This window comes from Cognatishimia activa, assembly GCF_017798205.1.
Lineage (GTDB): Bacteria > Pseudomonadota > Alphaproteobacteria > Rhodobacterales > Rhodobacteraceae > Cognatishimia > Cognatishimia activa_A.
In genome coordinates, this window is sequence record NZ_CP060010.1 from 1129893 (window position 1) to 1583693 (window position 453801).

Below are 453801 nucleotides of genomic sequence, written 5' to 3' on the forward strand. Positions count from 1 at the left end.
CCAGATAAATGGCCAAAAGGGCAAGACCTAGAAAAAAGACAACAAAGAAGGTCGGGTGGTTCAAACGACAACGCCAGCGGATTCGGTTGGTGGTTGTGCGCGGATTGCTCGGAGTCAGTGCTGTGTTTTTATTAGCGATTGCTTTTTACGGGTTGGTCGATCCTCCGACCACATGGACCATTTATTCAGAACGCGAACGCCTCGGAGAGGTCGATTTCCAGTGGGTCGACGCTGATGACGTTGCACCCGTTGTGTTCCGCTCTGTTGTGGCGGCAGAGGACGCCAATTTCTGCGACCACTGGGGCTTTGACATGAGCGCGATCCGAGACGCCATCGCGGATGGCGCAGACCGAGGTGCTTCGACCCTGACCCAACAGACTGTGAAAAACGTCTACCTCTGGCAGGGCCGCAGTTGGGTGCGCAAGGCGCTCGAGGCGGTGACCACGCCTTTTGTCGAGCTGATCTGGACCAAACGGCGAATCCTAGAGGTCTATGTGAATGTTGCCGAGTTTGACGAAGGCGTCTTTGGCGTGGACGCGGCCGCTCAACATTATTTCGGGGTTTTACCCTCGCAACTTAGCGCAGCGCAGGCCGCGCGGCTGGCAGCGATCCTGCCCAACCCGAAACAACGTTCGGCCAGCCGCCCCAGCAACGCCGTGGTCAGACGCACGGCACAGATTATCGATGGGGCTGCCACCATCCAAAAAGACGGGCGCGCTGCCTGTTTTGAGTAAGGCAACACTCAGCGGTTGAAACCCGCTCTGGATTTCTGCAATTAGGAAGAGACTTCGTCTCACTTGGTGACATATGGCCCGTCTCTTTCACGCCCCTCTTTCTCCTTTCTGCCGCAAAGTGCGCCTGAGCCTTGCGGAAAAGAAAATCGAATGTGAGCTCGTGGAAGAACGCTATTGGGAGAAGGATGCAGATTTCCTGCGCCGTAACCCGGCTGGCAAAGTGCCCGTGCTGCGGATGGGCGAGAGAACCATGTCCGAAAGCGCAGCAATCTGCGAGTATCTGGAAGAAGCCTATCCTGAACCCGCTCTGCTGCCCAAAGGGGCGGATAAACGCTATGAAGTCCGTCGTCTGGTCAGCTGGTTTGACGACAAATTCCACGCCGAGGTGACCAGCAATCTTCTTTATGAGCGGGTCAATCGCAAACTGCATGGCACGGGCTATCCTATCAGTTCGAACGTCAAGGACGGCGCAAAGGCGATCAAATATCACCTCGACTATATGAATTGGCTGTTGGAACACCGTCGCTGGCTGGCTGGCGATATGATGACTCTCGCGGACTTCGCGGCAGCGGCGCATTTGTCGTCTCTGGACTATATCAGCGACGTGGACTGGAATCGCTCGCAAGCGGTCAAGGACTGGTATGCGACAATCAAGTCGCGTCCGGCGTTCCGATCCATTCTGGCAGATCATGTTCCAGGCTTCCCGCCCCCGCCCCATTACGCGGATCTCGATTTCTGATAGGTAACTGAGGGGCCGTCTGCCCCTCTGAGCGGTCGCGCGTTGCGCGCCCACCCATTCACCCCGAGGATATTTCGGGCAAGAGAAAGCGTTCGGTTTGGATCTGAAAGCACGAGTATTGGCCGAAGCTGAGGCGGTGGGATTTGACCTATGCCGTATCACGCGGCCTGATGCTGTGCCTTGGGTGCCGGAAGGCCTGCGTGGATTTTTGGAGGCTGGGCATCACGGTCAGATGGGCTGGCTCGCGGATCGGGTGCATTGGCGCGAGAACCCTGCAGCTCTGTGGCCTGAGGCGCGCTCTGTGATTGTATTGGGCGAAAGCTATACGCCCGAGGTCGATCCGCTGGCGGTGCATGGGATGGCAGATCGTGCGGCGATTTCGGTTTATGCACAGAACAAGGACTATCATGATCTGGTCAAGAAGCGGCTGAAGCGACTGGCGCGTTGGTTGATTGCCGAGGTGGGATGCGAGACCGAGGTAAAAGTCTTTGTCGATACAGCACCTGTGCCTGAGAAAGCTTTGGGACAGGCGTCAGGGCTTGGGTGGCAGGGCAAACACACGAATCTGGTGAGCCGCGATTTGGGCAGTTGGTTCTTTATCGGATCGGTCTTTACCACGGTTGAATTAGAGCCTGATCCACCTGAAATCGATCATTGTGGATCCTGCCGCGCCTGTCTGGATGCCTGCCCGACGGATGCCTTTCCGGCGCCAAATCAGATCGACGCGCGACGGTGCATTTCTTATCTGACCATTGAACATCACGGGCCGGTGGATGAAGAGTTACGCCCCCTGTTGGGCAATCGCATTTACGGCTGCGACGATTGTCTGGCGGCCTGTCCGTGGAACAAATTCGCCATTGAAGCGCGTGAGATCCGATATCACGCGCGGGACGATCTGATCGCGCCCAAGCTGGCCGAATTGGCCGCGCTGGACGACGCCGGATTCCGCGCGAAGTTTTCGGGCAGTCCGATCAAACGCATCGGGCGCAACCGTTTTGTGCGCAATGTGCTTTATGCGATGGGGAACTCGGGGATCACCGACTATATCCCCCAGATCGAAGGACTCAGCCAAGACCCTGACGCCACGGTCGCAGATGCCGCGCAATGGGCCTTGGCGCGACTGCGGGATGTCGCGAATGGGGTTGATCGGGGGTAATCCACAGGGTAGCCCTCGGCGACCACGAGGGGAGAGAACCACATGAGCCTGGCGCTGGGTGTTGATACCGGAGGAACCTATACGGACGCAGTGCTGATCCGGGATGAGGCCGAGGTGATTGCCTCCGCGAAATCCCTGACAACGCGCCATGATCTGGCCGAGGGTATAGGCGGCGCGGTTGAGGCGGTTTTGAGCCAATCTGGTGTTGATCCTGCTGATATTTCTCTGGCCTCATTGTCCACGACTTTGGCGACCAATGCTTTGGTTGAGGGACAAGGCGGCCGCGTGGCACTGGTCTTGATCGGGTTTAAGGAAAGCGACCTTGCGAAACACGGCCTAAGTGATGCATTGGCGGGAGACCCGTCAGTCGTGCTTGAGGGCGGCCATACCCACGCTGGCGGTGAAAAAGCACCCTTGGATGAGGTTGGGCTTTTGAACTGGCTGACCCAATATGGTGACGGCGTTTCAGGCTTTGCGGTCGCCGCGCAGTTCGCCACGCGCAACCCGGCGCATGAGCAAGAAGCGCTGCGCCTGATCAAAGAGGCCACAGGCAAACCGGTCACCTGCTCGCATCACCTGTCTTCGAAATTGAACGGGCCGAAACGCGCGCTCACCGCGATCCTGAATGCGCGGTTGATCGGGATGATCGACGGGCTGATCTCACGCGCGGAAACGCGGCTGACAGAGCTGGGCATCACTGCTCCCTTGATGGTTGTACGCGGCGATGGCGCATTGATTTCGGCGGATTTTGCGCGCGAGCGCCCGATTGAAACGATCCTGTCGGGCCCTGCGGCCTCTATCGTCGGTGCACGCTGGATGACGCAGGCCGACCACGCCCTCGTCAGCGATATTGGCGGCACCACGACCGACGTCTGCCTATTAACGGACGGGCGCCCTGCGATTGACCCGGACGGTGCGCGCGTGGGTCCATTTCGCACGATGGTCGAGGCTGTTGCAATGCGCACGACAGGCCTAGGCGGCGACTCAGAGGTCCACTTCGTAGGCGAAGGCCTCAAGGGCGGAGTCACCCTTGGTCCGCGCCGCTTGTTGCCTATCTCATTGGTGGCGCTTGACGCGCCCGAGATGGTGCATGAGGTTCTGGACCGCCAATTGGGCAACAGCGCGCCCGGCGATCACGATGCGCGTTTTGCGCGGCGTGTCCTGGGTAAGACACCTGTGGGTCTTGAGGGGCGCGAGGCGGATCTTTTGGACCGTTTGGGCGATAGTTTGCGTCCATTTGGCGATGTGCTTCGCAACCGGCTCGACGCCAAGGCCTTGCGACGTCTGGTTGAGCGCGGATTGGTGCAGATCGCTGGCGTGACTCCATCGGATGCAAGCCATGTTATGGGTAAGGTCTCGGTTTGGGATCGTGACGCGGCAGAGAAGGCGCTGATGCTGTTTGGCCGCCGTCGCACGGGCGCGGGAAACCCCTTGGCGAAATCCGCCATCGACATGGCAAAGATCATCATCGATCAGCTGACGGATCAGACCAAATGGGCTTTGCTAGAGACTGCTTTCGCCGAAGAGGCCCATGATTTTGCCGGAACCTCTGCGGATCTGGCGCGGTCGAACATGTTGGCGGCGGCGCTCTCGGGGCATCGTGGCATTCTGCGGATGGATGCGGGGCTTAACCTCCCGGTGATCGGCTTGGGTGCCTCTGCCAAAAGCTACTACCCTGCGGTCGGCAATGCGCTGAATTGCGAGATGATCTTGCCGGACCATGCAGGGGTTGCCAATGCGATTGGGGCTGTGGTCGGGCAGGTCACAATCCGGCGACGCGGGACAGTGACGTCACCGTCCGAGGGCCGGTTCCGCGTGCATCTTGATGCGGAACCCGAGGACTATGGCACGGCCGAACAGGCGATGAAACGGCTTGAAGACTGGCTGCGCGCTGGCGCCCTTGAGGACGCAAAAGCGGCTGGCGCTGAGGGTATTCAGGTCACAGCTCTGCGCGACGTGAAATCCGCTCAGGCTGAAAACCGTGAGGTATTCATCGAGGCCGATATCCTTGTCGAAGCCTCTGGTCGCCCGCGTATTGCGGTGGAATAGAGCCTCATTTCGGAGAACCCCATGCCGCGTCGTTTCGTTGATCTTTCCGTGCCTTTGGAAATGGGGATCGTGTCTGATCCCCCGATCATGTTGCCTGAAATCGAATACTTAACCCATGACCAAACCGCCGAGCAGGTGATGTCCTTCTTTCCGGGCCTCGCCAAAGAAGATCTTCCAGGCGGCGAAGGTTGGGCGATTGAGCGCCTCAAGGTCGCGACCCATAACGGCACACACCTGGATGCGCCCTACCACCACCATTCAACCATGAACAACGGGGAGCGCGCGATCACTATCGACGAAGTCCCACTGGAGTGGTGCATGAACACCGGCGTGAAACTGGATTTCCGCCATTTTGAGGACGGCTATGTCGTCACAGCCGCCGATGTTGAAGCCGAGCTTGACCGGATCGGCCATACCCTCAAGCCCTTGGATATTGTCGTTGTGAACACGTCGGCAGGGACGCATTACGGCCAGCCCGACTATTTTCTCAAAGGCTGCGGTATGGGGCGTGAGGCGACGCTTTTCCTGACGGAACGCGGTGTGCGCGTCACGGGCACGGATGCCTGGAGTTGGGACGCGCCGTTTGCGCTGACCGCCAAGGCCTATGCAGAGACCCAAGATCCATCCTTGATCTGGGAAGGCCATCGGGCCTCGATGGAGATCGGCTATTGCCACATTGAAAAACTGACAGCCCTAGAAGAGCTGCCAGCCACTGGGTTTGAAATTTCGTGCTTTCCGTTCAAGATCAAAGGCGCATCAGCAGGTTTTGTACGCGCCGTGGCGATCTTTGAGGACTGACCTTGGCGTGAAAGCAGCGCCTATTCAGCCGCTCGTTTTGGCAAAACCCAGCCCGCACGTGGGAAGTGACAAGTGTAGCCGCGAGGGTTCTTCACCAGATAGTCCTGATGATAGTCCTCAGCCTCCCAAAAATCGCTGACCGGTTCGACTTCGGTGACCACTTTCCCGGGCCAAAGGCCTGACACATCGACATCCGCAATGGTGTCCAGCGCGACGGCTTTCTGTGCCTCGTCGACATAGTAGATCGCCGAGCGATAGGACGTCCCGATATCATTGCCCTGACGGTTCACCGTGGTCGGGTCGTGGATCTGGAAAAAGAACTCCAGGATCTCGCGATAGGAGGTCTGAGCCGGATCAAAAATAATCTCGATGCCTTCGGCATGGGTGCCATGGTTGCGATAGGTCGCGTTCGGCACATCGCCGCCGGTATAGCCAACGCGGGTTTTCAGAACACCTTTTTGGCGACGGATCAGATCCTCCATGCCCCAGAAACACCCCCCGGCCAATACTGCACGTTCACTCATGCTACGTTCTCCACTTGATCGATATAGGCGCCATAGCCTTCGGTCTCCATGTCATCGCGATGCACGAACCGAAGGCTGGCTGAGTTGATGCAATAGCGCAAACCACCCCGATCCTGAGGTCCGTCCGGAAAGACATGCCCCAGATGGCTGTCGCCATGTTTTGAACGCACCTCGGTGCGGATCATACCATGCGTGGCGTCGTGGTGTTCGGTAACATGAGCCGCTTCGATAGGTTTGGTAAAGCTCGGCCAGCCACAGCCCGATTCATATTTGTCGGAACTGGCAAACAAAGGTTCACCCGAGACAACATCGACATAGATCCCGGGCTCTTTGTTATAAAGCAATTTCCCTGAACCAGGCCGTTCGGTCCCGCTTTGTTGCGTCACCCAGAACTGCTCGTCCGTCAGATTTGCGATGACATCAGGGTCTTTGCGATATTGGGTCATAAGAACCTCCAAATATGTGTCCTGTCCAATAGATGGCGCGCGTCGTTGGAATTCAAAGGTTTGTTGCCATAATCTGACAGAGCTGTGAACGCGATTACGACTTGCGCAAAGCTGGCAGGCCAACACCGGTTGAGTCAAATCCACCATCAGCCGCCAGGATCTGCCCCGTAATATAGCTGGCTTTGTCAGAGGCTAGAAAACAAATTGCCTCTGCGATCTCTTCTTCGCTTCCATAGCGATTGAGAGGAATGGCATCATGATAGGCATCAATGATGTCCTGCGAGTGCACAGCCATCGCGAGCTTGGTTCGCACAGGGCCAGGGCACACACAATTTGCTCGAATTCCGTATTCGCCCAATTCCGCGGCTTGCTGTTTCGTCAGTTGGATCACAGCCGCTTTTGACGTGCCATACGCCACGCGCAGGGTAGACGCGCGCAGGCCCGAGATTGAAGCGATATTCACTATGTTGCCCTTGGTCGCTTTCAAAACTGGTGTCGCCGCTTGAGACATAAGAAAGACCCCATCCAAATTCGTTGCCATAACGCGACGCCACCGTTCGAAATCGGTCTCTTCAATTGGCCCAAAGTCGGCGACGCCTGCGTTGTTAATCAATGCATCGACTTGGCCAAATGCGCTCAGCGTCTTTGAAAGGATATCTTCGACGTCGCTGGGATTTGAGACATCGCACTCAATAGGAAGAACCTGTTCTAAATCTGCGGATGCAGAGGTCAGCTCGGCACCATCCCAATCGACCATTGCAACGCGCCAGCCTGATTTCAGGAACAATCGCGTGGTCCCGAGACCAATGCCTCTCGCGGCTCCGGTAACCAAAGCGACTTTCTGTGTCATGTGCATTCATCTCTTGGGTTGTGTCCCCAAGAGATGGCACATGGGGTTTGCTCAGGCAACGCCTTAGGAGGTTGCGGTCGCCGCCTCGAGCGCGATGTCCAGCAACCCGCCGATCGCGCGCGCAGAGCTTTTCGCATAGACGCGGCCCAATTCCTGATCGCCCTTTAGAACGATATGAGTAGAACGGCTTGGCACGTTCCATTTTTTGGTCAGGCTGCTACCGCCCCAGCGATCAAAATCCACGTCGATGAAAACGATGTGCTTGTCGTAGGCTGGGTTTTCCTCGCGGAGCACGTCCAGACGGCGCGCCATCGCACGGCAGGTTGAGCACCAGTCGGTTTTGAAATCCACATAGACGGTGTCGCCAGCGGCCAGGTGTTTTTCGATCAGGCCTTTGGTGTAATCCACCGAGGCATAGCCCAGTGCGGGCACAGTCGATACGGCGGCAGTCAGAAGCATAAAGTCACGACGGTTCATGTTGAAATCTCCTTAGAACGCGACAGAAAGGTCCAGAAGCCAAAGCGGCATGCGATCCAGCAGCCAGGCTTCGATGATATGGTGCCAACGGAAAAAGAGCATCAGTCCGACGGCGGTGAAAATCAGGCCCATCAGCGGGCGGGCGGCGGTGGCGATTTTGCGCAGCGTGTCCTGACGGCGCATCAGGGCGGCGCGGGCGCCGTAGCCCAGCGCGAGGATCAACGTAGATACGCCCAGTGCAAAAAACACCATGATGAGGGTCGCCCAGGCCAGAGACTCGCCTTGCGAGGCCAAAGAAATTGCGCCGCCGAGGGTGGGCCCAACGCAGGGGCTCCAGACCATGCCCAAAAGAAGGCCACCGAGGAATTGGCCCCTTAGGGTCGAGCGATCGATCTGATCGAGCTGGCTGTCTGCAGAAGACGCCACCCCAGCGGTCGCGAGGGAAAAGGCAGAGGAAAAGCGCGGAATGAGCAGGATCAGACCAAAGCCAATCATCAGAACCGCGCCTGCACGGGAAATGTCGTCTGTGGTCAGTCCGATGGCATATCCAAATGCCGTGATTGATACGCCCAGCACCACAAAGGATAGGCTCATGCCCAATGCCATCACCGCAGGTCCATGGCGATGCGCCTGCAACGCTGAGGCCACAACAATCGGCAACACCGGCAGAACGCAGGGGTTGATCAGGGTCAAAAGCCCCGCGAGATAGGCAAAGAACAGCAATTCCATGGGCGCACCATGGCCCATGCGGTGTTCGATGTCATTTCACAGAGCAGGCGTCACGCTTCAAGAATGCGTGTGTGGATTGACACATTCCACAAAGGGGCGTTGCCCCTCGCAGGCCTAGCCTGCTCACCCCAGAGTATTTTCAGCAAGATGAAATGAGGGTGCTTAGGCTCTGGCGTTGGGTGCCCTCTGAGTCGAAGTTGTCAGGTGACAGCCATGCGTCATGCGCTGCTTTGATCTTCGGCCAGTCCTGATCGGTAATGGCAAACCACGCGGTGTCTCGGTTGCGGCCTTTGTAGACCAGTGCTTGACGGAAGAGGCCTTCGTATTGAAAACCGAGACGGATGGCTGCGCGGCGGGATGGCGCGTTCAAAGCGTCGCATTTCCATTCATAGCGGCGATAGCCGAGATCCTCGAAAGCATAGCGCATCAGAAGGCTCATGGCTTCGGTGGCGGCTGGGGTGCGTTGCAGGACAGGCGCATAGGCGATGCCTCCGACTTCTATGCTGCCAGCGTCGGGTTTGATCCGCATGAGGCTTGCTATGCCGATGGGTGCGCCTTCTGTGTCGAGGATGGCAAAATAATGCGGATCCTTGGCGACTTCATACGCGGCAATCAGCCTTTCGAAGTCTGCAAAATTCTCGAACGGGCCTACATACATATAGGTCCAGACTGACGCCGATTCGTCCCGCGCATAGGCATCATAGAGCGCCCGCGCGTGGGCTTTGGCAGACAAAGGTGCGACCGAGCAATAGCGGCCTTTTAGCACGCGGCGCTCTGGCCATTTTGCACCGGTCCAACCGAGCACATCTTCTCCGATGGGTTGGCCGAGGTGATTTCTGCGCGTCATGAGATCGTCCTTGATGTTTCGCCTCACCTCACATGATATAGGACTTGAATAAACACCCAATTTTTGACTTTTCAAACAGACCAATCTGATGTCATCGACCTGGCTTGCCTTCACCATCGACCGTAGCAAAAAGACCCCGGTCTTTGAGCAGATCTGCGACGCCTTGCGTCGGGACATTCGCAAAGGGACCAAACCGAAGGGCACGAAGCTCCCGCCGACGCGGAGCTTTGCCGAGGAATTAGGCGTATCGCGCTCGACGGTCGTCATGGCCTATGAGCAACTGGTGGCCGAGGGCTATATCGAAGGCCGACAAGGGGCGGGCTATGAGGTCTGTGTCGTCGAGACACCTGAAATTGACGTGGTGCCTGCACCGACCGGCCTGAATAGCCTTCCACCCGAGGATGCGCCTTATGGATTTCTGTCAGGCAATCCGGACATGCGTCTGTTTCCATATCGCGCCTGGGCCAAAACCGTAGCACGGGTGGCGCGCAAACGACCCGAGGATCTATTGGTGTCGCAGTCGTTACAAGGGTTTCCGGCCCTGCGCGAGGCCATTGCCGAGCATGTGCGGGAGTGGCGCGGGGTGCGTGCGGTTCCAGAGCAGATCTTTGTCACCGCAGGATCGATTGAGGGCCTAGAACTTTGTCTGCGAGCCCTGAGCAAAGCGGGTGATCCGATCGCCTTGGAAAACCCGGGATATCAGCCCATGAGACGGCAAGTCGAAGCCATGGGGATGCGTACGGTTGATATGGCGCTGGACGATCAAGGTGCCTGCGTGCCCGAACAAGAGGCGGCCTTTGCGGTGCTAACACCTTCCCACCAATATCCCCTAGGCGGCACAATGTCGGCCAACCGCCGCCAGGAATTTCTGGCCTGGGCGGGAGCGACGCAAAGCTGGATCGTGGAAGACGATTACGACAGCGAGTTTCGCTTTGCCGGACGTCCGATCCCTGCGATGGCGGGGTTTGATGATCTCAATCGCACGATCTATGTGGGTAGCTTTTCCAAGGTATTTTCCTCTGGCTTGCGCTTGGGCTACGTCATCCCTCCTTTGGCGTTGCGAGATCGTTTCGCACAGATGCTCCGGCGCTTTGGCAGCCGCGCCAGCGTCACGCCGCAGGCTCCATTGGCGGAGTTCATGCAAAGTGGTGAGTTCTATCGCCACCTTCGACGTGTCCGGCGGCACTATGGGCGCAGACGTGCGTTCCTGCTTGAGGCCCTCGCGCGGGATTTTGAGGATATCGGAGCGGTCAAAGATCATCAGGCGGGCATGCAGATCGCGCTACACTTGAAACCTCATCTAAACGACCGCCACATCGAAGAGCTGGCCGCGCATGCAGGCGTCACAGTGCAGGCCTTGTCACGCTTTTATGCAGGAACGCCTAAAGGAAACGGCTTGGTTCTGGGCTATTGTGGTATGAACGAGGAAGAAACCGCCGACGCGTTAGCGATTTTGCGGTGGGTTTTTGATCAGCGATAAGGCAAAAGAAAAGGGTCGCCGAAGCGACCCTCTCTCATAAACAGGAAAGCCAGAGCTTAGCCGTTCACGCTGTCTTTCAGCGCTTTGGCGATGGTCATTTTCACAACCTTGTCTGCTTCTTTCTTGATCTGCTCGCCGGTGGCTGGGTTGCGCACCATGCGCTCTGGGCGCTCGCGGCAGTAGATTTTACCAACGCCTGGCAGGGTGACAGCGCCACCGCCAGAAACTTCGCGGGTGATCAGCGCGCATACGGCGTCCAGAGCTGCACCAGCGGATTTTTTGTCAGACCCCATTTCCTCGGCCAGAGCGGCGACGAGCTGAGTTTTGGTCATCGGTTTTGCCATTTTATGGTCTCCTTAAGTCTGCCCGTGTTTTGGGCCTCATCGCCAACATTTAAAGGGCTTTTCGCGACGAACACAACGAAATGCTGAACCATTGACGCCGAAATCAGCCGAAAATCGCAAGTTTCGTCGGGTTATCCACAGAAAATTTGCATCAGAGGAAGGCGGTTTCGTCAAATGACCGCAATTTCCGCGAATGCAGACGTTCCAATGGCATATCCCTTAGGGACTCCATCGCACGGATTCCAATCAACAAATGGCGCGCAACCTGCGTCTTGTAAAAGTCGCTGGCCATGCCCGGGAGCTTGAGTTCTCCGTGGAGGGGCTTGTCGGAAACGCAAAGCAGCGTGCCGTAGGGAACACGGAACCGGAATCCATTTGCGGCAATCGTTGCGCTCTCCATATCCAAAGCAACGGCGCGCGACTGGCTGAGGCGCTGTACGGGACCGGATGTTTCGCGGAGTTCCCAGTTGCGGTTGTCGATGGTGGCAACAGTGCCCGTCCGCATAATGCGTTTCAGCTCAAAGCCCGAGAGTTCGGTGACATCGGCCACAGCGTTCTCTAGCGCGACCTGGATTTCCGCAAGCGGCGGGATCGGCACCCAGATCGGCAAATCGTCGTCCAAGACGTGATCTTCGCGAAGGTAGGAATGGGCGAGGACAAAATCGCCAAGGCTTTGGGAATTCCTGAGGCCTGCGCAGTGGCCGACCATCAACCAAGCATGCGGACGCAACACCGCGATGTGGTCCGTCGCCGTTTTCGCGTTCGATGGGCCGACCCCGATATTGACCAAAGTGATCCCTGAGCCGTTTTTGCGTTTCAAGTGGTAGGTCGGCATCTGCGGCTGTTTCTCAACCATCGGGATCTCGGCATCTGCGGTCGTGATCTCGTGGTTTCCAGTCGACACAAAGCTCGTATAGCCGCTGTCGGGATCCGCGAGCATCTTGCGGGCGTAGGCCTCAAACTCGCTGAAATAGAACTGGTAGTTCGTGAAGAGAACGTGGTTCTGGAAATGCTCGGGCGCTGTGGCGGTATAATGCGCCAGACGCGCCAACGAGTAATCCACGCGCTGTGCCGTGAAGGGGGACAAAGGATGTGCTTCGCCATCCTTGGTGACATCCACTCCATTCACAATGTCATCATTGGTGGTGTCGAGATCCGGCACATCAAAGATGTCGCGCAATGGAAAGCTGGCAGAGCCCATTTGCGGGACTTCGACATCGCTGGGCACCGCGAAATGCACCGGAATGGGCGTGTCCGAATAGCCGATCTCAACGCCAACACCGTGGTTCTCGATCAACAGACCAATCTGTTGTTCAAGATAGTGCCGAAACAAGTCGGGACGTGTGACGGTGGTTGCATAGACGCCGGGTTCTGCGACATGGCCAAAGGACAGGCGGCTGTCGATGCCTGCGAAACTGGTCGTGGTGATCCGGATCTCTGGATAGAACGCACGAATTCGGCGACCTTCGGGGCCGTTGGCCAGAGTCGTCGTGAATTTCTGCGTCAGAAATTCAGTGGCCTCCGCATAAAGGCTGCAGAGGCGATCAACCGCGGCCTTCGCATCGGTGAAGCTTTCGGTCGGTGTCGCCACGACGGTTTCAATCGGAAGAGATACGGGCGTCATTGCACGGCCTCAATTACATCAGTCATTTCAAATTTGGTCACGTCCACAAGGCCAAGGTCGCTGATCCTGATTTCAGGGATCACAACCAGCGCCAAAAGCGAATGCTGCATGTAGGCATTGTTCAGCGTACAGCCGCAAGCCTCCATGGCGTCGACCATGTTTTGCGCCTTTGCAGAGACTGTTTTCGCGGGCTCGTCGGACATCAGGCCCGCGATGGGCAATTCGACCAAAGCGATCTCTTTGCCGTCTTTAAAGACGGTCACGCCACCGCCGACGTCTCCCAACCGATTGGCCGCCAGAGCCATGTCTTCATGGCTGGTGCCGACGACGATCATATGGTGGCTGTCATGCGCGACGGTCGAGGCCATCGCCATGCGCCCCTCATAGCCAAAGCCGCTGACGAACCCATTCACCGTGGTGCCCAGCGCTTGGTGGCGCTCGACCAGAGCGATCTGGCAGACGTCTTTCTCGACGTCCATTTGTACAAGGCCATCTTCGACGGCCAGTTCGGCCTTTAGCGCCTTCGTGGGCGCTTGGTTTTCCACAACGCCGATGACATTCGCCGTCACCGCATTCGCACCCTCTGGTGCTTTGATGTGGAAGTCCTCTGCAACGCGGGTTTTGCCCAGATGCACCGTCTGACGCGCATGGTCTGGCCAGTTGAGGTGCGGGCAATCCGCCAACCCTTCTCCATCCTTCGCGATGGTCACGCCACCGGCAATCACATGCTCGATTGGGAGCGTTTTCAGATCCGACGTCAGGATCACATCCGCCCGTCTTCCGGGTGTTATAGAGCCTAATTCCCGCTCTAATCCGAAATGGGTCGCCGTATTGATCGTCGCCATCTGAAGCGCCACCACAGGGTCGCATCCACAATCAATCGCATGGCGCACAACGCGGTTCATATGGCCATCATTGACCAAAGTCCCCGAGTGGCAGTCATCCGTACAAAGGATGAAATTCCGAGGATCCAGCCCCCTTTCCGTCACCGCCGTAATCTGGGTTTCCACGTCATACCACGCAGACCCCAACCGCATCATCGAGCGCATCCCCTGACGCACCCGCATGATCGCGTCGGCTTCGCACGTGCCTTCGTGATCATCCGCCGGCCCTCCGGCCGCATAGGCGTGGAAATTCGGACCCAGATCGGGCGAGGCATAGTGGCCACCAATGGTCTTGCCCGCCGCCTGCGTCGCGGCCATTTCCGCGAGCATCTTGGGATCAGCGTTGATCACGCCGGGGAAGTTCATCATCTCGCCCAAGCCGATGATACCGGGCCAGCTCATGGCCTCGGTGACATCTTCGGGCGTGATTTCATAGCCGGTTGTTTCGAGCCCGGGCGCAGAGGGCGCGCAGCTCGGCATCTGCGTAAAGATATTGACGGGCTGCATCATCGCCTCGTCATGCATCATCCGCACGCCTTCAAGGCCAAGAACATTGGCGATTTCATGCGGGTCGGTAAACATCGTGGTCGTGCCATGCGGGATCACCGCGCGGGCAAATTCTGCGGGCGTCAGCATGCCCGATTCAATATGCATATGACCGTCGCAGAGACCCGGGATCATATAGCGTCCCTCGGCCTCGATGATCTCAGTGTCCTCGCCAATGCAGTGGCTTGCGTCAGGGCCTACGTAGGCAATGCGGCCTTCCACAATCGCGATATCATGATCTGCTAGAATTTCGCAGGTATGCACATTCACCCAGCGGCCTGATTTGATCACCAAATCGGCAGGGGTGCGGCCAGCGGCTGTGTTAATGAGGCGGGGGGCGCTTTCGGCCCATGTTTTTAATTTTTGTTGCTCCATGTCGCACTCTGTCACGAGACTTTGGTCGGTTCAAGCATGTGAAAATGAAGCTTTTGCGAATTCTCTTTCAAGCCAAAGCGAAAACCCGTCAGGCTACATCCGCGGAGCGGAGGTCGCGCGGTGTCGTTCCGAATTCTGACTTGAATGCGCGCGTAAAGGCCGACGGATCATCATACCCGCACCGCAATGCAATTTCGCGCACCGACAAACTGGTTTCTCGCGAGAGTTTGCGAGCTTGATTAAGGCGAAGCCGGCGATAAATCGTGCGCGGGCTAGCCCCATAGGTCGCCTGCATGCGTGTTTCCAAAGCCTTTTGGGTCTGGCCGCAATGCCGGGCAACCTCTCCGATCGAAAGCGGCATTTCCAGATTTGCTGCCATGATAGAGATCGCCTGATCCACCGTCGTGACTTCCCCGCTTGTTGAACGGTCGCGCGCCATCAAAAGCTGCCCCACTTCCAATGCCAGCGCCTGCCCATGGGTTTCTCCAATCAAATGATGGGTCAAATCATACGCGGCGCGTGCCCCCGAGCACGTAATACGATCCTGATCGATCACAAAGCGTTCGCGCACCGTTTCAATGTCAGAAAACCTTTCGGCAAAACCCGTCAGTTCCTCCCAGTGGATGGTGGCCCGATAACCCGCCAAGAGTCCGGCTGTCGCCATCAGCCAAGCGCCCGTATCCAGCCCGGCAATCACCGGATAGCGCGAGGCCGCTGCGCGCAAAGCCGCTTGACTGCGCCACCCTGCGAGCTCACGAAATCCGTAAGAGGGCATCACCGCCAACAAAGCCCCAGAGTGTTGTCCAAGCTGAGAATCTGGCGTCACGCGCAGCCCACTCGAACTGGTCGCTGGCTCTCCGGACAAAGTCAGGATCCGCCAATGATACAAAGGCTTTGCCGAAATCATATTGGCCGCCCTGAGCGGTTCAATCGTATTGGCAAGACATAGGTTCGAAAATCCGTCAAACAGCAGGATATCGAAGGTCTCGGTCTCGGATGTTGATTTTGTCCAATTTGGCATGATTTTGATCTAATCCTGCACGATACCCTTGGTCAAGAGCGGCATGTTGCGCGCAATAACTAAGGAGATTCTGCCATGCACTTCGGCCTCACTGAAGAACAACAAATGATCCAAGATACGGTGCGTGCTTTCGTAGAGAATGAACTCTACCCGCATGAAGCGGAAATCGAACGCACCGGACATCTGGATATGGATGTCATCAAGGACGTTCAGCAAAAGGCGATGGAAGCGGGCCTTTACGCGGCCAACATGCCAGAAGAAGTCGGCGGCGCTGGCCTCGATACGCTGACATGGCTGATGTATGAAAAAGAGCTCGGCCGCACCAACTATGCGCTGCACTGGACCGGCGTTGCACGCCCCTCCAACATCCTGCTTGCAGGAACAGACGAGCAAAAAGAGAAATACCTCTACCCTTGCATGAAGGGCGAGACCTGGGATTGCCTTGCAATGACCGAGCCAGATGCGGGCTCTGACCTGCGCGGCATGAAGGCGACAGCGCGTCAGGACGGCGACGACTGGATCCTGAACGGAACCAAGCACTTCATCTCTCACGCAGATATTGCAGGCTTTGCGATCGTCTTCATGGCGACCGGCGAAGAAGATACGCCGCGCGGTAAAAAGAAACTGATCACAGCGTTCTTCGTCGATAAAGGCACCCCGGGCTTCACCGTCCGCGAAGGCTATCGCAACGTCTCCCACCGTGGCTACACCAACCAGGTACTGGAATTTGACGACTGCCGCCTGCCGGCATCCGCGGTTCTGGGCGAAGTCCACAAGGGCTTCCAAGTGGCCAACGACTGGCTGGGCGCAACCCGTCTGCAAGTCGCAGCAACCTGCTTGGGCCGCGCGGAACGTGCGCTGCAGCATTCCATCGACTATTGCGCGGAACGCAAACAGTTCGGCCAACAGATCGGTAAGTTCCAAGGTGTATCCTTCAAACTGGCCGACATGGCAACCGAGCTGAAAGCCGCAGAGCTTCTGACCTGGAACGGCGGTTGGAAGTTTGAGCAGGGCACCGTGACGGAGTCCGACATGTCCATGGCGAAACTCAAGGCGACCGAAGCGCTGGCGATGATTGCCGATGAGGCTATCCAGATCCACGGCGGCATGGGCCTGATGGACGAGCTACCTCTGGAACGCATCTGGCGCGACGCGCGTGTGGAACGTATCTGGGAAGGCACTTCCGAGATCCAGCGCCACATCATCAGCCGCGAAATGCTGCGTCCGGTCGGCGCCTGATCATGAGCGATACCCCCGCCGCAAAGCCAGTTGTGACGATCACCTATTGCATCGGGTGCAACTGGCTTTTGCGTGCTGGGTGGATGGCCCAAGAGCTTTTGCAGACCTTCAAAGACGATCTCGGTGGCGTTACCTTGGTGCCCGGCGAGATCGGCGGCGTGTTTGAAATAACCCTCGACGACGCGCTCCTTTGGGAACGCAAACGCGACGGTGGCTTTCCAGACGCCAAAGAGCTGAAACAACGGGTCCGAGATATCATCGAACCCACGCGCGATCTGGGTCATCTGGACCGCGCAGACGCACCCTAAGGACTGCCTCCGGCGGGATATTTGTCGCAAGAGAAATAGGGGCGCCTTCTGGCACCCCCGATAGAAAGAAAACCTCTTTCCCTTGCACGGCCATCGGCGTCCCCGCCTGTACCGCAACAATGACGATGCAGAGACTTGGTTAAGAAAACCTTATTCTCTTGCCAAAAATATCCCCGCCGGAGGCACGAACCTTCTGCGCCAACAGTGAGCCAAAGACATGACCCGAGATCTTTCTCGTCTACTTCGCCCGAAATCCATTGCCGTCGTTGGCGGCGGCGCCTGGTGTGCGGCCGTGATCGAACAATGCCAAAACATGGGCTTTCAAGGCGAGATCTGGCCCGTGCACCCCAAAGCCGAAGAGCTTGCGGGCCTGCCCGTCTTCAAAGATCTTGCAGGCCTGCCGTCCGCGCCGGACGCCGTATTTTTAGGTGTGAACCGCTTCATCACGGTCGATCTTGTTGGGCAATTGTCCGCCATGAACGCAGGCGGCGCGGTCTGTTTCGCCTCGGGCTTCCTTGAGGCCTCTGCCGAGGATGAAAACGCAGCGGGCCTGCAAGACAAGCTGCTGGCAGCCGCCGGAGACATGCCGATCCTTGGCCCGAACTGCTACGGCTTTATCAACTATCTCGATGGCGCGCTGCTTTGGCCCGACCAACAGGGCGGCCAAAGCGCAGACACTGGTGTCGCCATCGTCACCCAGAGCTCCAACATCGCCATCAACCTTACCATGCAGAACCGAGGCCTGCCGATCGCCTATATGATCACTGCCGGCAATCAGGCCCAGATCGGCATTGCGGAACTTGGCCGCGGGCTGCTGGATGACTCGCGTGTCACGGCTCTGGGTCTGCATATTGAAGGTTTCGGCGACCTGCGTGCATGGGAAGAGCTCGCGGCTTACGCGAAATCCGTGAACAAGCCGATTGTCGCCATCAAGGTCGGAAAGTCTGCGCAGGCGCAGGCGGCGACTGTGTCTCATACTGCCTCGCTTGCGGGCGGAGATGCAGGCGCCGCAGCGCTTTTGAAACGTCTTGGGATTGCGCGGCTGGATGACCTCGCGTCCTTCCTTGAAACGTTGAAGCTGTTGCATGTGACGGGGCCGCTACCCTCCAATACAATCGCCACAATGAGCTGCTCTGGCGGCGAAGCCAGCCTTGCTGCTGACACGGCCCATGGCCGCGATCTTGTCTTCCCTCCCTTAAATGACCGCCAGAAAACCGACCTGCGCGACGCCCTCGGCCCGATGGTCGCCTTGGCCAACCCGCTGGACTATCACACCTATATCTGGCGCGATGTCCCTGCCCTGACCAAGACTTTTGCCGCCATGGTCGACCCGCAGCTCGCCATGACCATGCTGATCCTCGATCTGCCCCGCACGGATCGCGGAGACCCCGAGGACTGGCTGGAAACCGTCAAGGCCCTGATTGCCGCCAAAGAGCAAACCGGCGGCAACTTTGGCCTCGTCGCCACCCTGCCGGAACTCCTGCCCGAAGACTTGGCCCAAGAGCTGACCGCAGCGGGCATCGTCGCCTTTTCCGGCCTCAATGAGGCCATGGCCGCCTGCGAAGCCGCGGCGATGAGCCCAAGCGAAGAGCGTGCCCCCCTGCTTTTGCCAACCCCCACGGTCACACCTGAATTGGTCAACGAAGCCGAAGCCAAAACCGCACTCGCAGGCTTTGGTCTGCGCATCCCCAAGGCTCAGCAGGCCCCGGGCAAAGACGCCCTGTCCGCAGCCATCGAAGCGGTCGGCATGCCCTGCGTGATCAAAGCCGAAGGCCTCGCCCACAAGTCCGACGTGGGCGGCGTCTATCTGGCACGTGACACAAAGGAAGAGGCCATTGCCGCAGCCCACGCCATGCCGTGCGAGACATGGCTTGTCGAAGAGCTGGTTGACGGCACCATCGCCGAACTCTTGGTCGGCGTTGTGAAAGACCCGGCCCATGGCTTTGTCCTGACGCTCGCGGCGGGCGGTACCTTGACCGAACTTCTGCAGGACGGGCGCTCTTTGCTCGTTCCAGCCGGTGATGCCGAGATCACCGAAGCCCTCTCAGAGCTGCGTATCGCCAAACAGCTCAACGGTTATCGCGGCGCGGCGCCTGCGGATATGCCTTCCGTGCTTGCAGCCATCCGCGCTGTGCAGGACTATGTCATGGCAAACGCCGAAGGGCTCGAGGAGATCGAGATCAACCCGCTGCTCTGCACCGCTGAAACTGCGGTTGCGGTCGACGCGTTGATCCGCCGTAAGGACTAACCCATGCGCAAAATCGGAGCGGTGATCTTTTCAGACTTTGAAATGCTCGACCTGTTCGGGCCGCTTCAGATGTTCTCGATGCACCGCGAGGAATTTGAAATCCTGACCGTAGGCGAGACCCGCGCACAGGTGAAATCCTCGGGTGGCCCAAAGGTCGTGCCCGATCACTCTATTGCCGATCCGATCCGCTATGACATCCTATTGGTTCCGGGCGGCAAGGGCACACGCGCGGCACGTCACAATGAGGTTTTGCTGAGCTGGCTCAGCAAAGCGGCGGCGCAAGCGGAACTGGTCACCAGCGTTTGCACAGGCTCGCTGTTGCTTGCCAGTGCGGGCATTCTGCGCGGCCGCCGTGCCACCACCAACAAACGTGCGTTTGATTGGGTGGTCGATCACGCCCCATCAGGCATCAACTGGCAACCCGAGGCCCGCTGGGTCGAGGACCGCAATATCCTGACCTCGTCAGGCGTTTCTGCTGGCATGGATATGAGCCTCGCCGTGATTGAAAGAACCCTTGGCCCGAAGGCTGCAAAAGACGCAGCGCTTTGGGCGGAATACACACCGCATAAGGATGCGGATTTCGACCCATTTTCGTTGGAAGGACAAACGATATGACCGACAGCCCCGTCAAAACCCGCCGCGAAGGCGCGATCCTAGAAGTCACGCTGGACCGCCCAAAGGCCAATGCGATTGACCTGGCCACCAGCCGCATCATGGGTCAGGTATTCGCCGATTTCCGCGATGACCCAGAGCTGCGCGTTGCCATCATCACCGGTGGCGGCGAGAAATTCTTCTGCCCCGGCTGGGACCTCAAAGCCGCTGCAGACGGAGACGAAGTCGACGGAGACTATGGCGTCGGCGGTTTCGGCGGCATGCAGGAATTGCGCGATCTGAACAAGCCAGTGATCGCGGCGGTCAATGGCATCGCCTGTGGTGGCGGTCTGGAGCTGGCGATCTCTGCCGACATGATCATCGCCGCAGACCACGCGACCTTTGCCCTTCCCGAAATCCGGTCGGGCACGGTGGCCGACGCCGCGTCGATCAAACTGCCAAAGCGCATTCCTTATCACATCGCAATGGAACTCTTGCTGACCGGCCGTTGGTTTGACGCCGAAGAAGCCAACCGCTGGGGTCTGGTCAACGAGATCGTGGCTGCGGATCAACTGATGGACCGCGCCTGGGAGCTCGCGCGCCTCTTGGCCTCTGGCCCGCCACTGGTCTATGCTGCAATCAAAGAAGTTGTGCGCGACGCCGAAGACAGCAAGTTCCAGGATGCGATGAACCGCATCACAAAACGCCAGCTGCGCACGGTAGACGTGCTTTATGCCAGTGAGGACCAGCTGGAGGGCGCCAAGGCCTTTGCCGAAAAGCGCGATCCGGTTTGGAAGGGACGTTGAACGGACCAAATGATTTAGAACGATTTCTCGGCCCTCAGGAGCTGACCCACGCCAAGGCCCTGTCCGAAATGCGGGCAGGCCTAAAGCTGAGCCATTGGATCTGGTGGGAGTTCCCGCAACTGCGTGGCCTTGGGACATCGGTGAAATCAGTCAAATACGGCCTCGCTGACCTCAGCGAGGCTCGTTTTTATTTGGCGCACCCGTTGCTCGGGCCACGATTGGTAGAGCTGTCTATGGCTTTGATGGCGCATCGTGGAGCTGCGCCTGAGGCGGTTTTAGGGCCCGTGGACGCGCGCAAAGTGCAAAGCATGGCCACGCTGTTTTCGCGTATCGATGGTGCGCCTGCCGTGTTTCAGGATATTCTGGACGGGTTTTACGGCGGGATGCGATGTATGCGCACGGATCAAATGCTTGCCTCTTAACGCATCTGTCGGGTTTTGAGTATTTTTAGCAAGATGAACTCAGGCTTTGCGGAAAGTCGCGATCACGGCCAGATCGTCTTTGTGATCTGACGTGCTGTTTGGCCCATAGATCGGCAGTTGCGGAAGCTGCAGATCGGTAATCTGAGGCATTAAGGCTTCGATCTTGGCCGCAAACCCCTGCGCCTTGTAATGTTCGGCATTGATCGACAAGCACAGCAAACCGCCCGGTTTCGTGATCCGCATCACCTCGTCAAGCGCGTCCGGGCCAACATGGCCATGGGTGAATGTGCCTGAACTGACGATCCCATTATATGTTCCATCCTCGACCGGCAGGCGCTGCGTGAGGTCTCCGGTAAAGAGGCGGCGATAGATGTTTTTAGCCTCAGCGACGTGGAGCATTTCCTGAGAGATATCTGTCGCGTCAATCGGGCCAATTTTACTCTGCGCCAGTGCTTCAGCAAGTATCCCCGTTCCGGCCCCGATATCCAGCACCGGCCCATCCCCGCCCTGCTGCGCAAACATCCGGGCGACCTGGATATGCAGGATATAGTCTGACCTCGCCACGAAGTCGCTGTCATAACTGTCCGCCCAATCCGCATAGAGGCGGACGGAATCTTCGGGCGTCTGCAGCGCGTAGGCGGCCCCAAGTCCAGGTGCTTGATCTTTACTCATGAGGCAAAATGACCTGCTTTTTGAAGCAAAATCAAGCGCCGCGGCCTTGTAACCAAGGGCGCAAAAGATCAGGTTGAAGCGCATGAGCAAGACACTCTTATCCCTCGGACATGGATTTTCCGCACAGGCCCTCGCAGACCGACTGGTGCCGCAAGGCTGGCGTGTCATCGGCACAACCCGCAAACCCGCGAAATTCGCGCAGCTAGAGGCACAGGGGGTCGAGCCAATGCTTTGGCCTTCCGACATTCGCCAGCCTCTCGCGGACGCAACACACCTCCTGACCTCTGCCGGCCCAGATGCCGAGGGCGATCCAATCTTGCGTGAGGCCTATGAGGCCATCGCCAAAGCCGCGCCCAATCTTGAGTGGGTCGGCTATCTCTCCACCACGGGCGTCTATGGAGATCATGACGGTGGCTGGGTCGATGAGACCTCCCCAACAGAGCCCGCCACAGTACGTGGCCAGCGCCGTGTGAAATCGGAACAAGAGTGGCTGAATATCCCAGACCTTCCGGTCCACGTCTTTCGTCTGGCAGGCATCTATGGCCCCGGCCGTGGCCCTTTCGCGAAACTGCGAAAAGGCGTGGCCCAGCGCGTGATCAAAAAGAACCAGATCTTCTCGCGCACCCATGTGGAAGACATCGCGCAGGTTCTGGAAGCCTCAATCAACGCGCCCAACCCGGGCCGCATCTACAACGTCTGCGATGACGACCCCCAGCCGCCAGAAGTGGTTCTGGAATACGCCGCGCACCTGCTCGGGATGGAGCCCCCGCCCGCTGTGCCCTTCGAAGAGGCAGAGATGAGTCCAATGGCCCGCAGCTTCTATTCCGACAGCAAGCGCGTCCGCAATGATCGCATCAAGGGCGAGCTGGGCGTGGCGCTCAAATACCCAGACTTCAAATCCGCCCTGCACGCCATGCTTGAAGAAGAAACCAAATAGGTTTCATCTTGCCAAAAATACTCAATTCCTAGCGTGGCCTCAGGCGCTTTTGTTGCCGATCTGAGCGATGCTCAGAGTATCCAGAACCTTTGTCTCAATCTGCTCGGCATTCATCGCCGCGACCTCATACATGTCACGCGGGCTGGCCTGATCGATAAAGATATCCGGCAGCACCATCGAGCGGTACTTGAGGCCGCCGTCAAAGACGCCCTCTTCGGCCAACAGCTGCGCCACATGCGAGCCAAAGCCGCCAACCGCACCTTCTTCGATGGTGATCAGAGCTTCGTGGTTCGCCGCAAGGCTCAGGATCATGTCGCGGTCCAAAGGCTTGGCAAAACGCGCATCCGCAATCGTAGGCGTGATACCTTTCGCCGCCAAGGCTTCCGCCGCCTTACGCACCTCTTCCAAGCGTGTGCCAAAGGACAAGAGCGCCACACGTTTGCCCTCTTGGATCATGCGGCCCTTGCCGATCTCTAGAACTTCGCCGCGTTCTGGCAGTTCAACGCCCACGCCTTCACCGCGCGGATAGCGGAAAGCAATCGGACCCTCATCATGCGCCACAGCCGTCGCGACCATATGCTTAAGCTCGGCCTCATCCGCCGCTGCCATGACAACCATACCCGGCAGGTTCGCCATATAGGCAATGTCAAAACTGCCCGCGTGTGTCGCGCCATCCGCGCCAACCAAGCCAGCGCGGTCAATCGCGAAACGAACTGGCAGGCGCTGGATCGCCACATCATGCACAACCTGATCATAGCCGCGCTGCAGGAAGGTCGAATACATCGTACAGAAGGGTTTCATCCCCCCTGCCGCGAGACCGGCACAGAAGGTCACCCCATGCTGCTCGGCAATCGCTACGTCAAAGCATCGGCTCGGGTAGCGTTCTGCAAAAAGGTTCAGCCCCGTGCCATCGGGCATCGCCGCCGTCACCGCGACGATCTTGTCGTCCTCTGCGGCCATCTCGGTCAGGGTCTGGCCAAAGACGCTCGTATAACTTGGTGCGTTGCTTGGCGCCTTCTGCTGTTTTCCGGTCGGCACGTCAAACTTCGCCGTCGCGTGGCCTTTGTCCCGCGCAGCCTCAGCCGGCCCATAACCCTTGCCCTTCTGCGTCACAACATGCAGCAGCATCGGCCCGGTCGCCCGTTCCTGCACCGTGCGTAACACAGGCAAAAGCTGCTCCATATCGTGCCCGTCAATCGGCCCCAGATAGGAAAAGCCCAGCGCCTCAAAGAGCGTCCCGCCAACCGTCATGCCTTTGAGCATATCCTTGGCGCGCTTAGCCCCCTCACGGAACGGCTCTGGCAACAAAGACACCGCCCCCTTGGCCGCCGCTTTCAATTCCTGAAACGGCTCACCCGCATAGAGGCGGCTCAGATAGGAGGACATCGCCCCCACAGGAGGCGCAATCGACATGTCGTTGTCATTGAGGATCACAAACAAGCGTTTGCCCAAATGGCCCGCGTTGTTCATCGCCTCATAGGCCATGCCCGCAGAAATCGAGCCATCGCCAATCACCGCAATTGCGTCGCCCAAACCGCCGTCGCACTGACCGCCCAAATCCCGCGCGACGGAAAACCCCAAAGCCGCTGAAATCGAGGTCGAGGAATGCGCCGCCCCAAAGGGATCAAACACCGACTCAGAGCGTTTGGTGAACCCGCTCAGACCATCTTTCATCCGCAATGTCCGGATCCGATCCCGACGCCCTGTCAGGATCTTATGCGGGTAACATTGATGGCTGACGTCCCAGATCAGCTTGTCCTTGGGCGTGTCAAACACCGCATGCAGCGCGACGGTCAGCTCAACAACGCCAAGCCCTGCGCCCAAATGCCCACCTGTCTCAGACACAGCTGAAATCGTCTCGGCCCGCAGCTCATCTGCCAGCCGCGCCAATTCGGCGTCGCTGAGGTGCTTTAGGTCTTCGGGTTTGTTCACCCGGTCAAGCAGAGGCGTGTCTGGTCTGGCCGACATGGCTGGTCCCTAAAATTAGCTGTCCCGCGCGATAACAAAGCGGGCGGCGTCTCGCAAGGTATCGGCATCGCTACCATAAGGATCTAGGGCGCTGGCACAGGATTCAACAAGGTCGCGGGCGCGAGATTTCGCCGCATCCATGCCCAAAAGTGACACAAAAGTCGCCTTTCCGGCCTTTTCATCCTTGCCCAGAGTCTTACCGACCTTCTCGGCATCCCCTTCGATATCAAGAACGTCATCCCAGATCTGAAAGGCCAAACCCAAGGCATCCGCATAGGCCTTAAGCGGAGCTGTATCCGCCCCCGCCATCCGTGCACCGGCAGTTGCCGACCACGCAAAAAGCGCCCCGGTCTTACCTGCCTGGAGTGCCGTGATCTCTTCCAACGTCAGAGGCACATCAGAGGTCTCAGCCGCCATATCCAAGGCCTGCCCCAAAACCATGCCCTGAGCACCTGCAGCCCGCGCCAAACTCAACGCCAGATCCGCGCGCACCTCGGCGCTGTCGCTGACCTCGGTATGCGCGGCACATTCAAAGGCCAACGTCTGCAGAGCATCCCCGGCCAGAACCGCCGTCGCATAGTCCCATTTCACATGCACCGTCGGCAGGCCGCGCCGCATGTCGTCGTCATCCATGCAGGGCAGATCATCATGCACCAAGGAATAGGCATGCATCGCCTCAATAGCCGTCGCGGGCCAGATCGCCTGCGCCGCGTCAATCCCATGCAACCGCGCCGATTCCAGCACCAGAAACGCCCGCAACCGTTTGCCGCGCGCCGTCGCATAGCGCATGGCCTCAACAACGGGCAGTTCGCCCATCGGCGCCATCACCTGCAGCAAATGCGCTTCGACCGCCGTCGCGGCCTCCTGCAGACGGGTTTGAAACACTCTACAGCCCTTCGACAGGCTTCAGCCCAGAGGGCTCGCCGTTACCATCCAATGTGATGGCCGCAACCTTTTCCTCGGCTTCCTTCAGCTTCGCCTCACAGCGCGCCTTCAGCTCGGCCCCGCGTTCATAAAGCTTGATGCTGTCCTCAAGCGCCACATCGCCGCGCTCGAGTTTGCCCACGACCTGCTCAAGCTCGGCCATCGCTTGTTCAAATGACATCTCGGAAACAGGGGTATCGCTCATTGCGCGTTCTCCATCAGGACCTCTACATGGGCGGCCACGGACGCGGCCAAAGCCCTCAGATCATATCCGCCCTCCAAAGTCGAGACAACGCGGCCCTGACAATGGCGATTTGCCAGTTTGCACAGCTCTTGCGTGAGCCAGACGAAATCTTCGGCCTGCCAATTGAGCTGCGCCAGAGGGTCATCTGCATGGGCATCAAACCCTGCAGATATCAGGATCAGCTCGGGTTCAAACCGATCTATCGCCGGAAGGATTTCGCGCTCATAGAGTTTGCGCATCTCGACACCCGTAGAATGCGGAGCCAGCGGATGGTTCCAGATATTGTTGTGCCCGCCGGTCTCATTGGGATTCCCAGACCCCGGCCAAAGAGGGCTTTGGTGGCTGGAAAAGAACTGCGCGCGCGGCTCGTCCCACAAAAGCGCCTGAGTCCCGTTCCCGTGATGCACATCAAAATCCACGATGGTCACCCGGTTCAACCCATGTCGCTCCATCGCGTGTTTCGCCGCAATCGCCACATTGCCAAAGAGGCAGAACCCCATCGGAGTCGTCTGTTCCGCATGATGCCCCGGCGGCCGCGTCGCGACAAAAGCATTGCCGACCTCGCCGCCTAAAACAGCATCAACAGCCGCCACATTCGCCCCAACCGCACGCCGAGCCGCCATGACAGACCCGGGCGACATATGCGTATCGCCATCCAAGGCAATCGACCCTGACGCGGGCTCCGCAGCTGTGATCGCATCAAGATGGCTTTGCGGATGACAGAGCAAGATATCCGCATCCGAACACTCCGGCGCCGCGCGTCGATCCAACCCCGACACACCTTCCAAAGCCCGCGCAATATACTCCAGTCGCGCCACTTGTTCTGGATGCCCCGCAGGTGTCACATGTTTCAGACAATCTTCATGAAAATAAACTGCAGTCGCCACAGATGCCCCCTCTTTCATCTTGCTCAAAATACTCTCGCCGAAGGCATTGCCTCGTCAGAGGCAACCTTAATCAGGCGCTAGCATATAGCCCGCGCCCCGCACGGTCTGCAGGTAACGCGGCTGCTTTGGATCCGTTTCAATCTTGCGACGCAGGCGCGTGATCTGAACATCCACCGCGCGCTCCTGCGCTTGCCCCCTGTCGCGACCCAGATCCTCAACCAGTTTCGCGCGGCTCACCGCCTCGCCGGGACAGGCCGAGAAGATCTTCATCAATTGGTTTTCCGTCGCCGTTAGCCGCACAGGCGTGTCACCCTGCCACATCTCGCCGCGTTCGATGTCATAGCGAATTGGCCCCAAATTCAGCACCTTAGGCACCAGATCCGCTTCGGATTTCTCGGGCATCCGCCGCAGGATCGCGTTGATGCGCAGCAACAACTCTTTGGGCTCAAACGGCTTGCCAAGGTAGTCATCTGCCCCGGCCTCGAGCCCCTTGATCCGGTCTTCGGTTTCCCCTTTGGCGGTCAACAGCATGATCGGCGTTTTGGAGGTCTCCCGAATGGCCGCTGTCAGGCTTACGCCATCCTCACCGGGCATCATCACATCGAGGATGATCATATCAAACTCAAGCCCAGACAGGATCCGCCGCGCATGGGCCGCATCGCGCGCAGCCGACACCAGAAACCCATTCCGCATCAGGAATTTCTGCAACAAGCCGCGGATACGCTCGTCGTCGTCAACGATCAGCAGATGTGGCTCTAGGTCCATCAGGATCCTCCATCCCTTAGGGCGTCATTCTTTCGGCGCATTTCGGTGTCCATCATGGCCTCCAGCACCCGCCGGAACCCGGCAACCGCTTCTGGGCCCGCGTCACGATAGGCCGCCCGCATCCGCACCCGTTGCGCATCAGACAGCCGCGCCTCAAGCGCCACGCCTTCCTCGGTCAGATACAAATTGCGCTCGCGCTTGTCCGTCTTTCCAACATGACTTTCGACCAGACCATCTTCGATCAACGTGCGCAAAACACGATTAAGAGACTGTTTCGTGACCCCTAAAATATCGAGCAAATTGGTCACAGTCGTGCCCGGTGCGCGGTTGATAAAGTGGATCGCGCGGTGATGCGCGCGCCCATAGGCCATCGTTGCCAGGATCCGATCAGGATCCGCTGTAAAGCCGCGGTATGCGAAATACATCGCCTCAATCCCCTGACGCAGCTGTTCATCTGTCAGGAATAAAAGGCTCTCTCCGCCGTAAGTGTCGCCCATTGCCGTTGACCCGTTCTTATCTTCGCAAGCCTCAGGCCGACAGTACGTCAGCCTTGTTGACACTCCAAGAGTGAATTGGTAGCGATTTCCAGTTTTGGAGTCATTTATGACCGGATCGGACATAAATGAAAGTGTTTTAGGCGACGCTTAAGGGAAGGTGTACCATGGCAGGCGGATATGATGATCGCGACGGCAAGATCTGGTTGGACGGCGAAATGGTGGAGTGGCGCGAGGCCAACGTCCACATCCTGAGCCACGCGATGCACTATGCAAGCTCTGTCTTCGAGGGCGAGCGCGCCTACAACGGCAAGATCTTCAAGAGCGTTGAGCATTCTGAGCGCCTGCTGAAGTCCGGCGAGATGCTGGATATGCCGATCCCCTACACCGTCGAAGAACTCGAAGCCGCGAAATACGCAGCGCTTGAGGCCAATGGCCTGACCGACGCCTATGTACGTGCCGTTGCATGGCGCGGCGCGGGTGACGACATGGGCGTTGCGTCCTCAAAGAACCCTGTTCGCGTTGCTGTCGCGGTTTGGGAATGGGGCGCTTATTATGGCGACGCGAAATTCCAAGGCGCGAAACTCGATATCGCGAAATGGAAACGCCCGTCCCCTGAAACCATCCCAACGGCTGCCAAGGCTGCCGGCCTCTACATGATCTGCACCATGTCCAAACACGCCGCCGAGGCGAAAGGCTGCTCGGACGCGCTGTTTTACGACTATCGCGGCTATGTGGCGGAAGCGACCGGCGCGAACGTCTTTTTCGTGAAAGACGGCGAAGTCCACACGCCGATCCCAGACGCGATCCTGAACGGCATCACCCGCCAGACCGTCATTCAGATGCTGAAGGACAAAGGCATCACCGTCCATGAGCGCCACATCATGCCAGAAGAGCTCGGCAGTTTTGAGCAATGCTGGCTGACCGGCACCGCCGCCGAGGTCACCCCAGTGGGCCAGATCGGAGAGCATACCTTCGAGGTCGGCGACATCACCCGCGATATCGCGGAAAGCTATGAGGCTTTGGTGCGGGCGTAAGCGCGGTAAAACTCAAGGTTTTAAAGCCGGGCCCAGCGCCCGGCTTTTTACTTACCCCTGCGGAGTCACCGTGGGCCGCGCTTTACCGCGCTCCAGCCCCAGTTTTCGCTCACGATAGATAATCAGAATGCCTGCAAAAATCACAATTGACGCCCCCGCGAGGGTCGCAACAGTTGGCACTTCGGCGAAAATGAAATAGCCGATAATCAAAGCGAACAGCATCGACAGGTAGTCAAACGGGGCCAAAGTACTGGCCTGCGCATATCGATAGCCCGTTGTCAGGAAAATTTGGGCGACCCCGCCGACCAAACCCGCCGAGATCAGGAAAACAAACTCTCTCGGTTCGGGCCAAACCCAACCCAGCGGGACGGTCGCCAAAGACGCGCAGGTTGCTGTAAGCGAAAAGTAAAAGACGATGGCAGCCGTCTCTTCGGTCTTGACCAAGCGCCTTACATGAACCACCGCCAAAGCGCGCAGGAATGCAGACCCCAGGGCCAACAGAGCGCCGATCAGCATGATGCTTTCAATACCGCCCAGTTCGAACACAGTCAGACGCGGCGCAATGATTATGGCGACCCCAATCAAGCCGATCGCCAATGCGGTTAAGCGAAATATCCGGATGGTCTCGCCCAGTAAAAGTGCCGCCAGTATGACCGTGAATAAGGGTGCCGCGAACCCAATCGCTGTAACTTCTGGCAAAGGGAGTATACCAAGGGCGGAAAAGCCCATGACCATTGCTGAGGTCCCAATCAACCCGCGCCACAGATGCCCAAAGGGGTTCTGGGTCTTTAACCCGGTTCGCAGATCATGCCGTTGCGCAAGCCAGATCAGAATGATTGGCATCGCAAAAAACGACCTGAAAAACACCGCTTGGTAAGACGGCACATGAGGGGCCGAGGCTTTGACCAGGGACGCCATGATCGAAAACAAAAAGAGGGCGATCACCTTAAACAGGATACCGCGACTGGAGGGCATGAATAATCCTTCGGGTTACGCGCGGACCATGCGCCTCAGACAGCGGAATGACAAGAGGTCAGGTCAACCAAGTTAAAAGTGCACTTAGGGTGACGAAGGCCCCAAGGGTCGAGCCAAAGAGAACAAGGCTCGCGAAGCCTTCGAGGTTCAGACGCTGTGTGAAGACGACAAAGATTCCGAAGGTCGGCATCGCCGCAGACAGGATGACAGCGGCAAAAAGGTTGGGCGACAAGGCGATCACACCGGCAGCTGTCAGGCCATATGTGATGGCAAAGGCAATCGCCGGAGACAGCAGGATCTTGGCGCTCACAACCTGTCCCGCACGCACAAAACTCGTGCCGGGCGGGAGGGAGGCCAAAGCGGCGCCGATCACGACGAGCCCCAAGGCGCTGGCGGCGGCCGCGAGAATGCTGATGAACTGTTTCGCCGGACCCGGAACGGGAATGTTTAGGAAGTTCACCAATGTCCCAGTCAAAAGCGCAATAATCAAAGGCGTTTTCAAAACAGACAGGAAAATCCGACCGATCCGCCGAAGCCCCCCACCGCGCTCGGTTTCCGCGCTGCGCATCAGCATCATGCACAGCGGCACGATCAGAAGGTTTTCAACCACCAGATTGAGCGCAAGGATCACCGGCGCGAGGTCCGGCATTGCCAATAGGAAAAACGCATACCCAACAAAACCATTGTTCGGACAGCTAGACCCCATCACGCCTGCCGCGCGAATTTTTGTCTCCCACCCCAGTGCGCCAAACGTCACATAGCTTATTGCCATGACCGCCAGACCACTCAGGGCATAGGGCAGCATGTAGTCGGCGTTCAAAACCTCGCTCAGGGGGCGTGTCGCCATCGCCTGAAAGATCAAAGCCGGAAACGCCACGTTGATCACAAAGCGTCCAATGATGCGCATATCGCTGTCGCTGAACGCTTTGGTTTTTACCAGTGTGAAGCCAAGCGCGATGGCCAGGTAGATCGGGAGAACGATGTAGAGAATATCAATCATTGCAACAATTTGGCCCAATGGTCGGGCAGATCCGTATCCATTTCCTTGGCCAATTGTTTCAAATAGGCCAGCATAAGGCGCGCCCTCTTGCGCGCGATTTTGCGGCCCTTTTCGGTCACCATCTCATGCGGCAGTTGCAAGAGCTTGAGATGCCAATGGTCAATCGACCAAAGCTGATCATCCAGATCTCGATCCGCCGCGAACGGGTCATTGGGGTCCAACAAGGGCCGCCCCATGGTTCCCGCCACCATAAAGGTACGCGCGATCCCAACGGCCCCTAAAGCGTCCAATCGATCAGCATCACGCAGGATCTCGGCCTCAAAGCTTTCCGGAGGAATTCCCGCCGAATAGCTATGGGCCGCAATCGCGTGTTGCGCTGCTTTGATCTCATCCGGGGTGAACCCAAGGTCGGTCAGAAACGGCGCTGCTTTCTCGGCGGACATCCGAGAGGCCTCGGCCCTGTTATGCGCGTCTTTGGGCAGATTCACCAGATCGTGGAAATACGTAGCCCCCAAGAGCACGCGCAAATTCACACCGTGTTCAGACTTGGCAATCCGATGCGCATTGGCCCAAACCCGATCCAAATGCGCGATATCATGCGCTGGATCCTGTTGCATTTCCCGTTGGATAATCGCGCGAAGCTGTGCGCGAAGGGCCTCCATCAGCCGATCTTGCCTTGGTTTTCACCGATCTGACCGCGATGCAGCAGCAAGTGATCAAGGATCACACAGGCCATCATCGCTTCGGCCACGGGCACCGCGCGGATGCCGACGCACGGGTCATGACGGCCCTTTGTGATGACTTCGGTCGGGCTACCGTCCTTGCGGATCGATTGGCGCGGGGTGAGGATCGAGGACGTTGGTTTCACCGCAAACCGCACAACCACATCCTGACCGGTGGAAATCCCACCAAGAATGCCGCCCGAGTGGTTGGACGAATAGACGGGTTGCCCGTCATTTCCCATAAAGATTTCATCGGCGTTTTCCGAACCCTTAAGTCCCGCCGCCGCCATGCCTTCGCCGATCTCAACCGCTTTGACCGCATTGATCGACATCATCGCCGCCGCCAGATCTGTGTCCAGCTTGCCATAGATCGGAGCCCCAATCCCTGCAGGCACACCACGCGCGACAACTTCGATCACAGCACCGACCGAGTCATGCTCTTTGCGCAAAGCTTGCAGGTAGTCTTCCCACTTTTGCGCCACGTCGGTGCCTTGCGGGATCCAAAAGTCATTCTGATCAATCGCGTCCCAGTCAAAGGCTTCACGATCAATCTCCATCGCGCCCATCTTGGTCATATAGCCCTTGATTTCGAGGCCCGGCACCAGTGCCTTGATCGCCTCACGCGCCACGCCGCCAGCCGCTACCCGCGCGGCCGTTTCGCGCGCCGAACTGCGCCCGCCGCCGCGATAGTCACGATTGCCGTATTTCTGGTGATAGGTGATGTCGGCATGTCCCGGACGGAAAGTCTGCGAGATCTCGCCATAATCCCGGCTGCGTTGATCCGTGTTTTCGATCATCAGCTGGATCGGCGTGCCGGTCGATTTGCCCTCAAAGACACCGGACAGGATCTTCACCGCGTCAGGCTCGTTGCGCTGTGTGGTGTTCTTGTTCTGACCCGGACGGCGTTTGTCGAGCCAGACCTGCAGCATCTCGGGCGTTACCGGGACATTCGGAGGGCAGCCATCCACCGTCGCGCCCAACGCAGGCCCATGGCTTTCACCCCAAGTGGTGACGCGGAAAAGATGGCCAAAACTGTTCATCGACATTGGACTGCTCCTAATTTCCCATTCCCTTTAGCGGGATTTCGAAAGAGGGGGAAGTGGTCAGGAAAACCGCTTTGTATTTGGTTTGCGATTGGGGTAGCCAACAGACAGGCTGGCCCCGTGGCTCAACTGGATAGAGCAGCCCCCTCCTAAGGGGCAGGTTGTAGGTTCGAATCCTACCGGGGTCGCCAAGTTATTCCGGCTGTCTTGCTCACTCAAAATTCGTGAATGCCAGCAACCTGACCTCGCGTGTCGCCAGATTCAACGCATAGAGTCGGTGTTTTCCATAGCCGGTAATCCCTTCATCCAGCTTGCTCGTTGCCTCCGCGATCAACCATTGGTCTTCATAAACGCGAGGCTTGAGCCTTGGGGGAAAGGCATTCGGATAGGCGTAGAGATCCGTGAAACCAGGCAAGGCACGCACTTCGAACAGGACGGTTTCGATGCTTTCCCCAAGGCGCAGCAGCGCGATTTCTCCGGGGCGACTACGCGCGCCTGTCAAAACAAAGAGATCATTGTCAGAGTCACGCAAAATCCCCGCCGCATCGTAGCCGCGCAAATTTTCGACAACGTCCCATTCACCACTTTCCACTTCGACACGATAAAGCCACCCCGGGCCACCAAATGTGACACCAAAAATGGCTTTGGTTTCAGCGTCATAATACGCGCCATTGGGCAGAAACGGTCGCTCTACATCTTCTGGAAGTGGGAAAATCTTGGTTCCCTCGCCTGTTTCAAAACGCATGCCCGTCGGTGTGAACGTCGCCTTTGGTGCGTCGCTATGCGAAGGGTTCGCCAGATACGCCTGCAGGCGTCCTGGCAAATCCGTGGTCTGGCCCACGAGAGGCTCGAGGTAACCGACAGGTCTGCGACTGCTTTGGTTCAAAGTTGAGACAGAAATCGCCCCCTCCGGAGCTTGCCTGCGGACTTGAACACTGCCCGCTCCTCGGACGTCGGTCTCTTGAAAAAGCCGATTTAGCAGATTGCGATAAGGTCCACCGAGAAAGCCGTCTATGAACGGCAAGTCCGTGTTCTTGTCCATCGGCAATGGTAGGTCGTGAAACAGAATAGAGCTCTTGGGAATAACGCCCGTTGCCAATGGTTTGGCCTCTTGCCCGCCTAGGATGATGGTTTCGATGACACTCTGGTCAGAGGCTTCTATCTGCCATTCCACAGCCCCCCGATCCAGCAGAACCAAAACAACCGATACGCCCGGTCGGTCTACCCATACTTTGGCGCGGGGTGGATTGGTGAAATCTCCGGATGCAAGCCAGCCTTTCCCGACGGCCACGATATGCAATTCGCGTTCTGCGATCGCAGGGCTTGCGCATGCGAACGCAAATACAAAAACGCACAGAAGTCGCCGCCAGATATGAGACACGAAATTCCCCTTCCTCTGATGCAGAGTACTTAACTCTAGCGCAGTCCGGGTATCTGTCGCGTCGAAATCTCAATTTCCGTCAGGCGCCGCGACTCCACGCAACAAAAACTCGGTGTAGGAATTGGCAATATCTTCGGCCGACATCGTGCCGTCCTCACGGTGCCAGCGTGGAATCCAGTTCACGCCCCCCATGATGAAATAGATCGTCGGCTTCCCAATGTCTGACCGCATCGACCCGTCCGCAACGCCGTTCTTGGTCAGCGACAAGAGATTCTCTGTCAGCGCCGTGTTGCGCTTGCGAAGGCCCTCGATTGCAGCATCAGGTACCGAATTCAGCTCGCTGACAATGGCAATCGATCCATGGGCGCAATTCAGGTAAATCAGCTCTCTGGTGAAGTAGCAGAGCTTGTCCAGCGACGTGCCACCCTGCGCTTCAGCCTCTTCGATCAAGGACTCACAAATGTCCAACGTGCGGGTGTAGCAGTCGAGCAGAAGCTCGGATTTATTCTTGTAGTAATAGTAGATCGATGGCTTCGAAATCCCAATGATCTCAGCCACTTCATCCAAAGAAGTCGCATCAAACCCTTTGCGGTTAAACAGGTCGCTCGCCACCTGGCGAATGTAGTCAACTTTGCGCATACGCAGCGCGTCCCGTTTAAACGGAGACGTCGTTGTCGCGATTTGCGCACCACCCTGTGCCATTGGTCCTCCGGTCATGGATTCGGAAACATCGGGGCGCACCATAGTCCCTCATTCCCAATATGAAAGTCGCAGACTTGACTTTATAGTCAGGTAATTTAGCCTAAAGTCAACATGCCTAATTTCCGATCAAACGGAAGGGCATTGGGAGGGGTAAATTTGTTAAAGGTAGACGACATTCAGTTGTCTTTTGGAGGCGTGCGCGCACTCCAAGGCGTGAGCTTTGAGGCCGCGCCCGGCGAGATCACCGGTATTATTGGTCCGAACGGAGCGGGGAAGACCTCGCTCTTCAATGTGATCTCGGGGTTTTACAAGCCGGACACTGGAACCGTGACGGTTGAGGGGCAGGATATCTCGAGCCTGAAACCGGACGCTCGCGCGGCTTTGGGCATCGCGCGCACCTTTCAGAACATCGCCCTGTTTCGCGGCATGACCGTTTTGGACAATATCAAACTGGGTTGCCATACGCGGCTGAATGCGAATGTCTGGTCGGCGTTGCGGTATTTCGGATCCGCCCAGAAAGAAGAGCTGGAACTCCGCCGCGATCTCGAAGAGCGGGTTATTGATTTTCTGGAGATCGACCATGTCCGCAAAGCTCCGATCACCGCCCTGCCCTATGGTCTGCAAAAACGTGTCGAGCTGGGACGCGCCTTGGCGATGAAGCCCAAGATCCTTCTGCTCGATGAACCCGTCGCCGGTATGAACCGTGAAGAGACCGCCGACATGGCGCGGTTTATTCTGGATGTGCAGGAACAATTCGGCACGACGATCCTCTTGGTCGAGCATGACATGCATATGGTTATGGATATCTGCTCTCGCGTGGTGGTTCTGAACTTTGGTCAACAGATCGCGCAGGGCACACCGCAAGAAGTCGCGCAAAGCAAAGAGGTCATCGACGCATACCTCGGGCAGGCGGCCTGATGGGACAGTTTCTGCAATTTGCTATCAACGGTCTGATGGCGGGCGCGATCTATGCGCTGATCGCTTTGGGGATTGTCGCGATCTACAAAGCGACCCGCGTGGTGAACTTCGCGCATGGCTATGTGATCATGATCGGGGCCTATCTGTATTACACCTTCGCAGTGCTCCTACCCGCGGCCCCTTGGTTTCCAGATCTCTTGTTCCAACCCGAGTGGCTGGTGGACGCGAAATCCAAAGCGCAGATGTTCTCGCCCGAAGCCGCTTGGCTCGCGTGGCTGGAAAAACTGCCGCGCATCATTTTTGGCCTGATCTGCGCGATCATCGGATCGTCGATCTTGGCGCGTTTGATCGAACGCTTCCTGATGCGCCCGCTTTTGGGGCAATCCAACTTCGCAATGATCATGATCACCGTCGGCCTGATCTCGGTTCTCTCTGGTGCGAAAAGCATGATCTGGACCGGAGACGCAGCCTCTGTGCCCCACCTCGCGCCCAACCCCGCCCTGAGGTTCGAAGTTTTCGGCTCCAAAATCTTCATCTTCGGAGCCAACCTTGTCAGCATGGGCCTCGCGCTGGTCATTTTCGCAGCCATCGTGATCTGGCTGCGCCGTTCGACATCGGGTGTTGCCATGCGCGCCGCCTCTGAGGACCAATCCACCGCCTATTCCATGGGCATCTCGGTGCCCCGCGTTTTCGCAAACGCTTGGGTGCTTGCCGCCGCAACCGGTGCGATTGCTGGCGCGATCCTTGCGGCGCGGGATGGAGTGTCTCCGGCGCTTGGCCTCTTCGGGTTCTCAGTCCTTGCGATCGTGCTCATGGGCGGACTCGACAGCTTTGTCGGCGTTTTCATCTCGGCCATGGCGGTCGGCATCCTTGAGGCGCTCGCCCAATGGCAACTCGGCGGCGACTGGGTCGAGATCACACCCTATGTGGCCGTCCTTATTGTTATCCTGATCCGCCCGCACGGCCTCTTGGGGCAAAAAGAGATTGAACGCATATGATCAACGGCAACCTCAAAGCGACATATGCAGCGGACGAGAAGATCGTCGACAATCGCTATAAGTTTTCCTTCGTTTGGGGGCTCGCGGTTTTGGCGGCTTTGCTGCCGATCTTTGCAAATGACTACGTGATTTTGGTTGCCTGTCAGGTCGGTATCATGGTGGTGGCCGTGGTCGGGCTGAACGTATTGACGGGCTACACGGGATTGATGTCCCTGGGCCACGCCGCTTTCGTCGCCATCGGCGCCTATGGCGTCACCATCCTGCATCACGCAGCCACAGCCCTGTCGATCCCAGAAGGGATTCAGCCTTTCTTGACCATCCCCGGAGCCATGGCCCTCGCCGCCGTCATCGGATTGGTCGTTGGCCTGCCGTCTTTGCGGGTCAAAGGCGTTTATCTGGCGGTTGCGACCCTCAGCGCGAATTTCATTATTATCTTTCTGATTGAACTCGACGCGCTCGCCCCATGGACCGGAGGCAAGACCGGTCTGACCACAGTCGACCCAAGCATCTTTGGCTGGGTTTTGGACACGCAACGCGAGGTCTTTATCCTGATCGCGGTGATGGCCTTCGCGACCGTGCTCTTGGTGCAAAACCTCTTCCGCACCCGCGTGGGCCGCGCATTCATCGCGATCCGAGAAAGAGACTATTCCGCCGAAATTCTCGGAATTTCACTGTTGCGCTACAAATTGACAAGCTTCGCGATCTCGGCAGCTTGCTGCGGTTTGGCGGGCGCTTTGATGGCCTATTTCTATGCCCGCGTGCTGCCGGAACAATTCGAGCTCCTGCTGTCGCTGCAACTGGTCGCCGCGCTGATCGTCGGCGGCATGGGCCGCACCATGGGGCCGGTCTTTGGCGTCTTGGTAATCGTTCTATCGCCAGAGCTCTTGAAGGTGATCCTCTCGGCCATCGCCGGAGATTCCATCGAAGCCGCACAGTTCCGCGCGCCGCTGCAAGAGATCATCTTTGGCCTGCTCATCATAGGATTCATCATGTTCGAACCACTCGGGATGACCCAAATCTCGGACCGCGTGTTTCGCGCTATAAATCGCTGGCCCTTCGCCCGCGGATAAAACAACAACTGGGAGGAAATTATGACGAAGTTCAATATGACACGGCGCAGCGTCCTGGCGGGCGCGGCTGCTGGAACCGCGACCCTTGGCATGCCCGCCTACCTGCGTGCGATGTCGGGCGAGTTCATCATCGGGGCGTCCTTGCCGCTGACAGGCCCCTTCGCAACAGCTGGCCAGCTGATCGCGCCGGCCTTCAGCCTCTATGAGAAAATCATCAATGACGAAGGCGGCATTGCCGGTACCAAGATCAAGTTCTCGACCGAGGACTCAGGCTATGTGCCGCAGAACGCTCTGGCGAACTATCAGCGCCTTTTGGCCTCTGAAGGCGACAAGGTCGTGGCCTACTATGGGGACTCCACCGGCTTCATGAAACTGGTCGGCCCAGAGCTGAAAGGCGATCAGGCGCGGATGATGACGTCAACGTCTTTTGCCACGGAATTGGCGAACCCCGAGACCCATCCCTATCAGTTCATGTCCGGCCCGACCTATGAGGATCAGTTCAACATCCTCTTGCAAGACATCGCAGCCAAGGGCGGCAAGACGGTAGCTTTTGTGCATTCCAACACCGAGTTCGGAACAGACCCAATCAAAGCAGGTCAGGCCAAAGCAGCCGAACTCGGCCTAGAGGTCGTACTGGTGGAATCCACCAAGCCACAGGGCGCGGATATCCCAACCCATGTGACCAAGATCGCACAGGCGAACCCAGATTACTGTATCCTTCAGGGCTATGTGACCGGCGTCTGGCCGCAGCTCATTGGCGGTGCGCGTCAGTTCGGTCTGGCGACAAAATTCATGGGCACCTTCTGGGGCATGGAAAAGCTGATCGCCGACCGTGTGACCGCCGAAGCCGGACCATTCCTCGAAGGGTATCAGGGCGTGATGCCCTATCGCTATTCCTACGACACGGAAAACGCGCCGCGCTTACAGCAGATCGCAGCCATCTCAAAAGTCGCATTGGCGGGCACGCCGCTTGAGAACTACTTCCCGACCTGGGGCATTCAGGCCTTTGCCTCGCTGGACATCCTGACCATCGCACTGCGTCGCAATGCAGAGATGGGTAAGGCACCGACCGCCGATAATCTGGCCGCCGCGCTGGCGACGATCAAAGACGTGGATCTAGGCGGCTATTTCGGCACAAATATCTCGGTTGAGAACAACAAAGTCGGCACGGGCCGCGTGTATCAGTACTCGGCAGAGAGCCGTCTGTTCACACCGACCTCTGACTGGCTGACGGTCTAACCCAGACGCAACCGCAGCGCGCTTGGGCTCGGCCAGAGCCCAAGCGCGCTGCTCCGCACCCCTTAAACCGGATCCCAAGATGCTGACGATTGAGAATATCGAAGTGGTCTACCACCACACCATCCAAGCGCTGCGTGGGCTGTCTTTGGAAGCCCCCGAAGGCAAGATCGTCGCGCTGTTGGGATCCAATGGGGCGGGCAAGACAACGACGCTCAAAGCCGCTACAAGGCTGCTGGAGCTTGAGAACGGAAAGATCCGCGAGGGGCGGATTTCCTTTAAAGGCAAACCGGTCGAGGATTTCACCCCAGACGCCTTGGTCCATGAAGGCCTGTTTCACATCCGCGAAGGGCGGCGGATCTTTACCGAACTTACCGTCGAAGAAAACCTCATCGCCGCCGCCAATGCGTTGCGTGGTCGGGATGTGAAACCGAATTACGACCGCGTCTATGACTTCTTTCCGCGCCTCAAAGAGCGCCGCAAACAGATCGCCGGCTACCTGTCAGGCGGAGAACAGCAGATGCTGGCCTTTGGCCGCGCAATGATCGCAAAGCCTTCGATGATCCTGATGGACGAACCTTCGCTGGGCCTCGCGCCCAAGGTCATCGCCGAGATCTTTGACACCGTGAAACGGCTGAACGCCGAGGATGGTGTCTCGATCCTATTGGTCGAACAGAACGCCAATGTCGCCTTCTCGGTCGCCGATTACAGCTACATCATGGAAGGCGGCCAGATCGTCATGGAAGGCGATGTGGCGAAATTGCGCGACGATCCGGATGTGCGCAGCTTCTACCTCGGCGTTGCCACCGAAGGCGAAGCCCGCGAGAGTTTCCGCGATGTGAAACACTACAAACGCCGCAAACGCTGGCTGAGCTAGGGGATGTCGATGACCACATTCACCAAAGACAACTTCCGCACCTCGGTTCAGGTCATTGCCGAACACGGTGCGCAGAGCCCCGACAGGGTTGCGATCCGTCAGAAACGCTATGGGGTCTGGAACGAGATCACCTGGGCGCGGCTGGATGAGATCGTCAAAGAACTGGCGGCAGGCCTGATCGAACTGGGCGTGAAACCTGGCGACAAAGTCGGTGTGCTGTCAGAGAACCGTCAAGAATGGGTGCTGACGCAATTCGCAGCGCAAGCCGTGGGCGCCATCGTCGTGGGCATGTACCCCACCAGCCCCGCCGCCGAGATCGACCACCTCGTGAACGCCTCGGAAACCGAAGTTTTGTTCATCGAGGATCAGGAACAATTCGACAAAATCGTAGAGCTCGGCGACCGCGCCAAGAACCTGCGGCAACTGGTGGTCTTTGACCCCAAAGGGCTGCGGATGAGACCCTATCTCAAGCTCACGTCCTTTGATGAGATGCAGGCGATGGGGCAGACTAGCCTGCCGAAACATGCCTCGGATATTCAAACCCGAAGTGACGCGATCACGCCCGAGGATACGGCGCTGATGGTCTTTACCTCTGGCTCGACCGGGGCGCCGAAGGCTGCGGAAATCAGCCATGGCAATTTCTACGCCGCCATGCGCCTCGCTCTGGATCTGTTCGAAGGCCTGCCCGCCGATGTGAACATCCTCAGCTACCTGCCGCTCTGTCACGTGGCAGAACAGAATATGACCGTGGTGAACTGCCTTTCCGCCCGACGCACAATGAACTTTGGCGAGAGCCTCAGGACCATCACGCTGGATCTGCGCGACGTGGCGCCAGAGTTGTTCTTTGGCGTGCCGCGCATATGGGAAAAGATGCAGGCGGGCCTTTTGGTGCAGATCAAAACCGCCAATCCGATTCAACGTCGCCTGACCGAGATCGCGCTGGCCTCGGCCCACAAGCGCAGCAAAACCCCGCGCAGCAAATGGAGCCTTACCCAACGCATCGCCAACAGCTTCTGGGATGCAACGGTCTATCGCCATATCCGCTCCTATCTCGGCCTAGGCCGCGTCAAAATCGCGCTGTCAGCCGCCGCGCCCATTTCTGAAGACCTCTTGGTGTTCCTGCGCGGCATCGGCGTGAATATCCGCGAAGTCTGGGGCATGACAGAGACCTCGGGCGCGGCCTCGATCCAACCAAATTGGGGCGATTGCGACGGGCGCGTCGGGTTCTTTCCAGACGAAATGGAAGCCAAAGTCGCCGAAGACGGAGAGCTTTTGGTCAAAGGCCCTATTGTCTTCAAAGGCTATTTCAAGAACGACAAAGCCACCGCCGACACGCTCGTAGACGGCTGGCTGCACACCGGAGATGTCGCCGAAGCGCTTCCCGATGGCTCCTTTTCCATCGTGGACCGCAAGAAGGACATCATGATCAATGCGGCGGGTAAAAACCTGACGCCGTCGCTGATTGAAAACACGATGAAGGCTAGCCCCTACATCAAAGAATGCATCGTGATTGCCGATAAACGCCCCTATGTTTCGGCCCTGATCCAAATTGATTTCGACACGGTCAGGCTTTGGGCCGAAAGCAAGGGGATTTCCTATACAACCTTCCGGTCTTTGGCCGAAAACCCAGATATCGTCGCACTGGTTGACCGCGAAGTCGCGGCCCGCAACAAAAACCTCGCGCGGGTGGAGCAGATCAAGAAGGTCTGGCTCTTACCCAAGGAACTTGATCACGATGATGGAGAAGTCACGGCCACAATGAAAGTGCGCCGCTCCAAGATCACCGAAGCCTATGGCGAGGCGATTGAGGGGCTTTATGCAGCTTGAACGTTGACGAAGGCAGGCTTGGCATCACAAACTTAGCCATGATTTCGCTGAAACGCCTTTTTTGCCTTATCCCCATTGCAGCGCTGAGTGCCTGCATCGGCACGGATTATGAACCGATGCAATTCACCAGCGATGGCTCGGACATCGTCGCGCGCGGTGCAATTGACGCGGGGACGTTGGATCGGTTTCTGGACATCACCGAACGCCACCCCAACGCAAAGACTCTGGTCCTGGAAATGGTCGAAGGGTCCGTCGACGACGAAGCCAACCTGATTTTCAGCCGCGAAGTGCGAAAACGCGGGTTCACCACTGTTGTGCCCTCGCAAGGTTTGATTGCATCAGGCGGCACGGACCTGTTTCTCGCAGGTGTCACACGGCAGATTGCGCCGGGGGCTTGTGTTGGCGTGCACAGCTGGGGCGGGGATGTCGAGGGACGCGATGTCCCGCGCTCTGACCCCGTCCATCAAGAATATCTAAGCTACTACGACGTCATGGGCACGCCGCGCGCGTTCTATTGGTTCACGCTGGACGCGGCAGGCGCAGACGAGATGCATTGGATGTCTGCCGCTGAAGTCGCGCGGTTTGGCATGACCACAGCACCCACCACGGGTTTGGCAAGCGCTGCGGTCTGTGATGCGCGTTAGCTGCGCGGATCAAGCAGCTTGCTGAGCACCCGCTCTTTTGTGACCTCGCCGATCAGCTTACCGTCTTCCATCACACCGACGGTCGACCCGGTTTCACCGATCAGTTTCATCACGTCGCGGATGTCTGTATCAGGTGCCACCGTCTTTTCAGGCGCATCTCCGGCAGGCGTCAGAACATCCCGCGCGCAGAGCACGCCCAGCGGGTTCATATGGGCCACGAAATCCGCCACATAATCATTGGCGGGGGCAGAGAATATCTCTTGCGGAGTGCCACATTGCACGATCCGGCCGCCCTCCATGATTGCGATGCGGTTGCCGATTTTGAACGCTTCATCCAGATCGTGAGACACGAAGATAATCGTGCGCTTGAGATCTCGTTGCAGCTCTAGCAATTCATCCTGCAGCTTTGTGCGGATCAAAGGATCAAGCGCCGAGAACGGCTCGTCCATCAAGAGGATCGGCGCTTGGGTTGCAAAGGCACGCGCAAGGCCGACGCGTTGTTGCATTCCGCCCGAGAGCTCCCCGACTTTGCGGTCGGCCCAGTCAGACAGGCCAACTAATTCTAGCTGTTCCATAGTGCGCTCAGAACGTTCGGATTTCGACATGCCCGAGAGTTCCAGACCCAGCCACACGTTCTCACGCACGGTGCGCCATGGCAGCAGGCCGAACTGTTGAAACACCATGGCGATGTTGTTCTGACGAAGGCCTCTCAAGGTGGCGTCATCTGCATTGGTGACGTCTACAAGTCCCTTCCCGTCATTCACCTTCACCGCGCCGCGCACGACGGGATTTAACCCGTTCACTGCCCTGAGAAGCGTCGACTTGCCAGAGCCTGACAGACCCATCAGCACAAGAATCTCGCCTTCTTCGACGGTCAGGGAACAATTGTGCACACCAAGGATCTGGTCGGTCGCTTCCTGCACCTCGGCCCGGTCGCAGCCCTTGTCCATCATCGGCAAGGCGCTGGCGGGTTTGTCGCCAAAAACGATGGAAACGTTGTCGAATTCTACTGCCGCCATTTTACCGCTCCACCCGCAAAACGCGGTCGAGCATGATGGCCACGACCACGATGATAAATCCGCTTTCAAAGCCCAAAGCCGTGTTCACCTGGTTCAAGGCGCGCACCACCGGCACGCCCAGACCATCCGCGCCCACAAGCGCCGCGATCACCACCATCGACAGCGACAGCATGATCGTTTGGTTCAAGCCCGTCATGATCTGCGGCAACGCATAGGGCAGCTCCACTTTCCAGAGCGTCTGACGGCCCGTCGCACCAAAGGCCTGCGCCGCCTCAAGCAGGTGTTTCGGGGTCGAGGACACGCCAAGATGCGTCAACCGGATCGGCGCGGGCAAGACAAAGATCACCGTCGCGATCAGACCCGGCACCATGCCGATTCCGAAGAACACAATTGCAGGGATCAGATAGACGAAGGTCGGCAGGGTCTGCATCAGATCAAGGATCGGGCGCATGGCCACATAAAGGCGCGGACGGTGAGCCGCCGCGATGCCTATCGGCACCCCAATCGCCATACAGACCACACAGGCCGACAGCACCAGCGTCAGGCTCTCGGTGGTTTCCTCCCAATAGCCTTGATTCAGAATAAAGAGGAACCCCAGCGCAACCATCACACAGGTTTTCCAGTTGCGCTGCAGCCCCCAAGCAATCGCCACGAAGACCGCTGTCACAAGCAACGGATGCGGCGTTTGCAGGATCCAGAGGATCGAGTCGATCAACAGCTCCATCACCCAGGACAGCCAGTCAAAAAACGGCTCGCCTGTGTCCTGAAGCCAGTCAAACAGCCGTTTGGCCGTCTTTCCAACTGGGATTTTCGTCTCTGTGAGCCAGTCCATCCGGTTGCTCCTCTAAGTTTTGATATTGCATCCAGAGGACGTGCCACGCGCGCCCCACCGTAGGGCAGGGCGCGCGTTTTTCTACGTCTCTACGCTTAGTTCAGCGCCGCAGCGACAGCGGCAACCGCATCGCCACCGTCTTTCGTGGTGACGCCTGCAAGCCAGGCTTCATAGGCCGCTGGGTTTGCTTTCAGCCAGTCTTCGGCTGCGTCCTCTGGGTCTTCACCATCGTTGAGGATCGCCGACATGATCTCGTTTTCCATCGCCAGCGTGAACTTGAGGTTGCCGAGCAGTGCCCCGACGTTCGGGCATTCGCCCACATAGCCCGCACGGGTGTTGGTATAGACGGTCGCACCACCGAAATCCGGGCCGAAGTAGTCATCGCCACCGGTCAGGTAGCCCATATCAAAGTTGGCGTTCATTGGGTGTGGTTCCCAGCCCAAGAAGACAATCGGCTCATCCTTGCGGGACGCACGGTCGACCTGTGCCAGCATACCTTGCTCAGAGCTTTCCACGACCTCAAAGCCGGACAGGCCGAAGGCGTCGGAATCGATCATGGATTGGATCAGACGGTTACCGTCATTGCCTGGCTCGATGCCAAAGATCTTGCCGTCCAAAGCGTCAGACTTCGCTGCGATATCGGCGAAATCATTGATGCCCATGGCTTTCGCCGCAGCATTCACCGCCAGCGTATATTTCGCGCCCTCAAGGTTCTCGCGCACGGTGTCCACAGTGCCTGCCTCGCGATATGGCGCGATGTCGGCTTCCATAGTTGGCATCCAGTTGCCGAGGAAGACGTCGATGTCACCACCCGCCATAGAGGTATAGGTCACTGGCACGGACAGGACCTTGATGTCGGTCTCATAGCCCAGCGCTTCCAGAACAACGGTGGTCGCAGCAGTGGTCGCGGTGATGTCGGTCCAGCCTACGTCAGAAAAAGTAACTTCGCCGCAATCAGCAAATGCGGCGGATGCGGAGGCCACGAGAGCCAACGCGGAAATGGTCGATTTAAGGGTCATCGGGATCTCCCTGATTTTTTATTGATTGACGAGTCAGTTAAAAAATATTCTTCTGCCTTACGTCAAGATAAAAAAACCGCTCCTGAAGGGGCGCAGGGAGACGGACAATGCCCAAGGTTGGAATGGAACCCATCCGCCGCAAGGCCATGGTGCAAGCCACGATCGAAGAGATCGGGCGGGCGGGCACCCTAGATGTCACCGTCACACAGATCGCAAAACGCGCGGGTGTCTCAACCGCCTTGGTGCATCATTACTTTGGGTCTAAAGAGAAAATCTTCATGGCGGCGATGCGTCATGTCTTGTCGGTCTATGGGGCCGAAGTGCGGGGGGCTCTGCTGATGTCGGACACGCCCCAGCAGCGGGTCGAGGCCATTGTGCGAGCGTCTTTCTCGACCAATAACTTCAAGAAGGAAGTGCTGTCGGCTTGGCTGAACTTCTACGTGGCAGCCCAAACCCTGCCCGAGGCGCAACGGCTTTTAAGGGTCTATCAAAGGCGAATCGTGTCTAACCTAACCTCTTGCCTCAGGCCATTGATGGGCGCGCGCGCGCCCTCGGTTGCGCGCCGATTGGCTGCGTTGATCGACGGTATCTACCTGCGCATGGGTCTGGGCGGCGAAGAGCCAAATGCAAATACAGCCGTTACTATGGTTCTGGAATTGCTGGAACTGGAACAAGAGCGTCAGCTGCATTGAAACCGCCACGGGCTTTGTGCTGACTTGCGTTCTGGCACCCGTTTGATACTCAAAAGGGGTCTTTACAAGTATCAGTCTCATGCCATTCCGACCGTCCCGCGCTCAGTTGAACACTTTTGGCATCGCTGCCATCGGCGCGGCGATGTTTTGGAGCCTCGGTCTCCCGCTACCTTTCCTCTTTGGCCCCATGGCGGCTTGCCTGCTCACGGCGCTCTTTGGCGCGAAACTCAGCGGATTTGGGCAAGTCGGAGACGCAGCCCGCACGATCCTGGGCGTGACCATTGGCTGTTCGATCACCCCTGATGTGGTGCATGAACTGCCGCGCATGGCAGGCTCGGTCGCGCTGATCCCGCTCTATATCATCCTGATCGGAGTCATCGGCGTTCCGTTCTTTCGTTATGTCTGTAAGTTTGACTATCCTACGGCCTATTATGCCTCCATGCCGGGCGGGCTACAGGACATGATCCTTTTCGGAGAAGAGGCCGGCGGCAATGTGCGTGTGCTGTCTCTGATCCATGCCACCCGTGTTCTGGTGATCGTGATCGCCGCTCCGATCATCTTAACGCAAGTCTACAACACACCCCTGACCAACCCGATCGGACAGCCTGCCCGAGACCTGCCTTTGCATGAAATGGGCCTTATGGTGTTTGCCGCTTGGGCGGGCTGGAAAGGCGGCGAGCGCATCGGACTGTTCGGCGCCTCGATCCTCGGCCCCTTGATCCTCGCTGCAGCCCTGTCCCTTGGAGGGTTCATACATTCACGTCCTCCTGCCGAGGCAATCCTAGCTGCGCAGTTCTTTTTGGGCGCAATCGTGGGTGCGAAATATGTGGGGGTGACACTCGGAGAATTGCGCCGAGTGGTCCTGGCTGGTATGGCGTTCATGCTGGTGCTGACCCTGCTGGCGGCTGCTTTTGCGCAGGTGGTGACAGCTCTGGGTCTTTCGGCCCCGGTCAATGCACTCTTGGCGTTTGCGCCCGGTGGCCAAGCCGAATTGACCATCCTGACAATCATCGCAGGTGGCGACCTCAGTTACGTCATCACCCACCATATCACCCGGATCATAGTGGTGATCATCGGCGCACCCATCGCCGCACGACTGCTGTGGAACCGACCGGATAGGTCCTAAAGCTCGTGCGCCCAAGGCGGGTTTGCGCCCGCACGAGACACGGTGACCGCTGCAACTTTGGCACCATGTGCAAGCACTTCTTGCATCTGCGCAGGGGCAATCCCTTGCGCGGCGAGTTTCGACAAAAGCCCCATCTGAGACAGTTTGGCCAGAACGCCCGCGTTAAAGGTATCCCCTGCACCAACCGTATCTACGACCTCGGCGCGCTCGGATGGCACAGAGACCTGCGTTCCATCCGCAAGAAACGCTGTCGCGCCCTCTTTGCCACGGGTGACGACCACGACCTTTGGCCCCATGGCCTGCATTCCCGCGGCCTGCGCCTCAATCCCGCTGTGCTCGGGCAGTATCCAGTCCAGATCCTCATCGGACACTTTGACAATATCCGCACAGGCTAGCATCCGAGACAAACGCGCCCGGTATCTTGCTTCGTCTTGAATAAAACCGGGTCGAATGTTTGGATCCATCATCACCAAGCGACCAGCCGCCTCGGCCTCGCACAAAGCCGCATAGGCGTCAGCGCCCGGTTCACAGGCAAGGCTGATCCCGCCGAAAAACAGCGCTTTCACGTCCTGCGGCACGCTGGCGAAATCTTCATAGCGTAACATCCGGCCAGCAGAGGCTTCGTCATAAAACTGATAGCGCGCATGCCCGTCCACGAGTTTCACAAAAGCCAAAGTCGTCGGGCGGTCGCTGTGCACAACCATCGAAGTCCCGACGCCACTCGCGCTGAGCCCATCGATGAGTTGCTGCCCGAATAGATCTAAAGACAAGCCTGTTGCCATCGACACATCTTGGCCAAGCCGACCCAAAGCAATCGCTGTATTAAAGATCGCCCCGCCCGCATGCGGAACAAACCCTTCGCCCCCTTCGGTTGGGGCAGGGATCATGTCGATTAGGGCTTCACCGCAACACAGGATCATAGCAACCTCGATATTCACCAAACTTTAGCGCTAACATGAGCGCCTTCACCCCGTATACACAAGAAAAAAGGCAGGTCAAACGCCTGCCTTTCCTTGATGACTTTCAACAACGTCAGAAACTCTTGCGATATCCGAAAAACACGCCGGATTCTTCTTTGCCCGCCTGATGCCCACGGTTCATCGCATGCACCAAAGACAGCATCACATCCGTGTCGCGTTGCACCTCTATTTCGTAGTCCAACGCAATCTGCATCTCGCGCTTTGCGGGTGACAGATCCACGGCAAAGGTTTGAAGCTGATAGGTGCCGCCAGAATTGGTCGCGAGGGTCAGGTTCGTCGAACCCGATGTAATCGCAAATGGCTGGCGCAACGACAGCTTGAGCCGGTCTTTGCGGTCAAAAACCTGCGCCTGCGTATAAGTGACCTCGCTGCTGTTCATGAAGATCGAGCTGGTGTTCCCACGTCCGGCAGAGGTTGCCATAACAGCGCTCACCTGCAGCGCAGAGTTTTCAGACAGCGCCGACGTCATCGCCAGACCCAGAGAGGCCAAATCCTGCCCGTCCTGGTTCTGCCACATGGGCAACAGCGCGCCATTGTCAGACCCGATGCCCGCCTGCCAGTCGATATGGCCAAAAGATGTGGTGTGGCGTTGCCCAACCGAGAAGCCCGCGGTCTCAAACGCACCTGAGGTATTCGGCATATAGGCTGCCACATAGAGATCCCCGAAAGAGTTCTGCAGCGTCGGGTCGCGGTCAAACAGCGCCGTCGAGAGGTGCCGGTCATTGGTGGTATACCCGTGCAAACTTGCCGATTGCTCTGTGAAGAATTGATTGGGCTTTGTGGCTTGCACGAGGTCAGAGGCATCGATCGTAAAGGCTCCGGCGAAGGAGTCGACCGCCAGAAGATCCACATTCACTAGCGCGTCGCGCACCGCAGCGCCCGCTGCGGTCCCGGACATCACCAGAGGTTGACGCGCATCTATCGCGGTTCCGTTCGCTGAATTCACTGTGATTGTGCCAATCGGCAATAACGCAGCTGCTATATCCAAGAAACCGTGACCATATTCGTTGCTAACTGCGCTTTGGTACCCATCGGCCAAAGTCACAACCTGATCTGTTGTAAACCCCGTGAAACTATTGTCCGCCGTGGCGAACAGGCGAAGCCGAAGTTGGTGCGGGGTCAACGCTGGAAAAGCTTCTGCCAAGAGGGCCAAGGCCCCGGACACGACAGGAGCCGCATATGACGTTCCTGTACCAAAGTCATAATCCGTATTTGAAACGCTTGTAGCTCCATGCGACCAAGTTCCATCGGCTGTAATGCACCAAGCGGCCGCTCCTAAACAGGCAGACGAGACCCTTTCGACAGAGGTCACGTCGTCATTTGTCATTGTGGGGATTGCGTTGACGACTGCGATCCACCCGTCCTGAAGTGCCGGCACGAGAATAGGTAGCCCACCCATCAAATCAGTTTGGGTTTCACCATGTGTGTTGGAAAGCGCGAAGACGACGTTTCCATATGCCGCATAGTCTTGAAACGCATCGATAAGTTGCTGGCCTGCTGCTCCAGTGAAGATCGCGTTATAATCTGAGGTTGTCGCGTATCGATTGTTGAAACCCCAAGAGTTGTTCCAAGCAACAGCGCGTTTGCTCAGCGCGGCCGTCCCAACATTTGTGATAGATTGATACGTGCTGGTGTCGCCAATAATCAAATTCGCGCTCGGTGCGATACCGATCATCGAACCAGAGTTACCGGTGATCACCGACGCCACAAAAGTACCATGTGTGTCTACATTGGCACTTTGATTTTCGTTCAAAGAATCTGAGATCGCCTCATGCGTCGTTAAGAAACCTGAATCTGCTATGGCCACCAGCTGTCCAGTTCCGGACAATCCGGCAGCATGGGCGAAATGGGCACCCGAATGGCGAATTGGGTCGCCGTTAAGGCGCACATCAATTCCCGCATCAAACACTCGGTTTCCGTTGATGTCTGAATAGTAGCTCCCATTGGCAACTTGGTTGGCATAGCGACTGGTGGCCAATAGATTAGTTGCCGCGGTTTGATAGGCCGACCAACTTTGTACGAAGAAGCTCGAAAAAATCGTGTTGGCTGTCGAAGTTCCACCGGTGCCCCCACCAGTCCCGCTCCCACTGTCGCCGCCCCCGCAAGCGCCGAGTGCGATTGCCATCGGAGCGAGCAGTGCAAATTTAGAAAAATTTGTCATTCAAAGTGCTTTCGTTACTGCCTCAGTCGAAGTGGTGCTTTAGATTTTTTTGCCAATTGGTAAAAACCCCAGTCACTTTTTGCCTGTGTGGATTAAGTGGGAATTTCGCTACCTTACTTCGTTGCTCTATGCCATCGTGCCATATGAGCAACCCTTTTGTTAAGATTCACACTCATGACTAGAATTCGCCAACTCCAGCTCGCGCTTTTGGGGCCAGTCCCATGAAATCCCTGCCCCACCTTTCCTTCCTACGCTCGTTCGAGGCCGCCGCTCGACACCTGAGTTTCACCTCAGCCGCAGACGAGTTGAACTGTACGCAAGCCGCGGTCAGCAACCATGTCCGCAGCCTCGAAGACTATCTCGGACGTCCTCTGTTTGTGCGCCACGCGCGCTCACTAACTCTGACGGATGTGGGACAGGGGTATTTGCCGTCTGTGCAGCGCGCCCTGCAGGATATCGACACCGCGACGGCCTCTTTGATCACCAAAAACAGCACGCGGGCGGTGACCGTGTCCTGCCCTGTCAGCCTGACCGAACATTGGATGCCTCAGGTCATGGCGGGGTTTCATGCGCAACACCCAAAGATCGAGCTGGCACTTAACAGCACGGTCTGGGCGGACCTGCAGGAAAACGCGAGCGACATCACCATCACCATCGCCCATAAGGACGATGTTGGCGCGCATGATCTGAAACTGTGGGACGAGAAACTGGTGCTGGTCGCAGCTCCGGACTATGCCGAAATCACAGCAGAAACTCTGGCGCAGGAACGCGCGATCCACATACTGGGTAGGCCTGAATACTGGGACGCCATTTGCACGGCTCTTGGAATGCAAAAAACGCGTATTCCCGTGGGATTTCAATGCAACTCCACCACTGCTGCGCTGGAACTTGCGGCAGCAGGGGCTGGCGTCGTCGTGGCGCCAAAGTCCTTAGCGATGAAATTCCTGAACCGCGGCGATTTGATCGAGCCGTTAACCGTCGATTGCCCCAGTCCATGGACCTATTACGCCACCTTCAAAGACCGCATGACGCCATCAGCCGAGTTGTTCAAAGACTGGCTGATGACCTGCGCGGCCGAGGCTAAGATCTGAGCCGCGCACCTTTCGGATCAAAGGCAGGTTCCGCCAGAATGCGTGCTTTGTGCGGAAGGCCAAGGATCATCACCTCGACTTCATCACCCGGACCGGCAACCTCTGGATTGGCAAAGCCAACCGCCAGAGATTTCCCGACCGTATACCCATAGGCCCCCGAGGTAACCCGCCCAACCGAGCGCCCGTCTGGCGTGAAAATCGTCTCGCCGCCGGCTGCGTCTGCATTGTGCGGCGTTTCGATTTCGAAATAGCTGAGCACCTCGCGCGGAGCCGTGTCTTTGACCGCGAGATAGGCATCCTTATGCAAAAAGTCCTTGTCGAGCTTGACCAACCCGTCAAAGCCCACCTCATGCGCCCAATATTCCTGCGAATATTCACGAGACCAGCTGCCATAGCCCTTTTCGATTCTGAGCGAGCCTAAGGCACGGCCGCCGACAGGGCCTCCGTCAAACTCCTTTGCGGCATCGATTAAGGCGGAATAGAGCCTGATCTGATCACTTTCGGCGCAATGCAACTCCCAGCCGAGATCTCCGGTAAAGGACACGCGGATCGCCAAACATGTGACGCCCGCCACCTCGATGGTCTGAGACCGCATGAAGCGGAAAGCCTCGTTTGACAGATCCGCATTGGTCATCCGCTGCAACATGGCGCGCGATTTTGGACCGGCGATATTGAACCCTGCGATGCGGTTGGTGGCGATCTCAAACGTGGTGCCTTCGGGCAGATCGACCATCTGGAAGAACCGCTGGTGATAGCGTTCGCCAAGACCCGAGCCGACCATCATGTATTCCTCATCCGCGACCTTGGTGATGGTGAAATCTCCACAAACCCCGCCGCGCACGGAAATCATTGGCGTCAGACAAGAGCGTCCCACTTCGGTCGGGATCTTGTTGGCCATGAGCTTATCAAGCCACTCGAACGCCCCCGGCCCCTTGATCACGTAATTGGCGAAGTTCGAGATATCGATGACGCCGACATTGTTGCGCAACATCTCGCACTCGCGACCCACCGGTTCCCACCAGTTCTGGCGGGTGAAGCTATTGGTATCGGTCACGCCCGGTTTGTCGGCAAACCAAAGGGGATGCTCCCAGCCACAGTTCAGCCCAAAGACCGCACCCATCTCGCGCTGCATCTCGTAAGCGGGGCGCAGGCGCGCCGGACGGCCCGCGCTGCGTTCCTCGTTGGGGAAGTGGATCGCAAAGCGGTTGGCATATTGGTCTTCGACCCGCGCCTTGGTGAATTTCGCATCCGCCCAATCCCCAAAGCGCGCCAGATCCCAAGCAAACATATCGTATTGCGGCTCGCCATCGATCATCCATTGCGCGGCGAGCAAACCAAGCCCTCCCGACTGGCTAAAGCCCGGAATAATTCCACCCACAAGGAAGTAATTCTTAAGTTCCGGCACAGGCCCCCAAAGCGCACTTGAATCAGGGCTCCAGATCATCGGCCCGTTGATCACGCGTTTAACGCCTGCGGTTTCGGCACAGGGCACCCGTTCAACCGCGCGCATAACGTTCTCCATGATCCGGTCGAGATCATCGGGGAAAAGGTCATGGGCAAAGTCCAAAGGCGTGCCCTCTTCGGCCCAGAACCGCATGTCCTTCTCGTAGGCACCGATCAGGAACCCGTTGCCCTCTTGGCGGAAGTAATACTCGCCATCGCGGTCGGCAATCGAGGGCAGACGACGTCCAATGGCCGCGACCTCATCGATGGTTTCCGTGACAAAATACTGATGCTCTGTCGGCTGCAGCGGCAGTGTCAGCCCTGCCATCGCCGCCACTTCGCGCCCCCAGAGCCCCGCTGCATTCACCACCCATTGCGTGTGAATATCTCCCTTCTCTGTGCGCACGATCCAAGAGCCATCGGGCTGTTGATCCGTGCCAATCACGGGACAGAACCGCTCAATCGTGGCCCCCAACGCGCGCGCACCTGCGGCATAGGCATGGGTCACACCAGATGGGTCGACATTGCCGCCCTCAGGTTCGAACATAATGCAACGCACATCGTCAAACTGCGCCAGCGGATGCAGCTCCTTCGCCTTCTCGCGGCTGACCTCATAGAAATTCAGACCATAGTATTTCGCTTTGGCCTCTTGCAGCCGCAACTGATGTTCGCGCTCTTGCGTTTGCGCCAGATACAGAGACCCCGGCTGAAACACGCCACAGCCCTGCCCGGTCTCTTTTTCGAGCTGCTTATAGAGGTTCATCGTATAGTGCTGAATGCGCGTTATATTGTTGTTGTCATGCAGCCCATGGATCCCCGCCGCCGCGTGCCAGGTCGAGCCTGACGTCAGCTCATCGCGTTCGAGCAGAACCACATCTGTCCAACCGAGTTTCGCCAAGTGATAGAGGATGGAACAGCCCACCAGACCGCCGCCGATGACCACTGCTTGTGCATGGGTTTTCATGTCATGAATCCTAAAACGCGTTTCTTGCAGCAAACCTACGCGCGATCCTGTGCCAAGACACACAAAATAACTTACCCCTATGCCCTTTAATTTTCCTATTCACCGATGCGTCACGCGGCGATTACACTTTGCAGATATTGGGGTGAAAACAGCGAGGACAGCCCTATGTCACAGTCGATCTATGACCTGCCCGGCCGCTTTTGGCGCGGTAATCTGCATACGCATTCCAACCTGTCAGACGGGGCTTTGGATCCGGCCGAAGTCTGTCGCCGATACAAGGCCGAGGGCTATGATTTTCTGGCGCTGACGGATCACTTTGTCGGCGAATATGGCTATCCGATTGCGGATACAAAGCCGTTCCGAGACGAGGATTTCACCACGATCCTTGGCGCTGAACTCCACTCAGGCGCCATGGAAAACGGAGAGCTCTGGCACATCCTCGCCGTTGGCCTACCCGAAGATTTCGCACCATCCCATTCGCCGAGCTTCCATCCGGTCGAGGGTCAGGAAACCGGCCCCGAGCTAGCCAAACGGGCCTGGGACGCCGGTGCCTATGTCGCCATTGCCCATCCCGAATGGGGCGGCATGACCTTCGCCGACGCCGACAGCATCAAACACGCGCATGCGGTCGAGATCTATAACCACACCTGCGGTGTCGAATGCGATCGCGCGCATGGGCACTACATGCTGGACCAGCTTTTGACGGCAGGACGGCGGTTGGACCTCTGCGCGACTGACGACGCCCATTTCAGCGAGCCCGACAGTTTCGGCGGCTGGGTCATGGTTAAGGCCGAAGAGAACACACCCAAAGCCCTCTTGGCCGCGTTGAAAGCCGGGCAGTATTATTCGTCCACAGGCCCAGAGCTAAAGGGTGTTACATGGGAGGACGACCGCGTTGTGGTTCAATCCACCGCCGTCAAAGCCGTGATGGTTCAAGGCAAGGGCTCGCGGTCCGCCTGCGTCTACGGCGCGGGAATGACCCGGACGGAAGTTCCTTTGGACAAGCTTAAAAACTCTCCGTTCATGCGCGTAACGATTGTGGACGCAGCAGGCAACCGAGCGTGGTCTAACCCAGTCTATCGTTAACGCGTGAGAACCGGCGGCGTTTCAAACCCGTTGCGCCAGACCACATAGGCCATGATCGGGCTGTCTTCGGTATCCAACGCATGCGGCTGGTTTGAGGCATGTTCGCAGGCATCGCCGGTCTTGAGCCACTCATCCGGCATGCCCTTGCGCATGAAGCGCCCCTCACCGCCAATCACGCGGTACATCTCTTCGCCGGGGTGATGGTGCCAAGGGTAATGCAAATGGGGCGGCATATAGACAACCCATGCTGCCATTTGATCGCTATGAAACGCACCGCCCTCGCCGATCAGACAGTAACAGCCAAAACGGTTCATGAAGTCATCGCCGATGTCCGTGCCTTTGTAGGTCTCACGCCATTTCGCCAGAGGGCCTGCGTCGATGAAAGCGCGTCTGATCGGCGTTTCAGGGTCTGCAAACCCTGTTTCTTCGATCAGCAAATCATGCGGCGGGATGTGGAAATACGACACCTCCTGAGGAGTTACGTCGTCGGGAAACGGACAGAACTCCGTCAGGGCCTCATCCGCCTCATGCATTGCTTTCGCTTCGGCCAAAAGCCGATCCCAAACCTCGCGCGCCATCTTGCTCCTCCCAAAGAGACACCACGTTGATTGAGGGATGTTGAGGGCGATTGGCCGCGCGCTCTAAAAAACGCGCGACAGAGACTTGTTTGTCAGCGACCTATGCGCCGCGCGGGTCACGCGTGACTGAGGCGGGCGCGAAATCGCGGCCGTCGAATGTCACGTCGTGCGCTGCGTAGTTGAACCAAAAGGTTTCAGTCGCGGTATCGCGGCGGCGCAAACCCTCGGGCAGGTCGATGACCTCAAGCCCAGCCTGCGCACAAAGGGGCGTCAAAATAGTCTTCCACCCTTCTGCATCTGGCCACCCCGCAAGGTAGTGCATGCCGCCTTGGGACATCACCGCAGCGGTTCCATCTTGAGCGGTCAGCGTGACTGTTGCCGCCCCTGTCAGTATCTCGCGATAGCCCATGAAAGCCCCGCTCAACGACAAAGTTTCCGGAGAGTCAGGCCGCAGGGACTCGACCCGATCCACGGTCACATCCAAGCCCGGCAAGGCCGGCGGCAGAGGCACTGGGATCGTCATATCCTGATCTCGCGCGCCAGAACGCGGGCCGATCAAAACCTGCGCATTCTGCTGGGATAGAGCCTGTTTTAGGTCCTCAGACATATGCATCAAACCCGGCGCGAGGATCAGGTCGTATCCTGTGAAATCGCGTGTCTCGGGACGTAGAATATCAATCGAAAGCCCCAGTTTGCGCAGCGCTTTATAGGCGTCAAACACCAGTCCGAAATAGCTGAGCCCAGCCCCATGGGGCTGCACCGCCCAAGCGGCATCTGCATCATAGTCAAAGATCAAACCGACCCGCGCCTGCGCGGGTTGCACCTCTGGCGCGTCTGTCAACTCGTCGCGCATTTGGCGCACGTCGCGCATTGCTTGCGCTTCCTCGCTATCGGGACGCAAGAGACCCGCGTGCATCTGTTCCTGCGCCATAGGCGCCTGCCGCCAGCGGAAATAACAGACCGCCTCGGCCCCATGGGCAAAGGCTTCCCACGACCAGAGCCGCACCATCCCGTCCAGAGGCGCTGGGTTGTATGGTGCCCAATTCACCGGACCGGGCTGTTGCTCCATCACCCACCAGCGCCCTCTGCCAACAGCGCGATAGAGATCATGATGAAAGGCCTGAAAATCCGGATCCCCTTGGCGCGCGAAGGCCTTTTGGTGCGCCGCATCCGCGCCCACGCGATCCTCAAGGAAGCCCATAGGATAGCTATCCCAGCTCGCAATCTCGAGGTCATCGCCAACCTTATAGTGGTCAAAATCCGTGATCCGACCCATGTAGTTATGCGCGATCGGCGCATCGGAGTGCTGTTTGATGATCTCGACCTGCAGGCGGTTGAAGGCCACGACCTGATCCGACGTATACCGCCGAAAGGCCAGCGAATGAGCTGGATTAGGCTCTGTTACGGTCAGATTGGGCAGGGCGATCTGGTCAAAGCGGTTATACTCCATCGACCAAAACACATTGCCCCAGGCTTTGTTCAGAGCCTCAACGGATCCGTAGCGCGCGGCACACCAGCCCTGAAACCCGACACGCGCCGCATCGGAATAGGAAATCGTCGTGTCGTGGCAGCCATATTCATTGTCCGTCTGCCACGCCGCCACATGCGGGTTCGCGCCATATCGCTCGGCCAAAAGCCCCACGATCCGCGCGCATTCGTCTCGATAGCCAAGGTGGGAAAAACAATAGTGCCGCCGAGACCCAAACCCACGCGGTTTGCCATAGACATCCAGCGCAATCATGACGGGATGCTTGTCCACCATCCACCGCGGTGGCGTCGCGGTCGGTGTGCCCAACACCACTTTCAGCCCAGCCGATCCAAGCACCTCGATCGCCTGATCAAGCCAATCAAACCGCAGATCCCCCGGCGTCGGTTCCAGCCGAGACCAGGCGAATTCGCCGATCCGAACCCAGGTCAGCCCCGCCTCGACCATGCGCCGTGCGTCCTCGGGCCAGATCTCTGGCTCCCAATGTTCGGGATAATAACAGGTGCCTAATGTGCGTTTCATGTGGTGCTCACAAAATGACCCGATGTTCGGCTTGGCCCGTGACATCGGTGAATGTGTATGAATAGGTGCGCCCTTCGGCCTCTCCGTCAAGCCCGTCGGCGGCCGAGGTAGCAAAGAGCGTTTTCAGATCTGCGCCGCCAAAGGCCGGGCAACTGATCTGTTCGGCGGCGAAACTGACGGTCTGTTTGAGCGTGCCGTCCGTGCCATAGCACGCCACACGGTTCGCGCCCCATTGCGCGTTCCATAGGTTACCGCCCTCGTCCACGACCGCGCCGTCTGGGTTCACGTCGGCCTCATTGAGGTCCACGAAAACTGTCGGTTGCCCAACGGGCCAACCCTCGGCATCGAGCTTTTGCGCCATGATCTGGCGGGTCGGCGTATCGCAGAAATAGGCGGTGTCACCTGACGGCGCGAAGCAAATCGCGTTGCTGATCGAGATGTCGCCATACAGCTTGCGCAGCTCACCGCGATAGTAGCGATAGATCGCCCCAGCGCCCGGCTCCAGATTGATGCCCATGGTGCCGATCCAAAAGCCGCCTTGCGGGTCTGCGCGGCCGTCGTTGGAGCGGGTCACCAGATTGTCTGCCTCAAGCGCCACAACCAAATCGCGTTCGCCTGTCGCAATATCAAACCGATAGAGCCCGCTTTCCGAGGCCATCAGGAGTGTATCCTGATCCACCCAGCCCGCTGCGGAAACGTATTCGTCAAACTGCCATTCCAGCGGTTTGCCGCCAGCACGGCTCATCAGCTTGCGGCCCAGAATGTCGAACCAGAAAAGCTGCTGGCGTTCAGGATGCCACAACGGCCCCTCTCCCAGCGTGCAGGCCCGACGGTCAAAGACAGTCGTCATGCCAACGCCTCGTCATAGGCGGTCACAATGGCGTCTGCCTTCGCGCGCACCTCGGCAGGCGTATCTCCGGGCTTGAAAATCGCGGAGCCGATGCCGAAACCCGTTGCTCCTGCCGCAACCCACTCCTTGAAGTTGCCCGGGTTCGCGCCACCGACAGCATAGGCTTCGGTGCCTTTAGGCAGAACGGCGCGCACGGCCTTCAGGCCCGCTGGTCCGATCATGTCGCCGGGGAAGAACTTCAACCCGTCTGCGCCTGTGCGCAGAGCCGTAAAACACTCGGTCGGGGTCATCACACCGGGGTAACTTTGCAAGCCAAGCGCCTTGGTGTGGGCGATGACCTCGGGATTGCAATCAGGTGAGACGATCAGACGCCCGCCAGCCGCATTGACCCTGTCAACATCTGCAACCGACAATACGGTCCCTGCCCCGATCAACGCACGATCCCCCATGGCATCCACAATCCGAGCGATACTGTCAAAAGGCTCGGGCGAGTTCAGCGGCACTTCGATCCGGTCGATACCCGCCGCGAGAATTTCCTCGCAGATCGCGACCGCGTCCTGCGGCAAAACCCCACGCAAAATGGCGATGATATTGCGGCTCATGGCGTGTCCTTTATCGATTGGTAAGCGGCCCATTGGCCCGCAACGGTCAGATCAGAGGCATCATGGACCCGCGATGGGCAACCCTGTGCCTCAAGCGCGTCTTTATAGAGCCCACAGAGCGCGGGATCTCCGATCAGCGCCACATCCATGCCCAGCCAATAGGGGCGGGATGCAGCCAGTTCTAGACCCAAGAGGTAGCCCGACAAACGCCCACGGGCGACCTCTTCGGGCATATCCACCAGCAGTGTTTCGGCGCGGATTGAAAAGAGTTTGCTCGCGACGGCCTGAGGGCGGCTCATCGCGTCGCTGACGGCCTCATTAAAGGTCGCGATGTCCATGGCATCGGCCCCGACAGAGTGACGCAGCACCGACTGGGTCGAAAGCAGCGAGAACATCTCGCCGGTCATGAAGGTCTGAAAGCTGACGATTTCTTCGGCACTGATGCGCACCCATTTGGTGTGGGTGCCCGGCAGGCAAAGAACGCCGTCAAATTTTGGGAACTTGGACAGGAAACCGGCAATCTGAGTTTCCTCACCTCGCATCACATCTGCGGGCTTGGCCTGACTCACACCGGGCAAAATCCAGACCGACAGCCGCGGGTCCGAGGTCGCCACTTGCATTGCCTGTTCCATACCCGCGGCCTTGCAGGGCGCAGAGACATATGGAGCCTCTTGCCAGCCCTGCCGCGCACCGACCATGCCGCTGCAAATGACGGGCAGCACGGCGACATCCGATAGAAGATCACAGATCAGATCGACCAGTACCGGCTCAAATTCATCCGGCGAAAGCTGACCCATACCTTTTTCAGAGGCACGCTGGTCCAGAACATAGCCCGCCTCATCCAATACCGCAGCACGCAGATTGGTTGTGCCCCAATCCACCGCCACCAAAGCAGCATTTTGAAATGTCATCCTGTCACCACCACTCCGCCGTCGACGACCATCGCTTGTCCGGTCATCATTTTGCTGGCTTCGCTGGCAAGGAACAAGGTCGCGCCGACGATATCTTCGGGCGCGAGCGTGTCTTTCAGGCATTGCCGCGCCAGATGCGCTTCAAGAGCCTCTGGCGTGACCCACATCTCTTTTTGCTTGTCCGTCAGCACCCAGCCCGGAGCAATCGCGTTGACGCGGATCTTGTCGGGTCCGAACTCGCGCGCAAGGCTCCGGGTCATGCCGTTGATGCCGGAATTCGCGGTTGTATAGAGCGGATAGCCCGCGTTCCCCATCATATAGGAAATCGAGCTGAAATTGATGATCGAGCCGCCGCCCTTCGCCTTCATCCCCTCGGCCACGGCTTGGCATGCAAAGAAATAGGCTTTGAGGTTGATCGCCATCATCCAGTCGTAGAATTCCTCGTCGACCTCGCCAGCCTCATGACGTTTGTCATTGGCTGCGTTGTTGACCAGAACGTCGATATCGCCATGGGCTTCGGCTGATTGCGCGATGGCTGCCTTAAGCGCCTGAATGTCGGTGATGTCGCATTGGATGAACAGTGGACGTGTGCCGTGCTTTGCTTCCATCTCGTCACAAAACGCGGTGGAATCGGACCGCTGCACAAAGGCAACCTGCGCGCCTTGCGCCAGCAAGCCTTCGGTCAGAAACGCCCCGATGCCAGAGCCCCCGCCGGTGATGAACACCGACTTGCCCCTAAGGTCTTGATATGTGGCTGTCATCAGTGGCTCTCGCGTGTGACGGGGCGGGTGTCTTTGCCCACGAGGAAATCTAGGTCTGCGCCTTTGTCGGCTTGCAGAACGTGGTCGATATACATCTTGGCATAGCCGCGGGTGTAATGCGGAGGCTCAGGCTCCCACGCGGCGCGGCGGGCCTCCAGTTCGGCCTCATCGACCAGCAATTCAAGCTCTCCCCTAGAGGCAGACACGCGAATGCGGTCGCCGGTTTTCACCAAAGCCAGCGTACCGCCAGCGTTGGCCTCAGGGCTGACATGCAGGATCACTGTGCCGTAAGCCGTGCCCGACATGCGCGCGTCGCTGACGCGGATCATATCGCGGACCCCTTGCTTCACCAACTTGCCGGGGATCGGCATATTGCCCACCTCAGGCATGCCCGGATAGCCCTTGGGACCACAGCCTTTCAGCACCAGAATGGTGTCGGGCATCACGGGCAGGTCTTCGTTGTCGATATTGGCTTTCAGATCCTCGATGCTTTCAAACACATAGGCTTCGGCCTCGTGTTCCAAAAGCGCATCCGTGGCCGCCGATGGCTTTACAATCGCCCCATTCGGCGCGAGGTTGCCACGCAAGACGCGCAGGCCCGCTGCCGGTTTCAACGGATTCTCCATCGAGCGGATCACGTCGTCATTGTAGCACTCCGCCCCATCCGCATAGACCGAGATATCGCCCCCAAGACAGGTCGTCGCCGACCGCAAACGATCCCCAAGCTCTTTCAGAACCACAGGCACACCGCCCGCATAACAGAAATCTTCCATCAAATATTTGCCGGATGGCATGCAGTTCACGAGCAATGGGATTTCTCCACCCAGCTCGAAATCTTTGAGGCTGAGGTCGACCCCCACACGCCCCGCCAGAGCCAGCAAATGCACGACGGCATTGGTAGAGCCACCCACGGCGGCGTTAGTCATGATCGCGTTTTCAAAGGACTCTTTGGTGAGGATGTCCGAGGGCTTCAGATCCTCTTCGACCATTTCAACGATCCGCTTGCCGGTCATATGCGCCAGCGCCATGCGGCGGGCGTCAACGGCGGGTAGAGCCGCATTGGTCGGCAGGGACATCCCCATCGCCTCGACCAAAGACGCCATGGTCGACGCCGTGCCCATTGTCATACACACGCCTTTCGACCGGCTCATGCCAGATTCCGCATTCATGAAATCCTGCAGGGTCATCTCGCCTGCACGCACCTGTTCAGAGAATTTCCAAACATCGGTGCCAGAGCCGATATCCTGCCCCTTCCACTTGCCGTTCAGCATTGGGCCAGAGGACACAACAATCGACGGCAAATCCACTGACGCCGCGCCCATCAGCTGACCCGGCGTGGTCTTGTCACAGCCGCCAAGCAGCACGACACCATCCATACCATAAGCGCGGATCGACTCTTCGACGTCCATCGCCAGAAGGTTGCGGAACAGCATCGCGGTCGGCTTCATCTGGGTCTCACCCAGAGACATCACCGGGAACTCAACGGGAAAACCGCCAGCCTCCCAAACGCCGCGCTTCACGCCTTCGGCCAGATCGCGCAGACCCGAGTTACAGGGCGTCAATTCAGACCACGTGTTACAGATCCCAATCACGGGTCGCCCGTCAAAGACATGATCCGGAAAGCCCTGGTTCTTCATCCACGACCGGTGAATGAACCCGTCCTTGTCGAGCTTACCATACCAACCGCGATTGCGTTTTTCGTTTGTCATTTTTGTCTTTCTATGCGGCTTTGGCCGGGCGGCACCATGCTGGCAGCCAATCCCCATGGGCTGCCAAAAGATCATCCACCATGGACCGGATCTGGCGAAGGTCCAGTTCGGCAGCGGTGTGCGGATCCATCATGGCAGCGTGATAGATATGTTCCGGGTTTTCTTCAACGAGCGCTTTGACCGTGAGTTCCTGCACATTGATCTGAGTGCGCATCAGGGCAACCAGCTGCGGCGGGATATCCGTTACGACACTTGGTTGCACGCCGTTGCTGTCCACCAGACAGGGCGTTTCCACGGCAGCACCCATCGGCAACTGCGGGATCTGACCCGTGTTGGGCAGGTTGCCATAGGCCACATAAGGCGTATCCGTGACGATCGCGTTCATCAGGTCTGCCGCGAATTCGTGGCTGCGTTTGACTTCAATCGTGCCAGCGGCTTTCAGAGCCTCGGCCTGTTGTTTCCAATCCGCGATCTGCTCTTCGCAGCGGGTCGGATATTCGTCCAGCGGGATGCCAAACTGGGAAATCAGATCCTCGCGGCCTTCTTTGATGAACCACGGCACATATTCCGCCAGATGTTCTGAGCTTTCGGTACAGAAATACCCCAGATGATCCATCACTTCATAGCGCACCTTGTTCGGGCATCGCGGCATCAAAAGGGGTCCCTTTGGAAGGGACCCGCTGCGATACCCCGCGCGGAGTGCTGGGTAGAGGTCGCGCATCCCTTCACCCTCCACCTGCTCCAGGCGCAGGAAAAATGCCACGTGATTGACGCCCGCCACTTTGTAGCGGATGTCGCCTTTCGGGATATCCAGGTCATGCGCCAGCTCTTCGACTGTGTTTTGCACCGAATGGCACAGACCGACCTGTTTGATATCAGGGAAACGCTCGGCCAGACCCCAAGTGTTGATCGCCATCGGGTTGACGTACTGCAACAGCGTCGCGTTCGGGCAGCAGGCGCGCATATCGGCGGCCACGTCCCACAGTACAGGCACAGTCCGCAGCCCGCGCATGATGCCGCCTACCCCAAGCGTGTCGGCAATGGTCTGACGCAGGCCGTATTGCTTTGGAATCTCGAAATCCGTCACGGTGCAGGGCTTGTAGCCCCCGATCTGAAACGCGGTGATGACAAAATCCGCACCATCCATCGCCGCACGGCGATCGGAATGAGACGACACAGTCGCCCCGGCACCGGTGGACTCAATCATCTTGCGCACCACCATCTCGCTTTCCGCAAGGCGCACGGGATCGATGTCCATCAGCGCAAAGTGGCTATCGGCCAAAGCAGGCGTCAAGAGAGCGTCGCCCACGATATTCTGCATGAAAATCGTGGAACCTGCTCCAATAAAGGTGATTTTCGTCATTTAACTGCTCCGAGAGTGAGGCCAGCGATAAAGTGCCTCTGCATTAGGAAGAACATGGCCACCGGCGGCAGGGCCGCAACAATGGAACCGGCGCTCATCAGGTGATAGGCGGCGCGGTATTGAGCGTTGAACGAGGTGATCCCTGCGGTCACCGGCTGGCTTTCCGCGCCTTGAGTCAAGACGACAGCCCAGAAGAAATCGTTCCAGATGAAGGTAAAGATCAGAACCGACATCGCAGCAATCGCGGGCTTCATCAGAGGCAGCACGACGAACCAAAAGATCCGCCATTCCGCGACGCCTTCGACACGGGCCGCTTCGATCAACTCGTAAGGCAGCGCACGGATAAAGTTGCGCATGAAAAGCGTGCAGAAACCGGTTTGGAAGGCGATGTGGAACAGCACGAGGCCGGTTTTGGTGTTATAAAGCCCCATGTCCAAGGTCAGGTCGCGCACTGGCACCATTAGGATCTGGAACGGCACGAAGTTGCCCGCGACAAACATAAAGAACACCCAAAGGTTTGAGCGGAACTTATAGACGCCCAGCGCAAAGCCGGTCATGGAGCTGAGGATCACACAGCCGATCACTGTGGGCACGGTGATGAACACCGAATTCAGCAAATAGCGCGGCATGTCAGAGGCAAAGAAGACCTTGCCATAGTTCTCGACCGCGTTGAACGTGCTTGGGACACTCCAGTAGTTGCCCTGCACAAAATCCGCATCTGGTTTGATCGAGAAGACAGCGACTGCCACCAAAGGCAAAAGCCACAGCACGAGGCTCATCGGCAGAAGTGTCTGATAGGTCAGCTGCCACGTACGGGAGGTTTTTTCGATAGGTGTTGGAAACATCTTAACGGCCTCCCTTTTCGTCTTGGTACATGGACCACAGGAAGTAAGCGATAAAGCAGAGCATGATCAGGAAGAGCACCACGGCAATGGCAGCCCCATATCCCATGCGGAAGCCATACTCAGAAAGCGCGACTTCGAACATGTAGAACGACAGCACGCGGCTTTCCCCGAACGGGCCACCATTGGTCATGATCGAGATCAAATCGAACGACCGCAGCGCGCCAATGATTGTCACAACGAAAGCGATGAACGTCGCAGGACGCAGCTGAGGAATGATCACATGCCACAGCATCCGGTAGCCCTTGGCCCCATCCAGACGCGCGGCCTCGATTTGCTCGGGGTCCACGGCGTTCAAGCCGGTGAGATACAGGATCATACAATAGGCGGTCTGCGGCCAGATACCTGCAGCGATAATGCCGTAGGTCACATAGCGCTCGTCGCCCAGCACGTTGATCGGATCGATGCCAAAGACACCGAGGAATTGATTTAAGAGCCCAAAGGTCGGGTCATAGAACCAGGTGAACACGAGGCCCACCACCACTTGTGAAATCACAAATGGGAAGAAAAACAGAGATTTATACAGACGGATGCCGGTCACAGTCTGGTTCAGGAAAAGCGCGATCATCAAACCGGCAGGAATCGCCAGGAGATACAGCACCAGCCAGATCAGATTGTTTCTAAGGGACGTATAGAACGCATCGTCCCAGTAAAGTTCCTCATAGTTGCGAACCCCGACATATTCCGCCTGACCAAGCCCATCCCATTCGTAAAAGGACACATTGATCGACTGAAAGATCGGAAAGATCACATAGACCAGAAAGAACAGCACACCGGGGGCAAGGAAAAGCCAAGGCGTGACGGCGATCTCATTGCGCTTGTACCAGGAACGGCGCGCTGTCGCAGGAGTGGCAGACATGAGGGATCTCCGGATTGTGTCGCTGTAAAGCGCGACGGAACTCGGGAAAACGTTCAGAAAAGGCGCGGCCAGCTTAGGCCAGCCGCGCCAATCTAGAGCTTATTTATAGATGCGCTGCGCTGCGCGATCCAGACGTGCGATGATCTTGTCCAGATTGTCTGGCTTAACCATGAACTCCTGGAAGCCTTCCATCGCAACTTTCGCCATCTCAGCAGGTGCGTCGCGGTCAAAGAACTGCGCAACACCGCCTGGGCTGTTGGAGGACAGCATCGCAAAGCCTTCTTTCAGGAACTTGTCGTCATCCACAGAGGACTTGGAGTTCACTGGAAGCTGACCCAGGTTGTCGCCGTTGTTGATCAGAGTTTGGTTCTCTGGGGAAACAACGAACTTGAGGAACGCTTTTGCCGCTTCTTTGTTCTGAGCACCCGATGGGATGTGGAACGTATCGGTTGGCGCGTCTTCGGCCAGCTCAACAGACGCGTTGATTGCTGGGAACTGGTAGAAGTCCAGTTTGCTGTCATCCAGACCGCCGTCACGCAGTGGAGATACCGCGAAGTTACCCATCAGGTATGCGGTTGCTTCACCGTTGACCATGAATGGCATCGCTTCCTGCCAGCTATACGCTGTGTGGTTGTCGATGAACGCACCCATGTCGATCAGCTTGCGCCAGTTTGCGAAGGTTTCTGCAACGCCCGCGTCGGTCCAAGGGATTTCACCAGCCGTCAGAGCCGCGTGATAGTCGTATCCGTTGGTGCGCATGTTCAGATAGTCAAACCAGCCACCTGCGGTCCAAAGGAACTTGGTGCCGATGGTGTAGCACTTACGGCCAGAGTCGATGATTTTCTGACAGTTGGCGATCTCTTCGTCGAATGTCGCTGGCTCAGCCAGGCCCAGTTCTTCGAAGATGTCCTTACGGTAGTAAACACCCCACTGGTAGTAAGTATATGGGACGCCCCACTGCTTACCGTCCAGAGTCATCGCGCCTTTGGTGGATGCCAGATCCGCCAGTTCTTCTTCTGCCCAGAGGTCAGAGATGTCTTCAAACAGGCCCGCGTCGACATATGGCTTCATACGGTTTGCCGCATACCAGTTCGCAACGTCCGGTGGGTTCGCGCTCAGGAAGTTACGGATCTGAGTTTTGTACGCTTCGCGGTCGATGACGGTCAGCTCGATGTTCAGATCTGGGTGCATCGCACCGAAACGCTCTACCATGCCTTCCATAACCGCGCGTGGCGCAGGGTTGGACATGTCAGAGAAAATAACGAGGTCGCCAGACAGTTTTGCGTGGCTTCCAGCAAAAGCAGCACCGCTCAGCGCAACACTTGCCACAACAGACGCAAGCAGCGCCTTGGATTTATGGAACATGGTTTCCTCCCCTTCTGTTCCTACTCGTAAAAGTTAGTTCCAAATAATGAAACTTAGTTTTAACTATTGAAAACTCTGCTATGGGTTAATAGGATTGTCAACAGGTTTTGCGCCCCTAAAAGGGTTCGAGACCGTGGAGGAGACAGAATGAACAAGCCGGCAAATAAAGACGGTACGGTCGGTAAGGCCTTGGAAACACTGGACCTGGTGGCAGGTCTGGGGCGTCCGGCGCGCTTTACCGAACTCCTGAGTCTCAGCCCCCATCCCAAAGCAACGCTCTACCGATTCCTGCAGACGCTGACGAATCAAGGCATGCTGACTTATGACGAGGACCGGCAGACCTATAGCCTTGGTCTGCGTCTGGTCCGCATGGCACATGCCGCTTGGAAAAGCGCGTCTTTGGCACCAGTCGCCGAGCAAATTCTGGACGAGTTGGCGCAAGAGTTGGGCGAAACCATCCACCTTGCTCAAATGGAAAACGGACAGGTTTTGTTCGTCGACAAACGCCGCGCCACCGCGCTGTTTGAGACCCTCGCGCAAACCGGTCGCGTCGCGCCCGCCCATTGCACAGGGGTCGGCAAAGCCATTCTGGCCTTTATGACGCCAGAACGCCTAGAGCGCGCGCTCAGACAACAGGCATTCGTGACGTTTACGCCTGCCTCGCACGCAAGCCGCGAAAGCCTTTTGGCCGAGTTCGACGAAATCCGCAGCGCCGGCGTCGCCTTTGACCGTGAGGAACACGAAGAGGGCATCATCTCGATCGCCGCACCGATCCTTTTGCAGAACGGCAAGGTGGTTGGATCGGTCTCAATCGCAACATCAACCAGTCGCCGTTCGCTCAGCGATCTGGAAACTTTCAAACCCGCGCTCCTGCGGGCCACGCAACACATCGGAGAAGCTGCCACGGTCTGGCAGTTCCCGTCGTAAACAGTAACAGGAGACAGGACAGCATGTCAGGTGTCGCACTTTCCAATGTCATCAAGAAGTATGGCGAAACCCAGGTCATCCACGGCGTCGATCTGACGATTGAGGACGGCGAGTTCTGTGTCTTTGTCGGCCCGTCAGGCTGCGGCAAGTCCACATTGTTGCGCATGGTTGCGGGGCTTGAGGAGACCACCTCGGGTCAGATCAATATTGGCGCGCGGGACGTCACCCACGCCGACCCCTCTGATCGCGGCGTGGCGATGGTGTTCCAGACTTATGCGCTTTATCCGCATATGTCGGTTGAGGAAAACATGGGCTTTGGCCTGCGCATGAACGGCGTGCCAAAGGACGAGATCAAAAAGAAGGTCGCCGAGGCCTCTGAAATTCTTCAACTTGATCAATATCTGAAACGCAAACCAAAGGCCCTATCGGGTGGGCAGCGCCAGCGCGTTGCCATCGGCCGCGCCATTGTCCGCGGCCCGGAGGTGTTCCTGTTTGACGAACCGCTCTCTAACCTTGATGCCGAACTCCGCGTCGACATGCGGGTTGAGATCGCGCGTCTGCACAAGGAAATCGGCGCGACCATGATCTATGTGACCCACGATCAGGTCGAGGCGATGACTCTGGCCGACAAAATCGTCGTTCTGCGCGCCGGCCACATTGAGCAGGTCGGTGCACCGATGGACTTGTTCCGCGATCCCGACAACAAGTTCGTCGCGGGCTTCATCGGCTCTCCGTCGATGAACTTCCTGAATGGCGTGGTCGAAGGCGGCAAAGTCCGCGTGCCCGCGTTGGACGGCGAAGTGTTTGAAACCTCGGTCGGCCTGCCCTCTGAAGGCAGCGAGGTTCTGGTCGGCCTGCGCCCGCAGCACCTGAGCGTCACTGAGGCGAAATCCTCGATCACTGTCGACATTTCCGAGCAGCTTGGCGGCGTCAGTTATGAATACCTGACCACCTCTACGGGCGAGCGCGTCGTTGTCGAAAGCAAAGAGGAAGAAGTTCTGAAGTCCGGCAGTACAGTTAAGGTCGCTTATAACCCTGAAAAAGTTATGTTTTTCGACGCCAAGACCGAGCTGCGCCTGCGCTGATCGCCCTAGGGTGGCACGACCCTAAAAACCCTTGCAAAACACCAGATTTCCGTCATTTCATACCAGCGATTTAGACGGGGATATGGGCGCGCCTTCTTGAAACTGCCCTCGGCAATCCCCACTTTGTATACAAATGAATACTGAAAACTGTGGGGACAGTGCATAGATGTTGCGGGGTTTTTAACGCCAGAATTCTTTCCGTTTACCGTGTCAATCGGGCTGTTCTTCGGCCTTCTGACCCTGGAATTGGTGTTCCTCATGCTGGGCGGCTCTTTGATGGGCGACGGCGGGGACGCGGATGTGTCGGTCCCTGACGGCTTTGAGGCGGATTTCGATGCGGATCTGGATTTTGACGTCGAAGCCGATCTGGCGGATCTCGACACAGATTTCGACGCGCTTGAAACAGATCTGGCGGAAACTGAACTGGAAGCAACGGCGGGTAACTTTGGCGTGCTGGCCTGGCTCGGACTGGGCAATTTGCCCGCCGCAATCTGGCTCGCGTCCATGTTCCTGAGTTTCGGCGTCATCGGGGTCGGTGTCCAAATGGCCCTAAGCGAGACCCTTGGCCTGACGCTCAATGCCGCTTTGGCCGCGGTGCCGGCCTTTTTCGGGGCGCGCTGGTTTACCAAGACCTTTGGCACGCTGTTTGCGCGGGTCATTCCCAAAGTGGAAACCGAATCCGTGTCCGAACGCCACTTGGGCCGCCGCAAAGGCGTGGTCAGCCAAGGCACCGCCGCGCGCGGCCGCCCTGCCGAAGTGCGCGTGACTGATCGCCATGGCAACACGCAATACCTGCGCGCGGAACCCTTTCGAGATGATGAGGTGATCACCCCCGGCACCGAAGTCATCGTGATGCGCCACCGTCGCGACGACGGCTATCGCATCGTTTCACTGGACACTTTTAACGACAAATAATGGAGGCACTATGCAAATCAGTTTCGGCTTTTTTCTAATCGCAGCTTTTCTCTTTTTCATCCTTTTCATCGGCCTCGTTCTGGCGCGGCTTTACAAACGCACGACCCGAGAAATCAGCCTCGTGCGCACCGGCTCTGGCGGCAAGAAAATCATCATGGACGGCGGCGTCCTCGTGATCCCTCTGCTGCATGAAGTCAGCCCGGTAAACATGAAAACCCTGCGCCTTGAGGTGCAACGGAGCCACGATGGCGCGTTGATCACCAAAGACCGCATGCGGGTGGACGTTGGCGTGGAATTCTATGTCTCTGTGTCCCCAACCGATGAAGGCATCGCTCGCGCGGCCCAAACTCTTGGTGCTCGGACATTCGATGTCGGCCAGCTTCGCGAAATGATCGAAGGTAAGCTCATTGACGGCCTGCGTGCCGTGGCGGCTCAGATGACGATGGACCAGTTGCACGAAAACCGCGCGGACTTTGTGCAAGAGGTGCAGAACACTGTGTCCGAAGACCTCACCAAAAACGGTCTGTCTCTGGAATCCGTGTCCCTGACCGCGCTTGACCAAACCCCGTTTGAGGCGCTCGACGAAAATAACGCCTTTAACGCGGTCGGTATGCGCCGCTTGGCCGAAGTTATTGCTGCCTCGAAGAAAGAGCGGGCCGCGATTGATGCAGAGGCCGATGTCGCCGTACGCCGCGCCGCGATGGAAGCAGAACGCGAGAAGTTTCAGATCATCCGCGACGAGGAAGAAGCGCGCATTCAGCAAGAAAAAGAGGTTGAAACCCTCAAAGCCGCCCAAGAGGCCGAAATTGCCCAGCGCCGCGAGGAATCCCAGCGCGAATCCGAGACCGCGCGGATCAAACGCGAAGAAGCCATCCGCGCCTCGGAAATCGCCCGCGAACGCAATATTCGTGACGCGGAAATCACTAAGGACCGCGAGCTCGAGGTGGCCAACCAAGAGCGCCAGATCATCATCGCGCAAAAATCCGAGGAAGAGAGCCGCGCCCGTGCCTCCGCCGACCTCGCCCGCGCGGAATCTGCCAAAGCAGCCGAGGCGGTCACCACGGCCACAGAAGTTGCGCAGGCAGATCGTGTGAAACAGATCGCGATCATTGAAGCCGAACGCGAAGCCGAGCGCGAGGCCACCAAAGTGCGCTTGATGGCAACTGCACAGAAGGATGCCGCCGAAGACCGGGCTGCAGCCAACCGCGAGGAGGCACAGGGTGATGCCGACGCGATCACCATCCGCTCTGAGGCGAAGAAAAGCGACATGCTGGCCGAGGCAGAGGGTCGTCGCGCGATCACCGATGCTGAAAACGCGCTGTCAGATGCATTGATCAACATGAAGGTCGCGCTGGCACGTCTTGAAGCCATGCCGAAGGTTCTCGCCGAGGCCGTGAAGCCCGCTGAAAAGATCGACTCGATCCGCATTCATCATGTGTCGGGCCTCAATCAGGGTGGCGCTGGTGGTACCGGTGGTGGCGACGGCAAAGCGCCGATCAATCAGGCGCTGGATTCCATCATGGGCATGGCTGTTCAGATGCCTGCACTGAAAAAGCTCGGGGATGAGTTGGGACTGTCTATGGACGGCAGTATCTCGGAACTGCTGGATACGGATGACGCTGTCGAGACCCCAAGCGAAGAGGTGCCCGTGGTCCAAGACCCCGATGTGTCTGAGGAGGCATAGCGCCCCGCAGAAAACAGTCATAAATGCCGCCAAATGAGGCGGCCTTTTCCTTTTGTGCATAGGCGAACAGCGCCTCGCAGCAGCGCATGGTTTACCTATCTGAGTTCCTCGACTAGACGTTGTGTAACGGCTTTCAGCCAGCCGCAGAGTCATTTGGTGGGAGGATATGATTTTGGCGAAACTCTTGGTGTACTACGCCCATCCGGGCCACAAATATTCCCACGCGAATAAGGCGATGGTCGAGGTCGCCAAAACGGTCGATGACATCACCTTCGTCGACCTTCTCGCCGAATATCCACGCCACACGATCAACGTGGAAAAAGAACAAGAGCGCCTGAGAGAGCACGACGTCATCCTCTTTCAATTCCCGCTGTTTTGGTATTCGACGCCGTCGATCATCAAAGAATGGCAGGATCTGGTGCTGGAGCATGGGTTTGCCTATGGGTCCGAAGGCACTGCATTAACCGGCAAGACCATGATGCTGGCGATCACGGCCGCTGGTCCGGTTGAGGCCTACACCACCGAGGGCTACCAACACTTCCCGCTGCGCACATTCCTGACGCCGCTCGAACAGACAGCAAATCTGTGTCACATGACGTTCCCCGCGCCCTACGTGCTGCATAGTTCGCTGAAAGCGCAGAGCGATGGCGGAATTGCCGACCACGCGGCCGGCTATGGTCGGTTGCTGACCGCAATCCGCGACAACACCTACGACTTCGCTGCGACGATGGACAAAGACATCGTCACCCACGCCGACCTGCCGATCAAGGGAGCCTGATCCATGACCGACTTCCTCCTTCTCGCAACGATTTTCCTTGTGGCTGGCGTGATTGCTGTGCCGATTGCGTCCCGCCTCGGACTTGGGTCCGTTCTGGGTTACTTGATCGCCGGTATTGTGATCAGCCCCATTCTTGGCTGGCTGCATGTGGATGTGATTTCAATCCAGCATTTCGCAGAATTTGGCGTTGTCATGATGCTGTTCCTTGTTGGTTTGGAGCTGGAACCGAAGCTCTTGTGGGACATGCGAGCCAAGCTCTTGGGCCTTGGCGGATTGCAGGTCACAGGAACTGGAGCGGCTGTCATGGGCATCGCGATGCTCTTGGGGCAGCCTTGGTCGATCTCTTTGGCGATCGGTTTGGTTTTTGCGTTGTCGTCTACTGCAATCGTTCTGCAGACCTTGAATGAAAAAGGCCTGATGAAGTCCTCGGGCGGGCAATCCAGCTTCTCTGTGCTTTTGTTCCAGGACATCGCTGTCATCCCAATGCTCGCTTTTATCCCGCTCTTGGCCATGCCAGAGCTGATGGATCTGGCAGGCGATGCGGCGCATGGCGTGGACTCGCATGGCGCAGGTCATGGAGATGCCCATGGTGACGATCACGGAGACGGACATGGCAGCGGGCTGAGCCTCGTTGAGGGCCTGAATGGTTGGCAAACCGCCCTTGTGACGGTCGGCGCGATTGGCGCGGTTATTCTGGGTGGTGTTTATCTGACCCGCCCGATTTTCCGCTTTATCGCCATGGCAGGGCTGCGCGAGCTGTTCACCGCGACTGCGCTATTGTTCGTTGTCGGAATCGCGCTTTTGATGTCTCTCGTCGGCGTGTCTGCTGCGCTGGGCACATTCCTAGCGGGCGTCGTGCTTGCGAACTCGGAATATCGTCATGAACTCGAAAGTGACATCGATCCTTTCCGAGGCCTTCTGCTTGGCCTGTTCTTTATGACCGTTGGCGCGGGCATTAACTTTGCGCTTCTATTTGAGAACTTTGGATCCATCATTGGCCTGACTGTTGGCTTGATCCTGCTGAAAATCGCGATCCTGCTGATCCTCGCGCGGATTTTCAAGCTGCGGGGTGGGGACAAATGGCTCTTTGGCTTAGGGCTGGCTCAGGCAGGTGAATTCGGCTTTGTGCTCTTGTCCTTCACCGTGGCCAATCAAGTCATACCGACCTCGGTTGCCGACAATCTCTTGCTGATCGTCGCCCTGTCGATGTTGCTGACCCCCGGTCTCTTTATCCTCTACGAACGGGTCATCCTGCCGCGTTATGAAAAAGAGCAAGAAGAAGTAGCCGATGAGATCGACGAAAAAGGCGATATCATCATTGCAGGTCATGGGCGTTTCGGCGGCATGGTCAATCGTATGCTGCGGACGGCTGGATATACGCCAACGGTTCTGGATTATTCTGCCGAACAACTCGAAGCGCTGCGTCCATTTGGCTTGAAGGTGTTCTTTGGGGATGCCTCCCGCGCCGATCTGCTGCACGCCGCGGGTATTGAAGAAGCCAAACTTTTGGTGATCGCCATCGACAATAAAGAGCAGATCACGCAGATGGTGCACTATGTGCATTCGACCTACCCACATGTGCATATCATCGCGCGGGCGATTGATCGCACGCATGTCTACGATCTCTATGCGGCTGGATGTCGGGATATCATTCGTGACGTCTTTGACAGCTCTGTGCGAGCCGGTCGGTCAGCCTTTGAGGCCATGGGCATGCACCCGTTTGATGCCGAAAAGGCCGCACAAGAATTTGTGGTCGACGACCGCCGTCTCTTGGTGGAAATGGCTGAGGTCTATGATCCGAACATTCCAGCGCATCTGAACGAGCCGCTGGTCGCAAAAACCAAAGAGATCATCGAAGAGATGGATGCCAAGATCTATGGCTCTGGCCATGCGTTCAATTCCCGTCTGGATCGCGGCTGGATGCCGCCGAACCTGAAAGACGTGAAAGCCATCGAAGACGAAAACAGCTAAGAGGTCCCGATTTCTTTACAAGAAATCGACGTCGGAAACTTTCAAAGTTTCCGAGGCCTCTAGGCGAAGGCTGCGGCCAGATCTGTGGGCAGGTCAAATTCCGCGCGCACACGGGCGCGCGCCTCGTCTGACATTTTGCGCGCGGTTTTCTGCACGATGTCGAGAACCTTTTCGGCCGGATGCTTGGCCGCAAAGGGCGCGAAATACCAGGTCAGGAAGGTAAAACAGATCACATCCTCCAGCGCCTGTACCTGCGCGTCGCGTTTGATGCCCTGCTTGCGCAGCATTTTCTGCACCTCTTCAACGTCTCCCGCCTCGTATCCGGCCTCAGTCATGAAGCCAGCCACGCGATCCGCGTGATGATCCGCCAGGTCCCGGCGCCATTTCAGATATCCGGCTTTTCCTTCAGGATAATCGGCGCGTTTCAAAATCCAACGTTCGACATGCTGTCCGCGTGCTGCGATTTGCAGTGTTTCCGACGCATCCGGAAACAGGCGCGCGCATTGTTCAGACATGCGTTGTCCATACAAAAGCGCCTCAGGCAGCCCTTCATCCAATCGCGGATCTTTTTCATTTGCCTCGTCGATATCTGCGAGAACCCGCGCGAGATTGGCCGCCATTTTGTGCTCCTGTCTGTGGTGTTCACATAAGTTAAACACAGTCGCCAGACAGATTTTACCCCAAATATGCGAAATTCGGCGTGGATTTGCTGCTATCCCTGCAGCACCAATTGAATCCAAAGGACAGACCCCGTACATCGGGATCACCTGCAAACAGAGGCATTTATGGCGAACCATCTATATCAGGGCGATCTGCCCGACGGGCTTGATCTGGGCAATATCGTTGCAATCGACTGCGAGACTATGGGTCTGAACCCCCATCGCGACCGCCTCTGTGTCGTGCAATTATCCGGCGGTGATGGCAACGCACATCTGGTGCAAATCGCCAAAGGCCAGACCGAAGCGCCAAACCTGTGCAAGCTGCTTGAGGACCCTGACGTCCTGAAACTCTTTCACTTTGGTCGGTTTGATATCGCAGCGATGCTGAACGCATTTGGCGCCACCACCGCGCCGGTCTATTGCACCAAAATCGCCTCGAAACTCGTGCGCACTTATACAGATCGTCACGGGCTGAAGAACCTTTTGCAAGAGCTCCTGGGCGTGGACATCTCAAAGCTGCAGCAAATGAGCGACTGGGGTGCACCGGAGCTGACCGACGCGCAGCTGGATTACGCAGCTTCCGACGTTCTCTACCTGCATCAGCTGCGTGAAAAACTGAACGAACGCCTAGAGCGCGAAGGCCGCACAGAGCTGGCGCAATCCTGTTTTGATTTCTTGCCGACGCGTGCCAAGCTGGATCTGGCGGGCTGGCCGGAACAGGATATTTTCGCGCACTGATGGCAATGGGCGGGATGACATATTCCAGGATGATCGCCTGGCTCAAGATCCTGCTTCCGCTGGCGGCTCTCGTGCTCTTGTCGACCCTCTTCCTCTTTGCGCGTCCCAGCAACCCAATCGCCACCCTGCCCTTTGCGCAGGTCGAGATTGAAGAGAAGCTGCGCAGCCAGGGCATCACCGAGCCCTATTTTGCGGGCCAGACTACCGCTGGAGATCTCATCGCCCTGCGTGCCGGTTCCGCCCGCCCCAATCCAGAGGCGTTGCATCTCGTGAACTCCGATGATGTCTCCGTCGATATTACCTTTCCAGATGGCGGCATGGCCCGTTTCACCTCCAAAAGCGCTGTCGTAAACACTGACCGCCAAACGGCGGATCTTGCTGGTGATGTAGAGATCAACTCGAGTGCGGGATTCGACCTACGCACGCAGCAACTCTCCTTAAATCTATTGCAAGGTCGCGCCCGTTCTGACGTGATTGTTCACGGATCAGGGCCATTTGGGGAATTTGAAGCCGGCAGTATGCTCTATTCCGGCGGGAGTGAGGGGCAAAATGGCCAATTCCGTTTCGACAATGGCGTGAAACTGATATACATGCCGGGCAGTAACTAGGGGAAATTCTGTGCGCCATTTCGTTTTTGCCATAGCTCTCTGCCTTGCGTCCGCCGCCACTGTATCGGCGCAGGAGTTCAAGGTGGATTTTGGCGTCTCAACCTCTGACAGAGACGCCCCGATCGAAGTATCGGCAAACGCATTGTCCGTAGATCAGACCACCGGCAAAGCCATCTTCGACGGAGATGTCGAGATCACTCAGGGCAACATGCGTTTGACAGCGGCTTTGGTGAATGTGGTCTACGACGAAGCAGGCAATAAAATCGCGCAGCTTCTGGCCTCTGGTGGCGTGAACATCGAAAGCGGCAAAGACAGTGCCGAGGCAGACACCGCCGAGTATGACGTCGAATCTGGCGTAATCCGCATGGCTGGCAATGTCGCCTTGCTACAGCAGGGCACGCGCATCACCGCAGGGAAGATGGACGTCAATCTGAATGACAACACAGCCGCCTTCCACGGTCGTGTTCGCACTGTCCTGCAACCGGGAAATAACTGATGGCAGTCCCCGAACTTCGCGTTGAGCAAGGCCTCGCCGGGTTGCAAGTCCGCAACCTGCGCAAAAGCTATCGTAAACGCGTTGTCATTCGGGACGTAAATATCGAACTCAACCGCGGCGAAGTCGTCGCCCTCTTGGGTCCAAACGGCAGCGGTAAAACCACGTCTTTCTACGCCATCGCAGGGCTAGTGATGCCCGAGGGTGGCTCGGTCATGATCGACGGTCACGATGCATCGCGCCTGCCCATGTATCGCCGTGCCAAGATGGGCATCGGGTATTTGCCTCAGGAAATGTCGATCTTTCGCGGCCTTTCTGTCGAAGACAACATCATGGCCGTGCTCGACATCGCTGAAAAAGACCGCGTGAAACGTCGCGAAAAACTCGAAGCATTGCTGTCAGAGTTCACGATTGAACATCTGCGCCAAGCCCCTGCCCTTGCTTTGTCCGGCGGTGAGCGTCGCCGTGTCGAAATCGCACGCTGCTTAGCGGCAGACCCCAAGTATCTTTTGCTTGATGAACCCTTCGCCGGTGTCGACCCGATTTCCGTCGGAGACATTCGCGTTCTCGTGGCCGACCTGAAACAACGCGGCATCGGCGTTTTGATCACCGATCACAACGTCCGCGAAACGCTCGACGTGGTGGACCGAGCCTATATCCTACATGAGGGCAAAATTCTCATGTCCGGCACGCCAGATGAGGTCGTGGAAAACGAAAACGTGCGCCGCGTCTATCTGGGCGACAAGTTCCGGATGTCCTGACACGCGCGATCCCAAGCGCGCGATTTTGAGCGAAAATCCCCCGAGTCAGATTGACAAGTGGCCTCGCGCCTGCCCCAATAGGGATATGACGCTGGTGAGTAATTTTTGGCACAGGCAGTCGCTCTTTCTTGAAAGGGCCGATGTCGGTCAGCGCGCTCACAGGTCATTTTCCCGCATTCAAGCCTAACGTCTCAAAACCATTGGTGTTTTGTGACGCTCTGGCTTGTTCAAACTAAGGAGAACGAATGCGCACTCAGATTTCCGGAAAACAGATCGACATTGGCGAATCCCTGCAACTTTATGTGAACGAAGGAATCGACACCATCGTCGGCAAATTTGCTGGCCGACCCACGGACGCTCAGGTGGTTTTCTCCAAAAGCGCCCATGAATTTGTCTGTGAAACCACGGTCCACCTGTCGACCGGCCTGAATGTGCAAGCCAAGGGAAAATCTACGGAAATCTACTCTGCTTTCGAAAGTTGCAGCGAAAAAATGGAGACCCAGCTCAGGCGATATAAGCGGCGTCTGAAGGATCACCACAAGGATCGCGCCGAGCCGGTTGAACTTTCGGGCGCTTCATCCTATATCCTCGCCTCTGAATCAGGATCTGAGGACGCAGAGCCTGAAACGCTGTCACCGATCATCGTGGCAGAGATGGAAACCAAAATTCCAACTCTGTCCGTCGGAGAGGCGGTGATGCAAATGGAACTTGCCGGGTCTCCTGTGCTATTGTTTCGTAAAGAGGGGAAAGAGGGATTGAACGTCGTGTACCGTCGTGAAGACGGCAACATTGGCTGGATTGATCCTCAATAAAGTGGCTTTTGCCACTGGTTAGAGAGATACAGGCACTATGGACCTTTCAATGATCCTGCGCCCTGAGGCCGTGAAAGTCATTTCCGCAGCCTCAAGCAAAAAGCGTTTGCTGCATGATTTTGGTGACCTTGCGGCGAGCGCCTATGGGCTGGATGCGACCTTGATTGTAGATGCGCTGCACGAACGTGAGGGCCTTGGCCCGACCGGCGTTGGCAAAGGCGTGGCGCTTCCGCATGCGCGGCTCGATGATATCGAGAACGTCATGGGTGCCTTTATCCTTCTGGAAAAGCCCGTCGACTTTAGCTCGGTTGACCGTCAACCTGTGGACTTGGCCTTTGCTCTCTTCGCGCCTCGCGACGCGGGCGTTGATCACCTCAAGGCTTTGGCATTCGTGTCGCGCCGCCTGCGTGATGCTGCGGTATGCACCAAATTGCGCGCGAACCCAGAGGCGGCGACGCTGCACACAATCCTCACCGAAGAAGACGCGGTTCAGGCGGCTTAACGCCAGCTTTTGAACCCAAAGGCTTCGTAATCACGCGCGTAGGTCACCTGCGCGCGTTTTTCTATGTCCGCATCATAAATATCCGCCAGATCAAACGGCAGGGACGCGTGGCGCTCGACAAAACCATGGGGCCCAGCGCCAACCTCTGAGGCCAGCCTTGGTAGGCTATTCACCAGATCTTCTTCGCGCAGGATATGGTCGGGCGCTTGAAACCCTCCAAACCCCTCAAGCACGCTGGCTTGCGAGACCCAATGACCATCCTGACGGATCGCAGTTTGCCCGTTCAGATTGGCCTGAAGCCAGGTCAAAAACGCTTGGAACGCCTTGCGATGATCGTCTTTGGAGTAATTCGCCCCCTCCATTGCCTCGGGGATCGGCAGTTCAAAGCGATTGCGCAACGTGCGGCGGATCTTGTGATAGCTGCCGGGGCCATCAGACAGGATCCGCGTGCAAAAGACCTCATGCGCGCGCGCGACGGGGTGGCGCAGGACCGTAAAACTGCGATGCGGCAGATGACGCGCCTTCCAGTCGCGTAGCTGCCTTTGGTTGAGGTTGCTGAGCAAGCGATCCGCGCCGCCTGCGATCTTTGCCATCCAATCCGTGACTGCAGTTGTTGGCCCACCCTGCATCGGCATAAACAACAGACCAGCCCCTTTGGTTGCGACGTAACTTGGCACCGCCGCACCGCGACGGGGTTCGAAATTCGGCGTCCTGTTCAGATTGAACCGATCCAAAGCCGCCAATGCCGCGCTGACGTCGTGGATATTGGACACTTTCTCGGAAATCGGGCTGGGATTCTGACGCTTGAGTTTGCTGTCCAGATTTTCAAGCCGCGCGTCGCTGCCTAGGAACGTCGCCAGACCGTTCATAACGTCCAGATCCTGCAAATCCTCATAGGCGACATAGAACGCAGTCTGACCCGTCTTTTGCAATCCGTTCATCAGCTTGACTTGAAACGCCTGCAGCCGCGCCACGTGATCCGCGAATTCCTGACCATCAAAGGAGATCTGACTGTCCCGCCGCTTGCGCACATCGGTCAATTTCCATTGCCCCGTGGCTTGCGCGATCTTCCAGCTGACGAAGCTGTCCAGCGGGTTGCGCGTCAAAATAATCTTGGCGCAGCGGGGATCGTTTAGGATTTCGTCCAAAACCCGCGGATCGTGGTCGTTGAAAAACCGAAACCCCGCCAGATGCTCCGGATCCTCACGCACAGCCTTTAAAAGCACCTGAGGATCCGCATCGCGTGTCGCCTGATCGATGCCCAAGACCTCTGTGTAGTTCGGATAGGCAATGAAATGCGGATTGAACGCCTCGCCATAGCACTTAAACCCCTCAAAGGCGTTCAGATTGGCCTCTAGGAAATTCGACCCGGTCCGCATTTCTGCGAAAACCACGAAATAGTCAAAGCGATCAGACATCTAAGATCATTGCACCAGATAGGGCCGTCGCGACGGCGTTTGTGACGTAGGTTGCTGTGGGTCCACTGGGAAATCGCCCAGCAAATGCGGATGCATGCCTGCATTCTTGAGGGCCTGCACGAATTTCCCAAAGCCCGTCAGATCTGTCATCGTGGGCAGCCATGTCAGGCGGTTTTGCGGATAGGTCCCGATTTCATCGACAATGATCTGCAGGGGCTCGACCGGAGCTTCAAGAAATTCGGACATCGTCCAGATCCGGATCTTGGCTTTCACCCAGGGGGACTGCAGAACTTTCAGGAACTCCGCCTCTCTTTTTTGCAAGAGAGCAGCTTTGCGTCGAACAACGTCAATGTCTCGGCCTGATTTGAACAAAGGCGCAGCCCAGGCGCCCGAAATCACCGAGATCTGCGCGTTTGGATCTTTGGCAATCAGCCAGTTGTTCGCCTGATTGTCCTGCGGGCCAAATTGGAAACACTGCCGTTCGCCGCGCGTGTTCCAGATCAGGTTCGTCAGAAAGCTGCGAGGGTTATAGTCTCGCAGTCGCGCACTATCAGACAAAGCACCTTTATAGGCAGCTACGCGGCCTTCGAACTCTACCCGTTCGTGCGCAAACAGATGGCCATGCACTTTGCAACCAGTGTTCAACGCCAGCCAGCTTTCAAAATCCTCAAAGAGATCAGAGAACCCCTGGAACACGGAATAGGGCGCAGCCGTGACCCCGCTTTCAAAATGCGGATCCGGAAAACGAGACTGCATATAGAGGCCATCGCGCCCCGTATTGCGCCGTTCGGTTGATTTCGCAGACAGTCGGTTGATCATCGACGGGTTCGGGTCCGCAGTATTGTCCCCTTCCCCACGTCCATTCGGGAAGGTTTGGTAAAGCCGCTCGGCTTTGGGCCAGATCTTGCGCGCCACAAAGCAATCAGATCGCCGCAAAAGCTGCAGGTGATCGTCATAAAACACATGCGGCTTGCCCTGAAAATCAAACTTCGAAAGCGTCAAAGACCGGCTTTCGATCCGTTTCGAATGTAGACGCACCATCGTTTGGAAATAGCTTTCGTCGGGGATCCAAACGGACTTAAAAAACCGGTCATACTGCGCCCGATTTGGATCTTGCAGAATGGCCGTCAGGGTTTTGCGCGTCAGGCACCACCATTGCGACCCCATATGCGGCACGAGCTTTTCAGGCACCTTGCGCTTGACCTTGAACCGCCGCTGCAAGTCGACAAACCTGTCAAACCGCCAGCGTTGATGTTGCCACGAGAACGGGAAATACAACGTGAAACGCTCTTCCTCGAGGCCGGACACAGCCCAAGGCGCATCCGCGATCGCGGCGCTTTCGATAAAATCTGTTGCAGGGCGCGCGTCCAGATAGGCCTGCAGCTCTTTGATCGGACGCAACGGGAGGCAAGACCCGGAGCTGAGGTAAATGCGCTCGACGTCCTCAAACTCTGCCAGCATCATCTCGGCTGCCGATTGCGTCGCCGCGACCAAGCCCCACATACCCCAAACACATGTGTGCCGTGCGCAGAATCTCACATCGGGCCGATCCGCCAGAGCGCCCTCGAAGGTTTTGAAATCCTGTTCCGAGACCTTGGCATCCACGTGGATCACCACAGGGCACCCCGCCTCGGACCAAAGGCGCGCAACCTGTTCTGCGCGATCAAAAGCGGTATGGACCAACAAAAGGACGCCGATACTCATGCCCAGCTTCCTTTGCTCATCAGGCCAAGGATCTCAAGCTGGCGCCAGTTGATATATTTCTCAGAACCCTCGCACCAAAGGTCCGGCTGGTCTCGCAGTGTTTGGGCATAGGCCGCATATTCCGCGCCGCCCGCGTAATGCTGTTTGCGAAGCTCTTCCTCTTTGGCCTTTTCGGTGAAGGTATCCAGGAACTTTGTGTGAAGTAGAATGCCGCTGGTTTTCTCGCCGCCCCATTCTTCATAAACGTGGTTCAACCCTCTGGGCATCAGCGAGTGAGTCGAGCTTGCGAAGGCATAGCTCTTGTCCCATTTCACCAGGGGAATTTTGTTCAAAGCCGGCGCTTTTGGGGTTATCCTCGAAAAAAACACGCGCGCCCGAGGGCCGCCTTGGATCCACAGATTGCCAAGCAGATGGTTCTTGGAAATCGCGTAATTCCCGGGATCAAACCATTGCGCGATCTCGAGCGGATCCTGACCTGATCGATAGGCGTGATCGGTGAGTTGCCCTTTGGGGTACATGTCGAGCAACATCGCCGGAAAACAGCGCAGCCTTGAACTGTCCAGCCAATCCGTCAGTGCCTTGATGGGGCGACTGTCGCAAAACGGATAGATCAGGAATTCGTCGGGATCGACCACCAGCGTCCAATGCCCATGGCAATACCGCCGCTTCAAGGCGTTCATCCAATCCACTCCGAAGCGTGCGTCTTTGTAGCTACCGGAGGTATGCCACACCGAGATATCGGCCTGCCCCGTGAGATGCTTCATCACGCCATCGGTGCTGCCATTGTCGACAATCAGGAAGTGATCGATCCCAAGATCTCGATAGTAGCTAAGGAAATACGGCATGCGGATCGCTTCGTTAAACAGCGTGCAGACCAAAAGTGTATCACCGGGCTTGATGCATCCTGTATTGTCTTGAACCGCAGAAAGTTGGCGCGATTTTCGGCGCGCGCGCAGCAAATAGCGTTTCCGCCGCAGCCTCAGCTTATAGGTGCTCCAAAGCCCCACCTAACGCATTTCCTTTTGACTTATCGTACCGCTTAGCGACCGAGATTCTACGCTCGGTTTGATTTCCGACAATATGTCATGGTTTTAGGGACTCGCATAACGAAATATGCTCGGGCTGGCTAAATCTAGGGGCGATCTTTGCGCGAGGCGATGTCGAGCTGTTTGGACCCTTTTCCAATGCCGATCAGGTCCAAACTCTCTAATTGCTCCGGGCCTTCGTACCGCAAGCAAGTCTCGTCCCAAAGGACTGGGCTGGAGGCCACATCATCGTAATATCCGTCAAACAATTCTGGCCGCGTAAAATGCTCTCCACGTTGTTTTTCAATTTCCGATTTGGAAACAATCTCTGGCAAGAATTTTGTGTGCAACAGAGCCCCCGAAGGCGTATCGCCGCCCGGACCGTCGTAAATCATGTTCAGCTGCGGTGGCAGGATTGAATGAGTAGAAATCACATAGGCCCAGCGCCTATTCCACTTCATCAAGGGCAGTTTATTCAGGGTCGGAGACCGACGCGGGCGGGTTTCAAAAAACTTTCTTTCCCTTAACCCACCCTGCACCCAAAGGTTATTCAACGGGCCTTGGCGCTCACGCCGATACGGACCGGGATCGAAAAAAGGCAATGTTTCAACGGGATCTTGCCCTGCTTCGTAAACCGCATCGCCCAACGCGTCTTTCGGAGCCATATCAAGCATCAAGGCGCCAAACCCGATTTGCGCGTTCTGATCCAGAACCGATGTTAGGCTCGGCAAATCGGCACCCAAAGCTTTGGGAAAGACAAACAACTCGTCTGCATCCACAGTTAGGCACCAGTGTCCGTGACCATATTGCCCCAAGAGCCGATTGATCCAATCCATCCCAAACCGCGACGTGCGATAGCTCGCCTTTGTTTCCCAAATGGAAACATCAGGGTGACCCCTCAGCAGAGCGCGCGTGCCATCATAGCTGCCATTGTCCACGATCAGAAAGTGATCGACCCCGAGGCTGCGGTAGTAGTCCAGAAAATACGGCAGGCGATTTTCTTCGTTCCGCACGACAGCAAAGAGCAAAATGTCATGAGATGCGATCTGATCGCTGTTGTTCTGAACCGCCTTCAGGTGACGCCGAGCGCGAAAAGCACGCCACAATAATCCCTGCCTACGTCGCCTAAGTCTTAGGCGACGCCACATTTTTGGGCGTTTATAGTCGAGCGAGCCTACGTCGGGCATTCACAAAAGCCTTTTAGGTTTGCGCAGCAGATCTGCTGGCAAACCTAAAAACTTCCTGCTCTTAACCCAATAGATATTTTCGACTATTCCGCCGCAGTCCGTAGCATCAACATGGATTGCAGATACTCCATCAACTCGTCGCGCAATTCGTCACGCTCTAGCGCGCAGGCGACGGTCGCTTGCAAAAAGCCTGCTTTCGATCCGCAGTCAAACCGCGTGCCTTGGAATTTATACCCAAAGACGCCACGCTGATCTTCGATCTCTTTGGCGATGGCGTCTGTGAGCTGGATCTCTCCGCCCGCGCCGGTGCCCGTTGAGTCCAGGTTCCGCAGCACTTGAGGCGACAGGATATAGCGCCCGATCACGGCCAGGTTCGACGGCGCCTCCTCTCGGGAGGGTTTTTCAACCATGCCATTCACAGAAACCACATTGCCCACATGAGTGTTGATGTCCAAAACGCCATAAGAAGAGATCTTGTGGTTCGGTACTTCCATCGCCGCCACCATGGAGCCACCCTCATAGGCGTCGACCATCTGTTTTAGGCAAGACACATCGGATTTAATAACATCGTCCGGAAGTAGCACCGCAAAAGGTTCATCCCCGATCAGACGTCGCGCACACCAAACCGCGTGCCCAAGGCCCAGCGCCTGATTTTGACGCACGTAGGCGATGGCTCCGCTCGGCAGGGTGGCCTTCTCAACCTCGGACAAGAGTTCCGTTTTGCCCTTGGCCGCCAGCTTGCTTTCAAGCTCGGGCGCTGCGTCAAAGTAATCTTCAAGCGCGGATTTCCCGCGAGACGTCACGAAGATGAACTCTTCAATGCCAGCTTCACGCGCCTCATCGATCGCATATTGAATGAGCGGGCGGTCCACCAAAGTCAGAATCTCTTTTGGGATGGATTTGGTCGCCGGAAGAAACCGCGTGCCCATGCCGGCCACAGGAAAAACCGCCTTTGTAATGCGTTGTTTTGACATCAAAAATCACCTCTTACTATGGATCACTGGCGGGCTTTACCTTTAGCGTCCGAATCCTTGCTATCCGATTACCGCGTCCAAAATTTGGCAAAACTTCGACCGCGTTTAGTTAACGGAAACCGAGACCTGCGCCGCATACGGTCACGGGATTTGACGTTAGTCGTGGAGGGAAAAAACACGCCAAATCATCCGTGACCGGCTTGGGCTTGCCCCGCCGTCGGTAAACAGAATGACTTGGATTTGAGGGAATTTCTCTGGGCAGAGCGATAATCGCCCTACCCAGACGGATGATGGACCCATCCGAAGCTGTGAAGATTGCCCCGTACGGGACGCCTTAAGCGGGTTTCAGATCCACACTAGCGGCAAAGGCAATGAAGAAGGGATTCGCGAATCCCTCTTTGCCGTAGACCAGTGGGCTGTGGTCATCAAAGCGCACCACTTGGCCGCCAGCACCTGCGAGAACCGCGTGACCTGCAGCCGTATCCCACTCCATCGTGCGACCGACGCGCGGGTAAAGATCTGCTTCGCCCGTTGCCACCAGGCAGAATTTCAAAGACGAGCCCGCGCTCTTGCTGTCTTTGACCGCATATTGGTTGATGTAGTCATCAGTTGCCTGATCGCGGTGCGATTTGGACGCGACGATCATGAGCGCGTCATTATCAGCTTCTGACACGTGGATTGCTCGTGTCTCGCCTATGGTGGTCAGATCAAAATCACCGACTTCTTCGACCGCAGAGCCATCGGCCAAGGTGAAGAACATCCTCTGGCGCGCAGGCGCATAGACAACGCCACGGGTTGGGACGCCGTTTTCCACATAGGCAATGTTCACGGTGAAATCGCCGCGGCGGTTGATGAATTCTTTGGTGCCGTCTAGGGGATCGACAATCAGGAAGGTATCCACGTCCTGATCGTGGCTGTCTGATTGTTCCTCCGTGACCAGAGCAACGTCGGGAAAGGCCGCAGTGAGGCCTGCGGAAATCAACGCATCTGCCGCCTGATCTGCGATGGTGACAGGGCTGTCGTCGGACTTGAGTTCTACGTCGAAATCGTCGGACTCATAGATCTCCATGATCTTTGCACCGGCCTCAATCGCCAGTTTCCGCATAACTTCGGTCAATTTGTCGTAATTCACTGCCTGCTCCAGCCTCAAGATTCGTTGAAGTTTTCGTTCGGTTTTCTTATGATGACTTCACGACGGAACAGCAAGAAGTCCGCCACCGCCCGCGCGAAATTGCCCGGCACCCGAGCAGAAAGGCTGACAGCAGGCATGTTTGAGCAGTCAGGTCCAAGAACGACTTTGCAATCGGCAATCACAATTGCCGAGCTTGTGTATCATTCGATTGTTCGGATGGTGCGCAAAACCCATGGCAACGCAGTCATGTCGATCCTGCTGAATATGATGCAGGCGGCGATCTTTGTTCTGGCGTTTTTCTTTATGTTTTCGCTACTAGGCCTCAAGGGCGCAGCAATCCGGGGTGATTTCCTTTTGTATATTATGTCGGGGATTTTCCTCTTCATGACCCACACCAAGACCATGGGCGCTGTGGTCGGCAGTGAGGGGCCAAGCTCTCCGATGATGAAACACGCGCCAATGAATACGGCGATTGCAATTTTGGCGGCGGCTTTGGGGACGCTCTATATCCAGATGCTCTCGCTGTTGGGGATCCTGTTTATTTACCACGTGGCCTTTACGCCCGTGGTGATCGAAGATCCGATGGGCGCGCTGGCGATGCTGATGCTGGCCTGGTTCACGGGCATGGGTGTGGGGCTGATCTTTCTGGCGATCAAACCGTGGTTCCCGACCTTTGTCAGTGTTCTGAACACGGTCTATGCGCGGGCCAATATGATCGCCTCGGGCAAGATGTTTGCGGCCAACACGCTGCCAAGCTTTATGCTGGCGATGTTTGACTGGAACCCGCTGTTTCACGCGATTGACCAAGCACGGGGATACACATTCATCAACTATGTGCCGCGCAATACCTCTGTGATGTACCCTCTGATTGTCGGATTGGTGCTTTTGATGATAGGCTTGATGGGAGAGTTTTATACCCGCCGGCAGGCGTCTCTTAGCTGGTCTTCGCGTCGATGAAACATGTCCTTGCAGTTCTTCTTCTGACCCCAAGCCTGGGTTTGGCAGATGGGCATTTACCGCCGAATGTGCCTAGCCTTGCTGATGTGACAGGCGTTGCCAGCAATGACAGCCTGAATGTGCGTGTTGATCCGCATCACAGCACAGACATCGTGGGCACCTTGGATCACAATGCCACGGACGTCGAAATCGTGGATCACTCGTCAGATGGGCGCTGGGCACTGGTCAACAGCGGTGAAGTGAGCGGTTGGGTGCGCAATAAGTTTTTGACCCAGACCTCGGACGCGCCATGGCATGAGTTTGAAACGCCACTGGCTTGTGTTGGCACAGAGCCTTTCTGGTTCTTTGGTCTGAGCGGAGGGGCGAGTGTGGCGACGTTTGAAGCCATCGATGTCGCTCCGACAGCCTTTGCTGTGGACTGGACCAGCGGTTTGGTTGCCCGCCCTACTCGGGAAATTGGACTGGGCGCTGGCAGCTCTGACGCGGGCTTTTCTGCTTTGATCGAAGAAGGGGCCTGCAGCGATGGTATGTCTGATCGCAGTTTTGCCCTGACGCTTCGCCTGTTCATTCATCAGGATGGCGCGACCGCAGGGTATGGCGGCTGTTGCTCTCTTGATCCCTGACCCCGGATTTTTTGAAAAAATCCGAAGTCTTTTTCTTTCAAAGAAAAAGCCCTACTCGACCGCCCGCAATGTCAAATTGATGCGACCACCTTTCGGCAACAGCGTCGACGAGCCAAAACGGATCTTATCCACGCCGTGATAGGCCAGCCGCGCCGCACCGCCCATGACAACCACATCACCAGATTTCAACCAAAGCGACTCAGTCGACCCGCCACGCTCGACAGATCCCATGCGAAACAGAGCCTCATCCCCCAAGGACACAGACACAACCGGCCAGTCAAAATTGCCTTCATCCTTGTCCTGATGCATGCCCATCTTGGCGCCTTCGCCGTAGAAATTGACCAAACAACAATCCGGAGACCGCGCAACGCCCGACACCGCCTCCCAAATCGCCAAAACAGAGGCCGGGATCGGTGGCCAGTCCATCCCATCCGGATGTTGCGCCTGATAACGATAGCCCGACCGGTCCGTCACCCAGCCCAGAGCCCCACCCGAGGTCATTTTGACCGACATTTTCCGCCCACCCCGCGTGACCGGCGCAAACATCGGCGCAGCCTTGGCAATGGCACGAATATCCGCGACCAATTCCTCTTGCTCGGAGCGCGACAAAAGCTTTTGAAACACGTCAAAACCGCGAATCTTCAGCGGTGCCGCCAAGTTCATTCGTATATCCTCACATTCACTCCCAAGATTCCTGCGAAAATTGGCTTTTAAGCCCCAATCTCACGCTTGCAGCACCTATTTAGCATCCCTATATACGCTTCGAAGCGTCTTGGCTGAATGGTCAAACGCAGCAGGATCGGGGCGAGATGCCAAAACGGGTCTTCGCTCCGGAACATCGCCTTAAGTTAGAAGGGATATGACATGGGTAAAGTAATTGGGATTGACCTCGGGACCACAAACTCCTGTGTGGCAATCATGGACGGCTCTCAGCCACGCGTGATCGAAAACGCCGAAGGCGATCGCACCACGCCATCTATCGTAGCATTCACCGACGAAGAACGTCTGGTCGGCCAGCCGGCGAAACGCCAGGCAGTCACAAACCCGGACAACACCGTCTTCGGTGTGAAACGTCTGATCGGTCGTCGCTTTGACGATCCAGCTGTTGAAAAAGACAAAAAGATGGTGCCCTTTGCCATCGTCAACGGCGGCAATGGCGACGCATGGGTGGAAGCTCAGGGCGAGAAATATTCCCCATCTCAGATCTCTGCCTTCACTCTGGGAAAGATGAAGGAAACCGCCGAAGCTTACCTCGGCGAAGACGTGACCCAAGCGGTCATCACCGTTCCAGCCTACTTCAACGACGCACAACGCCAGGCGACCAAAGACGCGGGTAAAATCGCAGGTCTTGAGGTTCTGCGGATCATCAACGAACCAACCGCGGCCGCACTGGCCTATGGTCTGGACAAAGAAGAAACCCAAACCATCGCGGTCTATGACCTTGGCGGCGGTACCTTCGACGTGACCATTCTGGAAATCGACGACGGTCTGTTCGAAGTGAAATCCACCAACGGTGACACCTTCCTCGGTGGTGAAGACTTCGACATGCGCATCGTGAACTACCTCGCGGATGAGTTCAAAAAAGAGCATGGCGTTGATCTGTCCAAGGACAAGATGGCCCTGCAGCGTCTGAAAGAAGCCGCCGAGAAAGCGAAGAAAGAGCTCTCTTCCACCACCCAAACCGAGATCAACCAACCGTTTATCTCGATGGGCAAAGACGGCGCGCCACTGCACATGGTCATGAAACTGACCCGTGCGAAGCTCGAGTCTCTGGTCTCTGACCTGATCAAGAACTCTCTGAAGCCATGTGGCGCAGCGCTGAAAGACGCAGGTCTGTCAGCCTCCGACATCGACGAAGTGGTTCTGGTTGGCGGTATGACCCGTATGCCAAAAGTCATCGAAGAGGTGACCAAGTTCTTTGGCAAAGAGCCGCATAAAGGTGTGAACCCTGACGAAGTTGTGGCCATGGGCGCGGCGATCCAAGCGGGTGTTCTGCAGGGCGACGTCAAAGACGTTGTGCTTCTGGACGTCACACCTCTGTCCCTGGGTATCGAAACCCTGGGCGGTGTCTTCACCCGTCTGATCGACCGCAACACCACGATCCCGACCAAAAAGTCTCAGGTCTTCTCGACCGCCGAAGACAACCAGAACGCCGTGACCCTGCGTGTGTTCCAGGGTGAGCGTGAGATGGCTGCGGACAACAAGATCCTGGGTCAGTTCAACCTCGAGGACATCCCTCCGGCGCCACGCGGCATGCCACAGATTGAAGTGACCTTTGACATCGACGCGAACGGCATCGTGTCTGTTGGTGCGAAAGACAAAGGCACCGGCAAAGAGCAGTCCATCACCATCCAGGCCTCTGGCGGTCTGTCTGATGAGGACATCGAAGCGATGGTCAAAGACGCCGAGGACAACGCCGAGGCGGATAAAGAGCGCAAAGAGCTGATCGAAGCGCGCAACCAAGCCGAAAGCCTCATCCACTCGACTGAAAAGTCCATGGAAGAGCATGCCGACAAGGTTGACCCAACCACCATCGAAGCCATCGAACTGGCAATCGCGGCTCTGAAGGACGATCTCGAGGACGAGAAAGCGTCGGCAGAGAAGATCAAGTCTGGCGTTCAGAACGTGACTGAAGCTGCGATGAAACTGGGCGAAGCCATCTACAAAGCCTCGCAAGAGGCAGCGGAGGGCGAAGCAGCGCCAGCGGATGCGGATATGGGCGCGGGCGATGATGACATCGTGGACGCGGACTTCGAAGATCTGGACGGCGACAAGCGCTAAGCGCGACGTCGGACCCTGATTGATGGGCCGGTCCTTCTCGGATCGGCCCTTATCATTCCGGCGATGAGGAGCAACCTATGGCAAAACGCGACTTTTATGACGTGCTTGGTGTCGGCAAAGGGGCCTCTGCGGATGAAATCAAGAAAGCCTATCGCAAGAAGGCCAAAGAATATCATCCGGATCGCAACGCCGACAACGCTGAGGCCGCTGAGGTCAAGTTCAAGGAAGCCAACGAAGCTTACGAGATCCTGAAAGACGCCGAAAAGAAGGCTGCCTATGACCGCTATGGTCACGCGGCGTTTGAAGGCGGCATGGGCGGTGGCGGACGTGGCGGACACCCGGGCCAGGGCGATTTCGCGAGCGCATTTTCGGACGTTTTCGACGACCTTTTCGGCGACTTTATGGGCGGCGGAGGCCGTGGCGGCGGACGCCAACGCGCCGCACGCGGCTCTGACCTGCGCTATAACCTGCGTGTGACCTTGGAAGAGGCCTATTCCGGGCTTCAGAAAAGCATTCAGGTGCCTGCATCTGTGAGCTGTGGATCCTGTAGTGGCACGGGTGCTGAGGGCGGTGCAGAGCCAACAACATGTCCGACCTGTTCGGGCATGGGCAAGGTCCGTGCGCAGCAGGGTTTCTTTACGGTGGAACGCACCTGTCCAACCTGTTCCGGTCTGGGCAAGATAATCCAGAACCCTTGTAAGGTCTGTGGTGGCGCGGGACGCGTTGAGAAAGACCGCTCGCTGTCCGTCAACATCCCATCAGGTGTTGAAACCGGCACGCGGATCCGTCTGGCCGGTGAAGGCGAAGCGGGCATGCGCGGTGGGCCGAATGGCGACCTCTATATCTTTATTGATGTGGCCAAACACGAGATCTTTGAACGCGATGGTGTGAACCTCTTCTGCCGTGTGCCTGTCTCGATGGCGAGCGCTGCCTTGGGTGGCGACATCGAAGTGCCAACGATTGACGGTGGCCGTAGCCGAGTAAAAATCCCTGCGGGCAGCCAGTCTGGGCGTCAGATGCGTCTGCGGTCCAAAGGCATGCCAGCGCTTCGTGGTGCAGGCCAAGGCGACATGTTCATCGAGATCGCTGTGGAAACGCCGGTCAATCTGACCAGCCGCCAGAAAGAGCTCTTGCGGGAGTTCGAGCAGGAGTCCAAGGAAAACAACCCCGAGAACGACAGCTTCTTTAAGTCGGTCAAAGGGTTCTGGGACTCGATGAAAGGTTAGCAAAGCGGGGCCTCTTGGCCCCGTTTTCTTTTGGGGCTTTGCCCCCTTGGCTGCGCCAATTCCCCCAGGATATTTTTCGTCAAGAGAAAAGCCGTTCAGCTTTGATTAACCAAGCTCGGGCAGAGTTAGTCCGTGATGTCCAATCGTGGTTTTTCAGATGTGTCTATGCCCTTGTTTCAGGGCGACGAGGCTAGGCCTGCGCCTTTGCCAAATGGTCAGATGCCATCCTACATTCGCGATCACCGAAAGCGGTTGAGAGAGCGGTTTATGGCGGCAGGCGGGGAGGCCTTGCCGGATTACGAATTGCTAGAGCTCTTGCTGTTTCGCGCCATTCCACGTCAGGACGTAAAGCCCTTGGCGCGGCAGCTGCTTGAGGTCTTTGGGTCATATAATGGGGTTTTATCTGCGCCTGCCGCACGTTTGGGCGAGGTGAAGGGCGTTGGGGCTGCGGTGATTTGCGAGCTTAAGCTGGTTGAGGCTGCGGCGCATCGTCTGGCGCGCTCTAAGGTCATGCAACGGCGTATTCTCAGCAGTTGGGATGCCTTGTTGGATTATTGTCAGACCACCATGGCGCATCGTGATATTGAACAATTCCGCATTTTGTTTCTGGACACGAAGAACACGTTGATTGCGGATGAAGAACAGGCGCGCGGGACGGTCAATCACGTGCCGGTCTATCCGCGTGAGGTGGTGAAACGGGCTTTGGAATTGAATGCAACCGCGTTGATCCTGATCCACAACCATCCCTCGGGCGATCCGACGCCCAGTCAGTCGGATATCGAGATCACGGAACAGATCCGCGAGTCCTGCAAGGTCATGGGGATCAAGCTGCACGACCATCTGGTGATCGGCAAATCACGCGAGCTGAGCTTTCGGACCGCAGGTCTGCTGTTTGACTAGCGCACCCAGACCTCAACGCGGCGGTTCACTCGGCGCCCCCAGGCGGTGTCGTCACAGGCGACGGGAAAGGCCTCACCGTAGCCGGTGCTTTTGAGGGTGACCTGGCTGAGGTCCGCGGTTTCAGAGGCAGCCTTAACGGCCTCTAGCACACGATTGGCGCGGCGCAGGGACACCTGCAGGTTCGCGTTTGCGCCGCCGGAGCCATCCGAGAAGCCGACAAAGGTTAGTTCCTGACCGTCAAAGTCTCCGCGTTCCAGTCGTTGCGCGAGGAGTTCGACGTTTGACAAAGAATGCGCGTCCAACTCGGACACGCCTGCCGTAAATCGGAAGGTTGTTGTGAGACGTCGTTGCGGCGACAAATCGACAACCATCTGCTGCAAATCTTCAACCGAAACCGCACGGCCTGCCTGACCAATCGCATTGACCAGCCGCTCGCCCTGTGCCGCCATCGAGATTTCTTCGCTCGCCTGATCCACATAGCCCGCACGGCGGATCACAAACTGCGCCGCATCACTTTGCACGTACCGCAGGAAATCCCGCACGACCTTGGGTTGGCGCAGCGCCGGAATGTAGAAATACATCGGCGTGGACAGCGGATAATCCTCGGTCTTGATGCCGCGCCGCGTGGCGGAAATTTCATGCCCACAGCCACCGGTCAGTTTCATCGGCAAGGTGCCGCCCGTTCGTTCAAAAGCCGAGATACCCAGCGCAAAGGGGTCAAACTGTACCGACCGCACCAAATCTGACAGATGCGGATAATAGAGGACTTTTGATGAAAATTTTAGGTTTGCGGGTTTCATCAACTCGTCTTCGATGGCCTGTAGAAGGCCGGACCCCGGAGCTGGCAAATGCAGGGAGATCGGCGCATCCGCACCGCCCAGTTCTTTCCAATTCTCGATCTTGCCTGCAAAGACCCGTGCCAACTGCAAGGCAGAGAGCGATTTCACAGGGTTGCCGAGTTCTGTCACGGGGATCAGCGCACTGAGGGATAGCACCCGGCTACGGTTATCATGACGCAGATCGCCAAGGCCTGATTCCTCGGCGCGCGCTGCCTCGGGATCGCGGATTTCGCGCAGGGCCATGGCGATATCGGCTTCATTGGCGATCAGATCGGCAAAGCCTTCGTCGGTGGTTGTGGCATTGATCACAAATCGCGCGATGGTTTCGCCGCTTTGCTGGTGGTTCAACTCATAAAGCACGAGGTTGTCGTTAGACGCATCGCGCAGGATCGAATAGCCATTCCTCAGCGCAAATGCCTCAACCAGCGCAGGCACAAGCACATCCGCCATGCTGCTTGCGCCAGAAATCACCACCTCGGCCACATAGTTCGTGAGGCTTGGGCAAGCGGGCCCCTCGCAGTTCACGCCTGTCCCGTCGACGGTCAGAACGCCATAAATCGTGTCGATTCGGTAAAATTCGCCGTCAAACCCAAGCAAGGTGCCCGAAATTTCCACGGCCCCATCCGGTGCGGACAGCGTAATGTCTTGCGCTGCCGCGGTGAGCACACCGTGAAATAGACAAAGTGCGGCGAGGACCGCCGCACGAAGATGCCGCATAAATGAACCCTTACTGACTAGCCTTTTTGGGCGAATGTCAGATCTTGAAGCAGATTTTGCAGCACGAGGAAATCACCAGTTGCGCTACAGCCGGGAATTTCTACGTTGAGTGTCTTTTTGATCGGCGCGCCGCCGGGTTTGACCTGCAAGGTGGTTGCAGAAATCGCGCGGCCACAGTTGGCACCATTGACCTCGGCTTCGACGGTCAGTTGCACGTCACCGGCTTCCGCCGCATTGACGGTTGGGAAAGTATAGACGTCGGCCATCCGAGACAGCTCGCTAAAGCCATCGCCAAGGCGCATAAGGAACCCACCGCGGCCGCCAATCACAGCGGTCAAATCGCGGTCGTTGCCAAACCATACATGGCCTTCTTCGCCATAGGTCGCGCCAAATTCCAGCGCGTGAATTTGCAAACCCGTTTCGCCCATCCATTGAACAGCAACGCGGTCGTAAAACTGAAGTGAGCCCACGTCAGCCGTCGTAGAGGCCGCGTAGCCATTAGGGAATGTCACATCAAATTGCGCGTCCATCGCCATCGCTGGGACGGAGATCTCGAGCACTCCATCAGCGTCCAGAACCTCGGTAAAGGTCAGACCCGAGTGGGTGATAGTCACACGATCGCCGGGCAGGCAGCTCGCGGATACACTCAGGTTCACCATGGCCGCAACGGCTGGGGTCGCCGAAACGGCAATGTCACAGCCCAGAAGCGGAGCGTTTTCTTCTTTGGGCATGCTGGCCACAGGGACTTCGCTGGCGACGGTCAGAATAATCGGTTGGGCAGGCAGGCTGGCTTCGGCGTAGCGCTCTTCTGGCATGGCCGGCAGCGCGTTGTCCGCGTCGTTGCGGCCCAAAAGCACGTTGGCATTGAGGCCCGTGTCGATGGATTTCGCAATCAGCTTGTCCCGCGGCTCTGCAACGGCAGAGGCCTCGAGAGGCGAGCCACTCTGCATCAGGAACCCAATGGCCCCCGCGGTCGCGACGGTAAAGGCCACCAAGGCCACCTTGGTTGCACTGTCTTTCTTGACGGAGAATTTCTTCAACCGCTTGAGTTTATTTAGGCGCTTAAGTTTCTTTACCTTGAACTTCATCGGGCCCACTCCTGCTCACAAAAACCCAAGTGTGTTTCTGAACAGGAAAAAGGGCGCGAAAGTGGCGCCCTTTAGGTGATTTTTGGAAACTTTAGAGGGTCAGCTTAGGAATAGCTGCCGTGGCAATGCTTGAATTTCTTGCCAGATCCACAGGGGCACGGATCATTTCGGCCCGGATTTCCCCATGTGGAGCGGTCGTCTTCGTCAAAGCCTTCGACCAACGGAACATACTTGTTCTTCGGAGCCTCACCACCCGGCTGCGCCTGGTTGATTGCTTCTTGTTGCGCCTGGATCTGCGCAATCATCGCGCGCTGCTCTTCTTCGGTCAGCGGGCGGATCTTACCAAGGTTTTTGGTGACCTCTTCGCGCAGACCTTCAAGCAGGCCTTCAAACAATTGGAAAGCCTCGGTCTTATATTCATTCAGCGGATCACGCTGGGCATAGCCGCGGAAGCCGACCACAGACCGCAGGTGCTCCAGCGTCAGCAGATGTTCGCGCCATTTGCTGTCGATAGTCTGCAAAAGCAGCTGTTTCTCGATGTTGCGCATGGCATCGGGACCAAATTGCACGGCCTTTTGCGCCATGAACTCGTCCGCCGCCTTTTCCAGACGTTCCTGAATGTCTTCGTCGTCCACGCCTTCTTCGGCGGCCCATTCCACAACCGGCGCATCGATGCCGACGTTTTCCTGTAGCGAGGCCTTAAGGCCTTCGGTGTCCCATTGTTCGGCATAGGATTTTGGCGGCATATGGATGTCGATCAGATCAGCGATCACCTCGTGACGCATGTCCTGCACGATTTCGGACAAATCCTCGGCTTCCATGATCTCGCGGCGCTGGCCAAAGATCACTTTCCGCTGGTCGTTCATCACGTCGTCGAACTTCAGCAGCTGTTTACGGATGTCAAAGTTGCGGCCTTCGACCTTCGCCTGAGCGCGCTCTAGCGATTTGTTCACCCAAGGGTGCACGATGGCTTCGCCTTCTTGCATGCCCAGAGTGGACAGAACCTTGTCCAGACGGTCAGAGCCGAAAATCCGCATCAGGTCGTCTTCCAAAGACAGGAAGAAAGCCGAGCGACCCGGGTCACCCTGACGGCCGGAACGACCACGCAGCTGGTTGTCGATGCGGCGGCTTTCGTGGCGTTCGGTGGCCAGAACGAACAGGCCACCCGCCTCTTTAACGGCGTTTTCGTCCGCTTGGTGGGCCTCTTCGATCCGGGCTCGTATCTCATCAGGATTGGCCTCGGGATCGGCGGCGATGGCTTCCATGATTTTGAACTCGACGTTGCCGCCGAGCTTAATATCGGTCCCACGGCCCGCCATGTTGGTCGCGATGGTCACCGCGCCCAGCTTGCCGGCGTCGGCCACGATCTGCGCCTCTTGTTCGTGCTGACGCGCGTTTAGGACATTGTGCTCGATCCCCGCGTCGCTCAGCAATTGCGACAAGTGTTCGGATTTCTCAATCGAGGTCGTGCCCACTAGGGTCGGCTGACCCTTTTCTTTGGACTCTTTGATCGTATTCACAATCGCGTCGTATTTTTCCTTAGCCGTACGATAGACCGCATCGTCTTCGTCCTTACGTGCCACGGGACGGTTGGTCGGAACCTCGACAACGCCAAGGCCATAGATCTCGGCAAATTCCTCAGCCTCAGTCAGCGCCGTGCCGGTCATACCGCTCAGCTTGTCGTAAAGGCGGAAGTAGTTTTGGAAGGTCACCTGCGCCAAAGTCACGTTCTCAGGTTTGATCGAAACGCCCTCTTTGGCCTCAATCGCCTGATGCAGACCTTCGGACAGACGACGGCCCGCCATCATACGGCCGGTGAATTCGTCGATCAGAACGACTTCATCGCCACGCACGATATAGTCTTTGTCTTTGGTAAAGAGTTTATGCGCGCGCAGACCCTGATTCACGTGGTGCACAATCGTGGTGCTTTCCGGATCATAGAGCGACTGCCCCTCGGGCAGGATCCCCGCCTCAAGCAGTTTGGCCTCAAGCCAGTCGTTGCCGTCGTCGGTAAAGGACACGGCGCGTGTCTTTTCATCCAGCGTGAAATGCTCGTCGCCGATGTCAGGAATGATCTTGTCGATCGCCAAATACATATCGGTACGGTCCGCAGCCGGGCCCGAGATGATCAGCGGGGTCCGGGCTTCGTCGATCAGGATCGAGTCGACCTCGTCCACGATGGCGAAATAGTGGTCGCGCTGGAAGATCTGGTTCAGCTCGGACTTCATATTGTCGCGCAGATAATCAAAACCCAGCTCGTTGTTGGTGGCGTAGGTGACGTCGCAGCCGTAGGCGGCTTTCTTTTCTTCATCTGGCTGCTGAGGATAAACAACGCCGGTGGTCAGACCCAAGGCGCCATAGACCTTGCTCATCCATTCCGCGTCACGTTTCGCGAGGTAATCGTTCACGGTAACGATATGCACGCCCTTGCCGGTCAGAGCATTCAGATAGGCCGGGAAGGTCGCCACGAGCGTTTTACCCTCGCCGGTTTTCATTTCCGAGATATTGCCCTGATGCAGGAACATCCCGCCCATGAGCTGCGTATCAAAGGCACGCAGGCCAAGCGCGCGTTTCGCGGCCTCGCGGCAGTTCGCAAAGGCTTCGGGCAAGATCGCGTCCAGGCTTTCGCCGCCTTCAACGCGTGACTTATATTCAGCAGTCTTTTCGATCAGCCCCTCATCGCTCAGAGCCTCAAACTCTGGCTCCAGCGCGTTGATCTTTTCGACAATGGTTTTGGTCGCCTTGATTTTTCGGTCGTTCGGCGTTCCGAAGACCATTTTGGACAGTTTTCCAAAACCCAGCATGCGAATGTGTCCTTCGTTGACAAAATCTTTAGCCGCTTGTGCTTGCTCGTTCTGATGCCTGCTCATAGAAACAGGGCAAAGGACTCGTGCATCGGCCTCAAAGCGATGTAAGCGCCTATATATACAGTGTCAACGCCGCCCCCCGTCGCGGCCCGAACCAAGGACGTTTCGATGTCAAAAACACTCAGAGCTTTGCGTATTGCTGCGGCAGGTCTTTTCTTTGCGCTTCCTGCTTTTGCTCAGGAAACACCGACGGCTGACACCGTTGTGGCCACGGTGAATAACGCAGAGATCACGTTGGGTCACATGATCGCGGTGCGCGAGACATTGCCAGCGCAATATCAGCAATTGGCGCCTGAGGTTCTGTTCAGCGGCATTCTGGACCAGATCATTCAGCAAACCCTGCTGGCGCAAGCTGTGGGGGATGATATTCCGAAACGCACTGCGAAAACGCTAGAAGTCCAACGCACGGCCATTCTGGCAGATGCCGCGGTGGATGCGGCGCTCGCCGAACGGGTGGATGATGCTGCACTGCGCGCGATGTATGACGCGAAATACGGCGATTTCACCGGCGCGCAGGAATTTGATGCAAGCCATATTCTGGTAGAAACCGAAGAAGAAGCCCAAGCCATCGCCACCGAAATCCGCGCAGGTGCAGATTTCGCCGAAACCGCCAAAGAGAAATCCACAGGCCCTTCCGGCCCACGCGGCGGGGCTTTGGGCTGGTTTGGCCCCGGTCAGATGGTGCCTCCGTTTGAAGCGGCTGTGGCAGAGCTGAAGGTCGGAGAGGTTTCAGATCCGGTTCAGACGCAATTCGGCTGGCATGTGATCATCCTGAACGACACGCGCACCCAAGAGGCGCCGACTTTCGAAATGGTTCTGCCGGAAATTCAGGTGGATGCAGAGAATGCAGCCGCGGCGGCCTATGTAGCAGAGCTTGCGGAGAGCGGCACGGTAGACCAATCCGCGGCAGACGCACTGGACCCGAACCTGATCGCGCAATTCGAACTTCTGGACGAGTAAATTGGCTGACATCACCGCTGTCTCCCCGCTCGCACCTGAGGGATTTCCAGAACTGCCTGTGATCGACGGCGTGCGTTTTGCCGCCGTCGAAGCCGGTGTGAAATATCAGGGTCGCAAAGACGTGACCCTGATCGAGCTCGCGCCCGGATCGTCAGTCGCTGGGGTCTTCACCAAATCCGCAACGCGCTCAGCCAATGTTCTGGATTGTCAGGCGAAAGTCGGATTGGTCAGCGACGCGGGTGCTGCGTTTATCATCAACTCCGGCAATTCGAACGCCTTTACGGGACGCGCAGGCGAAGGCTCTGTCGCAGCGATTTGTGAGGCCGTGGCGGGTGTCACAGGCCTTCCGCAGGACCGTGTTTTCACCTCGTCCACCGGCGTCATTGGTGAGCGACTACCCCATGATCGCATTACAACAAAGATCGACGAATTAGTGGCTGGCCTAACGCCCGACGCCATCGAAGACGCAGCCCAAGGCATCATGACCACCGACACCTATGCCAAGGGTGCCGGAACGACGGTGATGATCGACGGCCAACCCGTGAAAATCGCAGGGATCGCCAAAGGATCCGGCATGATCGCGCCGGATATGGCGACGATGCTGGTCTATATTTTCACCGACGCCAAGGTCGAGCGCGCGCTGCTGCAACAGATCCTGTCAGAGCTGACGGATGTGACGTTTAACGCGATCACTGTGGATAGTGACACCTCGACCTCGGACACGCTGTTGCTGGGCGCGACCGGCGCATCTGGCGTTGAGATCACAGAACCCGAAGGACCCTTCGCCGCGGGTTTGCACGAGGTCATGCTGGACCTGGCGCACTTGGTGGTACGCGACGGCGAGGGAGCAACGAAATTTGTAGAAATTTCGGTGACCGGCGCGGCCAGCGATCAGGACGCGAAAACCCATGCATTGGCCATCGCAAACTCTCCGCTGGTGAAAACAGCCATCGCCGGCGAGGATCCCAATTGGGGCCGTATTGTTATGGCCATCGGGAAATCCGGGGCTGCGGCGGATCGTGACCTGCTGACCATCCATTTCGGGGACGTTCTTGTCGCGGAAAAAGGCTGGGTGGCGGAAAGCTATTCTGAGGAAGCAGGCGCGACCTATATGAAAGCCCAAGATCTGGCGATCCGCGTGGATCTGGGCCTTGGCGACGGAGCGGCCAAGGTTTGGACCTGCGACCTGACCCATGGATACATCACGATTAACGCGGACTATCGATCATGAAGTCGGTTCTGGTCTCTGCCGTCTGTCTGATTGACCGCGACGGGCGGGTGTTGCTGGCGCAACGGCCCGAGGGGAAATCGATGGCGGGTCTCTGGGAGTTTCCTGGCGGCAAGGTTGAGGACGGCGAGACACCTGAGGTCGCTCTGATCCGCGAGCTTGAAGAAGAGCTTGGGATCAACACCTGGGAAAGCTGCCTCGCGCCGCTGACCTTTGCGTCGCATACGTATGAGAAATTCCACTTACTGATGCCACTCTTTGCCTGCCGCAAATGGGAAGGCACCCCGATTGCGCAGGAGGGGCAGGTTTTGAAATGGGTCTATCCCAAGGATTTCCGCGACTATCCGATGCCGCCTGCGGATATCCCGCTTATTCCGATGATCAGGGACTGGTTGTGAACGGAAACTTTAAAAGTTTCCGACTCCGATTTCTTTAAAAGAAATCGAAACAAAAACGCTGCCCATTGGGCGGCGCTTTCTATTTCTATCCGTCAGACCCTTAGTCCAGCGTCCGCGCCACTTCTTCGCGCTCAAAGATCTCGATGACGTCGCCTGCGCGGATATCATCGTAGTTCTCAAAGGCCATGCCGCATTCCTGACCGGACTGAACCTCTGCCACTTCGTCCTTGAAGCGCTTGAGGGTCTTGAGAGTACCTTCGTGAATAACCACGTTGTCGCGCAGCAGACGCACGCCAGCAGACCGACGCGCCACGCCTTCAGTGACCAGACAGCCTGCAACCTTGCCCACGTTGGACACTTTGAAGACGTCTTTGATCTGAGCGTAGCCGATAAAGGTCTCTTTGATTTCCGCGGAAAGCAAACCAGAAGCCGCCGCTTTTACGTCATCCACAAGGTCATAGATCACCGAGTAGTAGCGGATCTCGACGCCCTTTTGGTTCGCGGTATTACGCGCCGAAGTATTGGCACGCACGTTAAAGCCCATGACCGGTGCACCAGATGCCTCGGCCAAGCCGATATCGGTCTCGGTGATCGCACCAACGCCCGAATGCAGCACACGCACACGCACCTCGTCGTTACCGATCTTTTCCATCGCCTGAACGATGGCTTCGGCAGACCCCTGCACATCAGCTTTCACCAGAATTGGCATTTCAGAGACGTTCTCGTCGTCTTTCGCCTTCTGCATCAGCTGTTCCAGCGTCGTCGCTGCACCGGCTGCCGCGCGTTTGTCTTTCGCGGCCTGCGCACGGTATTCCGCGATCTCACGGGCCTGCGCTTCGGTCTCGGTCACGTTCAGAACGTCGCCCGCTTCGGGTGTGCCGTTCAGACCAAGCACCTCGACAGGCACAGACGGACCGGCCTCTTTGACGCGCTCGCCCTTGTCGTTGATCAGCGCACGGACCTTACCGTATTGCTCACCCACAACAAAGATATCGCCTTGGCGCAGGGTACCTTTCTGAACCAGAACGGTCGCGACAGGGCCACGGCCCACGTCAAGCTGCGCTTCGATCACGGCACCTTGAGCGGCGCGATCCGGGTTGGCTTTCAGTTCCAAAATTTCGGACTGCAGCGCAATCGCTTCGAGCAATTCGTCCAGACCTTGGCCAGTGTGTGCAGAGACTTCCACGTCCTGAACCTCACCAGACATCGCCTCAACGATAACCTCGTGTTGCAACAGCTCGGAACGCACTTTCATCGGATCAGCGGCTTCTTTGTCGATCTTGTTGATCGCCACGATCATCGGCACTTCGGCCGCTTTCGCGTGGTTGATCGCCTCAATCGTCTGCGGCATGACCGAGTCGTCCGCCGCAACCACCAGAACAACGATATCCGTGACCTGAGCACCACGGGAGCGCATCGAGGTAAAGGCCGCGTGGCCCGGAGTATCCAGGAACGACAGAACCGTACCGCTGTCGGTTTTCACCTGATAAGCACCGATGTGCTGGGTGATGCCGCCGGCCTCGCCCGCCACAACTTTGGCGTCGCGGATCGCGTCAAGCAGAGACGTTTTACCGTGGTCAACGTGGCCCATAATGGTGATGACCGGAGGACGTGGCTGCAGGTCTTCATCCGCATCATCCACATCGGAAATCACGTCTTCGACGTCAGAGTCAGAGACACGAACCACTTTGTGGCCGAATTCCTCGATGATCAGCTCCGCGGTATCGGCGTCGATGGTTTGGTTCTGTGTCACCATCATGCCCATCTTCATGAGCTCTTTGACAACATCCGCCACACGTTCCGCCATTCGGTTCGCCAGCTCGGAAACGACAATCGCTTCTGGCAGCTGAACGTCACGAATGACCTTTTCACGCTCTACAGAGCCGCCCATCGCCTTTTGACGCGCGCGCTCCTGTTTCCGCTTCATCGAGGCGAGGGATTTCTGACGTCCGCCCTCGCCACCTGTCGCTTGGGACAGAGTCAGCTTGCCAGACCGACGGCCTTCGTTGCGACCACCGCGGCCGCGGTTCTCGCGTTCGCGATCCGCTTTGCGTGGGGTCGCGGCAGGTGCCGGACGGCTGGAGAGATCGCGCTTTGGACCGCTTTCTTTCGCAGCAGGGGCCGCTTTCGCAGCCGCAGCTTCGGCCGCCGCGCGTTGCGCAGCCACTTCGGCTTCTTTGCGTTTTTGCTCTTCGGCTTCGGCTTTGGCCTTGGCGCGCTCTTCGGCTTCGCGTTGCTCGCGCTCTTTCGCTTCGGCTTCGGCGCGGCGACGTGTGCGTTCCTCTTCGCGCGCCTTTTCCTCGGCTGCGCGGCGTTCCGCCTCTTCGCTTTCGCGGGCTTTCGCGGCCTGAAGCGCCTTCAGACGACGTGCCATTTCCGCATCAGAGATGCCCGCCGGACGTTTGGAAGGATCACCACCGACTGCTCCGCCGCCCGCAGGCTTACCGGCACCCGGCTTGGGCACCACAACGCGCTTGCGTTTGGTTTCCACCACGACGTTCTTGGTGCGCCCGTGGCTAAAGCTTTGCTTTACGTTGCCAGGACGCGCGCCGCGCAGACCCAATGTCTTTTTACCGTCACTATCGCTCATGTAGCTTTCTAATCCTTCCGGGCGGCCCCTGCCGCCTTATTTTCCAGCGTATTTTGTCGTATGCCCTTAAGTCGTTGGGCTTCCTCTACAACACGTTGCGTGAGTCCACCAGACGCAAGCGCACTATGAATCACAGTTTGTCGCCCAAATGCTGCCCCAAGCTCGGCCTGCGTGAGCCAACCGATATAAGAGCCATAGTGCGGCGTGCTCAGTTTGGACTTGCCGCGACCAGAGCCATCCACCGCCTGAATCAGCACTTCGGCATATTCTTTGGACAACCAGTCTTTCACTTTTTCATACCCAGCGACCGCTTCGCCGGATTTTCGTGCAAGGCTGATCAAGTCTACCACACGACGCGCAATTTGGCTTTCCACCTCATCCGCGAGCCCGTCTGGCACGGCAACTTGCTGCTTAGCGGCGCGCGAAAACGCGCCTTTCTTGCCAGCTTTCTCAAGCGCAGCCCGGTCAGCCGTTACATAGATCCCGCGACCGGGCAATTTGCCCAGGATATCCGGCACGATCTGACCGTCCGGCCCCACAACAAAGCGGATCAACCCATGCTTAGGGTTCACCTCGCCCGTTGCAATGCACTTGCGCTCAGGACCGCCGCTCCGGTCTTTGGTTCGCCCACCGCGTCCCATCTGTCAGCCTCACGAGGCCTGAGATCAGGCCTCGGCCTCCTCGGATGCGTCGCCTTCGGCGGCCTCTTCTTCGGCTTGCGCCAGCAGCTCATCAGGATCCACCCAACCCAGCATGACACGTGCGGTCATGATCATGTCTTGTGCTTCTTCCAGAGTGATGCCGAACGGCTCTAGGCTACCGTCGTCTTTGGAACGCTCGCCGTCGACTGTTGTCCAGCCACCGGCCAGTTCCCAGTCCGCGCAGGTTGCGAAGTCTTCCAGAGATTTCACATCGTCTTTTGCCAGCGCTTCTACCATTTGGGCAGTCAGGCCTTCGAATTCAATAAGGCTGTCCTCTGCGCCCAGCGCACGGGCCGCTTCCAGAGCCGCCGCAGCTTGTGCTTCGAGGTATTCGCGCGCACGGGTTTGCAGCTCGCTCGCGGTGCCTTCGTCGACGCCATCGATGACCAGCAGTTCGTCGATCTCGACATAGCCAACTTCTTCGAGGTTGGTGAAGCCTTCGGACACAAGCAGTTGCGCGAAGAATTCGTCGATATCCAGCGCTTCTTGGAACAGCGCGGTGCGTGCTTCGAATTCCTTCTGGCGACGCGCGGATTCTTCAGCCTCGGTCATGATGTCGATATCAAGGTTCGTCAGCTGAGACGCCAGACGCACGTTCTGACCACGGCGGCCGATGGCGAGGGACAGCTGCTCTTCTGGAACAACCACTTCGATCTTGCCGGCTTCCTCATCCAGAACAACCTTAGATACCTCTGCAGGCTGCAGCGCGTTCACAAGGAAGGTCGGCTGATCTTCGTTCCAAGGGATGATGTCGATTTTCTCGCCTTGCAGCTCGTTCACAACGGCCTGCACGCGGGAACCACGCATACCAACGCAGGCACCCACAGGGTCGATGGAACCGTCATAAGAAATCACAGCGATCTTCGCGCGCGAACCCGGGTCGCGGGACACGGCTTTGATCTCGATGATGCCGTCGTAGATCTCTGGCACTTCCATTTTAAACAGCTCGGCCATGAATTCAGGCGCGGTGCGGGACAGGAAGATCTGTGGGCCACGGGTCTCACGACGCACGTCTTTGACGTAGCAGCGGATGCGGTCGTTCGGGCGATAGCTCTCGCGGCCGATCTTTTCGTTCCGACGCAGGATCGCTTCGCCGTAGCCTGCGAGATCCACGATAACGTTGCCGTATTCTTCGCGTTTGACCTGACCGTTGATGATGGTGCCAGCCTTGTCTTTGAAGGCCTCATACTGGCGATCACGCTCGGCTTCGCGCACCTTCTGCAGGATCACCTGTTTCGCGGATTGCGCCGCGATCCGGCCCAGCTCTACCGGAGGAATTTCCTCGACATAGGTGTCGCCGATCTGAGGATCGTCGAGATACTGCTTGGCCTGCTCTACGGTGAACTCGGCCTGATAGTTCTCAAGCTCTTCGTCCTCGACAACAGTACGCACGCGGGTGAATGTCGCGCGGCCGGTCTTGCGGTCGATGGACACGCGGATGTCCATTTCCGCGCCGTAGCGGGACTTGGCTGCGCGCGCGAGGCTCTCTTCCATCGCTTCGACAACCAGACCTGGGTCGATCATCTTTTCGCGGGCCACGGCCTCGGCGGTTTGCAACAGCTCCAGCTGGTTTGCAGAGGTAATTGCCATTATTCAGTCTCCTCAGAACCCGTCTCGGTTTCAATGTCGTCAAAAGCGTCTTCGTTCAGCACACCGGCCTCTTTACGTTGACGCAGCATTTCTTTGATCAGATCGTCGGTCAGCACGAGCTTGGCGTCAGACAGCCAGTCAAACTGCAGACCCACGGTGCCCTGTTCGATGTTGATCAGCACTTCTTCGCCCTCAACACCCGCAAGCACGCCTTTGAAGCGTCTCTGACCATCGATCAGCTCACTGGTTTCCACCTTGGCTTCATAGCCTTCAAAGGTGTCAAAATCTTTCAGGCGCGTCAGAGGGCGGTCGATGCCGGGGCTGCCAACCTCAAGCGCGTAGCCATCCTCAATCGGATCCTCGACGTCCAGAACGGCGCTGATCGCATTGCTGATCTGCGCGCAGTCATCGACCTCGATGCCGCCCTCTGGCTTTTCAGCCATGATCTGCAACGTATGGGTCTTGCCGCCCATAAAGCGCAGGCGCACCAGCTCGAACCCCATGTCCTCAATGACAGGGCCAACGATCTCGGCGAGACGGCGATCCATCGCAGATTTGGCAATCATATTGCTCATGCGTATGTCCAATTTGAGCGACGGGCACAAAAAAACGGGCCCGCGGCCCGTTGTCGTTTCCGGTGGGCGCTGGGTGTCCAGCGCGCCGCTGTTGAGGGGGATATAGGCGGTTCAGCCTGAGTCTGCAAGCCCTCAGTTGGGAACCGCCTTATGGGCTTTAGTCATCCCGCCATTTGGCGTCACGATGCGAGCCATCGCAGTAGGGTTTATTCCCCGACAGACCACAGCGACAGAGCACATATTTCCGCTCTGATTGGCCCTCGCCCTGCGGAGGAACTGGAGACACCACATCCTTGACCCAGTAAGGGCCGTTCTTCTCGACTTCGATCTGCGCGCGGTCGGCGAAAAGGTGGGGCGGCATTTCATCCGCCAAGGCTAGGGCACCAGACGGGCAGGCCTCAATCACAGCGCGCACTTCTTCGGCAGCTCCTTTGTCCGGTTGCATCCAAGGTTTCTGCGCAGGATTGAAGATATGGCTCGCAAGGCGTCCACATTCCGCCGCGTGGGAACACAAGAGAGGATTATAGGTCACCGAGACCTCGGACCCTTCGTAAGTAATGATCCGGTCCCGTCCTGCAGGCGTTCCACCCCGGCTTTCAAACCCGGCCTCTTTATGAGAGCCGTCGCAAAACGGTTTGCTCTTGGACGACCCACAGCGACAGAGCGCCATGATCGGTTTGGTTTCCACCTCGCTGCCGTCCGTGTTTTTCATGGACGAAAGGCCTTTGACCACAAGCGGGCCGTTTTCGCGTTCTTCGATGGCTGGGGTATCAGACATGCCGTGTCCTCCTCTGGCTACAGAGAGGAGGCTAGCGCGAACGCTATGTTTTCCAAATAGGGTTAACCGCGCGCCCATGCACAGGCGCGCCGCCGTTTGGCGAGACTTAGGCCTCGATCATATCCACACGGGTTGCGTGGCGGCCGCCCTCAAACTCGGTGTCCAGAAACGCATCGACTATTTCCATCGCGAGACCCGCGCCAATCACCCGCGCGCCCATCGACAGCATCTGCGCATTGTTGTGGGCACGGATCATCTTGGCGGAAAACACATCGGAACACACGCCACAGCGGATGCCCTCGACCTTGTTGGCGGACATCATAATCCCCTGCCCCGTGCCGCAGATCAGGATACCCAGATCCGCGTCTCCCTTGGCAATCATCTCTGCAGCTTCGCGGCCATGTTTGGGGTAGTGGGTGCTTTCCGAGGTAATCGGCCCGATATCAATCGCCTCATATCCGCGCTCGGCCACATGGGCGGCAATAGATTTGCGCAGCTCGATATCGGCGTGGTCGCTGGACAGAACGATGCGTTTGGTCATGGCTTTCAGATCCCCAAATCAGAATGTGACCGCCTTTTGTCTGGAAACGCCCGCCCGAGCAATCCCCAAAAGAAAACGCCCCGCAAAATGCGAGGCGTTCCCTGTTTGATATGGCGTAAAGCTTACGCGAACCACCAGCGCTCGATGATACGAGAGCTGTCCATCTGGAACACGTTGCCGATTGTGCCAGAGTTGGTCAGCTTGGTGCTGTGCGCGTCGACGTAGTTTGCGTACATCGGGATCACGGTACCACCTTCTGCGGACATGATCGCCTGCATCTCGTAGTACTGCTCGCGACGCTTGGCCGAGTCGAGTTCCGCACGCGCGGTCAGCAGCAGCTCTTGGAAACGTGCATTTTCCCATGCGGTGTCGTTCCAAGGCACACCGGATTCATATGCGGTGGAGAACATCCAGTCCTCGGTCGCACGACCGGACCAGTAGCAGGCACACCATGGCTTCTTGAGCCAGACGTTGGACCAGTAACCGTCTGCAGGTTCCTGAACCACGTTGATGTCGATGCCCGCTGCTTTCGCGGAGGCTTGATACAGCTGCGCTGCGTCAACCGCACCAGAGAAGGCCGCGTCAGAGGCGGACAGATCTACGGACAGACCGTCCAGACCCGCTTCTTTCAGCAAGGATTTCGCCAGATCCGGATCATAGTCGTTCAGTGGCAGATCCGCTGCGTAGTACTGGTTCGCTGGACCGATCGGAATATCGTTCGCAACCGCACCGTGACCCAGAAGGATCTTGTCGACCATTTCCTGACGGTTGATCGCGTGCTTCAGAGCCTTACGGACCTTCACGTTGTCGAACGGCGACAGGCCGGTCAGCATTGGGAAGGTGAAGTGCTGGTTACCAGTAACCTCGAAGATGTTGATCATCGGGTTCGCTTTGAGCAGCGCTTCGGTTTTGAAGTCCACGCGGTTCACGGCGTCAACCTGACCGGTCATCAGCGCGTTCATACGTGCAGAGGCATCGTTGATCGCGATGATTTCAACAGAGTCAAACCAGCCTTCTTTGCCGTCTTTATAGTGGCCGTCTACACGGCTCAGAACGGTGCGTACGCCTGGGTCAAAGCTCTCGACCTTATAAAGGCCGGTACCGATGCCTTTCGCGATCGCTTCTTCAACCTGACCCGCTGGGAACATACAGATGTGGTAGTCAGACAGCAGGAACGGGAAGTCCGCGTTGCCGGCTGCAAGCGTCAGAGACAGCTCGTGGTCGCTGATCTTGTTCATCTCGGTGATCGCCGAAACGATTGGCTTCGCCGCGGATTTCGCGCCTTCGGCCACGTGCATGTTGAGGGATTCCATAACGTCATCCGCGCCAAACGCTTTGCCGTTGTGGAAGGTTACGCCCTTACGCAGTTTGAAGGTCCAGGTTTTCGCATCTGGAGTCGCTTCCCAGCTTTCTGCCAGTTCGCCGATCAGCTGACCGTCTGCGGCAACCTGTGTCAGGGTGTCAAACACCGCGCCGTGCGCAGTTGTAATCATGTAGCTGTCAGAGTGGGTCCGGCTGTCCCAGCTGTCGGATGTGTTCGCACCCGCCAGACCAAGACGCAGAGTACCACCGCGACTTGGGGCTGCCTTAAGAGGCACGCCGGAAGCCGCCAGAACACCAGCTGCTGCACCGGTCTTTAGAAGGCCGCGTCTGCTTATTTGTGTCATTCTCATTCTCCCAATTGAGGACTATGTCGTGTTTTTGGTTATTATTATTAAGAGGTTACATTTTATTTACGGCAGCATCGCCGATATTGTCGACCCCTCGCTCGTTTAACAGATTTGTCAGCCAATCCGGGTCCATTTCAGGCACCGAGCTGAGCAACAGATCTGTATAGGGATGATGCGGAGGCTTGAACATGTCTTCTTTCAGACCCTGTTCTACCACACGCCCATCCTTCATCACCACAACCTCATCCGCGATCGAACGGACCGTCGCGAGGTCGTGCGTAATAAACATATAGGACAGCCCCAAGGTATCTTGGAGACGTGCCAAAAGTTTTAGGATGCCTTCCGCCACCAATTGGTCCAAGGCCGAGGTGACTTCATCACAAATGATAAACTTTGGCTCAGCGGCCAAAGCGCGGGCAATCCCGATGCGTTGTTTCTGACCGCCAGACAGCTCAGATGGCAGGCGATTCATATATTGGCTGGGCTCAAGCTCGATTTCCTCGAGCAAATGTTCGACTCGGCGGCGTTTTTCGTTGCCTGTCAGGCCCATATAGAATTGTACCGGACGACCGATGAGTTCGCCAATGGTCTTGCGCGGGTTCAGCGCCGTATCGGCCATCTGATAGATCATCTGAGCCTGCCGCAACTGGCCGCGATCACGTTTGCGATAGTCCAGCGGCAGGGCTGTCCCGTCAAATTCGATATGACCCTTGGTCGGTGGCAAAAGCCCTGTGATACAGCGCGCCGTTGTCGACTTGCCAGAGCCCGACTCCCCTACAACCGCGACGGTGCGCGCTTCGTGGATATCAAAGCTGACGTCATGCAGAACCTTGGCGGTGCCATAGGCTGCATCCACACCCTTAACGGAAACCACCGGAGTCGTCCCGGTGTGAACCGCAGGCTGTTGCGGACGCTGGAAGCTGCGAACCGCCCAAAGCGACTTGGTGTAGTCCTCTTGCGGATCAGACAGCATCTTGCGCGTCTCGGCCTCTTCGACCTCATCGCCTTTCAGCATGACTTTCACTTTATCCGCCATCTGCGCCACAACCGCGAGGTCGTGCGTGATATAGATCGCAGCGGTGTCGAATTCCTCAACGATCTCGCGGATCGACGCCAGAACCTCGATCTGCGTGGTCACATCCAGAGCCGTAGTCGGTTCGTCAAAGATGATCAGCTCGGGACGACAAGACATCGCCATCGCGGTCATCGCCCGTTGCAGCTGACCCCCAGACACCTGGTGCGGATAGCGGAAGCCAATTTCGTCCGGGTTCGGCAGACGCAGCTTGCGATAAAGCTCGATCCCATCCGCTTCGCTTTCAGACTTTGACATGACGCCATGCTGAACCGGTGCTTCGGTGTGTTGATCCATCAGGCGATGCGCCGGGTTAAAGCTCGCCGCAGCGGACTGCGCCACATAGGCGATACGCTTGCCAAGCAGGCCGCGCTTGACCGCCGCCGAAGCCGTGACCAGATTGACGCCGTCAAATTCGACTTTGCCGCCCGTGATCTTACAGCCGTCCCGCGTATAGCCCATTGCCGCCAGACCCAGCGTGGATTTGCCCGCACCGGATTCCCCGATCAGACCCATCACCTCACCTTTGCGCAGCTCAAAGCTCGCGCCTTTGATGATCGGATGCCAGACCTCATCAGAGCGGCCATCAATGTAGATATCAGAAACCTTCAGAAGGAGATCTTTTTCAGCCATGTCTATCTCCTTATTCTTTCAGGCCCGAGGATGCGTGCAGCATCCAGTCGACAACGAAGTTAACGGCCACGGTGAGCAAAGCAATCGCTCCGGCTGCCAGCAGCGGCGCTGTCGCCACCTGCGGGGCAAAGGCCGCAAAGTTGATGAATTGTGCAAGGTCACGCACCATTGTGCCCCAGTCGGCGAGCGGAGGTTGGATCCCCACACCCAGGAAAGACAGAGACGCAATCGTGAGGAACACAAAGCAGAAGCGCAGACCGAATTCCGCCAGCAATGGCGCGACGGCGTTCGGCAGGATCTCGCGGAACATCAGATAGCCCAGACCCTCACCGCGCAGCTTGGCCGCTTCGATATAGTCCATAACCACGATGTTCAGACCGACCGCACGGGCCAGACGGAACACGCGGGTTGAGTCAATCACCGCAATGATGATCACCATATAGAAGGTCAGCAGGCCTTTTTCCGACCCCGCCCAAGCGGACGCGATTGTCATCAGCAACAGCGCAAAGATCAGCGACGGGATTGCCATCAGAACATCGACACCGCGAGACAGAAGCTGATCAAGCCAGCCCTGCAAAACAGCTGCGAGGAAACCAAGGCTCGCCCCAATGAAGAACGCCAGACATGTGGTCGCAAATGCGATGCCGACCGTGTTCTGCGCACCGTAGATCAGGCGGCTTAGAATATCCCGACCGATCTGGTCCGTGCCCAGAGGATAGTCCGGATTGCCGCCCATCGCTGGATTGCCACCTGGCACCACATTCGCAGCGCCTAGAATTTCTTCCTGACCATAGGGCGCGATGGCACCCGCAAAGATCGCCACGAAGGCATAGATCAGGATCATCATGACGCCAAAGCTGGCCGTCAAAGGCATGCTGCGGAACACTTTCCGCGACCCCGCGGTACCGACCGTGCGGCCCAGAAGACGGAAAAGCCAAGCCGCGATACCAAAGAGGATGAAGCCATCTACTGCCACTCGGAAGAAGAAGTATTTATTGGCAATCGCCGGATCCGCCGTACGCGCCAGATAATATGTCCACACGGCCCAAACCAAGCAGACCGCACCCAGAACATAGCCAAAAGCAACTCCCGTCGGCATATCGCGGAAGAACGGAGCATTCGACGTCGCCTTCTGCCCAACAAAGCGGAACACCCAGCCAGCGGCCCAAAGACCCACGAAAAAGAGAATAATTTGGATCCAGATATTCATTTCGGATGCCTCAGACGTGGGTTGGAGATGATCGACAGAATATCCGCCGTCAGGTTCAGAAGGATGTAGGCCGTCGCAAAGATCAGACAGCATGCCTGCACAACCGGAATGTCGCGGATCTTCACACTATCCACAAAGAGCTGCCCGATGCCCGGATAGACAAAGACCACCTCGACGACCACAACGCCGGTGATCAGATAGGCGAGGTTTAGCGCGATGACGTTAATGATCGGAGCCAGCGCATTCGGCAGCGCGTGTTTCACGATCACCCGCGCCGGAGACATGCCCTTGAGACGCGCCATCTCGATGTAAGGCGACGCCAAGAGGTTAATAATCGCCGCCCGCGTCATCCGCATCATATGCGCTGTCACCACCAAGGTCAGCGTCAGCGCCGGCAGCAGCGTTTTTTCCAACCGATCCGAAAACGCCATATCCGCGTAAATGTTAGACAGCGACGGCAGGATCGGGTTCAAAACCGCCAGGAACAGGATCAGCACATAGGCCAGAAAGAACTCTGGCGAAGAAATCGAGCTGAGGGTGAAGATATTGGCGCCTCGGTCAAACAGTGAGTTCCGATAAAGCGCTGCCAAAAGACCCAAGATGATGGAAAACGGCACCGCGATCATTGCGGTCACGCCGGCCAGGAACATCGTATTGGCAAAACGTGGGGCCACCTGAGCCGCCACCGATCCAAGTCCGCTTCCGGTGTCAGACCCCGCAAAGCTCGCAAAGTTCGCTTGGGCAAAGCTATTGCCAAGATCACCCTGCACCGCCCCGCCGAGCCATTCAAAATAGCGCGTCACCGGAGGCTTATCGAGCCCAAGATCCTGACGGATTGCCGCGACCGCTTCGGGCGTCGCCCCCTGGCCCAAGATGGCCTGCGCAAAGTCTCCGGGCAGCATATTGACCGCTGCAAAGATGACGATGGACACAACAAACAGCGTAAGCACACCAAGGGCTAAACGCTGTGCGATAATTCGTAAAATAGAGGCCAATGGTCCTCACCTGGTTGGGTCTTGTTTTTTGTTAAGAACCATCGTGAGTTGAGGATGTCTGGCTGTAAAGCGTGTAAATATGAAATCAGAGAAGATCTTGTGTGTTGACCACTTTTTAACCGCAACAGCTTGCTTCGCTTGTACAATTTAGACAAATTCGCCTAATTTTTGGACATATACATTGCTAAATCTGGACTTATGTCCGGGCAAGGGAATCCATAGTTCTGACCAATTCCGCACTGATGCCAGGTTCCGACAGCGCATGGCCTGCATCGCGGATAATGCTAAGATGCGCGCCGGGCCAAAGATCTGCGATTTTCTGCGCCGTATGTGGCGGGCAGATCATGTCATAGCGCCCCTGAACGATATAGCCGGGGATATGTGCGATACGATCCATGTTTTCAAAGATCTGTCCGTCTTGTTCGAGAAAACCAGCGTTTATGAAATAGTGGTTCTCAAGACGCGAGAAAGCATGCGCATATTCTGCCGGAGGCGTTGCTGTGCTGCCATCCGAATAAACCGACGCCAAAGCATTTTCCCAAGCGGCCCAAGCACGTGCATAAGCAACCTCGGTGGTACGATTTCCGCTAAACAATCGCTTGTGATAGGCGGCAATCATGTCGACCCGCTCGTCTTCTGGAATCATATTCGCAAATTTCGTCCAGGTTTCCGGGAAAAACTGCGCGGCCCCTCCGCCATAGAACCAATCTAGTTCAGCGCGGGTCATCGCGAACACACCGCGTAGAACAAGCGCCGTCGGCCGGTCTGGATGCGCTTGGGCATAAAGCAAAGCAAGCGTTGCCCCCCAGCTTCCGCCAAACACCACCCATTTCTCAATACCCAGCGCGGCACGGATCCGTTCGATATCCGCGATCAAATGCCAAGTCGTGTTGTTCTCGATCGAAGCTTGGGGTTTTGACCGCCCACAGCCTCGCTGATCAAACAGCACCACGCGATAGACCTCGGGATCGAAATAGCGCCGCATCGTCGGGCTGCATCCGCCGCCGGGGCCTCCGTGAAACACCACAACAGGTGTGCCATTTGGGTTGCCAGATTGCTCGACATAGATCTGATGACCATCGCCCATATCCATCATGCGCTGATCGAAAGGCTCGATCAGCGGGTAAAGGAAAGAAACTGCGCGCTTTTGACCTGAATGTTTGTCCATATTGACACTATATAGTAACCCGCGCCCAAAAGATCATATGGAGATCAGAATGCAACCCGAGTTGAACACCGTCGACCCAGCGGAAGTCGCCAAATTTGAAGCCATGGCCGCGGAATGGTGGGACCCCAAGGGCAAGTTCAAACCGCTGCATATGCTGAATCCCTGCCGTCTGGATTATATCACATCGCAAATCGCCGCGGAGTATGGTCGCGACTTGGGAACCGAGCGCCCGTTCGAAGGCCTCACGATCCTCGACATCGGTTGCGGCGGAGGTCTGCTCAGCGAACCCATGGCCCGCCTTGGTGCCACCGTCGTCGGCGCAGATGCCGCCGAGCGCAACATTCCCGTCGCCAAGGTACATGCCGAGCAGTCCGGCCTGACCATCGACTACCGTCACACAACCGCCGAAGCCATCGCCGAAGCGGGCGAGCGCTTTGACATCGTTTTGAACATGGAAGTCGTCGAGCATGTGGCCGACCCGCAGGAATTCCTGACCTGCTGTCAGACCCTGTTGAAACCAGGTGGGATCATGATTTGCTCCACTCTGAACCGCAATCCCAAGAGCTTTGTCATGGGCATCATTGGCGCGGAATATGTCATGCGCTGGTTGCCCAAGGGCACACATGAATGGAGCAAGTTCATCACGCCGGATGAACTCTATGACTTTCTGGAAAAAGGCGGGCTGACGCCTGTGGATCGCAAGGGCTTTGTGTTCAATCCGATCACCTGGGGCTGGTCGATCTCTGATCGAGATCTCAGTGTGAACTACGTGACTACAAGCCAGAAACCGGCTTAGGGATCTGTTGGCGAGACCGATCCGAACTGTTTGGCCCAGCGCAACACAACTGCGATGGGCCTTTTTTGTTAAGAATTTGCGAGGTGCAAACGGCGCGAGAAAATGCCTCGTTCTGAAAGACCTTTTAGGTTTTTACCAATGGCCAGTGCGCCCAAATCAATCACAGGCTCGATCAGGATGACGGATAGATAGGCCAGACCAAAGCTTGTCACGGCACCAAAGTTTTCCGCGCCAAACCCCTGCCCGTAAAAGGCCCAAAACGCGACCCAGGCGACGACACCGCCCTGATAAACAGCCGACATTTTCAGGACGTCCACGTAGCGCAGGTCAAAATAGGCCGTCGACGCAGGCACAATGCGTTTTGCCAAAGCATCCACCGCAAACAAAGGAAACAACAGCGTCGAGACATTGACGAAATACATCGGCACATCACTTGGCGCAAAGAAAAGCCCCTGAACAGCCAAGCCGCCCGCAAGACCAATCGCAGCAGGCGCAGCCCCCAAGAGCAAAAACAGCGTCGTGCCCAAAATGAAATGTACTTCAGAAATACCAACCGCGAAATGTGGCATCAGCTCAAAGAAAACAAAAACTCCGGCGACAGCAAGAACGCTGCGCAGACCAAAGGACACAACAGAGTGGTCTTTCAGATCATCGGCCAGAAGTTTCAGGCTATAGCCCGCCGCAGCGGCAGCCGTGCCTTGGGCCAGGATCATTTTGGCGCCATCAACAACGCCCGGTTCAATATGCATAATATGCTCCTATAGCGTCCACCCGACGCCGGTTTTGGCCGAGACTATTCGGCAGTTACGGGGCGACGGCTGGTATCCTGACTTGCTGCTCAGATCCGAAGGGCTCTGCAAGGCTTACAGTTGCGGGGGCAGTCCAAGATTCTCACTTGGTTCCCAATTAAGGCCTCCTTTCGAAGACCGCCATCTATGACTGTTTTAGGGAAGTTACGCGGTTTGGATGCATCAATTGCGACGCTTTTCAACAGATATGCGCAAATCTTTAAGCAGAAAAAAATTAATATTTATTAATGCCTTAAGGCGTGAAATCCCGAAAACGCTCCGCGATCACTCCACCTCACAACTGCCCGTGTCTGAATTCAACCGCCCACCCTGCTCGACGCAGGCGTCTACAGCGGCAGTGTGCTGAATTGTCGGGATCGTATAGACAAGAATAAAGACCACCGCGGCCCCAACCGCGACCAGGTTCATCGATTTCTTACGTGAGGGAGTCACCCGTTTTCCTCGAGTTTGACGCGCAATTCGCGCAGGATCGGTAGAGCGGAACGCACGCGGTGTTCTCCGATGTCTTTGACCACTTCGGAAATGATCGGCGCGATATTCGCGAGCGCTGCGTCCCGCGCGCGCCGTCCCGCCGGGCTGATCGTCACCAGTTTGCGCCGCGCATCGTCCCAATCGGGCCTGATATGTACATTGCCCGCCGCCTCAAGCTTCGCGAGCGTATTGGTCATCGCTCCGCGCGTCACATGGAAACTTTTCGCCAGTTGCGCCGGAGTCCGCTCGCTGCCCGAATGCGCCAGATGGTTCAACACAGAAAAATGCGACAGCTCCATACCCTTAGGCAGCGCCTTAGACAGACGGTTGCGCGCCAATTGGTCGGCCATCAGGATCTCGCTGAATAGCGAAACCGCCAGCGCGTCGGTGTCATTCTGCGATTGGGCCATCGAACTCTGTCTCATGGGTCAGCGAAGGCACGCGGCGCCGCGCCTCGGATACTTGGTTGCGGTCAAGTTCCACATATAGGGTCACCGGATCAACCCCTGCCTCGGCCACAATCTCTCCCCAAGGTGAAATAGCCAGAGAATGCCCATAGGTCTTGCGCTTTGGCGCGTTTTCTCCGCATTGCCCGGGCGCGAGGATCCAGCATCCGGTTTCAATTGCACGCGCCCGAAGCAAGGCATGCCAATGCGCAGCCCCAGTCACCTGCGAGAATGCGGCTGGAACGGTGATCACCTCAGCACCCGCTTTCGCCAAACGATTGAAAAGATGCGGAAACCGGAGGTCATAACAGATGGTCAGGCCGATCTTGGCAAAAGGCGTGTCCGCCAAAACCGCACGCGCGCCCGGCCTGTAACCGGCGGATTCGCGATATGTCTCTTCGGGCGTTACCTGCACATCAAACATATGGATCTTGTCATAGCGTGCGCGGATCTCGCCCTGCGGGTCGATCAAAAACTGCCGATTGGCAAAGCGCCCGTCGGCATCACCGGTTTTCAGCGCCAAAGACCCGACGGTCAGCCAAATCCCATGCGCCTTGGCAGCCTCTCGCAAACCCACAAGCGTGCGATCTTCAGCCTCTAGCTGCAACACCGCATTTTGATGTGACCGACTGGCCGACACGCAATTGGACACTTCGGGCGTAAGAACATATCCCGCACCCTGCCCCGCAGCCTCGGCGATCCGCTCTTGCAACATGGCAAGATTGGCCGCCGGATCCTCAGACGAGGTGATCTGCAACAGGGCGGTTTTCATGGTTAGGCCAGCATCCGATCCAACTTGCCGCTGTGCTCAAGCGCCATCAGATCGTCGCATCCGCCGATATGTTCGCCGTCGATAAAGATCTGCGGAAAGGTGCTGCGGCCACCCGAGCGCTGTATCATCTCGGGTTTGCGTTCAGGGTTGTCCCAGACTTTCACCTCGACATAAGCCACTGATTTACGGTCCAACAAAGACTTGGCGGCGGAACAGAACCCGCAAAGCGGGCGCGTATATATCTCAACGTTTTTCATAAGTCGTCATCCTAGCTGACATGTGTCTGCGCGATTTAAGGATCCAATGCAACGCGCGCCAGAGTGATAACGTCAATTTTCCGTGGGCTTGCGGGTGCCAAGGCCAAAGTACAGGCCTCAAGAGTGGCCCCAGTGGTCATGACATCATCAACAAGCAAGACCGGCCTTCCTTCAATTCGGGCGATCCGCTTCTCGTTCAAAGCAATCGCATCTTTCATCGTTTCAAGGCGCACATCGCGCTCTCCTTTCATCGGCGCGGTTGCCGTCTTCCGGATCAAAGCGTCGGGGCAATGGGATACCTCGAGCCGCGCGGCCAATCTCTCTGACAACAAAGCCGCCTGATTATAGGTTCGCTTGAACAGGCGCTTCCAATGCAACGGCACAGGCACCAAAATCGTATCCGGCCGGGCAAGATCCCGCGCCTTTCGCTCCATCCAACCCGCCATAGGCCGCGCCATATCCGTGCGATCTCCGTGCTTCAGGCGCATGACCAACTTCCGCGACAGGCCGTCATATTCCAAAACGGCCCTCCCCCTGTCCCATGGCCGCGCCGACAAGAGACAGGCGTCGCAATGGGCAATCTCAGTGGGGTCCGGCCCCAGCAAAGGCACGCCGCAAGCATCGCAACTAAGACCCGTCACAAAGGGCGTGTCCCGCCAACAAGTGCCACAGAGGCCAAAGTCCCCCTCCACCAAATCGCCACATCCGACGCAACGCGCGGGATAGATCATTTTCAGCAAGGTTTGTGCTTGGCGAAATTTCATCCTAGATACCGCCCATGACCAAAACGCCCCCAACATTGACCGACCGCGTAGCCCTTATGCGCAATCGCCAGCGCGCGGATCTGGACCGGGGCATGTTCCTGCAAACCCTCGTGGCTGACGACATCGAAGATCGCCTCGCCATGGTTAACAGGGACTTTACAGACATCGCGATTGTGACCGGCTTCCCTGACATCTGGCGCGCGCGGCTGCCCAAGGCCACGATTGTCCATGATACCGACACGCTCGCGCTCACAGCCAAAAGCCACGACCTGATCATCCACGCCCTCGCCCTGCATTGGGCCAATGATCCCGTTGGCCAGCTCATCCAATGTCGCCACGCGCTGAAGGACGACGGCCTCTTGCTCACCGCCAGCTTCGGCGGCCAAACCCTGCAAGAGTTACGCGCCTGCTTGGCCCAAGCCGAGTCCGAACTCACCGGAGGCCTCAGCCCCCGCATCCTCCCGATGGGAGAAATCCGAGACCTCGGCGCCCTATTGCAACGCGCTGGCTTTGCCCTTCCTGTTGCGGACAGCCTGCCTTTGGATGTCAGCTACGAAACCTCACTGGACTTGATGAAAGACCTGCGCGCCATGGGCGAAAACAACGCGCTTTTCGCGCGCCGCAAAACGCTCTCTACAAAGGCGCTTTTTGCCCGCACCGAAGATCTCTATCGTCAGTCTTTCACTGAAAATAACCGCCTCAAAACCACCTTCGAGATCATTTTCATGACCGGCTGGGCCCCCGACGAAAGCCAGCCGAAACCCCTGCGCCCGGGATCCGCCAGCGCGCGCCTCGCGGATGCGCTTAAGACCAGCGAGACCAAGCTGAAACCGTAATCCTATTTCTCTTGCCATAAATATCCAACCTTGGGACACAGCCCCAAAATGCCGCATTGGATCACTTCGCGATTGACCCATCTCGCCAAGAGACTATCTCTGCTGAAATCCAAACCGATGAGAAGCCAATGACCGATTTAGCCACCCGCCCCGAGCACGCCCCTGCTGACCACCCAAAGGTCGCGCGCGGCAAAACCGGCATCCTTCTCGCCAACCTCGGCACGCCGGATCACTACAGCTATTGGCCCATGCGCCGCTATCTAAACGAGTTTCTGTCAGATCGCCGTGTCATCGACTATGCGCCTTGGAAATGGCAGCCCCTGTTGCAGCTGATCATCCTGACCAAACGCCCTTTCACGTCAGGTGAGGCCTATAAATCCATCTGGAATCACGACAAGGGCGAGAGCCCTTTGATGACGATCACCAAAGACCAAACCGCCAAATTCGCAGACCTCATGGCCGCGCGTCACGGCGATCAGGTCATGGTTGATTTCTGCATGCGCTATGGCAATCCTTCCACCGAATCCAAAGTGCGTGAGATGGTCAAAGCGGGCTGCGAACGCATCCTGTTCTTCCCGCTCTATCCGCAATACGCGGGCGCGACCTCGGCGACGGCCAACGACCAGTTCTTCCGCGCTTTGATGAAAGAAACCTGGCAACCTGCGTCGCGCACGATTGAGCCTTACTACGACGACCCGCGCTATATCGACGCCTTGGCCAATTCGGTCGAAGAGGCATACGGCCAACTTGAAAAACGCCCCGATATCCTCGTGGTCAGCTACCACGGTATGCCCCTGCGCTATCTGATGCAGGGCGATCCTTACCACTGCCAATGCGCCAAGGTCACGCGGCTGTTGAAAGAACGTCTGGGTTGGAAAGACACCGATCTCGTCACCACCTTCCAATCCAAATTCGGCCCCGAAGATTGGCTCCAGCCTTACACGGTCGAAGAAGTCGCGCGTCTGGCCGAAGAGGACGGCAAGAAAAACATCGCCGTCATCGCGCCTGCTTTCTCTGCCGATTGCATCGAAACGCTCGAGGAAATCAACGAAGAGATCAAAGAAAGTTTTGAGGAAGCTGGCGGCGAGCATTTCACCTATATTCCGTGCCTCAACGACCGCGACGATCACATTCAGGTTCTCGCAGATATCGCGACGGAAAACTTGCAGGGCTGGCTCTGACCCATAAGCTCCGCGATCAGAAACCCCTTGAACGCGGAGACCTTCATGTCACTTCAAATCTTTCTACAACCGGTTGTTGCTCTGATCCTTTGGACCTTGGTGATTTGGTGCTGGCTCTATGCCACCCGCATTCCGGCCATGAGCAAAGCCCATGTGCACCCGCAATCCGCCCAAAGCCCTCGCGGAGACTGGCGGCAAAAACTACCGGAAAATGTGAATTGGGTGGCAGACAATTATAACCACCTGCATGAACAGCCGACCGTGTTTTACGCGCTTATGGGAACCATCGCCCTGACGGGTCTGCAATCCTCGGCTGCGCTTGGTCTTGCTTGGGCCTATGTCGGGTTTCGGATCCTGCATTCTCTTGTGCAGATCCTAGGGAACCGTGTGATCGTGCGATTTACCTGTTTCGCGCTCGCAAGCCTTGCGTTGATTGCTTTGGCAATCGCAACGGTGCTCGCGATATTTAGCGCTTAACGAAGAGACTAGCGCAAAAGAAAAGAGGCGCTGCCAGAGCAACGCCTCCTTTTGTAAAAAGCAGGGTGACCTGCCTTATACTTAGTTGTTCATAGCTGCCGCCAGGATCGCCAGAACCAACAGAGGAACAACGATGTTGGAAGAAGAAGACGCTGCGTCTTCAACAACAACTTCTGGTTCCATCATTGCTTTGTCCATGCCGCCTGCGAATGCGGTGGAAGCTGCTGCAGTCAATGCTGCTGCGAGAACGAGTTTTTTCATAGTAGTACCCTCCAGTATCAGCTTGCGCCAAAATTAAAGAATGAGCGCAAGCGCGTAAGACTTACCTCGTGATTCCTGTGTAATGTCTTGAAAGCGATCTTTGCAAACCTAATCACACACTTATCTCAGGCTCAGCGCCATAATGTGGTCAAATTAGCAACACTTGGGTGCCAACTTTGGCCAATTCGAACAGTTCTGCGATGTGCTCATTGTACAGGCCAATGCAGCCATTAGACGATCTGCGCCCAATTTTGCGTTCATCATGGGTGCCGTGGATTCGGTAATAGGTCCAACTCAGATAAAGTGCATGAGTCCCCAAGGGGTTATCCGGTCCGGGGCCTACGAATTCTGGCCATTCTGGATTGCGTTCCAGCATCGCTGGCGTCGGTCGCCAACTTGGTCCCTCGACCTTGCGTACAACCTTAGTGCGACCCAATCTTGTGAGATCTTCGGTCAGTGGAACAGAGGACGGATAGAGCTTGTAAGTGTTTCCATCCTGGCTCCAATAATGCAATGCGCGGCTTGTTGTATCGCAAAGTATCGCGCCATTTTTCAGATTCTTAAAATATGGCTCCCAAGAAAGACCCCGAAAGCTCGACGCATTTCGGCGCACAGTTTCGATATCTGCTTCGATTTCTGTAGTCGAATCCGCGTTCACATCATCCTGCGCCAAAGCAGGCGCGCCGATGAAGGCCGTACTCGTTGCCAAAAACGTGCGTCGACTGACGCGGTCAAACGGCGATTTACTCATGATATGCCCCTCAATGACATAAGTTTGGCGGCAATTTATGGCGCTAAAGCCGCAGTCGCAAATCAAACAAGCGTCATCTTGCCGTGGTCACGGGAATGTGGGCTTTCAACGCAACGATACACCCGCTAAAGATCTCTGCATGCGAAAGACAGAGCCAAGAGGGGGTCTCATGCGCATTCTTGCCCTGATGATGAGTGTTGTTCTGGCCGTATCCGGCTGCACGCTTGGCGCGCCATCCGAGCCCACTTTAGGCGCCGACGGCAAACCTTTGCCCCGCCTTTACCGGATCAAGGATCGCGATGTTGGCATGATCCAATTGCGTATGCTGGATTCTGTCAACGCGCTGCGCAGCGCCACCGGCGTTGAAGCAGTTGAGATGGATGCCAATCTGATCGCCGCTGCCGCCACACACGCGCGCGACATGTCGATCCAAAACCGCCCGTGGCACTTCGGCTCTGACGGCTCGTCGCCCATCGAGCGTGTGGCGCGGTCTGGCTATGTTGGTACCCTTGTAGGCGAAAACATCTCCGAGACCTACGAGACGGAACTCGAAACCCTCGCCGCCTGGATGGAAGAACCCGGCTCTCGCACCGTGATCATGGATCCAGCTGCGACTGATATGGGGTTTGCTTGGCTGCAAGAAGCGAACGGCAAGATCTGGTGGGTGCTGGTTCTGGGTGCTGAAACCGAAGCAGAGCTGGTTGCGGAACTGCAATAATCACTCGCGAATTATGATCTTGGTGCCGGTTCCGACCATGGCATAGATCTCACGCATCTCGCGGTTGGTGACGGCGATACAGCCCAGCGTCCAATCAATCAGATCGCTTTGGTATTTCTTGGGCCGCCCGTGGATAAAGATATCGCCCCCGGGATCGACGCCCAGCGCCTTGGCCTCGGCAATGTCTTTTTCGTTGGGATAAGAAATCCCTAAAGACAGGTAGAACTGGCTCTGCGGATTGCGCCGGTCAATTTCATAGACACCTTCCGGCGTGCGCCCGTCGCCCTCTTGGACCTTATCGCCAATCGGCGCGAAGCCTAGCCCGACGTCATATTCGCGCAGCACAATTGGGCCATGCATCAGATACATTTTGCGCTCGGCCTTCTCGACCACAATGCGTGTCACTTTTGGCCCCTTATAAGAGCCATAACTCTGGCCACAGGCCGCAAGAAACAGCCCCGCCACGAAAATGAGAAAAAGCGCCCGCATTTGATGCTCTGTTTGTTGTTTTGGCGGACCATATCACGAAAGCGCGGTGCGGCCCAGCTCACAAATCTGTCAGCGCGCGAATGCGCCGACCAGCTCAACGTGGCTTGACCAGCGGAACTGATCAACCACCTGCACCCAGTCCAGACGATAGCCCGCCTCCACCAAGATCTTGGCGTCCCGCGCGAATGTCACCGGATTGCAGGACACAAAAGCGACCCTCGCCAAATCCGACCGCGCCAATTCCACCGTTTGGGCCAAGGCCCCTGCCCGCGGCGGATCAATCACCGCAGCGTCATAGCGCAGATCCTCCGCCATCAACGGATTGCGAAACAGATCCCGCGTCTCAACCGAAACCCGTTTCAGCCCCTGCGCCTCGCGCCACCCACGATCCAAGGCCTTCATCATCGCAGCCTCGCCTTCAGTCGCATGGACCTCAGCAGTCTCGGCCATGGGCAAGGAAAACGTCCCGCAACCAGCAAAGAGATCCACAACGGATTGCGCATCCCCCACAATCTCTTGCGCTGCCGCAACCAAAGCTGCCTCACCCTCGCGCGTCGCCTGCAAAAACGCCCCCGGAGGCGGCACAACCCGCGCCCCGCCAAAGCGCTGCACCGGAGGCACCAAGGTCGCGATCACCTCACCATCCCAGGTCAGCCGCGCCACCTTCAAGCGCTGCGCCTCTTGACCCAACTGCGCCTCAAACGCTCCATCCAAAGGCTTGCCACCTGAAACGGCAATATCCAGACCGCCCTCAGAAAGCGTCGCCGTGACCGACAATTCGCCCTTCCGAGACGCACCTAAAACCGCCAACTCGCGCGCAATATCCAAAGCGGGCATCAAATCTGGGTGCAACACATCGCAGTCCGAGATCTCTGCGATCACAGAACTCGCCCGCATGTGAAATCCGGCCATCGCCCCTTTTTTCGTGCGCCGCGCCGAGATCACCGCCCGCCGCCGACTGCGCACCGGAGAGGTTTTGATCGGGCGAAATACGGTCTCAAGCCCTACCGCCGCGAGAGCCTGCCGCACCACATCCACTTTCCAAGCTGCAACAAACGCGTCAGACGCGTGCTGCAACCCACAGCCACCACAGGATTTGAAATGACCACAGGGCGCTTTCACCCGATCCTCGGACGGCGTCACAACCCGCAAGTCCTGCAGCCGATCGCCGTCCAAAACGCCACTGACGGTCTCTCCCGGCAAAGACAAAGGCGCAAAAACTGGCCCCGCAGCGATCCCGTCGCCATGGTGCCCAAGTCTCTCAATTTGATGGTCTGTCCGTGTCATCCCGCGCCTTTAGCCCGAGGCCTACCCCAAAGCCAAGCCTCTTCATCTTGCCAAAATACTCAAATCCCACGCGCGCGGCGGGATGGAACGCCTAGAGGGAGCGCAACAGGTCGTCTTTGGACAGAGTAAAACCCGAGGCAATCCACGACGCTTCAAGGGTTTTCAAAGCCTCGCCCAAATTCTCGCCCTCAAACTCTGGCATCAGATCAGCTGCTTTCACCGGGAACTCCGCCCCCGCGCCCAGCGCGATGTCTGTCCTCATTTCGGGATGCAAAGGCGTCTCAAAAACCGCAGCGCGTAAAAGCGCAACCGAATAGGCCACATCCGCTCCACGCCGATAGGCCACCGCGGCCAAAGCCTCCATCGACCCTGTCTCTTCGCGCAGAATACCAAGCGTTTCGGTCTGTTTCTTGGAAAGGCGCAGCCTCTCTGAAAACCCGTCCCCACCCAAACTGGCGAGACGACGCAACGCGTCCGGCGCAAGCCCCGCCTCACCTTCCAAATGCACCAAAGGCGCAAGCGCGCGGTCTTCAGCGCCGGGCAGGACTTGTCCCAAAACTCCAGTCTGCCGCATCGCCGCGACAGAGGGTGCAGGATCTGTGGCAGCCAACAGCTTTATAAGCTCCGAACCGATCCGTTCTTTCGAAATCTGTGCAAGGCCCTCAAAGGTCTCGGCAATCGCGGCCAAAGCCGCTGGATCCATGCCCGCCGCTGGATCCCCGTACCACGCATGAAAGCGAAAATACCTAAGGATCCGTAGGTAATCTTCGCGAATGCGCAGTTTCGGATTGTCGATGAACCGCAAAATACGCGCCTCAAGATCGGCCATCCCGCCCAGAGGATCCAAGACCTCTCCGTCCCGACCCACATAAAGTGCGTTCATCGTGAAATCCCGACGCCGCGCGTCATCCCTCACGTTCGTGGAAAAGGCAACGGTCGCGCGGCGACCATCCGTGGCCACGTCTTTGCGAAAGGTGGTGATTTCGTGCGGGATACCGCCACTCACGACAGTGATGGTGCCGTGATCGATGCCTGTTGGAATGGCCTTCAGCCCCGCCGTTTTCGCCAATTGCACAACCTGATCCGGCGTCGCGTCGGTGCTCATGTCCACATCGGACACAGCGACGCCCATCAACGCATTACGCACGCAGCCGCCCACCGCATAGACCTGATATCCGGCGTCTGAGAGCATCGCGAAAACAGCCTGCGTTTGTGCGCGTGTCAGCCAGTCGCCAGAGATCTTCAAGAGGACATCCTCTCGGCCAACCCCCGCAATATACGCGCGGTCGCGCCCCAGATGTAATAGGGACCGAAAGGCACCGTATAATAGTGACGACGCTGACCAAGCCATCGACGGCCCTGCACCGAAAAATTCGATTTATCCGTCACATGACTGAGTGGCACCCGAAAGACCTCTTCGACCTCTCCTCGTTCCGGCGTGATCGTGAAATCGCGCTCAATCAGGCCAATCACAGGCGTCACCGTAAAGCTCGTCACGGTTTCATGCGTCGGCAAAACACCCAGAACCCGCACCGCATCTTCGGGCAACCCGATCTCTTCGCGCGCCTCGCGCAGAGCGGCGGCGGTGACATCCGCGTCGCTGTCTTCTTGCTTGCCGCCGGGAAAAGCGATCTGACCCGGATGGTGCTTCAAATGACTCGCGCGTTTGGTCAGCAGGACCTGGGCCACGCCGTCGATCACCTGTACCGGCATCAAAACCCCAGCAGGACGCAGCTTGCGCCCCTCGGGCAACACAACGCCAGGGTTCAGATCGAAATCAGACGAGCTCGCGGACTCCCGCGCCAAAGCCGCAAGCAAAGGCGCGAGAGGATCGCTCATTGTTCTGACGCCTTGCGGGCCTTTTCGGCCTCGAGCCCGACGGTTTTTGGATCAAGCTGGTAGTGCGTGCCGCAGAACTGACAATCCGCCGTCACCCAGCCCTCGGCCGTTGTCATCTTTTCGATGTCGCGCGAGGAATAGATCGACAAAGACTGACGCACCTTGTCCTCAGAACAGCTACAGCCAAATTTTACCGCCTGCGCATCAAAAACCCGCGGCGCCTCTTCGTGGAACAAACGCACCAGGAGGTCCGCCGGCGTGACCGATGGGCCGATCAGCTCCAGCTCTTCCACAGAGTTCAACAGGATATTGGCGCGGTTCCAGTTTTCCTCGTCGTCCTCAAACAACAGGTCCGAGGCCGTCAAAGTGCCACCTTCACCAGACCCACCTTCGCCGGACGCAAAAGGCGAGGCCTTTGGCATATGCTGCAGCATAACGCCGCCCGCGCGCCAATGCTCTTCGCCGCCAGCTTCGGTGGATTTCCCAAACTTCAGAGAGAAGCGCGTTGGCAGCTGTTCGGACTGCGCAAAATAGCCTTCGGCACTTGCGGCCAAAGACCCACCAACAAGTGGCGCGATCCCCTGATATGGTTGCATGCCTTCGCCCTGATCGATCAGGACCGCGAAATAGCCATTACCGAGCTGCGCAAAGCCATCGCCGTCGGTCAGGCGCTCTTCGTCAAAACTCGCATATGCACGGATACGCGCAGGCTCGCCCTCTTCAGAAGGACCATAGTAGTCGGTCGCAATCATCCGCACCGGACCATTTGTCTGCACCTGCAAGGACAGTTTCCAGCGCAGCTTGATCGATTGACCGATCAAAGCCGTCAGCAAAGCCATCTCGGCGACCAGAGCCTCGACCACCGGAGGATACGCGTGTTGTTTCAGGATGCCATGCAGCACCCCGTCCAGACGCGCGACGCGGCCACGGATGTCAGAATTGTCCAGTTGGAACGGCAATACGGTGTCGTCCCATGCGATTTTATTTCCAAGAGTCATGATCTGTCCTTGGGGGTTTTAGAAAGCGCCCAGAATTGGCATACCGCAGCTATATAGGTGCGACAAGACGCGTGAAAAGGCCCCCTATCTTATGATCAGACGCTTTGGAACCCCTCCTGACGGCGCGCGGCGCTATAAACGCCGGCCCGGTGCTTATGTGGCGCTTTTACGGGGCGATGACATCTTGGTAACGCGCCAGTATCTGCCAGAGACAATGGATGCGCCGGAAATTCAGCTACCAGGTGGCGGAATTGATCCGGGTGAGTCGCCCATCCCTGCCCTGCATCGTGAAGTCTATGAAGAGACCGGCTGGCATATGACACCCCCGCGCCGGTTGGGAGCGTTTCGGCGGTTTACCTATATGCCGGAGTACGGGTTTTGGGCCGAGAAACTCTGCACGATCTATGCGGCACGGCCGACAGTGCGGCTTGGGCTTCCGATTGAGGCGGGGCATGAGGCGATTTGGATGCCGAAGTCAGTGGCTTTGCGCGTTTTGTTCAATGAGGGCGACGCGCATTTCTTGTCCCAGCTTTAGGCTTGGTCGCGCGCTCGGGATTTGAGTATTTTTGGCAAGATGAAACCACGTCAGATCACAAACTGCGCCAGCGTTTCGTCCTGCGTGATGTCGGTATAGGCCATGCCCAGCGCGTCAATCGCCGCGAAGAGGCGTTCGAAGTTCGCGGGGTCTTTGGTTTCGATCCCGATTAGAACCGAACCAAAGTTGCGGGCAGATTTCTTGAGATACTCAAACCGCGCGATGTCATCATCGGGGCCAAGAATGCCGAGGAATTCTTTGAGCGCGCCGGGGCGCTGAGGCAGCCTGAGTATAAAGTATTTCTTCAGGCCTTCGTAGCGCTGGGAGCGTTCTTTGACCTCATTCAATCGTTCAAAATCAAAATTGCCGCCAGAGGTGACACAGACCACGAACTTGCCTTTGATGTCGTCTTTAATGTCGCGAAGGATATCAATCGCAAGCGCGCCGGCGGGTTCAAGCACGATGCCCTCAACGTTGAGGATCTCGAGGATAGTCGAGCAGATCCGGTCCTCGGGGGCGGCGCGCACATCGCTTGGATCAATGCCTTTTAGAACATCAAACGTCGTCGCCCCAATCCGCGCCACGGCCGCGCCGTCAACGAAACTGTCGACGTGCTCGAGCGTCGTGGGGGCACCTTCGGCCAAGGCTGCGGCAAGACTTTTGCCGCCTTCGGGCTCGACCAATGTGTAGGCGCATTCCTCGCCGAAATATTGCGTGACACCCGCCGACAAGCCTCCGCCCCCAACCGGCAAAACCACACGATCCGGCATGCGACGCAACTGGTTTTCGATTTCAACGCCAATGGACGCCTGCCCCTCAATCACATCAGGATCATCAAACGGCGGCAGGAAGGTCCCGCTTGCCCTAACACAATACTCCTGTGCTGCTGCCAGAGTGTCGTCGAAGTAGTCTCCGATCAGGCGCACTTCGATGGAGTCGCCACCAAAAACCTCTGTCTTAAAGACCTTCTGCTGCGGCGTGGTCACCGGCATGAAGATCACACCGCGCACCCCGAAATGGCGACACATATAGGCCATGCCCTGCGCGTGATTGCCAGCCGAGGCGCAAACAAAGAGGTCTTTGGTCGGATCCGACGCCAAAACCTTGCGCATCGCATTGAACGCCCCGCGCAGTTTATAAGACCGCACCGGGGTGAGGTCTTCGCGTTTCAGATAAATCTCAGCCCCGTATTTCTGGCTGAGATGATCATTGCGCTGCAAAGGCGTCGGCTCAAAGACGCTACGCATAGCGGTTTCGGCGACTTTGGCGAAGGTGCGGAAATTGGTCATTCCGCTTTGGTGACGCAAGCCATCGCAGAGAGCAAGCCTTCGCGTCAAAGAATACCAATGAATACTGCGCTAAAGAGCCCTGTTTTCCACAGTAACTCCGTAAATTGTCGTCAGGATGCTCACGCCAACCATAACCGTGAACCAAATTTGTATCGACGACAGCGCAAGGTAAATTGGGCCAGAAATGTACTGAATTGGCTCAATCACGACCACCAAAACAAAGGACAAAACACCAAGCAACAACACCATGACCAGAATTGCGCCGGACAGACTGCGGGTCACATTCCAAGCGCCTCTGATCGAGGCCTGTGTGTCCAATGCAGCGGCCGGAAGAACAGGTGAGAGCCTGTAGAAAACCCAAAATGCGCCGACAATGACCGATATGACGATAAGAGCCGAAGCGCTTTCTCCGGCCGACGAACTGCCAAGCACAGCCAGAAGGATCGCCGTCAAAATACCTCCGCAAAGCAGCAGCAGAAAGATCTTTAGTCCCTGAGTGACGTAAGCAACGATCCTCGCCGCGTTTAGCGGAGGTATCAGCGCCCCGCTGTCTTCTTCCACCAGGACATACCTGTGCCACGCAACCGCCACCCAGAGACCCGCAAGAAATTGTAGCAATCCTTCGATCGTGGACGATGCGCCGGATGTGTTGCCCAAAGCGTCACTGTCTGTTTGCTGCAGGTAATCGACGCCAAACACGATGGGCGACAGGACAAGCAAGAGCACCAGTGGCGATGAGAAGCGAAGGGCAACCCTCCAATTCCGCAAAATCAGGCGCACTGAATGCAGAAGTATCTTAAAACCCAACAAAACCGGCTCCAAATGCACATCGATCACTACGTTGATCGACTTTTTCTTTCGACTCAGCAACCCCGATAGATCACACCGCTTGCCCCCTTGCGCAAAACGCGTTATCGGCCCTTCGTTGCTCGTCTGAAGGGAATGAATATGTCCGCGCCAAAGAAAGTTGTTCTGGCCTACTCCGGTGGCCTTGATACCTCGATCATCCTGAAGTGGCTGCAAACCGAATATGGTTGCGAAGTCGTCACCTTTACCGCTGACCTTGGTCAGGGCGAAGAACTGGAACCCGCGCGACAAAAGGCTGAACTTTTGGGCATCAAGCCAGAGAACATCTACATCGAAGACATCCGCGAAGAATTCGTGCGCGATTTCGTCTTCCCGATGTTCCGCGCCAATGCGGTTTACGAAGGCCTGTACCTCTTGGGCACCTCAATTGCGCGCCCGCTGATCTCCAAACGTCTGATCGAGATCGCGGAGGCAACCGGTGCCGACGCTGTCGCCCATGGCGCGACCGGCAAGGGCAACGATCAGGTCCGTTTCGAACTGGCGGCCTATGCGCTAAACCCAGAGATCAAAGTGATCGCCCCATGGCGCGAATGGGATCTCTCGAGCCGCACCAAGCTGATCGAATTCGCCGAAGAGCACCAGATCCCGATCGCCAAAGACAAACGCGGCGAAGCGCCCTTCTCGGTGGACGCGAACCTGCTGCACACTTCATCCGAAGGCAAAGTCCTCGAAGACCCAGCCGTCGCGGCCCCTGACTACGTCTATCAGCGCACCGTTGCACCAGAAGACGCGCCTGAAACGCCTGAATTCATCGAAATCGGCTTTGAAAAAGGCGACGCGGTCTCGATCAATGGCGAGGCGATGAGCCCGGCGACCATCCTGACCAAACTGAACGAGCTTGGCGGCAAGCACGGCATCGGCCGTCTGGATTTCGTCGAGAACCGTTTTGTCGGCATGAAGTCACGCGGTATCTATGAAACGCCGGGCGGCACTGTTCTGCTCGAAGCCCATCGCGGCATCGAACAGATCACCCTGGATTCCGGCGCGGGCCATCTAAAAGACAGCCTGATGCCACGCTATGCCGAACTGATCTACAACGGTTTCTGGTATTCCCCAGAACGCGAGATGCTGCAGGCGGCCATCGACAAATCGCAAGAGAGTGTCACCGGCACCGTCAAACTGAAGCTCTACAAAGGCGCGGCGACCTGTGTGGGCCGTTGGTCTGACCACTCGCTCTATTCCGAGGCTCATGTAACCTTTGAAGAAGACGCAGGCGCCTATGATCAAAAAGACGCGGCGGGCTTTATCCAGCTGAACGCGCTGCGCCTGAAACTTCTCGCGACGCGCAACAAACGGGTTCAGAAGTAAGCTTCCCCAAGTCATCATTGAATCCATTTCCAAAGCCCGCCTACCCATGGCGGGCTTTCGTGTTAGGAGCCTCCAAATGGATCAAATCGCAGAAAAAATCGGCGCGGGCCTATCGGGCAAAAACTTCGACGGCTCGCTGAAATTCGACTGCGGTGAGGACGGTGTGATCGTTCTGGCGGATGGCGAGGCCAGCACCGATGACCAAGACACAGATTGCACCATCAGGATCAGCCAGGACAATCTGGTGAAGCTCCTGACCGGCAAACTCAACCCGATGACCGGCGTGATGATGGGCAAGCTCAAAGTCTCGGGCGACATGGGCGTTGCCATGAAACTCGGCAAACTGCTGGGCTAAACGCGGGCGCTCTTTATTGCCCGCATCGCTTTCATCTTGCTAAAAATACTCTGGGGGAATTGGCGCAAGCCAAGGGGGCAACGCCCCGACTATAGCTTCACCGCCGCGAGTTTTTCATAATAGGGCAATGCTGCCTCAAGCACGGGCTGCAACGCGTCGGGAACCTCGGGCATCTCACCTTCTGCTCCAGCAAATGTTTCAGAATTCCAGACAGCGCCATACCAATGCGAGGCCCAAACCCCGTCGTTTGGATGCCCACCACGGGCCCAAGACATCATATTCGGCGAAAACCCGATCCCAATCGCCTCGCAAAGTGCCTCAAGTTTCTCCTGTGGCGCGTCTCTCAGATCGCTGCTGTCCAGAACAACCGGCACCTGCCCCCAGCCACTGACCAGATCGAACAATTCGGCCTGTTGGCGAAACCCGATATCTTCAAGCGTCGGGTTCTCGCGCTTGGCGGCATAGCTCGCGATGACCCGCGCCGGATGGCGGATCAGGAACACATTGACGACATCCCGCATCCAGTCACGCGGCACGCCGTCGATCATATGTTGGGTCATATGCTTTTGATAGTAATAGGGTTTTTGACCCGGATTGTCCCCCATCAGGCAGTCGGCAACTTTCTGAGGATCCCTGCTTTGGCTCGCCAGAATTTCATCGCGCATCGGATGATCCAACCCTGTCATGTCCAGATAAGCCGCGTAAAACGGCTCATCCACCACCGCACAATCCGCGCGGCTACCAAAGCTGTACATCATCGCCGTCGACAGATTTCGCGGCCCGCTCCACATGGCGATCTTCTTGGGGGTTTGCATCGCTACCTCGCTCGTTTTGCGCGGACGTTATGCGCCAAACCTCGGAAATCCAAGACTTAAACAAACTTCACCAAGCTGTGACGTCACGGGCCTGTGACTTGGCCGAAAAGCCCCTCTCGGGCAAGGTGCCCGCAAATCTTCGCCATCACGGTTTGAAAGGACAGGAATATGACGCGCATGGTCGCTTTGAAATATTGGCTGCTGGCTGGCTTTATCGCCATCGGCGCTTCTCTGCATCACGCGCCGGCTCAGGCAGGTACGGAAAAACTCATTGTGGCCGGCGGCTGCTTTTGGTGTGTCGAAAGCGATTTTGAATCGGTGAACGGCGTGAAATCCGTCGTTTCTGGCTACACCGGCGGGACCCTCGCGAACCCGACCTACAAGGACGTCAGCAAAAAAGGTTCCGGCCACTATGAGGCCGTCGAGATCCGTTTTGACAACAACAAAGTCACCCGCGACGAGCTGCTGTATAAATTCTTCCGCTCTGTTGATCCCACCGACGCTGGCGGTCAGTTCTGCGACCGAGGCGCCCCCTATCGCACAGCGATTTTCTACAAAAACGACGCGCAAAAAGCAGCCGCTGAGTCCGCCAAGGCCAAAGCCGCCTCAGATCTTGGCCGCAAGATCGTGACCCCAATTCTGCCAGCTAAAGAATTCTACAAAGCCGAAAAGGTTCATCAGGATTATTACAAAGGTACCAAGCTGGTTCTGACCCGCTTTGGTCCGAAAAAACAATCCGAGGCCTATAAACGCTATCGCCTTGCCTGCGGTCGAGATGCCCGCGTTCAGGAACTCTGGGGCAGCGACGCGCCTTTCGCTCATAAACTACTGAACTAATTCAGCAAAACTCGCATGAAAAAAGGGGGCCGAGTGGCCCCCTTTTTGTGAGTCCTAAGGTCGTTACCCGATCTTACAGGCCGCCAAGATCGCCATGTTCACGATGTCATTGGCAGTCGAGGCCGTAGAGCAAATCTGAATGTTCTGATCGATACCCGCCAAAATAGGGCCGATCACAGTGGCATCCGCCATTTCCTGCATAAGCTTCGTTGAAATGCTCGCTGAGTGGCGCGCAGGAACAACCAGGATATTTGCGGGCCCGGTCAGGCGCTGGAACGGATAGGCTTCTTGCTGAGATGGGTTCAACGCCACATCCACAGTCATTTCGCCCTCATATTCGAAGTCCACGCCGCGTTTGTCCAAGACTTGCGGTGCAATGTGCATTTTCTCGGCGCGCTCAGAAACCGGATACCCAAAGGTAGAGAAGCTGACGAAGGCAACACGTGGCTCAAGACCGATATGACGCGCGACACCAGCGGCGCGCTCTGCGATATGCGCCAGATCATTTTCATCCGGCCATTCATGCACCAGCGTGTCACCAATCAGAACGATCCGCCCCTTGTGCAACAGCGCCGTCACACCAACTGCCCCCGCCTGGGCATTGGCATCAAACACGTGGTTGATCAGTTCCATCACATGCGCCGACTTGCGTGTCGCACCGGTCACCAGACCATCGCCGTGACCATGTGCCAACATTAGGGACGCAAAGACATGACGATCCCGCGACGCAAGACGGTGAACGTCGGTGCGGTTGAAGCCCTTACGTTGCAGGCGTTTGTAAAGGAATTCCTTGTAGGTTCCCAAATGCAGCGTGTTCGCCGCGTTGACCACTTCGATCTCGGAAACCGCGTCTCCCAGACCTGCCGCTTCAAGTTTTTCGGCCACGTCGGCTTCGCGTCCAACCACAATCGCACGGCCCAAACCGCTGCGGGAATAAGTCACCGCCGCACGCAGAACGCGAGGATCGTCGCCCTCAGCAAAAATCATCCGCGCCTGTGCAGACCGCGCCCGCGCGTTCAGGCTGCGCAGGATGTTCGCAGTCGGATCCATCCGCGACTTGAGGCTTTCCTCATAGGAATTCATGTCGATGATCGGACGACGCGCAACGCCGGTATCCATACCAGCCTTCGCGACCGCCGGCGGAATGATGTGGATCAAACGTGGGTCAAATGGCGTCGGGATAATGTAATCCCGACCGAAGGTCAGCTTGCGGCCATAGGCCATCGCGACCTCATCAGGCACATCCGCCCGCGCGAGTTCCGCCAGAGCGCGTGCGCAAGCGATCTTCATCTCGTCATTGATGGCACGCGCGTGAATATCCAGAGCGCCGCGGAACAGATATGGGAAAGCCAGTACGTTGTTCACCTGGTTCGCGTAATCCGAACGGCCAGTGCCGACGATGGCATCGGGCCGCACTTTTTGCGCTTCTTCCGGAGTGATTTCCGGATCCGGGTTCGCCATTGCGAAGATAAGAGGATCCGGCGCCATGGTTTCAACCATCTCAGGTGTCACAGCACCCTTCACCGAAACGCCCAGGAAGACATCCGCGCCCTTCATGGCTTCTTCCAAAGTGCGCAGATCGGTATTCGCCGCATGCGCCGATTTCCACTGGTTCATACCCTCGGTACGACCCTGATAAATCACGCCTTTGGTGTCACAGACGATGCAATTGTCGTGTTTCGCACCCATGGCTTTCACGAGCTCGATACAGGCAATGCCCGCCGCGCCTGCGCCGTTCAGCACGATCTTCACGTCTTCGATTTTCTTACCGGAAATCTTCAGCGCATTCAGAAGACCTGCCGCACAGATCACCGCCGTGCCGTGCTGGTCGTCGTGAAAGACCGGAATGTCCATCTCTTCTTTAAGGCGCTGCTCGATGATGAAACACTGAGGCGCTTTGATGTCCTCAAGGTTGATGCCGCCAAAGGTCGGCCCCATCAGACGCACCGCGTTGCAGAACTCATCGGGGTCTTCGGTGTCCAGCTCGATATCGATCGAGTTCACATCGGCAAAGCGCTTAAACAGAACCGCTTTACCTTCCATAACCGGCTTGGAGCCCAGCGCACCAAGGTTGCCCAATCCCAAAACCGCCGTCCCGTTTGAGATCACGGCAACCAGGTTGCCCTTGTTGGTGTAATCATAAGCCGTCGAAGGATCTTCGGCGATGGCCTCACACGGCACCGCCACACCCGGAGAATAGGCCAGTGACAGATCGCGCTGCGTGGTCATTGGCACCGTGGCGTTGATTTCGAATTTACCCGGCGTGGGTTCCAAATGGAATGCGAGCGCTTCTTCAGAAGTTACTTTGGTCTTTGGCATGTAAATATTCCTCCGGTGAAATCGGTGATATCCACAGAAAACGGCGTCCACAACCTGTTAGCGACGAAAGCGTTATAGAATTCGTCTTCCACCCTATAGTCAGATTTTGCTACACCTTCGGGACGAAACCTTGGGGGGTTCCAGCAGTGAACGCAGCAAAGCCTGCCGTGACGCCAATGATGGCGCAATACCTAGAGATCAAAGCCGCGCATCCGGACGCCTTGCTGTTTTACCGGATGGGGGATTTCTATGAGATGTTCTTTGACGATGCGGTCGCAGCGGCTGAGGCTTTGGACATCGCGCTCACCAAACGGGGCAAACACGACGGAGACGAGATCCCCATGTGCGGCGTGCCGCATCACGCCGCCGAAGGGTATTTTCTGACGCTGATCCGAAAGGGATTTCGCGTGGCGGTTTGCGAGCAAATGGAAACCCCGGCCGAAGCGAAAAAACGGGGATACAAGGCCGTCGTCCGTCGCGAAGTCGTGCGGCTTGTGACACCCGGAACCTTGACCGAAGACTCCCTTCTGGACGCGCGCCGCCACAACTTTTTGGCCGCATTTTCACAAGTCCGGGACGAGGCTGCTTTGGCTTGGGCGGACATCTCGACGGGCGCATTGAATGTGATGGTTCTGCCACGCGTTCGGCTGAGCGCAGAGCTGGCTCGGCTGGCCCCATCAGAGCTTTTGGTGGCTGAAGGCTCAGAAGGCGTTTTAGGTGAATTAGTCTCTGATATGGGCGTTCCTTTGACCTCTGTGTCGCGTGGTGCGTTCGACAGTACATCGGCAGAAAAACGGGTGGCGGGCCTTTTCAACGCGGCCTCTTTGGACGCCTTCGGCAGCTTCACCCGCCCCGAAATTGGCGCGCTTGGAGCGATCGTCGACTATTTGGAAATTACCCAAAAAGGGAAACTCCCACTTCTGCGTCCACCGCATCGAGAAACCCTTGGCGGCACCATGCAGATCGACATGGCGACACGTCGAAATCTGGAACTAACGCAAGCGCTCAGCGGAGGTCGCGCGGGATCCCTTTTGGCGACTGTTGACCGCTCCGTGACCTCGGCCGGTGCTCGGCTATTGGAGCGTCGGATTTCCTCGCCCGCTTTGTCGCTGGATCCGATCCACGCACGGCTGGATGCTGTGAGCTATTTTTCGGAACACGCGTCCCAATCCCGCGACTTGCGCGAGATTTTGAAGCGTGTCCCCGATCTTGATCGCGCACTTTCGCGCCTGTCGCTGGACCGCGGCGGTCCACGTGACCTTGCGGCCATTCGAAACGGGCTCATTCAAGCGACTGAGCTTGCCGAGCGCGGGTTACCCGATGCGCCTCACCTTCTGACGGAAGCATTGAATGCGCTGACGGGTCATGACGCTTTGGTCGATCTGCTCGATGCGGCGCTCGTGGCCGACCCGCCCCTGCTTGCCCGCGATGGTGGTTTCATCGCACCCGAGTACGACGAAGCCCTCGACGAGGCGCGCAAGCTGCGCGACGAAGGGCGTGGGATCATCGCTGGGATGCAGGCCGAATTTGCGGAACTGACCGGCATCCAGTCCCTCAAGATCAAACACAACAACGTCTTGGGGTATTTCGTAGAGACCACCGCGAAACACGCCGAAGCGATGATGTCGCCGCCCTTGTCTGAGACCTTCATTCATCGTCAAACAACCGCCAATCAGGTGCGGTTCACAACGGTGGAACTGTCCGACCTGGAAACCCGCATCCTGAACGCAGGCAATACGGCGCTAGAGATCGAAAAGCGGCTCTATGACACCTTAAAGGCGGCTGTTTTAGACGCATCAGCGCAGATCTCGACCGCCTCGCGTGCGCTCGCTGAGCTCGATGTTCAGTCTGCTTTTGCTGATCTCGCGGCGTCGGAAAACTGGGCGAGGCCCGTGGTTGATGACAGCCATGATTTTACGATCACAGGTGGACGCCATCCGGTCGTCGAAGCCGCCCTTCGCCAACAAGGCGGAGCGCCTTTCGTGGCCAACGACTGCGATCTCTCGCGATCCGGCGACGCGCATATCTGGCTTTTGACCGGTCCCAACATGGCCGGTAAATCCACCTTCCTGCGCCAAAACGCTTTGATCGCCCTTCTCGCCCAGGTCGGCAGTTTTGTTCCGGCGGACGCCGCCAAAATCGGCCTTGTCAGTCAGCTCTTTTCCCGCGTTGGCGCGTCGGATGATCTGGCCAGAGGCCGGTCGACATTCATGGTCGAGATGGTCGAGACCGCCGCGATCCTGAACCAAGCCGATGACCGAGCCGTGGTGATCCTTGACGAAATCGGTCGAGGCACTGCGACCTATGACGGGCTGTCGATTGCCTGGGCGACGCTCGAACATTTGCACGAGGTCAACAAATCCCGCGCACTCTTTGCCACGCACTATCATGAAATGACCGCGCTGGCCGGCAAGCTTGACGGTGTCGACAACGCCACGGTCAGCGTTAAGGAATGGGACGGCGAGATCATCTTTCTGCACGACGTGAAGCGCGGCGCGGCGGATCGCAGTTACGGCGTGCAAGTCGCGCAACTGGCGGGCCTGCCGCCGTCTGTCGTTGAACGCGCGCGCAACGTTTTGGAGATGCTCGAGAAGAACGAGCGTGATGGCGGCGAAACCAAGGCCTTGATCGACGACCTACCCCTCTTTGCCGCAACACCTGCGCCCGCGCCAAAGCCTTCCGCGCCGTCGCCTGCGGTTGAAATGCTTCAGTCGATGAATCCAGACGACCTAACACCTCGCGAAGCCTTGGAATTAATCTATGAATTGAAAGGCTTAGCGCAGGACTAACTACCAGCTGCCACTTGCGCCCCCACCGGAAGAAGACCCGCCCCCAAAGCTCCCGCCCGAAGACGACGAGCTGCTTTTGGACTTCTTGGGGATCGTCACATGAGTCGAATAGCTGTCGTCGCAGTGCTTGCAATGATAGTCGACGCGTTTCAGCCCCTCCGAGCTGGTCGTCGCGTGCTCAATGATCGTCGTCGTCCCCGCCAAAGTCCGGTAATTGCAGGTACGACAAGCGCCATAACTGCTGAACCAGCTTTTATAGGCTTCGATTGTGCGATGGTCGCATTGATCGCAGAGCCAAACATCATAGTCGACGCTTTGAAGCTTTTCCTCGATCTTTTCGCCATCTTTTAGGTATTTGTCGTCCTCTAGCTCATCCACCCGGCGCATGAGCGACCCATCTTCTGGACAAACCCGCGGCTTGTTGCGTTTCCACTTGCGATACTGGCGATACGCAAGCCCCGCAAGGAAGGCATAAAGAACAGCGATCCAATCGCCGACAATCTGCCGCCCCCAAACGATCCGGTTCCACAGTCGCTCTAGAAACGTGGTGTTGAATTCTCCGGGCCAGGTGCCGCTGACCTCGTGTATGATCGCATCGACGCCGCGCTCAATTCCGCGAAAGTAATCGCCGTCGCGAAAATTCGGGATAATCTTGTCGTCAATGATCGCAGCCATCGCATCGTTCTTGTCATCGCCATAGCCCGACCCCACTTCGATCCGCAGCACGCGATCCAGACGCGCGACCAGCAACATGACGCCATCGTTTCGTGTCGCATCCCCGACACCCCAGGTATTGAAGAGCCCCGTCGCGAAAGGTTCGATTGCGCCCTCATGACCGTAGTCCGACATATTGTCGATCACCACGACCGTGAACTCGATGTCGGTTTCCCGGCGGAGCTCTTTCAGTTTTTCTCGCAGGACCTCTTCTTGTTCGACGGAAAGCAGGTAGGCGAAGTCGTTGACATAGGGCTCGGTGTACTCGGGGAAGGACTGCGCGCCGAGGCTCAGGGGAATGAGCGCAAAACAGAGCGCTGCGAGACGTCTAAGCATGTGGACTTCACCCCCGATCAAACCGTTAACGCACCCATCATTCCTTAATTTTCGAGCCTTAGGTAGCTTTGGTTCAGTGATTTTTGGAAAAATCAGACGGTTTGGGCGTCTGAGAAGGGGACTTTCTCGAAAATCGCATAGTAAAAATCGAATATTGAAATAGGTGCATTTTTGGAAATTGCGGAAAATCGCTATCAGAATCCGAACATTTCCGCGTTTTCACCGTCAAACGCTGAATTGTCGCTTAATTTCAAACAGTTATCGAGCGAATTTACCGACTGTTGCCGCTAGTAGAGTATATTTGGCCGCCTGAAGCACGAATGCGGATTTTCCCAGAAATTGCCATTTTCTGGTGAAATAGAGTCTAATATTGTCCTTCTAGAGCCGAATTGCGTTTCTGAAATCCATAACGAAAAAACCCCAGCTCTCTCGAGCCGGGGCTTTCGCAATTCATCGATGTGGTGTTGGGGCTAACCGACGTTTGAACTCACACCAACCTGCGCCGGACGCAGCAGGCGATCATGCAGCATAAAGCCCTCGGCCGAAACCTGAATGATCTCACCAGCCTTGGTACCAGGCACCGGCGCTTCGAACATCGCTTCGTGCTGGTTCGGGTCAAACTTGTCGCCAACTTCGGGGCGGATCATTTCCAGCCCGTGCTTTTTGAAGACGTTCAGCAACTCGCGCATGGTCAGCTCGATACCAGTGATCACGCCTGATGCGCTTTCTTTCTGCTCGTCCGTGATCGACTCAATCGCGCGTTTCATGTTGTCGTAGACCGGCAGCATATCCCGCGCCAGCTTGGACCCACCATAGTTCTCGGCATCGCGACGGGCTTTGTCGGCCCGCTTGCGGGAATTCTCGGCGTCCGCCAAGGCGCGCATCCAGCGATCTTTGTATTCGTCCCGCTCGGCTTTCAGCTCGTCCAGCTCAATTGCTTCGTCTTCAAGCTCGTCCAGGTTTTGCAGAAACTCTTCGGCCTCCGCATTCGCAACGTCATCCAGAAACTCTTCTTCTTTCGGCTCTGCCATGTCTCACCTCTATGTCCGGTCAGAAATCAATTTCCCGACCAGCTGCGCCGTATAGTCCACGATGGGAACGATCCGTCCATAGTTCAGACGTTTGGGCCCAATGACCCCGACCGCACCCACAATCTTTCGATCAGCGTTCATATATGGAGACACCACCAAAGAGGAACCCGAAAGTGAAAAAAGTTTGTTCTCTGAGCCAATAAAAATGCGTACGCCCTCACCTTGATCGGCCAATTCCAGAAAACCTGCGATATCCCGCTTGCGCTCGAGGTCATCAAAGAGGGTTCGAATCAGATCAAGGTCGCCTTCGGATTGCCCCGTGTCCAACAGATTGGAGCGCCCGCGGACGATCAGACGTTCCGGCGAGTCTCCGTCGTCGGCCCATGCGGCGAGGCCCTGGTCGATCAGAGTCCGCGACAGGACGTCGATTTCCTGCTGACGTCTTTCAATTTCGCCGCGCATCACGGTCTGCAACTCTGATAGGGTTTTGCCTTCAATCAGAGCGTTCAGGAAATTCGCGGCCTCTCGCATAGAGCTTGGCGTTTGCCCGGGCGGTGGCGTGAAAAGGCGGTTTTCCACATGACCATCAGCCATCACCAAGACCACCATCGCGCGGTCATGTCCCAGGCTCACGAATTCAATATGGCGGATCGGAGCTTCGTGTTTCGGCGCCAACACCAAAGATGCGCCACGTGTTACACCCGACAGCGCGGACCCCACACGATCCAACATCGCACCGACGTCGCCTGCGTTGTCGCCGAGCGTTGCGTCAATCTTCTGCTGATCGGATTGGTCGAGATCCTGAACCTCGAGCAGCCCATCTACGAACATCCGCAAGCCCTGTTGCGTGGGCACGCGTCCAGCGCTGACATGAGGGGAATCCAGCAGGCCTAGATACTCCAGATCCTGCATCACATTGCGGATCGTCGCCGCCGAAACCTTTTCGGACAACTCGCGCGTCAGCGTCCGCGACCCGACGGGTTCGCCGGATTCCAGATAGCCTTCGACCACGCGACGAAACACCTCGCGCGACCGATCGTTCAGCTCATTCAGGATATCGCTTTGCTGGCTCATGCTTATTAATCTATGCGCGATGGCCCGAGGCGCAAGCGGAAAGGGCAAAGAGGGTTGCGCTTGCCGCCCCGCCGCCTGTATCCCGTGGCTAAGCTTACTATGCAAAGGATTTCCCCATGCGCCCTTCCGGACGTCAACTCGATGAAATGCGCGAGGTTTCAATCGAGACCAATGTGACCAAACACGCCGAAGGCTCTTGCCTGATCAAAATGGGCGACACGCATGTGCTTTGCACGGCGACTTTGGAAGATCGCGTGCCGCCGTTCATAAAAGGCTCGGGTCTAGGCTGGGTCACAGCAGAATACGGCATGCTGCCGCGCTCCACGTCCTCGCGCATGCGTCGCGAAGCTGCGGCTGGCAAGCAAGGCGGTCGCACGGTTGAAATCCAACGCCTGATTGGCCGGTCTTTGCGCGCGGGCGTAGATCGCGTCGCCTTGGGCGAACGCCAGATCACCGTGGACTGCGACGTCATCCAAGCTGACGGCGGTACCCGTTGTGCATCCATCACCGGCGGTTGGGTTGCCCTGCGCCTCGCGGTCAACAAATTGCTGAAAGCTGGTGATATAGTATCTGATCCTCTTGTGGATCCAGTCGCCGCGATTTCTTGCGGGATCTATGCGGGTCAGCCTGTTCTGGACCTTGATTACCCAGAGGATTCTGAGGCTGGTGTGGATGGTAATTTCATCATGCTGGGCAACAAGAACCTCATCGAAGTCCAGATGAGCGCGGAAGGCTCTGTCTTCTCTCGCGACCAGATGAACCAGCTGATGGACCTCGCGGAAAAAGGCGTTTCTGAGCTGGCCGCCGCGCAATTGGCAGCCACTGCATGACCCGCAAGTTCGAGGGCAGTAAACTTCTGGTCGCCACGCATAACGCGGGCAAGCTGACCGAGATCTCTGAGATCCTCGCCCCTCACGGTGTTACAGTCGTGGGGGCCGGTGATATGGACCTGCCAGAGCCCGAGGAAACCGAAGACACTTTCGTTGGCAACGCGCGGATCAAAGCCCATGCCGCCGCGCAAGCCACCGGCCTCCCTGCCCTCGCGGATGACAGCGGCATCACCATCGACGCACTCGGCGGCGCGCCCGGCGTCTATACGGCGGATTGGGCCGAGACCGGTAATGGTCGCGACTTCATGATGGCGATGACCCGCGCCAATGATGAAATCACCGCAATGGGTCTGGGTGCGCCTCGCACCGCGCAGTTTCGCTGCACACTCGTAATTGCTTGGCCCGACGGGCACGACGAAGTCTTCGAGGGCGTCATGCCCGGCTCCCTCGTCTGGCCAATCCGCGGCGCAGGCGGGTTCGGCTACGATCCGATGTTTATGCCCGAAGGCTATGACATCACCTGCGGGGAAATGGACAAAGCCGAGAAAAACAAAATCAGCCACCGAGGCCGCGCCCTCGCGCAATTCGTTGCGGGCTGTTTTGGCTGAGGACTGGCAAAACGGAGGCTTCGGCCTCTATATCCACTGGCCCTTCTGCCAGGCCAAATGCCCCTATTGCGACTTCAACTCTCACGTTTCTGCTCAGATTGATCAGGCCCGATGGTGCAATGCGCTATTGGCGGAACTGGATCGCGTCGGCGCGGAAACCCAAGGGCGCGTTCTGAATTCGATTTTCTTCGGTGGCGGCACACCTTCGCTCATGGATCCCGATCTTGTGGCCGCCCTGATCGATCGCGCTGCGCAGCTTTGGCCGCAAGCCAATGACATGGAAATCACGCTTGAGGCCAATCCAACTTCGGTTGAGGCCGGTCGCTTTGCCGCCTATCGCGCCGGCGGCGTCAATCGCGTGTCGATGGGCATTCAGGCACTCAACGACGAAGACCTTCGCCGTCTGGGTCGCCTCCACTCTGTGGCCGAGGCCCGCGCCGCTTTTGATGTCGCGCGTGGCCATTTTGATCGCGTGAGTTTTGATCTGATCTACGCACGCCAAGACCAAACCCTAGAGGCTTGGGAGGCCGAGCTGCGCGAGGCACTGTCGATGGCGATTGATCATCTCTCGCTTTACCAATTGACGATCGAATCCGGCACCGCCTTCGGAGATCGCTACGCCAAAGGCAAGCTGCGCGGTCTGCCGCACGACGATTTAGCCGCGGATATGTACCAGCGCACCGGAGAGATTTGTGCGGAGGCAGGGCTCGAGGGTTACGAAGTCTCGAACTACGCCAAGCCAGGATCTGAAAGTCGGCACAATCTGATCTATTGGCGCTACGGCGATTATGCGGGCATCGGTCCCGGTGCGCATGGTCGTCTCACCCTAGAAGGTCAACGTCACGCGACGGAACAATGGCGCAATCCCAATAAATGGCTCGAGGCCGCAGAAGCCGGTGGTGCAGAAAGCCAAAGGCGCGCCATTTCCCTTGCGGATCAGTCCGACGAAATGATGATGATGGGTCTTCGCCTTGCATCAGGTATCGACTTGAATCGTTGGGGGTCGTTATCAAGGCGAAGCCTGAACGAGGATCGCATCTCCCATATGGAAGCAATCGGCATGTTGCGCCGGGAAGGTTCGCGGCTGTTCGCAACCCAGGACGGGCGTATGGTTTTGAATACTCTTCTCGCCGAGATATTGGTGGACTAGGCATATGCGGTATATTTGGACGAGTGTTGGCCTAATCTGTGTAGGGCTCGCCCTTTTGGGAATACCCCTGCCCCTTCTGCCAACGGTCCCTTTCCTGTTACTCGCCGCATTTTGTTTCGCGCGGGGGTCCAAGCGGCTGCATGTCTGGCTTACGACCCATCCGAAACTTGGCCCTCCTATCGAAGACTGGAACCAAAGTGGGGCTATTCACACTAAGGCGAAGCTGCTTGCCACTCTATCTGTTGTTCTGGTTTTTGGTGTTTCCTTGGTCTTTGGAGTTCCAAACCATGTGCTCGCGATACAAGCTGTCACACTCGGATTGGTCATGCTGTTCATCTGGACGCGCCCTAGCCAATAACGCAAAATAAAGGGGCACACTTTAAAAGCGGCCCCTATATCTTGGTACAGAGATGTTTCACGTGAAACAGAAAGCTAGGTCGCAGAAAGTATCCTGCAAAGCTCGTCCAGCTGATCCATGTCCTTATACTTGATCGTGATCTGGCCAGAATCGGACCCGGACTTGTGATCAATAAAGACCTTCATGCCTAGGTTCGCGGACAGATCGCCCTCAAGCGCCTTGGTGTCCGCATCCTTCTCGACCTTCTTTGGCTTCGGCTTGTCGCGCTCTCCAGAGGCAAACTTCTTGACCATGTCTTCGGTTTGACGCACCGACAGGCCATCGGAGACAATCTTGCTCGCAATCTCATGAGCATGGTCAGAGGTGATCAAAGCGCGTGCGTGACCGGCGCTGAGCTTTCCTTCTTCGAGCAGGCTTTGAATATCACCCGGAAGATTAAGCAAACGCATGAGGTTCGCGATGTGGCTGCGGCTTTTGCCCAGCGCCTTCGATAGCTCTTCTTGGGTATGGCCAAAGCGGTCCATCAGCTGCCGATACCCTGCCGCTTCTTCCACAGGGTTAAGATCAGAGCGCTGGATGTTTTCGATGATCGCGATCTCAAGAACTTCGGTGTCGTTGAATTCACGCAGGATGACAGGCAGCTCATGCAGTTGCGCTTTCTGCGATGCGCGCCACCGGCGTTCACCAGCTACGATCTCGTAGATCCCAGCTTCATCAGGCTTTTCGCGCACGATCAGAGGCTGGATCACGCCCTTCTCTCGGATCGAGTTCGACAGGTCCTCCAAGTGCTCGGGATCGAAACGGCGACGGGGCTGATCAGGATTCGGCACAATCTTTTCGATTGGAACCATCATATCTGGGCGGCGGGCGCCCTCTTCTGACGGATTCGCAGCCGGAGCTTCGTTCACATCTGCCATTAACGCGGACAAGCCGCGACCCAAACCCCTTGATTTCATCCTGTTTTCGGCCATGCCAAGCTCCTTATCGTTATTGTGCGGCAACCATCATGTGTTTTTGCAGCAGCTCCTGCGCCAAATCGCGATATGCCATCGCACCCTTTGACTGCGGATCATACTGCAAGACCGACTGCGCAAAAGACGGGGCTTCGGAGACCCGTACATTTCTAGGTATTTTCGTTTGGAAAACCAGATCGCCCAGATTGTCCCGCGCGTCCTCTTCGACCTGTTGCGACAGGTTATTGCGCGCATCAAACATTGTCAGAACAACGCCCTCAATCCGAAGATTTGGGTTCGCGGTCTGACGTACCTCTCGCACTGACAGCATAAGCTGAGACAAGCCCTCTAGAGCAAAGAACTCTGACTGCAGCGGGATCAGCACGGAATGTGCCGCGACCATCGCGTTGACCGTCAAAAGGTTCAACGACGGTGGGCAATCGATCAGGATGTAATCCAATTCATAGCGGTCCATATCGGGTTGCCGCAAAGCGTCATGCAAAAGGAAGCTGCGCTTTTCCGTCGCCATCAACTCAATATCCGCAGAGCTGAGGTCGACTGTTGCCGGAACAATGAAAAGATCTGAGGATTCCGTGGGCAAAATCACCTCTTCCAAAGAGACGTCGCCCACCAAAAGATCATAGGTCGTGAACCCCCGATCTTCGGGATCCACCCCAAGACCGGTAGACGCATTGCCTTGCGGATCCAAATCGACAACCAGAATGCGAGCGCCCTTCTCGGCCAAAGCTGATGCCAGGTTGATGGTCGTGGTTGTCTTGCCAACCCCACCCTTTTGGTTCGCAATTGCGATAATTTTCGGTGTATTGCCTCGGATAGGATCAGACACGACGTATATCTCCGATCTTTAAAATAACTGCGCCCTCTTGCGTATTACTTGTAATCGCCTCGCAGCTGAAAGACCACGATTCCTCTGCGGCCAAGACTTCTTTTTTCCAGTTCACACCCTTGGGAAAAATCGCCGTTCCGCCGGTGCGCAGGTGCAATTCCGAAAACTCTAACAATTTTGCGAGGTCACTGAGGGCTCGAGCGGACAGAATATCAGCATTTTGAGCGTCTGCGCTTTCAATTCTCTGACAAATAACTTGCCCAGGAACCCCCATTTCGCGCAAAGCGCTTCGCAAAAACGAACATTTTCGGATGTCGCTCTCAATCATGGTCATTTTCAAATCAACATCTAGGTCCGGCGCGCAGGCCGCGATCACCAATCCCGGAAATCCTCCACCGCTCCCGATGTCCACCCAATGTGTGAGTGACTGCAACGAAATGCAGCTTAGAATTTGAGCAGAATCAACGATGTGTCGCTCCCAAAGATTTGGGATGGTTTGGTTTGACACGAGATTAATGCGCTTGTTCCACTTGACCAACAAGGCTGAAAGAACTTCCAATCTTTCGAATGTTTCACGTGAAACATTGAGATCGGCAGGTGAGTAGCTGGAACTCACGCGGACTTCTCCTGCCTTCTGGAGTCTTGACGTAATTTCGCAAGAAGTAGCGTCAAGGCAGCGGGCGTCATGCCATCAACACGGGCTGCCTGCGCTAGGTTACCTGGCCTCGCGCGCGAAAGTTTCAGCTTCAACTCATTCGAGAGCCCATCCAATCCGTCATAGGAAAAGTCTGACGGGATCTTCTGCGCTTCATCTTTCCGCAGAGACGCGACTTCTTTGTTTTGCCGTTCGATATAGTTCGAATAGAGGGCATCCTTCGAAAGCTGATCCTGAATTTCTGGCTCCAGACGTGACAGGCCAGAAATCAGTGGTTCGAGATCTGCCATCTCTACATTCGGAAAGGCCAAAAGCTGAAATCCACTACGTCGATTGCCGTCACTATTAACTTCGATACCGACAGCTTGTGCCTGCTTTGGAGTGAAAGTTTGATCGGACAAGAGAGACTTTCCTTCATTCAGAGCATCCATCTTGCGACTGAAAGCACTTTTGCGCTCTTCTCCAACGAGGCCGATTTCAATACCCATTCCGGTCAATCTCTGGTCCGCGTTGTCAGCACGGAGTGACAGTCGGAATTCGGCGCGAGACGTAAACATTCTATATGGCTCGGTCACGCCGCGCGTGACGAGGTCGTCAATCATAACACCAATATAACTGTCCGCTCGACTGAATAAGAGTGGATCGTGCCCCATTGCTTCCAATGCGGCATTGGCACCCGCAACCAGACCCTGAGCCGCAGCTTCCTCGTATCCGGTGGTTCCGTTGATCTGTCCGGCCAGGTAAAGTCCTGGCACGTCTCGCACAGACAACCGCATGTCGAGGGATCTGGGATCTACATAATCGTACTCAATCGCATAGCCAGGCTGAAGGATCTTAGCGTCCTCAAGGCCATAAATCGAATGGACGTATTGTTCCTGAACATCGGCAGGCAGCGACGTTGAAATTCCGTTCGGGTACACTGTGTGATCTGATAATCCTTCAGGCTCTAGAAAGACCTGATGGGAGTCCTTATCGCCAAACCTCACGATCTTGTCTTCGATAGAGGGGCAGTACCTTGGTCCTACTCCGTCAATATGCCCACCGTACATCGCGGAACGCTCCAGGTTCGTGCGGATGATGTCGTGAGTGTTCGAATTTGTATGGGTGATACCGCAGTTTACCTGCCGAGCCTCTGGCGTTTTGTTCAGAAATGAAAACATAACTGGGTCGTCATCGCCCGGCTGGGATCCCAAAATGTCCCATTTTATCGTGCGACCGTCCAGCCTAGGAGGCGTCCCGGTCTTTAAACGCCCCAATGGAAGTTCAAAACCATCGATCCGCTCGGCCAACTTCACAGATGGCGCATCCCCCATGCGACCGCCGGGTTTGGACACGTCTCCGATATGGATGACGCCACGTAGGAAAGTTCCAGTCGTCAACACCACTGCTGACGCGTGAATGTCTGAGCCATCAGCCAAACGAACACCCCGAACGGCTTCGCCCACCATCAAGAAGTCAGCGACCTCACCCTCTACGATGTCCAAACCGGTCTGTGCTTCCATTTCCTGAAGCATCCGCTCGCGATATATCTTTCGGTCTGCCTGAGCACGGGGCCCCTGAACCGCAGGGCCTTTTCTCCGATTTAGCAGGCGGAACTGGATACCAGCCGCATCCGCGACACGTCCCATAACTCCATCAAGTGCGTCGATCTCGCGAACCAAGTGGCCTTTACCCAATCCGCCGATCGCAGGATTGCAGGACATGACACCAATGCCTGATCGTTTCAACGTAACAAGCGCCGTCCTCGCGCCCAATCGCGCAGAGGCCGCAGCAGCGTCACAACCGGCGTGACCCCCGCCAACAACAATGACATCAAAATGTTTCACGTGAAACACTCCTTACTTTCCGATGCAGAAACTCGAGAATATTTCATCCAGGAGATTTTCGACATCAATACGGCCCACAATCGAATCCAAAGCCCAAACGGCCGAACGCAAATCATCCGCGCCAAGGTCGTAAAATTCTTCGCCATTCGAGATATGACCCATGGCTGAAAGGATGCTCTGTTCTGCAGACTTCATAGCTACTCTATGGCGTTCGCGAGATGCAACTCCGGAACGCGCGGATCTCTGCGCAAGTGTGTCGGATATGCGCTCGACCAATTCAGACACGCCCTGCCCTGTCACCGCAGAGATCGCCGACCCCGTTGCGCCTGACAGATCCGACTTGGACCGCAAAAGAATATCATCGGCCGCTAGCGAGACTTCAACGTCCTCGTCGCCTGCGACAAGATACACACGCAAATCAGCCTGCTCCGCGCGTTGTTTTGCCCGCTCGATTCCGATGCCCTCAACGACATCTTCCGTCGCCCTCAAACCCGCTGTATCCAAGACAGTCACCGGCAGACCGTTCAGGTCCATCCTGACCTCAATCACATCCCGCGTGGTTCCGGCGATTTCAGAGGTAATCGCAGCGTCTCGACCGGCTAAGGCATTAAGAAGAGTAGACTTACCGACATTAGGCGCGCCAAGAATCGCCACTTCAAAACCACTGCGGATCCGCTCTGCGACGGAAACACCGGCTATCTCGGAGCGCAGTTTCTCTACGGTTTTCTCTAGTAAAAAATTAACCTCGGGCGTTACGTCGACGGGCACATCTTCGTCAACGAAATCAATCGTCGCCTCGATCAAAGCTGCCGCGCGGATGAGATCCTGACGCCAGACCTCTGCAGTTTTTCCCAGATCACCAGACAGAACGCGCAAGGCCTGACGACGTTGCGCTTCGGTTTCCGCCTCTATCAAATCCGCAAGGCCTTCGACCTGAGCCAAATCCATGCAGCCGTTTTCCAAAGCCCGCCGCGTGAATTCGCCTGGCTCTGCCAAGCGAAGCCCCTCGATGTCCGAAAGAACCCGCAGCACCTGATTCACAACCGCGACCGATCCATGCAGTTGGAGCTCTAGGACAGCCTCGCCGGTAAATGACGCTTTCTCTGGGAAATAGAGCACGAGGGCCTCGTCCAGTCGGACTCCGGTGGGATCCCGCAACACCCGAAGCTGCGCGACTCGCGGCTTGGGCATCTCACCAAACAGAACTTCAGCGGCATCAAAAATGCCAGCACCAGACAGCCGAACGACAGCGACCCCCGCTTTACCGGGGGCCGTGGCCAGTGCAAAAATTGTGTCGGATGCGACAGTCATTAGGCATTCATGGAATCAAAGAACTCGCCGTTAGTCTTGGTCTGTTTCAGCTTACCCAACAGGAATTCGATGGCATCCGTGGTGCCCATCGGATTGAGGATCCGGCGCAGAACGAAGGTTTTCTGCAGGTCTTTCGGATCGACCAAGAGGTCTTCTTTCCGGGTGCCGGACTTGAGAATATCAATCGCTGGGAAGACACGCTTGTCGGCGATCTTACGATCCAGAACGACTTCAGAGTTACCGGTGCCTTTGAATTCCTCAAAGATAACTTCGTCCATCCGAGAGCCTGTATCAATCAGTGCGGTCGAGATGATGGTCAACGAACCACCCTCTTCGATATTCCGCGCAGCACCAAAGAAACGCTTAGGACGTTGCAGCGCGTTTGCGTCCACACCGCCGGTCAGAACCTTACCCGAGGACGGCACGACGGTGTTAAACGCCCTACCAAGTCTTGTGATCGAATCAAGCAAGATCACAACATCTCGTTTATGCTCGACCAAACGCTTGGCTTTTTCGATGACCATTTCGGACACAGCAACGTGACGTGTGGCAGGTTCGTCAAAGGTCGATGAAATCACTTCGCCCTTCACAGAGCGCTGCATGTCGGTGACTTCTTCGGGGCGTTCGTCGATCAAGAGAACGATCAAATAGCACTCGGGATGGTTGGCTTCGATCGAATGCGCGATGTTCTGCAGGATCACGGTTTTACCGGTCCGCGGCGGCGCCACGATCAAAGACCGCTGACCTTTACCAATCGGCGCGACCAGATCGATCACACGCGCGGATTTATCCTTGATGGTCGGATCTTCGATCTCCATCTTCAGACGTTCATCCGGATAGAGCGGCGTCAGGTTATCAAAGGCAATCTTGTGCTTCGCCTTCTCTGGCGATTCAAAATTGATCTGCGTGACCTGCGTCAGCGCGAAATAGCGCTCGTTGTCATCCGGCGCTTTGATGACACCGTCGATGGTATCGCCCGTGCGCAAAGAATGCTGGCGGATCATCTCTGGGCTGACATAGATGTCATCGGGACCTGGCAGATAGTTCGCTTCGGGTGAGCGCAGGAAACCAAAGCCATCCTGCAAGACCTCAAGCACACCATCGCCCGAGACTTCCCATCCCTCATCCGCACGCTCGCGCAGAATTTGGAACATCATCTCGCCCTTACGCATGGTCGAGGCGTTTTCGATTTCCAGCTCTTCGGCCATTGCGAGCAAGGCTTTGGGGCTTTGCGCCTTCAGATCGGAAAGCGCGAGTTTATTCTCGGACATAGAGACACCCTAGACAGCCTCACGTGAGGCCAGATTAGATTTTCATTTCATCAGGAAACACATGGCCCGGACGGGCCTGTTGGAACCTTAGATATAGGTTTTCACGTGTGAGTCAAATCACCGCGTCAGAATTTCACCACCACAGAGAGCACGATCAACACCATCAGCAAGGTCGGCACTTCGTTCATCATGCGGTACTGACGACCAGTCAGCTTATTTTCGCCCTTCTCAAAGTCTTTGCGCCGGGCCATCAGCCAATGGTGAAACCAGGTCATTCCAAGAATACCGACAAGCTTCGTATAGGGCCACACAGCGCTCCAATCCACGATCCCCGGGGTAAGCGCCAAAAGAAGACCAAAGAGCCATACAGCCCCGCTTGCAGGCCCTATGATCACTTTCAGGAGCTTGTACTCCATGATCTGGAAAGTCTCATCAAGTTGATCCCCCTTCTTAGCCCGCTCCACGTGATACACATAGAGACGCGGCAAATAGAAAAGACCCGCCATCCAGGCGATCACAGACATAATGTGAAAGGCTTTGATCCAAGGATAGGAAATAGCCAGGATATCGGACATGTCTTGGGGCCTGCTCTGATCACTCTCAATAATAATAAATATATATAGAAAGAAAGATGATTTGGTAGTGCGACAATTTTCTGTGGATTATCGAGTTTTACGGACCTTACCCACAGGGGTATAAAAAGCATCTCAAATTGGAATTCTCACGGGGAAACCATTAGAATCCACAATTAAACTCATAAATTCAATAGCTTATGAATTGTGGCAGAAATGTGGCCGTGTGGATAATTCCTTGTATAAAAATTGCAGTCGCCCGGTTTTCACATATAGACAGTTATCCATATCCAGCGCGGAGAAGATTGGAATATCACCCCCGAAATATCCTCTATCGCGGGGATGCTTTATCTGTCACTGACTCCTCAACAAAGAATACACGCAGACTTGCACGGTTTTTGCACCAAGTTACCCACATGACCCAAAGTTTGATCCTTGCTTCATCTTCCGAGATCCGCGCGCAGCTTTTGCGCAATGCGGGCGTATCTTTTGACGTAAAACCCGCCCGTGTGGATGAAGAGCTTATCAAGCAAAGTCTCATTGCCGAAGGTCACACACCACGGGATATCTCGGATGCTTTGGCCGAAGCAAAGGCTTTGCGCGGCAGTGCGAAATCGCCGGGGGCTTTGGTTGTGGGCTGCGATCAGGTGCTTGATCTCGAGGGGCGGCTCTTGTCTAAACCCGCGTCCGTTGATGAGGCCCGTGCACAGCTTCTTGCCCTGCGGAATAAACGACATACGCTTTATTCGGCCGCGGTGATTTGCGAGGACGGCAAGCCGATCTGGCGGCATATTGGTCAGGTAAGATTGTTCATGCGGGACTTTTCTGAGGCCCATCTGGACGGATATCTCGCGCGCAACTGGGACTCTGTTCAGTATTCGGTCGGAGGCTATAAATTGGAAGAAGAAGGCATCCGTTTGTTTGCGCGGGTGGATGGCGATTATTTCAACGTGCTTGGCTTGCCGCTATTGGAACTTTTGTCCTTCCTGACTCTCAGAGGAGATCTGCCCAAATGAGTGATCCAAAGATCCCACTGGCCGGCGTAATCGGTCATCCGATCGCCCATTCCAAATCCCCGAAACTGCACGGGTACTGGCTGAAGGAACATGGGCTTGAGGGGCATTATGTGCCGATCGATGTGGCGCCAGAAAACCTCGAGGCCGTTCTGCGTATGATGCCCAAGATGGGGTATGTCGGCGCGAATGTGACCATTCCTCACAAAGAACGCGCCTTGGAAATTGCGGATCAAGTGACCGACCGCGCGACATTGATCGGGGCGGCAAATACGCTGATTTTCCTCGAGGATGGAAAAATTCTTGCCGATAATACAGATGGTTACGGGTTTATTCAAAACCTCAGGAATGGTGCACCTGATTGGGATCCAACCGCAGGCGCGGCTGTTGTTCTGGGCGCAGGTGGTGCCGCGCGGGCGGTTTTGGCCTCGCTTTTGGACGTTGGTGTTCCTGAAATTCTGCTGTCCAACAGAACCCGCGCCCGCGCAGAGCAATTGCGCGATGATTTCGGCGCGCGCATCAAGGTGATCGAGTGGGTGCAGGCCGGCAATGTCATGGAAGACGGGGCGACCGTTGTGAACACGACCTCGTTGGGTATGATCGGTAAACCCGAATTGCGGGTGCCTTTGGATGGATTGAACGCGGATGCTGTGGTGACCGATTTGGTTTACACGCCTTTGATGACAAACTTCCTGGAAACCGCACAGGCAAAAGGATGCACGACCGTCGATGGTTTGGGCATGTTGCTGCATCAGGCGGTTCCCGGTTTTGAGCGTTGGTTCGGCCCGCGTCCCGAAGTGACGGATGACGTGCGCCGAGTGATGCTGAGATGACTTTTAAACTGGGATTGACCGGCTCCATCGGTATGGGGAAATCCACCACGGCCAAGATCTTTGCTGATCTGGGTTGCGCGGTCTGGGATGCGGATGCGGCAGTGCATCGGTTATATTCCAAGGGTGGCGCGGCTGTTGCGCCTTTGGCAGATTTGTTCCCGTCGGCCGTGCAGGACGGCGCTGTGTCTCGCGATGTGCTAAAGTCCCTGATTTCAGAGGATTCCACCGTTCTGAGCGCTCTGGAAAAGATCGTGCACCCGTTGGTGGCTCAGGACCGGGCAGATTTCATTGCGCAGAGCAACGCGGATGTAACAGTTTTGGATATTCCATTGCTGTTTGAAACCGGATCAGAAGGGACAATGGACGCGGTTGTCTGCGTTTCCGTGCCGCCTGACGTCCAGGAAGCGCGGGTTTTGGCGCGTGGCACTATGACCAAAGAGACATTTGAGGCAATCCGCGCAAAGCAAATGCCCAACGATGACAAATGCGCCCGTGCCGATTACGTTGTGATCACCGACACTTTGGATCACGCCAAATCGCAGGTGGACATGATCCTAAGCACCATCAGAAAAGGCCTAAATGATGCGTGAAATCGTATTGGATACGGAAACCACCGGATTTGACCCCGAATCTGGTGATCGCATCGTGGAAATCGGCTGTGTTGAGCTGAATAACCATATGCCGACGGGCGAGACCTATCACGTCTATATCAATCCCGAACGGATGATGCCCGAAGAGGCTTTTGGCGTGCATGGCATTGGCCCGGACCTGCTGGAACCGCCGCGAGATCCGGAACCTGGACAGGTCTTGCTGCGCGACAAGCCGGTCTTTGCCAAAGTGGGCCAGAGCTTTCTGGATTTTGTCGGCGACGCGAAGCTCGTGATCCACAATGCCGCCTTCGACATGAAGTTCCTGAACGCGGAACTAAAATGGATGAATCTGCCGCAACTGCCGTGGGAACGGGCGGTCGATACGCTGGCGATTGCGCGCAAAAAATTCCCGGGCTCTCCGGCGTCATTGGACGCTTTGTGCCGTCGTTTTGGTATCGACAACAGCAACCGGACTTTGCACGGCGCGCTTTTGGACTCCGAAATTCTCGCCGAAGTTTATCTAGAGCTGATCGGCGGGCGTCAGCCGGATTTCGCTCTGTCAAATGTGGCTGGCGCAGGTGGAACAGGCCCCGCAGCAGACGACTGGCGGCCGCAACCGCGCAGCACTCCCTTACCGTCTCGGATCACAGACGAAGAGCGTGCCGCGCACAGTCAATTCGTTGAAAAGATGGGAGAAGATGCGCTCTGGGCGAAACTGTCCTGACGCGCGGAACCCGGAAATTTTGAAAATTTCCGACGTCGATGTCTTTGAAAGACATCGTCTCAAAGACATCATAGAGGGCGCTCCGATCAGGAACGCCCGCCAATTGCTTAAGCGTCGAGCTTCTTCTCGCCAGCCGCCGCCTGTGCCGCCGCCAATTGCTGACGATAAAGCGCAACAAAGTCGATTTGATCTAGGTTCAGCGGCGGGAAGCCACCGTCGCGCGTGATGTCGGACACGATCCGGCGCACGAATGGGAAAATCTGACGTGGGCATTCGATCAACAGGAACGGATGTAGCTGTTCCTGTGGTACGCCTTCAACTTGGAAGATGCCGACATAATCCAGTTCCAGCACGAAAAAGACATCATCGCCCTCTTTCGCCTTCGAGGTGATGTTCAGCTTCATGCTGATGTCGAACTGATGCTCGGTCGGACGCTTCTTCGCGTCCAAAGTCACCTGCACCTGAATGTCAGGCTGAACTTCACCCGTCACACCCTTTTGAGCGAGGATGTTTTCAAAAGAAATGTCGCGGATGAACTGACCCAGCACGTTCATCTTGACTTGCGGCGCCTGTGGCGCGGCTGCGCCTTCGGTCTCTGCCATATTCGTCTCCACTGTTAAAACTTGCGCGGAGGCTTAGCAGGTCCGCGAGGGACCCTCAATGCTTGGTCCAGCCAGAAGGCGGATGCGTTGGTTTTTTGCCAGAGTCTGTGTCGACATCCACGTCCATATCCATGAATTCGCCGTCAATCACGTCATCCTTGCCGGTGCGCGCCCGGAAATGCATGGAATTACCGTCGCCCATGGTCTGAAACCCCTGCACATGCGCGCGGGTCTTGGCGTAATTGATGATCGCCAGCCGCACGGGCGGCATCAACAGGGCAAAACCCACCGCATCGGTGAAAAACCCGGGCGTCAAAAGCAAGGCGCCAGCAAAGAGGATCATCGCCCCATGGGCCAGATGTTCCGTCGGATCACTCAGTTGTGAAAAGCTCTGACGCAGGTTTGCAAGTGCTGCGAATCCCTGCGCGCGCACCAGATATGTGCCCAGAATCGCCGTGATAATCACGATCGCCAAAGTTGGAAAAAGTCCAATGGCCCCGCCGACTTGCACGAAAAGCGCGATCTCGACCAACGGAACGGCCAAAAAGGCCACAAACAACCACATTTTCATCCACTCCTTGGCGGTTTCGGCTAAGGTGGACTTGATTGCCCACCTGACCTACATAAGTCCCCTAGGACACAGTTTAAATAGTCTACATGAGGACCGCATGAATTCGCCGATTATCCAGCTTTTGGTGCTAGCAGGCATTGCCATCTTTTTGATCCTGCGCCTGCGCAACGTGCTGGGCACACGTGATGGCTATGAGCCGCCACGCGAAATGTCGGCGCCTGCTGCGCGTCGCACCCCTGATTTCGAAGTGATCGAAGGCGGGCCGGATCTTGATATCGTCGATCACGTCCCAGAGGACAGCGATGCGGCCAAAGCCCTCGCGAGCATGAAGGCCGCCGAGCCAAGCTTTGGCGTGAGCGATTTCCTTGGCGGCGCGAAGGGTGCTTATGAGATGATCCTCATGGGCTTTGAAAACGGCGACATTGATCAGATCAAGCCGTTCATCTCTGAAGAGGTTTATGAGGCCTTCCTCAGCGTGATCGCCGCCCGCGAAGATCAGGGCCTGACTGTCGATGCGCAATTCATCGGCGTGCGCGAGACCACTCTGGTGGATGCAACTTTTGATGACGCCTCGCGAATGGCCGAAGTCACTGTGCGTTTTGTGGGTGAACTGGTCTACGCCGTCCGCAATGAGGCCGGCGAGATCGTTGAAGGCGACGAAAAGCAAAGCAAGAAACAAAAGGACGTCTGGACCTTTGCGCGCAGCATGGGCTCGGATGATCCAAATTGGCAGCTGGTCGCTACATCCGAGTAACCCTTGCCGCGTGGCTTGGGGTTGTGCTTTGGGGCGCTGGTGATCCGCGCCCCGCACAGGCTGAAACGGACTATCAAATTCTGGATTTTGACGACCTGAACGGGTGGGCGGCAGACGATCATCGCGCCGCCCTTTCTGCCTTTATGGAGACCTGTCCAGACCTTAAGGACCAGGACTGGCGCACGCTCTGCGCCATTGCGCCGAGTTTTGGGGATGCGACGCTTTTCTTTGAGCTCTTGTTTCGTCCGGTGGAGATTTCCGACAAACGCGCGGCTCTGTTCACTGGATATTTTGAACCGGAAATGAATGGGTCGCGCGTGCAAACCGCGCGTTTCCGCTATCCGGTCTATCGCAAGCCCCCTGAGGTGCGGGAAGGCACGCTCTGGAAATCCCGGCGCGAGATCGAAACCACGGACATCATGAAAAACCGTGGCCTCGAGATTGCTTGGGTGGATGATCCGACCGCCTTGTTTTTCACCCAGATCCAAGGGTCAGGGCGCATCCGTTTGCAGGATGGCAGCTACATCCGTCTGGGATATCGCGCCTCAAACGGGTTCCGCTATCGCTCGGTTGGCGCGGAATTGGTGCGGCGGGGGATTTACCAGCCGCATCAGGTCTCAGCCAAAGTCATTGGCAATTGGGTGCGTCGCAATGGTGCCGCCGGAGAAGAACTATTGCGTCACAATCCGGGTTATGTGTTTTTCCGTGTGATCCGCAATGTGCCCGCCGAAAAGGGACCGCTGGGTGCGATGAACCGCCCCCTGACAAAACTCCGGTCTGCTGCTGTGGACCCGCGCTATGTGAAACTCGGCGCGCCGGTTTGGATCGAAAAGCGTGGTGCCGATCCGATCAATCAGCTCTTTATCGCGCAGGACACCGGATCCGCGATCAAAGGCGCGCAACGGGCGGATATCTTTTTCGGCACCGGCGAGGCGGCAGGCCAGGCCGCAGGACGCTTGCGTGATCCGGGGCGGATGATAGTACTGCTGCCGATTCAGCGCGCTTATGCGTTGTTGCCCGAGACGGTGATGTGACCAAACGCAAACTCAGCAAAGACGAACAGGACCTTTGGCAGAAAGTGGCAAAGACCGCAGATCCTCTGCATGATCTGCCGCCCAACTTCGCGCCAAAGACAGCCCTGCCAAAACGCATCGAGGTCTCAAAACCCGAGGCCCAAGCGTCTTTATCAAAGTTCAAGATCGGCGCGAAGTCCCGCGGTGCGACGCCTGGAAACAACCTCGCCCCAACCCTGTCCGAGCGTCTGGCCGAGGAACCGGTCCGTATGGACCAAAAAGCCTTTCAACGCCTGAAACGTGGTCGCCTCTATCCCGAAGCGCGCATCGACTTGCACGGGATGACTTTGGATCAGGCCCACCCTGCCCTCACTGGCTTCGTGATGCGATCCTACGCAGAAGGCATGCGGCTGGTTCTGGTAATCACAGGCAAAGGAAAAGCGCGCGATGACGGAGGCCCGATCCCCGTGCGCTTTGGCGTTTTGAAGCATCAGGTGCCGCAGTGGCTGAAGATGGCGCCTTTGGGCCCAATCGTTTTGCAAGTGACCGAGGCGCATCAAAAGCACGGTGGGTCTGGCGCTTACTACGTCTACCTCAGACGCGTGCGTTAATCCGACGCCCGCTGCGGGAACAAGATCCATTGAACCGCGTTTTCCGCCCGCTTCAGAGTAGACCCCAGCAACTGCCCACTCGCGCGCAGCTCAGTGTTGCCAAAGACCTGCGAATTGATTGCCTGTTCAAGCTGCGGGTCGCTCAGAAACTCCATCAACTCAGCGGATGATCCGACGGTGAAATGATCCCCTCCGCGTCCATTGCTAAACTCGGTCACATCAATCACGAGGATCGGGTAATCCCGCAACTGCTCAATGTCGCTTTCTCGGCCCAGACGTTGAGGGCGGCCGTTGACCAGCTCTGAAATCTCCAACGCGCGGTCGCGTTGCGAGACAAACACAACAAAGGGTTGCGGCAGGTTCGGGATCCGCGCGAGCTGGCTGTGGAAGACGTCGATATCAATGTCAGGCGAGATCAGTACGACGCCTTGTAGGTTGCGTTTAGACCAACCCGGGCGTTCGATTTCAATCTGACGCAAGGTCTCCATCGTCAGCATGGCGCCCATGGAGTGCGCTACCAAGAGCGTGCGTTTTGGGGCGACTTGGCTTACCGAAAACAACGTATCTTGCAGAGCATCCCGGCTGAAAATCATACTGTCGTGGTCATTGGCATAGCCCACAATCTGCGCGGCACTCGGCCAGGAAAACAACACGGATACGCCGGGTGGTTGCATGTCGTGATCGACTTGCGCCAGGCGGAACAGGCCTTCGGAATAGCTGGTGTTATAGCCGTGCACAAAAAGCGTCACATCGCGATCTGCAGAAGGGTGAGACGCAAGAGATTTCCGCAGTTCGCTTTGGAAGGTGGGTTTCGATCTCAGTTCCGTCTGCGCCGCGATTACAAAATCCCGCTCTGGATTTGGGTTACGCGCGTTTGTCTGGGTTCTGCCCGCTTCATGACTCGGCGGAACAGAGACCTGCGCTTTCAGAAAGCTTGTTGTTTCAGACCGGCTTTCATCAAATGCACCGTCCTCAGCGCGCCGCCCACGGTTGGTTGCCACATAGATCTCATGGATCGTACCGACCTCTTTGGCCTCAGGCAGGACATGAAGCGTCGCGCGATCTGCGCAGGCGCCAAGCAGTAAGATAGACGAAATCAAAAGGGCTGACGGGCGCATGGCACTCTCCTAAAGGGCAGGGCCACTATGTGGATTGCGTCACGCGGGATCAACCGAGCTTTGGATTTGGTCACGCAACTTTCGTATTCCGACATAAAGCGCTGCCGTGACACAGGCAAAAAACACCGCAATGCCGAGGTACTGGGCTTCAAGACCGATCCCAAGGTCGATCAACCCACCCGTCAGCCCCGGCCCAACCGCCGATCCAAACACCATGGCCGCCGCCGCCAAAGCCTTGATCGCGCCGATATGTTTGGTGCCATAGACCTCGGCCCAAAAGGCGGGAACGAGCGTGGTTGAGGCCCCTGCCGTGACGCCAAAGAACAAGAGACCCAGCCAGATCATCGGCAGCCCCGAGGCCAATGCAAAGCAAATGAAGGCCAGCGCGATTGGGAGTTCATAGAAGGGCAAGATCCGCGTCACACCAAAGCGATCCAGCGCCCAGCCGAAACAGGTCATTGAAGCGACGGTCACTGCGGTGAAAAACGGAAAGCTTGCGACAAGCGACAGATGCGACAGGGCTTTGACCTCGGCGAAATGCACCTGATGAAAGAAAAACGCCGTGCCAAAGGCCGACTGGCCGACAATCGCGGGGAACATGAGCCAGAAAACCCAGTGTTTCAGGGTTTCCCCACGGGTCCAATGGCGCTGATCAAGGCCAAGTGTGACGGTTGTTTCTGCCAGCTCATTGGGGCTGCGTTCGGATTTCAAAAGCTGGCGAAGCGCGGGGATCCCGAGCGCCGCCATGACCGCAGCGGCCACCCACAGAAGTCGCCAATCGAGCCAGCCCATCAACAGGACGAAACTGATCGGTAGGATGATCTCGGCTGTTGAAAACCCGAATGACGCAATGGCAATCGCCCGCCCGCGCATCTTGGAAAACCACCGGCTCATGATCACGATGCCAAGGTGGCTCGACATGCCTTGGCCGGTGAACCTAAGGGCAAAGATGGCGAGGGGCAGCAAAGCCGCATAGGGGTTGGCGGCCATAAAGAGGCAAGCGATGACAGAGCCGATCAGGATGATCGTTCCCAAAGTCCGCGCGCGAAACCGATCTGCCAGCGCCCCAGCCCAGACCATCACGACCGCCGAGGCCGTGGTCCCCATGGCATAAATTGCGCCCCATTCGCCGTGGCTGAGGCCAAACTCGGCGCGGATTTCACCAGCGAAAATCGAGATGAAAAAAGTCTGCCCGAACCCCGACATAAACGTCAAAAGCGCGCCAGCCGCCAGCCAGCGCGCATTGTCGATCAGGAAACGGGCAAAGCCCATGGTCTACAGAACGTAGCGGGAAACATCCGCGGATTTCGTGAGCTCGCCGAGGTTCTTTTCAACGAAAGCCGCGTCGACGGTGATTTCCTGGCCGCCCTGGTCCGGTGCGTTGAAGGACAGTTCCTCGAACACACGTTCCATGACGGTATAAAGCCGCCGCGCACCGATGTTTTCGACCGATTGGTTCACATCCGCCGCGATCTTCGCCAGCTCGGCGATGCCCTCATCGGTAAACGTGACCGTAACCTCTTCGGTCGCCATCAGAGCGGTGTATTGGCGGGTCAGGGCGTTGTCGGTTTCGGTCAGGATGCGCACGAAGTCATCCTCGGTCAGCGCGCGCAGCTCGACGCGGATCGGCAGACGACCTTGAAGTTCCGGCAAGAGGTCAGAAGGCTTCGCGATATGAAACGCACCGGACGCGATGAAGAGGATGTGGTCGGTTTTCACTGGACCGTGCTTTGTGGACACCGTGGTGCCTTCGATCAAGGGCAGCAGATCACGTTGCACCCCTTCGCGGCTGACGTCGCCACCCCGCGCATCGGAACGCGCGCAGACCTTGTCGATCTCGTCCAGGAATACGATGCCGTTTTCCTCAACCGAACTCAGCGCGTTCTTGGTGACAGTCTCGTCATCCAAAAGCTTGTCCGCTTCTTCGCCGATCAGAACCTCATAGCTTTCCGCCACAGTCAGCTTTTTGCGCGTGGTGCGCCCGCCCATGGCTTTGCCAAAGATATCGCCAAGGTTCATCATGCCCATCTGGCTGCCGGGCTGGCCGGGAATATCGAACATGCCACCCATGGGGTTTGAGGTATCGGCGACCTCAAGCTCGATCACTGTGTCATCGAGCTCTCCGGCCAGGAGTTTCTTGCGGAACATCTCGCGGGTGCCTTCGCGCGCGTCCTCACCAGCAATCGCAGTGATCACCCGCTCCTCGGCGGCGGAGCGCGCATTCGCCTTGACCTCTTCTCGCATGTGTTCGCGAGTCTGCAAGATCGCCGCATCCACCAGATCGCGCACGATCTGTTCCACGTCACGGCCGACATAGCCGACCTCGGTGAATTTCGTCGCCTCAACCTTCAGAAACGGAGCCTTCGCAAGTTTCGCCAGACGCCGGGAAATCTCTGTTTTGCCGACACCAGTGGGGCCGATCATGAGGATATTCTTAGGATAAACTTCGTCGCGCAGATCGTCAGACAGCTGCTTGCGCCGCCAGCGGTTGCGCAGCGCGACAGCAACAGCACGTTTCGCGTCCTTTTGGCCGATAATGAAACGGTCCAGCTCCGAGACAATCTCGCGGGGGGTTAGGTCGGTCATGGTGGTTCCTTTACCTTACGCCGAGATCGTTTCGACCGTCAGCCGGCCATTCGTGTAAACGCAGATGTCGGCGGCAATTGCCATCGCATCGCGTGCGATAGTTTCGGCATCCTTGTCGCTGTCCATCATGCCGCGCGCCGCCGCCAGCGCAAAGTTGCCGCCAGAGCCGATCGCGGTCACGTCATGCTCGGGCTCCAGAACGTCCCCTGCCCCGGTGATCACTAAAAGATCGCTGCCATCCGTCACGATCAACATGGCTTCGAGCTTTTGCAGGTATTTGTCGGTGCGCCAGTCCTTGGCGAGCTCGACCGAAGCCCGCGCCAATTGGCCTGGCGTTGCTTCGAGTTTCGCTTCCAGCCGTTCCAACAAAGTAAACGCGTCCGCTGTGGATCCCGCAAACCCAACCACAACCTCATGTCCACCGGGCTTAAGCCGACGCACTTTGCGCGCGGTGCCTTTGATGACGGTTTGGCCAAGGCTGACTTGCCCGTCGCCAGCAATCACGACCTCGCCGCCCTTTTTGACGCCAATGATGGTTGTTCCATGCCAACCGGGGAAACTGTCCTCTGCCATAGTGGCCTCCTGCATTCGGTGTTCATATATGGGACGCCCCCCAAAAAGACACAAGCCCGCGGGCAAAATTGCGTAGAATCCCCGAATCTCTTCCCCAACGACAAGCTATGCAGCGCGCGCAAACCGGGGCTGTCGAACTGGCATTTGTAAAGTTCTCAAACTGCCTGTTATTTGCGCACAACAACCGACACAAGGTCGGCTGTCCCATTCAAAGGAATACTGAAATGGCAACTATCGCTCTGACCGCACAAGCGCCTTTCAAGGCAGCTGGCTCTCTCTTTTCTTTTGTAGGCACCGCAGTCGCGGCTGTCGTCGCATGGAACGAAAAACGCAATGACCTGCGTGTACTTTCCAGCCTGAGCGACGCTCAGCTGGATGACATCGGTCTGTCCCGCGGCGATTTCTAATCCCGCACCCTAAAGTACCCTCCCCAAAAAGCCGTCTGACCCCGTCAGGCGGTTTTTTCTTTGGCAGGGGCGGTCTATGTTTGGCTTGATATAGGTTTACATCGGCTGAACACTTATGCCCGCGCCGCGCATCACACGGTTCTATTTACCCCCACCTCGGATCAAGAAGGTGCGCGCGGGTCAGGATCGATACATTTCGCGACTTATGAATGTGCTGCGCGAAGACGGGTTTGACGTCGAGCTGCACGACAACAAGACCGCCCGCAGCAGCTATGAAGGCTATTCCATCTTTAGCATGGAACCCGCAAATGCCGAACGATCCGTCACGATTCGCGAGGCCTATCACCCCTCATTCCATCGTATCGAAGTCGAGAAAAAGCGTTGGCTTTGGGAGGTCGCACAGGCAGAGTTTGACCCTTCGCGTGTCAATCCGGATCGCGCTGCGAAATTCTATGCCGATTGGCGCGCGCGATTGTTCGGAGACGCAGCGACCCAAACCCAGCGCGATGGGTCAATCCTGATCCCCTTGCAGGGAAAACTGACGCGCCACCGCGTTTTTCAGACCTGCAGCCCGGTCGATATGATCGCCAAAACAGCGTCGCATTTCCCTGACCGACCCATCCATGTGACCCTGCATCCTCGCGAGGTTTATACGGGGCAAGAAACCCGAGCACTTGAGGATCTCGCGGGCCAATTTTCAAATGTGAACCTCTCGACCCGTCCGTCGTATGAGATCGCCAAGACCTGCGATTTCATCGTGACCCAGAATTCGTCCGTCGCGTTCATGGCGAATTTCTTTGCCAAACCGTCGGTGCTTTTTGGAAAGATCGATTTTCATCACATCGCGTTGGATGTGTCTCGGATGTCTTCTGACATGGCCTTTGACCAGATCGCCGAACACCGCCCCGACTATGCCGCCTATGTTTGGTGGTTCTGGCAGCGACATTCGATCAACCTGCGTCGCAAGAACGCCGACGACAAGATCCGAGCTCGTCTGCGTAAATTCGGCTGGCCGCTCTAACGAAAAAAGCGCCCCAATGGAGCGCCTTTCCAAGAAATCTGTCAGATCTGCTTAGATCGAGTCTTCGATCCAGCTTTGCAGCGCCGCTTTAGGGGCCGCGCCCGCGCGGTTCGAAATCACCTGACCGTCCTTAAAGATGAACAGCGCCGGAATGCCGCGAACGCCCATGGACGCAGCTGCGTTCGGGTTGCTGTCGACATCGACTTTGGCGATCTTGACCTTGCCTTCCATCTCGGAAGACAGCTCTTCGAGAGCTGGGCCAATTTGTTTACATGGGCCACACCATTCCGCCCAGAAATCGACGACGACTGGGATAGAGGAATTTTTGACTTCGGCGTCAAAAGTGGCATCGGTGACAGCAACGGTTGCCATGATTTTCTCCTAAAGAGGGAAGTGAGTTGGTTAAGAACCTAGGTACGAGATGCTGGGGCGTCAAGCAGCTAGCGCCCTATGGAGTGCGTCATTCACCAATTCTTGAGGCAAAAGCATGAGTTCGGTTGATTTCGTCCACAAAAGCGCGGTCTCGATGCGGCGATCAGGATAGACCTGCGCAAGGGCGTGGGCATAGGCGCCCATCTGACGCATGAGGCCTTCGGGCACCGTGTCCACGCTTTGTGGCACGACCGCATTTGTCTTGAAATCGATCGCGAGAATGCGGTCCGGCGTGACGATCAAACGGTCGATTGTGCCGTGCAGTCGGTTTGACCCCAGATGTGCAGAAATGGAAACCTCGACCAGGGCATCTTCGGCAAATACATGGGTCAGATGTTCGCTTTTGAGAACACGCGCCGCCTCTGTCAGCAGGGTGGTATCTGCTGGGTCCGCATCCGTGAGGTCGAGGATGTGCTGTGCGGCACATTCCCAGTCCTCTGGCGGGTGATTTGGGAGGTTTTCCAGCAATGCATGGATAGCAGACCCTCTTGCTTTGGCCGTTTCTTCGTCTAATCCGGCCTCTCCGGCCAAAGCCTTGGCGCCACCCAGCTCAGAGGGGCTGAGTGTCTTGGAAGGTGTAGTCACCATCGGGGCATCTTGGGCAAAAACAGGCTCTAATTCACCAGAATTCGCTATTTTGGCCGAAGGCGCGTCCTCGATGGGTCCACCCCAATCCCCATGCGAATACCGAAGCCCCTGCCCGATCAAAAAATCCTGCGGAACCGCTCCCGCCGATTTCATCCCCGCTTCGATGGTCTGGTACCAAGTCTCGCCAGATTTATCCAAATCCCCGGCGGCCGCCACGACCAGCCATTTCTCTGCGCGGGTCATGGCGACATAAAGCAGCCGTTGCCGTTCCTCCATCTGACGATCCGCCAAGGCCACTCTGCGCTCGGAAACCGCCTCGGGCATCTCGGCACTTGGTCCGGTCCACAACGGCACCCCATCTGCATCAAGGATCGCCGGCGCGCTGGGCCGGTTGCGCTTGCCGGTGTCGGGCAGAATTACAATCGGCGCTTCAAGCCCTTTAGAGCCATGCACCGTCATCACGCGAATACGGTCTTCGGCGGAATCCATCTGACGTTTGATTTCCAGATCATCTGTTTCCATCCAAACCAGAAAGCCGGTCAGACTGGGCACGGAAGACCGCTCATAAGCCAGCGCCTGACTCAAAAGCGAATTGATCCCGTCCTCAGCCTCGGACCCCAGCCGTGACAAGAGTTTCGCACGGCCTTTGTGGCGGGTCAGAATGCGCTCGATTAGGTCGTAAGGCCGCAAGAAATCGGTTTGCCCCATGAGATCGCCGAGGATCTCCATGGTTTCCGGAAACTCGTCGCCTCGATCGCGCAGCGCTTGCCACAATAACGGCACCTCACGACGGTGCGCGAGGTCGAACAGCGCCTGCTCGCTCCAGCCAAAGAGTGGTGACCTTAGCACCGTTGCCAAAGAGAGGCTGTCTTCCGGCGTGGAGAGGAAGCTCAACAAGGCTGCTAGGTCGCGCACCGCGAGCTCGGCTCCGACTTTCAGCCGGTCTGCCCCCGCGATGGGCAGGTCCGCGGCTTTGCAGGCGCGGATGATTTCTTGGAACAGGTCAGAGCGGCGTTGCACGAGGATTAGAAAGTCTCCAGCCCGCACCCTGCGTTGGCTGTAGACCCCGGTTTCATCCTTGCCAGCGGGAATTGTAGCGCCCGTCGCGATCATGCGTTTGATTTGATCCGCAATCATGCGCGCCAAGTGAACCGTGTGATGCATTTCCGAAAGTCGGTCGACGGGATCGAACCAGTCGCCCTCTTCCGCTTTTGCTGTAGGTTCAATCACAGGCCACAGATCGACCCGCCCCGGCATGTCGCTGTTAAACGCAATGTGCTGCTCGAAATCCGTGTCCGCGCGCAGCTTAAAGCATTCATCGACCACCCGAAGGATTGCATAGGACGACCGAAACGAATGTTCGAGTTCGGATTTCTGCAACGGCGTTCGCGAGCCATCCAGCCGCGCCGCGAACTCTTCGCGCATGCGATCAAACTCGGCGGGGTCGGCCCCCTGGAAGGAATAGATCGACTGCTTCTTGTCCCCGACGACGAAGATCGTACGCGGATGCTCTGCGTCATGCGCGCCTTCGCCAGACGTGAATTCTTGCGCCAAGCGCTCGATGACCTGCCATTGCTCGGGGCTGGTATCCTGCGCCTCGTCGACCAGAATGTGATCGATGCCACCGTCCAAACGATACAGAACCCAAGCGGCCACGGCTGGATCATTCAGCAAATCACGTGCCCGTAAGATCAGGTCGTCAAAGTCCAGCCAACCCAATTTTTGCTTTTGATTTTCATACCTTTTGACGAAGGCATGACCAAAGCGCCAAAGCGCTAAGGATCGTTGGGCATTTGCCAGGGCCAACCGCTTGGGACGCGCCTCTTCGACCCGCGCCATTAACTTGTTCAGTTTTTCCGTCAGGTCGGGGTAGTCCGACTGCAATTTCTTGGTTGGTATAGACCCTATCTTAGCAGAAAACGGCGTTTTCTTGATAAGACACACGTCTTCGAGGATACTCAAATCCCCATAGTCGAAATCAGAGACTTTTTCGAGTTTGGACGCATTTTTCTGATCAGTTACACTCCCTGTTTTCATCGCAGCGATGAGGGCACTAAAGAGCGACGCCTCGTCGCCCAAAAACACCTCAGAGGCGATGACATTTTCGGACATTTGAGGATCGATCCCCAATGCTGCACAGATTGCTTCCCAGGATGGATCCTGCACAAAGGCCGCGCTGTGTTTCGCGATATCCGCCGAGATCTGTTGGAAATCCGTTCCAGTAAAGACCTGAGCAAATTGCGCCACAAGTTCCGCGTCATCCCCCCCTGCCAACTCTTCGACAATCGACTCGCGCAAGAGCGTTGCCGCGCGATCCTCCATCTCTCGAAACAGAGGCGACACACCGGCCTCTAACGGAAACCGGCGCAGCAACGACGCGCAGAAAGAATGGATGGTTTGGATCTTCAGCCCGCCCGGCGTTTCAATCGCGCGCGCAAACAACGTCCGAGCATCCCGCAGTCTGGCGCGGTCTACGGGGCCATCGATGCCCAGCTCTTCCAGCTCATGCCGCAGCTCGCGATCATCCTTCATGGCCCAGGCACCAAGACGTTTGAACAGACGGTTCTGCATCTCGGATGCAGCGGCTTTGGTGTAGGTCAGGCAGAGAATATGCTGAGGCTCGACCCCTTGCAGCAAAAGCCGTGCCACGCGATCCGTTAAAACCCGCGTCTTACCGCTGCCCGCGTTTGCATTCAGCCATGTCGAGGCCCGTGGCTGGGCCGCTTGGACCTGTCGGCGTGTTGCATCGTTCATCTTCACGTCAGATCCTCCGGCTTGGGCGCGTCGGTCACTTCCCATTCCCCAAATCGCGCGAGCTGGTCATAGTCACCGATGTCCGTATCCTTGCGCAGCGCGCGGCGGGCCGTGTAGCCCTGCTCGGGATCCTGGTATTTCGTGATCAATTGCTCGAATTCGGTCCAGATCTGCGCAGGCGGCGTGTCAACCAAAGGCGCAGCAACGTCCTTCGGAGTATTCCCAAGACCAAGGTAAATCGCGGCCACCACTTCGGACGGGGTGATGCCCTCAAACCCGCCGCGTTCTGCCATCGCAGCCTCAAGCAACAGCTGCTTGTCAAAGAACTTTTGTTCCTCGGGCGACGGGGGTGTTCCGGTCTTGTAGTCATAGATCAGCAGATTGCCGTTTTCATCACGGTCGATCCGGTCGGCCGTGCCACTCAGAGTGAATCCCAGATGGGGGATTTCTGACCGAGCACGGGTTTCAAACCCGGCGGGTTTGGCGTGTTTGCGACGAGAGGTTTCGCCCGCGATAAAATGCCCAGAGACGCGTTCCATGCGGGAAATCCAGAGGGCGCGAGCCGCGTTCCAGGGTACGTTTTCTGCAAGAATAGTCTCTGAAATCTGCATCAAATGCGCGTGGGTCAGATTGTTTGGGTCTGCGTCTACGTCTTTGACGAATTGCTCCAGGACCTCATGCACCACGATGCCACGCAGCAGGGCATCAGGCAGCTTCATGAGTGGATCCAAGGTACGCAAGCTTAGGACATGTTTTGCGTAAATAGCATAGGGGTCGCGGATCAGCCGTTTGATCTCTGTCACGGACAATCGTGTCGGCCGCGCGCTGACAGGCGGCCGCGGGGCGGGGCGGTGCGCCGGCTCAGTTTGTGCGACGGCTTCGAGTTGCGCCACGCGGTCAAGCCAAGTGGCGCCACGTGATCGCATAGCCGTCAGAGCATCCGGTCCGCCTTGCTCCCTCAGACCGGACAAAAGGTTGGCGAGGCGGTTGATCCAGCGCGAAGGAACGGTTTCCGCCTCATCTGAACGGATAGAGCGCGTCAACCAGACCTCTTTCGCGCCAATTGCCTGCTGGAAGTCATGTGCGGACAGGCCAATACGACGCTCCGGCAGCAAAAGCCCTGCGTCATGGCGCATTTTTCGGTTGAGCCACGGGTCAGGTGATGGGCTTTCGGGCCAACTGCCCTCATTGAGCCCACCAAGGATTAAAAGTTCCGCACCCTGCACCCGCGCTTCGAGGGTGCCCCAGATCAGGATATATGGATGCGGTGCGTCACGATCCCGAACTTCGCCGCGCGACAAGACCGCGCCAAACAGGTCGGCATAATCGCCCGCCGTCATCTCGCCAGCATAGCCCGCGTTGGACTGTAGTTGCGAGACAATGCGGATCGCCTCGCGACCGGCTTTCTCGTCCCAAAGACCGCCGCTGCCGTCCGCTGCGGTAGATCCCCGCGCGATCCGTTCAGCCAAATCGAGGTGTGCTGTGACGCGAGCGTCCAGCGAAATCTCTTCGAGCGAAACCTGATCGCAGAAATGCGATGCAAGCCACTGCAACCAGTCCGAGGCATCTTTCTGTCCGGCACCGAAAGCCGTGAGCTTTTCGGCCGTCGGAAAGGTGATCCCCTTGCGGCGAAGGTAAAGTTCGAGGTCTCGCGTCAAACGAAGGTGCGTATTGCGGTCAGAACCCGAATGCGTCAGTGGGTGCTTAAGCAGGGTCAGCAAAGCCTCTGACGTCAATTCCTGCTGAAACAGAGCCGAAACATGCCGTAAAAACCGCCCCGGAGGAGACAATTGCAAAGGCGTACCCGCCGAGTCATCTGGCAAGATATTCCAACGATCCAATGCGGCTGTGACCTGGCGGGTTAGCATCCGGTCGGGCGTGATCAAAGCCGCAGTCACGCCATCCTCGGCAGCTTGCCTTAGTCGCATGGCAATGGCGAGGGCTTCATCGCGCATTGATCCCGCTTCGACCAAAGTGATGTCTTCGCAGGCCGCGTGCAGATCAGTCAGACTTGGGCCTTCTGACAGCCATTGGTCTGTGACCGGCGCTGGGCGAAGGGCCAGCGACACAAGCCGATTACGCGCGGGGCTTGGCGCTTGGATCTCGGTCCAGGGTTGAACATCCATGGGCGACATGTCCAAACCACGCAGGATTTTGTTGAACCGATATTGCGGGTGATCCTCTGCCGAGAGTGCATCCCCAAGCGTCGCCCAAACAGAGGCCGGGGTATCAAAATCGAACCCGGGCAGGATCAATGCCCCCTGCGGCAGCCGCGCGATAGCCTGCATCAGCAACATTGTCGTGCCCCGCGAACCTGTTGAGCCCGCCAAAATCACCGGATGATCCGGTGGCGCGACCTCCCACTGGGCGATTAGCGCCTCGACGATCTGTCTTTGGCGGGATTCGGCGTCTGGTTCTTCTGCGACGGTGGCTAGAAACCGACGCGCAATGCCAAAGAATTGCTGCGCCCGTTCCCAATGGCCCGATTGATCGCTGATATCCAACGCGGCAATGGCGTCCGGCGACACACCCTCGCCGTTCATTTCATCCATGAGCGTCGCAAGACTGTCAGCCAGATCAAAAAGCGACGCGCGCGGAGCGAGGTCGGGTTGTTGCTCCAAAAGCCGTGCGATGATCTGGGTCAGTTCGAACCGTCGACGCAAAGGATTGACCGCGGGCGGCAAAGGGGTCTTGAGCGACTGCCCAAGGCTGGTCAGCAGCTTGACCCGCGGCAAGAGCATCGGCGGACCCTGATCAAACAATTGCCGCATCCGCCGCGCCATCCGCTGGGTGTTAACGATGACCTCAACACGCGCCATAGCCTCGGGGGGGTGGGACTGCATCCGCGCCTTGAGACCCTCGATCAGAGCACGCGGAAAATCGACGCCGGGCGCGACGCCAAAGACGTTCGGCTTGCCTGTGATTTCAAACATCTTGCCCCCTCAAAAGCCCTTCGGCCAACGCGATCCCGTCCGGGTGTCCGACGTCGCACCATCGTCCAGGGTAGTCCAGCCCAAAGAGCCGCTTGTCCTGCGCAATCTGATCCCAGATTTCATTCAGCGAGAATGTTCGATTTGGATGGGCTTTTACGCGGTCTGTTTTAATGATCTGAACGCCACCATAGACGAATTCGCCTTTTCGGGAAATCATGCCATTTTCGTCAATACTGAAGTCCCCAGGAGAGACTCTACCAAGGCAATTTTCGACCCTAATACACACTAAAAGCGCATCCATGCGTTTCGGGTTCCACGACTCTAACAAAAGACGAAACGGATTGGGACCGTCCCAGATACAATCACTGTTACTGGTGAAAACCGGGGATTGTTTCAAAAATGGCAACGCCGCCTTCAAGCCTCCTCCGGTATCCAAAATGTCCGGTTTTTCGATGCTGATTTTGACGTCTTTTTCCGCCAAATGATCGACGATTTGATCGGCCAGATAGTGGGCATTTACAACTGTGATCTCGGGCGAAATGCCGTCAACCAAGTCCAGAGTGTGGTCGATGAGGCCTTTGCCATTTACCTTGATCAAGGGCTTGGGAGTCGAGCGGGTCAGTTCGCCCATGCGTGTTCCAAAACCAGCGGCAAATATCATCACTGAGGTGGGGGTGTCAGGCATTCGGTTCTCAGAAAATTCAGGTGAGTCTCGGCGGGAAATGGAAGTGTCTCATCCACAATCTTCCGTAGGTCATTGAGGTCCGGATGCGCCAAATCGCGCTCCAGATACGCCCAGACTCGCGGAATGAAATCGACATAGCTGGGCCGGTGCAGCAGACGCGACAGACGCGCAAACATACCGATGATGCGCAGGTTGCGAATGGCTCCGAGGGCTGCATAGGTTGTGGTAAACTCATCCTCACTGATCGAGGCGCGTTTTCGAAAGTAGGTGCACATCTCCAGTTCGAAATCAGGAGAAATATCCCGCCGCGCATCTTGCAACAGAGACACCACATCGAAGGCGGGGTGCCCCAGCATTGCATCCTGGAAATCCAACAGACCGGCTCTTGATGTGCCGCTACGCTGGGGAAGCCACATAATGTTCTCTGCGTGAAAGTCTCGTAGCATCAAGCAGCTTGGCTTCGGGAGCAGGTTGTTTGCGAGCGCCTCAACCAAGTCCACAATCGACTGCCCCAAGGCGTCGCGTTCTCCGGTACTGGCGGGCGCGTACCATTGCCATGCTGTGGCGGCGAGCTCTCCGAGATGCGCCGCGTCACAAATGGGTAAGCCTTGCGGCGCTGGATGTGCCTGCAGATGCAACACAGCATCAAGAGCTATCGGATAGCGACTGCCTTGATCGCCGGGCATGTCCGCGAAACGCAGGTCACCAAAGTCCTCCAGGACCAAAAAGCCTGGGGCTTCTGCATAGATTTCTGGAGCAGACAGGTGGATCTTCCGTAAATGGCGGCCGATCTTCAGGAATCGTGCCATTTCATCTGACGGAGCTTGGGATGCATCCATCAAAATGGCCGTGTCCCGGGTCTGCTTGGTCAGACGAAAGTATTTACGCGCGGATGCGTCTTGGGTCAGCGCGGCTATTGCGGCCGAAGCCCAATCGGAGTTCGCAAGAAAGCGCGCACCCTCGGGGTGAAGATCAGAGGTCATCCAGACCTGCGAGTTTTTCGTCCCATTTCGCAGCCTCCCATGTGAAGGTGAGCGCACGTTGGCCGGGATGTTCTGTCATACGCATGGATACCGAAAGGGCCGAGGACGGCGCAAGCTCCGCCAGACGGTCGGGCCATTCGACCAGACATAGCGCATCGCTGAACGCGTCAATCAGGCCCAGTTCGACCACCTCGTCCGGACTGGTCAACCGATAGAGATCCGCGTGCCAGATTTCGAATTGATACACCTCATAGATCTGGACCAGAGTAAAGGTCGGCGACGGAACATCCTCTGGCTCTGGCAAAAGGCTTTGGATCAGTGCGCGTGCAAAATGGGTTTTTCCAGCGCCGATATCACCGGTGAACAGCAGCACGTCGCCCGCACTCAGACGCGGTGCGATGGTTTTTGCCAGCTGGGTGGTGGCATCCGGTTCGGTTAAGTCGAGCGAAAAATTGCGCTGGGTCATAGTGCAAAGATACTACGCCCTGCCTCACCTGCAACCAGCAAGCGCCTAGTTGGTTGTGAGTTTTTTTGCGTCGATTGGGACCGGCACGGTGCCTTCGTGAAATGTCAGAATAGTGTAACCACCCATGATCGGATCCGCTTGAATTCGCAAGATCTTGCCGGACTCCTGATTCAACTCGCGAACCCAGCCATGTCGATCGTGATATAGGCGCAAATAGTTACTGAGGCTCCCGATTATCAGAGTCTCTTTCACCTTATCTTGCCAAATCTTCTCGAAATCGACCCAGGTGAAATTTGCGATGGAGCTGTCAGGGTCGACATGCCACATCTTTTGGAAAGCGGCATTGGTCATCGAGAAACTCCCTCCGGGGGAGACAACGGCGATTGCTGAGGGAAGATTGTTGATGACGGCTTTTGTGATGTCCAATTGCGCACGAAATCGCCTCTCCAGAGACAGTTCGGCGCTGATGTCTTCGAACAGAAACGCCACTGCGCCATTTGGATGCGGGCGTCCAGTAACACGAAAAGTTTCGCCCGATGGCAGTGGCCAGATTTCGCGGTAGCGGTCGTCAGTGGCATCCAGCACCATATGCATGATGCGCTCACGCCAAGATCCATAATTGCGTGGCTCGGGGATCATGCGGTCTTGGCGAAGCTTGTCAAAGAAGGCGTTTAGTGTGGGTTCGCCACTCAGGAAACCTGCGGGCAGGCCAAATTGATCCAAAAGGGCAGGGTTGAACAAGACAAGCCGCCGGTCCCTGTCAAAGATCGCTAGGCCGGTTGAGAGTTGAGCAAATGTCTTTGCCAGCGTCTGAACAAAATTTCGCCGTGCATCATCCGCCTGCACGGCCTTGTCTGCGTTTACCGCAAAGAATGTGCGCGACCCTCCGTTGGCAATCATCGTTATGTCGAAATGGCGCGTGCTGCCGTGATGTTCGGATTCATAAGACACACGAAACGACTCTCCGGATTTGAGATCATCCGGAATTCGGATCTTCATTTTGTCCGCGTGTTCGCCAAGCCGAAAACGATTACCGCATTCTTTAAAAAAGGCAGGGTTCGCCCAAATAACCTTGTTTTGATCCGACATTCTCCAAATCGGAAATGGCGAGTCCATGGATGCGTTGGTCAAAGACTCGAACTCAGATACTGGGACTCGGACGCCAGCCTTGCGTTTGTTTTGCGTAGGCCAATTGTGCAGCGAGAGCTTCGCGTATTTGTTCCATTGTTCAAGCGTTGCCCTGAGTTCTCCGGGTCTTGCGTTGATTGGATAGGTTCGGATTGGATCGTTGTTGTTGCCCAAAGAGACCGGGATCGTCGCGATTCGATTGGCAACCACGCCACGAACATGAGCCCAAGTCACGTCCTTAAGTTCCTGCGTCCCCAAGAGCGCGGTTGCGTCGCGATCGGCGTCAATCAATACGCCGTTCTCAAAGAGAAGCACCAGAGGCGACTCTTCGCGTTGGTATTGCCAACGCCGCGAAGAAGACTGCGATAAGGCGCCTCGAATGCCCACAAGTACGAGGCCAAGCACACAAGCACCTATAAGCCCAAGCTGAATCGCTAGTAAGGCGGAGTCAGAAACCAGCATTTTTCCCTACGGCATCGCAACGCCTAAGGATCAGCAAAAATGGTTAACAAAGTATTAACGCAAAGAAGATGGCGTGGGAGACCAAAGTTGATCTACTGGATCTGCGGGTTCTCGGCGGACAGTGGGCTATCGGCCTGCGCTTCAATTGCCTTACGGGGCCAAGACACCTCGACAATGGCGCCGCTATGTGAGGCGGTCTCATACGTGAGGTTCGCGAAGTGCAGCGTTGCGCCCGTGCGTTCCAGCAAAGTCTTGGCTATAAACAGACCCAATCCCATGCCGTCATAGCCAGGCCTGCGCTTCTTGTCCTTCTCGCTTCGTCCGCGTCGCAACATCGGGCTACCGATCCGGCCAATCACATGATTGGGAAAGCCTGGCCCGTCGTCGATCACACAGACCGAAACAAACTCATTGGTCCAAGTGGCCTCAACCCGCACCGAGGACTTCGAGAAATCCACGGCGTTTTGGATCAGGTTGCGCAGCCCGTGCACGATTTCGGCGCGGCGTTGAACCATGGGTTCCTCGCCGAGGATGTCATCCGAAATGGTTTCATCAATGGTGACGTCTTTGCCGCGGTCACTATGGGGCTCGGCGGCCTCTTCGATAACGGTCAAGAGGGGCAGGCTGCGCATGTGCAGATCGCTTTTGCCGGCCCGCCCCATGGATCGCAGGATATCCCGACAGCGATCTGCTTGCTGACGGATCAATGCCGCGTCTTCCTGCAGTTCTGGATTGTCCGAGAGCTCCTCCATCAATTCGCCGCTGGTCAGTTTGATCGTCGCCAGAGGCGTGCCAAGCTCATGTGCCGCTGCGGCGACCACACCCCCGAGATCCGTCAATTTTTGTTCTCGCGCTAGGGCCATCTGGGTGGCAGCCAGGGCCTCGGCCATTGAAGACATTTCCGAGACAACACGCTGGGAATAGATCGACGAGAACAGCACGGCGATGACGATCCCGGCAAAGCTGCCAATCAGAAAGATCTGCTGTGTTTCCAGAATGACGCCAGATGCCGTGCGCAGTGGGAAATAGAACTGGGTCATCATGGCCACCAAAGCAATGGTGACAGAGGCCAGTATCGCGGTCATCCGCACAGAAAGCGTCGCGGCGGAAATCGTCACAGGCCCAACAACGAGGATCGAGAAGGGGTTGTTCAAGCCTCCGGTCAGAAACAAAAGAAAACACAGTTGCAGTAGGTCAAACAGCAACAATGCCGCGTTTTCGCTTTCCGTCAAAAGTTTGTTTTCGGGAAAGGTGAAATAGCCAAGGATGTTCACCAAAGCCGACACGGCAATGGCCAGAAAGCAAAGTTCGTATTCCAGATCTAGGTGAAAGAACTGCTGGGCCACGATCAGGGCGGTAACCTGACCGATGATAGCGATCCACCGCACCATCGTGATCGTCCGCAAGGAAATCCAATTGCCACGGCGATTGCCAGAGATAAGCTGGACGGGGGTTTCGGGCATGCGGCGTCTCCTTCTTGCGCAACAGGGATAGGCTGTCTGATCCTGATAGGCAAACCATGCGGTGGATTGGCGCGGTGATGCGAATGTGAAGCTCTGCTCTCTTGCCCCATTGTGAGAAGCGGCCTACCTATCGCCGTGACTTTGAAAGGATGTCCCTATGGTTCGTGCAATTGCCGCTGTGTCTACGGTTGCGATCCTCTCTTTATTGGGTGGGGTTTGGTATGTGTCGCAAAACCCTGGCGGAGACGTCTTTGCCCAGTGCCGCGCCTCGCAAGTCGCGGGTGGTGGCGGCGCGATTGGCGGTCCGTTCACTTTGGTGGATGAGGACAACAAAATCGTCACAGATAAGGATGTGATCACTGAGCCGACGTTGGTTTATTTTGGCTATACGTTCTGCCCGGATGCTTGTCCGTTTGATGCGGCCCGCAATGCCGAAGCCGTCGAAATACTTGAGGGTCAGGGGATCTCGACCACGCCGGTTTTTGTTTCGGTGGATCCGGATCGCGACACGCCTGAAGTGTTGAAGGAATGGACGGACTATCTGCATCCGAAAATGCTAGGCCTGACAGGCACTGCCGATCAGCTTAAAGCCGCGACGCGCGCTTATAAGTCCTATTACAAGATCAACGAAAGCGAGGACGAGTTCTATCTCGTGGATCATTCGACTTTCACCTACTTGATGTTGCCCGAGCATGGATTCGTTGAGTTTTTCCGTCGCGACGCGTCTGCGGAACAAACGGCAGATCAGATTGCCTGCTTTGTGAACAACGCATAAGATGAATGTGTTTGACGCAAAGTCGAATAATAGGTATCTAAAATACCGGTTATAGAATTGGAGGCCCAGAGATGGTTGACCAGGCACTTCTCGAGATCGGATCTGACAATAGTCTGTTGTTGGTCGACGACGATGAGGTTTTTCTGAAACGTCTCGCCAAGGCGATGGAAAAGCGCGGGTTCGCTGTTGAAACGGCCGAGTCCGTGGCTGCCGGGCGCGCAATTGCCACCGCACGGCCTCCGGCCTATGCGGTTGTGGATCTGCGTCTGGATGATGGCAACGGTTTGGATGTCGTCGAAGTCTTGCAGGACAAGCGCGAAGACTGTCGGGTTGTGATCCTAACGGGCTATGGTGCGATTGCCACGGCAGTTGCGGCTGTAAAGGCAGGCGCCACGGATTATCTGGCGAAACCGGCGGATGCTCAGGACATCGTGAATGCTCTGTTGTCTGAACGTGGCGAGCTGCCGCCGCCGCCGGAAAACCCGATGAGCGCGGACCGTGTGCGTTGGGAGCATATCCAGCGGATCTATGAGCTCTGCGATCGCAATGTGTCCGAAACGGCGCGCCGTCTGAATATGCACCGCCGTACGCTTCAGCGCATTCTGGCGAAACGCAGCCCACGCTAAAGCGCCCTTTTCGGGCGCTGCCTGCGGCGCGAGTATTTTTGGCAAGATGAAAGCGCGTTAGTCCTTGAGGTCGTAGCGTTTGTGGGTTTTGCCTACGGTCTGGCCGCTTGGCAATGTCACGTTTTCTTCGTATCGATATGTCCGGAACCCGCGGCTTTGATAGTAGGTGAGCCCGCTTTCATTGTCGGACCGGATGTTGGCGTTGATCCAGTCAAACCCCAGATCCAACGCGGCCAATTTGGTGGCCTCAAAAAGCTGCGAGCCGATCCCAAGCCCGGTTTGGCCGATCTTAACGAAGGTGCCGATTTCACAGGCCTCAGGGGGCAAATCCGGCCAGGGGCCGATCCATTGAAAGCCCTGCACCTGGTCCTGCTCATCTACCGCGACATGCCAGGCTGTGCGTCCGGCGTCGCCAAATAGCCAGCCCTCCATCTCGTCTTTCGTCACTTCCTTGGTCAGAGCGGTTGTGCCTCCGACGTTTATGATCTCGTTCAGCAAACGGGTTGCGGACCGGACGTCCAGTGCGCTTCCGTGGCGAATTCGAATGGTCATGAGAGATCGTAGCGTTTGAGGGTTTTGTCGACCACTTGGCCATTTGCCAGTTCGATACCGATCTGGCGATCATAGTCCTTGAAGCCTTTTGCTGTGTAATAAGCCAAGCCACTGTCATTGTCCGAGCGGATATTGGCGTTGATCCAACTGTAGCCAAGCGAGATGGCTGCGGCTTTGGTTGCGGCAAAAAGCTTGGTACCGATGCCCAGCCCTGTCCGGCCTGTTTTGGCGAAAGTTGCGATTTCGCAGGCCTCCGGCGGTAGGTAGGTGGCTGTGGTGACCCATTGAAACCCAACGCAGTCGCCGGAGTCATCGATGGCGACGTGCCAAGCTGAGGCGTCGGTGGCTTCGAACATGCGGCCTACCAAATAGTCCGGCGTCACGGGGTCGGTGTAGGCCGTGGTGCCACCGATCTGGATGATTTCGTTGAGCACCTCGGCCATTCCCTGTGCATCCTGTGCGTGCGCTGGGCGAATTGTGATGCTCATAGCGACCTCATCAGCGTGTCATGACGTTCTGTGAAAGCGCGCCGGACCTGAACCGGAGGGCGCAGATCGATTGTCAGGCCTTCTATGATCTCGGGTTTGGGCTGTCCGAAGAGCTTGGCGGCCTCAGCTTCGGTGAAACCCGCAATTTGAACCGCCTCCATATAGGCCGAGACCTTATCGGCACGTTTGATTTGCGCCTTCACGGTCTTGGGAATCACCGCAGGCAGTCCAAAGCGAATATGGATCGCTGCCGTTAATCTTTCGTCCAACGCCCCATAGCCGGGTCCGACCGCGGCTTTGACCGGAGAGATCATATCGCCGATGACATATTCAGGGGCGTCGTGCAGAAGGGCGGCCAAGCGCCATTTGGTCGGGGCTTTGGGGTTCATTCGCGCATAGAGCTCTTCGACAAGCAGCGAATGTTCCGCCACCGAATAGGCGTAGTCGCCCAGAGTCTGCCCATTCCAGCGCGCCACAAAGGCGAGGCCGTGGGCGATGTCTTCGATTTCGATGTCCACCGGAGTCGGGTCCAAGAGGTCAAGCCTCCGACCAGACAGCATCCTTTGCCATGCGCGCGCCATGTGATGTCCTGTATTTTTGACGGAGTGTCCCCTAGCTGGGCGGGGATCGCAATGGATTCTTGGCAACGACACGCAAAAAACAATCCCTGTGCCTTGCAGGGAATTTGTCTAGCTACAGCGATTGTCGCAGCGGGGGAGCGCGACAATTACAACATATAGTGTCATAAATTGGTTACAAACTCAACTTTCGCGCTTGAGTTTTTACAAAATAGCGCTGACACTCAATACGTTCGACTAGGTCTGTCGCCGAAATCTCCGCCTGTTGCGGGTGCATGTGCGATACAGTTGGATCAATATCTAGTGCGAGGGGGACGCGCGTTCCTCCCGCGTGTCCTCCTGCCAGAAACCATTCAGAGAGCAGGAGTTACTATGTTCAAACGACTGACAATCTCGGGACTGCTTTTCGGTCTTTTGGCTGTGGCGCAGCCGTCGCTGGCGCGTGAAAATTGTGGCGTGCGCGAAACCGTGGTCGCCAAATTGCAAAACAGCTATTCAGAAAGCCTCGTGGCGGGCGGGCTTCAGGGCAACAAGAATGTGCAGACCATGGTCGAGGTCTGGGCGTCGGAGAAAACCGGCACCTTCACCATGCTTTTGACCAGCCCTGAAGGCGTATCCTGTGTGGTCGCCGTGGGTACGAATTTCTTTACCAAAGAGCCCATGGAGTTGGCAGAAGGCCTCAAAGGCTAGACTGGGCGGGACCACGACCTACTTGACCATTGTCGCAAGCGCTCTTGAGTGTTATGCGAACGCGAAATTCGTATTGGTCAGGAGAGCGGGCACATGCCGACAGACTATATTGTTAAAGACATCGCGTTGGCTGGTTTTGGCCGCAAGGAACTCGATATTGCTGAAACCGAGATGCCGGGCCTGATGGCGCTGCGCAAGGAATATGGCGAGGAAAAGCCGCTGAAAGGCGCGCGCATCGTTGGATCTCTGCATATGACGATCCAGACGGCTTGCCTGATCGAGACGCTGGTCGCATTGGGCGCGGATGTGCGTTGGGCGTCCTGTAACATCTTCTCGACCCAAGACCACGCGGCGGCGGCGATTGCGGATGCGGGTATTCCTGTCTTTGCGATCAAGGGTCAGTCTCTGGAAGAGCATTGGGACTATCTGGATAAATCCTTCCTGTTTGAAGACGGCCCGAACATGATCCTCGACGATGGCGGCGATGCGACGCTTTACGTTCTGCTAGGCGCTCGTGCCGAGGCGGGCGAAGACATCATCCCAGTGCCTCAGTCCGAAGAAGAAGAGGTCATCAAAGCGCAGATCGCGAAGCGGATGGCGGCCTCCCCTGGTTGGTTCACCAAGACTCGCGACCAGATCATGGGCGTGTCTGAGGAAACCACCACTGGCGTGCATCGCCTGTATGAGCTGCAGAAAAACGGCCAGCTGCCCTTCCCTGCGATCAACGTGAATGATTCGGTCACCAAGTCCAAGTTCGACAACAAATACGGCTGTAAAGAGAGCCTCGTTGACGGTATCCGCCGCGCGACCGACACGATGATGGCGGGTAAAGTGGCGGTTGTTTGCGGCTATGGCGACGTGGGCAAAGGCTCTGCTGCGTCTCTGGCGGGTGCAGGTGCGCGGGTGAAAGTGACCGAAGCCGATCCGATCTGCGCGCTGCAAGCCGCGATGGACGGGTTCGAAGTGACCCTGCTGGAAGACGAAGTCGCCACTGCGGACGTCTTCATCACCACCACCGGCAACAAAGACATCATCCGCATCGAGCATATGCGCGCGATGAAGGATATGGCGATCGTTGGCAACATCGGCCACTTTGACAATGAGATCCAGGTTGCGGCTCTGAAGAACCACAAGTGGACCAATATCAAAGAGCAAGTGGACATGATCGAGATGCCATCCGGCAATCGCATCATCCTCTTGTCGGAAGGTCGCCTTCTGAACCTTGGCAACGCAACAGGCCACCCATCCTTCGTGATGTCAGCCTCCTTCACCAACCAGGTTCTGGCGCAGATCGAGCTGTTCCTGCGTGGCGATCAGTACAAGAACGAAGTCTATATCCTGCCGAAGCATCTGGACGAGAAAGTGGCTGCGCTGCACCTTGATCGCGTGGGCGCGAAGCTGACCAAGCTGACCAAGGAGCAAGCGTCCTATATTGGCGTGACGCCAGAAGGTCCGTTTAAGCCTGAGCATTATCGCTATTAAGCTCAGATGCCATCGAAAGAAAAAGGCCCGGCTTTGTCTGGGCTTTTTTTGTGAATCATATTGTAGTGTTTTTGATTCTCGAGCGGATTTGACGATAATATGTGAATCTCAAACGGGCTTGTGAGTCATTTTTTTGTATTTTTGATTTTCAAATGTGTTTGTGAATACTACAGTATAAGCAAGCAGGCTTTTACATCAAAAAAAACGAAATCTAATCGACAAATCTAGATACAGTATGCGCCTTCCTATTGATCGCTATAACTTCGATGACAACGTAACTTACCATTACGGTGAGTTTCCACCTACCTCATTGGACTACGAGAAATTGTTTGTGCCGATGGGGAATGCCTGTGCCGCTTTGGCTCGGTACGATCAGACATTGCAGGCGCTTCCAAACAGCGACTTTCTTGTGACACCCCTTCGTGGTCAGGAAGCTGTAGTATCGTCTCGAATGGAAGGAACGATTTCCACGATTGACGAAGTCCTTCGATATGAGGCGGACACAAATGACGACGAAGCGCCGTCAAATGTACGATTGGAAACCCTAGAGGTCGTTCTTTATGCGGCCGCCCTAAAGCGCGCTCAACAGAGTCTCTCGTCAGGATATCCCATCAGCGAGCATCTTATCCGCTCCGCACACAATACCCTTTTGGGCCTCGGTAGGGGCGCGCAAAAGAAACCAGGAGAATACAAGACCGAACAAAATTACATTGGCGATGACGTATCCCGTCAGATCTCTTTTACACCTATTTCGCCTGAGCAGCTTGAGCCTGCCATGGCATCATTGATGGAATTTACGAACTCAGGTCAATTTCCGCCTTTGCTAAACATCGCGCTTTCTCATGTAGAATTTGAGGCTCTACACCCCTTCAATGATGGTAATGGGCGGATTGGGCGGATGTTGATTACGCTGGCACTTTGGAAAAAGGGTCTTATTTCCGAGCCTCACTTTTACATCAGCGCGTTTTTTGAGGAAAATAAGGCTGAGTATATTGAAAGGATGCGCCAAGTTTCAGCCTCTGGCGACTGGACGGGATGGTGTGGATTCTTTCTAGAGGCCGTCGCGAGCCAAGCAGAACAAAACCTTAAGACCGCCTTGGCAATAACAACCCTTTATGAAGATATGAAAGATGTTTTCCGAGAGGCGTTAAACTCGCAATGGACTTTGCAAGCTCAAGATTTCATCTTCAAAAACCCGATCTTCCGGAACGCCCGCTTTACAGGGCGAAGCGGTATACCTAAACCAACGGCGATAAGACTTTCACGCGCCTTGGTAGAAGAGGGCCTGTTGTTGGAACTCGAACCCGCCGCGGGAAACCGCTCGGCATTATTTGAATTTGAGCCACTCATGCGGATTATTCGAACTTAAGACCTATTTGAGACGCAAAAAAGCTCCGACACAAACCCCTCGCGGAGCACCTCTGGATCGTAAGCCTTACGCCCAAAGACCTCGCGCACCATGGGTTCGAAATGCGAAAGCGGCTTCATCGGATACTCGGGATCAAAAGATGACTGATCCCACCGCTCGCAAAAGGCCGCGCAGCTGTCAAAGCACGGGTGATCCTTAAACTGATCCCGCGCGTTTTCGTCCCAGCCATAGTGTTTGCCATAATAGAGCATCTGGAAAATCCCATGATGCTCGACCACCCAAGACACATCCCAGCGCACAAATGGACGGATCACCTCGGCGGAGAAGCGATCATGGTTCTGCGGTGCAAGCCCATCGCCGATGTCATGCAACAAAGCCCCAACAATCCAGTCGATATCAGCGCCATCCGCTTCTGCGCGAGTGGCCGATTGCAATCCATGTTGGAGCCGATTGATGCGATACCCTTCAAGCGAGGCCTCTCCATGGCGGCGCATTTCGTCAAGCACGCGATCAGCGGTCATACCCAGATAGGGTTTCTCCAGCTCGGCCAGCAGAAGATAGTCTTCCTTGGTGCCATCCTTCATCTGGGTGAAGCTGACCAGTTTTTCTTCGCTCATGACGCACCTTCCGCCTGATACATGCCCACATTACCCTCGGCCCCTGCGGCCAAGGTGGTGGATTGATGATTGAGAACCTCACGATAGAGCGCGAGGTCTTCGGGATCAAACAGGCGATTGGGGCCTGCGATATGGATCCAGCCGTTCTCGGCGTCTTTGCCGCGCACAAGCATCGCGTAATCGCGTCCTTGCGCCGATTGCCGTACGCCCGGGGTGACATAACGGATCGCCAAACCGATCCGGCGGTCATCGGAGTTATTCGGCGAGGAGGCATGGAATGTCCGCCCATGATGAAACGACATCTGCCCGGGTTTCAGGGGCCCGTGCTCGGCTTTCGTCTCGTCAATCCCCGCGATTTCTTGGCCACGCGACAGGAGGTTGTCCTCATCAAAGGTGTCCTCATGCGCTACGATCTTGTTTTTGTGACTGCCGGGGATGAACCGCATGCAGCCCGCCTCGACGCTTACGTCAGAAAGCGCGATCCAAGCCGTCAGCTCTTCGTCTGTTTCGCCCATGCCCCAATAGGTGATGTCCTGATGCCAACTGACGACGGACTTCGTGCCCGGCTCTTTGATGAAGAGTTCAACTGACCAGACCAAAAGGTCCGGCCCAAGGATCGAGGCAACTTGATCAAGGATCTGAGGCGTACGCGACACCTGTGCCAGCAAAGGGATGACCAGATGACCGTTCACGCGAAAGAACTGTCCCAGATCAAAGCCGTCAGCACCAGCGGCATACATCTGTTCCAAAGTCTCAACCTGCTGGCGCAACCCCGCCGCGTCCTCAGAGGAAAACGCGGTCAGACCGGCCACATAGCCTTTGTCCTGATACTGTTGCGCCTGTTCCCGTGTTAATGATCCCTGCATGGCATCTCTCCCCTATGCCGTTACAGGGGAAGCATGCGACCCAAGGTCATCGCGCGTCCACACCGAAAACGTCACGCATCTGGTCGCTTTTCGCATGAATTTGCGGGGAATAGCGGGAAGTTTTCCCTTTGTGGGTTTGGTCAATACGGCTAGGCTCACTCCCAAGCACCACTCGGCGCTGTCTTTAATGTTGTTTGCTTTTTTGCAGGTGGGAGAAAGAAAATGGGAAAACGCGACGATTTGATCGCTCAATACGCGGATGATCTGCGCAACAAATGCGGTATGGAGCCAGATATGGACCTGCTGGAAAAGGTCACTTTGGGCTGCGGTCCAGCGATCTATAACGCGGATGCTTCGACGGTTGCCGCCACTCAGGAGAGCGAGCTGGAAACCGTAAAGAACAACTTCCTGATCAAGAAACTGGGCCTTGCGGACGGCCCGCAGCTGATGGATGCGATCAATTCCGTGATGGACACTTACGGTCGCTCCGAGCGCAACAAGTACCGCGCCGTGGTCTATTACATGCTGACCAAACATTTCGGCAAAGAGTCCATTTACGGCTAAGTCCGAGGCCCGCGGAAACGCGGGCTTTCCCACACCAGAGTTTAATCAAATTTCACTTTATTTATAATGTCTTGGAATTTGATTTTCCGCGCCACACTCGCTAGATCTCTGGGGAAACCATGATGCATTTACATGCTTTGGTGTGTGGGGTTTCGGGGGAACGGGGACGCGCTGTGAACAGGCGCGTCCCCGTTCACATTTTCAGATCAGCGTCAGAACCAAGCCGATGATCGCGCTGCCGCCGGTCGCATAGATACCGTCCAGCAGGATCAGCGCGCGCGGCCGGCCGGCAAAAGTGTAGTTGGTCGCCAACCACGGCACCGCCAGAAACAGGCCCGCACCTAGCCCTGCGATCAGGCCTTTTCCCGGTTCGGTGATGCCCGACAACGCAAACATATGCCGCATCATGCCTGCCACGATGATCAGGCAAATGATCGACACGATATAGGGCATAGGGTTTTTCGAATTGGCAGGCCGCCCGTCCTCACCGACCTCAACCCCGGAAGCGGCCATCCAGGGTTTGGCCATCGCCATATACCAGACCGCACCGAACACATAAGCGGCAACAGCCGCCGCAATCACACTCACAAAACCCATTCGTCCCTCCATGAATTGGGGTTTAAGCGAGGGAACTATGCGAGAATTTTCGGGGTCTGGCTAGGTTTCAACGCCCGCTATGTCGCAGATCACCTGCCACTCGTCCTCGGTCACGGGCTGCACGGACAGCCGAGAGTTCTTGACCAGAACCATCTCGGCCAGCCGCGGATCGGCCTTGATCATATCCAGTGACACTGGCGTTTTCACAGGCACCACGGCCTTGATATCCACGCACTCCCAGCGGTGGTCGTCGGTGGTACTGTCCGGATGGGCCTCGGCGCAGACTTCGACCACGCCGACCACGGATTTCTCCTTTTGTGAATGATAGAAAAACCCGCGATCGCCCAGTTTCATCTCGCGCATGAAATTGCGCGCCTGGTAGTTGCGTACGCCGTCCCATTCCTCGCCTGCGTCGCCTTTGGCAACCTGATCGTCCCAGCTCCAGGTCGAGGGTTCGGATTTGAACAGCCAGTAGCGCATCAGCCGATCACCTTGTTCCACGCAGTGATTTCGACCGATTGAAAGAGATCAGCTGCCTTATAAGGATCCTGCGCGGCCCAGGCCTCGGCGGCGGCCATATCGGGTAGGTCCAGAATGATCAGCGATCCGCACATCTCACCGTTATCGTCCAGAAACGGGCCTGCCATTTCGACTGCATCGGAGGATTTCAGATAGGCCACATGAGCGTCGCGATTGGCTTTGCGGACCTCAAGTGCACCGGGTTTGTCTTTCGCAATCAGGGCAAAACGCATGGGTTATTCCTCTTTCGGGGGGCGGGCCAGAAGTTGCTCCATAGCCTCGCTTAGGTTGAGTTTCTGGTCAAGCAATCCGACGATCGCTTGGGTGATGGGCATGTCGAGGCCAAGTCCTGTTGCGCGCGTCAGTGTTGCGCGTGCGGTGGCGGCGCCTTCGACGGTGATATTCGGGTCAAAGGGTTCGCCCCGCCCAAGCGCGAGGCCAAATTGATAGTTGCGCGATTGCGTCGAGCTGCAAGTGAGCGACAGGTCTCCGAAACCCGAAAGTCCCGAAAGCGTGGCCCGATCCGCGCCCAGCGCATGGGCCATGCGTTTCATTTCCGCAAATCCGCGCGTCATAAGCGCTGCGCGGGCGCTTTCGCCGAGGCCTGCGCCAATGGCCGCCCCACACGCAATCGCAATCACGTTCTTAAGCGCGCCGCCGAGTTCGGCTCCGATGACATCCGTAGTGCGATAGATCCGCAGGTTGGGCGCTTTGAGCCTGTCTTGGAGGGCTTGGCCCTTTGCGTCATCTGCGCAGGCCAAAGTCAGGGCTGTTGGCAGACCAATGGCGATGTCTTGGGCAAAGCTCGGGCCCGTCAGGATCGCGCCGGTTGCGTCGGGGTATATGTCTTGGATGATGGACACAGGGCCTTTGCCGGTTGAAAGCTCGATGCCCTTACAGCAGGCGACCAGCGTTTTGCCGTTGAGTTGCGGGAAACTTGCAAGAACAGAGCGGAGCGTCTGAAGTGGAACGGCCAGCAAAACCACGTCGGGCAGATCTTGGGGTAGGTCCGGCGTCAACGTCACGAGGTCGCTGAAACGCACGTCTTTCAGGCGGGCACTTTGTCGAGTCCTGTCTTGCGCCGCGATGGAGTCTGCATCCCGTCCCCAAAGCGTCACCTCTGTGCCTCCGAGGGCGAAACTCTGCGCCAAAGACGTGCCGAAAGCGCCCGCGCCAAGGACCAAAATGCTCATGCTTTGGCTCCTTTCTTGCCGCCACCCAAAAGGGCAGGGGCTTTCTTGTCCAGTGGCCAGCGAGGGCGCGCAACAAGGGACATATCGTCCTGATGCCCTGCCTTGAAACGCGCGAGGCCCGCATAGGCAATCATCGCGGCGTTGTCGGTGCACAGCGCGAGAGGCGGGGCGGTGAAATCCACCGCGTGATCTGCACAAACAGTCTCTAATGCACCGCGAATGGTCTGGTTTGCGGCGACGCCACCTGCGACGGCAAGGATCGGCGTTTCGGGATTTTCCGCGAGATATGTTTCCAAAGCGCGTGCGGTTTTCTTGGCTAGTACATCCGCCACTGCCGCCTGAAATGACGCGCAAAGGTCCGCGCGGTCTTGGCGCGTTAGCCCGCCTTTCTCTGCGACGATTGCATCGCGCGCGCGCAACAGAGCAGTCTTGAGACCAGAGAATGACAGATCACAACCCGGACGATCCAGCAGTGGCCTTGGGAACGCAAAGCGCTTGGGGTTACCCGACTTGGCTTCAGCTTCGACGCTGGGGCCGCCGGGTTGCGGCAGGCCCAAAAGCCGCGCGGTTTTGTCAAAGGCTTCTCCGGGGGCATCGTCAATGGTGCCGCCCAGACGCGTGAATTCTTCAGGTCCGTGTGCAATCAGAAATTGGCAATGCCCTCCGCTGACCAATAGCATCAGATAGGGAAAGGCGATTTGATCCGTCAAACGTGGCGTCAGCGCATGGCCCGCAAGGTGGTTCACGCCAACCAAAGGAATACCCAGACCCGCCGAAAGCCCCTTGGCACACATCACGCCAGAGATCACACCACCGATCAAGCCCGGCCCGGCGGTGACAGCGATGGCGTCAACGTCTGAAAATCCTATTCCCGCCTGAGACAAAGCCTCTTCGACCGCCAAATCCAGCTTTTCGGCATGGGCCCGCGCCGCGATTTCCGGAACGACACCCCCGAAAGCAGCGTGTAACTCGGTCTGGCCGTAAACCACATTGGACAGGATTTCCGGCGCGGCCTCGCCTGCTTGGCGCACCACAGCCGCCGATGTGTCATCGCAGCTGCTTTCGATACCGAGAAGGGTGAGAGTGTCCGTCATGGTCTGCCATTGCGCCGTTTGATATAGGCAGCTAACACTCTAGGCCCGCGCAAACAATGGGTGAGACAATGTCCGCCGTGAAACCCGTGATCATCCTGACCCGCCCCGCAGCGCAAAATGCGCGGTTCGCGCAGGCTGTTGCGGCGAGCGGTATCGAGGCGAGGATCATAGAGGCTCCGGTGACGCGGATTGTTCCAGAGCCGCGAACCTCCAACTTAGAGCCAGCGGCGACCGCGATCTTTACCTCGTCTTATGGGGTGGAACACGCGCCCGGCGGAACCGGTATCGCATGGTGCGTCGGCGACAGGACAGCAGAAGTTGCCGCAACGAAAGGCTGGCAAGCGCGGTCGGCAGGCGGAGACGCAGATGCGCTCTTCAAGCGGATTTGCGCCGATCTCGCAGGCGTTGAGGCGCAGGACACGCTCGTGCATTACTGCGGAAAAGAGACGCGTGGTGATCTGAGTGAACGGCTCTCTAATGTTGGAATTTCCACCCAACGATCTGTGGTTTATCGGCAGGAGAAACAGGCGCTGTCTGAGGACGTACACCAAGTCATATTAGGCTCTAATAAGGCCATATTTCCTGTTTTCTCCCCAAACTCGGCTCAAAGGCTTGTCCAGCAGTTGCCCGCGGGCACGAAAGTGGATTTTGTCGCAATTAGTCAAGCAACGGCACAGACGCTCCCTACAGAGATGGTCCGTAATGTAGCGGTTGCGAAAACCCCCGATGCTCAGTCTTTAATCGAAGCGCTGCGTCTCATGGTTTAGGGGGAAAAAGCTGCGGAGTGACGCATTGTAGCACTGAGGGTGCTAAATTAGATTGATAGTAACGATTTGAAGAATACGGATTCGAAAGGGAAGATCGTGGCGAAAGCGAAAAAGAGCGATGCGTCGGACGATCAGGACAAAACGCCCTCAACTGACGTGAAAGATGACGTTGTCGAGGCCGAAGTGCTTGAGGAAATTCCAGCAGAGGTGGAAGAAGCCGCCGCCGATGTGGAAGACATGTCGGATGAGGTAGAGAATGCCGCTCCGGAAGGTGATGCAGCAGAGGGAGTAGAGGCCTCTGATGAGGACACCGAAGAAGAGGCCCCTGCCGAAGATGTTCATCCCGAACCAGAAGCCAACGACCCAGAACCCGAACCCGCGCCTCAGCCCACGCCGGAACCCGCGCGTTCTAATAGTGGCTTTGTGCCCCTTCTGATCGGCGGTATCCTTGCCGGAGGCATTGGCTTTGGGGCTGCCCAAGTATTGGGACCTCTGCAATCAGGCCCGGACGAGGCGACTTTGGCGTTGCAGTCTCAGGTGCAAGAGCAGATGGCATCCATCGAAGCCCTACAAGCCCTGGTCGAGACATCGCAAGGCGCGGCGGATAAGTCCAAACAAGCGGCGTCGACGTTGCAAGGCTCCGTTGACGGGCTGACCTCGTCTTTGGCGGCCATCAACGGCCAGTTTGACGACATAGCAAATGCGCTTGCCGGATTGGATGCGCGGATCATCGAGCTGGAAAAACGTCCGCTGACCCAAGGATTACCGTCCTCGGCGATAGAAGCATACGAGCGCGAGCTTGAAGAGCTGAAGGCCTCGGTCGCGTCACAACGTGCCGAAGCACAGGCCATGGAAGAAAACGCCAAGATGACGGCGCAACAGGCCTTGGCCCGTGCAGCACTCACGCGAGTTTTGTCAGCGCTTGACGCAGGGCATTCATTCCGTGCGCCCCTCACGGATTTGGCGACGGCAACCGGTTCGCCAGCTCCTGCCGTCCTTGAAAACCTTGCCGACACCGGCGCCCCAAGTCTTGCGTCCTTGCAAAGCAGCTTTCCGGATGCCGCTCGCGCAGCCCTTGCCGCCGCGCGCCGTACTGAAGGCCAATCGGGCAACCGCCTTTTATCCTTCATGCAATCCCAGCTCGGCGCGCGTTCTGTAACGCCTCAAGAGGGGGACGATGCGGATGCTGTCCTCAGTCGCGCCGAGGGCGCTTTGACATCGGGCAATCTGACGGATGCCTTGGCGGAATTGGCAGCCCTGTCTGCGGAAGCTCAAGCCGAAATGGCAGAATGGATTGCCAGCGCACAGACCCGCCAAGAGGCCCTCGCCGCCGGCGAAGCTCTCTCTCAAGCACTCAACACGAATTAAAGGTCGCTCATGCTCTGGTCTCTTACCAAAATCCTTCTTTTCGTGGCGGCGATCGCAGGCCTGACACTTGGTGCGGGCTATTTGATGGAAAGCGACGGGGGCGTGATGCTGACCGTTGCGGGCGTGGAATATACGCTCAGCCCGTTGATGTCGGTGATCGCGCTTTGTGTGTTGCTTGTGGTCCTGTGGGTTTTTCTCAAGCTTATGTCGCTGTTGGTTGCGACGCTTAAATTCATCAACGGCGATGAAACCGCCCTCAGCCGCTATTTCGACCGCAGTCGCGAACGTCGAGGCTTCCAGGCTCTGACAGAAGGCATGATGGCCCTGGCCTCAGGCGAAGGCCGGGCCGCTATGGACAAGGCGCGCAAGGCAGAACGGCTGTTGCGGCGGCCAGAGCTCACCAACCTGATCACAGCTCAGGCCGCTGAAATCACAGGCGACAAACGTAAGGCCGAAGAGGTCTATAAACGGCTTTTGCAGGATGATCAGACCCGATTTGTGGGTGTGCGGGGCCTGATGAAGCAAAAGCTTGAGGACGGCAAAACTGAAACCGCGCTCAAGCTGGCCGAAACCGCGTTTGCTCTGAAGCCGCGCCATGTGGAAACCTCTGACATTTTACTCAAGTTGCAGGCGGACAGCGAAGACTGGAAGGGCGCGCGGAATACGCTGAACGCCAAACTCAAACACGGCACGTTGCCCCGCGACGTACACCGTCGTCGTGATGCGGTTCTGGCCTTGTCCGAAGCCAAGGCGCTTTTGTCAGAGGACGCGTCGATTTCCGAGCGTGAGGACTTTATCGAGGCCAACCGCCTGTCGCCGGATCTGATCCCGGCCGCGGCAATGGCCGCGCGCAGCTATATCGCCAAGGGCAAGCCTCGGTTCGCGATGCGGATCCTGAAAAAAGCTTGGGAAGCACATCCTCATCCTGATCTGGCCGCAGCCTACGCCGAAATTGAACCGAACGAGACGCCTCAAGAGCGGATCAAGCGGTTTGGAGTTCTGGTCAAACCGACTTTGGACCATCCGGAAACCAAGATGCTGATGGCCGAACTGCAAATCGCCGCCGAGGATTTTCCAGCGGCACGCAAAGCGCTGGGCGACTTGTGGGAAACCGACCCCACCGCAAGGTCTCTGACCATCCTTGCAGCGATTGAAAAAGGGGAAGGTGCTGCGGACGACATCGTCAAAGGCTGGCTCGCCCGCGCAGTCAACGCGCCACGCGGGCCGCAATGGGTTTGCGACAAGTGTCACAATATTCACGGCGAATGGGTACCGGTCTGTGGCAATTGCGGTGCGCTGGATAGCCTAAGCTGGACTGCGCCGTCGTCCGACGACACAGGAGGACCTGTTTCCGTAGATATGCTTCCTATGATCGTCGGTGCTCCTGAACCGATGACGGGCGAAATTGTGCTTTCCGATTCCGTTGGGAGCGGCGATACAGAAGAAGAAATTGACGAAGAGACGGTCGCCAACGAGCCGACAAAATAGGCCTTTTCCATCCTGGGTCGGGGTGTTAAACCCCGGCCTCAGGCGCCGCTGTAGCTCAGCTGGTAGAGCACGTCATTCGTAATGATGGGGTCGTAGGTTCGAGTCCTATCAGCGGCACCATCAAAATCTGACAACACTGAATAAAATGTAAGGCGCTTTGGTTTTATCCGCCTTATTGTTCACTTACGCGTAGGCGAACAGTGCGCGATTGGTGGCGGTTTAAGACGGGGTGCGCCCGGGAACCGTGTAGACTGTCTCGACCTAGATCAGAAATGCGGAAGTATATTTTTGGTATCTAATTGAGGTCAGCATATTCTAGGGTGAGTCTCAGGGGTTTTTCACAGTTTAGACAAAGTAATTTTATGTTCTAAAACAATTGGTTATCTTTCAAGTGTCTACATCGACTGTTTGCATAAAACTAAGCCAAAGACTCTACTTTGTTCCCTAAGTAGCGACCTGCACCGTTGTGTTTTCGGTCACGTTGAATCTCGGCGAGCGCGGGCGGACAGGACACGCACCTGTAGCTTTGTCCGCTCATTTCGGGTGGCGGGAGCTGTTCCCTCGTGTTGAGACCGCAGTTTAGTCGCCGAAGTACGAAGAAGTGAGGCACACGCTCTTAGATCTGAGCGGTATCTTCTGCGATAGCAATACAGGGTTTTTCAAAGGGGCGGAAAGCGGATTTTCGCAGTGCGTGCGAAACTAACCGCCGATGACGCAAGTCTTTCTCATTTGTGGCGACTAGGTTCACAAAAATTCAGAAAACACGACGGAATGCTTACAGCCGGTTTGCGACTGAGAAAAATTTAGTTTGATTGTTCCGCCAATATTTAGAATGAAACGCACAAAGCCAAATAAAACGAGAGGTGACCAGTTCTTCCTGACCGATTGCTTGGGTTGGGGCTGTTAGAAAAGGCAGTGAAATCCCGGTTTGCCAAATTGTTATTTCTGTCCACGAAGGCTTGTAGCGTCACCCTGGTTCGGCATTGTTGAACCTCTTCACAGTCGCAAAAATTTTGCAGCTACGTAACTCCGGACAGTACATTGGGTCCCCTTCGATCAGTCGCACGATTTCGTCGCGATCTGTCGCGCGTACGATCCAGATCCCGCCTGTCGGATCAGAATCTTCGGCCTCCGCCAAGGAACCGCCATCCAGGAAAATCTCGGGCCGAAATGTCAGTTATGCGACGTGCTTTTCAAAGTGCGTCTTGCGCCATTCAAGCATTTCTGGCGCATCAGTGAATATCACGCCTCAAACGTTCGTCGGCTTTCCTATATATCAAACGTCATAAGGTCTTCGGCAATCGTCGCCTGTGCGCCGAATGCGAGACTTGCGTTTTGTTGCGCTTTTTCGAGCCGCGTTGGTTCGTCCATGTATTTCCTGAAATGCGTGATAACTAAGGCCTTGGCCCCGACACGCTGCGCGAGTTTGCCGATTTCCGTTGGGGTTGGCGTGACCGCGGCCATCGTATTGGATGCATCGCTGTCCTCGAGGCGGTAGCACCAATGCAGCAAAAGATCAGCATCCTCAGCAAGGTTCTCGAGGTCCTCGCAAAGGCCCGCGTCTCCTGAGTAGACAAACCGCTTACCCTCGGCGTCGAGCGCAAAGCCCATGCAGTCCAGAGCAGGTTGTGCGTGGGGAACCGTGCAAGAGCGAATATGCCATCCCGTTCCTTCGATTGTGTCGCCTGGCGTGATCTCTTGGACGATCGGCGCGGGCCATGGGCGGGGCAGGGTGCCACCACGCTGAACCCAGACTTCTTGGCTATGGGGCAACTCGGTTCGCGCAATAAGATCATGCGCAAGCACTCCGTCGCGTCCAAAATATCCCTTTGTGATCTGAGCAATCGGCGAAGGCCCAAACACTTTGATCGCTGCGCCACCCTCATCCCATGCAGCATGCACCAAGCGGGCATAATCCATCATGTGATCCGAATGCAGGTGGCTGAAAACGATGTGTGTGATGTCCGATGGAAGCCGTCCCGACCTTAAGAGATTGTCAACGACGCCACCACCGCAATCAAAAAGTATGCGATCCGCGCCAACCTCTATAAGGTAGCCGCTAGAGGCGCGACGTGCATAGGCCTCTGGCGAGCCTGACCCCAATATTGTTAGCTTCATTTTGCCATCTCCGGTGGTGGCGTGGCACCTGGCGCGCCAAGGCCCAAAGCTGCCTCTCGTCCACCCACGCGCTCGATCAAAGATGCTTGATCCGCGAAAGCTTGCGCGTCGGTCGCTGCGGGATCGCAAATTGCGCTAAGCTCTGCGTGGAGTTCCGCGAGTTTTTCGGCACTGTCTGGATCAGTGGCCAGATTGCGGAGTTCTTCGGGATCTTCGGCCAGATTGAAAAGTTCGTCAGGGAAGCCAACATAGTGGATCAGTTTCCAATCTCCCTTGCGCAGCATGAAGGCACCGGACACTGCGCCAGCGGCGTGGTATTCCGAGAACACGACGCGATCTTTGGTCGGGTTCTCTGCAATCGACGAAAGGTCCGTTACGCCGTCAGCGGGGGTGAAGTCGGCCTCGAAATGGGTTGCAATCGTTGCCGCAAGATCCAGAAGGCTGACAGGCGTATCACAGGTGCCGGTGGCAACATTTGGCCCCGCCATGATCATGGGAACAGCCGCGCTTTCCTCGTACATGTTGGACTTGCCCCACAGGCCACGCGCCCCAACGTTGTCGCCATGGTCTGACGAGTAAATGATCGTCGTGTTGTCGAGTTGGCCGCTCTCTTCCAGTGCCGCGAGGATTTGTCCGATATTGTAATCGAGCCACGAGCAAAGCCCATAGTACGCCCGCAAGGCGGAATTGCGTTCCTGTTCGCTTTTGAACTTGGACTCACTGTCCATGAAGGCGTTCTGCCTTTCCACCCATGGGTGGCGAGGATGGCCTTTGTCCGGGTGAAGTTTTACCTCGGGCATCATGTCTGCCGGATACATGTCATAGAATTCCTGAGGCACCACCAATGGGAAGTGAGGCGCCACTAATCCCACATAAAGGCACCACGGGTCTTCCCCGCCGCTGCGATCATCAAGCCAGGCTTTTGTGCGCGTCACGACCGCTTCGTCGTAATCGGTGTATTTGCTGTTCCCAGGGCCGATGTAGTCACCCAGCATGCGCCCCGGCCCCAAAATGCGTTCGTCTTCCTTACGAATGCTTGCCCAGACCATTCCAACGCCATCGGCAACCATCATAGGAATATGTTCGACGTCAAAGCCTGCTGGGTCTTCCTCTGAGCGGTAGTGGAGTTTGCCAATGCTCTCAACTGGCACGCCTTTTTCCTGAAGAGCATGCCCCCAGCCGCGGATCGACCCCTCGTAGGGCATCGCATTATCCCACATGCGCGTTTGATGCGGATAGAGGCCTGTGGCAAAGCTCGCGCGGGCGGGCACGCAGATGGGGCTGGGCGTATAGGCGTTGGTAAAACGTGTGCCCCGAGCCGCCAACTTGTCCAAATTCGGCGTTTTAACAAATGGGTGCCCAGCACAGCCCATAGCGCGGGACTGATGTTCGTCTGACAGAATAATAAGGAGGTTGGATTTGGTCATGGGATCTCGCGGGTTTTCGAGGCGGCTTCAAGTTTGGCGATCACTTTGTAAAACTCCTCGAGATCATCTTTAGAGACGTCCTTTAGCAAGTGGTCCTGTCTGGCTTGCATGATCGGCACAGCCTTGGCGCAAATGTCACGTGCGCGCTGTGTCAGGTTCAAATGCTGAACGCGTTTGTCCAGATCGTCGGGTGTTTGTTCCAGCAGTCCTTTGTCGACCATGGCGGCGATTTTTCGACTCAGTTGCCCTTTGTCGATCTCGGTAACGTCCGACAACTGCTTCAATGTGTTGAATTCAAACCATTCCAGAGTTTGCAATATGCGCCATTCGACAAGCGATAGCCCCGAATTGGCTTTTAGGATCGCAGTGGCTTGCGCGTTCAGGCTCGCCTGAAGCCGTGCCAGCCGAAAGGTGACAAAGGACGTAAGTTGCCGAGGTCTGGGTTTCTGATCCTGCTTCATAGCGCAACATTTTCAGAGTTAAGTTGATAGGTCAACTTTTTATTTGACAGGTCAACTAAACTGTGGATTCCTAGATGGCGACAACATTTTGGGAGGAATGAAAGTGAAAAATCTTTTGAAAGCGGGAGCTGCGGCTGCCGTTCTGGCGGTTTCGACAGCGACTTCAGCGTTTGCGGACGGGCATGGTTGGTCCCCTGAAGGGCCTATCAAAATGATCATCGCATTTGCTGCGGGGGGTGGTGCTGACACCTCTGGTCGCCTGATTGCCGAAGAGGTTCAAAAAGCGACTGGCTGGGAAATCATTCCAGAGCAAGTTACGGGCAAAGGCGGTGTGAACGCAGCCGTAGCGCTCAAGGACATGCCGGCCGATGGCACGAGCATCGCTTTGATCGTGACCGAAACGCTTGGCTACAACGCTGCCGCAAACCCTGGTGCAGGTATCACGCCTGCTGACTTTACGGGTCTGACGACAACGGCTGGTTTCCAAATGGGCATCGTGTCCAAGTCTGACACCGGATGGACCTCTTTTGCTGACATGATTGCGGCGGCCAAAGGCGGTCAGGAAATCCGCTTTGGCACAATGAGCCCAAAGCTCTCTGACCTTGCTTTCCTTTTGGGTGAAGCACAGGGCGTTGACTTTAATATCGTACAGGTCCGCGGCGGCCGTGCCGTTCTGAATGGCGTGACCGCAGGTGATATGGACGTAGGCTTTATGGCTGGCATCCAAGGTAAAGGTGTCGCTGCTGGCGATCTGGTAAACCTTGCCTCTGCTCTCACAATGCCTCTGAAGCAAACGCCTGATGCGCCAACAATGGCGGACCTTGGTGTGGATTTCACTGCAGATGGCTACTTTGTTTTTGTCGCACCTGCCGGTCTGCCTGATGACGCGCGTGAGGCTTTGACAAACGCATTGGCCGCGGCAACGACAACAGGTGGCGCAGGTGCAATGATCAACAAGGCCTTTGGTGGTGCTCAGAATATTACGGGTGCCGATTTGGACGCCTTGCTCGCCGCTGACTATGAAAGTTCAGGAAAGCTTCTAGAAGCCGTGAAATAAATCTTTAAACCATCATACTCCGAGGCCAAGCCAATGTCTTCTATCTCTAAAGCGGAACGTTGGCTTGGCCTTTTTTGTGTCGCCTTTGCCTTAGTTTTGATTTTTATCTGGATTCCCAACGACGTCGAAACAGGCGCGTTTCAAAAGGTGCGCCGACGTTTGACCATTGGGGATAGCCTGGCGCCCATGGTGGCGGGCGTCGTCATTCTGCTTGGGGGGGTATTGATGTATCTGTCCCCATCAGAAAACGCGAAAACACTGGACCGAAAAGCAATCCTCTGGGTCTGTCTTGTGGTTCTCTCGGTTGCTGTTTCCATCACGATCATGCGCTGGTTCGGACCTATGGTGACAGAGCTACTGACCGACCAAACCTACCGTAGTTTGCGCGCCACAGCGCCGTGGAAATATGTCGGCTATGTGAGCGGAGGCGGCGCGCTGGTCTATCTTCTGATCGGATTTGCCACGCGATCCTGGTCGTTGAAATACCTGTTGATCGGCCTTCTTGCGGCGCTGTGTATGGCTCTGTTTTACGACCTGCCATTTGAAGACCTTCAATTGCCACCAAATGGAGATGTCTAATGGGCATTTGGGACCACGTTCTACTTGGGTTTCAGGCCGTCTTTCTGGGAACAGAGGCCTTTAGCATATTCGGCCTGCCGATTTCTGTGACTGTCCTGATGGTCTTGGGCGGCTTCCTTTTGGGCATCGCTGTGGGAGCCACTCCGGGCCTTGCAGGACCCATGGCAATGGCCATCGCCCTGCCGATTTTGATCTCGATCTTTGGGTTTTCTTCCGATGCGTTTTTACCGGTCCTAGGGTTTCTCGTTGGGATCATGAAGGGCGCGACAGTTGGGGGGGCAGTGCCGGCAATCCTTTTCAATACACCCGGAACGCCGGACGCCTATATGACAACGCTTGACGGTTGGCCGATGTCAAAGAAGGGAGAGGCGAAAAAAGCGCTTCGAGTGGCCCATTTCTCTTCGGCCTCCGGGGACACGTTCTCTGATATCGTGCTAATCCTTTGCGCCCCTTTCTTGGCCGTTTTGGTTGAAACCTATCTCGACCTTCCGGAAAAGACGGGGCTGTTGCTGCTATCTTTGGCTTTCATTGCTTCTGTGATCGGAAATTCGGTTGGCAAAGGTCTGATCTCTATGGGTCTTGGCCTATTGGCCGCGATGGTCGCAACGGGCGAAGATTTCTATCCGCGCCTTACAATGGGCATCCCAAGTTTGAATGAGGGTTTCCCGATTGCCTCTGCGATCCTCGGCGTTCTTATCATTGGCGAGGTCTTTCGCCGCCTTGAAGACATGCGCTACGGAGGCCTTCAAAAACAGGGACAGGCCGTTGCGAGTTCATCCGCGTCATCTCGGCTTGGGTGGGCAGGTTTGCGACCCTTGCTTCCGTACATCGGACGCTCGGCCGTTATTGGCACGGCCATCGGGGCGCTTCCCGGCATCGGGTCAACGCTGGCCGCAACATTGGGCTATTCCACCGGCAGCACACGACATGAAAAGACCAAAGCACCTGATGCCCCAAGTTTCGGCGAAGGGGCGCCTGAGGGCATTGCCGCGACAGAAGCGGCAAATTCCAGCGTGTCCGGCGCGAACCTTATTCCGGTCCTTTCCTTGGGTATTCCGGGCAATGCCGCCGCTGTTTTTCTGATCCTGGCGATGGATACAATTGGCGGCTTCAACCCCGGCCCATCGGTCTTTCGCCTAAGTGGCGATGGCGTGAATACGGAAATGGTTTTGGCCTTCGGACTGTTCACGACCATGTTTTTGGCAAACGGTCTCAATTGGACAATCGGAGGCCTGTTTATGCGCGTCGTCGGCGTTATGGCCCGTATCCCGAACCATCTCTTGCTTCCGATTGTTTTCCTGATGACCCTAACGGCAATCTATGTCCAAGAAACCAGCCTTGCGGCGATTTGGATCACGCTTGGGTTCGGCGTGCTTGGGTACCTCATGCGCAAGCTCGATATATCGCCTTTGCCCTTCGTGATTGCCTTTATCCTATCTGGCAAACTCGAAGACACCACGCGACAGGCCTTCGCTGCAACTGGCGCGGATCCGTTCTTCTTGTTCAAAAGCCCGGTCGCACTCGCCTTTGTTGTCCTAACCGTGGTCGTGGTCGCTGCCAACCTGAGGAAGTCTTCTAAATGAGCCGACCAAACATCCTTTTGATCTCTGCAGACCAACATCGCGCCGATTGCTTTGGGTTCGAAGGGCGGAGCATTAAGACGCCGCATCTGGACAGGCTGGCCGCAGACGGCACCCATTTTTCCAATTGCATCACGCCAACAGTGGTCTGCCAACCGGCGCGTGCATCCATCCTGACAGGGCAGCTGTGTCGGACGCATGGCGTCCATGACAATGGCATCGACCTTGATCCCTCGATTGGTGAAAAGGGGTTTGCGGGCGCTATGTCGGCGGCGGGCTATGACACGGCCTACTTCGGCAAGGCACATTTCTCGACCTATCACACCTTCGAAGCCACCGGCACGCCGGAATGCCTAAAGTCTTCGGCCAGCTATCCTGACACGTGGAATGGCCCCTACATGGGCTTTGACCATGTGGAGCTGATGCTCGTCGGGCACAATTGGTTCCTGCCGGAAAAACCGCCCCATGGTCAGCATTATGAGCGCTGGTTCTATGCCGATGGGAAAGGGGATGAAAAGAACGCGCTATACCGCGAGAACGCGGGCGATACCAAAGGTGCTGCTCAGACGTGGCATTCCAAATTGCCAGTGGCCTGGCACAACTCGACATGGACTGCAGACCGCACAATTGATTGGCTTAAAAATAGCCGCGGAGATACGCCGTTCTGCGCTTGGGTAAGCTTCCCGGACCCGCACCATCCCTTTGATGCCCCTGAACCCTGGTCGCGGTTGCACGATCCGGCCGAAGTAGACCTTCCTAAGAACCGCGTGCGTTCCTTTGAGGGGCGCCCCTGGTGGCATGAAGAGGTCCTAACAGCAGAACCGACAGGCGCAAAAAAAGACGCAGAGGTTCGCAAGTCCTATAGCCGTATCGCTGAGCAGAGTGATGAGCAACTGCGCGAGATTATCGCCAATACCTACGGCCAGATTGCACTTATTGATCACAACGTAGGACGTATTCTCATCGCTCTCGAAGAAGCAGGGATCGCTGACGATACAATAGTTATCTATATCTCTGATCACGGTGATTGGCTTGGCGATCATGGGCTGATCTTAAAAGGACCCATGCACTATGAGGGCCTCCTTAGGGTGCCGATGATCATGCGCGGCCCTGGCGTGCCCAAGGGTAAGAAGGTCGATGAACCTGTCTCGACCCTAGATCTGGGCCCAACCTTCTTTGACTACGGCGAGGCCGTGGCGCTTCAGCCGCAGCATGGCGAAACGCTTAGGCCTTTGATCGAAACCGACGAGGCGACAAGAGAGTTTGCCATGAACGAATGGGAGCTGTTGCCAACCCGCGCAGGGGTCGCCCTTAGTTTGCGCACCGTGCGCACGAAAACGCACAAGTTGACCTATGATCTAAGGTCCAAAGCAGGTGAGTTTTATGATCTAGCGAGCGATCCAGACGAGATGCAGAACTTGTTTGATGACCCTGCGTATAAAGATGAACAAGACTATCTGATGGAGCTCTTGAACAAACGTCCCGACGATATGCGCCCAATCCAAACCCAGGTCGGGATGGCTTAGGGCTAGGTATCGATTGCATTTCTTTTGCAATTCTGGCGCGGAAAAGAGATAGGCATTCTCAGGAAAGATCGCATTTTCATTTTTTCGCTTAGTAAAAGGCCAGCGTGCGCAATGCTTGAATGGTCTCCACAAGAGTTACACGTGAGCGAGCGAAGCCTATCTCAAAAATGGCATCGCGGCACATAAGGAGGTTGCGAATGACCGGTTTGGGCCGAAAGTGGTACGGTAGAATTCCCTATTTTGACCACCAAATGAAATAGTCTCTCAAGATAGCGATCCAAAAGCTCATCCAAAACAGCCTGTGTTTCCTGCAGTGCAATCGTAGATCCGTGCAGCTCGTTTTCCCGCAGGCGGGACACGTCTGCGGTTTTTCAGTTGATTCTTCTCAAATAAAAAATGGAACACTTTTCATTTGTCCCTGACATGTCCGGTCCGTCCGAATGAAGGGTACTGTACATTTGTGTTGAGGACGCGGCTTAGTCGACTTGCGAGACTAACCATGCAATCCCTTCCGAAAGAACTCGCAATACTTTCTCTTCACTTGGAGAGACAGGCTCAATGCCTTTGGTGGGGGACCTTGTAGCATTCAGGATGGCGCTTTTAACGAGGTTACCCATAAGCGGCACCACTTCTCAATCCAGAAGTAACCCTGGGCTCGGCGTTTGGGCTTTCAGATGGCGGGCGGGGGCAAAATGTTATGTCCGCCGCCGCGAAGCGCTTTGGTTCAGCCCCGTCTCACACCCGTTGTTTTGTCGAAAACATGTACCTTCTCTTCCAAGAAAGAAAAGTGCAGCTCGTCGCCGTTTGAAACCTTGGGCGGCGTTTCCAGTTTCGCGATGAATTCGACGCCATCGTCTGTTTTCATGTGAACCAGCGCGAGTTCCCCTAGGTTTTCGACGATCTCAAAGCGTGCCGTGATCATGGCCTCGTCTGAGGAACACAGGCGCAGATGCTCGGAACGGATGCCGATGATGGCCTCATCGTTGCTCAAGGACGCCAAATTCTTGGGAGCGGATGCGGCCAGATTTGACGGTGCGAAGAAGTTCATCTTTGGGCTGCCGATGAATTGTGCAACGAACGTGTTTTGCGGCCGGTCATAGAGGTCGATCGGAGCGCCAACTTGTTCGATATTGCCACCGCGCAAAACAACGATCTTGTCGGCCAAGGTCATGGCTTCGACCTGGTCGTGGGTGACGTAGATCATGGTGGAACCCAGCCGCTCATGCAGTCGCGCGATTTCGAGGCGCGTCTGAACACGTAGGGCGGCGTCCAAGTTGGACAGAGGCTCGTCAAAGAGAAACACTTCGGGTTCGCGTACAATCGCACGGCCAATGGCCACGCGCTGACGTTGGCCACCGGAAAGCGCCTTGGGGGTGCGATCCAGATAGTCTGTAATGTCCAAAATCGCCGCCGCCTCACGGACGCGTTGGTCGATCTCATCTGCGGGCATTTTGGCCTGCTTCAGCCCGAACGCCATGTTCTTATAAACGGTCATATGCGGGTAAAGCGCATAGGTCTGGAACACCATCGCCACACCGCGTTTGGCGGGGGCCACGTCATTGACCAGAGTATCGCCGATGGACACGTCGCCCCCCGAGATCTCTTCAAGACCCGCAATCATGCGCAACAACGTAGATTTACCGCAGCCCGAGGGGCCGACGAAAACCACGAATTCACCGTCTTCGATATCAAGGTCGATGCTCTCGATCACTTGGACGTCGCCATAGGATTTGGCGACATTGCGGAGTGTTAAACCAGCCATCTTTTTTCCATTTCTTGGATTGCCGCAGTGAGGTCGGGCACAAAGGTTTCATACGTTGTCGGAAGATCGCCCCAGAGGTTTGGGTCGCAGACCAGATCGGCCTCGCGATCTTTCGGCAAAATCGAGGAGAGTTTGTCCCAAAGGGGTTCGTGATAAGGCACCCGTGCCTTTCCCGCTTGGAACTGACGCGCATAGACGATCCAGGAGGCTGCACAGTCATAGCCTGCCAGCGGGCGCTTGCCTTGTTCCAGACAGGCGCGCAGCGTTGGACGTATATAAATCGCCATTTTCGAATAGCCATCCATGCAGATGCGTTCGAGCTGATCTGCAATACCCGCATTCTCAAACCGCGCGGCGACTTGGGACAGGTAGGCCGAGGTATCGAACGGTATATCGTGGCCGAGACCCGCGAGGACTTCTTCACGCTCATAGCGGTCGAAATGCTGGCGCAGTTCTGGATCGGCCATGGCGTTATCAAACGTGTCGTGACCCGCCAATGCCCCAAGATAGCACAGGGCCGTGTGCCCCCCATTCAGGATGCGGATTTTGGCTTCTTCATAGGGTTCAACGGTCTGAACGACTTCGACGCCAACCCGCGCGAGGTCGGGCATCGGGCCTGCGAACTGATCCTGAAGCACCCATTGGCTGAAGTCTTCGGCATGGATGGGCGCGGTCGCATGATCCGGGAAAAGCTGGACGACTTCGGATTTCAGCTCTGGTGTGCTGCGCGGGGTGATCCGGTCGACCATCGAGCACGGGAAGCTCGCATTCTCAAGAACCCAAGCTGCCAGATCCGGCTTTCCCGCGGCTTCCATATAGGCCAAGAGCGCGTTTTTCAGCACTTTGCCATTGTTACGAATGTTGTCGCAGCACAAGAGGCTGATGGGCGCATTGATCGACTGCGCGCGACGCTCCAGCGCTTGCGTCAGAAAGCCGTAGATCGTCGCAAGACCGCCGCCATTGAGCTCATCAGAAACGGGCCCGGCCGAAAGGTCGAGGCTCCAATCATCTTTGAAGTAGTAACCGCTTTCCGTGACCGTCATAGAGGCCACGTGGACCGAAGGACGGGACAAAAGATCTAGCGCCGCGTTGAGATCCGTCGCTGCGTCTACGAATGCTATATGTGACCGGATCGACCGGAATTCCTGTGTGCCGTCCGCTGCAATGGACTTGAGCAGATAGCCACGTTCCGCCCCAGCGGCTTCGGTAAAAGACGGCGACTCTGAGGCGCGCAGATTGACCGCTGCGATGCCCCAGCGAAGATCGCCTGTGGCCTGCATGTAGTCGTCCACATAGACCGCCTGATGCGCGCGATGAAACGCCCCGTAACCGATGTGCACGATACCGATATCACAAGATTTGCGATCATAGGCGGTCGTGAAGAATTGCGTATCAGTCATAGGAGGCTCCGTTTGCAGGAGCCAGCTCGGAGCGAGTTAGATCGCGATAGGCCGAGGGTGTCATGTCTTTGACTTTGAGGAAGTGGCGATTGAAGTTCGCAAGATTGCGGAAGCCGACCTCGTGACAGATCGTAGCGATCTTGTCGTCTGTGGCTTGCAGCATGGAGCAAGCCTGGCCAATGCGAACTTTGGTGACGAATTCGACAAACCGGCTGCCCGTGAATTTTTGAAAATTGCGCGAAAACGCCGTCGGGCTCATACGCGCCATGTCAGCGGCTTCTTCGAGCGTGAATTCTTCGGCAAAATGTGTGGTGATGTGGTCAACCACATCCGCAATGCCCGATTGCTTGGTCGTGCGCGTTGGGAAAGCGACGGTGTGATCGGACAACTGTTTTTGATGCGGATGTTTGGAGACAATTGTCAGGAACGACAGAAACCGTGTGATCCGCTCAGCGCCTGTTGCGTCGCGAATGCCCGCGAGATGCGTTGCTGCAACGGATTGATCAAAGTCGATGAACTCAATTCCGCCGCGCGAGCGTTGCAAAACCTCGTCCAGCTCGCGGAATTCGGGGAAGCCCTTTGCAACCTGATCGATGCTTTGCTGGCTGAACTGCACCAGCATATCGCGCAGCTCGACCGGTTCATAAGCGCCGACCTCATCGGTCACCCAGTTATGTGGCACATTCGGTCCGACTAGATAAAGCGCGCCGGGTCCAAATGGGCCGATATGCTCACCAACAAAGGCCTTGCCATGGGTCGAGGTGATCAGATGCAGCTCATAAACCTCGTGGCTGTGCCAGCGGCACAGGTCCGTGGGCCAGCCGTGTTCCAGATAGCGAACAGACTCAGAAGCCTGATCGACGAATTCAAATTCGGGGGTCAGGATCGACATTACTTCACCGCTCCGAATGTCAGGCCCTGCACGAGCTGTTTCTGACAGAACCAACCAAGGACAACGATGGGACCGACGGCGGCGGTGGACACGGCGGACAGGCGGCCAAAGAACAGGCCTTCTGGTGCTCGGTTGCCTTCGATCAGCTTGGACAGAGTGGCCGCATCCGTGGTGGTCAGGCGCACGGTCCAATAGGCTTCGTTCCAGCAGAAGATAAAGCACAAGAGCGCGGTCGAGGCGACGCCACCCCAGGCCAGAGGGATCAGGATGTCTTTGATCTCACCCCAGGTGTTCACACCGTCCATCTTGCCCGCTTCGATTATCTCTTTCGGGATCTCTTTGAAATAGGTGAAGAGCATCCAGATAACGATCGGCAGGTTGATCAGGCTCAGGACCAGAATGATCAGGAAGTGGGTGTCAAAGATGCCAAGGAAGTTCTTGGTCAGGAAGGTCATCGGATAAAGAACGGCTGCGGCCGGCAGCATCTTGGTCGAGAGCATCCACATCAGGATATCTTTGGTGTGGCGGCTTGGATTGAACGCCATTGCATAGGCCGCAGGCACGCCGACAAAGAGCGTGAAGGCCGTGGCAAAGACCGAGGTGATGACCGAATTGGTCGCAAAGCGCCAATAGTCATAGTTCTGGGTCATATTGGCGTAGTTCTCAAGCGTCGGCGTAAAGAACAAGAGATGCTCTGGTTTGACCGCGTCGGCGTCCGTCTTAAAGCTGGTGAAGACCATCCAGAAGATCGGAAAGAAGAAGATCAGTGCGACGACCCAGGCCAATGTGGGCCAGAAGATACGGCTAAATTTGGTTTCTTGAGCGACAATAGCCATAGGATCAGTCCATCAGAGTTTTGCCGACCATCCGCAGAAGGAAGATGGCGACGATATTTGCAAGAATGACAGCGAAGATGCCGGTGGCGCTGGCAGCACCAATGTTGTTGGTCGAGAACTCGCCGATCAGATAGGGCAGGTTCTTGTTGCCGTTGCCGCGGCTGACGATCTCGATCTCGGCATAAAGCGACAGGTGAAAGATCGCCTGGATCATGACCACAATCGCAATAGGACGACCCAAATGCGGCAGCGTCAGGTTGCGGAACATGGACCATGCATTGGCTCCGTCCAAAATCGCGGCTTCCTTTTGCTGCTGATCCTCAGATTGCAGGGAGGTCATAAAGATCAGGACAGCAAAAGGAGTCCACTGCCAGGTGACCATGATGATCACCGCATAGGCCGATGTTTGGGTCGCGCGGAACGAGATCGGATCGATCTCGGGCCAAAGGGAGAAGAATGCCCCCAGTATCGGGAAATTCTGTAGGCCCGAGATCATCTCATTGATCCCAGCCACGGCCAGACCTTGCAGGCCGAGCACCGGATCCAAAATCATGTTGATCCACAGAACCGCGTTCACTGCTGGCATCACAAAGAAGGGCGAAATCAAAAGCACGCGCACGATGCCGCGTCCCGGGAAGGACCGGTTGACAAGAATCGCAATCGCGAGGCCCAGAACTACGGTCAGAATGATGATCGAGCTGACGATGAACAGGCTGTTCTGCACCGCGAACCAAAAGTCCTTGGCCTTGAACAGCACAAACTCATAGTTCCCGAAACCGCGCCAGTTGCTCAGACTTGGCGTCGTCCATTCCGGACGCCGCAGGTTGTTCAAGTTATAGCGGATAAAGGAAAAATACAGCGTCATGCTCAGGGGCACGAGCATCCAGATCAACAGCAAGATCACGGATGGTGTCTGCAATAATCTGGGGAGAGTTCGTTTGGACATGGGGTCGGTTCTCGGTAACTTCGCAACTCGGAATGGGTCTGCGATTAGCAAAACTCTAAAAATTTAAGGGAGTTTGGCAAATGGCAGGTCACGCTGCGCGGGGTGAGAGGGGCGCAAGACGCGCCTCTCTCGATTGCCTGATGTGGCTTAGTAGTAGCCTGCCTCGGACATGATTGCGTCAGCTGCCGCCTGTGCTGCTGCCAGAGCATCGTCGACAGATTTCGCACCGGACAGAGCTGCCGCCATTTCCTGAGCCACCGCAGAACCCACTTCTGGGAATTCTGGGATCGCTGCGAACTGAACACCAACGTATGGCTTCAGATCCGTCGCTTCAGGAGCCGCGGATTCAATCGCTGCCATTTCTGCCGCGGCGAAGCCTGCAACCGCCTGGAACTCAGGGAAGCCGTAGGTGGACGCACGCTGGCCAGTTGGGACAGAGCCCCAGCCGAACTCTGGGTGGTTCGCAACCGCTTGGACGTACTCTTTAGATGTCGCCCACTCGATGAAGTCCTTCGCAGCATCTGCATTCGGGGATCCTGCTGGAACCGCCATCGCCCATGCCCAGAGCCAGTTGGCCCCGACTGGGTTACCAGCGTTTGGAGATTGTGCGTAAGCAACACCGTCAACTTCAAGGAAGGACGCCGCGATTGTGGCGTCGATCCACATGCCACATTTGCCTTCGTTGTAAAGCGCGAGGATCTCGTTGAAGGAGTTGCCTTCGGAGCCTGGAGGGCCATAGGTGCCCAGCAGATCTACGTAGAAGTTGATTGCAGCTTTCCATTCGTCGCTGTCCAGAGTTGGACGGAAGTCTTTGTCAAACCATGCGCCACCGAAAGAGTTCACAACCGTGGTGATGAACGCCATGTTGTCGCCCCAGCCTGGCTTACCGCGCAGACAGACGCCATAGACGCCCGCATCTGGGTTGTGGATCGCAGCGGCTGCTGCTTTGACGTTGTCCCAGCTGTCGTTGTCCGCAATGGAAACGCCTGCCGCGTCCATCAGGTCTTTGCGATACATCACCATCGAGCTTTCGCCGTAGAATGGTGCCGCATACATGGTGCCCTCGTGGGACAGGCCCGCGCGGATCGCTGGCAGAATGTCGTCTGCATCATAGTCTGCACCGAAGTTCAGAGGCTCGATCCAGCCGGCTGCGCCCCAGATTGGTGCTTCCTGCATGCCGATGTTGATGACGTCATACTGGCCACCACCGGTCGCCGTGTCAGAGGTCACCTGCTCGCGCAGAACGCCTTCTTCCAAGGACACCCAGTTCAGCTTAACGCCGGTCTCTGCGGTGTAGGCTTCAGCAACGGTTTGCATGTTGATCATGTGACCATTGTTCACGATTGCGATGGTCAATTCGTCTGCCGATGCGAATGTTGCCGCAGCAGTCAGAGCAAGCGCTGATACGCTCAATTTCTTCATAATTTCCTCCCAAAACAAATTCGGTTTGGTCCCGAACATGCTCTTATTCTGGCGATGGATTCTCGATACAAACTAGTATGAAGTCGGCTTAGAATGATACTTTTAGTCTAGTTTTCGTCAAGAATTTCCAAAATTTCGCCAATTGAATATATGTTGAGAGGGATTAACAGCTTATTGGCGTCACGGGTACATCTTTCGGATTCTTGCCAAAGGCATCGATTCCCTTGGCCGTTCGCGCAGGTTTTCGTCACGCGCCTTCTGTGGTCTTAAGGTCTGCTAAAAGTGTCGCAAAGGACGCCCCATGCATATCGCGATCAAATCGCGTGCCTTGGATCTGGGGTCGTGGAATACTGAATTTGAGCACGTTAAGATCAGCGATTTCATACCGCTTAAGCTCGGATTCTTCGGCGCCCAAGGCTCTTGCCACTTTCGCGGTCTCGGCTAGGGCACATGCCTCATGGAAGCGTTGCGGAGACTCACAAAAGATATCGATCGTCAGCCAAAACGGCCCGGCATTCTTGGATCTGATCTTGAAGGCTATGTCCGAGAGCTTTGTCATACGCCGATCTCCAGAACTTCGAGGTGGAAAGCGTCCATTGGGTCATCCAGTTCCAGAACATGATTGAGGCAAAACTCGTAGATCTCGCCCCGTGACATTTCCGCAGGAGAGAACGGGAAGGCGAAGGTTGGCATCTCTTCCTGTTCGCTAAGAGGGTGATGCAACAGATAGGGGTTCAGGATCTTGGCAACCTCGCGCGATGCGGCTTCCGAGGGGGCCGTCACGATCCCCAGAACGCCGATCTCACTGCCATGGCGAGCGTTTTGGTCAAGATCGCCTAAAGTCGCGTTGGCGCCAATCAACCGAAGCTCTAACGTAAAGGCCTCGTTCAAGCGCGTCTTGGCCTTGGCGGTGCATTTTTCCGCGATGTCATCGACCCAGGCTTGGATGTTGTCGACATAGCGCGGCTCTCGCACCAGAACCAAAGAGACGGTCTGATATCCGCCACTGCGCGCGCCTTCTAGCTTTACTGTATAGGTGTCGCTAGGCACCCATGTGCTGCCCGTCACGCGGACAGAGAGGTCGTCGATGGCATCGTATTCTGCGCCTCTGACGTCCAAATGCCCGCCAGGTTCATAGAGCTGATAGGGATTTGAGTTCTCGTAAAGCATATGTGCAGACACGGTGTAGGGCGTCGCGCGGGCGGCCTCGCCCATGGGTTCCACCGTAAACCCCGCATCGTCAAAATGGATCATGATCGTGCCGGTGTTCGGGCTGGTCGTCGCCAGTGCGCCGCATTCGCCGATCTTTGCACCATGCCAGGCCGCGCCTGCGTGACACCCGCGCGCCAAGGGCAGGGCGGCGATGGTCGCTGTGTCGGTGGTGCGTCCTGCGATGACAATGTCGGCCCCTGTTGCGAGGGCTGCCTGAATTTGTTCGGCTCCGGCGAGCGCCACAACGTTGGTGCAGCTTTGCAGTGTTTCTGCGTTGATCCCAATATCCGGAGCGAGGGGTTTGATACGCCCATCCGTCAGCGCCTTGGTCATGAGGTCAACGGGTTGCCCGGATTTCAAAACGGCCACGCTAAGCGACATGCCCTCTTCGGTAGCAATTTCACGCGTGATTTCGACAAGCCAGTCCACCGCGTCGTCAGCCCCGCAGGTGCCAGCGGTTCCGATCACCAGAGGCACGCCCGCCTGTGCCCGCGCCAGCATCAATTCGCGCCACTCGGCTTTGGTCGATCCGCGGGAGTATTTTGAGGTGCCGGTTCCCAGATAATGCGGGCCGCTGTCTGTCGAGCCTCCGTCGATGGCGATCAGGTCCGGGCCCTCTGCCACGCCGCGGGCGAGAGCGTCTCTGTCATAGCCAAGCCCGAGGGCACCCGAGGGTATGAGGATTTTGGTCACGTTGGATTGAGTCACGGGGTGGTGCTTTCACAAAAGATGCGTCCTGTGTGAGCTAGTCACCGGACCTGACACAGCCCTGACAGAGCCGTCCAAACGGGCCATTGATCTTGATTCGGAAACAAAGCCGACTGGGCCGTTTCGCGACTCGCAACAATGGTGGGCATCTGCAGGCTGGTGAAAATTCGCCTCTGAACCGCGTCACTGAGTAAACCCATGATTGCATAGCATCCGGCCCACAAAGTTCCGTACCAATCAATTAAGAAATTGTAATTAAACAATAAAAATGGATTCACTGCTCAATTTTACGGTTAATGTCTAGTTAACGAAACCGGAAATATTTTCACCAAATCCGAGTATACGCCCCAATTGCGCCATATTCTCCCTTATATAGTGGTCGGAAACGACAGCAGTCCTACAGGCGAATTCCATTGCAGAAGCGACCGGGCCCGTGGGCGAGCGAACGGAGACGAATATGAAAATTCTGGCCGTCGATGATGACGAACTGATCCGCGAAATTCTTGGTGCGACACTGGAAGCGCATGGCTACACGGATGTGACCATGGCCGATTGCGGCGAGGATGCCCTGCGCAAGATCGCTGCGGCCCCGCAGCCGTTTGATGGGTTTATGTTCGACATCCAAATGCCAGGCATGGACGGCACCGAGCTCTGTCAGCAAGTGCGCCAGATGGAGCAGTACAAGAACTCTCCGGTGATCATGATCACCGCGATGAACAACAAAGAATATGTCGACCGCGCCTTCATGGCGGGTGCGACGGATTATGTGACCAAGCCCTTCGACACCACTGAACTGATGACCCGTATTCGTCTCGCGGATCGTCTTCAGCAAGAAGCGCGCAAGGCAGCAACGGCTCAGGCGGCAGCCCCTGCGGCGGCGGCAGCGGCCCCGAAAGCTCCGTTCCGTGATCCGGTCACCATCAAAGATGTCCGCGGCGTTGTGAAAAGCGCGGCACTCGACAACTATGTCATGCTGATGCTGGAGCAGAAGCAATTCGCCATGGGCGCCTTTGCCCTGCAGATCCCTGAACTGGAAGCTGTGCACGCGGGATCCAGCTCTGAAGAATTCACCTATGTTGTCACTGACATCGCCGAAGTCATTTCGGATTGCCTTGTCGGGGCGCAAGCCTTCCTCAGCTATCTCGGTGGCGGCACCTTCGTCTGTGTTGGCGCGAAAGCAAAACTGCCTTCCGCAGATGCGATGCATGACGAGTTCGTCATGATGCTGAACGACCCTGACCTGGTCTATTGCGAAGAGGTACAGACCGGCTTCTCTGCCATCATTGGCGATGCAGCGGCACCTAAGCTGTTCGAGAAGCGTGGCGACCTGCGGTTCCTGGATCGTGCGGTCGAAAAACTTAAAGAAGCCGGCGGCTCCGGCCGTGCAGCCTTCGCGGCCTAAGCGCCTTTTTTCAAGCTATGACATCAGGCCGGGCGTGGACCTCGGCCTGTGATCTCCAAAGCAAAAACCGCGAAAAAATGTCATAAACCCCTGTTTTCTTTAACGGTCCTTTAAGAAAACAAGCCGTTTTTTTCACAGGTGATGATCATTTCGTGGTATATAAGAAGCATAATAAACAATCAGCGCCAGAAGAGCGTTGAGGTAAAATGTGGATGAGAGCAGTGCCATGATGCAAGGTACAGAGGCCGACAAGTCGGCCATCTTACAGGCCGGTTTGGCAAAAATTCGCGAACGATTCATCAGCTCAATCGATGGGCGGATCGAAGAGTTTTGCGCGCTCCTGGAACGTTTGGAAAATCCAGAGACAGAAGAATCTGCCTGCTTGGATATTCGGGCCGAAGCACACAAGCTTCACGGAATTTGCGGAAGTGTGGGGTTTCCCCGCATGGGCGCATTGGCAGCTCAGCTAGAGCAGCACATTGATTCCCTGGTCGCCGGACCACGCCCCCTCAACACCGACTTTGTCGACGAGCTCCTCAACACGCTGATGGATGAGATGGAGCAAAGTTTGGATGGGGCCGCATAAAGCAACCGTGATCCCTCGGCTTGAAGCCAACGGACACCGGCACTTTCTAATCATACTGATAGCCACAGCTTATCTGCTGTTGTCTGCGTCGTTCACGTCGGCGCAAAATGAGCAGCCTGTGTTCAGTGGGCAGACGGATCGTGTAGAACGCCGTATTCTGACCATCGGGGTTTTGACCACCGAGGGCGTTACGCGCGCAATCGAAGCCTGGCGGCCCACGGTCGATCTGTTGAACCGCGAAGCTGATATCGTCGAAATGCCGGTACGGTTCGTCCTGAAGCCGCACACGCTCCCATCACTACGGCGTGCCGTCGAAAGCGGCGAGCTGGACTTCATTCTGAGCAACCCAGCGTTCTTTGTTTCCGCTGAAGTAGAGCATGGCGCGCGCGCTGTGCTGTCACGCGCCCGCATGTGGGACGACCGCACCTATGGTGAAATTGGGTCGGTTATCTTCACCAACCAAGATAGCCCCTATCGCAGTTTGTCGCAATTGCGCGGTCGGCGCGTGATGGCTGTTGGTCAAGATGATTTCTCCGGCTGGTGGCTTGCGGAACAAGAGTTCCGGCGGCGGCGTCTGGAGCCTGATCGTACGTTCAGTGAACTGATTTTCGCGGACGGCAACGAACGCGAAGTGGTTTACGCAGTGCAAACTGGCCTTGTGGACGCCGGTGTCGTGCGCGCTGGAGTGCTTGAATCCCTGCATCGCGGCGGCGTCATCGATATCGACGATTTTGCGCCGATGGAGCCGATCTTGCATCAGGGCTATCCCTTCATGTCGTCGACCGAGCTCTATCCGGAATGGCTCCTGTCTGCGATGCCGAATATCGACGAAACGACGCTGGCGCATGTCATCAACGTTCTGTTGAATGTAGAGCCGGATTCGGCGGAATCTTTGGCCGCCGCAGGCGCGGTCTGGCAAGCGCCTCGAAACTATCAAAAGGTGCATGACCTTTTGATTTCATTGCGTGTTCGGCCTTATGAAAACTATGTGCTGCAGGCCGCAGGGCGGATCTATCAGAACTATCGCTTCTATATCCTGGCCTTCGTCAGCGCGATCCTTGCGTCTTTGGTCTTCCTGGTTTTCCAGTTGCGCCGCAACATGCTGATGGTCGAGATCAACAAGAACGTTCTGCAGTCCGAAATGAGATCCAAGGTCTTTTATCGGAGCGCCGTCGAAGAACATACCGTGTTCCTGATGATGGATACGCGTGGACGCATCACCCACGCCAACTCCAACTTCTGTGATACGACTGAACGCTTGGCCGAGGACCTGATCGGAACGCAATTGATGGATATCCTGCCGGAGCATGAACAGATGATCCTGCAGAATGATGTTATGTCCTCGATGCGCGCTGGGCAGCCTTGGGATGGGCCGATGAAGGTCTATAAGGATGATGGCTCTATTGCCTGGGCGCAATGTACGATCATTCCGGTCTCGGGCGCCGAGGAAGAGCTGAGCGAAATCGCCGTAGTCGCGACTGATATGACTCAGACCCGCAAGGGCATCTCGGAAGCCACCTTTAACGACTCACTAGAGCTGATCGAGGATCAGGTGATCGTCTTCCGTCCGGAAAACTATGACCTGCTGTATTGCAACAAAGCTGCCGACGAAATGTTCGTCGGACGTCGCGCCAATATCGATACTTGGCGCGAGCGTAAGGTGTCTCATTTCATCACAGACGACGATATGCGCAGCCTTAAGATGCGTTGTCAGGCGCTGCAGGAAGGTCCACAGAGCCGGATGACGTGGGAAGTGACCGCGCAGAATGGCACGCCCTATGAGATCAGCCTGGAATATGTCGAACCAGAGAACGACGAGCCGCGTTTCATCTCGATGTATCGCGATATCACCGCGCGCAAGGTGGCCGAAAAAGCCAAGAACGACTTTGTTGCCACCGTCAGCCACGAGCTGCGCACACCTCTGACCTCTATGAAGGGTGCCCTTGGACTGGCACTGTCAGGCGCAATCGGCGAGATGCCCGAGCAGATGAACAAGATGGTCTCGATGGCGTCCAACAACTGCGACAAGCTGGTGACGTTGATCAATGACATGCTCGACATCGAAAAGATGACCGAGGGCTCGATGGAGTTCGCTCTGGAGCAGGTTGATCTGGCCGAAGTTGTCGAAGAGGTCGTAGAAGCCAACAAGATGAAGGGCGAAAAACGCTCGGTCAACGTGCGCTACAATCTTGTCGAGGATGAAGAGGGCATGTTCACCCTCGGCGAACGAACCCGACTGGTTCAGATGCTTGAACATGTGGTCGACAACGCTGTTAAATTCTCCGACGACGCCAGCGAAGTGATCGTCTCGCTGCTTGTGCACCGTGGACGCCTTCGTGTGTCTGTGCGCGACTTTGGCTGCGGTATTCCCACGGCCGCGCGCAGCACGATCTTTGATAAGTTTACGCAAGCCGACATGGGCGATACGCGCGCTGCAGGAGGCACTGGCCTTGGCCTCGCGGTCGCCAAGGCGATCACCGAAGGTCACAATGGCCGGATCTTCTTTGCCTCCGAAGAAGGTACGGGATCCGAGTTCTTCATCGATCTACCACGCTTGATTGGCGAAGACGTTGTTTCGCTTGAAGAGGCCAACAAAGCCGCTGAAGAAGCCGAAGCCATCGCGCGCGCTGAAGGTGACACCGATGGCGAGAAACGCAGTGTTCAAAGCACCGTTGCGATCAACTACGACTCCATGGAAGTCACCCAGTTCTCGCAAGTGGGCATGAATGCAGAACAGATCGAAGAAGAAGGCGAGGTCTTTGAAGGTCAGAGCTCTATTCAGAACCTGCTTGTGCAATTGCGTTCGGGCGGCTTTGACGTCGATATTGAATCTGGAAGCGTCTCGGTCGCGCAGATCGTAAGCGGCAAGGGCGTGGTCGGTCAGTCCACAGTCTTCAACTGGCTGAGCGATCAGGGCCGCAACCTTATCGCGGGTCTTACCGAACGCAATCAGCTGGCCAATATCCCAGTGTCTGTCATTCAGGCGAAGGCAGTGGACGAGAACCTGACCGACGCTTTGATGCTGAACGGCGTGCGCGCGAACCTCTACACCAACTGGCTGTCGACCCTTCCTGAACTTAGCGACAAAGAGGATCTCAAGTTTGACCTGATGGCGGTGGCGTCCAGTGATCTGCCCATTTTGGATGCAGAAGAGATCAATATGTCCTCGGTGACTGATGTCCAACAGGCACTTGCGCTGGCCGGAATGGAAAAATTCGACGCTGTCCTTCATTTTGACACATTGGGATTGGCAAACTGTATGACAGTGATTCCCGTCGTCGGAGGCAAACTGCCTGCGTCGGTTCCTGTCGTTCTGGTCGTATCCCAGACCGAAGCGCCAGAAGCAGAGCGTGGGGTCGTATCGAAATTTACAAGGTCCAACCCAGCAGGACGAGGCAAATCGCGGCGCAGGTCGCGCGGCTAGTCCGAACCCTAGGAGAAAAGAGGCAAACCATGGGTGAACTAAACAAAATCCTCCACGTCGAAGACGAGGCCGATATTCGCGAGATCGCGCATATGGCTCTTGAACTTATCGGCGGTTTCGAAGTTGCACAGGCCGAGCTTGGCACTGTTGCTCTGGATATCGTTGAGGGCTTTGCGCCTGACATGATCCTGATCGACGTTCAGATGCCAGAGTTGACGGGCCCAGAGACCCTGGAAGCGATCCGCAAGATGCCAGGCTTTGAGAACATCCCAGCGATCTACATGACTGCGAAAGTCAGTGAATCTGAAAAAGGGTCTTTGATTGGTCCGTTGGAACTGGGTCTGATTTCCAAGCCGTTTGATCCAACCACTCTGGCCACGCAGATCCGTGCCATGTGGGACAAAGGTCTTTCCGCCGCAGCCGCTTAAGACGATCCGCCCATCTGTCGCATATACCGGTTGCGGGCGACCTCTTCGAGCGCATTGGATTCTGCAAGATCCTCTTCTCGCCTCTTTTCATAGAGGGACTTGTCCAGAACGTTCTCGTTCGTGCGCACTTCGGCATAAGTTTCAAAAAGCCGCCCCTCGATCTGGGCGGCTTTTTCGTCGAGTTTCACCATTTCTCGATCAATGAAATCGCGCCTTTGCTGCACGGCTTGCAAAAACCCTGCAAGAAAAGGCGCCGCTTCTGGTGAGGTGATCTGGGTCTCTGTTTCCAAACGATGGGTCAGCGAATCCAATTCGCGTTGCAGATTGCCTTGCGCCGCGCGGATCACCCCCATTTTGGCGGCTTGCTCGTCCAACTCATGCTCTTTGATCCTTTGCAAGGTTGTCAGAGCTTTGATCCGACGCGCGCGGTCCATGGATTAGGCTTCGGCCAGATCGGTGCGGGCTTCTTCCATCTCATAGAAGCTTGGCTGCAGGATGGTCGGGATATTGCCGCGGCCGATTTCTACGCAGATGGTCGGGCTGTGGTCATGCAGGATCGCCACAAAGATATCGCGGATCACGTTATAAAACGCGCCGTCCTGCTCTTCGATTGCGGTTAGTCGACCGGACAGAGGGGCCACGAAACAGTACGCCAAGAAAACCCCTAGGAAGGTGCCCACAAGCGCACCACCGATCATCTCACCCAGAACCGCAGGTGGTTTGTCAATCGAGCCCATGGTTTTGATAACACCCAAAACCGCCGCAACAATCCCAATCGCCGGGAGGCCGTCGGCCACAGTCTGAAGCCCATGGGCCGGGACCAGCACCTCGTGGTGGTGCTTCTTGAGCTTTTTGTTGATCACATCCTCAGTCTGGAACGGGTCGTCAAACTGCAGCGCAAGCATGCGGAAGCTGTCGGTGATCAGATCAATTGCATGGTGGTCATGCTGGATCCGTGGGAATTGCGAAAAGATCGCACTGTCGTGTGGGTTCTCGATATGCTCATCCAGCGCCAAGACGCCGTCGCGCTGATAGATCTTGGTCAGCCCATACATCAGGTTCAAAAGGTCGATGTAGTCGCTTTGCTTCCACTTAGGCCCCTTAAGGGCTTTGAAGACCGCCTTGAAGGTGCCGATCACATCTCCAAAAGAGTTCGCGGCCACGTAGGCCCCAAGGGACGCGCCGCCGATCATCATGCCTTCGAAAGGAAGTGCGTGAAGGATGGGGCCCATTTCCCCGCCTGACAGCAGAAAGCCACCAAAGACAAGGCCGATAACAAGGATAAATCCGATAATGATGTTCATTTTCAGGTCGCTGTATTTAGGGGGCTATTTGGTGCCCGACTGCTCTATTTTTAACAGATTCTCGCACATCCACCCCGTCACCAGCAAGGAATAAAACGGTATTTTGCGAAGGATTGGCAAGAATAATTGACAATCATAGCGTGTAGGTTAAAGAATAGTGAAAATAATCATGGCCTTTGGAGAGGATCCAGAGATGTCACGGCCCGAGCAGATCATGTCAGTCTTATTAGACGCAGAGGATATGCGTCTCATTCACCGCGCCTGGCCGGTGGATATGCGTCTTGGCGTATGTCTTATGCCAAGCGGCGATTGTCAGCTTATGTTATTTCATCAGGATGAAAGTCTCGGCTTTCCGGACCGGCTGAAAGACCATTTCGGTCTGCGCGCGTCAGAGATTTCCATTCATCCTAAGGTTGCAGGTTTTGCGACTCATCCGATGAAATATTCGGAAGAGCGCGCACTGGCTAATCTTTTGTCCGACAATCTCGAGTTAACCGAAGAGGCTTTGGACTATTCCGTAAACTTCGCCTACGCCCGCGAAGAGGGACTGGACCCGGTGAACTTCATGGGGCGCGAGGCCGCACATCCATCGGCTGCGAACAGTGTCATCGAAGACGCGGAACTCCTACCTGTAGATCCACCAGAACTCACCTTTTCAACGCGCCGCAAATCAGCCTCATCCAACAAGCCAATTCGCAATCTTCATTTCGATCTCAAACGCGAGGCGCAACGCTTCGAGGACGGCACTGGCAAAAAAGCCCCCAAGGCTCCGACCTTTGGTTTCAAATCCGCCGCGCATCTCTCGGCACTTGATACCGAGCCGAAAGATTTTGTCTTAAAGGCAACGCCGGCGGGTGGCATTACAATCACTGCGAAATCGGGCGTTGGCCCAAAGGTAACTGTACGGGACGCGCAGCAAGTGTTCTTGCGCGACGACCGTAAACTCTTGGCGCTGCAGCTGGGTGAAACGACAGTTCCAGAAGAGATCAACCTGCTGCCCCACGCTGTGCCCTCTGCACTGCTGCAAGCTCTTGGCGGCAAGGTGGAGGCGGCCGAGGTTTTTGTTCAGGACGACTATGTCTATGCCACTTTGGGTCAACAACCTGTTGTCCAAGACAAGGCTATTTCAAAGAAAGCCGCGCCCAAACCTCTCAAGGTGCGTAAGCGCTGGGCGGCGCTGCGTCTTGTGGGGTTAACCGCTTTGACGATTGCCGGGATTTATCTGGTTCTCAACAGCCCGTTGGGTGCTCCGCCAGAGCCGGTGGCGGTGGAAACACCGATCGATTGGCAGAGTTTTACCGGTAACCTCTAAAAGCAAACCGCCCGCGACAGGATCGCGGGCGGTTTTAAAAAAGTTTTTCTCAGATCTTAGCGAAGAGCACTGCGCAGGTTTTCAAAGACTTGCTCGTCCAGAACCGTCGCTTCCGGCGCGCTTGGCAGGATCTCTTCGACCACGGATGCCTTTGGTGCTTCCATCGCCATGGTTTCTTCTTTGACCATCTCTGCCTCTACCGGAGTCTGTGCGGCTGGGGCAGGAGTGGCCTCGATCGTTTCCGTTGCCATGGCCTTTGCACCTTCTGGAACCTCAGACTTTTGATAGGCCAGCAGAACCTCGATGCGACGGTTGGATGGATCCTTCGGTGCATCCGCGTTCAAAAGCTGCGTGTCCGCGAGGCCAGATACCCGAGAGATCCGGTCCTGTGTGACGCCAGTTTGCAGCAGCACACGGCGCATTGCATTGGCGCGGTCCGAGCTCAGATCCCAGTTGTCATAAGACGTCTGGTTGGCAAATGGCACTGCATCGGTGTGACCAGAGATCACCATATCGTTTGGCAGTTTCGCCAGGCCTGCACCCAGTGTTTCCATCAGCATACGGGTCGCTTTGTTCATCTTGGCCTTACCAGAGGCAAACATCGCCTTACCGTCTTGATCCATAATCTGCACCAGCAAGCCCTCATCGGTTTCCTTGAACACTATGTTTTCCTGCAAAGCGGCCAGCTCGGGCGCTTGTTGCATTGCTTGCTTCACTTCCGCTTCAAGGGCCGCAAAGCGCTCTTTGTCCGCAGTATGAGTCGGGTCTTGCTCGGGTACCGCTTGCGAATTCGCACCAACATGGGTGCTGTTTGGATCCAGAGCTTCGGATTCCTCCATAGTGCTGCCAGCGGCGACGTTTGGATTGACAGTACTTTCGTCGAATGCTGGGGCTTCCGCATCTGCAGACGTGGCGACTGCACCGCCTTCGGACAGGCCTTCCGCCGAGGAATCTTCGACAAATTCAGGGCTTACGGCGCCAGCTGCAGGGTTCGTATGGTCACCCATATTAGTGCCACGCATCTCCTCATCCGGGCTCGCGGTCTGAGTCACATCCATGATTTCCCAGGTTGCTGGGCTTGGGTCATCCACCTCACCGCGGTCCGAACCACGGGCCACAGTCGCACCATTTGACGCGGTCAATGTACCCGGAGGGCCCAAAGTCGCACCGTCCAGAACACCAGATCCACCTGGCATCGTCGCATCCGTGAAATATTCGGCAATCCCGCGCAGCTTCTGTTCATCCGAGGATGACAGGATCCACATCAGCAGAAAGAACGCCATCATCGCGGTCATAAAGTCCGCATACGCAACTTTCCATGCGCCGCCGTGGTGTCCATGCCCTTCGACGACTTCGATCTTTTTAATAATCGTTTGGCCTTTGGCTGCCATCGTTTCTTGCCTCATATCGCCGGTTTGACCCGGTTGATTCCCGTAAACCGGCTTTTGCGCGGTTTTTCTCGGGAACAGATATGAAGGGGAACCGTGCCCCTAGAGGGGCGCGATTAAGAAAAGATTGTGGCAGGTCGGGAAACAATTGCGGCGCTTAGCGCGCCGCCGCACCTTGTTCCGCTTCGCCATCGCGGCTGTATTTACCCAGGCCGACTTTCTTTGCGTAGGCGGCCTTGCGCTCCGAATACTTGGGCGCAACCAGTGGAAAGTCCTCGGCAAGACCGAACGTTGTGCGATATTCGTCCTCGGTCAGACCGTGCTCTGCCTTAAGATGTCGCTTGAGCATCGTAAAGCCCTTGCCGCAGCAGAGGCAGTAGACCTTATCGTCTGTCACAGCCTTTTCTATGGCGATTGCGGGTTTAACGATTGGGGTCTCCACCGCATTTGGTGCGATGGTCGTTGTGCTATGGGAAACCGTATGGGACGGGATCCCCGTGAATACTGGGATAAGTCGCTGAGCGAGTGAAAGGATGTCGTCCTGTGTGATATCCGTACGTCCTGCGTAAGATGCGACGACCTGCGCGACGGCATCTAAGGATTGCTGCGATTGGTTATCCATGTTGTCTTTATCGTTCATGGGCTGCCTCTTTTTATGGCAAGGTATATAGAGGTTCGACTCAAGTACTGTCAAGAATAGCGAGGCGCTGTTCATGACAATTTGTGCGAATTTTCCCTTACATTACCGTGGGTTGTGAGTCCCGTGACTTGCGCAACCGGCGCAAAAATCAACCTATGCGCGCTTCTGCCAGAGAGGGCGCCTGGTTTTCCAAGACATAGAACTGATGCCGGCGACGGGCCGCCAGATAGTGCGAGTCAAGGATAGCAGGGCGGTTGGCCGCGCGCGCCAAAGTTGGCATCATCGGCATCTCGGCGGGTTCGATATCGTGCAGAATATCAAAAGCCGCGGCGAGGACGTCGAACATGAAGTCGTTGGTTTCGGGGGAAGAAAGCAGCTTCTCGATGGTTGCAACTGCGTCTTTTGCAGCCGCCATTCCGGCATAGGTCGCCTGAGTCTGTGCCATGAGGATACTCCGTTCAGAGTGTTAACCGGCGCATTCTGCAACCTGACGAAACCTTAGGCTGATCAAGGTTAAAATATGGTCAAAGTTTGCGGTTCTTGAAAAATAAATGGTTAAAAGATGTAAAACCCCAAGATCTCGCGCTTTCTTTTTACGTGTATCCTTGCGCACGACTCATGTCGCTCCAATTCACAATTCTCGTTGCGTGTTTAAGCATTCCTTCACTATGAAAGACGGGGCAGAGGGCAAAAAAACATGCTTGGCAAACCGACATATGCGATTGTTTTAGATCGGGATAATGCGCGAGCGCTATCCTTGCGGCATATGTTTTCGGTGATTTGCGGTGAAACTTGTGAGGTTTATTCAAGCGTCGAGGCCTTTTTTGACCACGTCAGCACGGATGTGTCCCCGCAAGTCATTCTCGTGGGTGATATTCCAGATCGGGCTGATGCGGTCAAAGCAATTGCGGATGCTATCCCAGGATTTCTGATCGCAATTGAACAGTCAGACGGCGACCTTTCTGTCGAAGATGCATTCTTGCAAGGAGCCGATGATGTGCTCCGCGTGCCTTATACCCTGCGGGAATTGGCTTTGCGGCTGCGCGCAAGGATTGGGTTGCTCGGTTCTTCAGAGAACGACAATCTGTTCTTGGACGCAACACATTGGGGCGACGAAGCATATATCTCCGAACGCGCCGGCTTAACCGAGTCCGAAGCGCATATCGTGCACGTTCTCATGAAGCATAGCGGCAAAATCGTTTCGCGAGATGCCCTGAGCTTAGAGATTGATGGGCGCGCTTGGGATTATGGTGACCGAAAATTTGACGTCCACGTTGCAAAGATCCGCAAGAAATTAACCTCGACATTTGGTGACAATATCTCTGTTCAGACCGTGCGGTCGGCTGGTTATATTCTGTCGATCGACGAAATTGGGCAGGCCGAATTAGCGGAAAATCAAATTTGACATTGCCCATTTTGTGTGCTGTCAAGAAGAGAATTGTAAATGTCGATTTTCAACCTACATGTCGCGGTCTCTTGGAAATGTTGGCCTATAGGTGGTGGATAACTTGGGCCTGTGGTGGGAAAACGTTAACTTTCTCTTGTTTTTGGCGAGTTGCAAAAGGCGGTGCTCCCGCATTTAACGATTCGCCGCGTCCGGCTAGCGGGTTCGAACACTCAAAATTAACAATCGAAAATTCGACCACAATTTTACAAAGAGTCGATTCTACTTTGAACAGAGCTGTCCTAAGATATGACCAAGCGATAAAATATATTCGGGGGAATATGTAGTGGACTACGATGCGCTACTCGCACAGATATGGGGTGGGTCCATAGGGCTAGATCGCGCTGCTGAACCATCAGGTTTGGTCGCTCTTTTGACATCCATGATCAGTGTTCCGTTGGTTGTGTTGCAATCTGACGCTGAAATGGATCGGCCTTACGCCTTCATGGAAACAACCGAAGTGATGGATGGGGTCATCCTCGGTGACGTCTTGGCAGAAGAGGTGGAGCTGGAAGTTCCTTACGGCGCTATGATCCTTGTCGAGCCAAAAGGGTTCTTCGACAAAAAGACGTCAGCAGGGGCTCTTGGACAGATCCTCGGTTTGGTATTGATGGACATTGCTCATCCAGATGCGCCAGCGACTGCCGGCGTGCCTCGGGACGAAGATCACAAGCTGGGCAATCCTATCGTCGCGCTAAGCGAATTCGCTCAAAACTGGGCCAATCGCATTCAGTAGATCTTTTTATGGTTAACACAACCTAAAGGTTTTCTTGATTTAATCCTTCATTAATCAAGTCTATCTTTGTTTATTCTTTAAACTATGTGATTTTATCCTTGCCGAAGGAGCTTCGGCAGGGTGCACTCTGAAATTCAGTCTTCAGACAGGGCACTTAAATGACCCGGCACAGAACCGGGCGTTGTTGAGGTAGTGCAGGCTTTACGACTTTGAATATGAATACCGCTATCAATCCGCTGGTTTCCCTTCTTGGTGGGGGGACTCCGAACGCGGGACAGACCGCGTTGCTGGGTTCGACGAGTTTCGCGCAGTTAATCCAAGGGCAAGAGCTTTTGGCGAACGCGCAAATTCATCCAAACAATGAATTGGCGACCCTAGTGCTCAAAGCTAATAACGCAGTTGCATCTTTGAAAGCGCTTGAGGATCTGGATCTTTCCGACCTTACGTTGGATGATATCCATGCATTTTTCGCCGAAGGTCAGGACTTAGGTGTCGATCCACAGTCCTTGACCGAGACATTACGCGACATTCAGGACATTTTGCGTGATCTTATCGATGTGTTGCCGGACCTGATGTCTCAATTCGCACCCGAAGAACTGGTAGTCGACGACCTGGATGTTCTAAACTTTGCGGCGATTGTCGAAGTATCTATTCTGGTAAGAGACATCGTTTCAAATCAACATCTTGCCGCGCAACAGGCGGCCGTCGTAAGCCCTGATGCGCCGCATCTTCAAGTGGTCGCAGCTACGCGACGCGAACCTCAAATTTTCAACGGTGCAGGTGTTCGCCCTCTTCAATCTCTTTCCCTGGTTTCTGAATTCGACGGGATTACCTTGCCAGAGCCCAACGTCAGAGAGACGCTGACGCTGACACCCCCTGGCGCGACGGTGTTTCGGACAATTGTCACCGCAGTGATCCAGTCGCAAAGATCTTCAGTGCAGTCGATCGATTTCGAGGCCAGCGAAACACCCCTTGCGCTGAGCGCCCGTGCGGAACAACCGCATTTTGAACAAATCGACCAACCGCAGGCCCCTCAAACAGTTCAGCGGCCTGAAAACCTAATCTCGACAAAATTCGCGAATGTCTTGGTCAATCAGGTGCGACAGGTTGATATTCAAGAAGGCACAACGCGCATCGAACTGTCTCCGCGTGGATTGGGCAGCATAGAAGTCGAGATGCGTACAAACAGCGACGGGTCTCTGTCTGTTGTGGTCCGTGCTGAAAACGACGCGGTGCTATCTGCTCTACGCGAAGAAAGAGACCTTCTGGCGGCCATTATCGGTGAAAACGCGTCTGGATCTTTGGATTTCCAAGAATATTCTCAAGAACAAAGCAATGAACACTCGGGCTTTGCCAACAATAGTGCTATAGTGGGCGAAGAAGATCTTGCAGAGGCCGAAGTTGGATCAGAGGCAATTGTCGAAGGTCCACACTTGGATCTGGTAACCTAGCGGGAACGTAAAACATGGATGCAGTTGGCTCCAATAGTTTGCTGAATACTTCAGGCGTAAACAGCACGTCGTCTCTCGCTTCGTTGAGCGAGGACTATGAACGGTTCTTGACGCTTTTGACCGCTCAAATTCAGTACCAAGATCCATTGGAGCCTATGGATTCCACGCAGTTCGTGACACAGCTTGCGCAACTTAGCCAAGTTGAACAGGCGGTTGCCACGAACGACAATCTCGAGCAGCTAGGTGCAAAGATTGGATCGCTGGTTTCGGTATCTGGCGCGGATATGATCGGCCGAGATGTGACCATCCCGTCCAGCCAATTTGCTTTGGCCAATGGCACAACGGACGCAAGCTATCGGGTTCCTGAAGGAACCAACAGCGTCAGCGCTCAAATTCTGGATGAGAACGGCACGGTCATTCGAACTTTGTCAGATCTATCGATTGACTCTACCCAAGTCCAAAACTTGAACTGGGATGGGTTGGACGAAGGTGGAAATGCGCTTTTGGATGGTGAGTATTTCGTTTCCCTCACGGCTTTGGATATTGACGGAAACCAGCTGGAAACCAGCACCTTCAGAAAAGCACGCGTGGAAGAAGTGTTGTTCAGCAACGGCGTGAACTACTTCAACCTTGATAGCGGCCAACAGGTCGAGTCGACCTTGGTGTTGTCTGCAAGCTAATCTCTACATTCTGTTTGTACGCGCTGTGCTGAATTCGTTTATGCGCGCGGTGCGGATGGCGTCGAAGTCCCGGTGCATTTTGCGCACGATTTCCTCGATCATCTTCAGGCGATCCAGATTGTTTTCCTCACCAGGGTCCACCCACAGCGTGGTTTCCGCCATGTCAGACAGAACCCCAATCGCGCCATCACGCAACCGGGCGCGTCCCTCGGCACCGTTCAGGCGTTCAAACTCGCTGGCTCCGGCCAGATAGACGTCCATATCAATCACGATATGAAGAACATTCTCGGGTTGCATGACCTGTACGGTGAATTTCCCGAGCGGCATTTTAAAGAGGATTTCCTTCGGCGCGGCCGCCACCTTGCCGGCCTCGTCCTTCTTCATCTGCATCTCTTGATCGGCCATTTCCGCAGGCGGAGGCGCTGCTTCCGGGGCCATCATCTGCCCCAGAAAATAGCCCGTGGGCCCCAAAAGCAGGGGCCCAAGCAGTATGATCAGAAGTTTCTTCATTTCAGACCCCTAGTAGGGGAGGATCACGTCTAGGAAATCTTCGCCATAGCGCGGTTGCTGGACCTGGCTGATCTGACCGCGTCCACCATAAGTGATGCGGGCCTCGGCAATCTTGTCATAGGCGACTGTATTCAACGTGCCGATGTCTTGAGGACGGATAATCCCCGCAACACGCAGCTCGCGCAGTTCATTGTTCACTTTGACTTCTTGACGACCTGCGATCACGAAGTTCCCATTGGGCAGTTCTTTGATAATCAAGGCTGCGACGCGCAGGTTGATAGCTTCTTTCCGTGCAATAGAACCTTCGCCTTTTGAGGCAGAGGTATTGCCCAGATCAATGATCTGCGGGGAAGGCACTTCGCCGGCGCCAACGCCCGGAAGCACTTTGTTCAACTGGCTGCCATAACCCAAGAATACTGGCGTATCGACGTCCTGTGTCGACGACCGAGACCGTTCAGACGCGTTGTCCAGTTTGGCATCATCAGAGATATTGATGACGACCGTCAGGATATCACCCACGGTTTGCGCGCGTTGGTCATCAAAGAAGCTGGATGTCCCACGCCGCCACAGGCTGCTGGCTTCGGCCCGCTTTGGGCGCATCATGGGTTCTTGCGCAGGCATCGGAACCGAAATTCGGTTCACTTCTGGAATGTCTGTGGACATATCACTGAACTGAGGATTGCGATGCTCTTTGAATTTCGGCGTGCAGGCACCCAATGCCATGCCGGAAATCAGCAGTGCCGATACGACAAACCGTCCACGGGAAAAGGATTTGGCCAGAGATGGGGTTGTCAAAATTGTGCCTCCACAAGCCCATCGCCTTTTGCGATGGCTGTTATTGTTTTGTTGCTTGAAAGATTGACCACGCGCACTTCCTGCCCGAGATGCGCGTCAGAGATCGCTTTGCCTGCTGCGGTCAGTTGCAGCGGCCCATGTTGCAGTTCGATCGTGACCCTGTCACCGCGCGACACGATGACCGGGGGCGACACCGACTGGTGGTGCACGGGGCGTCCGGGCGAAAGCATGCGGCGCACCTGCATGCCCACGAGCTCCTCGTATTCAGTTATGGCAAACGCATGAACACGCGCCCAGGCCATATCGATCATTTCGATGTCGCGAGGCAGCAGGATCTCGTCAGGCTGCACGCGACGGTTCACCACAGGGATGGGGACGCTCAGAACCGCAAGACCCCAAACGCGTGTGACGTCTCCGAAATTCGTGACAACATTGGCGATGAACTGGCCACTGTCTTTGTCGATCCAGAACTCTTGAATGTACTGGCCGTCTTTGGGCAGCCCATCCGCCAGATGCACGACAAACTGACCACTGGGCGGCAGCGCCGGACCAAACTCCTGCTCGGCGCGCTCGGCCACGAGGTCCGTGATCAAGGCAGCCCAAGAGGCGTTCGGTAGCATCAGAACGCTGAGGGTCAAAGCCAGAAGATATGTTGCGACGCGTTTCATCGATTAGGACTTAATCTGGTTTGCTGTCTGCAGCATCTGATCCGCAGTCTCGATAGACCGAGAGTTCATCTCATAAGCCCGTTGAGCCTGAATGAGGTCAGTGATTTGCGCCACGATATTCACGTTGGCGTTTTCCAGATAACCTTGCTGAACCAAACCCACACCTGGATCACCCGGAGTGACAATGGTGGCTGCGCCAGAGGCCGTGGTTTCTTCGAGCAAGTTGTTACCGATTGGTTTCATTCCCGCTTCATTGAGGAAAGTCGCAAGGTTCAATTGGCCCAGATCAGTGGTCTCATTGTCGTTGCCAAGGAAAGCTTGCACCAATCCCTGACCGCTGATCACCACGGAACGCGCATCGTCTGGTATGTTGATGCCTGGGTCGACTTCGAAACCATCCAGCGTCACCAATTGACCTGTTGCGCTGACTTGAAAGGCTCCGGCGCGCGTATAGGCTTGAGAGCCGTCCGGGCGCGTCACAACAAAGAAGCCGCGGCCATTCACAGCGAGGTCGAACTGGTTTTCCGTCTGTGCAAGCGCACCTTGAGTATTCAGGCGCACAACACCCGCGCCCTGAACACCAAGGCCGACATTCAGTCCAACCGGGCGTGATGTGCCGTTGGTTGAGGTCGCCGCGCCTTCTTGAAGCTGGGCTTGGTAGATCAGGTCCTGAAAGGCGGCGCGTCCGCTTTTGAAGCCGGTCGTGTTGGCGTTCGCGATGTTGTTGGCAATCACGTCGACATTGGTCTGCTGCGCCAACATGCCGGTAGCGGCAATTCCGAGAGCTTTCATGGCCTTGTTGTCCTTATGTTATTGCCAGCCTCAGACCACACGGCCCAGACGCTGGATTGCCTGTTTAGTCAGTTCGTTTTCGTCGCTCATCAAATGGGTTGCGCGTTCGTAGGCGCGCTGGATGTCCATAAGATGGATCATTTCGACGACCGGCTTCACGTTGCTTTGCTCGATAAAGCCCTGCGCGAATTGAGCGTTCTCAACCGGTGCGGGGGCCGGGGCATTTGGATGTGGGAGGAACAAGCCGTTTCCAAGCGGCGATGCGCTCGCAAAGCTTGGGACATTAAACAGTCCGATGCGGCCAAGAACACCACCATTCTGATCCGTGAGTGTGCCGTCCTGGCCAATCTGCACCAGATGAGCGACGTCCTGAGGGATGTTAATCGGAGCACCTGCTTCATCCACAACAGGGTTGCCCGCAAGATTGACCAGCTGCCCATCTACATCCACGGAAAGGCGTCCGTCGCGACCATAGGCCGTTTGCCCATCCTCGGTCAGATACCCAAGCCACCCTTGTCCCGTTACCGCGATGTCCAAAGAGTTGCCGGTCTGAACCAAAGCACCCTGAGACAGATCAACATAGATGCCATTATCTTTGACGAAACTCACAGCTTGGGTGTCGTCGCCGGAACCTGATGGGTCCACAGCCTCCAGCAAAGGATGCTGCGCCTTGTACCCTGCGGTCGAGGCGTTTGCCATATTATGCGCTGCCAAATCCAACGAACGCTCCAAGGCGGTCGCCAGCGAAATGGACACATAGCTGGTGGTTCCCATGCCCGTTGCCTTTATCGACATGCACTAATGCAAGAACAAAAGTGCTATACTGCTCATTAGTTTATTGTTTCTTTAAGAATTATCCATCAAGATAAGGATTAAAACAAGCTATATTTGGCAAAGAGCAAGAATAGAAAGAAAAGATGGGCAAGGCGCGACTGCTTCTGACGATCCCGTTCTGGGTGCTGCTTTTGGCATCCGGCGTCTATTCTGCGTCTGACCCAGGCGAAGAAGAGCCTAAAGTTGAAGAAGCTGAGCCTGCGCCCAAAGAGCCTAAGAAGTTAGAGATCACCGCTCCGCAGACCTCTGTTCAGCAGTTGTTTGATCTGGACCTTCGCCGCTGGCCCGAAGAGCGATTTTACGAGAATCTGACAGGACTTATCAATGAGTTGTCCGTGCGCTATGGCGACGAAGCGACAGCCACGCTTCTGGATACAGCAGAGTTGTTCCTTGGTCAGATGATGGTCGCCGAAGCGGAGTCCGTTCTTGGAGAGTTGGAAGACGTTTCGCCAGGCCAATTCCGTCGCAAAACTGCGCTTAAACATGCCCAGATGCTTTTGAACGGCGCTTCAGTCGACGATTTTGAGACGTCTCCATTGAACGAAGACAGCAGACCGGACCGCGCGTTTTGGTCGGTTCTGCAGGCGATTGCCACGGCCGACGGAGCCATGCTCAATGAAAACCTCAGCGGTGGTGTATTGGGGCTGATCCACCAGACGAGGCCGGTGGCGCGCTCGGTTCTGCCGATCATTATCGAAGCGATGATCGAGACCGAACAGCTGACGCTGGCCGCACGCAGCCTTGAATTGCTCGAAGACTTCCCCGACCTTAGTGATGCACCGATGGGGCATTACCTAAGGGGCCGTGCGGCGGAAAAGCAAAACAATCAAAAGACTGCGCTGGTGCATTACTTTGAGGGCATCAAGGGATTTGACCGCTATGCCGTGCGCTCGCGGCTTGCGATCGCTGATATGGCGATCATGGATGGTGGGCGCGGCGCTTTGATGGCGGCAGAAGACGTGCTTGAAAACGGTCTGGATTCTTGGCGCGGCGATCAGTTTGAGATCGCGACCCTTCAGAAGTTGCACGAAGTTTATGCGGCTGCGGATGAACGGGTCGAAGGGCTTATCCTTCTCAGCAAGATCACAATGCGCTTCCCTGGTACCGAAGCCGCAGAGCGCGCCGAGGCCGCGTCAAAGGATGCGCTCCGTGCGGTGTATCAGGATGGGTTTGACGGTAAAATTCCGCTTTCACGCTGGCTTTCGGTCCACCTCAGGTTGGTGCCGGCCTATCGTTACCATCCCGAATACGCACGGCTTGTCGAGGAACTGGCGGATCATCTCATGTCCCTTGGTGGGACGACGATGGCAGCCAAGGAATACCAGCGGGCTCTAGATTTCCGCGTGGACCTGAAGGATCTGAATTCCGACTGGGTATCTGATGAAGAAATGACTCAGAACAAGCTCAAATTGGCGCGTGCTTATGCTGCTGGCGGACAGTATCAAGAAGCCAAAGAAGCCCTCGCGACGCTGGACGGCGCGGTTGATATCATGGTGCGCAATGACATCAATACTCTGCGAGCAAAGATCGCAGCGCAGATGGGCGACGCAGATGGCTTGCTGCGTACCCATGTGATGTCTCCAAGTGCGGAGAACTTGCGCAATGTCAGCCATGCGCTTTGGGAAAAGCAGGAATGGGACGGCGCAAATGAATTCTACAACCGCCTTTGGGCGGAGTATCCGGGCAGTTTCAGCCTCAGCGACGCCACATATTTGCTGATTGCCGCGCATCGTACCGGAGATCGAAATACTGCGACTCGCGTGGTCGAAGCCTTCCCTGGCATGACAGAATCAGAGAACTGGGTGCGATTGGCAGAGAGCTTCTTGTCGCAACCTCCGGACGTGTCGACTCTCACGCTGGATGCGGCGAATGGGCGGTTGGATCGCCTCAACTCTGCATTGGAAAATATCCAAGGAAATGGACTTTAATCCTTAAAATCCTCCCACTGTTCTTGATAAATCATAGATAAATATGCCGAGAACAAGGATTTTTTAAATTTCTTTAACTCTGCTTAAAGGAGTTTCATGTAACTATCCTTGCAATCAAAAGACTAAAAAGAATAACGAGGCAGACAAAATGTCATTGACCAGTGCGCTTCAAACAGGCGTGAGCGGCCTGTCAGCAAACTCGACAGCGGTGGGCGGAATCTCCGAAAACATCGCCAATGCGAATACTGTCGGTTACAAACGTAGCTTCTCGCAAATGGTAACGACCACGGCGTCGCAGGGTTCGGACAAAGGGGTATTGTCCGTTATCGCCCAAGAAGTAAGTACCATTTATGCGGCGGGCGGTCTTATCGCGACCAATAGCAATACCGATTTGGCGATCTCGGGGCGCGGTTTTTTCGTTGTTACGGAACAGCCAAACGAAACCAATCAGGGCAACTTCTTGTTGACGCGGGCAGGGTCGTTTCTGCCTGACGCGGACGGCAATCTGGTAAACGCTGCTGGTTACTACCTGAATGGTTTCCCTTACGATGGTGATGGTAACCTTTTAGGGGTAGACCGAAGCTCTTTTGCATCAATGGAAGTTGTAAATGTTGGCACTGTTACACTTGCGGCGGACGCGACCACGACGATCGACGCTTCCGGCAATGTTCCAAGCCAGGAAACTGGGCTCACAACGCCTGGCGCCCCGTTCATCACCTCTTCCGAATACTTCACGCCTTTGGGCGCGATTGAACGCATAAATATCAGCTGGCAGCCAACGAGCACCGCAAATGTTTGGGCGGTTACGGTCTCCGACCACAATTCAACCACGCTCGGGTCTTTCGATATGACCTTTAGCGACTCCGGTGCAACGGCAGGCGCGCCCAGCAGCTACACCAACATCACCAGCGCGGCGGTGGCGCCTGCGGCATTTGCAATGGATGCTTCGACAGGCGTTGTGTCTCTTACTTTGAACAATGGTGCGACTCCGCAGCCTTTGACAATGTCCTTCGGTGCAATCGGAAGCTTTGCCGGGATGACGCAGTTCTCTGGTGACTTCAGTCAATCCTACGATCGCGATGGGTCGAATTTGGGTGAATTGGTTCGGACCGAGTTTGACGATGCCGGCACGATCTTTGGTGTTTTTGACAATGGAACACGACGCCCGCTGTTTGAAGTGCCGCTCGGTGTCGTTGACAACCCCAATGGCCTCGGCGAGCGCGCAGGCAACGCGTATCAAACAACCGTAGATTCCGGCTCGTTCCAAGCTCTTACACCGACTGGTGGTCGAGTAGGCATCATCAACGCGGGCGCATTGGAAGGGTCTAATGTCGATATCGCACAAGAAATGACGGACCTGATCCGCTTCCAGCGTGCGTTCTCTACGAATGCCTCTGTTGTGACAACAGTCGACGAAATGATGGAAGAGACAACGCGGCTCAAACGGTAACAGATTAATGTAGGGCAAGGCCTAAGATGAGTATCACCAGCGCACTGAACACAGCGGCTTCTGGACTTCGCGTTCAGCAGTCCTTGTCGCGTGTGGCTGCTGATAACGTGGCGAACTCTAATACCGAGGGGTATGCCAAGCGGTCGGCGGTAGTCGTTTCAACTCTCATCGGCGGCGGCGCGAACGTGACCGAGATCCGGCGCGAAGTCGACTCCGCCCTAGCGCGCATGGCACGGCTCGAAAACGCTCGGATGTCTGAACAGCAGGCGGTCTACGAAGGCCTGCGCGACTATTCTATTTTTCTTGGTGAAATCGGCGACGGCAACTCACCCGCGGAATCCTACGCAGAGTTCAGCGCGTCAATGTCGACATTGGTCAATATGCCATCCTCCAGCGGCGCTCAGGCTGGGGCCATCCTTGCGGCCGAAAACCTTGTGACCACGCTCAACCATGCCAGCGACCGTTTGGCGGGGGTGCGCGCGGATGTGGATATGGAAATCCGCTATGAGATCGCCGACCTGAATGACAAGCTGTACGAACTGGTCGATCTGAATACGAAACTTCACACGTATCAGCAAAATACCTTTGAGGCCGCAGCATACTCCGACCGCGTCGAGAGCATCATCGACGAGATCTCGAGCATGGTGGATGTGCGGGTGAGCTATGGGTCGGCTGGTTGGGTCAACCTCTACACGACCGGCGGTGCTGCGTTGATGGAGGGTGATCAGGTTCACGACGTCTCTTACAACGCGGGCGACGGAACCTTCTGGGCAGGTGGCCAAGAGATCACGCCGACGAACCCGAATGTCCGCGGCATTGAGCACGGGACTCTTTCTGGTTTTGCCACACTGCGCAACGAGACAATCCCGACGTTCCAGTTGCAACTAGATGAATTTGCGCGTGGCCTTATCACCACCTTCGAAAACGCAGATGCGTCGCTTGGCGCGACCGATGCAGGCCTGTTTACGGACAGTGGCGGGCGGTACAACGCAGCGAACCTTGAGGGCCTCGCATCTCGCATCCAGATCAACAGCCGTGTCGAAGGAGCCACGACCGGAACGTCCTGGCTGATCCGCGATGGCCTCGGAACCGCTACGGAAAGTGAAAACGTATCGGATGCAACCCAGGTTCAGCTGTTCATCAACGAGATGAATTCGGCTATGAATGCGGATCCGTTGACCGGAATTAACAGCACGGTGTCTTTGTCTGACTATGCGGCCGAAATGATCAGCGCGCAGGGCACGACGACGGCGCGGGCAGAAAGCAGCTACAACGCTGCTCGTTCGGCGGCTGAAGTCGTCGCTGCTTCGCGACAGAACGTCGAAGGCGTCAGCATCGACGAAGAAATGCAGAACCTCATGCTGATCGAGCAGAGCTTTGCGGCCAATTCTCAGATGTTGTCGACCATCGGTGAAATGCTCGACACATTGCTGTCCATTGTTTGAGGGAGGGTGATCGTTGACACTTTTTAACTCTCGGGTCTCCTCCTACCAAATGAACTATTTCATGCGCGCGAACGTCAATTCCGCGACGGTCAAGCTACAAGAGGCGACCAAAGAACTGGGAACGGGCCGCCACGCGAACCTGTTCAAGGAACTTGGGCCTCGGTCCGCCTCTGCGTTGCAAATGCGGGTCACGGAAACCACCACGCAGTCTTTTGTGACAGCCAACAATGTTTTGGCGAGCAAGCTCGAAACAACATTGGCCGCCACGAACAGCATTCGCGAGACGGTGAGCAGTGTTCTTGAACTGTCCTTGCTGAACTTGACTCGCCCGAATACCGGGGCAGAGGCCTTGCAAGCCGAAGCGCGCGCGGCCATTGAATCAGTCGTTGGGTCATTGAACCAAAGCTTCAATGGCGACATGATTTTTGCGGGGATCGCAAGCCGCCATGCGCCTATGACACGGTGGGAAGACGTCAATCCAGACACAGGCTTGTCACCCGAAGGCGTTATCAATTCCATCGTAGGCGCTGGGCCGCCAGACGCCGCAACAGCAGGCACAATGATTGCCGACATTCAGGCGGTGTTTGACTCAAGCTATGCCGCCAACCCAAACATGAACTACGAGGCGACGTTCTATGGGGGAACGCCCCTGCTTGATGGCGGAGGCAACCCAAATGCGCGCGTAACCGCCCGCTTGGACTCGGATCAAGAGCTGGATTACGGCGTTCAAGCCAATGATCCTGCGTTCCGCGAAGCACTTCGAGGTCTGGCGTTGTTGGCGAGTGTGGATGTATCGCAGGTTTCCGATGAAGCGACTTATCAAGCCTGGATGCAAGAGGCCGTCGACTCTTTGGCAGCCGCTTCTGAAGGCATTTTGAAGATCACCACCGACGTTGGTTTCCAGCAAGAAGTCGTGGAAACCGCGACGCAGCGACTTGAGGATGTTTCCATCATCCAGCGCTTGCAAGTCGCGCGCCTGGAGAATGTCGACGCCTATGAAGTGTCAGCTCAGATCGCATCGCTGGAAGCTCAATTGCAAGCCAGCTACAGCGTGACCGCGCGCCTCGGTCAACTGAGTATCCTCAACTACATGAGATAACAGATCCCTCGAGCCCGTCTTGGATGTGCTCAAGTTAAAACCCCCGCTCCAGAAGGATGCGGGGGTCTTTTTTGTCTATTCTTGAGCGCGCTTAGGCGCGCGCCTCAAGTCGCATGCCAGAGCTGGTCAGCGCCGGAATTGGGGTCACATCGTCCAGAACATCTGGGGCGCTCAGCTTATAGCCGCGACCGTGGATGGTCTCGATATACTGCGCGCCGGTGTCAGCCGCCGAGGCGATTTTCTTGCGCAACTTACAGATGTAAACGTCGATCACCTTGTCAAAAGGCTGATCTGCGCTCATGCCATAGACCGCATCGTAGATGGCGTTCTTGGAAATCACCTTGTTCGAGTTCAGCGCTAGGTGCTGGAAAATCGAATGTTCGCGCTTGGACAGCTTGATACGGGTGCCCGAAACTATTGGGTCGCGACCGTCAAAGAAGGCGGTGACTTCGCCGACGCTGATGCTTTCGGCAGCGTGGCCGTGGAAGCGACGCACGATAGAATTGATCCGCGACAGCACTTCGCCACCTTTGATCGGGCTGACGATCACGTCGTCTGCACCGCGATCCAAAGCGGCTGCGGTGTCCGCAGAATTCCGGAAATCCCGCAGGATTATCAAGGGGTTCTCGCATCCTGCATGACGCACCGCGCGGATTTGGCGGTGGGTGTTCACAGATTCTCCGATCAGAATGGCGCGATGTTCGCTGCCCGTCTGAGTCAAAGGCGCAAGGCCCGTTTCAAAAAATTCTTCGCCCACAAAGAGAGGTTGCAGACCCGCGTTTTCCAACTCGGATGCTAGTGATGCTCGACGTTTCTCTCGTGGCTCATAAACATAGGCGCGCATAGCGTCCTCCGTTCCTGCCATTTTTGTTATTCTTGACGGCTAGCAAGGATTAACCAGCCGTTCAACTATAAAAAGAATAAATCACAAAGATTAAAACGTAGTTAAAACAGTCAATTGCAAAGATAGTATGGACGAGGCAAAGATAAATGGTTAAAGTGTCCTTGGGCATAGAGGCAAAAATATCTATGGAGCAGTACCATAAACTCTTCTGGCCCCGAGCAGGTGTACTACTATGCGCATTGATCTTGGCGGGGTCAGTGTTTGGGGTGTCAGTGGCGAAGGCCGACGTTCGCATCAAGGATATTGCGAGCTTTGAAGGCGTGCGAGAGAACCATTTGATCGGCTATGGGCTGGTCGTGGGTCTTTTGGGCACGGGCGACAAGATGGCGAATTCTCCGTTCACACGTGAAAGCGTGCGGGGGATGCTTGAGCGTCTCGGTGTAGCCAATATTGACGCCAACCTGCTGCAGACCAAAAACACCGCGGCGGTGATGGTGACGGCGAAACTTCCGCCGTTTTCCCGTCGCGGTGCTCCCATTGATGTCACCGTAAGTTCCCTCGGAGATTCGACCAGCCTGCGGGGAGGTACGCTGTTGGTTACGCCTCTGGCTGGGGCTGACGGCGAGGTTTATGCGGTCGCCCAAGGCGCCGTCGCGGTTTCGGGCTTTCGCGCCGAAGGGGCGGGTGCGACCTTGACCGAAGGTGTGCCGACCATCGCCCGTATTGACAACGGCGCGATCGTGGAACGCGAAGTCGGGTTTAGTCTGGATCAGATGAAATCTGTGCGCGTCGCTTTGCGGACACCTGATTTCACTACCGCCACCCGCGTGCGAGATGTTGTGAACACGGAATTGGGCGCTCAATTCGCCGAAGTTCTGGACCCTGGCACCATCGAAGTCGCCATCGCGAGCAAAACCAATGTCGCGGAATTCGTGTCCGTGATTGAAAATCTGACGGTTCAGCCGGATTCAATCGCTCGCGTTGTGGTTGATGAAAAGTCCGGAACAATCGTGATCGGATCCAATGTGCGCATCGGTCAGGTCGCGATCAGCCAAGGTGGCCTGACGATCCGCGTCAAAGAAAACCCGAGCGTCAGCCAGCCGAATCCGATTTCCATCGGTGGCACGACTATCGTGATCCCGGATACCGATCTGGATGTGACCGAGAAAGACAGCAAATTCACCATTCTTGAGGGCGATGTCAGTCTTCAGGACCTCGTGGACGGGTTGAACGCGATCGGAGTCGGAGCACGTCAGACCATTTCCATTCTGCAAGCGATCAAGTCCTCGGGCGCGCTGCACGCGGATCTGGAGATCATCTGATGGCGGATCTTCCGATTCTCTATTCACCGCTCGCAAACGCGCAGATTCCGAATCAAATCGGGCCCCAAAATCGGCTTTCCGAACAGGAAATTGCGAAGGCAAAAGAATTTGAGACGCTTTTTTTGTCCCAATTCGTCGACGAAATGCTCAAGACCGTTGACCTCGATGCAGCGACGGGCGGGCGCGACATGCACATGTGGCGATCCTTCATGTCGCAAGCAATGGCTGAGTCCCTCGTTGACCAGGGCGGCTTGGGTTTGGCGACCAGTGTTGAACAAATGATGTCGGCATACAAAACCGCCGGAAACGGAGGCAATTCATGATTTCTCAGCGCCAATTCCGGGTGGCCGGTCGCAAGCAAAACCGCACATCTGGGCAAGGAACAATGGCCATCGCACCTACCGAATTGGACCTCCAGAATATCGATGCTTTTGCCAGCAAGATTTCGGAAGCCGTGTCGGTGTTGAAACAAGAGATTGCGGGTATCAACGACGGGCAACTCAATATCGTGAGTGAACTCTACAATCAGAAGGCCGGCATTCTGAAGTGGCTAGAGCTGAAAATGCCGCTGATTGAACCCTTTATGAACGACGATGCGGTCAAGGTCAGGCGCCTTCCCGACAGGCTTGCGGAACTCAAAGAGGCAGTGTCTGAAAACAACGCGCTTTTGTCACGTATGTCTGTCGCCGCAGGCACCATCGTTCGTGAAATCGAGAAGGCCCAGAACAGGCACAGCCTGAACGGCCTTTATGGAAAATCCGGTCGTCGCATTGGCGCGGATAGCAGCCGATCGAGGGCTTTGGATAAGGAGCTGTAGCAGAGAAAATCAGGGAACCGTCTTACCTCTACGGGCCGTGAAGGTTTAAAAAAACGTAAACCTTAACCCCGCTTTAACCAAAATTCTGTTAATCTACGAATGGTTGTACAGCCAGGCGTAGGTTTGGCATGTGCGATTGATACTCTGTCAGAAGACGGACTAAAAAATCGAGAATTGAGGAGAGCGTAAAATGACGTCCATTCTCACGAATAACTCTGCAATGACGGCTCTACAGACCCTGACTATGGTCAATAAGAACCTGAACCAAACCCAAGGCCGCGTATCCAGCGGTCTCGCAATCAGCTCGGGTAAAGACAACGCCGCTTACTTTGCTATCTCCGAAACTATGAAGGGTGATAGCGGTATGTTTGATGCGATCAACGAGGGCCTGACATCTACCCGCAACTCAGTAGCGACAGCGCGCCTTGGCGCGGAAACCGTTTCTGATCTCGCACAGCAGTTCACCGAGCGCGTCGCGTTCGCACAGGGCTCTGGTGTGAATCTGGCAGATGTTCAGGCAGAACTTGATTCCATTGTGTCTCAAATCGGTACTGCCATCAGCCAGTCGACCTTCAACGGTGATGATCTGGTGTCTGGCGCTGCTGCGACACAAACCATCGTTTCCGGCGTATCCCGGACAGGTGGTTCTTTCGCGGCGACAACCATGACATTCGACTCCGTGAACCTCGGCGCGATCCAGACTGCTCTGGACGCAATTGATGTTGTAACTGCTGGTGCCACCAGTCAGGCTGCACTTCAGGCAACGCTGACGACCGCAGAGGCACAACTGGGCCTCGCAATCGACGCAGCGACGTCTTTGGGTGTCACAGAGAAATCCATCGAAGCACAACAGAGCTTCCTGGGTTCCCTGACCGACACCCTGGATCAAGGTGTGTCCTCGATGGTTGATGCAGAGATGGAAGAGGAAGCAGCGCGTTTGCAAGCCCTTCAAACTCAACAACAGTTGGCGACTCAAGCACTAGCAATGGCGAATTCTTCGCCTCAGTCCGTGTTGTCGCTCTTCCGTTAAGAGCAATAGAAGGGAAGCCGGGGGTCCTCGGCTTCCTTTTTTCTTTAGCCGCACATTAAACAGTTTTAACACGCGGTTACCAATTCTCCCAAAAATTGTATTTTCTCAATGGGTTCGCTGAAAAGGCGGCAAATCCTAAACTTGGCTTTAACCATGCCTCCCATATTCTTGTCAGACGCGTGCGGTGAGAAATCCGTGCGTGCCATATCAGTCAGAAGACTGAGACATAACGAGAATTAGAGGAGAACATTAAATGTCATCCATTCTCACCAATTCCTCTGCAATGGTCGCTCTTGCCACGCTTAACAACGTGAACATGAAGCTTAACGAAACCCAGAACCGTGTTTCCACGGGTCTTCAGATCAGCTCTGGTAAAGACAACGCAGCCTACTTCGCGATTTCCGAAACCATGAAGGGCGACAGCGGCATGTTTGAGTCGATCAACGACGGCCTGACTTCCACCAAGAACTCCATCGCAACTGCACGCCTGGGCGCAGAAACTGTTGCAGACCTTGCTCAGCAGTTCACCGAACGTGTCGCCTTCGCACAAGGTTCCGGCGTGAACCTTACCGATGTACAGGCTGAACTGGATTCCTTGGTTTCTCAGATCGGCCTTGCGATCAGCCAATCGACCTTTAACGGTGAAGATCTGGTCTCTGGCGCTGCGGCAACTGTGACTGTGGTATCGGGTGTTTCCCGTACCGGTGGTTCATTCTCCGCGACGACCCTCAGCTTTAGCTCTGTAAACTTGGGTGCAATTCAAACTGCATTGGATGCAGTTGACGTTGTGACGGCAGGTGCGACAAGCCAAGCCGCTTTGCAAGCGACTTTGGTGACCGCGGAAGGTCAACTGTCAGCAGCGATCGACGCGGCAACGTCCTTGGGTGTTTCCGAAAAAACCGTCGAAGGTCAGCAGACATTCCTGAGCTCACTGACGGATACGCTTGATTCCGGTGTTTCCTCTATGGTCGATGCGGATATGGAATCCGAGGCGGCGCGTCTGCAGGCACTTCAGGTTCAGCAGCAGCTGTCGACTCAATCGCTTTCCATGGCGAACCAGACACCACAGAACATTCTGTCTCTGTTCCGGTAAGTTCCTTTTAGGCCGTTTGGTCTTTGAATACCGAATGAAAAAAGCGGTCGCGCAAATGCGCGGCCGTTTACTTTATGCCGACGGATTTTGTTTACGAACTTTCTTGCCACCGCGCCAAACACTGCGAAGCGCAAAGTCTGAAGACAAGTGTACGAAATCAGCTGGCCCATTTTCGAACAAACGCCCCAATACTGATTTCCCAATTACATCCGCCGGATACTGAGTTGCCCGCTTCAGAGCGATTTCAACAGGCTCACCGCACGTGGAAACCAAGAGTTTGATGGCGTCAGCCAAGGCCAAATGCGCGCCAGCTAAGGTTCCATCGGACAGGGTGAGGCGATCCCCCGATCTTAGGATTTCGCGTCCGTTGAGTGTGAAAGACTCCAGGTCCGACCCGATCGTCGCCATAGCGTCAGTGACAAGGAATATCTCTCCGGGGCCTTTATTGGCGCGCAGAGCCAAACCAATCACCGCAGGATCAACATGAATACCGTCTGCAATGAGGCCGGCGTAAAAAGCGCCCGAAGACAACGCTGCGCCAACCGTCCCTGGCGCACGTGCTGTCATCGGGCTCTGTGCGTTAAACAGATGGGTCACACAGTTGGCACCAGCTCTGGCATAGCGCAGACAGGTTTCGTAGTCTGCATCCGTATGACCAATCGACACGACAACGCCTGCGTCCGTGAGGTCGCGAACCTGTTGTTCGGATGCATGTTCAGGGGCGAGGGTCACCTTTAGGACAGGGAGCGCTTTGGCGGCCCTTAGCAAAACCTTCATGTCTCGATCATTCATTGGCCGTACAAAAGACTCGCGATGCGCACCTCTGCGATTTGGCGCGATATGAGGACCTTCGAGGTGCAAACCAAGTACGCCCGGTATCCGCGCGGCGATTGCCTCCTCAACGGCAGCGATCGCTTGCGATGTTGTCTCTGGACTATCGGTGATCAACGTCGGAAGGAACGATGTCGTCCCCAAAACAGCATGCGCTTGGGACATCGTGGAGAGAGTTTCCACCGAAGGCGGGTTGTTAAACAACACGCCACCGCCCCCATTAACCTGAAGATCAACAAAACCCGGTGCCAGAAAACCGCCATTCAACGCGATAGACGTGGTTTCTGCGGGAATTGCAGTGTCATCGACAAGGCATTTTACTTTGCTTTCCTCTATTAGAAGGGCTTTTCCTTTCTGAAGAGTGCCCTGCCAAAGGATGTCTGCACCCTTGAATGCTTTGGTTTTTGATTGTTCTTGGTTCAGCAAAGAAAGACGCTCCAAATCGGTTTCGCGCTCATATTAGCAAGTTAGGCCTTGTTGCGGGGAAGCGATTTCTAAGTGGTGGAAGTACAACCTTAGCAGGATTGGAAATGCTGCTAGGTTCTAAAAGTTGTGTAGTGGCGAGTATTTGGTAGAGCACAACGCTCGACGAAACCGGGGTTGGAACGTCAAAAGTCTTGAGCCACTCTGCACAAAAATGATGCATCAAAAGTGCAGCGCATGATGCGTCAGAGGATATCCTTATAATTGAGTAGGAAAACAAGGATACAATCTTTGCATTTAACAACTTAAAGAAGAATTTCTTGGAATTTCTCAAAAACAGCAAGAACATATACCTTGCTTTAATCTTTTATTCTTTATAGTGACCTTATTAAAGAGAGTAATGGTCCAGAAGGACCCTCGCCCGAAAGATAGGAGCGCAGGCAATGTCGTCTATTCTTACAAACCATTCAGCCATGGTGGCTTTGTCCACGCTCAACATGGTCAACAAGAATCTGACCGACACGCAGAACCGCGTTTCAAGTGGTCTTCAGATCATGTCGGGCAAGGACAACGCTGCCTACTACGCCATCTCGGAAACGATGAAGGGCGACAGCGGCATGTTCGAGGCCATCCATGATGGCTTGACCGCGACCAAGAACTCGATTTCCACGGCGCGCCTTGGTGCCGAAACCGTAGCAGACCTCGCAAAGCAGTTTACCGACCGTGTTGCCTTTGCGCAGGGCAGCGGTGTTAACCTTGCTGATGTTCAAGCGGAACTGGACTCGCTGGTAACTCAAATCGGTACCGCGATCAGCCAATCCACGTTCAACGGAGAGGACCTCGTGTCGGGCGCTGCAGCGCCTGTGACAGTCGTTTCGGGTATTTCCCGCACAGGTGGCTCTTTCACAGCAACCACAATCACCTTCCAGTCCATTGATCTGGGTGCAATCCAGACCGCGTTAGACGCAATCGATATTGTTACCGCAGGCGCAACTAGCCAAGCAGCTCTTCAGGCGACGCTGGCAACCGCTGAGGCGCAGCTTTCCAATGCGATTGACGCGGCGACTTCGATGGGCGTCACTGAAAAGACCATCGAAGGTCAGATGTCATTCCTTGATATGCTCACCGATACGCTGGACTCAGGTGTTTCAGCGATGGTTGATGCGAATATGGAAGCCGAGGCGGCCCGCTTGCAGGCGCTTCAGGTTCAACAACAGCTGGCGACACAATCACTCTCTATGGCCAACCAAGCGCCACAGAACATCATGTCGCTGTTCAGGCAATAATCACAGTTTTCTGGGGGGAAGGCCGAACATTCGGTTTGACGCCATTGCAGAACTCGGCCGGCTAGTCACCGGCCGATTTTTTTATGCGGCACTGGGTTGATCGACCGCCGCGACGTCGATGGGGACATCAATTCCTGCTTCAAGAAGCATCCGGTACAGCTCCGCAAAGCTTTGGTCAGACATCATCGTGTCGCTCTTGCGCTGGGACAGGAAGGTTTCAGCTACCTTGGCAAAGCGCATAGCAGCGTCGACCTCTGGGTCGGTGCCGGGCTTGTAGGCCCCAACACGGATTAGGTCTTCCATATCCGCATAGCGCGCAAGCGCGCGACGCGCTTCGTTCATGATGGCGTATTCTTCGTCCGAATGGCAGGCCGGCAGCATCCTGGAAATTGACTTCTGAATGTTGATGGCCGGATAGCGCCCCCGTTCAGCAATGGCGCGATCCAGAACCATATGTCCGTCCAAAATGCCGCGAATGGCGTCGGCAATTGGTTCATTCATGTCATCGCCGTCAACCAAAACCGTATAAATCGCAGTGATGTCGCCTTCACCCTCGCGACCGGGGCCAGCGCGCTCCAAAAGATGCGGCAGTTCCGAGAACACAGTGGGTGGATAGCCTTTAGTCGTCGGAGGCTCGCCAGAGGACAGGCCAATTTCGCGTTGCGCCATGGCAAAGCGGGTTACCGAGTCCAGCAACAAGAGAACCTGTCGGCCGGTCGACCTAAAGTGCTCAGCCACAGCCGTCGCGGTCCAGGCTGCTTGCCGCCGAAGCAGGGGGGCTTCATCGCCTGTGGCTACAACAACAACCGAACGCGCCATGCCCTCAGGGCCAAGGTCTTCCTGGATAAACTCCTGGACCTCGCGCCCTCGTTCTCCGACCAGACCAATAACGATGACATCTGCATTCGTATTGCGCGCCAGCATCGCCATAAGAGTGGATTTCCCAACGCCGGATCCCGCAAAGACACCCATGCGCTGTCCCTGACACAGCGGCGTGAACACATCCATGCACTTCACTTTGGTCGAGAGCTTTTGCCCTACACGACGACGTGCAAAGGCGGGAGGTGGTTCGGCCCGTCCACTGGATCTTCGTCCTCTACCTGTCTTGAACCGAGGCGCTGCGGAGAGCGGTTTGCCAAGGCCGTCCACGACGGTTCCGATCCAACTGTCGTCAGGGCTGATGCCGGGATCGTGCTGAACGATCTCAACGTCATCGCCAACTGCGACACCATCCCAGCTCCCGAATGGAAGCAGTTTCAATCCGTCAGAAGAGGCGCCAACAATCTCGGCCATAACCGGCCCTCGGGTGCCTTTCACGACACAGCGCTGACCGATGCCGGCAGCTCTTTTCAGGCCGGCTGCGGTCATGGTCATGCCTACAATTGACTGGACATGGCCAACAATTCTTGTGGCCTCCAAAGAGGATACACGCGTCTTGAGGTCGGAAAAAACCTTGGCCACAAGAATAAACCCTCTGTTAATCCATGCTATACTTGCTATAATCATTGATAACTCTCTCGGAGTCTACCTATGAATACAGAGGCTACTAATCTTTTTGATCTTGCGTCTAAGCGTCTGAAATGGCTCTCAGACAGCCAAAAAACGATCTCTGAAAACATCGCAAACGCCGAGACATCCGGATATCGCGCGAAAGAAGCGCAAAGCTTTGAGAGTTACTTATCGCGCGCAGAAGGTGCTGAAATTGCACCTGATGCGACTTCAGCGGAAAGCGACGTGACATGGGGCGAAGATTTGACGGGGAACTCTGTTGTCCTCGAAGAGCAGATCCTTGCAGCTTCCAGCACGGCAAGTCAGTACAAGATCGCAGCTAATCTCTACAAGAAAGCGCACTCGATGTTGCGCGCTGTGGCAGGGGGCTAATAGATGGATCCGTTAACCACCATTTCCCGTATCGCAAGCACCGGTCTTCGTGCCCAGGGCGAGCGGATGCGCGTTGTTTCTGAAAACGTCGCGAATGCCAATTCCACAGCAAACGAGGCAGGCGGCGATCCCTATCGGCGCAAAACCATCGCTTTCAACGAGCTCGTTGACGTTGAATCCGGAAGCTCTTTGGTTGAGACCACTGAAGTCGAACGCGACATGTCAGCCTTCACCGTGCGCTACGAGCCCCAGCACCCGGCGGCGGATGCCAATGGCTATGTCAAACTGCCCAATGTGAATCCGCTGATTGAGATGGCCAATATGCGCGAGGCCTCGCGGTCTTATGAAGCCAACCTCACGATGCTGGAACAGGCACGGTCGATGCGTTCACAGCTGATCGATCTGTTGGAGTGATAGAAGATGGCTGATTTCACATCGATCCGCCCAAACACCCTGATCCAAAGCGCCTATGGTCAATCCAAGGACCTGAAAGCCGCGACCGAAGCTCAGCCGGAAAAGGCCGAGAGCTTTGGCGATATGCTGCGCGCGGCAGCGGCTCAATCAGCAGAAACCGTGCGCAGGGGTGACGAGGTCTCGACCGCGGGTCTGACAGGTGACGCCAGTATTCAACAGGTTGTTGAGGCCACAATGGACATGGAATCCACCGTTCGCGTTTCTGTTGCCGTGCGGGACCGCATTGTCGAAGCTTATCAGGAAATCATGCGGATGCCGATCTGATCTCCGTTTGATTTTGTTCGGAAAGGACCGCCCGATTGGACAGCACAGGTGCATTTGACGTTATTAGGATGACCCTAGAGACCATCCTGATCGCCTGCGCGCCGGTTCTGGCGATTGCGCTTGGGGTCGGGTTGATCATCTCGTTCATTCAGGCGCTCACGCAAATTCAGGAAATGACGCTGACATTTGTGCCCAAGATCATCGCGATCTTTGGGATTCTGGTTTTCACAATGCCGTTTATGTATGGCACGCTGACCCGCCTGTCCGACACTGTGTTCGACCTGATCGTGTCGGGGGGGTTCTGATGGCGCCTCGGTTTTCAAATGTCCTGAAACTTTTCGTGGCAAGCGCCTTTTTCTGTGCGCAGACCGCTCAGGCGGATCTGTTTACGGGTTTTTACACATCATCGGCGCCAAAACCGAAGCCAGCGCCCGAACGTGTAAAGTCATCCGTCACGACCGGCGCACGTTGCATCTCCGCTATTTTGGCCGCGCAAGAGCGACATGGGATTCCTGATAACCTCCTTTTGGCGATAGGTATCCAGGAAGCTGGCCGTAATGGACCAGAAGGACTCGCTGTCTGGCCCTGGACCGCAAATGCGGCCGGCGAGGGTGTGTTTTTCACCAATCGTATCGAAGCAGAGGAGTGGGTGTCGCAGAAGTTGGCGAATGGGGTAAAAAGCATCGATGTCGGATGCATGCAGGTCAATCTGCATTGGCACGGTGAGAACTTTCCAACCCTCAGCATGGCCTTTGATCCAGAGCGCAACGTGGATTATGCCGCTCGGTTCCTGCGCAACCTGTACAGAGAGACGGGTGATTGGACCAAAGCCGCCGGTCGATATCATTCTGCCACCGACAAGCATCAAAAACGTTATCTGACCAGCCTCAAGCGCAACAAGAACGTGGTCGACAGCCAGATGCCGCGTCTTACGGCCTTGGCAAATTCTGTCGGACGCCCGATCCAGGTCGCCGAAGTCACGCTGCCCAAAGCGCCACCACCGCCGGTGTTCTGGGCTGCTGATGCCGAGAGCGGTGCGAGTTATTCGATCTATACAACGCAACCCCTGCAGCCGGTGCTTCCGGCTTTTCGCAATTCTCCATGACGAAGTCCGACTATGGCCGCAAATGACGCAAATCCTCCGGTAAATCTTGGTGACCAGCTGAAAGGTATGCTGGCCAACCGCGATATCGTCTTTGCGCTTGGCGTGGTGATGATCCTGGGCATGCTTTTTGTGCCTTTGCCGCCGGCGATGCTGGATTTTGGGCTGGCCGCGTCGCTGTCTTTGTCAGTGCTGATCCTTATGGTGGCCCTTTGGATTCCAACGCCGTTGGAGTTCAACTCCTTCCCGACGCTCCTGCTGGTTGTGACTATGCTCAGGCTCGCGCTGAACGTATCGTCGACGCGGCTGATCCTGTCTGAGGGTCACACGGGCTCGGGCGCGGCGGGTCAAGTCATCGAGGGCTTCTCGCGCTTCATGGTGGGTGGCGATTTCGTCATCGGAATCGTGATCTTTGCGATCCTCGTGATCATCAACTTCATCGTTATCACTAAAGGTTCGACCCGGATCGCCGAAGTCGCCGCGCGCTTTAGCTTGGATGCGATGCCCGGCAAGCAAATGGCCATCGACGCCGACCTTGGCGCAGGCATGATCACCGAAGACGAAGCCCGCGTGCGCCGCAAGACGCTTGAGGATGAAAGCAGCTTCTTCGGGGCGATGGACGGTGCGTCCAAATTTGTCCGAGGCGATGCCATCGCGGGTCTGATCATCACGCTGATCAACGTGGTCGGCGGCATTCTGATCGGGATCATCAGCCATGATCTGACGGCGATGCAGGCAGCGTCCAACTATACCGTCCTGACAATCGGCGACGGTTTGGTTACTCAGATCCCGGCCTTGGTGGTATCTCTGTCCGCTGGTCTTCTTGTCACCAAAGGTGGCACGACGGGCGCGGCAAACGAAGCGGTGCTGGGCCAGCTCTCGAACTTCCCACGTGCGCTTTATATGGCCGCGGCCCTCTGTTTTGTTGTGGGTTTCTTGCCCGGCTTCCCCTTTGTGGTTTTCGCAATCTTGGCAGTCGGTATGGGATTCCTCGGGTACTTCATGCAGGGCCAACTGGAAGAACAGGAACGCCGCCGCGCCGAAGAAGAACGTCTTGCTGCCGAAGAGCCCGCCAAAACCGAAGACACTATCCAGGATCTCTTGAAACTAGACGAGCTGCGTTTGGAACTTGGAACGGCATTGGTGCCGCTCATCAACTCTCCGGAAGCGGCGCTGCCCGGCAAAGTCAAAAGCCTGCGTAATCTCTTCATTGCGGACTATGGCTTTGTCATCCCCCCCGTACGGATCAAGGACAATTCCACCCTGCCACACATGACCTATTCGATCTCTATTCAGGGTGTCGAAACAGCCACCGGCGAAATCCGCCCTGGTGCCATGATGCTGATTGAACCCAATGGCGAAGAGATCGATATCCCGGGTGAACGTACCAAAGAGCCGACCTTTGGTCTGAACGCAGTTTGGGTCGACCAAAGCCGTGCGTCGGAAGCAGAGGCGCGTGGTTACACCGTCGTTGATCCGGAAAGCGTCATCACCACGCATATCACTGAGATCATCAAAGAACATATGCCGGATCTGTTGACCTATTCAGCCACCCAAGAGCTGATGGAGAACCAGACCAAAGAGTATCAAAAGCTGCTGACGGATATCTCCAATCCATCCCCAGTGGTTCTGTTGCAGCATGTTCTGCAAACGCTCCTGTCCGAGCGCATTTCGATCCGCAATCTGCCGCGCATTATCGAGGCGATTGCCGAGGCCTCTGTGACCACGAAGAAGGTGCAGCAGGTTGTTGAACATGTGCGCACGCAGCTGTCCAAACAGATCTGCCAGAACCTGCAGGACGAAACCGGCTTTGTTCCTGTGATGACTTTGGGGCAGAGTTGGGAAACCGAGCTGCACAACGCTATCTCTAAAACGGGTGATGAGGTGAATTTCATCATGTCGCCGCAGCGTGTGCAGGAGTTTGTTCTCGCAGTCAGAAAAGACATCCAGCAATTCGCCTCCTCGGATCAATGGCCCGCGCTCTTGGTGGCGCCGGACAGCCGCCCCTATGTGCGCTCGATCCTTGAACGGGTCAGTCCGATGACTCAGGTGATCTCGCACAATGAAGTCCACCGCAAAGCGTCGCTTAAGACGGTCGCCACGATCGGATAAGCGATGGATCTCGACAGTTTTGTCAGCGGGATCGTCTTTGGCTACCTTCTGGTTTTCGCGCGGCTTGGCTCGGCCATGCTGTTCATGCCAGCGTTCGGAGAAACCCAGATCCCAACGACCTCTCGCCTTGCCTTTGCGCTGGTCCTAAGCCTCGCCCTTTACCCGATTATCCCAACGCCGGACCGCGCACCGCAAGAGGCAGGGCCCATGGCAATCATGCTTGCAAGCGAAATCACGGTTGGCTTGTGGATCGGTTTGACGGGGCGGGTTTTGCTGTCAGCGATGCAATTTGCGGGCGGGCAGATCGGTCAGGTAACCGGACTTGCCAACGCTTTCGGTGGCAATATTGGATCTTTCGAAGGCGCGACCCTCATGGCGACTTTTCTATTGATCGGAGCCGTGGCGTTGATGTTCCTTTTAGACATCCACCACATCATCCTACGCGCCTTGATCGACAGCTATGATATTTTCCCACCCGGTCCCTTGATGCTGGGCGATATGGCCGAACAAATGGTCCGAGTGGGCGGGCATTCGCTTTACATCGGCACTGCAATTGCGGCACCCTTCTTTGTAATGGGGGTGATCCTGAACCTTGGGATGGGTCTGGCCAACCGTATGATGCCTCAGCTGCCGGTCTTCTTTGTGGGTGCGCCGTTGCTGATCATCGTAGGGTTCCTGATCTTTGCGGCCGCGGCCCCATCGATGTTTGACTATTTCCTCACCGATTTTGTCGAATGGTTCGGCAATCTTCGGTTCACCACAATGCCCTAGCGCAAGCGAGCCCAGATGGCAGAAGGCGACGAACAGGACAAGAGCCAACAGACGCAGGAACCGACGGAGAAAAAACTCCGCGACGCGCGTAAGAAAGGCGATGTCCCCACCTCGAAAGAGACCGGCAACATGATGGTTGTGGTCTCTTTGATTGGCGTGGCCGGCTTTGCTCTGCAATGGCAAGGGCCACAGATGGTGGATGCGCTGTCCTCACTGATTGACCAGTCCGGCACGATCAACATCGGCAGCGACAGCGCGGGGGTGAACGACCTTGGCGAGATCTTCTGGGACTTTGTGATCCGCATTTCGGTCGCGATCACACCGATTTTCGCGCTGATGCTGGCGGGGGCCATTTTCGGTGTTTTGATTCAAGGTGAAACCGTCGTCGCCGCAGAGCGGATCAAACCCAAGCTCTCCAAGATTTCCTTGATCGGCGGGATCAAACGCCAGTTCTCGGCCAATACGCTGGTCGAATTTGTCAAAAGCCTCGTCAAAGTCCTTGTGGTCGGAGGCCTTGCCCTCTGGGTGACCAATGGCGCCGTGCGGGCGATCTGGCAGACGCCCGGCTTTTTGCCGGAATACCTGCCGGGCTATATGGCCGACGCAGCACGCAGGCTCTTGATTGCGGCCGCGATTTTTCTTGTGCCTGTCGCGATCCTCGACATCCTCTGGCAGCGCTTTAACTGGCGCAACAAGCAGATGATGACGATCAAAGAAGTCCGCGACGAGATGAAAGAATCAGAAGGCGACCCCTTGATCAGAGGCAAACGCGCAGCCCTGCGTCGCCAACGCGCACAACAACGCATCGCGGCGGCCGTGCCGAACGCCGATGTGATCCTGACCAACCCGACCCACTATGCGGTTGCTCTGAAATACGAACTCGGCGAGGACGTCGCGCCGGTCTGTGTGGCCAAAGGCGCAGACCTTATGGCGCGCCAGATCCGTTTGATCGCCCACGAACACGACGTGCCGATCCTGGAAAACAAGCCACTCGCGCGCACGCTTTACGATGTGGTCGAGATCGATGACCCGGTTCCAGTGGAACATTGGGAGGTCGTGGCCGAGATCATCAGCTTCGTCATGGCGCTGAAAACCGATCCAAATCGCAAGCCGCCTGCGGGTTCGTCGCTGCGCGAGGATCCTGAATAAGGCCGTCGCAAACTACATTTCGCGTCGTTTTTTGCAACTCAGTGCGAAATTTCCGGCTTAAGCTAGGCTTCACACCAGCACCGGAGCCTGCATGAAAATCACCCGTATCCGCGTTTTCAAAACGCCCTTGCCCTATGTCGACGGCGCCTATGCCTGGGGTGCGGGGAACGCCATCGAGGTCGCTATGGCTTCGGTCGTGGTCATCGACACAGACGCAGGGCTACAAGGCTGCGGGGAATTCACGCCTTGTGGCGAGAACTATATGGTCGCGCATTCCGAAGGCGTCGAGGCCCTCGCGAAATTGGTGGCACGTAAACTGTTGGGTGAAGACCCACGGCAACTCGGCCGGATCGAGCAAATTCTGGATCACACAGTGCAGGGCCACGGCTACGCCAAAGCGCCTTTTGATGCAGCTTGCTGGGACATTTTGGGCAAGGCCACGAACCAACCTGTCTGGATGCTGCTTGGAGGAAAACTTACGGATGGCGCTCCGATGTATCGAGTCGCTCCCCAGCGCTCGACCGAGGAAACCATTGCCGAACTCGACCGTCACCGCGCAGCAGGCTATCGCCAGTTTCAGATCAAAGTCGGCGCGGATTGGCAGACGGACATTGATCGCATTCGCCAAACCGTCCCCTTGCTGAAACCCGGCGAAAAAGCCATGGCGGATGCAAATCAAGGCTGGCGTGTGGACAACGCGATCCGATTGGCGCGTGCCACCAAGGATCTTGATTTCATTCTAGAGCAGCCCTGCCGCACCTATGAAGAATGCCAGCAAGTGCGACGCGTGGCCGAACAGCCGATGAAGCTCGATGAATGCCTCACGGGGATGAACGCAGCCCAAAGGATCGTCGCGGATCGCGGGGCGGAAATCTGTTGCCTCAAAATCTCAAACCTCGGCGGCCTCAGCAAAGCCCGCCGCGTGCGCGATTTCCTGATCGACAATCGCATTCCCGTCATCAGTGAAGATACTTGGGGCGGGGAGATCACATCCTCGGTTGTGGCCCATTTCGCGGCCTCGACGCCTGAAGAGTATCTGCAGAACACGACAGACCTGATGAACTACAACACCCGCTCGACGGGCATCGGCGGGCCGATATCCAAAGACGGTAAACTCTATGCCACCGACACGCCCGGCCTTGGCGTCACCCCTGATTTCGCAAGCCTAGGTGCCGCGGTCTTTGACACCGGAGAGACAGCATGAAAATCACAGCCATAACCGTATTCCACAGAGATCTGCCGCTAGAGCACCCCTATTGGCTCTCGGGTGGTCGCCTGAAATTCGAAGTCCTCGACGCAACCTTCGTCAAAATCGAGACCGATGCGGGCATCACCGGCTGGGGCGAAGGCACGCCTTGGGGGCATACCTATGTCCCCGCCCACGGACCGGGCATTCGCGCAGGTATAGAGACCATGGCCCCCTTTGTCATAGGGCTCGACCCTCGGCGGGTTCTGGACGTGGAACGTGCGATGGATCTTGCTTTGCCGGGGCATCTTTATGCCAAATCTCCCATCGATATGGCGTGTTGGGATATCGCAGGTCAGGCGGCGGGCCTGCCGATTGCAGACCTTATGGGTGGCGGCTCTCGCACCCCGCGCCCGATTGCGTCGTCAGTCGGGGCCAAAACCGTCGAGGAAACCCGCGCCGTCATCGACCGCTATCGCCAACGCGGGTATATCGCCCATTCGGTGAAGATCGGCGGAGACGTCGACCGCGATATCGCGCGTATTCGCGACGTGGAAGACATCCGCAAACCTGGCGAAATCGTGCTTTATGACGTCAATCGCGGCTGGACTCGCCAACAGGCGCTGCGGGTTATGAGCGCCACCGAAGACCTGAATGTCATGTTCGAGCAACCCGGTGAGACGCTCGACGACATCGCAGCGATCTCGCAAAAACACGCAGGACCGGTGAGTGTCGACGAAAGCCTCGTCACGCTGCAAGACGCCGCCCGCATCGCGCGCGACGGGATCGCCGAAATCTTTGGTATCAAACTCAACCGCGTCGGAGGCCTCACCAAAGCCGCCCGCATGCGCGACGTCGCTTTGGCGCATGGGATCGATATGTTTGTGATGGCAACCGGCGGCTCGGTCTTGGCCGACACCGAGGCCCTGCATTTGGCGGCGACAATCCCAGACCACAACTGCCACGCGGTCTGGGCCTGTCAGGATATGATCACTCTGGATATTGCGCCGGGGCAGGGGCCTCGGAATGTGGACGGTCATCTGCATCTGCCTGAAACGCCGGGCCTCGGCGTTCACCCAGACGAAAACCTGCTGGGTGATCCAATCGCACGCTATACGTAATTGCCGCAAGAACCGGATTGTGGGGCCTGTCGCGGCCCCATAGTCTCGCGCCATGACTACATCAGCCAAGCTCGACCTAACCTCCAGCCTGCTTTTGCTCGCGCTCGCCTCTGTCTGGGGCGGGTCGTTCTTTTTCGCAGAGATCGCGCTGGCCGAGGTTCCACCCCTGACGATCACCCTGCACCGCGTCTTCTGGGCCGCGCCGCTTTTGTTAATCGTGGTTCGGATCGCAGGCATTCCCTTGCCGAGAGACCCGCGCACCTGGGGCGCCTATCTGGTCATGGGTGCCTTGAACAACGCCATTCCCTTTTCCCTGATCTTTTGGGGGCAAAGCCAGATCGACAGTGGGCTCGCGTCAATTCTGAACGGCACAACAGCGATGTTTGGCGCGGTGGTGGCGGGGCTTTTGCTCAAGGACGAGCCGCTCACCCCAAACAAACTGGCAGGCGCAGGGCTGGGGCTGATCGGCGTGGGCCTCATCATGGGTCCAGACGCGCTCCTTGGATTTAACCTCGCCAACTTGGCTCAACTCGCCATTCTGGCTGGGTCTTTGTCCTATGCTGTCGCAAGCGTTTGGGGCAAAGCCACGCTGGCAACCCAGCCACCCCTGATGAACGCCTGCGGCATGGTGATCGGCAGCACGGTCTTGATGATCCCAATCGTTTTGGTCGTCGACGGACCGCCCAGTTTTGCGCTGTCTCCTTCTGTTTGGTCAGCGCTTCTGGGCCTTTCATGCCTCTCCACAGTCCTCGCCTATGGGCTTTACTTCGCGATCCTGAAACGCGCGGGGGCGGCCAACCTGATGCTCGTCACGCTGTTGATCCCTCCCTTCGCCATCGCCCTCGGCGCGGCCTTCCTCGGCGAGCGCCTCCCCTCCAGCGCGTGGATCGGCTTCGCCGTCATTGCTGTCGGATTTGCCGTCACAGATGGTCGCCTGTTGACGTCACGGACACGATGATCCCACTTGGACAGATCCAAAAAGCGCTTAAGTTGGATCTAAGAGAGGCAAGGGGGCTTTCATGGCGCATGGCGAATTCATCTGGTGTGATCTGTCGACGTTTCGACCAGATGTAACCAAACCCTTTTATTCAGAGCTTTTCGGTTGGGCGTATGAGGGCCTGACCCAACCGGATGGCACCGCCTATGACGTGGCTGGAACCCAGCACGGTGCAAGCGCCGCGATCTACCAAATGCCTCCGAAATTCGTCGAGATCGGCATGCCCAGCTTCTGGATGCCCTATATCGATGTGGAGGACATCAACGCGGCTTGCGAGACGGCTTTGTCCCTTGGCGGTCGGGTTGAAATCGGCCCGATCAGCTGGGGCGACTTCGGTCAGGTTGCCCTGATCCGAGACCCCCTGGGCGCGGGCTTTACCGTCATGCAAGGCGGCATGCCCGACACCAGTGCGATCACACCCACATCAGGACACGCGATGGCCTTTGCGCTGTATGTCTCAGACGCGGATGCGGTCAGCGGGTTTTACAACGCGCTCTTTGGATGGACATTGGACCCGCAAGGCACAGAGACCTCCTTCAATGTGATCTCAAAGACCGGCGCGCAGGTCGCCGAACTCCACCAAATGCCAGACGAGGAGCGTGGCAAAGAGCAATTCTGGTCGATCCAATTCGCGACTGAGAACCTAGCCGCGTCTAAAGCCACGCTTCTGGTCCAAGGCGGTGAAGTCGTCTTTGAAGGCGAGGGCACATTGCTAGCGCGCGACCCGGACAGAGGCGCATTCTTCGTGACCGAAGTCAAAAGCGCTGCGACGCCAAGCATACCCACGACAACTAAACCCACACCCGCCAAACCCGACACCAAATGGCGCACATGGGTGGGGCTCGGCATCGTCTACCTCGCGCTCTTCACCAACTTAAATTGGCTCTGGGGCATCCTGTTCCTGATGTGGACCATTCCCGCTCTACGCAGTGGCGAGACGTTCTTTGTCGAGCCCATCAGCCGCCGCGACACGCCGGGCCTTTATTGGGTGCTGATCATCACGTGGATCGGCCTCAGCCTTTTGCTGTTCTGGTACGGGTGGGGCGTCTAGTCGGGGCCAAGCGCGTCCCTCAAAATATGCGCCAACTGTTCAAGCTGGCCCGCCAAGGAACTGGACTTCCTCCAAGCCAGACCAATCGAGCGCGTCGGTTGCGGCGTGCCAAACCGAGCCACCGCAACTCGCGCGGATTGGGTTTCTACCGGAACCGCCATTTCAGGGATCAAAGTGACTCCAACGCCCGACCCCACCAATTGCACCAAAGTCGATAAAGACGAAGCATCCAGCAACTCTCGCGACGAGCTGGGGTTGTAGCTGCAAAACGCCAAAGCCTGATCGCGGAAACAGTGGCCCTCTTCCAGCAACAGCAGCTTCATCTCTCGCAGCTGATCTGGCGCGGGCACCGGCATGTCGCCTTCATCCGAGGGTCGGATCAACACGAACTCTTCGTCAAACAGAGCGAATTCATCCAACCCTGTTTCGGCAAGGGGCAAGGCTACAATCGCCGCGTCTAGACGACCTTCGGACAACTCTGCGATCAGAGTCTGGGTCAGGGTCTCGCGGATTTTCAATTCCAGCCCCGGGTAAGCCTCATCTAAAACCCCCAAAACCCGCGGCAATAAATAGGGCGCGACCGTAGGAATCACCCCAAGCCGCAACTGCCCTGCCATGCCCCCACGCGAGGCGCGCGCCAGATCGCCCAGCTCATCCACCGAACGCAGAATTTCCCGCGCCCGCCGCGCAAATTCCTCGCCAAATCCGGTCAAACGCACCTGCCGCGTGCTGCGTTCAAACAGAGCCATGCCGAGTGATTGCTCTAACTCTCTGATTTGCACAGACAAAGCGGGTTGTGACACGGCGCAGGCCTCGGCGGCACGGCCAAAATGCGCGTGTTTGGCCACCGCAGAGAAATAACGAAGCTGTTTCAATGTCAGGTTATTCATAAGAAAATCATATCAATTGAATTCAAAAATACAATTTCTTCAAATGAAAATTTAGATCTATTCTAAACCCGAGATACGCCGATTTTATAGGCAGGCATCAGACCCACCTCGACTTCAGGAAAAGGATTTCACATGAACGTACATGACAAAAGCGCTGGCAAGTGTCCGGTGATGCATGGGGGCAATACCTCTCAGGCACAGCCGACGACCGACTGGTGGCCCAAGACGCTGAACCTGGACATTCTGCACCAGCATGACGTGAAAACAGATCCGATGGGTCCGGATTTTGACTATCAATCCGAGGTTAAGGGGCTGGATTTTGACGCGGTCAAAAGGACCTGCATGGCCTTTATGACCGATAGCCAGGACTGGTGGCCTGCGGACTATGGCCACTATGGCGGGTTGATGATCCGGATGGCATGGCACTCGGCTGGCTCTTACCGCACGACGGACGGTCGCGGGGGCGCAGGCCACGGCAACATGCGGTTTGCACCGCTGAACTCTTGGCCTGACAACGGCAACCTCGACAAAGCGCGTCGTCTGCTGTGGCCGATCAAAAAGAAATACGGCAACAAGCTCAGCTGGGCGGATCTGATCATCCTTGCGGGCACAGTGGCCTATGAATCCATGGGTCTGAAAACCTTTGGCTTCGGCTATGGCCGTCCTGACATCTGGGCCCCCGAGAAAGACACCTATTGGGGCACCGAGCGCGAGTGGCTGACCGATGGCCGCTATTCTGATGCGGACGACCGCGAAAGCCTCGAGAACCCTCTGGCGGCTGTGGTCATGGGTCTGATCTATGTGAACCCGGAAGGTGTGAATGCTCAGCCGAACCCTCTGAACACCGCCAAGGACATGCGCGTCACCTTTGGCCGTATGGCGATGAATGATGAGGAAACCGTGGCGCTGACAGTCGGTGGCCATACCGTCGGTAAGGCGCACGGCAATGGCGATGCGGGCAAGCTGGGCGCAGAGCCCGAAGGCGCAGAAATCGAAGACATGGGCTTTGGCTGGCTGAACAAATCCGGTCGCGGCATTGGGTCTGACACTGTGACCTCTGGCATCGAAGGCGCCTGGACCACGAACCCGACCAAATGGGACAACGGCTATCTGGACCTTTTGTTCAAATACGATTGGGAACTGGTGAAATCCCCAGCCGGAGCACAGCAATACGCGCCAGTCGGCATTTCTGAGGAAGACATGCCAGTGGACGCCGAAGACGCTTCCCAGCGCCGCATGCCGGTCATGACCGACGCGGATATGGCGGTCAAAGTCGACCCGGGCTTCCGCGAAATCGCTGAAAAGTTCCAGAATGACTTCGACTATTTCTCCGATTGCTTTGCACGTGCTTGGTTCAAACTGACCCACCGCGATATGGGGCCAAAGGCGCGCTATGTTGGCCCAGACGTGCCTGCAGAGGACCTGATCTGGCAAGACGTGATCCCAGCGGGCGCAACGGGCTATGATGTTGCAGCGGTCAAAGCAGCCATCGCATCCAGCGGTCTGTCGACCTCTGATCTCGTGGCAACCGCTTGGGACAGCGCGCGGACTTTCCGTGGCTCGGACCTGCGCGGCGGTGCCAATGGCGCGCGCATTCGTCTGGCACCTCAGAAGGACTGGGACGGCAATGAGCCAGCGCGTCTGGCGAGTGTTCTTGGCACTCTGGAAGGCATCGCTTCTGCAAATGGTGCAAGCCTCGCAGATACCATCGTGCTGGCGGGCAATGTCGGCGTGGAAACCGCAGCCAAGGCGGCCGGGTTCGATGTCGAGGTGCCGTTCACTCCGGGTCGCGGCGATGCCACGCAAGAGTCCACCGATGTCGACAGCTTTGACGTTCTGGAACCCATCCACGACGGCTTCCGTAACTGGTTGAAGAAAGACTACGCAGTCGCGGCCGAGGAAATGCTGCTCGACAAAGCGCAACTCTTGGGCTTGTCCGCGCCAGAGATGACAGTCCTTGTTGGCGGCATGCGTGTTCTTGGGACCAACCACGGTGGCAGCGCGGATGGTGTGTTCACCGACAACGTGGGCGCACTGACCACAGACTTCTTCGTTAATCTGACCGACATGGCCAATACATGGCATCCGGTCGAGGGCGGTTATGAAGTTCGAGATCGCGCGTCAGGGTCTGTCAAATGGACGGCATCCCGCGTGGATCTGATCTTTGGCTCCAACTCCATCCTGCGCGCATATGCAGAACTTTATGCGCAAGACGACAATGCCGAGAAGTTCGTGCACGACTTCGTTGCCGCTTGGACCAAGGTCATGAACAACGACCGGTTTGACGCATAAACAGCAAAGGCGCCGGGGATTTTCCCGGCGCCTAATTTGCATCCTCCGGATTTTTTGAAAAAATCCGGAGGCTTTTTCTTTTAAAGAAAAAGCGACCTCCGTCAGTTCAGACGAACCCCGTTCAGGTCTTGATCACCCGGCAACTGACTGCGTTCCAGAATAATCTTGGACACCGCCCGCGCCCTTACTGGCGTCATCTTCGCCAAAATCGGAGCAGCGGTGCGCGGCGACATGGTCCCCAGAACCATGATCGTCACTTCGATATCCATTTCGTTCATGAGGCTCGCAGCTTCTGCAGGCTTCATGTTCTTGTAGAAGTCAATCAAGCGCTGAACGTCATCGGTCTGCTGCGCTTCAATCTTGGCCAGCAGGGTCTCAATCGAGCCCTTCAACTCCACCAGAGCCGCCTTCTCGATATCCAGCTTTTCGCGCGCTAGCGTCACTTCCGCCTCATGCGCATCGACCTTGGCCATGCGTTCGGCGATCAGTTCGCGCTCTTTGGACAGCGCGCGCAGCACTTCTTCGGGAGTCTCACAAAGCCCGGGCGTGTCCGACAGCCCCGCAATCACCGGAGGTGGACCTTCGTCATCCTCGTCTTCGGACTTCGCAACAACCTTTTCATCCGTGTCAGCATCGCCTGCGGTCAGAACGATATCTGAAATTGTCGGCGCCGGAGCGGTAAACGGATTGGGCAATTCAGGCAAAGACACCGCGGCCTTCGCCACGACGGTCATCACCAACCCCCCAATCAGGATTTTACCAACCGGAACCCGCGCCATGATCAGGCCCGTTCGGCGCGAGAGGCGTCAAAGAAGCGCCGCACCAGATCCTGCTTGTCGCGCACCACCTGAACACCCGGGATTTTGGCGCGGGACTGGCGACGTGTCGCAAACATCGGCTCGTCTTCATCCTCTGCCTCCTTAAACATCGGACGCTCCTCAAGGTTCTGCTTCATCGCAGCAACCGAGGCCTCGGACTTGTCGACGGCCTGAGAATATTCGTTGATCAGCGGCTCCAACTCTTTCAAAGCCCCCATCAAAACATGCACTTTACGCGATACGTAATACCCATAAGCGATCGCGCCAGTCAGCAGCGCTATGATCACAAGATCAGTCAATGTCGCGGCCATGGTCGGTCTCCTCTTCTGCTTCGATACGTTCTGTAATGCGAATGGCGGTATTGCCATTGTTGCGTTTACCCATCAGCGCCTTGAACATCTCTGTTTCTGCGCAGATCACTCGGGCCTCGTGATCCTCTTCGATCCAGAGGTTCACCGTTTCGCCCGGTTTCCAATTCAGCAATGTCTGGATTGGCAGCTCGATCTCTGTCAGCACAGCTTCCAGCTCAACCACTGACCGTTCGATTTGGCCGGTCAGCTGATCTTTCCACGGGCTGCCATCCTCGTTGGGTTCTCCGTAGTGGATTTTGCCCAGCTTGGGACGGATTGGTTCCAAAGCGTCGTAAGGGATGATCGCGTCAAACATGCCCGTGCGACCGGCCAGCGCGACGGCAAATCGCATACGACACACAAGGCTGGTCGGTTGGGTTACCATCGACGAGTCCGGATCTGTCTCGATGCGGTCCAGTTCCATATCGACATCGGCGACCATTGCCAGACAGCGACGCAATTCAACTGTTAGAATATCGCCAATCCGGCGCGCAAAGCCGCGCTCGATTGCCGTGAACTCTTCGGACTGCCTTTTCAACTCGCCTTTCGGAGACCCACCCAGCATGAGCTCCATAGTGGTCAGGGCAAAGGTCGAGTCCAGTGCCAGCAGGATAGCGCCATTCAGGTGGTTTGCCTCTACGATGCCAAAAAACGAAGGCATCGAGATCCCGTCGATCGCCTGCGCCATCGGGAGATAGTCCAGACTGTTCAAGGAGGCCTCGACGATCACACCTGTGACGTCAGGCAAAACGGCCGTCAAAGCATCCGCAAGTCGCTCGCCGATAATGTCCAGCATCGGAAGGCGGTCGAAATTGAAATCGGACATGCGGATGATCTCGTCGATCACCCCTTTGCCGTTTTCGGCGATTTCCTCTGGCGTCATGATCTTGTTCATTCTCGCCCCGCCTATTGCACGATCAGATCGCTGATCAGGATTTCTTGCGGCAAATCATTGCCTGCCGCTGCCCGTGCCCGTTTCAACAACTCGGATTTCACGGTCAGGATCCCTGCCATGCCCCGCACATCTGCTTCCGTCAGGCTACGGGCATATCCGTTAAACAGATCCCGCATGAACGGCTTTCGGCTTTCCATCAGCTCTTTGGAGCCGGGATCCGGGCGATAGACCATGACCACATTCATCTTGAGGAAGGCGTTGATCGGGACACCGTGTTGATTGAAACTGGTGATATTGGTCAGGATCTCATCAAACTCGATAATGCCGTCTTCGGCGGTTTTGATCTCTTCTTCGCCCTCACCACCGCCGTCAGCGTTCTTTTCGTCAGACTCTTTAGCGGCGAGTTCCTCGTCGACACCTTCTTCGACGACTTCTTCAACATAGTCAGGCGCATAGGTCTCGGCGTCTTCTTGAAACGCCATCCGCGCAAGGAAAAACCCTCCGCCCAAAGAGACGAGAGACAGCACAACCGCTGCAATCAGAAGCTTTTTACTGCCCTTAGGCTGGGCGTCTTCTTCGCCCTCTGCCTCGGCCGCCAGCTCCGCATCGTTTTCCTTAGGTGCCTTAGCCATGGATTTTCCAATAATTCTGCTTGGTATATTCTTAGTTTTTTCAATTGAATGCAAGTATAGACATGGATATTTACTTGCTATTCAAAAATAGTCTATCCTTACATCAAAGACAGCCGTAACGCCTCAGGAGGCCCCGTGCAGAACTTTCTGAACAATCTGATGGCGCTGGGTCAGCGTCGGCTCATGATCCTGGGCGGGGTCGCGGCTGTGATTATGGGTGTCATGCTGTTTGGCATCACCGCGATCACCGCGCCGAACTACCAGCCTCTGTATCGGAACCTTTCGACGGCGACGGCAAGTTCGATCGAGGCCACGCTAACAAGTTCCGGCTTTAACGCGATCATGAGTGAGGACGGCACGTCTGTGTCTGTCCCTGCGTCGGACATGGCGCGCGCGCGGATGGTTCTGGCCGAGACCGGTATTCCAATTGAAGGCGATCCGGGTTGGGAGCTCTTTGACGAATCCACCGGCCTTGCCATGAACTCTTTCATGCAACGCGTGAACCGTTTGCGCGCGATGGAAGGCGAACTGGCGCGGTCTATCCAAACGCTCGAAGGCGTGCAAAGTGCGCGCGTTCATCTGGTTTTGCCGGAGCGCGAAGCCTTTAGCCGCGAGCGTCCCAACCCGCGCGCGTCTGTGATTGTGCGCCCGGTGCCGGGTCGCGCCATCAGCCGCAAACAGGCGACAGCTGTGCGGAACCTTGTGGCGTCATCCGTCGCGGAGCTTGACCTCAACCGTGTCACCGTCCTGTCGGCAAGCGGCGAAGTCATTCTGGCCGAGACCGGATCTGCCGGCGGTCAGGTGACGCTGCAAACCACGAAGTCCACCATCGAAGAGCGACTGGCGCAAGAAGTCCAGAACATGCTGACCGCCCGCGTCGGCGCTGGCAACGCTCGTGTGCGGGTCAATGTGGAACTGACGAACTCGCGAGAAGTCGTCGTAGAGCAGAGCTTTAACCCCGAGCAGCAGGTTGTGCGATCCACCGAAAGCACCACCGAAGATAAATCAGGCACCGAAGGCAACGGCAACGTTGGCGTTGAAAACAACATCCTGCGGCGCTGCAGGGGTGATGGGGCAGGTGCCAGCAACACGCAATCCAAATCCGGTGAAGTTGTCCAATACGAAATCGGCAACACCCGCCGCGAAATCATCCGCGAAGCCGGAGAGGTCAAACGCATCTCGGTCGCGGTTCTGGTGAATGGTATCTACAACGTTGAAGACGGTGATGTGATCTATGAAGACCGCGCGCCCGAAGAAATCGCACGCTTGCAGGAACTCGTGAAAACCGCCGTCGGCTTTAGTGCCGCACGCGGCGATGAGGTCTCGGTCGACAGCCTGCGCTTCATGGATTATTCGATGGAGGTCGGCGATCCGGTCACCATGTCCATCATGGATCAGATCACCCGCAACTTCATGTCTGTCCTGCGAGCTCTGCTGGGTCTGATCATCGTCGCGATGATTATGATCCTCGGTGTTCGTCCCGCCCTGCGTACCTTGCTTGAAAAACCTGCAGAGCTGTCGAATGACGACGCCGTTGCCCTTACAGGCCCTGATGGTGAACCTCTTGAGGTGACCGCAACAGCTGAGGGCGATGTCCTTGCCGCAGATCCTACCGTACAACAGCCGCTCCCGTCCCCGACGGCCGAGCCAGAGCTTGCCGCGATACAGACGCAAGAGCAGCCGGAATATGAGCCTCGCGCTGTGCGCAATGGATCCGATCCCGAAGCCCCGGGCGCGACCTCGATCTTTGACATAAACGAAGACGACGGCCCGCATGAGTACATCGAAACCCTCGGGGTGCGCGGCAGCTTGATCAAAGCGCGTGTCGAAGCCATTCAGAACATGGCCGAGGAAAAGCCAGATGACGTCCTGCGCGTCCTGCGCAGCTGGCTGCATCAGGAGGCTGAGGCATGAACGCGCTCTTCCTCAGAGACTTTGATGCTGAGCAAGCCTCTGCCGCGCAAGTAGATGGCGCCGATGAGGTCACCGAAGAGGCCGCCGAGCCACTTTTCACCTTCACCGAAGCGGAGCTGGGCAAAATGCTGGCGGACGCGCGTGCCGAAGGCCATTTGAATGGCCTCAACGAAGGAGAGGCCGCCGGTCGTCAGTCTGAACGCCAGACCATCGAAGCCGAGGCGCTTGAGGCCCTGCAAGAACTCCAAAACCGCATCGCGGATTTCGCGACCGAAGACGCCCGTCGTCGGTCCGACATGCAGCAAGACATCATCGATCTGTTTCTGGACGTCGCTGAACGCATAGCGCCTGACTTCCTCAACGCCTATTCGGCAGAGCTTGTGCAAGCCCGCATCACCGAAGCCGCGCATCTAGGCGTCGGGCAGTCCAAGCTGCAGATCAAACTGGCCCCAGAAACCCAAGCCGCCCTTGCCGAGCCGCTCAAAGTCATCGATCCAACCGGTGAGATGCTCGAGGTCGCAACCGACCCTGATTTCAAGAACGGCGAGGCGCGCGTGACCTGGGAAAACGGTTTCCTGAAATACAACCTCGATCGCGTGGTGTCCGAATTGCTGGACGGGCTGCGCGAGGCCTCCTCGAAAATGAACCCTCAACCTCAGAAAGTCTAAGCCATGTCAGAAGACACGCCTGAAGCCGCTGAAACCGAAGCCCCAGCAGAGGGGTCCGTTACGCCAGAAGAGGCGCTTGAGGCGATTGCCGAAGGCGAAGAACTGGGCGGACGCAACATCGATGCGCTCTATAACGTCAAGCTCGACGTCCGCGTGGTCTTGGGCCGCTCGCGCATGTCGATTTCCGAGCTTCTGGAACTGACCAAAGGCTCGGTGATCGAGCTGGACCGCAAAGTCGGAGACCCGATTGATATCATGATCAACGACCGCATGGTCGCGCGCGGTGACTTGGTCAAAGTGAACGGCGAATTTATCGGTGTCGCCCTGCGAGAGATCGTCAAAGACTTTATTTCCGGCACCTGATCCGGTGCGCAGCCTGCAATCCCTCTTTGGGCTGATCATTGCCCTGACCGCTGGGATGTTCCTGGCGGATACGGCTGTGGCACAAGAGGACTTTGGTGGGCTGCTGCGCGAACTTTCCAGCACCATCAGTGGCGAAGAACCGGGCAGCGAGGGTACAACCACACTGGCAGGTCGCTTGATCCAGCTCTTCGCGCTTGTCACGGTTCTGTCGATTGCGCCGGGGTTGTTGGTTGTGATGACCAGCTTCACACGCTTCGTCATTGTCTTTTCCATGCTGCGCTCGGCGTTGGGTCTGCAGCAGACGCCGCCCAATATGGTGCTGAACGCGATGGCGCTGTTCATGACCTATTTCGTTATGCAACCCGTGTTCGACGATGCCTATCAAGACGGCCTCCAGCCTCTGATCCGCAATGCCATCACTGAAGAACAGGCCGCAGTCGCGATCGCGGAACCTTTCCGCCAGTTCATGTTCGTGAACACGCGCGAAAAGGACATGGCGCTCTTTCGCGATATCGCAGGCGAACCAGAGCCCGAAGTTATCCCTGAGAATGCCCAAGACGTTGAATGGCGCGTTCTTATCCCAAGCTTCATGATCTCTGAGTTGCGTCGCGCCTTCACCATCGGTTTCCTGCTCTACCTGCCGTTTATCGCGATCGACCTCATCGTGGCCTCGGTTCTCATGTCTGCTGGTATGATGATGTTGCCGCCTGTCATCGTGTCATTGCCCTTTAAGGTCATCTTTTTCGTGTTGATTGACGGCTGGTACATGCTGGCTGGATCGTTAATGCAATCCTACACCGTCGTCGCGGGCGGAGGGTAGCGTGCAACACAAGATATTGTGGATAACTTAAGGTTGCAGAGTAAGTATGGCATAGGTTATCCATGGATAAGGTGAGTTTCACGAGGCCCTAAGGCCGTAAAATCAGAGCATCAATGAACCAATTCGCCACCATTCGCCGCGCACAGCGCCTGACCGGTCCCGAAAAGACTGCGATCCTGTTTTTGTGCCTGGGCGAAGAACGCGGCAGCAAGCTCATGCAGGAACTCAAGAGCTCTGAGATCAGCAAAATCACGCGTGCCATTACCGCTATGGGCGAAGTGCAATCTGACATCGTCGAAGAAGTCATGCGCGAGTTTGGTCAGAAGTTCTCGAACTACGGCGGCATTGTCGGGTCTGTCGAAGCTGCACGTGGGCTCTTGAAGGGTTTCTTGCCGGAAGACCGCGTGGATTCCATTCTTGAGGAAATCGAAAGCGGCGTTGGCGACAATTTGTGGGAAGAACTCTCCAAGCTCGACGAGAAGATGTTCGCCGACTACCTGCGCAAGGAACACAACCAGACCGTTGCGGTTATTCTCGCGAAGGTGACCCCTGACGCGGTTGCGCGCGTTTTGCCCCTGATGGGAGAAGATCGCACGATCGATATCATCGAACGCATGGTCTCGATCGAAGTGCTACCGCCGGATTCTATGGCAGCCATCGAAGAAAGCCTGCGTCGCGAAGTTCTGGCCAAGGCCGGGAACAACGCTGAAGCCGAAGCCGAGAAGCAATTGGTGAAGGTGTTCAACAAACTCGACACCAAGATGTTCGAGGGCATCGCCAAGCAACTGGAAAAGAACATTCCAGAGAAGATCCGTTCCATCAAACAAAAGATGTTTGTCTTCGACGACCTCGGAAAAGTTCCAGCCAACGCGCTTGCGAAAGTCATGCGCGAGGTTTCGGGCAACACTCTTCCAATGGCACTTCGAGGGGCGGAGAAAGAAGTCCGAGATCACTTCCTCAACGCGCTTCCAGCGCGCTCACGCGATATGTTGCAGGATGAGATGAAGGCCATGGGCCCTGTAAAGTCTAAAGACGTCAAGAAAGCCCAGTCTGATCTGGTTGAAGCCGCGGTTCAACTGGCCGAAGCCGGGGACATCGAGCTGCCAGATGAAGATGAAGGCGAAGAGATGATGGAGTAGGCCGCGCTTAGCGGAAAAGCGTCGCGCTGCCTGAGAAATTCACAGCATCAATGTCGAGCGTAAACGGTACGAACTGTCCTGACGAGTTGTTCAGGATCTGAATAGCCGCGCTCGTGGCCTGCGCCGGCGGGTTGTTTACATCCCGGATAATCATATAGCGCGAAATCAAGGCTTCGACCTCACGCGGGTCCTGCAGCTTTTCCAGGCTGAAACGCTTTTCAAGCATCTCGGCCTGTTTGTCGATGTCCAGACTCGACAGCTGCGACGGCATACCCAGCGCGGTCTGGAAGAACTCTGTCATCGTGCGGTCAGAGAGAATATTGTACCAAGAGCTGAAACCATCCACCTTATCGCGGAATTCCATCACTGTGCCGACGGTTTCATTCTGGTCGTTGTATTGGTTCTGGAATTGAACGTTGAAATAGCGATCAACGATCTCATCCTGCCACTCTGTGCTGCCAAATCGAGACGGCGCAACCTGCCCCCCACCGGGCAAAGTAAAGCCAAGCGCATCGTGGATTTCGCCAAACCGTGCGTCCGAAAGCCGGTTCACCAAAGCGGTATCGTCACTTGGATCGCTTTCCAAAATCTTGCGCATCATGCCGCGACCGAAGATCTGGTCTTCAAGGTCAAAGGCATTCATGACGAAGCTGTAGACTTCAAAGTCCTTCACCAGGTCTTCGGGCGAGGTGATGGAGGCAATCCGTTCGCGAAAGACGCTGGCAGCACGATTGTGCTGCGCCTCATTGCGAAGCGTGTTCATCTGCGTATCGCGGGTTCTGTCGATAAGGTTCAACGCAGCCTGGCTGGTCAATCCTGATACGCTGATAACCATTCGGGTCTGTCCTATTCTGCCGCAGCGCTGACCTGCGCGTCGTCAGATTTGCCCTGTAGCATATCCAAAAGCCGCGCTTCGTACTGGATCAATGGGCGCAGCGCGCGCATCGCCTTATAGAAGTCACGGCACGACACATGGTTCGCCGCTTCAAAAATATGTCCACCGATTTCTTCGTGGAACACAGGGACCAGCTTGGCCAGATCCTTGTGAATGACCGGGATCAGCTCGTCCCGAACTGCGGGCGTAAGCAAAGCGGTCTGAATAAAGAAGTACACGTTCTTAACCGGAGACCCGGCCTCACCCTCGTCCAAAAGGTCTACGCCCCGCACGATGTCCGCATGATTTTCGATCGTCAGCATTTGTCTGCGGTCCGCATTGCGGATCACGCAGCCGTTGATAACAATCTTCTCATTCGGTTTTAGCGTAAGACGTAGGGCCAAGGGTCACTCCATGACGTGCATCGGGTTGCCTTCGAGTCCGCGAATGATGCTGCGGTTCACGTCCAGCAACGGTTTCACCGTTTTCTGTCCTTTCAGGACTTCGTTGGTGTGATTCTCAACCCAAAGCGACAGTGAAATCAAGCCCGCACGCAGGTCTGGTGCCAATGCGTTGCCGGGGTTGATCAGATCGCTGCGGATCGTTTGCCAAATGCGTTGATTGTAAGAGAGCGTATCGCGCAATCCCTCAGAGAGGATCTTGAGTTTGTCTACGGCCTTCTCTGCCCCGTCGAACTCTTGCGAGCGCAATTCCATTTCGGCGGTGACATTCGAGAACACACGCCGTTCGATCTGCCGCGGATTTTCAGTTTCGGTGATGGTCCGCTTGTATGCAGTTATGCTCATAAAGGTTTATCCAGTTTTTTTGTTATGTGGTCTGCCTCACATGAATAGAGTACCTGAGGTTGTTTAAAGCCAGTTTAATCCTTCATGGCAATTTAAGGATTATCTGCCATTTATTTACCTTTGTTTCACTTTTGGCACCACAGTGTTGCTCAACTGGGGGCTATTTGCCCCAGTTTAGCCACGTTTCGCCACTTTTCCGTCAAACTGCGTCAATAAAACGGTTTTTCAGGGATATGGCGCTTTCTGCTCTTGGCGTCAGTGAAAGAATTCACGCACGACATTCCCTTTTAGGTTGAATGACGAGGATGTAGGCAATGCGTATACTTGCTGTTGATGACCAAGAAGATATCCGTGAGCTGCTAAAGACAGCTATCTCGACGGAAAGCAAACATTCGGTCCAGCTGGCAAGCTCTGGGGCAGAGGCCTTGGAGATGGTGCGTGACGCAGAGCAGCCGTTTGACTGCTTTATGCTTGATATTCAGATGCCGGGTATGGACGGGATCGAGCTCTGTTCAGAACTGCGCACCACCAAAGGGTATGAACGCACACCTGTGCTGATGCTGACCGCGATGTCCGAGAAGAAATTCGTCGACCGCGCGTTTCAGGCGGGTGCGACGGATTACATCACCAAACCCTTCGAATTTCTCGAGCTGTTCAGCCGCTTAAGCAATGCAGAACGCCTGATCGCTGAAGCCGTGCGCATCGAAGAAAGCGAAACAGAGCTGCTGTCGCTGCGCAAAGACCTCGCACGCAGCTTTGAGCACAGCTTATCCGAACCCGTCGAAATAAGCGGCGTTGAACGCGTGACCGGCTATGTCAGCTTTGAGAACTATCTCTTGCAGATGTCGCGCATGAAAATGCTGACCACCAGCGTCTTTGCGATCAAGCTGCTCAATGTTGAAAAGCTTTTTGACAGCATGTCCGGTGCTGGGTTCCGCCGCATGCTGGGCGAAGTCGCCACCCAACTCACCACCCTTTACGGAGAAGACGCCGATCTTGTGACCTATCGCGGCAACGGGATCTTTGTGTGCGCCACATCCGCCAAGAACGCCTTCTCGCAGTTTGGTTTAGAGCGGAAGATGAACTGCAAACTGAAGGAAAGCGTAACGAGTCGCTTCTCGGATCTGGCGGTGCAAGTCAGCGCGGGGGAGCCAGTGTCACTGCTGTCGTTCACCCGCGCTGGCGCCTTGCGCTCTTTGCAAAACGCCGTGCATCGCGCGGAAAAGCGGGCCGAGACCTATTGTCAGATCCTGCATATGTCGACTCGTGCTTTGAAGGCGCGCGGTGTCTCTGAGCCCGTTATGAACCAAAGCGAAGAACGCGCGGCCTATCAGGCGATCCTCAAGGAAACCATGCGCAAAGATCTGCGGCTCGTCGCAGGCAACTAACAATTTCCCCTGTGCCAACCCCACGCTGGCACTAGAAAGGCGTCCGTTGTCCCCCGGGCGCCTTTCTCTATTCTATCTCCACCAAAAAAAACGCGCCGCCTGTTAGGGCAGCGCGTTTCGCTTTTTCTGCGGTCGACTTAGTCGATGATCGCGTTCAGAGTCGCGCTTGGACGCATCACCGCTGCTGTCTTTACTGGATCGGTTTTATAGTAGCCGCCCAGATCCGCTGGCTTGCCTTGAGCGGCTGCCAGTTCAGACACAATCGCATCTTCATTCGCCGCCAGCTTTTCCGCGATTGGCGCGAAATGCGCTGCCATATCGGCATCACCTGTCTGCGCCGCCAGAGCCTCGGCCCAGTAACGCGCAAACCAGTAGTGGCTGTCGCGGTTGTCTGGCTCGCCCACCTTGCGGGATGGGGATTTGTTGTTGTCCAGAATGCCTTGCGTCGCGATCTCTGCTGCTGCGCCCAGAACACCCGCTTTCGCGTTGCCTTGCGCATCTGCGATGAAGTTCAGGCTTTCACCCAGCGCGCAGAACTCACCCATGGAGTCCCAACGCAGGTGGTTTTCTTCAACCAACTGCTGCACGTGTTTCGGAGCCGAGCCACCCGCGCCAGTTTCAAACAGACCGCCACCGTTCATCAGCTTGACGATGGACAGCATCTTGGCGGAGGTGCCCAGTTCCAGAATTGGGAAGAGGTCGGTCAGATAGTCGCGCAGCACGTTGCCGGTGATGGCAATGCTGTCGTTGCCAGCCGTGATGGTTTCCAAGGACTGACGGGTCGCCTCACGTGGCGCCATGGTCAGGAATTTGTCGGCCACACCGGCGGCTTCCAGCGCAGGCTTAACGTACTCGATCAGCTGCGCATCATGCGCGCGGTTCGCATCCAGCCAGAAGATCGCCTCAGAGCCTGTCAGACGCTGACGGTCCATCGCCAGTTGGATCCAGTTCTCGATCGGTGCTTTCTTAACGGTGCAAGAGCGCCAGATGTCGCCTGCTTCCACGTCGTGGCTGTGCAGCGTCTCGCCATTGGCCAGAACGATGCGGATGGTGCCGTCCGCTGGGGCCTCAAATGTGGTTGGGTGAGAGCCGTATTCCTCAGCCTTCTGCGCCATCAGGCCGACGTTTGCGACTGCACCCGCTTTGGTCACGTCCAGCGCGCCATTGGCCTTAAAGAAGTTGATGGTCTCGTCATAAACGGTCGAGTAGCAGCGATCCGGGATCACGCAGTTGGTGTCGCCCTTATTGCCTGCTTCATCCCAGCCTTTGCCGCCCGCGCGGATGACCGCTGGCATAGAGGCGTCGATGATCACATCAGATGGCACGTGCAGGTTGGTGATGCCTTTGTCGGAATCCACCATATACATGGACGGACGATCCAGCGCCGCGATCTCTGCTTTGATCGCATCGGCGTTGTCCAGTGTGTCGATGGCATCCAGAACCGCACCCAGACCAGAGTTCGGGGAACCGCCTGCCGCGGCAATAGCCTCACCATGCGCATCCCACACAGGGCCGAGCCAAGCTTTGACCGCGTGACCAAAGATGATCGGGTCAGAGACCTTCATCATGGTGGCTTTCATGTGGAAAGAGAACATAGTGCCGTCGGCTTTGGTGTCCTCGATGGAACCGGCAAGGAAGGTCGCCAGAGCTTTGGCGGACATGAAGGTCGCATCTGCAATGGTGCCTTCGTCCAGCGGCCAGCCGTCTTTTAGAACGGTTGTACTGCCGTCTTTGCCGACGAATTCGATCTTCGCGTCACCGGCTTGGGCTGCAGTGATGGTTGCAGAGACCTCATTCGCGTAGAAATCATTGCCCGGCATGGAAGAGACTTTGGTTTTGCTCTCAGCAACCCAAGCACCCATGGAATGCGGGTTGTTCTGCGCGTAGTTCTTAACGGCCTTCGCCGCGCGGCGGTCAGAGTTGCCTTCGCGCAGAACAGGGTTCACCGCGGAGCCTTTGATCGCGTCATATTTCGCGCGGATCGCTTTTTCTTCGTCTGACTGAGGATCTTCCGGGTAGTCCGGCAGGGTGTAACCTTTTTCCTGCAGCTCGGTGATCGCGCCCACCAACTGTGGGACCGATGCCGAGATGTTTGGCAGTTTGATCACATTGGCTTCCGGTGTTTTCACCAGAGTGCCCAGTTCCGCCAGATCGTCAGACTGCTGCAGGTCTGCGGGCAGGCTTTCTGGGAAGGTGGAAATGATGCGGCCCGCCAGGGAAATATCCTTGGTGCCAACGTTCAAACCTGCTGCAGAAGCAAAGGAACGGATGATGGGAAGAAGGGATGCAGACGCCAGCTCCGGCGCTTCGTCTACAATTGTATACAATACGTCTGGCTTCGATGTGTCGGTCATTGAATTTTAGCCTTTCACCTGTCTCAGAAGGGGTTTGCAGCATTTAGGGAAAGCCCGCGCCGCATGGTCCAGTGTCACTCACGAGTCCCTAGGGCATGGTTTGCGCGCAGGGGACTCATTTGAGGCTGCTTTTAGAGGAAGCCCTTTCAAGGATCAATCTCTGAGATGCGACCAAATGCGCGCTTTTTGACGCGGTCCCCCCTTGGACAAGCGGATTTGACCGCGATCCCACTTGATTTTCCCTATTGTTAGCGGTAGCGGTTGCGCAAATTTGTTACCGCTAACACGGACCGCCGCGCATATTCACCATCGATTGAGAGCGCTGCGACAAAACCGGAGAAGATACGATGACCCTGAATATCGCCATCAATGGCTTTGGTCGGATTGGCCGAAATGTACTGAGAGCAATCATTGAAAATGATGTGAGTGACGTGAATGTTGTAGCCATCAACGATCTGGCTCCGGCAGAGACTTTGGCGCATCTGCTGCGGTTTGACTCGGTCCATGGTCGCCTGAATGCAGAGGTCACTGTCGAGGGCGACGTGATCAAAGTGGGCAACCAGTCGATCAAACTGACCGCGATCCGCAACCCTGAAGAGCTGCCTTGGGATGGCGTTGATATTGCCTATGAATGCACCGGCATCTTCACCGCGCGCGATAAAGCGGCGCTGCACCTGAAGAATGGCTCCAAACGTGTGTTGATCTCTGCCCCCGGCAAAGACGCAGATCGGACCGTAGTCTACGGTGTGAACCACGGCGACCTGACGGCGGATGATGTGATCGTGTCCAACGCGTCCTGTACGACCAACTGCCTCGCGCCTTTGGCAAAGGTGATGGACGATAACTTCGGCATTAAAACCGGCTATATGACAACGATCCACGCCTATACCGGCGACCAGCCAACCCATGACGCGGCGCATAAAGACCTCTATCGCGCCCGTGCGGCGGCGATGAGCATGATCCCGACGTCCACCGGCGCAGCCCGTGCGATCTCTGAGGTTCTGCCGCATCTGAAAGGTCGCCTCGAAGGCTCCGCCATCCGCGTTCCAACTGCGAATGTCTCTTTGGTCGATCTGTCCTTCGTTCCAGAAAAAGCCGCGACCGTCGAAGCCATCAACGCGGCCGTCAAAGCCGCAAGCGAGGGCGCGCTGAAAGGCGTGCTGGCCTATGAAGATCGCCCGCTCGTGTCCATGGATTTCAACCACGACGCCCATTCCTCCACATTTGCCTCGCCACAAACCAGCGTCACATCCGAAGGTCTCGTGCGTGTTGTCAGCTGGTATGACAACGAATGGGGCTTCTCTAACCGCATGGTTGACACCGGCAAAGCCATGGGTGCGCTGCTGTAAACAGCGCATTCATCTTGCACAAAATACTCTGGGGGTGAGGCCGATCAGGCCGAGGGGGCAACGCCCCCTCTCCTCAACTTAAATCCGGAAAATCGGCTGGAAAATCCGCGGTATCAGCGAATGGAACCGCAAGGGTGCTCCGGTGGCTGCCAGACAAATACAGGCCTCGCCTTTGTCCGCGATCGGAGCATGATCCAGATCGTCTCCGGCGATCTCGACGTCACCGACGCCAAAGCGGCCCGTTTCATCGCTAAACGATCCCTGCAGAACCAGCGTCAGTTCGATGCCGCGATGTCCGTGCTCGGGCACAGCTTCGCCCGCCGGGATATATAGCAGGCGCACCGATCCTGATGCATCGGAATGCAGAATCGATTGACGCACTCCAAATCCGACAGCCTTCCACTTGGGCGGTTTTCCTTTCAGCGCCGCCATTACAGGGGCCGGAAACACGCCCGATTTCGAATAGACGGGTGCGTCTGGTTTTGCCGGGCTATCAAGCATCGACATTACGTCAGATTTACAATCCGCGGAAATGTCCTGCGCCATAGAGCACTCCATAACGGCCCCACCAGCTGCTTCATGCGCAGTAAGACGCGCACGGCATTCGTCGCACATGGACACATGTGCCGCGACAACCAGCGAATAATGCCAGTCCAGCGAACCGGCGGCATAGGCGGCCAAGAGCGGTTCGGAAATGTGATGTGTGATGTCCTGAGAGAATGAGGTCATGGGCTTCTCAAGTCCTTGAGTTCATGTCGCAGCTTCTCCAGCCCCAGTCGGATGCGCGATTTGATTGTTCCTAATGGCAGACCAGTCTCGGCCTTGATTTCTGCGTGGGTCAGATCGCCCAGATAGGCTTTCTCGACCATTTCCCGTTGGCCAGGTTTGAGGCGCGCCAGAGCCTGGCGCAACTGTTGCGCTTCTTGATCCAAGGCGATGATCTGACTTGCGTCTTCATCCGTGGAGTCCGGCGGTTTCAGTTCTTCGGGGACCGGGCGGCTTTCGCGGCGGATAATGTCGATCTGCCGGTTGCGTGCCACTTGATAGATCCAGCTGCTGACTTGAGCCCGTTGCGGATCAAAAAGATGCGCCTTGCGCCAGACCGTCAGCATGACGTCCTGCACGATCTCTTCGGCCTGAGCGTTGCCCGTGCCGGATCGCATCACAAAGCCCTTCAGTCGCGGCGCATAATAATCGAACAACAGACCAAAGGCCGCTTTGTCGCGCGCATCGCGCACGGCAATCATCCAGCCAGTTTGATCCGAGTAGCCTTTCGCCACGACTGCCCTTTTGTCCTTTGAAGACTCGACGCCCGCTGGCGCAATCTGGGCGCCCTCAAGGTCTTTGGTCTTTATTTGGTCCAAGGTCAGCATATCGAGATTACGCAATGGGTGAAGTCTCGGATCAAAAAACTTTAAAATCTCTGGCCAAATGTGATCCAGCCTACGGCGGCGCACGTAAATTCCGAAAGCAGAACCGGAGCTTACATGTCTTTTGACCTTCCTTCATCACTTCGCCAACGTATCGCTATTGTAGGGGGCGGGATCTCGGGCATGGCTGCGGCGTATGAATTGGCCGATCAGTTTCACGTCACTCTGTATGAGGGCGAGACATCGCTCGGCGGTCATGCGCGCACGGTTGTTGCGGGGCGCAACGGGGATCAGCCGGTGGATACGGGCTTCATCGTGTTCAACTATGTAAACTACCCGCATCTGACACGCATGTTTCAGGATCTGGATGTGCCGGTCGAGAAATCCGACATGAGCTTTGGCGCCACGATTGACGGCGGTCGCATCGAATATGGCCTGCGCAGCCTGAACGCATTGACGGCTCAGAAGCAAAATCTGGCCCGCCCGTCCTATTACCGCATGGTGCGCGACATCTTTAGGTTCAACGCGCAGGCCGAAGCCTTGGCCAAAACGGATGACGTCACCATTGGCGATCTGATCCGCGAGATGAATTTGGGCGAGTGGTTCCGCCGGTATTACCTGATGCCGATTTGCGGTGCGATCTGGTCTACGCCTGCAACCGAGATCGACGCCTTCCCGGCAAAATCCTTGGTGCAGTTCTTCCGCAACCATGCCTTGCTCAGCCACAAGGGTCAGCATCAATGGTGGACAGTCTCGGGCGGCTCGACATCCTATGTGACCCGCCTGCGCGCAAACCTCGTTGCGCGGGGCGTCGATATTCGTGAAGGCAGCTCGGTTGAGGCCGTGCGCCGTGTTCAGGGCAGTGTGATTGTCTCGTCCAAGGGATCGGAAGCGGAAAGCTTCGATCAGGTGGTCATGGCCTGCCACAGCGACGATGCGCTTCGGTTGCTGACAGATGCGAGCATGGATGAGCGCACGGCCTTGGGGAACCTGCGTTATCAGGATAACCACATGATCCTGCATTGTGACGAAGCTCAGATGCCAATGCGGCGGGCGTGTTGGTCGTCCTGGGTGTATAAGGCCGATCTGGTGGATGAACGTGCCGAGATCGGCGTGACCTATTGGATGAACAAACTGCAGAATATCCGCGAAGACGATCCGATGTTTGTGTCCCTTAACCCAGCTACTCCCGTCCGCGAAGAACTGATCTATGATCAGAAAATGTTCAGACATCCGGTGTTTGATGGTGCCGCCCTGAAAGCTCAGCGCGCCATTGCTGACATACAGGGTATGCGCAACACATGGTTTGCGGGTGCCTATCTGCGGCATGGCTTCCACGAGGACGGTTTCGCCAGCGCCATGCGTGTGGCGCGGGCGATGACTTCGCAGAAAATGGCGATGGCCGCATGAGTCACTGGCCCGAACATATCGCGGCCCGCACGGTGCATCGGCGCAAGGGATCTGGCGCTCGCACGTTCAGCTACAACGTGGACTTCGTGATGATCGATCCGAAGGCGACGAAGGGGCCAGCGTTGTTCTCGCGCAACCGGTTCAATCTGTTGTCTGTGTGGGATCGCGACCACGGCGGTCAACGAGGGTCCGGCAGCGGGCTTGCTTGGGCCGAGCAGGTCTTTGATGACCATTGCGTGCGGTCTGAGCAGATCCTGTTGCTCACGCAACCGCGGTTCTTGTGGGTGGGTTTTAATCCAGTCAGTTTCTGGCTCGCGATGCGAAATGGCGCGCTTGTCGGCGCGATTGCAGAGGTCAACAACACGTTCGGAGACCGGCACAACTATCTTTGCGTGCCAGAGGGTTCAGTGATCTCGCCCGACGCTACTTTGTCGGCCAAGAAGCAAATGCATGTTTCACCGTTTCAAGAGGTGTCCGGAGAGTATCTCTTCAATTTCAACATCTTGGCCGAAAAGCTCTCGATCAAGATCAACTTGTCTGAGGACGGGGCCGGGTTCTTTGCAAACCTCGCAGGACATCGTGCGCCACTGCGGTCGCGTACAATTCTTGGCTTGCTGTTCAAGCGTCCATTTGGGGCTTTGCGCACAATTGTGCTTATCTATTGGCAGGCTTTGAAGCTTAAGCTCCAAGGCGAAACCTACCGACCGCGCCCTGCGCCGCCCCAAGAGGAGATCTCGTAATGCCAATTTTGAAAGCGGCGATTCAGAAAGAGTTCTTAGCGACCTGTGAGAAACTGGAATACGGCCGGTTGCGCCTGAAGACGCCAGAAGGTGCGTTTTTCAACTTCGGGGACAGTGGGCCTGAGGCAGAGATGCACATCCACGACTGGTCTGTGGTGACCTCACTTGCCGCGCGCGGAGATGTGGGCATGGGCGAGACCTATATCGCGGGGCTTTGGGACACGCCGTCGATTGAGACGCTGGTGTCGGTTGCGATCAAGAACATGGAACTGTTTCGCAACTTTGCCTATCCGACGTCCTTCAACCGCATCAAATTCCTGATCGTCGACCGCATCCTGCGCGCCAATTCCCGCATCGGCGCGGCGCGTAACATCAAGGCCCACTACGATGTTGGCAACGAGTTCTATCAGCTTTGGCTCGATCCCAGCATGACCTATTCGTCAGCCATTTTTGACGGAGGCGATAACGATCTGGAAACCGGGCAGAAGAAAAAATACGACCGCGTATTGTCCAAACTCAGCTCTGGTGAGAGCGTGCTGGAAATCGGGTGCGGCTGGGGAGGCTTTGCCGAACGCGCCGCCGATCAGGGCCGCTTTGTGACGGGTCTGACCATTTCGCCCAGCCAGCACGGCTTTGCCGACGCACGTCTCGACGGGCGGGCGCAGATCAATCTGCAGGACTATCGTGAGACGCAAGGCACCTTCGACAACATCGTGTCCATCGAGATGATCGAGGCCGTGGGCGAGCGCTATTGGCCGAGCTATTTCGCGACGCTCAAACGCAGCCTGTCGGAGTCGGGCAAGGCCGTCGTTCAGGCGATCACGGTGCCGGACCACTACTTTGACCTCTATCGCAGCGGCAGCGACTTTATTCGCCAATACACCTTTCCTGGCGGCATGTTGCTGTCGGATGCCGTGATCTCGGATCAGGCGCGCCAGGCTGGGTTGAAGGTCACTGACAACTTCGCCTTTGGTCAAAGCTACGCAGAGACCTGCCGGCAATGGGCCCAAAGGCTACGTGCACAGACCGACCGCATCATCGGTTTGGGGCACAATGATGCGTTCATTCGTAACTGGATGTTTTACCTAGAAATCTGCGCCGCGTCCTTTGCCGTTGGCCAAACGGACGTCGTGCAAGTGGAGATTGAGCATGCTTAGACTGCCTGGTTTCAAGTCCCAATCCATCACGGATTACATCGGCACTACGCCGGTGTTTGACATTCGTACACATCTGAACGGACCGCTGATCTCGGAAGGGATGATCTATGGTCCAACGGGCAAGGTCGTGTCCCGGTTCGTGGCCGACATGCACGGGAGTTGGTCCGGCGCGACCGGCCGTTTGCAAGAGAATTTTGTCTATGCAAGCGGCTTGCGGCAGGATCGCGAGTGGCGTCTGACAGAAAGCAACGATGGCAGCATTATCGCGGATGCCGATGATCTGGTGGGCCAAGGCTATGGGCGCGCCGAGGGTTGTGCGTTTCAGATGAAATATAAAATCCGTTTGCCCCAAGACGCCGGCGGCCATGTCCTAAGCGTTGTGGACTGGATGTATCTGGTGGACAACGGAACCATCCTTAACCGCTCGCAAATGCGGAAGTTCGGCGTGAAGGTGGCCGAGCTCGTCGCCACCATGCGCCCTGTGCAGGCGGACCAGATCGCAGCTTAACCTATTCCTGCAGGATCGCGCTTTCCCATTCGCGGATGAAACTCTTGTTCTTGAACTGGTCGAGATAGACCAAAAGGCCCGGTCCCAAAGCGATCCGGTGAAGGGAGTTCTCGTTCGCCTCTGCGAGCATTTCAGATTGCAGCAGTGGTGATGTGCCTTTGGGAAAGGTCTGCCCCAAAACGAAATCCAAAAAGGTCCCGGCCAGATCGGGGTTCGCCGAGGTGGTCGGTATCAACATGGTGCGCAGCATCACGATGGAAAAATCCGACGGCAGGATGATCGTGAAAGCATCGGAATCCGCGCGTTTTTCTGCATAGCTGGCAAGGACGTTGTAGGCGATGGCGAGCTCTCCGCTGACCACAGCGTCGATCATATTCGAGGTGCAGCAATAGAGTTTGGGGTCCAAAGCCCCCATCACTTCGGTCAGCCGCCAATAGGTATCCGAGGCGCGCGCGTCTTGGGTCGCAAACAGATATCCCGCGCCGGATTGACGGATGTCATAGGTGCCGACACGGCTTTCAAATATTTCGGGGTTTTGCCGCAGGGTGGTGATCAGATCTTGCCGGTCTTCTGGCAGGTCCAACCCTTCGAAGGCCTTATTGGAAATCACGAAAGCTGCGGGTTCTTGGGTGAAGGCAAAGACCATATCATTCCAGACGGCCCAGTCCGGAAGCCGCGCGGTCTGGTTGGTAGAGTGCACCCGCGCAAGCCCGTCATTGGCGAGTTTTGTCTGCAGGTCCATTGCGCTCGAGATCGCGAGGTCAAACGAGTGCTGCTCTTCGTACAATGCTGCCATGACATCGGTGGAACTGGCCACGGTATAATCTACGGCGACGTTTGGATTGGCCTCAAGATAGGACAGGATCATTGGCGTAAAAAAGCTGATGTCCGCCGTCGACAGGATGCGCAGAGTGCTGGACGCGTCAGGGTCGCCAAAGACCGCTTGGTCTTCGACGTCAAAGGCCGTGCCGGTGCTGCCCCAAAGGGTCAGTCCAAGGGAAAGGATAAGGTGACGCATGCTCCGCCTCCTGCGTTGTTAGACAGCGTGATTGACCCGCCATGCGCGCGCATGACCTCGTCTACGATCGTTAGACCAAGCCCAGAGCCGACGACCCCCTCGGCGTTCTGGCCCCGCGCGTAGCGTTTCAACAGCGCCTCGGTGTCGCCGTCCTGAAAACCGGGGCCTGAATCCGAAATGACAATGTCGGCAAACCCGTCTTGTTTCGTCAAGGACAGCGCGACTTGGGTTTGGCCGCTGGAATACTTGATCGCATTGTCCAGTATGTTGTGGAGCGCGCTTTGCAGCAGGATTGCATCGCCTTTGATCGCGACGGGCTCCAGTTTCAAAATGGCGATTTCGATATCCTTCAGATCGGACAACGGGCTGAGCCGCTCAACCACGTCGGTCACCAGCTCGCTCAGATCGACCGTTTCATCCGCCAGATTGTCGGTTCGGAACGTCACCATCGCATGATCCAAAAGCTGCCCAGCCGTGCGCGAGCTCTCGTCAATCGCGCGGATCATTTCGCGGACGGACTTTCGGTTCTCTTCTTTCTCAACCCGGCGCAGGGTGATTTCGGCCTGCGTGCGCACGATGGCCAATGGAGTGCGCACACGGTGGGCTGCTTCGGCGATGAAATGCTCGGACTGCGACAGGGATTTTTGCAGCCGACCCATCAGCGAATTCAGCGACAGCACCAGCGGCGCCATCTCGGTCGGGACAGGGGCCGCGACAGGGCGCAAGTCGGCCGGGCCGCGTCGGGATACGGATTCCGTGAGGCGGTGCAGCGGGCGGATGGTGCTGAGCGCGATCAGCAGTGCGACAACGGCGGAAAACAGAAAAAACCCAACGCCCACCGTTAAAGCGATCTGCGATACCCGCGCGAGAGTCTGGTTGAGGCCTGTCAGAGTTTGCGCCACCGAGACCTCCAAGAAGGCCTGCTCGCCTTCGATGGAATAGCTGCGCCGGGTCGAGGCGATACGGATGTCCTGACCCAGATAGCTGGCCGACTGAAAGGTCGTGTCGCCGCCCGCGAAATCCTTGGATCGTGGCAGTTTTTCATAGCCAGACAGGAAGTCGTCATTCAACCGGATCGCATAGAATGCACGCTCGTCGGTCACGCTGTCCAGCATGGACAGGGCAGAGTAAGGCAGGTCGATTGAAATCTCGCCTTGCTGCACCCGCGCACTGTCTAAAATGGAAATCGCCGAGGCCGCGAGGATATTGTCCTGGCTTTCCTGCGCGATCTGCGAGGCGACGGATTGCACGACCAGATATAGCAATACCCCAATCGCGCCAGCGCTCAGCAAGAGCATAGCAACCAGACGCTGGCGTATAGAGCCTTTGATGTTAGGCCGTTTCATTCAGTTTCCAGCTTATAGCCGAGACCGCGGACGGTGGTGATCATCACCTGCGATCCTGTGAGGTGTCTGCGAAGGCGGCCGACATAGACTTCGATGGCGTTCTCGGAGGCCTCTTCGTCATAAGAAAACAGCCGGTCCACCAGTTTGGATTTCGAGAAAATCTGGTTCGGAGCGTTAATGAAAATCTCAAACAGGCGCAGCTCTCGCGTCCTGAGTTGCGTCTCTTTGCCCGCGATTTTCAGGGTGCCGGCCAGAGAATCAAATTCCAGATTTCCCATCGCAATCACATTGCGCGCCTCGCCCCCGCGCCGTCTGAGAACTGCCCGAACGCGTGCTTCGAGCTCGGAAAAATCGATGGGTTTGACCATGTAATCATCTGCGCCCAGATCGAGCATCCCGACGCGATCCGAGACCTCGGAACGCGCTGTCAAAACGATCACTGGTGTCAAAGATTTGCCCGCACGATGATGCGTCAGAAAACTACGCCCGTCGCCGTCTGGCAGCATAATATCCAATAAAATCAGGTCGTAATCGGTGGTCGCGGTGAACTCCATCGCCGTCTCAAGATCGCCCGCGTGATCGACCACATGGCCGTCCATGCCCAGACGATCCAGCACCGCCTTTGCCAAGGCCTCATTGTCCTCAATCAACAGGAACCGCATACCCGAACTCTTCTCATTCTGACGCCTTGTCAGGCTTGTGTCAGTTTGACCTCTCACCTTTCGCGAACATGGGCGGCGGATGTCGCAAATGTCAAATGGGAGGAAATTATGAGTAACTTTGGATTGGGCCGTCGCGCCTTTATCGCCGCTGTTGCGGCTCTTGGTATTGCGGGTCCGGCATCTGCAGGTGGCCATCAGGTCGTGGACAGCATCCACTTTCTGATCCCTGGCGGCGCGGGTGGCGGCTGGGACGGCACGGCGCGTGGCACCGGCGAAGCGCTGACCGGCGCGGGGATCGTGGGCTCTGCGTCTTATGAAAACATGTCTGGTGGCGGTGGTGGTAAAGCCATCGGCTATATGATCGAAAATGCAGACAGCCAGCATGGCACGTTGATGGTGAACTCCACTCCAATCGTGATCCGCTCGCTGACCGGCGTGTTCCCGCATAACTTCCGCGATCTGACTTTGGTGGCTGGCACCATCGGCGATTATGCGGCGATTGTTGTGGATGCAAACAGCTCCATGAACAACATGGCGGATCTGGTTGCGGCCTATGACGCGGACCCAGCGGGCACTGCGATTGGCGGCGGCTCTGTTCCGGGCGGCATGGACCACCTTGTTGCAGCTATGGTGATGGAAGCCGCGGGCAAAGACGCGCTGAACGTGAAATACATTCCTTATGACGCAGGCGGTAAAGCCATGGCGGCGCTGCTGTCTGGCGAGATCAAAGCGCTCTCTACCGGTTTCTCTGAAGCGGTGGCTCTGGCACAGGCTGGCGAAGTCAAGATCATCGGCGTGACCTCGGACGAGCGTGTTGCAGCGATGGACAGCGCGATGACCATGAAAGAGCAGGGCATCGATACATCCTTCGTCAACTGGCGTGGTTTCTTCGCGGCTCCGGGTCTGCCTGCAGACAAGCTGGCAATGTATCAGGACGCGCTAAGCAAAATGTATGACACACCCGAATGGGAAGCCGTGCGTGCGCGCAATGGCTGGGTCAACATCCATAACTCTGGCGCTGATTTCCAAGCCTTCCTTGAGAACCAAGAACAGGTGATCGGCGATCTCATGAAGAAGCTGGGCTTCCTGTAAGTCTGACGTGATTGGCGCGTGAGTGCGCGCCGCAGGATAGGCCGGGCCGAGGCTCGGCCTATCGACCTATAAGGGGGGAAACATGGCACTTGATCGTTGGGTTGCGCTTGTTTTGTTAGGGATTTGTATGGCCTACGGCTATACGGCTTGGTTTACGATGGATGCGACATTGCCGCCGATTATGAAGCGGCTGGCGGTTTGGCCGTCCTCTTTTCCAAAAGTTTTGTCGATTGCGGGGATTGTCCTGTGCCTCATCGTCCTGAGCGGGATTGAAAAAGGCGAGGAGAAGATCGGCGACATCGATTATCGCAGATTGCATGAATATAACCTCGGCCAGGCTATCGCGCTTCTGGCGCTGATGGTGGCCTATGCGCTTCTGCTGCGTCCGGCCGGATTTTTACTGGCAACCAGCGGGTTCCTGATCGGTGGATCGGTTCTGTTGGGCGAGCGCCGCTGGATCACGATGATCGTCGTGGCCTCGATTGCAACTCTTGGCATTTGGTATCTGGTTCAGGAAGTGCTCGGCATTTTCTTGCGTCCTCTGCCGTTCTTTTTGGGGACTTGATCAATGCTTGAAGGTATTCTCTTAGGCTTGTCGACGGCCCTGTCGATGCAAAACATTCTGATGGTGATTGGTGGCTGTCTGATCGGCACATTCATCGGCATGTTGCCGGGGCTTGGCCCCATGTCGATCATCGCGATCATGATCCCTGTGGCGATCACAATCGGAGACCCATCTACCGCACTGATCCTTTTGGCGGGTGTCTACTATGGCGCGATCTTTGGGGGCTCGACTTCGTCGATCCTGCTGAACGCGCCGGGCGTTGCTGGCACCGTGGCGACCAGTTTCGATGGCTATCCCATGGCGCGCAAAGGCAAAGCGGGCAAAGCGCTGACGATTGCGGCGATTGCGTCTTTCGCGGGCGGTACCATTGGCGCGATCCTCTTGATGGTTTTCGCGCCGATGCTCTCGACGGTCGCGCTCTTGTTCCACTCGGCAGAGTATTTTGCCCTGATGATCGTCGGCCTTTCAGCCATCGCAGCCTTTGCGGGCACGGGGCAGGTGTCAAAGGCTCTGTTGATGACCGTACTGGGTCTGATCATGGCCACCGTGGGCGAAACCGCGCAGTTCAACGCGCCGCGCTTCACAATGGGGTTGATGGACCTGCAATCAGGCTTTGGTTTTATCACGCTGGCCATGGCGATGTTTGCTTTGCCCGAGGCGCTTTATCTGGTGCTGAAACCCTCGCGATCCGAGCAGGGCAGCAGTGGCGAGATCAAAGACCTGCGGATCACGCGCGATGAGGCGAAAAAGATCACGCCGGTCATTGGCCGCCAGTCGATCCAAGGTTTCTTCATTGGGGTTCTGCCCGGTGCGGGGGCGACGATTGCGTCTTTCCTCGGCTATGCGGTGGAACGCAACATCGCGCCTGCAGAGGAACAGAAAGAGTTCGGCGACGGTTCTGTCAAAGGTCTTGCCGCGCCGGAAACTGCCAACAACGCGGCTTGTACAGGGTCGTTTGTGCCCTTGCTGACACTCGGCATTCCGGGTTCGGGGACGACGGCGATTTTGCTGGGCGCTTTGATTGCGCTGAACGTCACACCGGGCCCGCGCCTGATGGTCGATGATCCTCAGATCTTCTGGTCTGTCATCATCTCGATGTATATCGGCAACGTGGTTCTGTTGATCCTGAACCTGCCGCTGATCCCTTACATCGCCAAAATCCTGGCCGTGCCGCGGAACTTCCTGATCCCGTTTATCCTCTTCTTTACTTTGATGGGGGCCTATATCGGGCAGAACAACGCGACCGAGCTGTTGATCCTTGTGGCCTTCGGCATCTGCGCGACGATCTTCAAGTTCGCGGATTACCCGCTGGCACCGCTGCTCATTGGCTTCATTCTGGGCACCATGCTCGAGGACAACTTCGCGCGCTCGATGAACCTTTATGATGGTGCGAGCTTTGTCTGGGATCGTCCGATGACGCTGGGCCTCTTAGTGATTTCGGTTCTGCTGGTGGTCTTCCCAAGCTATCGCGCACGGCGTGCCAAAGCGCGGGCGGCTGGGATCGCTGATGGCGACTAAACCTCTGAACGGTGTTCGCGTTCTAGACCTGACCAACGTCTTGGCTGGCCCCTATTGTTGCTATCAATTGGCAATGATGGGGGCCGATGTCATCAAGGTGGAACGGCCTGGATCTGGCGATCTGGCCCGTGTGCTTGGGGCCGATCCTGACCGCAACAAAGCCGGCATGGGCATCAGTTTCCTCGCGCAGAACGCGGGGAAAAGGTCTGTCACCTTGGATATGAAAACCGCGCGGGGCAAAGAGCTTTTGAAAGAGCTCGTGAAAACCGCAGATGTGCTGGTTGAGAATTTCCGTCCCGGAGTGATGGCGCGGCTTGGATTGGACTATGAGGTGCTCAAGCACGTGAACCCGCACCTGATATATTGCGCCATATCGGGCTTTGGGCAGACCGGTCCGCGTCAGAATGATCCCGCTTATGACCAGATCGTGCAGGGCGTGTCAGGCGTGATGTCGATCACCGGCGCGCCCGATACGGCTCCGTATCGTGTGGGTTATCCACTGGCTGACACCAACGGAGGCATGGCCGCCGCGATGTCCATCTGCGCCGCCCTCAACGCGCGTCCGAGGGGCACGTTTCTGGATGTTTCCATGACGGACTCGGTGATTTCTTCGATGGGCTGGGTCGTGTCCAATTACCTGATCGGAGGCGTGACGCCCGCCGCCCATGGAAATGAAAATACCACCTCTGCACCGTCGGGCACATTCGCGACCAAGGACCAGCCGATCAACATCGCCGCCAATCGCGATGAGCAATGGGAGGCCTTGGCCCGCCATATCGGCAAGGCGGATTTGCTGAGCCATCCGGACTATCAAACCCGCGAGGATCGTAAGCGCAATCGGCATGCGTTGCGGGCAGAGATTGAGGCTGTTCTGACGACACGTCCGTCGGGGGATTGGGTAGCAGAGCTCAACCGGCTGGGCGTCCCGACCGGTCCTGTGATGACGGTTCCGCAGGTTCTAGACGACCCGCAACTGGTGGATAGAGGCATAATCGCATCTTTGTCTCAAGGCGACGACACGATCCAAGTGACGGCGAGCCCCGTGGTTATGGATGGCACGCGGCCATCGCCAATAGACGCGCCGCCAGAACTCGGAGCGCATAATGCGGAGATATGGGCAGAGCTTGGTCTTTCGGCGGCCGAGATAGACGCGTTAACGGCGGAGGGCATCTTGTGAGCGACGTTGCAGACTGGTGGCGCACCTCAATCATCGACATGGAACCCGGGCGCATCGAGCTGCGTGGCCATCCGATTGAGGAGCTGATTGGGAACGTCAGTTTCCCCGAGATGATCTGGCTTATGGTGCGCGGCGATCGTCCGTCCGAAGGGCAAGCAAAGCTCTTTGAAGCGGCTTTGGTTTCGGCGGTGGATCACGGCCCCCAAGCGCCGTCGATCGCCGCCGCGCGTATGGCCGTCACCTGTGGTCTGCCTCTCAACAACGCTATGGCAAGTGCCGTGAATATGTTGGGCGATGTGCACGGCGGGGCTGGAGAGCAGACGGTTGAGCTCTATCATTTTCTGGCGAGGTCTGGCGCGCCATTGCGCGATGCCTTGGATGACTGGTGCGCCGCACGCGGTAAGATCGTCCCGGGATTTGGACACCGCTTCCACACGCCAACAGACCCTCGCGCGCCTCGGCTTTTGAAGTTGGTGCAGGACAGCGTTGAGGCAGGTGTTTGCGACGGTGCTTTCGCTGAAATTGCGATCCAGGTGGAACAGGAGTTGTTGAAGCGCGCCGGCAAACCCATTCCGATGAACATCGACGGCGCCACAGCGGTGATCTATGCGGAACTCGGCTTTGCGCCGCCTCTGGCGCGTGGCTTGTTTTGCTTGTCCCGCTCGGTGGGGATCCTCGCCCATGCTTGGGAGCAAACCCAACAAGGCGGTCGCAACAAGGGTCCAACCCCACCAAGCTATCGTTGGACTTTTGACGGCTAAATCACCCGATCAGACACCCTGTGGATTCGCCTAAATTTTCAGCATGTTTACGCGTAAACCCCTAAAACACGAACCTATTTCAGCCCCTAAAATTATCTGCTTGCGCTCAGGTTTCTTTATGCGAACGTAATTTTATGACCGAGAGTAATCAGTATTTCGACGAAATGTTGCGAGAGGCGGGTTTGCCTCGGCAACCTTATGAAGCCTACTTCAATTGGTTTAAGAACGAAGACCTCAAAACGCTGAGGCGCAAATCTGCAGAAGCCGAGAGTTTCTTTCGCCGGATTGGCATCACGTTCAACGTCTATGGTCAGGACGAGGCTGACGAGCGCTTGATCCCCTTTGACATCGTCCCGCGCGTGATTTCCGCCAAAGAATGGCGCACGCTCGAGCGCGGGATCGAACAGCGTGTCCGTGCGATCAACGCCTTTCTGCATGACATCTACCATCGTCAGGAAATCCTGCGCGCTGGGCGTATCCCCAAGGAGATCATCGCGGGAAATGAAGCGTTTCTCTCTGAGATGGTCGGGATGAAACCGCCCGGAGGCGTCTATACCCATATCGTCGGAACTGACCTCGTGCGCACGGGCGAAAACGAGTTCTATGTCCTCGAGGACAACGCCCGCACCCCGTCAGGCGTGAGCTATATGCTCGAGAACCGCGAGACCATGTTGCAGATGTTCCCAGAGCTTTTCACCCAGCTCAAGGTGCGTCCGGTCTCGGCTTACCCGCAGCTCTTGCGCCGTTCTCTGGCTGATAGCTGCCCTCAAAATTCACCCAATGCGAAGCCGGTTGTGGCGGTGCTGACGCCGGGGATCCATAACTCGGCCTATTTCGAACATGCTTTCCTTGCGGATCAAATGGGGGTCGAGCTGGTTGAATCCACCGACCTGCGTGTCGAAGACGGCTTTGTCTCGATGCGAACGACGCGGGGCTATCAGCCGATTGATGTGCTTTATCGGCGTGTGGATGATGATTATCTGGATCCGCTGACCTTCAATCCAGACAGTATGCTGGGTGTGCCGGGGATCATGGATGTCTATCGCGCGGGCAATATCACCATCGCGAACGCGCCAGGTACAGGGATTGCGGATGACAAAGCGCTCTATTCCTACATGCCCGATATCGTCGAGTTCTATACCGGCGAGCAGGCGATCCTAAAGAACGTGCCGACCTGGCGTTGTTCCGAGGAAGACAGCCTGAAATACGTCTTGGACAACCTCGCCGATCTGGTGGTCAAAGAAGTGCATGGGTCGGGCGGCTATGGCATGCTCGTGGGACCCGCGGCTTCAAAGAAAGAGATTGCGGCCTTTGAACGCAAACTCCGCGCGCGGCCTGCAAATTATATCGCCCAGCCGACGCTCTCTTTGTCGACTGTTCCGATCCTGACCAAGGCGGGGCTTGCGCCGCGCCATGTGGACCTGCGCCCCTTTGTTCTCGTGTCGCCCAATCGCGTTGATATCACGCCGGGTGGGCTGACCCGCGTGGCGTTGAAGAAGGGCTCTTTGGTGGTCAATTCCTCGCAAGGGGGCGGCACCAAGGACACTTGGGTATTGGGGGACTAAGACATGATGCTAGGCAAAACCGCTGGCGGTCTGTTTTGGATGTTCCGCTACCTTGAACGCGCTGAGAATACTGCGCGCCTGCTTGAGGCAGGCTGGCACATCGCCCTGACCCGCGCGGATGGGGCGTCCAATGAATGGCAGTCCATTGTTTCGACCGCCGGCATGAACGCGGCTTATCTCGAGAAATACGACAGCTATGAAGCCGGGCAGGTGATCAATTTCATGCTGCGTGACAAGGACAACCCGTCCTCGGTCATGACGGCGATCACGGCAGCGCGCAACAACGGGCGTCTGGTGCGCACGGCGCTGAGTTCCGAGGTCTGGGAAGCCACCAACGAATGTTGGATGGTGCTTAAGGATCTGCTCTCGCGGCCGGTCACGGAACGCGCGATGCATGACATTCTGACCCAAATCCGGTTCAGAACCTCGGTCGTGCGGGGGGCCCTGCACGGCACGATGCTGCGCAACGATATCTTTGCGTTTTCGCGCCTCGGGACGTTTATCGAACGCGCCGACAACACAGCGCGGATTTTGGACGTGAAATATTACGTGTTGTTGCCCTCGGCTGCTTTCGTTGGGTCCTCCATCGACAACGCGCAATGGGAGGTCATTTTGCGGTCTGTCTCGGCGGAGCGAAGTTTTCGCTGGCTCCATGGCGGCGAAAGTACACCGGCTACGATTTCAAATTTCCTGATCCTGGACGGACGCATGCCGCGGTCTCTGGCCTTCTGTGCCAAGAGGATTGGGGAGAATTTGAAACATCTAGAAATGGAATACGAAGCGCGCGAGGAAAGCCACGTTCAAGCCGATGCTTTGTGCCACCGGATCAACGCGCATTCGGTTGATACGATTTTCGAAGAAGGTCTGCACGAGTTCCTCAGCAGCTTCATCGCCGACAACGCGAAACTCGCGGCTCATATCGAAGAGGACTTTAGGTTCTATGGATAAGACCCGCCGCCTGACCGTGCGCCATGTGACCACATATTCTTACGACGTACCGGTACACTACGCGCTGCAACGCCTCCGCCTGACGCCCAAGGATGGGCCGGGGCAGAAGGTTCTGGAGTGGAGCACCAAGGTCACCGGAGGGGTGGTGCAATGCGGCTTTGACGATCAATTCCAGAACCGTACGGAACTGGTAAAAGTCGATGCCGGTGCCACGACGGTCGAGTTCCTCTGCGAAGGGGTGATCGAGGTCGAAGATCTGGCCGGTGCCTCAGGTAAACATCGCGGCTACGCGCCTCTGTGGCTCTATGAACAGCAAACGCCAACGACCAAACCTGGCCCCGCAATTCGCGCGCTGATCAGTGACATGCTGAAGCAGCGTAAAGAGATGGACGATATCCCTCTGCTCCATGCGCTGTCTGCCGAGATTTTAAAGACCGTGTCCTACAGCATCGGCGCAACCGACAGCGCCTTTACGGCCGAAGACGCGATGGCGGAAGGCAAAGGCGTCTGTCAGGACCATGCCCATATCATGATCTCGGTTGCACGGGCGCTGGGCTTTCCGGCGCGTTATGTGTCGGGCTACCTCTTGATGGATGACCGTGTGGATCAGGACGCGACCCATGCGTGGTGCGAAATCCATGTGACCGGTCTGGGATGGGTCGGATTTGATGTCTCCAACGGCATTTCGCCGGACTCCCGATACATCACCGTCGCCATTGGCCGAGACTATCGTGATGCGGCCCCAATTCTGGGTATTCGTCAGGGCGAAGGCGAAGAAAGGCTTGATGTTGCGCTGCAAGTGCAGCAATAGCCTATTTGCTGTGCAAGAACTTAAATTGAGGGCACTATGACCTACTGCGTCGGGCTGATGCTGAACAAAGGCCTGGTCTTTATGTCTGACACGCGCACCAACGCGGGCGTCGACAATATCTCGACCTTTCGCAAGATGTTTGCTTGGGATGAACCGGGGGAGCGCTCGATCACGGTGATGACCGCGGGCAATCTGGCGACGACGCAGGCTGTGATCAGCCTCTTGGAGGAACGCAGCAAGGCGGTCGAGGATCGCAGCCCCTCGATTTTGAAATGCGAGAGCATGTTTCAGGTTGCGACCTTGGTGGGCGACACCCTGAAAGAAGTGATTTCGGATCACGCCGACGAAGGCCAACAGGCCGATAGCGGGTTCAATGCGACGATCCTTGTGGGCGGTCAGATCAAAGGCGGCAAGCACCGGCTGTTCATGATCTATCCCGAAGGCAATTTCATCGAGGCCAGCGAGGACACGCCGTTTTTCCAGATCGGAGAAACCAAATACGGGCGTCCAATCCTGGTGCGCGCCTATGATCCTGAGATGTCCTTTGATGAGGCGATCAAGCTTTTGCTGGTGTCCTTTGACTCAACCATCAAAGCCAACCTCAGCGTAGATTTGCCCTTGGATGTGCGCGTCTACGCAAAGGATGCCTTCCAATGTGACCACGCCTTCCGCATTGAAGCCAATGATCCCTACTACCTCGAGATCTCCGAAGGCTGGGGCGGGGCCTTGCGCGAGGCTTTCGGCCGGCTGCCGGACTTCGACCTCGACGCGCTTTAGGCGTTATTTGCGCAGATTGCGCCCTTTGCGCAGATGCGCTTGCACGATGGTTTTCTGCAGCGAAGGCGACGGGATGTTGGTCTTAGCCTTTGGCGTCGTCGGCGTGCCGTTGGAATAGGGTAAAAGCCATTCCAACTCGGCCTGAGCCTCAGGACTTGTGATGAGGTCCGCGTCATCACCGTGCAACAGGCTCTCAGCGGGCGCACCTTCGGCAAAGACGATCTCGTGATCTTCAAACCCGAGGTGATAATAGGTCGTGTCCTGAATGTTTGGTTCCAGAAAGATGCCGGGCAAGATCGTTAGTTTGATCGCAGCTACCAGCGCATCTTCTTGCCCGAACTTGTTTTTCGAGATCTTGGATTTTACCAACATGCGGTGCTGACGCGAGACAAGAAGGTCGCGTTTCGGAACACCCAGCCCAATGGCACCCGCAGTGATCCGAACCGGACGTAGTTTTTCGTTGCGTTCAAGCTGACGTTCCGAGAATGCGCGTTTCAGAACATAAGCAAGGGGCTTTGTTTGCCCTTCGCCGCAGGTGACCAGATCTCCGGCACACAGAGTCTCGACCGGCTTTGCGCCCTCGGGCGTCTCAATCATGGTGCCGGAGACAAAACAGACAACATCGCTGTAGTCCCACCCAACGGTATGGCTTTGATAAGAGCCAAGTGTTGCGCCAACCGTGAATTCAGAGTCCGGTTCGGGTACGAAATACCACCCGCCGTCACTTGTGTAGAAAAAGTTGAAATCCTCGACGTGAGAATTTCCGTTGGTATCCGTGAAAGATACCGCGATCTTGTAAGGCTGACTGGCTGTCGAGTTGAACGAACCGCCGTCGATCTGAACCTGTTCGTCAGAGTCTCCGCCACCTTGATAGGCGCCATCATTATCAGAAAACGTCGCCTGATAGGACGTGTTATACTGAGAGTTGTAATACGTCCCAGTCCACCGGAACGCTTCCACTGTATATGTCGGCATTACACACTACTGCCCGTACTCGAACGCATCATTTGCGATGCTTGAACTTGGTGGGGATTATCCACAACCAAAGTTTACCACGAGTTTATGGGTTTCGTGTAGAGAAATTAATCTTTCGCATTGTCCAGAACGTTCCGCGCAGCCCGGAAGCACTCCAACGCCTGTGGCACACCGCAATAGATCGCAATCACATGGATGATTGCGCGGATCTCTTCGGGCGTGACGCCATTGTTGATCGCGCCGCGGCAATGCAACTCCCATTCGTGCATCTTGCCCAGGGCGCCGATCATCGACAGGTTCATCATGGATCGGGTTTTGGCGTCGATCACATCGTCTCCCCAGCCGAAACCCCAGCACCAGGCCGTCATGGCCTCTTGGAACGGACGAGTAAGGTCGTCGGCTGCGTCGAGACTTTTCTGAACATACTCGGCACCCAACGTGGCCTTGCGTTGTTCCAGGCCTTTTAGAAAGAGATCTTCGTCAAATACGCTCATTGGTCAGTCCTTTATTGTGTCGGCCCATCGACCGCTTCGCGCATCCAGCGCTGAAGGTGCATGATGGAATGTTCAGAGTTCACGCCACAGGTCGGATCTACCACCAAGGGCCCTGGCACATAACCGCGAGATTTCAGACCGCGATGCACAGATTCCACGAGGTGAATATCCTCTTCGACAGTCGTTTCCCGATCCTGTTTTGCGAGGTCGTGAATGATCTGCGGGTCAAACCCTTCGGCGGCATACCACCCGCGCCAGACCACCACGTGATCGGCATCAATCGCGCGCCAATGGTAGGTGTTCAGCACATTGCCCGGATAGACCTGAAAGCTGAACATCGGCCAGAGGAACCAGCTTGAATATTCTTCGGCATGCTTGCGGCTGCGGTCGATGGGATAGGTCATCTGATCCAGCGCCTGACATTCCGTTGTGTGGCGCAAACAATAGCCTTGCGGCTGGATGTCGTAGGTCTCGGGTTTCACAACGCCTGTGGCAAAGGTCGGATGGTTCAGAGAGCAGTGATAGCACTCGGAATAATTCTCGACTGAAACCTTCCAGTTGCAATTTTCCGGGATCTCGACCCATTCCACGGGCTTGAGGTCCGCAAAATGCGGCACCCAGCTTTCAAGTTCAGCGCGGGCATTCGGGAACCAATCTTCCATCGGCTTGGCATCTGGATCGAGGTTCACAAAGATGAACCCCAGAAACAGCTCTGTGCGCACCTCGGTGAGGCAGATCTTGGACTTGTCAAAGCCTTCGACCGAATTGATATTCGGCCCTGCACGCAGGCCTCCGGTCAACTCGTAGGTCCAGGCGTGATAGGGGCAGACCACGACGCGCGTTGAGCCCGAGCCGCTGACCAACTGATGCGCGCGGTGTTGGCAGACGTTATAGAACGTGCGGATCACATCATCGCGGCCCTTGATGCAAAACAGGCTCTCGCCCGCCATTTCAAAGGCAAAATAATCGCCGGCCTTCTCAAGCTGGCTTGCATGGCCCGCGAATTGCCATGTTCGGGCAAAGAGCCCGTCCATCTCCATCTCATAGACCTTGGGGTCCGTGTAATAGCGCGCCTCAAGCGATTTTAATGGCTCACTCACGTTGGCTCCTCCACATAAAGCCCAAGCGCGTGGCGGCGGGCGTGAAAGCGGTCGACCCTGTCGACGATTTCGTCAGAGGCGACCGAGATAACAAAGCTGAGCAGCGTCTCGAGAAAGGCGACAATGGCGACGGTCGAGGGAAAGAACTGCGGGCTTTCCGCGCCGACGACGAAGCCGTGATCCGCGGCTCGTATGATCGGGCTTGCTGGGCTGTCAGAGATGGCGACGATGGTCATGCCTTGGGATTTCGCGATCTCGACGGCCTCGACCACTTCGCTGCGATAGGGGCGGCAGGTGATGGCGATCAGAACATCGGTGTCGCTCGCCCATGCCAGATCGTCAACGGCGGTGGACCCCGGGCGCGGGATCGCGTGGAAATCGCTCATGCCGGTTGAGGCAAGATAGGTGAAGTTGCGCGCAATGGCGTTGTTGACGCCGACGCCAAGGGTGAAGACCTGCTTGCTGTTCCAGATCGCCTCGGCGGCGGTTTGCAGTTGTTCGGCCGAGATCGTTGCAAAGCTCTCTTCGATATTTCTGAGCGTCGCTTCCATCATGTCGGCATAAAGCCCGCCAAGCCCGCCCGACTTGCGAATGTCCTGCAACCAGCGCGCACGGTCTGGAAAGCTCATCCCGCCACGCCTAATGGCATCACGAAACGGTGCGCGGAAATCCTCATAACCGTCATAGCCCATCTGCCGCGCCATGCGCACGAAAGTGTTAGGCTTCACCTGCGCCGCTTCAGCGATTTCGCGCACGGTGGACACGCCCACATCCTGTGGGTTCTCCAGCACATAGCGCGCTGCTTTCTGCGCCTCGGGCGTCAGCTCGTCCCAGTCATCAGACAGGCGGTCGAGAATAGATAAAGATACATTTGTGCCATTCATGATTGACGATGGTATAAATGTTTGCTTAGCCTGTCGAGAGAAAACACGACTCTCAACAGAGGAATCTTGCAAATGTCCGAGAGCGCAAAAATACCCAGCCACGCGCGGGTGGTTATCGTCGGCGGCGGCGTCATGGGCGTGGGTCTCGCCTATCACTTGGCGCATGAAGGATGGGGGGCGGATACGGTCCTTTTGGAAAAGGCAGAGCTGACGTCGGGATCGACCTGGCATGCGGCTGGGCAGATCACCCATTCGACGTCTAGTTTCTCGCTGGGCAAATGCGTGGACTACAACATCGGGCTCTATTCCGGTGGATTAGAGACTGAAGCGGGTCAGGCGGTGACATGGCATGGCTGCGGCTCTTTCCGGCTGGCCTATACCGAAGACGAGATGGATTGGCTCAAGCACACGCTGTCAGTTGGCCGCTCTTTGGGTTTCAATATCGAGCTTGTCGGTACGGATCGCATCGCCGAGCTGCATCCTTTCTACAACCTCGACGGCGTGCTTGGCGCGCTCCACACGCCAGATTATGGCCATGTGGATCCGACCAATGTCACCATGGCGATGGCGGCGGGCGCGCGGGCCAAGGGTGTCAAGATCATCCGCCGCTGTCAGGCGACCAACATCACCAAGCAGGGTCACGAATGGGTCGTCGAGACTAACCAAGGCACCATCCGTTGTGAGCATGTGGTAAACGCAGGCGGCACCTATGCGCGGCAGATGGGCGAGTGGTCGGGGCTGCAATTGCCGATGACCTCGATGACCCACCACTATTTCGTCACTGAAGAGGTGCCCGAGTTTCAGGATCTAGAAACGGAATTGCCGGTCATCCGCGACGACCGCAAGGTCTCGGGCTATATCCGGATGGAGCAGAAGAAGGGCCTCATCGGGATTTACGAGAAGGAAAATCCGAATTCCGTCTGGCACGATCACTGCCCTTGGGACTACGAGAACTGGCTGTTTGACGCAGACTATGACCGCGTGATGCCTTACCTCGAAGAAAGCCTCAATCGCATGCCGATCTTTGCCGAACTTGGCATCAGCCGCGATGTGCATGGCGCGATTTCGCATCCACCGGACGGCAACCCTCTGATCGGTCCTGCGCCGGGTGTCGAGAACTACTGGTGTTGTTGTGGCACTCAGATCGGCATCGGCTGGGGCCCGGGTCTCACACGGGAACTGGCGCGCTGGATGGTGCACGGGGCGGCGGATATTTCCATGCGCGACTATGATCCGCGTCGCTTTGGGGAATATGCCACCAAGGAATGGCAGGTCATCAAAGCCAAAGAGGATTATTGCCTGCGCCACGAAATCCCGTTCCCGCATTTCAATCGCCTCGCAGGGCGGCCGGTCAAACCCTCGCCGATGTATGATCGGCTCAAGGAAAAGGGCGCGGTCTTTGAGGAGGTCTTTGGACACGAACGCCCCCGCTGGTTCGCGCCCGATGGCACGCCTGCCGAAGATATCTATTCGTTCAAACGATCTCCTCTGCACGACATCATCGCCGATGAATGCAAAGCCGTGCGTGAGGCGGTCGGGATCATGGATATCTCGGCCTTTACCAAGGTCGAGGTCGCGGGGCCGGGGGCAGAGGCCCTGCTCGACCGTCTGGTCGCCAACAAGTTGCCGCAGAAAGCGGGGGGTATCACACTCACCCATATGCTGAACAAACGCGGCCGGATCGAGTTGGAAACCACCGTCGTTAAGCTGGAAGAGGGTCGATATTACCTCGTTTGCGCGGCCTTCTTTGAACAGCGCTTGATGGATCATCTGCGGACCCATCAGGATGGCGAGGATGCCGAGATCATCCTGCGGTCCAATGACTGGGCGGCGCTTACACTGAACGGCCCCAAGGCGCGCGATGTGCTGGCGGCCTGCACTGATGCGGATCTCAGCAATGCGGGCTTCCCATGGCTTAAGGCGCGGGAAATCACGGTGGCGGGCGTGATGCTCTGGGCGTTCCGCATGTCTTATGCCGGCGAGCTTGGTTGGGAATTCCACATCCCGCGCGACGGTGCGCTTCAGGTCTATGACGCGCTTTGGGCCGCTGGTGAGGCCCATGGCATCAAGGACTATGGCAGCTTTGCCATGAATGCTCTGCGCATGGAGAAAGGCTTTAAGGGTGCGGGTGAATTGACCAACGAAGTGACCCTGCCAGAAGCAGACGTCATGCGGTTTGCCAAGCTCGATAAGGATTACTTGGGTGTCGAAGCGACCCGCGCCAGCGCCGCGCAGGCCGAGGCGGGAGATATGCCTTGGGTCTGTGCCTATCTTGCCATCGACGAAGATGGAGAAACCGACGGCCATGGCGGCGAAGCCGTGATGCTGGGTGATCGAGTGGTCGGCTCGACGGCGTCGGTGGTCTATGGGCCAACGGTCGGCAAGATCCTGGCCTTTGCCTATATCAAACCAGAGGCCGCAGCACCTGGCACAGACTTGACGGTGATCGTGCATGGCGCACCACGTGCCGCCAAAGTCTTGGGAGAACCAGCCTATGATCCGGCCAGCAAATTGCCAAGGACGGATGCGGCATGAGCGGCTCGGGACATAAAATCAGGCGGATTAGTCTCTGGCATGTGCCGCTGACCAGCCATGAGGCCTATTACATGGCCGAGGGCAAAACCTGTGACACGGTCGAGACAGTCGTTCTGGCGGTTGAGACCGACACCGGCCTCATTGGCTGGGGCGAAGTATGCCCGATCCCGCATTATCTGCCCGCCTATGCGCGGGGTGTCGCCTCTGCCATCACAGAGCTCGCGCCGGTCCTCATTGGCGCGGATCCGGTTGGGCCTGAGGCCGTCATCGCCAATGCGGACGCCTATCTGCAAGACCACCGCTATGCGAAATCGGCGTTGGATATCGCCCTGTGGGACATCACGGGTCAGGTCGCAGGGCTTCCGGCCTACGCGTTGCTTGGCGGGCGCAGGGCTGCGGATATGCCGCTCTATCATTCGATCACCTGCATCGCGCCGGACGAAATGGCGCGGATTGCACGTGAGGCCTACGCGACCGGTATCCGGCAGTTCCAAGTGAAGCTCGGCGCATCAGGCGATTGGACCACCGACGTCGAGCGTCTGACCAAAGTGCGCGAGGCTGTCGGCGAGGGGCCGCTGGTCTATGGCGATTGGAACTGCGGAGCGACCTCTTTGGACGCAACGCGGGTCGGGCGTGCGGTGGCGCGTATGGATATCATGCTCGAACAGCCCTGCCCGACAATAGCAGATTGCGCGCGGGTGCGTGAGGCCACTGGCCTGCCGATGAAGCTGGACGAAAACGCCCATGACATCCCCTCGATGCTCGAGGCGCATGAGCGTGGGTGTATGGATGCCGTCGCCCTGAAGCTTTCAAAATACGGAGGCCTCTCTGCCACCCGTCGCGCGCGCGATATGTGTCTCTATCTCGGCGCAAAGATGTGTGTTGAGGACACCTGGGGCAGTGACATCACGACGGCGGCGCTCTTGCATCTGGCGGCCTCGACCGATCCGTCTCGGGTGCTGAACACCTGCGATCTGTCGTCTTATGTGTCACCCCGCCTCGCGCCAACAGCGCCGGAACGCGCGAATGGCCGTATTGCCCCGCCTGAAGGCGCAGGCCTTGGGATCAACGTGGACGCACAGGCGCTGGGCGCTGCTGATCTGACTGTGGAGTAAGCCATGCAGAAATTAACTACCCAAGCGGAATGGGCCGCGCGTGCGAAAGCGGTTTTGCCCGCTGGCGGCTTCGGAAATTTCGACCCGTCTATGTTCATCAAAGAGGGCCGCGGATCGCGGGTCTGGGATGAGGATGGCAATGAATATGTCGACTATCTGATCGGCTCTGGCCCGATGCTTTTGGGCCATGGTCACCCCGAAGTTCTGGAGGCTGTTCTAGAGCAGCTCCCGAAGGGTCAGACCTTTTTTGCGAACAACGCACTGGGCGTGGAACTGGCGGAGGATATCGTCAACGCGATGCCGTGTGGCGAACAGTTGCGCTATGTGTCCTCGGGCGGAGAGGCGGATATGTACGCCATGCGCCTCGCGCGGGCGTTCACCGGGCGCGACAAGATCGTAAAGTTCGAAGGCGGCTATCACGGTATGAGTGCTGAGGCACAGATGAGCCTTGCCCCCGTGAAGCAGGTGAACTTTCCGCAAGCGATTCCTGACAGCGCGGGCATTCCTCAGAGTGTCGCAGACGAAATGCTGATCGCACCGTTTAATGATCCTGACTACATTCGCTCTCTTCTGGCTGAATATGAGGGGCAGGTGGCTGGCATCATCGTTGAGCCTCTTCAAAGGATCATTCCGCCGGAACCGGGTTTCCTGCAGCTTTTGCGAGAGGAAGCCGACAAATACGGCATCGTCCTGATCTTTGACGAGGTGGTTACAGGTTTTCGCTTTGCCTATGGCGGCGCGCAGGAACTCTATGGCGTGACGCCGGATCTCTGCACCTTGGGCAAAGTCATTGGCGGAGGCTTTCCGCTGGCGGCCATTATTGGGCGCACAGATATCATGGCGCATTTTGATAAGGCCGTGGTCGGTGCGGATGGCTGGCTCATGCAACTTGGCACGCTTTCGGGAAATCCAGTGGCGACGATTGCGGGGATCAAGAGTCTCGAGATACTGCGACGCGAGGGCCAGTACGAAAAGCTGCGCGGGTTCGGTCATAAGGTACAGGACATGATCCGCAAAGCGCTGGATCCGGTGGGCATCGGATACCGTATCGTCGGCGATCCCACCCTGTTCGAGATCGTGTTCACCGATGCCAAGCCACGCACCTATCGCGATGTGCTTGGGGGTGATGCGGCGGCTGGCAAAGTCTGGAATGACACCTTGCGCGCGCATGGGATCTTTAAGTCCCCTGGCAAGACATATCCGTCCTTGGCCCTCACGGATGCGGACATGGAGATGACCTCTGACGCGATTTCACAGGCGGGGAAAGCGGTCGCGCAACTGGGTTAGAAGAACCGGCGCACCCAGCTGTCAGGTAAGAGGCGCAACAGGCGAAAGACGCCTGCGAATGGATAGGGAAAGGCCGTGCGGAATTTGCGGCGTTTCATGTTGCGGATTACATGATCGGCGGCGACGTCTGGCATCATCAGTTGCGTCATCTGAAAGCTGTTTTTCTGCGTGAGGCGGGTCTCGATAAAGCCCGGATTGGTGACTTGTACCCGCACCTTCGTGGATTTCAGATCGAGGTAAAGGTTCTCGGCCAGATGCATCAGAGCAGCTTTGCTGGTGCTATATCCGACCGCTCCGGGCAAGCCGTGGTAGGCGGCAAGAGAACCGATCAGGACGATGTGGCCCTCATCCTTGGCAACAAAGCGGGACACGATGTCAGGTAACACACGCATCGCGCCAAGCACGTTGACATCCATCATAAAGAGACCCTTATCGCGGTCCCAATCTTGCGCTGTCATCGGGTCATAGGCACCAGCGCAGTAGATCACGCCATCGATGTCTGGCAGCGCCGAAAGCGCCGCGTCGACCGAGGTCTGATCGGTGAGGTCCATCGGAAGGATCTGGGCATCCTCAACGTCGATATCCCGCAAGCGACTTTCCGAGCGCGCCGACAAAACCAAGGCGCAGCCCTCAGCAGACAGCTTTTCCGCAAGGCTGCGGCCCAACCCTTCTGAGGCACCGATAATCCAATAGGTTTTTGCAAGCTTGGTCATGGTTGGAAGGTCTTTTTTGGCAGGGTGAGGGTGATCAAAATCGCAAGGATCTTTAACCCGCAGGGGATCAACGCATAGAGCAGCGTGAGGCTGGCGAGCGCTTCGGCCGAGTTTTCGGTGGCGGATTGAAACCCTTGCCGATCCAGAATGGGCAGCACGAGGCCGGCGGCCAGCGCCAGCGTCATTTTATTGGCAAAGGACCAGAACCCAAAGGCTTGACCCGCCTGTAAACCGGCGCGGGCCAGGACTGAGGAAAACAAAGCTGGCAAGATCAACATATCCGCGCCTAGGGCAAAACCTGACCCGATGCAGATGATGGCAAATGCGGTGGCTTCTCCGCCGGTAAGCGTCGCGGCCCATCCGAAACTTGCGATGGCGAGGCTCATGGCGGCGACCAAGGTCAGGCGCGGGCCGATGTGGGCTGCGGCTTTGGTCCAGACCGGGATGGATAGGGCGGCTGCGACGAAAAAGACGATCAGAAAAGGACCTGCGGCGTCTGGCAGCATGAGGCGGTCTTCGACAAAGAACACGAAGAGCGTCGAAGTGATCGCGACTGGCAAAGTATTTACGCAGGTCAGCAGTAGGAGGTTGCCTCCGCCAGACGCAATCAGCGCTTTGAAGTTCAGCTTTTCCTCAACCTGAACAGAGGTCGTCCAAAGCGGTCTGCTGAACAGTCCCGCGAAAAAAATAAGACCCATGAGGGCGATGCCAAATCCCACATACCCCAGCCAGATCGGCAAGGATGCGGCAAGGATGATGCCAAGCAGGCTCCCCCCTTCGCGCCATTTGGCGACAGAGATCATCTCCTGAGGTGCATCGCCCTCACTGAGCGCGCGGGTCTGGCCGTAAAACAGGATCGAGGCCAGGCTGAAGCTGGTGAAAACCAGAGCCAGCACCAAGACCAACCAAAGGATTGGGTCGAAGGGTGGCGCGACAGAAAACAGGCACAGAAACCCGAGGGCGAGGCCGGTGACGGCCAGCGCGACAAAGCTGCGCTTTCGGTTAGGGTAGCGGTCTACCATCCATCCCAAAACCGGATCCTGCACAAAGTCCAAGACGCGGAGGCCCAGCAAGATGGCTCCGACGGTTGCAAGGCTCAGCCCAAGGTCGACTCCGGCATAGCGCGGCAGATGAATGTACAAAGGCAGGCCAGCCGCAGCCAGCCCCATTGCAAAGAGCCCAATCGCCGGAGCGCGCATCATAGGCCTCGCAGTCGACGGGATACGGCGGGAAAACGGCTGTCCAGCGACAACCAGATATCCAGAAACCGTGCGCGAATATTTGGATGGGTCAGGCGGCAGGTCTGCCGGTTGTTGCGAAAAAGCGAGACGCGGTCTCTTGCGGAACCAATCGCGAGGAATCTGTCTCCGGGTCCGACGTCGGCAAAGCAGGTTTGCAGTTTGCGCGCGATCTGAGGGTGATCCGTTTGCGTGCCCTCAAGGCGGTCAAATTCTTCCATCGTCGCGGTGGTCAGGCTCTTCTTGGAGAACCGGCGCGCGTATTTCAGCTCTATTGCGGCGGGTTCAGTCGGATCATAGCGCGCACCGTTTGGGGTAAAGACCGCGATGTCAAACACGCGAAAGCCCAGCCATGTCACCGTGTCCTGTGCCGAGATTTGGGCATCCTCAATCTGGGTCAGAGGTAGAGGAGCGATGTCATCCGCAACGCTCATGCCACCTGTCAGAAGACAAGCCGCTACAGAGGCTGCTTTTGGGGCACTCTGACTGAAAACCGAACCAAATCGCACCTGCGTCCCTCGCCGTGGTTTGGGACTGTTACGCGGGAAAGCCTGTGGCGGATCATTCTAAGGGGCGGATTTAAACCAAAAGATCCGTGTAAATCGGGATCTGATTTGCATGCTCTCGCATCAGGCTTTCCGCCCGCATCGCATCGCGTCTGAGGATCGCGTCCAAGATCAAACGATGCTGCATATTGGCGAACTTGAGGCGCGTGATCTCTTCGTCAGCTTTGTCGGCATTGAAAACGACAGAGCCGAGGCTGACCAAAGGCAGATGCGCCAGCCGTTGATAGGCATGGCCAATAAAGCGGTTGTCGGCGGCCGTCATGATGGCCTGATGAAAGTCGCGGTTCAGCGATTGAAATCCGGTGACGCGCTGGGCGGGATCCTGATCGCTCGCCAGCACGGTGTCGATGTCCTCAATGATTTGACCGAGGTCTGTTGCGAGGGCCACATCAATGCCTTCACGGGCCAAAGTGCCCGCAGCCAGACCTTCGAGTACGCCACGCACCTCATAGGCCTGCGCCAACTCGTGTGAGTTAAAGGACAGGACCGTATAGCCGCGTCCGTCACGTTTGCGGATGAGCCCTTCGGATTCCAAAGCCTGCAACGCCATGCGGGCTGGCGTGCGCGAGACGTCCAGCATTTCTGACACCAACACTTCGCTGATTTTTGTATCCGCTTTCAGCGAACCATCCATAATCCGCTGCCGCAGGATCGTGACGACTTTCTGGTCGGATGTGGTGTTTTCATCAGCGGTCACAAGGGTTTGAGGCATTTAAAGGATTTCTCATAATGTATCCAATGAATATGTAAATATCAGAATAGAGTCGAAAAAACTAGGAAAAATCCTAAAAATGGATACATAAATGGTGAACGAGGATTCGTTCCTGTGTGGAGGAGCCTATGAAAACCCAGGTCGCGATCATTGGCGGAGGTCCGTCTGGGCTGTTGCTGTCACAGCTTCTGTACACGCAGGGCATCGACAGCATCGTGTTGGAGCGAAAGACCAAAGACTACGTCCTTGGCCGCATCCGCGCGGGGGTGCTGGAACAGGGTCTCGTGCAAATGATGAAAGAGGCCGGATGCGCGGATCGCATGAAGGCCGAGGGATTTCCACATGATGGAACCGAGATCTCTTATGGGGACGAGATTTTCCGCATCGATTTCGCTGACCTCACCGGCACGCCGGTCATGGTCTATGGGCAAACCGAGGTCACCCGCGACCTCTATGAGGCGCGCGAGAAGGCAGGTGGGCAGATCGAATACAATGTCGAAGATGTCGTGATCCATGATGCGAAATCGGACGCGCCCTTTGTGACCTTTACACAGGATGGGAAAGAACGCCGGATCGACTGCGACTATATCGCGGGCTGTGATGGGTTCCACGGCGTGTCGCGCAAAACCATCCCGGATACGGTGCGCAAGGAATATGAAAAGGTTTACCCTTTTGGCTGGCTCGGGGTGCTGTCGGAAACACCTCCGGTGAACCATGAGTTGATTTATGCCAATTCGGACCGCGGTTTCGCGCTCTGTTCGATGCGGAATGAGAACCTCAGCCGCTACTACATCCAATGCCCGATCAGTGATGATCCAAACAGTTGGAGCGATGACGCCTTTTGGGAGGAGCTGAAGCGCCGTATCCCTTCAGATGTGGCGGCCAAACTTGTCACGGGTCCGTCGATTGAAAAATCCATCGCGCCGCTGAGGTCCTTTGTCTGCGAACCGATGCAATACGGGCGGCTGTTCCTTTGCGGAGACGCCGCGCATATCGTGCCACCCACCGGAGCCAAGGGGCTGAATACGGCGGCCTCAGACGTCTATTATTTGTATCACGCTCTGACCGCCTTTTATAAATCCGGCTCGTCAGATGGCATCGAAGGGTATTCTGCCAAAGCCCTCGCACGGGTCTGGAAGGCGGAGCGGTTCAGCTGGTGGTTCTCTTCCCTGATGCATCAATATCCGGACCAGACGGTCTTTGATCACAAGATGCAGATCGCAGAACTGGAATTCCTGCGCAGCAATCGCTCTGCGCAGAAGGCCATGGCCGAAAACTACGTCGGGCTGCCTTATTGAAGCCCGACCGCGACTTCCAATAGCGCGTGGTGCAGGGATCCCGCTGAGGAATGCGCGCCGAGGACGGACCATCCCGCCTCAGAGCGAATGACAACGCAGCCCATGTGATGCAACTGCGTGCGCTGAGCGCTGCCCGGTTGCATGGTTTCGCTGTCCAATCCGCAGAGGCGTTGCAAAAGGTCGACGCAGCCCTCACCCGCCAGATCAAAGCGGCAGAAGCCCTCTGATTGGTCGGTGACCGAGGCGGTGTCGCCCATGGCGTCCTTGACGTTTGCCGCCCAAGTCCCGGATTGATCAAATGGCGCATCGACCAGGTATTGGTCAGGCCCCATCCACCAAGCGCGTGATCCGTTGGCCTCGGCCATCGTGCAGACGTCAGGCGTGCCTGCAAAACCAAGCGCTTTAAACCCATCATTCGCGTCCATGCCCTTGCGCGTTGCGACAGAGGCAAGCGCGCGATCGGTGACCTCGGTGATTGTCACCGAGCCCAGAGTGTCAACGCGGGGCGAGGCCCCTCCCAGCGGGGTAAGAGGAGTGAGATCAGTCACGCAGACGCCCTCCTTCTGGATCAAAGAAATGCGCCGAGACGATCTCGACAGGGGTTTCGTAATTCTTGATCGGGTTTACGGCGCGCAGCTTCTCGCCCATGCGCTGATCCCCGCCATTCACATAGCCAAGGCCGATGTATTCCTTCAGCATCGGTGAGTAGCACACAGAGGTCACGTGCCCCTGATCCACCCAGGCCGAGACCTCTCCGGTTTCGTTCATCAGATGTGAGCCGGCATGGATGCCCTGGCCATTCAGCGACCGCAGGCCGACAAGCCGTGGCCCGTTCGGATCAAGCTGCGCTTCGCGTTGGCTGTTGTGGAAGCCGATGCAGTCTTTCTTGCGCGAGACCATCCGGTCCAGACCCATATTGAGCGCGGTCATACGGCCGTCGATCTCGGCCCCTGTGACGTGGCCCTTTTCGATCCGCATGACGTTGAGCGCCTCAAGACCGTAAGGTGTCACGCCCAGATCCGCGCCAACCTCCATCATGCGGCGCACAAGCGCGTCGCCATAGCGGGTAGGGACTGCGATCTCATAGGCCAGCTCACCCGAGAATGAGATCCTAAAGAGGCGTGCTTTTAGACCACCACAGACGGTGATCTCGGCGCATCCCATGAAGGGGAAGGCCTCGTTGCTGATATCGTGATCTTTGTCGACGATACGTGCGAGCAATTCACGAGATTTTGGCCCGGCGACCGCAAACTGTGCCCATGCGTCGGTGGTCGAGATGATCTGAACATCCATCTCAGGGAACAGACATTGGCGCGCGAAATCCATGTTGCGATAGACGAGTACTGCGTTCGCTGTCGTGGTCGTCACAACGTAATGATCCTCGGCAAAGCGCGCTGCGGTGCCGTCGTCATAAAGCATCCCGTCTTCGCGCATCATGAGGCCATAGCGCACCTTGCCGACAGGCAATTTCGCGAAACCGTTCACGTAAAGCTTGGACAGGAATTCGCCCGCGTCTTTGCCCTGTACGTCGATTTTGCCAAGCGTCGTCACATCGCAGATGCCCACGTTGGTGCGTGTGGCGATGACTTCGCGGTCGACAGACTGACGCCAGGTGGTTTCGCCCTTTTGAGGGAACCACATCGCCCGCATCCAGAGGCCGACTTCTTGGAAAACGGCGCCCTGTTCTTCGGCCCATTTATGGCTGGGTGTGAGGCGTTTGGGGCGGAAGTTTTCGAGCGTCGAGCGGCCCGCGAGCGCGCCCATGGCAACGGGCACGTAAGGTGGACGATAGATCGTGGTGCCTGTTTCTGGGATCGACTTGCCGGTCTTTTCGGCCATGACGGCCAAACCCAGAACATTGGCGGTTTTGCCTTGGTCTGTGGCCATGCCGAGCGTGGTGTAGCGTTTGAGGTGCTCAACGCTGACATAGCCCTCTTGATGGGCAAGCTTGACGTCTTTGACGGTCACATCGTTTTGGAAGTCGACCCAAGCGCGTTTCTTACTGGGGACGTACCAATAGGCAGAGATGCCGGTCGCTTCGCCTTCGACTTCGGGCAGGGTCATGACCTTGGATTTGATGCCCAGATCATTCAGCGCCTGTTTCGCCTGAGACACTCCGTCGGCCATCACGTTGCCCATGTCATAGACGCCACGGGCGGCTCCGGCGACGATTTGCCCGGGGGGTAGGTCGCCAGCCGGGACAAAGGCTGCGATATCTTCGCGCCACTCGGGGCGGCCGCGTTGGTGGCAGGTCATACCGAGGTTCGGGGAATAGCCGCCAGAGACCGCGATCGAGCCGCAAAGGATGTTGGTTGTGTATCCCTTGGCAGTTTGAACGATGGCTTCGGTGACGCCGTGGCGGCCCTTGGTGTCAAGGATCACCCCGCCGCGATGGACCTCTGTGCCGTCGATCTCTGGGCCTTCGTTGCGAGTGTCGACCACGGCCGGTACGTTGACGCCCTTCGCCATAAGATCGCGCGCGGTTTTGTAGCCGTCGTCGTTGTTGGTGAAGACCAGAACAGACTTTGCCGTCGCCGTCGCCCAGCGGTTGGCATAGGCGCGCACGGCACTTGCCATCATGATCCCCGGACGGTCGTTATTGGCGAAACCGATGTGGCGCTCATGGGCACCTGCCGCGACAATCGCGCGTTTGGAATAAATGCGCCACATGGTCTGACGCGGCTTGCCCGCGCCGGGGGTGATCAGGTGGTCTGCGTTGCGTTCAAGCGCGCCATAAATGCCGTGGTCATAAGCGCCAAACACCGTGGTGCGCGGCATGATCCGCACGTTCGGCAGGGACGCAAGTTCGGCCTGAGTGGCTGCGGCCCAGTCGCTGCCGGATTGATCGGCAATGGACATGGTTTCGGCCAAGAGGCGACCGCCGAGCAGTTTGTCTTCTTCGGCAAGGATCACACGTGCGCCTGCGCGGCCCGCCGTCAAAGCTGCCATTAGACCAGCTGGGCCCGAGCCAATCACCAGCACATCGCAATGCAGGAAGCCTTTGTCATAGGCGTCGGGGTCGTTTTCCTCTGTGACGCTGCCCAGACCCGCGGCGCGGCGGATCGCAGGTTCGTAGAGCTTTTCCCAAAAGGCTTTCGGCCACATGAAAGTTTTGTAGTAGAACCCCGCGCTCAGGAAATCCGAGAAGAGATCGTTGATCGCCAGAAAGTCACGCTTAAGGCTTGGGAAGCGGTTTTGAGAATTTGCGACAAGGCCGTCGTAAAGCTCTATGGTGGTTGCCCGCGTGTTGGGCTCCTGCCGTGCGCCTTCGCGCAATTCAACGAGCGCGTTGGGTTCCTCAGATCCCGCAGTCACGACGCCGCGAGGGCGGTGGTATTTGAACGAGCGGCCCATGAGCTGAACGCCATTGGCAAGCAATGCTGAGGCAAGCGTGTCGCCCTGCAACCCGTTGTAGGATTGGCCGTCGAACTTGAACCCAAGGGCGGTGCCATGGTCCACCAGACCGCCGCTTAAACGATAGCCACTCATCACGCGGTCCCCTTGTTCTTTGCCACATCCTGCGCCAGTTCAGCGCCAAGGATTTCATGGGTTGAGACATTGCGGGTCACGACGATCCAGTTGCGGTCGCCATATTCGTGGTACCAAAGCTCGCGATGCACGCCGGGCGGGTTTTCGCGGGTGTAGACATAGTCATAGAACTCTTGTGGCGCGGTTTCGGACTGCCAGTCGGGGCGATCCAAGAGGGTGGCGTCGCCAAGGTAGGTGAATTCTCCGGCGTCGCGGGGGCCAAGAAGCGGGTGGGGGATCAACATCGCGTCGCCTCCTAGTGCAAGTTCGGCTGCGCACCGGCGCCGAGTTCGTCGATCATGTGACCGGTTTTGTAGCGATCCAGCCGCAGAGCGGTCGCGACCTTGTGCGGCGTGTCTGTCGCCATCAGATGGGCAAAGCAATAGCCCGAGGCAGGCGTCGCCTTGAAGCCGCCATAGCACCAGCCGCCATTGAAATAGAGGCCTTTTATCGGGGTCTGGTCAATGAAGGGCGAGCCATCCATCGACATATCCATGATGCCGCCCCAAGACCTCAGAACCCGCGCGCGGGCGATATTGGGGAAGATCGAGATGCCCTCTTCGACGACCTCTTCGACGGTCGGCAGGTTCCCGCGCCAAGCGTAGGAATTGTAGTAATCAAGGTTGCCGCCAAAGACCAAACCGCCCTTGTCAGACTGGCTGATATAGAAGTGACCCGCGCCGTACGTGATCACGCCTGGCAGGATGGGTTTCAGCCCTTCAGTGACAAACGCCTGCAAGACATGGCTTTCAATGGGCAAGCGCAGCCCGGCTTTCGCCATGACCTCACTGGACCGCCCCGCCACAGCCACGCCGATCTTTGGGGCCATGATGTCGCCGCGCGTGGTCTCGACGCCTTTGACCTCGCCGTTTTCGATCTTGAAGCCAGTCACTTCGCAGTTTTGGATGATGTCGACGCCGTGTTGATCGGCCCCACGCGCGTAGCCCCAAGCCACCGCATCGTGCCGCGCCGTGCCCGCGCGGGGTTGCAGCAGGCCGCCCATGATGGGGAAACGCGCGCTTTCGGTGTTCAGGAAAGGATAGAGCTCTTTCACGCCCGCTTTATCCAAGATCACCGCGTCTGACCCATGCAATAGGATCGAATTCCCCCGCCGGATCGCCGCATCACGCTGGGCGTCATTGTGAAACAGGTTGATGATGCCACGTTGCGACATCATCGCGTTGAAGTTCAGATCCTGCTCAAGGTTTTCCCACAGCTTCAGGGAAAGCTCATAGAACGGCTGGTTCCCATGCATCATGTAGTTGGAGCGCACAATCGTCGTGTTTCGGCCCACATTGCCGCCGCCAATCCACCTACGTTCCAGCAAGGCAATGCGGGATTTCTTGTAGACTTTGGCCAGATAGTAGGCGGTCGCCAAACCATGCCCGCCACCGCCAACAACGATGAAATCATAGTTTTTCTGCGGCTCGGCATCGCGCCACGCAGGGGTCCATCCTTTGTGACCGGTCAGCGCCTCTTTAAAGATGCGCAGAGCATTATATCGCATGCGTCTCCCCACTGCGTTTTGCTGAGTGCTTCACGCGACAAGAATGACCGCCGTAAACCTGTATGCTTGCGCTTTTGCGACACTCTATGTCGAAAGTTGATCACGACTTTAGCAGAGGTATCGCTGAGCAATGAACCTTTAAGTATCCCCGCAGCCCTGTTTGGCGTCACGAAACCCCTTCAGGTCAACATTGATCAACGCGCCAAAGCTCTCGAGACCAACACGAAACAATTCGCCGGGGTGGAAGGTTTCGCCAATCGCGCCGCCTTCGATCCAAAGCCCGTCCAACAAAGCGCTTCCCGCAATACTGAGGCGGCGCAGTTCAGAATCTGATTTGGATATGCCTTCCTCGGCATAGACATCGGCGATCAGCGTTTTGGTTTGCAAACGCAGCTCATGGTAGGATTTGGTGTGCTGCCGGATCATATCGTCGTCATGTAGAAGGATCTGGAAAAACCCCGCCCATGTCCCAACTTTCTGCCTTGTGGTGACCGGAGCCTTCAGTGTCGCCTCAATATATCTGATCAACCGGCATTTTGCAGTTCCAGCACCCGTCATCGCGCTTCCGGCCGACGCGAGCATGTCGCTCATATGCGCCTCATATGCGGCTACAATCAGTTCGTCTTTCGATTGAAAGTAGTACCGAATAAGGCCCTGCGTGACATTCGCTTCGCGCGCGATCGTGCGCACCGTTGCAGCGGCCACCCCGTCGGTTGCGATGACTTTGAGGGTCGCATCGATCAAAGACTGACGACGCGCGTCACTCTTTCTCTTTTGAAAATTTTTTGAAACGGTATTCATGAGTACAGCAATATTAACTTAGCTTGCTGCCTTCGTGCGTAACCATTGGTTTCGCGCTAGAGCGGCTGGCGTCCATGCACTTAACTATATACAGAAGGCTATAAACGGCAACGCTCTTAAAAGTTTGCCGCATCATTTGACCCATAAAAGCCCCCTGAAACCTGGAAACTAGGAAAAAATGAGCCCAAAATCCTACACATTCTCGCACGCGGTGTCTCGCAAGCCCGCTGCGTCAATTATCCGAGGTTTGCGGTTTGAAGACTCTGGCACGCCGGATCACCAAAAGTTTCTAGAGCATCATGCCGCATATGTAGACGTGCTGCGCTCTACTGGGGCTGAGGTGACGGTGCTCGAGCCGCTCGAGGCCTATCCGGATTCTGTCTTTGTCGAGGACGCAGCACTTTGTTTACAAGAGGGTGTGATTCAGATGCGCCCGGGTGCGCCATCCCGTTTGGGCGAGGCTGCCGAGATCGCGGGGACCCTGGCTGATATCTATGGCGACATTCATGAGCTGGAGCCGGGTGGCTTTATCGAAGGTGGCGATATTCTGGTGACGGACAGCGAGATTCTCGTAGGGCTGTCCTCGCGGACGGACCATGCCGGAGTTGCCGCATTGGATAAAATCGTATCGAAGTGGGGATACAAGGTTCGTGAGTTGCAGACGCCCGAAGGTGTTCTGCACTTCAAAACCGATTGCTCGCTTTTGGACGAAGAGACCATTTTGTCGACCAAACGTCTGTCGGATTCCGGCTGTTTTGATGGATATCGGTTGTTGCATGTCGCCGACGGCGAAGAGGCTTGCGCCAATTCTATTCGGTTCAACGAAATCGTCGTTATGCCCGACGGGTTCCCAAAGACCACGGAGATGTTGACCAAAGAAGGCTATGACATTCGGCTGATCGGCAATACCGAGGCAGCTAAAGTGGATGGCGGTATGTCTTGCCTGTCTTTGCGGTTTTCTCCTCGGCGATAGCCTCATCCTAAGTCTTGATTAACGGTTGGGCCGTAGCGTGTTTTGCGATGCAAAATACGGCTCGAATTCGCGTAAATGAGGCGCTCTTTTCCGTAGGGCGCGTGGTTGCTGTTGTCGTGACCTTCAATCGCTGTGCACAGATGCAGCATAGTGTTCGCTGCTTGCTTGCCGCGCCTGAACACCAACTTTCCGGGATCGTGGTTGTCGACAATGCCAGTTCCGATGGAACCGAGGTTTGGCTTTCGAACCTAGAGGACAGCCGGCTATCTGTCCTGCGTCTCCCGCAGAATGTCGGCGGTGCTGGCGGGTTTGCTGAAGGCCTTTCAAAAGCCGTCGAGCGCTTTAATGCGGATTGGGTGTTGCTGATGGATGACGACGCCTAAGCGCCACGAAAAATGAGCTTTGATAGAGCGGTGCATAACCATGGTACAGGCTCTCGCGCAGCAGGCTGAGGATATGGATCAAAGGGTTCCATTCCAATATCCACTGCACCGTGGATGGTAAGTCACTCGGCAAGAAAAGCACGCCCGAGACCAAGAACAGCAATCTTGACGTCACCGCCCAAAGCGGCCGCCAGACTGGCAGGATCGCAAAGAGCGCGCAGTTCACGAACCCAACCGCAATTCCCGCCCCTAGTGCAAGCGCTAGGGCTTCGACGATCCCCCACAGATCAACAAGTCCCGGAACGCCCGTGTACCAAGCGACCCCACCCCCAAGACTAAGAGCGACGCTCAAGGCCAGGGTGGTGCCGATCGCCATGCGCGCCAAGATCGCCTCGGGCCAATGACGCCGCCCCTTTCGTTTTAGATGCAGAAACCCGTTACCAAGCGTCGCTGCGGTGGTTTGAAACAGAAGGAACACCCCATACAGTCCTTCGGTTGTCCTCGGCCGATGGGCAAAGGCTCGAGAATGAGGATGTGTTCTGGGACGGGTTTCACAGTGTGGATCGCGTAGATCTGGGCGATGTGACACCAGACGACGTGGTCTATGGCAGCGGTGATGCGGATGTTTTGTCGGGAACGGCGGCCGCCGACGAGATTCAGGGACAGTCGGGCGATGACACGATCAACGGTCAAGACGGAGACGACCGGATCCTGGGTGGAGATGGCCTGGACAGTCTGGACGGCGGGCTTGGGGCCGACACATTATTCGGAGGCTTTGCCGATGATCTGCTGAGCGGCGGCGCGGGTGCGGACCGGCTTTATGGGGAACAAGGCGATGACCGTATTCTGGGCGGGGACGAGGACGACCAGATATGGGGCGCGGATGGCAATGACTTTGTGGCCGGCGGCACCGGCGCGGATGAGATCTCTGGCGGGGCGGGGCATGACGAGTTGCGCGGCGGTGCGGGAATGGACCTGATGTACGGCGGCGCGGGCGCGGATTTGCTGAAGGGTAATGACGGCAATGACACGCTTTTTGGCAATGACGGGGTTGATACGCTGAAAGGCGGCATCGGAGACGATTCCTTGGATGGAGGGGACTTGGATGACAAGCTGAAGGGGAAGATCGGCAATGACACGCTCTATGGCGGCGACGGCAACGACAAGTTGAAAGGCGGGGCGGGGGCGGATCGGCTTTATGGCGGGGCCGGAAATGATCGGCTGGATGGCGGGACCGGTAATGACATCTATCAAGGCGATGCTGGTGCGGATCGCTTTATGTTCAAACGCCACCACGGCAGCGACCGGATCAATGATTTCACCCAAGGAGAGGATGTGATTGACCTGCGATACCTCGGTGAAGGCGGCATCAAACGGGTCGCGAACCTTGAGATGTCTCAGCAAGGTGCGGATGTGCTTATCAACACGGGATTGGGAGAGATCTGGCTGACAGATACCTCGCTTTCGGACATGGATGGCTCTGATTTCCTGATCTAGCGACCATAAGCCCCGTTATTTTTGTACCAAGAGCGCTTGCGCTGGGCACGGTGACCGCTAACATGAGGCAAAACTACAAGGTGGTGCCCCGTGGCGAATGATGAAAACCGCTCTTTGACCCTGCGAGACGTATCTGAGGCGTCGGGTGTTTCTGAAATGACCGTAAGCCGCGTATTGCGCAACCGAGGCGATGTCTCGGCAGCGACGCGGGAACGGGTGCTGAAAGCTGCGAAGGAACTGGGCTATGTGCCCAACAAGATCGCCGGCGCTCTGGCCAGCCAACGCGTGAACCTTGTGGCGGTGATTATTCCGTCGTTGTCCAACATGGTATTCCCTGAGGTTTTGAGCGGCATCAGCGAAGTTTTGGAAACCACGGACCTACAGCCGGTTGTGGGTGTGACGGACTACCTTCCTGAAAAGGAAGAGAAAGTTCTCTATGAAATGCTCTCGTGGCGGCCATCGGGGGTCATCATCGCGGGGCTGGAACATACGGATGCGGCTAAAGCGATGCTGCGGAACGCCGGCATTCCTGTGGTTGAGATCATGGACGTGGATGGCAAGCCTGTGGATGCCATGGTCGGGATCTCTCACCGCCGCGCTGGGCGTGAAATGGCTAAGGCGATCCTGAAAGCAGGCTATACGAATATCGGCTTTCTGGGTACCAAAATGCCGCTGGATCACCGCGCGCGGAAACGGTTTGAGGGCTTTACCGAAGCGCTCGCCAAAAGCGGCGTCGAGATCATGGATCAGGAGTTTTACTCCGGCGGTTCTGCCCTGCTGAAGGGCCGCGAGATGACTCAAGCGATGCTGGAGCGCACACCAGAGCTCGATTTCTTGTATTTTTCCAACGATATGATTGGCGCGGGCGGGATGCTGTATTTGCTTGAGCAAGGCATCGATATTCCGGGTCAGATCGGGCTGGCGGGCTTTAATGGGGTTGAATTGCTGCAAGGCCTGCCGCGCAAGCTGGCAAGTATGGATGCCTGCCGCCGGGAATCCGGACGACATGCGGCGCAGATCATCGCGGCACGCGTGGCTGGCGAAGACATCGAAAGTGTCGTGGAACTCACCCCAAAAATTGCCTTCGGAGACACGTTGAAGCGCCGTTAAACGCAGCGCGTTAGCATGATCCTCTGGCGGTTGTTCTGTTTGGACAGGATTTCAACCGCTCCTAGGTTGGAGAGCCGTTCGATTTGGTCAGACGCCTGACTGTTGCGTAGATCCAGGATCAAACGGCCGCCATCTACGAGTTTTTCCGTGAAAAACGGCATGTAGCCATCGATTGGGAAGTGGAAGCCGCAGGCCAAGAGGCTGACGATCATATCCACTGGCTGAATGGCTTTTAGGTCATCCTTCATTGGATTGGTTGTCCGGATTTTTTGTTTCGCGATCCCGTTGTCATTTAGGAACCGTGCGGCCTTTTGCAGGTTAGAATAGGCCGCGCCGACCTCTTCGAACCCGAAATGGCGGTTCTCGGACGTTTCGACGTCGATCAATTCGACGTCGCAGTCAAAATGCTTTGCCGCCGCAAAACTAAAGAAGCCATAGCCGCAGCCGATGTCAGCCAACCGGTCTGGATGAAAGCCGTCGAGGGATTTCAGCAACTCGGTGAATTCGTCGTTGATCTGCCCATAGGCGCGTGCAGGAAGTTGGGTGTTTTTCTCCCGCACAACCTCTTCCAATGCGGTCGCATCGCCCTCTGTCCAAGCCTTAACCTTGCGACCAGCCGATTTGACGTCATGCAAGATTTCACTGCGCTGCAGGATGATGTTGAGGTGATCCTGCGCGTCAAAAGCGTCAAAATTCATGCCCTTCACCACGCGAATGCGTTTGGGCGATGGTAGCTGCTTTTGCGCGTCTTTTAAGGCCGCGCGGAACTTAGGCCCGCCGCGTTTTGACAGGACATATTCGCATAATCTCACCGTCAGACGCGGGCGGTTCTTTTCCAGAACGGCATCCAGCAATTCACGTTGATAGCGCGTGGAGTGATGACGCGCGCGCATCATCTTATAGAACTCGGGTCGGGTCAGGGTTCCAGCCACACAGCCCTCGATGATCGGGGTCAGGATACCCATCTGCACCCAGAGCGAAGCCATGCGGTGCCCTAGGAAGCGGCATGGAAATTTCGTGATGTTTGGACTGTCAAACAGGGTTGCGTGCATCGCGTCCTGCGGCATGCGCGGGTCATAGAACACATAGGCGTTCTCGGCAGCCGCCACATAGTCCGGCGCATAGCCGTAGCGATCTTTGAAATTGCGCCGCCACGCCTTGAGGTAACGGTATTCCCAACTGGCCTTCTCGCGGTCCAGCGTGGCCTGAGGCGAGATCAATATGACTGTCGAACCCGGCGCAGCAGCGCTGAAGGCTGCCGCTGCGTAGGCCCCCATTGAGGCCCCATAGAACACCACTTTCTTAAAGCGGTTGAAGAACCCGGTGTCCCGCAGCTCGTCAAAGAAATCATAGACCGCTTCGTCGCGATACCATGTCCAGTCATGCGCCATCAGGCCCAGCATGGACCAGCCACGTTTGGTAACAAACCCATAGCCCCAAGGCAGGCGATCCTCGGTGCGTTCATAGACGTGGTCGAGGTTTTCAAACGTCACTATCAGCGTGTCGCCGCCTTCGACAAAGAGCGCGCTATGTTCATGCCCCAAGGCGCGAAAGAACCCTTTTTCCTCGCCCATCTTCGCGAGGTTTTGCCGCCAATCGGCGCGGGCTTTGCGAGGGGACAGGGTTTCCGTCATTGAAAGAGCTTCACGGCTTTTTGGACAAGGAACGTGCGCCAAGCGCGCACCTCGGCGGGTTCCACATTGTTGTTTTTCGCGAGTTGAGCGATGGATTCATCGCCGCGTAGGGCTTCGATTGCGATCATCGCGCGGAACCGCGGATCGGCCGAACCGCCCGAGAACTTAGAGACTTTGGCCGGAATAGGCGCCTCTTTGTGGTCGATCCCGTGATGTTTCAGCATCTGATCCAGAAAACTGCCGCGTCGGGGTTTGTTGTCTTCATTGTCCCGCAATCTTGGCTTGAGCCGCCGTGCCCAAAGGTGAATGGCCCGGGTGTTCTCGGTTATTTCGTCTTCTATGTTGAAACGGCTCAGGATGAGGTGGTTTCGGTCTTTGAACGAAACAGGGAAGAAGACGTCCTTGTCCTGCGCGTGTTCAATTTCGCCCGTGTCTTTCAAAAACCAGGACACCGCGCCGGGGCCGGTGAAGCCCCATTCCTGTTCGGTCATGTGAACAGGGCGGCCCGCGTTTTGTTCGTACTCCAACTCTTCAATCTGATGCGGTTTCAGCCAAGGGCCTATGGCGTAGGGATCCTCAAAGAACTTCAAAAGACCCGAGAGCGTTTTGCTGTCTTGCGGCAGGCCCAGCACCGCGTTGCACACGAGCCCCGGCTTTTCCCATCCAAAGACATGATCGCCGTCAAAATCAAACGGGCGACGGCAATAGACATCGCAATCCACCCAGATTTGATCCGTCTTTTGCAGCATATTCAGCCGCCAGAGATCGGCGTGGATCGCGGGGCTGCCGGTTATCGCGTGGCGCAGCATCGGTTCGCCGGGATAGATCTCGTTTGCGTCCCCTGCCAAAACCCCCTCTGGCAGATTGCCGATCGGCGCATAGCTGTAAAGCGTGATCTGATGACCGGCGTCTGCAAAGGACTTCAGGCACAGTTGTTCCAGCCACGACAGATCCCCTCCGATCCAAAGGCTCGCGATTTTTGGCAGGTCAGCCATCTGCTCTCCGTTTGTTTCTTCTATGGAAACAGTAATCTGCGCGCGTGTCCAAGGGGAATTGCCTCAATGTTGGGTCTCTTGTTTCTCGACCGTGAAAAAGAACCCATCTGGGTGGTCGTTAAAGGCGATGTCATCAGGCACCACATCGGGCCCGGCCAGAAAGACATTTGCCCCAAAGTGTTGAAGCTTGCGCGACAAGCGCTGCATGCGCTCGCTGGTCAGAGTTTCATAGAACGCGGCGTAGTTGGGGGTTGCCTTGAGTTCGTCGATTTTGGCGCGGTGTGCGTCTACGCAGGCGCTGTGCATCTTGGCGATATCCGGGTCGGCCAAAAGCCTGTTCATCTCTGACTGTAGCGCTGGCAACATGCGCGTGATCGAGGTGTCCTCGACAATGTTGTGGTTCATGCGGAACCAATAGGCGAGGCCCTGATCGCGGTCGACGTGGTTCACACGGCCTCGATCTCGTTTCACCAGAAAACTCTCGGCCGAGCGTACGGCATAGTGGTTCAAGCTGACCAGATCATAGCCGACCGTGGCTTTGGTCGATCTCCAGGCGTTGCGGAAGTTGGATTTCGGCATGGGTTTGCCAGACCCGTTGACCCAATTGATCTGCTCCCAAAGCTGGGGTTTTAGCCCCTTGGGTCGGTGCACACCAAGTTTCTTAAAGATCCCAAGGTTTCGGTAAAGCGTCTTAAATCCCCAAGCCTGATGGGGCTTTCGCGTCATTTCTGCAGCGCAACGGGTGAAATCGCCAATCAGCGGGGCGTCACGAAATGCATGTTGATCCGAGTTGCCAAACAGCCGCCATGTCATCGCGATCATATTGGCGTCGGGCACAGCCGCGAAGAGGTCTGACAGGCGGCCGTCACCCACTTTCACATTGATGAATTCGTCCACATCCATACAGACCAGCCAGTCCGACCTTTGCATCATCGGCTCATCGTCGGCGGCATGAAGCGCTGCGTGTTGCGGCTTGAGGCCGCTTTCGCGAAAGGGATTGTCGCGGTGTTGGACCAGGCCTTTGTCTTGCAACAGATCAAGGAAGGTATCGGTGCCGTCGGTGCAGTCGTTGGTGTAAACGAGGAAGTTCTCGACCCCGATGGCACGATGATAAGCCAGCCATTCCAGGATAAATGGACCTTCGTTTTTCATACAAGTCACGATGGCGACGGAGTTCGGGATCTTGGCCGTAGTTTTCGCGTGTTGTGCCGGAATAGGCACAGGCTTTCCGCCCCAATACGATGTCGCGCGCAGCATAAGATCAGGGGCTTCCACCAGCGACGTCTTAGGAACAATCTTTGAGATCGAGCCCGCATCGTGCCTCAGCGCCATATAGCGATAGAAGGGCAATGGCGCGGTCGTGCCCAAAGCCGCGCCCGGCATGAAGAACGGACGCCAAAGGCGTGTTTTTGGGGTTTTGGAAGGGGTCAGGCTCCAACGTGTGATTTTCTGGCTGCTGTCAAATTGCGTGCAGATATGATCCGAGAATTGCGCTTCGCGCCCGTTGCGCACGCGCCAAGGGTATGCCGGTGTGCCGCTTAGAAGGAGCGTGCCGCCGGTGGTTCGCTCTAGCAGGTCAATAAGGCTGTCGCCTTCGGTGGGTTCAAGCAGGTCGCTGGGGTCCAGCAACGAAACCGATTTGGCGTCATTCAAAAACCGCCAACGGAGATGTTCGACGACGTTCAGCTGCCCAAGCGGGGAGCGCCACGGATCTGGGTCTGGTACCACCATGCGATCTTTGCCCGGAGCATCTGGCGCGCAGAAAGGGTGAGATTCCGCGGGCAAATCCGGATCTCCGAGGGGAATATCAAACTGTATGACGGCGAGCGCCTTAAGGCCGGGCAGGGCGCGCGCGGCCGATCGCAAAGCCTGTGCGAAATCGCTTCCGTCGCTCGGGTTAGCACGATCCACAATCAAGGCTGCGTTCAGGCCGTGACGGTCCAAATTCCAGCGCAGCCAGTCCAGAGTAACGTCGACCGACTGCCCGTTGCGAAAGGCCAGCACAGCATGCAGGTTTTCGAACAGGTCACGCTGATGGTGCGAAAGGGTGACGTCTGGTCGGGCCTCGGACGCTGCAAAGCTGAGGATCTGATGTGCGCCTATGGCTCTGACTTCGGGTTGGACGGCACTAAAACGCGCTGGCGTCAGGCTGCCAACGCCAAAGACCTGCGCCTCTTCGCCCGTTTGCACAGCGTCCAGGATCACCTCGTCCCCGATGCGCTGATGCGTGATCACGTGGTGTTCAAACCGAAGGGTTGAGGGGACGTCTGCCATAGGTCAGGTGCTCTCGACAGAGTCCTTTTGGGTGCGCTGAGCCAGATGGTACCAGGCCACCAATCGCCGTTGCAGGCGAGGCGGAGGCACCTCGCTGCTTCCTGCTGTGATCAGTTTGGTCATAAGACTGTGCGTCTCTGGTTGAAGCACAAGCTGATTGAACCGTTCTTGATGGCATTCCACACAATCATCATGCAGTTTTTTGACCCCGGGCATGAACAAGAGCTCTTCGAGAACTTTCTTCGTGGCGCCCGACATCGCCGAGATCGAAGTGTCTTCGACCGTGTTGAAGTTGCGATCTACCCAATAGGCAAGGTCGATTGGCTTCTTTCTGTTAGGCAAACCACGCTCGCGTTTCAAAAGAAAGGCCGCCACCGATTTGACCGCATAGTGGTTGACCTCGACCAAGTCGCGCGCGGGTTTGTGACCGAAAAACGAAATCCGTTTTTCGTCCATCGCAAAGTCCTGATCGATGAATGTGCCGGACCCGTCCACAAAAATCGGGCGGCGGGCTTTCGCCAGAGGTTTCTGCTGTGGGCGATGCACGCCAAAGCTGCGAAACGGGCCATTCGGTTTAAACAGGGTCTTACACAGACTGGCCGAGATCGGGTAGGTCGCGGTTTCTGGAATGGCGCGGGTATAGGCCTCCGTCACCAAGCGATCTCGTATTCCCACGTGGCCATTGTGCCCAAACAAGCGCCATTGCATCACAATCCCATCGGCCTCCGGTGAAATCGCGTTGATCAGGGCGGGTATGGTACGGTTGCCTGTTTTGATGTTCAGGAACTCGTCGACGTCGCTGACCAGAACCCAATTGGCCTTTCTGGTCAAAGGATGCGCCCAGGCTGCCTTGAGCGCTTGCCACTGGATCGAGTTCCCCTTCTCGAGTTTGTGCTCAACTAGGCGCACAATGCCGGCCTGTTGCAGAGCCTTTAAAAGCTCGATGGTCCCGTCGCTGCAATCATTGGCGTAGATAAGGAAGTCGGTGACCCCGGCCGCCCTGTGATGGGCGATCCATTCAAGCAGGTAAGGTCCTTCGTCCCGTACCGTAGTGACACATAGAATTCGCAATTTCTGCTGCTCTGATTTGCTTTTTCACGAGTCTAACAGCCTTGACGCAAAAAGCCATATGAGACCGATTTCCACGTCCTAGAGATTCTCTAAAAACACCACTTTTCTTAGGTCACGTGCTGAAATTTTCCCGGTATTTTTGCTTTTGCAGGCGTCCTTGGCGGTAAATGAAATCAAAATGTCGTTTTTCGACCAGAGGAAACACCCGTCTCCGGCAGACATTTTCGTATGGATTTTAACGCCGCGCCGCACCATCAAGCCACGCGTTCAAATTGGTCAACGGACCTCTTTGATCCTGTGCTGACTCTGGCGGCTGACTTTAAGTCCTTCTGTCGACTCTCCCTTTCCGTGTTTGCGCTGACTCATTTTAATGTTGCAATTCATGCAGTTGCGCGTGAAGGTGAAGGCGCACGTCATCACAAGTCGGCGTCTGTGGGGGGAAATCGACTGAAAAATGAACGCAACGCTCAGGTCTTTAGACAGCGAGTAGGGCGTTTTAGCTGTGGGCCTCGCCCACTGCGGTGACCTACGAATTTGGCCGGTTGAAACCAACGTGTTTCGGGTCCGGTCGTGGTCAGTAGAGGTCAAAAGGCGACCTCTTAGTGATCAAAAGAACTTGAATCGCCACAAGGCGGTTTTTGGTCAAAACTAGAACCATAGGGGCAAAAACGCCCCGCACACAGGGAGACTATAAATGGAATTTCTGACACGTACCGGCAAGCCTCTGCCTAAAGAGATTGTCGATTCTGCCAAGAAAGTGGGTAACGACGAAGTATCTCGTCGCGAGTTCCTCGCGATTGCTTCTGCATTCGGCGCGACCGCGGCGACCGCATACTCCATGCTTGGCATGGCGGCTCCTGCCCAAGCGGCTGGCCACGCGAAAATGGGCGGCACCGTTCGCCTCCAGACTGAAGTGCGCGCGCTGAAAGACCCACGCACATACGACTGGTCCCAGATCGCAAACTTCTCTCGCGGTTGGCTCGAGTATCTCGTGTCTTATGAGAACGACGGTACCTTCACCCCAACCCTGCTGGAAAGCTGGGAAGTTTCTTCAGACGCGAAGACCTACACTCTGAACGTACGTAAGGGCGTTAAGTGGAACAACGGCGACGACTTCACCGCAGAAGACGTAGCGCGCAACATCACTGGCTGGTGTGACAAATCCGTTGAAGGTAACTCCATGGCGGGCCGTATGGCGTCTCTGATCGACGCTGACTCTGGCAAAGCCATCGAGGGCGCAATTGTTGTTGTAGACAGCCACACTGTTCAGCTGAACCTGCCAAACTCTGACATCTCGATCATCCCGGGCATGGCAGACTATCCAGCGGCGATCGTTCACAGCAGCCACAACGACGCGGACATGCTGACCAACCCAATCGGCACTGGCCCTTACCTGCCAGAGTCTCTGGAAGTCGGCGTTAAAGCGGTTCTGGTGCGCAACGAGAACCACACCTGGTGGAACGCTGGCAACGGCGCATGGATCGATCGTTTCGAGTATGTCGACTACGGCACCGACCCAGCAGCTTGGGTTGCAGCAGCAGAAGCAGATGAATACGACGTTAACTACTCTGTTGATGGCGACTTCATCGACCTGATCTCGTCTCTGGACGGCTGGAACACCAACGAAGTTGTGACCATGGCGACCATCGTTATCCGTCCAAACCAGCTTGCAGAAGTTGATGGCAAGCAGCCTTACGCTGACAAGCGTGTACGTCAGGCTCTGGCGATGGCGGTTGACAACAACGTTCTTCTGGAACTGGGTTACGGCAGCCGCGGTATTCCAGCGCAAAACCACCACGTTGGTCCAGCGCACCCAGAATTTGCTGACATTGGCGCACCAAAGCACGACCCAGCGGGCGCGCTTGCTCTGATGAAAGAAGCGGGCATGGGCGACTATGAGCACGAACTGCTCTCGATCGACGATGCATGGCGGAAAAACACCACCGACGCCGTTGCGGCTCAGCTGCGCGACGCAGGCATCAAGGTCAAGCGGACCGTTCTGCCTGGTTCCACCTTCTGGAACGACTGGGCGAAGTATCCATTCTCCTCCACCAACTGGAACCACCGTCCTCTCGGTGTTCAGATCTGGGGTCTGGCCTATCGTTCTGGCGAAGCATGGAACGAGTTCGGCTGGTCCAATGCAGAGTTTGACGGCATCCTGGCAGAAGCGCTGGCAACTGCTGACGTGGAAGCGCGTCGTGCTCTGATGGCGAAAGGTGAAGAGATCATCCGCGAGGAAGGCGTCACCATCCAGCCATACTGGCGTTCGCTCTACAACCACGCGAAAGAAGGTCTGGAAGGCGCTGGCCACCACATCACCTTCGAATTCCGCCCAGCTCAGGTTCACTGGACCTAAAACTGTCGGAAAGACAAAAAGAAAGGGTCGCCTTTGGGCGACCCTTTTTTGTTAGGCGACCTCCCGATGTGGGAGAGGAGGCCGCCTGACGCACTCTTATTTGATGCAGCCTTCGATCGAGTCCGCGATGTTTTGCAAAAGCTCGGTGTAAAGGCCTGCTCCCAGATCAAGGCCAACGCCCAGCGGGTCGATAACGGTCGCAGAAACTTGACCGTTGGTCACAGACTTCACCAGCGCATCGCTGAATTGAGGCTCAGAGAAGACACAAGTGATGTTGTGTTCTTGGATCTCGGCTTGGATCTCGGTCAGACGCGCCGCGCTTGGAGGCGTGGCGTCAGAGACCTGCAATGCGCCGGTTGCCTTCAGGCCAGTGGCCTCTTCGAAATATTGATAGGCGTCGTGGAACACGATGAACTTCGCGCCACTGTATGGCGCAAGTTGCGCAGCCAGAGCGCCTTCCAGCGCTTCAAGCCCTTCGGCAGCTGCAGCTGCGTTTGCTTCGTAGGTGGCCGCGTTTTCTGGATCTAGTTCCGACAGGTGTTCCGCGATTTCGCCAACCCAAGAGGCCGCGTTGTGCGGGCTAAGCCACGCATGAGGGTCTGCGCCATCGTGGTCGTGGCCGTGTTCGTCGTGATGACCTTCTTCGGCGTGCTCGTCATGACCCTCTTCGTCGTGATCATCATGCCCATGCTCGTCCTTGTGATCGTCATGGTCATCATGGTCGTCGTGATGTTCATCTTTGTGATCATCGTGGCCATGTCCCTCATCGGCATGCTCTTCATGATCATCGTGGTCGTCATGATGCTCGTCTTTGTGCTCATCATGATCGTCGTGATCATCATGGTGGTCCTCCCCAGCGAAAATCGGTGTTTCGCGGAAGTTCAGAACCTTGGTGCCATGCGCATGAAGTAGCTCGAGCGACTCAGCCTCTGGCGCCAGATTTTCGATCGAAGACTCAAGCCATGGCGTCAGATCTTCACCGATCCAAACCACCATGTCTGCCTCTTGCAGCGCGCGGGCCTCGGAAGGACGCATGGAATAACCGTGTGGGGAACTGCCCTGTTTCATCAAAATCTTAGGAGATCCCAGATCACCCATCACTTGCGATACAAGAGAATGAACGGCGGGAATATCGGTGACAACATTTGGCACGTCAGCATAGGCGGCCGTTGTTGTGAGCATCAGAGCGGAAAATGCACGAATCTTCATAGGTTTCTCATGTTATGGTATAACGTTGAGGGGTTGCCTATCTAAATTGTTATAGTATATCAAGCCTTAGATTCAGTCGGAGTCCCTATGACTAGTCCTGGTTTTCAAGCACATGACCATGCCCGTTGCGTCTCTGATGGTATGGAGGCGGCGCTTTCTTATTGCGAAAAGAATGGGCTGAAATTCACGCCGGTGCGCCAGCGCGTGTTTGAAATTCTATTGTCCGAGCACAAGGCGATGGGGGCGTATGACATCCTCGAAATCCTCGCCAAAGAAGGTATGGGCAGTCAGCCGCCCGTGGTTTATCGCGCGTTGGATTTCCTTGGCACACACGGCTTCGTGCATAAGATCGAAAAGCTGAATGCCTTTGTGGCCTGCGACCATCCCGGCTCGGTTCACGATCCGGCCTTCATGATCTGCCGGAGTTGCACCAAAGTCGTCGAAATGGACGGCAGCCCAAGCTCCGAGATATCGAGCGCGGCGCAGGATCTGGGGTTTGAGGTCGAGGCCGTTGTGGTCGAGGCCGAGGGCCTGTGCCCGACCTGTCAGGACCCTTCATGACACTTGTGAAGACCGATGGGATGACCATCCAGATGGGCGGTACCACCGCCCTGCGTCGGGTCGATTTTTCCATTTCCAAAGGCGAGATCGTGACTGTTGTCGGCCCGAATGGATCGGGCAAGTCGACGCTGATGCGCGCGATCATTGGCGCGATTGAGCCCACAGAGGGCTCTCTGACACGCGCGCCGGGTTTGCGCATTGGCTATGTGCCGCAAAGCCTGCATATCGACCCGACATTACCCATTACTGTCCGACGGTTCCTATCCCTGCCCAATCGCAAACCTAAAGCCGAGATCGAAGCAGCTATGGCGCGGGTTGCAGCAGAGAACCTTCTGGACAAACAGATGTTCACTCTGTCGGGCGGGCAGTTCCAGCGCACCCTTTTGGCGCGTGCCTTGCTCGAAAAGCCCGATCTTTTGATTCTGGATGAGCCGACAACTGGCCTGGACCAGCCTGGTTCGGCGGCGTTTTATCGGCTGATCGAAGACATCCGGCAAGAGTCGGGAACCGCCGTCCTGATGGTCTCGCATGAACTGCACGTTGTGATGAGCGCCTCTGACCGTGTGATCTGTTTGAATGGGCATGTGTGCTGCCACGGGTCTCCTGACGTGGTGGCCTCGGCGCCAGAATATCGGGCGTTGTTTGGGTCTGGCACGCAAGGGGCGCTGGCGCTCTATCGCCATGATCACGATCACCATCACCACCATCACGACCATGATCACGACCACGCCGAGGATCACGCCCATGTTTGACGATTTCCTCGTGCGAGCGACTCTGGCAGGCATCGGCGTTGCGATTGCCGCGGCTCCTTTGGGCTGTTTCGTGGTCTGGCGGCGCATGGCCTATTTCGGAGACGCTACCAGCCACGCGGCCATCCTCGGTATCGCCCTGGCTTTGGCGTTGAATATTTCCGTATTCACCGGAGCCCTTGTGATCGCTTTGGTAATGGCCTTCACGGTCACATCGCTATCGGGGCGCGGATTTGCGATGGACACGCTGCTGGGAGTTGCAGCGCATTCGGCCTTGGCCGTTGGGCTGGTCGCCGTGTCCTTTCTGTCCGGTGTGCGCTTGGACCTCATGGCCTATCTCTTCGGCGATATTCTGGCGGTCGGGACCTCTGATCTGGCCGTCATCTGGGTCGGTGCGGCCTTGGTGCTTTTGCTGATGATCTGGCGCTGGTCCGCACTTTTGACGGCCACGCTGAACCATGGTCTCGCCAGCGCCAGCGGCATCAATCCGCAACGTGAGCAGATGATCCTGACGATCAGCCTTGCCATTGTCGTGGCGGTCGCGATCAAAGTCGTCGGAGTCCTGCTGATCGTAGCTATGCTGATCATCCCAGCCGCTGCCGCACGGCCCGTGGCGCGCAATCCCGAGAGCATGGCATTGATCGCGGGCGTTATCGGAGCCCTGTCAGCCGTGCTGGGCCTTCGCGCGAGCTATCTTTATGACACGCCTGCTGGGCCAAGCATTGTCTGCGTGGCTGCGGGCCTATTTCTGGTCAGCAATATTCTGGGACGCTTTCGCGTCGCCTAGGCGGTGAACCACTTCTCGAGCGCCTGTGGGTCAGCCTCAATAAACTGAGCCTCGCCGCCACAGAACTCTTCAAAGGCCTGACGGTTCATGCCGTTCACGCCGCAAACCACAGGTACACCAAGCTCGATGGCCTGACCGATCACATTGCGAAAACCGCGTCCGCCTGCCTCGTGCTTGCCGAATTTGTTGATCACCAAAAGGTCCGCATCCTCGGAAATTTGCGCTTCGACCTCGACCACTGCCTTTTCCAAAGCATCCACGTCCAAGCGACATCCGCGAGAGTCCTTGCCCAGATTTTGGGAAATGCGGATGGTGGGCCCCTGGGGCATCACCATGACGTCCATGTCGCACATGGCACAGTCTTCGCGATCTGTGTTCACCTGCACGACACCGCACACCTTGGTGCCTTTGGCCTCTTGCGCCGTGGCAAAAGCGTGCAGAACCTGATCCAGATCCCCTTTGCCTTCCGTCATGGTGAATGCGATTTTCATTGGCCGCGTCCTTGCTGTGTGCCCCTTATTTAGGGGGGCACAGTGGCAATTTCCATGGGCAAAAGCGACGCGCTACGCGCCGGTGTCTTCTTTGAAGCGAACAACCAGATCTTCGAGCATCCGGCGATAGGGCCAAGGTCCATGGCTGACGCGCGCAACGCCTAATTCCGCCAGCTCTTGGGCAGAGGGGCAGCCGGGCATCATCAGCACATTCACGGGGATGGTGGCTGCTTCGCAGATGCGGCCGATCAGCTCGGGATCTACAAGCGCCGGGATGAAATACCCGCTTGCGCCCGCCTCGGTATAGGCGGCCAGCCTTTCCAGCGCTTGCGACATGAGGCCTGCGTGCCAGTCGCGGTTGGCTTCCTTGAGGAAAAGATCGGTACGGGCATTGATGAAGAGATCAACGCCGAACTCTGTTGCAGCTTCGCGGGCCGCTTGGATGCGTTTGACCTGATCGACCTCGGAATGGAGACCCTTGCCGCCGATCATTTGGTCCTCAAAGTTGATACCCACCGCGCCCATCTTCATGGCCTGCGTGACATTGCGCGCAACACCCGTTGGTCCGACCGCATAGCAGCCCTCGAAATCCAGAGTGACCGGCACATCAACGGTCTTGCAGATCCGGCTGATGTTCATCATGGCGATTTCGAGCGGGAGCTTTTCACCATCCACAAAACCCTGCGCATCGGCCACCGACCAGCTGCCTGTGGCAATGGCCGGGGCGCCTGCGTCAACCAGCGCCTTCGCACTGCCCGCGTCCCAGATATTATAGAGCACAAGCGGATTGCCCGGCTGATGCATCTGGGCAAATTGGGTTGCTTTCTCGGCTTGTGTCATGCGGCGCTGTCCTTTTGATAATCCCGTTCCAGCTCGATCAACCGCTGTTTGCGCCAAAGACCACCGCCATAGCCCGTGAGGCTCCCATCTGCGCCGATGACCCTGTGGCAGGGAATGATCAGCGCGATCTGATTGGCCCCATTGGCACGGGCGACGGCGCGCGTGGCGCTGGGTCGACCAAGGTCTTTCGCAAGTGCCCCATAGGTCTCGGTCTGTCCAGCACCAATGGTGAGCAATCTGCGCCAGACCAATTGCGTGAACTCAGACCCATGCAAGGTGAGCGGGATGTCAAAGAGGGATGAGCGGCCCGCGAAGAACGCCCCGAGCTGCGCGCGCAGGGTCTCGTGAATAGGAAATGTTCCGATCCCAAGCGATCCCTTGGCATAGGCGTTGAGCTTCTTCAGCGACCCGGGCAGGGCTTTGCGGTCGATGAACTCAAGCAAATGCAATGAGCTCTTGTCACTGACTGCCACCATTGGCCCCAAAGGCGTGTCGATCCAATCGGCCCTCAAAAGAGCGTCTCTAGCAAAGCTTTGGGGACTTTGGCCCATGAGTTTCGCAAAAGCAGTTCGAAAGGCGCTGGGACTGTCAAACCCGGCATCAAGCTGCGCCTCGATCACCGGACCGCCTTTGGCAAGCGTGGTAAAGCCCTCGCGCAGACGGCGTTGGCGGGCCATTTCCAGAAAGGTCATCCCGAACTGGCGTTTAAAAGCGCGTCGTGCGGTTGAGGGATCGATCCCGAGTTTGGCCACATTTCCTTCGCTGAACCGGTAAGAGGGACGCGCTTCAAGTTCTGAAAGCAATTTGGCGATAACCGGATCCCCTTCGGCATAAGGCGCCATGGGTTTACATCTTTTGCAGGCGCGGAAGCCTGCGTCGATGCACTCGCCGATGCTGGCATAGAACTGGCAGTTCTCGGGTTTTGGATTGCGAGCTGGACAGTCGAGGCGACAGAAAATCCCCGTCGAGGTGACACCCACCCAAGCGCGGCCTTCGTAGGACGTGTCTCGGTTGCAGAGGGCTTCGTAGAGCGTGGCGTGGTCAGGCAGATCAAACATCATGCGGTCAGACTAGACCGAGTCGCGTAACACTGGCGTCTAAAATCGGGCGCGGATGTGGGATTTGAGTATTTTTAAAGCGTTTCGAGATTAACCAGTGGCACTGGTTGATTTCGAAACGCCCACTCCATCATTGGGTTCCGAGCGTTTTGCGCCAAACATTGAGTCAAATTTGGCGTAAAACGCTTTAGCAAGATGAATGCCGTCTAAAGCATGTCCCAGAGCAGCTTCAATGCCAATGCGAGTGAGGTCGTGATGAGGAGCGGCTTGATCAGGCGTGATCCGATTTTTTGAGCCAGGGACGCTCCAAGACGCGCGCCGAGAATCTGCGCCAGACCCATGGCAATCCCTGTGATCCACCAGGGCGAGGCGACGAAGGCAAAGGCGAGCATTCCGCCTACGTTTGACGCAAAGTTCAAAAGTTTCGTATGGGCGGTGGCTTTGAGGACGCCATAGCCAGCTAGTCCCACAAAGGCGAGCATATAGAAACTGCCTGCCCCGGGACCAAGAAGGCCGTCGTAGAAGCCGACAAGCGGGACCATGGTGGCCATGAGGACCATTGGAGACATGCGCCGGGCGCGGTCTTGGTCGTTCAATCCTCGGGAAAGGCCAAAATAGAGTGCGACAGCAATCAGAAGGATCGGCAAGAGAAGGCGGATGAAATCGGTGGGCAAGACAGAGATCAGAAATGCGCCAGCGATGGATGCCGCAAAGGCGATTGTGGCGGGCAGGATCTGGGCCTTGAGGTCGACATGGCCGCCTTTGGCATATGTCAGCGCGGCGGTGCCTGCGCCGAACAAGCCTTGGATTTTGTTGGTTGCAAGGGCCGTGACAGGGTTCGCGCCGCTTAAAAGAAGTACCGGCACGGTGATCAGCCCGCCACCGCCCGCAATTGCATCGACAAATCCGGCGGCAAAGGCTGCGCCAAGCAGAAGGAGGAGGATCTCGGTTGAGACCTCAAACATTTAGGCGAACTCAGACTTTGCGTAGCCTTGCAGGTAGAGCAGGGCGGTGAGGTCTCCGTGGTTGATGCGGATGTCGCATTCTGCAGCAACCGAAGGTTTCGCGTGCAGAGCAACGCCCGCACCGGCAAGGCCGAGCATGCCGAGGTCGTTCGCGCCATCGCCAACCGCGATCACCTCTTCGGCGGTGAGGGCAAGTCGCGCAGTGATCTCGTTTAATGCTTCGACCTTGGCTTCGCGGCCGAGGATCGGGCGGCCCACGTCTCCGGTGAGTTTGCCTCCTTCGATCAGCAGAGTGTTGGCGCGGTTTTCGTCAAACCCATGCGAGGCCGCCACATAGGCGGTAAAGGCCGTGAACCCGCCAGAGACCAGCGCCGTATAGCCGCCATTGGCTTTCATCGTCGCCAAGAGCGTTTGGCCGCCGGGCATAAAGGTGATGCGTGTGTCGATCACGGTTTGGATGACGCTTTCATCGAGATCCTTAAGGAGGCCAACGCGCTCGATCAGAGCGCCTTCGAAATCGAGTTCGCCATTCATGGCGCGCGCGGTGATGGCTTTGACATGATCGCCGACGCCAGCGACATCGGCCAGCTCGTCGATGCATTCCTGTTGGATCATGGTGCTGTCCATATCCGCCAGCAGCATCTTTTTGCGGCGGTTTTCAGCGGGTTGTACGATCAAATCGATTTTGAGGGCTTGCAGGTCTTCCCAGACCGACCAGAGATTGTCCGGTTTTTCGGAAAGCGAGAATTCCGCGGCCTCGCCAGTTGCCAGCCACTGTGCTTCTCCACCTCCCCAAGCGTTGCGCAGGTTTTCGACCGTAGCGCGGTCTAGACAGGGTTTTGCAGGGTTGGTCAGTAGGGTCGCGATGAACATATTGGGCCTCGTGATGGCGGGATCACTCAGCCCATAGCCCAGCAATTGTGGATTTACCAGCAGCGGTGATCCACTGGAGGACCCGTTTCGTATCCTGAACACATGCAATGGAGGTTAGAATGACCGGAATTTTTCGCGCCGCGCTGGTGATTGCGCTGTTTTGGACAATGCCTGTGCAAGCCAATGCTGTTTTTCCGACTCTGTCATTTGAGGACCTGAATGGCGACATGCATGTGTTGCCGAAAGGTCTTCCCGGAGACCCAACGATCGTCTTCATTGCCTATAAGCGCAATCAACAACCGGCGGTAAACACATGGATTAATGCCTTAGGCCTTGATCCCAACCGCGGCGCTGAATTTGTCGAGCTGCCTGTGGTTGGAGCGAATGCCAAGTTTATGAAATCATTCATCGACAACGGGATGAGATCTGGCATCGTGGACCCGGCGTTGCGGGCGCGTACGATCACGATTTACGAGAACGCGTCTGTCGTAAATCGCCCTCTGGGTTTTGCCGGTCGGGACGAAATTCGAGTTTTGATTGTCTCGCAAAATGGTGACGTTCTGTGGTCGACATCGGGCTCAGCTACAGAGACCGCTGTGAAGGATTTGCAGGCGGCCTTTACCGCTGCCCAGTGAGGCAAAGTTTCCGATAGGCGACATTTCTGTCGGTCTTTCTGTTTGATGTGCCGTTTTTGTCCCCGAATTGCGGTTGCGAGTCGGGCCCTCGCGCTTTAGCTCCGGCGGTGGGACACCTCTCCCCAACGAGAGGCGCTTATCTGGAAGGGTAGCAGTAATGGCTATTGAACAACCGGCAACGCGGCCGGCGAACCCGCGTTTTTCTTCTGGCCCATGTGCCAAACCCCCCACCTTTGAATTGAATAAACTCGCGGATGCAGCCTTGGGCCGCAGCCACCGGGCTGCCGTTGGCAAGACCAAGCTGAAAGATGCCATCGAAGGCACCCGCGAGATCCTGGGCATTCCTGCCGACTATAAAATCGGCATCGTTCCTGCGTCCGACACCGGCGCAGTTGAGATGGCTTTGTGGTCCATGCTGGGCGCGCGCAAGGTCGAGATGCTGGCCTGGGAAAGCTTTGGCGCGGGCTGGGTCACGGATGTGGTCAAGCAGCTGAAGATCGACGCAGAGGTTAAGACTGCTGACTACGGTCAGATCGTGGATCTTGCCTCCGTTGATTTCGCCAATGATGTTGTTTTCACTTGGAACGGCACCACCGCAGGTGTGCGGGTTCCGAACGGCGATTGGATTGCCGATGACCGCGAAGGCATTACGATTTGCGACGCGACCTCTGCAGCCTTCGCGATGGATCTGTCTTGGGACAAGCTGGATGTGACCACCTTCTCTTGGCAGAAGGTTCTGGGCGGTGAAGCGGCACACGGGATCATCGTTCTGTCCCCTCGTGCCGTTGAGCGCCTGGAGACTTACACTCCTGCATGGCCGTTGCCAAAGATCTTCCGCATGACCAAAGGCGGCAAGCTGATTGAAGGCATCTTTACCGGTGCGACCATCAACACGCCGTCGATGCTGGCGGTTGAGGACTATCTTTTTGCACTGGAATGGGCGCGCTCTGTGGGCGGCCTAAAGGGTCTGATCGAACGCGCGGATGCGAATGCGAACGCCGTGTTTGATTTCTGTGACGCCAATGACTGGATCGCGAACCTTGCGGAGGATGCGGCGACGCAGTCCAACACGTCTGTTTGCCTGAAGTTCACCGATGACCGCATCCAGGACGGCGCGGCTTTTGCGAAGGCCGTTGCAAAACGTCTGGAAGCGGAAAACATCGCACTGGACATCGGCGCTTATCGTGACGCGCCAGCGGGTCTTCGGATCTGGTGTGGTGGCACAGTCGAGACCGCAGATATCGAGGCGATGCTGCCTTGGCTCGGATGGGCCTTTGAGGCCGAAATCAGCGCGCAATAACAAACGGGGACACGATTTCTTAGAAAGAAATCGACAGCGGAAACTTTCAAAGTTTCCGCCCCCTCCCGAAAATCAATCAAGAGGACCAAACCCATGGCGCCTAAAGTACTTGTTTCCGACAAACTCAGCGAAACCGCTGTTCAGATCTTCCGCGATCGTGGCATCGACGTGGACTTCATGCCAGAGCTTGGCAAAGACAAAGAGAAATTGGCCGAAGTGATTGGCCAATATGACGGCCTTGCGATCCGCTCTGCGACCAAAGTCACGCCGACCATCCTAGAAGCTGCGACCAACCTGAAAGTCGTGGGTCGCGCGGGCATCGGCACCGACAACGTCGACAAAGAAGCCGCCTCCAAGAAAGGCGTGATCGTGATGAACACGCCCTTTGGCAACATGATCACAACCGCCGAGCACGCCATCGCGATGATGTTCGCGGTTGCACGTCAGATCCCAGAGGCGTCCGAGTCCACACACGCGGGCAAATGGGAAAAGTCCAAATTCATGGGTGTTGAGCTGACCAACAAAACCCTCGGCGTTATCGGCGCAGGCAACATCGGTGGCATCGTCTGCGACCGTGCCCGTGGCCTCAAGATGAAAGTCATCGCGTTCGACCCGTTCCTTTCTGAGGAAAAGGCCGACAAGATGGGTGTTGAGAAGGTTGAACTCGATGATCTGCTGGCCCGCGCTGACTTCATCACGCTGCACGTGCCTCTGACCGATGGCACCCGCAATATCCTGTCCAAGGAAAACCTCGCTAAAACCAAGAAAGGCGTGCGTATCATCAACTGTGCGCGTGGTGGTCTGGTGGACGAAGAGGCGCTGGCCGAGCTCTTGAAATCTGGCCATGTCGCTGGCGCAGCCTTTGACGTTTTCGCCGAAGAGCCTGCGAAAGAGAACGCTCTGTTCAACCTGCCAAACGTGGTCTGTACCCCGCACCTGGGCGCAGCAACCACCGAGGCGCAGGAAAACGTGGCGCTGCAAGTGGCAGAGCAGATGTCTAACTATCTGTTGACCGGTGCCGTTGAAAACGCGCTGAACATGCCGTCTGTGACTGCCGAAGAAGCCAAAGTCATGGGCCCATGGATCAAACTGGCGGATCACCTTGGGTCCTTTGCGGGTCAAATGACCGACGAGCCGATCCAGGCGATCAACATCCTTTATGATGGTGTGGCGGCTGAAATGAACCTCGCCGCGCTGAACTGCGCCGTCGTTGCGGGCATCATGAAGAAAGCCAACCCTGACGTGAACATGGTCTCGGCCCCTGTTGTCGCCAAAGAACGCGGCATCAAGATCTCGACCACCAATCAGGACAAGTCCGGCACCTTCCAGGGCTATATCAAAGTGACCGTCGTCACCGAGAAACGCGAGCGTTCTGTTGCAGGTACCGTGTTCAGCGATGGCAAGCCACGTTTCATCCAGATCAAAGGCATCAACATCGACGCCGAGATCGGCGCGCATATGCTCTATACCACCAACCGCGACGAGCCGGGCATCATTGGTGCTCTGGGTCAGACCATGGGTGCAAATGGCGTGAACATCGCGAACTTTACTCTGGGCCGTGCGGATGTTGGCGGCGAAGCGATTGCGCTGCTTTATGTGGACGAAGCAGTCCCTGCCGAAGCCCGCGCAGCACTCGCGGAAACGGATCTCTTCACCCAGATCAAACCGCTTCAATTTGACGTCGCTTAATCGTCAAAAAACTCATCTATGAGACCGGCGTCGCCCCAATTGGGGCGGCGTTTTTAATTGGAGACCCCTATGCCCGCTATTTACGCCATCGGCGACATCCACGGCCACTTTGCCCAGCTGGAAACCGCACTTGCGCGGATCGAAGAAGACGGCGGCCCCGATGCGCAGATTGTTTTCCTTGGGGATTATATCGACCGGGGGCCTGATAGCCGCGCCGTGATCGATCTCTTGTCACTTGGCCTCGCAGAGGGCCGCAATTGGGTCTGTCTGAAAGGCAATCACGACGGTTATCTGATCGATTTCCTCGAACATGGTCGCGCCGAGAGCCTCCTGCGTCCCGACCTGCATTGGTTTGACAAACCTCTGGGCGGTGCGGCCACGTTGAAAAGTTATGGGGTAGATGTCGAAGGCAAATTGATCTCTGAGGTCGTCGAAGAGGCGCGCGCCGCGATTCCTGAAACGCACAAAGCGTTCATGGCCGCGTTGCCCTGCTCGCATGAGACCGAGACACACTTCTTTGCGCATGCAGGTATCCGTCCTGGCGTCGCTTTCTCAGACCAAGTCGAGCTTGACCTCACATGGATCCGCGGTGAATTCCTGAACGACACCCGTGACCATGGAAAATTGGTCGTGCATGGCCATACGGCTGTGAGCTTTCCCGAACATGCTGGCAACCGTGTGAACTTGGACGGAGGCACAGGTTTTGGGCGGCCGCTCTACCCCGGCGTTTGTGAAGGCGGGCAGGTTTGGGTGCTGACCGAAACAGGCCGCCAAGCGCTTGAGCCACAAAAAACGTTAACCCAGCTTTAACCTCGTTTCATAAATCCGTCACATTCGGCGCAATTTTCCGCCGCTGCTTTGGGCAAACCTCGGCTTGTGGGGGCGTGATATATGCTAACCAAAGGTGACAAGATGCAGAAAGCACATACACGTCAGGCCTATGAACCAGCTGGCGCATTCCAGAAGTTCATTGCCGCGCAGAAAGCGGAAACTCCAAGCGTTGTTCGTTTGATCAACGGAATGGGTGACTCCACTCTGTTCAAATCTTTCCAGTATTGATTGAACGCACAAAAGCAAAACAGTGGCGGGATCCCTCGCCGCTGTTTGCGTTTTTAGGCCCAGTTGAGGACGACCTTGCCCGAGCGGCCTGAAAGCATCGCCTCAAAGCCGTCCTTGAACTGATCCACCGCGAACTCATGGGTGATCACGCGGCTGACGTCCAAGCCGTTTTCCAGCATGGCGATCATCTTGTACCAGGTCTCAAACATCTCGCGGCCATAGACGCCTTTGATGGTGATGGCTTTGAACACGATGCGGCTCCAATCCACCGGAGACTTGCCGGGCGGGATGCCGAGCAAAGCGATCTTGCCGCCCATCACGAGGCTCTCGACCATCTGATCCAGAGCGACCTGATTGCCGGACATCTCAAGACCCACGTCAAAGCCTTCTTTCATGCCCAGCTCGTGGATCACGTCCTCAAGCGCCTCGTTGCGCACGTCGACAGCGCGCACTGTCGGCACCACATGTTCGGCCAGTTTCAGACGGTCTGGGTTGATGTCTGTGATCACCACATTTCGCGCACCTGCGTGACGCGCGACCGCTGCTGCCATGATGCCGATGGGGCCTGCGCCGGTGATCAGAACATCTTCCCCCAAAAGATCGAAACTGAGGGCTGTGTGAACTGCGTTGCCAAGCGGGTCGAGGATCGCGCCGATCTCGTCAGGAATGCTGTCAGGCAGGGGCACAACGTTAAAGGCCGGTAGGCGCAGATATTGTGCAAAAGCCCCCTGTTCATTCACACCGATCCCACGCGTGCCGGGGTCTAGGTGGAATTTACCAGCTCGGCTCTGACGGCTGTCTGTGCCGATCAGGTGACCTTCGCCTGAGCACCGCTGACCAATCGAAAGGCCCGTCACATCGCGCCCGATCTCTACGATCTCGCCTGCGAACTCATGTCCTGTGATCATGGGTGTTGGTACGGTGGCAGACGCCCAGTCGTCCCAATTCCAGATGTGAATATCCGTGCCACAGATCCCGGTTTTCTTGACCTTGATCAGCACCTCATCCGGACCGATTTCCGGCACTGGGGCCTGCACCATCCAGAGGCCCATTTCGGGGCGGGACTTCTCAAGTGCTTTCATTGTGTTGGGGAGAGTCATGAGATCACCCCCAAATCCCGGCCGACTTTGCCGAAGGCCGTCAATGCACGGTCTAGCTCGTTGCGGGTTAGGCGCGCATTCATCTGTGTGCGGATCCGAGCTTGTCCGTGAGGGACGACTGGGAAGAAGAACCCAGATACATAGACGCCCTCGTCAAACAACCGTCGCGCCATCTCTTGCGCCAGAGGGGCGTCACCTAGCATAACCGGAATGATCGGATGCGCGCCGGGTAGCAGGGTAAAGCCAAGCTCGGTCAGACCCTCACGCCAGTAGTCCGCGTTTTTGAACAATTGCGCGCGGAGGTCCGCGCCGTCTTCGACCAAACGGATCGCTTCAAGGCCCGCTGCCACGATGGACGGGGGCAAAGAATTGGAAAACAGATAAGGCCGCGCGCGTTGGCGCAAGAGGTCAATCACCGGCTGAGGCCCCGCGATATAGCCGCCAATCGCGCCCCCCAGAGCTTTGCCCAGAGTGCCGGTCAGGATATCCACGTCGACGCCAAAATGATCGGGCGTCCCAGCCCCATTCGGCCCCATGAACCCCGTTGCGTGGCAATCATCCACCATCACCACAGCGTCATAGGCTTTCGCGATCCGCGTGATTTCGGGCAGGTTGGCGAGGTAGCCGTCCATCGAGAACACCCCGTCCGTGGCGACCATGATGTGACGCGCGCCAGCGGCCCGCGCCTCTTTTAACTTGGCCTCAAGATCCGCCATATCGTTATTGGCATAGCGATAGCGCTGGGCCTTGCACAGGCGGATGCCGTCGATGATCGAGGCATGGTTCAGACTGTCCGAAACAATTGCATCCTCAGACCCCAAAAGCGGCTCGAAAAGGCCGCCGTTCGCATCAAAACAGGCGGCAAAGAGGATCGCGTCGTCTTTGTTCAGAAAACTTGCGAGGCGCTGTTCCAACTCTCGGTGAATATCCTGCGTACCGCAGATAAAGCGGACGGACGCCATACCGAACCCCTTCGGGTCCATTGCGTCCTGCGCGGCTTTGATCAGATCCGGATGATCCGCCAGCCCCAGATAATTGTTGGCACAGAGGTTGATCACCGAGCGCCCGCCGACCGAGATTTCTCCGCCCTGTGGCGAAGTGATCATGCGTTCCATCTTCATCAGTCCCTCGGCTTCGATCTGGTCCAAGGTTGCGGACACATGGGTCAGGAAGTCGGTCGTCATTTGATCTCTCCAATAGCGGAATCGCGGCAAGAAAATCTGCCATAATGGATAAATATCCAAAATACAGGAAAATGCCAAGAAAAATCCGAGATCGCGGACGCACTCAGCCTGTCGCTGCCAGAAGGAAAACTCCAAAGCGCGCACGACATTTCGGGGCCTGCTCACGTCAATGAGGGCCTGAAACGATTAAAATTGTTTGGTTCAGGTGGTTTGAACGACCAGAAGCGCGCGGGCGACGCCAATGGCTTCGATGGTGTGATCCACATCGGCCTGATAGCGCGCGGTGTCGCCCGCGCCGACCTCTTCGGTCGCGGATCCAGATGTGACCCGGACACGACCTTCAATCACCGTCAGATGTTCGCGCGTTCCCCGTCCGTGGGGACCACTGACCAACTTACCACCGCTGGAAAACACCAAGTCATAAAGCTCGTGTTTACCAGCATCTTCGGGCGCGCTGAGGATGCGGATATTACAACCCTCGCCTCGGTTCTCGATGGTAGGCACATTGGCGGCGCGTAGAACTTCGACCCGGTCGGTCAATTCCTGCCGATCCAAAAGGCCCGCAAAATCCACTTGCAACGCACGCGTCAGGTTCCAGAGCGTCGCAATCGTCGGGCTGCTTTCGCCCCGTTCAATCTGACTGACCATCGAGCGCGATACGCCTGAGAGTTTCGCTACTGCGTCCAATGACAGCCCTTGCGCCCGTCGTGCATCCTTAAGCCGCGCAGGCAAAAGATCGAGAATTTCCGTATCGGTGTTCATCTGTCTGACCTGCACGTCAAAGCGGGTTCTGTCAATGGAGTTGCGCCCCGCCGACCCAGATCTCTACGCGGTCGGACTGACCTTGCGAGTCAAGCACCGACAGGGTTGAAGCGCCTACCCCAAGATCCGGCACATGCAGCTCGCGCGCGTATTGGCCAGACAAGATAAGGCGGTCATTGGCCAACACCGAAAACGGTGGCACCCCTTGTCGGATCTTCAGGGTGACGCCCTCTTCAGTGGCCGTAAGCCGCGCGCCATTTGGGGGGAAGGTCAGCTCCGGGCCTTCGGTGTCTTCAAACACATCCCGTCGTCCGCGAAAGACTTTTAGAGGCTTTGGCAAGGCTGCGTGACTTAGCAAAAGTGTCTCTGGCGGAGGCGGAGGAAAGGCCTCAATCTCAGGTTTGATCAGGCCGAATACGTCAAACAAGACCGGCGCGGCAAGATCTCCTCCGAAAGCGCCGGGGACGGGCGTGCCGTCCGGACGCCCCATCCAGACTCCGACAACATGACGCGCGTCATAGCCGATGGCCCAGGCGTCCCGATGCCCATAGCTGGTGCCGGTTTTATAGGCGAGTTTGCCTCGACCAGCCCCAGCGGGCGCTGGGATGTTGGAAAGAATATGGCTGACGTGCCATGCGGCGGACCGGCTGATCACCTGCGCGTTTTCTTGTTTGTCTTGTGCATTGTGATGCAAAGTCACGCGCTGCCCCTTGTTGGCGAGACTTGCGTAGAGGCCGACCAGATCGTGTACCGTCACACCCACACCGCCAAGCGCCATGGCCAAACCGGCCTGACCCGAAGGTAAACGCGCTCGGACCCCCGCTGCGTTCATTTTTGCAAGCAGTCGCGCAGGGCCGATGTCGTCGGTCAGCAGGACGACGGGGATGTTCAGCGATTGTTTCAGTGCGTCTTCGACAGAAATCTGTCCGCGAAACCGCCCATCAAAGTTCTGAGGCGCATAGGTTCCAAAGGCCACCGGACGATCATCAATCAGCGTTTTCGGGTGAATCAGACCCTGATCAAAACCCATCCCATAGACCAGCGGCTTCAGCGTCGAGCCCGGAGAGCGCACCGCCTGTGTCATGTCGACAAAACCGTTATTCTGCGCGGCGGTGTAGTCTGCTGATCCAAGCGACGCGAGGATCTCTCCGGTCTGATGATCCGCCGCGAGGATCGCAATCGACATGCTGGGGTCGCGTCCATGCAGAGCCTTTGCGGCCAACTCGCGTACAGCGTCTTGCAGCGTCGCATCCAAGGTCAGGCGTTGACCTTTGCCCCAATCCTCGGCCACTATCACCCGATCCGCGAGGTGAGGCGCCAGCATGGGCAGGGCGCGTCGCTGCGTCGGCATTGGCTCTGGTGTTGAAGCTTCGGCGGTTAAGACACCACGCGTGATCATCTTGTCCAGAACATGTTGCCGCGCGCCGCTGGCGTGTTCTGGAAAGCGATCCGGCCTGCGCCGTTCCGGGGCTTGCGGTAGGGCGATCAGAAAGGCGGCTTCTGCGGGTGTCAGCCGTCGGGGCTCCTTACCGAACCACGTCAAAGTCGCCGCGCGTATCCCTTCGATATTCCCACCATAGGGCGCGTTTGTCAGATAGAGCGATAGGATCTCGTCCTTACCAAGCCACCGCTCCAAGGCCCAAGCCAGACGCATCTGACGCAGCTTGCCGCCCAAATCGCCCGTGCCCGAGTTTTCCAGCAAACGCGCTGCCTGCATTGTCAGCGTGGATCCGCCAGAGACCACCTCTAGATTCCAGATCGCCTGCCAAGTCGCACGCGCGCCCGCCAAAAGGTCGACGCCGGCGTGGGAATAGAAACGTTTGTCTTCATAGGCGATCAACATCTCCAGAAACTTTGGATCGACCTGATCGACACGTGCACCCAAACGAAACAGACCCTGTTCCACCGGAAAAGCTCTCATCAACACGCCGTTGCGATCGCGGATTTCAACCGAGGTATCGACAGTCAGCGGCGGAATGTCCGTTGTCTCGATCCAGCGATCAAACCCATCCCGTACCCCCGCGCCCGCAAGGACGCAGAGCCATATTGCAAGAAGGAGCCTCAGTTTCACTGGGCGACCAAAAGACGACCCGTCTCAGTGCGGGCGCGGTAGCGCGGGTTGTACATGTCTTCGACACTGGCTGCGGGATGGTGGAAATCACCGGGCGACACCGCACGCACCACATAGGCCAATTGGAACGCCTGATCAGAGCGCCAATCAACGGCGGCCAAGAACCGGTCGCTGCGGAATTCAGTATGGGTGGCCCCATTCAGTTCCAGCCAAGACAGGTCCCGCAGGTCTCCGCTGCGCAGTAGGTTCGGGTTGTCGATCTCAAATCCTGCGGGCAGAGGATCGTTGACCATCAGCCGCGCGCCTCCCGTTTCAAAGGGCTTCACGCGCAGGACGGTGACAAAGCGGTCGCCCACCCGCACCAGACTTGGATCAATCGGCGCGCCCTCCATCGTGAAATAGTCGCGTGTGATCGCATAGCCATAGCCACCCGCCGGAACATCGAAGGTCGGCACGCCGACGGTGGTGACGGTCACGTCTGTGGGCTGCGCGCTGGTGTTGGTGATGTCGATTGGATCGAAGAACGTCCCCGCCTCGGTGAGCAGGAATGGCCCATCTATGGGGGCTCCGTTGACCAGCAATCCAGACGTCGCCGGATCCTGAACCAAAGCATGCGCCGCCATCAACGCCCATGCGCTTTCTTGCGTGGACATGGCGCGCGACGTGCTGGAAATACGCTGCGCCAGAGCATTGCGGTTCACGACTTCGCTGCCTGCGCCAACGGCCAGAGTTAACAGGCCAGCTGCGTCTCGCAAGTTGCTACCGTAGTCAGCACGCCACGATTGGCTGGTTTCGTCCGTCGTGCGCGACGCAATCTGGCGAGCTGCTGCTGCGAACATGCGGTCACTGCGCAACTGATCCCCGTAAAACGCCAAGGCTGCGCCAAGCTGAGCTGCGGCCAGAGGCGTATCAAAGGCCTCGGCTTTCACGTCGGCATAATAGCGCAGATCGCCGATAGCTGCCGCGCCTTCGCGGGCCAAGACCATCAGGGCATAGGCAATAGGGCCGCCGTCGCTGTCAAAGTCCGGCGCGAAATTCACGCGGTTTCTGAGGTTGTCCATGGCTTGCCTGAAGGCGAGCTGAGGCACGTTATACCCCTGCGCCCGCGCTTGGCTGAGGAAGTCGCTGACATAGGCGTCCAGCCATAGGTCCCCGGTGCCTGGGCGCCAAAGCCCGAAGGCTCCATTTGAGGACTGACGGGTCAGGATCTGCGCGATGGCCTGATCGACACGTTCCTGAATGCGGTCCCGGTCGCCAAGACCGAGGGCGGCAGACAGATCATCAAAATACAACAGCGGCAGAGCGCCTGAGGTGATCTGTTCCGTGCAGCCATAGGGGTAACGATCCAGAGCGGCCAAAAGGCCGGGCGCATCAAATCGCGCGAGCGGGCCTGCTGAGATGACCGAAGACGCTGTCCCCGGGCGCAGGTCTGCGAAGAGGCCCTGGTCAAAGCTTAGCGTGCCGCCTGCGGCCAGCGTGAGGCGCTGGGTCGTGCTAACTTCGGGATCATTCTGGCGCACAGGAAGCGTTAGGTCTTTGGTCAATAGCTTGCCGCCGGGCGTTGTCAGGGCGATGGAAATCAGATGATCTCCAACACTGTCCACCGAAAGCGGGATAACCAGTTTTTGCGTCTCTAACTCTGCCAAATCCACGCCGCGCGGCGTTGTTCTAAGGTCGAGCTGAACCCCGCCTGTAGCAAAGACATCCAGTCCGACGCGCCCCGCTGGGCCTTCGGCATGGGTGATGTCCAAAAGCAAGCGGCTGGTGTCACCGGGTGCAAGGAAGCGCGGCAGGCTGGCGCTGAGCACGATGGGATTGCGCACCAGAACGTCGCGATCTGCTTGGCCGACAGCGCTGGCGCTCCATGCCACTGCCATCAGTTTCACGGTTCCGTTGAAATCGGGCATGTCGAATGACACTTCGGCCTGCCCATTCGCATCAACGGCTATAGGCCCCGAGAAAAACGCGACCAGTTCTTCGGTCGGGGGCGGGGACTGCAGCCCCACTTGTGCCATTGCATCGCCGCCGGATCGCACGGACCCCATCGCGCCGTTCATACCGTTGATCAAACGGCCATAGATATCGCGGATCTCTATGCCCAGCCGCCGTTGGCCAAAATAGTGCGCTTCAGGATCGGGGCTTTGAAATCCGGTGAGATTGAGGATCCCCACATCAACCGCGGCAAGGGTCACATAGGCGGTTTCACCCGCGGTGACGCCCTCTACATCGATGCCAACCGTCAAAGGAGCGTTTGGCTCCATCTGTTCGGGAGCCGTTAGGGTCACGTCCAAAAGCTTCGAGCCCGGATCAACTTTGGCATAGCTCAGCCCCAAAGCGCGCGACGGGTTCAATCCGTTGTCCACATCCATTGGACGTACCAAGGACGCCGTCACATAGGCGCCTGCGCCCCAATCATCTGTCACCGGAATGTCGATCAAAGTCGCACCCTCGCCAACCTCGACCGTTTGCATCGCAATCAGACGGTTTGAGACCACTGACACCAAGGCCGTGCCAGCCGCACGCGGCACAATGCGCAGACGCGCGGTATCTCCGGGCCGATACATGTCTTTGTCCAGCGACAGCTCGAGCGTATCGGGCGTTTCGCTCACGTCGGCGGGGGCATACCAGCCTGCATAGAACTCAACAGCGCTTGCGACATAGGTCCCTTGGGTGCTTTCCACCACCAGCTCGTACTGGCCCCACTCCACCGGTGCCGCGATGCGCAGAGGGTCCGCGCCCAGCACGGCGTTTCCGCCAGCAACACGTTCGCGGCGGGTGACGGGCTCCCAATTCCAATTGCCGTAAAGCTGGTACCACTGATAGCGCGTGTGGACACGGTTGAGAGTCCAAGTGACGGGTTTTTCGACCCTAATTAACCCGGACTCCAGCGCGATGACTTCGAACCTAGCCTCACCGTTTTCCGCGACGATGTCGTCAAACAACGGCTTGATCCCGATCATGTCGCGAGCCGAGATCACCTCAGCCGAGGTGCGGCGTTCCACCGGACGGCCAGCGCCCTCGGACATCCAGACCGTCAGATCTGCGACCAAAGGCTGGGCGGCGTCGACGTTGGGCAAGGGCAATTCCAAAGTGACTTGCCCAGCTGCATCCGTCCGCTCTGGGCCGAAACCGTTGGTTCTGGGGTTAAAACGTTCGTCGTATCGGCCAAACTGATAGCCCGGATAGCCCGCCAATGCGTTTTGCGCGCGTAGCGTGACTTGCCCATCCACCGGCAGATCCGCGCCCGGAGCGCCAAACAGATAGCGAGCTTCAATGGTCAACGGAGGTCGATCCCCAAGGTGCAATGGGCCGTCAGGTAGCGACAGCTCAAAGTCGATGCGTTCAGGAATGAAGTCCTCGACCAACACGGAATGCACGGCGAGGGCAGGGGCTTTGGTGTCTGAATAGAAACTCATGGCATAGCTGCCGCGCGGGGCAGACGCCGCGACTGGGATTTCAAACACACGCCCACCGGCCTGGTCTTGCGTTGACACGATACGCGTGTATTCCACGCCATCGGGGCGTTTGATGATGGCCGTTATGGGCAGGCCTTGGATGGCTTCGGCTTGATCGCCGCGCAGCAAAGCGGTCGCATAGATGGTTTCACCCGCGCGATAGGCGCCGCGGTCGGTCGCCACAAACAGGTCTAGGGGAGGCGCGGGTGGGCGACCCTCGACGCCTCGATCTGACAGATCAAAGGCAGGATCGGTGAGGGATAGGAACGCCATGTCTTCGCCGTTCTCTAGCAGAAGCAGCGCCGGTGCCGCTCCGCCGGTTCCGCGCGTCAGCCCTGCATCAAACCGAGCGTAGCCCGCGCCGTCGGTCACGCTTTCGGCCAGCACGCGATTGGCGCGCGATAAGAGCGTGACCTTGGTGTCCGCAAGGGCCTGCACATCGGTAAGGCTTTGGACCACAACGTGAAGCCCATCTGTACCGGACATTGTGGTGACACCAAGGTCAGAAAGTACGAACCACTGGGTGGCATCTGTTTCCTCATACGGATCATCGCCCGCAATGGCTGCGGTCAGCGCATAGATGCCGGGGTCTAGATCATTGATGATCTCCCCCACCGGAAGCCGCGTGAGCATATCTTGGTTCAGCGTGTTTTCGACTTGGCCCGTTCCGGTCCAGACGGTCTCTGCGATTTCGCGATCAAAGGTGCGTTCCTGCCAGACACTCAGAGGCTGCCCGAAATAGCTGTCCTGAATGGCGCGCAGCAGGTTGCGATCCGAAACTTGGCGCAGCGTGAGTTCTACTTGGTCCAGATTGACCGTCTCGATGGGAATGCCAGCATCGGGCGTGCGGGGCAGCACATAGGCGCGGCCCGGGAAACGCAGCGCAGGCGTGCGGTCCCGGACATAGAGGTTCAGAGAGGTGTCACGAACGAGGGTCTCGCCGCTTTCTGCAGGCAATCCTTCGCGGAAGGTTAGGGTGTAGCGCTCGCCATGGGTCAGGCCAGAGACGCAAAGTTGGTTGCCCTCGGCCACCACAGCCAGCCGTTGATCTGCGCGTTTCACAAATGGGCTATAGTCCACACCGGATTTCCGCAGCGGCTCGCTGAACTGCGAACAAATACGCGGGCTTGCGGCGTCGCTGTCGACGGATGAATCCGTGATCCGGAAGCCATATTTCGCAATGGCGTCGTTTAGGGCAGTTTCAAAGTCCAAACGAGGTTGGGTCGCCTGTGCGAGACGCAGGGCATCGATGGAGTCTCTTCCGCGTCCCAGATCCGGCAGGATCTGCGCCATATCGCCCAAGACCGACGCGCGAAACGCGGGCGATGAGCCGCGTAGATACGCATTGATCATCGCGGAAAACGCACGGTTTCGATGCTTGTTTTGCAGCTGGCCATTTTCGCGGATTGACAGGTTGAGCTGCGCGTATTGCAGCCAAAGATCGGCGGAATCCGTTTTGGCCACCGCGCCGCCCGCCCAACGCATTGCACTGTCAAACTGACCACGGCTGCGCCTGTCGGTCATGGCGTCGATCATTTCATCCACACTCCACGGGCCAGAGGCATGCAAGCGGCCGATGCGCGTTGCGAGCTCGTAGGCGGCAAAGAGATCGCCATCGCTTAGAAAGTTCAGCTCTGCGCGGCGGGTCTTGGCGGCGACGCGGGCATTGGGCCGAGAGGTGAAGACTTCGGCTGAGGTAGCGCCTTCAAAGGCGTCGCGCCGCTCCACGCCTGTCTTGGGGAAACAGGCGTTTTTGGAATTGTTATAGGTGAAGGCCGCGCAGGCCGCATCCGCCAAGCAGGCGTTGATGCATGCCTCATAGGATGTGTCAAACATCGGCGTCAGATCAGCGCCGTAGAAGTCGGTATCCGGGCTGACGACGACCCATCTTTCAGGGATCAATTGTTCCTGCGCCTGTGCCGCTGTCACCAGAGACAAAATCGCCAAAATCCGAACCAAAAACCGCATATTGCCCTCCGCACTACCCGAAAGAAGATCGCACGGGTGGGCGAGTCGATCAACTCAGGCAAATATGACGCTTAGGTTTCGGGGTAATCGCGCAGAAAGACCCATTTGTCGCCTTCGGACATGTCGGGTTCAAACTTATAGCCGCCAAGGTCGAAATCTTTGATGGCCTCGGCGTCCGTCAGGCGGTTCTGGATCATAAACCGCGCCATCGACCCGCGGGCTTTTTTGGCAAAGAAGCTGACGATTTTGGGTTTGCCACCTTTCAGTTCCATGAACACGGGCGTGATGACACGCAGCTTGAGCGCCTTGGGATCCACGGCTCCGAAATATTCCTGGCTTGCGCAGTTCACGAGCGTGTCTGTTTCGACCGCTTCGGCTTGCGCGTTCAGCTTTTTGGAAATCGTGTCGCGCCAGAATTCATATAGGTTCTTGCCGCGGCGCGTTGACAGACGGCTGCCCATTTCCAAACGGTAAGGTTGGATCGCATCCAGAGGACGCAAGAGGCCGTAAAGACCTGACAGGATCCGCAAGTGATCCTGCGCCCATGTGATCTCGTCTTCATCGAGCGTCTTTGCTTCAAGCCCGATGTAGGTGTCACCGGCAAAGGCAAAGACGGCGGGGCGTGTTAGATCTTGCGCTGGCTCTGCCTCAAAGGTTTTGAAACGATCGCGATTGAGCCGCGCTAGATCGGGGCTCAGATCCATCAGTTTTTGCAAGTTGCCCAAGGTCAGATTGCGCGCGGTTTTCACGAGCTTCACCGCCTCGTCCTGCAAATCTGGCTGCGTCAGATCCACATCCACCGGATCCCAATCCAAACGTTTCGCAGGCGACGTGACAACAAGCATGGGCAGACCTTTCTGAGCGTTCTCTCTGATTTAGTCCGCTGTCTGCAGGACGTCCAGAAAAGCTGCGCCAAAACGGTCGGCTTTTTTGTCGCCGAGGATGCGTTTGATCGCGTTTTCGTCCTGAGGCTTGGTTTGGGCGACCTTGGCCAAGAGCGATGCCGAACAACTCAGCGGCTTGTCAATACCGTCGGGGCCTCGGGTGAGGTCGGCTTGGACTTCGAGAAGGCGGTCATATAGTGACCCTTCGGCCCGACCCGCGAGTTTGCGACGGCTGGGGTGGAGCGCCTCGGCCTCTCCTGTGATGACCGTCAGAAAATCGTCGCCGTATTTCTCGAGTTTCTTTGCGCCAACGCCGCCGATCTGCGCCATTTGATCAAGGTTCAGAGGCCGTTTTTCAGCCATTTCGATCAGGGTGCGGTCATTAAAGATGATATAGGCGGGCACTTTGGCGGACTCGGCCAAGGCGCGGCGTTTGGCTTTGAGGGCCGACAAGAGCGGCGCGTCTTCTTCGCTGACCAAGGCTTTGACACGCGGGCCTTTAGAGGCCTTGCGGATCGTGTCACGCCGCAGGTTAATCGACGCTTCGCCTTTGAGGATCGGTAGGGCGTCATCGGTCATCCGCAAAGCGCCGTGGCGTTCGGGATCAGGTCGGATAAGATCGTGGCCCATCATTTGGCGGAACACCGCTTGCCATTGGCGTTTGTCATATTCGCGGCCCACGCCGAATGTTGGCAGCGCGTCATGCCCCTTTTGGCGCATCCGTTCGGTGTCATTACCAAGCAGGATGTCGATCAAATGTCCGGTGCCGAACCATTCACCAGTGCGCAGGATAGCAGAGAGCGCTTTGCGCACGGCCTCGGTGCCGTCAAAGACCTCGGCCGGCTGATCGCAGAGATCGCATTTTCCACAAGTGACCTCGGTCTCGCCGAAATACCCGAGCAGCTTGGTGCGTCGGCATTCCAAGGCCTCGGCCAATCCAAGCAGAGCATTCAGCCGCGCGTGATCAGCGGCGCGACGTTCTGGTGGGGCGAGGCCTTCGTCGATTTGCGAGCGACGCAGGCGGATGTCTTCGGGACCAAAGAGGGTAAGCGTTTCCGCCGGTGCTCCGTCCCGACCCGCACGGCCGATTTCCTGATAGTAGGACTCGATGGATTTCGGCAGATCGGCGTGGGCGACCCAGCGGATATCGGGTTTGTCGATGCCCATGCCAAAGGCCACAGTCGCCACCACGATCAGCCCGTCCTCGCGTTGGAAACGGGTTTCGACAAAGCGGCGGTCCTCGGGGTCCATGCCGCCGTGGTAGTGCAGCGCGTTATGGCCGGCGTCGCGCAGGCCCTTAGCGAGGCTTTCCGTTTTCGCGCGGGTACCGCAATAGACGATGCCCGATTGGCCAAGCCGTGCGCCAGCGAAATCGAGGATCTGTTTGCGGGGGCTGTCTTTGGCGGCGAAAGCCAGGTGGATATTGGGGCGGTCAAAACCGTGCAGGAAGGTGGCAGGGGACTCGCCGTCAAACAGCCGTGTGATGATTTCTTCGCGGGTTTCAGCGTCGGCTGTGGCGGTGAAGGCTGCGATGGGTACGTTCAGCGTGCGGCGCAGCTCTCCGATGCGCAGATAGTCTGGGCGGAAGTCATGGCCCCATTGGCTGACGCAATGGGCCTCATCCACAGCAATCAGTGAAACTCCGATGCGGCGGAGCATGCCCAAGGCGGCGCCAGAGGCGAGGCGTTCGGGCGCGATGTAAAGGAGTTTGAGGCGACCGTCCTCAATCGCAGACCAGACCTCTTCGGTTTCCTCATCGGTATTACCAGAGGTCAGAGCGCCTGCCTCAACGCCTGCTTCGCGCAGGGCGCGGACCTGGTCGCGCATCAGGGCAATAAGCGGAGAGATGACAACAGTGATCCCGTCGCGCACCAGTGCAGGCAATTGATAACACAGGGATTTCCCGCCGCCCGTTGGCATAATCGCCAACACGTTTTGCCCAGACACAACGGCGTCCACGATCTCTTCTTGGCCGGGGCGAAACCCGTCAAATCCAAAGATATCGCGCAACAGCGTGTCGGCGGGCATGGGGTGTCCTGTAAGTGGCGTTGATCTGCTCTTACAGGAAATGAATCACATCGTGGTTAACGCGGCAAGGGCTGGGCGCGGAAAATCAGCCCGCTAAAGTAAGATCGCCGGTAGAATATAGTCGCGCAGCGAGATCACGATGATGAACGCCACCAGCGGGGCCAGATCCAGCGGGTTGGTATTGGGCAGGAAATTGCGGATCGGTGTGTAGATCGGCTCGAGCAGGCGGTTCAGGCCATACCAAAGCTGCGCCACGAATTGTTGGCCCAAATTCAGGACATTGAAGTTGATCAGCCAGCTCATAATGATGTGGACGATCATAATAAAGAACACCACATCCAGAATAAGCCGCAGAGGCCCGTAGATCGCCATCATTTCTCAAACTTCCTTCTTTGTCGTCTCACACACTTAGGCTCCGCAACGTCAATGCGCAAGATGCGTTGACCTTAGGGTCATTCACACCCACATGGGCGCAAAGGAGTTTTCCAATGTACCCGTGGATTCGTCTCGTTACTCATTTCCGTTCCGCCAGCCGTCAGCCTAAGATCCAGTGGCAGGACACCCATGTGTCTCATACGATCTGCTGGCCTTGGGATTTGGACCCCTGGAACGAGCTGAACAACGGCCGTGCGCTCACGTTTTTCGACCTTGGCCGTATCGGCTGGACGGCGCGGATGGACGTTATGGAGACGATGAAAGCCAACAATTGGGGCATGGCGGTTGCCGGCAGCACAGTGCGCTATCGGCGTCGGGTGCAGATGTTTCACCGGCTTGAATTGCGCACGCGCATCGCCGGCTGGGACGACAAGTTCTTTTACTACGAGCAATCCGCTTGGAAGAGCGACGGCGAATGCGCCTTTCACGCTGTGCTGCGTGCGGCGATGACCAGCCGTCAGGGTTTGGTGCCTCCGGGCAAACTTGTCGCGGCATTGGATCGCGGAATTGAGCAACCTGCATTGCCTGACTGGATCCAGCAATGGTCCAAGGCCGAAGAGATGCGCCCTTGGCCTCCGATGAGCGATACGCCTAAAGGCGATAACCTAGCGGCAGCCTAGGAAACGGTTGCGCTAGCAACGTTTTTTCGAGACAGTCCCTGCAACAGGGGGACTGGGTATGACAAAAATTAGCTTAAAACGCCGCGTCTGGGGCTGGATGATGTTCGACTGGGCATCGCAGCCGTTCTACACGCTGTTGTTGACCTTTATCTTTGGTCCCTATTTCGCGGCGGTTGCGACGGAATTCTACATGTCTGGCGGCATGGAAGAGGCATTGGCTGACGCCCAAGCGCAGGCGGTCTGGTCGGCGATGCTCGCTTATGTCGGATTGGCGATTGCGGTCACGGCGCCCGTTTTGGGCGCGATCGCGGACCAGTCGGGGTCCCGCATCCGTTGGATGTATATCTTCTCGGTATTCTATGTGGTCTCGACCTACGCCCTCTGGTGGATGCTACCTGATGGCTCCAACATGATGATCACGCTGGTGGCCTTTGGCATCGGCATGATGGCGGCAGAATATGCGCTGGTCTTTATCAACTCGATGCTGACTTCTCTGGGACCTGATGAAGAGGTCGGTAAGGTCTCGGGCAGTGGGTTTGCTCTGGGCTATGCGGGCGGTGTCGTTGCTTTGCTGATCATGCTGTTGCTGTTTGCAGAGGGTGATAATGGCAAGACCTTGATTGGGCTGGATCCTGTTCTGGGTTTGGACGCATCTGAGCGTGAAGGCACGCGCGCCGTCGGGCCGTTCACTGCGATCTGGTATGTGGTCTTTATGATCCCCTTCTTTGCATGGGTGAAAGAAGCGCCAGCTGAGAAATCGTCGGGCGGGATTGGCGCGGCTCTGAGCGGGTTGATGCAGTCGGTGAAAAACGTCGCGAAGCGCCCAAGCCTTGCGTCCTACCTCGCGTCTTCAATGTTCTATCGCGATGCCTTGAACGCGCTTTACGGGTTTGGCGGAGTTTATGCCGTTCTGGTCTTGGATTGGTCGATCACCCTACTTGGCGTCTTTGGCATCTTGGCCGCGATCTCGGCGGCAGTGTTCACCTATATCGGCGGCCTTTGTGACAAACGCTTTGGCCCAAAACCAGTGATCCTGTTCAATATCTGGATGCTGATTATCGTCTGCGTCGTCATTGTCGGCATGTCGCGTGAAAGCTTCTACGGGATCCCTCTGGCCGAAGGGTCGGGCCTGCCTGATCTGACCCTCATGGTCCTTGGTGCCATCATCGGAGCCTCGGGCGGAGCAGTCCAAGGGGCATCGCGTACGATGATGGTACGCCACGCCAATCCAGAGCGCCCGACCGAAGCCTTTGGTCTTTATGCGCTGTCCGGTAAGGCCACAGCCTTCCTTGCACCTGCGCTGATCGGGATGGTCACCTACATGACCTCTACGGCACGTCTTGGCCTATCGCCTGTGATTGTTCTCTTCATTATTGCTCTGATCCTGCTACGCTGGGTGAAACCGGATGGGGATCGAGCAGAATGGGACGGCTCCTCAAAGGCCTAGTTTTATGTGCCGCATTGGTTGGATGCGGATCGGGTGACGAGAATGACAGCGTGGCGGAGCCCGCCGCGCGCGCCTATAAAGCACCGCTTGAATGGCGTGATAAGCTTGCGAAATATCTCTTCGGAAGTGAACCTGTCGGGTCAGCCCAAGCACCCGAGGCCTTTGGCAGCTATGCCAAAGGATGCCTCGCGGGCGGCGTGGAACTGGCGGAAACCGGTCCGACCTGGCAAGCCATGCGCCTGTCGCGCAATCGGAACTGGGGGCATCCGGTTCTGGTGGACTATGTACAGGATCTGTCGCGTGTGGCTGCCAGACAGCGGGGCTGGAACGGACTTTATGTTGGAGACATGAGCCAGCCACGCGGGGGGCCTATGCTCTCGGGGCATCGTAGTCACCAGATGGGGTTGGATGTCGATATCTGGATGCGGCCTGCGGTGAACTTGCAGCTGTCTGCCAAATCGCGTGAAAGTATCTCGTCCTTTTCCATGCGTCGCGCAGCAGGAGCCTATGTCAACGAAGGCTGGAGCCGCGCGCACCACGAGATCATCAAAGCCGCCGCTCAGGATCCACGTACCGCGCGGATCTTTGTCTTTCCGGGCGCGAAGGTGCGGATGTGCGATGACGAAAAAGGCGACAAGACTTGGCTGCACAAAGTGCGGCCATGGTGGGGTCATCACTATCATTTCCATGTTCGGCTGAATTGTCCCGAAGGCTCGCCCAGTTGCGTTGAACAGGATGATCCGCCCCGTGGCGATGGTTGTCAGGATGCGCGGGACTGGGTCGCAGATATTTTGGACCCGCCGCCACCGGACCCGAATGCGCCCAAACCTAAGCCACGCAAGGAATTGGTTCTGGCGGATCTGCCAAACCAATGCGTGGGCGTGTTGCAGTCCAATTGAGCCAATTACGCTTTGCGCAGCACTTTGCCCAAGAAAGCGTAACTTTCGGTTAACGCCCTTTATCCTGTGTGAAAAATCCGTAACGCCACATTATTTTGTTTTGACATCTAAGAATTCTGTGGCACGCTGAGGCTACGCGAAACAATCTGAAAGGAGGTGCCCATTGTCTAGAGAAGCTATGGAGAACGGTGTCGGAACAGTCCGGAAGGAGTGCAGCTAAGGCAGCCCTTGGCTGAACAATAATCGGATTGGTCGCTGCCTAACCGGCGCACCTCCCTACATCTCGAAGGGCTTTTCCACGCGGGGAGAAGCCCTTTTCGTTTGCCGGTTTCCATCTTTTAAGAAAGGCCCCAAAATAGCGCCATGTTGCGCGTCACAGACGATATCACGATTGAGGACTGGGAAATCACAGAACAGTTCATCCGGGCTTCGGGGCCGGGTGGGCAGAATGTGAACAAGGTCTCCTCGGCGGTGGAGTTGCGGTTTGAGGCCGCGCGGTCTCCGAACCTGCCGCCGCAGGTGAAGGCGCGGCTAAAGCGATTGGCGGGACGGCGCTGGACCAAGGACGGCGCGTTGATCCTGCAATGTGATGAAACCCGCTCGCAGGTGCGTAATCGCGAGATCGTGCGCGAGCGGTTGGCCGCTTTGATCGAAAAGGCGCTGGTCGCGCCGAAGCGGCGGATCAAGACGAAACCGACCTATGGGTCTCAGCAACGGCGCTTGAAGGCCAAGAAGGTGCGCGGAGAGGTGAAGGCTCTGCGCGGAAAGGTAGGCGACGAGTAGGGGCTTTGCCCCCTTGGGCTAGCGCCCAATTCCCCCAGGATATTTCGGCAAGAGAATGAGCTTTACGTCTTCTGCCCGCGCCACAAAATGAACAGGCCTGAGGCGACGATCATCAGCGACCCCCAGATCATTGGCGCGGTCAGGCTTTCGCCAAAGACGAATATGCCGAGGGCGAGACCAAACAACAGTCGCGAATACCGAAACGGCGTCACTGCTGAAACCTCTCCGGTCCGCATGGCGCGCATCAGAGCTGTATACGCGATGACGCCGACGCCGCAGGCGGCGGCCATGAGCAGGCCGGTTTCTAATCCGACTGTCACAAATGGTGCGTTTTCATAGACGGCAAAAAGGGCACCAGCGGCTATCAAGGCAAAGAAACCGTAGAGCCCAAGGATATTGGTGCTGAGCGAGGCCGGGGCTGCGCGGCTGGCGAGGTCACGACCGGCAAAGCCGAGCATGCCGAGGACAGCCAGGATCGAGAGCGGCGTGAAGCTGTCGCTGCCGGGTTGGATGATGATGATGACACCAGCGAGCCCCAGAAAGATCGCGCCCCAACGACGCCAGCCGACGGTCTCGCCGAACAAGGTTGCCGCCGCGCCGACGACGACGAGCGGGGTGGCCTGCAGGATCACCGTGGTGGACGACAAAGGCGTCAGCACGAAGGCAAGCGTATAGAACAAGCCACCAAAGACTTCGAAGACCGCGCGGACTAGCATCGGGCGAGAGGTCACTTCTTTGGGCACCAAAGGCGTGCCTTGCCGGCGTGCAAGGGCCGCGAAGATGAAAGCGCCGCCTGCTCCGAAAAGGACGAGGACCTGGTTGACGGGCAGGGTGGACGCAGCCGCTTTCAGCAAAGCATCCTCAATGGCAAAGAGGGCCATGGCAGCGATCATCCAGATGCTGCCGATTAGATTGGCGCGTTGAGCAGTCATTGTGTTTTAGAGAACCTTGATCACCGATTTATCGATGCCCAGCATATAGCCGCGCCGCGCGATGTTTTTCACCAAGAGCTCGCTGACCATCTGATTGCCCAAGGCGTCGCGCAGACGTTTGATGCGTGTAGCCCCCGCGGCCTCTTCGCAATCGGCTTGGGGTTTGCCTGATATGATCGCCTCGAGTTCAATGCCCGACAACACGTCATCATCCATCCGCGCTTCGGCCAGAATCGAGAGGGTTTCCAGTGCCGCGTCCGTCAGTTTGAAGCCCATATTGTTCAGATAGACTTTCTTTTCGTCGCGGCTGATCAGCAGGGAATTCACCTGAATGCCGGATTTCTCGATCTGGGCCATGCGACGGTTCATGGCAATCAACATCACAAGGAACACAAGTGCTGCGATCATCATGCCTGTGGCAAAGATCAGCAGGACAAAGATGACCATGCGATAGCTGGAGAGAATCGCGGCAAAGGCTGTGCCGGATTGCGCGAGGATCTCTAGCAGCTTCAATTCCGCCTGTTTGGTCAGATCATCGTTTTCGACGAAAAGCCGCTCGACCCGCATGTTAAACGCATTGGCGTCCGGCAGCGTCAAAAGCAAAACCGCGCCCGCCCCTGCAAGGATCACCACAATCGCGATAATCCCAAAGGTGACGACGCGCCCACCTATTTGGCGCGATTCAATAGCGGAGATAGAACTGTCCTGCATCGCTTTGTCTCTCCTGAAGTCCGGATGAGTCAAAGACTGACAGAACATTAAGCAAAACCCAACCGCCCTGTGTCAAACGAAGCCTCAATTCTTGAGTAGCATTCGCTTTCGTGCAGTCACCGCGCACTTCGGCCACCCCATAATGGAGCTTCAGCGGGTTGTCCTGCTTGGCTTTATAGTCGGCAAAACACGCCGCATGGGCAGGAGAGGACAAGGCCAGCGTGGCGGCCGTCAAACATATGAGAGCTGTTGTTTTCATGGCTAAGACATTGGGTGAATCGGGTTGGTTATTCAATATCAACGCCGCGATTGACGCGTGTTATCCGATATCATTGTGGTGTTATTGCCTGACTTTCGGGGGTCGGGCCAGTGTCGGCTCATCAGGTCGCAACCTTCTGCTGAACGCGGCCACTCAGTTTGAAAACGACACGCAAAAGACCCTCGAAAGGAAACCCTCATGTCCCGTAAGTTTATCTCTTCCATCATGATCGCTGCCATCGCTGCTACCAGCCTGAGCTTCTCGGCGGCACCCGCAAAGGCAAATGACGATCTCGCGAAATTCCTGGTTGGCGCAACTGCGCTGGTCATCATTGGCAAAGCGATTTCGGACAACAACCGCAACAATCAGCCATCCCGTGCTTACACGTCACACCGCCCAGAGCCGGAGCCTAAGAAAGTGCGCAAACCCCGCCGCTATGCGCTGACTGCGGCCTGTGTGCGTCGCCACAATACCTATGACGGCAAGGTAAAGGTCTTTGGTCAGAAATGCCTGCAAAACCACTACCACTACGCCGACAGCCTGCCGCGTCACTGCAAAGTGCGTCTGGCCACCACCAAAGGCACCAAGCGCGGCTACTCTATCCCCTGCCTGCGCAACGAAGGCTACTACATCGTCAGCAGCAAATAACACATCGAGCCCTCGGGGGCGGTCCCTTGCATCCCCACGCAATGCCCTCGATGAAAACCGGCGCCCCTCGGCGCCGGTTTTTTGTTGCGCTTGGCGGATGGATTGGCTTTCAAGAGGGGCATGAGTTTACCGGACTATCATCTCGAAGAATTGGCGATCTTGCGCGGCGCATCTGTCGTGGCAGGTGTGGACGAAGTCGGACGCGGCCCGCTGGCGGGGCCGGTCATGGCGGCTGCGGTTATCCTGCATCCTGATCGTATTCCCGAGGGGCTGAACGACTCAAAGAAGCTCAGCAAAAAACGCCGCGAAGCGCTCTACGATCAGATCCTCGAGGTTGCGGACGTGGGGTTCGGGGAAGCCTCAGTTGCGGAAATCGACGAGATCAACATTCTGCGGGCCAGTCATCTGGCGATGGTGCGTGCGGTTCAGGATCTGTCGGGGCGGCCAGATTATGTGCTGGTGGATGGCAAAATGATCCCGCGCGGGTTGAATATTCGGGCCGAGGGCGTGGTCAAAGGCGACACAAAAAGTGTTTCAATTTCAGCGGCTTCAATTGTGGCGAAAATAAGGCGCGACCGATTGATGGAGTCTTTGGCGCAACAGTTCCCCGGATATGGTTGGGAAAGAAACATGGGATACCCCACCAAAGAGCACAAATCTGCGCTCATCAGCCTGGGGATAACCCCACATCATAGGCGTTCTTTTAAGCCTGTACACAACATATAGTGGCAAGCAAAAAACCTAACCTGCTGATTCAAAAAAGAAATTGACGCGGGACTCGTCATGACTCATCCTGTGGATAACCAAAGAGCGCAAAAGCGCCGGTTATATTGAGGCAAGACATGACGAATAAACCCGTGAAAAAGGGCGCTCCTGCGCCCTCGTTGGATGCTGTGTTGAACACGATCCAATCTGGCGACTGCATCGATGTGATGAACAGTCTCCCTGAAAACTCTGTTGACCTGATCTTCGCAGACCCCCCCTATAACTTGCAGTTGAAGGGTGAATTGCACCGTCCGGACAATTCCAAAGTGGATGCGGTCGATGATCACTGGGACCAGTTTGACAGCTTTGCAGTCTATGATCGTTTCACCCGTGAATGGCTTTCGGCGGCGCGTCGGATCCTGAAACCGAATGGCGCGATCTGGGTGATCGGCTCGTATCACAACGTCTTCCGCATGGGCGCTGAGCTGCAGAACCAGGGCTTCTGGATCCTGAACGACGTGGTCTGGCGCAAGTCCAACCCGATGCCGAACTTCCGCGGCAAACGCCTGACCAACGCGCATGAGACACTGATCTGGGCGTCGAAATCGGAATCCGCGAAACCGACCTTCAACTATGAAGCTCTGAAAGCGCTGAACGAAGGCGTGCAGATGCGCAGCGACTGGGTTCTGCCGATCTGCACAGGCCACGAGCGTCTGAAAGACGAAAACGGCGATAAGGCGCATCCGACTCAAAAGCCTGAGAGCCTGTTGCATCGTGTTTTGATTGGAACGACCAATCCAGGCGATGTGGTGCTGGATCCGTTCTTTGGCACAGGCACGACAGGCGCGGTTGCCAAGATGCTCGGCCGGAATTTCATCGGCATCGAGCGTGAAGAGACCTATCGCAAAGTCGCCACCAAGCGCATCAAGAACGTGCGCAAGCTCGATAACGAAGCGTTGGAAGTCACGCAAAGCAAACGCGCGCAGCCACGTGTGCCTTTCGGTCAGCTGGTCGAACGCGGCATGCTGCGTCCGGGTGAAGAGCTTTATTCCCTGAACGGACGCCACACCGCCAAAGTGCGGGCTGATGGGACGCTGGTTGGCAGCAAGGACAATAAGGGCTCGATCCACCAAGTGGGTGCGGCCTTTGAAGGGGCGCCGAGCTGTAATGGCTGGACCTATTGGGCCTATAAGTCCGAGGGCAAGAAGGTGCCAATCGACAATCTGCGTCAACAGATCCGGGCTGAGATGTAATCCGGCCCTAGCAAGATCCGGTGGGCACACATCGGAAAAGAATGTACCGCCAGTGTCCAAGGGCCATCAGGCCCGCGGCACGGACGACTTCGCCCCGCCTTTTGGCGGGGCTTTTTTATGCGGGTCGGGGCTTTGCCCCCTTGGCCTGCGGCCTGGGCTCCGCCCGTTCGACCCTCAAAAGCTCCTCGAGCTTTTGCAGGACGGGCCTCACCCCAGAGTATTTTGGCAAGATGAAAGTGAGGGTCGCCTAGAGCGGTTTGCGCATGCTTAGTCGACCTTCGAGGATCGTGGCCCCAAATCGTTCATAGAAGCGGATGCCGTCTGCGTTGTCGGATTTGACGTGCCAATCTATGCGGCAGGCACCTTTTCGGTTGGCATAGGCTTGAACCCACTCCATCAGAGCCCGCCCGATGTTCTGACCACGCGCCTCTGGGAGGACGAAAAGCTCTTTTAGATCGATTTGCGTCCAGTTATCCGGGCGTGGGTCGCTAATCGAGGTGACGCGTGCGACGGCGACGAGACCGAGCGAGCGCCCGTCAGTTCCCCAGGCAATGATGAGGTCATGGGGCGTCTCTTCATCAAGCAAACGCTTGATGTGCCGCGCGCATGTGGCGTCATCTGGTGCCGCGGCGTTTGGCGTTTCATGCGCGTAGAGAGCTTGAAACAGTGGCTCCAAGGCAGCGATGTCACTCGGTTGGGCCAATGCGACATGGGATAGTTTCGATTGCGACATCGTCTATCTCGGCATAGGCGTTTGCGCTTTGTTGTAGGCTGTCCAGTCCTCGATCTCGGGATAAAACTGTTTGCGCCACGCGCGGACACGCGGGTTCATAACCCGCCGCCAGATGGGCGGCATCATCGCAACCATGGTCATGATCGGGTAGCCATAGGGCAGTTGGGGTGCTTCGTCCTCGGTGTAGTTCTGCAAAAGCGGGAAGCGTCGGTCGGGTTTGTAGTGGTGGTCCGAGTGGCGCTGCAGGTTGATCAGCAGCCAGTTCGAGGCCTTATGCGCCGCGTTCCAGCTGTGGCGGGGTTTGACGTGTTCATATTTGCCATCGCCCAGGTGTTCGCGCGTGAGGCCATAGTGTTCGATGTAGTTGACCAGTTCCAATTGCCAGATCGCGATCCAAGCTTGCCAGAGGAACAAGGCGACTCCGAGCCAGCCTGCGAGCCAGAAGGCGAGCGCTAGAGCGAGGGCCTGCAGGATAAGATAGCGCCAGAAGGGGTTGCCGAATGCCCATACCGGTTTTTTCTTGCGCGCGAGCATGGCTTTTTCGGCACCCCATGCGGAGCGAAGCGTGGTCCAGATCACGCGGGGAAAGACGCGGTGGAAGCCTTGGTTATAGCGCGCCGTCACCGGATCGCGCGGGGTGGCGACGTAGCGGTGATGCACCAAAAGGTGCTCAGAGCGGAAATGCGAATAGAGCACCATCGCGAGGAGGATGTCGCCGAGCCAGCGCTCCCAAGCAGGTTTTTGGTGCATGAGTTCATGGGAATAGTTGATCCCAACAGTGCCCGTCAGAACGCCAACGCCAAAGAAGAGGCCGATGAGTTCCCATATGCCTAGATGATCCGTTGAACCTACGTAGGCCATAAGCCCAAAGAGCGTTCCGGCCTGCAGAAAGGGCCAGAGGATTGTGATCAGGCGGTACCAAAAGATCGTGCTGTCGTCGGTCTGCGGGTCCGCGTTTTCCAGATAAAGCCCGGTGAAAGCATCCAAGAGCGCAAAGAGATACCACGTCGCCACGGGTACAGCGATCAGCCACCAGCCGCCGTTGATCGCGCCCATCCACGCCAAGGGCACCAGAATAAACGACGACCAGAAAGGGAGTGCGCTTTGGAGTTTGCTCAGTTGCGCCTTGGGGATCATGGGGGTGATCTCTCGTTGATGCGGGTTGGGTCAACTATGGCGAGGCCCGCGCCGCGTGGCAACGTTTCAGAGGTCTTTCGTTAGGTCAAAGGCCTTGCGGAACACGGTTGGGAGGTCTGAGGGGCGGAAATCGGCTAGCTCGATAAAATCGCCCTGTTTGGGTTTGCGATCCATCGGAACCAGCGCGGTTTTGACGGTCAGGCGTAGGTGGAAATGTGTGAAGGTATGGCGGGCTTCGGTGGGTAGCTCTTTCCATTCCGCACGGATGGGGTGTGGGTGATCTGGCACCTCTGCTTCGGCCCATTCCGAGCCGGGCCAACCGAGCATGCCGCCCAAAAGCCCCTGATCGGGGCGGCGTTCCAGAAGGTAGGCTCCGTCGACGCGGCGGGCGATATAAACGGTGCCCAAGCGGATCGGTTTGGGTTTCTTTGGCGTCTTTTTGGGCAGCTCAGACGCTGTGCCTTGGATGCGCGCGCAGCAGGCACTACGCCATGGACAGATCCCGCAAGCAGGGTTCTTTGGTGTGCAGATGGTGGCACCGAGGTCCATGACGGCTTGGGCATAATCTCCGGGGCGCTGGTCTGGTGTCAGAGCGTCGGCAAATTCAGTCAGCGCAGGTTTGGCGGCGGGCAAGGGCGTGTGGTGATCGTAGATCCGCGCCATGACGCGTTCGACGTTGCCGTCTACGACTGTGGCTTTGCGATCAAAGGCAATCGAAGCGACGGCGGCGGCGGTATAGGGGCCGATGCCGGGGAGGTCGCGTAGGCCTGCCTCTGTGTCTGGGAAGACACCTCCGAGTTCATGCGCAACAACGCGGGCGCATTTCAGCAGGTTTCTGGCGCGGGCGTAGTACCCAAGACCGGCCCATTCTCCCATCACGTCTTCGTCGCGGGCGTCGGCGAGGTCTGTGACCGTGGGCCAGCGCTCTGTGAAGCGCCGGAAATAGTCTTTGACCGCGGCAACGGTGGTCTGCTGCAACATGATCTCGGACATCCAGATCCGGTAGGGTTCCGGCATGACGCCTGCCCGACGCTCCGCAGGCCCAACACGCCACGGCATTTTACGGGCGTGCCGGTCGTACCATTCCAAGAGGTCCGCGGCTTTTGGCTGGTCACGCAACTGTTATTCCCTCAGTATGCTGCTGGCGCTGGCCTATCTGGCCCGTGGCACTAAGATAGCGCCAGCAAGAAACATGCAAGGGGTCTCATGCAGAGGCGGTCTCGAAAAGGCTTTCAACGTACCTCATCGCTTTTGCGGGACCGGATCCGCAAGGCGGGCGAGACGCGTGGGTTTGCTGTGACCCGTGTGTTGACCCATTGGGCAGAGATTGTCGGGCAGGATATGGCTGCGATCTGTAAGCCCGTGGATGTCAAATACGGCCGCCAAGGGTTCGGAGCCACTCTGACCGTGCTGACCACGGGCGCGCAGGCCCCGATGTTAGAAATGCAGAAAGAAAAGCTGCGCGAGAAGGTGAATGCGGCCTATGGCTACAATGCCATCACCAAGCTGCATATCACGCAAACAGCACCGATTGGCTTTGCTGAAGGGCAAGCGCAGTTTGCCTCCGCCCCAAAGCCTGCTGAAAAAACCATCGATCCCGAGGCCGCAAAAGAGGCGCAGGCCATGGCCGCCCCTGTCGGGGATCAAGACTTGCGAAAGGCGCTTGAACGTCTGGCGGGTAACGTCCTATCCAAAGAAAAATTCAAAGGTAGATCTGAATGAACCGTATGATTCCTCTGGCGATTGTTGTCGCCGCGATTATCGCCGCTGGGGCGTATTTCCTGATGCAGGGCAATGTGACCGAGGTGGAGGTCACTCAGATCGAAACCCCGGCAGAGCCTGAAAACGCAGATGCCGCAGCATCGGCCATTCCTGACATGGTCTTGGGCGATGCAAATGCGCCGATCACCATGATCGAATATGCGTCTTACACCTGCCCGCATTGTGGGTCTTTCCACCAGAACACCTATCCGCAGCTGAAGGCGGATTATATCGACACGGGCAAAGTGAAATTTGTCTTCCGCGAAGTCTATTTTGATCGCTTTGGTCTTTGGGCATCCATGATTGCGCGGTGTGGCGGTCAGGAACGTTTCTTTGGCATCACAGATCTGATGTTCAAAACCCAGGCCGAATGGACCCGCGCCGGTGAACCGGTCGCGATCGCGGATGAGCTGCGCAAGATCGGTCGCATCGCAGGTCTGAACGACGACGAACTGAACGCCTGCCTGCAGAACGAAGAAAGCGCGCAGACTTTGGTTGAGTGGTTCCAGACCAACGCAGCGCGCGATGATATCAACTCGACACCGTCTTTCGTTATCAATGGCACGAAATACGGCAATATGAGCTATGCCGAGATGAAAGAACTTCTGGACGGTATGCTGTAAGCATCTGAGCAGTTCAAAGTCATGCGCCCGGGCCAGTCCCGGGCGTTTTCATTTAAGGAGCCTGTTCAGCAGGGCGTCGATCTCTGTCCAGTCTTTGACCTCTAGCCGAACAGGAAGGGTCAGGACCTTGCGCCGATAGGCGGTGGGCAGGCGTACCGCGTCTTTTTCGGTTGTCACCAATTGAGCCCCCAGTCGCGCGGCATCTGCTTCCATCCGTTGCAAAAGCGCGGTTGTCAGAGGTTGGTGGTCGTCCAAAGCGTGGGTTTCTAGAACCGTTGCCCCTTGCGCGCGTAGCGTTGCGAAGAACTTCTCGGGATAGCCGATGCCTGCAAAGGCCAGGAACGGCGTCGCAGTCCAGTCCATTCCGGTCTGCAAAGGCACAAGTTCCGCACGGGCGTGGGGCAATTTCACCTTTCCCCCCCAAAGCGTGTCAAATCGCGTTTGCGCTGCGCTGTTTCCGATTGTCAAAAGCAGGTTGCCCCGCGCAAGACCCGCACCAACAGGTTCGCGCAAAGGGCCAGCCGGGATGCAAGAGCCGTTGCCAAACCCGCGCTGGGCATCTGCGACGATAATGCTGGCATCCTTATGCAGGCTAGGGTTTTGAAACCCGTCATCCATCAGGATCAGGTCGGCGCCTGCCTCTTGCGCCGCCCGCGCGGCCTTGGTGCGATCCGCGCAGACCCACGTCGGTGCGAAGGCTGCAAGCAGCATAGGTTCGTCCCCGACCTCACTCGCGGAGTGCTTTCGTTCATCGACCCGCGTCAGGTCTTTGGCTGCACCGCCATAACCGCGTGAAATGACATGCGGGGTCAGCCCTTTGGACTGCAGGTATTGAATAAGAGCGATCGCTGTGGGCGTTTTGCCCGTTCCGCCTGCATTCAGGTTGCCAATGCACAGAACCGGAACTTCTGCGGTATAGGTCGCAGGCTGCGCGACGCGCCGTGCCGTCACGCCGCCATAGAGCCATCCAAGCGGGCTGAAGGCGACGCGACCCAGGCTAAAGCGCCCGGGCTCTAGGTTCCAGAATGCTGGCGGCCTCATGTTTGGCTCTCCGCCTGTTCGATTGCCGTGCTGATATCAGAGACGATCTGATTGATCACCCCCGCGCCTTGCGACACTGTATCCCATCCAGCATGCACCATCATTGCGACCTTATCGGGTGCCATCAACTCTTCAAGGGCGCGCACGAGCGCCGGGGCATTTTGCACGACTTTCGCAGCATGCGCATTCGCCAGCCGTGTATAGGCATTGAGGTGGTTATGCACACTCGGCCCATAGAGCACAGCCGAGCCCAAGGCGGCCGCATCAAATGGATCTCTGCCGCCGTGGCCAGGTTTCAGGGATGACCCGACAAAGGTGATCGGTGCGATGCGATAGAAAAGCCCCAATTCTTTGGGGTTTTCCGCCAAAAGGATGTCGGTTTTCTCGCTGGGAAACTCTCCGTCGTCCCATTGGGCCACATGCAAGCCCATGTCTTTGGCTTGCGTCAGAAAGCCCTGCGCATCCTTTGGGTGATCCGGCACAAGGATCATCAGCATACGCGGCGACAGGCGGCTGATGCTGCGTTGCGCATCAAGTATCAGGGGCAGTTCGTCCGGTTGCACCCGTGCCGCAAGCCAGCAGGGGCGGGCAATGAGGGTCTCACTAAGGGCCTCCAGATCGTCCGCGTTGCAGGGAAGCACGGGATTTTCTTCGATCAAAGTGCCTGTGACGGTCACCGGAGTCACCCCGCGCACCAGCCGCGAAATACGCTTGGCTGCCGCGTCCTCGCGGGCGAAAATATGGTTGAACATCTGCAAAACAGCGCGGGTCGGCGACGGCAGCCAACGAGAGGCCCGTAGCGTCAGGATTGGGTCATCGCCATCAATCAAAAACATCGGAGCGCCCGTTTCATGGGTCGCCTGAATAAGTCCGGCCCGCAGTTCATGACCCATCCAGATGGCACAATCCGGGGCCCAATGGCTCAGAAACGCCTGGATATCACTTGGGTGTTCAGATGGCGCGGATGTGCATATCGCAATCTCTTCGAGACCGCCGGGGCAATCGGAACCATGTGGGATTGTCAAAAGCAACTGCGCTTCAATTTGCGAGGCCAGGCGTTGCCCGAGATCCGCCAGCGCGGTTGCGCGAGACACATCGTTGCAATGCAGCCAGATCACATACCCTGCGGGCCGCTTTTGGGACAGGTCCAGCGGGGTTTTCCTCTCTCGGCGGGCCAGCGCCAGATAGGTCGTCAAGGAAAGCGGTTTGGCCATGTGAGGAGACTGCCCAGAGAAGTTTTGCCAAAGACTATGCCGTCATGCGGCGTCCCACAAGTTCAGGTCGCCAGAGCGTCGCGGATTTGCGCATGCAAGGACGCGTTCGCTCCGATCATGCCGGGCAGGCGTGGGTCTGGATTGTTGAACCGGAGGGGCGCTCCGTGTTTGTCGCTGGTCACAGCGCCCGCTTCTTCAAGGATCAAAACACCCGCTGCGATGTCCCATTCCCATGTGGCGCGCAGCGTCAGCATCGCGTCAAACCGCCCCTGAGCCACCAAAGCGAGCCGATAGGCAAGCGAGGGGCGATGGTTGCGCGTCACATCTGGAACGCGGGTCCAATGGCGTGGTTCAAAGCTGGGGCGCGTTGCCAGAATATTCGCGCCGGTCAGGGTGTCGCGCGTGCTTGGCGTGATCGGAGTACCGTTCAGGAACGCGCCTTTGCCTTTGGCGGCGGCATACATCAGATCGCGTTTTGGCAAATAGACCACACCTGCGGTGATCTCGCCGTGCTCGGCGATGGCCAGTGAATGGGCCCAGGTGTCAGAGCCTTCGATAAAACTGCGGGTGCCATCAATCGGGTCGATGATAAAGATACGCTCGGCCTCTTGGCGATCCGCTTTGGGCGCGGATTCCTCGGACAGCCAGCCATAGTCAGGCCGCGCCTCGCGCAACTCGACCTCAAGCATCCGGTTCACCGCCAGATCGGCAGCTGTCACTGGCCCTGCGCCGTCCTCTTTGTCCCATGTCTCATAGGACGAGCCGTGAAAGCCCGTCGCAATGCGGCCGGATTCCTTGGCAGCGGCGATCAGAAGGTCGAGATCAGTTTCCGGCAAGGGTCAGGCCTTCGACACGCAGGCTGGGGACAACGCTGGACAGATGACGCCGCGCGTCATTGGCGGGCGTCAGAGTTTTCAGCATGTCTTTGAGGTTGCCCGCAATGGTGCATTCGTTGACGGGATAGACGATCTCTCGGTTCTCAACCCAGAAACCCGTCGCCCCACGTGAATAGTCACCTGTGTTCGGATTGATCGTGGAGCCAATCATCGAGGTCACGAGAAGCCCCGTGCCCATATCCTCGATCATCTCTTCCCGGCTTTGCGCGCCTTGGGTCAGGGCCAGGTTCCACGATGTCGGAGACGGTGGTCCCGACACGCCGCGTGCCGCGCTTGCGGTGCTTTGCATGCCCAGTTTGCGCGCGTTTGCCAAATCCAGAGTCCAGCCGGTGAGCACACCGTTGTCGATAATGGTGCGTTGGCGCGTCGGCAGGCCTTCGGCGTCAAAGGGTCGAGAACGCGCAGTGCGCGCACGATGCGGATCTTCGATCAGCGACAGATGTGTCGGTAGGACCTCGGCCCCGAGATCATTCAAAAGCCAGGAACTGCCTCGCGCAACGGCGGCCCCGTTGATCGCACTCATCAGATGGCCAATGAGCGAGCCAGAGACACGTTCATCAAAAATGACCGGATAGGCGCCCGTCGGCGGGCGTTTCGGGTTGCGGCGTGACAGGGCGCGTTCGGCAGCGCTTGCGCCGATGCTGCGCGGGTCAGCTAGGTCGGATTGAAAAATGCGCGAGTCATAATCGTAGTCGCGTTCCATTTCGGCCCCAGTGCCAGCGATGGCCACGCAAGAAATCGCGCGGTCGCTGCGGGCGTAGCCGCCGGAAAACCCGTTGCTGGCCGCCATATGGACGTCGGTGCGACCATAGCCCGCCGAGACCGATTGCACCTGTGAAATACCGTCATAGGCCAAGGCCGCCGCCTCGGCGTTCGCCGCGTCTTGCTGAAGCGCCGCCGGGTCAGGCTCTCCGGTCGGATCGCAAAGTTCTAGCGCGTCGATGTCCCAATCTGTTGCGATTTCTGATGGATCCGCCAGCCCGATATAGGGATCGTCAGGCGCCTCAGCCGCCATCGCGACAGCACGTTCGGCCATGGTGCGCAGGGTTTCTTCGCGCACGTCCGAGGTCGAGATATTTGCTTGCTTCTGACCAATCATGACGCGCAGGCCAAGATCAGTTGCTTCTGAGCGTTCCGCGTTTTCAAGCGCACCGCCGCGGACGTCGATGGATAGGGACGTGCCACGCACAGCCATAGCATCGGCGGCATCCGCTCCGGCCGCTTTTGCCAGATCCAGAAGCGTCTCGCTTAGCTGTTGTAGTGTATCGCTCATAATGCCTCTCCGCGCCTGTTGCTCTTGAGTTAGACCTCAGGGCCACATGACTCAAGGGGCAGGTACCTTGGGGCCACGAAAAAGGCCGCCCTCGCAAGGGCGGCCCATCTGATTTTTCACGAAAATCAGCGCAGACGCTGACCGTTCGCCAGAACATGGCCCTCGCCGTTTACTTCAAGGCGAGAGTTCAATTCATCCTCACCCGGACCCGCCACGGTGAACAGACCCATCATCATGCGCGCGCCCATGGCGTCGCCTTCAGACACAAGGCCCATAGAGATCAGGCTGTCCAAAAGCTGGTTGCCGCCCAACAGGCGGAAGTCCGCAGCACCTTCGGGACGTGGGAAGCCGTCAAAGCTGTCCATGTCCATGTTGTCGAAGGTGAAATCGCCCGCACCGGTCAGTTCGGCCCCCGCAAAGGACACTTCCAGATCAGTCAGGGTCAGGGATTCCAATGTCGCGGGGACATCGTCATTCTCAAAGAACTCCGGGTTAAATGCGCCCATCATCAGTTTGGTGGTGCCTTCCAACCCAAGGCTGACAGTGGCCGGACCCCGATCCAAAGCCGCGCCCGGATCAAAGATGTTCCACAACAGATCCGGGACCATCAGATCAACAAAGGCGAAATCCATAAAGAATGCTTGCGGCTCGGCACTCTCGGCCAATGGCAAGGAGAACGCCAGAGAGGCCTCACCGATCTCTGCGGAAATCGGCAGCGGAATTTCTTCGCCAAAGACGTTGAAGCTTGCATCAAAGCTGCTCATCGAGGCTTCGAACACGTCACTGTTGAACACCAATCCGAAAGAGCCAGAAGAGGACGAGGATTGAGACGAAAACGGACCATTTCCGTCATTGCCTGACATGCTGGTTTCCGATGCCCCTTGGGTCATCTCAATCGCGATATTCAGCTCGTCGTTAAAGATCGATGCAGGATCTTCGACGTCGATGTTTTCCGAAATCGAGAAGGCAGACTGCATGCGCAAGTCTTCGATTGTTGCCGCGGTGACAAAGCTGCCCTCGTCCTCAGGCGCAACAAAGCGGATGTCGTAAGAAACGTTGTTATAGCGCACGTCTTGCTCAATCGACGTTAGGCCTTGTGTCGCGATATTCACCAGACCGGTCATGCCCGTCACAGTCACATCACCTTCGATCTGCGCACCAATGGCTTCCAGCGGTTCTCCCTCAACGAGGACTTCACCAACGGAGTAGGTCAGGGACGCTGCAGAATATGTATAGGTGATGTCATCTGGATCACCTGAAGCAATCGTCGACAGACCCGTGTGCGCCACATCGATGCTGGCTTTGGTGTCCGGGCCGCCGTCGCCTTCAAGCAATGCGGTGAACTGCATGTCCGCGCCATACTTGAGTTCGACAGTGCCGTCGCCGCGGCTGACAAAATCCATGTCCGGGAAGATCAGCGTGATCGTGCCGTCTTCTTCGGGGATTTCGAAGGACACTGTGAGGTCCGTGATGAAGATATCATCGCCAGAGTGTTCTTCAGTGGCTTTGATGTCCAGATCAAAGCCGGACAGATAGCTCTGCCAGCTGCCCCATACGTCATCTGGTGTAATGTCGGCAAAACTTGGCGTTGCGATAGCAGCCGCAAGTACGGCAATCGCGCCGCGTGAAACATAAGATTGGGTCAAAACACGTCCCCTCCAGTAACTCGTTAACCCCAATGTCGGATGTGGGCGGGAGCGGGTCAAGGGTGGACCCTGTTACGCAAGCTGCTTATCCTGCAACCAGCCGGAGTTCAGGAGGGGTGAAATCATGGATATGCAGGGAAAAACCGTATTGATTACAGGCGCTAGCCGAGGAATCGGGGAAAGCGCTGCGCGTGTCTTTGCCGATGCCGGCGCGAATGTGGCTTTGGTCGCGCGCAACGAGGCCGCGATTGCGGATTTGACGGCTGAACTGGGCGAAAAGGCCTTGGCGATTCCCTGCGACGTCAGCCGCTATTGGGAGGTGGAGACCGCGGTTAAGGCCTGCGTTTCGACCTTCGGCAGCATTGATGTCCTGATAAACAATGCAGGTGCCATTGAGCCGATTTCGCATCTGTCCGAAGCTGATCCAGAGGCCTGGGGGCAGGTCATTGACGTCAACCTAAAGGGTGTTTTCCATGGCATGCGAGCAGCGATGCCTGTGATGATGGAACAGGGCGGTGGGACGATCTTGACGATTGGCTCGGGCGCGGCCCACGGCCCAGTCGAGGCCTGGTCGCATTATTGTTCGTCCAAGGCCGGGGCTTTGATGCTGACGCGGATGGTGGACAAGGAAGCGCGTGACAAAGGTATTCGCGCGATCAGCCTGTCTCCGGGTACGGTCGCGACGCAAATGCAACGGGATATCAAGGCCAGTGGGATCAATCCCGTCAGTCGGCTGAACTGGGAGGATCACATTCCCCCGGATTGGCCCGCTAAGACGCTCTTGTGGATGTGCGGTGCTGAGGCGGATGCGTTTTTGGGTGCAGAAGTCTCGCTGCGCGACGACGACATTCGCGCCAAGGTGGGCCTGGCGTGATAGATCTGACCAAGGACGACGCGGGCTTTTGGACCGTCGCGATCAATCGTCCCGACAAGGCCAATAGTCTGACGAAAGCCATGCTCGAAGAGCTGACCGAGATTGCTCTGGCGGCGCAGGACGCGCGGGCCTTGGTGATCACGGGTGTCGGTAAGGTCTTTTCGGCAGGCGCGGATCTGGACGAAGCCCGCGCTGGTCTTGCCACAGATGGCGTATGGGAGCGGCTGTCGGGAGCCATAGCGGACCTGCCATGCCTGACAATCGCGGCGTTGAACGGCACGCTTGCTGGCGGCGCTATGGGGATGGCCTTGGCTTGTGACATGCGGATTGCCGTGCCCCATGCAAAGTTCTTCTATCCGGTGATGAAACTTGGGTTTCTACCCCAGCCCTCTGACCCCAAACGCATGTCCGCTCTGATTGGGCCTGCACGCACAAAACTGGTGCTGATGGGTGGGCAGAAGATTACAGCGCAAGAGGCCTATGCGTTCGGATTGGTAGATAGAATCGTGGAGGCGGAGGCTTTGCTGCCAACGGCGCGTGACCTTGCCGAGCATGTTTTGGCCGCGGATCCGGCTTTGGCGGCAGACATCAAAGCCCTTTGTAGCTAGCGTCGATTGCGCCGTTTGCCTGGCGTTTTTGAATGAAAATCGGGCGGGCGTTTGGCGACCCATGCGATGAATTTAGCGAGCCTCGGGTGGGCCTTGAGTGCCTCAATTGTGTGAAAGTCCCGCGCCAGTTCCGCTTCCGTCAGCGTCGCGTGGATCTCGTTGTGGCAAATCTGATGAAGCAGGACCACCGGTCCGCCTTTCCCACCTTTCAGCTTTGGCACCAAATGGTGCAGGCTTTGCTTGGCCTGAGGCGGAATGGGGCGGTTACAAAGAGGGCAAATCGGGTCATCCATCTCTTTGTCTTGAGCTTTGGCGCGCGAGAGGGCAAGAAAAACCGAAGAACAGAGTGATGAGGGCCCGCGTTATGGAAAACCAACCAGAGATCATCCAGACCGCCTTGTCCTATCTCGCTCAGGGCTGGGATCTGGCGCAGGAGTGGTTGCTGAGCCCTGCGGCCTGGTCACAATTCGCGCTGTTGGTCGTGGCCTTCCTCGCCGCGCTTTGGGTCAGTCGCAAGCTGCGCGATCCGCTGACACGATGGCTGACACCATCTGATGACAACGACAGCATTTTCGCCAAAGCGCGCCGGTTCCTAGCTCAGTTCGTTCCGCTGCTCTTCCCACTTTTGGCCTATGCGTTCACCGATGTCGGAGAAAACATCACCCGCAGCATCTTTGGGTCAGGCGCGGTTATTGCCTTTGGCAACCGGGTTATTCTGTTCATCGCAGTGCGGATTTTGGTCAAAGAGGTCGTGCAGGACCCTCTGTTCAAGACGATCGGCAAATATTTCCTGATCCCGATCGCGGCGCTCTATGCGCTGGGGCTGATGGGCTTTGTCACCGCGCAACTGGATGCGACCATCGTTCCCTTGGGCAACCTCAGTTTCTCGCTGTTGTTCCTTGTGCGCTTCCTGATCATCGGGGGTGTGATCTTCTGGCTTGGCCGCTGGTCCAACGCCCAATCCACGGCAATGATCCAAAAGCAAGAGGACATGCGGCCTGCGATGCGCGAGTTGGCCACCAAAGCCAGCGAGATCGCGATTTTCGGCGTGGCCTTCCTCTTGTTGATGAACATCATGGGCATTTCGCTGACCTCTCTGGCCGTTCTTGGTGGTGCCATTGGCGTGGGCCTCGGCTTTGGTCTGCAAAAGATCGCCAGCAACTTTATCTCGGGCGTGATCCTTTTGCTCGAGGGGCAGGCGACCGTCGGTGACTACGTCGAGCTCGACGGCGGTGAGGCCGGGACCATTGTCAAAATGACCGCGCGGGCGGCTATTCTCGAGACCTTTGACGGCCGCTGGATCGTGGTGCCGAATGAGGATTTCATCACGACGCGGGTTGTGAATTTCTCAGACAGCGGCTCGGCCAACCGTTATGAAGCGCCGTTCTCGGTGAGCTATGACACCGATATCAACAAAGTGCCGGAGATCATTGAGGCCGCTGTGGCGAAGCTCGATTTTGTTTTGGACGATCCCGATGGACCTGATTGTGAGCTGCGGGGATTCGGCGACAGCGGCATCGATTTCGCGGTGGAGTTCTGGGTCAACGGAATCGATGACGGTAAAAACAAGTTCACGCCGAAAGTGCTCTTTGCGATCTGGAATGCGCTGAAGGACAACGACATCGAGATCCCCTATCCGCATCGCGTGGTCGAGATCAAAGGCGGCCTGCAGTCCGACGCATGAAAGGCGCCCTGATCATCGGAGGGGGGCCTGCGGGGCTGATGGCGGCGGATATGATTTCCGCAGCGGGCCATCCTGTGGTGGTGGCCGAGGCCAAGCCTTCGGTGGCGCGCAAGTTTCTGATGGCGGGGAAGTCGGGGTTAAACCTGACCAAGAGTGAACCCTTTGAGCCCTTCCTGAAGAATTTCGCCGAAGCCGCGCCGCATCTGCGCCCAATGCTCGAGGCTTTTGGTCCGCAAGAGGCGATTGCTTGGGCCAAGGCGCTTGGGCAAGAGATGTTTACAGGGTCCACAGGGCGAGTATTTCCCAAGGTCATGAAGGCCTCGCCACTGTTGCGCAACTGGCTTGCGCGGCTTGCGACGCAGGGTGCTGAGATCAGAACGCGACATCGCTGGGTGGGTCTGCAGGACGGCTATGTGTTTGAGACACCACAGGGGCAGATCACCTTGCGCCCCGAAGTGGTTGTTTTGGCCTGCGGCGGCGCGAGTTGGGCGCGGTTGGGCTCTGACGGGGCGTGGGCCGAGTTCGCAGGGATGCCCGTCGCCCCATTTCAGCCGGCAAACATGGGATTTGAGATCGACTGGTCCCCGCATATGGCCAAGCATTTTGGTACGCCGGTGAAATCTGTGGCTTTGATGGCCGGAGAGCAGCTTGTGCGTGGAGAGTTTGTGATCTCTCAAAGTGGTATCGAGGGCGGCGGGGTCTATGCTGTGTCTAAGGCACTGCGTGAAGGCGCTGAATTGTCGTTGGATCTGGTGCCTGATCTTGCGCTCGACGCTGTGCGCGCGCGTTTGACCAAACCGAGAGGCAAGGCCAGCCTGAGCAACTATCTCCGCAAAACGCTCAAGTTGGATGCGGTGAAACAGGCGCTTTTGATGGAGTTTGGTCGTCCGTTGCCGGATGATTTGGCGAGTTTGGTGAAAAGCTTGCCTGTTGGGCTGAAAGGACCAAAGCCGATGGATCAGGCCATTTCAACGGCGGGTGGGTTGCCGTTTGACGCCTTGAACGACGCGCTTATGGTCAGGGACCGCCCGGGGGTTTTCGCCGCCGGGGAAATGCTGGATTGGGAGGCACCGACGGGCGGGTATCTCTTGACTGGATGTTTGGCGACAGGGCGCTGGGCTGGGCTATCGGCTGCGAAACGTCTCCAACTACAGTAGGTTCGTAAAACGTTTTAGCGACGGCTGAGCATCGCGAGACGCAGGAGCGCGCGTTCGACCAGCGGCATTGCCGGGGCGCTTTGGTTGGCAGAGCGCAATTGCAGGTCGGTGTCGGTCAGGATCGTGAGCGCCTGTTCCAGTTTCGGTGCGCCCCAGCCTTGGGCTTGGCGGACCATGCGGTCTCGGCGGGGGCCAAAGATCGGCGGGCGCATGCGAGAGATACCTTGGGACGCGCCGCCGGGATCTGACGCCGCAGCATAAAGCGCGCGGAAGTGGCGGGTTGCGCCGATGCAAAGACCGACGGGCTGGGTGCCCTGGGCTTTGAGTTTGGCCATCACCGGGCCAATTTCCTGAGCACGGCCTTCGGCGACGATATTGAGCATGTCGTCTAGAGCGGCCTCAGTTGACGTGGGCGCGCAGGCGGCAACATCCTCGGACGTGGCGGCTGTGGTATCGCCGTGTTTGTAGAGCGCGAGTTTCTCGAGCGTTTGGCGGAAGTCGCCCGGATCCAGCGCTTTGGCCAGATTGGTGAGGTCGGTCATCGCTTCGCGATCAATCTGGGTGAGGCCTGCTTTGGCGAGGTCGGCCTCAATGTCCTCACGGCTGGGTGGGTCGTTGTAGATCGCGGTCGCATAGGCGTTGTTGTGATTCTCAAAAGCCTTGCGGATCTTGGAGCTGGCTTTGAGTTGGCCTGCAGTCACCACGATCTGGGCATCGCCTGTGGCCCAGTCCTCAAGGGCTGCGAGGATGGCCGGTGCGGTGGTGTCGGTGGCATCTTCAACAAAGGCGACACGCGGGCCGGGGAAGAAAGAGATGGCTTTGATCGCGTCGATCAGAATCGCTGGGTCTTTGCGCAGATCAGCCGCCGGGATGCGCGTGAGGCGCATTTCCTCTTCGCCTTGGGGGCCGATGAGCGCTGCGATCAGGTCCTGTCGTTTGAGGGCGACGCGCATAGCGTCGGGGCCATAGATCAAAATGCCCGTGCGGCTGGGATCCGGTTTGGTGAAATAGCCGCGCGCCTCGCGGGGGCTGAGCTTCATTCTGGCAGCTCGCCTGCGCGCGCAATCAGTTGTGTGGCGATTTGGTCGGCAAGGATAATCATCAGACGTTCACGCGCGTCCCGTTCAGACGCAAGTTCCGAAGTTGTAACGCCGGTCGTGGAATAGCCGGTGAAGCTGCGGGTTTTGCCTGAGAGTACCACAGCGTTGTCGCTGAGCTGGCGCAGGGCAAAGGTTGCGTCGCCAAAGATTTCCACGCGCGTGGTTTGGTTGTCGGATGTGACCGCGACACCTTCTTCTCGTGTGGTCAGCGCCACAGAGAGACCGAATTTCGGTGCCGCTGTACGACCCAAGCGGTGTTCCAACTGGCGGACCAGATGGAACCCATCGCTTGTTTTGATCTCATCCACCGCGATCTGACTGAGAACGCGTGTTGCGGCGCTGTCCGGGCCATAGGCTGGCGTAAAGCCGCAGGCGGTGAGGCTTGCGGCTGCGCCGATCAAAACGAAGCGGCGAGAGAGTTTAGATGACCACATTCACAATCCGTCCGGGGACGACGATCAATTTCTTGGGCTGGGCCCCGTCCAGCGCCTTGGCAACAGCTTCCTGCGCCAGCGCGATTTTTTCAACCTCTTCCTTTGGCATATCCTTAGGAACAGAGATTTCTGCGCGGCGTTTGCCGTTGATCTGGATCGGAAGCGTGACGTTTGCTTCGACCAGCATGGCTTCGTCGGCAACAGGCCATGGGGCGTGGATGACGAGGCCGTCTCCACCCAAAAGCTGCCACATGTCTTCGGCCAAGTGGGGCGTCATAGGGGCCATGAGTTGGGCGAGGGTTTTCGCGGCCTCTTTTTTGGCTTCGGCGCCGGCTTTGGATTTCGCCAGGGTGTTGGTGAAGCCATAGAGTTTCGCGATAGAGGCGTTGAAACCGAAGCTTTCCACGCCAAGCGTCACGTCGCGGATGGCTTTGTGCATTTCGCGCAAAAGCTGCTCATCATTCGCGTTCGCTTGTTCTTCGCTTGCAGCGGCCTCCGCGGCGATGCGGTGAACGCGGGTGAGGTGTTTATATGCGGCCTCAGCGCCGGAAGCTGTCCACTCCACATCACGCTCTGGAGGCGAATCTGACAGCACGAACCAGCGGGCGGTGTCTGCGCCATAGGCCGAGATGATTGCCAGCGGGTCGACCACGTTGTTCTTGGATTTCGACATTTTCGCGCTTGGCACGATGTCGACCTCAGAGCCGTCTTCTTTGAGGAAGGCTTTGCCGTCACGCAACTCGACCTGTTCTGGATAGTAGTAGACTGGACGGCCATTCGCGCCTTCGCGCTTGTAGATCGCGTGAGTCACCATGCCTTGGGTGAACAGCGCGTCAAACGGCTCTTTGGACTTTGCAGGGAGGTGGCCGGTAATGTTCATCGCGCGGGCGAAGAAGCGGGAATAGAGCAGGTGCAGGATCGCATGTTCAATGCCGCCGATATATTGGTCGACGTTCATCCAATAGTCAGCATCGGCCTGTTCGGTTGGTGTGGTTGCGCGCGGCGCGGTGAAACGCGCGAAATACCAAGATGAATCCACGAAAGTGTCCATCGTATCGGTTTCACGCTGCGCGTCGCCGCCACATTTCGGGCAGCTGCAATTGCGCCAGCTTGGATGGCGATCCAGAGGATTGCCGGGGACCGAGAAATCGATGGCTTTGCCGTCTTCGTCATAAGGCAGCTCGACCGGCAGATTTTCTTTCTTTTCAGGCACGACGCCGCAGGTCGGGCAGTGGACCACAGGGATCGGGCAGCCCCAATAGCGCTGGCGGCTCAGGCCCCAGTCACGCAGGCGGTATTTTGTGACGCCTTCGCCCCAGCCTTGTTGTTCTGCGAAATCAACGGTGGTGTTGATCGCCTCCTCGCCGGTGGCCTCCGTGAGGCCTGCGAAATGGTCGACCCAGCGCACTTTTTCAGTTTTCGGCGGCACGAAGGCTTCGTTTGCGACAGGGGTGTCATTATCCAGTGCAAAGAAGGTGTCGATGACCGGCAGGTCGTATTTGCGACAGAAATCAAGGTCGCGCTGGTCATGCGCCGGACAGGCAAAGATCGCGCCGGTGCCGTAGTCCATCAGAATGAAGTTCGCGATCCAGACCGGCAGTTCCCAATCCGGGTTCAGCGGGTGTTTGACGCGGATTCCAGTGTCAAAGCCCAGCTTTTCGCCAGTCTCGATGGCTTCTTCGGTCGTACCACCCTTGCGGCATTCGGCGACAAACTCGGCGACATCGGAACGTTCGGCCTCAAGCTGTTTTGCAATCGGGTGATCGGGAGAGATGCCCACAAACGATGCGCCCATCAGCGTGTCGGGGCGGGTGGTGTAAACGACAATGGGTTCCTCGTCATCCACACGCTCAAAGCCAAACTGCAGACCACGCGACTTGCCGATCCAGTTTTCCTGCATCAGGCGCACTTTGGCAGGCCAGTCTTCGAGATCATCAAGCGAAGACAGAAGCTCTTCGGACATATCCGAGATCTTGAAGAACCACTGCGTTAGCTCGCGCCGTTCCACCAAAGCACCCGAGCGCCAGCCGCGCCCGTTTTCGACCTGCTCGTTCGCGAGAACGGTCATATCGACCGGATCCCAGTTCACCACAGCGTTTTTGCGATAGACCAGACCTTTTTCCAACATATCCAGGAACAGCGCCTGCTGCTGGCCATAGTATTCCACATCACAGGTGGCGAACATGCGGGACCAATCAAGCGAAAGGCCCAAAGGTTTCATCTGATCGACCATCGTGTCGATGTTGGAATAGGTCCAATCCTTGGGGTGACCGCCCGAGGCCATCGCGGCGTTTTCAGCCGGCATGCCAAAAGCGTCAAAGCCCATCGGGTGCAGCACATTGTGGCCCGTGCTCATCTTATAGCGCGCGATCACATCGCCCATCGTGTAGTTGCGCACATGGCCCATATGCAGCTTGCCCGATGGATAAGGGAACATCTCGAGCACATAGTATTTTGGCTTCGCAGGATCGCGTTCAGCCTTAAAGACCGAGGCTTTCTCCCAAGCCGCTTGCCATTTTGCTTCGATCTCGGCGGGGGTGTAGCGCGTCATGCCGAAATTCCCTTTCATCTCGTCTGGCCTATTGGGCCTTAAGTCGTGGTCGCGAAGGTGATAGGCGAGGCGGATGCTATGGTCCAGCGCTTTGCGTGAAAATTGGGGCTTTGGGGGCGAGGTTCACGATTCTATAAGGGAGAAAAGGCATAAAGCGCGTAGGCCGAGCAGGAATTTCTATGAACATTTTATTCATCCATCAAAATTTCCCTGGCCAGTTTAAGAATCTTGCCCCCGCGCTGGCGGCGCGTGGGGATCGCTGCGTTGCGCTGACTCTGCGCGTGAAAAAGCCGACGGATTGGAAGGGCGTGCGGATCTTGCCTTATCAAATCACCCGCAAACCGGGGGATGGGGTGCATCCTTGGTTGGTTGATCTAAATACCAAGCTCCATCGCGGTGAGGCCTGTATGATTGCCGCTACAAAGCTTAGAGACTCGGGATTCACGCCGGATGTGATTGTGGCGCACCCGGGGTGGGGAGAATCGCTGTTCTTGCGCGATATCTGGCCCCAGGCGCGCATCGGGCTTTACTATGAGCTGTTCTATCAGGCGAATGCGGCGGATTCCGGGTTTGATCCGGAATTTGCGCGCGCGGATGACGCCATGGCTACCCAGAGGATTCGCATGAAGAATGTGAACAACCACCTGCACTTTCCATTGGGCGATATGGGCATCTGTCCCACAGACTTTCAGGCCTCAAGCTTTCCCAAGGCGTTCCGCGACCGGATTTCAGTGATTCATGATGGCATCGATACTGAGGTGGCAAAGCCTAATCCCGACGTTGTCTTTGACTTGCCAGACGGAGGGCAGGTGACCCGCGATGATCAGGTCATCACCTTTGTGAACCGCAATCTGGAACCCTATCGGGGCTTTCATATCTTTATGCGGGCTTTGCCTAAGATTCTACGCGAGTCGCCTGACGCGCATGTGCTGATCGTCGGCGGAGAAGAGCGGTCTTACGGACCAGCGGCCCCGGATGGTCAAACGTGGAAGGCAATTTTCACCGAAGAAGTGCGCCCACAGATCCCCGAGGTGGATTGGGCGCGGGTTCGGTTTTTGGGGAAACTCCCCTATGATCGCTTTCTTTCATTGCTGCAGGTGTCCTCAGCACATGTCTATTTGACCTATCCCTTCGTGCTCAGCTGGTCTTTGCTCGAAGCCATGTCCTGCGGGGCCGCCATTGTGGCAAGTGACACGGCGCCGGTGCGCGAAGTGATCGCACAGGGCGAAACAGGCAGATTGGTCGACTTCTTTGACACAAAGGCCCTGGCTAAGGAAATCCGCACGGTCCTGGAGGATCCTCAAATGCGATCGGAACTGGGGCGCCGCGCGCGATCTCATGTCGTCGCAAATTATGACCTGACAACGATCGCATTGCCGAAACAACTGCAGTGGATCGACAGCCTCAAAAAAAGCTCAGCCGGATCGGCTGAGCCTTGGGATTTCAAAACCTGAGAGCGAGACCTCGCTTTAGAAGCGTCCGTCGCGAATGCGCAACTGACGTGCGCGTGCAAGAATCGCGTCCTCAACCGCACGTACTGTGGAATCAGGAACTGCGCGCCCATTTCGACGTTGCATCGCAACATGCAAAGAGCGCGCATCCAAAGCCGGGTCGCGCACGAATATTGTCGCGCGATAAGACTGGCCGCCCCCCGGAGGCGTGCCGTAACCCGTAGTGATTACACCGGAAAACGGGTCGACGGATTCAATTGGCAAGAAATCCAGCGTCTCAAGCGAGGCCGTCCAGATATATTTGTTGACCTTAAGCTCAACTTCTTCGTTTGACGGCGCAAAGATCTCCCAGATCGTTGTTTCACGTTCTTGAACAGGTGTTGCGGCAAATGTCGTGTTGCCGCCTTCACCCTGACCATAGTCGTCTGCGGATTGGGAATTTTGGCGAAAGCCGCCACAGGCTGTCATAGCCGACAGGGCAATGACCGAAATCGAAAATCTTGCGACGCTGTTCACAGTCCTGTCCTTACGAAAAAACCATCTGCACTCCGTCCTATATAAGCGGTGTAAGCAGAGCAAGGTTTTTCCCCGAGTCACCGCCCAGCTGTGGCGCGTGTGCGACCCCGAAACGAAACTATACTTTAGATAATTATATGTACTTTAGTATAGTAAAAAACATAATCAATAGAATAAGTTAGCAGAAAAAGTGTGACAATGATGCACCAAAAAATGCGGGTGTAAATGGGGCCGATCTGCCGCGCTTGAAAACGCCCTCTGAAAGCAGCGATGCAGGCTTCGTGCCCTGCTTGGACGGTCCGGCCAGGGTTTGAAATTTAGAAAATCCGAGGGAAAACAAAATGAAAAAAGTTCTCTTTGCTTCCACCGCGCTGGTCATGACCGCAGGTGTTGCAGCTGCAGACGTAACCATCTCTGGTTCCGCAAACATGGGTGTTAAGTCTATTGGTGGTGTAACTTCTGTCACCAATGAAATCGACTTCGACGTCAAAGGTAGCGGTTCCACAGACTCCGGCATCAGCTTCGGTGCATCCGTAGACCTGGACGCATCCCAATCAAACACAGTCGCGGGCGCAGATGTTGGTACTGGCGCTAACGATCCAGAAGTCTTCATCACGTACGAAGGTCTGACCCTGACCGTTGGTGCCGTAGGCAGCGCGGGCGATCAAGGTGGTCTGAAAGACGTTGGCTTCGACGAAATTGGTATTGATAACTCTGCAGAAATCGGTGCCTTTGCAGCTCGCAACGTACACGTTGCGTACTCCTTTGGCGACGTCAATGTTGCGGTGTCCATGGACTCCACAAGCGGCACAAACACTTGGGCACTGGGTGTGAACGGTTCAATCGATGCATTCTCCTATGCAATCGGTTACGCAGAAAACGGTGCGAATGACACGACCACTGCAACCGTCGGTTACTCTGCTGGCGCGATCGCTGCGAACCTGTTCTATGTCAACAACGGCACCAACACTGGCCAAGGCATCGACATTTCTTACACTTCCGGCGACCTGACCCTGACTGCGGTTTATGCAGACAACAACGCAGCAGGTAAGCAAGACTCTTACGGCATCGGCTTCGCCTATGACCTGGGTGGCGCAACACTGGCAGGCGGCTTCGGTGAAGCAAAAGGCGTCTCCGTTGCAGACCTGGGTGTTTCCTTCTCCTTCTAATATTAGAAGCTGAAGAATCCATATTAGGGCGGTTCCTCGGAGCCGCCCTTTTTCTTTTCCATAGAAAAGACTGAAAGATCGAGCAAAAGCTCGGTCTTTTTTTGGTTTTCAGCCAAAGTGAAAGGGATATTGAGAAGTATGCGAAAGCATATTTCAAATACCCCTATGCGACATCTTTCACACACTTTTTACTATACTTTAGAATATTAAAACTGAACCATTGATAGACTCAGGCAAAAAAAGCGAAACAGCGTCATACCCACCGGCAAACGCGGTTGGGGATCTAAATTTCAATCCGAGGGAAAAACTATGAAAAAAGTTCTCTTTGCTTCCACCGCGCTGGTCCTGACCGCTGGTGTTGCAGCTGCGGAAGTTACCATCTCTGGTTCCGCAAACATGGGTCTGTACTACTCTGAAGCCGCAGGCAACACGATCGTCAAAAACGAAATCGATTTCGACGTAAAAGGCTCTGGCGAGACCGACGGCGGCATCTCTTTCGGAGCTTCCGTTGATCTGGACGCAGATTCCAATAACTCCGCTCACGTCACTGGCGGTGGCGCTTCTGATCCAGAAGTATTCATCTCCTACGAAGGTCTGACTCTGACTGTTGGCAACATTGGCGAAGCAAACGACGTAGGCGGCATCGCAGACGTAGGATTCGACGGTCTGGGTGTTGACGACATCGTTGACGTACTGCGTGAAACCGGTTCCGACGACGTTCGCATCGACTACTCCTTCGGTGACATGGCTGTTGCAGTATCCGCAGACTCCTCTAACGACGAGTACGCGATCTCCCTGTCCGGTTCCATCGACGCGTTCTCCGTATCCGTTGGCTACGCAGACCGTGCATTCGACAACACTGCGACCGTTACTCTGGGCTACTCTGCAGGCGCATTCTCTGTGAACGCAACTTACGCAGACTCCTTCTACGACACCGACCCAACCGCAGCAGTTGCTAACGCTTCCGCAGACGGCTGGGGCATCGACGCGTCCTACACCACCGGCGACCTGACTCTGACCGCAGTTTACGCAGAGCGTGACACTGCAGGTACTAAAGCAGACGCATACGGTATCGGCGTTGCATACGACCTGGGCGGCGCAACTCTGGCTGGCGGCTTTGGCGAAGTTGCTGGTGACCAGCGCGCAGATCTGGGTATCTCCTTCAAGTTCTAATTCTTAGAACAAGAAGACCCAATTTTAGGGCGGCTCACTCGAGCCGCCCTTTTCTTTTGCCTTAAATTGGTGTTCGGTGCGGCGAAACTTGCCAAGGGGCCCATATGTCACTCGTTGAAATTCAAGAGCGTATTGCGAAAGCTGAAATCGACGCCGGGCGCGCGCCGGGGAGCACTGAGTTGATCGCCGTGTCCAAAGTTCAGCCAAATGAGCGTGTTCAGGCCGTTCTCGAGCAAGGCCACCGCGTTTTCGGCGAAAACAAGGTGCAGGAAGCTGCGGGAAAATGGCCTGAATTCCGAAAAGCCTTTGTAGGGACTTCCGTTCATCTGCTGGGTCCGCTTCAAACCAACAAGGCGCGGCATGCGATGGAGTTGTTTGAAGTGATTCACTCGCTGGATCGCCCAAAACTCGCGAACACTCTGGCCCGTTTGGCGCAGGAACTGGGCAAATGTCCAGACTTGTTCATTCAGGTGAATACCGGGGAAGAGCCTCAGAAAGCTGGCATCTTGCCGAAGGATGCGGAAGGGTTTGTCAAAGACTGCCGCGAATTGGATCTGCCGATCAAAGGGTTGATGTGCATTCCACCGGTCGACGAAGAGCCTAGCCTGCATTTCGCACTTCTCGCCAAGATCGCGGAACGCAATGGTTTAAAAGGCCTGTCGATGGGCATGAGCGGCGATTTTGAAAAGGCTGTGAGCTTTGGGGCGACCCATGTGCGGGTAGGATCTGCGATCTTTGGGGCGCGGGATTACGGCTAGGCGTCTGTTGCCAAACTTTGCGAGATCTCCAGTAAAGCACCCTGCGGTACTCTCTCTGCGATCCATTTTAGGTGATCACGTCGCAGCGCAATACAGCCTTCTGTCGGAAACCGTGGTCTACGCCATTGGTGCAGGAAGATCGCGGACCCGAGCCCGGATTGCGCCTCCGGATAGTTGTAATCTGTAATAAAAACAATGTCATAAAGAGGGTCCGCGCGGCGCATTGCTTCGTGACTAAACGCGTAGGGCATGCAAACCAGTTGGTTGTATTCAGAAGCCTCGGAGTCATCCGACCATAGATCCTGCGGGCCAATTTTCTTGGCCCAGGGTTGAGGTTGGGCCAGGCGATCAGCGCGATACATCATGCCGACAATGCGGTGCCTCCCCGCCGGAGTGGCCCCGTCTCCCTCACGTTTTTGAACTCGAATGCCACTTTTACCAATTGCGCAGGGAAACCGCCGGCCCAAGAACCAGAGCCCATGAGGCGTGAGGCGCAAGTCGCTCACAAGAGATGCCCGGACTTCGCCGCTTTGGTCGCGAGATAGGCGGAATTGAAGCGATTCTCACCGACCTTGAGCTCGACGCGTTCGGTCACTTTGATGCCTTCGTTTTCCATCATCGCGATCTTGCGTGGGTTGTTTGTTAAGAGCTTTACGGATGCAAAACCCATCTTTTTCAATATGCTAGCGCCAATGCGGAAATCCCGTTCGTCGTCTTCAAACCCAAGGCGGTGGTTGGCCTCAACCGTGTCAAAGCCTTGGTCCTGCAGGCTATAAGCGCGCATTTTGTTGGCCAAGCCGATGCCGCGGCCTTCTTGGTTGAGGTACAAGAGCACGCCTTCGCCCGCGCTGCCCATCTGCATCAAGGCCGCGTTCAACTGAGGGCCACAGTCGCATTTTAGCGATCCCAGAACGTCCCCTGTGAAACAGGCCGAGTGCAGCCGCGCCAACACAGGCTTGTCGCGTGAGGGTTTGCCGATCTCGATCGCGTAATGCTCTTCACCACCGTCATCCGGACGGTAGATGTGCAAACGTCCCGATTCTGCGGCGCGCATGGGAAGGCCCGCGTGAATCACTGAATCCATCTGATGTGCCGCCGCCATATTGGCCGCTGCGAGGGCGGCAGGTACGATCGTCAAACCGTGCTCTAGAGCGAAATTGCCAGCGTCGCTCAGGGCCAACACGACAACAGCGGGCAACAACTGAGCGGATTTCACCAAAGAAATGGCAGTTTGATGCAGCGCGACATTGCCATCCCGCTCGACCGCTAGAGGGCCTTTCATCGGCATCATCAGATCGTCAGAGGGATCTGCCACACAATGCACCCATCGCGTGGTTGCGTCAGCGGGCATGCGGATACGGGCGATGTCTTTGTCATAGACCCGTGCTTTCAGCGTTTCGGCACGCCGTGCTGTAATGACCAAAACAAGGTCTGGCGCCAATCCGCGAAAGTCCGTCAGACGCTCTTCAGACATGGTTTCGGCTGAGCCCACCAAGAGCGCCTGGCCCTCTCCGGTCATAATAACAGGCACACCCATTCGCAGGTCCGACCGGGCACGGGCGATGAGTTCAAGGATGTTTGGCGCGAAACTCAATTGAAATACTTTCGGTGGTTCAGGGCCGCAGATGTACTGCTCTTTTGACGTATTGTGAAACAATTCCCACGCGATTTACACGTCCACGTGAAGTTTTTGCAGCATACCTTGAGAAAATTGTCATCCGGTCTCAAGTCTTTGGAAACCGAATGAGGAGGACCCGATGGCTCAGCTCAAGAAAATTCTACTGGTAGACGATGACGAGGACCTGCGTGAGGCCCTGTCGGAACAATTGGTGATGACCGAGGACTTTGATGTCTTTGAAGCTGGTAATGGCTCTGAGGCCATGGCGCGCATCAAAGAGGGCCTGTTTGATCTGATCATTCTTGATGTGGGTTTGCCTGATACGGATGGCCGCGAGTTGTGTCGCCTGATGCGCAAGCAAGGTGTGAAAAGCCCGATCCTGATGCTGACCGGTCATGATACAGATGCCGACACGATTTTGGGTTTGGATGCGGGGGCGAACGACTATGTGAGCAAACCGTTTAAGTTTCCAGTACTGCTGGCGCGGATTCGTGCTCAACTGCGGCAACATGAGCAGAGCGAAGACGCCGTGTTCACGCTTGGGCCATATACGTTCAAACCTGCGATGAAGATTTTGGTGACCGAAGAGGATCGCAAGATCCGTCTGACCGAGAAGGAAACCAACATCCTGAAGTTCCTCTATCGCAGCACCGACGGCGTTGTTGCCCGCGATATCCTGTTGCACGAAGTCTGGGGCTATAACGCCGGTGTCACCACCCACACGTTGGAAACACACATCTATCGGTTGCGTCAAAAGATCGAGCCGGATCCGTCAAATGCGCGGCTTTTGGTGACCGAATCCGGTGGGTATCGACTGGTTGCATAAGGCGGGAACGCTGCGTTTGCGAAAATTTAAGCATCCATAAGCATGCTCGAATTGACAGTTTTCGCACTCTTGTGACACAGTAAATACAACCTTTTGGTGATACCGCGCATATCCGGGTTAAGATATGCACCTCCCTGTTGGACTAGGTCCGGATTTGATCCGGACCTTTTTTTGTGACCTGAAACTGTCAGCAGGGGTGAGATTTCGCGTGGCCTCTTGGCAGTGCTCTGGCTAGAGTGCGGCAATACAAACCGTGAGATCTGCCCATGTCCTTTACCCTTGCCACCTGGAACATCAACTCTGTGCGCCTTCGGGAACCGATTGTCCTGAAGCTCTTGGAAGAAGAGGCGCCGGATGTTCTGTGTTTGCAGGAATGCAAAAGCCCGGTTGAGAAGATCCCGACCGAAGGCTTCGCGGCGCTTGGCTACACCCACATGGTTGCACGTGGGCAGAAGGGCTATAACGGCGTGGCGATCCTGTCGAAAATCCCGATGGTGGATGCGGGTGACAAGGATTTCGCAAATCTGGGCCACGCACGTCATGTGGCGGGCAAGCTTGAGAACGGTGTGACGGTTCAGAACTTTTATGTTCCCGCGGGCGGAGACGAGCCGAACCGCGAGAAAAACGAGAAATTTGGGCAAAAGCTCGACTACCTGACGGATATGCGCGACTGGTTTCATGCGGAAAAGCCTGAGAAATCGATCCTTGTTGGCGACTTGAATATCGCGCCGCGAGAGGACGACGTTTGGGATCACAAGAAGCTTCTGAAGGTGGTCAGCCATACCCCTATTGAGGTCGAGCATCTGGCGGAAACGCAAGACGCGGGCGGTTGGGTTGATATAACGCGTCAGGATATCCCGGAGGGGCGGCTATATAGCTGGTGGAGCTATCGTGCCAAGGATTGGGATGCGGCCGATAAGGGGCGGCGTTTGGATCACGTTTGGGCCACGCCGGATATCTCCAATGCGGGCCATTCCAGTCGCGTGTTGCGCTATGCGCGCGGATGGGAGAAGCCGAGTGATCATGCGCCAGTTTTCGCGACATTTGATATCTGATTAGGGGGCTCTGCCCCCGCCCCGATTTCGGGGCTCCCCCGGGATATTTTGGGCAAGAGAAAAAGGGACTGTTTCCCTTGGCATGCATGCGCAAAGTCGCCATATAGGCCGTAACTTAGGATTATGGAGCCAGAAAATGCTCGAGCTTGGACAAGGTAGCGACGCCCCTGCAGGGGATCTGATCAAAGACGTCTCTGAGGCGACCTTTATGCAGGACGTGGTCGAAGCCTCGATGCAGGCTCCGGTGATTGTGGACTTCTGGGCGCCTTGGTGTGGGCCGTGCAAGACGTTGGGACCAGCGCTTGAGGCGGCTGTGACCAAAGCCAAGGGCGCGGTCACGATGGCGAAGGTCAATGTGGACGAGAACCAGATGATCGCAGGTCAGATGCGCGTGCAGTCTATACCGACGGTCTATGCGTTCTATCAGGGTCAGCCGATTGATGGGTTTCAGGGGGCGGTGCCCCCGTCTGAGATCGACGCTTTTGTGGCTCGGGTTGTTGAGCAATCTGGTGGGTCTGCAGATGGTGGGCTGGGCGATGCTTTGGCTGCCGCTGAGGAGATGCTCGAGGCTGGCGAGGCAACAGACGCAGCGCAGACCTTTGCGGCGATTTTGGGAGAGGATTCCAATAATGCGGCGGCCTTTGGCGGCCTGGCGCGGGCGCATTTGGCGTTGGGCGAAGTGGATCAGGCCGAAGCCGTTCTGAATGGCGCGCCGGCCGAGATTGCGGATGCTCAGGAGATCGAAGCGGTCTTTGCGCAGATTGAATTGGCCCGTCAGGCAGAAAACGCCGGGCCCGTTGCCGAATTGATGGCGCAGGTAGAGGCCGAGCCAGAGAACTATCAGGCGCGTTTGGATTTGGCGCAGGCGCAGCATGCAGCAGGTGATGCAGAGGCTGCCGTGAACACGCTTTTGGACCTCTTCCGTCTGGATCGCGAATGGAATGATGGCGCCGCGAAAGCACAGCTATTCACGATTTTTGATGCGCTTCAGCCCAATGATCCGGTGGTTCTGAATGGGCGCCGCAAGCTGAGCTCTATGATATTTGCCTAATTTGGAAACCGCGCTAGACTTTTGAGCATGTTCAAAGCTGCGGACCTTCCCGAAATCGTACCGATCTTTCCCTTACCGGGCGCGTTGCTCTTGCCGCGCGCGCGGCTGCCGTTGCACATCTTTGAGCCGCGGTATCTGGCAATGTTGGACGATGCGCTGAAAACGCGCGAACGGATGATTGCGATGATCCAGCCTGCGGTGCATGGGCATGGCGGCGAGGACGCATTGCATCAGATTGGCTGCGCCGGCCGGATCACCCAGTTTTCCGAAACCGAAGACGGGCGCTATATGATCACTCTGACGGGGATTTCGCGGTTTCGGGTGGAACAAGAGTTGTCCGGCTTTCAGCCGTATCGGCGTTGTCAGGTGCGCTGGGAAGATTTTGCGCGCGACCTTGGCAGCTCAGAGAAAGATCCGGCCTTTGAGCGCCCGGGGTTCTTGCAGTTGTTGAAGCGGTTCTTTGACAGTCGGGAATTGTCGACCGATTGGGAAACGCTCGAAGAAGCCGATGATGAGCTTCTGATCAATTCCCTGTCGATGATGCTTGATTTCCAGCCAGAGGATAAGCAGGCTCTGCTGGAGGCGCCGTCTCTGGGGACGCGACGGGAAACGCTTGTGACGCTCATGGAATTTGCGCTACGAGGCGGCACGCAAGAGGATTTGATTCAATGAGCGACACGCCGTCTTTTGACCCGCATATGCTAGAGGCTTTGATCTGCCCGCGCACGCAAAGCACCTTGGAATATGATGCCGAGGCGCAGGAATTGGTGTCGCGCAAAGCGGGTCTGGCCTTTCCGATCCGCAATGGCATTCCGATTATGTTGGTCGGCGAAGCGCGCGAGTTGGACGATTAACGCATCAGACGTGGCAGGTCTCCGGTGAGGCCTGCAGCTTCGCGAATGAAAGTGCGACGTAGGCCGGGGATTGCGTTCACGACCCCCATTCCGATATCACGACCCATACGCAGCAATGGATTGTCGTTTGAAAACAGCTTGTTCGTGAGGTCCGTGGCGGCCACGAGGGTGGATGTGTCAAAACGCCGCCACTGTTGGTAACGCTCCAAAACGTCAATCGCCGCAAAGTCCTCGCCTCGGGACTTGGCGTCGCTTAGGACCTCGACCAAAGCCGCGACATCGCGCAGACCTGCGTTGAGGCCCTGACCTGCGATGGGGTGTAACCCGTGGGCCGCGTCTCCGACCAAGGCCACGCGGGGGGCGACGAAATCATTGGCCACACTCAAGCCCAGCGGATAGGTGAACCGCGCGCCCGCAAGGGAAATTTCTCCGAGGAAATCGCCAAAACGAGGCCGCAGGACCGCGAGGTAATCCTCGTCGCTGAGCGCATGGATGGCGGCTGCGTTTTCAGCGGTTTCCGACCAGACGATCGAGCTGCGGTTGCCAGGCAAAGGCAGGATCGCCAGAGGGCCGGGCGGCATAAAGAATTGATGTGCGACGCCGTTGTGGGGCAGTTCGTGCTGGATCGCGCAGACCAGAGCTGTTTGGCCATAGGCCCATCCGGTGCGTTTTATGCCCGCGCGCATGGCAACACTACTTTGTTTGCCATCACATCCAACAAGCAATTTCGCCGAAAGTGTTTTGCCAGAGGCCAATGTGACCTGAACGCCGACTGCCGTAGTCTCTTGATCAAAGACCGAATCTTCGTTGATCTGAGTGATCCCGTCTGCCTTCGCCAAAGCCGTCTGAAAGGCGCGATAGAGGAAGCGGTCTTCGCACATAAAGCCCATAGGGCCTTCTTCGATTTCATTGTGATCAAAATGCAGAAAGAATGGCGAGGGGCCTTCGCCTGCGCGCCCGTCGCTGACTTTGATATCAAGCATGGGCTGTGTATCCGCCGCGACGCTGTCCCAAACACCGATGGCATTCAGCAGGCGTTTTGAGGCCAAAGCCAGCGCATAGCCACGCCCGTCGAAATTATCCGAAGCACGCGCCGTTTGGGGCCGTGCATCCACGATGGCCACAGAAAACCCAGCTTGGGCAAGGCCGAGGGCGAGGGCAGGGCCGTTTAGGCCTCCACCAGCGATGAGGATATCGAAATCATGCGTCATTGCTTCTCAATATGCGTCTCACTTCGGGATTGTCCATGCGCCTTTGGGCCGCTACCGTTCAGAAAATTTCCGAGGGGATGGGCATGTTTGAGTGGCTCAAGATGAGTGCTGCGCAGTTGGGGCGTGAAATTGGCGACGGGGCGATTGATCCGGTGGCGCTGGCGCAGGCGTTTTTGGGGGCGATTGACAGCAGTGACCACAAGGATCGGATCTATGCGCGCGCGACCTATGATCGCGCGATGGCCGAGGCCGAAGCAGCTGCGGAGCGGGCGCGGGCAGGGGAACGGCTGTCGCCGCTGGATGGGGTGCCTGTCAGTTGGAAAGATCTGTTTGATACCGAGGGCGTTGCGACCGAGTCCGGATCGGCTTTGTTGAAAGATCGCGTGCCGACCGTGGACGCCAAGGTGTTGCAGACGGCGACGTCTCTGGGCCTTGTGTGTCTGGGCAAGACGCATATGTCCGAGCTGGCGTTTTCGGGACTTGGGTACAATCCCATCACCGCGACTCCGCCTTGTATCAATAACAAAAACGCCGTGCCCGGGGGGTCGTCGTCAGGTGCGGCGGCTTCTGTGGCCTTTGACCTCGCGCCTATGGCGATTGGGTCTGATACCGGAGGGTCGGTGCGGATTCCGTCGGCTTGGAATGATCTGGTGGGGCTCAAGACGACTTGGGGGCGGTTGGATGACACTGGCACTGTGCCGCTGTGCAAAAAATTCGACACGATCGGTCCTCTTTGCCGCACGGTCGAAGACGCAGCTCTGGCTTTGGCCATGCTTGAAGGTGGCGTTCCGGCGGACCTGCGCAATGCCAGCCTGAAAGGGCGGCGGTTTGCGATCATCGACACGGTTGGCATGGAGGACTTGCGCGATGGCCCGGCGCGCGGGTTTGAATATGCCGTAGATGTCCTGCGGGATGCAGGGGCGAGCGTGGTGCATATCGAAGTGCCTGAACTCGAACGCGCTATGGCGTTGTCGGGCGTCTTGTTTACCACAGAGGCGTATGGGCTTTGGCGGGACGCAATCGAGGCCAATCCGGATGCTATGTTCGCGGAAATTCGCGACCGGTTCCGTGCCGGTGGGCAGTTTTCGGGCGCTGATTATGTGAGCGCATGGGATGAGTTGAACGCCATCCGCGAGGTCTGGCACAGTCGCACGGCCGGATTTGATGCGGTGATCTGTCCGACGTCTCCGATCCTGCCACCCGAGGTGCATCGGCTTGAGACCGACAAGGATTACTACGTGCAGGAAAACCTGATGGCGCTGCGCAATACGCGGATTGGCAATCTGATGGGGCTCTGTGGGGTTACCCTGCCAACCGGCGTGCCAAGCTGTGGGATCATGTTCCTAGGGGCACCTTTTGAGGAAGAGCGCTTGCTGAGGGTGACTGCTGCGGCTGAAGCGGCGCTGGCGGCAGCGGGCTAACCCCGCGCGCAAACCGCGCCAAAGCTGACCCGCCCCTATGGGGCAGCTTTTTGGCATCTGCTTCGCAATGCGGTTCGCTAGGATGTTCGTTGCTACCATAAAGTGGACAACGCCACGTCCCAGCCGCTCCCCCGCGGGTCAGCTTTGGCGCGGTTTGCGCGCATGTCACAACCGTTTGGAGTCGCGTTGTTTTTCTGGACCTGAGAGGCAAAATTCGGTAGATTGTCTGTAACGGGGCGAAAATGATCCCGACAACGAGGCAGTTTGAATATGTTTCCCGAGCGGTTTTCGAACCTTCCGGCTTATGCGTTCCCGCGTCTGCGCGCGCTATTGGATTCCCATGAACCTGGGGGCCCCATTGTCCATATGACAATCGGCGAACCCAAACACGCCTTCCCTGATTGGATCAAAGACGTGCTGGCCGAGAATATGGCTGGCTTTAACAAATATCCGCCCAATGATGGCTCGCCCGAGCTGTTGACTTCGATTGCCGATTGGATTGATCGTCGGTTTTCCGTGAAGGTTGATCCGAACGGTCAAATTATGGTGCTGAACGGCACGCGTGAAGGGTTGTACAACGCGGCGATGGCGCTGTGTCCTGAAACCAAGAATGGCGCGAAGCCCGTCATTCTGACGCCGAACCCGTTTTATCAGGTCTATATGATCGCAGGGATCTCTGTTGGTGCGGATATCGAATTTGTGCCAGCGGCTGCTGAAAACGGGTTCTTGCCGGATTATGCGAGTCTGCCCGCCGAGGTGCTCGACCGTACGGCCATCGCCTATATCTGTTCGCCCTCAAATCCTCAGGGTGCGGTCGCGAGCGAAGCCTATTTGCGCGATCTGATCGCTCTGGCCGAGAAGCATGATTTCCAGATCTTTGCGGATGAATGCTATTCCGAGATTTACCGCGACGTGCCACCGAAAGGCGCGCTTGAGGTCGCCAAGGACATGGGTGCCGCTCCAGAACGGGTTTTGATTTTTCATTCGCTGTCCAAACGCAGCAACCTACCGGGCCTGCGCTCTGGCTTTGTGGCGGGTGGCCCCGAGAGTATCAAACGCATCAAACAACTGCGCGCTTATTCGGGCGCTCCTCTGCCCCTGCCATTGCAGCGCGTCGCAGAGAAGGTCTGGGCAGACGAAGCCCATGTCGAAGAAAACCGCCGTCTGTACGCGGAAAAATTCGACATCGCAGATCAGATTTTCCAGGGGCTGCCGGGCTATCTAAGCCCTCAGGCAGGATTTTTCCTCTGGTTGCCCGTCGAAGACGGCGAAGCCGCGGCCCTAAAGCTGTGGAAAGAGACCGGCATCCGCGTGCTTCCGGGCGCGTATCTGAGCCGGGACGTGAACGGGGAGAACCCCGGTAAAACCTATATAAGGGTCGCCTTGGTGGCCCCAATAAAAGACGTCGAAGCCGCGCTGAGAACGCTGCGCGACTGTCTTTATAAAGAAGATTGAGGGTAAAGATGGCGTATCAGGCACGAGGTCGGGATCCATTGTTTGACAGCGATATGCAGGCGGCGATTGAACGGCGCGGCAAAGAGCTGATCGGGATCGCTCTGGTTGTTGTTGGGCTTTTGGCGGCGGGGATGATCGGATCCTACACGCCGGATGACCCCAATTGGATGAGCGCGACGGACGCGCCGGTGCAGAACCTCTTGGGCCGCTTTGGCGCATCACTGGCAGCACCTCTCTTTATGATCATCGGCGGCGGCAGCTGGGGGATTGCTCTGATTGCAATCGCCTGGGGCATGCGCTTTGCCTTTCATATCGGTGAAGATCAGGCGCTGAGCCGTGTGATTTTCGCACCCATCGCGATTGCAGTGGCCTCTGTTTATGCGGCGACTTTGGTGCCGGGCGCGGGGTGGACCCATGCTTTCGGTCTGGGTGGCCTCTTTGGCGATACCATTCTGGGGGCCGTGCTGAATTTCCTGCCGATGAGCGCTGCGATTGGTCTGAAACTCATGTCCGTGATCTTTGGCATCGCGGCCCTGTTCCTCTTGTTGTTCGTGATGGGCGTGACTGGCCCTGAACTGCGCTGGGGCACGAAGTTCCTGATCGTTGGCGTGATTATGAGCTATGCCACCTTGATGACCGCCTTGGGCCGTGGTGCGCATGGCGCAGTCGCCGCCGCACATGCGGTGCAAGCGCGCCGTCAGGATCGCCGCGAGGCACATGCGGCTGCGATGCAGCAGAACGGCTGGGCCGAGGCCGTCGGCGATGAGATCGTCTATGAAGACGATGAGCCCTATATCGAAGAAGAACGTCCGAGCCTCTTGGCACGCGTGCCCGGCCTTGTGAAACGACCCGAACCAATGCCTGATGAGATGCCAGAGCCCGAGTTGGTCGAAGCTACTCCGGTCGCGCATGTCGAAGCTATTCCTGGCGAAGATCGCATCAAAGAAAAGATCGCGGATGTGGTGAAATCCCGCCTGCGCAACCGTCAGCCGGTTTATGCACAGGATTTGGATATGGCCCGTCAGGCCGCAGCGCCCGCCCCCCAGCAAGAGCAAGTCGTGATGACGCCTGCGGCTGAGACTGGGTTCCGTGCAGAGCCTCCGCTGACTGCGAAAGCAATGGTTCAGCCAGAGCCAACCTTGGACATCCCAATGGCGCCGGTCGAAGAAGAACCTCTAGTCGAGGAAATCGAACCCACCGTGCCGCATATCCCTGTGCAACGTACGGCGCCGCAGGTGCCGGTAAGTGAGCCAAAGAAAGTCGTGCAACACACGCGCAAGGTTACGAAACCTTCGGCGCGTGCCAAAGCAGAAGCCCAGCCTCAACTGGCCTTTGAAGACAACGCTCAGGCCTATGAGCTGCCGCCTTTGTCCCTGTTGACCAGCCCTGACACGATTGAGCGCCACCACCTCAGCGACGAGGCGCTCGAGGAAAACGCGCGGATGCTGGAAACCGTACTGGACGACTATGGCGTCAAAGGCGAGATCGTCTCGGTGCGTCCGGGTCCGGTTGTGACCATGTATGAACTCGAACCTGCGCCCGGTTTGAAAGCGAGTCGTGTGATCGGTCTGGCCGATGACATCGCGCGTTCTATGGCCGCCCTGTCGGCACGTGTATCCACGGTGCCGGGTCGGTCAGTCATTGGCATCGAACTGCCAAACGACAAACGCGAGATGGTGGCCTTCCGCGAGATCCTATCCAGCCGCGAATATGAGGCTGGCAATCGCAAGCTGCCGCTGGCCTTGGGTAAGGACATTGGCGGGGATCCGGTGGTGGCGAACCTCGCGAAGATGCCTCACCTCTTGATCGCGGGTACGACCGGCTCGGGTAAGTCTGTGGCGATCAACACGATGATCCTCAGCCTGCTTTACAAGCTAACACCGGAAGAATGCCGGATGATCATGATCGATCCAAAGATGCTGGAGCTCTCGGTTTATGACGGCATCCCGCACTTGCTGAGCCCGGTTGTGACCGACCCGAAAAAGGCGGTTGTGGCGCTTAAGTGGACTGTGGGCGAGATGGAAGATCGCTATCGCAAGATGTCCAAGATGGGCGTGCGCAACATCGACGGCTACAACAGCCGCGTCGAGGATGCTCTGAAAAAAGGTGAGATGTTTGAACGTACGGTTCAAACGGGCTTTGACGATGAAACCGGCGAGCCGATCTTTGAAACAGAGTCGATCCAACCGGTGAAAATGCCTTACATCGTCGTCGTCGTGGACGAGATGGCTGACCTGATGATGGTTGCGGGCAAAGAGATCGAAGCCTGTATCCAGCGTCTGGCACAGATGGCACGGGCCTCGGGCATTCACATCATCATGGCGACCCAGCGTCCGTCGGTGGACGTGATTACCGGTACGATCAAGGCGAACTTCCCAACGCGGATTTCCTTCCAGGTCACGTCAAAAGTCGACAGCCGGACGATCCTTGGTGAAATGGGTGCCGAGCAGCTCTTGGGCATGGGTGACATGCTCTACATGGCGGGTGGCGCCAAGATCACCCGGTGTCATGGCCCATTCGTCAGCGACGAAGAAGTCGAAGAGATCGTGAACCACCTCAAGTCCTTTGGCGAGCCGGAATATATCGGCGGCGTGGTCGACGGGCCTGCGGAAGAAAAGGCGGACAATATCGACGCCGTGTTGGGCCTCGGTGGCAACACGGGCGGCGAAGACGCGCTCTATGATCAGGCGGTGGCGATTGTGATCAAGGATCGCAAATGCTCGACGTCTTATATCCAGCGCAAACTGGCGATCGGCTACAACAAGGCCGCGCGACTGGTTGAGCAGATGGAAGACGAAGGCGTTGTGTCTTCGGCCAACCATGTGGGTAAACGCGAGATCCTTGTGCCGGAACAACACTAAGACGGCGGTTTCCTGCCGCAGTCACAGAAACCTGAAAAGGCGCGGGGTGTTCCTCGCGCCTTTCTTGCATAGGTTAGAGATATGAAAAGACGCAGCCTTATCCTCGCAGCCTCGCTCCTCGCGGCGCTTCCGCTTGCATCCCTCGCTCAAGAGGGCGAACAACGTGAGCTCTCGCTAGAGGAACTCTCGGCCTATTTGAATGATCTGGGATCGGTGGAAACCAGTTTTACGCAGGTGAACTGGGATAATTCGATTTCAACAGGGCTTTTGTGGCTGAAACGGCCGGGCCGTATTCGGCTGGAATATGATGAGCCCGATGCAGGCCTGATGATGGCCTTTGGGGGTAGTCTTGCGATCTTTGACAAAAAGTCCAACCAGCCGCCGGAACGCTATCCGGTGCGGCGCACACCTCTGTGGTTGTTGCTGGAGCGCAATGTAGATCTGACGGATCAGAAAATGGTCGTCGGCCATGGGTTTGATGGCAGCCACACCTACGTCGAGGCCATGGACCCAAAGCGTCCGGAATATGGCTCGATCCAGCTGCGGTTTACCTCAAACCCCACGACCCTCAAGGGATGGGTGACATTTGACGCCCATGGCGGGAACACGATGGTCGCGCTTGATGACTTCAACGAAGACGTTGAGATCGACAATCAGATGTTCAACATCTCTAAAATGATTGGCGAGCTGGTGCCCGAGGAAAACCGTTAAGCGCGGCGATAGCGACGGCAGGTGGCCAGCTGACGCTCGTACATATTTGCACGCGAGGCGACTTCTCCGGCGATGCGGACCAGCCAGTCTTTGTTGCGCCATGTCCCGCGTTTATAGCCTGTGCGGCCCTCGTGGTAGGCGAGGTACTGGTTGCGCGCGTCATTCAGTGGAATGCCAAGGCCCGATTTGGACTTGCTCATGTACCAGCCCATGAAGTCTGTGGCATCACCAATGTCATCGCGTTTCGCGCCCCAACGGCCGGCCGAGCGGCGATATTCATCCCAAGTGCCATCGACGGCTTGTGCATAACCGTAGGCAGAACTCGCGCGGCCCATCGGCAAAACACCCAAGACGTAGCGATAAGGCGTGCGGGCACGGGATTTGAACTTGCTCTCTTGGTAAATCGTCGCCATCTGCACATGCGCGGGCACGCCCCAGCGGCGCTCTGCATTGCGGAAAGCACGCGCATAATGCGGTCGCTCGTTAATGATCGAACAGGCATTATCCAAATTACGCGGTGCCGTATTGTCACCACGACTGCCGCAAGAGGCGACAACCATCAAAATGATCAGTGCGCGAAAGAATCTGCTCATCGGCCCCTCGCTATGTGTTTTTTGTTTGGAACTAATCTACCAAACCTGTCCCTCATATGGAAACAAAATTGGCGAAAACCCGCGTAACAAAGTGTTGAATTGCAACACATCTGCCCGATTTCCCCCGAGTTCCGCCGGTCTGAAAAGAGACAGTGTGTTTCCGCCTAAAATTTACCTAAAAATGGACAGTGCCCACTTGTAGGCGGTAAAGTGGGCGGGTAGGGGCTGACTGTTATGAATACGACGCGTGCAAAATATCATCTTGGGCAAGTCGTCCGACACCGCAAACATCCGTTCCGGGTGTGGTGTTTGACGTAGACCCAGAGTTCGCAAATACCGAGGAATGGTATGACGCGATCCCGGAAGACAGCCGTCCTGTGAAGGAACAGCCCTTCTATCACCTTCTGGCCGAGAACGATCAGAGCTACTACGTGGCCTATGTGTCCGAGCAGAACCTGATCGCGGACTACTCTGGCGAGCCGGTGGATCACCCTGATATCGGGGATCTCTTCGGTCCTTTTGAAGACGGGCAATACCCGCTTCATTTCAACATGAACTGATATATCAGGCGGCTTTGGGGCCGCCTTTTTTTGTGGTTAGTAGCCGAGCGCGCAGCCGTCTTTACGCGGGTCCGAGCCGCCCTCCAGAACGCCATTTTCATGCATCATGATCGCCTGAGCGCCTCCGATCGCGGTCTCTGGAACTTCGATCTTGTGACCCATGTCAGAAAGTTTCTGAACAACCTCAGGTGAATAGCCGCGTTCGATCTTAAGCGTGTCACCTTCGGCAAAGGCGCGAGGCGCGTCGATGGCGGTTTGCGGGTCCATCCCATAGTCCAGAATATTGCTCAGCAGGCGGGCGTGGCCGTTGGGCTGATACTGCCCGCCCATAACGCCGAACGGCATGATCGGAGCGCCATCCTTGGCGAGCATTCCGGGGATGATTGTGTGCATCGGGCGCTTGCCTGCGGCCAAGAGATTTGGGTGCCCGTCTTGCAGGCTGAAGCCCGCGCCACGATTCTGAAACAGGATGCCGAATTTATCCGACGCAATGCCAGAACCAAAGCTGTGAAAGATCGAATAGATCAACGACACGGACATGCGATCCTTGTCCACAACCGTGATATAGATCGTGTCTTTGTGCACCGCTTCGCTGATATCAGTCGCCGAAGCCATCGCGCGGTTTGGATCGATCAGGCCCGCAAGCGCTTTGGCTGTATCCATCGACAAGAAGTGATCCAGCTTGGTCATATGATCCGGATCCGCGAGGAAACGGTTGCGGGTGTCATAGGCGAGCTTCGTGGCTTCGGCCTCGATATGTGTGCGTTCGACACCGAAGGGGTCCATCGACGCGATGTCGAATTGTTTGAGGATGTTCAACAATAGGATCGCCGATGCGCCCTGACCATTCGGCGGGTGCTCGATCAGATCATGGGCCTTGTAGTCACCAGAGATCGGATCGGTCTGAAATCCACGGGTGTTCGCGAAGTCCTCGACGGTATGCGTGCCACCCAAAGCGGCCAGACTTTCCGCCATGTCCTCGGCGACTTCACCCGTGTAAAACCCGTCGCGGCCTTGGGCTGCGATGCGACGCAAAACCTCTGCCTGACCCGGCGCGCGGAAGACTTGTCCAGCGACCGGGGCTTTGCCGTTCATGAGGTAGAGATCCCGCGCGCGGCCCTGCAGATCATCCTGCGCGACAGCCCAATCAAAGGCCACGCGCGGCGCGACCGGCACGCCCTCTTCTGCATAGTGGATCGCTGGTGCGAGGATCGCATCAAGGCCGAGTTTCCCCCAACGCTCTGACATCTCGCAAAAGCCTGCAATAGCTGTCGGCATCGTCACCGCGTCGGGCGTGTTCAGAGGCACCTTGTCCAATCCGCGCGCTTTCAAATCACCCGCAGCCGCGCCTGCCGGAGCCACGCCCGACGCATTGAACGCCAGTGTCTCATCCGTGCCCGCTGGCGAGAACAGCGCGAAACAATCCCCTCCGATTCCAGTCATCTGAGGCTCGCAAATCCCAAGCACCACCGCGCCCGCAATGGCCGCATCCATCGCATTGCCGCCCCGTTTCAGGACGTCGACAGCCACCTGCGCCGCCAAAGGATGCGATGTGGCGCACATGCCATTTGTAGCCAGAACCGGGGATCGCCCGGGCAGGTGAAAATCTCTCATGATGGTGTCTCCCTTTGAGGGAACAATAGGCCTCTTGCGGATACTGTCCATCCCTGCGATCGGGCCGATTGACCGTTGCCACGAAAATGACGACAACAGGCTTGGATCAAAGGAGCCCCCCATGCGCGTCAATTACAATGAACTCGCGACGACACTTGCTGCCCTGACCGAAGGCGAAACAGACGTGGTGTCTCTGATGGCCACCGTGGCCTGCGAAGTGCATCACGCGGATGATCGTTTTGACTGGACCGGATTTTACCGCGTGACCGCGCCGGAATTGCTGAAAATCGGACCCTACCAAGGCGGCCATGGCTGTCTGGTCATCCCATTCTCTCGCGGCGTCTGCGGTGCAGCGGCACGCACCGGAGAGGTTCAGCTGGTCGACGACGTGAACGCATTCGAAGGCCACATCGCCTGCGCCATCTCCACACAGTCCGAACTGGTGCTTCCTGTTTGGAATCAGGCGGGCACCTTGTTGGGTGTTTTTGACATCGACAGCGATCAGCCAGCCGCTTTCACCCAAGACGATGCCACCCAAATGGCCGCGATCCTGAAAGCGAGCTTTTCAAACGCGACATAAACCTTGTCGGTTTTGAATGAAGTTCCCGGAAACACGCCTTCGCGTGAAAATTTTTCTTGAAATTTCACGATTCCGAGTCATGGTGAAATTATAGATGAAAATTTCACGGAGCCCGGTCCATGTACCAAGGCAGTCAGACACCTCAGACGCTCGGCGCAGATCTGCGCGCGTTGCGTAAGTCGCGTGGGCTGACGCTGGTCGAGGTTGCGGACGCTCTGGGACGCTCCGTCGGCTGGATGAGCCAGGTTGAACGCGACAAGTCGGATCCCTCGATCGGGGACTTGCGTGCTATCGCCAAAGCACTCGATGTGCCGATGTCTATGCTCTTTGCTCATAAACATGTGCCTGCCGAAGAGGTCGGATACATCGTGCGTGCCGGAGCAAGACGGAAACTGGGCTCGGGCGATGTCGGCCTGACCGAAGAATTGCTGTCACCCGATCTTACGGATGACTTTGAGGTCGTGCATTCCACTTTCGAACCCGGAAGCCGCATGGAACGCCCCGCGTCTCGACCCACCCAAGAAGTTGGCTACGTGATGTCTGGCGGTTTGAACCTGCGGATCGGTGAGCGAGAGTTCACGGTCGAAGCGGGCGATAGCTTTCGCATCCGTGGCGAAGAATACGATTGGCACAATCCACATAACGAACCGGCGGTGGTGATCTGGGTGATCGCGCCGCCTGTCTACTGAGTACTCCGCTGCGGCGGTCATAGGTGAGGAAAACAAAATGGCAGATCTACCCAAAAAAGCCCGCGTGGTGATTATTGGCGGCGGCGTTGTGGGCTGCTCGACATTGTATCATCTGGCGAAGAAGGGCTGGACCGACTGCGTTCTTATCGAAAAGAACGAACTCACGGCGGGCTCGACTTGGCACGCGGCAGGCAACGTTCCAACGTTCTCCACGTCTTGGGCGATCATGAACATGCAGCGCTATTCCACAGAACTATACGCGCGTCTGGGCGAAGAGGTGGATTACCCGATGAACTACCATCAGTCGGGCTCGATCCGTTTGGCGCATACCGATGAGCGCATGCAGGAATTTGAGCGCGCCTGTTCTATGGGCCGCTACCAAGGCATCCAGATGGAGATGTGGACGCCTGAGGAAACCAAAGAGCGTTATCCCTTCATGGAGACCCATGACCTCAAAGGTGTTCTCTATGACCCAACCGATGGCGACATCGATCCGGCTCAGTTGACCCAGGCGCTTGCGAAAGGTGCGCGTGACATGGGGCAAAAGATCGTGCGTTTTTGCCCGGCGTCTGGAGTGACCCAGCATGCAGATAAGACTTGGACGGTCCACACCGAGAAGGGCGACATCGATTGTGACTATGTGGTGAACGCGGCGGGATACTACGCGCAGCGAGTCGGCGAATGGTTCCTGCCCTATGGGGGTCGCACCGTGCCGATGATGGTCATGAGCCACCAGTACCTGCTGACGGAAGAAATCCCCGAAGTCGAAGCATGGTCCAAAGAAAACGGTGGCAAACTGCCTCTGATGCGCGACGTGGATGTCTCTTACTATCTGCGTCAGGAAAAGAACGGCTATAACCTTGGCCCTTACGAACCCAATTGTAAGGGCGAATGGATGGATGACGGCGATCCGATGCCCGATGACTTCAGCTTCCAGCTCTGGTCTGATGATCTGGACCGCATCGAGGACATCGTCACCGATGCCATGGAACGCGTGCCATTGATGGCGACCTCTGGCGTCAGCCGTGTGATCAACGGACCCATTCCATACGCCCCCGACGGGTTGCCTCTGATCGGCCCAATGCCGGGCGTAGACAACGCGTTCGAGGCCTGCGTCTTTACCTTCGGCATCGCGCAAGGCGGGGGAGCTGGCAAAGTCATGGCAGAATGGATCGTCGATGGCTTTACCGAATGGGATATGTGGGCGGTCGATCCACGGCGTTACACCGACTACACCGATCAGGACTACTGCAACCAAAAAGGCATGGAAGTCTACGGCAACGAATACGCCATGCACTATCCACACCACGAATGGCCTGCGGCGCGTGACAAGAAACTCTCGCCGGTCCATGACCGCATCATCGCGGCTGGCGGCCAGATGGGTGTCTACAACGGCTGGGAGCGTGCGAACTGGTACGCCAAAGACGGCGACGACACTTCGCTGGAAGCAACCCACACCTGGGGCCGGTCTGGCCCGTGGGAGCAGCGCGTCAAAGAAGAATGCGAGGCAGTGCGCGACGGCTGCGGCGTGCTCGACCTGCCGGGTTTCTCGCGCTTCATCGTCAAAGGTGAAGGCACCGCCGAAGCGCTTCGTGGCCTTGTGACCGGTGGTCTTCCCAAAGTCGGCCGAATGAACCTCGTTTATATCTCTGACGATCGTGGTCGCATCCTCACAGAAATGTCCTGCATCCGCATGGGCGAGGACGAGTTCCTTATGATCACTGCAGCCACGGCCCAGTGGCACGACCGAGACATCCTGCGCGCCGCAATGCCTGCAACCACCAGCATCGAAGATGTGACCACCACGCGCGATACGCTGATCGTCACGGGCCCAACCTCTCGTGACGTGCTCGCAGGCCTCTGCGATGCGGACCTGTCAACGGGTTGGCTAACCCACCAAGCCGCCACTGTCGCGGGCCAACCGGCTTACCTCATCCGCGTCTCCTTCGCCGGAGAACTCGGCTGGGAGGTTCATGCGCTGAACGAACATATGCCTGCGATCTATGACGCCATTATTGAAGCGGGCGCAAAACCCTTCGGCATGTACGCGCTGAACTCGCTGCGTATCGAAAAAGGCTACCGTGCTTGGAAAGGCGATCTCTCGACCGACTACTCCTTGCTTGAGGGCGGTCTTGGTCGCTTCGTCAAACTCGACAAACCTCAGGACTTCCCCGGCAAAGCTGCGATCCTCAACGAGAAGCTACAAGGCGTCAAAAAGACCTTTGTCACGCTGGTGGTTGAGGCAGGTGATGCAGACGCGCCTTACATGTCCTGCATCTGGAAAGGTGACGAGATCATCGGTGAAACCACCTCTGGCGCATGGGGCTATCGTGTGAATGCTTCCATCGCTTTGGGCATGATCAAGCCTGAACACGCAGAGCCAGGCACAGAGCTCGAAGTCGAAATCTACGGTCAAAAATACAAAGCGACCGTGCAGAAAGACGAACCGCTCTGGGATCCCGCAAACGAGCGTCTGCGCGCCTGAGGTTTCTCTTGCCATAAATATCCCGGGGGAGGGCCATAGGCCCGGGGGCAGCGCCCCCTCCCGGACCACAACCGGAGACCGACATGTCAGATATCACGATCCTCGACGGAGGCATGGGCCAGGAGCTCATCTCGCGCTCGCCAGATGAGCCAACCCCTCTGTTTGGGACCCAGATCCTGATTGATCATCCTCAGATCGTTTCGGATGTGCATGCGGATTACTTTGCGGCTGGCGCTGATATTGCAACCACCAATAGCTATGCCCTATTGCACGATCGTCTCGAAAAGCACGATCTCGATCATCGTTTCCATGAGCTCCACCATGCAGCCTGCAATGCCGCCATCGCTGCGCGGGATGCCTATGGCGCGGGGAAGGTTGCCGGCTCCATCGGTCCGCTCGGCTGGTCCTATCGCGCAGATATGGCCCCGCCCATCGATGAGGCCGCCGCGCTCTATGCGGAAATCGCGGTGTTGCAAGCGCCGATGGTCGACATGATCATGTGCGAAACCATGTCTGGACTGGATCAGGCTGAGGGGGCTTTGAAGGGCGCAAAACAGGGCGACAAACCGGTGTGGATCTGTTGCTCGGTCGATGATGAAGACGGCACAAAGTTCCGCAATGGCGATCCTATTGAGGGCATCCTAAAGCTCGCCGAAACATACGAGCCTGCTGCCGTTTTGATCAATTGTTCGATCCCCGAAGCCGTCAGTCAGGCGTTGCCTCTGATTTCAAACAAAGGCATCCCGACCGGCGCCTATGCCAATGGCTTTACCAAGATCACCAAAGAGTTTGCATCAGGGCAAACCTCGGTCGACCTTTTGCAAGCGCGTCAGGATCTGACGCCTGCGGCCTATGCCGACTTCACGGAGCGCTGGGCCGAGATGGGCGCGACGATCATCGGCGGCTGCTGCGAAGTGGGACCCGGACATATTGCTGAGGTCGCCAAAAGGTTCCGCCATGGCTGAGGCGGTGAAGCAGAATACCTGGCACGTTGATGTTCTGCTCAGCGATGGCTTTGTGCTGTCAGAGCTGGCGGCCGTGACGGATATTTTGCGGATCACCAACCGGACATTGGCGACGCAGCATTTCTCTTGGACGCATCGATCCATTGGCGGCGGCACGCGGAAAAACCCGAGTGAGATTTCTGTGGAAACCCAAGAGGTGCCGACGACTCCGACGGCCGACTTTCTCTTCGTCTTGGGCAATGCGCATGCCGAGAGCTGCGACTTGGCCCCGTCCTCAGTAATTCGCTCGTACGTAAGTCGTGGTGCCAAAGTCTATCTTCTGGCCGAGGCCGCCGCACAGTTCATCGCGCGGGATAACAACCTATCTCAACGGGCAACTCATTGGGAAAACGCAAATCTCTTCTGGGAGAAATACGGCACGTTCGAAAGCGAAAACGCTTTGGCGGTCGATGACGGTGCCATCGTCACCTGCGCTGGTATGGGGGCCACCGTCGACGTCATGCTGGTCTTGATCGGGGATCTCTTGGGCAAGGCCGTGCAAATCAACGTCGCCAATATCATGCTGCATGAATCCGTGCGTGGTTTTGGCACCTTGCAGCCGGGTCAGGAAAGCGTCTCGCGCGCGACCGGTGATTTTGAGCTCGACCAAAGCATCGCGCTGATGCACCAACACATCGACGACCCGCTGTCCATTGCCGAGATCAACGACAATATCGGCACCTCCCCCCGCGCGCTTGAGCGGAAATTCAAATCCCATGTCGGCACATCACCGAGCGCGTTCTACCGAAAAATTCGCCTGCATCGCGCCAATAACCTCTTGGTAAACACCACCATGAGCGTCACAGATATTGGCGTGGCCTGCGGCTTTGGCAGCGGATTTTCCAACCGCTACAAAAAGGTCTTTGGCGTCACGCCAAATCAAGTGCGCAAACGGGTTCAAACCGACACTTGCAAAAACACGTCAAATTTGACGGAAACGAAAGATTTCACGACCAGCAACCCTGCTAGTCCGTGACGAGTTCAATCAGGAGACCCTAAGATGGCTGACCTCCCTACCAAAGCCCGTGTTGTCATTATCGGTGGCGGCGTTATCGGTTGTTCCGTGGCCTATCACCTGACCAAAAAGGGGTGGAACGATGTGGTCCTTTTGGAACGCAAACAGCTGACATCAGGCACCACATGGCATGCGGCGGGCCTGATTGCGCAGCTGCGGGCGACGGCAAATATGACCAAGCTCGCGAAGTATTCCCAAGAACTCTATGGTTCGCTTGAAGAAGAGACGGGTGTTGCGACAGGCTTTAAACGGGTTGGCTCGATCACCGTAGCTCTCACTGAGGAGCGCAAGGAAGAGATCTATCGTCAGGCGGCTATGGCGCGTGCTTTTGGCGTAGAGGTCGAAGAAATCAGCAACGAACGCGTTGCCGAGATGTATCCGCATCTGAACCTCGAAGACGTGAAAGGCGCGGTCTATCTACCGCTTGATGGGCAAGGGGATCCGGCGAACATCGCTTTGGCGCTGGCCAAAGGCGCGCGGCAACGCGGCGGCATCGTCAAGGAACGCATCAAAGTCACCGAGATCGTAAAATCTGGCCGCAAGGTCACTGGCGTCGATTGGGTGTCAGATGACGGCAAAGACAGCGGCCACATCGAATGCGACATGATCGTGAACTGTGCGGGCATGTGGGGACATGAAGTCGGTCGCAAGGCGGGCGTCAACGTCCCGCTGCATGCCTGTGAGCACTTCTACATCGTGACCGAAGCCATCGAGGGCCTGACCCAGCTTCCGGTCCTGCGGGTGCCGGATGAATGCGCGTATTACAAAGAAGATGCGGGCAAGATGCTGCTCGGCGCATTTGAACCTAATGCGAAACCATGGGCCATGGACGGCATTCCCGACAGCTTTGAATTTGACCAGCTGCCCGAGGATTTCGATCACTTCGAGCCGATCCTGGAGAACGCCGTCAACCGCATGCCGATGCTGGCTGAGGCTGGTATTCACACCTTCTTCAACGGCCCCGAGAGCTTTACGCCGGATGACGCCTACCACCTCGGCCTTGCGCCCGAGATGGACAATGTCTGGGTTGCCGCAGGTTTCAATTCTATCGGCATTCAATCCGCTGGCGGCGCGGGCATGGCGCTCGCGGAATGGATGGATACGGGTGCGAAACCCTTTGATCTGGGCGATGTGGACATCAGTCGGATGCAGCCGTTCCAAGGCAACAAAAAGTACCTCTTTGAACGCTCCAAAGAGACGCTGGGCCTGCTTTATGCCGACCACTTCCCCTATCGCCAGAAAGAAACCGCACGCGGCGTGCGGCGCACGCCCTTCCACCATCACCTGATGGCCAATGGCGCTGTGATGGGAGAACTCGCCGGCTGGGAGCGCGCCAATTGGTTCGCAAATCCGGGCCAAGAACGCGAATATCAATACAGCTGGAAACGCCAGAACTGGTTTGAAAACTCCGCCGCCGAGCACCGGGCCGTACGCGAGAATGTCGGCATGTATGATATGTCGTCTTTCGGCAAAATCCGCGTCGAAGGGCCGGATGCCATGGCCTTCATGAACTACATTGGCGGCGGCGACTATGACGTGCCTGTCGGCAAAATCGTCTACACGCAGTTCCTCAATCACACCGGAGGCATCGAGGCTGATGTTACCGTCACGCGCCTCTCGGAAACCGCCTATATCGTCGTGACCCCAGCGGCCACACGTCTGGCAGATCAAACATGGATGATGCGCCATAAAGGTGATTTCAACGTGGTGCTGACCGACGTCACCGCAGGCGAAGGCGTCTTGGCCGTCATGGGACCAAACGCGCGCAAGCTGCTTGAAAAAGTCTCACCCAACGATTTCTCAAACGCCGTGAACCCCTTTGGCACCGCCCAAGAGATCGAGATCGGCATGGGCCTCGCCCGCGCGCACCGGGTGACCTATGTCGGCGAGCTCGGCTGGGAGATCTATGCGAGCGCTGATCAGGCAGGCCATGTCTTTGAAACGCTCTATGAGGCGGGTCAAGACATGGGCCTCAAGCTCTGCGGCATGCATATGATGGACAGCTGCCGGATCGAGAAGGGCTTCCGCCACTTTGGCCACGACATCACCTGCGAAGACCACGTGGTTGATGCTGGGCTGGGCTTTGCTGTGAAAGTCGACAAAGGCAGCGACTTCATAGGCCGCGAGGCCGTCGTGCATCGCAAGGAATTCGGCCCCAAGGCGCGCCTGTTGCAGTTCAAACTGACCGATCCAGAGCCGCTTTTGTTCCACAACGAACCCATCATCCGTGACGGCGAATATGTGGGTTATGTCAGCTCTGGCAACTACGGCCATACGCTGGGTGGCGCCATCGGCATGGGCTATGTGCCTTGCGAAGGCGAGAAGGGCGCCGACGTTCTGGCCTCGACCTATGAGATCGACGTCATGGGCACAAAGGTGCGCGCTGAGGCATCTTTGAAGCCCATGTATGATCCGAAATCCGAGCGCGTAAAGGTCTAGTGGTTCATTGGCCCTTCGGGGCGATATCGATCCATGACCTGATCCAGCATCCGGTTTGTGATCTCGGGATTTTCCGCCTGTAAGCAAGGCAGCAGCACGGCTTTGTTCATGCGCTGCCGTTGCCCGCTTGGGTTCTTGTCCTTGGCAGGCTGCACGTCGGCAAAACACTGCACAAAGACCTCCTCAGAGATATTGAGATCGGCCGCGATCAGATCGGTTGGCCGGTTTCCGCGTTCGGCATTCGGAATGGCCGCACTGGCGAGGCTAAGGCCTCCGGAGACGAAGATAACGGCGTAAACGAGAGTGCGCATGATGTCCTCTTTGGTCTGCTCAGGAGTGATACGGACCCATCACGAAATTCCGTCGCGGAGATCACAAAATTTCATCAACCGAGCGCTTTCCATAACCGCCCAGACCTGCGCTAATACCTGCCGGAGGAGCGACATGGCTCAAAGCGCGACAGTCACGAACAAAGACACCCCGCAAGGTCTGGGTTTTGCGGTTTCGGCTTATTTCATGTGGGGGTTCCTGCCGCTCTATATGAAACTCGTGGCTCATATTCCTTCGGTCGAAGTCGTCGCCCATCGGATCATCTGGTCCGTTCCCATTGCCGGTCTATTGCTGGTGATCCTGCGTCGCACCGATGCTCTGCGTGAGGCTCTGACGTCGCCGAAAACCTTGGCGCTTGGGGCGCTGACGGCGGCGTTGATTTCGGTGAACTGGGCGATTTATGTCTATTCGATTGCCACCGATCGCGCAGTGGATTCAGCGCTTGGGTATTACATCAATCCGCTGTTCTCAGTTCTATTAGGCGCGATCTTGCTGCGAGAACGCCCCACGCGCGCGCAAACTGTGGCCATCGGCCTAGCTGGCCTTGCCGTTCTGGTGCTTTTCGTGACCGCCTCGCGCCCGCCTTGGATCCCGATCAGCTTGATGCTGACCTGGGGATTTTACGCCTATTGCAAAAAATCCCTGCCGATTGGTCCCAACCAGGGCTTCATGCTCGAGGTTCTGATCCTCTCGATCCCGGCGATCCCCTATGTCGCTTATCTATATTCAACGGGGCAGGGATATTTTCTAACTGATCTTAGCAACACCTGGCTGTTGATCGGCTGCGGCGTTGTCACGGCGGTGCCACTGATCGTCTATGCCAATGGCGCCAAACTCTTGCGTCTGAGCACCATTGCCATTCTCCAATACATCGCGCCGTCGATGATCTTTATTATCGCCGTCTTTGTCTTTGGAGAGACCATCGACACCGGCCGCATGATTGCCTTCCCTCTGATCTGGTTGGCGCTGATCATCTATACCACCTCAATGATCCGCGAGATGCGCAAGGGTTGAGGCCGTCCCGCCATCCGCGTAGAGAGCGGTCATGGTAGAGATCACGCCCTATAATCCCCCAATGGATCCACTGGATGTCCTGCATGAGGACGGCCATATCATTGTGGTGAACAAACCCTCGGGGCTTTTGTCCGTGCCAGGGCGCGGGGAACATCTGGCAGATTGTCTGATCTCGCGCGTACAGGCTGCCTTTCCCGATGCGCTTTTGGTGCATCGTCTGGATCGCGACACGTCTGGCGTCATGGTCTTTGCCCTGACGGCGCACGCACAACGCAATCTCTCGATGCAGTTTGAGAAACGCAGCACCAAGAAAACCTATGTCGCGCGTGTGTCTGGTGAGATTGCCGAGAAAACCGGAACTGTTGATCTGCCACTGATTGTGGATTGGCCGAACCGTCCTCTGCAGAAAGTCTGCCACGAAACCGGTAAGCCCGCCGTGACCGACTGGCGTGTGCTAAAGGTCGGTGGCGGAGAAACCCGCGTGCGCCTATCCCCTAAAACGGGTCGCAGCCATCAGCTGCGGGTTCATATGCTGGCGCTTGGCCATGTTATCCTCGGGGATCCACTTTACGCCAAAGGCGCGGATCTCGATTATCCGCGCCTCATGTTGCACTCCGAAGAATTGCGCCTGAACCACCCGGAAAGTGGCAAAGGCATGAGTTTCCGCGCCAAAGCACCGTTTTAGGGGCGCTGCCCCTCTGAGCCTGTTTGCTGCGCAAACCGCCTCATTCACCCCGGGATATTTCTGGCAAGAGAAAAGCCGGTTTCATCTTGCCAAAAATACTCAAGTCCGACCGGGGAAGGCTAGAACGAACATCCCGAGATCACTTTGACCTCGCAGAATTCCTCCAGCCCCCAAGGGCCACCCTCGCGGCCGTTCCCGGACTGTTTCATGCCGCCAAAGGGGATGCCGTGGCCAAAGCCAACCGAGTTGGTTTCTACCATGCCCGAACGCACGGAGCGTGCCACGCGCAGGCGTTTTACATCGTCTTCGGTTTGGATGTAGTTGGTCAGACCATAGACTGTATCGTTGGCCATTTCGATGGCCTCAGCCTCGGAATCAAACGGCGTGATCGCGAGCACTGGGCCGAAGATTTCTTCGCGATAGATCGTCATGTCAGGCGTCACGTCGGCAAAGACCGTGGGGCGCACGAAATAGCCTTTGTTCAGACCTTCAGGGCGACCCAAACCACCAGCGAGCAGTGTTGCGCCTTCTTTGATGCCTGTCTCGATCAGCCCCTGGATCTTGTTGAACTGCGCTTCTGACACGACCGGACCGATGTGACGCCCAGGCTTTGACGCGAGATCCACGGTGACCTTCTCGGCCGTGGCTTTGGCGATCTCGAGCGCTTCTGCGTAGTAGCTACGTTCCACCATCATGCGGGTTGGCGCGTTGCAGGATTGGCCCGAGTTGTTCATGCAGTGCAGCACCCCGTTGCGCACGGTTTTCTCTGGCGCGTCCGCAAAGACGATATTCGCGCCCTTGCCGCCAAGCTCAAGGCTCACGCGCTTGAGGCTGTCGGCTGCGGCTTTGGAAATCGCGATACCTGCGCGGGTCGAGCCGGTAAAGCTGATCATATCCACGTCTGGATGCGTTGAAAGCTGGCTGCCAACTCCCATGCCATCGCCATTCACGAGGTTGAAAACTCCGGCCGGAAAGCCTGCGTCATCCATCATCTCGGCAAACAAGAGGCCTGAGAGGGGCGCAATTTCCGAGGGTTTCAAAACGATGGTGCAGCCGACCGCGAGGGCTGGGATTACCTTCAGCACAACCTGGTTCATCGGCCAGTTCCATGGCGTGATCATCCCGCAAACGCCGATGGGCTCCATGTGGATGCGTTCGTTGCGATAGGGGCGTTCGACCTCAAAATTGTCTAACGCCTCAAAGAAGCCGTCCATATGCCAAGGCCCGCAGCCCCACTGAGAGTTCGTGGCCATATCAATCGGCGCGCCCATTTCCTGGCTGATGGCGTCTCCCATTTCAGCCTGTCGCGCGTTGTAGATGTCATAGAACTTGCGGATCAATGCGATGCGATCCTCCATCGGGGTCGCAGCCCAAGCAGGAAACGCCGCGCGGGCCGCAGCAACCGCAGCGTCTGTGTCCGCCTGATCGCCTAGCGAAATCACGGCGCAGGGCTCCTCGGTGCTTGGGTTGATCACCTCAAGGTCTTTGGCAGCGACAGGATCCACCCAGGATCCGTTGATATAGAATTGGCGTTTTGCAAGCATTGGGTTGAACTCTCAGATAAGATTGCCACTTTTGGAGTGTAGAAATATCTATCTGCACATCGCGAGTCTCAATGCCAGAAACGCGACGTAACTAGGTCTCTTTTGGAGGATGCCACATGGCTCTCAGAATTAACGATGTTGTTCCCGATTTCACCGCCGATACCGATCAGGGCGAGATTTCGTTCCACGATTGGATTGGCGACAGCTGGGCGATCCTGTTTTCTCATCCAAAGGACTTTACACCGGTTTGCACAACGGAGTTTTCCGCCGTCGCACAATTGGCCGATGAATGGGCCGCGCGGGGGACCAAAGTGATTGGCGTGTCCGTTGATGGGGTCGAAGACCACAAAAAGTGGAAAGAAGACATCGCGAGTTATGGCAATGCGCCTGCTGGTTTTCCGATCATTGCGGATGCGGGTCTCAAGGTCTCTAAGCTCTTTGATATGCTGCCTGCTGAGGCTTACTTGCCGGATGGCCGCACTCCTGCTGACAGTGCCACAGTGCGCTCTGTGTTCATCATTGGACCGGACAAGCAGTTGAAACTGTCGATGACCTATCCGATGACTGTAGGCCGGAATTTTGCCGAGATCCTGCGCGCTTTGGACGGTCTTCAGATGTCATCCAAAGGCGTGGCGACCCCTGCGAACTGGATGCCAGGTGAGGATGTGATCATTCCGCCGACCGTGTCCAATGAAGACGCGACCGCCAAATTTGGTGAGTTTGAGACGGTGTTTCCTTATTTGCGGAAGACGAAAGCGCCTGAGTAGGGCGACGAAAGTCCAACAAAAAAGCCCCGCAGTTTGCGGGGCTTTTCTTTTCGTGCCAAGAGGACCTTACTCCTCAGCCTTTTCCTTTTTCGGCTCAGGCTTGATCTCTTCACCGGTTTCCTGATCGACGACTTTCATCGACAGGCGGACTTTACCACGGTCGTCAAAGCCCAGCAGCTTGACCTTAACTTCCTGACCTTCTTTCAGAACGTCGGATGGGTGGTTCAGGCGGCGGTTTTCGATCTGGGATACGTGCACCAGACCGTCGCGCTTACCAAAGAAGTTCACGAAAGCACCGAAGTCGACGATCTTAACGACTTTGCCGTTATAGATCTGGCCTTCTTCTGGCTCTGCCACGATCGAGTGGATCATGTCGTAGGCTTTTTGGATCGACTCACCGTTCGGGGACGCGATCTTGATCACGCCGTCGTCGTTGATGTCGACTTTCGCGCCAGAGACCTCAACGATTTCACGGATCACCTTACCGCCAGAGCCGATTACTTCACGGATCTTGTCGGTTGGGATGTTCATGGTCTCGATGCGAGGCGCGTGAACAGAGAAGTCAGAGGCGCCAGACAGCGCTTTGTTCATCTCGCCCAGGATGTGCATCCGGCCGTCTTTCGCCTGTGCCAGCGCTTTTTCCATGATCTCGGGCGTGATGCCTGCGACTTTGATGTCCATCTGCAGCGAGGTGATGCCGTTCTCGGTACCCGCCACTTTGAAGTCCATGTCGCCGAGGTGGTCTTCGTCACCCAGGATGTCGGTCAGGATCGCATAAGAGCCGTCATCCTCAAGGATCAGACCCATGGCCACACCCGCAACTGCGGATTTGAGCGGCACGCCCGCGTCCATCATGGACAGGGAGCCACCACAAACGGATGCCATAGAAGACGAGCCGTTGGATTCGGTGATTTCGGAAACCACACGCACGGTGTAAGGGAAGTCGGTTGCCGCTGGCAGAACCGCCTGCAGCGCGCGCCATGCCAGTTTGCCGTGACCGATTTCGCGACGACCTGGAGGGCCCACGCGACCAGCTTCACCTACAGAGTATGGAGGGAAGTTATAGTGCAGCAGGAAGTTAGAGCGGAAGTTGCCATGCAGTGCGTCGATGATTTGTTCGTCATCGCCGGTGCCCAGAGTGGTGACAACCAGACCTTGGGTCTCGCCGCGTGTGAAGAGGGCGGAACCGTGAGTCCGTGGCAGGAAGCCAACTTGGCTTTCGATCGCGCGCACAGTGGTGGTGTCACGACCGTCAATACGCTTGCCGGTTTTCACAACGTCACCGCGCAGAATGCCGGCTTCGAGCTTTTTCATCGCGGAGCCGAGGTTCGCGTCCTCAAGCTGCTCTTCGGTCAGAGCTTCTTTGATCGCGTCGCGGGCTGCGGAAACAGCTGCGGTGCGCTCTTGCTTGTCGGTGATCGCGAAAGCTGCACGCATTTGCTCTTCGCCAGCGGCTTTCACGGCAGCATAGAGATCGGCGTAGTCCGGTGCTTGGAAGTCAAACGGCTCTTTCGCGGCGTCTTCAGCCAGATCGATGATCAGGTCGATCACCGGCTGGAAGCTGTCGTGGGCAAATTTCACCGCACCCAGCATTTCTGCTTCGGACAGTTCGTAAGCCTCAGATTCCACCATCATCACGGCGTCTTTGGTGCCCGCAACAACGAGGTCCAGACGCTGATCTGGCTTGGTGCGCAGCTCGTCCATATCGTCGATTTCTGGGTTGAGGATGTATTCGCCATCCACGAAACCAACACGTGCCGCAGCAATCGGGCCCATGAATGGAACGCCAGAGATGGTCAGCGCCGCGGAAGCCGCGATCATCGCCACGATATCTGGGTCATTGACCAGATCGTGGGACAGAACGGTACACATCACGAGGACTTCGTGCTTGAAGCCTTCGACGAACAGCGGGCGGATCGGACGGTCGATCAAACGCGCGGTCAGAGTCTCTTTTTCGGTCGGACGCGCTTCGCGTTTGAAAAAGCCACCTGGGACTTTACCGGCCGCATAGTATTTCTCTTGGTAATGTACGGTCAGCGGGAAAAAGTCCTGACCGGGTTTTGGTGCCTTAGCAAAGGTCACAGCGGCCATAACCGAGGTTTCGCCCAGAGTGGCGATCACACAGCCGTCGGCCTGACGGGCAACCTTGCCCGTTTCCAGCGTGAGGGTCTCTTCGCCCCACTGCATCGTTTTCTTAGATTCGTTAAACATCTATCGTTTCCTAAGTCGGAGCACTCCCGGGCCCTCCCGGGTCTCCTGATTTTGATGGTGGCCCCATTGCCACCGACCCCTTATCCTCTTGCACGCGCCCGGGGCCTCAGGCGTCACGTCTCAGATAGGGCGCGCATAGCTGATTTTAAGGGGTTTGGAAAGGGCAGAGTCGTAACCACGGGGTTAAGGGGCTTTGCCCCTCTGAGAGGGATTGGGGCAATCCCTCTCATTCACCCCAGAGTATTTCGGGCAAGATGAAAGTGTTAAGCCTTCTCGCCCGGCATCCGCGTGATGCCGAACGCCTTACGCGCCGTCACAAGCCGGAGGTCTTCGGGGTCCATACCCAAGGACAGCATCGTCTCTCGATCAAAACGTTCGCGCGCGGTGTCGCGGTCATGCGCAGTGCCGAAGAGCCGGTCGATCCATTCCATCCCAAGGCTCACATGGAACGTGGCATGGTGGTCTTGGTAGTGGTGTGCCATGTGCTTGCGGGTGACACGTTGGCCGAACCAGCCTTTCTTCACGTTCAGATGGGCCAGCGTGTGGCAATATTCATAGAAGGTGAAGGCCGAGACCGAACCAACAAAGAGCATGATCACTGCAAAGTAGAGCGCAGAGGTGAAGCCAAGAAACGGCCACATGATCAGCGCGTGGATGGCGACCGAGACCAGACCGAAGCGAACGGCGAACCAATGGTCGTCGCCGGTGAAATACTCTGCGTCGGTCGGAAATTCGTGGTGCGCGATATGGGTGCGATAGAGATCGTTAAAGACCCCTTGGTCCGTCGGAGGCTCGCGATGATAAAGAAAACGGTGCATCACATATTCCACAAAGAACTGCAGCACGGCTCCATACGCCAGCGCGGGGATAACCCACCAACTTGGGAAAAGTATAATTAAAACAACGCCAAAGAGCCAAAGCGGGGCCAGCCTATGCAGGCTTCCCATATTGATCAGAACGGACAGAGCTTGTTTCATCGTGATCCTCCAAGTTGGCCAAACATGACGGAATCGCCGTCCGGTGGTCAAATCTGACATCGCGTCAACTTTGTCTCATTAGGTTAGGTAGAAACCACCTTTTGTCGTCGCCCTCGAAACAAAAGATGTCGATTTTAGTGGATTGCGAAACAAAGTGTCGCATACGGTAGGAGGATCGCCGACCCGGCGGTTGTTCTTGGTTTATGGCCTCCAGTCGCCTGGTTTTTGTTAAAGAGTTGGAGGATTTTATGTCTGACACAAATAATTCCCCAGGGACGGGCGACCAAACCCTGGAGTTCGAAACGGACTATGAGTTGGGACAAGACAATATCCGGCCGATGGGGCTTGATATTCACAATCCAGTTTTCCTGGTGTCCAGTATTGTCATTGCAGGGTTTGTTCTTTTGTCTTTGGCCAACCAAGAGGCCTCGGCGGCCTTTTTCGGATGGCTGCGCCCTTGGCTGACCAGCACGTTTGACTGGTTCTTGGTGCTCTCTGTGGACGCCATTACCCTGTTCTGTCTGGCGCTGATTGTCTTGCCCGTGGGCAAGGTGCGGATCGGCGGCAAAGACGCCAAGCCTGATTATTCCTATGCCGGTTGGATTGCGATGATGTTCGCAGCCGGTATCGGTATTGGTCTCTTGTTCTTTGGCGTTCTTGAGCCGGTGTACTACCAGTTCTCTGAAGGTGGCGGCGCGAGCCCTCTGGGCATCGACCAGTCGCAGCCAGGCAATGAATACATCGGTGTTGTCGGCACGATCCACCATTGGGGTCTTGAGGGCTGGGCGGTCTATGCGGCCGTGGGTCTGAGCCTCGGGATCTTTTGCTATAACCTCGGTCTACCGCTCACGCTGCGGTCTGCGTTCTATCCAATTCTGGGCGAGCGCGTCTGGGGCTGGTGGGGTCACATCATCGATACGCTTGCGGTGTTCGCGACACTCTTTGGCCTGACCACATCGCTGGGTCTGGGTGCCCAGCAGGTGGCTGCGGGTCTGAACGAAGTCTTTGGCATCACGCCAACCCCGACCGTAACAGTTCTGTTGATCATCGGCATCACCGTGATCGCGCTGGGCTCCGTTCTGCTGGGCATGGACGCGGGTGTGAAACGTCTGTCCGAGATCAATATGATCATGGCGGTTGGCCTGTTCATCTTTGTGATCCTGGTAACAGGGGTTGGTGCCGCGATTTCGCGCTATTTCAACGTGATGGTGGACTACATCGTGCTCTTGCCGGCGTTGTCCAACCCGTTTGGGCGAACCGACACGAGCTTCTTCCACGGCTGGACGACCTTCTATTGGGCCTGGTGGATCGCTTGGTCTCCATTCGTTGGCATGTTCATCGCGCGGATCTCGCGGGGACGGACTGTGCGTGAATTCGTGATCTGTGCACTGGTTGCGCCTACCGCGGTTTGTGCGCTGTGGATGTCCACTTTTGGTGGTGCCGCGATCGACATGCTGAATGCAGGTGGCGCAGAGGGCGTTAAGGCAACCGTTATTGACGCCTACAAGCCCGAAGGCGCACTGTTTGGCTTCCTTAAGGAACTGCCGCTTTACAGCATCGTCGCGCCGATTGCGCTGGTTCTGATCGTGATCTTCTTTGTGACCTCGTCAGACTCGGGTTCACTGGTCATCGATACGATCACAGCAGGCGGCAAGATGGACGCGCCTCCGGTGCAGCGTGTGTTCTGGTGTACGCTGGAAGGCCTCGTGGCGATTGCGCTTCTGTTGGGCGGCGGTTTGTCCGCGCTTCAGGGGGCGGCGGTTTCGACCGGTATTCCGTTCACGCTTGTGGTTTTGATCATGTGCTATTGCCTGTGGCTGGCTCTGCGGTCTGAGGCCAAGAAACAGAACGGTTAAGGGTAATACCTGCCGCTAAAAACAAGATCGCCCGCGCTGGGGAAAGCGCGGGCGTTTTCTTTGGCGAGGATTAATTGCGACGCCAAAGAGGGAATGGGTCATCCTCGTAAGGATAGGTCTCGAGGCTTTCCAAGGTTGCATCCTTGACCAAGCAGGCGTCCATCTGAGCCGTCATCCATGCCCAGTCGATGCCAGATCCAATAAACACCAGCTCTTGGCGGCGATCGCCAAAAGGTTCGGACCAATGGGATTTCAGATAGTCGCGCGCTTGCTGGTGATCGGGCCAGCGATCTTCTGGCACCGAAGCCCACCATGTGCCCAAAGGCGTGACTGATGACAGCGCGCCGGCCAGCGAAAACTCTGCAACCCAATCCGGCCGCGTTGTCATCCAGAAGTGCCCCTTGGCGCGGATCACGCCGGGGAGGTCTCCGTTCAGGAAGGCGTGGATCTTGACTGGATCGAAAGGTGCACGCGCGCGGTAAACGAAAGAGGCGATGCCGTATTCTTCGGTTTCTGGTGTGTGGTCTTCAAAGCCGTAAAGCTCTTTGGCCCACATTGGGTGTTCGTGGGCTTTCTCAAAGTCAAAGAGGTTCGTATTGAGGATCTCTTTCGGCTCCACAACACTGTGGCTGGTTTGAATGATCTTGGCGTCCGCATTCAGGCTGCGGATGATTTTCAAAGCGGCGTCGACATTCTGAGGCGTCGTATCCTGGACCTTGTTCAGGATGACAACATCAGCAAATTCGATCTGATCGGTCAGCAAATGCACCAGAGTGCGCTCGTCCTCTTCGCCCATGGTTTCGCCGCGGTCCGCCAAGAAATCGTGGCTCGAGAAATCGTTGAGCAGATTTACCGCGTCCACCACGGTGACCATTGTGTCCAGACGCGCGAGGTCGTCGAGGCTGTCCCCGCCTTCGTCGCGGAACTCAAAGGTTGCGGCGACAGGAAGGGGTTCGGAAATCCCGGTCGACTCGATCAGCAAATAATCAAACCGAGCCTCTTCGGCCAGACGGCGTACTTCGGCCAGAAGGTCATCGCGCAGGGTGCAGCAGATGCAGCCGTTGGACATCTCAACGAGGGTCTCGTCGGTCTGGCTCAGCTCTGCACCGCCTTCGCGCAGAAGGTCGGCGTCGATGTTGACCTCGGACATGTCGTTTACGATGACGGCCACCTTCAGGCCGTCGCGGTTGTTCAAAATGCGGTTCAAGAGTGTGGTTTTGCCGGCGCCAAGAAAGCCTGACAGGACCGTCACCGGAAGGCGGGACTCATTCATGGGGATCTTCTAGAAATGTTATATCGTAACAATCATGCAATGAGAAAAGTTTCAAGAGGCTGAATGCCAGACAAACAAAAACCCCCGCACGACCGATCGTGCAGGGGTTTCTTGATACCGAGGGTTCGGTGTCGTCTTAGCGACGCAGGCCCAGACGCTTGATCAGATCAGCGTAGCGCGCTTCGTCTTTGCCCTTCAGGTAGTCCAGCAGCTTGCGGCGCTGAGCAACCATTTTCAAAAGACCACGACGGCCGTGGTTGTCTTTTTTGTGGGTTTTGAAGTGCTCGGTCAGGGTCGCGATGCGGGAAGAGAGGATGGCAACCTGAACTTCAGGCGAACCGGTGTCGCCTTCTTTGGTTGCGTATTCTTTCATCACGCGTGCTTTTTCTTCAACAGTGATCGACATCGGGGTCTCCTTAGTTAAGGGTTCAGGGCGCAAGCCGGGATGTCGTCCAGCAGGGTCCTATGGAGTATCACGTGATTCCACGCGATTGCGCGCATATAGGCGGTTTGGCTTCAAAAGGGAAGGGGTCAGGCGGGCAGACTAGTGATGATCGAGATGTCGGCTGGTGTAAGCGCGCCACCCCCGACAACAGTCAGGATGGTTTCGCCGTCAAGCATCACATGTCCAATCGTCGGATCCGATGCGTCGGCGGCGACCGTCAATCGTGCGGGATCCAACGTGCCCGTCTCGTCATAAAAGGCGACGCTGTCTTTGGTGTCGTCAAAATCAGCCCAAAGCGCCGCATTTCCGCCCGCGTTCCAATGGCTGACAATGGCCTGATCCGCGCCGCTGATGCCTTCGATGAAATCACCTGCCCCTGCGATCAGGATGTCATCGCCTTGTCCGCCGACCAGAGTGTCGCCGACATCAATGTCTTCGCCCTGCGCGTTCAGAACCGTTCCTATCAGAATGTCATCACCTGACCCGCCGGAAAAATCATCTGCCCCAAGGCCGCCTGTGATCGTATCGTTGCCATGATTGCCAGAGACAAAATCCGCGCCCGCACCGCCACAGAGCTGGTCCTGACCCAGCCCGCCAAAAAGCGTGTCGTTCCCCGCGTCGCCCGATAGCCAATCATCGTCCAATCCGCCGAGCAACAGGTCCGCATCCTCTCCGCCAAAGAGCGCGTCGTTCTCGTCCCCGCCTTCCAGTCGGTCCTCGCCATGGCCGCCATAGAGCTCATCCTCGTCATCCTGGCCGATCAGGACATCGTTCCCGTCATTGCCAACCAAAGTGTCCGCGCCGCCATAACCGTTGAGCTGATCATTGCCCGCGCCGCCTTCAAGAAAATCTGCAATGTCAGAGCCCGGGAGGATCTGATCTGTGATCAGGCCGTCATCCTCTGGCGCGTCGTCGCTGTCGTCCTCAGGCTCTGGCCCCGTATCCCACAGTGCCGCGCCCAAAGCGGCCATGCCCAGCAATGTCGCAAATACCCACATAGGCTCCTCCCTAAAGCTGGAAGAGACTATTAATTTCAGCGCGTTAGAGACAGAAGGCTCTGGACTGTCGGTTAATTGGTTAACGGGCGTTATTGCGTGGTGTCGATCTGTTTCAGGATCTCGGATGCCCAGTTTCCGATCAGGGGGATAAACTCTATCTGGCTGATAAACCACGCTAAAATCGAAACTACGATGGTTGCGCCCAGCACCGACCCAAGGCCAAAGGCCAAGCCACGCCCCAGTTGAAACAGCATCATGCGCCAGACGGAGTTCTGAATGCGAATGAACCGATGTTGGTTCAGCTTTTCGACCTCAACGGTCAGTTTCTCAAGTGTCTCTTGGGAGGTGGGGTCCATGAAAATCACTTTCTGATCAATGGGCTAGAGCGGCCAGAGTTCCGGCTGCTGCGCATAGGCGATATAGAGCGGGTGGCGCGGATGGCCAGCTTTGGTTTGCCCGAAACTATGCACCGCGCGACCGCTTCGCGCCAAGAGGTCTCGGACCTTGAATCCTTGATCCAAATGGTCGCCATGGGCCCCCCAAGCCGCGATCACCGTGTCGGCCCAATCGCAGGTTTCCGTAATAAAGGCTGCGTTCTCAGGACCTTCGGGAGATTTATGTTTCCGCATCTTGTGCGGATCGGTTTCACGCAGGGCGAAAATATTCACCGCGCGAAAGCCGCCAAATCCCAAGGCGCGCGCGCGGCGTTCGCAGCGTTCAATCGTGGGATCATTCTGAATCTCTGTCGCTTTTGATGGATTAAGCATGATGAACGCAACTTTGCGCCCTGTTTCATCCCAAACCCGGGTCAGCGCATAGCGATAGGTCTCGCAATCAGAATAGACGGCGGTCGAGGCCGCGTCGTCTTTTTGATGGCTCCGCGTGATCATTCAGGCAGGACGAAGACCCGCGAAGGGTGCAACTCGCCCGCTTTGAAAACGCCCACGGCAATGGGGTCTCCATCGAGGCTGGCCCAGCATTCTTCGCCATATTCTACGTCGCTTGCGATCACCATGCCCGGATTGCCATTGCGCAACCGCACGGCGCCTTCGGCAGTGGCTTTGACCTCGGTCAGCTCGGTCAGCCCTTCGGTCAAAGGGCGCAGATAGGCGTCGAGCTCTGGCGTTTTGGCCATCTCATCAATCTGTTCAATGGAGATACCGTCTGAGGCCGTGAAAGGCCCGGACCAGATCCGGCGCAGCTCGCGCACATGGCCCAAACACCCCAAAGCCTCGCCCAGATCGCGGGCAATTGAGCGCACGTAGCCCCCTTTCCCGCAGGTCATCTCGAGCGTGACGTGATCCGCGTCCTCGCGGTCGATCATAACCAGTTCCTCGACCCAAAGGGGGCGCGCAGCGATCTCAAAGTCTTCGTCGTCGCGCGCCAGCTTATAGGCCCGCTCGCCGTCGATTTTGACGGCTGAGAACTTTGGAGGCACCTGCATGATGTCGCCAACGAATTGGCCAAGTGCGGCTTTGATGTCGTCGTCCGTGGGACGCGCTTCCGAGGTCGCGATCACTTCGCCCTCGGCATCGTCCGTGTTGGTCGCAGCCCCCAGCCGCACCGTGAATGTATAGGCCTTGAGGCTGTCAGTGATGTAAGGAACCGTCTTGGTCGCTTCGCCCAGAGCTACGGCCAGAACGCCCGTCGCCTCTGGATCCAGAGTGCCAGCATGGCCCGCCTTTTTCGCAGCCATCGCCCAGCGCACCTTATTGACCACTGCAGTCGAGGTCATCCCCGCCGGTTTGTCCACCACGAGCCAGCCCGAAATATCCCGACCTTTGCGTTTGCGCGCCATCTTTGACCTCTGAATTCAACGAAAGCGCCGGATAGGCAAAACTGAAGCGCCCGTCAACGGCTACTCGACCACACCGACAATCGGCCCCATCCAGAACCCGGGATCGGACCGGTCCAGATCCGTTGCATGCAAGCGGCTGATCTTACCATCGAAATAGAGCGCCTGAGGCAGCTTCAGGATATCGCGGAAGAACCGCGCGAATTCGTGGAAATTGACGGAATTCTCGGATTTCACAAAGATCGCCGTCTTGCCGTCAGCCGAAGTGCCAACCCCATTACGCACGAATTTCGACGTGCTGTCAGGAAGGAATCGCGGATGCAACTGGCCGTCGATTACTAGCATGGGGCCTGACTGGGTTGCGTAGGTACACTCGGGAGTGTCCGCTTTGTACGCAAGGCTCTCGATCACATCAGCACGAGCGCTGCGGATGCAGAGAACTCCGTTCGGCACGAGGCCGAAATTGCCGGGGCCCGAGTTTGGATAGAGTTTGGACTCTTGCCGACCCTCTTCCAGATAAAGCCCAACCGGACGGCGATCCAAGTGATACATGCCAGCGTTCATGCCAAAGCTCAGGGTCTGGCCCTCGGGCAAACTGGCTTCAATCGAGGAAAACTGGCCGAGAATTTCACCCGCATCATCGCGCAGAAACAGGCGCAGGTTTTCCTCAGCAGGCCGGACCGTGCAGATCGTATAGCGATTGCCTTCATAGCGCGCATTCTCACAGGTGACGGCCGAGGCCAATCCCGGCAAAAACAGCGCTATGAGAACCGCCGCAATCCTCATTCGATATCGCGTTTCACGTTATCAAGGTTCAGCATGCGGCGCGTGTCATCCATCTGATCAAAGGTCTGATCGAGTTGAAACCGCAGATCCGGGGTGAACTTGAGGCCCAGTTTCTTGCCGACCACCCGGCGCAGCTCGGCCTTATTGGCGGCCAGCAGCTTCAGAACATTCTCCTGCCCCTTGCCGCCCAAAGGCAGCACATAGGCTGTCGCGATCTTCAGATCTGGGCTCGTACGCACCTCACCCACAGTGATCGACATGCGGTTGAGGTCCGGATCATGGATATCGCCACGCTGCAGGACTTCCGACAGGGTACGCCTGATCAACTCGCCGACGCGAAGCTGGCGCTGAGATGGGCCCGGGCCGTCGTGGAACTTGTTCTTTCCCATATGACTGACTTATGTCCTTTCAGGGTCTTTGCCAAGCGAGGCTTATAAGGTAAGGGCAGGCGGATAGCCCAAAGGAGACGGATATGGAAGAGCTGCCAGGCATTGTGATCACCGGAGCATCAGGTCGTATGGGCCAAATGCTGATCAAGACCGTGCTTGAGAGCGACAAGGCGCGTCTCGTCGGGGCTGTGGAACGCGAGGGCCATGACTGGATCGGTCAGGACGTTGGTGTCGCCATAGGCGGTGCTGCCGTTGGGGTGTCTGTAACCGACAAACCCCTTGAGGCCTTTGCCAAAGCGCAGGCTGTTATTGATTTTACAGCACCTGCAGCCACAATCGCCTTTTCCAAATTGGCGGCGCAAGCCCGAGCCGTTCATGTGATTGGCACCACGGGCATGACCGACGAGGAAATCGCGCAACTGGAACCCGCTAGCCATCACGCCGTGATCGTGCGCGCGGGCAATATGAGCCTCGGCGTCAATCTGCTGACGCAGCTGACCAAAAAGGTCGCGGCCGCTCTGGATGACGAATTTGACATCGAGATCATCGAATCCCATCACCATCATAAGGTGGATGCCCCGTCAGGCACCGCGCTCATGCTAGGCGAAGCTGCTGCCGAAGGGCGCGGCGTTGCGCTCAATGACGTACGTGACTCAGGTCGCGACGGCATCACCGGCGCGCGCAAAAAGGGCGATATCGGCTTCACAGCTATCCGCGGCGGAGACATTGTCGGCGAACACGACGTGCTCTTTGCAGCCGCAGGCGAACGCATCATTCTGCGCCACATGGCCACTGATCGTTCGATCTTTGCGCGCGGCGCATTGAAAGCCGCGCTTTGGGGCCAGGACAAAATGCCCGGCCAATATGACATGCTGGATGTGCTGGGGCTCTAAGCTCTACTTAAACCCGTGCATCCGCTTGGCCCATTGCCAAGCCACGATCATGCCTTTGAAGCGTGGCAGGACCAGCAAGGCCACAACTGTGGCCAGCGCACACATAGACACAGCCAAAGTCAAAGGCGACGGACGCATGTACTCCCACATGGTGGTCAGGAAAAAGATCACCACGTGGCCCACAACAAGAATTGTCAGATACGCAGGCCCATCATCCGCGCGCTGAGGTGTATAATCTTCGCGGCACTCTGGGCAGTGATCCACAACCTTGAGATAGCTGTGCAGCAAGCGCCCTTCGCCGCAATTCGGACAGCGGCACTGCAAGCCTTTCATCAGTGATGGCATCAAAGGGCGATCATCTGGCTCATTCACACTCAAGTCACTCATTCTCTTGCTCCAAATATCCCGGGGTTTGGGGCAGAGCCCCAGCCTTGGACCGTAGGTTTGCCTCAGAAATCGACGGCAATGCCCTTCTTCTCCCAATCGCCATAGCGCACAGGCTCCGGTCCATCGCGGCCGCCCAGTTCAGGCGCCAGAGCCATCTCCTCGGCCTTTTTGCGGCGCGCCTCGGCCTCTGCTAGCGCACGTTGCGCGGCGGGGGGCAGGTCTTTGTTCTCAGATTCGGACATCGCATGCGCTCCTTTGGCGGGGTTTCTTTCCCACATCACCCCTGATATACGCCCGCCGCACCCCTGCACAAGTGAGACAAGGAGTCCCTGATGCCTCAAGCCGGTCTGCCCGCGCGCCGCGCCGCTGTGTTCCTGCTGGATCAGGTTCTGGGCGAAGGACGTCTTTTGTCTGAAGCCATCGGAGGCGGGGCATTGGAGCGTCTGGATCCCGCCGACCGCGCCACGGCGCAACGTCTGGCGACGGAAACTCTACGGGGCCTCGAACGCATCGACCGCATCCTGCAGAAACACCTGCAGAAATACCCGCCGATCACCGTGCGCAACGCCCTTCGTATCGGCGCTTACGAGCTTTGCATCGGCGGCGCGGCCCATGGCGTCGTGAATTCCTTTGTCGAGATCGTCTCACGCAGCAAACGCCATGGCTCGATGAAGGGTCTTGTGAATGCGGTGCTGCGCAAAGTGGCCGCCAACGGTGCCGAGGTCTATCCGACCCTACGCACACCCCGCTTGCCGAAATGGCTGCGGGGGCCGCTGGTTGAGGCCTATAGCCCCGAGATCGTAGCCGCCATCGAAGAAGCCCATTTCGCGGGCGCTCCTCTGGACCTGACCGCGAAATCTGACCAAGGCGCATTGCAACGCGCGACCGAAGGCGGGCTTTTGCCAACGGGGTCCGTGCGTTTGAAAGAGGCGGGTCAGGTCTCGATGCTGCCGGGCTTTAAGAAAGGCACATGGTGGGTGCAGGACGCAGCGGCTGCGATTCCGGTGCAGGTTTTGGCTCCCAAAGACGGTGAAGCGGTCCTAGAACTCTGCGCCGCGCCGGGTGGGAAAACCATGCAGATCGCAGCCTCTGGTGCGCAGGTTCGCGCTGTGGACACCAGCGAATCTCGCATGGCGCGGGTCGCGGAAAACCTGAGGCGTACAAAATTAGAAGCCGAACTCGTGGTCGGAGACGCTCTGGCGGAAGAGGGCCAATGGGACGCGATCCTTCTGGACGCGCCTTGCTCTGCCACTGGCACTATCCGTCGTCATCCAGATTTGCCTCACGCGAAGGATGGCAGCGATTTCTTTGATCTCTTCAACCTTCAGGCGCAAATGCTCGATCACGCGGTGCACTTGCTGAAACCCGGCGGGCGTTTGGTCTATTGCACCTGTTCGCTCTTGCCAGATGAAGGCGAAGCGCAAGTTGAAGAACTCTTGGAACGCCACGAAGGTCTGCGCGTCGACGCCGAAGCGCTAGACATCGAGGGCATCGACCCGGCTTGGCGCTCTGAAGAAGGCGGGCTGCGTCTGCGTCCAGACTATTGGGCGGATCAAGGCGGCATGGACGGGTTTTACATCGCCTGCATTCGCAAGGACTAGGCCCGCGTTCCCTCGCGCGCTAGGGTGGCGGGCATGAGCAGGCTCCTTATCATCTATCATTCCCGCACAGGTGGGGCCAAAGCGATGGCGCAGGCCGCGTTTGAGGCCGCGCAGAGCGAATGTGACGCCGTGCTTTTGCAAGCAAAAGACGCGGGCCACGCGGATATGCTGGCCGCGCAGGGTTATATCTTCTGCTGTCCCGAAAACCTCGCGGCCATAACTGGCGAGATGAAAGAGTTCTTTGACCGCAGCTACTACCCTCTGCTGGGCAGGATCGAAGGCCGCGCCTATGCGCTGATGGTCTGCGCAGGCAGCGATGGAGAGAATGCCGTGCGCCAAATGTCGCGCATCGCGACGGGCTTACGCTTGCGTCAAGCCCAAGAGCCGATCATTGTAAACACGGATGCGCAAACGCCCGAGGCGATACTGGCCCCAAAAACTTTGACCGACGCCCAACTCGCGCCGTGCAAAGAACTGGGCGAGGCCTTTGGGGCAGGCTTGTCCCTGGGTGTATTTTAACAAGATTTCGAACGGGGCGATGTATTGCCCGTCTTAACCGAACCTTTGCCAAGCCGCGCTAAAGCGATTGCAGGTGACTTTGGCAGTTGAGAGGAGTAAACTCTGGTGCAAACGCCAAAGAGCGTAGAGGCAGATCGAGATGTTCAATCCGGATAGTCTGAGCGCGCGATACACGCGGGCGATGCACCGTTTTCATGCCCGGCTGAGCACACGTGCTCGGCCAGCGACCGCGTTTACCTCGACACCAGAGCCGCGCACCATCGGTGTTTTTGCCAAAGGCCGGCAGCTTTTGGCAGGCAATTTTCTGTTCGCAGGTCACTTGGTGGTCGCGCCTGAAACCTCGATCTGGGACCTTGATACGCCCGATCCCGAATTCGAAGAAGATCTGCATGGCTTTGCGTGGCTCGATGATTTCGCAGCCGTTGGCGACACGCCCTGCCGCGAAAAGGCGCAGCTTTGGGTGTGGCGGTGGATTGATCGCTACGGCAAAGGCGATGGGCCCGGGTGGACGCCGGACCTTACGGGGCGGCGGCTTATTCGCTGGATCAACCACGCGATGCTCTTGCTGCAACGTCAGGACAAGGATCAGCAGGCGCGGTTCTATCGGTCTTTGGCGCAGCAGACGATCTTTCTGTCTCGCCGCTGGCACAAGGCGCAGCCGGGGTTGCAGCGGTTTGAAGCACTGACAGGGCTCATTTATGCCGGCCTTGCGCTCGAAGGCATGGGCAAACATGTAAAGCCTGCCGTGAAAGCTTTGGGCCGCGAATGTCAGGCGCGGATCGATGCTGAAGGCGGGATGCCGTCGCGCAATCCGGAAGAACTTCTGGAAGTCTTTACATTGCTCACCTGGGCAAGTGCCGCTTTGACGGATGCGGATCAACCGCTGACCGCCCCGCATCAGGTGGCGATAGAACGGATCGCGCCGACTTTGCGCACCTTGCGCCATTCCGACGGGGGATTGGCTCGGTTTCATGGAGGTGGTCGTGGGCTGGAAGGTCGTTTGGATACGGCTTTGGCTGCCAGCGATGTGAAATCTCGGCAAGCCGATGGTCTGGCGATGGGATTTGCACGGCTGTCTGGCGGGCGGACCTCGGTGATCGTGGATGCAAGTTCTCCGACCATTGGCGAAGAATCCCAGAACGCCCATGCCTCAACGCTGGCCTTTGAGATGACCAGCGGTCGGAGGCCCGTGATTGTGAACTGCGGCTCTGGCGTGAGTTTCGGCGAAGACTGGCGGCGCGCTGGGCGGGCGACGCCAAGCCATTCGACAGTGGCCTTGGATGGATTCAGCTCCGCGCGATTGGGCGAAAGTGGCCGGGGTTGGCGGGATGAACAGCTGATTGACGCACCCAGAGAAGTGCCGATCCAGATGAGCCCCGTCGCAGATGGCATCCGCTTTGAAGGTGGTCACGACGGTTTTGTCGCAACCCACGGTCTGACCCATGCACGCACTTTGGAGCTGACATTTGATGGGCGCGGCCTGGCGGGCGAAGACTTGCTCTTGGCCTTGCAAGACAACGCGAAACGCCAATTTGACCGCGTGATGGACGCCAAAAAGCTGCAAGGCATCCCCTATCAAGCGCGATTCCACCTGCATCCGGACGCAAGTGCCGAGATCGATATGGGCGGGGCTGCGGTCTCTGTTGCACTGAAAAGCGGGGAAATCTGGATATTCCGCCATGATTCCGGCGCGCATTTGTCTGTGGAACCGTCAGTTTATTTAGAAAAAGGCCGATTAAAGCCGCGTGCGGCCAAACAGATAGTTTTATCTGGGGTCGCGATGGAGTATGCGACGCGCATCCGGTGGTCTCTGGCCAAGGCGCAGGACTCTGCAATGGCGATCAGGGATCTTCACCGGGAAGAGCTTGACCTGACCCATTGAACGGACCCCAAAACCGATGACCGACCTGACGCCGATCCGCCGCGCCCTGATTTCTGTATCTGACAAAACGGGGCTGATCGAGCTCGGAAAGTCCCTTAGCGATCGTGGTGTAGAGCTGCTGTCTACCGGTGGGTCCGCGAAGGCGCTGCGCGATGCTGGGCTGACGGTTGTGGATGTGGCGGATGTCACAGGCTTTCCGGAAATGATGGATGGCCGCGTAAAGACGTTGCACCCGAAGGTGCACGGCGGCCTTCTGGCGCTGCGCTCTAACCCAGAGCATGTGGCCGCCATGGAAGAGCACGGCATTGGCGGCATCGATCTGCTTGTCGTGAACCTCTATCCGTTTGAGGCGACAGTGGCCGCAGGTGGCGACTATGAGACCTGCATCGAGAACATCGACATCGGCGGCCCGGCTATGATCCGCGCGGCCTCGAAGAACCACGATGACGTGGCGGTGATCGTGGACGTGCAGGATTATGATGGCCTTCTGGCGGAACTCGATGCCAATGACGGCCAAACCACCTATGCGTTCCGCAGCAAACAAGCCCAGATCGCCTATGCGCGCACCGCGGCCTATGACGCGGCTGTGTCCAATTGGATGGCCTCGGCAATTGGCGAAGAAGCCCCGCGTCGCCGCGCGGTTGCGGGCGAGCTGGTGCAGACTCTGCGTTATGGCGAGAACAGCCACCAGCAGGCGGCGTTTTATACCGATGGCTCCGGTCGTCCGGGTGTTGCGACAGCTCAGCAGTTGCAGGGTAAGGAGTTGTCCTACAACAACATCAACGACACCGATGCGGCGTTCGAGCTGGTCGCCGAGTTCGCGCCAGAGAACGGTCCGGCCTGCGCGATCATTAAACACGCGAACCCTTGTGGCGTGGCCGTTGGAGCGACACTCGTGGAAGCCTATCAAAAGGCCTTTGACTGCGACCGCACCTCGGCCTTTGGTGGCATTGTTGCTCTGAACCAGCCGCTGGATGCCGAAACCGCGACCAAGATCGTTGAGATTTTTACCGAGGTCGTGATTGCTCCGGGTGCGTCTGATGAGGCGAAAGAGATCTTTGCGGCCAAGAAAAACCTGCGCCTTTTGCTGACCGAAGGTCTGCCGGATCCAAAGAAACCGATCATGGCTTACAAACAAGTCGCGGGCGGCATGTTGATCCAAGACAAGGACGTGGGTTCTGTTGCCAAGGAAGAGCTGAAAGTCGTTACCAAGAAAGCACCGACCGACGCACAGATGGCCGATCTACAGTTCGCTTGGAAAGTCGCGAAACACGTGAAATCCAACGCCATTGTTTACGTCAAAGACGGCGCAACCGTCGGCGTTGGCGCAGGCCAGATGAGCCGCGTGGACAGCGCCAATGTCGCCGCTGCCAAGGCGGAACGCATGGCGGCGGAGCTGGGTCTGGACGAAAGCCTCGCCAAAGGCTCTGCAGTTGCATCTGACGCCTTCTTCCCATTTGCCGACGGTCTGCTTGAGGCCGCCGCAGCGGGTGGCACCTGTGTGATCCAACCGGGCGGCTCCATGCGCGACAATGAGGTGATTGCCGCCGCTGATGAGGCCGGACTCGCAATGGTCTTTACAGGCATGCGTCACTTCCGCCACTAAGGGCGAGGCGACAATTAAGGGGCGGCAGATGCGGCTGGTATTTTGGATCGGATTTTGGATTTTCCTGCTGGATCAGGCGTCCAAATTCTATGTCGTCCATATGCTGGAACTGGATCGCGTCACGCGGATCGAGGTCTGGCCGCCCTTCCTGAACCTTCATATGGCCTGGAACACCGGCGTGAATTTCGGCCTTTTGGCCGGAAACAGTGACGTGGCGCGTTGGGCATTGATCTTTGTGGCGCTGACGATCTGTACCTTTGTGATCTATTGGATCTGGCGGGATCGTCCGCAGCTCAAGGGGCTGATCTCGGCTGGATTGCTCATTGGCGGGGCCTTGGGCAACGTGGTGGACCGCTTTATTTACGGCGCCGTGGCGGATTTTCTGAACATGAGCTGCTGTGGCTTTGACAACCCATATGCCTTCAACGTGGCCGATATCTCTGTGTTTATCGGCGCACTTGGGTTGGCTTTTTGGGGCGGGGCTCAAAAGCAGGCGTGACGGATCGGATCCGATCCGTTAAGCATAGGCGAAACGACAGGAGACGTCTGAATGGGCGGAATGCGCGCAGTCATCTTGGGAATGGTTCTGGTCTTGGCTGGTTGTGCCAATGAGAAAGGCATCCGTGTGCTGTCTTCTGGCGACGAAGGCCCGGATGAATTCGCGATCATGCCGACCAAGGAACTGGCGGCGCCAGCAAGCTATTCCAGCCTGCCGGAACCAACGCCGGGTGGCACCAACCTTGCAGACGTTGATCCATTGGCAGAAGGCGCGGCCGCTTTGGGCGGCAATCGCACCACAGCCTCGGCTGGCTCGTCCTTCCCCGCAACGGACAGCGCGCTTGTCAGCTATGCATCTCGCAATGGCACGAACCCAAATATCCGCGAGCAACTGGCGCAGGATGACGAGGCCGTCCGAGGTCAATTCAACCGCTTTGTGTCTTGGCGTCTTGGGTCGAACGACCGCTACAATGAGATCTACCGCCGCTATCACCTGAACGCCTATCGCGAGCTCGCCCGCTGGCGTCGCGCCGGCGTGAAAACGCCGACGGCCCCTACGCCTCCTCAGTAATCTTCGCTCACAATCGCGTAAAACCGGTTGAAGCGCGCCCCGCGCGGCGTAACTATCTGTTCAAACGACAGAGGAGAGTGCCATGCGGCGCATGATCTTGCTGGCTGGGCTTGCCATTGCGGCGACGCTTCCGGCCCGCGCGCAAGAAGCGGTGACGGATTTCACCTTGGACAATGGGATGCAGGTCGTGGTGGTCGAGGATCACCGAGCCCCCGTTGTGATGCATATGGTCTGGTATAAGGCAGGCTCTGCGGATGAACCCGCCGGCACCTCGGGCATCGCGCATTTTCTGGAGCATCTGATGTTCAAACAGACGGAAAACCTCGCCCCGGGTGAGTTTTCCGAGACCGTGACCGCCCAAGGTGGGCAGGACAACGCATTCACCAGCTATGACTATACAGCCTACTACCAGCGCGTCGCAGCGGATCGACTAGAATTGATGATGCAGATGGAGAGCGACCGGATGGTCAATTTGCGTCTGACCGAAGAGGATATCCTGACCGAGCGCGATGTGATCATCGAAGAACGCAACCAACGCACGGAAAACAGCGCAGGCGCCCTGTTTCGCGAACAACGCATGGCGGCGCAATATATGAACCATCGCTATGGCGTGCCGATCATCGGCTGGCGTCACGAGATGGAGACCTTGGACATGGCCGACGCGCTGGCCTTCTATGAAGAATTCTATGCGCCGAATAACGCGATCCTGATCGTTGCCGGTGACGTCGAACCCAAAGAGGTTCGCGCGTTGGCGGATAAATACTACGGCGTGATCCCGGCCAATCCTGATCTGAAACCTCGGGCCCGGACTCAAGAGCCTCCGCAATTGTCGGCACGTCGCATGGTCTATCGCGATGCGCGGGTGGCACAGGAATATGTGACCCGCAGCTATCTTGCGCCGGAACGGGATGCCGGAGATCAGCGAGAGGCGGCGGCCCTGACCTTGCTGGCCGCGATCCTGGGCGATGGCCCGACGGCGGTTCTGCCGCGCGATCTGCAATTTGGCAGCAAGCAAGCGGTCTACACGACGGCCTTCTACGGCGGCATGTCGCTGGATGACACAACCTTTGGTCTGGTGATCGTGCCGTCTGAAGGTGTGGGCCTGCAAGAAGCCGAGGAAGCGATGGATGCCTCTGTGCGTCAGTTCATCAAAGATGGCGTGGATGAAGATCACCTCAAACGCATCAAGATGCAGCTCCGTGCCGCCCAGATCTATGCTCGGGATGACGCGGATGCGGTCGGCAACCGCTATGGGCGCGCTTTGACCAGCGGGTTGACCATTCAGGACGTGCAAGAGTGGCCCGATATCCTTCAGTCGATCACAGGCGAAGAAATTGTCGCGGCTGCAGAGCGCGTATTCAAAGTCGAGAACTCTGTGACCGGCTGGTTGCGTAAACCTGCCGTGGAGGTGACCCAATGATCCGTTTTGTCCTAGGCGTTGTGATGATCTTTGCGGCCCTGCCTGCGCAGGCCGAAATCGACATCAAAGAGGTGACCAGCCCCGGCGGGATCACAGTATGGCTTGTCGAAGAACCGTCGATCCCCTTCGTGGCGTTGGAACTGCGGTTCCGAGGCGGTGGGACGCTTGATTTGCCCGGCAAGCGTGGTGCAACAAACCTGATGGTCGGCCTTCTTGAGGAAGGCACCGGCGATATGGATGCACGCGACTTTGCCAAGGCGACCGAAGAACTGGCCGCGCAATTTGGCTATCGCGCTTATGATGAATCCATCGCGCTTTCGGCCAAATTCCTGACCGAGAACCGTGATGAGGCGATTGCTCTGTTCCGCAAGTCGGTCGTAGAGCCGCGCTTTGATCAAGTGTCTATCGACCGCGTTCGCGAACAGGTGCTGAGTGGGATCCGGTCGGATGCCAAAGATCCAAACAGGATTGCATCAGCCAAGTTTGATGAATTGGCTTTTGGGGACCACCCCTATGGGTCTTCGATGGATGGGACCGAGGACAGCGTTCTTGGCCTAACGCGGGACGATATCATAGACGCGCATCGCGGTGCTCTTGCACTGGATCGGGTTTATGTTTCTGCTGTCGGGGATATCACTGCCGAGGAATTGGGTGTGATGCTGGATGATTTGCTGATGGGCCTCCCTGAAACAGGTGCAGCATTTGCCGGGCCGGCGGAATTCAGCCTTGCCGGTGGTCAGACAATCGTCGATTTCGCGACGCCTCAGTCGGTCGCACTCTTCGGCCACGAAGGGATCGAGCGAGATGATCCCGATTTCTTTGCAGCCTTTTTGCTGAATACGATCATGGGTGGCAGCAGCTTTGACAATCGCTTGATGGAAGAAGTGCGCGAGAAACGCGGCCTGACCTATGGCATCGGCACCTATCTGATCGCGATGGATCAAGCTGAGCTTTATCTGGGCTCTGTGGCCTCGGTAAATGACCGTGTGATGCAGGCGGTGGATGTGGTGAAATCTGAATGGGCGCGGATGGCGTCTGAAGGACCAACACTTGAAGAGCTCGACGCTGCAAAGGCTTATCTGACCGGGGCCTATCCGCTCCGCTTTGATGGCAACGCTGCGATTGCGAATATCATGGTCGGCATGCAGATGGATGATCTGGGTCTCGACTATATCGCGGGACGCAACGAAAAGGTGCGCGCGGTCACGCTAGAGGACGTGCGGCGTGTGGCGGCGAGGCTGATGCGGCCAGAGGATCTGCATTTTGTGATCGTGGGGCAGCCTGAAAGCTGATTTCCTTTTAATTTAAGCCACTGAAAACCCCAGCGATGTCCGCTGGGGTTTTTTGTTTTGTGAAATGGGTTGACAGAATCTCTATTTAATACGATATCGAACCAAATAGTACGATATCGTATTAAATGGAGTAAGCAGATGACTATTTCCCGTCGCAAAGCCATCGCCCTTGTCGGCGGCGGCGTCATTCTCGCCGCAGCGGCTACAACCGGCTATCGCGTGACGCGCAGCCCACAGACCGCGCTGAAACCATGGGAACTCGCGGGCACCTACGGCGAACCTCGGCAAAAGGCGCTGTCCTTCGCGTTGCTATCCCCCAACCCGCATAACCTTCAGCCTTGGCTCGTGGATCTGTCCGAGCCAGACACGGTCGTGCTCTATGCCAATCCGGATAAGTTCTTGCCCGAAACTGATCCAATGAGTCGCCAAATCACGATTGGACTGGGGGCCTTTCTAGAGGTGATGCGTATGGCAGCGGCACAGGATGGGTTTCGTGTTGATCTGGACTATTTTCCGGATGGGTTTGACGCCAAAGCGCTGGATGCGCGTCCGATCGCGCGGGCCGTCTTTGTAAAGGATGCGGCGCAAGACCCCGATCCGCTTTTCGCGCATGTTCTGACGCGTCGGTCCAATAAAGAGCCCTATGACACCTCGCGGCCAGTTTCGGGGACAACGGTCGAGGTTTTGAAAGCTGCGAGCAGCGACCTTGATTTTGGAAGCACTTTGGATGCCGAAGACATTGCTTACTTTCGGGATCTCACAACGAAGGCCTTGTTCGTCGAACTGAAGACACCGCGCACCCATGTGGAAAGTGTGGATGTCTTTCGCATTGGCCACCAAGAGGTTGATGCCTCGCCTGATGGGATCGACCTGTCTGGTCCCATGTTTGAGAGTCTGAAATTGGCAGGTCTGTTTGATCGGGAACAAGCGGCCGATCCGACGTCCATGTCCTTTCAGGCTGGGCTGGATATGGTCGCAGGATATTGTGAAACTGCTATGGGGTATGTCTGGCTCAAGACGGCCACAAATACGCGGATTGACCAGTTGAACGCCGGTCGGAACTGGGTACGGGTGAATCTTGCGGCGACTGGGATGGGTCTTGGGATTCATCCGCTCAGCCAGGCCTTGCAAGAATATCCCGAAATGGCCGCGCATTACCGAGATATTCACGCACGACTTGCGCCCGAGGGCGGAACGGTTCAAATGTTTGGACGTATTGGCTATGGTCCGGATCTGCCGCCTAGCCCGCGCTGGTCATTGGAACATAAGATTGTCGCAAGCTGACGAAATCGGAAAACTTGTTTTCGGCTTTTTCAACGAAGTCGGGATCATCAATCAATTGGCCACGCGGCAGCTGGAAAGCAAATTGCCGGATGGCCTTTTGATTTCGCATTTCGGGGTGATCAATCACTTGATGCGCTTGGGCGACGGGCGCACGCCATTGCAGATCGCGACAGCGCATCAGGTGCCCAAAACAACGATGACCCATACGTTAGCCGGCTTAAAGAAAGCAGGGCTTATCGAGTTCGCGCCAAATCCAAAAGACGCACGGTCTAAATGCGTCTTGCTGACAGATGCGGGGCGCAGGTTTCATGCAGAGGCAATCGCTGCGATCATGCCCGAGTTTCAGGCGCTCTTGGGCGATATTCCTGCAGATCAATTCGCCGCCGCCCTGCCTTTTTTGCAACGTGTGCGCGCCTATATGGACGCGGCACGCGATTGAAAAACCCGGCCTTGGGCCGGGTTTGTTTGAGTATTTAGGGCAAGATGAAACGGGGCGCCTATTCGCCGTAAGGCACCCAGATATTTTTGACCTCGGTCGCGGCCTCCAGGAATTCACGCCCTTCGCCTGCATCGCCCAGCCAGTCGCGGTCCTGGCCATTGTTCACCCAGGTTCGCTTCAGATTGGCGGCGCTTTTGGCTTCGATGGATCCTGACAGATCAGAAGACGAGAAGCTCCAGATTGCATCCAAATTCAGATGATCCGCCATGGGGCCCGCGAGGTCCGCGTGAGGGCCTGTGAGAATGTTCACGACCCCGGCAGGCACGTCAGATGTCTCGAGGATCTGATAGAAGTCCAGCGCGACCAGGGGGAAGGCCTCTGAGGCCGTAAGAACCAGCCGGTTGCCCATCGCAATTGCCGGCGCCATGAGCGAGACAAGGCCCAGAAGCGGGGTGTCGTCGGGGCAGATCGCACCGATCACGCCGACGGGTTCGCGCATGGCAAGGGCGACGCCTCGGATCGGGACGTTGTGGGCCTGGCCATCGAATTTGTCGGCCCAAGCGGCATAGGTGAAGAGGCGCGAGATCGCGACGTCGACTTCAACGGCTCCGGAGTTTCCGCCGGTTAGGCTGTCTATCCGCGCGGCAAATTCCTCAGATCGCGCAGCGAGGTTTTCGGCGATGTAGTAGAGGATTTGTGCGCGCAGATGGCCTGTGGTCTTAGACCATGCTTTTGCGCCTGCTGCTGCCTCGACCGCATTGCGCACATCTTTGCGATTGGCGATTGGGGATTGGCCCAAAAGCTGGCCATCCGGTCCATAGATATTCTGCGAATAGCCACCGTCAGGACGCGCCTGCTTGCCACCGATGTAGAGCTTTGGTGTGCGGTCCAGAGGATCGATAGACCCGATTTCGCTTGTGTCGCCCGGGAAGGCGTCGATTTTGTCCAAAGCCTCGGTTTCGGCTTTTGGCTTGGTATAGGCAATAAGCCCTTCCCAACCGCCTTCGCGTCCAAAGCCGCTTTCACGGATGCCGCCAAACCCTGCTGCCGCGTCAAAGAGATTGGTCGCATTGACCCAAACCACACCGGCCGCCAGTTTTGGGGCGATGTCGAGGGCAAGGTTCACGTTCTCGGTCCAGACCGTCGCGGCGAGGCCGTAACGAGTGTTATTCGCGATCTCTACGGCCTCTGCAGGTGTACGGAAGGTCATTGAGCAGAGCACAGGCCCAAAGATTTCCTCTTGCATCAAAAGGTCCGAGGGCGCGAGGCCGGTGATCAGGGTTGGCGGATAGAAACAGCCGTCCTCTGGCACATCGCATGGCGCATGGTAGGTCTCGCCGGCTGTGTTGGCGGCGACCATTGAGGTGATTGTGTCTAGCTGCACCGGATCAACGATGGCCCCGACGTCGATGCATTTGTCCAGCGGGTCTCCGATGCGTAGGTTGCCCATGCGGGCTTTGAGCTTGGTGTAAAAGCGATCCGCGATGCCTTCTTGTACCAAAAGACGCGAGCCAGCGCAGCAGACTTGGCCCTGGTTGAACCAGATCGCGTCCACCAGCCCTTCGATGGCGCTGTCGATGTCGGCGTCGTCAAAGACGATATATGGGGATTTGCCGCCCAGCTCTAGCGTTAGGGCCTTGCCGCTCCCTGCGGTTGCTTCTCGGATTTTGCGGCCTACGGACGTCGAGCCGGTGAAGGCGATTTTGTCGATATCCTCATGGGTGACGATCTTTTCACCAACAGAACCTTCTCCGGTGACGATATTAACGACGCCTTTGGGCAGGCCCGCCTGGCGACAGATGTCTGCGAAAAGGATTGCCGTCAGGGACGTGTATTCAGCCGGTTTCAACACCACCGTGTTGCCCATCGCCAGCGCTGGCGCGACTTTCCAGGCCAGCATTAAAAGCGGGAAGTTCCAGGGGATGATCTGTCCACACACGCCAAGCGCCTCGCGATCAGGTAATTCGCTGGCCATCAGTTGGGCCATGCCTGCGTGGTAGTAGAAATGCCGTTGCACCAGAGGGATGTCGATGTCGCGGCTCTCGCGGATTGGCTTGCCGTTGTCGAGCGTTTCCAGAACCGCAAAGAGGCGGCTGTGTTTCTGCAAGAGGCGCGCAATGGCATAAAGGTAGCGCGCGCGATGATGGCTGGACATGCCTGACCAATCCGGAAAGGCAGCACGCGCCGCCATAACAGCAGAGTCTACATCGGCCTGCGTGGCTTGGCTGAGGTGGGCGAGGACTTCGCCATTGGCTGGGTTCTTGGATTCAAAGTCAGCCGTCGGTGTGGTGAAGTCGCCGTTAATGAAGTGGCCAAAGGAGGCCCCTTGATCCACAAGCCAGGCCAAAGCATCGCCCGCGCTTTCAGGGGCGGGGCCATAGTCCATCGTGTTAAAAATCTCTTTTACGGTCATGTCTCAATCCATTGGCCGGGCGTCGTTGACGCGTACTTTGTCTGCACTTTTCCCGAGTTTCACCTCGTCGATATAAAGGACCTGTGTCGGCATCGCACCGCCATGGCGGCTTACGAAAGACCGGTAGATCCCATATTTGAAGTAGAACTCGCGGGGCACAAAATTGATGAAGTCTTTGATCGCCGCCTTGCGGGTTCCGTTCACATAGACTTCCAGAACTTCACGGTCGTTGTCCGTGTCCAGATGGATCATCACATCCGTCCACTTGCCGCGCATCGTGTTTATGTTCGCCAGCGTGAATTTCTTGACGTTGTCTCTCACATTGTCAGCGCTGCCCGTCAGGATGTGAACGCCTGCGACATAGGAATTGCCCCGCATTTCGAGTTGCATCAGCGGAGGGAAGGACGGAAGCCCCCCTGCCGTTCCCGAGGGCCCACCACGTTGGTGGATCTGACCGACCGTCGTGTTGACCTTACTGCTGGTTTTGAAATCCTGTGGCACGTAGACCGAAAAGCCGATCCATTGCGTTGACCCATAGCGCCAGACCTGCTTCAGGCGAATTTCGCTGCGCTCTCTGTCGTTTTTGCAATCGCTCCAGCTGCCTTCGCTGGCGCAATCGCCGGGGCGCACTTCGAAACGCTGCGCGCGCTTACCGGCCCGCACCGGGGATTTCACGATCTGATAACCCCATTTGGTTTTGCTAAGCGACCGCTCGCCGGACAGACGTCGGGCGTCTGCATCCGTTGTGACAAGGGTCGTGGCCAGAGCAAGGGACAGCACCCATGCGATGCGTTTACCCCATGGCATGGCGGTACCCCGCAGAATAGCGGCCTGTCAGGTGATGTTCGAGTTGGCGTTCGATATCACCCAGCAGCGACGAGGCCCCAAAACGGAACAGATCAGGCTGCAACCAGCGGTCTCCGAGTTCGTCTTTCATCAGGGCCAGATAGACCAGCGCGTCCTTGGCCTTGGAAATCCCGCCCGCAGGTTTGTAGCCCACGCGATAGCCGGTACGGTCATAATAATCGCGGATCGCGCGGATCATGGTCAGCGAGACGGGCAGGGTGGCGTTGACGCTCTCTTTGCCGGTTGAGGTCTTGATGAAATCAGCTCCCGCCATCATGCAGACCAGCGAGGCGCGGGCGACGTTGCGAAGGGTGCCCAGTTCTCCAGTTGCGAGGATGGCTTTGACATGAGCGTCGCCGCAAGCTTCGCGGAAAGCTTTCATCTCATCATAGAGTGCCTGCCAATTGCCCTGCAGCACATGGCGGCGTGTAATTACGATATCGATTTCAGACGCCCCAGCGGCCACGGATTGGCGGATTTCTTCGACTCGCAGGTGGAACGGTGACAGGCCCGCGGGAAAGCCTGTTGAGACGGCCGCCACAGGAATGCCAGTGCCTTCCAGAGCTTGAACCGCGGTTTCGATCATGTCGTGGTATACACAGATTGCCCCGGTTGTTAGATCGGGAAGGCCGAGATCGGCCAAAAGGGCAGGGTTCACCGGTTGTTTGGCTTTGGCGCAAAGTCGTTTGACCCGACCTTCGGTATCGTCACCAGACAGGGTGGTTAGGTCGATCAAGGAAATCGCGCGACACAGCCAAGCCGCTTGATAGTCTTTCTTCACCGAGCGCCGTCCCGGCAAAGTCGCCGCGCGCCGTTCTACAGCCGAGGTGTTTACCTGTACGGCGCGCACCCAATCCAAATCCAGATCCATGCCCGGATTGCGCGGCTCGATCGCCTGAGGCAGCTGATGCGTCGCTGCCTCGTTGGTCGTAGTTTCCATGACTCGTCCTTCGCAAGTTCCGAACTACCGTCTCATGCGTGTTTTAAGAGTTCAAGCGGTGTGACGCTTGGTACAGCTTCTAATTTGACCAAAAAGTCAAAATTTATTTGAGAATCATTCGCAAGTTGCTTGACTTAATTGCGAATAATTCTCAATAACATTGACAGAGTTGAGAATGGTTCTCATATTCAATTGGAAATCGAAGGAAACCCAATGCGATTCTCTCGTCGTGTTCTCTTGTCTTTTGTGATGGCTGTTATGGCTGTTCCATCCGTTGCGATGGATCGTTTGAATTTGGTTGCGACCACTGGCATGATTGCTGATGCAGCACGGCAAGTTGGGGGCGATCTTGTTGACGTCAAGGGTTTGATGGGGCCGGGTGTGGACCCGCATGCCTATCGCCAGACCCGCACCGATATCGTCGCGATGACTCGCGCGGATCTGGTGCTTTGGCACGGTCTCTATCTTGAAGCACAGATGGAAGACTTCTTCACCGACCTTTCCGCGAAACGTAACGTTGTTGAGGTCGCAGCTGGACTGGATACATCCCTGCTGCGCGGCCATGACGATTACGAGGACAAATTCGACCCGCATGTCTGGATGAACCCGGACATCTGGGCACTGATTGTAGAGCAAGTGCAAGGCGCTCTGACGGCAACGCAACCCGAAAGCGCGGAAGTTTTTGCAGCCAACGCGCAAGAGCACCTCGCAGAGATTGAGCGTCTCTCGGGCTATGCGAAATCGGCTTTGGCATCCGTGCCGGAACAATCCCGTGTTCTGCTGTCCGCCCATGATGCTTTCGGTTACTTTGGTGAGGCCTACGGGTTCGAAGTCCTTGGTATTCAGGGCATTTCGACCGAGTCCGAGGCCGGTTTGAACCGTATCTCTGAATTGGTTGACCTTCTGGTGACCCGCGATATCCGCGCGGTGTTTGTCGAGACCTCTGTGTCGGATCGTTCCATGCGTGCCGTCATCGAAGGTGCTGCGGCCAAGGGGCACAAGGTCTCAATCGGCGGCGAGCTTTTCTCGGATGCGATGGGCGAAGATGGCACCTATGAGGGTACCTATGTTGGAATGATCGATCACAACGCGACGGTGATCACCAACGCGCTTGGCGGCGATGCGCCTTTGCGTGGCATGAACAACAAGTTGAGTGCGGGGTCTTAAACGATGGCAATGACGCTGGCTTCTTTGGACGGGCGATCTCAGGCAGAAGATCTAACCATCAGCCCATTGGCTGTGCGGGGTTTGACCGTGTCCTATGGCGAAAAGCCAGCCGTCTTTTCAGTCGACATGACCCTGTCAAAAGGTCGTATGACGGCCATTGTCGGTCCCAATGGGGCCGGCAAATCCACATTGCTCAAGGCGGCCCTTGGCATCATCTCTCCTTTGGCAGGGCAGGCTTTGGTGCATGGGAGATCGCTGAAATCCCAGCGCCACCGGATTGCTTATGTGCCGCAGCGCGCCTCTGTGGATTGGGATTTCCCGACCCGTGTGATTGACGTGGTGCTGATGGGCTTGCAGCGAGAGCTTGGCTTGTTGGGGCGTGTCCGTGCCCATCATCGGGACGGGGCTTTGGCCTGTCTGGACCGTGTTGGTATGCAAGATTTCGCCGATCGCCAGATTGGTCAGCTCTCCGGAGGCCAGCAACAGCGGGTGTTTCTGGCGCGCGCTTTGGCGCAAAACGCCGATCTTTATATGCTGGATGAGCCTTTCGCAGGTGTGGATGCCGCCACAGAACGCGCCATCATCGCCGTACTGAAATCCCTGCGCGAAGAGGGCAAAACCGTGGTCGCCGTGCACCACGATCTGGCGACTGTGACGGAATATTTTGACGACATTTTCCTGATCAACACACGCAAAGTGGCGGAAGGCCCGGTCGAGGCCACCTTCACCGCGGAAAATCTTAATAAAACCTATGGCGGCCGTCTTGCGATGGCGCAGATCGACCAGCTGGAACTGGCCGCGGGCTGATGTTCTGGCAGGCGGTGACGCTACAGCTGGGCTATAACGCCACGCTTGTTATGCTTGGCGCGGCCTGTTTGGGCGTGGCGGCTGGGGTCACAGGGACGTTCCTGTTTCTACGCAAGCGCGCTTTGGTCAGCGATGCAATCAGCCATGCGACCCTGCCCGGAGTCGGCTTGGCCTTCATGCTGATGGTCGCGCTTGGAGGGGACGGCCGAAATCTGATCGGCTTGCTTCTGGGTTCTGCTGTTTCAGCCGGGATCGGGTTGCTCTGTGTAAACTGGCTGACGCGTCGCACTCGGCTGGCAGAAGACGCGGCCATCGGCGCGGTGCTTTCTGTGTTTTTCGGCTTTGGGATCGTTTTGCTGACGGTCATTCAGACCATGTCCTCTGGCCGTCAGGCCGGGCTCGAGGGCTTCTTGTTGGGCTCGACCGCCGGCATGCTGTGGAGCGAAGCCATGGTGATCGCCCTCGGAGGCGCGGTGACTTTGGCCTTGGTTGTGGCGCTACGGCGGCCAATGACTCTGGTGGCTTTTGATCCCGAATACGCCGCTGCAACGGGGCGCAATGTGGGCCAGATCGACCTTGCCATCATGGGTTTGGCCATGGCCGTGACCGTGATCGGGTTGAAAATCGTCGGTCTGATCCTGATCGTTGCGATGCTGATTATTCCTCCGGTAACCGCGCGGTTTTGGACTGACCGCACCGACACGATGGTGGTTATTTCCGGCGCTGCTGGGGGGCTTGCGGCCTATCTCGGGGCAGCGTGGTCCGCCGTCGTGCCTGCGATGCCGACGGGACCTATCATTGTTTTGGTCAGTTTCGCGGGTTTCGTCGCCTCGTTGCTACTTGCGCCCAACCGGGGGGTGCTCGCCGCCGTGTTGCGCCACCGTCGCTTTCAGGCAAGGGTGCATCTGCGCCAAGGGCTTTTGGCGCTGGCGCAGGGGCAACCCATCTACGAGCGTTACACGTCTCGGATATTGCAACGCGCAGGTCTTGTGTCCGCTGACGGTGTCGCCACCGAAGCAGGCCGTGCCCGCGCCGCAAAGGCGCTGCTTGACGAAAAACGTTGGGAGATCGTGCGCGCCGATCAGGCGATGGAGGGCGCGGCGGCGCTCTATGACGGCATGCGCGCCTTGGAAACTGTGCTAACGGTCGACCAAATCGCAGAGGTCGACGCCAAACTTGCCCCACCCGAGGCCCTGGCATGAGCGGCGCAGAGTTCGTCCCCCTCAGTTTGCCTCCCCTCGTGATCGGGGTCTTGGCGGCTGTCGCCTGTGCCTTGCCAGGCAACTTTCTGGTTTTGCGCAAACAGGCCCTGATCGGAGACGCCATCAGCCACGTCGTCCTGCCTGGAATCGTCGTTGCTTTCCTCGTGACTGGCGCGGTGTCCGCCTGGCCCATGATGATCGGCGCAGCGCTCGCGGCCTTGGTGGCTGTCGGCTTGATCGAAGCCATTCGCCGCCTTGGCCGTATTGAACCCGGTGCGGCGATGGGTGTTGTGTTTACCGCGATGTTTGCGGGTGGTGTCTTGCTCCTGGAGCAAAGCGATACGTCCTCGGTGCATCTGGATGTTGAACATGCGCTTTATGGCAATCTGGAAAGCCTGATCTGGCTGGATGCGACCGGCTGGCAGAGCCTCTGGGATCCCGTCGCTTTGGCAGGTCTTCCTGACGAGCTTTTGCGGATGGCGATTACACTGCTGGTCGTTGGGCTTTTCACTTGGGTTCTATGGAGACCACTAAAGATCTCGACCTTTGATGCAGGCTTCGCCGAAGCTGTCGGTGTGCCGACCGGCGCGGTGGGATTGGGGTTGGTTGTGGTCTCGGCGATTGCGGCGGTTGCGGCCTTTGATGCGGTCGGCTCGATCATTGTGATCGCGATGTTCATTTGCCCTCCGGCTGCGGCGCGCATGATGACAAATAGCCTAGAGCGGCAGGTGGTTTGGAGCGTGGTGTTCGCCGTGCTTTCAGCCGTTTTGGGATATGTTTTCGCAGGCTATGGCCCGCTTTGGTTCGGTGCGGCCAATGCCGTCTCTGCCGCTGGAATGATCGCGACGGTTTTGGGTGTTTTGTTGGGTTTGGCGGCTGTTTTCGGCCCTTGTCGTACGCGTAGCGGAGCCCCTGTCGCCTAACTCGGAAGGGCTGGCAGAATCGCGGCTGGGCGTGCTAGATTTGGCGGTATGCTACAAGAAGACCGCAAAATAGGCGAAAATCTACCGGTTATTCGTCAATTGGACGATGGCGCGATCAACCGGATCGCGGCGGGCGAAGTCGTAGAGCGCCCGGCTTCCGCGGTGAAAGAACTGGTCGAGAACGCGATTGATGCGGGTGCGCGCCGGATCGAGGTGGCGATTGCTGATGGCGGCAAAACACTGATCCGCGTCACAGACGACGGCTGCGGTATCTCAGAGGCGCAATTGCCCTTGGCCATGAGCCGCCATGCCACATCGAAAATCGATGGCTCGGATTTGCTGGATATCCACACCTTCGGGTTTCGCGGCGAGGCGCTGCCATCTCTTGGCGCGGTCGGTCGTCTGACAATCACCTCGCGGGTTGCAGGGCAGGGTGCGTTCTCCATTTCCGTTGCGGGCGGAGAGATGTCTGCGGTGAAGCCCGCGGCCTTGGGCGGAGGCACGATCGTCGAGTTGCGCGACTTGTTTTACGCGACACCGGCGCGGCTGAAATTCATGCGCTCGGATCGAGCGGAATCTCAGGCGATCAGCGATGTCGTCAAACGCTTGGCGATGGCGGAACCTTTCGTCGGATTTACCTTGCGCGATGTGACGGGCGGCGGCGACGGGCGTGTTTCGTTTCGCGCGGATCCCGAAAACGGAGATCTGTTTGACGCGCTGCATGGGCGTTTGGCGCGGATTTTGGGGGCAGAATTTGCAGAAAATGCTCTGCGGATTGATGCCGAGCGCGAAGGGCTGCGATTGATCGGATATGCAGCGCTGCCGACCTATTCGAGGGGCTCGGCTGTGGCGCAATACCTGTTCGTGAATGGGCGGCCTGTGAAGGACAAGCTCTTGGTTGGCGCTCTGCGCGGGGCGTATTTCGATTTCCTCAGCCGTGATCGCCACCCGGCGGCGGCTCTGTTTATCGATTGCGACCCGCAGCTTGTGGATGTGAACGTGCATCCGGCGAAATCCGAGGTCCGGTTCCGTGATCCGGGTCTGGCGCGGGGGCTGATCGTTTCGGCTCTGCGGCATGCTCTGGCCGAGGCGGGGCATCGCGCCTCAACGACGGTGGCGGGGGCGACTTTGGGCGCGATGCGTCCCGAGCCGATCCCTGCAGGCGGTGGTGCGCGGGTTTACCAGATGGACCGTCCGTCTTTGGGAGCACGGACGGCAGCCTACCACGCGCAAGCGCCGGGTCTGGCCGAGGCGCCCGCGGCTTGGGACAGCGCCCCCGGCGCGGGGTTGATGGAGGCGCCTGTTGCGGGCCGGGTTGATGCGCTCGATGAGGAACCGCAAGGGACTGAAGAGAGCGCCGAGGCGCAACCATTGGGTGCGGCACGTGGGCAGGTGCATGAGAATTATATCATCGCGCAGACTGCCGACGGCTTGGTCATCGTGGACCAGCATGCGGCACATGAACGGCTGGCCTATGAAAAACTCAAACGCCAGATGGCGGAATATGGCGTGGCGGCGCAGGCGCTTTTGATCCCCGAGATCATTGATCTGTCAGAAGGCGACTGCGCACGGATCCTTGCGGTCTCCGAAGAACTATCAAAATTCGGCCTGACGCTTGAGCCCTTTGGTGGAAGCGCGATCGCCGTGCGAGAAACTCCAGCCATTCTGGGCGAAGTCAACGCTCGCGCGATGGTGCTCGATATTCTGGATGAGTTGGATGATCAGGGCGAGAGCCTGTTGGTGCAGGCCAAGATCGAAGCGATCCTCAGTCGAGTGGCCTGTCACGGGTCGATCCGATCTGGTCGCCGCATGCGGGGCGAAGAGATGAATGCGCTCTTGCGCGAAATGGAAGCAACGCCGCATTCTGGCCAATGCAACCATGGCCGCCCGACTTATGTGGAATTGAAACTGGCCGATATTGAACGGCTGTTTGGACGGACGTGATGGATTTTTCTGACCCGCAAATGCAGACCTATGTGATGGTCGGAGCCGTCGTTCTGGGTGTGATCATCCTGATGCTCTGGTCTGTGCTGCGCGCATCCTCGCGGTCCGCGGATCAAGTCGCCATGATGGCGCAGCGCGTGGATCAACTGGCGACAGGGCAGGCGCAGCTGGATGGCAATATGGCGACGCTGGCGCAATCACAGGGGCAGATTGGAACCCTGGTAGAACAACGACTTGGCGAAGTGCAGATCAATATGCATGAAAACCTCGCCAAAGTGCAGCGTGGCACTGGTGAGAACCTTGCTAAGATGCAGCAGCAAATGGCTGATAATCTTGGCGCGCAACAGTTGAAGCTGCAGGAAAACCTCGCGAATATGCAGCTGCGCACCAATCAGTCGCTCGCGGACTTGCAGGAAAAACTAAACCAGAGTCTGATGGGCAATGCGAAACAAACGGCGACCTCGCTGACGCAGTTGCAAGAGCGGCTTGCAACCATCGATAAAGCACAAGAGAATATCACCAAGCTCTCGGGCGATGTGCTGAGCCTGCAGGATATCCTCAGCAACAAACAGACCCGTGGTGCCTTTGGAGAAATCCAGCTGAACGACATCGTCGGCAAGGCGCTACCTACAGACAGCTATGCGCTGCAGGTCACGCTCAGCAACGGAAAACGGGCAGACTGCCTGATCCATTTGCCAAACCCGCCGGGCCCGATTGTGATCGACAGCAAGTTCCCGCTTGAGGCCTATGAGGCGATGCTGGCCTCAACCTCTGAGGCTGAGCTTAAGGCGGGGATCCAGATGTTTAAGACCTCTGTGAGGAAGCACATCAAGGATATCTCGGAGAAATATGTCATCGAGGGGGAAACCGCGGATGGCGCGCTGATGTTCCTGCCTTCGGAGGCGATTTACGCCGAGCTGCACGCGAAGTTTCCGGATCTTGTCCGAGAGGGGTTTGAGGCGCGGGTCTGGATTGTCTCGCCGACCACCTGCATGGCGACGCTCAATACCATGCGCGCGATCTTAAAGGACGCGCGGATGCGTGAGCAGGCGGGGGAAATCCGTAAGGCTCTGAAAAACCTGCATCGCGATGTTGAGATTGTTGGCGAACGCGCCGGCAAATTGGAAACCCATTTGCGGCAGGCGGGCGAGGATGTGGCGGGGATCCTGACCGCGAGTTCTCGCGCGAGCAAACGGGCGCATAAGCTGGACAACTTTGATTTTGAAGAAATGGCACCTGAGGCCGATAACGTGGTTCCGCTGGCCAAACAGCCGGGTGAGTAGCCTGGGATTATTGCGTTAAATTGATGCAAGTCAAAGCCCATCTGCGGCGCGCGGTGACACTCTTTCCTTATGGAAGGAGATTCTCATGCTTGAGATTCCACCGAGGAAAGTCGCTCAGATCGTTCTAATGGGCCGTGAATTGGACCGGGCCGAGGGCGAGCTACGCGGTTTTTTTGATCGCCTGAACGAAGAAGAACTGACGAGTTTGGTCGCGGTGATGTGGATCGGCCGTGAAAGCTTTGAGCCAGAGGACCTTGCACAGGCCATTCAGTCGGCAAAGGAGCAGGCCACGACTCCGACGGTCGACTATTTGATCGGTACGCCCCATTTGTCGGATCATCTGGAAAACGGCATGGAAGCGCTTGGTATTTCGTTGGTTGACGCTGAAGACGCGCTGATCCGACGAGGGTAAAAGCAGTCCTGCCCGCGCACTTTGTCGAGCGCCCATAAACTATGAAAGGCCCCGATCGGGGCCCATCATCATTTAGAAATCCAGGTTCTCGACACTCAGCGCATTCTTCTGGATGAATTCGCGCCGCGGCTCCACCACATCGCCCATCAGCTTGGTAAAGAGATCATCGGCCTCGGCCATATCCTCGACCTTGACCTGCAACAGCGTACGCGCGTCAGGATCCAACGTGGTTTCCCAGAGCTGATCCGGGTTCATTTCGCCCAAACCCTTGTAGCGTTGCAGCGTCAGGCCGCGCTCGCCTTCGGTGAGGATCGCTTGCAAGAGATCCAGCGGTCCGTGAATGACTTGTGTGCGGTCTTTACGGACCAAAGTGGCTGCGACGCCGTACACCTCTTGCAGGCTCTCGGTAAAGCTGCCGGTCTTACGGGCTTCACCAGAACGCAGCATTGGGCCGTCCAGCGTGCGGACTTCCTCAACCCCACGCAGGATACGCGCCAGACGAATGCCGTGATCCTGTGTGATCCGACCCTGCCAGCCGCGTTCATATTCCAGAGCGATCTGGTCCAGTCGTTTGGCGACCTTATCAGCAACGCCTTGAAGGTCGGCGTCTACCGCGCCGGGCACAAAAGCGCCTGCAATGGCGGCTTGTTCCAGAATGTGACGTGGGTAATGGGTTGGGAAAGCATCAAGAACGCGCTTGAGCTGGCGCGCTTCAGTGACCACGCGGGCAAGGTCCGCACCGACCATATCCGCACCCGATCCCAGCTTCAGGATCGCGCCTTCGACACCCTGTTCGACAAGATAATCATCCAGCGCGGCTTGGTCCTTGAGGTAGACCTCTGACTTGCCGCGGCTCACTTTGTAAAGCGGCGGCTGCGCAATATAGAGATGCCCGCGTTCAATCAGCTCTGGCATCTGGCGATAAAAGAAGGTCAGCAAGAGCGTCCGAATGTGGGCGCCGTCAACATCCGCATCGGTCATTATGACGATCTTGTGGTAGCGCAGCTTGCTGGCGTCGAATTCGTCGCGCCCGATACCGGTGCCAAGCGCCATCACAAGGTTGCCGATTTCCTGAGACGACAGCATACGGTCAAACCGCGCGCGTTCGACGTTCAGGATTTTCCCGCGCAGAGGTAGCACGGCCTGCGTCCCCCTGTCTCGGCCAGTTTGGGCGGATCCACCCGCCGAGTCACCCTCCACCAAGAAGACTTCGGTCTTGGAAGGGTCTTTCTCGGAACAATCCTTGAGCTTGCCCGCAAGGAAGTTCACATCTAGCGCCGTCTTGCGGCGAGTAAGTTCCCGCGCTTTACGGGCGGCTTCCCGCGCCATAGCGGCCTCGATGATCTTGGAAACGATCAACTTGGCCTCATTCGGGTTTTCTTCAAACCATTCGGTAAGCTTCTCGTTCATCAGGCCTTCAACGGCCGGACGCACTTCAGAGGACACGAGCTTGTCCTTAGTCTGAGAGCTGAACTTGGGATCCGGCACTTTCACCGAAAGAACGCAGGTCAGGCCTTCGCGCGCGTCATCACCAGTGAAGCTGATCTTTTCCTTCTTCGCGATCCCGCTTTCCTGCGCGTATTTCGTCAGGGTTCGGGTCAGCGCGCCGCGAAAGCCCGCGATATGGGTGCCGCCATCCCGCTGAGGGATATTGTTGGTAAAGGGCAGCACGTTTTCATGGTAGCTGTCGTTCCACCACATGGCGACTTCGACGCCGATGTCATCCTTTTCGCCGCGCACATAGATCGGCTCGGGCATCATGGCGGTTTTGGAACGGTCGAGATACTTGACGAACTCTTTGACGCCGCCGTCATAGAAGAGCTCGGTTTTCAGAGGTTCTGCAGGGCGCTCGTCCTCAAGGATGATGCGGACGCCGGAATTCAGGAAGGCCAGCTCGCGCAGGCGTTTTTCCAGCGTCTCAAAGGAATATTCCAGATTGCTGAAGGTATCGGTCGAGGCCAGGAACCGCACTTCGGTACCAGTATGATCGCCGGCTTCGCCAACGACTTCGAGGTGCTTCGCGGTTTCACCCCGCTCAAAGCGCGCGATGTGTTCTTTGCCGTTACGCCAGACGCGCAACTCCAGCCAATCCGACAAGGCGTTCACAACGGACACACCCACGCCGTGCAGACCGCCTGAAACCTTATAAGAGTTGCTGTCGAATTTACCGCCCGCATGCAGCTGGGTCATGATGACCTCGGCCGCCGAGACGCCCTCTTCTGGGTGGATATCCACCGGAATACCACGCCCATTGTCGCTGACAGAAATCGAGCTGTCGGCGTGGATTTTCACGGTCACATAGTCGGCGTGACCAGCCAGAGCCTCGTCGATGCCGTTGTCCACGACCTCATAGACCATATGGTGCAGACCCGAGCCGTCGTCGGTGTCACCGATATACATGCCGGGGCGTTTGCGAACTGCCTCTAAGCCTTTGAGAACCTTAATAGAATCCGCGCCATATTGCTCGGGGTTCTGCGCGTCGTCGCTCATGTGATGAGATCCCTTATTTCTTGCCCAATTTATAGCCGTTTTGGCAGGGACTGTCACGCAATTGACGTGTTTTTTTGGGCGGGAAATGGCGTGGTCAGACGTGTGATTCTGCGGCGCACTATTTCCCAGTCTGCACCGCCTCTAGCCCGTCGCGCAGCCGAATGAGAAGGCCGTGCAATTGGGTCAATTCTGTGTGGCTCAATGAGGTTGCTTCGATCATGCAAGCGGTGATGGTTTTGGCCGAGGCCTGCAGCTTTTTGCCTTGCTCGGTCAGGGACACCACAACTGCGCGTCCATCTTTATCATCTTTACGACGGGTGACGTGCCCATGACCCTCCAGCCGTTTGATCAGAGGCGTTACAGTGTTGGTTTCCATATGCAATTGCCGCGCCAGATCGTTGACCTTTTGTCCGTCTTCCTCCCACAGCAAGGTAAGCGCAATGTACTGTGGATAGGTTAAACCCAGCACCTGCAGATGCGGCGCATAGGCTCGGTTGATTGCGTGGGCCGCCGTATAGGTAGCATGGCAGAACATGTCCTTGGCTTTGGTGGGAAGGGCAACTATCGACATGGCGGTCTCATTTATATCGCTTGCGATATATTTCTTGACATTGCGGTGGGAGAAGGTCAAGGTTTTCGAATTTTATATCGCGCGCGATAGGAAGGAGATCCCCATGTCTTGGCTACCGAGCCTACAAACTGAAACACCGGAAGAAGGCTATGAATTGGCCATTAAGCTGTCTCGAATGGCAGTCAAGAAAACCCAACCGGATGACGCCGCGCGGACAAGGATGCGCCCGGACTATGCCAACAATGCAGATAGCCTGACGGGAGTGTCACAGGTTGTGGCAACGAACTTCAATACAGTGGCCACGGCGAACAATTTCTGGCGGTGATAGCAGGGCTTACAACTCATGACGACGCGGGTTTAGTCCCGCGCCTGCGCTAATCGCCGAGTCGAGAAATTCCGGCGTCCTCAGACACCGTCAGGTACTGCGCCCGGTCTCCTAGCGCATCAAACAAGTGGTTTTCGGTGCCGGTCATCCAAGCCTGAGCCTTTAAGTCAATAAGCTCATCATACAACGCAGCGCGCCTATCCGCGTCCAGATGGGCAGCCACTTCGTCCAAGAGTAAGATCGGCGGCGTTCCAAGTGTGTCAGCGAGGGCGCGGGCGTTGGCGAGGATCAAAGAGATTAGGAGCGCCTTTTGCTCGCCTGTCGAGCAGTCTGATGCGGGAACATCCTTGGCGATATAGGTTGCGGAGAGGTCGGAGCGGTGCGGGCCAACTAGGGTCCGACCGGCGATGAGATCACGATTGCGGCTTTCCGCAAATGCTTCGCGAAAGGCATCCTCAGAGGTCGGGCTCTCGCCTTCGCTTTGCTGTAGATTCAGATCGGCGATTGGGAAAGCGGTTGAGGTTTTCCGTTGCGCCTCAGTGAGTTGCGCGAGGGTAGCCAGACGGTTGGCATGTATCTGCGCCGCGCATTTCGCCATTTGATCCTCGAGCGCTTTATACCAATGTGCATCGCGAATCTGTTCTTTCAAAAGCCGGTTGCGTTCCCGCATGGTCTTTTCGTAGGTCAGTGACGCTTCGGCATGGTCAGGAAAGAAGGACAAAGCTGTTCGGTCCAAAAACCGCCGTCGTCCTTCGGCGCCTTCGATCCACAAACGGTCCATGGCGGGAATAAGCCAGATCACACGGCACAGCGCGCCGAGTTTAGTCTGTGGGGCCGTTTTGTCGTTGATTTTAACCTGACGGGCCGCGCCGCTTTCGGACCAGGTCTCGATTTCCTGAGTGCCTTCAGATGACGTCAGAATGCCGCTGAGTTTCCATCCCAAAGCCTCGGGACGGCGCGTCATGTCCTGCGCCGAGGCGCGGCGGATACCCCGACCGGGCGAGAACAGCGAGACGGCCTCTAGGATATTGGTTTTACCTGCGCCATTGGGCCCATAGATCGCGACTGGGCGCGCGTCACAGCTTATTTCGCTGGCCTTATGGCTGCGAAAATGACTGAGTTTCAGCTGGGTCAGCGCAAGCTGTGTCATGACCGGTCTCGTTTTCTTTCAAAGAAAACGGCGCGGAATTTCTGGAAAATTCCGCCCTGCCTCACACGCGCATCGGCATGACGACGTAAACAGCTGTGGTGTCATTGCCTTCACGCATCAAAGTCGGATCGCCTGCGGAGTTGAACATAAAGACAGCGTTCTCGCGATCCACTTGGCTGGCAATCTCCAGCAGGTATTTCGCGTTAAAGCCGATCTCCAGACGCTCATCGCCATAGGCCACCGCCAGCTCTTCTTCCGCGGCACCGGAATCAGGCGCGTTCACCGACAGAACCAAACGGTCCTCATCGAGCGCCAGTTTCACCGCGCGAGACCGCTCTGACGAAACGGTGGCCACACGATCCACGGCCTGTGCGAATTCTGCGGCATCCACTTCCAGACGACGTGTGTTGCCCGCCGGAATAACGCGTGTGTAGTCAGGGAAGGTGCCGTCAATCACTTTGGACGTCAGTGTGATATCCGGCGTTGCAAAGCGCACTTTGGTGTCACTGACGCTGACCGCGATATCCATATCATCGTCGTCCAAGAGCTTGCGCAGCTCGCCAACCGTTTTGCGCGGGACAATCACGCCCGGCATATCGCTCGCGCCATCCGGAAGATCGGAATCAATCCGCGCCAATCGGTGACCGTCGGTCGCCACACAGCGCAGCACCTGACCGCCATCCGCGTCGGACACATGCATATAGACGCCGTTCAGATAATAACGGGTCTCTTCCGTCGAAATCGCGAACTTCGATTTATCAAACAAGCGACGCAGATTCGCCGCCTTTGCCGTAAAGTTGCAGGCATATTCCGAGGTCGCCATGACCGGGAAATCCTCTTTCGGCAGCGTCGCCAAAGAGAAGTTCGACCGGCCCGCTTCGACAGTCAGCCGCCCAGCGGTCCCGTCGTCAGACAAAGTCACCAACGCGCCATCCGGCAGCTTGCGAACGATCTCATGCAGCGTGCTTGCAGAAACGGTCGTTGCACCCGCGCGTTCAACCATCGCGGCCGCTTTGTCGACCACTTCGATGTCAAGGTCGGTTGCCCGGAAGGACACATTCGCGCCATCCGCTTCGATCAGCACATTGGCCAGGATCGGGATGGTGTTGCGGCGTTCGACCACCGATTGCGCCTGAGACACGGCCTTAAGCAGGGTGCCACGTTCAATGCTGATTTTCATCCCTTCGTCCTCCGAAGTAGCCGGGGGTGACAGACTAGCCTGTTCACCCTTAGGCTCAAGCTCTTTTTGGTTTTTTCGGCTGTATTTAAGGGGCCGTCAAGCACCCAAAGAAAAAGCGGGCCCAAAAGCCCGCTGTAAGGTGGGGAGTGCCCCGCCTTTATGCTTCTAAGGCGCGGCGGAGAAGTTCCAGATCTTCTGCGATTTGACCGTCCGAGCTGCGCAGCTCTTCGATACGGCGCACACCGTGCATGACGGTGGTGTGATCCCGTCCGCCAAAACGACGCCCGATTTCTGGCAAGGAGCGGCTGGTCAGCTGTTTGCACAGGAACATGGCAACCTGACGCGGGCGCGCAAAGTTGCGCAGACGTTTGGGACCGATCATGTCGGATAGACGGATGTTGTAATGCTCGGCGACACGGCGCTGGATTTCTTCGACGCTGATCTTGCGCTCGGATGCGCGCAGCACGTCGGACAGACAATCCTGCGTCAATTCCATCGTGATTTCGCGACCTACGAGGGAGGCAAATGCAAACAGACGGGTCAGAGCACCCTCAAGCACGCGCACGTTGGTCGAAATGCGATGCGCAAGGAATTCCAGTACGCCATCGGCAAGAACCAAATCTGGGTATTGGCTACGGTATTGCTCGACCTTGCTTTGCAGGATGCCAAGACGCAGCTCATAGTCGGTTGGATGCAAATCCACCACCAAGCCACATTGCAGGCGCGAACGAATGCGGTCTTCCATGCCTTTGATCTCACCAGGCGCACGGTCGGCAGAGATAATGATCTGTTTGTTCTGATCCACCAAAGCATTGAACGTGTGGAAGAATTCTTCTTGGGTGGAGTCCTTGCCCGCGATGAACTGCACATCGTCGACCATCAGAACATCAACCGAGCGGAACAGCTCTTTGAAGTCCATCATCTTGCGATCACGCAGGGCCTGAACAAAGCGATACATGAATTGTTCGGCAGATAGGTAAAGGACATTCAGGTCCGGACGACGGTTTTGCAGCTCCCAAGCAATCGCGTGCATGAGGTGGGTCTTACCAAGGCCCACGCCGCCATAGAGGAACAGCGGATTGAAGCTGACAGGACCACCTTCAGCGACACGGCGGGCGGCGGCATTGGCCAGCTCGTTCGGTTTGCCAACCACAAAGCTGTCAAAGGTGAAGCGCGCATCAAGCGGGGCGCCCGGCAGCTCGGCCTTAGAGGTTTCAAGGCGCGTTTGCGAAGAAGGGCGCACTGTTTCTGAGATAGGTGCTGCGGTCTCGATGGACGGAGAAGTTACCCGTGGCGCTGCGGCGGAATTCGCGACCCGGAAATGCACGCGCTGAACGGTTTCGCCCAGAGAGGTCAGTTTGTGAATAAGAAGGTCGCCAAAGTTCTGGGACACATAGTTGCCGATAAAGTTCGTCGGAACGTTAAACGTTGCTACGCCGTCCTGAATATCAGCAAACTCAAGCGGTTCGATCCACGCCTTGTAGTTATTTTGCCCGACCGTTTCCAACATTTCACGTTGGAAAGCCCCCAGTTGATCTAGTGTCATTTGTCCCCGATTCCGCGTCCAATTCAATCGACCCCGAAAGAGTCGAACCTGCCAGTTTCGCAACCCAATTCCGCACTCACACCTTGGCTGGGCGCCGAGCAGTCAGCACCTTGCAAAAACAATACGTCCCATTCTGTGAAAGTCCCCACCCTCACAGCGTAAGTTTCTTGCGCACCTTTGTGCGTTCAAAAAAGGATCGGACACGCAAGCCCTCAACCAGATTCTTCAAGAACATCACCATGTTTGCACACAGAAAGATGCACTACAACCTTTGGTTGAGCTTGGTTGTCGGTATTCGGTTTTCCCGAATGCTGTCCGCCCCCCGAAGCGGCGATATGAATCGCACTTATGAAGCTAGCAATTTCGGAATGAGAGTCGCAACTGATCTTCGAACTTGACTCATGAAATGGTCGAAAAGAATCTCTCTCAGTGAGATAAAATTTTCATAAAAAAGGCGCCAACCACATAGGGGAGGCGCCTTTTTTTACTGTTTGATAAGGGTTTAGCCCAGAGCTTTGACCCGTGCCGCAAGACGAGAGATTTTGCGGGATGCCGTGTTCTTGTGGAAGATACCTTTGTTCACACCGCGCATTACTTCTGGTTGAGCTGCCTTAAGGGCTTCTGCGGCTGCGGCGTGATCGCCGGACGCAATCGCTTCCTCTACTTTGCGCAGAAAGGTGCGGATGCGGGAGCGACGGGATTGGTTGACCAGAGCACGGCGTTCATTCTGACGTGCGCGCTTTTTGGACTGTGGTGAGTTTGCCATGAATCTCAGACCTTTATTTCGTGTTCGTTTCTCTATTCTGCGTGAGACCAAAGACAACGGGTCTGCCCAGTTTCCTGGGTCCGATTCTTGCCTAAGCGGGCATCACGCGCATGTATGACGGCGGTCTTTACAGAGTTTTACTGGTGAATGGAATAGCAAAAATCCAAGCGAAGATTTTGCACCTGCAGCAAAGCGAATCGTTCCGATCGAATCTCGATGCTCAAAAAAATTGCACCGCTGACGTGTGCCCATGAAAAAGGCCGCCCGAAACGGACGGCCTAGAACAGGTTCGGACAATTTACTTGTCGCGGAACTGAGCCTGACGTTTTTCTGCAAAGGCGGCCATGCCTTCCTTCTGATCTTCCGTCGCGAAGAGCGAATGGAACAGGCGGCGCTCATACAGCAGGCCTTCAGTCAGGGTGGTCTCATAGGCGCGGTTTACGGCTTCTTTCGCGGCAATCGCACTCAGCATGGATTTCTCGGCGATCTTCTGCGCCGCACCCATCGCTTCGTCCATCAGCTTCTTGCCCGGCACAACACGAGACACGAGGCCCGAACGTTCGGCCTCGTCAGCATCCATGAAGCGTCCGGTGAGATGCATGTCCATGGATTTTGACTTGCCGACATAGCGCGTCAGACGCTGTGTGCCACCCAGGCCCGCGATAACGCCCAGATTGATCTCGGGCTGGCCAAATTTCGCGGTATCAGAGGCAATGATGAAGTCGCACATCATCGCCAATTCGCAGCCACCACCCAGCGCGTAACCAGAGACGGCCGCGATGATCGGCTTGCGGACCTTATTGATCGCATCACCGTGGTCGCCAAAATAGTCAGAGAGGAACATTTCAACGAATGTCTTCTCGCTCATCTCTTTAATGTCGGCACCGGCGGCAAAGGCCTTTTCCGAGCCGGTGATCACAATGCAGCGGACTTTGTCATTCTGATCCGCTTCCGCCAGAGCCTGGCGCAATTCCGTCAGCAGCTCATTGTTCAGAGCGTTCAATGCATCAGGGCGATTCAGTTTGATAAGAGCTACGTGGTCTTCAACTTCGACGATGATCGTCTCAAAAGCCATGGATCCGCTTTCTGTTGTTCCAAGTAAGCTCGATTCCTTACCATGTCGGAAGGGGGGATCAAGTTATCTTTGGCATTGCGCACAATAGAAAGATGAGCGTCCAGACTGCGTGATTCTCAGAATCACCTTGTCGCAATCAGGCGTTTTACAGGGCTCACCTTCGCGCCCATAAACATCAAAGCTATGCTGAAAATATCCAAGTTCTCCATCGGCTTGGCGGAAATCACGCAGGCTGGAGCCACCCGCTTCGATGGCCTCTGACAGCACCTCACGAATGATTGGCACCAAAGCGGCGATCCGAGGCGCGGAAATTTTGTTGACGTGGCGTTTAGGAGAAATGCCTGCGCGGTAGAGTGCTTCGCAGACATAGATATTGCCGAGCCCTGCAACGATTTTCTGATCCAGTAGCGCGGATTTTATCGGTGTTTTCCGCGATTTCAGTTGGTCGACCAAGTAGGCTTCATTGAAATCATTACCCAAGGGTTCAGGACCAATATCGCAAAGCAGCTTGTGGGCATCACCTGTTGCAGTCTCCAGCAGATCCATCGCTCCAAAGCGGCGTGGGTCGTTGAAGGTGACCCGCGCGCCATTGTCCATGTCAAAGACCACGTGATCGTGTTTCTCTGCCTGCGGATGTTTGTGCACGAATTGTCCTAACGGGTCGCCGGAGACTGTCATGCGGCCTGACATTCCCAGATGCACAAGCAAAGTCTCTCCGCTGGCCAAGTCCATCAGAATGTATTTCGACCGACGCCTTAGCCCCAGAACCTTTTGCCCGGTCAGCCGCCCCACCATATTGTCCGGGAACGGCCAACGCAGGTCTGGGCGATTCACCGAGGCTTTTGCAATCACAGCCCCCGTCATCGCGGGTTCAAGCCCTCGGCGGACGGTTTCGACTTCGGGCAATTCAGGCATGGGATCCGCTCCTTCTTTGGCTCTTATTAGCGGCTCAGATAGAACAGGCAAAGCCCGCGTCCACCGAGCCAATAGATCGCATTGTAAGCGCGGCTTTGGCTCTATATGTAAGGCAGGGAATTTCTGAGGGGCCACGACATGAGCCAAGCTGACCAAACCACCACGCATTTCGGGTTTGAAACCGTGCCAGAGGCCGAAAAGGCCGGGCGTGTGCAGGGCGTTTTTGGGTCTGTTGCCTCAAAATATGACATCATGAATGACGTCATGAGCATGGGCATCCACCGCATCTGGAAAGACGCGATGATGGATTGGCTCGCGCCACGCCCGGGGCAAAAGCTCTTGGATGTGGCGGGCGGCACAGGGGACATTTCGTTCCGCTTTCTGGATCGCGCGGGGTCGGGCCATGCCACGGTTTGTGATTTGACCGAACCGATGCTGGTAGAGGGCCGCAAACGCGCCGAAGCGGATCAGATGGCTGAGCAGCTCGACTGGGTTGTTGGCGATGCCATGGCGCTGCCGTTTGAGGACAACACCTTTGATGTCTACACGATCAGCTTTGGCATCAGGAATGTGACCCGACCTCAAGAGGCTTTGAATGAGGCCTACCGCGTGTTGAAACCCGGTGGCCGTCTGATGGTCCTGGAGTTCAGCCAGATCCCCAACGACATGATGCAAAAGGCCTATGACTTGTATTCTTTCAATGTCATCCCGCGCATGGGGCAGGCCATCGCAAATGACCGCGACAGCTATCAATACCTTGTCGAGAGCATCCGCAAGTTCCCGGATCAGGACACCTTCCTTGCCATGCTACGCAAGGCCGGGTTTGAGAACGCGAAATACCGCAACCTGACCATGGGTATCGCGGCGCTGCATTCGGGTTGGAAACTCTAAGTGCGCGGACCTCACAATATCTGGCGTCTGATCCGTACAGGCGCAACGCTCGAACGCACGGGCGCAATGGGCGTGGTGCTCGAAGCATTTGAGGCCCCTAAACCACTGCGCATTCTTGCGCGGACCTTGGTCTGGCCGTTTCGCTGGATCGGCATCAAGGGTGATCCCAATATGCCGCCTGTCGTGCGCGCTCTGACCGCCTTGGGGCCGGCCTATATCAAATTCGGTCAGGTTCTTAGCACGCGTCCAGATGTGGTCGGCTCTGAAATGGCGACGCAATTGCGCGTTCTACAGGACCGTCTGCCACCGTTTTCCGTCGCTGAGGCCAAAGCAGCGATTGAATCAGAACTCGGCGTCGCGCCTGATGAGATTTTCTCTGAATTCTCAGAACCCGTTGCGGCGGCCTCGATCGCGCAGGTTCACAAAGCCAAACTCGCCGACACCGGCGAGGTCGTTGCAGTCAAAGTGCTGCGCCCGGGCATCGAGCGGGCCTTCCGCAAAGACGTGGACGCGTTCTATTTCGCAGCAGATTTCATCGAATTTGTCGCCCCGTTCTCTCGGCGTCTGCGCCCACACGACGTCATCGAACATTTCGACGGCGTCGTCACCGGCGAACTGGACCTCCGCCTAGAAAGCGCATCGGCAAGCGAGTTTGCGGCGAATACCGTGAATGACTCAGGCTTCCAGGTCCCCACAATCAAATGGGACCATTCCGCCCGCCGTGTTATGACCATGAGCTGGGCCGAAGGCGCTGCCATGGGCGACAACGACGCCCTGCGCGCTGCAGGACAAGACCTGCACGCCCTTGGTGCACGCGTGCTGCAGCTTTTCCTCAGCCACGCGCTTCGCGACGGTTATTTCCACGCAGACATGCATCAAGGCAATCTCAAGGTCGCGGCAAATGGCGACATCATCGCCTACGACTTTGGCATCATGGGCCACATCGACGAATACACCCGTCGGGTCTACGCCGAGATCCTCTTTGGTTTCATCCAACGCGACTATAAACGCGTCGCCGAAGTCCATTTCGAGGCAGGCTACGTGCCCGCCGATCAAGACGTCGACGAATTCGCGCGCGCCCTGCGTGCCGTCGGCGAGCCGATCTTTGGCATGGACGCCACCCAGATTTCGATGGGGCGCCTGCTGAACTACCTCTTTGAAGTCACCGA

Annotated in this window: 436 protein-coding genes, 2 tRNA genes, 1 pseudogene and 1 riboswitch (1 of these 440 cut by a window edge); of the genes and pseudogenes, 210 read left to right on the plus strand and 229 right to left on the minus strand. The window is 56.9% G+C overall.

Going from position 1 to position 453801, the window contains the following annotated elements:
* Window positions 1-8 precede the first annotated feature (8 nt).
* From mtgA to HZ995_RS05480, 5 genes are all read left to right on the plus strand, one after another.
* A complete protein-coding gene (mtgA, locus tag HZ995_RS05460; protein ID WP_209357653.1) occupies window positions 9-734 on the plus strand; it encodes a monofunctional biosynthetic peptidoglycan transglycosylase in 726 nt (241 codons plus the stop codon).
* Window positions 735-807: 73 nt separating this feature from the next.
* Window positions 808-1473: an FtsZ-binding protein FzlA gene (fzlA, locus tag HZ995_RS05465; RefSeq protein WP_209357654.1), complete on the plus strand. Its 666-nt coding sequence runs from the start codon at window positions 808-810 to the stop codon at window positions 1471-1473.
* A gap of 103 nt (window positions 1474-1576) precedes the next feature.
* Complete coding sequence (queG, locus tag HZ995_RS05470; protein WP_432417989.1) at window positions 1577-2629, plus strand: tRNA epoxyqueuosine(34) reductase QueG; 1053 nt, start codon at window positions 1577-1579, stop codon at window positions 2627-2629.
* Window positions 2630-2671: 42 nt separating this feature from the next.
* Window positions 2672-4678 (plus strand): hydantoinase/oxoprolinase N-terminal domain-containing protein, encoded by a 2007-nt coding sequence (locus HZ995_RS05475; RefSeq protein WP_209357656.1) that lies wholly within the window; start codon window positions 2672-2674, stop codon window positions 4676-4678.
* Window positions 4679-4699: 21 nt separating this feature from the next.
* Entirely contained in the window at window positions 4700-5476 is a 777-nt protein-coding gene (locus tag HZ995_RS05480) for a cyclase family protein (protein WP_209357657.1), read from the plus strand.
* 20 nt (window positions 5477-5496) lie between these two features.
* Here HZ995_RS05480 and msrA (HZ995_RS05485) read toward each other — a convergent pair whose 3' ends face one another.
* The 6 genes from msrA (HZ995_RS05485) to HZ995_RS05510 form a co-directional block, all read right to left on the minus strand.
* Window positions 5497-6000 (minus strand): peptide-methionine (S)-S-oxide reductase MsrA, encoded by a 504-nt coding sequence (gene msrA / locus HZ995_RS05485; protein ID WP_209357658.1) that lies wholly within the window; start codon window positions 5998-6000, stop codon window positions 5497-5499.
* Complete coding sequence (msrB, locus tag HZ995_RS05490; RefSeq protein ID WP_209357659.1) at window positions 5997-6446, minus strand: peptide-methionine (R)-S-oxide reductase MsrB; 450 nt, start codon at window positions 6444-6446, stop codon at window positions 5997-5999. Before msrB ends, msrA (HZ995_RS05485) begins: the two co-directional genes overlap by 4 nt.
* Before the next feature lie 94 nt (window positions 6447-6540).
* The gene (locus HZ995_RS05495; protein ID WP_209357660.1) at window positions 6541-7296 is read right to left on the minus strand and encodes an SDR family NAD(P)-dependent oxidoreductase; all 756 of its coding nucleotides are present in this window, start codon (window positions 7294-7296) and stop codon (window positions 6541-6543) included.
* Between the two features lie 63 nt (window positions 7297-7359).
* The gene (locus HZ995_RS05500; protein ID WP_209357661.1) at window positions 7360-7773 is read right to left on the minus strand and encodes a thioredoxin family protein; all 414 of its coding nucleotides are present in this window, start codon (window positions 7771-7773) and stop codon (window positions 7360-7362) included.
* Window positions 7774-7785: 12 nt separating this feature from the next.
* On the minus strand, window positions 7786-8502 hold the full coding sequence (locus HZ995_RS05505) for a cytochrome c biogenesis CcdA family protein (RefSeq protein ID WP_209357662.1): 717 nt from the start codon (window positions 8500-8502) through the stop codon (window positions 7786-7788).
* Between the two features lie 139 nt (window positions 8503-8641).
* On the minus strand, window positions 8642-9349 hold the full coding sequence (locus HZ995_RS05510; RefSeq protein WP_209357663.1) for a GNAT family N-acetyltransferase: 708 nt from the start codon (window positions 9347-9349) through the stop codon (window positions 8642-8644).
* A gap of 88 nt (window positions 9350-9437) precedes the next feature.
* Between HZ995_RS05510 and HZ995_RS05515 the strand changes: the two genes are divergently transcribed.
* On the plus strand, window positions 9438-10829 hold the full coding sequence (locus tag HZ995_RS05515) for a PLP-dependent aminotransferase family protein (RefSeq protein ID WP_209357664.1): 1392 nt from the start codon (window positions 9438-9440) through the stop codon (window positions 10827-10829).
* 56 nt (window positions 10830-10885) lie between these two features.
* Here the strand turns inward: HZ995_RS05515 and HZ995_RS05520 are convergent, their stop codons facing one another.
* The 4 genes from HZ995_RS05520 to HZ995_RS05535 form a co-directional block, all read right to left on the minus strand.
* Window positions 10886-11173: an HU family DNA-binding protein gene (locus tag HZ995_RS05520; RefSeq protein WP_209357665.1), complete on the minus strand. Its 288-nt coding sequence runs from the start codon at window positions 11171-11173 to the stop codon at window positions 10886-10888.
* A 151-nt stretch (window positions 11174-11324) separates the two neighbouring features.
* Window positions 11325-12797: an AMP nucleosidase gene (locus tag HZ995_RS05525; protein WP_209357666.1), complete on the minus strand. Its 1473-nt coding sequence runs from the start codon at window positions 12795-12797 to the stop codon at window positions 11325-11327.
* Entirely contained in the window at window positions 12794-14602 is a 1809-nt protein-coding gene (ade, locus tag HZ995_RS05530; protein ID WP_209357667.1) for an adenine deaminase, read from the minus strand. The genes HZ995_RS05525 and ade overlap by 4 nt, the downstream gene beginning before the upstream one ends.
* A gap of 88 nt (window positions 14603-14690) precedes the next feature.
* Entirely contained in the window at window positions 14691-15623 is a 933-nt protein-coding gene (locus tag HZ995_RS05535) for a GlxA family transcriptional regulator (RefSeq protein WP_209357668.1), read from the minus strand.
* Window positions 15624-15698: 75 nt separating this feature from the next.
* Here HZ995_RS05535 and HZ995_RS05540 point away from each other — a divergent pair, with 75 nt between their 5' ends.
* The 6 genes from HZ995_RS05540 (at window position 15699) to HZ995_RS05565 (ending at window position 21237) form a co-directional block, all read left to right on the plus strand.
* A complete protein-coding gene (locus HZ995_RS05540; RefSeq protein ID WP_209357669.1) occupies window positions 15699-16862 on the plus strand; it encodes an acyl-CoA dehydrogenase family protein in 1164 nt (387 codons plus the stop codon).
* A gap of 2 nt (window positions 16863-16864) precedes the next feature.
* Window positions 16865-17170 (plus strand): SelT/SelW/SelH family protein, encoded by a 306-nt coding sequence (locus HZ995_RS05545; protein WP_209357670.1) that lies wholly within the window; start codon window positions 16865-16867, stop codon window positions 17168-17170.
* A 217-nt stretch (window positions 17171-17387) separates the two neighbouring features.
* Complete coding sequence (locus HZ995_RS05550) at window positions 17388-19418, plus strand: acetate--CoA ligase family protein (protein WP_209357671.1); 2031 nt, start codon at window positions 17388-17390, stop codon at window positions 19416-19418.
* 3 nt (window positions 19419-19421) lie between these two features.
* Complete coding sequence (locus HZ995_RS05555) at window positions 19422-20033, plus strand: DJ-1/PfpI family protein (RefSeq protein WP_209357672.1); 612 nt, start codon at window positions 19422-19424, stop codon at window positions 20031-20033.
* Entirely contained in the window at window positions 20030-20815 is a 786-nt protein-coding gene (locus HZ995_RS05560; RefSeq protein WP_209357673.1) for a carnitinyl-CoA dehydratase, read from the plus strand. Before HZ995_RS05555 ends, HZ995_RS05560 begins: the two co-directional genes overlap by 4 nt.
* Window positions 20812-21237, plus strand: a complete 426-nt coding sequence (locus tag HZ995_RS05565) for a DUF1810 domain-containing protein (protein ID WP_209357674.1) — start codon at window positions 20812-20814, stop codon at window positions 21235-21237. The genes HZ995_RS05560 and HZ995_RS05565 overlap by 4 nt, the downstream gene beginning before the upstream one ends.
* 39 nt (window positions 21238-21276) lie before the next feature.
* On the opposite strand, the gene HZ995_RS05570 is transcribed toward HZ995_RS05565, so the two are convergent.
* On the minus strand, window positions 21277-21909 hold the full coding sequence (locus tag HZ995_RS05570; RefSeq protein ID WP_209357675.1) for a class I SAM-dependent DNA methyltransferase: 633 nt from the start codon (window positions 21907-21909) through the stop codon (window positions 21277-21279).
* An 82-nt stretch (window positions 21910-21991) separates the two neighbouring features.
* Here HZ995_RS05570 and HZ995_RS05575 point away from each other — a divergent pair, with 82 nt between their 5' ends.
* A complete protein-coding gene (locus HZ995_RS05575; protein WP_209357676.1) occupies window positions 21992-22846 on the plus strand; it encodes an SDR family oxidoreductase in 855 nt (284 codons plus the stop codon).
* Window positions 22847-22885: 39 nt separating this feature from the next.
* Here HZ995_RS05575 and dxs read toward each other — a convergent pair whose 3' ends face one another.
* The 6 genes from dxs to HZ995_RS05605 all read right to left on the minus strand — a co-directional run bounded on the left by dxs (window position 22886) and on the right by HZ995_RS05605 (window position 28131).
* Window positions 22886-24814: a 1-deoxy-D-xylulose-5-phosphate synthase gene (gene dxs / locus HZ995_RS05580; RefSeq protein WP_209357677.1), complete on the minus strand. Its 1929-nt coding sequence runs from the start codon at window positions 24812-24814 to the stop codon at window positions 22886-22888.
* Between the two features lie 15 nt (window positions 24815-24829).
* Entirely contained in the window at window positions 24830-25639 is an 810-nt protein-coding gene (locus HZ995_RS05585; RefSeq protein ID WP_209358167.1) for a polyprenyl synthetase family protein, read from the minus strand.
* 61 nt (window positions 25640-25700) lie between these two features.
* Window positions 25701-25943: an exodeoxyribonuclease VII small subunit gene (locus HZ995_RS05590; protein ID WP_209357678.1), complete on the minus strand. Its 243-nt coding sequence runs from the start codon at window positions 25941-25943 to the stop codon at window positions 25701-25703.
* The gene (locus HZ995_RS05595; protein ID WP_209357679.1) at window positions 25940-26869 is read right to left on the minus strand and encodes a histone deacetylase family protein; all 930 of its coding nucleotides are present in this window, start codon (window positions 26867-26869) and stop codon (window positions 25940-25942) included. The genes HZ995_RS05590 and HZ995_RS05595 overlap by 4 nt, the downstream gene beginning before the upstream one ends.
* A gap of 66 nt (window positions 26870-26935) precedes the next feature.
* Window positions 26936-27634, minus strand: a complete 699-nt coding sequence (locus HZ995_RS05600; protein ID WP_370393580.1) for a response regulator — start codon at window positions 27632-27634, stop codon at window positions 26936-26938.
* Window positions 27634-28131, minus strand: coding sequence for a MarR family winged helix-turn-helix transcriptional regulator (locus HZ995_RS05605; protein WP_209357680.1), 498 nt, complete (start codon window positions 28129-28131; stop codon window positions 27634-27636). Before HZ995_RS05605 ends, HZ995_RS05600 begins: the two co-directional genes overlap by 1 nt.
* 164 nt (window positions 28132-28295) lie before the next feature.
* Here HZ995_RS05605 and HZ995_RS05610 point away from each other — a divergent pair, with 164 nt between their 5' ends.
* Window positions 28296-29165, plus strand: a complete 870-nt coding sequence (locus HZ995_RS05610; protein ID WP_209357681.1) for a branched-chain amino acid aminotransferase — start codon at window positions 28296-28298, stop codon at window positions 29163-29165.
* 51 nt (window positions 29166-29216) lie between these two features.
* On the opposite strand, the gene HZ995_RS05615 is transcribed toward HZ995_RS05610, so the two are convergent.
* The 4 genes from HZ995_RS05615 to aroC are packed head-to-tail and all read right to left on the minus strand — an operon-like array spanning window position 29217 to window position 32908.
* Window positions 29217-30140, minus strand: a complete 924-nt coding sequence (locus HZ995_RS05615; RefSeq protein ID WP_209357682.1) for a DMT family transporter — start codon at window positions 30138-30140, stop codon at window positions 29217-29219.
* Between the two features lie 58 nt (window positions 30141-30198).
* The gene (locus HZ995_RS05620; RefSeq protein WP_209357683.1) at window positions 30199-31140 is read right to left on the minus strand and encodes an AEC family transporter; all 942 of its coding nucleotides are present in this window, start codon (window positions 31138-31140) and stop codon (window positions 30199-30201) included.
* Window positions 31137-31802: an HD domain-containing protein gene (locus HZ995_RS05625; RefSeq protein ID WP_209357684.1), complete on the minus strand. Its 666-nt coding sequence runs from the start codon at window positions 31800-31802 to the stop codon at window positions 31137-31139. Before HZ995_RS05625 ends, HZ995_RS05620 begins: the two co-directional genes overlap by 4 nt.
* Complete coding sequence (aroC, locus tag HZ995_RS05630; RefSeq protein ID WP_209357685.1) at window positions 31802-32908, minus strand: chorismate synthase; 1107 nt, start codon at window positions 32906-32908, stop codon at window positions 31802-31804. Before aroC ends, HZ995_RS05625 begins: the two co-directional genes overlap by 1 nt.
* 111 nt (window positions 32909-33019) lie before the next feature.
* Between aroC and HZ995_RS05635 the strand changes: the two genes are divergently transcribed.
* Window positions 33020-33096: transfer RNA gene (locus HZ995_RS05635), tRNA-Arg, on the plus strand.
* Window positions 33097-33116: 20 nt separating this feature from the next.
* Here the strand turns inward: HZ995_RS05635 and HZ995_RS05640 are convergent.
* Complete coding sequence (locus tag HZ995_RS05640) at window positions 33117-34286, minus strand: hypothetical protein (protein WP_209357686.1); 1170 nt, start codon at window positions 34284-34286, stop codon at window positions 33117-33119.
* Window positions 34287-34355: 69 nt separating this feature from the next.
* Window positions 34356-35030: a TetR/AcrR family transcriptional regulator gene (locus tag HZ995_RS05645; protein ID WP_209357687.1), complete on the minus strand. Its 675-nt coding sequence runs from the start codon at window positions 35028-35030 to the stop codon at window positions 34356-34358.
* A 69-nt stretch (window positions 35031-35099) separates the two neighbouring features.
* Between HZ995_RS05645 and HZ995_RS05650 the strand changes: the two genes are divergently transcribed.
* From HZ995_RS05650 to HZ995_RS05680, 7 genes are all read left to right on the plus strand, one after another.
* On the plus strand, window positions 35100-35906 hold the full coding sequence (locus HZ995_RS05650) for an ABC transporter ATP-binding protein (protein WP_209357688.1): 807 nt from the start codon (window positions 35100-35102) through the stop codon (window positions 35904-35906).
* Window positions 35906-36904 carry a branched-chain amino acid ABC transporter permease gene (locus tag HZ995_RS05655; RefSeq protein ID WP_209357689.1) on the plus strand — a complete coding sequence of 333 codons (999 nt, stop codon included), beginning with the start codon at window positions 35906-35908 and terminating at the stop codon, window positions 36902-36904. Before HZ995_RS05650 ends, HZ995_RS05655 begins: the two co-directional genes overlap by 1 nt.
* Window positions 36901-37974 carry a branched-chain amino acid ABC transporter permease gene (locus tag HZ995_RS05660; protein ID WP_209357690.1) on the plus strand — a complete coding sequence of 358 codons (1074 nt, stop codon included), beginning with the start codon at window positions 36901-36903 and terminating at the stop codon, window positions 37972-37974. Before HZ995_RS05655 ends, HZ995_RS05660 begins: the two co-directional genes overlap by 4 nt.
* A gap of 21 nt (window positions 37975-37995) precedes the next feature.
* Window positions 37996-39213, plus strand: coding sequence for an ABC transporter substrate-binding protein (locus tag HZ995_RS05665; protein ID WP_245168762.1), 1218 nt, complete (start codon window positions 37996-37998; stop codon window positions 39211-39213).
* Window positions 39214-39292: 79 nt separating this feature from the next.
* The gene (locus HZ995_RS05670; RefSeq protein WP_209357691.1) at window positions 39293-40087 is read left to right on the plus strand and encodes an ABC transporter ATP-binding protein; all 795 of its coding nucleotides are present in this window, start codon (window positions 39293-39295) and stop codon (window positions 40085-40087) included.
* Window positions 40088-40096: 9 nt separating this feature from the next.
* Window positions 40097-41914 carry an AMP-dependent synthetase/ligase gene (locus HZ995_RS05675; protein ID WP_245168763.1) on the plus strand — a complete coding sequence of 606 codons (1818 nt, stop codon included), beginning with the start codon at window positions 40097-40099 and terminating at the stop codon, window positions 41912-41914.
* Complete coding sequence (locus tag HZ995_RS05680) at window positions 41911-42558, plus strand: alpha/beta hydrolase (RefSeq protein ID WP_245168764.1); 648 nt, start codon at window positions 41911-41913, stop codon at window positions 42556-42558. The genes HZ995_RS05675 and HZ995_RS05680 overlap by 4 nt, the downstream gene beginning before the upstream one ends.
* Here HZ995_RS05680 and choV read toward each other — a convergent pair.
* The 3 genes from choV to choX all read right to left on the minus strand — a co-directional run bounded on the left by choV (window position 42555) and on the right by choX (window position 45428).
* Window positions 42555-43577 (minus strand): choline ABC transporter ATP-binding protein, encoded by a 1023-nt coding sequence (gene choV, locus HZ995_RS05685; protein ID WP_209357693.1) that lies wholly within the window; start codon window positions 43575-43577, stop codon window positions 42555-42557. The two genes, HZ995_RS05680 and choV, sit on opposite strands and share 4 nt — an antisense overlap.
* 1 nt (window position 43578) lies before the next feature.
* Entirely contained in the window at window positions 43579-44409 is an 831-nt protein-coding gene (gene choW / locus HZ995_RS05690) for a choline ABC transporter permease subunit (RefSeq protein WP_209357694.1), read from the minus strand.
* Window positions 44410-44504: 95 nt separating this feature from the next.
* Window positions 44505-45428, minus strand: a complete 924-nt coding sequence (gene choX, locus HZ995_RS05695) for a choline ABC transporter substrate-binding protein (protein ID WP_209357695.1) — start codon at window positions 45426-45428, stop codon at window positions 44505-44507.
* A gap of 107 nt (window positions 45429-45535) precedes the next feature.
* Here choX and betI point away from each other — a divergent pair, with 107 nt between their 5' ends.
* Window positions 45536-46120, plus strand: a complete 585-nt coding sequence (gene betI / locus HZ995_RS05700) for a choline-binding transcriptional repressor BetI (protein ID WP_209357696.1) — start codon at window positions 45536-45538, stop codon at window positions 46118-46120.
* 79 nt (window positions 46121-46199) lie between these two features.
* Window positions 46200-47246, plus strand: coding sequence for an AbrB family transcriptional regulator (locus HZ995_RS05705; protein WP_209357697.1), 1047 nt, complete (start codon window positions 46200-46202; stop codon window positions 47244-47246).
* Here HZ995_RS05705 and HZ995_RS05710 read toward each other — a convergent pair.
* Window positions 47243-48166 (minus strand): carbohydrate kinase family protein, encoded by a 924-nt coding sequence (locus HZ995_RS05710; protein ID WP_209357698.1) that lies wholly within the window; start codon window positions 48164-48166, stop codon window positions 47243-47245. The two genes, HZ995_RS05705 and HZ995_RS05710, sit on opposite strands and share 4 nt — an antisense overlap.
* Window positions 48167-48278: 112 nt before the next feature.
* The gene (locus HZ995_RS05715; RefSeq protein WP_209357699.1) at window positions 48279-50387 is read right to left on the minus strand and encodes a S8 family peptidase; all 2109 of its coding nucleotides are present in this window, start codon (window positions 50385-50387) and stop codon (window positions 48279-48281) included.
* Between the two features lie 221 nt (window positions 50388-50608).
* On the opposite strand from HZ995_RS05715, the gene HZ995_RS05720 reads away from it, so the two are divergent.
* Window positions 50609-51478 (plus strand): LysR substrate-binding domain-containing protein, encoded by an 870-nt coding sequence (locus HZ995_RS05720; protein ID WP_209357700.1) that lies wholly within the window; start codon window positions 50609-50611, stop codon window positions 51476-51478.
* On the opposite strand, the gene HZ995_RS05725 is transcribed toward HZ995_RS05720, so the two are convergent.
* Window positions 51468-53885, minus strand: coding sequence for a GcvT family protein (locus HZ995_RS05725; RefSeq protein WP_209357701.1), 2418 nt, complete (start codon window positions 53883-53885; stop codon window positions 51468-51470). The genes HZ995_RS05720 and HZ995_RS05725 overlap by 11 nt on opposite strands.
* A gap of 165 nt (window positions 53886-54050) precedes the next feature.
* Between HZ995_RS05725 and HZ995_RS05730 the strand changes: the two genes are divergently transcribed.
* Entirely contained in the window at window positions 54051-54971 is a 921-nt protein-coding gene (locus HZ995_RS05730) for a PHP domain-containing protein (protein WP_209357702.1), read from the plus strand.
* Here the strand turns inward: HZ995_RS05730 and HZ995_RS05735 are convergent.
* From HZ995_RS05735 to HZ995_RS05785, 11 genes are all read right to left on the minus strand, one after another.
* Window positions 54968-55549 (minus strand): dimethylsulfonioproprionate lyase family protein, encoded by a 582-nt coding sequence (locus tag HZ995_RS05735; protein ID WP_209357703.1) that lies wholly within the window; start codon window positions 55547-55549, stop codon window positions 54968-54970. The genes HZ995_RS05730 and HZ995_RS05735 overlap by 4 nt on opposite strands.
* 100 nt (window positions 55550-55649) lie before the next feature.
* Window positions 55650-57557: a beta-galactosidase gene (locus tag HZ995_RS05740; RefSeq protein ID WP_209357704.1), complete on the minus strand. Its 1908-nt coding sequence runs from the start codon at window positions 57555-57557 to the stop codon at window positions 55650-55652.
* A 7-nt stretch (window positions 57558-57564) separates the two neighbouring features.
* The gene (locus tag HZ995_RS05745) at window positions 57565-58407 is read right to left on the minus strand and encodes an SMP-30/gluconolactonase/LRE family protein (protein ID WP_209357705.1); all 843 of its coding nucleotides are present in this window, start codon (window positions 58405-58407) and stop codon (window positions 57565-57567) included.
* Entirely contained in the window at window positions 58404-59009 is a 606-nt protein-coding gene (locus tag HZ995_RS05750; protein ID WP_209357706.1) for a 2-dehydro-3-deoxy-6-phosphogalactonate aldolase, read from the minus strand. The genes HZ995_RS05745 and HZ995_RS05750 overlap by 4 nt, the downstream gene beginning before the upstream one ends.
* Window positions 59006-59920, minus strand: coding sequence for a 2-dehydro-3-deoxygalactonokinase (locus HZ995_RS05755; RefSeq protein ID WP_209357707.1), 915 nt, complete (start codon window positions 59918-59920; stop codon window positions 59006-59008). The genes HZ995_RS05750 and HZ995_RS05755 overlap by 4 nt, the downstream gene beginning before the upstream one ends.
* Window positions 59917-60681, minus strand: a complete 765-nt coding sequence (locus HZ995_RS05760) for an SDR family NAD(P)-dependent oxidoreductase (RefSeq protein WP_209357708.1) — start codon at window positions 60679-60681, stop codon at window positions 59917-59919. The genes HZ995_RS05755 and HZ995_RS05760 overlap by 4 nt, the downstream gene beginning before the upstream one ends.
* Window positions 60681-62390, minus strand: a complete 1710-nt coding sequence (locus HZ995_RS05765) for an IlvD/Edd family dehydratase (RefSeq protein WP_209357709.1) — start codon at window positions 62388-62390, stop codon at window positions 60681-60683. Before HZ995_RS05765 ends, HZ995_RS05760 begins: the two co-directional genes overlap by 1 nt.
* A gap of 10 nt (window positions 62391-62400) precedes the next feature.
* Window positions 62401-63753 carry an alpha-glucosidase/alpha-galactosidase gene (locus tag HZ995_RS05770; RefSeq protein ID WP_209357710.1) on the minus strand — a complete coding sequence of 451 codons (1353 nt, stop codon included), beginning with the start codon at window positions 63751-63753 and terminating at the stop codon, window positions 62401-62403.
* Window positions 63750-64598, minus strand: coding sequence for a carbohydrate ABC transporter permease (locus HZ995_RS05775; protein WP_209357711.1), 849 nt, complete (start codon window positions 64596-64598; stop codon window positions 63750-63752). Before HZ995_RS05775 ends, HZ995_RS05770 begins: the two co-directional genes overlap by 4 nt.
* A 1-nt stretch (window position 64599) precedes the next feature.
* Window positions 64600-65514, minus strand: coding sequence for a carbohydrate ABC transporter permease (locus HZ995_RS05780; protein ID WP_209357712.1), 915 nt, complete (start codon window positions 65512-65514; stop codon window positions 64600-64602).
* Between the two features lie 99 nt (window positions 65515-65613).
* A complete protein-coding gene (locus HZ995_RS05785; protein WP_209357713.1) occupies window positions 65614-66879 on the minus strand; it encodes an ABC transporter substrate-binding protein in 1266 nt (421 codons plus the stop codon).
* A 147-nt stretch (window positions 66880-67026) separates the two neighbouring features.
* Between HZ995_RS05785 and HZ995_RS05790 the strand changes: the two genes are divergently transcribed.
* The 6 genes from HZ995_RS05790 to HZ995_RS05815 all read left to right on the plus strand — a co-directional run bounded on the left by HZ995_RS05790 (window position 67027) and on the right by HZ995_RS05815 (window position 74239).
* Window positions 67027-67806, plus strand: coding sequence for an IclR family transcriptional regulator (locus HZ995_RS05790; protein WP_209357714.1), 780 nt, complete (start codon window positions 67027-67029; stop codon window positions 67804-67806).
* A gap of 23 nt (window positions 67807-67829) precedes the next feature.
* The gene (locus HZ995_RS05795) at window positions 67830-68891 is read left to right on the plus strand and encodes an ABC transporter ATP-binding protein (protein WP_209357715.1); all 1062 of its coding nucleotides are present in this window, start codon (window positions 67830-67832) and stop codon (window positions 68889-68891) included.
* A gap of 207 nt (window positions 68892-69098) precedes the next feature.
* Window positions 69099-69806 (plus strand): OB-fold-containig protein, encoded by a 708-nt coding sequence (locus tag HZ995_RS05800; RefSeq protein ID WP_245168765.1) that lies wholly within the window; start codon window positions 69099-69101, stop codon window positions 69804-69806.
* Window positions 69807-69816: 10 nt separating this feature from the next.
* Window positions 69817-71490, plus strand: a complete 1674-nt coding sequence (locus HZ995_RS05805; RefSeq protein ID WP_209357716.1) for a flotillin family protein — start codon at window positions 69817-69819, stop codon at window positions 71488-71490.
* 166 nt (window positions 71491-71656) lie between these two features.
* A complete protein-coding gene (locus HZ995_RS05810) occupies window positions 71657-72268 on the plus strand; it encodes an NAD(P)H-dependent oxidoreductase (RefSeq protein WP_245168766.1) in 612 nt (203 codons plus the stop codon).
* 3 nt (window positions 72269-72271) lie between these two features.
* A complete protein-coding gene (locus HZ995_RS05815) occupies window positions 72272-74239 on the plus strand; it encodes a cation:proton antiporter (protein WP_209357717.1) in 1968 nt (655 codons plus the stop codon).
* Between the two features lie 59 nt (window positions 74240-74298).
* Here HZ995_RS05815 and HZ995_RS05820 read toward each other — a convergent pair whose 3' ends face one another.
* Entirely contained in the window at window positions 74299-74859 is a 561-nt protein-coding gene (locus HZ995_RS05820; protein ID WP_209357718.1) for a DUF4202 domain-containing protein, read from the minus strand.
* Window positions 74860-75024: 165 nt separating this feature from the next.
* Here HZ995_RS05820 and HZ995_RS05825 point away from each other — a divergent pair, with 165 nt between their 5' ends.
* From HZ995_RS05825 to HZ995_RS05850, 6 genes are all read left to right on the plus strand, one after another.
* A complete protein-coding gene (locus tag HZ995_RS05825; protein ID WP_209357719.1) occupies window positions 75025-75636 on the plus strand; it encodes a ribonuclease D in 612 nt (203 codons plus the stop codon).
* Window positions 75637-75665: 29 nt separating this feature from the next.
* Window positions 75666-76244: an LPS export ABC transporter periplasmic protein LptC gene (gene lptC, locus HZ995_RS05830; protein WP_209357720.1), complete on the plus strand. Its 579-nt coding sequence runs from the start codon at window positions 75666-75668 to the stop codon at window positions 76242-76244.
* Window positions 76245-76254: 10 nt separating this feature from the next.
* Window positions 76255-76740 carry an LptA/OstA family protein gene (locus HZ995_RS05835; protein WP_209357721.1) on the plus strand — a complete coding sequence of 162 codons (486 nt, stop codon included), beginning with the start codon at window positions 76255-76257 and terminating at the stop codon, window positions 76738-76740.
* Complete coding sequence (gene lptB, locus HZ995_RS05840; protein WP_209357722.1) at window positions 76740-77498, plus strand: LPS export ABC transporter ATP-binding protein; 759 nt, start codon at window positions 76740-76742, stop codon at window positions 77496-77498. The genes HZ995_RS05835 and lptB overlap by 1 nt, the downstream gene beginning before the upstream one ends.
* A gap of 245 nt (window positions 77499-77743) precedes the next feature.
* Window positions 77744-78310, plus strand: coding sequence for a ribosome hibernation-promoting factor, HPF/YfiA family (gene hpf, locus HZ995_RS05845; RefSeq protein ID WP_209357723.1), 567 nt, complete (start codon window positions 77744-77746; stop codon window positions 78308-78310).
* 37 nt (window positions 78311-78347) lie between these two features.
* Window positions 78348-78812 carry a PTS sugar transporter subunit IIA gene (locus tag HZ995_RS05850; RefSeq protein ID WP_209357724.1) on the plus strand — a complete coding sequence of 155 codons (465 nt, stop codon included), beginning with the start codon at window positions 78348-78350 and terminating at the stop codon, window positions 78810-78812.
* Here HZ995_RS05850 and HZ995_RS05855 read toward each other — a convergent pair.
* From HZ995_RS05855 to cysQ, 6 genes are all read right to left on the minus strand, one after another.
* Window positions 78809-80230, minus strand: coding sequence for a nodulation protein NodH (locus tag HZ995_RS05855; RefSeq protein WP_209357725.1), 1422 nt, complete (start codon window positions 80228-80230; stop codon window positions 78809-78811). The genes HZ995_RS05850 and HZ995_RS05855 overlap by 4 nt on opposite strands.
* Before the next feature lie 6 nt (window positions 80231-80236).
* Window positions 80237-81934 carry a beta-1,6-N-acetylglucosaminyltransferase gene (locus HZ995_RS05860; RefSeq protein WP_209357726.1) on the minus strand — a complete coding sequence of 566 codons (1698 nt, stop codon included), beginning with the start codon at window positions 81932-81934 and terminating at the stop codon, window positions 80237-80239.
* Window positions 81931-82917, minus strand: a complete 987-nt coding sequence (locus tag HZ995_RS05865; RefSeq protein ID WP_209358173.1) for a glycosyltransferase family 2 protein — start codon at window positions 82915-82917, stop codon at window positions 81931-81933. Before HZ995_RS05865 ends, HZ995_RS05860 begins: the two co-directional genes overlap by 4 nt.
* Before the next feature lie 149 nt (window positions 82918-83066).
* On the minus strand, window positions 83067-84065 hold the full coding sequence (locus tag HZ995_RS05870) for a glycosyltransferase family 2 protein (RefSeq protein WP_348521222.1): 999 nt from the start codon (window positions 84063-84065) through the stop codon (window positions 83067-83069).
* Between the two features lie 164 nt (window positions 84066-84229).
* Window positions 84230-85120: a UTP--glucose-1-phosphate uridylyltransferase GalU gene (gene galU / locus HZ995_RS05875; RefSeq protein WP_209357728.1), complete on the minus strand. Its 891-nt coding sequence runs from the start codon at window positions 85118-85120 to the stop codon at window positions 84230-84232.
* Window positions 85121-85454: 334 nt separating this feature from the next.
* Window positions 85455-86225 (minus strand): 3'(2'),5'-bisphosphate nucleotidase CysQ, encoded by a 771-nt coding sequence (cysQ, locus tag HZ995_RS05880; protein ID WP_432417990.1) that lies wholly within the window; start codon window positions 86223-86225, stop codon window positions 85455-85457.
* A gap of 162 nt (window positions 86226-86387) precedes the next feature.
* Here cysQ and HZ995_RS05885 point away from each other — a divergent pair, with 162 nt between their 5' ends.
* Together HZ995_RS05885 and HZ995_RS05890 are read left to right on the plus strand one after the other, a co-directional pair.
* Entirely contained in the window at window positions 86388-87209 is an 822-nt protein-coding gene (locus tag HZ995_RS05885) for an ABC transporter permease (RefSeq protein WP_209357730.1), read from the plus strand.
* Window positions 87206-87832, plus strand: a complete 627-nt coding sequence (locus HZ995_RS05890; protein ID WP_209357731.1) for an SH3 domain-containing protein — start codon at window positions 87206-87208, stop codon at window positions 87830-87832. The genes HZ995_RS05885 and HZ995_RS05890 overlap by 4 nt, the downstream gene beginning before the upstream one ends.
* Window positions 87833-87883: 51 nt before the next feature.
* On the opposite strand, the gene HZ995_RS05895 is transcribed toward HZ995_RS05890, so the two are convergent.
* On the minus strand, window positions 87884-88495 hold the full coding sequence (locus tag HZ995_RS05895; protein WP_209357732.1) for an alpha-ketoglutarate-dependent dioxygenase AlkB family protein: 612 nt from the start codon (window positions 88493-88495) through the stop codon (window positions 87884-87886).
* A gap of 201 nt (window positions 88496-88696) precedes the next feature.
* Here HZ995_RS05895 and dnaK point away from each other — a divergent pair, with 201 nt between their 5' ends.
* From dnaK to radC, 3 genes are all read left to right on the plus strand, one after another.
* Entirely contained in the window at window positions 88697-90613 is a 1917-nt protein-coding gene (gene dnaK / locus HZ995_RS05900) for a molecular chaperone DnaK (RefSeq protein WP_209357733.1), read from the plus strand.
* A 77-nt stretch (window positions 90614-90690) separates the two neighbouring features.
* On the plus strand, window positions 90691-91839 hold the full coding sequence (gene dnaJ, locus HZ995_RS05905) for a molecular chaperone DnaJ (protein WP_209357734.1): 1149 nt from the start codon (window positions 90691-90693) through the stop codon (window positions 91837-91839).
* A gap of 135 nt (window positions 91840-91974) precedes the next feature.
* Window positions 91975-92739, plus strand: a complete 765-nt coding sequence (gene radC / locus HZ995_RS05910) for a RadC family protein (protein WP_209357735.1) — start codon at window positions 91975-91977, stop codon at window positions 92737-92739.
* Here the strand turns inward: radC and HZ995_RS05915 are convergent.
* The 3 genes from HZ995_RS05915 to secA all read right to left on the minus strand — a co-directional run bounded on the left by HZ995_RS05915 (window position 92736) and on the right by secA (window position 98187).
* Window positions 92736-94295, minus strand: coding sequence for a phosphate ABC transporter substrate-binding/OmpA family protein (locus HZ995_RS05915; protein ID WP_209357736.1), 1560 nt, complete (start codon window positions 94293-94295; stop codon window positions 92736-92738). The genes radC and HZ995_RS05915 overlap by 4 nt on opposite strands.
* 17 nt (window positions 94296-94312) lie before the next feature.
* Window positions 94313-95383: a translocase gene (locus tag HZ995_RS05920; protein WP_209357737.1), complete on the minus strand. Its 1071-nt coding sequence runs from the start codon at window positions 95381-95383 to the stop codon at window positions 94313-94315.
* Between the two features lie 104 nt (window positions 95384-95487).
* The gene (gene secA, locus HZ995_RS05925; RefSeq protein WP_209357738.1) at window positions 95488-98187 is read right to left on the minus strand and encodes a preprotein translocase subunit SecA; all 2700 of its coding nucleotides are present in this window, start codon (window positions 98185-98187) and stop codon (window positions 95488-95490) included.
* Between the two features lie 171 nt (window positions 98188-98358).
* Between secA and HZ995_RS05930 the strand changes: the two genes are divergently transcribed.
* Genes HZ995_RS05930 through HZ995_RS05940 form a run of 3 tightly spaced genes read left to right on the plus strand, consistent with a single transcriptional unit; the run spans window position 98359 to window position 100836 of the window.
* A complete protein-coding gene (locus HZ995_RS05930; RefSeq protein ID WP_209357739.1) occupies window positions 98359-99210 on the plus strand; it encodes a peptidylprolyl isomerase in 852 nt (283 codons plus the stop codon).
* Window position 99211: 1 nt separating this feature from the next.
* Window positions 99212-100441 (plus strand): bifunctional glutamate N-acetyltransferase/amino-acid acetyltransferase ArgJ, encoded by a 1230-nt coding sequence (gene argJ, locus HZ995_RS05935; protein ID WP_209357740.1) that lies wholly within the window; start codon window positions 99212-99214, stop codon window positions 100439-100441.
* Window positions 100438-100836, plus strand: a complete 399-nt coding sequence (locus HZ995_RS05940; RefSeq protein WP_209357741.1) for a (deoxy)nucleoside triphosphate pyrophosphohydrolase — start codon at window positions 100438-100440, stop codon at window positions 100834-100836. Before argJ ends, HZ995_RS05940 begins: the two co-directional genes overlap by 4 nt.
* Window positions 100837-100936: 100 nt before the next feature.
* Here HZ995_RS05940 and infB read toward each other — a convergent pair whose 3' ends face one another.
* The 11 genes from infB to pip form a co-directional block, all read right to left on the minus strand.
* Entirely contained in the window at window positions 100937-103426 is a 2490-nt protein-coding gene (gene infB, locus HZ995_RS05945) for a translation initiation factor IF-2 (protein WP_209357742.1), read from the minus strand.
* Window positions 103427-103434: 8 nt separating this feature from the next.
* Window positions 103435-104067 carry an RNA-binding protein gene (locus tag HZ995_RS05950; RefSeq protein WP_209357743.1) on the minus strand — a complete coding sequence of 211 codons (633 nt, stop codon included), beginning with the start codon at window positions 104065-104067 and terminating at the stop codon, window positions 103435-103437.
* A gap of 24 nt (window positions 104068-104091) precedes the next feature.
* Window positions 104092-105717 (minus strand): transcription termination factor NusA, encoded by a 1626-nt coding sequence (nusA, locus tag HZ995_RS05955; RefSeq protein WP_209357744.1) that lies wholly within the window; start codon window positions 105715-105717, stop codon window positions 104092-104094.
* Window positions 105717-106292, minus strand: coding sequence for a ribosome maturation factor RimP (rimP, locus tag HZ995_RS05960; RefSeq protein WP_209357745.1), 576 nt, complete (start codon window positions 106290-106292; stop codon window positions 105717-105719). Before rimP ends, nusA begins: the two co-directional genes overlap by 1 nt.
* Window positions 106293-106449: 157 nt before the next feature.
* Window positions 106450-107070 carry a CDGSH iron-sulfur domain-containing protein gene (locus HZ995_RS05965; RefSeq protein ID WP_209357746.1) on the minus strand — a complete coding sequence of 207 codons (621 nt, stop codon included), beginning with the start codon at window positions 107068-107070 and terminating at the stop codon, window positions 106450-106452.
* Between the two features lie 106 nt (window positions 107071-107176).
* Window positions 107177-107611 (minus strand): ribose 5-phosphate isomerase B, encoded by a 435-nt coding sequence (rpiB, locus tag HZ995_RS05970; RefSeq protein WP_209357747.1) that lies wholly within the window; start codon window positions 107609-107611, stop codon window positions 107177-107179.
* Window positions 107612-107733: 122 nt separating this feature from the next.
* Window positions 107734-109278 carry an ABC transporter substrate-binding protein gene (locus tag HZ995_RS05975; RefSeq protein WP_209357748.1) on the minus strand — a complete coding sequence of 515 codons (1545 nt, stop codon included), beginning with the start codon at window positions 109276-109278 and terminating at the stop codon, window positions 107734-107736.
* A gap of 55 nt (window positions 109279-109333) precedes the next feature.
* Window positions 109334-110986, minus strand: a complete 1653-nt coding sequence (locus HZ995_RS05980) for an ABC transporter ATP-binding protein (RefSeq protein ID WP_209357749.1) — start codon at window positions 110984-110986, stop codon at window positions 109334-109336.
* A 10-nt stretch (window positions 110987-110996) separates the two neighbouring features.
* Window positions 110997-112196, minus strand: coding sequence for an ABC transporter permease (locus HZ995_RS05985; protein ID WP_209357750.1), 1200 nt, complete (start codon window positions 112194-112196; stop codon window positions 110997-110999).
* Window positions 112193-113191 carry an ABC transporter permease gene (locus tag HZ995_RS05990; protein ID WP_209357751.1) on the minus strand — a complete coding sequence of 333 codons (999 nt, stop codon included), beginning with the start codon at window positions 113189-113191 and terminating at the stop codon, window positions 112193-112195. Before HZ995_RS05990 ends, HZ995_RS05985 begins: the two co-directional genes overlap by 4 nt.
* Window positions 113192-113387: 196 nt before the next feature.
* Window positions 113388-114359 (minus strand): prolyl aminopeptidase, encoded by a 972-nt coding sequence (pip, locus tag HZ995_RS05995; RefSeq protein ID WP_209357752.1) that lies wholly within the window; start codon window positions 114357-114359, stop codon window positions 113388-113390.
* A 49-nt stretch (window positions 114360-114408) separates the two neighbouring features.
* Between pip and ubiG the strand changes: the two genes are divergently transcribed.
* On the plus strand, window positions 114409-115155 hold the full coding sequence (gene ubiG / locus HZ995_RS06000) for a bifunctional 2-polyprenyl-6-hydroxyphenol methylase/3-demethylubiquinol 3-O-methyltransferase UbiG (RefSeq protein WP_209357753.1): 747 nt from the start codon (window positions 114409-114411) through the stop codon (window positions 115153-115155).
* Between the two features lie 68 nt (window positions 115156-115223).
* Here the strand turns inward: ubiG and HZ995_RS06005 are convergent, their stop codons facing one another.
* The 6 genes from HZ995_RS06005 to HZ995_RS06030 form a co-directional block, all read right to left on the minus strand.
* Entirely contained in the window at window positions 115224-115904 is a 681-nt protein-coding gene (locus tag HZ995_RS06005; protein ID WP_209357754.1) for an energy-coupling factor ABC transporter permease, read from the minus strand.
* A 50-nt stretch (window positions 115905-115954) separates the two neighbouring features.
* Window positions 115955-116104: riboswitch (cobalamin riboswitch) on the minus strand.
* Between the two features lie 124 nt (window positions 116105-116228).
* Window positions 116229-116396, minus strand: a complete 168-nt coding sequence (locus tag HZ995_RS06010; protein WP_209357755.1) for a hypothetical protein — start codon at window positions 116394-116396, stop codon at window positions 116229-116231.
* Window positions 116393-116845 carry a MarR family winged helix-turn-helix transcriptional regulator gene (locus HZ995_RS06015; protein ID WP_209357756.1) on the minus strand — a complete coding sequence of 151 codons (453 nt, stop codon included), beginning with the start codon at window positions 116843-116845 and terminating at the stop codon, window positions 116393-116395. The genes HZ995_RS06010 and HZ995_RS06015 overlap by 4 nt, the downstream gene beginning before the upstream one ends.
* Window positions 116826-117653: a carbon-nitrogen hydrolase family protein gene (locus HZ995_RS06020; RefSeq protein ID WP_209357757.1), complete on the minus strand. Its 828-nt coding sequence runs from the start codon at window positions 117651-117653 to the stop codon at window positions 116826-116828. The genes HZ995_RS06015 and HZ995_RS06020 overlap by 20 nt, the downstream gene beginning before the upstream one ends.
* A 2-nt stretch (window positions 117654-117655) precedes the next feature.
* Window positions 117656-117910 carry a glutaredoxin 3 gene (gene grxC / locus HZ995_RS06025; RefSeq protein WP_209357758.1) on the minus strand — a complete coding sequence of 85 codons (255 nt, stop codon included), beginning with the start codon at window positions 117908-117910 and terminating at the stop codon, window positions 117656-117658.
* A gap of 35 nt (window positions 117911-117945) precedes the next feature.
* Complete coding sequence (locus HZ995_RS06030; RefSeq protein ID WP_209357759.1) at window positions 117946-118674, minus strand: ComF family protein; 729 nt, start codon at window positions 118672-118674, stop codon at window positions 117946-117948.
* 14 nt (window positions 118675-118688) lie between these two features.
* Between HZ995_RS06030 and HZ995_RS06035 the strand changes: the two genes are divergently transcribed.
* From HZ995_RS06035 to HZ995_RS06045, 3 genes are all read left to right on the plus strand, one after another.
* Entirely contained in the window at window positions 118689-119510 is an 822-nt protein-coding gene (locus tag HZ995_RS06035; RefSeq protein WP_209357760.1) for a methyltransferase domain-containing protein, read from the plus strand.
* A gap of 128 nt (window positions 119511-119638) precedes the next feature.
* Window positions 119639-120691 carry a ferrochelatase gene (gene hemH, locus HZ995_RS06040; RefSeq protein ID WP_209357761.1) on the plus strand — a complete coding sequence of 351 codons (1053 nt, stop codon included), beginning with the start codon at window positions 119639-119641 and terminating at the stop codon, window positions 120689-120691.
* A 45-nt stretch (window positions 120692-120736) separates the two neighbouring features.
* The gene (locus HZ995_RS06045; protein WP_209357762.1) at window positions 120737-121168 is read left to right on the plus strand and encodes an MAPEG family protein; all 432 of its coding nucleotides are present in this window, start codon (window positions 120737-120739) and stop codon (window positions 121166-121168) included.
* Window positions 121169-121249: 81 nt separating this feature from the next.
* Here the strand turns inward: HZ995_RS06045 and HZ995_RS06050 are convergent, their stop codons facing one another.
* Window positions 121250-121429, minus strand: coding sequence for a hypothetical protein (locus HZ995_RS06050; RefSeq protein ID WP_209357763.1), 180 nt, complete (start codon window positions 121427-121429; stop codon window positions 121250-121252).
* A gap of 148 nt (window positions 121430-121577) precedes the next feature.
* Entirely contained in the window at window positions 121578-122180 is a 603-nt protein-coding gene (locus tag HZ995_RS06055) for a L,D-transpeptidase (protein ID WP_209357764.1), read from the minus strand.
* 190 nt (window positions 122181-122370) lie between these two features.
* Here HZ995_RS06055 and HZ995_RS06060 point away from each other — a divergent pair, with 190 nt between their 5' ends.
* Window positions 122371-122898 carry a CAP domain-containing protein gene (locus HZ995_RS06060; protein ID WP_209358174.1) on the plus strand — a complete coding sequence of 176 codons (528 nt, stop codon included), beginning with the start codon at window positions 122371-122373 and terminating at the stop codon, window positions 122896-122898.
* Here the strand turns inward: HZ995_RS06060 and HZ995_RS06065 are convergent, their stop codons facing one another.
* From HZ995_RS06065 to HZ995_RS06085, 5 genes are all read right to left on the minus strand, one after another.
* Window positions 122899-123387 carry a L,D-transpeptidase family protein gene (locus HZ995_RS06065; protein ID WP_209357765.1) on the minus strand — a complete coding sequence of 163 codons (489 nt, stop codon included), beginning with the start codon at window positions 123385-123387 and terminating at the stop codon, window positions 122899-122901.
* A 69-nt stretch (window positions 123388-123456) separates the two neighbouring features.
* Window positions 123457-124674, minus strand: a complete 1218-nt coding sequence (locus HZ995_RS06070) for a class I SAM-dependent RNA methyltransferase (RefSeq protein ID WP_209357766.1) — start codon at window positions 124672-124674, stop codon at window positions 123457-123459.
* Between the two features lie 91 nt (window positions 124675-124765).
* Window positions 124766-125920, minus strand: a complete 1155-nt coding sequence (locus tag HZ995_RS06075) for a CCA tRNA nucleotidyltransferase (RefSeq protein ID WP_209357767.1) — start codon at window positions 125918-125920, stop codon at window positions 124766-124768.
* Entirely contained in the window at window positions 125917-126513 is a 597-nt protein-coding gene (locus tag HZ995_RS06080) for a CoA pyrophosphatase (protein ID WP_209357768.1), read from the minus strand. The genes HZ995_RS06075 and HZ995_RS06080 overlap by 4 nt, the downstream gene beginning before the upstream one ends.
* Window positions 126510-127511, minus strand: a complete 1002-nt coding sequence (locus HZ995_RS06085; RefSeq protein WP_209357769.1) for an Hsp33 family molecular chaperone HslO — start codon at window positions 127509-127511, stop codon at window positions 126510-126512. The genes HZ995_RS06080 and HZ995_RS06085 overlap by 4 nt, the downstream gene beginning before the upstream one ends.
* 91 nt (window positions 127512-127602) lie before the next feature.
* Here HZ995_RS06085 and HZ995_RS06090 point away from each other — a divergent pair, with 91 nt between their 5' ends.
* A complete protein-coding gene (locus HZ995_RS06090) occupies window positions 127603-128046 on the plus strand; it encodes an NUDIX domain-containing protein (RefSeq protein ID WP_209357770.1) in 444 nt (147 codons plus the stop codon).
* Between the two features lie 50 nt (window positions 128047-128096).
* Here HZ995_RS06090 and ilvA read toward each other — a convergent pair whose 3' ends face one another.
* Window positions 128097-129335, minus strand: a complete 1239-nt coding sequence (gene ilvA, locus HZ995_RS06095) for a threonine ammonia-lyase IlvA (protein WP_209357771.1) — start codon at window positions 129333-129335, stop codon at window positions 128097-128099.
* 69 nt (window positions 129336-129404) lie between these two features.
* Window positions 129405-130172 (minus strand): hypothetical protein, encoded by a 768-nt coding sequence (locus tag HZ995_RS06100; RefSeq protein ID WP_209357772.1) that lies wholly within the window; start codon window positions 130170-130172, stop codon window positions 129405-129407.
* A 111-nt stretch (window positions 130173-130283) separates the two neighbouring features.
* Between HZ995_RS06100 and HZ995_RS06105 the strand changes: the two genes are divergently transcribed.
* Entirely contained in the window at window positions 130284-131510 is a 1227-nt protein-coding gene (locus HZ995_RS06105) for an argininosuccinate synthase (protein ID WP_209357773.1), read from the plus strand.
* Between the two features lie 76 nt (window positions 131511-131586).
* On the plus strand, window positions 131587-131865 hold the full coding sequence (locus HZ995_RS06110) for an SCP2 sterol-binding domain-containing protein (protein WP_209357774.1): 279 nt from the start codon (window positions 131587-131589) through the stop codon (window positions 131863-131865).
* Window positions 131866-131954: 89 nt separating this feature from the next.
* On the opposite strand, the gene HZ995_RS06115 is transcribed toward HZ995_RS06110, so the two are convergent.
* Window positions 131955-132680 (minus strand): HAD family hydrolase, encoded by a 726-nt coding sequence (locus tag HZ995_RS06115; protein ID WP_245168767.1) that lies wholly within the window; start codon window positions 132678-132680, stop codon window positions 131955-131957.
* A gap of 168 nt (window positions 132681-132848) precedes the next feature.
* Here HZ995_RS06115 and msrA (HZ995_RS06120) point away from each other — a divergent pair, with 168 nt between their 5' ends.
* On the plus strand, window positions 132849-133517 hold the full coding sequence (gene msrA, locus HZ995_RS06120; protein ID WP_209357775.1) for a peptide-methionine (S)-S-oxide reductase MsrA: 669 nt from the start codon (window positions 132849-132851) through the stop codon (window positions 133515-133517).
* Window positions 133518-133580: 63 nt separating this feature from the next.
* Here msrA (HZ995_RS06120) and HZ995_RS06125 read toward each other — a convergent pair whose 3' ends face one another.
* The gene (locus HZ995_RS06125; RefSeq protein ID WP_209357776.1) at window positions 133581-135836 is read right to left on the minus strand and encodes an NADP-dependent malic enzyme; all 2256 of its coding nucleotides are present in this window, start codon (window positions 135834-135836) and stop codon (window positions 133581-133583) included.
* Between the two features lie 176 nt (window positions 135837-136012).
* On the opposite strand from HZ995_RS06125, the gene mutS reads away from it, so the two are divergent.
* Window positions 136013-138625: a DNA mismatch repair protein MutS gene (gene mutS / locus HZ995_RS06130; RefSeq protein ID WP_209358176.1), complete on the plus strand. Its 2613-nt coding sequence runs from the start codon at window positions 136013-136015 to the stop codon at window positions 138623-138625.
* Here the strand turns inward: mutS and HZ995_RS06135 are convergent, their stop codons facing one another.
* From HZ995_RS06135 to hrcA, 3 genes are all read right to left on the minus strand, one after another.
* Window positions 138626-139675 (minus strand): TPM domain-containing protein, encoded by a 1050-nt coding sequence (locus tag HZ995_RS06135; RefSeq protein ID WP_209357777.1) that lies wholly within the window; start codon window positions 139673-139675, stop codon window positions 138626-138628.
* A 470-nt stretch (window positions 139676-140145) separates the two neighbouring features.
* Window positions 140146-140706, minus strand: a complete 561-nt coding sequence (locus tag HZ995_RS06140; RefSeq protein ID WP_209357778.1) for a nucleotide exchange factor GrpE — start codon at window positions 140704-140706, stop codon at window positions 140146-140148.
* Window positions 140707-140715: 9 nt separating this feature from the next.
* Complete coding sequence (gene hrcA / locus HZ995_RS06145; RefSeq protein WP_209357779.1) at window positions 140716-141780, minus strand: heat-inducible transcriptional repressor HrcA; 1065 nt, start codon at window positions 141778-141780, stop codon at window positions 140716-140718.
* Window positions 141781-141896: 116 nt separating this feature from the next.
* Here hrcA and rph point away from each other — a divergent pair, with 116 nt between their 5' ends.
* Genes rph through HZ995_RS06165 form a run of 4 tightly spaced genes read left to right on the plus strand, consistent with a single transcriptional unit; the run spans window position 141897 to window position 144726 of the window.
* Complete coding sequence (gene rph, locus HZ995_RS06150) at window positions 141897-142610, plus strand: ribonuclease PH (protein ID WP_209357780.1); 714 nt, start codon at window positions 141897-141899, stop codon at window positions 142608-142610.
* Window positions 142607-143218 carry an RdgB/HAM1 family non-canonical purine NTP pyrophosphatase gene (rdgB, locus tag HZ995_RS06155; protein WP_209357781.1) on the plus strand — a complete coding sequence of 204 codons (612 nt, stop codon included), beginning with the start codon at window positions 142607-142609 and terminating at the stop codon, window positions 143216-143218. The genes rph and rdgB overlap by 4 nt, the downstream gene beginning before the upstream one ends.
* Window positions 143211-144368, plus strand: a complete 1158-nt coding sequence (gene hemW, locus HZ995_RS06160) for a radical SAM family heme chaperone HemW (RefSeq protein WP_209357782.1) — start codon at window positions 143211-143213, stop codon at window positions 144366-144368. Before rdgB ends, hemW begins: the two co-directional genes overlap by 8 nt.
* A 4-nt stretch (window positions 144369-144372) precedes the next feature.
* Window positions 144373-144726, plus strand: coding sequence for a YbaN family protein (locus tag HZ995_RS06165; protein WP_209357783.1), 354 nt, complete (start codon window positions 144373-144375; stop codon window positions 144724-144726).
* Window positions 144727-144800: 74 nt separating this feature from the next.
* Here the strand turns inward: HZ995_RS06165 and HZ995_RS06170 are convergent, their stop codons facing one another.
* The 7 genes from HZ995_RS06170 to hemJ form a co-directional block, all read right to left on the minus strand.
* A complete protein-coding gene (locus tag HZ995_RS06170) occupies window positions 144801-145697 on the minus strand; it encodes a ParB/RepB/Spo0J family partition protein (RefSeq protein WP_209357784.1) in 897 nt (298 codons plus the stop codon).
* A 16-nt stretch (window positions 145698-145713) separates the two neighbouring features.
* Window positions 145714-146526, minus strand: a complete 813-nt coding sequence (locus tag HZ995_RS06175) for a ParA family protein (RefSeq protein WP_209357785.1) — start codon at window positions 146524-146526, stop codon at window positions 145714-145716.
* A complete protein-coding gene (gene rsmG / locus HZ995_RS06180) occupies window positions 146519-147142 on the minus strand; it encodes a 16S rRNA (guanine(527)-N(7))-methyltransferase RsmG (protein ID WP_209357786.1) in 624 nt (207 codons plus the stop codon). Before rsmG ends, HZ995_RS06175 begins: the two co-directional genes overlap by 8 nt.
* Complete coding sequence (gene mnmG / locus HZ995_RS06185; protein WP_209357787.1) at window positions 147139-149016, minus strand: tRNA uridine-5-carboxymethylaminomethyl(34) synthesis enzyme MnmG; 1878 nt, start codon at window positions 149014-149016, stop codon at window positions 147139-147141. The genes rsmG and mnmG overlap by 4 nt, the downstream gene beginning before the upstream one ends.
* A 3-nt stretch (window positions 149017-149019) precedes the next feature.
* Window positions 149020-150318 carry a tRNA uridine-5-carboxymethylaminomethyl(34) synthesis GTPase MnmE gene (gene mnmE / locus HZ995_RS06190; protein WP_209357788.1) on the minus strand — a complete coding sequence of 433 codons (1299 nt, stop codon included), beginning with the start codon at window positions 150316-150318 and terminating at the stop codon, window positions 149020-149022.
* The gene (rho, locus tag HZ995_RS06195) at window positions 150318-151589 is read right to left on the minus strand and encodes a transcription termination factor Rho (protein WP_209357789.1); all 1272 of its coding nucleotides are present in this window, start codon (window positions 151587-151589) and stop codon (window positions 150318-150320) included. The genes mnmE and rho overlap by 1 nt, the downstream gene beginning before the upstream one ends.
* Before the next feature lie 125 nt (window positions 151590-151714).
* A complete protein-coding gene (hemJ, locus tag HZ995_RS06200) occupies window positions 151715-152164 on the minus strand; it encodes a protoporphyrinogen oxidase HemJ (RefSeq protein ID WP_209357790.1) in 450 nt (149 codons plus the stop codon).
* A gap of 413 nt (window positions 152165-152577) precedes the next feature.
* Here hemJ and HZ995_RS06205 point away from each other — a divergent pair, with 413 nt between their 5' ends.
* From HZ995_RS06205 to dnaQ, 4 genes are read left to right on the plus strand one after another with little or no spacing between them, the layout of a single operon-like run.
* The gene (locus HZ995_RS06205) at window positions 152578-153177 is read left to right on the plus strand and encodes a Maf family protein (RefSeq protein WP_209357791.1); all 600 of its coding nucleotides are present in this window, start codon (window positions 152578-152580) and stop codon (window positions 153175-153177) included.
* Window positions 153174-154007, plus strand: coding sequence for a shikimate dehydrogenase (locus HZ995_RS06210; RefSeq protein ID WP_209357792.1), 834 nt, complete (start codon window positions 153174-153176; stop codon window positions 154005-154007). Before HZ995_RS06205 ends, HZ995_RS06210 begins: the two co-directional genes overlap by 4 nt.
* Window positions 154004-154597, plus strand: coding sequence for a dephospho-CoA kinase (coaE, locus tag HZ995_RS06215; protein WP_209357793.1), 594 nt, complete (start codon window positions 154004-154006; stop codon window positions 154595-154597). The genes HZ995_RS06210 and coaE overlap by 4 nt, the downstream gene beginning before the upstream one ends.
* The gene (gene dnaQ / locus HZ995_RS06220) at window positions 154590-155321 is read left to right on the plus strand and encodes a DNA polymerase III subunit epsilon (RefSeq protein ID WP_209358177.1); all 732 of its coding nucleotides are present in this window, start codon (window positions 154590-154592) and stop codon (window positions 155319-155321) included. Before coaE ends, dnaQ begins: the two co-directional genes overlap by 8 nt.
* 107 nt (window positions 155322-155428) lie before the next feature.
* On the opposite strand, the gene secB is transcribed toward dnaQ, so the two are convergent.
* Both secB and HZ995_RS06230 read right to left on the minus strand, forming a co-directional pair.
* The gene (gene secB, locus HZ995_RS06225; RefSeq protein ID WP_209357794.1) at window positions 155429-155923 is read right to left on the minus strand and encodes a protein-export chaperone SecB; all 495 of its coding nucleotides are present in this window, start codon (window positions 155921-155923) and stop codon (window positions 155429-155431) included.
* A gap of 55 nt (window positions 155924-155978) precedes the next feature.
* On the minus strand, window positions 155979-156488 hold the full coding sequence (locus HZ995_RS06230) for an FxsA family protein (RefSeq protein ID WP_209358178.1): 510 nt from the start codon (window positions 156486-156488) through the stop codon (window positions 155979-155981).
* A gap of 103 nt (window positions 156489-156591) precedes the next feature.
* On the opposite strand from HZ995_RS06230, the gene HZ995_RS06235 reads away from it, so the two are divergent.
* Genes HZ995_RS06235 through HZ995_RS06245 form a run of 3 tightly spaced genes read left to right on the plus strand, consistent with a single transcriptional unit; the run spans window position 156592 to window position 158872 of the window.
* Window positions 156592-157248: a Tim44/TimA family putative adaptor protein gene (locus HZ995_RS06235; protein WP_209357795.1), complete on the plus strand. Its 657-nt coding sequence runs from the start codon at window positions 156592-156594 to the stop codon at window positions 157246-157248.
* A gap of 23 nt (window positions 157249-157271) precedes the next feature.
* On the plus strand, window positions 157272-158282 hold the full coding sequence (gene mltA, locus HZ995_RS06240; protein WP_245168797.1) for a murein transglycosylase A: 1011 nt from the start codon (window positions 157272-157274) through the stop codon (window positions 158280-158282).
* Complete coding sequence (locus HZ995_RS06245) at window positions 158279-158872, plus strand: Smr/MutS family protein (RefSeq protein ID WP_209357796.1); 594 nt, start codon at window positions 158279-158281, stop codon at window positions 158870-158872. Before mltA ends, HZ995_RS06245 begins: the two co-directional genes overlap by 4 nt.
* Here HZ995_RS06245 and HZ995_RS06250 read toward each other — a convergent pair.
* The 4 genes from HZ995_RS06250 to hslV are packed head-to-tail and all read right to left on the minus strand — an operon-like array spanning window position 158869 to window position 163149.
* Window positions 158869-159990, minus strand: a complete 1122-nt coding sequence (locus tag HZ995_RS06250; protein ID WP_209357797.1) for an alpha/beta hydrolase — start codon at window positions 159988-159990, stop codon at window positions 158869-158871. The genes HZ995_RS06245 and HZ995_RS06250 overlap by 4 nt on opposite strands.
* 39 nt (window positions 159991-160029) lie before the next feature.
* Window positions 160030-161262 carry an MFS transporter gene (locus HZ995_RS06255; RefSeq protein WP_209357798.1) on the minus strand — a complete coding sequence of 411 codons (1233 nt, stop codon included), beginning with the start codon at window positions 161260-161262 and terminating at the stop codon, window positions 160030-160032.
* Window positions 161263-161265: 3 nt separating this feature from the next.
* Window positions 161266-162576 carry an ATP-dependent protease ATPase subunit HslU gene (gene hslU / locus HZ995_RS06260; protein ID WP_209357799.1) on the minus strand — a complete coding sequence of 437 codons (1311 nt, stop codon included), beginning with the start codon at window positions 162574-162576 and terminating at the stop codon, window positions 161266-161268.
* Between the two features lie 15 nt (window positions 162577-162591).
* Complete coding sequence (hslV, locus tag HZ995_RS06265) at window positions 162592-163149, minus strand: ATP-dependent protease subunit HslV (protein ID WP_209357800.1); 558 nt, start codon at window positions 163147-163149, stop codon at window positions 162592-162594.
* Window positions 163150-163373: 224 nt separating this feature from the next.
* Between hslV and HZ995_RS06270 the strand changes: the two genes are divergently transcribed.
* Both HZ995_RS06270 and HZ995_RS06275 read left to right on the plus strand, forming a co-directional pair.
* On the plus strand, window positions 163374-163556 hold the full coding sequence (locus HZ995_RS06270) for a DUF1127 domain-containing protein (protein ID WP_209357801.1): 183 nt from the start codon (window positions 163374-163376) through the stop codon (window positions 163554-163556).
* Window positions 163557-163671: 115 nt separating this feature from the next.
* Window positions 163672-164577, plus strand: coding sequence for a hypothetical protein (locus tag HZ995_RS06275; protein WP_209357802.1), 906 nt, complete (start codon window positions 163672-163674; stop codon window positions 164575-164577).
* 51 nt (window positions 164578-164628) lie between these two features.
* Here the strand turns inward: HZ995_RS06275 and trxA are convergent, their stop codons facing one another.
* From trxA to regB, 8 genes are all read right to left on the minus strand, one after another.
* On the minus strand, window positions 164629-164949 hold the full coding sequence (trxA, locus tag HZ995_RS06280) for a thioredoxin (protein WP_209357803.1): 321 nt from the start codon (window positions 164947-164949) through the stop codon (window positions 164629-164631).
* Window positions 164950-165009: 60 nt separating this feature from the next.
* Window positions 165010-168351: a double-strand break repair helicase AddA gene (gene addA / locus HZ995_RS06285; RefSeq protein WP_209357804.1), complete on the minus strand. Its 3342-nt coding sequence runs from the start codon at window positions 168349-168351 to the stop codon at window positions 165010-165012.
* 2 nt (window positions 168352-168353) lie between these two features.
* Window positions 168354-171284 (minus strand): double-strand break repair protein AddB, encoded by a 2931-nt coding sequence (gene addB, locus HZ995_RS06290; RefSeq protein WP_209357805.1) that lies wholly within the window; start codon window positions 171282-171284, stop codon window positions 168354-168356.
* Complete coding sequence (locus tag HZ995_RS06295; protein ID WP_209357806.1) at window positions 171277-171969, minus strand: nucleotidyltransferase family protein; 693 nt, start codon at window positions 171967-171969, stop codon at window positions 171277-171279. Before HZ995_RS06295 ends, addB begins: the two co-directional genes overlap by 8 nt.
* A complete protein-coding gene (locus HZ995_RS06300) occupies window positions 171945-172952 on the minus strand; it encodes an aminoglycoside phosphotransferase family protein (RefSeq protein ID WP_209357807.1) in 1008 nt (335 codons plus the stop codon). Before HZ995_RS06300 ends, HZ995_RS06295 begins: the two co-directional genes overlap by 25 nt.
* On the minus strand, window positions 172942-173418 hold the full coding sequence (gene tsaE, locus HZ995_RS06305) for a tRNA (adenosine(37)-N6)-threonylcarbamoyltransferase complex ATPase subunit type 1 TsaE (protein WP_209357808.1): 477 nt from the start codon (window positions 173416-173418) through the stop codon (window positions 172942-172944). The genes HZ995_RS06300 and tsaE overlap by 11 nt, the downstream gene beginning before the upstream one ends.
* Before the next feature lie 45 nt (window positions 173419-173463).
* Window positions 173464-174861: a PAS-domain containing protein gene (locus HZ995_RS06310; RefSeq protein ID WP_209357809.1), complete on the minus strand. Its 1398-nt coding sequence runs from the start codon at window positions 174859-174861 to the stop codon at window positions 173464-173466.
* A 239-nt stretch (window positions 174862-175100) separates the two neighbouring features.
* Window positions 175101-176471 carry a sensor histidine kinase RegB gene (regB, locus tag HZ995_RS06315; protein ID WP_209357810.1) on the minus strand — a complete coding sequence of 457 codons (1371 nt, stop codon included), beginning with the start codon at window positions 176469-176471 and terminating at the stop codon, window positions 175101-175103.
* A gap of 157 nt (window positions 176472-176628) precedes the next feature.
* On the opposite strand from regB, the gene HZ995_RS06320 reads away from it, so the two are divergent.
* Window positions 176629-177246, plus strand: coding sequence for an SCO family protein (locus tag HZ995_RS06320; RefSeq protein ID WP_209357811.1), 618 nt, complete (start codon window positions 176629-176631; stop codon window positions 177244-177246).
* A gap of 71 nt (window positions 177247-177317) precedes the next feature.
* Entirely contained in the window at window positions 177318-177872 is a 555-nt protein-coding gene (locus tag HZ995_RS06325) for an ActR/PrrA/RegA family redox response regulator transcription factor (protein ID WP_209357812.1), read from the plus strand.
* A 57-nt stretch (window positions 177873-177929) separates the two neighbouring features.
* On the opposite strand, the gene HZ995_RS06330 is transcribed toward HZ995_RS06325, so the two are convergent.
* Genes HZ995_RS06330 through HZ995_RS06340 form a run of 3 tightly spaced genes read right to left on the minus strand, consistent with a single transcriptional unit; the run spans window position 177930 to window position 179493 of the window.
* Window positions 177930-178424, minus strand: a complete 495-nt coding sequence (locus HZ995_RS06330) for a GNAT family N-acetyltransferase (protein WP_209357813.1) — start codon at window positions 178422-178424, stop codon at window positions 177930-177932.
* On the minus strand, window positions 178421-178912 hold the full coding sequence (locus HZ995_RS06335) for a GNAT family N-acetyltransferase (protein ID WP_209357814.1): 492 nt from the start codon (window positions 178910-178912) through the stop codon (window positions 178421-178423). Before HZ995_RS06335 ends, HZ995_RS06330 begins: the two co-directional genes overlap by 4 nt.
* Complete coding sequence (locus HZ995_RS06340) at window positions 178909-179493, minus strand: HD domain-containing protein (RefSeq protein WP_209357815.1); 585 nt, start codon at window positions 179491-179493, stop codon at window positions 178909-178911. Before HZ995_RS06340 ends, HZ995_RS06335 begins: the two co-directional genes overlap by 4 nt.
* 369 nt (window positions 179494-179862) lie before the next feature.
* On the opposite strand from HZ995_RS06340, the gene HZ995_RS06345 reads away from it, so the two are divergent.
* The 3 genes from HZ995_RS06345 (at window position 179863) to HZ995_RS06355 (ending at window position 183031) form a co-directional block, all read left to right on the plus strand.
* Complete coding sequence (locus tag HZ995_RS06345) at window positions 179863-180180, plus strand: hypothetical protein (RefSeq protein ID WP_209357816.1); 318 nt, start codon at window positions 179863-179865, stop codon at window positions 180178-180180.
* A 93-nt stretch (window positions 180181-180273) separates the two neighbouring features.
* Window positions 180274-181662, plus strand: a complete 1389-nt coding sequence (ahcY, locus tag HZ995_RS06350) for an adenosylhomocysteinase (RefSeq protein WP_209357817.1) — start codon at window positions 180274-180276, stop codon at window positions 181660-181662.
* 235 nt (window positions 181663-181897) lie between these two features.
* Window positions 181898-183031, plus strand: coding sequence for a Fic family protein (locus tag HZ995_RS06355; RefSeq protein WP_209357818.1), 1134 nt, complete (start codon window positions 181898-181900; stop codon window positions 183029-183031).
* Here the strand turns inward: HZ995_RS06355 and HZ995_RS06360 are convergent.
* Both HZ995_RS06360 and HZ995_RS06365 read right to left on the minus strand, forming a co-directional pair.
* Complete coding sequence (locus HZ995_RS06360; protein ID WP_245168768.1) at window positions 183028-183648, minus strand: HD domain-containing protein; 621 nt, start codon at window positions 183646-183648, stop codon at window positions 183028-183030. The two genes, HZ995_RS06355 and HZ995_RS06360, sit on opposite strands and share 4 nt — an antisense overlap.
* Entirely contained in the window at window positions 183645-184514 is an 870-nt protein-coding gene (locus HZ995_RS06365; RefSeq protein ID WP_209357819.1) for a phytanoyl-CoA dioxygenase family protein, read from the minus strand. Before HZ995_RS06365 ends, HZ995_RS06360 begins: the two co-directional genes overlap by 4 nt.
* Before the next feature lie 222 nt (window positions 184515-184736).
* On the opposite strand from HZ995_RS06365, the gene HZ995_RS06370 reads away from it, so the two are divergent.
* A complete protein-coding gene (locus HZ995_RS06370) occupies window positions 184737-185078 on the plus strand; it encodes a DUF2853 family protein (RefSeq protein WP_209357820.1) in 342 nt (113 codons plus the stop codon).
* A 201-nt stretch (window positions 185079-185279) separates the two neighbouring features.
* On the opposite strand, the gene HZ995_RS06375 is transcribed toward HZ995_RS06370, so the two are convergent.
* From HZ995_RS06375 to tsaD, 5 genes are read right to left on the minus strand one after another with little or no spacing between them, the layout of a single operon-like run.
* Entirely contained in the window at window positions 185280-185675 is a 396-nt protein-coding gene (locus HZ995_RS06375; protein WP_209357821.1) for a DUF1761 domain-containing protein, read from the minus strand.
* A 60-nt stretch (window positions 185676-185735) separates the two neighbouring features.
* Entirely contained in the window at window positions 185736-186155 is a 420-nt protein-coding gene (locus HZ995_RS06380) for an EVE domain-containing protein (RefSeq protein WP_209357822.1), read from the minus strand.
* A complete protein-coding gene (locus tag HZ995_RS06385; RefSeq protein WP_209357823.1) occupies window positions 186155-186427 on the minus strand; it encodes a YciI family protein in 273 nt (90 codons plus the stop codon). The genes HZ995_RS06380 and HZ995_RS06385 overlap by 1 nt, the downstream gene beginning before the upstream one ends.
* A gap of 3 nt (window positions 186428-186430) precedes the next feature.
* Entirely contained in the window at window positions 186431-187387 is a 957-nt protein-coding gene (locus HZ995_RS06390; protein ID WP_209357824.1) for an NAD(P)H-dependent glycerol-3-phosphate dehydrogenase, read from the minus strand.
* Window positions 187384-188481, minus strand: coding sequence for a tRNA (adenosine(37)-N6)-threonylcarbamoyltransferase complex transferase subunit TsaD (gene tsaD, locus HZ995_RS06395; protein WP_209357825.1), 1098 nt, complete (start codon window positions 188479-188481; stop codon window positions 187384-187386). Before tsaD ends, HZ995_RS06390 begins: the two co-directional genes overlap by 4 nt.
* A gap of 68 nt (window positions 188482-188549) precedes the next feature.
* On the opposite strand from tsaD, the gene HZ995_RS06400 reads away from it, so the two are divergent.
* The 4 genes from HZ995_RS06400 to HZ995_RS06415 all read left to right on the plus strand — a co-directional run bounded on the left by HZ995_RS06400 (window position 188550) and on the right by HZ995_RS06415 (window position 192224).
* Window positions 188550-189248 carry a uroporphyrinogen-III synthase gene (locus tag HZ995_RS06400; RefSeq protein WP_209357826.1) on the plus strand — a complete coding sequence of 233 codons (699 nt, stop codon included), beginning with the start codon at window positions 188550-188552 and terminating at the stop codon, window positions 189246-189248.
* A gap of 96 nt (window positions 189249-189344) precedes the next feature.
* Window positions 189345-190616, plus strand: coding sequence for a hypothetical protein (locus HZ995_RS06405; RefSeq protein ID WP_209357827.1), 1272 nt, complete (start codon window positions 189345-189347; stop codon window positions 190614-190616).
* Window positions 190617-190625: 9 nt separating this feature from the next.
* The gene (locus HZ995_RS06410) at window positions 190626-192104 is read left to right on the plus strand and encodes a heme biosynthesis protein HemY (protein ID WP_209357828.1); all 1479 of its coding nucleotides are present in this window, start codon (window positions 190626-190628) and stop codon (window positions 192102-192104) included.
* A gap of 44 nt (window positions 192105-192148) precedes the next feature.
* Window positions 192149-192224, plus strand: a tRNA-Thr gene (locus HZ995_RS06415).
* A 1149-nt stretch (window positions 192225-193373) separates the two neighbouring features.
* Here the strand turns inward: HZ995_RS06415 and HZ995_RS06425 are convergent.
* Genes HZ995_RS06425 through HZ995_RS06435 form a run of 3 tightly spaced genes read right to left on the minus strand, consistent with a single transcriptional unit; the run spans window position 193374 to window position 196110 of the window.
* Complete coding sequence (locus tag HZ995_RS06425) at window positions 193374-194222, minus strand: MBL fold metallo-hydrolase (protein WP_209357830.1); 849 nt, start codon at window positions 194220-194222, stop codon at window positions 193374-193376.
* Window positions 194219-195649, minus strand: a complete 1431-nt coding sequence (locus HZ995_RS06430) for a sulfatase-like hydrolase/transferase (protein ID WP_209357831.1) — start codon at window positions 195647-195649, stop codon at window positions 194219-194221. The genes HZ995_RS06425 and HZ995_RS06430 overlap by 4 nt, the downstream gene beginning before the upstream one ends.
* Window positions 195646-196110, minus strand: a complete 465-nt coding sequence (locus tag HZ995_RS06435) for a MarR family winged helix-turn-helix transcriptional regulator (RefSeq protein WP_209357832.1) — start codon at window positions 196108-196110, stop codon at window positions 195646-195648. The genes HZ995_RS06430 and HZ995_RS06435 overlap by 4 nt, the downstream gene beginning before the upstream one ends.
* Window positions 196111-196321: 211 nt before the next feature.
* Here HZ995_RS06435 and HZ995_RS06440 point away from each other — a divergent pair, with 211 nt between their 5' ends.
* From HZ995_RS06440 to HZ995_RS06455, 4 genes are read left to right on the plus strand one after another with little or no spacing between them, the layout of a single operon-like run.
* Entirely contained in the window at window positions 196322-197167 is an 846-nt protein-coding gene (locus HZ995_RS06440; protein WP_209357833.1) for a tripartite tricarboxylate transporter substrate-binding protein, read from the plus strand.
* Window positions 197168-197200: 33 nt separating this feature from the next.
* Window positions 197201-197746 carry a hypothetical protein gene (locus HZ995_RS06445; RefSeq protein WP_209357834.1) on the plus strand — a complete coding sequence of 182 codons (546 nt, stop codon included), beginning with the start codon at window positions 197201-197203 and terminating at the stop codon, window positions 197744-197746.
* Window positions 197746-199329, plus strand: a complete 1584-nt coding sequence (locus tag HZ995_RS06450; protein ID WP_209357835.1) for a tripartite tricarboxylate transporter permease — start codon at window positions 197746-197748, stop codon at window positions 199327-199329. The genes HZ995_RS06445 and HZ995_RS06450 overlap by 1 nt, the downstream gene beginning before the upstream one ends.
* Complete coding sequence (locus HZ995_RS06455) at window positions 199326-200852, plus strand: sulfatase-like hydrolase/transferase (RefSeq protein WP_209357836.1); 1527 nt, start codon at window positions 199326-199328, stop codon at window positions 200850-200852. Before HZ995_RS06450 ends, HZ995_RS06455 begins: the two co-directional genes overlap by 4 nt.
* Window positions 200853-201576: 724 nt before the next feature.
* On the opposite strand, the gene HZ995_RS06460 is transcribed toward HZ995_RS06455, so the two are convergent.
* The 8 genes from HZ995_RS06460 to HZ995_RS06495 all read right to left on the minus strand — a co-directional run bounded on the left by HZ995_RS06460 (window position 201577) and on the right by HZ995_RS06495 (window position 210030).
* Window positions 201577-202614, minus strand: a complete 1038-nt coding sequence (locus tag HZ995_RS06460) for an ABC transporter ATP-binding protein (RefSeq protein ID WP_209357837.1) — start codon at window positions 202612-202614, stop codon at window positions 201577-201579.
* On the minus strand, window positions 202602-204014 hold the full coding sequence (locus HZ995_RS06465; protein WP_209357838.1) for a mannitol dehydrogenase family protein: 1413 nt from the start codon (window positions 204012-204014) through the stop codon (window positions 202602-202604). Before HZ995_RS06465 ends, HZ995_RS06460 begins: the two co-directional genes overlap by 13 nt.
* The gene (locus tag HZ995_RS06470) at window positions 204007-204906 is read right to left on the minus strand and encodes a helix-turn-helix domain-containing protein (protein ID WP_209357839.1); all 900 of its coding nucleotides are present in this window, start codon (window positions 204904-204906) and stop codon (window positions 204007-204009) included. The genes HZ995_RS06465 and HZ995_RS06470 overlap by 8 nt, the downstream gene beginning before the upstream one ends.
* A complete protein-coding gene (locus tag HZ995_RS06475; RefSeq protein ID WP_209357840.1) occupies window positions 204906-205742 on the minus strand; it encodes a carbohydrate ABC transporter permease in 837 nt (278 codons plus the stop codon). Before HZ995_RS06475 ends, HZ995_RS06470 begins: the two co-directional genes overlap by 1 nt.
* Window positions 205743-205746: 4 nt before the next feature.
* Entirely contained in the window at window positions 205747-206688 is a 942-nt protein-coding gene (locus HZ995_RS06480) for a carbohydrate ABC transporter permease (RefSeq protein WP_209357841.1), read from the minus strand.
* A gap of 147 nt (window positions 206689-206835) precedes the next feature.
* A complete protein-coding gene (locus tag HZ995_RS06485) occupies window positions 206836-208110 on the minus strand; it encodes an ABC transporter substrate-binding protein (RefSeq protein WP_209357842.1) in 1275 nt (424 codons plus the stop codon).
* Window positions 208111-208357: 247 nt separating this feature from the next.
* Window positions 208358-208669: a DUF4387 family protein gene (locus HZ995_RS06490; protein ID WP_209357843.1), complete on the minus strand. Its 312-nt coding sequence runs from the start codon at window positions 208667-208669 to the stop codon at window positions 208358-208360.
* Window positions 208666-210030 (minus strand): acyclic terpene utilization AtuA family protein, encoded by a 1365-nt coding sequence (locus HZ995_RS06495; protein WP_245168769.1) that lies wholly within the window; start codon window positions 210028-210030, stop codon window positions 208666-208668. The genes HZ995_RS06490 and HZ995_RS06495 overlap by 4 nt, the downstream gene beginning before the upstream one ends.
* A 457-nt stretch (window positions 210031-210487) precedes the next feature.
* Here HZ995_RS06495 and HZ995_RS06500 point away from each other — a divergent pair, with 457 nt between their 5' ends.
* From HZ995_RS06500 to HZ995_RS06515, 4 genes are all read left to right on the plus strand, one after another.
* Complete coding sequence (locus tag HZ995_RS06500; protein ID WP_209357844.1) at window positions 210488-211432, plus strand: response regulator; 945 nt, start codon at window positions 210488-210490, stop codon at window positions 211430-211432.
* A 226-nt stretch (window positions 211433-211658) separates the two neighbouring features.
* Window positions 211659-212018 carry an Hpt domain-containing protein gene (locus HZ995_RS06505; RefSeq protein WP_209357845.1) on the plus strand — a complete coding sequence of 120 codons (360 nt, stop codon included), beginning with the start codon at window positions 211659-211661 and terminating at the stop codon, window positions 212016-212018.
* Window positions 212019-212136: 118 nt separating this feature from the next.
* Complete coding sequence (locus HZ995_RS06510) at window positions 212137-215442, plus strand: PhnD/SsuA/transferrin family substrate-binding protein (protein ID WP_209357846.1); 3306 nt, start codon at window positions 212137-212139, stop codon at window positions 215440-215442.
* A gap of 29 nt (window positions 215443-215471) precedes the next feature.
* Window positions 215472-215870, plus strand: coding sequence for a response regulator (locus HZ995_RS06515; protein ID WP_209357847.1), 399 nt, complete (start codon window positions 215472-215474; stop codon window positions 215868-215870).
* Here the strand turns inward: HZ995_RS06515 and HZ995_RS06520 are convergent.
* Both HZ995_RS06520 and motA read right to left on the minus strand, forming a co-directional pair.
* Window positions 215867-216304 carry a hypothetical protein gene (locus HZ995_RS06520; RefSeq protein WP_209357848.1) on the minus strand — a complete coding sequence of 146 codons (438 nt, stop codon included), beginning with the start codon at window positions 216302-216304 and terminating at the stop codon, window positions 215867-215869. The genes HZ995_RS06515 and HZ995_RS06520 overlap by 4 nt on opposite strands.
* Window positions 216305-216307: 3 nt before the next feature.
* Window positions 216308-217174: a flagellar motor stator protein MotA gene (gene motA, locus HZ995_RS06525; protein WP_209357849.1), complete on the minus strand. Its 867-nt coding sequence runs from the start codon at window positions 217172-217174 to the stop codon at window positions 216308-216310.
* 157 nt (window positions 217175-217331) lie between these two features.
* Between motA and HZ995_RS06530 the strand changes: the two genes are divergently transcribed.
* The gene (locus HZ995_RS06530; RefSeq protein ID WP_209357850.1) at window positions 217332-218486 is read left to right on the plus strand and encodes a hypothetical protein; all 1155 of its coding nucleotides are present in this window, start codon (window positions 217332-217334) and stop codon (window positions 218484-218486) included.
* Between the two features lie 56 nt (window positions 218487-218542).
* On the opposite strand, the gene HZ995_RS16180 is transcribed toward HZ995_RS06530, so the two are convergent.
* From HZ995_RS16180 to HZ995_RS06545, 3 genes are all read right to left on the minus strand, one after another.
* The gene (locus HZ995_RS16180) at window positions 218543-219892 is read right to left on the minus strand and encodes a flagellar motor protein MotB (RefSeq protein WP_348521223.1); all 1350 of its coding nucleotides are present in this window, start codon (window positions 219890-219892) and stop codon (window positions 218543-218545) included.
* Window positions 219893-220031: 139 nt separating this feature from the next.
* Window positions 220032-220514, minus strand: a complete 483-nt coding sequence (locus HZ995_RS06540; RefSeq protein WP_245168770.1) for a MucR family transcriptional regulator — start codon at window positions 220512-220514, stop codon at window positions 220032-220034.
* Between the two features lie 148 nt (window positions 220515-220662).
* Entirely contained in the window at window positions 220663-220959 is a 297-nt protein-coding gene (locus tag HZ995_RS06545; RefSeq protein WP_209357851.1) for a hypothetical protein, read from the minus strand.
* Window positions 220960-221211: 252 nt separating this feature from the next.
* On the opposite strand from HZ995_RS06545, the gene HZ995_RS06550 reads away from it, so the two are divergent.
* The 4 genes from HZ995_RS06550 to HZ995_RS06565 all read left to right on the plus strand — a co-directional run bounded on the left by HZ995_RS06550 (window position 221212) and on the right by HZ995_RS06565 (window position 224825).
* Window positions 221212-221919 (plus strand): winged helix-turn-helix domain-containing protein, encoded by a 708-nt coding sequence (locus HZ995_RS06550; protein WP_209357852.1) that lies wholly within the window; start codon window positions 221212-221214, stop codon window positions 221917-221919.
* Between the two features lie 421 nt (window positions 221920-222340).
* Window positions 222341-222694 (plus strand): hypothetical protein, encoded by a 354-nt coding sequence (locus HZ995_RS06555; RefSeq protein ID WP_209357853.1) that lies wholly within the window; start codon window positions 222341-222343, stop codon window positions 222692-222694.
* Between the two features lie 215 nt (window positions 222695-222909).
* Window positions 222910-224145, plus strand: coding sequence for a flagellar hook-length control protein FliK (locus HZ995_RS06560; protein WP_209357854.1), 1236 nt, complete (start codon window positions 222910-222912; stop codon window positions 224143-224145).
* A 14-nt stretch (window positions 224146-224159) separates the two neighbouring features.
* Window positions 224160-224825 carry a flagellar hook assembly protein FlgD gene (locus HZ995_RS06565; RefSeq protein ID WP_209357855.1) on the plus strand — a complete coding sequence of 222 codons (666 nt, stop codon included), beginning with the start codon at window positions 224160-224162 and terminating at the stop codon, window positions 224823-224825.
* A 3-nt stretch (window positions 224826-224828) separates the two neighbouring features.
* On the opposite strand, the gene HZ995_RS06570 is transcribed toward HZ995_RS06565, so the two are convergent.
* From HZ995_RS06570 to HZ995_RS06590, 5 genes are read right to left on the minus strand one after another with little or no spacing between them, the layout of a single operon-like run.
* A complete protein-coding gene (locus HZ995_RS06570; protein WP_209357856.1) occupies window positions 224829-225335 on the minus strand; it encodes a flagellar biosynthesis protein FlgH in 507 nt (168 codons plus the stop codon).
* Between the two features lie 9 nt (window positions 225336-225344).
* Window positions 225345-226130 carry a flagellar basal body L-ring protein FlgH gene (gene flgH / locus HZ995_RS06575; RefSeq protein WP_245168771.1) on the minus strand — a complete coding sequence of 262 codons (786 nt, stop codon included), beginning with the start codon at window positions 226128-226130 and terminating at the stop codon, window positions 225345-225347.
* On the minus strand, window positions 226127-226798 hold the full coding sequence (gene flgA / locus HZ995_RS06580; RefSeq protein ID WP_209357857.1) for a flagellar basal body P-ring formation chaperone FlgA: 672 nt from the start codon (window positions 226796-226798) through the stop codon (window positions 226127-226129). Before flgA ends, flgH begins: the two co-directional genes overlap by 4 nt.
* Before the next feature lie 3 nt (window positions 226799-226801).
* Window positions 226802-227590: a flagellar basal-body rod protein FlgG gene (gene flgG, locus HZ995_RS06585; RefSeq protein WP_209357858.1), complete on the minus strand. Its 789-nt coding sequence runs from the start codon at window positions 227588-227590 to the stop codon at window positions 226802-226804.
* 30 nt (window positions 227591-227620) lie between these two features.
* On the minus strand, window positions 227621-228364 hold the full coding sequence (locus HZ995_RS06590) for a flagellar hook basal-body protein (RefSeq protein ID WP_209357859.1): 744 nt from the start codon (window positions 228362-228364) through the stop codon (window positions 227621-227623).
* Window positions 228365-228507: 143 nt separating this feature from the next.
* On the opposite strand from HZ995_RS06590, the gene HZ995_RS06595 reads away from it, so the two are divergent.
* The 4 genes from HZ995_RS06595 to HZ995_RS06610 all read left to right on the plus strand — a co-directional run bounded on the left by HZ995_RS06595 (window position 228508) and on the right by HZ995_RS06610 (window position 234346).
* Window positions 228508-230352 carry a tetratricopeptide repeat protein gene (locus tag HZ995_RS06595; RefSeq protein ID WP_209357860.1) on the plus strand — a complete coding sequence of 615 codons (1845 nt, stop codon included), beginning with the start codon at window positions 228508-228510 and terminating at the stop codon, window positions 230350-230352.
* A gap of 148 nt (window positions 230353-230500) precedes the next feature.
* The gene (locus HZ995_RS06600) at window positions 230501-231802 is read left to right on the plus strand and encodes a flagellar hook protein FlgE (protein WP_209357861.1); all 1302 of its coding nucleotides are present in this window, start codon (window positions 230501-230503) and stop codon (window positions 231800-231802) included.
* Window positions 231803-231828: 26 nt separating this feature from the next.
* Complete coding sequence (flgK, locus tag HZ995_RS06605; RefSeq protein WP_209357862.1) at window positions 231829-233247, plus strand: flagellar hook-associated protein FlgK; 1419 nt, start codon at window positions 231829-231831, stop codon at window positions 233245-233247.
* A 13-nt stretch (window positions 233248-233260) separates the two neighbouring features.
* On the plus strand, window positions 233261-234346 hold the full coding sequence (locus tag HZ995_RS06610; RefSeq protein ID WP_209357863.1) for a flagellin: 1086 nt from the start codon (window positions 233261-233263) through the stop codon (window positions 234344-234346).
* A gap of 91 nt (window positions 234347-234437) precedes the next feature.
* Here the strand turns inward: HZ995_RS06610 and HZ995_RS06615 are convergent, their stop codons facing one another.
* Complete coding sequence (locus HZ995_RS06615) at window positions 234438-235211, minus strand: response regulator transcription factor (RefSeq protein ID WP_245168772.1); 774 nt, start codon at window positions 235209-235211, stop codon at window positions 234438-234440.
* 164 nt (window positions 235212-235375) lie between these two features.
* Between HZ995_RS06615 and HZ995_RS06620 the strand changes: the two genes are divergently transcribed.
* The 5 genes from HZ995_RS06620 (at window position 235376) to HZ995_RS06640 (ending at window position 239452) form a co-directional block, all read left to right on the plus strand.
* The gene (locus HZ995_RS06620; RefSeq protein ID WP_209357864.1) at window positions 235376-236512 is read left to right on the plus strand and encodes a flagellar basal body P-ring protein FlgI; all 1137 of its coding nucleotides are present in this window, start codon (window positions 235376-235378) and stop codon (window positions 236510-236512) included.
* Complete coding sequence (locus HZ995_RS06625; protein WP_209357865.1) at window positions 236512-236835, plus strand: rod-binding protein; 324 nt, start codon at window positions 236512-236514, stop codon at window positions 236833-236835. Before HZ995_RS06620 ends, HZ995_RS06625 begins: the two co-directional genes overlap by 1 nt.
* A complete protein-coding gene (locus tag HZ995_RS06630; protein ID WP_209357866.1) occupies window positions 236832-237329 on the plus strand; it encodes a hypothetical protein in 498 nt (165 codons plus the stop codon). The genes HZ995_RS06625 and HZ995_RS06630 overlap by 4 nt, the downstream gene beginning before the upstream one ends.
* Before the next feature lie 190 nt (window positions 237330-237519).
* Window positions 237520-238359 (plus strand): flagellin, encoded by an 840-nt coding sequence (locus tag HZ995_RS06635; protein ID WP_209357867.1) that lies wholly within the window; start codon window positions 237520-237522, stop codon window positions 238357-238359.
* 253 nt (window positions 238360-238612) lie between these two features.
* Complete coding sequence (locus tag HZ995_RS06640) at window positions 238613-239452, plus strand: flagellin (protein WP_209357869.1); 840 nt, start codon at window positions 238613-238615, stop codon at window positions 239450-239452.
* A 72-nt stretch (window positions 239453-239524) separates the two neighbouring features.
* On the opposite strand, the gene nagA is transcribed toward HZ995_RS06640, so the two are convergent.
* Window positions 239525-240709: an N-acetylglucosamine-6-phosphate deacetylase gene (nagA, locus tag HZ995_RS06645; protein WP_245168774.1), complete on the minus strand. Its 1185-nt coding sequence runs from the start codon at window positions 240707-240709 to the stop codon at window positions 239525-239527.
* Window positions 240710-241149: 440 nt separating this feature from the next.
* Between nagA and HZ995_RS06650 the strand changes: the two genes are divergently transcribed.
* Window positions 241150-241992, plus strand: coding sequence for a flagellin (locus HZ995_RS06650; protein ID WP_209357870.1), 843 nt, complete (start codon window positions 241150-241152; stop codon window positions 241990-241992).
* An 81-nt stretch (window positions 241993-242073) separates the two neighbouring features.
* On the opposite strand, the gene HZ995_RS06655 is transcribed toward HZ995_RS06650, so the two are convergent.
* Window positions 242074-243498, minus strand: a complete 1425-nt coding sequence (locus HZ995_RS06655) for a FliI/YscN family ATPase (protein WP_209357872.1) — start codon at window positions 243496-243498, stop codon at window positions 242074-242076.
* 24 nt (window positions 243499-243522) lie between these two features.
* Here HZ995_RS06655 and HZ995_RS06660 point away from each other — a divergent pair, with 24 nt between their 5' ends.
* From HZ995_RS06660 to HZ995_RS06715, 12 genes are all read left to right on the plus strand, one after another.
* On the plus strand, window positions 243523-243873 hold the full coding sequence (locus tag HZ995_RS06660) for a flagellar basal body protein (RefSeq protein ID WP_209357873.1): 351 nt from the start codon (window positions 243523-243525) through the stop codon (window positions 243871-243873).
* A gap of 3 nt (window positions 243874-243876) precedes the next feature.
* Window positions 243877-244287 carry a flagellar basal body rod protein FlgC gene (gene flgC / locus HZ995_RS06665; RefSeq protein WP_209357875.1) on the plus strand — a complete coding sequence of 137 codons (411 nt, stop codon included), beginning with the start codon at window positions 243877-243879 and terminating at the stop codon, window positions 244285-244287.
* 6 nt (window positions 244288-244293) lie between these two features.
* Entirely contained in the window at window positions 244294-244611 is a 318-nt protein-coding gene (locus HZ995_RS06670) for a flagellar hook-basal body complex protein FliE (protein ID WP_209357876.1), read from the plus strand.
* A gap of 68 nt (window positions 244612-244679) precedes the next feature.
* Window positions 244680-244916, plus strand: a complete 237-nt coding sequence (locus tag HZ995_RS06675; RefSeq protein WP_209357878.1) for a flagellar biosynthetic protein FliQ — start codon at window positions 244680-244682, stop codon at window positions 244914-244916.
* A 344-nt stretch (window positions 244917-245260) separates the two neighbouring features.
* Complete coding sequence (locus HZ995_RS16185) at window positions 245261-245716, plus strand: transglycosylase SLT domain-containing protein (RefSeq protein ID WP_348521224.1); 456 nt, start codon at window positions 245261-245263, stop codon at window positions 245714-245716.
* Between the two features lie 12 nt (window positions 245717-245728).
* On the plus strand, window positions 245729-247825 hold the full coding sequence (flhA, locus tag HZ995_RS06685) for a flagellar biosynthesis protein FlhA (protein ID WP_209357880.1): 2097 nt from the start codon (window positions 245729-245731) through the stop codon (window positions 247823-247825).
* 3 nt (window positions 247826-247828) lie between these two features.
* Window positions 247829-248596 carry a flagellar biosynthetic protein FliR gene (locus HZ995_RS06690; RefSeq protein WP_209357881.1) on the plus strand — a complete coding sequence of 256 codons (768 nt, stop codon included), beginning with the start codon at window positions 247829-247831 and terminating at the stop codon, window positions 248594-248596.
* 15 nt (window positions 248597-248611) lie between these two features.
* On the plus strand, window positions 248612-249745 hold the full coding sequence (locus HZ995_RS06695; protein ID WP_209357882.1) for an EscU/YscU/HrcU family type III secretion system export apparatus switch protein: 1134 nt from the start codon (window positions 248612-248614) through the stop codon (window positions 249743-249745).
* A gap of 91 nt (window positions 249746-249836) precedes the next feature.
* Window positions 249837-250949 (plus strand): mandelate racemase/muconate lactonizing enzyme family protein, encoded by a 1113-nt coding sequence (locus HZ995_RS06700; protein WP_209357883.1) that lies wholly within the window; start codon window positions 249837-249839, stop codon window positions 250947-250949.
* The gene (locus HZ995_RS06705; RefSeq protein WP_209357885.1) at window positions 250946-252052 is read left to right on the plus strand and encodes a mandelate racemase/muconate lactonizing enzyme family protein; all 1107 of its coding nucleotides are present in this window, start codon (window positions 250946-250948) and stop codon (window positions 252050-252052) included. Before HZ995_RS06700 ends, HZ995_RS06705 begins: the two co-directional genes overlap by 4 nt.
* Before the next feature lie 52 nt (window positions 252053-252104).
* Entirely contained in the window at window positions 252105-253010 is a 906-nt protein-coding gene (locus tag HZ995_RS06710) for a DMT family transporter (protein WP_209357886.1), read from the plus strand.
* 61 nt (window positions 253011-253071) lie between these two features.
* A complete protein-coding gene (locus tag HZ995_RS06715; RefSeq protein ID WP_209357888.1) occupies window positions 253072-254100 on the plus strand; it encodes a VOC family protein in 1029 nt (342 codons plus the stop codon).
* On the opposite strand, the gene HZ995_RS06720 is transcribed toward HZ995_RS06715, so the two are convergent.
* Entirely contained in the window at window positions 254097-254990 is an 894-nt protein-coding gene (locus HZ995_RS06720; RefSeq protein WP_209357889.1) for a hydrogen peroxide-inducible genes activator, read from the minus strand. The genes HZ995_RS06715 and HZ995_RS06720 overlap by 4 nt on opposite strands.
* Window positions 254991-255122: 132 nt before the next feature.
* On the opposite strand from HZ995_RS06720, the gene katG reads away from it, so the two are divergent.
* On the plus strand, window positions 255123-257282 hold the full coding sequence (gene katG, locus HZ995_RS06725; RefSeq protein ID WP_209357890.1) for a catalase/peroxidase HPI: 2160 nt from the start codon (window positions 255123-255125) through the stop codon (window positions 257280-257282).
* Between the two features lie 101 nt (window positions 257283-257383).
* Here katG and HZ995_RS06730 read toward each other — a convergent pair whose 3' ends face one another.
* The 4 genes from HZ995_RS06730 to HZ995_RS06745 are packed head-to-tail and all read right to left on the minus strand — an operon-like array spanning window position 257384 to window position 259977.
* Entirely contained in the window at window positions 257384-258061 is a 678-nt protein-coding gene (locus tag HZ995_RS06730; protein ID WP_209357891.1) for a MotE family protein, read from the minus strand.
* A 2-nt stretch (window positions 258062-258063) separates the two neighbouring features.
* Window positions 258064-258411 (minus strand): flagellar motor switch protein, encoded by a 348-nt coding sequence (locus tag HZ995_RS06735; protein WP_209357893.1) that lies wholly within the window; start codon window positions 258409-258411, stop codon window positions 258064-258066.
* Window positions 258392-259345 carry a flagellar motor switch protein FliM gene (locus HZ995_RS06740; protein ID WP_209357894.1) on the minus strand — a complete coding sequence of 318 codons (954 nt, stop codon included), beginning with the start codon at window positions 259343-259345 and terminating at the stop codon, window positions 258392-258394. The genes HZ995_RS06735 and HZ995_RS06740 overlap by 20 nt, the downstream gene beginning before the upstream one ends.
* A gap of 11 nt (window positions 259346-259356) precedes the next feature.
* Window positions 259357-259977 carry a flagellar basal body-associated FliL family protein gene (locus HZ995_RS06745; RefSeq protein WP_209357895.1) on the minus strand — a complete coding sequence of 207 codons (621 nt, stop codon included), beginning with the start codon at window positions 259975-259977 and terminating at the stop codon, window positions 259357-259359.
* A 135-nt stretch (window positions 259978-260112) separates the two neighbouring features.
* On the opposite strand from HZ995_RS06745, the gene fliF reads away from it, so the two are divergent.
* From fliF to HZ995_RS06770, 5 genes are all read left to right on the plus strand, one after another.
* Window positions 260113-261891 carry a flagellar basal-body MS-ring/collar protein FliF gene (gene fliF / locus HZ995_RS06750; protein ID WP_209357896.1) on the plus strand — a complete coding sequence of 593 codons (1779 nt, stop codon included), beginning with the start codon at window positions 260113-260115 and terminating at the stop codon, window positions 261889-261891.
* Complete coding sequence (locus HZ995_RS06755) at window positions 261888-262559, plus strand: FliH/SctL family protein (protein ID WP_209357897.1); 672 nt, start codon at window positions 261888-261890, stop codon at window positions 262557-262559. Before fliF ends, HZ995_RS06755 begins: the two co-directional genes overlap by 4 nt.
* A 3-nt stretch (window positions 262560-262562) precedes the next feature.
* Entirely contained in the window at window positions 262563-262922 is a 360-nt protein-coding gene (fliN, locus tag HZ995_RS06760) for a flagellar motor switch protein FliN (protein WP_209357898.1), read from the plus strand.
* A gap of 55 nt (window positions 262923-262977) precedes the next feature.
* A complete protein-coding gene (fliP, locus tag HZ995_RS06765; protein WP_209358187.1) occupies window positions 262978-263742 on the plus strand; it encodes a flagellar type III secretion system pore protein FliP in 765 nt (254 codons plus the stop codon).
* A 113-nt stretch (window positions 263743-263855) separates the two neighbouring features.
* A complete protein-coding gene (locus tag HZ995_RS06770) occupies window positions 263856-264881 on the plus strand; it encodes a flagellar motor switch protein FliG (RefSeq protein ID WP_209357900.1) in 1026 nt (341 codons plus the stop codon).
* Between the two features lie 7 nt (window positions 264882-264888).
* Here the strand turns inward: HZ995_RS06770 and HZ995_RS06775 are convergent, their stop codons facing one another.
* The 3 genes from HZ995_RS06775 to HZ995_RS06785 are packed head-to-tail and all read right to left on the minus strand — an operon-like array spanning window position 264889 to window position 266561.
* Entirely contained in the window at window positions 264889-265716 is an 828-nt protein-coding gene (locus HZ995_RS06775; protein WP_209357901.1) for a DUF1217 domain-containing protein, read from the minus strand.
* A gap of 11 nt (window positions 265717-265727) precedes the next feature.
* Window positions 265728-266159 carry a flagellar biosynthesis repressor FlbT gene (locus HZ995_RS06780; RefSeq protein WP_209357902.1) on the minus strand — a complete coding sequence of 144 codons (432 nt, stop codon included), beginning with the start codon at window positions 266157-266159 and terminating at the stop codon, window positions 265728-265730.
* 3 nt (window positions 266160-266162) lie between these two features.
* Window positions 266163-266561 (minus strand): flagellar biosynthesis regulator FlaF, encoded by a 399-nt coding sequence (locus tag HZ995_RS06785; protein ID WP_209357903.1) that lies wholly within the window; start codon window positions 266559-266561, stop codon window positions 266163-266165.
* Window positions 266562-266875: 314 nt separating this feature from the next.
* On the opposite strand from HZ995_RS06785, the gene HZ995_RS06790 reads away from it, so the two are divergent.
* A complete protein-coding gene (locus tag HZ995_RS06790) occupies window positions 266876-267949 on the plus strand; it encodes a response regulator (protein WP_209357904.1) in 1074 nt (357 codons plus the stop codon).
* Window positions 267950-268086: 137 nt separating this feature from the next.
* Here the strand turns inward: HZ995_RS06790 and HZ995_RS06795 are convergent, their stop codons facing one another.
* Window positions 268087-270303 carry an NADP-dependent isocitrate dehydrogenase gene (locus tag HZ995_RS06795; protein ID WP_209357906.1) on the minus strand — a complete coding sequence of 739 codons (2217 nt, stop codon included), beginning with the start codon at window positions 270301-270303 and terminating at the stop codon, window positions 268087-268089.
* 347 nt (window positions 270304-270650) lie between these two features.
* Between HZ995_RS06795 and gap the strand changes: the two genes are divergently transcribed.
* The gene (gene gap / locus HZ995_RS06800; protein ID WP_209357907.1) at window positions 270651-271652 is read left to right on the plus strand and encodes a type I glyceraldehyde-3-phosphate dehydrogenase; all 1002 of its coding nucleotides are present in this window, start codon (window positions 270651-270653) and stop codon (window positions 271650-271652) included.
* Window positions 271653-271730: 78 nt separating this feature from the next.
* Here the strand turns inward: gap and HZ995_RS06805 are convergent, their stop codons facing one another.
* Both HZ995_RS06805 and HZ995_RS06810 read right to left on the minus strand, forming a co-directional pair.
* Window positions 271731-272381 carry a ChrR family anti-sigma-E factor gene (locus HZ995_RS06805; RefSeq protein ID WP_209357909.1) on the minus strand — a complete coding sequence of 217 codons (651 nt, stop codon included), beginning with the start codon at window positions 272379-272381 and terminating at the stop codon, window positions 271731-271733.
* Window positions 272378-272899: a sigma-70 family RNA polymerase sigma factor gene (locus tag HZ995_RS06810; RefSeq protein WP_209358188.1), complete on the minus strand. Its 522-nt coding sequence runs from the start codon at window positions 272897-272899 to the stop codon at window positions 272378-272380. Before HZ995_RS06810 ends, HZ995_RS06805 begins: the two co-directional genes overlap by 4 nt.
* Before the next feature lie 240 nt (window positions 272900-273139).
* Here HZ995_RS06810 and HZ995_RS06815 point away from each other — a divergent pair, with 240 nt between their 5' ends.
* Genes HZ995_RS06815 through HZ995_RS06830 form a run of 4 tightly spaced genes read left to right on the plus strand, consistent with a single transcriptional unit; the run spans window position 273140 to window position 276837 of the window.
* Window positions 273140-274432, plus strand: coding sequence for an NAD(P)/FAD-dependent oxidoreductase (locus HZ995_RS06815; RefSeq protein WP_209357910.1), 1293 nt, complete (start codon window positions 273140-273142; stop codon window positions 274430-274432).
* Window positions 274429-275172, plus strand: a complete 744-nt coding sequence (locus tag HZ995_RS06820) for a DUF1365 domain-containing protein (protein WP_209357911.1) — start codon at window positions 274429-274431, stop codon at window positions 275170-275172. The genes HZ995_RS06815 and HZ995_RS06820 overlap by 4 nt, the downstream gene beginning before the upstream one ends.
* Window positions 275172-276329 carry an SAM-dependent methyltransferase gene (locus HZ995_RS06825; RefSeq protein ID WP_209357912.1) on the plus strand — a complete coding sequence of 386 codons (1158 nt, stop codon included), beginning with the start codon at window positions 275172-275174 and terminating at the stop codon, window positions 276327-276329. The genes HZ995_RS06820 and HZ995_RS06825 overlap by 1 nt, the downstream gene beginning before the upstream one ends.
* Window positions 276322-276837: a DUF3833 domain-containing protein gene (locus HZ995_RS06830; protein WP_209357914.1), complete on the plus strand. Its 516-nt coding sequence runs from the start codon at window positions 276322-276324 to the stop codon at window positions 276835-276837. The genes HZ995_RS06825 and HZ995_RS06830 overlap by 8 nt, the downstream gene beginning before the upstream one ends.
* Before the next feature lies 1 nt (window position 276838).
* On the opposite strand, the gene HZ995_RS06835 is transcribed toward HZ995_RS06830, so the two are convergent.
* From HZ995_RS06835 to HZ995_RS06845, 3 genes are read right to left on the minus strand one after another with little or no spacing between them, the layout of a single operon-like run.
* Window positions 276839-277855 carry an ABC transporter substrate-binding protein gene (locus HZ995_RS06835; protein WP_209357915.1) on the minus strand — a complete coding sequence of 339 codons (1017 nt, stop codon included), beginning with the start codon at window positions 277853-277855 and terminating at the stop codon, window positions 276839-276841.
* Window positions 277825-279201, minus strand: a complete 1377-nt coding sequence (locus tag HZ995_RS06840; RefSeq protein ID WP_209357916.1) for a sensor histidine kinase — start codon at window positions 279199-279201, stop codon at window positions 277825-277827. Before HZ995_RS06840 ends, HZ995_RS06835 begins: the two co-directional genes overlap by 31 nt.
* Window positions 279198-279863 (minus strand): response regulator transcription factor, encoded by a 666-nt coding sequence (locus HZ995_RS06845; RefSeq protein ID WP_209357917.1) that lies wholly within the window; start codon window positions 279861-279863, stop codon window positions 279198-279200. The genes HZ995_RS06840 and HZ995_RS06845 overlap by 4 nt, the downstream gene beginning before the upstream one ends.
* Before the next feature lie 108 nt (window positions 279864-279971).
* On the opposite strand from HZ995_RS06845, the gene HZ995_RS06850 reads away from it, so the two are divergent.
* The 9 genes from HZ995_RS06850 (at window position 279972) to HZ995_RS06890 (ending at window position 289077) form a co-directional block, all read left to right on the plus strand.
* On the plus strand, window positions 279972-280955 hold the full coding sequence (locus tag HZ995_RS06850; protein WP_209357918.1) for a Bug family tripartite tricarboxylate transporter substrate binding protein: 984 nt from the start codon (window positions 279972-279974) through the stop codon (window positions 280953-280955).
* Between the two features lie 82 nt (window positions 280956-281037).
* Window positions 281038-281520 carry a tripartite tricarboxylate transporter TctB family protein gene (locus HZ995_RS06855; RefSeq protein ID WP_209357919.1) on the plus strand — a complete coding sequence of 161 codons (483 nt, stop codon included), beginning with the start codon at window positions 281038-281040 and terminating at the stop codon, window positions 281518-281520.
* A gap of 3 nt (window positions 281521-281523) precedes the next feature.
* Complete coding sequence (locus tag HZ995_RS06860; protein ID WP_209357921.1) at window positions 281524-283038, plus strand: tripartite tricarboxylate transporter permease; 1515 nt, start codon at window positions 281524-281526, stop codon at window positions 283036-283038.
* Window positions 283028-284215, plus strand: a complete 1188-nt coding sequence (locus HZ995_RS06865; RefSeq protein WP_209357922.1) for a CaiB/BaiF CoA transferase family protein — start codon at window positions 283028-283030, stop codon at window positions 284213-284215. Before HZ995_RS06860 ends, HZ995_RS06865 begins: the two co-directional genes overlap by 11 nt.
* Window positions 284212-284976: a citryl-CoA lyase gene (locus HZ995_RS06870; RefSeq protein WP_209357924.1), complete on the plus strand. Its 765-nt coding sequence runs from the start codon at window positions 284212-284214 to the stop codon at window positions 284974-284976. Before HZ995_RS06865 ends, HZ995_RS06870 begins: the two co-directional genes overlap by 4 nt.
* 134 nt (window positions 284977-285110) lie before the next feature.
* A complete protein-coding gene (locus HZ995_RS06875; RefSeq protein ID WP_209357925.1) occupies window positions 285111-286541 on the plus strand; it encodes a circularly permuted type 2 ATP-grasp protein in 1431 nt (476 codons plus the stop codon).
* Window positions 286542-286547: 6 nt separating this feature from the next.
* On the plus strand, window positions 286548-287489 hold the full coding sequence (locus HZ995_RS06880; protein WP_209358189.1) for an alpha-E domain-containing protein: 942 nt from the start codon (window positions 286548-286550) through the stop codon (window positions 287487-287489).
* Complete coding sequence (locus tag HZ995_RS06885; RefSeq protein WP_209357927.1) at window positions 287482-288300, plus strand: transglutaminase family protein; 819 nt, start codon at window positions 287482-287484, stop codon at window positions 288298-288300. Before HZ995_RS06880 ends, HZ995_RS06885 begins: the two co-directional genes overlap by 8 nt.
* Window positions 288301-288336: 36 nt before the next feature.
* Entirely contained in the window at window positions 288337-289077 is a 741-nt protein-coding gene (locus HZ995_RS06890; protein WP_209357928.1) for a proteasome-type protease, read from the plus strand.
* A gap of 3 nt (window positions 289078-289080) precedes the next feature.
* Here HZ995_RS06890 and HZ995_RS06895 read toward each other — a convergent pair whose 3' ends face one another.
* From HZ995_RS06895 to HZ995_RS06910, 4 genes are all read right to left on the minus strand, one after another.
* On the minus strand, window positions 289081-290052 hold the full coding sequence (locus HZ995_RS06895; protein ID WP_209357929.1) for a Hint domain-containing protein: 972 nt from the start codon (window positions 290050-290052) through the stop codon (window positions 289081-289083).
* A 107-nt stretch (window positions 290053-290159) separates the two neighbouring features.
* Window positions 290160-290546: a carboxymuconolactone decarboxylase family protein gene (locus HZ995_RS06900; protein WP_209357930.1), complete on the minus strand. Its 387-nt coding sequence runs from the start codon at window positions 290544-290546 to the stop codon at window positions 290160-290162.
* An 11-nt stretch (window positions 290547-290557) separates the two neighbouring features.
* Complete coding sequence (locus HZ995_RS06905; RefSeq protein WP_209357931.1) at window positions 290558-291646, minus strand: aromatic ring-hydroxylating oxygenase subunit alpha; 1089 nt, start codon at window positions 291644-291646, stop codon at window positions 290558-290560.
* Window positions 291643-292530 carry a MurR/RpiR family transcriptional regulator gene (locus HZ995_RS06910; RefSeq protein WP_209357932.1) on the minus strand — a complete coding sequence of 296 codons (888 nt, stop codon included), beginning with the start codon at window positions 292528-292530 and terminating at the stop codon, window positions 291643-291645. Before HZ995_RS06910 ends, HZ995_RS06905 begins: the two co-directional genes overlap by 4 nt.
* Before the next feature lie 72 nt (window positions 292531-292602).
* On the opposite strand from HZ995_RS06910, the gene HZ995_RS06915 reads away from it, so the two are divergent.
* From HZ995_RS06915 to HZ995_RS06925, 3 genes are read left to right on the plus strand one after another with little or no spacing between them, the layout of a single operon-like run.
* The gene (locus tag HZ995_RS06915; RefSeq protein ID WP_209357933.1) at window positions 292603-295065 is read left to right on the plus strand and encodes an FAD-dependent oxidoreductase; all 2463 of its coding nucleotides are present in this window, start codon (window positions 292603-292605) and stop codon (window positions 295063-295065) included.
* Window positions 295062-296180 carry a mandelate racemase/muconate lactonizing enzyme family protein gene (locus HZ995_RS06920; protein ID WP_209357934.1) on the plus strand — a complete coding sequence of 373 codons (1119 nt, stop codon included), beginning with the start codon at window positions 295062-295064 and terminating at the stop codon, window positions 296178-296180. Before HZ995_RS06915 ends, HZ995_RS06920 begins: the two co-directional genes overlap by 4 nt.
* A 3-nt stretch (window positions 296181-296183) precedes the next feature.
* A complete protein-coding gene (locus HZ995_RS06925; protein ID WP_209357935.1) occupies window positions 296184-297467 on the plus strand; it encodes an aspartate aminotransferase family protein in 1284 nt (427 codons plus the stop codon).
* On the opposite strand, the gene HZ995_RS06930 is transcribed toward HZ995_RS06925, so the two are convergent.
* From HZ995_RS06930 to HZ995_RS06945, 4 genes are all read right to left on the minus strand, one after another.
* The gene (locus tag HZ995_RS06930; protein ID WP_209357936.1) at window positions 297464-298180 is read right to left on the minus strand and encodes an SDR family NAD(P)-dependent oxidoreductase; all 717 of its coding nucleotides are present in this window, start codon (window positions 298178-298180) and stop codon (window positions 297464-297466) included. The two genes, HZ995_RS06925 and HZ995_RS06930, sit on opposite strands and share 4 nt — an antisense overlap.
* Complete coding sequence (locus tag HZ995_RS06935; protein ID WP_348521226.1) at window positions 298177-299382, minus strand: MFS transporter; 1206 nt, start codon at window positions 299380-299382, stop codon at window positions 298177-298179. The genes HZ995_RS06930 and HZ995_RS06935 overlap by 4 nt, the downstream gene beginning before the upstream one ends.
* The gene (locus tag HZ995_RS06940; RefSeq protein WP_209357937.1) at window positions 299379-299852 is read right to left on the minus strand and encodes a hypothetical protein; all 474 of its coding nucleotides are present in this window, start codon (window positions 299850-299852) and stop codon (window positions 299379-299381) included. The genes HZ995_RS06935 and HZ995_RS06940 overlap by 4 nt, the downstream gene beginning before the upstream one ends.
* A gap of 145 nt (window positions 299853-299997) precedes the next feature.
* On the minus strand, window positions 299998-300696 hold the full coding sequence (locus tag HZ995_RS06945; protein ID WP_209357938.1) for a GntR family transcriptional regulator: 699 nt from the start codon (window positions 300694-300696) through the stop codon (window positions 299998-300000).
* A gap of 128 nt (window positions 300697-300824) precedes the next feature.
* On the opposite strand from HZ995_RS06945, the gene pobA reads away from it, so the two are divergent.
* Window positions 300825-301994, plus strand: coding sequence for a 4-hydroxybenzoate 3-monooxygenase (gene pobA, locus HZ995_RS06950; RefSeq protein ID WP_209357939.1), 1170 nt, complete (start codon window positions 300825-300827; stop codon window positions 301992-301994).
* Here the strand turns inward: pobA and HZ995_RS06955 are convergent.
* The 5 genes from HZ995_RS06955 to HZ995_RS06975 all read right to left on the minus strand — a co-directional run bounded on the left by HZ995_RS06955 (window position 301988) and on the right by HZ995_RS06975 (window position 307773).
* Window positions 301988-302542 carry a sarcosine oxidase subunit gamma gene (locus tag HZ995_RS06955; RefSeq protein WP_209357940.1) on the minus strand — a complete coding sequence of 185 codons (555 nt, stop codon included), beginning with the start codon at window positions 302540-302542 and terminating at the stop codon, window positions 301988-301990. The two genes, pobA and HZ995_RS06955, sit on opposite strands and share 7 nt — an antisense overlap.
* Window positions 302535-305483, minus strand: coding sequence for a sarcosine oxidase subunit alpha family protein (locus HZ995_RS06960; protein WP_209357941.1), 2949 nt, complete (start codon window positions 305481-305483; stop codon window positions 302535-302537). Before HZ995_RS06960 ends, HZ995_RS06955 begins: the two co-directional genes overlap by 8 nt.
* Entirely contained in the window at window positions 305483-305767 is a 285-nt protein-coding gene (locus HZ995_RS06965; RefSeq protein ID WP_209357942.1) for a sarcosine oxidase subunit delta, read from the minus strand. The genes HZ995_RS06960 and HZ995_RS06965 overlap by 1 nt, the downstream gene beginning before the upstream one ends.
* An 11-nt stretch (window positions 305768-305778) precedes the next feature.
* Window positions 305779-307029: a sarcosine oxidase subunit beta family protein gene (locus HZ995_RS06970; RefSeq protein ID WP_209357943.1), complete on the minus strand. Its 1251-nt coding sequence runs from the start codon at window positions 307027-307029 to the stop codon at window positions 305779-305781.
* Between the two features lie 138 nt (window positions 307030-307167).
* On the minus strand, window positions 307168-307773 hold the full coding sequence (locus HZ995_RS06975) for a TetR/AcrR family transcriptional regulator (protein WP_209357944.1): 606 nt from the start codon (window positions 307771-307773) through the stop codon (window positions 307168-307170).
* A gap of 235 nt (window positions 307774-308008) precedes the next feature.
* On the opposite strand from HZ995_RS06975, the gene HZ995_RS06980 reads away from it, so the two are divergent.
* Window positions 308009-308803: a dimethylarginine dimethylaminohydrolase family protein gene (locus HZ995_RS06980; RefSeq protein ID WP_209357945.1), complete on the plus strand. Its 795-nt coding sequence runs from the start codon at window positions 308009-308011 to the stop codon at window positions 308801-308803.
* Between the two features lie 47 nt (window positions 308804-308850).
* Window positions 308851-309186, plus strand: a complete 336-nt coding sequence (locus HZ995_RS06985) for a glycosyltransferase (protein WP_209357946.1) — start codon at window positions 308851-308853, stop codon at window positions 309184-309186.
* Here the strand turns inward: HZ995_RS06985 and HZ995_RS06990 are convergent.
* Window positions 309146-309664 carry an ABC transporter permease gene (locus tag HZ995_RS06990; protein ID WP_209357947.1) on the minus strand — a complete coding sequence of 173 codons (519 nt, stop codon included), beginning with the start codon at window positions 309662-309664 and terminating at the stop codon, window positions 309146-309148. The genes HZ995_RS06985 and HZ995_RS06990 overlap by 41 nt on opposite strands.
* Before the next feature lie 17 nt (window positions 309665-309681).
* On the opposite strand from HZ995_RS06990, the gene HZ995_RS06995 reads away from it, so the two are divergent.
* A complete protein-coding gene (locus tag HZ995_RS06995; RefSeq protein ID WP_209357948.1) occupies window positions 309682-310683 on the plus strand; it encodes a calcium-binding protein in 1002 nt (333 codons plus the stop codon).
* Between the two features lie 90 nt (window positions 310684-310773).
* Entirely contained in the window at window positions 310774-311793 is a 1020-nt protein-coding gene (locus HZ995_RS07000; protein WP_209357949.1) for a LacI family DNA-binding transcriptional regulator, read from the plus strand.
* On the opposite strand, the gene HZ995_RS07005 is transcribed toward HZ995_RS07000, so the two are convergent.
* From HZ995_RS07005 to HZ995_RS07020, 4 genes are all read right to left on the minus strand, one after another.
* A complete protein-coding gene (locus HZ995_RS07005) occupies window positions 311790-313427 on the minus strand; it encodes an SAM-dependent methyltransferase (RefSeq protein ID WP_209357950.1) in 1638 nt (545 codons plus the stop codon). The genes HZ995_RS07000 and HZ995_RS07005 overlap by 4 nt on opposite strands.
* Window positions 313424-314422 (minus strand): hypothetical protein, encoded by a 999-nt coding sequence (locus HZ995_RS07010; protein ID WP_209357951.1) that lies wholly within the window; start codon window positions 314420-314422, stop codon window positions 313424-313426. The genes HZ995_RS07005 and HZ995_RS07010 overlap by 4 nt, the downstream gene beginning before the upstream one ends.
* A gap of 63 nt (window positions 314423-314485) precedes the next feature.
* Complete coding sequence (locus tag HZ995_RS07015) at window positions 314486-316696, minus strand: glycosyltransferase family 2 protein (RefSeq protein ID WP_209357952.1); 2211 nt, start codon at window positions 316694-316696, stop codon at window positions 314486-314488.
* Window positions 316697-316699: 3 nt separating this feature from the next.
* Window positions 316700-317767, minus strand: a complete 1068-nt coding sequence (locus HZ995_RS07020; RefSeq protein WP_209357953.1) for a glycosyltransferase family 2 protein — start codon at window positions 317765-317767, stop codon at window positions 316700-316702.
* Between the two features lie 694 nt (window positions 317768-318461).
* Here HZ995_RS07020 and HZ995_RS07025 point away from each other — a divergent pair.
* A complete protein-coding gene (locus HZ995_RS07025) occupies window positions 318462-320123 on the plus strand; it encodes an ABC transporter substrate-binding protein (protein ID WP_209357954.1) in 1662 nt (553 codons plus the stop codon).
* Window positions 320124-320219: 96 nt separating this feature from the next.
* Here the strand turns inward: HZ995_RS07025 and HZ995_RS07030 are convergent, their stop codons facing one another.
* Window positions 320220-321332: a zinc ABC transporter substrate-binding protein gene (locus HZ995_RS07030; RefSeq protein ID WP_209357955.1), complete on the minus strand. Its 1113-nt coding sequence runs from the start codon at window positions 321330-321332 to the stop codon at window positions 320220-320222.
* Between the two features lie 87 nt (window positions 321333-321419).
* Between HZ995_RS07030 and HZ995_RS07035 the strand changes: the two genes are divergently transcribed.
* From HZ995_RS07035 to HZ995_RS07045, 3 genes are read left to right on the plus strand one after another with little or no spacing between them, the layout of a single operon-like run.
* Complete coding sequence (locus HZ995_RS07035; protein ID WP_209357956.1) at window positions 321420-321893, plus strand: Fur family transcriptional regulator; 474 nt, start codon at window positions 321420-321422, stop codon at window positions 321891-321893.
* Entirely contained in the window at window positions 321890-322645 is a 756-nt protein-coding gene (locus HZ995_RS07040; protein WP_209357957.1) for a metal ABC transporter ATP-binding protein, read from the plus strand. Before HZ995_RS07035 ends, HZ995_RS07040 begins: the two co-directional genes overlap by 4 nt.
* Window positions 322638-323429, plus strand: a complete 792-nt coding sequence (locus HZ995_RS07045) for an iron chelate uptake ABC transporter family permease subunit (RefSeq protein ID WP_209358191.1) — start codon at window positions 322638-322640, stop codon at window positions 323427-323429. The genes HZ995_RS07040 and HZ995_RS07045 overlap by 8 nt, the downstream gene beginning before the upstream one ends.
* Here HZ995_RS07045 and HZ995_RS07050 read toward each other — a convergent pair.
* The 5 genes from HZ995_RS07050 to serB all read right to left on the minus strand — a co-directional run bounded on the left by HZ995_RS07050 (window position 323426) and on the right by serB (window position 327656).
* On the minus strand, window positions 323426-323920 hold the full coding sequence (locus HZ995_RS07050) for a DUF2478 domain-containing protein (RefSeq protein WP_209357958.1): 495 nt from the start codon (window positions 323918-323920) through the stop codon (window positions 323426-323428). The genes HZ995_RS07045 and HZ995_RS07050 overlap by 4 nt on opposite strands.
* Before the next feature lie 72 nt (window positions 323921-323992).
* On the minus strand, window positions 323993-324760 hold the full coding sequence (locus HZ995_RS07055; RefSeq protein ID WP_209357959.1) for an isocitrate lyase/PEP mutase family protein: 768 nt from the start codon (window positions 324758-324760) through the stop codon (window positions 323993-323995).
* Complete coding sequence (locus HZ995_RS07060; protein WP_209357960.1) at window positions 324757-325821, minus strand: bifunctional transcriptional activator/DNA repair enzyme AdaA; 1065 nt, start codon at window positions 325819-325821, stop codon at window positions 324757-324759. The genes HZ995_RS07055 and HZ995_RS07060 overlap by 4 nt, the downstream gene beginning before the upstream one ends.
* A gap of 203 nt (window positions 325822-326024) precedes the next feature.
* The gene (locus tag HZ995_RS07065) at window positions 326025-326783 is read right to left on the minus strand and encodes a TSUP family transporter (protein ID WP_209357961.1); all 759 of its coding nucleotides are present in this window, start codon (window positions 326781-326783) and stop codon (window positions 326025-326027) included.
* Window positions 326784-327656 carry a phosphoserine phosphatase SerB gene (serB, locus tag HZ995_RS07070; RefSeq protein ID WP_209357962.1) on the minus strand — a complete coding sequence of 291 codons (873 nt, stop codon included), beginning with the start codon at window positions 327654-327656 and terminating at the stop codon, window positions 326784-326786.
* A 119-nt stretch (window positions 327657-327775) separates the two neighbouring features.
* On the opposite strand from serB, the gene HZ995_RS07075 reads away from it, so the two are divergent.
* From HZ995_RS07075 to HZ995_RS07095, 5 genes are all read left to right on the plus strand, one after another.
* Window positions 327776-328291 (plus strand): hypothetical protein, encoded by a 516-nt coding sequence (locus HZ995_RS07075; RefSeq protein ID WP_209357963.1) that lies wholly within the window; start codon window positions 327776-327778, stop codon window positions 328289-328291.
* A 157-nt stretch (window positions 328292-328448) separates the two neighbouring features.
* On the plus strand, window positions 328449-329591 hold the full coding sequence (locus tag HZ995_RS07080; protein WP_209357964.1) for a phosphoserine transaminase: 1143 nt from the start codon (window positions 328449-328451) through the stop codon (window positions 329589-329591).
* Between the two features lie 93 nt (window positions 329592-329684).
* Window positions 329685-331280 carry a phosphoglycerate dehydrogenase gene (serA, locus tag HZ995_RS07085; protein WP_209357965.1) on the plus strand — a complete coding sequence of 532 codons (1596 nt, stop codon included), beginning with the start codon at window positions 329685-329687 and terminating at the stop codon, window positions 331278-331280.
* Window positions 331281-331349: 69 nt separating this feature from the next.
* A complete protein-coding gene (locus HZ995_RS07090) occupies window positions 331350-332090 on the plus strand; it encodes a metallophosphoesterase family protein (RefSeq protein ID WP_209357966.1) in 741 nt (246 codons plus the stop codon).
* Between the two features lie 102 nt (window positions 332091-332192).
* Window positions 332193-332339 carry a hypothetical protein gene (locus tag HZ995_RS07095; protein WP_209357967.1) on the plus strand — a complete coding sequence of 49 codons (147 nt, stop codon included), beginning with the start codon at window positions 332193-332195 and terminating at the stop codon, window positions 332337-332339.
* Window positions 332340-332392: 53 nt separating this feature from the next.
* On the opposite strand, the gene tdh is transcribed toward HZ995_RS07095, so the two are convergent.
* The 8 genes from tdh to HZ995_RS07135 form a co-directional block, all read right to left on the minus strand.
* Window positions 332393-333421: an L-threonine 3-dehydrogenase gene (gene tdh, locus HZ995_RS07100; protein ID WP_209358192.1), complete on the minus strand. Its 1029-nt coding sequence runs from the start codon at window positions 333419-333421 to the stop codon at window positions 332393-332395.
* Between the two features lie 14 nt (window positions 333422-333435).
* Complete coding sequence (locus tag HZ995_RS07105) at window positions 333436-334623, minus strand: glycine C-acetyltransferase (protein ID WP_209357968.1); 1188 nt, start codon at window positions 334621-334623, stop codon at window positions 333436-333438.
* Window positions 334624-334824: 201 nt separating this feature from the next.
* Window positions 334825-335385: a helix-turn-helix domain-containing protein gene (locus HZ995_RS07110; RefSeq protein WP_209357969.1), complete on the minus strand. Its 561-nt coding sequence runs from the start codon at window positions 335383-335385 to the stop codon at window positions 334825-334827.
* 31 nt (window positions 335386-335416) lie between these two features.
* A complete protein-coding gene (gene pbpC, locus HZ995_RS07115) occupies window positions 335417-337456 on the minus strand; it encodes a penicillin-binding protein 1C (protein ID WP_245168775.1) in 2040 nt (679 codons plus the stop codon).
* Window positions 337453-342879, minus strand: a complete 5427-nt coding sequence (locus HZ995_RS07120; protein ID WP_209357970.1) for an alpha-2-macroglobulin family protein — start codon at window positions 342877-342879, stop codon at window positions 337453-337455. The genes pbpC and HZ995_RS07120 overlap by 4 nt, the downstream gene beginning before the upstream one ends.
* Window positions 342880-342950: 71 nt before the next feature.
* Window positions 342951-343724: a peroxide stress protein YaaA gene (gene yaaA, locus HZ995_RS07125; protein ID WP_209357971.1), complete on the minus strand. Its 774-nt coding sequence runs from the start codon at window positions 343722-343724 to the stop codon at window positions 342951-342953.
* 30 nt (window positions 343725-343754) lie between these two features.
* Window positions 343755-345791: a DNA helicase RecQ gene (recQ, locus tag HZ995_RS07130; protein ID WP_209357972.1), complete on the minus strand. Its 2037-nt coding sequence runs from the start codon at window positions 345789-345791 to the stop codon at window positions 343755-343757.
* 93 nt (window positions 345792-345884) lie between these two features.
* Complete coding sequence (locus tag HZ995_RS07135; RefSeq protein ID WP_209357973.1) at window positions 345885-346166, minus strand: YggT family protein; 282 nt, start codon at window positions 346164-346166, stop codon at window positions 345885-345887.
* Between the two features lie 113 nt (window positions 346167-346279).
* Between HZ995_RS07135 and HZ995_RS07140 the strand changes: the two genes are divergently transcribed.
* The 4 genes from HZ995_RS07140 (at window position 346280) to arfB (ending at window position 349975) form a co-directional block, all read left to right on the plus strand.
* Window positions 346280-346846 carry an acyl-CoA thioesterase gene (locus HZ995_RS07140; protein ID WP_209357974.1) on the plus strand — a complete coding sequence of 189 codons (567 nt, stop codon included), beginning with the start codon at window positions 346280-346282 and terminating at the stop codon, window positions 346844-346846.
* Between the two features lie 58 nt (window positions 346847-346904).
* Window positions 346905-348293: an MFS transporter gene (locus HZ995_RS07145; RefSeq protein ID WP_209357975.1), complete on the plus strand. Its 1389-nt coding sequence runs from the start codon at window positions 346905-346907 to the stop codon at window positions 348291-348293.
* The gene (gene mepA / locus HZ995_RS07150; RefSeq protein ID WP_209357976.1) at window positions 348269-349192 is read left to right on the plus strand and encodes a penicillin-insensitive murein endopeptidase; all 924 of its coding nucleotides are present in this window, start codon (window positions 348269-348271) and stop codon (window positions 349190-349192) included. The genes HZ995_RS07145 and mepA overlap by 25 nt, the downstream gene beginning before the upstream one ends.
* 363 nt (window positions 349193-349555) lie before the next feature.
* Window positions 349556-349975: an alternative ribosome rescue aminoacyl-tRNA hydrolase ArfB gene (gene arfB / locus HZ995_RS07155; RefSeq protein ID WP_209357977.1), complete on the plus strand. Its 420-nt coding sequence runs from the start codon at window positions 349556-349558 to the stop codon at window positions 349973-349975.
* A 62-nt stretch (window positions 349976-350037) separates the two neighbouring features.
* Here the strand turns inward: arfB and HZ995_RS07160 are convergent, their stop codons facing one another.
* From HZ995_RS07160 to HZ995_RS07170, 3 genes are read right to left on the minus strand one after another with little or no spacing between them, the layout of a single operon-like run.
* Window positions 350038-350907 carry a DMT family transporter gene (locus HZ995_RS07160; RefSeq protein ID WP_245168776.1) on the minus strand — a complete coding sequence of 290 codons (870 nt, stop codon included), beginning with the start codon at window positions 350905-350907 and terminating at the stop codon, window positions 350038-350040.
* 6 nt (window positions 350908-350913) lie between these two features.
* Window positions 350914-351618 (minus strand): winged helix-turn-helix domain-containing protein, encoded by a 705-nt coding sequence (locus tag HZ995_RS07165; protein WP_209357978.1) that lies wholly within the window; start codon window positions 351616-351618, stop codon window positions 350914-350916.
* The gene (locus HZ995_RS07170; RefSeq protein ID WP_209358195.1) at window positions 351590-351877 is read right to left on the minus strand and encodes a hypothetical protein; all 288 of its coding nucleotides are present in this window, start codon (window positions 351875-351877) and stop codon (window positions 351590-351592) included. The genes HZ995_RS07165 and HZ995_RS07170 overlap by 29 nt, the downstream gene beginning before the upstream one ends.
* A gap of 198 nt (window positions 351878-352075) precedes the next feature.
* Between HZ995_RS07170 and HZ995_RS07175 the strand changes: the two genes are divergently transcribed.
* The 3 genes from HZ995_RS07175 (at window position 352076) to HZ995_RS07185 (ending at window position 354483) form a co-directional block, all read left to right on the plus strand.
* Window positions 352076-352525: a hypothetical protein gene (locus HZ995_RS07175; protein WP_209357979.1), complete on the plus strand. Its 450-nt coding sequence runs from the start codon at window positions 352076-352078 to the stop codon at window positions 352523-352525.
* Window positions 352526-352645: 120 nt separating this feature from the next.
* Window positions 352646-353251, plus strand: coding sequence for a ribonuclease HII (locus HZ995_RS07180; RefSeq protein ID WP_209357980.1), 606 nt, complete (start codon window positions 352646-352648; stop codon window positions 353249-353251).
* A gap of 116 nt (window positions 353252-353367) precedes the next feature.
* Window positions 353368-354483 (plus strand): site-specific DNA-methyltransferase, encoded by a 1116-nt coding sequence (locus HZ995_RS07185; protein WP_209357981.1) that lies wholly within the window; start codon window positions 353368-353370, stop codon window positions 354481-354483.
* A gap of 247 nt (window positions 354484-354730) precedes the next feature.
* Here HZ995_RS07185 and HZ995_RS07190 read toward each other — a convergent pair whose 3' ends face one another.
* The 3 genes from HZ995_RS07190 to mutY all read right to left on the minus strand — a co-directional run bounded on the left by HZ995_RS07190 (window position 354731) and on the right by mutY (window position 357472).
* Complete coding sequence (locus HZ995_RS07190) at window positions 354731-355216, minus strand: GNAT family N-acetyltransferase (RefSeq protein WP_209357982.1); 486 nt, start codon at window positions 355214-355216, stop codon at window positions 354731-354733.
* A 3-nt stretch (window positions 355217-355219) separates the two neighbouring features.
* Entirely contained in the window at window positions 355220-356353 is a 1134-nt protein-coding gene (locus HZ995_RS07195; protein ID WP_209357983.1) for an alkane 1-monooxygenase, read from the minus strand.
* Window positions 356354-356419: 66 nt separating this feature from the next.
* Window positions 356420-357472, minus strand: coding sequence for an A/G-specific adenine glycosylase (gene mutY / locus HZ995_RS07200; protein WP_209357984.1), 1053 nt, complete (start codon window positions 357470-357472; stop codon window positions 356420-356422).
* Window positions 357473-357559: 87 nt separating this feature from the next.
* Between mutY and HZ995_RS07205 the strand changes: the two genes are divergently transcribed.
* The gene (locus tag HZ995_RS07205; RefSeq protein ID WP_209357985.1) at window positions 357560-358075 is read left to right on the plus strand and encodes a DUF721 domain-containing protein; all 516 of its coding nucleotides are present in this window, start codon (window positions 357560-357562) and stop codon (window positions 358073-358075) included.
* Window positions 358072-358737 carry a DsbA family protein gene (locus tag HZ995_RS07210; protein ID WP_209357986.1) on the plus strand — a complete coding sequence of 222 codons (666 nt, stop codon included), beginning with the start codon at window positions 358072-358074 and terminating at the stop codon, window positions 358735-358737. Before HZ995_RS07205 ends, HZ995_RS07210 begins: the two co-directional genes overlap by 4 nt.
* A gap of 48 nt (window positions 358738-358785) precedes the next feature.
* On the opposite strand, the gene lpxK is transcribed toward HZ995_RS07210, so the two are convergent.
* The 5 genes from lpxK to HZ995_RS07235 form a co-directional block, all read right to left on the minus strand.
* On the minus strand, window positions 358786-359778 hold the full coding sequence (lpxK, locus tag HZ995_RS07215; RefSeq protein ID WP_209357987.1) for a tetraacyldisaccharide 4'-kinase: 993 nt from the start codon (window positions 359776-359778) through the stop codon (window positions 358786-358788).
* Entirely contained in the window at window positions 359775-360992 is a 1218-nt protein-coding gene (locus HZ995_RS07220; protein ID WP_209357988.1) for a 3-deoxy-D-manno-octulosonic acid transferase, read from the minus strand. Before HZ995_RS07220 ends, lpxK begins: the two co-directional genes overlap by 4 nt.
* A 62-nt stretch (window positions 360993-361054) precedes the next feature.
* Window positions 361055-361828 (minus strand): 3'(2'),5'-bisphosphate nucleotidase CysQ, encoded by a 774-nt coding sequence (locus HZ995_RS07225; RefSeq protein WP_209357989.1) that lies wholly within the window; start codon window positions 361826-361828, stop codon window positions 361055-361057.
* Window positions 361815-363161 carry a TldD/PmbA family protein gene (locus tag HZ995_RS07230; protein ID WP_209357990.1) on the minus strand — a complete coding sequence of 449 codons (1347 nt, stop codon included), beginning with the start codon at window positions 363159-363161 and terminating at the stop codon, window positions 361815-361817. The genes HZ995_RS07225 and HZ995_RS07230 overlap by 14 nt, the downstream gene beginning before the upstream one ends.
* A gap of 125 nt (window positions 363162-363286) precedes the next feature.
* A complete protein-coding gene (locus HZ995_RS07235) occupies window positions 363287-364807 on the minus strand; it encodes a hypothetical protein (protein ID WP_209357991.1) in 1521 nt (506 codons plus the stop codon).
* 124 nt (window positions 364808-364931) lie between these two features.
* Between HZ995_RS07235 and HZ995_RS07240 the strand changes: the two genes are divergently transcribed.
* Window positions 364932-365681 carry an SDR family oxidoreductase gene (locus tag HZ995_RS07240; protein ID WP_209357992.1) on the plus strand — a complete coding sequence of 250 codons (750 nt, stop codon included), beginning with the start codon at window positions 364932-364934 and terminating at the stop codon, window positions 365679-365681.
* Window positions 365678-366289, plus strand: a complete 612-nt coding sequence (locus tag HZ995_RS07245; protein WP_209357993.1) for an enoyl-CoA hydratase/isomerase family protein — start codon at window positions 365678-365680, stop codon at window positions 366287-366289. The genes HZ995_RS07240 and HZ995_RS07245 overlap by 4 nt, the downstream gene beginning before the upstream one ends.
* Here the strand turns inward: HZ995_RS07245 and HZ995_RS07250 are convergent.
* Complete coding sequence (locus HZ995_RS07250; RefSeq protein ID WP_209357994.1) at window positions 366286-366582, minus strand: HNH endonuclease; 297 nt, start codon at window positions 366580-366582, stop codon at window positions 366286-366288. The genes HZ995_RS07245 and HZ995_RS07250 overlap by 4 nt on opposite strands.
* A 71-nt stretch (window positions 366583-366653) precedes the next feature.
* Here HZ995_RS07250 and HZ995_RS07255 point away from each other — a divergent pair, with 71 nt between their 5' ends.
* Together HZ995_RS07255 and HZ995_RS07260 are read left to right on the plus strand one after the other, a co-directional pair.
* A complete protein-coding gene (locus tag HZ995_RS07255; RefSeq protein WP_209357995.1) occupies window positions 366654-367973 on the plus strand; it encodes a mechanosensitive ion channel family protein in 1320 nt (439 codons plus the stop codon).
* On the plus strand, window positions 367970-369130 hold the full coding sequence (locus tag HZ995_RS07260) for a TIGR03862 family flavoprotein (RefSeq protein ID WP_209357996.1): 1161 nt from the start codon (window positions 367970-367972) through the stop codon (window positions 369128-369130). The genes HZ995_RS07255 and HZ995_RS07260 overlap by 4 nt, the downstream gene beginning before the upstream one ends.
* A 14-nt stretch (window positions 369131-369144) precedes the next feature.
* On the opposite strand, the gene holA is transcribed toward HZ995_RS07260, so the two are convergent.
* Genes holA through leuS form a run of 3 tightly spaced genes read right to left on the minus strand, consistent with a single transcriptional unit; the run spans window position 369145 to window position 373215 of the window.
* Entirely contained in the window at window positions 369145-370170 is a 1026-nt protein-coding gene (gene holA / locus HZ995_RS07265; RefSeq protein WP_209357997.1) for a DNA polymerase III subunit delta, read from the minus strand.
* Window positions 370167-370664 (minus strand): LPS assembly lipoprotein LptE, encoded by a 498-nt coding sequence (locus tag HZ995_RS07270; protein ID WP_209357998.1) that lies wholly within the window; start codon window positions 370662-370664, stop codon window positions 370167-370169. Before HZ995_RS07270 ends, holA begins: the two co-directional genes overlap by 4 nt.
* Window positions 370651-373215, minus strand: coding sequence for a leucine--tRNA ligase (leuS, locus tag HZ995_RS07275; protein ID WP_209357999.1), 2565 nt, complete (start codon window positions 373213-373215; stop codon window positions 370651-370653). Before leuS ends, HZ995_RS07270 begins: the two co-directional genes overlap by 14 nt.
* Window positions 373216-373394: 179 nt before the next feature.
* Here leuS and HZ995_RS07280 point away from each other — a divergent pair, with 179 nt between their 5' ends.
* Window positions 373395-374669, plus strand: a complete 1275-nt coding sequence (locus tag HZ995_RS07280) for a glycosyltransferase family 4 protein (RefSeq protein ID WP_209358000.1) — start codon at window positions 373395-373397, stop codon at window positions 374667-374669.
* A 15-nt stretch (window positions 374670-374684) separates the two neighbouring features.
* On the opposite strand, the gene HZ995_RS07285 is transcribed toward HZ995_RS07280, so the two are convergent.
* Window positions 374685-375182, minus strand: coding sequence for a DUF3576 domain-containing protein (locus tag HZ995_RS07285; RefSeq protein WP_245168777.1), 498 nt, complete (start codon window positions 375180-375182; stop codon window positions 374685-374687).
* Window positions 375183-375523: 341 nt separating this feature from the next.
* Between HZ995_RS07285 and HZ995_RS07290 the strand changes: the two genes are divergently transcribed.
* The 3 genes from HZ995_RS07290 to HZ995_RS07300 all read left to right on the plus strand — a co-directional run bounded on the left by HZ995_RS07290 (window position 375524) and on the right by HZ995_RS07300 (window position 378282).
* A complete protein-coding gene (locus HZ995_RS07290; protein WP_209358001.1) occupies window positions 375524-376351 on the plus strand; it encodes a porin in 828 nt (275 codons plus the stop codon).
* A 309-nt stretch (window positions 376352-376660) separates the two neighbouring features.
* A complete protein-coding gene (locus HZ995_RS07295) occupies window positions 376661-377524 on the plus strand; it encodes a porin (RefSeq protein ID WP_209358002.1) in 864 nt (287 codons plus the stop codon).
* Between the two features lie 104 nt (window positions 377525-377628).
* A complete protein-coding gene (locus HZ995_RS07300) occupies window positions 377629-378282 on the plus strand; it encodes a YggS family pyridoxal phosphate-dependent enzyme (RefSeq protein WP_209358003.1) in 654 nt (217 codons plus the stop codon).
* Here the strand turns inward: HZ995_RS07300 and HZ995_RS07305 are convergent.
* Both HZ995_RS07305 and ribA read right to left on the minus strand, forming a co-directional pair.
* A complete protein-coding gene (locus tag HZ995_RS07305) occupies window positions 378279-378788 on the minus strand; it encodes a L,D-transpeptidase family protein (protein ID WP_245168778.1) in 510 nt (169 codons plus the stop codon). The genes HZ995_RS07300 and HZ995_RS07305 overlap by 4 nt on opposite strands.
* Window positions 378785-379876 (minus strand): GTP cyclohydrolase II, encoded by a 1092-nt coding sequence (ribA, locus tag HZ995_RS07310; RefSeq protein ID WP_245168779.1) that lies wholly within the window; start codon window positions 379874-379876, stop codon window positions 378785-378787. The genes HZ995_RS07305 and ribA overlap by 4 nt, the downstream gene beginning before the upstream one ends.
* 163 nt (window positions 379877-380039) lie before the next feature.
* Here ribA and HZ995_RS07315 point away from each other — a divergent pair, with 163 nt between their 5' ends.
* The 5 genes from HZ995_RS07315 (at window position 380040) to HZ995_RS07335 (ending at window position 383686) form a co-directional block, all read left to right on the plus strand.
* Window positions 380040-380726 carry a response regulator transcription factor gene (locus HZ995_RS07315; RefSeq protein WP_209358005.1) on the plus strand — a complete coding sequence of 229 codons (687 nt, stop codon included), beginning with the start codon at window positions 380040-380042 and terminating at the stop codon, window positions 380724-380726.
* Window positions 380727-380992: 266 nt separating this feature from the next.
* Window positions 380993-381781 carry an exodeoxyribonuclease III gene (locus tag HZ995_RS07320; protein ID WP_209358006.1) on the plus strand — a complete coding sequence of 263 codons (789 nt, stop codon included), beginning with the start codon at window positions 380993-380995 and terminating at the stop codon, window positions 381779-381781.
* 136 nt (window positions 381782-381917) lie between these two features.
* Window positions 381918-382832, plus strand: a complete 915-nt coding sequence (locus tag HZ995_RS07325) for a thioredoxin family protein (protein ID WP_209358007.1) — start codon at window positions 381918-381920, stop codon at window positions 382830-382832.
* A gap of 27 nt (window positions 382833-382859) precedes the next feature.
* A complete protein-coding gene (locus HZ995_RS07330) occupies window positions 382860-383504 on the plus strand; it encodes an LON peptidase substrate-binding domain-containing protein (protein WP_209358008.1) in 645 nt (214 codons plus the stop codon).
* The gene (locus HZ995_RS07335; RefSeq protein WP_209358009.1) at window positions 383501-383686 is read left to right on the plus strand and encodes a Trm112 family protein; all 186 of its coding nucleotides are present in this window, start codon (window positions 383501-383503) and stop codon (window positions 383684-383686) included. Before HZ995_RS07330 ends, HZ995_RS07335 begins: the two co-directional genes overlap by 4 nt.
* Here HZ995_RS07335 and HZ995_RS07340 read toward each other — a convergent pair.
* Entirely contained in the window at window positions 383683-384897 is a 1215-nt protein-coding gene (locus HZ995_RS07340) for an FAD-dependent monooxygenase (RefSeq protein WP_209358010.1), read from the minus strand. The genes HZ995_RS07335 and HZ995_RS07340 overlap by 4 nt on opposite strands.
* A gap of 83 nt (window positions 384898-384980) precedes the next feature.
* Between HZ995_RS07340 and HZ995_RS07345 the strand changes: the two genes are divergently transcribed.
* The 4 genes from HZ995_RS07345 to HZ995_RS07360 all read left to right on the plus strand — a co-directional run bounded on the left by HZ995_RS07345 (window position 384981) and on the right by HZ995_RS07360 (window position 391345).
* Window positions 384981-386318, plus strand: a complete 1338-nt coding sequence (locus HZ995_RS07345; RefSeq protein WP_209358011.1) for an amidase — start codon at window positions 384981-384983, stop codon at window positions 386316-386318.
* Between the two features lie 270 nt (window positions 386319-386588).
* Window positions 386589-387773: an aminotransferase class I/II-fold pyridoxal phosphate-dependent enzyme gene (locus HZ995_RS07350; protein WP_209358198.1), complete on the plus strand. Its 1185-nt coding sequence runs from the start codon at window positions 386589-386591 to the stop codon at window positions 387771-387773.
* Window positions 387774-387781: 8 nt separating this feature from the next.
* Window positions 387782-390634: a DNA translocase FtsK gene (locus HZ995_RS07355; protein WP_209358012.1), complete on the plus strand. Its 2853-nt coding sequence runs from the start codon at window positions 387782-387784 to the stop codon at window positions 390632-390634.
* Window positions 390635-390715: 81 nt separating this feature from the next.
* The gene (locus HZ995_RS07360) at window positions 390716-391345 is read left to right on the plus strand and encodes a LolA family protein (protein ID WP_209358013.1); all 630 of its coding nucleotides are present in this window, start codon (window positions 390716-390718) and stop codon (window positions 391343-391345) included.
* On the opposite strand, the gene HZ995_RS07365 is transcribed toward HZ995_RS07360, so the two are convergent.
* A complete protein-coding gene (locus HZ995_RS07365) occupies window positions 391342-391938 on the minus strand; it encodes a lytic transglycosylase (RefSeq protein WP_209358014.1) in 597 nt (198 codons plus the stop codon). The genes HZ995_RS07360 and HZ995_RS07365 overlap by 4 nt on opposite strands.
* Window positions 391939-392172: 234 nt before the next feature.
* Here HZ995_RS07365 and hspQ point away from each other — a divergent pair.
* Window positions 392173-392498, plus strand: a pseudogene (gene hspQ / locus HZ995_RS07370) (heat shock protein HspQ).
* A 36-nt stretch (window positions 392499-392534) separates the two neighbouring features.
* Here the strand turns inward: hspQ and ggt are convergent.
* Window positions 392535-394112 carry a gamma-glutamyltransferase gene (ggt, locus tag HZ995_RS07375; protein ID WP_209358015.1) on the minus strand — a complete coding sequence of 526 codons (1578 nt, stop codon included), beginning with the start codon at window positions 394110-394112 and terminating at the stop codon, window positions 392535-392537.
* Between the two features lie 121 nt (window positions 394113-394233).
* On the opposite strand from ggt, the gene HZ995_RS07380 reads away from it, so the two are divergent.
* The 6 genes from HZ995_RS07380 (at window position 394234) to HZ995_RS07405 (ending at window position 402324) form a co-directional block, all read left to right on the plus strand.
* Complete coding sequence (locus tag HZ995_RS07380; protein ID WP_209358016.1) at window positions 394234-394692, plus strand: GAF domain-containing protein; 459 nt, start codon at window positions 394234-394236, stop codon at window positions 394690-394692.
* Window positions 394693-394811: 119 nt separating this feature from the next.
* Window positions 394812-395381: a helix-turn-helix domain-containing protein gene (locus tag HZ995_RS07385; protein WP_209358017.1), complete on the plus strand. Its 570-nt coding sequence runs from the start codon at window positions 394812-394814 to the stop codon at window positions 395379-395381.
* A 37-nt stretch (window positions 395382-395418) separates the two neighbouring features.
* Window positions 395419-397866: a GcvT family protein gene (locus HZ995_RS07390; RefSeq protein ID WP_209358018.1), complete on the plus strand. Its 2448-nt coding sequence runs from the start codon at window positions 395419-395421 to the stop codon at window positions 397864-397866.
* Between the two features lie 83 nt (window positions 397867-397949).
* Window positions 397950-398831 (plus strand): homocysteine S-methyltransferase family protein, encoded by an 882-nt coding sequence (locus tag HZ995_RS07395; RefSeq protein ID WP_209358019.1) that lies wholly within the window; start codon window positions 397950-397952, stop codon window positions 398829-398831.
* A complete protein-coding gene (locus HZ995_RS07400; protein WP_209358020.1) occupies window positions 398824-399846 on the plus strand; it encodes a GlxA family transcriptional regulator in 1023 nt (340 codons plus the stop codon). Before HZ995_RS07395 ends, HZ995_RS07400 begins: the two co-directional genes overlap by 8 nt.
* Window positions 399847-399870: 24 nt before the next feature.
* Window positions 399871-402324 carry a GcvT family protein gene (locus HZ995_RS07405; protein WP_209358021.1) on the plus strand — a complete coding sequence of 818 codons (2454 nt, stop codon included), beginning with the start codon at window positions 399871-399873 and terminating at the stop codon, window positions 402322-402324.
* Here HZ995_RS07405 and HZ995_RS07410 read toward each other — a convergent pair.
* The gene (locus HZ995_RS07410) at window positions 402321-402635 is read right to left on the minus strand and encodes a hypothetical protein (protein WP_209358022.1); all 315 of its coding nucleotides are present in this window, start codon (window positions 402633-402635) and stop codon (window positions 402321-402323) included. The genes HZ995_RS07405 and HZ995_RS07410 overlap by 4 nt on opposite strands.
* 133 nt (window positions 402636-402768) lie before the next feature.
* On the opposite strand from HZ995_RS07410, the gene rarD reads away from it, so the two are divergent.
* Window positions 402769-403668: an EamA family transporter RarD gene (gene rarD / locus HZ995_RS07415; RefSeq protein WP_209358023.1), complete on the plus strand. Its 900-nt coding sequence runs from the start codon at window positions 402769-402771 to the stop codon at window positions 403666-403668.
* Between the two features lie 31 nt (window positions 403669-403699).
* Window positions 403700-404353 carry an RluA family pseudouridine synthase gene (locus tag HZ995_RS07420; protein WP_209358024.1) on the plus strand — a complete coding sequence of 218 codons (654 nt, stop codon included), beginning with the start codon at window positions 403700-403702 and terminating at the stop codon, window positions 404351-404353.
* A 119-nt stretch (window positions 404354-404472) separates the two neighbouring features.
* On the opposite strand, the gene HZ995_RS07425 is transcribed toward HZ995_RS07420, so the two are convergent.
* Window positions 404473-405897, minus strand: coding sequence for an aldehyde dehydrogenase family protein (locus HZ995_RS07425; protein ID WP_209358025.1), 1425 nt, complete (start codon window positions 405895-405897; stop codon window positions 404473-404475).
* 116 nt (window positions 405898-406013) lie between these two features.
* Between HZ995_RS07425 and HZ995_RS07430 the strand changes: the two genes are divergently transcribed.
* Window positions 406014-406664 (plus strand): peroxiredoxin, encoded by a 651-nt coding sequence (locus tag HZ995_RS07430; protein ID WP_209358026.1) that lies wholly within the window; start codon window positions 406014-406016, stop codon window positions 406662-406664.
* 66 nt (window positions 406665-406730) lie between these two features.
* Here the strand turns inward: HZ995_RS07430 and pnp are convergent, their stop codons facing one another.
* Window positions 406731-408875 carry a polyribonucleotide nucleotidyltransferase gene (gene pnp / locus HZ995_RS07435; RefSeq protein WP_209358027.1) on the minus strand — a complete coding sequence of 715 codons (2145 nt, stop codon included), beginning with the start codon at window positions 408873-408875 and terminating at the stop codon, window positions 406731-406733.
* A gap of 263 nt (window positions 408876-409138) precedes the next feature.
* Window positions 409139-409852 (minus strand): sterol desaturase family protein, encoded by a 714-nt coding sequence (locus tag HZ995_RS07440; protein ID WP_209358028.1) that lies wholly within the window; start codon window positions 409850-409852, stop codon window positions 409139-409141.
* A 248-nt stretch (window positions 409853-410100) separates the two neighbouring features.
* Here HZ995_RS07440 and HZ995_RS07445 point away from each other — a divergent pair, with 248 nt between their 5' ends.
* Window positions 410101-411708, plus strand: a complete 1608-nt coding sequence (locus HZ995_RS07445; RefSeq protein ID WP_209358029.1) for a BCCT family transporter — start codon at window positions 410101-410103, stop codon at window positions 411706-411708.
* A gap of 70 nt (window positions 411709-411778) precedes the next feature.
* Here the strand turns inward: HZ995_RS07445 and HZ995_RS07450 are convergent, their stop codons facing one another.
* The 8 genes from HZ995_RS07450 to rbfA form a co-directional block, all read right to left on the minus strand.
* A complete protein-coding gene (locus tag HZ995_RS07450) occupies window positions 411779-412981 on the minus strand; it encodes a GTP-binding protein (RefSeq protein ID WP_209358030.1) in 1203 nt (400 codons plus the stop codon).
* Between the two features lie 136 nt (window positions 412982-413117).
* Complete coding sequence (gene rpsO / locus HZ995_RS07455; protein ID WP_209358031.1) at window positions 413118-413387, minus strand: 30S ribosomal protein S15; 270 nt, start codon at window positions 413385-413387, stop codon at window positions 413118-413120.
* 125 nt (window positions 413388-413512) lie between these two features.
* On the minus strand, window positions 413513-414424 hold the full coding sequence (locus HZ995_RS07460; RefSeq protein ID WP_209358032.1) for a calcium-binding protein: 912 nt from the start codon (window positions 414422-414424) through the stop codon (window positions 413513-413515).
* Between the two features lie 89 nt (window positions 414425-414513).
* Window positions 414514-414780: a DUF5665 domain-containing protein gene (locus HZ995_RS07465; RefSeq protein ID WP_209358033.1), complete on the minus strand. Its 267-nt coding sequence runs from the start codon at window positions 414778-414780 to the stop codon at window positions 414514-414516.
* Window positions 414781-414804: 24 nt separating this feature from the next.
* A complete protein-coding gene (locus HZ995_RS07470) occupies window positions 414805-415314 on the minus strand; it encodes a DUF1643 domain-containing protein (protein WP_209358034.1) in 510 nt (169 codons plus the stop codon).
* Window positions 415311-416222, minus strand: a complete 912-nt coding sequence (gene truB / locus HZ995_RS07475; RefSeq protein WP_209358035.1) for a tRNA pseudouridine(55) synthase TruB — start codon at window positions 416220-416222, stop codon at window positions 415311-415313. Before truB ends, HZ995_RS07470 begins: the two co-directional genes overlap by 4 nt.
* A gap of 60 nt (window positions 416223-416282) precedes the next feature.
* Entirely contained in the window at window positions 416283-417005 is a 723-nt protein-coding gene (locus tag HZ995_RS07480; protein ID WP_209358036.1) for a phosphodiester glycosidase family protein, read from the minus strand.
* Entirely contained in the window at window positions 417002-417394 is a 393-nt protein-coding gene (rbfA, locus tag HZ995_RS07485; protein ID WP_209358037.1) for a 30S ribosome-binding factor RbfA, read from the minus strand. Before rbfA ends, HZ995_RS07480 begins: the two co-directional genes overlap by 4 nt.
* Before the next feature lie 83 nt (window positions 417395-417477).
* On the opposite strand from rbfA, the gene dapB reads away from it, so the two are divergent.
* Window positions 417478-418287: a 4-hydroxy-tetrahydrodipicolinate reductase gene (gene dapB / locus HZ995_RS07490; RefSeq protein WP_209358038.1), complete on the plus strand. Its 810-nt coding sequence runs from the start codon at window positions 417478-417480 to the stop codon at window positions 418285-418287.
* A gap of 3 nt (window positions 418288-418290) precedes the next feature.
* Here dapB and HZ995_RS07495 read toward each other — a convergent pair whose 3' ends face one another.
* Together HZ995_RS07495 and HZ995_RS07500 are read right to left on the minus strand one after the other, a co-directional pair.
* Window positions 418291-418674, minus strand: a complete 384-nt coding sequence (locus tag HZ995_RS07495; protein ID WP_209358039.1) for a DUF983 domain-containing protein — start codon at window positions 418672-418674, stop codon at window positions 418291-418293.
* A gap of 62 nt (window positions 418675-418736) precedes the next feature.
* Window positions 418737-418916, minus strand: coding sequence for a DUF1674 domain-containing protein (locus HZ995_RS07500; RefSeq protein ID WP_209358040.1), 180 nt, complete (start codon window positions 418914-418916; stop codon window positions 418737-418739).
* Between the two features lie 90 nt (window positions 418917-419006).
* On the opposite strand from HZ995_RS07500, the gene HZ995_RS07505 reads away from it, so the two are divergent.
* From HZ995_RS07505 to HZ995_RS07550, 10 genes are all read left to right on the plus strand, one after another.
* Entirely contained in the window at window positions 419007-420275 is a 1269-nt protein-coding gene (locus HZ995_RS07505) for an RsmB/NOP family class I SAM-dependent RNA methyltransferase (protein WP_209358041.1), read from the plus strand.
* Between the two features lie 33 nt (window positions 420276-420308).
* Window positions 420309-420794 carry a flavodoxin family protein gene (locus tag HZ995_RS07510; protein ID WP_209358042.1) on the plus strand — a complete coding sequence of 162 codons (486 nt, stop codon included), beginning with the start codon at window positions 420309-420311 and terminating at the stop codon, window positions 420792-420794.
* A 139-nt stretch (window positions 420795-420933) separates the two neighbouring features.
* On the plus strand, window positions 420934-422676 hold the full coding sequence (locus tag HZ995_RS07515) for a heparinase II/III family protein (protein ID WP_245168780.1): 1743 nt from the start codon (window positions 420934-420936) through the stop codon (window positions 422674-422676).
* 16 nt (window positions 422677-422692) lie between these two features.
* Window positions 422693-424282 carry a bifunctional phosphoribosylaminoimidazolecarboxamide formyltransferase/IMP cyclohydrolase gene (gene purH, locus HZ995_RS07520; protein WP_209358043.1) on the plus strand — a complete coding sequence of 530 codons (1590 nt, stop codon included), beginning with the start codon at window positions 422693-422695 and terminating at the stop codon, window positions 424280-424282.
* Between the two features lie 28 nt (window positions 424283-424310).
* On the plus strand, window positions 424311-424781 hold the full coding sequence (lspA, locus tag HZ995_RS07525; RefSeq protein ID WP_209358044.1) for a signal peptidase II: 471 nt from the start codon (window positions 424311-424313) through the stop codon (window positions 424779-424781).
* A 51-nt stretch (window positions 424782-424832) separates the two neighbouring features.
* Window positions 424833-425351 (plus strand): DUF3035 domain-containing protein, encoded by a 519-nt coding sequence (locus HZ995_RS07530; RefSeq protein WP_245168781.1) that lies wholly within the window; start codon window positions 424833-424835, stop codon window positions 425349-425351.
* 82 nt (window positions 425352-425433) lie between these two features.
* Window positions 425434-426771, plus strand: coding sequence for a M16 family metallopeptidase (locus HZ995_RS07535; protein WP_209358045.1), 1338 nt, complete (start codon window positions 425434-425436; stop codon window positions 426769-426771).
* The gene (locus HZ995_RS07540; protein WP_209358046.1) at window positions 426768-428063 is read left to right on the plus strand and encodes a M16 family metallopeptidase; all 1296 of its coding nucleotides are present in this window, start codon (window positions 426768-426770) and stop codon (window positions 428061-428063) included. The genes HZ995_RS07535 and HZ995_RS07540 overlap by 4 nt, the downstream gene beginning before the upstream one ends.
* Window positions 428064-428201: 138 nt before the next feature.
* Entirely contained in the window at window positions 428202-429347 is a 1146-nt protein-coding gene (locus HZ995_RS07545; protein ID WP_245168782.1) for an Acg family FMN-binding oxidoreductase, read from the plus strand.
* Window positions 429334-429786 carry a MarR family winged helix-turn-helix transcriptional regulator gene (locus HZ995_RS07550; protein WP_245168783.1) on the plus strand — a complete coding sequence of 151 codons (453 nt, stop codon included), beginning with the start codon at window positions 429334-429336 and terminating at the stop codon, window positions 429784-429786. The genes HZ995_RS07545 and HZ995_RS07550 overlap by 14 nt, the downstream gene beginning before the upstream one ends.
* 58 nt (window positions 429787-429844) lie before the next feature.
* Here the strand turns inward: HZ995_RS07550 and HZ995_RS07555 are convergent, their stop codons facing one another.
* Genes HZ995_RS07555 through deoC form a run of 3 tightly spaced genes read right to left on the minus strand, consistent with a single transcriptional unit; the run spans window position 429845 to window position 433985 of the window.
* Entirely contained in the window at window positions 429845-432199 is a 2355-nt protein-coding gene (locus HZ995_RS07555) for an aldehyde dehydrogenase family protein (protein WP_209358048.1), read from the minus strand.
* 3 nt (window positions 432200-432202) lie between these two features.
* Complete coding sequence (locus HZ995_RS07560; RefSeq protein ID WP_209358049.1) at window positions 432203-433006, minus strand: polysaccharide lyase; 804 nt, start codon at window positions 433004-433006, stop codon at window positions 432203-432205.
* A complete protein-coding gene (gene deoC, locus HZ995_RS07565) occupies window positions 432993-433985 on the minus strand; it encodes a deoxyribose-phosphate aldolase (protein WP_209358050.1) in 993 nt (330 codons plus the stop codon). The genes HZ995_RS07560 and deoC overlap by 14 nt, the downstream gene beginning before the upstream one ends.
* Before the next feature lie 213 nt (window positions 433986-434198).
* Between deoC and HZ995_RS07570 the strand changes: the two genes are divergently transcribed.
* From HZ995_RS07570 to HZ995_RS07600, 7 genes are all read left to right on the plus strand, one after another.
* Window positions 434199-435152: a metal ABC transporter solute-binding protein, Zn/Mn family gene (locus tag HZ995_RS07570; protein ID WP_209358051.1), complete on the plus strand. Its 954-nt coding sequence runs from the start codon at window positions 434199-434201 to the stop codon at window positions 435150-435152.
* Between the two features lie 3 nt (window positions 435153-435155).
* Window positions 435156-435959 carry a metal ABC transporter ATP-binding protein gene (locus HZ995_RS07575; RefSeq protein ID WP_280720306.1) on the plus strand — a complete coding sequence of 268 codons (804 nt, stop codon included), beginning with the start codon at window positions 435156-435158 and terminating at the stop codon, window positions 435957-435959.
* A complete protein-coding gene (locus HZ995_RS07580) occupies window positions 435959-437161 on the plus strand; it encodes a metal ABC transporter permease (protein ID WP_209358052.1) in 1203 nt (400 codons plus the stop codon). The genes HZ995_RS07575 and HZ995_RS07580 overlap by 1 nt, the downstream gene beginning before the upstream one ends.
* Window positions 437158-438084: a metal ABC transporter permease gene (locus tag HZ995_RS07585; protein WP_209358053.1), complete on the plus strand. Its 927-nt coding sequence runs from the start codon at window positions 437158-437160 to the stop codon at window positions 438082-438084. Before HZ995_RS07580 ends, HZ995_RS07585 begins: the two co-directional genes overlap by 4 nt.
* 48 nt (window positions 438085-438132) lie before the next feature.
* Entirely contained in the window at window positions 438133-440028 is a 1896-nt protein-coding gene (gene mutL, locus HZ995_RS07590; RefSeq protein ID WP_209358054.1) for a DNA mismatch repair endonuclease MutL, read from the plus strand.
* Window positions 440028-441311: a DNA recombination protein RmuC gene (locus HZ995_RS07595; protein ID WP_209358055.1), complete on the plus strand. Its 1284-nt coding sequence runs from the start codon at window positions 440028-440030 to the stop codon at window positions 441309-441311. The genes mutL and HZ995_RS07595 overlap by 1 nt, the downstream gene beginning before the upstream one ends.
* 85 nt (window positions 441312-441396) lie before the next feature.
* Window positions 441397-441723, plus strand: coding sequence for a DUF3775 domain-containing protein (locus tag HZ995_RS07600; protein ID WP_209358056.1), 327 nt, complete (start codon window positions 441397-441399; stop codon window positions 441721-441723).
* 72 nt (window positions 441724-441795) lie between these two features.
* Here the strand turns inward: HZ995_RS07600 and gyrB are convergent, their stop codons facing one another.
* Both gyrB and HZ995_RS07610 read right to left on the minus strand, forming a co-directional pair.
* Entirely contained in the window at window positions 441796-444213 is a 2418-nt protein-coding gene (gyrB, locus tag HZ995_RS07605) for a DNA topoisomerase (ATP-hydrolyzing) subunit B (protein ID WP_209358057.1), read from the minus strand.
* A 118-nt stretch (window positions 444214-444331) separates the two neighbouring features.
* Entirely contained in the window at window positions 444332-444784 is a 453-nt protein-coding gene (locus HZ995_RS07610; protein ID WP_209358058.1) for a MarR family winged helix-turn-helix transcriptional regulator, read from the minus strand.
* Between the two features lie 103 nt (window positions 444785-444887).
* Here HZ995_RS07610 and HZ995_RS07615 point away from each other — a divergent pair, with 103 nt between their 5' ends.
* Window positions 444888-445109, plus strand: coding sequence for a hexameric tyrosine-coordinated heme protein (locus HZ995_RS07615; RefSeq protein ID WP_209358059.1), 222 nt, complete (start codon window positions 444888-444890; stop codon window positions 445107-445109).
* A gap of 49 nt (window positions 445110-445158) precedes the next feature.
* On the opposite strand, the gene recF is transcribed toward HZ995_RS07615, so the two are convergent.
* The 6 genes from recF to mutM form a co-directional block, all read right to left on the minus strand.
* A complete protein-coding gene (gene recF / locus HZ995_RS07620; protein WP_209358060.1) occupies window positions 445159-446259 on the minus strand; it encodes a DNA replication/repair protein RecF in 1101 nt (366 codons plus the stop codon).
* 61 nt (window positions 446260-446320) lie between these two features.
* Window positions 446321-447439 (minus strand): DNA polymerase III subunit beta, encoded by a 1119-nt coding sequence (gene dnaN, locus HZ995_RS07625; RefSeq protein WP_209358061.1) that lies wholly within the window; start codon window positions 447437-447439, stop codon window positions 446321-446323.
* Window positions 447440-447596: 157 nt separating this feature from the next.
* Window positions 447597-448985 carry a chromosomal replication initiator protein DnaA gene (gene dnaA / locus HZ995_RS07630; RefSeq protein ID WP_209358062.1) on the minus strand — a complete coding sequence of 463 codons (1389 nt, stop codon included), beginning with the start codon at window positions 448983-448985 and terminating at the stop codon, window positions 447597-447599.
* A 502-nt stretch (window positions 448986-449487) separates the two neighbouring features.
* Window positions 449488-449751, minus strand: coding sequence for a 30S ribosomal protein S20 (gene rpsT, locus HZ995_RS07635; RefSeq protein ID WP_209358063.1), 264 nt, complete (start codon window positions 449749-449751; stop codon window positions 449488-449490).
* A gap of 298 nt (window positions 449752-450049) precedes the next feature.
* On the minus strand, window positions 450050-450826 hold the full coding sequence (locus HZ995_RS07640) for an enoyl-CoA hydratase (protein ID WP_209358064.1): 777 nt from the start codon (window positions 450824-450826) through the stop codon (window positions 450050-450052).
* A gap of 63 nt (window positions 450827-450889) precedes the next feature.
* A complete protein-coding gene (gene mutM / locus HZ995_RS07645) occupies window positions 450890-451741 on the minus strand; it encodes a bifunctional DNA-formamidopyrimidine glycosylase/DNA-(apurinic or apyrimidinic site) lyase (RefSeq protein ID WP_209358065.1) in 852 nt (283 codons plus the stop codon).
* Window positions 451742-451879: 138 nt separating this feature from the next.
* On the opposite strand from mutM, the gene ubiE reads away from it, so the two are divergent.
* A complete protein-coding gene (gene ubiE / locus HZ995_RS07650) occupies window positions 451880-452632 on the plus strand; it encodes a bifunctional demethylmenaquinone methyltransferase/2-methoxy-6-polyprenyl-1,4-benzoquinol methylase UbiE (protein WP_209358066.1) in 753 nt (250 codons plus the stop codon).
* Window positions 452633-453801, plus strand: the 5' portion of a protein-coding gene (gene ubiB / locus HZ995_RS07655; protein ID WP_209358067.1) for a 2-polyprenylphenol 6-hydroxylase. 364 nt of this gene lie beyond the right edge of the window; the window shows 1169 of its 1533 coding nt (coding positions 1-1169); the start codon lies at window positions 452633-452635; its stop codon lies off the right edge, out of view.

Coding starts and splice junctions, on each gene's coding strand:
- mtgA (WP_209357653.1), top strand. CDS start 9: ATGGCCAAAAGGGCAAGACCTAGAAAAAAGACAACAAAGAAGGTCGGG.
- fzlA (WP_209357654.1), top strand. CDS start 808: ATGGCCCGTCTCTTTCACGCCCCTCTTTCTCCTTTCTGCCGCAAAGTG.
- HZ995_RS05475 (WP_209357656.1), top strand. CDS start 2,672: ATGAGCCTGGCGCTGGGTGTTGATACCGGAGGAACCTATACGGACGCA.
- HZ995_RS05480 (WP_209357657.1), top strand. CDS start 4,700: ATGCCGCGTCGTTTCGTTGATCTTTCCGTGCCTTTGGAAATGGGGATC.
- msrA (WP_209357658.1), bottom strand. CDS start 6,000: ATGAGTGAACGTGCAGTATTGGCCGGGGGGTGTTTCTGGGGCATGGAG.
- msrB (WP_209357659.1), bottom strand. CDS start 6,446: ATGACCCAATATCGCAAAGACCCTGATGTCATCGCAAATCTGACGGAC.
- HZ995_RS05495 (WP_209357660.1), bottom strand. CDS start 7,296: ATGACACAGAAAGTCGCTTTGGTTACCGGAGCCGCGAGAGGCATTGGT.
- HZ995_RS05500 (WP_209357661.1), bottom strand. CDS start 7,773: ATGAACCGTCGTGACTTTATGCTTCTGACTGCCGCCGTATCGACTGTG.
- HZ995_RS05505 (WP_209357662.1), bottom strand. CDS start 8,502: ATGGAATTGCTGTTCTTTGCCTATCTCGCGGGGCTTTTGACCCTGATC.
- HZ995_RS05510 (WP_209357663.1), bottom strand. CDS start 9,349: ATGACGCGCAGAAATCACCTCGGCCAACCCATCGGAGAAGATGTGCTC.
- HZ995_RS05515 (WP_209357664.1), top strand. CDS start 9,438: ATGTCATCGACCTGGCTTGCCTTCACCATCGACCGTAGCAAAAAGACC.
- HZ995_RS05520 (WP_209357665.1), bottom strand. CDS start 11,173: ATGGCAAAACCGATGACCAAAACTCAGCTCGTCGCCGCTCTGGCCGAG.
- HZ995_RS05525 (WP_209357666.1), bottom strand. CDS start 12,797: ATGACGCCCGTATCTCTTCCGATTGAAACCGTCGTGGCGACACCGACC.
- ade (WP_209357667.1), bottom strand. CDS start 14,602: ATGGAGCAACAAAAATTAAAAACATGGGCCGAAAGCGCCCCCCGCCTC.
- HZ995_RS05535 (WP_209357668.1), bottom strand. CDS start 15,623: ATGCCAAATTGGACAAAATCAACATCCGAGACCGAGACCTTCGATATC.
- HZ995_RS05540 (WP_209357669.1), top strand. CDS start 15,699: ATGCACTTCGGCCTCACTGAAGAACAACAAATGATCCAAGATACGGTG.
- HZ995_RS05545 (WP_209357670.1), top strand. CDS start 16,865: ATGAGCGATACCCCCGCCGCAAAGCCAGTTGTGACGATCACCTATTGC.
- HZ995_RS05550 (WP_209357671.1), top strand. CDS start 17,388: ATGACCCGAGATCTTTCTCGTCTACTTCGCCCGAAATCCATTGCCGTC.
- HZ995_RS05555 (WP_209357672.1), top strand. CDS start 19,422: ATGCGCAAAATCGGAGCGGTGATCTTTTCAGACTTTGAAATGCTCGAC.
- HZ995_RS05560 (WP_209357673.1), top strand. CDS start 20,030: ATGACCGACAGCCCCGTCAAAACCCGCCGCGAAGGCGCGATCCTAGAA.
- HZ995_RS05570 (WP_209357675.1), bottom strand. CDS start 21,909: ATGAGTAAAGATCAAGCACCTGGACTTGGGGCCGCCTACGCGCTGCAG.
- HZ995_RS05575 (WP_209357676.1), top strand. CDS start 21,992: ATGAGCAAGACACTCTTATCCCTCGGACATGGATTTTCCGCACAGGCC.
- dxs (WP_209357677.1), bottom strand. CDS start 24,814: ATGTCGGCCAGACCAGACACGCCTCTGCTTGACCGGGTGAACAAACCC.
- HZ995_RS05585 (WP_209358167.1), bottom strand. CDS start 25,639: ATGGCGCCGATGGGCGAACTGCCCGTTGTTGAGGCCATGCGCTATGCG.
- HZ995_RS05590 (WP_209357678.1), bottom strand. CDS start 25,943: ATGAGCGATACCCCTGTTTCCGAGATGTCATTTGAACAAGCGATGGCC.
- HZ995_RS05600 (WP_370393580.1), bottom strand. CDS start 27,634: ATGGACCTAGAGCCACATCTGCTGATCGTTGACGACGACGAGCGTATC.
- HZ995_RS05605 (WP_209357680.1), bottom strand. CDS start 28,131: ATGGGCGACACTTACGGCGGAGAGAGCCTTTTATTCCTGACAGATGAA.
- HZ995_RS05610 (WP_209357681.1), top strand. CDS start 28,296: ATGGCAGGCGGATATGATGATCGCGACGGCAAGATCTGGTTGGACGGC.
- HZ995_RS05615 (WP_209357682.1), bottom strand. CDS start 30,140: ATGCCCTCCAGTCGCGGTATCCTGTTTAAGGTGATCGCCCTCTTTTTG.
- HZ995_RS05620 (WP_209357683.1), bottom strand. CDS start 31,140: ATGATTGATATTCTCTACATCGTTCTCCCGATCTACCTGGCCATCGCG.
- HZ995_RS05625 (WP_209357684.1), bottom strand. CDS start 31,802: ATGGAGGCCCTTCGCGCACAGCTTCGCGCGATTATCCAACGGGAAATG.
- aroC (WP_209357685.1), bottom strand. CDS start 32,908: ATGTCGATGAACAGTTTTGGCCATCTTTTCCGCGTCACCACTTGGGGT.
- HZ995_RS05645 (WP_209357687.1), bottom strand. CDS start 35,030: ATGGTGCGCCCCGATGTTTCCGAATCCATGACCGGAGGACCAATGGCA.
- HZ995_RS05650 (WP_209357688.1), top strand. CDS start 35,100: ATGCCTAATTTCCGATCAAACGGAAGGGCATTGGGAGGGGTAAATTTG.
- HZ995_RS05655 (WP_209357689.1), top strand. CDS start 35,906: ATGGGACAGTTTCTGCAATTTGCTATCAACGGTCTGATGGCGGGCGCG.
- HZ995_RS05660 (WP_209357690.1), top strand. CDS start 36,901: ATGATCAACGGCAACCTCAAAGCGACATATGCAGCGGACGAGAAGATC.
- HZ995_RS05665 (WP_245168762.1), top strand. CDS start 37,996: ATGACGAAGTTCAATATGACACGGCGCAGCGTCCTGGCGGGCGCGGCT.
- HZ995_RS05670 (WP_209357691.1), top strand. CDS start 39,293: ATGCTGACGATTGAGAATATCGAAGTGGTCTACCACCACACCATCCAA.
- HZ995_RS05675 (WP_245168763.1), top strand. CDS start 40,097: ATGACCACATTCACCAAAGACAACTTCCGCACCTCGGTTCAGGTCATT.
- choV (WP_209357693.1), bottom strand. CDS start 43,577: ATGGCGGCAGTAGAATTCGACAACGTTTCCATCGTTTTTGGCGACAAA.
- choW (WP_209357694.1), bottom strand. CDS start 44,409: ATGGACTGGCTCACAGAGACGAAAATCCCAGTTGGAAAGACGGCCAAA.
- choX (WP_209357695.1), bottom strand. CDS start 45,428: ATGACCCTTAAATCGACCATTTCCGCGTTGGCTCTCGTGGCCTCCGCA.
- betI (WP_209357696.1), top strand. CDS start 45,536: ATGCCCAAGGTTGGAATGGAACCCATCCGCCGCAAGGCCATGGTGCAA.
- HZ995_RS05705 (WP_209357697.1), top strand. CDS start 46,200: ATGCCATTCCGACCGTCCCGCGCTCAGTTGAACACTTTTGGCATCGCT.
- HZ995_RS05710 (WP_209357698.1), bottom strand. CDS start 48,166: ATGATCCTGTGTTGCGGTGAAGCCCTAATCGACATGATCCCTGCCCCA.
- HZ995_RS05715 (WP_209357699.1), bottom strand. CDS start 50,387: ATGACAAATTTTTCTAAATTTGCACTGCTCGCTCCGATGGCAATCGCA.
- HZ995_RS05720 (WP_209357700.1), top strand. CDS start 50,609: ATGAAATCCCTGCCCCACCTTTCCTTCCTACGCTCGTTCGAGGCCGCC.
- HZ995_RS05725 (WP_209357701.1), bottom strand. CDS start 53,885: ATGAAAACCCATGCACAAGCAGTGGTCATCGGCGGCGGTCTGGTGGGC.
- HZ995_RS05730 (WP_209357702.1), top strand. CDS start 54,051: ATGTCACAGTCGATCTATGACCTGCCCGGCCGCTTTTGGCGCGGTAAT.
- HZ995_RS05735 (WP_209357703.1), bottom strand. CDS start 55,549: ATGGCGCGCGAGGTTTGGGATCGGCTTTTGGCCGAAGCGAAAGCAATG.
- HZ995_RS05740 (WP_209357704.1), bottom strand. CDS start 57,557: ATGAAACGCACATTAGGCACCTGTTATTATCCCGAACATTGGGAGCCA.
- HZ995_RS05745 (WP_209357705.1), bottom strand. CDS start 58,407: ATGACGACTGTCTTTGACCGTCGGGCCTGCACGCTGGGAGAGGGGCCG.
- HZ995_RS05750 (WP_209357706.1), bottom strand. CDS start 59,009: ATGAGCCGCAATATCATCGCCATTTTGCGTGGGGTTTTGCCGCAGGAC.
- HZ995_RS05755 (WP_209357707.1), bottom strand. CDS start 59,920: ATGACATTTCAAAATGCTGCTTTGGTGGCGGTGGATTGGGGCACAACC.
- HZ995_RS05760 (WP_209357708.1), bottom strand. CDS start 60,681: ATGACAGCCACATATCAAGACCTTAGGGGCAAGTCGGTGTTCATCACC.
- HZ995_RS05765 (WP_209357709.1), bottom strand. CDS start 62,390: ATGACAAACGAAAAACGCAATCGCGGTTGGTATGGTAAGCTCGACAAG.
- HZ995_RS05770 (WP_209357710.1), bottom strand. CDS start 63,753: ATGACGAAAATCACCTTTATTGGAGCAGGTTCCACGATTTTCATGCAG.
- HZ995_RS05775 (WP_209357711.1), bottom strand. CDS start 64,598: ATGTTTCCAACACCTATCGAAAAAACCTCCCGTACGTGGCAGCTGACC.
- HZ995_RS05780 (WP_209357712.1), bottom strand. CDS start 65,514: ATGTCTGCCACTCCTGCGACAGCGCGCCGTTCCTGGTACAAGCGCAAT.
- HZ995_RS05785 (WP_209357713.1), bottom strand. CDS start 66,879: ATGTTCCATAAATCCAAGGCGCTGCTTGCGTCTGTTGTGGCAAGTGTT.
- HZ995_RS05790 (WP_209357714.1), top strand. CDS start 67,027: ATGAACAAGCCGGCAAATAAAGACGGTACGGTCGGTAAGGCCTTGGAA.
- HZ995_RS05795 (WP_209357715.1), top strand. CDS start 67,830: ATGTCAGGTGTCGCACTTTCCAATGTCATCAAGAAGTATGGCGAAACC.
- HZ995_RS05805 (WP_209357716.1), top strand. CDS start 69,817: ATGCAAATCAGTTTCGGCTTTTTTCTAATCGCAGCTTTTCTCTTTTTC.
- HZ995_RS05810 (WP_245168766.1), top strand. CDS start 71,657: ATGATTTTGGCGAAACTCTTGGTGTACTACGCCCATCCGGGCCACAAA.
- HZ995_RS05815 (WP_209357717.1), top strand. CDS start 72,272: ATGACCGACTTCCTCCTTCTCGCAACGATTTTCCTTGTGGCTGGCGTG.
- HZ995_RS05820 (WP_209357718.1), bottom strand. CDS start 74,859: ATGGCGGCCAATCTCGCGCGGGTTCTCGCAGATATCGACGAGGCAAAT.
- HZ995_RS05825 (WP_209357719.1), top strand. CDS start 75,025: ATGGCGAACCATCTATATCAGGGCGATCTGCCCGACGGGCTTGATCTG.
- lptC (WP_209357720.1), top strand. CDS start 75,666: ATGATCGCCTGGCTCAAGATCCTGCTTCCGCTGGCGGCTCTCGTGCTC.
- lptB (WP_209357722.1), top strand. CDS start 76,740: ATGGCAGTCCCCGAACTTCGCGTTGAGCAAGGCCTCGCCGGGTTGCAA.
- hpf (WP_209357723.1), top strand. CDS start 77,744: ATGCGCACTCAGATTTCCGGAAAACAGATCGACATTGGCGAATCCCTG.
- HZ995_RS05850 (WP_209357724.1), top strand. CDS start 78,348: ATGGACCTTTCAATGATCCTGCGCCCTGAGGCCGTGAAAGTCATTTCC.
- HZ995_RS05855 (WP_209357725.1), bottom strand. CDS start 80,230: ATGTCTGATCGCTTTGACTATTTCGTGGTTTTCGCAGAAATGCGGACC.
- HZ995_RS05860 (WP_209357726.1), bottom strand. CDS start 81,934: ATGAGTATCGGCGTCCTTTTGTTGGTCCATACCGCTTTTGATCGCGCA.
- galU (WP_209357728.1), bottom strand. CDS start 85,120: ATGTCAAAACAACGCATTACAAAGGCGGTTTTTCCTGTGGCCGGCATG.
- cysQ (WP_432417990.1), bottom strand. CDS start 86,225: ATGCGGAAACTGGCGATTGAGGCCGGTGCAAAGATCATGGAGATCTAT.
- HZ995_RS05885 (WP_209357730.1), top strand. CDS start 86,388: ATGTTTGAGCAGTCAGGTCCAAGAACGACTTTGCAATCGGCAATCACA.
- HZ995_RS05890 (WP_209357731.1), top strand. CDS start 87,206: ATGAAACATGTCCTTGCAGTTCTTCTTCTGACCCCAAGCCTGGGTTTG.
- HZ995_RS05895 (WP_209357732.1), bottom strand. CDS start 88,495: ATGAACTTGGCGGCACCGCTGAAGATTCGCGGTTTTGACGTGTTTCAA.
- dnaK (WP_209357733.1), top strand. CDS start 88,697: ATGGGTAAAGTAATTGGGATTGACCTCGGGACCACAAACTCCTGTGTG.
- dnaJ (WP_209357734.1), top strand. CDS start 90,691: ATGGCAAAACGCGACTTTTATGACGTGCTTGGTGTCGGCAAAGGGGCC.
- radC (WP_209357735.1), top strand. CDS start 91,975: ATGTCCAATCGTGGTTTTTCAGATGTGTCTATGCCCTTGTTTCAGGGC.
- HZ995_RS05915 (WP_209357736.1), bottom strand. CDS start 94,295: ATGCGGCATCTTCGTGCGGCGGTCCTCGCCGCACTTTGTCTATTTCAC.
- HZ995_RS05920 (WP_209357737.1), bottom strand. CDS start 95,383: ATGAAGTTCAAGGTAAAGAAACTTAAGCGCCTAAATAAACTCAAGCGG.
- secA (WP_209357738.1), bottom strand. CDS start 98,187: ATGCTGGGTTTTGGAAAACTGTCCAAAATGGTCTTCGGAACGCCGAAC.
- HZ995_RS05930 (WP_209357739.1), top strand. CDS start 98,359: ATGTCAAAAACACTCAGAGCTTTGCGTATTGCTGCGGCAGGTCTTTTC.
- HZ995_RS05940 (WP_209357741.1), top strand. CDS start 100,438: ATGAAGTCGGTTCTGGTCTCTGCCGTCTGTCTGATTGACCGCGACGGG.
- infB (WP_209357742.1), bottom strand. CDS start 103,426: ATGAGCGATAGTGACGGTAAAAAGACATTGGGTCTGCGCGGCGCGCGT.
- HZ995_RS05950 (WP_209357743.1), bottom strand. CDS start 104,067: ATGGGACGCGGTGGGCGAACCAAAGACCGGAGCGGCGGTCCTGAGCGC.
- nusA (WP_209357744.1), bottom strand. CDS start 105,717: ATGGCAATTACCTCTGCAAACCAGCTGGAGCTGTTGCAAACCGCCGAG.
- rimP (WP_209357745.1), bottom strand. CDS start 106,292: ATGAGCAATATGATTGCCAAATCTGCGATGGATCGCCGTCTCGCCGAG.
- HZ995_RS05965 (WP_209357746.1), bottom strand. CDS start 107,070: ATGTCTGATACCCCAGCCATCGAAGAACGCGAAAACGGCCCGCTTGTG.
- rpiB (WP_209357747.1), bottom strand. CDS start 107,611: ATGACCAAACGCATCGTTCTGTCCAGCGACCACGCCGATATCGAGCTG.
- HZ995_RS05975 (WP_209357748.1), bottom strand. CDS start 109,278: ATGACACAAATAAGCAGACGCGGCCTTCTAAAGACCGGTGCAGCAGCT.
- HZ995_RS05980 (WP_209357749.1), bottom strand. CDS start 110,986: ATGGCTGAAAAAGATCTCCTTCTGAAGGTTTCTGATATCTACATTGAT.
- HZ995_RS05985 (WP_209357750.1), bottom strand. CDS start 112,196: ATGAATATCTGGATCCAAATTATTCTCTTTTTCGTGGGTCTTTGGGCC.
- pip (WP_209357752.1), bottom strand. CDS start 114,359: ATGGACAAACATTCAGGTCAAAAGCGCGCAGTTTCTTTCCTTTACCCG.
- ubiG (WP_209357753.1), top strand. CDS start 114,409: ATGCAACCCGAGTTGAACACCGTCGACCCAGCGGAAGTCGCCAAATTT.
- HZ995_RS06005 (WP_209357754.1), bottom strand. CDS start 115,904: ATGCATATTGAACCGGGCGTTGTTGATGGCGCCAAAATGATCCTGGCC.
- HZ995_RS06015 (WP_209357756.1), bottom strand. CDS start 116,845: ATGGCCCAATCGCAGAATGACACCGACGCGCTGGCGGTTTCGCTATTC.
- HZ995_RS06020 (WP_209357757.1), bottom strand. CDS start 117,653: ATGAAAACCGCCCTGTTGCAGATCACCTCGTCTGAGGATCCGGCGGCC.
- grxC (WP_209357758.1), bottom strand. CDS start 117,910: ATGAAAAACGTTGAGATATATACGCGCCCGCTTTGCGGGTTCTGTTCC.
- HZ995_RS06030 (WP_209357759.1), bottom strand. CDS start 118,674: ATGAAATTTCGCCAAGCACAAACCTTGCTGAAAATGATCTATCCCGCG.
- HZ995_RS06035 (WP_209357760.1), top strand. CDS start 118,689: ATGACCAAAACGCCCCCAACATTGACCGACCGCGTAGCCCTTATGCGC.
- hemH (WP_209357761.1), top strand. CDS start 119,639: ATGACCGATTTAGCCACCCGCCCCGAGCACGCCCCTGCTGACCACCCA.
- HZ995_RS06045 (WP_209357762.1), top strand. CDS start 120,737: ATGTCACTTCAAATCTTTCTACAACCGGTTGTTGCTCTGATCCTTTGG.
- HZ995_RS06050 (WP_209357763.1), bottom strand. CDS start 121,429: ATGAAAAAACTCGTTCTCGCAGCAGCATTGACTGCAGCAGCTTCCACC.
- HZ995_RS06055 (WP_209357764.1), bottom strand. CDS start 122,180: ATGAGTAAATCGCCGTTTGACCGCGTCAGTCGACGCACGTTTTTGGCA.
- HZ995_RS06060 (WP_209358174.1), top strand. CDS start 122,371: ATGAGTGTTGTTCTGGCCGTATCCGGCTGCACGCTTGGCGCGCCATCC.
- HZ995_RS06065 (WP_209357765.1), bottom strand. CDS start 123,387: ATGCGGGCGCTTTTTCTCATTTTCGTGGCGGGGCTGTTTCTTGCGGCC.
- HZ995_RS06070 (WP_209357766.1), bottom strand. CDS start 124,674: ATGACACGGACAGACCATCAAATTGAGAGACTTGGGCACCATGGCGAC.
- HZ995_RS06080 (WP_209357768.1), bottom strand. CDS start 126,513: ATGAGCGATCCTCTCGCGCCTTTGCTTGCGGCTTTGGCGCGGGAGTCC.
- HZ995_RS06085 (WP_209357769.1), bottom strand. CDS start 127,511: ATGACTCTTGGAAATAAAATCGCATGGGACGACACCGTATTGCCGTTC.
- HZ995_RS06090 (WP_209357770.1), top strand. CDS start 127,603: ATGATCAGACGCTTTGGAACCCCTCCTGACGGCGCGCGGCGCTATAAA.
- ilvA (WP_209357771.1), bottom strand. CDS start 129,335: ATGACCAATTTCCGCACCTTCGCCAAAGTCGCCGAAACCGCTATGCGT.
- HZ995_RS06105 (WP_209357773.1), top strand. CDS start 130,284: ATGTCCGCGCCAAAGAAAGTTGTTCTGGCCTACTCCGGTGGCCTTGAT.
- HZ995_RS06110 (WP_209357774.1), top strand. CDS start 131,587: ATGGATCAAATCGCAGAAAAAATCGGCGCGGGCCTATCGGGCAAAAAC.
- HZ995_RS06115 (WP_245168767.1), bottom strand. CDS start 132,680: ATGCAAACCCCCAAGAAGATCGCCATGTGGAGCGGGCCGCGAAATCTG.
- msrA (WP_209357775.1), top strand. CDS start 132,849: ATGACGCGCATGGTCGCTTTGAAATATTGGCTGCTGGCTGGCTTTATC.
- HZ995_RS06125 (WP_209357776.1), bottom strand. CDS start 135,836: ATGCCAAAGACCAAAGTAACTTCTGAAGAAGCGCTCGCATTCCATTTG.
- mutS (WP_209358176.1), top strand. CDS start 136,013: ATGATGGCGCAATACCTAGAGATCAAAGCCGCGCATCCGGACGCCTTG.
- HZ995_RS06135 (WP_209357777.1), bottom strand. CDS start 139,675: ATGCTTAGACGTCTCGCAGCGCTCTGTTTTGCGCTCATTCCCCTGAGC.
- HZ995_RS06140 (WP_209357778.1), bottom strand. CDS start 140,706: ATGGCAGAGCCGAAAGAAGAAGAGTTTCTGGATGACGTTGCGAATGCG.
- hrcA (WP_209357779.1), bottom strand. CDS start 141,780: ATGAGCCAGCAAAGCGATATCCTGAATGAGCTGAACGATCGGTCGCGC.
- rph (WP_209357780.1), top strand. CDS start 141,897: ATGCGCCCTTCCGGACGTCAACTCGATGAAATGCGCGAGGTTTCAATC.
- rdgB (WP_209357781.1), top strand. CDS start 142,607: ATGACCCGCAAGTTCGAGGGCAGTAAACTTCTGGTCGCCACGCATAAC.
- HZ995_RS06165 (WP_209357783.1), top strand. CDS start 144,373: ATGCGGTATATTTGGACGAGTGTTGGCCTAATCTGTGTAGGGCTCGCC.
- HZ995_RS06170 (WP_209357784.1), bottom strand. CDS start 145,697: ATGGCCGAAAACAGGATGAAATCAAGGGGTTTGGGTCGCGGCTTGTCC.
- mnmE (WP_209357788.1), bottom strand. CDS start 150,318: ATGACTGTCGCATCCGACACAATTTTTGCACTGGCCACGGCCCCCGGT.
- rho (WP_209357789.1), bottom strand. CDS start 151,589: ATGTCCGAGAATAAACTCGCGCTTTCCGATCTGAAGGCGCAAAGCCCC.
- hemJ (WP_209357790.1), bottom strand. CDS start 152,164: ATGTCCGATATCCTGGCTATTTCCTATCCTTGGATCAAAGCCTTTCAC.
- HZ995_RS06205 (WP_209357791.1), top strand. CDS start 152,578: ATGACCCAAAGTTTGATCCTTGCTTCATCTTCCGAGATCCGCGCGCAG.
- HZ995_RS06210 (WP_209357792.1), top strand. CDS start 153,174: ATGAGTGATCCAAAGATCCCACTGGCCGGCGTAATCGGTCATCCGATC.
- coaE (WP_209357793.1), top strand. CDS start 154,004: ATGACTTTTAAACTGGGATTGACCGGCTCCATCGGTATGGGGAAATCC.
- dnaQ (WP_209358177.1), top strand. CDS start 154,590: ATGCGTGAAATCGTATTGGATACGGAAACCACCGGATTTGACCCCGAA.
- secB (WP_209357794.1), bottom strand. CDS start 155,923: ATGGCAGAGACCGAAGGCGCAGCCGCGCCACAGGCGCCGCAAGTCAAG.
- HZ995_RS06230 (WP_209358178.1), bottom strand. CDS start 156,488: ATGTGGTTGTTTGTGGCCTTTTTGGCCGTTCCGTTGGTCGAGATCGCG.
- HZ995_RS06235 (WP_209357795.1), top strand. CDS start 156,592: ATGAATTCGCCGATTATCCAGCTTTTGGTGCTAGCAGGCATTGCCATC.
- HZ995_RS06250 (WP_209357797.1), bottom strand. CDS start 159,990: ATGCGCCCGTCAGCCCTTTTGATTTCGTCTATCTTACTGCTTGGCGCC.
- HZ995_RS06255 (WP_209357798.1), bottom strand. CDS start 161,262: ATGGGCTTTGCCCGTTTCCTGATCGACAATGCGCGCTGGCTGGCGGCT.
- hslU (WP_209357799.1), bottom strand. CDS start 162,576: ATGACCGACCTAACCCCCCGCGAGATTGTCTCGGAGCTGGACCGTTTC.
- hslV (WP_209357800.1), bottom strand. CDS start 163,149: ATGGCAGAGGACAGTTTCCCCGGTTGGCATGGAACAACCATCATTGGC.
- HZ995_RS06270 (WP_209357801.1), top strand. CDS start 163,374: ATGGCAACTATCGCTCTGACCGCACAAGCGCCTTTCAAGGCAGCTGGC.
- HZ995_RS06275 (WP_209357802.1), top strand. CDS start 163,672: ATGCCCGCGCCGCGCATCACACGGTTCTATTTACCCCCACCTCGGATC.
- trxA (WP_209357803.1), bottom strand. CDS start 164,949: ATGGCAACCGTTGCTGTCACCGATGCCACTTTTGACGCCGAAGTCAAA.
- addA (WP_209357804.1), bottom strand. CDS start 168,351: ATGAACGATGCAACACGCCGACAGGTCCAAGCGGCCCAGCCACGGGCC.
- addB (WP_209357805.1), bottom strand. CDS start 171,284: ATGTTTGAAATCACAGGCAAGCCGAACGTCTTTGGCGTCGCGCCCGGC.
- HZ995_RS06295 (WP_209357806.1), bottom strand. CDS start 171,969: ATGCCTGACACCCCCACCTCAGTGATGATATTTGCCGCTGGTTTTGGA.
- HZ995_RS06300 (WP_209357807.1), bottom strand. CDS start 172,952: ATGACCTCTGATCTTCACCCCGAGGGTGCGCGCTTTCTTGCGAACTCC.
- tsaE (WP_209357808.1), bottom strand. CDS start 173,418: ATGACCCAGCGCAATTTTTCGCTCGACTTAACCGAACCGGATGCCACC.
- regB (WP_209357810.1), bottom strand. CDS start 176,471: ATGCCCGAAACCCCCGTCCAGCTTATCTCTGGCAATCGCCGTGGCAAT.
- HZ995_RS06320 (WP_209357811.1), top strand. CDS start 176,629: ATGGTTCGTGCAATTGCCGCTGTGTCTACGGTTGCGATCCTCTCTTTA.
- HZ995_RS06325 (WP_209357812.1), top strand. CDS start 177,318: ATGGTTGACCAGGCACTTCTCGAGATCGGATCTGACAATAGTCTGTTG.
- HZ995_RS06330 (WP_209357813.1), bottom strand. CDS start 178,424: ATGACCATTCGAATTCGCCACGGAAGCGCACTGGACGTCCGGTCCGCA.
- HZ995_RS06335 (WP_209357814.1), bottom strand. CDS start 178,912: ATGAGCATCACAATTCGCCCAGCGCACGCACAGGATGCACAGGGAATG.
- HZ995_RS06340 (WP_209357815.1), bottom strand. CDS start 179,493: ATGGCGCGCGCATGGCAAAGGATGCTGTCTGGTCGGAGGCTTGACCTC.
- HZ995_RS06345 (WP_209357816.1), top strand. CDS start 179,863: ATGTTCAAACGACTGACAATCTCGGGACTGCTTTTCGGTCTTTTGGCT.
- ahcY (WP_209357817.1), top strand. CDS start 180,274: ATGCCGACAGACTATATTGTTAAAGACATCGCGTTGGCTGGTTTTGGC.
- HZ995_RS06355 (WP_209357818.1), top strand. CDS start 181,898: ATGCGCCTTCCTATTGATCGCTATAACTTCGATGACAACGTAACTTAC.
- HZ995_RS06360 (WP_245168768.1), bottom strand. CDS start 183,648: ATGAGCGAAGAAAAACTGGTCAGCTTCACCCAGATGAAGGATGGCACC.
- HZ995_RS06365 (WP_209357819.1), bottom strand. CDS start 184,514: ATGCAGGGATCATTAACACGGGAACAGGCGCAACAGTATCAGGACAAA.
- HZ995_RS06370 (WP_209357820.1), top strand. CDS start 184,737: ATGGGAAAACGCGACGATTTGATCGCTCAATACGCGGATGATCTGCGC.
- HZ995_RS06375 (WP_209357821.1), bottom strand. CDS start 185,675: ATGGGTTTTGTGAGTGTGATTGCGGCGGCTGTTGCCGCTTATGTGTTC.
- HZ995_RS06380 (WP_209357822.1), bottom strand. CDS start 186,155: ATGCGCTACTGGCTGTTCAAATCCGAACCCTCGACCTGGAGCTGGGAC.
- HZ995_RS06385 (WP_209357823.1), bottom strand. CDS start 186,427: ATGCGTTTTGCCCTGATTGCGAAAGACAAACCCGGTGCACTTGAGGTC.
- HZ995_RS06390 (WP_209357824.1), bottom strand. CDS start 187,387: ATGAGCATTTTGGTCCTTGGCGCGGGCGCTTTCGGCACGTCTTTGGCG.
- tsaD (WP_209357825.1), bottom strand. CDS start 188,481: ATGACGGACACTCTCACCCTTCTCGGTATCGAAAGCAGCTGCGATGAC.
- HZ995_RS06400 (WP_209357826.1), top strand. CDS start 188,550: ATGTCCGCCGTGAAACCCGTGATCATCCTGACCCGCCCCGCAGCGCAA.
- HZ995_RS06410 (WP_209357828.1), top strand. CDS start 190,626: ATGCTCTGGTCTCTTACCAAAATCCTTCTTTTCGTGGCGGCGATCGCA.
- HZ995_RS06425 (WP_209357830.1), bottom strand. CDS start 194,222: ATGAAGCTAACAATATTGGGGTCAGGCTCGCCAGAGGCCTATGCACGT.
- HZ995_RS06430 (WP_209357831.1), bottom strand. CDS start 195,649: ATGACCAAATCCAACCTCCTTATTATTCTGTCAGACGAACATCAGTCC.
- HZ995_RS06435 (WP_209357832.1), bottom strand. CDS start 196,110: ATGAAGCAGGATCAGAAACCCAGACCTCGGCAACTTACGTCCTTTGTC.
- HZ995_RS06440 (WP_209357833.1), top strand. CDS start 196,322: ATGATCATCGCATTTGCTGCGGGGGGTGGTGCTGACACCTCTGGTCGC.
- HZ995_RS06445 (WP_209357834.1), top strand. CDS start 197,201: ATGTCTTCTATCTCTAAAGCGGAACGTTGGCTTGGCCTTTTTTGTGTC.
- HZ995_RS06450 (WP_209357835.1), top strand. CDS start 197,746: ATGGGCATTTGGGACCACGTTCTACTTGGGTTTCAGGCCGTCTTTCTG.
- HZ995_RS06455 (WP_209357836.1), top strand. CDS start 199,326: ATGAGCCGACCAAACATCCTTTTGATCTCTGCAGACCAACATCGCGCC.
- HZ995_RS06460 (WP_209357837.1), bottom strand. CDS start 202,614: ATGGCTGGTTTAACACTCCGCAATGTCGCCAAATCCTATGGCGACGTC.
- HZ995_RS06465 (WP_209357838.1), bottom strand. CDS start 204,014: ATGACTGATACGCAATTCTTCACGACCGCCTATGATCGCAAATCTTGT.
- HZ995_RS06470 (WP_209357839.1), bottom strand. CDS start 204,906: ATGTCGATCCTGACCCCCGAATTTGAATTCGTCGATCAGGCTTCTGAG.
- HZ995_RS06475 (WP_209357840.1), bottom strand. CDS start 205,742: ATGGCTATTGTCGCTCAAGAAACCAAATTTAGCCGTATCTTCTGGCCC.
- HZ995_RS06480 (WP_209357841.1), bottom strand. CDS start 206,688: ATGTCCAAACGAACTCTCCCCAGATTATTGCAGACACCATCCGTGATC.
- HZ995_RS06485 (WP_209357842.1), bottom strand. CDS start 208,110: ATGAAGAAATTGAGCGTATCAGCGCTTGCTCTGACTGCTGCGGCAACA.
- HZ995_RS06490 (WP_209357843.1), bottom strand. CDS start 208,669: ATGACAAAGCTCTCGGACATAGCCTTCAAGATCAGATCCAAGAATGCC.
- HZ995_RS06500 (WP_209357844.1), top strand. CDS start 210,488: ATGAAAATTCTGGCCGTCGATGATGACGAACTGATCCGCGAAATTCTT.
- HZ995_RS06505 (WP_209357845.1), top strand. CDS start 211,659: ATGATGCAAGGTACAGAGGCCGACAAGTCGGCCATCTTACAGGCCGGT.
- HZ995_RS06515 (WP_209357847.1), top strand. CDS start 215,472: ATGGGTGAACTAAACAAAATCCTCCACGTCGAAGACGAGGCCGATATT.
- HZ995_RS06520 (WP_209357848.1), bottom strand. CDS start 216,304: ATGGACCGCGCGCGTCGGATCAAAGCTCTGACAACCTTGCAAAGGATC.
- motA (WP_209357849.1), bottom strand. CDS start 217,174: ATGAACATCATTATCGGATTTATCCTTGTTATCGGCCTTGTCTTTGGT.
- HZ995_RS16180 (WP_348521223.1), bottom strand. CDS start 219,892: ATGAGGCAAGAAACGATGGCAGCCAAAGGCCAAACGATTATTAAAAAG.
- HZ995_RS06540 (WP_245168770.1), bottom strand. CDS start 220,514: ATGAACGATAAAGACAACATGGATAACCAATCGCAGCAATCCTTAGAT.
- HZ995_RS06545 (WP_209357851.1), bottom strand. CDS start 220,959: ATGGCACAGACTCAGGCGACCTATGCCGGAATGGCGGCTGCAAAAGAC.
- HZ995_RS06550 (WP_209357852.1), top strand. CDS start 221,212: ATGCTTGGCAAACCGACATATGCGATTGTTTTAGATCGGGATAATGCG.
- HZ995_RS06555 (WP_209357853.1), top strand. CDS start 222,341: ATGATCAGTGTTCCGTTGGTTGTGTTGCAATCTGACGCTGAAATGGAT.
- HZ995_RS06560 (WP_209357854.1), top strand. CDS start 222,910: ATGAATACCGCTATCAATCCGCTGGTTTCCCTTCTTGGTGGGGGGACT.
- HZ995_RS06565 (WP_209357855.1), top strand. CDS start 224,160: ATGGATGCAGTTGGCTCCAATAGTTTGCTGAATACTTCAGGCGTAAAC.
- HZ995_RS06570 (WP_209357856.1), bottom strand. CDS start 225,335: ATGAAGAAACTTCTGATCATACTGCTTGGGCCCCTGCTTTTGGGGCCC.
- flgA (WP_209357857.1), bottom strand. CDS start 226,798: ATGAAACGCGTCGCAACATATCTTCTGGCTTTGACCCTCAGCGTTCTG.
- flgG (WP_209357858.1), bottom strand. CDS start 227,590: ATGAAAGCTCTCGGAATTGCCGCTACCGGCATGTTGGCGCAGCAGACC.
- HZ995_RS06590 (WP_209357859.1), bottom strand. CDS start 228,364: ATGGGAACCACCAGCTATGTGTCCATTTCGCTGGCGACCGCCTTGGAG.
- HZ995_RS06595 (WP_209357860.1), top strand. CDS start 228,508: ATGGGCAAGGCGCGACTGCTTCTGACGATCCCGTTCTGGGTGCTGCTT.
- HZ995_RS06600 (WP_209357861.1), top strand. CDS start 230,501: ATGTCATTGACCAGTGCGCTTCAAACAGGCGTGAGCGGCCTGTCAGCA.
- flgK (WP_209357862.1), top strand. CDS start 231,829: ATGAGTATCACCAGCGCACTGAACACAGCGGCTTCTGGACTTCGCGTT.
- HZ995_RS06615 (WP_245168772.1), bottom strand. CDS start 235,211: ATGGCAGGAACGGAGGACGCTATGCGCGCCTATGTTTATGAGCCACGA.
- HZ995_RS06620 (WP_209357864.1), top strand. CDS start 235,376: ATGGAGCAGTACCATAAACTCTTCTGGCCCCGAGCAGGTGTACTACTA.
- HZ995_RS06625 (WP_209357865.1), top strand. CDS start 236,512: ATGGCGGATCTTCCGATTCTCTATTCACCGCTCGCAAACGCGCAGATT.
- HZ995_RS06630 (WP_209357866.1), top strand. CDS start 236,832: ATGATTTCTCAGCGCCAATTCCGGGTGGCCGGTCGCAAGCAAAACCGC.
- HZ995_RS06635 (WP_209357867.1), top strand. CDS start 237,520: ATGACGTCCATTCTCACGAATAACTCTGCAATGACGGCTCTACAGACC.
- HZ995_RS06640 (WP_209357869.1), top strand. CDS start 238,613: ATGTCATCCATTCTCACCAATTCCTCTGCAATGGTCGCTCTTGCCACG.
- HZ995_RS06650 (WP_209357870.1), top strand. CDS start 241,150: ATGTCGTCTATTCTTACAAACCATTCAGCCATGGTGGCTTTGTCCACG.
- HZ995_RS06655 (WP_209357872.1), bottom strand. CDS start 243,498: ATGATTATAGCAAGTATAGCATGGATTAACAGAGGGTTTATTCTTGTG.
- HZ995_RS06660 (WP_209357873.1), top strand. CDS start 243,523: ATGAATACAGAGGCTACTAATCTTTTTGATCTTGCGTCTAAGCGTCTG.
- flgC (WP_209357875.1), top strand. CDS start 243,877: ATGGATCCGTTAACCACCATTTCCCGTATCGCAAGCACCGGTCTTCGT.
- HZ995_RS06670 (WP_209357876.1), top strand. CDS start 244,294: ATGGCTGATTTCACATCGATCCGCCCAAACACCCTGATCCAAAGCGCC.
- HZ995_RS06675 (WP_209357878.1), top strand. CDS start 244,680: ATGACCCTAGAGACCATCCTGATCGCCTGCGCGCCGGTTCTGGCGATT.
- flhA (WP_209357880.1), top strand. CDS start 245,729: ATGGCCGCAAATGACGCAAATCCTCCGGTAAATCTTGGTGACCAGCTG.
- HZ995_RS06690 (WP_209357881.1), top strand. CDS start 247,829: ATGGATCTCGACAGTTTTGTCAGCGGGATCGTCTTTGGCTACCTTCTG.
- HZ995_RS06695 (WP_209357882.1), top strand. CDS start 248,612: ATGGCAGAAGGCGACGAACAGGACAAGAGCCAACAGACGCAGGAACCG.
- HZ995_RS06700 (WP_209357883.1), top strand. CDS start 249,837: ATGAAAATCACCCGTATCCGCGTTTTCAAAACGCCCTTGCCCTATGTC.
- HZ995_RS06705 (WP_209357885.1), top strand. CDS start 250,946: ATGAAAATCACAGCCATAACCGTATTCCACAGAGATCTGCCGCTAGAG.
- HZ995_RS06710 (WP_209357886.1), top strand. CDS start 252,105: ATGACTACATCAGCCAAGCTCGACCTAACCTCCAGCCTGCTTTTGCTC.
- HZ995_RS06715 (WP_209357888.1), top strand. CDS start 253,072: ATGGCGCATGGCGAATTCATCTGGTGTGATCTGTCGACGTTTCGACCA.
- HZ995_RS06720 (WP_209357889.1), bottom strand. CDS start 254,990: ATGAATAACCTGACATTGAAACAGCTTCGTTATTTCTCTGCGGTGGCC.
- katG (WP_209357890.1), top strand. CDS start 255,123: ATGAACGTACATGACAAAAGCGCTGGCAAGTGTCCGGTGATGCATGGG.
- HZ995_RS06730 (WP_209357891.1), bottom strand. CDS start 258,061: ATGGCGCGGGTTCCGGTTGGTAAAATCCTGATTGGGGGGTTGGTGATG.
- HZ995_RS06735 (WP_209357893.1), bottom strand. CDS start 258,411: ATGGCCGCGACATTGACTGATCTTGTGATCATAGCGCTGCTGACTGGC.
- HZ995_RS06740 (WP_209357894.1), bottom strand. CDS start 259,345: ATGAACAAGATCATGACGCCAGAGGAAATCGCCGAAAACGGCAAAGGG.
- HZ995_RS06745 (WP_209357895.1), bottom strand. CDS start 259,977: ATGGCTAAGGCACCTAAGGAAAACGATGCGGAGCTGGCGGCCGAGGCA.
- HZ995_RS06755 (WP_209357897.1), top strand. CDS start 261,888: ATGAACGCGCTCTTCCTCAGAGACTTTGATGCTGAGCAAGCCTCTGCC.
- fliN (WP_209357898.1), top strand. CDS start 262,563: ATGTCAGAAGACACGCCTGAAGCCGCTGAAACCGAAGCCCCAGCAGAG.
- fliP (WP_209358187.1), top strand. CDS start 262,978: ATGTTCCTGGCGGATACGGCTGTGGCACAAGAGGACTTTGGTGGGCTG.
- HZ995_RS06770 (WP_209357900.1), top strand. CDS start 263,856: ATGAACCAATTCGCCACCATTCGCCGCGCACAGCGCCTGACCGGTCCC.
- HZ995_RS06775 (WP_209357901.1), bottom strand. CDS start 265,716: ATGGTTATCAGCGTATCAGGATTGACCAGCCAGGCTGCGTTGAACCTT.
- HZ995_RS06785 (WP_209357903.1), bottom strand. CDS start 266,561: ATGAGCATAACTGCATACAAGCGGACCATCACCGAAACTGAAAATCCG.
- HZ995_RS06790 (WP_209357904.1), top strand. CDS start 266,876: ATGCGTATACTTGCTGTTGATGACCAAGAAGATATCCGTGAGCTGCTA.
- HZ995_RS06795 (WP_209357906.1), bottom strand. CDS start 270,303: ATGACCGACACATCGAAGCCAGACGTATTGTATACAATTGTAGACGAA.
- gap (WP_209357907.1), top strand. CDS start 270,651: ATGACCCTGAATATCGCCATCAATGGCTTTGGTCGGATTGGCCGAAAT.
- HZ995_RS06805 (WP_209357909.1), bottom strand. CDS start 272,381: ATGACCTCATTCTCTCAGGACATCACACATCACATTTCCGAACCGCTC.
- HZ995_RS06810 (WP_209358188.1), bottom strand. CDS start 272,899: ATGATTGCCGTGCGCGATGCGCGCGACAAAGCGGCCTTTGGTCTGTTG.
- HZ995_RS06815 (WP_209357910.1), top strand. CDS start 273,140: ATGTCTTTTGACCTTCCTTCATCACTTCGCCAACGTATCGCTATTGTA.
- HZ995_RS06820 (WP_209357911.1), top strand. CDS start 274,429: ATGAGTCACTGGCCCGAACATATCGCGGCCCGCACGGTGCATCGGCGC.
- HZ995_RS06825 (WP_209357912.1), top strand. CDS start 275,172: ATGCCAATTTTGAAAGCGGCGATTCAGAAAGAGTTCTTAGCGACCTGT.
- HZ995_RS06830 (WP_209357914.1), top strand. CDS start 276,322: ATGCTTAGACTGCCTGGTTTCAAGTCCCAATCCATCACGGATTACATC.
- HZ995_RS06835 (WP_209357915.1), bottom strand. CDS start 277,855: ATGCGTCACCTTATCCTTTCCCTTGGACTGACCCTTTGGGGCAGCACC.
- HZ995_RS06840 (WP_209357916.1), bottom strand. CDS start 279,201: ATGAAACGGCCTAACATCAAAGGCTCTATACGCCAGCGTCTGGTTGCT.
- HZ995_RS06845 (WP_209357917.1), bottom strand. CDS start 279,863: ATGCGGTTCCTGTTGATTGAGGACAATGAGGCCTTGGCAAAGGCGGTG.
- HZ995_RS06850 (WP_209357918.1), top strand. CDS start 279,972: ATGAGTAACTTTGGATTGGGCCGTCGCGCCTTTATCGCCGCTGTTGCG.
- HZ995_RS06855 (WP_209357919.1), top strand. CDS start 281,038: ATGGCACTTGATCGTTGGGTTGCGCTTGTTTTGTTAGGGATTTGTATG.
- HZ995_RS06860 (WP_209357921.1), top strand. CDS start 281,524: ATGCTTGAAGGTATTCTCTTAGGCTTGTCGACGGCCCTGTCGATGCAA.
- HZ995_RS06865 (WP_209357922.1), top strand. CDS start 283,028: ATGGCGACTAAACCTCTGAACGGTGTTCGCGTTCTAGACCTGACCAAC.
- HZ995_RS06875 (WP_209357925.1), top strand. CDS start 285,111: ATGACCGAGAGTAATCAGTATTTCGACGAAATGTTGCGAGAGGCGGGT.
- HZ995_RS06880 (WP_209358189.1), top strand. CDS start 286,548: ATGCTAGGCAAAACCGCTGGCGGTCTGTTTTGGATGTTCCGCTACCTT.
- HZ995_RS06885 (WP_209357927.1), top strand. CDS start 287,482: ATGGATAAGACCCGCCGCCTGACCGTGCGCCATGTGACCACATATTCT.
- HZ995_RS06890 (WP_209357928.1), top strand. CDS start 288,337: ATGACCTACTGCGTCGGGCTGATGCTGAACAAAGGCCTGGTCTTTATG.
- HZ995_RS06895 (WP_209357929.1), bottom strand. CDS start 290,052: ATGCCGACATATACAGTGGAAGCGTTCCGGTGGACTGGGACGTATTAC.
- HZ995_RS06900 (WP_209357930.1), bottom strand. CDS start 290,546: ATGAGCGTATTTGACGAAGATCTCTTTCTAAAAGGCCTGGAACAACGC.
- HZ995_RS06910 (WP_209357932.1), bottom strand. CDS start 292,530: ATGAATGGCACAAATGTATCTTTATCTATTCTCGACCGCCTGTCTGAT.
- HZ995_RS06915 (WP_209357933.1), top strand. CDS start 292,603: ATGTCCGAGAGCGCAAAAATACCCAGCCACGCGCGGGTGGTTATCGTC.
- HZ995_RS06920 (WP_209357934.1), top strand. CDS start 295,062: ATGAGCGGCTCGGGACATAAAATCAGGCGGATTAGTCTCTGGCATGTG.
- HZ995_RS06925 (WP_209357935.1), top strand. CDS start 296,184: ATGCAGAAATTAACTACCCAAGCGGAATGGGCCGCGCGTGCGAAAGCG.
- HZ995_RS06930 (WP_209357936.1), bottom strand. CDS start 298,180: ATGACCAAGCTTGCAAAAACCTATTGGATTATCGGTGCCTCAGAAGGG.
- HZ995_RS06935 (WP_348521226.1), bottom strand. CDS start 299,382: ATGATGCGCGCTCCGGCGATTGGGCTCTTTGCAATGGGGCTGGCTGCG.
- HZ995_RS06940 (WP_209357937.1), bottom strand. CDS start 299,852: ATGAGCGTTGCGGATGACATCGCTCCTCTACCTCTGACCCAGATTGAG.
- HZ995_RS06945 (WP_209357938.1), bottom strand. CDS start 300,696: ATGCCTCAAACCCTTGTGACCGCTGATGAAAACACCACATCCGACCAG.
- pobA (WP_209357939.1), top strand. CDS start 300,825: ATGAAAACCCAGGTCGCGATCATTGGCGGAGGTCCGTCTGGGCTGTTG.
- HZ995_RS06960 (WP_209357941.1), bottom strand. CDS start 305,483: ATGAGTGGCTATCGTTTAAGCGGCGGTCTGGTGGACCATGGCACCGCC.
- HZ995_RS06965 (WP_209357942.1), bottom strand. CDS start 305,767: ATGTTGATCCCCCACCCGCTTCTTGGCCCCCGCGACGCCGGAGAATTC.
- HZ995_RS06970 (WP_209357943.1), bottom strand. CDS start 307,029: ATGCGATATAATGCTCTGCGCATCTTTAAAGAGGCGCTGACCGGTCAC.
- HZ995_RS06980 (WP_209357945.1), top strand. CDS start 308,009: ATGAGCCCAAAATCCTACACATTCTCGCACGCGGTGTCTCGCAAGCCC.
- HZ995_RS06985 (WP_209357946.1), top strand. CDS start 308,851: ATGCAAAATACGGCTCGAATTCGCGTAAATGAGGCGCTCTTTTCCGTA.
- HZ995_RS07005 (WP_209357950.1), bottom strand. CDS start 313,427: ATGACGGAAACCCTGTCCCCTCGCAAAGCCCGCGCCGATTGGCGGCAA.
- HZ995_RS07010 (WP_209357951.1), bottom strand. CDS start 314,422: ATGGCTGACCTGCCAAAAATCGCGAGCCTTTGGATCGGAGGGGATCTG.
- HZ995_RS07015 (WP_209357952.1), bottom strand. CDS start 316,696: ATGGCAGACGTCCCCTCAACCCTTCGGTTTGAACACCACGTGATCACG.
- HZ995_RS07025 (WP_209357954.1), top strand. CDS start 318,462: ATGGAATTTCTGACACGTACCGGCAAGCCTCTGCCTAAAGAGATTGTC.
- HZ995_RS07030 (WP_209357955.1), bottom strand. CDS start 321,332: ATGAAGATTCGTGCATTTTCCGCTCTGATGCTCACAACAACGGCCGCC.
- HZ995_RS07035 (WP_209357956.1), top strand. CDS start 321,420: ATGACTAGTCCTGGTTTTCAAGCACATGACCATGCCCGTTGCGTCTCT.
- HZ995_RS07040 (WP_209357957.1), top strand. CDS start 321,890: ATGACACTTGTGAAGACCGATGGGATGACCATCCAGATGGGCGGTACC.
- HZ995_RS07045 (WP_209358191.1), top strand. CDS start 322,638: ATGTTTGACGATTTCCTCGTGCGAGCGACTCTGGCAGGCATCGGCGTT.
- HZ995_RS07050 (WP_209357958.1), bottom strand. CDS start 323,920: ATGAAAATCGCATTCACCATGACGGAAGGCAAAGGGGATCTGGATCAG.
- HZ995_RS07055 (WP_209357959.1), bottom strand. CDS start 324,760: ATGACACAAGCCGAGAAAGCAACCCAATTTGCCCAGATGCATCAGCCG.
- HZ995_RS07060 (WP_209357960.1), bottom strand. CDS start 325,821: ATGATGTTTGATCTGCCTGACCACGCCACGCTCTACGAAGCCCTCTGC.
- HZ995_RS07065 (WP_209357961.1), bottom strand. CDS start 326,783: ATGTTTGAGGTCTCAACCGAGATCCTCCTCCTTCTGCTTGGCGCAGCC.
- serB (WP_209357962.1), bottom strand. CDS start 327,656: ATGTTCATCGCGACCCTACTGACCAACCCTGCAAAACCCTGTCTAGAC.
- HZ995_RS07075 (WP_209357963.1), top strand. CDS start 327,776: ATGACCGGAATTTTTCGCGCCGCGCTGGTGATTGCGCTGTTTTGGACA.
- HZ995_RS07080 (WP_209357964.1), top strand. CDS start 328,449: ATGGCTATTGAACAACCGGCAACGCGGCCGGCGAACCCGCGTTTTTCT.
- serA (WP_209357965.1), top strand. CDS start 329,685: ATGGCGCCTAAAGTACTTGTTTCCGACAAACTCAGCGAAACCGCTGTT.
- HZ995_RS07090 (WP_209357966.1), top strand. CDS start 331,350: ATGCCCGCTATTTACGCCATCGGCGACATCCACGGCCACTTTGCCCAG.
- HZ995_RS07095 (WP_209357967.1), top strand. CDS start 332,193: ATGCAGAAAGCACATACACGTCAGGCCTATGAACCAGCTGGCGCATTC.
- tdh (WP_209358192.1), bottom strand. CDS start 333,421: ATGAAAGCACTTGAGAAGTCCCGCCCCGAAATGGGCCTCTGGATGGTG.
- HZ995_RS07105 (WP_209357968.1), bottom strand. CDS start 334,623: ATGACGACCGACTTCCTGACCCATGTGTCCGCAACCTTGGACCAGATC.
- HZ995_RS07110 (WP_209357969.1), bottom strand. CDS start 335,385: ATGAACACCGATACGGAAATTCTCGATCTTTTGCCTGCGCGGCTTAAG.
- HZ995_RS07120 (WP_209357970.1), bottom strand. CDS start 342,879: ATGCGGTTTTTGGTTCGGATTTTGGCGATTTTGTCTCTGGTGACAGCG.
- yaaA (WP_209357971.1), bottom strand. CDS start 343,724: ATGCTTGTTGTCACGTCGCCTGCGAAACGTTTGGATTGGGATCCGGTG.
- recQ (WP_209357972.1), bottom strand. CDS start 345,791: ATGCCCGCCGACACGCTGTTGCGCGATATCTTTGGATTTGACGGGTTT.
- HZ995_RS07135 (WP_209357973.1), bottom strand. CDS start 346,166: ATGATGGCGATCTACGGGCCTCTGCGGCTTATTCTGGATGTGGTGTTC.
- HZ995_RS07140 (WP_209357974.1), top strand. CDS start 346,280: ATGTACCCGTGGATTCGTCTCGTTACTCATTTCCGTTCCGCCAGCCGT.
- HZ995_RS07145 (WP_209357975.1), top strand. CDS start 346,905: ATGACAAAAATTAGCTTAAAACGCCGCGTCTGGGGCTGGATGATGTTC.
- mepA (WP_209357976.1), top strand. CDS start 348,269: ATGGGACGGCTCCTCAAAGGCCTAGTTTTATGTGCCGCATTGGTTGGA.
- arfB (WP_209357977.1), top strand. CDS start 349,556: ATGTTGCGCGTCACAGACGATATCACGATTGAGGACTGGGAAATCACA.
- HZ995_RS07160 (WP_245168776.1), bottom strand. CDS start 350,907: ATGACTGCTCAACGCGCCAATCTAATCGGCAGCATCTGGATGATCGCT.
- HZ995_RS07165 (WP_209357978.1), bottom strand. CDS start 351,618: ATGCAGGACAGTTCTATCTCCGCTATTGAATCGCGCCAAATAGGTGGG.
- HZ995_RS07170 (WP_209358195.1), bottom strand. CDS start 351,877: ATGAAAACAACAGCTCTCATATGTTTGACGGCCGCCACGCTGGCCTTG.
- HZ995_RS07175 (WP_209357979.1), top strand. CDS start 352,076: ATGTCCCGTAAGTTTATCTCTTCCATCATGATCGCTGCCATCGCTGCT.
- HZ995_RS07180 (WP_209357980.1), top strand. CDS start 352,646: ATGAGTTTACCGGACTATCATCTCGAAGAATTGGCGATCTTGCGCGGC.
- HZ995_RS07185 (WP_209357981.1), top strand. CDS start 353,368: ATGACGAATAAACCCGTGAAAAAGGGCGCTCCTGCGCCCTCGTTGGAT.
- HZ995_RS07190 (WP_209357982.1), bottom strand. CDS start 355,216: ATGTCGCAATCGAAACTATCCCATGTCGCATTGGCCCAACCGAGTGAC.
- HZ995_RS07195 (WP_209357983.1), bottom strand. CDS start 356,353: ATGATCCCCAAGGCGCAACTGAGCAAACTCCAAAGCGCACTCCCTTTC.
- HZ995_RS07205 (WP_209357985.1), top strand. CDS start 357,560: ATGCAGAGGCGGTCTCGAAAAGGCTTTCAACGTACCTCATCGCTTTTG.
- HZ995_RS07210 (WP_209357986.1), top strand. CDS start 358,072: ATGAACCGTATGATTCCTCTGGCGATTGTTGTCGCCGCGATTATCGCC.
- lpxK (WP_209357987.1), bottom strand. CDS start 359,778: ATGAGGCCGCCAGCATTCTGGAACCTAGAGCCCGGGCGCTTTAGCCTG.
- HZ995_RS07220 (WP_209357988.1), bottom strand. CDS start 360,992: ATGGCCAAACCGCTTTCCTTGACGACCTATCTGGCGCTGGCCCGCCGA.
- HZ995_RS07230 (WP_209357990.1), bottom strand. CDS start 363,161: ATGAGCGATACACTACAACAGCTAAGCGAGACGCTTCTGGATCTGGCA.
- HZ995_RS07240 (WP_209357992.1), top strand. CDS start 364,932: ATGGATATGCAGGGAAAAACCGTATTGATTACAGGCGCTAGCCGAGGA.
- HZ995_RS07250 (WP_209357994.1), bottom strand. CDS start 366,582: ATGGATGACCCGATTTGCCCTCTTTGTAACCGCCCCATTCCGCCTCAG.
- HZ995_RS07255 (WP_209357995.1), top strand. CDS start 366,654: ATGGAAAACCAACCAGAGATCATCCAGACCGCCTTGTCCTATCTCGCT.
- HZ995_RS07260 (WP_209357996.1), top strand. CDS start 367,970: ATGAAAGGCGCCCTGATCATCGGAGGGGGGCCTGCGGGGCTGATGGCG.
- holA (WP_209357997.1), bottom strand. CDS start 370,170: ATGAAGCTCAGCCCCCGCGAGGCGCGCGGCTATTTCACCAAACCGGAT.
- HZ995_RS07270 (WP_209357998.1), bottom strand. CDS start 370,664: ATGTGGTCATCTAAACTCTCTCGCCGCTTCGTTTTGATCGGCGCAGCC.
- leuS (WP_209357999.1), bottom strand. CDS start 373,215: ATGACGCGCTACACCCCCGCCGAGATCGAAGCAAAATGGCAAGCGGCT.
- HZ995_RS07280 (WP_209358000.1), top strand. CDS start 373,395: ATGAACATTTTATTCATCCATCAAAATTTCCCTGGCCAGTTTAAGAAT.
- HZ995_RS07290 (WP_209358001.1), top strand. CDS start 375,524: ATGAAAAAAGTTCTCTTTGCTTCCACCGCGCTGGTCATGACCGCAGGT.
- HZ995_RS07295 (WP_209358002.1), top strand. CDS start 376,661: ATGAAAAAAGTTCTCTTTGCTTCCACCGCGCTGGTCCTGACCGCTGGT.
- HZ995_RS07300 (WP_209358003.1), top strand. CDS start 377,629: ATGTCACTCGTTGAAATTCAAGAGCGTATTGCGAAAGCTGAAATCGAC.
- HZ995_RS07315 (WP_209358005.1), top strand. CDS start 380,040: ATGGCTCAGCTCAAGAAAATTCTACTGGTAGACGATGACGAGGACCTG.
- HZ995_RS07320 (WP_209358006.1), top strand. CDS start 380,993: ATGTCCTTTACCCTTGCCACCTGGAACATCAACTCTGTGCGCCTTCGG.
- HZ995_RS07325 (WP_209358007.1), top strand. CDS start 381,918: ATGCTCGAGCTTGGACAAGGTAGCGACGCCCCTGCAGGGGATCTGATC.
- HZ995_RS07330 (WP_209358008.1), top strand. CDS start 382,860: ATGTTCAAAGCTGCGGACCTTCCCGAAATCGTACCGATCTTTCCCTTA.
- HZ995_RS07335 (WP_209358009.1), top strand. CDS start 383,501: ATGAGCGACACGCCGTCTTTTGACCCGCATATGCTAGAGGCTTTGATC.
- HZ995_RS07340 (WP_209358010.1), bottom strand. CDS start 384,897: ATGACGCATGATTTCGATATCCTCATCGCTGGTGGAGGCCTAAACGGC.
- HZ995_RS07345 (WP_209358011.1), top strand. CDS start 384,981: ATGTTTGAGTGGCTCAAGATGAGTGCTGCGCAGTTGGGGCGTGAAATT.
- HZ995_RS07350 (WP_209358198.1), top strand. CDS start 386,589: ATGTTTCCCGAGCGGTTTTCGAACCTTCCGGCTTATGCGTTCCCGCGT.
- HZ995_RS07355 (WP_209358012.1), top strand. CDS start 387,782: ATGGCGTATCAGGCACGAGGTCGGGATCCATTGTTTGACAGCGATATG.
- HZ995_RS07360 (WP_209358013.1), top strand. CDS start 390,716: ATGAAAAGACGCAGCCTTATCCTCGCAGCCTCGCTCCTCGCGGCGCTT.
- HZ995_RS07365 (WP_209358014.1), bottom strand. CDS start 391,938: ATGAGCAGATTCTTTCGCGCACTGATCATTTTGATGGTTGTCGCCTCT.
- ggt (WP_209358015.1), bottom strand. CDS start 394,112: ATGAGAGATTTTCACCTGCCCGGGCGATCCCCGGTTCTGGCTACAAAT.
- HZ995_RS07380 (WP_209358016.1), top strand. CDS start 394,234: ATGCGCGTCAATTACAATGAACTCGCGACGACACTTGCTGCCCTGACC.
- HZ995_RS07385 (WP_209358017.1), top strand. CDS start 394,812: ATGTACCAAGGCAGTCAGACACCTCAGACGCTCGGCGCAGATCTGCGC.
- HZ995_RS07390 (WP_209358018.1), top strand. CDS start 395,419: ATGGCAGATCTACCCAAAAAAGCCCGCGTGGTGATTATTGGCGGCGGC.
- HZ995_RS07395 (WP_209358019.1), top strand. CDS start 397,950: ATGTCAGATATCACGATCCTCGACGGAGGCATGGGCCAGGAGCTCATC.
- HZ995_RS07400 (WP_209358020.1), top strand. CDS start 398,824: ATGGCTGAGGCGGTGAAGCAGAATACCTGGCACGTTGATGTTCTGCTC.
- HZ995_RS07405 (WP_209358021.1), top strand. CDS start 399,871: ATGGCTGACCTCCCTACCAAAGCCCGTGTTGTCATTATCGGTGGCGGC.
- HZ995_RS07410 (WP_209358022.1), bottom strand. CDS start 402,635: ATGCGCACTCTCGTTTACGCCGTTATCTTCGTCTCCGGAGGCCTTAGC.
- rarD (WP_209358023.1), top strand. CDS start 402,769: ATGGCTCAAAGCGCGACAGTCACGAACAAAGACACCCCGCAAGGTCTG.
- HZ995_RS07420 (WP_209358024.1), top strand. CDS start 403,700: ATGGTAGAGATCACGCCCTATAATCCCCCAATGGATCCACTGGATGTC.
- HZ995_RS07425 (WP_209358025.1), bottom strand. CDS start 405,897: ATGCTTGCAAAACGCCAATTCTATATCAACGGATCCTGGGTGGATCCT.
- HZ995_RS07430 (WP_209358026.1), top strand. CDS start 406,014: ATGGCTCTCAGAATTAACGATGTTGTTCCCGATTTCACCGCCGATACC.
- pnp (WP_209358027.1), bottom strand. CDS start 408,875: ATGTTTAACGAATCTAAGAAAACGATGCAGTGGGGCGAAGAGACCCTC.
- HZ995_RS07440 (WP_209358028.1), bottom strand. CDS start 409,852: ATGAAACAAGCTCTGTCCGTTCTGATCAATATGGGAAGCCTGCATAGG.
- HZ995_RS07445 (WP_209358029.1), top strand. CDS start 410,101: ATGTCTGACACAAATAATTCCCCAGGGACGGGCGACCAAACCCTGGAG.
- HZ995_RS07450 (WP_209358030.1), bottom strand. CDS start 412,981: ATGAATGAGTCCCGCCTTCCGGTGACGGTCCTGTCAGGCTTTCTTGGC.
- rpsO (WP_209358031.1), bottom strand. CDS start 413,387: ATGTCGATCACTGTTGAAGAAAAAGCACGCGTGATGAAAGAATACGCA.
- HZ995_RS07460 (WP_209358032.1), bottom strand. CDS start 414,424: ATGTGGGTATTTGCGACATTGCTGGGCATGGCCGCTTTGGGCGCGGCA.
- HZ995_RS07465 (WP_209358033.1), bottom strand. CDS start 414,780: ATGGACCCCACCTCCCAAGAGACACTTGAGAAACTGACCGTTGAGGTC.
- HZ995_RS07470 (WP_209358034.1), bottom strand. CDS start 415,314: ATGATCACGCGGAGCCATCAAAAAGACGACGCGGCCTCGACCGCCGTC.
- truB (WP_209358035.1), bottom strand. CDS start 416,222: ATGGCGCGCAAACGCAAAGGTCGGGATATTTCGGGCTGGCTCGTGGTG.
- HZ995_RS07480 (WP_209358036.1), bottom strand. CDS start 417,005: ATGAGGATTGCGGCGGTTCTCATAGCGCTGTTTTTGCCGGGATTGGCC.
- rbfA (WP_209358037.1), bottom strand. CDS start 417,394: ATGGGAAAGAACAAGTTCCACGACGGCCCGGGCCCATCTCAGCGCCAG.
- dapB (WP_209358038.1), top strand. CDS start 417,478: ATGGAAGAGCTGCCAGGCATTGTGATCACCGGAGCATCAGGTCGTATG.
- HZ995_RS07495 (WP_209358039.1), bottom strand. CDS start 418,674: ATGAGTGACTTGAGTGTGAATGAGCCAGATGATCGCCCTTTGATGCCA.
- HZ995_RS07500 (WP_209358040.1), bottom strand. CDS start 418,916: ATGTCCGAATCTGAGAACAAAGACCTGCCCCCCGCCGCGCAACGTGCG.
- HZ995_RS07505 (WP_209358041.1), top strand. CDS start 419,007: ATGCCTCAAGCCGGTCTGCCCGCGCGCCGCGCCGCTGTGTTCCTGCTG.
- HZ995_RS07510 (WP_209358042.1), top strand. CDS start 420,309: ATGAGCAGGCTCCTTATCATCTATCATTCCCGCACAGGTGGGGCCAAA.
- HZ995_RS07515 (WP_245168780.1), top strand. CDS start 420,934: ATGTTCAATCCGGATAGTCTGAGCGCGCGATACACGCGGGCGATGCAC.
- purH (WP_209358043.1), top strand. CDS start 422,693: ATGACCGACCTGACGCCGATCCGCCGCGCCCTGATTTCTGTATCTGAC.
- lspA (WP_209358044.1), top strand. CDS start 424,311: ATGCGGCTGGTATTTTGGATCGGATTTTGGATTTTCCTGCTGGATCAG.
- HZ995_RS07530 (WP_245168781.1), top strand. CDS start 424,833: ATGGGCGGAATGCGCGCAGTCATCTTGGGAATGGTTCTGGTCTTGGCT.
- HZ995_RS07535 (WP_209358045.1), top strand. CDS start 425,434: ATGCGGCGCATGATCTTGCTGGCTGGGCTTGCCATTGCGGCGACGCTT.
- HZ995_RS07540 (WP_209358046.1), top strand. CDS start 426,768: ATGATCCGTTTTGTCCTAGGCGTTGTGATGATCTTTGCGGCCCTGCCT.
- HZ995_RS07545 (WP_245168782.1), top strand. CDS start 428,202: ATGACTATTTCCCGTCGCAAAGCCATCGCCCTTGTCGGCGGCGGCGTC.
- HZ995_RS07555 (WP_209358048.1), bottom strand. CDS start 432,199: ATGACCGTAAAAGAGATTTTTAACACGATGGACTATGGCCCCGCCCCT.
- HZ995_RS07560 (WP_209358049.1), bottom strand. CDS start 433,006: ATGCCATGGGGTAAACGCATCGCATGGGTGCTGTCCCTTGCTCTGGCC.
- deoC (WP_209358050.1), bottom strand. CDS start 433,985: ATGGAAACTACGACCAACGAGGCAGCGACGCATCAGCTGCCTCAGGCG.
- HZ995_RS07570 (WP_209358051.1), top strand. CDS start 434,199: ATGCGATTCTCTCGTCGTGTTCTCTTGTCTTTTGTGATGGCTGTTATG.
- HZ995_RS07575 (WP_280720306.1), top strand. CDS start 435,156: ATGGCAATGACGCTGGCTTCTTTGGACGGGCGATCTCAGGCAGAAGAT.
- HZ995_RS07580 (WP_209358052.1), top strand. CDS start 435,959: ATGTTCTGGCAGGCGGTGACGCTACAGCTGGGCTATAACGCCACGCTT.
- HZ995_RS07585 (WP_209358053.1), top strand. CDS start 437,158: ATGAGCGGCGCAGAGTTCGTCCCCCTCAGTTTGCCTCCCCTCGTGATC.
- mutL (WP_209358054.1), top strand. CDS start 438,133: ATGCTACAAGAAGACCGCAAAATAGGCGAAAATCTACCGGTTATTCGT.
- HZ995_RS07595 (WP_209358055.1), top strand. CDS start 440,028: ATGGATTTTTCTGACCCGCAAATGCAGACCTATGTGATGGTCGGAGCC.
- HZ995_RS07600 (WP_209358056.1), top strand. CDS start 441,397: ATGCTTGAGATTCCACCGAGGAAAGTCGCTCAGATCGTTCTAATGGGC.
- gyrB (WP_209358057.1), bottom strand. CDS start 444,213: ATGAGCGACGACGCGCAGAACCCCGAGCAATATGGCGCGGATTCTATT.
- HZ995_RS07610 (WP_209358058.1), bottom strand. CDS start 444,784: ATGTCGATAGTTGCCCTTCCCACCAAAGCCAAGGACATGTTCTGCCAT.
- HZ995_RS07615 (WP_209358059.1), top strand. CDS start 444,888: ATGTCTTGGCTACCGAGCCTACAAACTGAAACACCGGAAGAAGGCTAT.
- recF (WP_209358060.1), bottom strand. CDS start 446,259: ATGACACAGCTTGCGCTGACCCAGCTGAAACTCAGTCATTTTCGCAGC.
- dnaN (WP_209358061.1), bottom strand. CDS start 447,439: ATGAAAATCAGCATTGAACGTGGCACCCTGCTTAAGGCCGTGTCTCAG.
- dnaA (WP_209358062.1), bottom strand. CDS start 448,985: ATGACACTAGATCAACTGGGGGCTTTCCAACGTGAAATGTTGGAAACG.
- rpsT (WP_209358063.1), bottom strand. CDS start 449,751: ATGGCAAACTCACCACAGTCCAAAAAGCGCGCACGTCAGAATGAACGC.
- HZ995_RS07640 (WP_209358064.1), bottom strand. CDS start 450,826: ATGGCTTTTGAGACGATCATCGTCGAAGTTGAAGACCACGTAGCTCTT.
- mutM (WP_209358065.1), bottom strand. CDS start 451,741: ATGCCTGAATTGCCCGAAGTCGAAACCGTCCGCCGAGGGCTTGAACCC.
- ubiE (WP_209358066.1), top strand. CDS start 451,880: ATGAGCCAAGCTGACCAAACCACCACGCATTTCGGGTTTGAAACCGTG.